General features: G+C 69.4%; 419 protein-coding genes, 2 tRNA genes and 3 pseudogenes (2 of these 424 only partly in view). 185 read left to right on the top strand and 239 right to left on the bottom strand.

What is annotated here, in order from left to right; translation table 11 throughout:
• A protein-coding gene (locus LCHO_RS19455) for an indolepyruvate ferredoxin oxidoreductase family protein (protein WP_012348905.1) crosses the window boundary here: on the top strand, positions 1–2,298 show its 3' portion. The gene continues 1,260 nt to the left of window position 1, outside the view; 2,298 of the gene's 3,558 nt are visible here — the last part of the coding sequence; its start codon lies beyond the left edge, outside the window; the stop codon is at positions 2,296–2,298.
• 18 nt (positions 2,299–2,316) lie between these two features.
• Here LCHO_RS19455 and infA (LCHO_RS19460) read toward each other — a convergent pair whose 3' ends face one another.
• The 5 genes from infA (LCHO_RS19460) to LCHO_RS19480 all read right to left on the bottom strand — a co-directional run bounded on the left by infA (LCHO_RS19460) (position 2,317) and on the right by LCHO_RS19480 (position 5,822).
• Positions 2,317–2,586 (bottom strand): translation initiation factor IF-1, encoded by a 270-nt coding sequence (gene infA / locus LCHO_RS19460; RefSeq protein WP_012348906.1) that lies wholly within the window; start codon positions 2,584–2,586, stop codon positions 2,317–2,319.
• Between the two features lie 226 nt (positions 2,587–2,812).
• The gene (locus LCHO_RS19465) at positions 2,813–3,073 is read right to left on the bottom strand and encodes a hypothetical protein (protein ID WP_012348907.1); all 261 of its coding nucleotides are present in this window, start codon (positions 3,071–3,073) and stop codon (positions 2,813–2,815) included.
• Between the two features lie 239 nt (positions 3,074–3,312).
• On the bottom strand, positions 3,313–3,645 hold the full coding sequence (locus LCHO_RS19470; RefSeq protein ID WP_012348908.1) for a hypothetical protein: 333 nt from the start codon (positions 3,643–3,645) through the stop codon (positions 3,313–3,315).
• On the bottom strand, positions 3,645–4,592 hold the full coding sequence (gshB, locus tag LCHO_RS19475; RefSeq protein WP_012348909.1) for a glutathione synthase: 948 nt from the start codon (positions 4,590–4,592) through the stop codon (positions 3,645–3,647). Before gshB ends, LCHO_RS19470 begins: the two co-directional genes overlap by 1 nt.
• Before the next feature lie 48 nt (positions 4,593–4,640).
• A complete protein-coding gene (locus tag LCHO_RS19480; protein WP_012348910.1) occupies positions 4,641–5,822 on the bottom strand; it encodes an aminoglycoside phosphotransferase family protein in 1,182 nt (393 codons plus the stop codon).
• A 180-nt stretch (positions 5,823–6,002) separates the two neighbouring features.
• On the opposite strand from LCHO_RS19480, the gene LCHO_RS19485 reads away from it, so the two are divergent.
• From LCHO_RS19485 to rsmA, 3 genes are read left to right on the top strand one after another with little or no spacing between them, the layout of a single operon-like run.
• Positions 6,003–8,465: an LPS-assembly protein LptD gene (locus tag LCHO_RS19485; RefSeq protein WP_050757413.1), complete on the top strand. Its 2,463-nt coding sequence runs from the start codon at positions 6,003–6,005 to the stop codon at positions 8,463–8,465.
• Positions 8,462–9,856 carry a peptidylprolyl isomerase gene (locus LCHO_RS19490; RefSeq protein WP_012348912.1) on the top strand — a complete coding sequence of 465 codons (1,395 nt, stop codon included), beginning with the start codon at positions 8,462–8,464 and terminating at the stop codon, positions 9,854–9,856. Before LCHO_RS19485 ends, LCHO_RS19490 begins: the two co-directional genes overlap by 4 nt.
• A 7-nt stretch (positions 9,857–9,863) precedes the next feature.
• Positions 9,864–10,673 carry a 16S rRNA (adenine(1518)-N(6)/adenine(1519)-N(6))-dimethyltransferase RsmA gene (gene rsmA, locus LCHO_RS19495; protein ID WP_012348913.1) on the top strand — a complete coding sequence of 270 codons (810 nt, stop codon included), beginning with the start codon at positions 9,864–9,866 and terminating at the stop codon, positions 10,671–10,673.
• 260 nt (positions 10,674–10,933) lie between these two features.
• Here rsmA and LCHO_RS19500 read toward each other — a convergent pair whose 3' ends face one another.
• The 3 genes from LCHO_RS19500 to LCHO_RS19505 all read right to left on the bottom strand — a co-directional run bounded on the left by LCHO_RS19500 (position 10,934) and on the right by LCHO_RS19505 (position 14,409).
• Complete coding sequence (locus LCHO_RS19500) at positions 10,934–11,329, bottom strand: barstar family protein (RefSeq protein WP_012348914.1); 396 nt, start codon at positions 11,327–11,329, stop codon at positions 10,934–10,936.
• A 34-nt stretch (positions 11,330–11,363) separates the two neighbouring features.
• The gene (locus LCHO_RS22995) at positions 11,364–11,777 is read right to left on the bottom strand and encodes a guanyl-specific ribonuclease (protein ID WP_012348915.1); all 414 of its coding nucleotides are present in this window, start codon (positions 11,775–11,777) and stop codon (positions 11,364–11,366) included.
• 313 nt (positions 11,778–12,090) lie between these two features.
• The gene (locus tag LCHO_RS19505) at positions 12,091–14,409 is read right to left on the bottom strand and encodes an NADP-dependent malic enzyme (RefSeq protein WP_012348916.1); all 2,319 of its coding nucleotides are present in this window, start codon (positions 14,407–14,409) and stop codon (positions 12,091–12,093) included.
• 220 nt (positions 14,410–14,629) lie between these two features.
• Between LCHO_RS19505 and LCHO_RS19510 the strand changes: the two genes are divergently transcribed.
• The 5 genes from LCHO_RS19510 to LCHO_RS19530 all read left to right on the top strand — a co-directional run bounded on the left by LCHO_RS19510 (position 14,630) and on the right by LCHO_RS19530 (position 19,586).
• Positions 14,630–16,762 carry a two-component system sensor histidine kinase NtrB gene (locus tag LCHO_RS19510; protein ID WP_012348917.1) on the top strand — a complete coding sequence of 711 codons (2,133 nt, stop codon included), beginning with the start codon at positions 14,630–14,632 and terminating at the stop codon, positions 16,760–16,762.
• A 4-nt stretch (positions 16,763–16,766) separates the two neighbouring features.
• The gene (locus LCHO_RS19515) at positions 16,767–17,414 is read left to right on the top strand and encodes a response regulator transcription factor (protein ID WP_012348918.1); all 648 of its coding nucleotides are present in this window, start codon (positions 16,767–16,769) and stop codon (positions 17,412–17,414) included.
• Positions 17,415–17,513: 99 nt separating this feature from the next.
• On the top strand, positions 17,514–18,509 hold the full coding sequence (gene thiL / locus LCHO_RS19520; RefSeq protein ID WP_012348919.1) for a thiamine-phosphate kinase: 996 nt from the start codon (positions 17,514–17,516) through the stop codon (positions 18,507–18,509).
• Positions 18,506–19,063: a phosphatidylglycerophosphatase A family protein gene (locus tag LCHO_RS19525; protein WP_012348920.1), complete on the top strand. Its 558-nt coding sequence runs from the start codon at positions 18,506–18,508 to the stop codon at positions 19,061–19,063. Before thiL ends, LCHO_RS19525 begins: the two co-directional genes overlap by 4 nt.
• Before the next feature lie 13 nt (positions 19,064–19,076).
• On the top strand, positions 19,077–19,586 hold the full coding sequence (locus LCHO_RS19530; protein WP_012348921.1) for a CinA family protein: 510 nt from the start codon (positions 19,077–19,079) through the stop codon (positions 19,584–19,586).
• 105 nt (positions 19,587–19,691) lie between these two features.
• On the opposite strand, the gene rplQ is transcribed toward LCHO_RS19530, so the two are convergent.
• From rplQ to LCHO_RS19630, 21 genes are all read right to left on the bottom strand, one after another.
• On the bottom strand, positions 19,692–20,090 hold the full coding sequence (rplQ, locus tag LCHO_RS19535; protein ID WP_012348922.1) for a 50S ribosomal protein L17: 399 nt from the start codon (positions 20,088–20,090) through the stop codon (positions 19,692–19,694).
• Between the two features lie 103 nt (positions 20,091–20,193).
• Positions 20,194–21,180: a DNA-directed RNA polymerase subunit alpha gene (locus LCHO_RS19540; protein WP_012348923.1), complete on the bottom strand. Its 987-nt coding sequence runs from the start codon at positions 21,178–21,180 to the stop codon at positions 20,194–20,196.
• Positions 21,181–21,316: 136 nt separating this feature from the next.
• The gene (gene rpsD, locus LCHO_RS19545; protein ID WP_012348924.1) at positions 21,317–21,940 is read right to left on the bottom strand and encodes a 30S ribosomal protein S4; all 624 of its coding nucleotides are present in this window, start codon (positions 21,938–21,940) and stop codon (positions 21,317–21,319) included.
• A 218-nt stretch (positions 21,941–22,158) separates the two neighbouring features.
• Positions 22,159–22,563: a 30S ribosomal protein S11 gene (rpsK, locus tag LCHO_RS19550; protein ID WP_012348925.1), complete on the bottom strand. Its 405-nt coding sequence runs from the start codon at positions 22,561–22,563 to the stop codon at positions 22,159–22,161.
• Between the two features lie 30 nt (positions 22,564–22,593).
• On the bottom strand, positions 22,594–22,959 hold the full coding sequence (gene rpsM, locus LCHO_RS19555; protein ID WP_012348926.1) for a 30S ribosomal protein S13: 366 nt from the start codon (positions 22,957–22,959) through the stop codon (positions 22,594–22,596).
• Positions 22,960–22,994: 35 nt separating this feature from the next.
• Positions 22,995–23,108 carry a 50S ribosomal protein L36 gene (gene rpmJ / locus LCHO_RS23000; RefSeq protein WP_012348927.1) on the bottom strand — a complete coding sequence of 38 codons (114 nt, stop codon included), beginning with the start codon at positions 23,106–23,108 and terminating at the stop codon, positions 22,995–22,997.
• A gap of 56 nt (positions 23,109–23,164) precedes the next feature.
• A complete protein-coding gene (gene infA, locus LCHO_RS19560) occupies positions 23,165–23,383 on the bottom strand; it encodes a translation initiation factor IF-1 (protein ID WP_010804116.1) in 219 nt (72 codons plus the stop codon).
• Between the two features lie 24 nt (positions 23,384–23,407).
• Positions 23,408–24,718 carry a preprotein translocase subunit SecY gene (secY, locus tag LCHO_RS19565; RefSeq protein WP_012348928.1) on the bottom strand — a complete coding sequence of 437 codons (1,311 nt, stop codon included), beginning with the start codon at positions 24,716–24,718 and terminating at the stop codon, positions 23,408–23,410.
• A gap of 26 nt (positions 24,719–24,744) precedes the next feature.
• Positions 24,745–25,179, bottom strand: coding sequence for a 50S ribosomal protein L15 (gene rplO / locus LCHO_RS19570; RefSeq protein ID WP_012348929.1), 435 nt, complete (start codon positions 25,177–25,179; stop codon positions 24,745–24,747).
• A gap of 25 nt (positions 25,180–25,204) precedes the next feature.
• Complete coding sequence (gene rpmD, locus LCHO_RS19575; RefSeq protein ID WP_012348930.1) at positions 25,205–25,387, bottom strand: 50S ribosomal protein L30; 183 nt, start codon at positions 25,385–25,387, stop codon at positions 25,205–25,207.
• A 16-nt stretch (positions 25,388–25,403) separates the two neighbouring features.
• Positions 25,404–25,922, bottom strand: a complete 519-nt coding sequence (gene rpsE, locus LCHO_RS19580; RefSeq protein ID WP_012348931.1) for a 30S ribosomal protein S5 — start codon at positions 25,920–25,922, stop codon at positions 25,404–25,406.
• Positions 25,923–25,951: 29 nt separating this feature from the next.
• Complete coding sequence (gene rplR, locus LCHO_RS19585; protein WP_012348932.1) at positions 25,952–26,317, bottom strand: 50S ribosomal protein L18; 366 nt, start codon at positions 26,315–26,317, stop codon at positions 25,952–25,954.
• Between the two features lie 11 nt (positions 26,318–26,328).
• Positions 26,329–26,862, bottom strand: a complete 534-nt coding sequence (gene rplF, locus LCHO_RS19590) for a 50S ribosomal protein L6 (RefSeq protein WP_012348933.1) — start codon at positions 26,860–26,862, stop codon at positions 26,329–26,331.
• Positions 26,863–26,878: 16 nt separating this feature from the next.
• The gene (gene rpsH / locus LCHO_RS19595) at positions 26,879–27,274 is read right to left on the bottom strand and encodes a 30S ribosomal protein S8 (RefSeq protein ID WP_012348934.1); all 396 of its coding nucleotides are present in this window, start codon (positions 27,272–27,274) and stop codon (positions 26,879–26,881) included.
• A 36-nt stretch (positions 27,275–27,310) separates the two neighbouring features.
• On the bottom strand, positions 27,311–27,616 hold the full coding sequence (gene rpsN, locus LCHO_RS19600; protein WP_012348935.1) for a 30S ribosomal protein S14: 306 nt from the start codon (positions 27,614–27,616) through the stop codon (positions 27,311–27,313).
• Positions 27,617–27,624: 8 nt separating this feature from the next.
• Positions 27,625–28,176: a 50S ribosomal protein L5 gene (gene rplE, locus LCHO_RS19605; RefSeq protein ID WP_012348936.1), complete on the bottom strand. Its 552-nt coding sequence runs from the start codon at positions 28,174–28,176 to the stop codon at positions 27,625–27,627.
• Positions 28,177–28,189: 13 nt separating this feature from the next.
• Positions 28,190–28,507: a 50S ribosomal protein L24 gene (rplX, locus tag LCHO_RS19610; protein ID WP_012348937.1), complete on the bottom strand. Its 318-nt coding sequence runs from the start codon at positions 28,505–28,507 to the stop codon at positions 28,190–28,192.
• Positions 28,508–28,528: 21 nt separating this feature from the next.
• Positions 28,529–28,897 carry a 50S ribosomal protein L14 gene (gene rplN / locus LCHO_RS19615; protein ID WP_012348938.1) on the bottom strand — a complete coding sequence of 123 codons (369 nt, stop codon included), beginning with the start codon at positions 28,895–28,897 and terminating at the stop codon, positions 28,529–28,531.
• Between the two features lie 231 nt (positions 28,898–29,128).
• A complete protein-coding gene (gene gshA, locus LCHO_RS19620) occupies positions 29,129–30,424 on the bottom strand; it encodes a glutamate--cysteine ligase (RefSeq protein WP_012348939.1) in 1,296 nt (431 codons plus the stop codon).
• Between the two features lie 129 nt (positions 30,425–30,553).
• A complete protein-coding gene (locus tag LCHO_RS19625; RefSeq protein ID WP_012348940.1) occupies positions 30,554–32,068 on the bottom strand; it encodes an ammonium transporter in 1,515 nt (504 codons plus the stop codon).
• Positions 32,069–32,090: 22 nt separating this feature from the next.
• Positions 32,091–32,429, bottom strand: a complete 339-nt coding sequence (locus tag LCHO_RS19630) for a P-II family nitrogen regulator (protein ID WP_012348941.1) — start codon at positions 32,427–32,429, stop codon at positions 32,091–32,093.
• A gap of 281 nt (positions 32,430–32,710) precedes the next feature.
• Here LCHO_RS19630 and LCHO_RS19635 point away from each other — a divergent pair, with 281 nt between their 5' ends.
• The 3 genes from LCHO_RS19635 to LCHO_RS19645 all read left to right on the top strand — a co-directional run bounded on the left by LCHO_RS19635 (position 32,711) and on the right by LCHO_RS19645 (position 37,147).
• Positions 32,711–34,225, top strand: a complete 1,515-nt coding sequence (locus tag LCHO_RS19635; protein WP_012348942.1) for a YifB family Mg chelatase-like AAA ATPase — start codon at positions 32,711–32,713, stop codon at positions 34,223–34,225.
• A gap of 65 nt (positions 34,226–34,290) precedes the next feature.
• Entirely contained in the window at positions 34,291–35,034 is a 744-nt protein-coding gene (locus LCHO_RS19640; RefSeq protein WP_012348943.1) for a 16S rRNA (uracil(1498)-N(3))-methyltransferase, read from the top strand.
• A 238-nt stretch (positions 35,035–35,272) separates the two neighbouring features.
• Positions 35,273–37,147, top strand: coding sequence for a phosphoenolpyruvate carboxykinase (GTP) (locus tag LCHO_RS19645; RefSeq protein WP_012348944.1), 1,875 nt, complete (start codon positions 35,273–35,275; stop codon positions 37,145–37,147).
• An 82-nt stretch (positions 37,148–37,229) separates the two neighbouring features.
• Here LCHO_RS19645 and LCHO_RS19650 read toward each other — a convergent pair whose 3' ends face one another.
• The gene (locus LCHO_RS19650) at positions 37,230–37,472 is read right to left on the bottom strand and encodes a hypothetical protein (protein WP_012348945.1); all 243 of its coding nucleotides are present in this window, start codon (positions 37,470–37,472) and stop codon (positions 37,230–37,232) included.
• Between the two features lie 137 nt (positions 37,473–37,609).
• Between LCHO_RS19650 and LCHO_RS19655 the strand changes: the two genes are divergently transcribed.
• On the top strand, positions 37,610–38,575 hold the full coding sequence (locus LCHO_RS19655; protein ID WP_012348946.1) for a LysR family transcriptional regulator: 966 nt from the start codon (positions 37,610–37,612) through the stop codon (positions 38,573–38,575).
• Here the strand turns inward: LCHO_RS19655 and LCHO_RS19660 are convergent.
• Genes LCHO_RS19660 through LCHO_RS19670 form a run of 3 tightly spaced genes read right to left on the bottom strand, consistent with a single transcriptional unit; the run spans position 38,554 to position 42,186 of the window.
• Entirely contained in the window at positions 38,554–40,662 is a 2,109-nt protein-coding gene (locus LCHO_RS19660) for a prolyl oligopeptidase family serine peptidase (protein WP_012348947.1), read from the bottom strand. The genes LCHO_RS19655 and LCHO_RS19660 overlap by 22 nt on opposite strands.
• Positions 40,659–41,141: an rRNA maturation RNase YbeY gene (gene ybeY / locus LCHO_RS19665; RefSeq protein ID WP_012348948.1), complete on the bottom strand. Its 483-nt coding sequence runs from the start codon at positions 41,139–41,141 to the stop codon at positions 40,659–40,661. The genes LCHO_RS19660 and ybeY overlap by 4 nt, the downstream gene beginning before the upstream one ends.
• Positions 41,142–41,154: 13 nt before the next feature.
• Entirely contained in the window at positions 41,155–42,186 is a 1,032-nt protein-coding gene (locus tag LCHO_RS19670) for a PhoH family protein (RefSeq protein WP_043704518.1), read from the bottom strand.
• Positions 42,187–42,347: 161 nt separating this feature from the next.
• Between LCHO_RS19670 and LCHO_RS19675 the strand changes: the two genes are divergently transcribed.
• From LCHO_RS19675 to ruvB, 4 genes are all read left to right on the top strand, one after another.
• A complete protein-coding gene (locus tag LCHO_RS19675; RefSeq protein WP_150105525.1) occupies positions 42,348–44,300 on the top strand; it encodes a sensor histidine kinase in 1,953 nt (650 codons plus the stop codon).
• A 127-nt stretch (positions 44,301–44,427) separates the two neighbouring features.
• Complete coding sequence (locus LCHO_RS19680; protein WP_012348951.1) at positions 44,428–45,096, top strand: response regulator; 669 nt, start codon at positions 44,428–44,430, stop codon at positions 45,094–45,096.
• A 115-nt stretch (positions 45,097–45,211) separates the two neighbouring features.
• On the top strand, positions 45,212–45,787 hold the full coding sequence (ruvA, locus tag LCHO_RS19685) for a Holliday junction branch migration protein RuvA (RefSeq protein WP_012348952.1): 576 nt from the start codon (positions 45,212–45,214) through the stop codon (positions 45,785–45,787).
• Between the two features lie 84 nt (positions 45,788–45,871).
• Complete coding sequence (ruvB, locus tag LCHO_RS19690) at positions 45,872–46,963, top strand: Holliday junction branch migration DNA helicase RuvB (protein WP_012348953.1); 1,092 nt, start codon at positions 45,872–45,874, stop codon at positions 46,961–46,963.
• Positions 46,964–46,988: 25 nt separating this feature from the next.
• On the opposite strand, the gene LCHO_RS19695 is transcribed toward ruvB, so the two are convergent.
• The 8 genes from LCHO_RS19695 to LCHO_RS19730 form a co-directional block, all read right to left on the bottom strand.
• Positions 46,989–47,711 carry a histidine phosphatase family protein gene (locus LCHO_RS19695; protein ID WP_012348954.1) on the bottom strand — a complete coding sequence of 241 codons (723 nt, stop codon included), beginning with the start codon at positions 47,709–47,711 and terminating at the stop codon, positions 46,989–46,991.
• Positions 47,712–47,724: 13 nt separating this feature from the next.
• Positions 47,725–48,060: a DUF1840 domain-containing protein gene (locus LCHO_RS19700; protein WP_012348955.1), complete on the bottom strand. Its 336-nt coding sequence runs from the start codon at positions 48,058–48,060 to the stop codon at positions 47,725–47,727.
• 122 nt (positions 48,061–48,182) lie between these two features.
• Positions 48,183–48,917 (bottom strand): lysophospholipid acyltransferase family protein, encoded by a 735-nt coding sequence (locus LCHO_RS19705; RefSeq protein ID WP_043704520.1) that lies wholly within the window; start codon positions 48,915–48,917, stop codon positions 48,183–48,185.
• Entirely contained in the window at positions 48,905–50,230 is a 1,326-nt protein-coding gene (locus LCHO_RS19710; protein ID WP_012348957.1) for a dihydroorotase, read from the bottom strand. Before LCHO_RS19710 ends, LCHO_RS19705 begins: the two co-directional genes overlap by 13 nt.
• A 79-nt stretch (positions 50,231–50,309) precedes the next feature.
• Positions 50,310–51,272 carry an aspartate carbamoyltransferase catalytic subunit gene (locus tag LCHO_RS19715; protein WP_012348958.1) on the bottom strand — a complete coding sequence of 321 codons (963 nt, stop codon included), beginning with the start codon at positions 51,270–51,272 and terminating at the stop codon, positions 50,310–50,312.
• A complete protein-coding gene (gene pyrR / locus LCHO_RS19720; RefSeq protein ID WP_012348959.1) occupies positions 51,272–51,781 on the bottom strand; it encodes a bifunctional pyr operon transcriptional regulator/uracil phosphoribosyltransferase PyrR in 510 nt (169 codons plus the stop codon). The genes LCHO_RS19715 and pyrR overlap by 1 nt, the downstream gene beginning before the upstream one ends.
• Positions 51,778–52,227 (bottom strand): Holliday junction resolvase RuvX, encoded by a 450-nt coding sequence (gene ruvX / locus LCHO_RS19725; protein WP_012348960.1) that lies wholly within the window; start codon positions 52,225–52,227, stop codon positions 51,778–51,780. The genes pyrR and ruvX overlap by 4 nt, the downstream gene beginning before the upstream one ends.
• The gene (locus tag LCHO_RS19730) at positions 52,224–52,805 is read right to left on the bottom strand and encodes a YqgE/AlgH family protein (protein ID WP_012348961.1); all 582 of its coding nucleotides are present in this window, start codon (positions 52,803–52,805) and stop codon (positions 52,224–52,226) included. Before LCHO_RS19730 ends, ruvX begins: the two co-directional genes overlap by 4 nt.
• A 112-nt stretch (positions 52,806–52,917) precedes the next feature.
• Here LCHO_RS19730 and LCHO_RS19735 point away from each other — a divergent pair, with 112 nt between their 5' ends.
• Complete coding sequence (locus LCHO_RS19735) at positions 52,918–54,378, top strand: cryptochrome/photolyase family protein (RefSeq protein WP_043705952.1); 1,461 nt, start codon at positions 52,918–52,920, stop codon at positions 54,376–54,378.
• Here the strand turns inward: LCHO_RS19735 and LCHO_RS19740 are convergent.
• The 9 genes from LCHO_RS19740 to LCHO_RS19780 form a co-directional block, all read right to left on the bottom strand.
• Positions 54,356–57,463, bottom strand: coding sequence for an efflux RND transporter permease subunit (locus LCHO_RS19740; protein ID WP_012348963.1), 3,108 nt, complete (start codon positions 57,461–57,463; stop codon positions 54,356–54,358). The two genes, LCHO_RS19735 and LCHO_RS19740, sit on opposite strands and share 23 nt — an antisense overlap.
• Complete coding sequence (locus LCHO_RS19745) at positions 57,460–58,548, bottom strand: efflux RND transporter periplasmic adaptor subunit (protein WP_012348964.1); 1,089 nt, start codon at positions 58,546–58,548, stop codon at positions 57,460–57,462. The genes LCHO_RS19740 and LCHO_RS19745 overlap by 4 nt, the downstream gene beginning before the upstream one ends.
• 229 nt (positions 58,549–58,777) lie before the next feature.
• Complete coding sequence (locus LCHO_RS19750; RefSeq protein WP_012348965.1) at positions 58,778–59,815, bottom strand: GGDEF domain-containing protein; 1,038 nt, start codon at positions 59,813–59,815, stop codon at positions 58,778–58,780.
• Between the two features lie 36 nt (positions 59,816–59,851).
• Positions 59,852–67,090, bottom strand: coding sequence for an Hpt domain-containing protein (locus LCHO_RS19755; RefSeq protein ID WP_150105526.1), 7,239 nt, complete (start codon positions 67,088–67,090; stop codon positions 59,852–59,854).
• A gap of 35 nt (positions 67,091–67,125) precedes the next feature.
• Positions 67,126–69,459 carry a methyl-accepting chemotaxis protein gene (locus LCHO_RS19760; protein WP_012348967.1) on the bottom strand — a complete coding sequence of 778 codons (2,334 nt, stop codon included), beginning with the start codon at positions 69,457–69,459 and terminating at the stop codon, positions 67,126–67,128.
• A 54-nt stretch (positions 69,460–69,513) separates the two neighbouring features.
• Entirely contained in the window at positions 69,514–70,044 is a 531-nt protein-coding gene (locus LCHO_RS19765) for a chemotaxis protein CheW (protein ID WP_012348968.1), read from the bottom strand.
• Positions 70,045–70,059: 15 nt separating this feature from the next.
• Positions 70,060–70,425 carry a response regulator transcription factor gene (locus tag LCHO_RS19770; RefSeq protein WP_012348969.1) on the bottom strand — a complete coding sequence of 122 codons (366 nt, stop codon included), beginning with the start codon at positions 70,423–70,425 and terminating at the stop codon, positions 70,060–70,062.
• 79 nt (positions 70,426–70,504) lie between these two features.
• Entirely contained in the window at positions 70,505–70,942 is a 438-nt protein-coding gene (locus LCHO_RS19775) for a response regulator (protein ID WP_012348970.1), read from the bottom strand.
• Positions 70,943–70,963: 21 nt separating this feature from the next.
• A complete protein-coding gene (locus tag LCHO_RS19780) occupies positions 70,964–71,116 on the bottom strand; it encodes a rubredoxin (RefSeq protein WP_012348971.1) in 153 nt (50 codons plus the stop codon).
• 213 nt (positions 71,117–71,329) lie between these two features.
• On the opposite strand from LCHO_RS19780, the gene thiD reads away from it, so the two are divergent.
• The 3 genes from thiD to LCHO_RS19795 are packed head-to-tail and all read left to right on the top strand — an operon-like array spanning position 71,330 to position 74,540.
• On the top strand, positions 71,330–72,262 hold the full coding sequence (gene thiD, locus LCHO_RS19785; protein WP_012348972.1) for a bifunctional hydroxymethylpyrimidine kinase/phosphomethylpyrimidine kinase: 933 nt from the start codon (positions 71,330–71,332) through the stop codon (positions 72,260–72,262).
• The gene (gene hemL, locus LCHO_RS19790; RefSeq protein WP_420805689.1) at positions 72,183–73,616 is read left to right on the top strand and encodes a glutamate-1-semialdehyde 2,1-aminomutase; all 1,434 of its coding nucleotides are present in this window, start codon (positions 72,183–72,185) and stop codon (positions 73,614–73,616) included. Before thiD ends, hemL begins: the two co-directional genes overlap by 80 nt.
• Positions 73,617–73,664: 48 nt before the next feature.
• Complete coding sequence (locus LCHO_RS19795; protein ID WP_012348974.1) at positions 73,665–74,540, top strand: D-hexose-6-phosphate mutarotase; 876 nt, start codon at positions 73,665–73,667, stop codon at positions 74,538–74,540.
• A 1-nt stretch (position 74,541) separates the two neighbouring features.
• On the opposite strand, the gene LCHO_RS19800 is transcribed toward LCHO_RS19795, so the two are convergent.
• Positions 74,542–75,630 (bottom strand): 6-phosphofructokinase, encoded by a 1,089-nt coding sequence (locus tag LCHO_RS19800; RefSeq protein ID WP_012348975.1) that lies wholly within the window; start codon positions 75,628–75,630, stop codon positions 74,542–74,544.
• A 55-nt stretch (positions 75,631–75,685) separates the two neighbouring features.
• Here LCHO_RS19800 and mpl point away from each other — a divergent pair, with 55 nt between their 5' ends.
• From mpl to LCHO_RS19860, 12 genes are all read left to right on the top strand, one after another.
• A complete protein-coding gene (gene mpl / locus LCHO_RS19805) occupies positions 75,686–77,128 on the top strand; it encodes a UDP-N-acetylmuramate:L-alanyl-gamma-D-glutamyl-meso-diaminopimelate ligase (protein ID WP_012348976.1) in 1,443 nt (480 codons plus the stop codon).
• Positions 77,129–77,130: 2 nt separating this feature from the next.
• Positions 77,131–77,754: a YqiA/YcfP family alpha/beta fold hydrolase gene (locus LCHO_RS19810; RefSeq protein WP_012348977.1), complete on the top strand. Its 624-nt coding sequence runs from the start codon at positions 77,131–77,133 to the stop codon at positions 77,752–77,754.
• Positions 77,755–77,806: 52 nt separating this feature from the next.
• A complete protein-coding gene (fabG, locus tag LCHO_RS19815) occupies positions 77,807–78,547 on the top strand; it encodes a 3-oxoacyl-ACP reductase FabG (RefSeq protein ID WP_012348978.1) in 741 nt (246 codons plus the stop codon).
• 39 nt (positions 78,548–78,586) lie between these two features.
• On the top strand, positions 78,587–80,704 hold the full coding sequence (locus LCHO_RS19820) for a ribonuclease catalytic domain-containing protein (protein ID WP_012348979.1): 2,118 nt from the start codon (positions 78,587–78,589) through the stop codon (positions 80,702–80,704).
• Positions 80,705–80,718: 14 nt separating this feature from the next.
• The gene (locus LCHO_RS19825) at positions 80,719–81,609 is read left to right on the top strand and encodes an energy transducer TonB (RefSeq protein ID WP_012348980.1); all 891 of its coding nucleotides are present in this window, start codon (positions 80,719–80,721) and stop codon (positions 81,607–81,609) included.
• Between the two features lie 25 nt (positions 81,610–81,634).
• Entirely contained in the window at positions 81,635–82,438 is an 804-nt protein-coding gene (locus LCHO_RS19830) for a transglycosylase domain-containing protein (protein ID WP_012348981.1), read from the top strand.
• Positions 82,439–82,482: 44 nt separating this feature from the next.
• The gene (locus tag LCHO_RS19835; protein ID WP_012348982.1) at positions 82,483–83,109 is read left to right on the top strand and encodes a hypothetical protein; all 627 of its coding nucleotides are present in this window, start codon (positions 82,483–82,485) and stop codon (positions 83,107–83,109) included.
• A complete protein-coding gene (locus tag LCHO_RS19840; RefSeq protein ID WP_012348983.1) occupies positions 83,106–83,693 on the top strand; it encodes a TlpA family protein disulfide reductase in 588 nt (195 codons plus the stop codon). Before LCHO_RS19835 ends, LCHO_RS19840 begins: the two co-directional genes overlap by 4 nt.
• 365 nt (positions 83,694–84,058) lie before the next feature.
• Positions 84,059–84,514, top strand: coding sequence for an acetyl-CoA carboxylase biotin carboxyl carrier protein (gene accB, locus LCHO_RS19845; protein ID WP_012348984.1), 456 nt, complete (start codon positions 84,059–84,061; stop codon positions 84,512–84,514).
• Positions 84,515–84,524: 10 nt separating this feature from the next.
• Entirely contained in the window at positions 84,525–85,880 is a 1,356-nt protein-coding gene (gene accC, locus LCHO_RS19850; protein ID WP_012348985.1) for an acetyl-CoA carboxylase biotin carboxylase subunit, read from the top strand.
• Positions 85,881–85,903: 23 nt separating this feature from the next.
• Positions 85,904–86,809: a 50S ribosomal protein L11 methyltransferase gene (gene prmA, locus LCHO_RS19855; protein ID WP_012348986.1), complete on the top strand. Its 906-nt coding sequence runs from the start codon at positions 85,904–85,906 to the stop codon at positions 86,807–86,809.
• A gap of 21 nt (positions 86,810–86,830) precedes the next feature.
• Entirely contained in the window at positions 86,831–88,156 is a 1,326-nt protein-coding gene (locus LCHO_RS19860) for a zinc-ribbon and DUF3426 domain-containing protein (protein ID WP_012348987.1), read from the top strand.
• 77 nt (positions 88,157–88,233) lie between these two features.
• Here the strand turns inward: LCHO_RS19860 and LCHO_RS19865 are convergent, their stop codons facing one another.
• The 22 genes from LCHO_RS19865 to galE form a co-directional block, all read right to left on the bottom strand.
• Positions 88,234–88,740 carry a peroxiredoxin gene (locus LCHO_RS19865; RefSeq protein WP_012348988.1) on the bottom strand — a complete coding sequence of 169 codons (507 nt, stop codon included), beginning with the start codon at positions 88,738–88,740 and terminating at the stop codon, positions 88,234–88,236.
• A gap of 140 nt (positions 88,741–88,880) precedes the next feature.
• Complete coding sequence (gene rpsQ, locus LCHO_RS19870; RefSeq protein WP_012348989.1) at positions 88,881–89,177, bottom strand: 30S ribosomal protein S17; 297 nt, start codon at positions 89,175–89,177, stop codon at positions 88,881–88,883.
• Positions 89,177–89,374 carry a 50S ribosomal protein L29 gene (rpmC, locus tag LCHO_RS19875; protein WP_012348990.1) on the bottom strand — a complete coding sequence of 66 codons (198 nt, stop codon included), beginning with the start codon at positions 89,372–89,374 and terminating at the stop codon, positions 89,177–89,179. The genes rpsQ and rpmC overlap by 1 nt, the downstream gene beginning before the upstream one ends.
• Positions 89,375–89,388: 14 nt before the next feature.
• Positions 89,389–89,805, bottom strand: coding sequence for a 50S ribosomal protein L16 (gene rplP, locus LCHO_RS19880; protein WP_012348991.1), 417 nt, complete (start codon positions 89,803–89,805; stop codon positions 89,389–89,391).
• Between the two features lie 3 nt (positions 89,806–89,808).
• Complete coding sequence (rpsC, locus tag LCHO_RS19885; protein WP_012348992.1) at positions 89,809–90,666, bottom strand: 30S ribosomal protein S3; 858 nt, start codon at positions 90,664–90,666, stop codon at positions 89,809–89,811.
• Between the two features lie 18 nt (positions 90,667–90,684).
• Positions 90,685–91,014 carry a 50S ribosomal protein L22 gene (gene rplV / locus LCHO_RS19890; RefSeq protein WP_012348993.1) on the bottom strand — a complete coding sequence of 110 codons (330 nt, stop codon included), beginning with the start codon at positions 91,012–91,014 and terminating at the stop codon, positions 90,685–90,687.
• A 12-nt stretch (positions 91,015–91,026) separates the two neighbouring features.
• Positions 91,027–91,302 carry a 30S ribosomal protein S19 gene (gene rpsS, locus LCHO_RS19895; RefSeq protein ID WP_012348994.1) on the bottom strand — a complete coding sequence of 92 codons (276 nt, stop codon included), beginning with the start codon at positions 91,300–91,302 and terminating at the stop codon, positions 91,027–91,029.
• Positions 91,303–91,320: 18 nt separating this feature from the next.
• The gene (gene rplB / locus LCHO_RS19900) at positions 91,321–92,145 is read right to left on the bottom strand and encodes a 50S ribosomal protein L2 (RefSeq protein WP_012348995.1); all 825 of its coding nucleotides are present in this window, start codon (positions 92,143–92,145) and stop codon (positions 91,321–91,323) included.
• The gene (gene rplW, locus LCHO_RS19905) at positions 92,145–92,471 is read right to left on the bottom strand and encodes a 50S ribosomal protein L23 (protein WP_012348996.1); all 327 of its coding nucleotides are present in this window, start codon (positions 92,469–92,471) and stop codon (positions 92,145–92,147) included. Before rplW ends, rplB begins: the two co-directional genes overlap by 1 nt.
• Positions 92,468–93,088 carry a 50S ribosomal protein L4 gene (rplD, locus tag LCHO_RS19910; protein WP_012348997.1) on the bottom strand — a complete coding sequence of 207 codons (621 nt, stop codon included), beginning with the start codon at positions 93,086–93,088 and terminating at the stop codon, positions 92,468–92,470. The genes rplW and rplD overlap by 4 nt, the downstream gene beginning before the upstream one ends.
• Positions 93,088–93,768, bottom strand: a complete 681-nt coding sequence (gene rplC, locus LCHO_RS19915) for a 50S ribosomal protein L3 (protein ID WP_012348998.1) — start codon at positions 93,766–93,768, stop codon at positions 93,088–93,090. The genes rplD and rplC overlap by 1 nt, the downstream gene beginning before the upstream one ends.
• A gap of 349 nt (positions 93,769–94,117) precedes the next feature.
• Positions 94,118–94,193, bottom strand: a tRNA-Gly gene (locus tag LCHO_RS19920).
• A gap of 24 nt (positions 94,194–94,217) precedes the next feature.
• Positions 94,218–94,293, bottom strand: a tRNA-Phe gene (locus tag LCHO_RS19925).
• Between the two features lie 50 nt (positions 94,294–94,343).
• On the bottom strand, positions 94,344–95,066 hold the full coding sequence (locus LCHO_RS19930; RefSeq protein WP_012348999.1) for a response regulator: 723 nt from the start codon (positions 95,064–95,066) through the stop codon (positions 94,344–94,346).
• 7 nt (positions 95,067–95,073) lie between these two features.
• Positions 95,074–97,398 (bottom strand): sensor histidine kinase, encoded by a 2,325-nt coding sequence (locus tag LCHO_RS19935; RefSeq protein ID WP_012349000.1) that lies wholly within the window; start codon positions 97,396–97,398, stop codon positions 95,074–95,076.
• A gap of 27 nt (positions 97,399–97,425) precedes the next feature.
• Positions 97,426–97,995: a DUF4390 domain-containing protein gene (locus LCHO_RS19940; RefSeq protein ID WP_012349001.1), complete on the bottom strand. Its 570-nt coding sequence runs from the start codon at positions 97,993–97,995 to the stop codon at positions 97,426–97,428.
• 165 nt (positions 97,996–98,160) lie between these two features.
• Entirely contained in the window at positions 98,161–99,522 is a 1,362-nt protein-coding gene (gene rsmB / locus LCHO_RS19945) for a 16S rRNA (cytosine(967)-C(5))-methyltransferase RsmB (protein ID WP_012349002.1), read from the bottom strand.
• A 27-nt stretch (positions 99,523–99,549) separates the two neighbouring features.
• Positions 99,550–100,440, bottom strand: coding sequence for a hypothetical protein (locus tag LCHO_RS19950; protein ID WP_043704528.1), 891 nt, complete (start codon positions 100,438–100,440; stop codon positions 99,550–99,552).
• A 179-nt stretch (positions 100,441–100,619) separates the two neighbouring features.
• Positions 100,620–101,180, bottom strand: a complete 561-nt coding sequence (locus tag LCHO_RS19955) for a LemA family protein (protein ID WP_012349004.1) — start codon at positions 101,178–101,180, stop codon at positions 100,620–100,622.
• A gap of 30 nt (positions 101,181–101,210) precedes the next feature.
• A complete protein-coding gene (gene queC, locus LCHO_RS19960; RefSeq protein ID WP_012349005.1) occupies positions 101,211–101,918 on the bottom strand; it encodes a 7-cyano-7-deazaguanine synthase QueC in 708 nt (235 codons plus the stop codon).
• A 16-nt stretch (positions 101,919–101,934) separates the two neighbouring features.
• Entirely contained in the window at positions 101,935–103,215 is a 1,281-nt protein-coding gene (locus tag LCHO_RS19965) for a glutamate-5-semialdehyde dehydrogenase (RefSeq protein WP_043705963.1), read from the bottom strand.
• Positions 103,216–103,260: 45 nt separating this feature from the next.
• A complete protein-coding gene (galE, locus tag LCHO_RS19970; RefSeq protein ID WP_012349007.1) occupies positions 103,261–104,301 on the bottom strand; it encodes a UDP-glucose 4-epimerase GalE in 1,041 nt (346 codons plus the stop codon).
• 136 nt (positions 104,302–104,437) lie between these two features.
• On the opposite strand from galE, the gene LCHO_RS19975 reads away from it, so the two are divergent.
• The 9 genes from LCHO_RS19975 (at position 104,438) to clsB (ending at position 113,409) form a co-directional block, all read left to right on the top strand.
• Positions 104,438–104,956 carry a hypothetical protein gene (locus tag LCHO_RS19975; protein WP_012349008.1) on the top strand — a complete coding sequence of 173 codons (519 nt, stop codon included), beginning with the start codon at positions 104,438–104,440 and terminating at the stop codon, positions 104,954–104,956.
• A gap of 54 nt (positions 104,957–105,010) precedes the next feature.
• Positions 105,011–106,579, top strand: coding sequence for a ubiquinone biosynthesis regulatory protein kinase UbiB (ubiB, locus tag LCHO_RS19980; protein WP_012349009.1), 1,569 nt, complete (start codon positions 105,011–105,013; stop codon positions 106,577–106,579).
• A 118-nt stretch (positions 106,580–106,697) separates the two neighbouring features.
• Positions 106,698–107,024 (top strand): FmdB family zinc ribbon protein, encoded by a 327-nt coding sequence (locus tag LCHO_RS23005; RefSeq protein ID WP_012349010.1) that lies wholly within the window; start codon positions 106,698–106,700, stop codon positions 107,022–107,024.
• Between the two features lie 43 nt (positions 107,025–107,067).
• The gene (locus tag LCHO_RS19990) at positions 107,068–107,727 is read left to right on the top strand and encodes a DUF502 domain-containing protein (protein WP_012349011.1); all 660 of its coding nucleotides are present in this window, start codon (positions 107,068–107,070) and stop codon (positions 107,725–107,727) included.
• 93 nt (positions 107,728–107,820) lie between these two features.
• Positions 107,821–109,617 carry an aspartate--tRNA ligase gene (gene aspS / locus LCHO_RS19995; RefSeq protein ID WP_012349012.1) on the top strand — a complete coding sequence of 599 codons (1,797 nt, stop codon included), beginning with the start codon at positions 107,821–107,823 and terminating at the stop codon, positions 109,615–109,617.
• Between the two features lie 163 nt (positions 109,618–109,780).
• Positions 109,781–110,701 carry a prenyltransferase gene (locus tag LCHO_RS20000; RefSeq protein ID WP_012349013.1) on the top strand — a complete coding sequence of 307 codons (921 nt, stop codon included), beginning with the start codon at positions 109,781–109,783 and terminating at the stop codon, positions 110,699–110,701.
• 46 nt (positions 110,702–110,747) lie between these two features.
• Positions 110,748–111,227 carry a dihydroneopterin triphosphate diphosphatase gene (gene nudB / locus LCHO_RS20005; RefSeq protein WP_043705968.1) on the top strand — a complete coding sequence of 160 codons (480 nt, stop codon included), beginning with the start codon at positions 110,748–110,750 and terminating at the stop codon, positions 111,225–111,227.
• Positions 111,224–112,054 (top strand): endonuclease/exonuclease/phosphatase family protein, encoded by an 831-nt coding sequence (locus LCHO_RS20010; RefSeq protein ID WP_012349015.1) that lies wholly within the window; start codon positions 111,224–111,226, stop codon positions 112,052–112,054. Before nudB ends, LCHO_RS20010 begins: the two co-directional genes overlap by 4 nt.
• Complete coding sequence (gene clsB, locus LCHO_RS20015) at positions 112,054–113,409, top strand: cardiolipin synthase ClsB (RefSeq protein WP_012349016.1); 1,356 nt, start codon at positions 112,054–112,056, stop codon at positions 113,407–113,409. The genes LCHO_RS20010 and clsB overlap by 1 nt, the downstream gene beginning before the upstream one ends.
• A gap of 89 nt (positions 113,410–113,498) precedes the next feature.
• On the opposite strand, the gene htpX is transcribed toward clsB, so the two are convergent.
• The 9 genes from htpX to LCHO_RS20060 all read right to left on the bottom strand — a co-directional run bounded on the left by htpX (position 113,499) and on the right by LCHO_RS20060 (position 122,582).
• Entirely contained in the window at positions 113,499–114,374 is an 876-nt protein-coding gene (gene htpX / locus LCHO_RS20020) for a protease HtpX (RefSeq protein ID WP_012349017.1), read from the bottom strand.
• A 194-nt stretch (positions 114,375–114,568) separates the two neighbouring features.
• On the bottom strand, positions 114,569–115,228 hold the full coding sequence (locus LCHO_RS20025; protein WP_012349018.1) for a hypothetical protein: 660 nt from the start codon (positions 115,226–115,228) through the stop codon (positions 114,569–114,571).
• Positions 115,229–115,361: 133 nt separating this feature from the next.
• Positions 115,362–116,396, bottom strand: a complete 1,035-nt coding sequence (pyrC, locus tag LCHO_RS20030; protein ID WP_012349019.1) for a dihydroorotase — start codon at positions 116,394–116,396, stop codon at positions 115,362–115,364.
• Positions 116,397–116,438: 42 nt separating this feature from the next.
• On the bottom strand, positions 116,439–117,173 hold the full coding sequence (locus LCHO_RS20035) for an amino acid ABC transporter ATP-binding protein (protein ID WP_012349020.1): 735 nt from the start codon (positions 117,171–117,173) through the stop codon (positions 116,439–116,441).
• 12 nt (positions 117,174–117,185) lie between these two features.
• The gene (locus LCHO_RS20040) at positions 117,186–117,851 is read right to left on the bottom strand and encodes an amino acid ABC transporter permease (RefSeq protein ID WP_012347707.1); all 666 of its coding nucleotides are present in this window, start codon (positions 117,849–117,851) and stop codon (positions 117,186–117,188) included.
• Positions 117,848–118,591 (bottom strand): amino acid ABC transporter permease, encoded by a 744-nt coding sequence (locus LCHO_RS20045; protein WP_012347708.1) that lies wholly within the window; start codon positions 118,589–118,591, stop codon positions 117,848–117,850. The genes LCHO_RS20040 and LCHO_RS20045 overlap by 4 nt, the downstream gene beginning before the upstream one ends.
• A gap of 65 nt (positions 118,592–118,656) precedes the next feature.
• Entirely contained in the window at positions 118,657–119,553 is an 897-nt protein-coding gene (locus tag LCHO_RS20050; RefSeq protein ID WP_012349021.1) for an amino acid ABC transporter substrate-binding protein, read from the bottom strand.
• Positions 119,554–119,750: 197 nt separating this feature from the next.
• A complete protein-coding gene (locus LCHO_RS20055; RefSeq protein WP_012349022.1) occupies positions 119,751–120,701 on the bottom strand; it encodes a LysR substrate-binding domain-containing protein in 951 nt (316 codons plus the stop codon).
• Between the two features lie 21 nt (positions 120,702–120,722).
• Entirely contained in the window at positions 120,723–122,582 is a 1,860-nt protein-coding gene (locus LCHO_RS20060; RefSeq protein WP_012349023.1) for an ABCB family ABC transporter ATP-binding protein/permease, read from the bottom strand.
• A gap of 134 nt (positions 122,583–122,716) precedes the next feature.
• Here LCHO_RS20060 and LCHO_RS20065 point away from each other — a divergent pair, with 134 nt between their 5' ends.
• Entirely contained in the window at positions 122,717–123,085 is a 369-nt protein-coding gene (locus LCHO_RS20065) for an acyl-CoA thioesterase (protein ID WP_223210573.1), read from the top strand.
• Here LCHO_RS20065 and LCHO_RS20070 read toward each other — a convergent pair.
• The 6 genes from LCHO_RS20070 to LCHO_RS20095 form a co-directional block, all read right to left on the bottom strand.
• Positions 123,074–123,988, bottom strand: a complete 915-nt coding sequence (locus LCHO_RS20070; protein ID WP_083772776.1) for an SGNH/GDSL hydrolase family protein — start codon at positions 123,986–123,988, stop codon at positions 123,074–123,076. The two genes, LCHO_RS20065 and LCHO_RS20070, sit on opposite strands and share 12 nt — an antisense overlap.
• Before the next feature lie 42 nt (positions 123,989–124,030).
• On the bottom strand, positions 124,031–124,795 hold the full coding sequence (locus LCHO_RS20075) for an enoyl-CoA hydratase (RefSeq protein WP_012349026.1): 765 nt from the start codon (positions 124,793–124,795) through the stop codon (positions 124,031–124,033).
• Between the two features lie 99 nt (positions 124,796–124,894).
• Complete coding sequence (locus LCHO_RS20080; protein ID WP_012349027.1) at positions 124,895–126,094, bottom strand: acetyl-CoA C-acyltransferase; 1,200 nt, start codon at positions 126,092–126,094, stop codon at positions 124,895–124,897.
• Positions 126,095–126,108: 14 nt separating this feature from the next.
• Positions 126,109–128,514 carry a 3-hydroxyacyl-CoA dehydrogenase/enoyl-CoA hydratase family protein gene (locus tag LCHO_RS20085; protein WP_012349028.1) on the bottom strand — a complete coding sequence of 802 codons (2,406 nt, stop codon included), beginning with the start codon at positions 128,512–128,514 and terminating at the stop codon, positions 126,109–126,111.
• 41 nt (positions 128,515–128,555) lie between these two features.
• Positions 128,556–130,346 (bottom strand): acyl-CoA dehydrogenase C-terminal domain-containing protein, encoded by a 1,791-nt coding sequence (locus tag LCHO_RS20090; RefSeq protein WP_012349029.1) that lies wholly within the window; start codon positions 130,344–130,346, stop codon positions 128,556–128,558.
• An 80-nt stretch (positions 130,347–130,426) separates the two neighbouring features.
• Entirely contained in the window at positions 130,427–131,086 is a 660-nt protein-coding gene (locus tag LCHO_RS20095) for a TetR/AcrR family transcriptional regulator (RefSeq protein ID WP_012349030.1), read from the bottom strand.
• Positions 131,087–131,271: 185 nt separating this feature from the next.
• Here LCHO_RS20095 and LCHO_RS20100 point away from each other — a divergent pair, with 185 nt between their 5' ends.
• Positions 131,272–131,829 carry an HNH endonuclease gene (locus LCHO_RS20100; protein WP_012349031.1) on the top strand — a complete coding sequence of 186 codons (558 nt, stop codon included), beginning with the start codon at positions 131,272–131,274 and terminating at the stop codon, positions 131,827–131,829.
• A 126-nt stretch (positions 131,830–131,955) separates the two neighbouring features.
• Positions 131,956–132,435 carry a glycine zipper 2TM domain-containing protein gene (locus tag LCHO_RS20105; RefSeq protein WP_012349032.1) on the top strand — a complete coding sequence of 160 codons (480 nt, stop codon included), beginning with the start codon at positions 131,956–131,958 and terminating at the stop codon, positions 132,433–132,435.
• Positions 132,436–132,483: 48 nt separating this feature from the next.
• Here LCHO_RS20105 and LCHO_RS20110 read toward each other — a convergent pair whose 3' ends face one another.
• From LCHO_RS20110 to LCHO_RS20120, 3 genes are all read right to left on the bottom strand, one after another.
• Complete coding sequence (locus tag LCHO_RS20110; RefSeq protein ID WP_012349033.1) at positions 132,484–132,723, bottom strand: hypothetical protein; 240 nt, start codon at positions 132,721–132,723, stop codon at positions 132,484–132,486.
• 170 nt (positions 132,724–132,893) lie between these two features.
• Positions 132,894–133,397, bottom strand: a complete 504-nt coding sequence (locus tag LCHO_RS20115; protein WP_012349034.1) for a cyanophycin metabolism-associated DUF1854 family protein — start codon at positions 133,395–133,397, stop codon at positions 132,894–132,896.
• 9 nt (positions 133,398–133,406) lie between these two features.
• Positions 133,407–135,713 carry a cyanophycin metabolism-associated ABC transporter gene (locus LCHO_RS20120; protein WP_043705987.1) on the bottom strand — a complete coding sequence of 769 codons (2,307 nt, stop codon included), beginning with the start codon at positions 135,711–135,713 and terminating at the stop codon, positions 133,407–133,409.
• Positions 135,714–135,909: 196 nt separating this feature from the next.
• Here LCHO_RS20120 and LCHO_RS20125 point away from each other — a divergent pair, with 196 nt between their 5' ends.
• Genes LCHO_RS20125 through ypfJ form a run of 3 tightly spaced genes read left to right on the top strand, consistent with a single transcriptional unit; the run spans position 135,910 to position 141,681 of the window.
• On the top strand, positions 135,910–138,093 hold the full coding sequence (locus tag LCHO_RS20125; protein ID WP_012349036.1) for a cyanophycin synthetase: 2,184 nt from the start codon (positions 135,910–135,912) through the stop codon (positions 138,091–138,093).
• 48 nt (positions 138,094–138,141) lie between these two features.
• A complete protein-coding gene (gene cphA, locus LCHO_RS20130) occupies positions 138,142–140,739 on the top strand; it encodes a cyanophycin synthetase (protein ID WP_012349037.1) in 2,598 nt (865 codons plus the stop codon).
• A gap of 33 nt (positions 140,740–140,772) precedes the next feature.
• Positions 140,773–141,681, top strand: a complete 909-nt coding sequence (ypfJ, locus tag LCHO_RS20135) for a KPN_02809 family neutral zinc metallopeptidase (protein ID WP_012349038.1) — start codon at positions 140,773–140,775, stop codon at positions 141,679–141,681.
• 21 nt (positions 141,682–141,702) lie between these two features.
• Here ypfJ and LCHO_RS20140 read toward each other — a convergent pair whose 3' ends face one another.
• Entirely contained in the window at positions 141,703–141,966 is a 264-nt protein-coding gene (locus LCHO_RS20140) for a hypothetical protein (RefSeq protein WP_043704532.1), read from the bottom strand.
• A 38-nt stretch (positions 141,967–142,004) separates the two neighbouring features.
• On the opposite strand from LCHO_RS20140, the pseudogene LCHO_RS20145 reads away from it, so the two are divergent.
• Positions 142,005–142,331, top strand: a pseudogene (locus LCHO_RS20145) (neutral zinc metallopeptidase); the annotation flags it as partial.
• A gap of 21 nt (positions 142,332–142,352) precedes the next feature.
• Here LCHO_RS20145 and LCHO_RS24225 read toward each other — a convergent pair.
• A complete protein-coding gene (locus LCHO_RS24225; RefSeq protein WP_012349039.1) occupies positions 142,353–144,287 on the bottom strand; it encodes a methyl-accepting chemotaxis protein in 1,935 nt (644 codons plus the stop codon).
• A gap of 188 nt (positions 144,288–144,475) precedes the next feature.
• On the opposite strand from LCHO_RS24225, the gene LCHO_RS20155 reads away from it, so the two are divergent.
• Entirely contained in the window at positions 144,476–145,195 is a 720-nt protein-coding gene (locus tag LCHO_RS20155) for a DUF4197 domain-containing protein (RefSeq protein WP_012349040.1), read from the top strand.
• A 12-nt stretch (positions 145,196–145,207) separates the two neighbouring features.
• Here LCHO_RS20155 and LCHO_RS20160 read toward each other — a convergent pair whose 3' ends face one another.
• Positions 145,208–145,708 carry a TlpA disulfide reductase family protein gene (locus tag LCHO_RS20160; protein WP_012349041.1) on the bottom strand — a complete coding sequence of 167 codons (501 nt, stop codon included), beginning with the start codon at positions 145,706–145,708 and terminating at the stop codon, positions 145,208–145,210.
• 211 nt (positions 145,709–145,919) lie between these two features.
• Here LCHO_RS20160 and gatB point away from each other — a divergent pair, with 211 nt between their 5' ends.
• A complete protein-coding gene (gene gatB, locus LCHO_RS20165) occupies positions 145,920–147,392 on the top strand; it encodes an Asp-tRNA(Asn)/Glu-tRNA(Gln) amidotransferase subunit GatB (protein ID WP_012349042.1) in 1,473 nt (490 codons plus the stop codon).
• 21 nt (positions 147,393–147,413) lie between these two features.
• Here the strand turns inward: gatB and LCHO_RS20170 are convergent, their stop codons facing one another.
• Both LCHO_RS20170 and pyrE read right to left on the bottom strand, forming a co-directional pair.
• On the bottom strand, positions 147,414–148,085 hold the full coding sequence (locus LCHO_RS20170) for a hypothetical protein (protein WP_012349043.1): 672 nt from the start codon (positions 148,083–148,085) through the stop codon (positions 147,414–147,416).
• Positions 148,082–148,777, bottom strand: coding sequence for an orotate phosphoribosyltransferase (gene pyrE, locus LCHO_RS20175; RefSeq protein WP_012349044.1), 696 nt, complete (start codon positions 148,775–148,777; stop codon positions 148,082–148,084). Before pyrE ends, LCHO_RS20170 begins: the two co-directional genes overlap by 4 nt.
• A gap of 15 nt (positions 148,778–148,792) precedes the next feature.
• Between pyrE and LCHO_RS20180 the strand changes: the two genes are divergently transcribed.
• The 11 genes from LCHO_RS20180 (at position 148,793) to LCHO_RS22410 (ending at position 162,869) form a co-directional block, all read left to right on the top strand.
• Positions 148,793–149,581, top strand: a complete 789-nt coding sequence (locus LCHO_RS20180; RefSeq protein ID WP_012349045.1) for an exodeoxyribonuclease III — start codon at positions 148,793–148,795, stop codon at positions 149,579–149,581.
• Between the two features lie 62 nt (positions 149,582–149,643).
• Positions 149,644–150,780 (top strand): gluconeogenesis factor YvcK family protein, encoded by a 1,137-nt coding sequence (locus LCHO_RS20185; RefSeq protein ID WP_012349046.1) that lies wholly within the window; start codon positions 149,644–149,646, stop codon positions 150,778–150,780.
• A 193-nt stretch (positions 150,781–150,973) separates the two neighbouring features.
• Complete coding sequence (locus LCHO_RS20190) at positions 150,974–151,639, top strand: hypothetical protein (protein ID WP_012349047.1); 666 nt, start codon at positions 150,974–150,976, stop codon at positions 151,637–151,639.
• A 40-nt stretch (positions 151,640–151,679) separates the two neighbouring features.
• Positions 151,680–152,318: an MBL fold metallo-hydrolase gene (locus LCHO_RS20195; protein WP_012349048.1), complete on the top strand. Its 639-nt coding sequence runs from the start codon at positions 151,680–151,682 to the stop codon at positions 152,316–152,318.
• 88 nt (positions 152,319–152,406) lie between these two features.
• Entirely contained in the window at positions 152,407–152,985 is a 579-nt protein-coding gene (gene tssJ / locus LCHO_RS20200; protein WP_190274821.1) for a type VI secretion system lipoprotein TssJ, read from the top strand.
• A gap of 10 nt (positions 152,986–152,995) precedes the next feature.
• A complete protein-coding gene (gene tssK, locus LCHO_RS20205) occupies positions 152,996–154,333 on the top strand; it encodes a type VI secretion system baseplate subunit TssK (RefSeq protein ID WP_012349050.1) in 1,338 nt (445 codons plus the stop codon).
• Between the two features lie 30 nt (positions 154,334–154,363).
• Complete coding sequence (locus tag LCHO_RS20210; RefSeq protein ID WP_012349051.1) at positions 154,364–155,746, top strand: DotU family type VI secretion system protein; 1,383 nt, start codon at positions 154,364–154,366, stop codon at positions 155,744–155,746.
• Positions 155,743–159,405, top strand: a complete 3,663-nt coding sequence (gene tssM / locus LCHO_RS20215; RefSeq protein ID WP_012349052.1) for a type VI secretion system membrane subunit TssM — start codon at positions 155,743–155,745, stop codon at positions 159,403–159,405. Before LCHO_RS20210 ends, tssM begins: the two co-directional genes overlap by 4 nt.
• A 24-nt stretch (positions 159,406–159,429) precedes the next feature.
• A complete protein-coding gene (gene tagF / locus LCHO_RS22405) occupies positions 159,430–160,125 on the top strand; it encodes a type VI secretion system-associated protein TagF (protein ID WP_012349053.1) in 696 nt (231 codons plus the stop codon).
• An 11-nt stretch (positions 160,126–160,136) separates the two neighbouring features.
• Positions 160,137–162,110, top strand: a complete 1,974-nt coding sequence (locus tag LCHO_RS20225; protein ID WP_012349054.1) for a serine/threonine protein kinase — start codon at positions 160,137–160,139, stop codon at positions 162,108–162,110.
• A gap of 48 nt (positions 162,111–162,158) precedes the next feature.
• Entirely contained in the window at positions 162,159–162,869 is a 711-nt protein-coding gene (locus tag LCHO_RS22410; RefSeq protein WP_012349055.1) for a D-Ala-D-Ala carboxypeptidase family metallohydrolase, read from the top strand.
• A gap of 6 nt (positions 162,870–162,875) precedes the next feature.
• Here LCHO_RS22410 and LCHO_RS20235 read toward each other — a convergent pair whose 3' ends face one another.
• The 4 genes from LCHO_RS20235 to tagH are packed head-to-tail and all read right to left on the bottom strand — an operon-like array spanning position 162,876 to position 166,408.
• Positions 162,876–163,256, bottom strand: a complete 381-nt coding sequence (locus LCHO_RS20235) for a VOC family protein (RefSeq protein WP_012349056.1) — start codon at positions 163,254–163,256, stop codon at positions 162,876–162,878.
• A 37-nt stretch (positions 163,257–163,293) separates the two neighbouring features.
• Positions 163,294–163,896 (bottom strand): OmpA family protein, encoded by a 603-nt coding sequence (locus tag LCHO_RS20240; protein WP_012349057.1) that lies wholly within the window; start codon positions 163,894–163,896, stop codon positions 163,294–163,296.
• Entirely contained in the window at positions 163,893–164,660 is a 768-nt protein-coding gene (locus LCHO_RS20245; RefSeq protein WP_012349058.1) for a PP2C family protein-serine/threonine phosphatase, read from the bottom strand. The genes LCHO_RS20240 and LCHO_RS20245 overlap by 4 nt, the downstream gene beginning before the upstream one ends.
• 5 nt (positions 164,661–164,665) lie before the next feature.
• A complete protein-coding gene (gene tagH / locus LCHO_RS22415) occupies positions 164,666–166,408 on the bottom strand; it encodes a type VI secretion system-associated FHA domain protein TagH (protein ID WP_012349059.1) in 1,743 nt (580 codons plus the stop codon).
• Positions 166,409–166,688: 280 nt separating this feature from the next.
• Here tagH and LCHO_RS22420 point away from each other — a divergent pair, with 280 nt between their 5' ends.
• Positions 166,689–167,324, top strand: coding sequence for a hypothetical protein (locus tag LCHO_RS22420; protein ID WP_012349060.1), 636 nt, complete (start codon positions 166,689–166,691; stop codon positions 167,322–167,324).
• 12 nt (positions 167,325–167,336) lie between these two features.
• On the opposite strand, the gene LCHO_RS22425 is transcribed toward LCHO_RS22420, so the two are convergent.
• The 4 genes from LCHO_RS22425 to LCHO_RS20275 all read right to left on the bottom strand — a co-directional run bounded on the left by LCHO_RS22425 (position 167,337) and on the right by LCHO_RS20275 (position 174,186).
• A complete protein-coding gene (locus LCHO_RS22425; protein WP_012349061.1) occupies positions 167,337–168,968 on the bottom strand; it encodes a serine/threonine-protein kinase in 1,632 nt (543 codons plus the stop codon).
• Between the two features lie 17 nt (positions 168,969–168,985).
• Positions 168,986–169,858, bottom strand: coding sequence for a c-type heme family protein (locus LCHO_RS20265; RefSeq protein ID WP_012349062.1), 873 nt, complete (start codon positions 169,856–169,858; stop codon positions 168,986–168,988).
• A 115-nt stretch (positions 169,859–169,973) separates the two neighbouring features.
• Positions 169,974–170,171 (bottom strand): hypothetical protein, encoded by a 198-nt coding sequence (locus LCHO_RS20270; protein ID WP_012349063.1) that lies wholly within the window; start codon positions 170,169–170,171, stop codon positions 169,974–169,976.
• A 13-nt stretch (positions 170,172–170,184) separates the two neighbouring features.
• A complete protein-coding gene (locus LCHO_RS20275) occupies positions 170,185–174,186 on the bottom strand; it encodes a PAS domain S-box protein (protein WP_012349064.1) in 4,002 nt (1,333 codons plus the stop codon).
• 232 nt (positions 174,187–174,418) lie between these two features.
• On the opposite strand from LCHO_RS20275, the gene trkA reads away from it, so the two are divergent.
• Complete coding sequence (gene trkA, locus LCHO_RS20280) at positions 174,419–175,834, top strand: Trk system potassium transporter TrkA (RefSeq protein ID WP_012349065.1); 1,416 nt, start codon at positions 174,419–174,421, stop codon at positions 175,832–175,834.
• A 20-nt stretch (positions 175,835–175,854) separates the two neighbouring features.
• Positions 175,855–177,312: a TrkH family potassium uptake protein gene (locus LCHO_RS20285; RefSeq protein ID WP_012349066.1), complete on the top strand. Its 1,458-nt coding sequence runs from the start codon at positions 175,855–175,857 to the stop codon at positions 177,310–177,312.
• A gap of 15 nt (positions 177,313–177,327) precedes the next feature.
• Here the strand turns inward: LCHO_RS20285 and LCHO_RS20290 are convergent, their stop codons facing one another.
• From LCHO_RS20290 to LCHO_RS20415, 26 genes are all read right to left on the bottom strand, one after another.
• On the bottom strand, positions 177,328–178,686 hold the full coding sequence (locus LCHO_RS20290; protein ID WP_083772780.1) for a HEAT repeat domain-containing protein: 1,359 nt from the start codon (positions 178,684–178,686) through the stop codon (positions 177,328–177,330).
• Entirely contained in the window at positions 178,683–179,804 is a 1,122-nt protein-coding gene (locus tag LCHO_RS20295; RefSeq protein WP_012349068.1) for a DUF2169 family type VI secretion system accessory protein, read from the bottom strand. The genes LCHO_RS20290 and LCHO_RS20295 overlap by 4 nt, the downstream gene beginning before the upstream one ends.
• Positions 179,805–179,807: 3 nt before the next feature.
• Positions 179,808–180,617: an immunity 49 family protein gene (locus LCHO_RS22430; RefSeq protein WP_012349069.1), complete on the bottom strand. Its 810-nt coding sequence runs from the start codon at positions 180,615–180,617 to the stop codon at positions 179,808–179,810.
• Entirely contained in the window at positions 180,617–181,216 is a 600-nt protein-coding gene (locus tag LCHO_RS20305; RefSeq protein WP_012349070.1) for an imm11 family protein, read from the bottom strand. The genes LCHO_RS22430 and LCHO_RS20305 overlap by 1 nt, the downstream gene beginning before the upstream one ends.
• Before the next feature lie 10 nt (positions 181,217–181,226).
• Positions 181,227–181,973: a hypothetical protein gene (locus tag LCHO_RS20310; protein ID WP_012349071.1), complete on the bottom strand. Its 747-nt coding sequence runs from the start codon at positions 181,971–181,973 to the stop codon at positions 181,227–181,229.
• The gene (locus LCHO_RS20315) at positions 181,960–183,147 is read right to left on the bottom strand and encodes a hypothetical protein (RefSeq protein WP_012349072.1); all 1,188 of its coding nucleotides are present in this window, start codon (positions 183,145–183,147) and stop codon (positions 181,960–181,962) included. Before LCHO_RS20315 ends, LCHO_RS20310 begins: the two co-directional genes overlap by 14 nt.
• Positions 183,148–183,157: 10 nt before the next feature.
• Positions 183,158–183,619, bottom strand: coding sequence for a DUF4150 domain-containing protein (locus LCHO_RS20320; RefSeq protein WP_012349073.1), 462 nt, complete (start codon positions 183,617–183,619; stop codon positions 183,158–183,160).
• 12 nt (positions 183,620–183,631) lie between these two features.
• On the bottom strand, positions 183,632–184,123 hold the full coding sequence (locus LCHO_RS20325) for a DUF6484 domain-containing protein (RefSeq protein ID WP_012349074.1): 492 nt from the start codon (positions 184,121–184,123) through the stop codon (positions 183,632–183,634).
• Between the two features lie 4 nt (positions 184,124–184,127).
• The gene (locus tag LCHO_RS20330; protein ID WP_012349075.1) at positions 184,128–186,443 is read right to left on the bottom strand and encodes a type VI secretion system Vgr family protein; all 2,316 of its coding nucleotides are present in this window, start codon (positions 186,441–186,443) and stop codon (positions 184,128–184,130) included.
• 96 nt (positions 186,444–186,539) lie between these two features.
• Positions 186,540–187,910: a tetratricopeptide repeat protein gene (locus LCHO_RS20335; protein WP_012349076.1), complete on the bottom strand. Its 1,371-nt coding sequence runs from the start codon at positions 187,908–187,910 to the stop codon at positions 186,540–186,542.
• Between the two features lie 56 nt (positions 187,911–187,966).
• Positions 187,967–188,848, bottom strand: a complete 882-nt coding sequence (locus tag LCHO_RS20340) for a hypothetical protein (protein WP_012349077.1) — start codon at positions 188,846–188,848, stop codon at positions 187,967–187,969.
• Positions 188,849–188,927: 79 nt separating this feature from the next.
• Positions 188,928–190,073, bottom strand: a complete 1,146-nt coding sequence (locus tag LCHO_RS20345) for a LirA/MavJ family T4SS effector (protein WP_012349078.1) — start codon at positions 190,071–190,073, stop codon at positions 188,928–188,930.
• A 21-nt stretch (positions 190,074–190,094) separates the two neighbouring features.
• A complete protein-coding gene (gene tssH, locus LCHO_RS20350) occupies positions 190,095–192,845 on the bottom strand; it encodes a type VI secretion system ATPase TssH (protein ID WP_012349079.1) in 2,751 nt (916 codons plus the stop codon).
• A gap of 4 nt (positions 192,846–192,849) precedes the next feature.
• A complete protein-coding gene (tssG, locus tag LCHO_RS20355) occupies positions 192,850–193,983 on the bottom strand; it encodes a type VI secretion system baseplate subunit TssG (protein WP_012349080.1) in 1,134 nt (377 codons plus the stop codon).
• A 25-nt stretch (positions 193,984–194,008) separates the two neighbouring features.
• Complete coding sequence (tssF, locus tag LCHO_RS20360) at positions 194,009–195,925, bottom strand: type VI secretion system baseplate subunit TssF (RefSeq protein ID WP_012349081.1); 1,917 nt, start codon at positions 195,923–195,925, stop codon at positions 194,009–194,011.
• Complete coding sequence (tssE, locus tag LCHO_RS20365; protein ID WP_012349082.1) at positions 195,922–196,476, bottom strand: type VI secretion system baseplate subunit TssE; 555 nt, start codon at positions 196,474–196,476, stop codon at positions 195,922–195,924. Before tssE ends, tssF begins: the two co-directional genes overlap by 4 nt.
• A gap of 22 nt (positions 196,477–196,498) precedes the next feature.
• Complete coding sequence (locus LCHO_RS20370) at positions 196,499–197,023, bottom strand: Hcp family type VI secretion system effector (RefSeq protein WP_012349083.1); 525 nt, start codon at positions 197,021–197,023, stop codon at positions 196,499–196,501.
• A gap of 44 nt (positions 197,024–197,067) precedes the next feature.
• On the bottom strand, positions 197,068–197,553 hold the full coding sequence (locus tag LCHO_RS20375) for an Hcp family type VI secretion system effector (RefSeq protein WP_012349084.1): 486 nt from the start codon (positions 197,551–197,553) through the stop codon (positions 197,068–197,070).
• A 143-nt stretch (positions 197,554–197,696) separates the two neighbouring features.
• Positions 197,697–199,193 carry a type VI secretion system contractile sheath large subunit gene (gene tssC, locus LCHO_RS20380; RefSeq protein ID WP_012349085.1) on the bottom strand — a complete coding sequence of 499 codons (1,497 nt, stop codon included), beginning with the start codon at positions 199,191–199,193 and terminating at the stop codon, positions 197,697–197,699.
• Positions 199,194–199,214: 21 nt separating this feature from the next.
• Positions 199,215–199,721: a type VI secretion system contractile sheath small subunit gene (gene tssB / locus LCHO_RS20385; RefSeq protein ID WP_012349086.1), complete on the bottom strand. Its 507-nt coding sequence runs from the start codon at positions 199,719–199,721 to the stop codon at positions 199,215–199,217.
• A 49-nt stretch (positions 199,722–199,770) separates the two neighbouring features.
• Positions 199,771–200,808 carry a type VI secretion system protein TssA gene (tssA, locus tag LCHO_RS20390; protein WP_012349087.1) on the bottom strand — a complete coding sequence of 346 codons (1,038 nt, stop codon included), beginning with the start codon at positions 200,806–200,808 and terminating at the stop codon, positions 199,771–199,773.
• Between the two features lie 125 nt (positions 200,809–200,933).
• Positions 200,934–203,774: a two-partner secretion domain-containing protein gene (locus tag LCHO_RS20395; protein ID WP_012349088.1), complete on the bottom strand. Its 2,841-nt coding sequence runs from the start codon at positions 203,772–203,774 to the stop codon at positions 200,934–200,936.
• Between the two features lie 10 nt (positions 203,775–203,784).
• On the bottom strand, positions 203,785–205,422 hold the full coding sequence (locus tag LCHO_RS22435; protein WP_012349089.1) for a ShlB/FhaC/HecB family hemolysin secretion/activation protein: 1,638 nt from the start codon (positions 205,420–205,422) through the stop codon (positions 203,785–203,787).
• On the bottom strand, positions 205,419–207,608 hold the full coding sequence (locus tag LCHO_RS20405) for a CHAT domain-containing protein (protein ID WP_012349090.1): 2,190 nt from the start codon (positions 207,606–207,608) through the stop codon (positions 205,419–205,421). The genes LCHO_RS22435 and LCHO_RS20405 overlap by 4 nt, the downstream gene beginning before the upstream one ends.
• A 112-nt stretch (positions 207,609–207,720) precedes the next feature.
• Positions 207,721–209,526: an ATP-binding response regulator gene (locus tag LCHO_RS22440; protein WP_150105528.1), complete on the bottom strand. Its 1,806-nt coding sequence runs from the start codon at positions 209,524–209,526 to the stop codon at positions 207,721–207,723.
• 13 nt (positions 209,527–209,539) lie between these two features.
• Positions 209,540–210,259, bottom strand: a complete 720-nt coding sequence (locus tag LCHO_RS20415; RefSeq protein WP_012349092.1) for a response regulator transcription factor — start codon at positions 210,257–210,259, stop codon at positions 209,540–209,542.
• Positions 210,260–210,587: 328 nt separating this feature from the next.
• Here LCHO_RS20415 and LCHO_RS20420 point away from each other — a divergent pair, with 328 nt between their 5' ends.
• The 6 genes from LCHO_RS20420 (at position 210,588) to LCHO_RS20445 (ending at position 221,611) form a co-directional block, all read left to right on the top strand.
• The gene (locus LCHO_RS20420; protein WP_012349093.1) at positions 210,588–211,235 is read left to right on the top strand and encodes a helix-turn-helix transcriptional regulator; all 648 of its coding nucleotides are present in this window, start codon (positions 210,588–210,590) and stop codon (positions 211,233–211,235) included.
• 90 nt (positions 211,236–211,325) lie between these two features.
• Positions 211,326–211,994, top strand: coding sequence for a Crp/Fnr family transcriptional regulator (locus LCHO_RS20425; RefSeq protein WP_150105529.1), 669 nt, complete (start codon positions 211,326–211,328; stop codon positions 211,992–211,994).
• Between the two features lie 50 nt (positions 211,995–212,044).
• Complete coding sequence (locus tag LCHO_RS20430; RefSeq protein WP_012349095.1) at positions 212,045–216,178, top strand: AAA family ATPase; 4,134 nt, start codon at positions 212,045–212,047, stop codon at positions 216,176–216,178.
• Positions 216,130–218,076: a cytochrome P450 family protein gene (locus tag LCHO_RS20435; protein WP_012349096.1), complete on the top strand. Its 1,947-nt coding sequence runs from the start codon at positions 216,130–216,132 to the stop codon at positions 218,074–218,076. Before LCHO_RS20430 ends, LCHO_RS20435 begins: the two co-directional genes overlap by 49 nt.
• Positions 218,073–219,557 carry a Dyp-type peroxidase gene (locus LCHO_RS23195; protein WP_012349097.1) on the top strand — a complete coding sequence of 495 codons (1,485 nt, stop codon included), beginning with the start codon at positions 218,073–218,075 and terminating at the stop codon, positions 219,555–219,557. Before LCHO_RS20435 ends, LCHO_RS23195 begins: the two co-directional genes overlap by 4 nt.
• The gene (locus tag LCHO_RS20445) at positions 219,554–221,611 is read left to right on the top strand and encodes a patatin-like phospholipase family protein (protein ID WP_012349098.1); all 2,058 of its coding nucleotides are present in this window, start codon (positions 219,554–219,556) and stop codon (positions 221,609–221,611) included. The genes LCHO_RS23195 and LCHO_RS20445 overlap by 4 nt, the downstream gene beginning before the upstream one ends.
• 73 nt (positions 221,612–221,684) lie before the next feature.
• Here LCHO_RS20445 and LCHO_RS20450 read toward each other — a convergent pair whose 3' ends face one another.
• Together LCHO_RS20450 and LCHO_RS20455 are read right to left on the bottom strand one after the other, a co-directional pair.
• Positions 221,685–222,635 (bottom strand): M48 family metallopeptidase, encoded by a 951-nt coding sequence (locus LCHO_RS20450; protein ID WP_012349099.1) that lies wholly within the window; start codon positions 222,633–222,635, stop codon positions 221,685–221,687.
• Between the two features lie 55 nt (positions 222,636–222,690).
• Positions 222,691–224,334: an AmpG family muropeptide MFS transporter gene (locus LCHO_RS20455; RefSeq protein WP_012349100.1), complete on the bottom strand. Its 1,644-nt coding sequence runs from the start codon at positions 224,332–224,334 to the stop codon at positions 222,691–222,693.
• A gap of 66 nt (positions 224,335–224,400) precedes the next feature.
• Between LCHO_RS20455 and LCHO_RS20460 the strand changes: the two genes are divergently transcribed.
• Together LCHO_RS20460 and trxC are read left to right on the top strand one after the other, a co-directional pair.
• On the top strand, positions 224,401–224,913 hold the full coding sequence (locus LCHO_RS20460; protein WP_012349101.1) for a flavin reductase family protein: 513 nt from the start codon (positions 224,401–224,403) through the stop codon (positions 224,911–224,913).
• A gap of 98 nt (positions 224,914–225,011) precedes the next feature.
• Positions 225,012–225,437 carry a thioredoxin TrxC gene (gene trxC / locus LCHO_RS20465; RefSeq protein WP_012349102.1) on the top strand — a complete coding sequence of 142 codons (426 nt, stop codon included), beginning with the start codon at positions 225,012–225,014 and terminating at the stop codon, positions 225,435–225,437.
• On the opposite strand, the gene pyrF is transcribed toward trxC, so the two are convergent.
• The 11 genes from pyrF to LCHO_RS22450 form a co-directional block, all read right to left on the bottom strand.
• Positions 225,406–226,260: an orotidine-5'-phosphate decarboxylase gene (gene pyrF, locus LCHO_RS20470; protein WP_012349103.1), complete on the bottom strand. Its 855-nt coding sequence runs from the start codon at positions 226,258–226,260 to the stop codon at positions 225,406–225,408. The genes trxC and pyrF overlap by 32 nt on opposite strands.
• 22 nt (positions 226,261–226,282) lie before the next feature.
• A complete protein-coding gene (gene mads4, locus LCHO_RS23535; RefSeq protein WP_420805691.1) occupies positions 226,283–226,975 on the bottom strand; it encodes a methylation-associated defense system protein MAD4 in 693 nt (230 codons plus the stop codon).
• Positions 226,921–228,204, bottom strand: coding sequence for a methylation-associated defense system AAA family ATPase MAD3 (gene mads3, locus LCHO_RS23015; protein WP_012349105.1), 1,284 nt, complete (start codon positions 228,202–228,204; stop codon positions 226,921–226,923). The genes mads4 and mads3 overlap by 55 nt, the downstream gene beginning before the upstream one ends.
• Positions 228,205–228,228: 24 nt before the next feature.
• The gene (purB, locus tag LCHO_RS20485) at positions 228,229–229,602 is read right to left on the bottom strand and encodes an adenylosuccinate lyase (RefSeq protein ID WP_012349106.1); all 1,374 of its coding nucleotides are present in this window, start codon (positions 229,600–229,602) and stop codon (positions 228,229–228,231) included.
• An 81-nt stretch (positions 229,603–229,683) separates the two neighbouring features.
• Positions 229,684–230,082: a hypothetical protein gene (locus LCHO_RS20490; RefSeq protein ID WP_012349107.1), complete on the bottom strand. Its 399-nt coding sequence runs from the start codon at positions 230,080–230,082 to the stop codon at positions 229,684–229,686.
• Between the two features lie 150 nt (positions 230,083–230,232).
• Complete coding sequence (locus tag LCHO_RS20495; RefSeq protein WP_012349108.1) at positions 230,233–232,638, bottom strand: response regulator; 2,406 nt, start codon at positions 232,636–232,638, stop codon at positions 230,233–230,235.
• Between the two features lie 23 nt (positions 232,639–232,661).
• A complete protein-coding gene (locus LCHO_RS20500; RefSeq protein ID WP_012349109.1) occupies positions 232,662–233,795 on the bottom strand; it encodes a ligand-binding sensor domain-containing protein in 1,134 nt (377 codons plus the stop codon).
• 32 nt (positions 233,796–233,827) lie between these two features.
• Positions 233,828–234,859 (bottom strand): ligand-binding sensor domain-containing protein, encoded by a 1,032-nt coding sequence (locus LCHO_RS20505; RefSeq protein ID WP_150105655.1) that lies wholly within the window; start codon positions 234,857–234,859, stop codon positions 233,828–233,830.
• A gap of 38 nt (positions 234,860–234,897) precedes the next feature.
• Positions 234,898–235,272 carry a c-type cytochrome gene (locus tag LCHO_RS20510; RefSeq protein WP_012349111.1) on the bottom strand — a complete coding sequence of 125 codons (375 nt, stop codon included), beginning with the start codon at positions 235,270–235,272 and terminating at the stop codon, positions 234,898–234,900.
• 60 nt (positions 235,273–235,332) lie between these two features.
• Positions 235,333–236,730: a sigma-54-dependent transcriptional regulator gene (locus tag LCHO_RS20515; RefSeq protein WP_012349112.1), complete on the bottom strand. Its 1,398-nt coding sequence runs from the start codon at positions 236,728–236,730 to the stop codon at positions 235,333–235,335.
• 15 nt (positions 236,731–236,745) lie between these two features.
• Entirely contained in the window at positions 236,746–238,239 is a 1,494-nt protein-coding gene (locus LCHO_RS22450) for a HAMP domain-containing protein (RefSeq protein ID WP_012349113.1), read from the bottom strand.
• A gap of 78 nt (positions 238,240–238,317) precedes the next feature.
• On the opposite strand from LCHO_RS22450, the gene LCHO_RS23020 reads away from it, so the two are divergent.
• Positions 238,318–238,845 (top strand): tetratricopeptide repeat protein, encoded by a 528-nt coding sequence (locus tag LCHO_RS23020; RefSeq protein WP_012349114.1) that lies wholly within the window; start codon positions 238,318–238,320, stop codon positions 238,843–238,845.
• 81 nt (positions 238,846–238,926) lie between these two features.
• Here LCHO_RS23020 and LCHO_RS22465 read toward each other — a convergent pair whose 3' ends face one another.
• The 16 genes from LCHO_RS22465 to LCHO_RS20610 form a co-directional block, all read right to left on the bottom strand.
• Entirely contained in the window at positions 238,927–239,526 is a 600-nt protein-coding gene (locus LCHO_RS22465) for a tetratricopeptide repeat protein (RefSeq protein WP_012349115.1), read from the bottom strand.
• On the bottom strand, positions 239,523–240,347 hold the full coding sequence (ccsA, locus tag LCHO_RS20535) for a cytochrome c biogenesis protein CcsA (protein ID WP_012349116.1): 825 nt from the start codon (positions 240,345–240,347) through the stop codon (positions 239,523–239,525). The genes LCHO_RS22465 and ccsA overlap by 4 nt, the downstream gene beginning before the upstream one ends.
• Complete coding sequence (locus LCHO_RS20540) at positions 240,340–241,374, bottom strand: cytochrome c biogenesis ResB family protein (RefSeq protein WP_012349117.1); 1,035 nt, start codon at positions 241,372–241,374, stop codon at positions 240,340–240,342. The genes ccsA and LCHO_RS20540 overlap by 8 nt, the downstream gene beginning before the upstream one ends.
• Positions 241,371–243,962, bottom strand: a complete 2,592-nt coding sequence (locus LCHO_RS20545; RefSeq protein WP_150105532.1) for a cytochrome c3 family protein — start codon at positions 243,960–243,962, stop codon at positions 241,371–241,373. The genes LCHO_RS20540 and LCHO_RS20545 overlap by 4 nt, the downstream gene beginning before the upstream one ends.
• Positions 243,963–243,973: 11 nt before the next feature.
• Positions 243,974–245,083 (bottom strand): 6-bladed beta-propeller, encoded by a 1,110-nt coding sequence (locus LCHO_RS20550; protein WP_223210476.1) that lies wholly within the window; start codon positions 245,081–245,083, stop codon positions 243,974–243,976.
• Positions 245,080–246,105, bottom strand: coding sequence for an NHL repeat-containing protein (locus LCHO_RS20555; protein ID WP_150105533.1), 1,026 nt, complete (start codon positions 246,103–246,105; stop codon positions 245,080–245,082). The genes LCHO_RS20550 and LCHO_RS20555 overlap by 4 nt, the downstream gene beginning before the upstream one ends.
• Before the next feature lie 14 nt (positions 246,106–246,119).
• Complete coding sequence (locus tag LCHO_RS20560) at positions 246,120–246,512, bottom strand: c(7)-type cytochrome triheme domain-containing protein (protein WP_012349121.1); 393 nt, start codon at positions 246,510–246,512, stop codon at positions 246,120–246,122.
• The gene (locus tag LCHO_RS20565; protein ID WP_012349122.1) at positions 246,509–247,108 is read right to left on the bottom strand and encodes a c(7)-type cytochrome triheme domain-containing protein; all 600 of its coding nucleotides are present in this window, start codon (positions 247,106–247,108) and stop codon (positions 246,509–246,511) included. Before LCHO_RS20565 ends, LCHO_RS20560 begins: the two co-directional genes overlap by 4 nt.
• A 9-nt stretch (positions 247,109–247,117) precedes the next feature.
• Positions 247,118–248,017 carry a hypothetical protein gene (locus LCHO_RS20570; RefSeq protein WP_012349123.1) on the bottom strand — a complete coding sequence of 300 codons (900 nt, stop codon included), beginning with the start codon at positions 248,015–248,017 and terminating at the stop codon, positions 247,118–247,120.
• Positions 248,014–248,910: a hypothetical protein gene (locus LCHO_RS20575; protein WP_012349124.1), complete on the bottom strand. Its 897-nt coding sequence runs from the start codon at positions 248,908–248,910 to the stop codon at positions 248,014–248,016. Before LCHO_RS20575 ends, LCHO_RS20570 begins: the two co-directional genes overlap by 4 nt.
• The gene (locus LCHO_RS24160; RefSeq protein WP_012349125.1) at positions 248,907–249,959 is read right to left on the bottom strand and encodes a c(7)-type cytochrome triheme domain-containing protein; all 1,053 of its coding nucleotides are present in this window, start codon (positions 249,957–249,959) and stop codon (positions 248,907–248,909) included. Before LCHO_RS24160 ends, LCHO_RS20575 begins: the two co-directional genes overlap by 4 nt.
• Before the next feature lie 10 nt (positions 249,960–249,969).
• Positions 249,970–250,452: a c(7)-type cytochrome triheme domain-containing protein gene (locus LCHO_RS20590; RefSeq protein ID WP_012349126.1), complete on the bottom strand. Its 483-nt coding sequence runs from the start codon at positions 250,450–250,452 to the stop codon at positions 249,970–249,972.
• Positions 250,453–250,512: 60 nt separating this feature from the next.
• Positions 250,513–252,468: a hypothetical protein gene (locus LCHO_RS20595; protein WP_012349127.1), complete on the bottom strand. Its 1,956-nt coding sequence runs from the start codon at positions 252,466–252,468 to the stop codon at positions 250,513–250,515.
• Positions 252,469–252,508: 40 nt separating this feature from the next.
• Positions 252,509–253,588: a peptidylprolyl isomerase gene (locus LCHO_RS20600; protein WP_012349128.1), complete on the bottom strand. Its 1,080-nt coding sequence runs from the start codon at positions 253,586–253,588 to the stop codon at positions 252,509–252,511.
• 8 nt (positions 253,589–253,596) lie between these two features.
• Entirely contained in the window at positions 253,597–254,430 is an 834-nt protein-coding gene (locus LCHO_RS20605) for a hypothetical protein (protein WP_043704552.1), read from the bottom strand.
• 278 nt (positions 254,431–254,708) lie between these two features.
• Complete coding sequence (locus tag LCHO_RS20610) at positions 254,709–255,815, bottom strand: 6-bladed beta-propeller (protein WP_012349130.1); 1,107 nt, start codon at positions 255,813–255,815, stop codon at positions 254,709–254,711.
• 90 nt (positions 255,816–255,905) lie between these two features.
• On the opposite strand from LCHO_RS20610, the gene LCHO_RS20615 reads away from it, so the two are divergent.
• From LCHO_RS20615 to LCHO_RS20625, 3 genes are all read left to right on the top strand, one after another.
• On the top strand, positions 255,906–256,697 hold the full coding sequence (locus LCHO_RS20615) for a c-type cytochrome (protein ID WP_050757425.1): 792 nt from the start codon (positions 255,906–255,908) through the stop codon (positions 256,695–256,697).
• Positions 256,698–256,702: 5 nt separating this feature from the next.
• Entirely contained in the window at positions 256,703–257,701 is a 999-nt protein-coding gene (locus LCHO_RS20620; RefSeq protein ID WP_150105535.1) for a c-type cytochrome, read from the top strand.
• Between the two features lie 213 nt (positions 257,702–257,914).
• Complete coding sequence (locus LCHO_RS20625) at positions 257,915–258,388, top strand: hypothetical protein (protein ID WP_012349133.1); 474 nt, start codon at positions 257,915–257,917, stop codon at positions 258,386–258,388.
• A gap of 95 nt (positions 258,389–258,483) precedes the next feature.
• On the opposite strand, the gene LCHO_RS20630 is transcribed toward LCHO_RS20625, so the two are convergent.
• The 5 genes from LCHO_RS20630 to LCHO_RS20650 all read right to left on the bottom strand — a co-directional run bounded on the left by LCHO_RS20630 (position 258,484) and on the right by LCHO_RS20650 (position 263,388).
• The gene (locus LCHO_RS20630; RefSeq protein WP_012349134.1) at positions 258,484–259,413 is read right to left on the bottom strand and encodes an AfsR/SARP family transcriptional regulator; all 930 of its coding nucleotides are present in this window, start codon (positions 259,411–259,413) and stop codon (positions 258,484–258,486) included.
• 132 nt (positions 259,414–259,545) lie between these two features.
• Positions 259,546–260,277, bottom strand: a complete 732-nt coding sequence (locus tag LCHO_RS20635) for a Crp/Fnr family transcriptional regulator (protein ID WP_012349135.1) — start codon at positions 260,275–260,277, stop codon at positions 259,546–259,548.
• Positions 260,278–260,303: 26 nt separating this feature from the next.
• Positions 260,304–261,431 (bottom strand): aminotransferase class V-fold PLP-dependent enzyme, encoded by a 1,128-nt coding sequence (locus LCHO_RS20640; RefSeq protein ID WP_012349136.1) that lies wholly within the window; start codon positions 261,429–261,431, stop codon positions 260,304–260,306.
• 132 nt (positions 261,432–261,563) lie between these two features.
• Entirely contained in the window at positions 261,564–262,118 is a 555-nt protein-coding gene (locus LCHO_RS20645) for a phage integrase N-terminal SAM-like domain-containing protein (protein ID WP_050757426.1), read from the bottom strand.
• Between the two features lie 86 nt (positions 262,119–262,204).
• Positions 262,205–263,388, bottom strand: a protein-coding gene (locus LCHO_RS20650; protein WP_223210436.1) for an IS3 family transposase whose coding sequence is annotated in 2 segments (ribosomal slippage) — positions 262,205–263,118 and positions 263,118–263,388 — 1,185 coding nt in all. Because the reading frame shifts where the segments join, the coding sequence is not laid out codon by codon here.
• Positions 263,389–264,086: 698 nt separating this feature from the next.
• Here LCHO_RS20650 and LCHO_RS23540 point away from each other — a divergent pair.
• The 8 genes and pseudogenes from LCHO_RS23540 (at position 264,087) to LCHO_RS23035 (ending at position 271,016) form a co-directional block, all read left to right on the top strand.
• Positions 264,087–265,040, top strand: a complete 954-nt coding sequence (locus tag LCHO_RS23540) for a hypothetical protein (RefSeq protein WP_150105536.1) — start codon at positions 264,087–264,089, stop codon at positions 265,038–265,040.
• A 205-nt stretch (positions 265,041–265,245) separates the two neighbouring features.
• Positions 265,246–265,458, top strand: a complete 213-nt coding sequence (locus tag LCHO_RS20660; protein ID WP_223210477.1) for a hypothetical protein — start codon at positions 265,246–265,248, stop codon at positions 265,456–265,458.
• 90 nt (positions 265,459–265,548) lie between these two features.
• Positions 265,549–266,022: a hypothetical protein gene (locus LCHO_RS23545; RefSeq protein WP_190274822.1), complete on the top strand. Its 474-nt coding sequence runs from the start codon at positions 265,549–265,551 to the stop codon at positions 266,020–266,022.
• A gap of 412 nt (positions 266,023–266,434) precedes the next feature.
• Positions 266,435–266,935: a hypothetical protein gene (locus tag LCHO_RS23550; protein ID WP_012349140.1), complete on the top strand. Its 501-nt coding sequence runs from the start codon at positions 266,435–266,437 to the stop codon at positions 266,933–266,935.
• 607 nt (positions 266,936–267,542) lie between these two features.
• Positions 267,543–267,689, top strand: a pseudogene (locus LCHO_RS24350) (transposase); the annotation flags it as partial.
• A gap of 75 nt (positions 267,690–267,764) precedes the next feature.
• A protein-coding gene (locus LCHO_RS20670) for an IS3 family transposase (RefSeq protein WP_420805692.1) occupies positions 267,765–269,296 on the top strand; the annotation gives its coding sequence in 2 pieces (ribosomal slippage) (positions 267,765–268,221 and positions 268,221–269,296; 1,533 coding nt in all).
• 39 nt (positions 269,297–269,335) lie between these two features.
• Positions 269,336–270,756 (top strand): annotated as a pseudogene (locus tag LCHO_RS20680) (IS3 family transposase); the annotation flags it as partial.
• A gap of 17 nt (positions 270,757–270,773) precedes the next feature.
• Positions 270,774–271,016: a GNAT family N-acetyltransferase gene (locus LCHO_RS23035; protein ID WP_190274823.1), complete on the top strand. Its 243-nt coding sequence runs from the start codon at positions 270,774–270,776 to the stop codon at positions 271,014–271,016.
• 503 nt (positions 271,017–271,519) lie between these two features.
• Here the strand turns inward: LCHO_RS23035 and LCHO_RS20685 are convergent.
• Genes LCHO_RS20685 through LCHO_RS20695 form a run of 3 tightly spaced genes read right to left on the bottom strand, consistent with a single transcriptional unit; the run spans position 271,520 to position 273,535 of the window.
• A complete protein-coding gene (locus LCHO_RS20685) occupies positions 271,520–272,050 on the bottom strand; it encodes a universal stress protein (protein WP_012349147.1) in 531 nt (176 codons plus the stop codon).
• Positions 272,047–273,018, bottom strand: a complete 972-nt coding sequence (locus tag LCHO_RS20690) for a TerC family protein (protein WP_012349148.1) — start codon at positions 273,016–273,018, stop codon at positions 272,047–272,049. The genes LCHO_RS20685 and LCHO_RS20690 overlap by 4 nt, the downstream gene beginning before the upstream one ends.
• Before the next feature lie 10 nt (positions 273,019–273,028).
• Positions 273,029–273,535 (bottom strand): universal stress protein, encoded by a 507-nt coding sequence (locus LCHO_RS20695; RefSeq protein ID WP_012349149.1) that lies wholly within the window; start codon positions 273,533–273,535, stop codon positions 273,029–273,031.
• 149 nt (positions 273,536–273,684) lie between these two features.
• Between LCHO_RS20695 and nhaR the strand changes: the two genes are divergently transcribed.
• From nhaR to LCHO_RS20720, 4 genes are all read left to right on the top strand, one after another.
• Entirely contained in the window at positions 273,685–274,614 is a 930-nt protein-coding gene (nhaR, locus tag LCHO_RS20700; RefSeq protein ID WP_012349150.1) for a transcriptional activator NhaR, read from the top strand.
• Positions 274,615–274,712: 98 nt separating this feature from the next.
• Positions 274,713–275,600, top strand: coding sequence for an SRPBCC family protein (locus LCHO_RS24075; RefSeq protein WP_012349151.1), 888 nt, complete (start codon positions 274,713–274,715; stop codon positions 275,598–275,600).
• A 15-nt stretch (positions 275,601–275,615) separates the two neighbouring features.
• Positions 275,616–276,071 (top strand): SMU1112c/YaeR family gloxylase I-like metalloprotein, encoded by a 456-nt coding sequence (gene gloA2 / locus LCHO_RS20715; protein ID WP_012349152.1) that lies wholly within the window; start codon positions 275,616–275,618, stop codon positions 276,069–276,071.
• Entirely contained in the window at positions 276,068–276,460 is a 393-nt protein-coding gene (locus tag LCHO_RS20720) for a DUF1801 domain-containing protein (RefSeq protein WP_012349153.1), read from the top strand. The genes gloA2 and LCHO_RS20720 overlap by 4 nt, the downstream gene beginning before the upstream one ends.
• Before the next feature lie 10 nt (positions 276,461–276,470).
• Here the strand turns inward: LCHO_RS20720 and LCHO_RS20725 are convergent, their stop codons facing one another.
• Positions 276,471–276,662 carry a hypothetical protein gene (locus LCHO_RS20725; protein ID WP_012349154.1) on the bottom strand — a complete coding sequence of 64 codons (192 nt, stop codon included), beginning with the start codon at positions 276,660–276,662 and terminating at the stop codon, positions 276,471–276,473.
• Between the two features lie 119 nt (positions 276,663–276,781).
• On the opposite strand from LCHO_RS20725, the gene LCHO_RS20730 reads away from it, so the two are divergent.
• Complete coding sequence (locus LCHO_RS20730) at positions 276,782–277,192, top strand: hypothetical protein (RefSeq protein WP_012349155.1); 411 nt, start codon at positions 276,782–276,784, stop codon at positions 277,190–277,192.
• A gap of 30 nt (positions 277,193–277,222) precedes the next feature.
• On the opposite strand, the gene LCHO_RS20735 is transcribed toward LCHO_RS20730, so the two are convergent.
• Positions 277,223–278,155, bottom strand: coding sequence for a LysR family transcriptional regulator (locus LCHO_RS20735; RefSeq protein WP_012349156.1), 933 nt, complete (start codon positions 278,153–278,155; stop codon positions 277,223–277,225).
• Between the two features lie 97 nt (positions 278,156–278,252).
• Here LCHO_RS20735 and LCHO_RS20740 point away from each other — a divergent pair, with 97 nt between their 5' ends.
• Both LCHO_RS20740 and LCHO_RS20745 read left to right on the top strand, forming a co-directional pair.
• The gene (locus LCHO_RS20740) at positions 278,253–278,972 is read left to right on the top strand and encodes a haloacid dehalogenase type II (RefSeq protein ID WP_012349157.1); all 720 of its coding nucleotides are present in this window, start codon (positions 278,253–278,255) and stop codon (positions 278,970–278,972) included.
• Between the two features lie 66 nt (positions 278,973–279,038).
• Positions 279,039–281,243 carry a malate synthase G gene (locus tag LCHO_RS20745; protein WP_012349158.1) on the top strand — a complete coding sequence of 735 codons (2,205 nt, stop codon included), beginning with the start codon at positions 279,039–279,041 and terminating at the stop codon, positions 281,241–281,243.
• Between the two features lie 46 nt (positions 281,244–281,289).
• Here the strand turns inward: LCHO_RS20745 and LCHO_RS20750 are convergent, their stop codons facing one another.
• The 6 genes from LCHO_RS20750 to LCHO_RS20775 all read right to left on the bottom strand — a co-directional run bounded on the left by LCHO_RS20750 (position 281,290) and on the right by LCHO_RS20775 (position 291,842).
• Positions 281,290–284,028: a DEAD/DEAH box helicase gene (locus LCHO_RS20750; protein WP_012349159.1), complete on the bottom strand. Its 2,739-nt coding sequence runs from the start codon at positions 284,026–284,028 to the stop codon at positions 281,290–281,292.
• Entirely contained in the window at positions 284,025–285,125 is a 1,101-nt protein-coding gene (locus LCHO_RS20755; RefSeq protein WP_012349160.1) for a virulence RhuM family protein, read from the bottom strand. The genes LCHO_RS20750 and LCHO_RS20755 overlap by 4 nt, the downstream gene beginning before the upstream one ends.
• Positions 285,122–286,783: a site-specific DNA-methyltransferase gene (locus tag LCHO_RS20760; protein WP_012349161.1), complete on the bottom strand. Its 1,662-nt coding sequence runs from the start codon at positions 286,781–286,783 to the stop codon at positions 285,122–285,124. Before LCHO_RS20760 ends, LCHO_RS20755 begins: the two co-directional genes overlap by 4 nt.
• Before the next feature lie 10 nt (positions 286,784–286,793).
• Positions 286,794–288,473, bottom strand: coding sequence for an AIPR family protein (locus tag LCHO_RS20765; protein WP_190274824.1), 1,680 nt, complete (start codon positions 288,471–288,473; stop codon positions 286,794–286,796).
• Positions 288,474–288,508: 35 nt separating this feature from the next.
• Complete coding sequence (locus tag LCHO_RS20770) at positions 288,509–291,352, bottom strand: SNF2-related protein (RefSeq protein ID WP_012349163.1); 2,844 nt, start codon at positions 291,350–291,352, stop codon at positions 288,509–288,511.
• A gap of 112 nt (positions 291,353–291,464) precedes the next feature.
• Positions 291,465–291,842, bottom strand: a complete 378-nt coding sequence (locus LCHO_RS20775) for a hypothetical protein (RefSeq protein WP_012349164.1) — start codon at positions 291,840–291,842, stop codon at positions 291,465–291,467.
• Positions 291,843–291,949: 107 nt separating this feature from the next.
• Between LCHO_RS20775 and LCHO_RS20780 the strand changes: the two genes are divergently transcribed.
• Positions 291,950–293,152 (top strand): multidrug effflux MFS transporter, encoded by a 1,203-nt coding sequence (locus LCHO_RS20780; RefSeq protein ID WP_012349165.1) that lies wholly within the window; start codon positions 291,950–291,952, stop codon positions 293,150–293,152.
• A gap of 30 nt (positions 293,153–293,182) precedes the next feature.
• Entirely contained in the window at positions 293,183–293,494 is a 312-nt protein-coding gene (locus LCHO_RS20785) for a hypothetical protein (RefSeq protein WP_012349166.1), read from the top strand.
• On the opposite strand, the gene LCHO_RS20790 is transcribed toward LCHO_RS20785, so the two are convergent.
• From LCHO_RS20790 to LCHO_RS20810, 5 genes are all read right to left on the bottom strand, one after another.
• Positions 293,495–296,746 (bottom strand): EAL domain-containing protein, encoded by a 3,252-nt coding sequence (locus LCHO_RS20790; RefSeq protein WP_012349167.1) that lies wholly within the window; start codon positions 296,744–296,746, stop codon positions 293,495–293,497.
• 20 nt (positions 296,747–296,766) lie between these two features.
• Positions 296,767–297,153: a response regulator gene (locus tag LCHO_RS20795; RefSeq protein WP_012349168.1), complete on the bottom strand. Its 387-nt coding sequence runs from the start codon at positions 297,151–297,153 to the stop codon at positions 296,767–296,769.
• 2 nt (positions 297,154–297,155) lie between these two features.
• Positions 297,156–298,628, bottom strand: a complete 1,473-nt coding sequence (locus tag LCHO_RS20800) for a PAS domain-containing sensor histidine kinase (RefSeq protein WP_012349169.1) — start codon at positions 298,626–298,628, stop codon at positions 297,156–297,158.
• A 147-nt stretch (positions 298,629–298,775) separates the two neighbouring features.
• The gene (locus LCHO_RS20805; protein ID WP_012349170.1) at positions 298,776–299,465 is read right to left on the bottom strand and encodes a YiaD family glycine zipper/OmpA-like lipoprotein; all 690 of its coding nucleotides are present in this window, start codon (positions 299,463–299,465) and stop codon (positions 298,776–298,778) included.
• Positions 299,466–299,634: 169 nt separating this feature from the next.
• Positions 299,635–300,609: a 2-hydroxyacid dehydrogenase gene (locus LCHO_RS20810; RefSeq protein ID WP_012349171.1), complete on the bottom strand. Its 975-nt coding sequence runs from the start codon at positions 300,607–300,609 to the stop codon at positions 299,635–299,637.
• Positions 300,610–300,651: 42 nt separating this feature from the next.
• On the opposite strand from LCHO_RS20810, the gene LCHO_RS20815 reads away from it, so the two are divergent.
• On the top strand, positions 300,652–301,974 hold the full coding sequence (locus LCHO_RS20815; protein ID WP_012349172.1) for a THUMP domain-containing class I SAM-dependent RNA methyltransferase: 1,323 nt from the start codon (positions 300,652–300,654) through the stop codon (positions 301,972–301,974).
• 90 nt (positions 301,975–302,064) lie between these two features.
• Entirely contained in the window at positions 302,065–302,397 is a 333-nt protein-coding gene (locus LCHO_RS20820; RefSeq protein ID WP_012349173.1) for a YegP family protein, read from the top strand.
• Positions 302,398–302,401: 4 nt separating this feature from the next.
• On the opposite strand, the gene LCHO_RS20825 is transcribed toward LCHO_RS20820, so the two are convergent.
• Positions 302,402–302,836, bottom strand: a complete 435-nt coding sequence (locus LCHO_RS20825; RefSeq protein WP_012349174.1) for a VOC family protein — start codon at positions 302,834–302,836, stop codon at positions 302,402–302,404.
• Between the two features lie 37 nt (positions 302,837–302,873).
• Complete coding sequence (locus LCHO_RS20830) at positions 302,874–304,352, bottom strand: aminotransferase-like domain-containing protein (protein WP_012349175.1); 1,479 nt, start codon at positions 304,350–304,352, stop codon at positions 302,874–302,876.
• A 151-nt stretch (positions 304,353–304,503) separates the two neighbouring features.
• Here LCHO_RS20830 and LCHO_RS20835 point away from each other — a divergent pair, with 151 nt between their 5' ends.
• Complete coding sequence (locus LCHO_RS20835) at positions 304,504–304,842, top strand: DUF2917 domain-containing protein (protein ID WP_012349176.1); 339 nt, start codon at positions 304,504–304,506, stop codon at positions 304,840–304,842.
• A 50-nt stretch (positions 304,843–304,892) separates the two neighbouring features.
• The gene (locus tag LCHO_RS20840) at positions 304,893–305,618 is read left to right on the top strand and encodes a pseudouridine synthase (protein ID WP_012349177.1); all 726 of its coding nucleotides are present in this window, start codon (positions 304,893–304,895) and stop codon (positions 305,616–305,618) included.
• Here LCHO_RS20840 and LCHO_RS20845 read toward each other — a convergent pair.
• Both LCHO_RS20845 and LCHO_RS20850 read right to left on the bottom strand, forming a co-directional pair.
• A complete protein-coding gene (locus LCHO_RS20845) occupies positions 305,563–305,931 on the bottom strand; it encodes a hypothetical protein (RefSeq protein ID WP_012349178.1) in 369 nt (122 codons plus the stop codon). The genes LCHO_RS20840 and LCHO_RS20845 overlap by 56 nt on opposite strands.
• A gap of 90 nt (positions 305,932–306,021) precedes the next feature.
• Complete coding sequence (locus tag LCHO_RS20850) at positions 306,022–306,579, bottom strand: DUF3617 domain-containing protein (protein WP_012349179.1); 558 nt, start codon at positions 306,577–306,579, stop codon at positions 306,022–306,024.
• Positions 306,580–306,836: 257 nt separating this feature from the next.
• Here LCHO_RS20850 and LCHO_RS20855 point away from each other — a divergent pair, with 257 nt between their 5' ends.
• Positions 306,837–307,211, top strand: a complete 375-nt coding sequence (locus LCHO_RS20855) for a carboxymuconolactone decarboxylase family protein (protein ID WP_043706078.1) — start codon at positions 306,837–306,839, stop codon at positions 307,209–307,211.
• A gap of 77 nt (positions 307,212–307,288) precedes the next feature.
• Positions 307,289–307,711 (top strand): DUF3597 domain-containing protein, encoded by a 423-nt coding sequence (locus LCHO_RS20860; protein ID WP_012349181.1) that lies wholly within the window; start codon positions 307,289–307,291, stop codon positions 307,709–307,711.
• Between the two features lie 106 nt (positions 307,712–307,817).
• Here the strand turns inward: LCHO_RS20860 and LCHO_RS20865 are convergent, their stop codons facing one another.
• The 4 genes from LCHO_RS20865 to LCHO_RS20880 all read right to left on the bottom strand — a co-directional run bounded on the left by LCHO_RS20865 (position 307,818) and on the right by LCHO_RS20880 (position 314,775).
• Entirely contained in the window at positions 307,818–308,150 is a 333-nt protein-coding gene (locus LCHO_RS20865; RefSeq protein ID WP_012349182.1) for a DUF5615 family PIN-like protein, read from the bottom strand.
• On the bottom strand, positions 308,147–308,377 hold the full coding sequence (locus tag LCHO_RS20870) for a DUF433 domain-containing protein (RefSeq protein WP_012349183.1): 231 nt from the start codon (positions 308,375–308,377) through the stop codon (positions 308,147–308,149). Before LCHO_RS20870 ends, LCHO_RS20865 begins: the two co-directional genes overlap by 4 nt.
• A 32-nt stretch (positions 308,378–308,409) precedes the next feature.
• Positions 308,410–314,217, bottom strand: a complete 5,808-nt coding sequence (gene uvrA, locus LCHO_RS20875) for an excinuclease ABC subunit UvrA (RefSeq protein WP_012349184.1) — start codon at positions 314,215–314,217, stop codon at positions 308,410–308,412.
• A 303-nt stretch (positions 314,218–314,520) separates the two neighbouring features.
• Positions 314,521–314,775 (bottom strand): YkgJ family cysteine cluster protein, encoded by a 255-nt coding sequence (locus LCHO_RS20880; protein ID WP_083772824.1) that lies wholly within the window; start codon positions 314,773–314,775, stop codon positions 314,521–314,523.
• An 80-nt stretch (positions 314,776–314,855) separates the two neighbouring features.
• Between LCHO_RS20880 and LCHO_RS20885 the strand changes: the two genes are divergently transcribed.
• From LCHO_RS20885 to LCHO_RS20910, 6 genes are all read left to right on the top strand, one after another.
• Positions 314,856–315,521: a YecA/YgfB family protein gene (locus LCHO_RS20885; protein ID WP_012349186.1), complete on the top strand. Its 666-nt coding sequence runs from the start codon at positions 314,856–314,858 to the stop codon at positions 315,519–315,521.
• On the top strand, positions 315,518–316,045 hold the full coding sequence (locus LCHO_RS20890) for a M48 family metallopeptidase (RefSeq protein ID WP_012349187.1): 528 nt from the start codon (positions 315,518–315,520) through the stop codon (positions 316,043–316,045). Before LCHO_RS20885 ends, LCHO_RS20890 begins: the two co-directional genes overlap by 4 nt.
• Positions 316,046–316,290: 245 nt before the next feature.
• Positions 316,291–318,348, top strand: a complete 2,058-nt coding sequence (gene mnmG, locus LCHO_RS20895; protein ID WP_012349188.1) for a tRNA uridine-5-carboxymethylaminomethyl(34) synthesis enzyme MnmG — start codon at positions 316,291–316,293, stop codon at positions 318,346–318,348.
• The gene (gene rsmG, locus LCHO_RS20900; RefSeq protein ID WP_012349189.1) at positions 318,338–318,994 is read left to right on the top strand and encodes a 16S rRNA (guanine(527)-N(7))-methyltransferase RsmG; all 657 of its coding nucleotides are present in this window, start codon (positions 318,338–318,340) and stop codon (positions 318,992–318,994) included. The genes mnmG and rsmG overlap by 11 nt, the downstream gene beginning before the upstream one ends.
• 108 nt (positions 318,995–319,102) lie before the next feature.
• The gene (locus LCHO_RS20905; RefSeq protein ID WP_012349190.1) at positions 319,103–319,714 is read left to right on the top strand and encodes a LysE family transporter; all 612 of its coding nucleotides are present in this window, start codon (positions 319,103–319,105) and stop codon (positions 319,712–319,714) included.
• 98 nt (positions 319,715–319,812) lie between these two features.
• A complete protein-coding gene (locus LCHO_RS20910) occupies positions 319,813–320,583 on the top strand; it encodes a ParA family protein (RefSeq protein ID WP_012349191.1) in 771 nt (256 codons plus the stop codon).
• On the opposite strand, the gene LCHO_RS20915 is transcribed toward LCHO_RS20910, so the two are convergent.
• Positions 320,584–321,675, bottom strand: coding sequence for an MBL fold metallo-hydrolase (locus LCHO_RS20915; RefSeq protein ID WP_012349192.1), 1,092 nt, complete (start codon positions 321,673–321,675; stop codon positions 320,584–320,586).
• 85 nt (positions 321,676–321,760) lie between these two features.
• On the opposite strand from LCHO_RS20915, the gene LCHO_RS20920 reads away from it, so the two are divergent.
• From LCHO_RS20920 to LCHO_RS20950, 7 genes are all read left to right on the top strand, one after another.
• Entirely contained in the window at positions 321,761–322,210 is a 450-nt protein-coding gene (locus LCHO_RS20920; RefSeq protein WP_012349193.1) for a MerR family transcriptional regulator, read from the top strand.
• Between the two features lie 105 nt (positions 322,211–322,315).
• Complete coding sequence (locus tag LCHO_RS20925) at positions 322,316–322,780, top strand: PaaI family thioesterase (protein WP_012349194.1); 465 nt, start codon at positions 322,316–322,318, stop codon at positions 322,778–322,780.
• A gap of 95 nt (positions 322,781–322,875) precedes the next feature.
• Positions 322,876–323,538 (top strand): carbonate dehydratase, encoded by a 663-nt coding sequence (gene can / locus LCHO_RS20930; protein ID WP_012349195.1) that lies wholly within the window; start codon positions 322,876–322,878, stop codon positions 323,536–323,538.
• Between the two features lie 9 nt (positions 323,539–323,547).
• Positions 323,548–325,359, top strand: a complete 1,812-nt coding sequence (aceK, locus tag LCHO_RS20935) for a bifunctional isocitrate dehydrogenase kinase/phosphatase (RefSeq protein ID WP_012349196.1) — start codon at positions 323,548–323,550, stop codon at positions 325,357–325,359.
• Positions 325,360–325,379: 20 nt separating this feature from the next.
• Entirely contained in the window at positions 325,380–326,567 is a 1,188-nt protein-coding gene (locus tag LCHO_RS20940) for an acetyl-CoA C-acyltransferase (RefSeq protein ID WP_012349197.1), read from the top strand.
• A gap of 23 nt (positions 326,568–326,590) precedes the next feature.
• On the top strand, positions 326,591–327,304 hold the full coding sequence (locus tag LCHO_RS20945; RefSeq protein ID WP_012349198.1) for a LysE family translocator: 714 nt from the start codon (positions 326,591–326,593) through the stop codon (positions 327,302–327,304).
• A gap of 26 nt (positions 327,305–327,330) precedes the next feature.
• Entirely contained in the window at positions 327,331–328,461 is a 1,131-nt protein-coding gene (locus LCHO_RS20950) for an acyl-CoA dehydrogenase family protein (protein WP_012349199.1), read from the top strand.
• Between the two features lie 24 nt (positions 328,462–328,485).
• On the opposite strand, the gene LCHO_RS22470 is transcribed toward LCHO_RS20950, so the two are convergent.
• The 7 genes from LCHO_RS22470 to LCHO_RS20985 all read right to left on the bottom strand — a co-directional run bounded on the left by LCHO_RS22470 (position 328,486) and on the right by LCHO_RS20985 (position 338,521).
• The gene (locus tag LCHO_RS22470) at positions 328,486–328,890 is read right to left on the bottom strand and encodes a hypothetical protein (protein ID WP_150105538.1); all 405 of its coding nucleotides are present in this window, start codon (positions 328,888–328,890) and stop codon (positions 328,486–328,488) included.
• A 129-nt stretch (positions 328,891–329,019) separates the two neighbouring features.
• On the bottom strand, positions 329,020–329,955 hold the full coding sequence (locus LCHO_RS20960; RefSeq protein WP_012349201.1) for a restriction endonuclease: 936 nt from the start codon (positions 329,953–329,955) through the stop codon (positions 329,020–329,022).
• Between the two features lie 116 nt (positions 329,956–330,071).
• The gene (locus tag LCHO_RS22475) at positions 330,072–333,404 is read right to left on the bottom strand and encodes an ATP-binding protein (protein WP_012349202.1); all 3,333 of its coding nucleotides are present in this window, start codon (positions 333,402–333,404) and stop codon (positions 330,072–330,074) included.
• A gap of 53 nt (positions 333,405–333,457) precedes the next feature.
• On the bottom strand, positions 333,458–333,970 hold the full coding sequence (locus LCHO_RS20970) for a hypothetical protein (RefSeq protein WP_012349203.1): 513 nt from the start codon (positions 333,968–333,970) through the stop codon (positions 333,458–333,460).
• 9 nt (positions 333,971–333,979) lie between these two features.
• The gene (locus LCHO_RS20975) at positions 333,980–336,253 is read right to left on the bottom strand and encodes a PAS domain-containing sensor histidine kinase (protein ID WP_012349204.1); all 2,274 of its coding nucleotides are present in this window, start codon (positions 336,251–336,253) and stop codon (positions 333,980–333,982) included.
• A 7-nt stretch (positions 336,254–336,260) separates the two neighbouring features.
• Entirely contained in the window at positions 336,261–337,115 is an 855-nt protein-coding gene (locus LCHO_RS20980; protein WP_012349205.1) for a phosphate/phosphite/phosphonate ABC transporter substrate-binding protein, read from the bottom strand.
• Between the two features lie 146 nt (positions 337,116–337,261).
• Complete coding sequence (locus tag LCHO_RS20985; protein ID WP_012349206.1) at positions 337,262–338,521, bottom strand: polyhydroxyalkanoate depolymerase; 1,260 nt, start codon at positions 338,519–338,521, stop codon at positions 337,262–337,264.
• 136 nt (positions 338,522–338,657) lie between these two features.
• On the opposite strand from LCHO_RS20985, the gene LCHO_RS20990 reads away from it, so the two are divergent.
• Positions 338,658–339,320 (top strand): glutathione S-transferase family protein, encoded by a 663-nt coding sequence (locus LCHO_RS20990; RefSeq protein ID WP_012349207.1) that lies wholly within the window; start codon positions 338,658–338,660, stop codon positions 339,318–339,320.
• Positions 339,321–339,335: 15 nt separating this feature from the next.
• Here LCHO_RS20990 and LCHO_RS20995 read toward each other — a convergent pair whose 3' ends face one another.
• A complete protein-coding gene (locus LCHO_RS20995) occupies positions 339,336–339,752 on the bottom strand; it encodes a cupin domain-containing protein (protein WP_012349208.1) in 417 nt (138 codons plus the stop codon).
• 128 nt (positions 339,753–339,880) lie between these two features.
• Here LCHO_RS20995 and LCHO_RS21000 point away from each other — a divergent pair, with 128 nt between their 5' ends.
• From LCHO_RS21000 to LCHO_RS21020, 5 genes are all read left to right on the top strand, one after another.
• Entirely contained in the window at positions 339,881–340,798 is a 918-nt protein-coding gene (locus LCHO_RS21000) for a glucosamine kinase nucleotide-binding domain-containing protein (RefSeq protein WP_012349209.1), read from the top strand.
• Positions 340,799–340,830: 32 nt separating this feature from the next.
• The gene (nagA, locus tag LCHO_RS21005) at positions 340,831–341,949 is read left to right on the top strand and encodes an N-acetylglucosamine-6-phosphate deacetylase (protein WP_012349210.1); all 1,119 of its coding nucleotides are present in this window, start codon (positions 340,831–340,833) and stop codon (positions 341,947–341,949) included.
• Between the two features lie 177 nt (positions 341,950–342,126).
• Positions 342,127–343,239 carry a TRAP transporter substrate-binding protein gene (locus tag LCHO_RS21010; RefSeq protein ID WP_012349211.1) on the top strand — a complete coding sequence of 371 codons (1,113 nt, stop codon included), beginning with the start codon at positions 342,127–342,129 and terminating at the stop codon, positions 343,237–343,239.
• A gap of 92 nt (positions 343,240–343,331) precedes the next feature.
• A complete protein-coding gene (locus tag LCHO_RS21015) occupies positions 343,332–343,955 on the top strand; it encodes a TRAP transporter small permease subunit (protein ID WP_012349212.1) in 624 nt (207 codons plus the stop codon).
• Positions 343,952–345,973, top strand: coding sequence for a TRAP transporter large permease (locus LCHO_RS21020; RefSeq protein ID WP_012349213.1), 2,022 nt, complete (start codon positions 343,952–343,954; stop codon positions 345,971–345,973). The genes LCHO_RS21015 and LCHO_RS21020 overlap by 4 nt, the downstream gene beginning before the upstream one ends.
• Positions 345,974–345,992: 19 nt before the next feature.
• Here LCHO_RS21020 and LCHO_RS21025 read toward each other — a convergent pair whose 3' ends face one another.
• Positions 345,993–346,616, bottom strand: coding sequence for a membrane protein (locus tag LCHO_RS21025; RefSeq protein ID WP_012349214.1), 624 nt, complete (start codon positions 346,614–346,616; stop codon positions 345,993–345,995).
• 145 nt (positions 346,617–346,761) lie between these two features.
• Between LCHO_RS21025 and LCHO_RS21030 the strand changes: the two genes are divergently transcribed.
• Positions 346,762–347,367 (top strand): 2-hydroxychromene-2-carboxylate isomerase, encoded by a 606-nt coding sequence (locus tag LCHO_RS21030; RefSeq protein WP_012349215.1) that lies wholly within the window; start codon positions 346,762–346,764, stop codon positions 347,365–347,367.
• Between the two features lie 21 nt (positions 347,368–347,388).
• Here the strand turns inward: LCHO_RS21030 and LCHO_RS21035 are convergent, their stop codons facing one another.
• From LCHO_RS21035 to argS, 7 genes are all read right to left on the bottom strand, one after another.
• On the bottom strand, positions 347,389–347,667 hold the full coding sequence (locus LCHO_RS21035; RefSeq protein WP_150105540.1) for a hypothetical protein: 279 nt from the start codon (positions 347,665–347,667) through the stop codon (positions 347,389–347,391).
• Positions 347,668–347,947: 280 nt separating this feature from the next.
• Complete coding sequence (locus tag LCHO_RS21040; protein WP_012349217.1) at positions 347,948–349,558, bottom strand: RNA polymerase factor sigma-54; 1,611 nt, start codon at positions 349,556–349,558, stop codon at positions 347,948–347,950.
• Positions 349,559–349,577: 19 nt separating this feature from the next.
• Complete coding sequence (lptB, locus tag LCHO_RS21045) at positions 349,578–350,354, bottom strand: LPS export ABC transporter ATP-binding protein (protein WP_043706094.1); 777 nt, start codon at positions 350,352–350,354, stop codon at positions 349,578–349,580.
• Between the two features lie 26 nt (positions 350,355–350,380).
• Positions 350,381–351,016: a lipopolysaccharide transport periplasmic protein LptA gene (gene lptA, locus LCHO_RS21050; RefSeq protein WP_012349219.1), complete on the bottom strand. Its 636-nt coding sequence runs from the start codon at positions 351,014–351,016 to the stop codon at positions 350,381–350,383.
• A 142-nt stretch (positions 351,017–351,158) separates the two neighbouring features.
• On the bottom strand, positions 351,159–351,806 hold the full coding sequence (locus LCHO_RS21055; RefSeq protein WP_338033640.1) for a thiol:disulfide interchange protein DsbA/DsbL: 648 nt from the start codon (positions 351,804–351,806) through the stop codon (positions 351,159–351,161).
• A gap of 55 nt (positions 351,807–351,861) precedes the next feature.
• Positions 351,862–352,512, bottom strand: a complete 651-nt coding sequence (locus LCHO_RS21060) for an SPOR domain-containing protein (protein ID WP_223210479.1) — start codon at positions 352,510–352,512, stop codon at positions 351,862–351,864.
• A gap of 19 nt (positions 352,513–352,531) precedes the next feature.
• Entirely contained in the window at positions 352,532–354,217 is a 1,686-nt protein-coding gene (gene argS / locus LCHO_RS21065; protein ID WP_012349222.1) for an arginine--tRNA ligase, read from the bottom strand.
• A 138-nt stretch (positions 354,218–354,355) separates the two neighbouring features.
• On the opposite strand from argS, the gene LCHO_RS21070 reads away from it, so the two are divergent.
• The 9 genes from LCHO_RS21070 to LCHO_RS21110 all read left to right on the top strand — a co-directional run bounded on the left by LCHO_RS21070 (position 354,356) and on the right by LCHO_RS21110 (position 361,488).
• Positions 354,356–355,690, top strand: coding sequence for a serine/threonine-protein kinase (locus LCHO_RS21070; protein ID WP_012349223.1), 1,335 nt, complete (start codon positions 354,356–354,358; stop codon positions 355,688–355,690).
• 138 nt (positions 355,691–355,828) lie between these two features.
• Complete coding sequence (locus LCHO_RS21075; RefSeq protein ID WP_012349224.1) at positions 355,829–356,107, top strand: hypothetical protein; 279 nt, start codon at positions 355,829–355,831, stop codon at positions 356,105–356,107.
• Between the two features lie 91 nt (positions 356,108–356,198).
• Positions 356,199–356,639 carry a CopD family protein gene (locus LCHO_RS21080; RefSeq protein WP_012349225.1) on the top strand — a complete coding sequence of 147 codons (441 nt, stop codon included), beginning with the start codon at positions 356,199–356,201 and terminating at the stop codon, positions 356,637–356,639.
• A gap of 67 nt (positions 356,640–356,706) precedes the next feature.
• A complete protein-coding gene (locus LCHO_RS21085; protein ID WP_043704560.1) occupies positions 356,707–357,843 on the top strand; it encodes a VanZ family protein in 1,137 nt (378 codons plus the stop codon).
• Positions 357,844–357,905: 62 nt separating this feature from the next.
• A complete protein-coding gene (locus LCHO_RS21090) occupies positions 357,906–358,235 on the top strand; it encodes a (2Fe-2S) ferredoxin domain-containing protein (protein WP_043704561.1) in 330 nt (109 codons plus the stop codon).
• 9 nt (positions 358,236–358,244) lie between these two features.
• Complete coding sequence (locus tag LCHO_RS21095; RefSeq protein ID WP_012349228.1) at positions 358,245–358,862, top strand: alpha/beta hydrolase; 618 nt, start codon at positions 358,245–358,247, stop codon at positions 358,860–358,862.
• A 152-nt stretch (positions 358,863–359,014) separates the two neighbouring features.
• On the top strand, positions 359,015–360,184 hold the full coding sequence (locus LCHO_RS21100) for a D-alanyl-D-alanine carboxypeptidase family protein (protein ID WP_012349229.1): 1,170 nt from the start codon (positions 359,015–359,017) through the stop codon (positions 360,182–360,184).
• A gap of 90 nt (positions 360,185–360,274) precedes the next feature.
• Positions 360,275–361,186 carry a D-amino acid aminotransferase gene (locus LCHO_RS21105; RefSeq protein ID WP_012349230.1) on the top strand — a complete coding sequence of 304 codons (912 nt, stop codon included), beginning with the start codon at positions 360,275–360,277 and terminating at the stop codon, positions 361,184–361,186.
• A gap of 26 nt (positions 361,187–361,212) precedes the next feature.
• Complete coding sequence (locus LCHO_RS21110) at positions 361,213–361,488, top strand: DUF493 family protein (RefSeq protein ID WP_012349231.1); 276 nt, start codon at positions 361,213–361,215, stop codon at positions 361,486–361,488.
• Between the two features lie 21 nt (positions 361,489–361,509).
• Here the strand turns inward: LCHO_RS21110 and LCHO_RS21115 are convergent, their stop codons facing one another.
• Together LCHO_RS21115 and LCHO_RS21120 are read right to left on the bottom strand one after the other, a co-directional pair.
• Positions 361,510–361,719 carry a DUF2788 domain-containing protein gene (locus LCHO_RS21115; RefSeq protein ID WP_012349232.1) on the bottom strand — a complete coding sequence of 70 codons (210 nt, stop codon included), beginning with the start codon at positions 361,717–361,719 and terminating at the stop codon, positions 361,510–361,512.
• A gap of 148 nt (positions 361,720–361,867) precedes the next feature.
• Positions 361,868–362,626: a DUF2189 domain-containing protein gene (locus tag LCHO_RS21120; RefSeq protein ID WP_012349233.1), complete on the bottom strand. Its 759-nt coding sequence runs from the start codon at positions 362,624–362,626 to the stop codon at positions 361,868–361,870.
• 229 nt (positions 362,627–362,855) lie between these two features.
• Between LCHO_RS21120 and LCHO_RS21125 the strand changes: the two genes are divergently transcribed.
• A complete protein-coding gene (locus tag LCHO_RS21125) occupies positions 362,856–363,707 on the top strand; it encodes an HDOD domain-containing protein (protein WP_012349234.1) in 852 nt (283 codons plus the stop codon).
• Positions 363,708–363,717: 10 nt separating this feature from the next.
• Here LCHO_RS21125 and LCHO_RS21130 read toward each other — a convergent pair whose 3' ends face one another.
• The 3 genes from LCHO_RS21130 to LCHO_RS21140 all read right to left on the bottom strand — a co-directional run bounded on the left by LCHO_RS21130 (position 363,718) and on the right by LCHO_RS21140 (position 365,759).
• On the bottom strand, positions 363,718–364,248 hold the full coding sequence (locus tag LCHO_RS21130; RefSeq protein WP_012349235.1) for an SRPBCC family protein: 531 nt from the start codon (positions 364,246–364,248) through the stop codon (positions 363,718–363,720).
• Between the two features lie 69 nt (positions 364,249–364,317).
• Positions 364,318–365,301, bottom strand: a complete 984-nt coding sequence (locus tag LCHO_RS21135; protein WP_012349236.1) for an esterase/lipase family protein — start codon at positions 365,299–365,301, stop codon at positions 364,318–364,320.
• A 38-nt stretch (positions 365,302–365,339) separates the two neighbouring features.
• Positions 365,340–365,759, bottom strand: a complete 420-nt coding sequence (locus tag LCHO_RS21140) for an SET domain-containing protein (RefSeq protein WP_012349237.1) — start codon at positions 365,757–365,759, stop codon at positions 365,340–365,342.
• An 820-nt stretch (positions 365,760–366,579) separates the two neighbouring features.
• On the opposite strand from LCHO_RS21140, the gene LCHO_RS21145 reads away from it, so the two are divergent.
• The 3 genes from LCHO_RS21145 to LCHO_RS21155 all read left to right on the top strand — a co-directional run bounded on the left by LCHO_RS21145 (position 366,580) and on the right by LCHO_RS21155 (position 372,012).
• Positions 366,580–369,258: a bifunctional acetate--CoA ligase family protein/GNAT family N-acetyltransferase gene (locus tag LCHO_RS21145; RefSeq protein ID WP_043706103.1), complete on the top strand. Its 2,679-nt coding sequence runs from the start codon at positions 366,580–366,582 to the stop codon at positions 369,256–369,258.
• 125 nt (positions 369,259–369,383) lie between these two features.
• Positions 369,384–370,361, top strand: a complete 978-nt coding sequence (locus LCHO_RS21150; RefSeq protein WP_012349239.1) for a DUF2157 domain-containing protein — start codon at positions 369,384–369,386, stop codon at positions 370,359–370,361.
• Complete coding sequence (locus LCHO_RS21155) at positions 370,354–372,012, top strand: GDYXXLXY domain-containing protein (RefSeq protein WP_012349240.1); 1,659 nt, start codon at positions 370,354–370,356, stop codon at positions 372,010–372,012. The genes LCHO_RS21150 and LCHO_RS21155 overlap by 8 nt, the downstream gene beginning before the upstream one ends.
• On the opposite strand, the gene LCHO_RS21160 is transcribed toward LCHO_RS21155, so the two are convergent.
• The 3 genes from LCHO_RS21160 to asd form a co-directional block, all read right to left on the bottom strand.
• Positions 372,013–372,231, bottom strand: coding sequence for an oxidoreductase-like domain-containing protein (locus tag LCHO_RS21160; RefSeq protein WP_012349241.1), 219 nt, complete (start codon positions 372,229–372,231; stop codon positions 372,013–372,015). It abuts the gene before it with no gap.
• A gap of 78 nt (positions 372,232–372,309) precedes the next feature.
• Positions 372,310–373,341, bottom strand: coding sequence for an isocitrate/isopropylmalate dehydrogenase family protein (locus tag LCHO_RS21165; RefSeq protein WP_012349242.1), 1,032 nt, complete (start codon positions 373,339–373,341; stop codon positions 372,310–372,312).
• 127 nt (positions 373,342–373,468) lie between these two features.
• A complete protein-coding gene (asd, locus tag LCHO_RS21170; RefSeq protein ID WP_043704565.1) occupies positions 373,469–374,317 on the bottom strand; it encodes an archaetidylserine decarboxylase in 849 nt (282 codons plus the stop codon).
• A 149-nt stretch (positions 374,318–374,466) separates the two neighbouring features.
• On the opposite strand from asd, the gene LCHO_RS21175 reads away from it, so the two are divergent.
• The 3 genes from LCHO_RS21175 to LCHO_RS21185 are packed head-to-tail and all read left to right on the top strand — an operon-like array spanning position 374,467 to position 375,656.
• Positions 374,467–374,778, top strand: a complete 312-nt coding sequence (locus tag LCHO_RS21175; RefSeq protein WP_012349244.1) for an ElaB/YgaM/YqjD family protein — start codon at positions 374,467–374,469, stop codon at positions 374,776–374,778.
• Positions 374,779–374,838: 60 nt separating this feature from the next.
• Complete coding sequence (locus LCHO_RS21180) at positions 374,839–375,228, top strand: phage holin family protein (RefSeq protein ID WP_012349245.1); 390 nt, start codon at positions 374,839–374,841, stop codon at positions 375,226–375,228.
• Positions 375,225–375,656, top strand: a complete 432-nt coding sequence (locus LCHO_RS21185; protein WP_012349246.1) for a hypothetical protein — start codon at positions 375,225–375,227, stop codon at positions 375,654–375,656. Before LCHO_RS21180 ends, LCHO_RS21185 begins: the two co-directional genes overlap by 4 nt.
• Before the next feature lie 20 nt (positions 375,657–375,676).
• Here LCHO_RS21185 and LCHO_RS21190 read toward each other — a convergent pair whose 3' ends face one another.
• Together LCHO_RS21190 and LCHO_RS21195 are read right to left on the bottom strand one after the other, a co-directional pair.
• Positions 375,677–376,108 carry an iron-sulfur cluster assembly protein gene (locus tag LCHO_RS21190; protein WP_012349247.1) on the bottom strand — a complete coding sequence of 144 codons (432 nt, stop codon included), beginning with the start codon at positions 376,106–376,108 and terminating at the stop codon, positions 375,677–375,679.
• A 69-nt stretch (positions 376,109–376,177) separates the two neighbouring features.
• On the bottom strand, positions 376,178–376,573 hold the full coding sequence (locus LCHO_RS21195; protein ID WP_012349248.1) for an iron-sulfur cluster assembly protein: 396 nt from the start codon (positions 376,571–376,573) through the stop codon (positions 376,178–376,180).
• A 207-nt stretch (positions 376,574–376,780) separates the two neighbouring features.
• Here LCHO_RS21195 and LCHO_RS21200 point away from each other — a divergent pair, with 207 nt between their 5' ends.
• A complete protein-coding gene (locus tag LCHO_RS21200) occupies positions 376,781–379,804 on the top strand; it encodes an adenosylcobalamin-dependent ribonucleoside-diphosphate reductase (protein WP_012349249.1) in 3,024 nt (1,007 codons plus the stop codon).
• On the top strand, positions 379,804–380,202 hold the full coding sequence (locus LCHO_RS21205; RefSeq protein ID WP_012349250.1) for a PIN domain-containing protein: 399 nt from the start codon (positions 379,804–379,806) through the stop codon (positions 380,200–380,202). The genes LCHO_RS21200 and LCHO_RS21205 overlap by 1 nt, the downstream gene beginning before the upstream one ends.
• A gap of 15 nt (positions 380,203–380,217) precedes the next feature.
• On the opposite strand, the gene LCHO_RS21210 is transcribed toward LCHO_RS21205, so the two are convergent.
• Entirely contained in the window at positions 380,218–380,445 is a 228-nt protein-coding gene (locus tag LCHO_RS21210) for an AbrB/MazE/SpoVT family DNA-binding domain-containing protein (RefSeq protein ID WP_012349251.1), read from the bottom strand.
• 178 nt (positions 380,446–380,623) lie between these two features.
• Between LCHO_RS21210 and LCHO_RS21215 the strand changes: the two genes are divergently transcribed.
• Together LCHO_RS21215 and LCHO_RS21220 are read left to right on the top strand one after the other, a co-directional pair.
• Positions 380,624–381,607 carry an aldo/keto reductase gene (locus LCHO_RS21215; RefSeq protein ID WP_012349252.1) on the top strand — a complete coding sequence of 328 codons (984 nt, stop codon included), beginning with the start codon at positions 380,624–380,626 and terminating at the stop codon, positions 381,605–381,607.
• Between the two features lie 4 nt (positions 381,608–381,611).
• Positions 381,612–382,436: an endonuclease gene (locus tag LCHO_RS21220; protein WP_420805707.1), complete on the top strand. Its 825-nt coding sequence runs from the start codon at positions 381,612–381,614 to the stop codon at positions 382,434–382,436.
• 6 nt (positions 382,437–382,442) lie between these two features.
• On the opposite strand, the gene LCHO_RS21225 is transcribed toward LCHO_RS21220, so the two are convergent.
• The gene (locus LCHO_RS21225; RefSeq protein ID WP_012349254.1) at positions 382,443–383,273 is read right to left on the bottom strand and encodes a hypothetical protein; all 831 of its coding nucleotides are present in this window, start codon (positions 383,271–383,273) and stop codon (positions 382,443–382,445) included.
• A gap of 76 nt (positions 383,274–383,349) precedes the next feature.
• Here LCHO_RS21225 and LCHO_RS21230 point away from each other — a divergent pair, with 76 nt between their 5' ends.
• Positions 383,350–384,381 carry a DUF3616 domain-containing protein gene (locus LCHO_RS21230; protein ID WP_012349255.1) on the top strand — a complete coding sequence of 344 codons (1,032 nt, stop codon included), beginning with the start codon at positions 383,350–383,352 and terminating at the stop codon, positions 384,379–384,381.
• Here the strand turns inward: LCHO_RS21230 and ppk2 are convergent.
• Positions 384,375–385,307 (bottom strand): polyphosphate kinase 2, encoded by a 933-nt coding sequence (ppk2, locus tag LCHO_RS21235; protein ID WP_012349256.1) that lies wholly within the window; start codon positions 385,305–385,307, stop codon positions 384,375–384,377. The genes LCHO_RS21230 and ppk2 overlap by 7 nt on opposite strands.
• A 130-nt stretch (positions 385,308–385,437) precedes the next feature.
• Between ppk2 and LCHO_RS24165 the strand changes: the two genes are divergently transcribed.
• Positions 385,438–385,569 (top strand): hypothetical protein, encoded by a 132-nt coding sequence (locus tag LCHO_RS24165; protein WP_012349257.1) that lies wholly within the window; start codon positions 385,438–385,440, stop codon positions 385,567–385,569.
• Positions 385,570–385,604: 35 nt separating this feature from the next.
• Here LCHO_RS24165 and LCHO_RS21240 read toward each other — a convergent pair whose 3' ends face one another.
• The 4 genes from LCHO_RS21240 to LCHO_RS21255 all read right to left on the bottom strand — a co-directional run bounded on the left by LCHO_RS21240 (position 385,605) and on the right by LCHO_RS21255 (position 390,918).
• Complete coding sequence (locus tag LCHO_RS21240; RefSeq protein ID WP_012349258.1) at positions 385,605–386,828, bottom strand: efflux RND transporter periplasmic adaptor subunit; 1,224 nt, start codon at positions 386,826–386,828, stop codon at positions 385,605–385,607.
• An 8-nt stretch (positions 386,829–386,836) separates the two neighbouring features.
• Positions 386,837–389,218: an ABC transporter permease gene (locus tag LCHO_RS21245; protein WP_012349259.1), complete on the bottom strand. Its 2,382-nt coding sequence runs from the start codon at positions 389,216–389,218 to the stop codon at positions 386,837–386,839.
• A gap of 16 nt (positions 389,219–389,234) precedes the next feature.
• Complete coding sequence (locus LCHO_RS21250; protein ID WP_012349260.1) at positions 389,235–389,951, bottom strand: ABC transporter ATP-binding protein; 717 nt, start codon at positions 389,949–389,951, stop codon at positions 389,235–389,237.
• A gap of 73 nt (positions 389,952–390,024) precedes the next feature.
• Positions 390,025–390,918, bottom strand: a complete 894-nt coding sequence (locus LCHO_RS21255) for a LysR substrate-binding domain-containing protein (RefSeq protein WP_012349261.1) — start codon at positions 390,916–390,918, stop codon at positions 390,025–390,027.
• Between the two features lie 161 nt (positions 390,919–391,079).
• Here LCHO_RS21255 and LCHO_RS21260 point away from each other — a divergent pair, with 161 nt between their 5' ends.
• From LCHO_RS21260 to LCHO_RS21290, 7 genes are all read left to right on the top strand, one after another.
• A complete protein-coding gene (locus tag LCHO_RS21260) occupies positions 391,080–391,829 on the top strand; it encodes an SDR family NAD(P)-dependent oxidoreductase (protein WP_012349262.1) in 750 nt (249 codons plus the stop codon).
• Positions 391,830–391,873: 44 nt separating this feature from the next.
• Positions 391,874–392,866, top strand: coding sequence for a TRAP transporter substrate-binding protein (locus tag LCHO_RS21265; RefSeq protein ID WP_012349263.1), 993 nt, complete (start codon positions 391,874–391,876; stop codon positions 392,864–392,866).
• A gap of 62 nt (positions 392,867–392,928) precedes the next feature.
• Positions 392,929–393,456 carry a TRAP transporter small permease gene (locus tag LCHO_RS21270; protein WP_012349264.1) on the top strand — a complete coding sequence of 176 codons (528 nt, stop codon included), beginning with the start codon at positions 392,929–392,931 and terminating at the stop codon, positions 393,454–393,456.
• Positions 393,457–393,480: 24 nt separating this feature from the next.
• Complete coding sequence (locus LCHO_RS21275) at positions 393,481–394,740, top strand: TRAP transporter large permease (protein ID WP_012349265.1); 1,260 nt, start codon at positions 393,481–393,483, stop codon at positions 394,738–394,740.
• Between the two features lie 32 nt (positions 394,741–394,772).
• The gene (locus LCHO_RS21280; RefSeq protein ID WP_012349266.1) at positions 394,773–395,636 is read left to right on the top strand and encodes a transketolase; all 864 of its coding nucleotides are present in this window, start codon (positions 394,773–394,775) and stop codon (positions 395,634–395,636) included.
• A complete protein-coding gene (locus LCHO_RS21285; RefSeq protein ID WP_012349267.1) occupies positions 395,633–396,649 on the top strand; it encodes a transketolase family protein in 1,017 nt (338 codons plus the stop codon). The genes LCHO_RS21280 and LCHO_RS21285 overlap by 4 nt, the downstream gene beginning before the upstream one ends.
• Positions 396,650–396,765: 116 nt before the next feature.
• The gene (locus LCHO_RS21290) at positions 396,766–398,037 is read left to right on the top strand and encodes an O-acetylhomoserine aminocarboxypropyltransferase/cysteine synthase family protein (protein WP_012349268.1); all 1,272 of its coding nucleotides are present in this window, start codon (positions 396,766–396,768) and stop codon (positions 398,035–398,037) included.
• Positions 398,038–398,047: 10 nt separating this feature from the next.
• On the opposite strand, the gene LCHO_RS21295 is transcribed toward LCHO_RS21290, so the two are convergent.
• Positions 398,048–398,293: a cysteine-rich CWC family protein gene (locus tag LCHO_RS21295; RefSeq protein WP_012349269.1), complete on the bottom strand. Its 246-nt coding sequence runs from the start codon at positions 398,291–398,293 to the stop codon at positions 398,048–398,050.
• 207 nt (positions 398,294–398,500) lie between these two features.
• Here LCHO_RS21295 and LCHO_RS21300 point away from each other — a divergent pair, with 207 nt between their 5' ends.
• The 9 genes from LCHO_RS21300 (at position 398,501) to LCHO_RS23040 (ending at position 409,338) form a co-directional block, all read left to right on the top strand.
• Positions 398,501–398,713 carry a hypothetical protein gene (locus tag LCHO_RS21300; RefSeq protein ID WP_190274825.1) on the top strand — a complete coding sequence of 71 codons (213 nt, stop codon included), beginning with the start codon at positions 398,501–398,503 and terminating at the stop codon, positions 398,711–398,713.
• 234 nt (positions 398,714–398,947) lie between these two features.
• On the top strand, positions 398,948–399,475 hold the full coding sequence (locus LCHO_RS21305) for a SixA phosphatase family protein (RefSeq protein WP_012349270.1): 528 nt from the start codon (positions 398,948–398,950) through the stop codon (positions 399,473–399,475).
• Between the two features lie 138 nt (positions 399,476–399,613).
• Complete coding sequence (locus LCHO_RS21310; protein ID WP_043706120.1) at positions 399,614–400,813, top strand: substrate-binding domain-containing protein; 1,200 nt, start codon at positions 399,614–399,616, stop codon at positions 400,811–400,813.
• A 91-nt stretch (positions 400,814–400,904) separates the two neighbouring features.
• On the top strand, positions 400,905–403,094 hold the full coding sequence (locus tag LCHO_RS21315) for a D-(-)-3-hydroxybutyrate oligomer hydrolase (protein WP_012349272.1): 2,190 nt from the start codon (positions 400,905–400,907) through the stop codon (positions 403,092–403,094).
• Positions 403,095–403,138: 44 nt separating this feature from the next.
• Complete coding sequence (locus tag LCHO_RS21320; protein WP_012349273.1) at positions 403,139–404,683, top strand: sensor histidine kinase; 1,545 nt, start codon at positions 403,139–403,141, stop codon at positions 404,681–404,683.
• Positions 404,680–405,333 carry a response regulator transcription factor gene (locus LCHO_RS21325; protein ID WP_012349274.1) on the top strand — a complete coding sequence of 218 codons (654 nt, stop codon included), beginning with the start codon at positions 404,680–404,682 and terminating at the stop codon, positions 405,331–405,333. The genes LCHO_RS21320 and LCHO_RS21325 overlap by 4 nt, the downstream gene beginning before the upstream one ends.
• 100 nt (positions 405,334–405,433) lie before the next feature.
• On the top strand, positions 405,434–405,775 hold the full coding sequence (locus LCHO_RS21330; protein WP_012349275.1) for a zinc ribbon domain-containing protein YjdM: 342 nt from the start codon (positions 405,434–405,436) through the stop codon (positions 405,773–405,775).
• 57 nt (positions 405,776–405,832) lie between these two features.
• The gene (locus LCHO_RS21335; protein WP_012349276.1) at positions 405,833–406,558 is read left to right on the top strand and encodes a tRNA-uridine aminocarboxypropyltransferase; all 726 of its coding nucleotides are present in this window, start codon (positions 405,833–405,835) and stop codon (positions 406,556–406,558) included.
• 1,436 nt (positions 406,559–407,994) lie between these two features.
• Positions 407,995–409,338, top strand: coding sequence for a site-specific DNA-methyltransferase (locus LCHO_RS23040; RefSeq protein WP_012349278.1), 1,344 nt, complete (start codon positions 407,995–407,997; stop codon positions 409,336–409,338).
• Here LCHO_RS23040 and LCHO_RS23045 read toward each other — a convergent pair.
• Positions 409,335–410,207: a hypothetical protein gene (locus LCHO_RS23045; protein ID WP_150105542.1), complete on the bottom strand. Its 873-nt coding sequence runs from the start codon at positions 410,205–410,207 to the stop codon at positions 409,335–409,337. The genes LCHO_RS23040 and LCHO_RS23045 overlap by 4 nt on opposite strands.
• A gap of 84 nt (positions 410,208–410,291) precedes the next feature.
• Positions 410,292–413,468: a DEAD/DEAH box helicase gene (locus LCHO_RS21340; RefSeq protein ID WP_012349280.1), complete on the bottom strand. Its 3,177-nt coding sequence runs from the start codon at positions 413,466–413,468 to the stop codon at positions 410,292–410,294.
• A 222-nt stretch (positions 413,469–413,690) separates the two neighbouring features.
• On the opposite strand from LCHO_RS21340, the gene LCHO_RS23050 reads away from it, so the two are divergent.
• The 3 genes from LCHO_RS23050 to LCHO_RS21350 all read left to right on the top strand — a co-directional run bounded on the left by LCHO_RS23050 (position 413,691) and on the right by LCHO_RS21350 (position 415,370).
• On the top strand, positions 413,691–414,038 hold the full coding sequence (locus LCHO_RS23050) for a YdcA family protein (protein WP_012349281.1): 348 nt from the start codon (positions 413,691–413,693) through the stop codon (positions 414,036–414,038).
• 175 nt (positions 414,039–414,213) lie between these two features.
• Complete coding sequence (locus LCHO_RS21345; protein WP_012349282.1) at positions 414,214–414,858, top strand: hypothetical protein; 645 nt, start codon at positions 414,214–414,216, stop codon at positions 414,856–414,858.
• Between the two features lie 101 nt (positions 414,859–414,959).
• Entirely contained in the window at positions 414,960–415,370 is a 411-nt protein-coding gene (locus LCHO_RS21350; protein ID WP_012349283.1) for a DUF4870 family protein, read from the top strand.
• Here LCHO_RS21350 and LCHO_RS21355 read toward each other — a convergent pair.
• From LCHO_RS21355 to LCHO_RS21370, 4 genes are all read right to left on the bottom strand, one after another.
• The gene (locus LCHO_RS21355) at positions 415,339–415,602 is read right to left on the bottom strand and encodes a DUF4113 domain-containing protein (protein ID WP_150105543.1); all 264 of its coding nucleotides are present in this window, start codon (positions 415,600–415,602) and stop codon (positions 415,339–415,341) included. The two genes, LCHO_RS21350 and LCHO_RS21355, sit on opposite strands and share 32 nt — an antisense overlap.
• 198 nt (positions 415,603–415,800) lie before the next feature.
• Positions 415,801–416,379, bottom strand: coding sequence for a hypothetical protein (locus LCHO_RS21360; protein ID WP_012349284.1), 579 nt, complete (start codon positions 416,377–416,379; stop codon positions 415,801–415,803).
• Positions 416,379–416,975 (bottom strand): hypothetical protein, encoded by a 597-nt coding sequence (locus LCHO_RS21365; protein ID WP_012349285.1) that lies wholly within the window; start codon positions 416,973–416,975, stop codon positions 416,379–416,381. Before LCHO_RS21365 ends, LCHO_RS21360 begins: the two co-directional genes overlap by 1 nt.
• Positions 416,972–418,225 (bottom strand): helix-turn-helix domain-containing protein, encoded by a 1,254-nt coding sequence (locus LCHO_RS21370; protein ID WP_223210480.1) that lies wholly within the window; start codon positions 418,223–418,225, stop codon positions 416,972–416,974. The genes LCHO_RS21365 and LCHO_RS21370 overlap by 4 nt, the downstream gene beginning before the upstream one ends.
• On the opposite strand from LCHO_RS21370, the gene LCHO_RS21375 reads away from it, so the two are divergent.
• A complete protein-coding gene (locus tag LCHO_RS21375) occupies positions 418,212–418,523 on the top strand; it encodes a hypothetical protein (protein ID WP_012349287.1) in 312 nt (103 codons plus the stop codon). The genes LCHO_RS21370 and LCHO_RS21375 overlap by 14 nt on opposite strands.
• A gap of 39 nt (positions 418,524–418,562) precedes the next feature.
• Here the strand turns inward: LCHO_RS21375 and LCHO_RS21380 are convergent, their stop codons facing one another.
• Complete coding sequence (locus tag LCHO_RS21380; RefSeq protein WP_150105544.1) at positions 418,563–419,516, bottom strand: LysR family transcriptional regulator; 954 nt, start codon at positions 419,514–419,516, stop codon at positions 418,563–418,565.
• A gap of 69 nt (positions 419,517–419,585) precedes the next feature.
• On the opposite strand from LCHO_RS21380, the gene LCHO_RS21385 reads away from it, so the two are divergent.
• Positions 419,586–420,551 (top strand): Bug family tripartite tricarboxylate transporter substrate binding protein, encoded by a 966-nt coding sequence (locus LCHO_RS21385; protein WP_012349289.1) that lies wholly within the window; start codon positions 419,586–419,588, stop codon positions 420,549–420,551.
• Positions 420,552–420,567: 16 nt separating this feature from the next.
• Here the strand turns inward: LCHO_RS21385 and LCHO_RS21390 are convergent, their stop codons facing one another.
• Entirely contained in the window at positions 420,568–421,407 is an 840-nt protein-coding gene (locus LCHO_RS21390) for an IclR family transcriptional regulator (protein ID WP_012349290.1), read from the bottom strand.
• A 214-nt stretch (positions 421,408–421,621) separates the two neighbouring features.
• Between LCHO_RS21390 and LCHO_RS21395 the strand changes: the two genes are divergently transcribed.
• From LCHO_RS21395 to fahA, 5 genes are read left to right on the top strand one after another with little or no spacing between them, the layout of a single operon-like run.
• Entirely contained in the window at positions 421,622–422,587 is a 966-nt protein-coding gene (locus LCHO_RS21395; protein WP_012349291.1) for an MBL fold metallo-hydrolase, read from the top strand.
• A gap of 5 nt (positions 422,588–422,592) precedes the next feature.
• On the top strand, positions 422,593–424,329 hold the full coding sequence (locus LCHO_RS21400) for an FAD-dependent oxidoreductase (RefSeq protein WP_012349292.1): 1,737 nt from the start codon (positions 422,593–422,595) through the stop codon (positions 424,327–424,329).
• A gap of 19 nt (positions 424,330–424,348) precedes the next feature.
• On the top strand, positions 424,349–424,567 hold the full coding sequence (locus LCHO_RS21405; RefSeq protein ID WP_012349293.1) for a DUF2783 domain-containing protein: 219 nt from the start codon (positions 424,349–424,351) through the stop codon (positions 424,565–424,567).
• Between the two features lie 13 nt (positions 424,568–424,580).
• The gene (gene hmgA / locus LCHO_RS21410) at positions 424,581–425,912 is read left to right on the top strand and encodes a homogentisate 1,2-dioxygenase (RefSeq protein ID WP_012349294.1); all 1,332 of its coding nucleotides are present in this window, start codon (positions 424,581–424,583) and stop codon (positions 425,910–425,912) included.
• Positions 425,909–427,246: a fumarylacetoacetase gene (gene fahA, locus LCHO_RS21415; RefSeq protein WP_012349295.1), complete on the top strand. Its 1,338-nt coding sequence runs from the start codon at positions 425,909–425,911 to the stop codon at positions 427,244–427,246. The genes hmgA and fahA overlap by 4 nt, the downstream gene beginning before the upstream one ends.
• On the opposite strand, the gene LCHO_RS21420 is transcribed toward fahA, so the two are convergent.
• From LCHO_RS21420 to LCHO_RS21430, 3 genes are read right to left on the bottom strand one after another with little or no spacing between them, the layout of a single operon-like run.
• Positions 427,234–428,211 (bottom strand): XdhC family protein, encoded by a 978-nt coding sequence (locus tag LCHO_RS21420; RefSeq protein ID WP_012349296.1) that lies wholly within the window; start codon positions 428,209–428,211, stop codon positions 427,234–427,236. The genes fahA and LCHO_RS21420 overlap by 13 nt on opposite strands.
• A 5-nt stretch (positions 428,212–428,216) precedes the next feature.
• On the bottom strand, positions 428,217–430,454 hold the full coding sequence (locus LCHO_RS21425; protein ID WP_012349297.1) for a xanthine dehydrogenase family protein molybdopterin-binding subunit: 2,238 nt from the start codon (positions 430,452–430,454) through the stop codon (positions 428,217–428,219).
• Positions 430,455–430,465: 11 nt separating this feature from the next.
• On the bottom strand, positions 430,466–430,939 hold the full coding sequence (locus tag LCHO_RS21430) for a (2Fe-2S)-binding protein (protein ID WP_012349298.1): 474 nt from the start codon (positions 430,937–430,939) through the stop codon (positions 430,466–430,468).
• Between the two features lie 220 nt (positions 430,940–431,159).
• Here LCHO_RS21430 and LCHO_RS21435 point away from each other — a divergent pair, with 220 nt between their 5' ends.
• Entirely contained in the window at positions 431,160–432,068 is a 909-nt protein-coding gene (locus LCHO_RS21435; protein WP_012349299.1) for an AraC family transcriptional regulator, read from the top strand.
• A gap of 120 nt (positions 432,069–432,188) precedes the next feature.
• Here the strand turns inward: LCHO_RS21435 and phaP are convergent, their stop codons facing one another.
• Positions 432,189–432,752, bottom strand: coding sequence for a TIGR01841 family phasin (gene phaP, locus LCHO_RS21440; protein ID WP_012349300.1), 564 nt, complete (start codon positions 432,750–432,752; stop codon positions 432,189–432,191).
• Between the two features lie 332 nt (positions 432,753–433,084).
• Between phaP and LCHO_RS21445 the strand changes: the two genes are divergently transcribed.
• Entirely contained in the window at positions 433,085–434,017 is a 933-nt protein-coding gene (locus LCHO_RS21445; RefSeq protein WP_012349301.1) for a pseudouridine synthase, read from the top strand.
• Positions 434,018–434,026: 9 nt separating this feature from the next.
• On the opposite strand, the gene LCHO_RS21450 is transcribed toward LCHO_RS21445, so the two are convergent.
• Positions 434,027–435,037, bottom strand: coding sequence for a Gfo/Idh/MocA family protein (locus LCHO_RS21450; RefSeq protein WP_012349302.1), 1,011 nt, complete (start codon positions 435,035–435,037; stop codon positions 434,027–434,029).
• 125 nt (positions 435,038–435,162) lie between these two features.
• On the opposite strand from LCHO_RS21450, the gene LCHO_RS21455 reads away from it, so the two are divergent.
• Positions 435,163–436,389, top strand: coding sequence for an HD-GYP domain-containing protein (locus LCHO_RS21455; protein ID WP_012349303.1), 1,227 nt, complete (start codon positions 435,163–435,165; stop codon positions 436,387–436,389).
• Here LCHO_RS21455 and LCHO_RS21460 read toward each other — a convergent pair whose 3' ends face one another.
• On the bottom strand, positions 436,390–436,905 hold the full coding sequence (locus LCHO_RS21460) for a DUF1269 domain-containing protein (RefSeq protein ID WP_012349304.1): 516 nt from the start codon (positions 436,903–436,905) through the stop codon (positions 436,390–436,392). It lies immediately after the preceding gene.
• Positions 436,906–437,126: 221 nt separating this feature from the next.
• On the opposite strand from LCHO_RS21460, the gene LCHO_RS21465 reads away from it, so the two are divergent.
• Entirely contained in the window at positions 437,127–438,149 is a 1,023-nt protein-coding gene (locus tag LCHO_RS21465) for a M12 family metallopeptidase (protein ID WP_012349305.1), read from the top strand.
• 22 nt (positions 438,150–438,171) lie between these two features.
• Here the strand turns inward: LCHO_RS21465 and LCHO_RS21470 are convergent, their stop codons facing one another.
• Both LCHO_RS21470 and LCHO_RS21475 read right to left on the bottom strand, forming a co-directional pair.
• Complete coding sequence (locus LCHO_RS21470) at positions 438,172–439,089, bottom strand: GAF domain-containing protein (protein WP_012349306.1); 918 nt, start codon at positions 439,087–439,089, stop codon at positions 438,172–438,174.
• Positions 439,090–439,118: 29 nt separating this feature from the next.
• Entirely contained in the window at positions 439,119–440,339 is a 1,221-nt protein-coding gene (locus LCHO_RS21475; protein WP_012349307.1) for a PQQ-dependent sugar dehydrogenase, read from the bottom strand.
• Positions 440,340–440,550: 211 nt separating this feature from the next.
• Here LCHO_RS21475 and LCHO_RS21480 point away from each other — a divergent pair, with 211 nt between their 5' ends.
• The 13 genes from LCHO_RS21480 to LCHO_RS21540 all read left to right on the top strand — a co-directional run.
• A complete protein-coding gene (locus tag LCHO_RS21480) occupies positions 440,551–441,315 on the top strand; it encodes an inositol monophosphatase family protein (protein ID WP_012349308.1) in 765 nt (254 codons plus the stop codon).
• Between the two features lie 36 nt (positions 441,316–441,351).
• Positions 441,352–442,383: an ABC transporter substrate-binding protein gene (locus tag LCHO_RS21485; RefSeq protein ID WP_012349309.1), complete on the top strand. Its 1,032-nt coding sequence runs from the start codon at positions 441,352–441,354 to the stop codon at positions 442,381–442,383.
• Entirely contained in the window at positions 442,380–444,227 is a 1,848-nt protein-coding gene (locus tag LCHO_RS21490) for an ABC transporter permease (protein ID WP_012349310.1), read from the top strand. Before LCHO_RS21485 ends, LCHO_RS21490 begins: the two co-directional genes overlap by 4 nt.
• A 34-nt stretch (positions 444,228–444,261) precedes the next feature.
• Positions 444,262–445,323: an ABC transporter ATP-binding protein gene (locus tag LCHO_RS21495; RefSeq protein WP_043704573.1), complete on the top strand. Its 1,062-nt coding sequence runs from the start codon at positions 444,262–444,264 to the stop codon at positions 445,321–445,323.
• Between the two features lie 111 nt (positions 445,324–445,434).
• A complete protein-coding gene (locus LCHO_RS21500; RefSeq protein WP_012349312.1) occupies positions 445,435–446,817 on the top strand; it encodes a GH1 family beta-glucosidase in 1,383 nt (460 codons plus the stop codon).
• 89 nt (positions 446,818–446,906) lie between these two features.
• Entirely contained in the window at positions 446,907–448,136 is a 1,230-nt protein-coding gene (locus LCHO_RS21505; protein ID WP_012349313.1) for an ABC transporter substrate-binding protein, read from the top strand.
• A gap of 61 nt (positions 448,137–448,197) precedes the next feature.
• Entirely contained in the window at positions 448,198–449,112 is a 915-nt protein-coding gene (locus LCHO_RS21510; protein ID WP_012349314.1) for a carbohydrate ABC transporter permease, read from the top strand.
• 47 nt (positions 449,113–449,159) lie between these two features.
• Positions 449,160–450,047: a carbohydrate ABC transporter permease gene (locus LCHO_RS21515; protein ID WP_223210577.1), complete on the top strand. Its 888-nt coding sequence runs from the start codon at positions 449,160–449,162 to the stop codon at positions 450,045–450,047.
• 31 nt (positions 450,048–450,078) lie between these two features.
• The gene (locus tag LCHO_RS21520; protein WP_012349316.1) at positions 450,079–451,164 is read left to right on the top strand and encodes an ABC transporter ATP-binding protein; all 1,086 of its coding nucleotides are present in this window, start codon (positions 450,079–450,081) and stop codon (positions 451,162–451,164) included.
• 45 nt (positions 451,165–451,209) lie between these two features.
• Positions 451,210–452,265, top strand: a complete 1,056-nt coding sequence (locus LCHO_RS21525; RefSeq protein ID WP_012349317.1) for a LacI family DNA-binding transcriptional regulator — start codon at positions 451,210–451,212, stop codon at positions 452,263–452,265.
• A gap of 78 nt (positions 452,266–452,343) precedes the next feature.
• A complete protein-coding gene (locus LCHO_RS21530) occupies positions 452,344–453,417 on the top strand; it encodes a Gfo/Idh/MocA family protein (RefSeq protein ID WP_012349318.1) in 1,074 nt (357 codons plus the stop codon).
• Between the two features lie 15 nt (positions 453,418–453,432).
• Positions 453,433–454,182: a sugar phosphate isomerase/epimerase family protein gene (locus LCHO_RS21535; RefSeq protein ID WP_012349319.1), complete on the top strand. Its 750-nt coding sequence runs from the start codon at positions 453,433–453,435 to the stop codon at positions 454,180–454,182.
• An 18-nt stretch (positions 454,183–454,200) separates the two neighbouring features.
• Positions 454,201–454,670 carry the start of a sugar phosphate isomerase/epimerase family protein gene (locus LCHO_RS21540; protein WP_012349320.1) on the top strand. 589 nt of this gene lie beyond the right edge of the window, so 470 of the gene's 1,059 nt are visible here — the first part of the coding sequence; its start codon is at positions 454,201–454,203; the stop codon falls past the right edge of the window.

Consider the following 454,670-nt stretch of genomic DNA (forward strand, 5'->3'; position numbering starts at 1 on the left):
CTGATCAAGCGCGGCGTGCCCGACGACGTGGTGGCGCGCATGAACCAGCGCCTGGCCGTGATCGACGCCAAGGAGCGCTCGCTGGCGGCGCTGACCGTCAACACCGGCGAGCGCACGCCCTGGTTCTGCAGCGGCTGCCCGCACAACACCAGCACCCGCGTGCCCGAAGGCTCGCGCGCGATGGCCGGCATCGGCTGCCACTTCATGGCGCTGTGGATGGGACGTGACACGGAGACCTTCACGCAGATGGGCGGCGAAGGCGTGCCGTGGGTCGGTCAGGCGCCGTTCACCACCGACACCCACCTGTTCGCCAACCTCGGCGACGGCACCTACTACCACTCGGGCCTGCTGGCGGTGCGCCAGAGCATCGCCGCGGGCGTCAACATCACCTACAAGATCCTCTACAACGACGCGGTGGCGATGACCGGCGGCCAGCCGGTCGACGGCATCCTGAAGGTGCCCGAGATGACCCGCGAGCTCGACGCCGAGGGCGCGAAGGTGATCGTGATCGTGACCGACGAGCCGGAGAAATACGCCGAGGTCAAAGCGCGCCTCGCACCCGGCGTGACGGTGCGGCACCGCGACGAACTCGACGCCGTGCAGCGCGAACTGCGCGCCACGCCCGGCTGCACGATCCTGATCTACGACCAGACCTGCGCCACCGAAAAGCGCCGCCGCCGCAAGCGCGGCACGCTGGTCGACCCGGCCAGGCGCGTCGTCATCAACGAGCTGGTGTGCGAGGGCTGCGGCGATTGTTCGACGCAGAGCAACTGCCTGTCGGTCGAACCGGTCGAGACCGAGTTCGGCCGCAAGCGCCGCATCAACCAGAACACCTGCAACAAGGATTTCTCGTGCGTGAAGGGCTTCTGCCCGAGCTTCGTGACGGTCGAAGGCGGCCAGTTGCGCAAGCCCAAGAAGGACGCCAAGCTCGACCCGGCCAGCCTGCCGCCACTGCCCGAGCCGGTGCTGCCGAGCGCGCGCGAGGCCTTCGGCATCGTCGTGGCCGGAGTCGGCGGCACCGGCGTGATCACGATCGGCCAGCTGCTGGGCATGGCCGCGCATCTGGAGGGCAAGGGCGTGGTCACGCAGGACAGCGCCGGCCTGGCACAGAAGGGGGGCGCCACCTGGAGCCACATCCAGATCGCCGACAGCGCGCTGGCGATCCACACCACCAAGGTCGACACCGCCAAGGCCGATCTGGTGATCGCCTGCGACGGCATCGTCGCGGCCAAGAAGGAGACACTGTCGGCGATGGCCGAAGGCCGCACCTTCGTGGCGCTGAACCTGCACGCCGCACCGACCGCAGCGCTGGTGCACGACCCGGACTGGGCCTTCCCGGTGGCCGGCTGCGAGGCCGCCCTGCGCCAGACGGTGGGCGATGCGCGGCTGGGTGCGTTCGACGCCGAGGAGGTGGCGGTCAAGCTGCTGGGTGACTCGATCTACACCAACCCGCTGATGCTCGGCTACGCCTGGCAGAAGGGCCACGTGCCGGTGGGCCGCGCCGCGCTGCTGCGGGCGATGGAGCTGAACGGCGTGCAGGCGGCCAACAACCAGCAGGCCTTCGAGTGGGGCCGGCGTTGCGCGCACGACCTGGCCAGCGTCAGGAGCCAGTACCAGAGCGCCCAGGTGATCCAGCTCGTGCGGCGGCCGTCAGTCGACGAGCTGATCGCGCGGCGGGTCGAGTTCCTGACCGCGTATCAGAATGCCGGCTACGCCGAGCAGTACCGCCGCTTCGTCGAGCGCGTGCGCAGCGCCGAGGCGCCGCTGGCGAGCACGCGCCTGACCGAGGCGGTGGCGCGTTACCTCTTCAAGCTGATGGCCTACAAGGACGAGTACGAGGTGGCGCGACTGCACGGCGACGCCGCGTTTGCCGCGCGCATCGCGAGTCAGTTCGAGGGTGACTACAAGCTGGTGCACCACCTCGCGCCGCCGATCCTGGGCAAGACCGACGCGCAGGGGCAGCCGCTCAAGCAGGCCTTCGGGCCGTGGATGCACCGGGTGATGCCGATGCTGGCGCGTCTGAAGTTCCTGCGCGGCAGCACGTTCGACCCCTTCGGCCGGACCGAAGAACGCCGCACGGAGCGGGCGCTGATCGGTGAATACCGGGCATGCGTCGAGGAACTGCTGACCGGGTTGAGCGCCGAACGGTTGACGCAGGCAGTCGAGATTGCCCGGCTGCCGGAGGACATCCGCGGCTACGGCCCGGTCAAGGAGCGCCACCTCGCCGCCGTGCGCCCACGCTGGGCGCAGCTGATGACGGCCTGGCGCTCAGGCGCCGGTCACCGCCAGGCGGCGTGACCCCGCGCCCGAAAGGGCTCAGTGCGTGCGGCGGTTCTGGCCGCCACCACCGCCGCCACCACCTTGCCGCTCGATGTGGCGGAAGGTGATGCGGCCCTTGCTCAGGTCGTAGGGCGAGAGTTCGAGCGACACCGCGTCCCCCGCGAGGATGCGGATGTGGTGCTTGCGCATCTTGCCGGAGGTGTAGGCGACCAGCTGATGGCCGTTTTCCAGCGTGACGCGAAAACGCGAGTCCGGCAGCACCTCGGTGACGGTGCCGTGCATTTCGATGAGTTCTTCCTTAGCCAATGTGCTTCCTTGACGAGTGATGGGGTGGGGGCACGACTCGCGCCCAAGGTGCGAGCCGCCAGTCAGCGCCCAGTCGCCCACACGCGCGGCAAAACGGCCAACTGGTGCCTGACAGAAAAAGCCAGGCCCGAATGAATAACCCGCCAGTGTACGCCGACCCAATCTGCCGCAACAGATGCAAGGTCAACTTGCACGGCCACGGCCGACCGGGACATGCGCGGCAATGTCAGCCTGCGTCGCTCGGGTCGTCACGCTGCAGGACCACGGCGCCGCTCCATCGCGTGGGGCGCTCGCCATCGCCGCCGTTGAGCCATTCGACGAGCACCTGGCCCGCTTCGTCGGGTTCGAGGAATGCAGTGGCGGTCCGCAGACCCACCACCCTTCCACGAGCCAGCCCCATCGGCTCTTCTGTCTGGCGCTGCAGATCGGCGTCCAGCCGCGTCAATTGAATCTGGTAACGCGGAACCACATGCACGGAGGGATTCAAGGCACTGGCCTCCTAAGACGTGGGCGAGTGCGTCGGACCGATTCGATCCGGTGGCCACTGCGCCGCGCGCAATCCGCATACTGCGGCGAATCGCCCCATCGCGTCAATCACTCCACCACGCGGATCCCTCACATGCGGAAGCGCCGCGGGCAGGCACGCAACGATGTTGCAACGCAGCAACTGCGTGATCCGGGTCACCGACCGGCATGCCCCCCTGGGCGGGCCGTCGCAAGGGCGACTCAGCGCGGCCCTTCATGACACTGGTTGCGTTTCTCGAACCAGTACACCACGTTGCCGACGATCACCACCGAGCCCGTGACCACCGCCGAAACCGTGGCGACGGCGCCCAGCGCCACCAGCGCGGCGGCACAGCCTTCGTTGCGGCAATGGCCGAGCGTGCCGACCTGCTCGACGCTCATGACCATCTGGCGGTAGCTGATCTGGCAGTCCTCGTCGTAGACCTGCACGGTGCGTGGCACGAACACGCAGCCCGCCAGCAGCACGGCGCACGAGGCAGCCAGACCGCGCGCATGGCGCCCGAATCGAGAGCCGACCCGGCGGCAGTCGCGCATCAGGCCAGCGCGGCTTCGAGGGCGTCGATGAACCGCGCCGCGACGTCGAAGCCGGTCTGGTCGGTGATCTCCTGGAAGCAGGTCGGGCTGGTGACGTTGATCTCGGTGACGCAGTCGCCGATCACGTCCAGCCCCACCAGCAGCAGGCCGCGCGCAGCCAGCACCGGCCCGATCGCCTCGGCGATCTCGCGGTCGCGCGCGCTCAGCGGCTGCGCCACGCCCTTGCCACCGGCGGCCAGGTTGCCGCGGATCTCGCTGCCCTGCGGAATGCGCGCCAGGCAGAACGGCACCGGCACGCCGCCGATCAGCAGGATGCGCTTGTCGCCCTTGACGATCTCCGGCAGGTAGCGCTGCACCATCACGGTGGTGGCGCCGTGCTGGTTGAGCGTCTCGATGATCGAGCCCAGGTTCAGCCCGTCGGGCCCGACCCGGAAGATGCCCATGCCGCCCATGCCGTCGAGCGGCTTGAGGATGATGTCGCGCTGCTCGGCATGAAAGGCCCGGATCGCCGCCGCATCACGCGTGACCAGCGTCGGGCCGATGAACTGCGCGAACGCCAGGATCGCGAGCTTTTCGGGGTGGTCGCGCAGCGCCTGCGGGCTGTTGAAGACCCGTGCGCCTTCGCGCTCGGCCTGCTGCAGCAGGTGGGTGGCGTAGATGAATTCGGCGTCGAACGGCGGATCCTTGCGCATCAGCACCGCGCTGGCGTCGGCCAGCGCCAGCTCCTGCGTGGCCACCACCTCGTACCAGCGCTCGGCGTCGCCGGTCAGCACCAGCGTGCGGGCGGCGCGGGCCACCACGCGGGCGCCCTGCTTCCAGACCAGGTCGCGCGGCTCGCACACATGCAGCCGATGGCCGCGGCGCGCCGCCTCGCGCATCATCGCGAAGGTCGAGTCCTTGTGGATCTTGAACGACTCGATCGGGTCGGCGACAAAAAGCAGGTCCATGGGGCGGCTCAGGTAGGGGTGGGAGGCAGGTGGCTCGGGCGCGCGCGATCAGAAGGTATAGCCTTCGACGATCTTCACGTCGCCGACTTTCTCGAGCAGGCGCGACAGCGGCCGCAGCACCGAATACCGCTCCGCCACGCGATGCGCGTAGCGCCAAACCAGCGGCAGATCGTCGAGATAGGCATGTTTGCCGTCGCGGTGCGACAGCCGCGCGAAGATGCCCAGCACCTTGAGGTGGCGCTGCAGGCCGGCCCATTCGAGGTCGCGCCAGAAGCTGCCGAAGTCCTCGCTCACCGGCACGCCCGCCTTGCGGGCACGCTCCCAGTAGCGCACCGCCCAGTCGATCTGCTGCGCCTCGTCCCACTCGATGTAGGCGTCGCGCAGCAGCGAGGCGATGTCGTAGCCGAGCGGGCCGAGCACCGCGCCCTGGAAATCGAGCACGCCGGGGTTCGGCGCCGGGCCGGCACCCGGCGCCTCGACCGGCGCGCAGACCATCAGGTTGCGGCTGTGGAAATCGCGGTGCACCAGCACCTGCGGCTGCGCGGCGAAGACCTGGCCGATCAGCTCGAAGCTGCGCGCCAGCGTCTCGCGCTCGGTGGCGTCGAGCGCGATGCCGCGGTGGCGCGCGATGTACCACTCGGGGAACAGCTCAAGTTCGCGCTGCACCATCGCCGCGTCGTAGACCGGCAGGCCGGCCGGCGGCGCGATGCCCTGCAGCGTGACGAGTGCGCCCAGCGCATCGCGGTACAGCCCGTCGGCGCGTTTCAGGCCCGCCGGGGTGCTCGGATCTTGCGATTGCAGCTCGGCCAGATAGGTGCGCTGGCCGAGGTCGGACAGCAGCAGAAAGCCCTCGGCCTCGTTCCAGTCGAGCACCGCGGGGGCGTTCAGGCCGGCGCCGGCCAGCAGACGGGCGAGGTCGACGAAGCTGCGGTTGTCCTCCTGGTCGGGCGGCGCGTCCATGACGATGAACGTGCCGGCCGCGCCGTCGATGCGCAGGTAGCGCCGGAAGCTGGCGTCGGCGCTGGCCGGTCGCAGGCTGGCAGGGCGCAGGCCGTGCGCAGGCGCCAGCGCGCTCAGCCACGCCTCGAAGGCCGCTTGACGCTGCGCATCGGGCCAGTGGATCGCCTCGGGGGCCGAGGGCAGGACGGAGTCGGATGCAGTCACGGGGATGGGGGCGTGCGGGCAGTGAGGGGCGGGCGGCCGGTCGAGCCCGGCCGGCTGGGCACGCATGAAATAATGATTTCATTCTAGCGAGCCGACCTCGCGGCCCGCAGCCTCGGCATGACGGCCGGCCGGGGCGGCCGCGGCCCGTGTCCTGCCCGATCTGTGCGCCCAACTCCCTCCGTCTTTCGCCTCAACCCGCTGGTCCTCGCCGCGCTTGCGCCGGTTGCCGTCCTGTTTGCCGGCAGCGTGGCCGCACCCGCCCTGGCGGCCGATGCGAACGCCGCCGCCCCCCGCACGGCGGACACGGCGGCGGCCGAGCCAACCGGCGGTGGCACGCCGGGCCTGCTGACACCGGCGCAATCCTGCCGCATCGTCGACTGGAACCGCGCCGCCCGCAGCAGCCAGCGCCCAGCCGATGACGCCGGCGGCGACCCGCGGCTCTTTCTCGAAGCCGACAGCCTGAGCGGCGAGACCGGCGTCGCGCTGCGCGCCGAAGGCCAGGTGCAGTTGCGCCGCGGGCGGCTGTCGCTGCAGGCCGAACAGCTCGAATACCGCTTCAGCGACGACCGCGTGCGCGCCAGCGGCGGGGTGCAGCTCTGGCGCGACCAGGACTACTACAGCGGCCGCGAGATCGAGCTCGACACCGAGCGCGCCGAAGGCTATTTCATCGCGCCGCGCTACCACTTCGCGCGCACCCAGGCCAGCGGCGGCGCCGACCGCATCGACTTCCTCGGCAAGAACCGGCTCTCGGTGCTGGGTGCCACCTACAGCAGCTGCGAGGTGCCCGAGGGCGAAACGCTGCCGTGGCAGCTGAGCGCGCGCCGCCTGCGCATCGACATGGATGCCAACGAAGGCCTGGCCGAAGGCGGCGTGCTGCGCTTCTTCGGCGTGCCGATCCTGGCCTGGCCGGTGCTGAGCTTTCCGGTCACCGGCGAGCGCAAGTCCGGCTTCCTGCCGCCGCACATCGGCATCGCCAGCACCAGCGGCGTCGAACTGGGTCTGCCCTATTACTGGAACATCGCACCCGATCAGGACGCCACGCTCACGCCGGTGGTCTCGCTCAAGCGCGGTGTCGCGATCGAAGGCGAATACCGCTACCTGCAGGACGGCTGGGGCGGCACCGTGCACGGCTCCCTGCTGCCGCACGACCGCATCCGCGACGAGCGTCGCTGGGCACTCGGCTGGACGCACAGCGGCGGGCTGATGCGCGACTGGGACTACGACTGGCGGCTGCTGCGCGTCTCCGACGACGCCTACTGGACCGACAGCCTGCGTGGCGCCGACTCGCTGACGCCGCGCCTGCTCGAATCGCAAGGCCAGCTGCGCCAGCGCCGCACCTTGCAGCTGGGCTCGATCGGCGAGGTCGACCAGTGGCTCTACGCCCGTGCCCAGCATTGGCAGGTGCTGCAGAGCACGCTCGCCAGCGACGCCATCGTCGCGCCCTATCAGCGCGCCCCGCAGCTCGGCGCGCTGTGGCGCAGCCAGCACGGCAGCCTGATCGGCTCGCTGCAGGGCGAGCTGAACCAGTTCACCCGCGTGCAGGACGGCCTGATCACCGGCACCCGCGCCCACCTGCTGGGCGACATCGGCTGGCAGCACCGCGACGGCGGCTGGCAACTCACCCCGCGCCTGGCGCTCAACGCCGCGGCCTACGACACGGTGCAGCCGATGAGCGACGGCCGCACCCGGGCGTCGCGCGTGATCCCGACCTTCAGCCTCGACAGCGGCTGGAACTTCGACCGCGCCACCGCCCTGTTCGGCCGCGACCTGACGCAGACGCTGGAGCCACGCCTGCTCTACGTGCGCACGCCCTGGCGCGACCTCGCCGCACTGCCCAACTTCGACAGCGCCCGGCTCGACTTCAACACCAACAGCCTGTTCTCGCCGAACGCGTTTTCGGGCGTCGACTGGGTCTCCGAAGCCGAGCAGCTGACACTCGGCGTCTCGAGCCGCTTCCTCGATGCCGGCAGCGGCGCGCAGCTGGCCACGCTCGGCATCGCCCAGCGCTACGTGATGCGCGAGCAGCAGGACGCCCCCGACGGCCGGCAGCCCTCGACCGGCTTCTCCGACCTGTTCGCGGTCGGCAGCATCAACGCGATCCCGCACTGGAGCCTGGACACCTCGGTGCAGTACAACGCCGACAGCCAACGCGTCGAGCGCAGCATCGGCAGCGTGAGCTACACGCCCGGCCCGTTCCGCACCGTCTCGCTCAGCCACCGCCTGCAGCGCAATGCCAGCGAGCAGCTGGCGCTGGGCTGGCAATGGCCGCTGCGCGGGCCGACGCCGCAGCTGGCGCCCAGCCCGGCGCACAACGCGGCCCAGGCCGCCGCCGACGGCATGGCGGCGCAGCGCCGCAGCAACGGCGCCGGCAACGGTTCGCAGTGCGAGGGCACGCTCTACGGCGTCGGCCGGCTCGACTACAGCCTGCGCGACAAGCGCGTCAGCGGCGCCATCGCCGGGCTCGAATACGACGCCGGCTGCTGGATCGGCCGCGTCGTCGCCGCACGCCAGTCCACCGGCAGCTCGGCGGCGACCACCAAGCTGATGATTCAGCTCGAGCTGGTCGGCCTGTCCCGGCTGGGATCCAACCCGCTCGGCGTCTTGAAGGACAATATCCCCGGTTACACCCTCCTGCGCGACCCCAAGGCCGATCTCGGCCTGGCGCCGGGCTCTCCCTCCGGCTCGTCCGGTGTCAGCACGCTCCCATGACCGCACGCCTGCCCTGGCTCAGCCGATTGAAACCCGCCGAACGCATCCGCTTCGTCACCGCCTGCGGTGCCGCCCTGAGCCGGCAGCTGATCCGGCACTCGCCGCTGGTCGTGAGCCTGCTGATGCTGGGCCTGGCGCCGGCGTCCGGCAGCGCCCAGGAGGGCTCGCGCCAGAACGCCGACTACATCGTCGCGGTGGTGAACCGGGAACTGGTCACCAACAGCGAAGTGCAGCAGCGTGTCGAGCGCCTCGAACAGGAAGCCGCACGCGCCAATGCGCAGGTGCCCTCGCGTGACGCGCTGCAACGCGACGTGCTCGACCAGCTGATCGACGAGCGTGCGCAGCTCGGCGTGGCACGCGAGAGCGGCCTGCGCATCGACGACGCCGAACTCGACCGCACGGTCGCCAGCGTGGCGGCGCAGAACCAGCTGACGGTGGCCGAGATGCGCGAGCGGCTGCGCGCCGACGGCCTCGACTACCCGCGCTTTCGCGACAACCTGCGCGACCGCCTGCTGCTCGAGCGCCTGCGCGAACGCGAGGTGCAGGCGCGCCTGCGCATCGTCGACGCCGACATCGAGAACTGGCTCGTCCAGCAGCGCGAGAAATCGGGCGCGTCCAACGAGTTCAACATCGCCCAGATCCTGATCGCGGTGCCCGAGAACGCCAATGTCGCCGACACCGCGGCGCGGCGCGCGGTGGCGGTGAACGTGCTGCAGCGCCTGCGTGCCGGCGAAGACTTCGGCAAGCTCGTGCTGGAACTGTCCGACGCCTCGAAGGCCAACGGCGGCGAACTCGGCCTGCGCCGTGGCGACGCCCTGCCCGACCTGTTCGTCGAGGCGGTGCAGCCGCTGCTGGCGGGCGAGGTCGCGCCGCAGGTGGTGCGCTCGGGGGCCGGCTTCCACGTGCTCAAGCTGATCGAACGCAAGGACGCCACGCTGTCGATCCCGCAGACCCGCGCCCGCCACATCCTGCTGCGTCCGGGCCCCGGCCTGAGCCAGGAAACCGTGATCGCCCGGCTGGCCGAATTCCGCCAGCGGATCCTGGGCGGCCGGGCCCGGTTCGAAGAGCTGGCGCGGCAGTTTTCCGAGGACGGCAGCGCCGCCGGCGGCGGCGATCTGGGCTGGGCGGCGCCCGGCCAGTTCGTGCCCGAGTTCGAGCAGGCGATGCAGGACCTGCAGCCCGGCGGCCTGTCGGCGCCGGTGGTGTCGCGCTTCGGCGTGCACCTGATCCAGCTGATCGAGCGCCGCCAGGTCAGCCTGGACGTGCGCCAGCAGCGCGAAGTGGCACGCAACGCCCTGCGCGAGCAGAAGTACGAAGAAACCTACCTCGAATGGTCACGTGACGTGCGCGCCCGCGCCTACGTCGAACTGCGTGAACCACCCGGGCTCTGAGCAGCGCTTGAAACACATCCCACGCAAACGTTTCGGCCAGCATTTCCTGGCCGACCAGTCGGTGCTCGATCGCATCGTGCAGCTGATCGATCCGCAACCGGGCGAGGCGCTGGTCGAGATCGGCCCCGGCCTGGGCGCCATGACCGACCCGGTGGTCGAGCGCTGCAAGCGGCTCACCGTGGTCGAACTCGACCGCGATCTGGCGGCGCGGCTGCGCAAGCGGCCCGAGCTGACGGTGATCGAATCCGACGTGCTCAAGGTCGACTTCACAGCGCTGGCACAGGCCGCCGGGCGGCCTGTGCGCGTGATCGGAAACCTGCCGTACAACATTTCCAGCCCGATCCTGTTCCACCTGCTCGAACAGGTGGCATCGGTCCAGGATCAGCACTTCATGCTGCAGAAGGAAGTCGTCGACCGCATGGCCAGCGCGCCGGGCTCGAAGGACTACGGCCGCCTGTCGGTGATGCTGCAGTGGCGCTATCAGATCGAATCGCTGCTGGACGTGCCGCCGGAATCGTTCGATCCGCCGCCGCGGGTGGACTCGGCCATCGTGCGCATGCTGCCGCTGGCGCAACCGCCGGCAGTGGATCCGAAACTGCTGGGCGAACTGGTGACGGTGGCCTTTTCCCAGCGCCGCAAGATGCTGCGCAACACGCTGGGCCGCTGGCTGGAAGCGCGCGAACATGGCGGCGCATTCGACCTGACACGCCGCGCCGAAGAGGTGCCGGTGGCCGAGTTCGTGGCGCTGACGATGGCGATCCAGCAGACCCCGAGCAACAGCCCGCTCACGGCCGGTGCCACGCCCGATGCGGCCTGAGCGCAGCTGAATCGAAGCCAGTCGAGACGAAAAAAGGCCCGCGCGTGGCGGGCCTTCCGTGCTGTCGACCGCGGCATCCGCGGCACACCGTGTTCAGGCTGCGACCAACCACCCGGAGGTGTCGAAAGCGCTGCTCATCATCGGCGTGTGCGGCGCGAATGCAGGCGCTGCATTCTTGCTCGGCTTGGGCGGCGGCTTGACCGGTTGTTCGGTCTGGGCCGCTTCAGCCCGCTCCCATTGCCCTTGTTCCTGGGAGCGGGCTACTGAAAAGAATAGAAGCATCTGAAGGGTATCTTTCTTTCCCCCCAGAAGTCAGCGGCATCTCTGAACACATCGAGCAGCTGCTCACGCGCCTCGCGGTCGAACCGCGGGCTGTCGGGCAACTGCTCGAGAACGACGACAAAACCCGACTGGCTGCCCGACTTGTTGACCAGATCGGTCATGCAGTCGTGCAGCGCATCCAGGTTCTTGCCGAAGTGCGGCGGGAACAGAAAAGCCTGGGCGATGCCCTCGAGCACCTCCTGCTTGGTCTGTGCCGACGACAGGTTGGCATAGAGAAAGTGGTGGCCCAGATCCTGGGCCGCCGACAAGAGATCGTCCACTCGGAAGGCGCGTATGGCCTGCACGATGTTTGGACGCACGGTCTGCAAAAGCATGATGGTCCCTTAGGGCTCTCAATCCTCGTCGGAATCAGTTCGCGATGCGGCGGAAGCTCGCGTAGTGATCCTGGGTGTAATAACAGACATCCGGAGATTTCGGTTGGTTCCCGCCGCAAACAATGCGCCGAGCACCCCGGTGATTCAATTGAGGGGTAGGAACGGTGTATTCGCGGTAATAGCCACGAGTTTCACGCGGCAACAGCCGCTCCCGGTTGCCAAAGATCACGCCGTCCTTGGCAGGAAAGGGAAAAGGTCCGCCGCGGTGTATGCGCTGATACGTCAACCGGCCCTCCACGGGCAATTCGGCGAGTACGACGGAAGCCAGATCGCTTGACGCAGCGCGGGTATCGCGCGCCTGGGCACTGACGACCAGCCCGAGCGAACCGCCCAGCAGCACGACCGTGAGGGCAAAGCCCTGCAGCAACTGCCCCAGCGACCGACACATGCAAGCAACACCTTGAATGAATCGGCTACGTCGCACCACGGGTTTTCCTGAACGAAGAAGGCCGCATGGTACAGAAGAGGGGCCGAAATCTCAAGGCTCTGCCTCAATTTTCAGCACCTCATACGGTCATTCAGGGGAAGGTAAGCGTGCGCGAACTTTCGATGTCAGGCCCGTCGATTTGCACTTTTTGCATCCCGCACCCACGGCGGCGATCGACAGCACCCGGCTCGGGGCATCTGGGCCCGCGCATGCGGCACTGAAACGGCTGATCCGGTGCGGCGCCGTCCCCGACGCCGCACCGTGCCGTCCAGGATCAGCGCGTCGCGCTGGCGTCGGCGACGGTCAAGGCGGTCATGTTGACGATCCGGCGCACGGTGGCCGACGGCGTCAGCACATGCACCGGCTTGGCGGCACCCAACAGGACCGGCCCGATCGCGATGCCGCCGCCGGCGGCGGTCTTCAGCAGGTTGTAGCTGATGTTGGCGGCGTCGATGTTGGGCAGCACCAGCAGGTTGGCGTCGCCCTTGAGCGTGCTGTTGGGCATCAGGGTCTGGCGCATCGCACCGTCGAGCGCGACGTCGCCGTGCATCTCGCCGTCGACCTCCAGCCAGGGCGCCTGCTCACGCAGCAGCGCCAGCGTGCGGCGCATCTTGACGGCACTCGGATGGTCGCTGCTGCCGAAGTTCGAATGGCTCAGCAGCGCCGCCTTGGGCTGCACGCCGAACCGCATCATCTCCTCGGCCGCCATCACCGTGATCTCGCACAGCTCTTCGGCGCTCGGGTCGTGGTTGACGTGGGTGTCGACCAGGAAGACCTGGCGGTTCGGCAGCATCAGGCCGTTCATGCAAGCGTAGATCTGCACGTCCTGCGGTGTGCTCGGGCTGCCGCCGTGGCGCTTGCCGATGACCTGGTCGATGTAGTGCAGGTGCGTGGCGGTGGTGCCCCAGGTGCCGCACAGCATGCCGTCGACCTCGCCCTTGTGCAGCAGCATCGCGCCGATCAGCGTCAGGCGGCGGCGCATCTCGATCTTGGCGACCTGGACCGTGATGCCCTTGCGTTCGGTCATCTGGTGGTAGGTCTGCCAGAAGTCGCGGTAGCGGTGATCCTGCTCGACGTTGACGACGTCGTAGTCGACACCTTCCTTGAGCCGCAGGCCGAACTTCTCGATGCGCTGGGCGATCACGCTCGGCCGGCCGATCAGCGTCGGGCGCGCCAGGCTCTCGTCGACCACCACCTGCACCGCGCGCAGCACGCGCTCTTCTTCACCCTCGGCATAGGCGACGCGCTTGTGCGTGGCGCGCTTGGCGAGCGTGAAGATCGGTTTCATCGTCGTGCCCGAGGCGTAGACGAAGGTCTGCAGCTTCTCGACGTAGGCGTCGAAATCCTTGATCGGGCGCAGCGCCACGCCGGACTCGGCCGCGGCCTTGGCCACCGCCGGCGCGATCTTCATCATCAGGCGCGGGTCGAAGGGCTTGGGGATCAGGTACTCGGGGCCGAAGCTCAGGTTGGAGCCGGCATAGGCCGCCGCCACCACCTCGCTCTGCTCGGCCTGCGCCAGTTCGGCGATGGCGTAGACGGCGGCCACTTCCATCGCATCGGTGATGGTGGTGGCGCCGCAGTCGAGCGCGCCGCGGAAGATGTAGGGGAAACACAGGACGTTGTTGACCTGGTTCGGGTAGTCGGTGCGGCCGGTGGCCATGATGGCGTCGTCGCGCACCGCCTTGACCTCCTCGGGCGAGATCTCCGGCGTCGGGTTGGCCAGCGCGAAGATCAGCGGCCGCTCGGCCATGCTGCGCACCATCGGCTGCTTGAGCACGCCGCCGGCCGACAGGCCCAGGAAGATGTCGGCGCCGACGATCGCCTCGGCCAGCGTGCGATGCGGCGTGTCCTGCGCGAACTCGGCCTTGTCCGGGTCCATCAGCTCGACCCGGCCCTTGTAGACCACGCCAGCCAGGTCGGTGACGGTGATGTTCTCGCGCGGCAGGCCCAGCTTGACCAGCAGGTTCAGGCAGGCCAGCGCCGCCGCACCCGCGCCCGACGACACCAGCTTGACCTGCTTGATGTCCTTGCCCAGCACCTTCAGGCCGTTGAGCAGCGCGGCGCCCACCACGATCGCGGTGCCGTGCTGGTCGTCATGGAAAACGGGGATCTTCATGCGCTCGCGCAGCTTGCGCTCGACGTAGAAACAATCGGGCGCCTTGATGTCTTCGAGGTTGATACCACCGAAAGTGGGTTCGAGCGAGGCGATGGTGTCGATCAGCTTGTCGAGGTCGCGCTGCTGGATCTCGAGGTCGAACACGTCGATGCCGGCGAACTTCTTGAATAGGACGCCCTTGCCCTCCATCACCGGCTTGGCCGCCAGCGGGCCGATGTCGCCCAGTCCCAGCACGGCGGTGCCGTTGGTGACCACCGCGACCAGGTTGCCGCGCGAGGTGTAGCGGAAGGCGTTGGCCGGGTCCTCGACGATCTCTTCACAGGCCGCGGCCACGCCGGGCGAATACGCCAGCGCCAGGTCGCGCTGGTTGACGAGTTGCTTGGTGGCCGCGATCGCGATCTTGCCCGGGGTCGGGAACTCGTGATATTCGAGGGCGCTGCGGCGCAACTCGGCGCGCTTTTCTTCTTGAGTCGACATGGCTGCTGGCTTTCCGATGGTTGCGAGCGCACGGCGTCCAGCTGAAACGCTGGACCAAGGCCGCCGCCGGGGAGCGGGATTCTAGGGAGAGGCACGTGTGCGTGCGAGCCGGCACAGACCGGATCGCGCATCCGACGATGCGTTTGGTGCATGTCAGGCGCGGGTCAGCCGCACAGGGCTTCCGAACAGGTGCAGTTTGCGCGCACGCCTGCATGCCGCCATGCGAGGAAGTGCTTACGCCCCGGCCGACCTGCAGCGCCATACTGAAAAGATGGCAGCAACTGAATTGACGCAGCCGTCGGCCACATTCGGGCTCGAGCGGGGTTGGCTGCGCTGGCGGCGGGCGGCGCTGTGGGCGCTGCTCGGTGCGCTGCTGCTGGCCGTCGAGGCGAGCCTGCTGTGGCTGACCTGGCAGCACGAACGCAACCGGCTGCAGGATGCCACCGAGCAGGCTGCCGTGGCGGCGGCCGCCGACATCCGGCTGCGCCTGGCCGACAACACCCAGGCGCTGCAGCAGGTGCTGTGGGGCGTGCTCGACGAGGCCGGCTTTCGCGGCCGTGCCGACGCGGTGTTGCGCGCGCACCCCGAGATCGCCCGCATCGAATGGCGCGGCGCGGACTTTTCGCTGGTTGCGCGGGCCCTGTCGCCGCTGCATCCGAACCTGTTCGGCGTCATCGGCCGCGCGGCGATGGTGCTCGATGCGGAGGCCGCCTGCGTGTCGGCCAGCCGCTTCGAGGCGCCGGTGCTGTCGCGCAGCTATTTCGCGCCGACCCAGGGCGGGCTCGGCGCCGAGGTGGTGGACCTGTGCGTGCCGCACCTCGAAGAGGGCCGCCGGCTCGGCTCGCTGGTCGCCACGCTGGTGCTGTCCGAGGTGCTGGAGCAGGCCGTCGCGCCCGAGATGCAGCGCCAGCACGAAGTCCTGCTGGTCGAAGCCGACGGCACCCGGCTGGCGCGGGCCGGCAGCAGCCGCGGCCGTGGCGCCTACCGGGCCGAGCGGCTGGTCGATTTCGAGGGTTTCACCGCGCTGGTGCGGCTCGACAGCGCCGCGCAGCGCCCGCCGCTGATCCCCAACATCAGCTCGGCGCTGGTGCTGGGGCTGTCCGTCGCGCTGTGTGCGGCGGTGCTGGTGCTGGCCTACGACGTGCGGCGGCGCTCGGCCGCCGAACGTGGCCTGGCCGAATCGCTGGCGTTCCGCAAGGCGATGGAGGATTCGCTCGTCACCGGCCTGCGCGCGCGCGGCCTCGACGGCACCATCACCTACGTCAACCCGGCGTTCTGCCACATGGTGGGCTGGAGCGCGCAAGAGCTGCGCGCGTGCGCCGACCCGCTGCGATCGCCGCCCTACTGGCCGCCGGAGATGGTCGAGCAATACCGCCAGCGCCAGGCCGTGCGCATGGCCGGCAATGCGCCGCCGCGCGAAGGCTACGAGACGCTGTTCATGCGCCGCAACGGCGAGCGCTTTCCGGTGCTGATCTTCGAGGCGCCGCTGGTCGACGGACGCGGCCGGCAGACCGGCTGGATGAGCGCCGTGCTCGACGTCAGCGCGCAGCGCAAGATCGAGGAGCTGTCGCGCCAGCAGCAGGAAAAGCTGCAGGCCACCGCCCGGCTGGCGACGATGGGCGAGATGGCCTCGCTGCTCAGCCACGAGCTGAACCAGCCGCTGGCGGCAATCGCCAGCTACGCCAGCGGCTCGCTCAACCTGCTGCCGCAAAGCGCGAACGACGCCCCGGCCGACCTCGACACGCAGCTGATGATCCGCCACGCCATGACGCGTGCCGCCGAACAGGCCGACCGCGCCGGGCGCGTCATCCGCAGCGTGCACCAGTTCGTGCGCCGGCGCGAGCGGCTGCGCGAGAACGTGCGTGCCCACGAGCTGCTCGACGCCGTGATGCCGCTGGTGCGCATGGCGGCGCGGCGCGGCAACGTGCGCATCGAGGTCGACGTGGCCACGCCGTCGCCGCGGGTGTCGTGCGACCGCACGATGGTCGAGCAGGTGCTGCTCAACCTGTCGCGCAACGCCATCCAGTCGATGGAAGAGGACACGCCGCAGGAGGACCGCGTGCTGACCTTGCGGGCGCGCACGCTGGACGCGCACTGGATCGAATTTGCGGTGATCGATCGCGGCCCCGGCATCCCGCCCGAGGTCGCGCGGCAGCTCTTCACGCCCTTCTTCACGACCAAGGCCGAGGGCATGGGCATCGGCCTGTCGATGTGCCGCACGGTGATCGAGCAGCACGGCGGCGCGCTCGACTTCCATTCGCCCGAAGGTGCGCGCGGCACCTTGTTCAGGTTTACGCTCCCGGCTGCCAGCGTGATGGCGCCGCCCGCCGTGCTCCCCACCTCCAGTCCCTGAACCCATGAACCAACGCCTGCAGCCCGAACACGGCACGGTCTACGTCGTCGACGACGAAGAAGTGGTGCGCGACGCGCTTTCCTGGTTGCTGCGCTCGCGCCGCCTGTTGCCGCAGGCCTTCCCGAGCGCCGACGCGTTCTGGGCCGCGATCGAAAGCGGCGAGGTGCGCGCCGACGACTGCGCCTGCGTGCTGCTCGACATGCGCATGCCGGGCATGAACGGCATGGCCCTGTTCCAGCGCCTGGTCGAACGCGGCTGGAGCACGCTGATGCCGGTGATCTTCCTGACCGGCAACGCCGATGTCTCCACCGCCGTCGCCGCAGTCAAGAACGGCGCCTTCGATTTCGTCGAGAAGCCGTTCTCCGACAACGCGCTGGTCGACCGCGTGATCGAGGCGCTGCAGCGCAGTGCCAAATCGCTCGAGGCGCTGGCCTTGCGCAACACGGTGCAGGCGCACCTGGGCGAACTGACCGACCGCGAGGTCGAGGTGATGCAGCTGATCGTGGCCGGGCGCGCCAACAAGCAGATCGCCGACAACCTGGACATCAGCGTGCGCACGGTCGAGGTGCACCGCTCGCGGGTGTTCGACAAGATGGCGGTGCGCTCGGCGGTCGAACTCGCCAACCTGCTGCGCGACGCCGGCCTGGCGTGAGCGCCTGATCGCGCGCCGGCCGACCGCGCCACCGCCGGATAATCCGCCCCCTCGTTCCCTCGCCTGCTGCCGCCGTGAAACCCGGCCGCCAAGCTCATCATGTCCCTGGGTGAATTCGACCTGATCGCCAAGTACTTCGACCGCCCGGCGCGGCGCAACCCGCTCGGCGTCGGCGACGACTGCGCGCTGCTGGCGCCGGCGCCGGGCATGCAGCTCGCGGTGTCGACCGACATGCTGGTCGAAGGCCGGCACTTTCTCCCGACCGTCTCGGCCGAGGCGCTGGGCCACAAGGCGCTGGCGGTCAACCTGTCCGATCTGGCGGCCTGCGGCGCCGAGCCCTTGGCGTTCATGCTGGCGCTGTCGATGCCGAAGGTCGACGAGGCCTGGCTGGCCGGCCTGGCGCGCGGCCTGTTCGCGCTGGCCGACGCGCATGAGATCGAACTGGTCGGCGGTGACACCACCGCCGGCCCGCTCAACCTGTGCATCACCGTGATGGGCCAGGTGCCGGCCGGCACGGCCTTGCTGCGCAGCGGCGCACGGCCCGGCGATCAGCTCTGGGTCAGCGGGCAGCTGGGCCTGGCGCGCCTGTGGCTCGAGGCGCTGCACGGCCCGGTCGCGCTCGACGGCACCGATTTCACCGCCGCACGGCTGGCGATGGAGCTGCCGAACCCGCGGCTCGCGCTGGGGCGGGCGCTGCGCGGCATCGCCAGCAGCGCGCTCGACCTGTCGGACGGGCTGCTGGGCGACCTCGGCCATGTGCTGCGGCGCTCGGGCGCGGCCTGCCATCGCGACCGGACACCGCTCGGCGCCGAGATCGAGATCGATCGCCTGCCACGCCACGAAGCGCTGGCGCGTCAGCCCGAGCCGATCCAGCAGCTGTGCATGCTCTGCGGCGGAGACGACTACGAGCTGCTGTTCACCGCCCCGCCCGGCGCCCACGGCGCCGTGCTCGAAGCGGCCGCCGCGGCGCAGACCGCCGTGACCTGCGTCGGCCGCATCACGCCGGAACCCGGCACGCGCGTGATCGACCGCAACGGCGCGCCGATCGCCACGCCCTGGGCCAGCTTCGACCATTTCGCAGGCCCGACGCCATGAGCGCGCACGAACCCGGCTCGCCGTCCGGCACGAACCCGGCGCCGCGTCGCGTGTCGGTGCGTTTCCTGTTCGAGCACCCGGCCCACTTCATCGCGCTCGGCGCCGGCAGCGGACTGAGTCCGAAAGCGCCCGGCACGGTCGGCACGCTCTGGGCCTGGGTGGCCTACCTCGTGCTCGACATGGGGCTCGGTCCTGTCGGCTGGGGCGGGCTGATCGGCGCCTCGCTGCTGATCGGCTGGTGGGCCTGCACCGTCACGGCCGAACACGCCGGCATCGCCGACCCCGGCTTCATCGTCTGGGACGAAGTGGTCGCGTTCTGGCTGATCCTGTGGGTGATCGCGCCGGCCGACGGGCTGATGCAGTTGCTCGCGTTCGCGCTGTTCCGGTATTTCGACGCCGCCAAACCCGGACCGGTCGGCTGGGCCGATCGACATTTCAAGGGCGGCGGCTGGCGCGGCGGATTCGGCATCCTGGTCGACGACCTCGTCGCCGCCGCCTGCACGCTGCTGACGCTGGCCGTGCTGGAGTCGGCCCAGCGCTGGTGGGCCGCCTGAAGAGGAGCCGCGCATGAATCACGTCGAACAGCTCGAACACCACGAGATACCGGCGCGGGTGCGGGCGATCAGCCTGCAACTGGTCGCCCGCCGGTGGCTGATGTGCACGGCCGAGAGCTGCACCGGCGGCCTGATCGCCGCGGCCTGCACCGATCTGGCGGGTTCGAGCGACTGGTTCGAGCGCGGCATCGTCAGCTACAGCAACGCGGCGAAGTGCGAGTTGCTGGGCGTGCCGGCCGACACGATCGCCGCTCACGGCGCCGTCAGTTCGGCGGTTGCCGAGGCGATGGCACGCGGCGCGCTGTCGCATTCGCACGCGCAGGTCGCGCTGGCGGTGACCGGCGTGGCCGGCCCGAGCGGCGGCAGCGTGGACAAGCCGGTCGGCACGGTCTGGTTCGGCTGGGCCTTGCCCGGCGCGGCCTGGACCGCGAGGCAACGCTTCGACGGCGACCGCCACGCGGTGCGGGTGCAGTCCGTCGCCCACGCCTTGCACGAACTCGACCGGGCGCTGCGGCGGGCCTGAGTCCGATCGCCTGCAGAAACGGAAAAGGCCGGCAGAGCCGGCCTTTCATCAGGTGCATCGATCGACCGCAGCCTGCGCCGCGGCGAACTGACCTGGGTCTGCGTGTCAGGCCTTGTCTTCAGTCACTTCGACTGCAGCGCTCGGATCCGGACGGTCGACCAGTTCGACAAACGCCATCGGCGCGTTGTCGCCGACGCGGAAACCCATCTTCAGGATGCGGGTGTAGCCGCCCGGACGAGCCGCGTAACGCGGGCCCAGCACGCCGAACAGCTTGACGACGTTGTCGCGGTCGCGCAGGCGGTCGAAAGCCAGACGCTTGTTCGCCAGCGTGGGGGTCTTGCCCAGCGTCAGCAGACGCTCGACGACGCGACGCAGTTCCTTGGCCTTGGGGACCGTGGTCTTGATCGCCTCGTGCTGGATCAGCGAGTTGCACATGTTGCGCAGCATCGCCAGGCGATGCGACGAGGTGCGATTGAGTTTGCGAAGTCCGTTACCGTGACGCATGGTGCTTTCCTTTCCTTATATGAACCGGCGGCCGGATCAGGTACCGCAGGCTGCACCGGGCGAGCCGACCGACACCGGTCGTCCACCCATTCCATTCATTGAATCAGCGCTTGTCGAGGCCTTGCGGCGGCCAGTTCTCGAGGCGGGCGCCCAGAGTCAGACCACGCGAAGCCAGCACTTCCTTGATTTCGTTGAGCGACTTGCGACCCAGATTCGGGGTCTTGAGCAGCTCGGTCTCGGTGCGCTGGATCAGGTCGCCGATGTAATAGATGTTCTCGGCCTTCAGGCAGTTGGCCGAACGCACCGTCAGTTCGAGCTCGTCGACCGGACGCAGCAGGATCGGATCGAAGTGCTGGGCACGCGGTGCCGGTGCTTCGAAGATCGCCAGGTCGCTGCCTTCGAGCTGCGCGAACACCGCCAGCTGCTCGACCAGGATCTTGGCCGAGGCGCGGATCGCTTCCTCGGGCGAGATCGCGCCGTTGGTCTCGATCTCCATCACCAGCTTGTCGAGGTCGGTGCGCTGCTCGACGCGAGCGCTCTCGACCGTGTAGCTGACGCGCTTGAGCGGCGAGAACGACGCGTCCAGCACGATGCGGCCGATCGACTTGGTCGGCTCGTCGGCGTAGCGGCGCATGCTGCCCGGCACGTAACCACGGCCCTTCTCGACCTTGATCTGCATGTCGAGCTTGCCGCCCTGGGCCAGGTGAGCGATCACGTGGTCAGGATTGATGATCTCGACGTCATGCGGCGTCTGGATGTCGGAAGCCTTCACCGGGCCTTCGCCTTCCTTGCGCAGCACCAGCGTCACTTCATCGCGGTTGTGCAGACGGAACACCACGCCCTTGAGGTTGAGCATGATGTGAACCACGTCTTCCTGCACACCGTCGACGGTGGAGTACTCGTGCAGCACGCCGGCGATCGTCACTTCGGTGGGCGCGTAGCCGACCATCGACGACAGCAGCACGCGGCGAAGCGCGTTGCCCAGCGTGTGCCCGAAGCCACGCTCGAACGGCTCGAGGGTCACCTTGGCGCGGTGCCCACCCAGCGGATCGACGTTGATGGCTTTGGGTTTCAGCAGATTGGTTTGCATTGAAAGTTCCTGTCAATACCCTCGGCTCGTTACACCGATAAGGCTGATGAACCCACCGGACTGCGCAGACAAGCCACGCGCCCGGTACAGGCCGTAGACACCGGCGCGCGGCACTCGCCGCACACCGGCCAATCGATCAACGCGAATACAGTTCGACGATGAGCGATTCGTTGATTTCGGCGCCGAACTCATCACGGTCAGGAGCCTTCTTGAAGATGCCTTCCATCTTCGTCAGGTCGACCGAAACCCAGGCCGGCAGGCCGATCGAATCGGCCAGCTTCAGGGCATCGATGATGCGCAGCTGCTTCTTCGACTTTTCGCGCACGCTGATCACGTCGCCGGCCTTGACCAGGTACGACGGGATGTTGACCGACTGGCCATTGACGGTGACAGCCTTGTGCGAGACCAGCTGACGCGCTTCTGCACGGGTCGAACCGAAGCCCATGCGATAGACCACGTTGTCCAGCCGCGACTCGAGCAGCAGCAGCAGGTTGGCACCGGTGTTGCCCTTGCGGCGGTCGGCTTCGGCGAAGTAGCGGCGGAACTGCTTCTCGAGCACGCCGTACATGCGCTTGACCTTCTGCTTCTCGCGCAGTTGCAGGCCGAAGTCGGAAGTGCGCGAACCCGAGGTGCGGCCATGCTGGCCAGGCTTGGATTCGAACTTCGACTTGTCGCTGATCGAACGACGTGCGCTCTTCAGGTAGAGATCGGTGCCTTCACGGCGGGCCAGCTTGGCCTTGGGTCCGAGGTAACGTGCCACTGTGGTGTCCTTCTTGATCTGACGCGTGCCTATGAAAGCTCGCGCGAGTCTGGGCCCGATGGGTCGACCAGACGGTGGTCTTGAGTCGAGTTGCGTGAATCACGGCCCGCTGCGTGCGCAAAACTCAAATGGAAAACCGGCGACGCACGCAGGCGCTCGCCGGACAGCCGGGCATTATAAGACGTCAACGCTGCCGCGCTCAGGGCGCGGCAGAACGTTCAGATGCGACGACGCTTCTGCGGACGGCAACCGTTGTGCGGAACCGGCGTCACGTCGGAGATCGACGCAATCCGGATGCCCAACGAAGCCAGTGCGCGAACCGACGACTCACGACCCGGGCCGGGGCCCTTGATCTTGACGTCGAGGTTCTTGATGCCCTGCTCCTGAGCCGCACGACCCGCCACTTCGGCTGCGACCTGGGCTGCAAAGGGAGTCGATTTGCGCGAGCCCTTGAAACCCTGGCCACCACTCGAGGCCCAGGACAACGCATTGCCCTGACGGTCGGTGATCGTGATGATCGTGTTGTTGAAAGACGCATGCACGTGCGCAACACCGTCCGCAATGTTCTTGCGGACCTTCTTGCTGACGCGCCGTGCGGCGTTATTGACGGGTGCTTTTGCCATGACTGGGTTTTCTCCGGGCTGACGCCTAGATTACTTCTTCAGCGCCGCCGCGCCCTTTTTGGGGCCCTTGCGGGTGCGGGAGTTGGTGCGAGTGCGTTGACCACGCACCGGCAGACCGCGGCGATGACGGAAACCGCGATAGCAACCCAGATCCATCAATCGCTTGATGTTGATCGAGATTTCGCGGCGCAGATCGCCCTCGATGGTCAGGCGGCCGACTTCTTCCCGGATCTTCTCCAGGTCGCTGTCATCCAGGTCCTTGACCTTCTTGTTGTAGGCGATGCCACAGGCCTCACAAATTTTCTGAGCCGTCGTACGGCCAACGCCATAGATCGACGTCAGGCCGATTTCGGCGTGTTTGTGGGGCGGAATGTTGATACCAGCAATACGTGCCATGTGCGTCCTCTATACGGTTGCAGCGCGGGGGCTCATCAGCCTTGGCGTTGCTTGTGGCGCGGGTCGGTGCAAATGACACGGACCACACCCTTGCGACGAATGATCTTGCAATTGCGGCAGATCTTCTTGACGGATGCGGAGACTTTCATGGTCTTCTCCTTGATCGGCTTAGCGCTTGTCTTCCGGGACTATGAACAGCTCTCGCTCACTTCGCCCGGAAAACGATGCGAGCACGGGACAGATCGTAGGGCGTTAGCTCTACGGTAACTTTGTCACCCGGCAAGATGCGTATGTAGTGCATGCGCATCTTCCCGGAAATATGGCCGAGCACTACGTGCCCATTCTCCAACTTGACGCGAAATGTCGCGTTGGGCAGGTTTTCAAGGACCTCGCCCTGCATCTGAATGACGTCGTCTTTGGACATCGAACGTGCCTCGCCAGGTCGTTGTCAGCCTGCCTTGAAACTGGCCTTCTTGAGCAACGACTCGTACTGCTGCGACATCACGTAGGACTGGACCTGGGCCCAGAAGTCCATCGTGACCACAACGATGATCAGCAAGGACGTGCCACCAAAATAGAACGGCACGTTGTACTTCAGGACCAGGAATTCGGGCAGCAGACACACCGCAGTGATGTAGACCGCGCCACCGAGCGTCAGACGCGCCAGAATCTTGTCGATGTGGCGTGCAGTCTGGTCGCCTGGTCGAATTCCAGGAATGAATGCGCCACTCTTCTTCAGATTGTCAGCGGTCTCTCTGCTGTTGAACACCAACGCGGTGTAGAAGAAGCAGAAGAAGACGATCATCGCGGCATACAGCAGGACATAGATCGGCTGACCCGGCGACAAGGCCGCAGAAATGTCCTTCAACCAGACCAGGCTCTCACCTGTGGCAAACCAACCAACAACCGTCGCAGGCAGCAGGATGATCGACGAGGCAAAGATCGGCGGAATCACACCCGACATGTTGATCTTCAGCGGCAAGTGCGACGACTGCCCGCCATAGACCTTGTTGCCGACCTGACGCTTGGCGTAGTTGACCAGGATCTTGCGTTGACCGCGCTCGACGAACACGACCACGAAAGTCACGCCGATCACGATGGCAACGATGAACAGTGCCGCGATGATGCTCATCGAACCGGTATTGACCAGGTTCAGCAACCCACCGATCGCACTGGGCAAGCCAGCAGCAATGCCGCCAAAGATCAGGATCGAGATACCGTTGCCGAGTCCACGCTCGGTGATCTGCTCACCCAGCCACATCAGGAACATGGTTCCCGCAGTCAAGCTGACCATCGCGCCGATGCGGAACATCGGGCCCGGATCGATCACCAGACCAGGAGAACCTTCGATCGCCAGTGCGATTCCCAAAGACTGGAAGATCGCCAGACCAAGCGTGCCGTAACGCGTGTACTGCGTGATCTTGCGCCGCCCTGCTTCGCCTTCCTTCTTCAAGGACTCGAGAGCCGGCAGCACATGGGTCATCAACTGCATGATGATCGATGCCGAGATGTACGGCATGATCCCCAACGCAAACACCGTGAAGCGAGACAGCGCACCACCCGAGAACATGTTGAACAGGTTCAGGATGCCGCCCTGCTGACCCTTGAACAGCTCCGCGAGCTGGTCAGGGTTGATCCCCGGGACAGGGATATGAGCCCCGACCCGATAGACCACCAGAGCCAGCAGCAAGAATGTCAGCCTGCGCCGCAGGTCGCCAAACTTGCCGCTCTTGGCCAGTTGAGTTGCGTTGGTTGCCACGAAGATCCGCAGTCAGTGAGAAACGCTCAGGCTGCCAGCGAGCCGCCGGCCGCTTCAATCGCAGCCTTGGCGCCTGCAGTCGCGCCGATGCCCTTGAGGACAACAGCACGCGTCAGTTCGCCGGACTTCACCACCTTCACGACCTTGGCCAGTTCACCAACCAGACCGATCTGCTTCAGGAGAAGCAGGTCGACCTCATCGACAGCCAGAACCTGCAGTTGGCCGAGCGTGATCTCTGCATTGAACTTCAGCAGATGCGATTTGAAGCCACGCTTGGGCAGGCGACGCTGCAGCGGCATCTGACCGCCTTCGAAGCCCACCTTGTGATAGCCACCCGCACGAGACTTCTGACCCTTGTGGCCACGACCTGCGGTCTTGCCCAGGCCGGAGCCGATGCCACGACCCACGCGACGCTTGGCGTGCTTGGATCCCGAGCCTGGCTTGATCGAATTGAGTTCCATATCGTCTTTCCTCGGCAACAGGTGCTCAGAGCACCTTCACCAGGTACGAGATCTTGTTGATCATGCCGCGCACCGCGGGCGTATCTTCCAGCACGGATTCGCTGTTGACCTTGCGCAGGCCCAAGCCGCGAACGGTCGCACGATGCGATTCACGGGTACCGATCGGGCTGCGAACCAGCGCGACCCGGACAGTCTTCTTTTCAGACATGGTGTACTCCCGGCGCTCAGTTGAAGATCTGTTCGATCGTCAGACCACGCTTGGCCGCCACTTGCGAAGCGGTGGTCATGCGCGACAAGGCGTCGAACGTGGCGCGAACCATGTTGTACGGGTTCGACGAGCCGAGGCTCTTGGCCACGATGTCGGTGATACCCAGCACTTCAAAGACAGCGCGCATCGGGCCACCGGCAATGATGCCGGTACCGGCCGGCGCGGGCGCCAGCAGGACCTTTGCCGCGCCATGTTCGCCGGTCGCGTTGTGCGGGACCGTGCCGTTGCGCAGCGGGATCTTGACCAGACCGCGACGAGCAGACTCCATCGCCTTCTGGACCGAGACCGGCACTTCACGTGCCTTGCCCTTGCCCATGCCGACGCGACCATCGCCATCACCGACCACGGTCAGCGTTGCAAAAGCCATGATCCGACCGCCCTTGACCACCTTGGTCACGCGGTTCACCTGGATCATCTTCTCGCGCATCCCATCGTCACGACCTTCGTCAGCGACCTTGGGTTGAAACTTAGCCATTTGGTGTTCCTTCGTTTGCGTCGAGAGGCTTAGAACTGCAGACCGGCTTCGCGGGCAGCTTCAGCCAGGGCTTTCACTCGACCGTGATAGGCGAATCCGGACCGGTCGAAAGCAACCTTCTCGACTCCAGCGGCTTTTGCCCGCTCGGCGATACGCTTGCCAATCAACTGGGCCGCGTCCACGCAAGCACCCTTGCCGGCCACGCCCAACTGGGCACGCACTTCTTTTTCGGCCGTCGAAGCCGAAGCCAGCACCTTGCCGCCGTCGGCAGAGATGACGCTGGCGTAGATATGCAGATTGGTGCGGAAGACGGTCAGGCGCTCGACGCCCTGAAGGGCAATCCGAGCACGCGTCTGACGGGAGCGACGCAGGCGCTGTTCTTTCTTGTTCAACATGGTGCGGCTCCTTACTTCTTCTTGGTCTCTTTGATCGCGACCTTCTCATCCGAATAACGGATGCCCTTGCCCTTGTAGGGCTCGGGTGGGCGGAAGGCACGGACCTCAGCGGCCAATTGACCCACAACCTGGCGATCGGCACCCTTGATCAGGATCTCGGTCTGAGTGGGGCACTCGACCTTGATGCCTTCGGGCATTTCCTTGACCACCGGATGCGAGAAACCAATCTGCAGATTCAGCTTCTGGCCTTGGGCCTGGGCACGATAACCCACGCCGACCAGGCTCAGCTTCTTCTGGAAGCCCTTGCTCACGCCGTTGACCATGTTGGCCACCAGTGCGCGCATGGTTCCCGACATCGCATTCGCTTCAGCCGACTCGTCGAGCGGCGTGAAACTCAGCTTGCCAGCTTCATTCTGGACCTTGACCAGGCGATGAGCCGGGCGCAACAGCGTGCCCAGCGAACCCTTCACGCTGATCAGGTCTTCATTGATCGACACGTCCACACCTTGCGGGACGGCGACCAGCATCTTTCCTACGCGGGACATTTGCGGCCTCCTGCCCTTAAGCGACGTAGCACAGCACCTCGCCACCGATTCCGGCAGCGCGCGCTTTGCGATCGGTCATCACGCCCTGGGGGGTGGTGACGATGGCCACACCCAGACCGTTCATCACGGTCGGGATATCGTGGCGGCCCTTGTAGATCCGAAGACCTGGACGGCTCACCCGCTCGATACGCTCGATCACCGGACGCCCGGCGTAGTACTTCAGCGAAATCTCGAGTTGCGACTTGCCGTCGGTCGTCTTGACCGCAAAGCCGTCGATGTAACCCTCGTCCTTCAGCACCTGCGCGATCGCAGATTTCAGCTTGGAGGACGGCATCGCAACGCTGGTCTTTTCGACCATCTGGGCGTTGCGAATGCGGGTCAGCATGTCGGCGATAGGATCACTCATGCTCATGGAATAACTCCTGTTCGTGCCCTGGGTACTGCTGAATTACCAGCTCGCCTTGACGACACCTGGGATGTCGCCACGGAAGGCCAGTTCACGAATCTTCGTACGGCCCAAGCCGAACTTGCGGAAGGTCCCACGCGGGCGACCCGTGATACCACAGCGCGCACGCAGGCGCGTCGGGTATGCATTTCGCGGCAACTGTTGCAGCGCAAGACGAGCCGCATAGCGCTCTTCTTCCGACTTGCTCTGGTCGTCAATGGTCGCCTTCAGCTCCGCGTACTTCTTGGCGTACTTGGCGACCAGCTTCTCGCGCTTTTCCTCGCGCTGTATGAGAGAGAGTTTTGCCACGTTACACCTCAGTTCTTGAACGGGAAGCGGAAGGCGGTCAACAGCGCCTTGCACTCGTCGTCGGTCTTCGCCGTCGTCGTGATGCTGATGTTCAGACCACGCAGCGCATCGACCTTGTCGTACTCGATTTCCGGAAAGATGATCTGTTCCTTGACACCGATGTTGTAGTTGCCACGACCATCGAAGGAACGACCCGAGATACCACGGAAGTCACGCACTCGCGGCAATGCGATGGTGACGAAGCGATCCAGGAATTCGAACATCCGGACACCACGCAGCGTGACCATGCAGCCGATCGGCACGTCTTCGCGGATCTTGAAACCGGCGATAGCCTTGCGCGACTTGGTGACCACGGGGCGCTGGCCGGCAATCTTGGTCAGATCGCTCACGGCGTGATCCATGACCTTCTTGTCGGAGACAGCTTCCGAGACGCCCATGTTCAGCGTGATCTTCTCGAAGCGCGGCACTTGCATGACCGACTTGTAGCCAAACTTCTCCACGAGCGACGGCACGACCGTCTCAAGATAGAAAGCTTGCAGGCGAGCTTGTTGTTGAGCCATTTCGAATCCCGCCTCAGGCCTTGATCTCTTCGCCACTGGACTTGAAGACGCGCACTTTCTTGCCGTCAGCCAGCAGCTTGATCCCCACACGGTCGGCCTTGCCGGACGCGGGGTTGTAGATCGCCACATTCGATTGATGAATCGGCATGGTCTTGTCGACGATGCCACCGGTCGTGCCCTTGAGCGGGTTCGGACGCACATGCTTCTTGACGACGTTCACGCCATCAACCAGCACATGATCTTCATCCACGCGCACGGCGATCTTGCCGCGCTTACCCTTGTCGCGACCCGTCAACACGATGACTTCGTCGCCTTTGAGAATCTTGTTCATGGCCTGTCCTTTTCGGTCGGCTTAGAGCACTTCCGGCGCCAAAGACACGATCTTCATGAACCGCTCAGTACGCAGTTCGCGGGTGACCGGGCCAAAGATGCGGGTGCCGATGGGCTCGAGCTTGGCATTGAGCAACACTGCCGCATTGCCGTCGAACTTCACGAGCGAGCCGTCCTGACGACGCACGCCCTTGGCGGTACGAACCACAACAGCGTTGTAGACCTCGCCCTTTTTGACGCGACCACGCGGCGCAGCATCCTTGATGCTGACCTTGATCACGTCGCCAATACCGGCATAACGACGCTTGGAACCGCCAAGCACCTTGATGCACATGACGGACTTCGCACCGGTGTTATCCGCGACATCAAGCCGCGATTGCATTTGGATCATGTCTATCCCCAACTTATCCCGCACCCCCAGCAGCACCAGGCTACCGTCGCGGTCAGTCTTGGGCCCGTCGTGAGACCCGAACTTGACGATCAGGTCGCAACTGGGGGCGAAACCGGGCTGCACTGCGCACTGCAAAGTACGCTTACAACCCAGATGAGTCGAAGATTATGGCACGCCACTCGCCGACGTGTCAACGCCTATCCAGGACAAAACTCAAGGCGCCGGCGGGACTCAGTCGTAGACCTCCGCATTCGGATCGGTCGCCTCAAGTTCGTAGCTTGCGGCCAGCATCGCCAGGCGCGCGATCACGCCGTACATGTAGAAGCGGTTGGGCGCACTGGCACCCGGCTTGACACCCGGACGCGCCAGGTGATGACTTTCGGCAAATGCCAGGGGCACGAACTGGGCGCCCGGAGCGTTCAGGTTCTCGTCGATGCCACGGTCGGCATGTACCCGATAGAAACCGCCCACGACATACCGATCCATCATGTAGACGACCGGCTCGGCCACCGCATCGTTCATCCGCTCGTAGGTCGGCACGCCCTCCTGGATGATGACCTCGGTGATCTCCTGGCCATCCTTGACCACGCTCATCTTGTTGCGCGTGCGGCGATTGAGCTCGTCGAGTTCCTTGGCATCGCGCACGGTCATGATGCCCATGCCGTAGGTGCCGTTGTCGGCCTTGACGATCACGAACGGCTTCTCGTTGATGCCGTATTCCTTGTACTTGCGACGGATCTTGCCCAGCAGCGCATCGGCGTTGCTCTTGACGCACTCGATGCCGGCACCCTCGCCAAAGTTCACTTCGCCGCACTGGGTATAGAGCGGATTGATCAGCCACGGATCCATGCCCAGGAGCTTGGCGAACTTCTTCGCCACCTCTTCGTACGACTGGAAATGATGGGTCTTGCGGCGCACCGCCCAGCCGGCGTGCAGGGGCGGCAGCAGGTACTGCTCGTGCAGATCCTCCAGCATCCCGGGAATCCCGGCGGACAGGTCGTTGTTGAGCAGGATCGTGCAGGGATCGAAGCCCTTCAGGCCGAGCCGGCGTGGCGTGCGCTCGAGCGGCTCGAGCACCAGTTCCTCGCCGTCGGGCAGCGTCAGCGTCGTCGGCGTCTCGATGGCCGGATCGAGCGTACCCAGGCGCACGTTCAGGCCCGCTGACGTGAAGATCGCCTTCAGCCGCGCGATGTTCATCAGGTAGAACGTGTTGCGCGTGTGCTTCTCGGGGATCAGCAGCAGGTTCTTGGCTTCCGGACAGATCTTTTCGATCGCGGCCATGGCGGCCTGCACGGCCAGCGGCAGCATCGCGGGGGTCAGGTTGTTCCAGCCCCCCGGGAAAAGATTGGTGTCGACCGGCGCGAGCTTGAAACCGGCGTTGCGGATGTCCACCGACGTGTAGAACGGCGGCGTGTGCTCCATCCACTCGAGGCGGAACCAGCGCTCGATCGCCGGCATCGACTCCAGCATGCGCGCCTCCAGTTCGTTGATCGGGCCGTTCAGAGCGGTGACGAGGTGGGGAACCATGCGAGTGTCCTGCCGGAGGCCTGTGATTGATCGATTCTAGGAAGCTCCACAGGTATGGGCGACGCCGCAAAGCAAAAGGGGCCGCATCAGCGGCCCCTCCGGATCGGACAGCGTCCGCGGGACTACGGATTACTTGTGGTAAGCCGTCTCGCCGTGCGAGCTGATGTCCAGACCTTCGCGCTCTTCTTCTTCGGTCACGCGCAGGCCGATGACCAGGTCGACGATCTTGAAGGCGATCACCGACACCACGGCCGACCAGACCACCGTCAGCATGACGGCCTTGGCCTGGATCCAGACCTGCGACGCGATCGAGTAGGCATCCGGAGCGATCATGCCCACGGTCACCCAGTCGGCGACGGCGCTCGGGCCACCCAAGTTCGGCGAATTGAACACGCCCGTCAGCAGCGCACCCAGGATGCCGCCCACGCCGTGCACGCCGAAGACGTCCAGCGAGTCGTCAGCACCGAGCAGCTTCTTCAGGCCGTTGACACCCCACAGGCAGGCGAAACCAGCCAGGAAGCCGATCATGATGCCGCCCAGGATGCCGACGTTGCCCGCGGCCGGCGTGATCGCCACCAGACCGGCCACCGCACCCGACGCTGCACCCAGCATCGAAGCCTTGCCCTTCATCAGCGCTTCACCCACGCACCAGGCCAGGACAGCGGCAGCCGTCGCGAACAGGGTGTTGATGAAACCGAGCGCGGCGAAACCGTTGGCCTCGAGCGCCGAGCCGGCGTTGAAACCGAACCAGCCCACCCACAGCAGCGAGGCACCGACCATCGTCAGCGTCAGCGAATGCGGGGTGAAGGCTTCCTTGCCGTAGCCCACGCGCTTGCCGATCATGAAGGCGCCCACGATGCCCGCGACGGCCGCGTTGATGTGCACCACCGTGCCGCCGGCGAAGTCGAGCGCGCCCCACTGCCAGAGCAGGCCGGCCTTGCTGGTCATCGCTTCGGCGACATCGGCGCTGGCGTAGGCGTCAGGGCCCATCCAGAACCAGACCATGTGCGCGATCGGCGCATAGCTGAACGTGAACCAGATCACCATGAACATCAGCACGGCCGAGAACTTGATGCGCTCGGCGAAGGCGCCGACGATCAGGCAGCAGGTGATGCCGGCGAAGGTCGCCTGGAAAGCGGCGAACACGATCTCGGGGATGTAGACGCCCTTGCTGAAGGTCGCCGCATTGGCAAAGGTGCCGGCCGCGTTGTCCCAGACCCCGTTCAGGAACAGTCGATCGAAGCCACCGATGAACGCATTGCCTTCGGTGAACGCCAGGCTGTAGCCGTAGACGGCCCAGAGCACGACGATCATCGAGAACGTGACCATCACCTGCATCAGCACCGACAGCATGTTCTTGGCGCGCACCAGGCCGCCGTAGAACAGCGCCAGGCCGGGCACCGTCATCAGGATCACCAGCAGCGTGGAGACCATCATCCAGGCGGTATCGCCCTTGTTCGGCACCGGGGCCGGTGCAGCGACTTCAGCGGCAGACGCCGCATCCGCGGCGGCCTCGACCGCAGCAGAGGCGGCCTCCATCACGGCCGCAGCCGCAACCGGCTCGGACGCAGCCTGAGCAAGGACAGCACCGGTAAAACCCAGCACCGCCAAGCCCAACGCGAGTTTGGCTAGAAATTTCTTCATGTTTGTCTCTGGGTGTGGAGGATCAAAGGGCGTCCTTGCCGGTCTCGCCGGTGCGGATGCGCAGCACCTGCTCGAGCGAGGTGACAAAGATCTTGCCGTCGCCGATCTTGCCGGTGCGAGCCGCACCTTCGATCGCCTCGATCACGCGGTCGACGATAGCGTCGTCCACGGCGGCTTCGATCTTCACCTTGGGCAGAAAGTCGACCACGTACTCGGCACCCCGATACAGCTCGGTGTGACCTTTCTGGCGGCCGAAGCCCTTGACTTCAGTGACGGTGATGCCCTGCACGCCGATGTTGCTGAGCGCTTCGCGCACCTCATCGAGCTTGAAGGGTTTGATGATGGCGGTGACCATTTTCATGGCGGTCTCCGGTTGGTTGAGATCAGATGGGCAGCGTTAGCTGGGTCTAGGACAGCTGCAGGCCTTTGAGCAGCTTCCATGCCAACGGTCACACCTGCTGACATTCCAGCCTCACGCCCCGCATTGGCGCCACGCATGCTCGACAAACAGGCGACACGCACCGCACTGAACGCATTGGCACCAATTCAGTGCAACCCCCAAAAGGGTGTGTCGATCGGCGTGACAAGGTGCGCAGAATCGACCCGGTCGCCACCCGATCCGGCATCCCACCGGCCCCGCTCATGTCGCTTGCCGTCGTCCACAGCCGTGCCCTGATCGGGCTCCAGGCACCCGATGTCACCGTCGAGGTGCATCTCGCCAATGGCCTGCCCAGCTTCACGCTGGTCGGACTGGCCGACACCGAAGTCAAGGAGGCCCGCGAACGGGTTCGCGCCGCGCTGCAGAACAGCGGCCTGGAGTTCCCGCACAACAAGCGCATCACCGTCAACCTGGCGCCGGCCGATCTGCCCAAGGAGGGCGGACGCTTCGACCTGCCGATCGCGATCGGCATCCTCGCCGCCAGCGGGCAGGTCAGCAGCGCCGGCCTCGACGGCCTGGAGTTCGCCGGCGAGCTCTCGCTCGCAGGCGACCTGCGGCCGGTGCGCGGCGCGTTGGCGATGGCCCTGGCGTTGCAGCGCTCGCCGACCGCGCGCTGCCTGGTGCTGCCGCAGTACAGTGCCCGCGAGGCCGCCCGCGTGCAAGGATTGCGGCTGCGTTGCGCCAGCCATCTGCTCGATGTCGTCGCGGCATTGCAGGACGGCGAACTCGCGCAACCCTTGTCCGAACCCAAGCCGTTCGAGACCGGCGCGGCACCGGCACTGCCGGATCTGCGTGACGTCAAAGGCCAGGCCGGCGCCAAGCGGGCGCTGGAGCTGGCCGCGGCCGGATCGCACAGCCTGCTGTTCGTGGGGCCGCCGGGCACCGGCAAGTCGATGCTGGCGCAGCGCCTGGCCGGCCTGCTGCCACCGCTCGACGAGTCCGAGGCACTGGAGTCGGCCGCCATCCTGAGCCTGGCCGGCCAGTTCGACGCCCGCCTCTGGGCCACGCGCGTGATGCGTTCGCCGCATCACACGGCGTCGTCGGTGGCGCTGGTCGGCGGCGGCTCGCCACCGCGGCCGGGCGAGATTTCGCTGGCGCACCACGGCGTGCTGTTCCTCGACGAGCTGCCCGAGTTCCCGCGAACCGCCCTCGAGGCGCTGCGAGAGCCACTCGAAAACGGCCGCATCACGATCTCGCGCGCGGCCCGCCAGGCCGAGTTTCCGGCCCGATGCCAGCTGGTGGCAGCGATGAATCCGTGCGCCTGCGGACAACTCGGCGCCAGCACCCGGGCCTGCCGCTGCTCGCCTGAACAGGTCCGGCGCTACCAGGCCCGGCTGTCGGGGCCGCTGCTCGACCGCATCGACCTGCGTGTCGAGGTGCTGGCGATCCCGCCGCAGGCGCTGTCGGCGATTGCCGATGGCGAACCCAGCGCCGTGATCGCCGAGCGGGTCGCACACGCGCGTGAACGCCAGATGCGGCGCCAGGGCTGCGCCAACAGCGCCTTGCACGCCGCCCAGCTCGACGAGCAGATCCGCGCCCTGCCCGCCGCACGCGAGTTCCTGGATGCCGCAGCGTCGCGCCTCGGCTGGTCGGGCCGCAGCCTGCACCGGGTCTTGCGCGTGGCCCGCACGGCCGCCGACCTGGCAGGCGCCGCCGACGTCCAGGTGGTGCACGTGGCCGAGGCGATCCAGCTGCGGCGCGCCCTGCCCGGCGTCTGAGTCCGGCGGCCACCCGACGCGCGCTGGGGCACACTGCGCTCCCGCGCCAGACCGCCAGACCCACCATGAGTGCACGCCTTTTCGTCGACACGCCCCTGCAGGCCGGGCTCGACCTGTCGCTGCCCGCCGGCGCAGCGCGCCACGTCCAGGTCCTGCGGATGCAGCCCGGCGAAGAACTGATCGTCTTCAACGGTCAGGGCGGCGAGTGGCGGGTGCGCATCGCGCGCATGGGCCGCAGCGAGGTGCAGGTGCTGGTGGAGCAGTTCGTCGACGTCGATCGCGAACTGGCGCTGCACGTCACGCTGGTGGCCGGCATGCCGGCCAACGAACGCTTCGACTGGCTGATCGAAAAGGCCACCGAACTCGGCGCCGCCGAGATCGTGCCGACGATGTGCGAACGCTCGGTCCTGCGCCTGAGCGGCGAGCGGGCGCAGAAGAAACGCGAGCACTGGCAAGGCATTGCCATCTCGGCAGCCCAACAGTGCGGCCGCACCCGCGTGCCCCACATCGCCGCGGTGCGCAGCCTGTCCGAGGAGCGGGCCGGCGAATCCGCCGACACCCCGGTGACCCAGCTGCTGCTGAGCCTGGCCGACGCGCAGCCGCTCGGCCGCCGCCTGGCCGCGCGCGCCGACACCGGTGCGCCGCTGCGGATCTACAGCGGCCCCGAAGGCGGATTCACCGAAGCGGAAGAGCGGCTGCTGCGCCAAGGCGGCGCGCAGCCGACCAGCCTGGGGCCGCGCGTGCTGCGCTCCGAAACCGCACCGCTGGCCGTTCTCAGCCACCTCGCGCTCGACACGACGAAACGCTGAGGTCGACCGGGGATTGACGCCCCCGAACTCCCGCCCTCCGTGAAAACCCGCCCCACCAGCCAGGGGTTTGGGCGGACGAATTGCACACCCTCCGCGCGACCAGCATTCGGTCATGCACAAAACGCATGTAATCGGTTTGTAATCGAACTCGCCGAGCCTCAAACTTGTTCAATGGGCATCCCGAAAGCACTGAGTCGCAGTGTTTCCGAGATGCTTTTTTAACCTCGGAGTCGATTCAATGAACCATCCCGCCATGGCCGGCGTGCACGTGAACGCACCGTCATTCGTCAAGAACGCCAAGCTGATCGCCTGGGTTGCCGAGATCGCCGCGCTCACGCAGCCTGCAGCGATCCACTGGTGCGATGGCAGCCAGGCCGAATATGACCAGCTGTGCCAGCAACTGGTCGCCGCCGGCACCTTCCGCAAGCTCGACGAGGCCAAGCGCCCGAACAGCTACCTCGCCTGGTCGGACCCGAGCGACGTGGCGCGCGTCGAAGACCGCACCTACATCTGCAGCGACCGCAAGGAAGACGCCGGCCCGACCAACAACTGGATGGAACCGGCGCAGATGCGCAGCCTGCTGGAAAGCGGCGACGCCGCGCTGTTCCGCGGCGCGATGCGTGGCCGCACGATGTACGTGGTGCCGTTCAGCATGGGCCCGCTGGGCTCGCCGATCGCCCACATCGGCGTCGAACTCTCCGACAGCCCGTACGTGGCGGTCAACATGCGCATCATGACCCGCATGGGCCGCGCGGTTTACGACGTGCTGGGTGTCGACGGCGACTTCGTGCCCTGCGTGCACACCGTGGGCGCACCGCTCGAAGCCGGCCAGAAGGACGTCACCTGGCCGTGCAACAAGACCAAGTACATCGTCCACTACCCGAGCACCCGCGAGATCTGGTCCTACGGTTCGGGCTACGGCGGCAACGCGCTGTTGGGCAAGAAGTGTTTCGCACTGCGCATCGCCTCGAACATGGGCCGCGACCAGGGCTGGCTGGCCGAGCACATGCTGATCCTGGGCGTGACCTCGCCCGAGGGCAAGAAGTCGCACGTCGCCGCCGCCTTCCCGAGCGCCTGCGGCAAGACCAACTTCGCGATGCTGATCCCGCCGGCTGCCCTGGGCGACTGGAAGGTCACCACCATCGGCGACGACATCGCCTGGATCAAGCCCAGCGCCGACGGCAAGCTGCGCGCCATCAACCCGGAAGCGGGCTACTTCGGCGTGGCCCCGGGCACCAACTTCAAGACCAACCCGAACTGCATGGCGTCGCTGAACCGCGACGTCATCTTCACCAACGTCGCGCTGACCGACGACGGTGACGTCTGGTGGGAAGGCATGACCGACGAGCTGCCCAGCCACCTGATCGACTGGCAAGGCAAGGACTGGACGCCCGAAACCGCCCGCGGCGCCGACGGCAAGCTGCGCCCGGCTGCGCACCCGAACGCCCGCTTCACGGTGGCCGCCACCAACAACCCGGCGCTCGACCCCGAGTGGGACAACCCGGCCGGCGTGGCGATCGACGCCTTCATCTTCGGCGGCCGTCGCTCGACCACCGTGCCGCTGGTGACCGAAGCGCGCAACTGGGTCGAAGGCGTCTACATGGCCGCAACCATGGGCTCGGAAACCACCGCCGCCGCTGCCGGCCAGATGGGCGTGGTGCGCCGCGACCCGTTCGCCATGCTGCCGTTCACCGGCTACAACATGAGCGACTACTTCCAGCACTGGCTGGATCTGGGCGCGCGCCTCGAAGCCGCCGAAGCCAAGCTGCCGGCGATCTATTGCGTCAACTGGTTCCGCAAGGGCGCCGACGGCAAGTTCGTGTGGCCGGGTTACGGCGACAACATGCGCGTGCTGCAGTGGATGCTGGGCCGCATCGAGGGCGAGGCCGAGGGCGAAGAACACGTCTTCGGTGTCAGCCCGCGCTACGACGACCTGTCGTGGGACGGCATGGAATTCAGCCAGGCCCAGTTCGAGAGCGTCATCGGCATCGACCACGCGGCCTGGCAGCAGGAGCTGGCGCTGCACGAACAGCTGTTCGAGCAACTCGCCCACAACCTGCCGGACGCGCTGCGCGCCACCAAGGCCCAGATCGAAGTGCGCCTGGCTCGCTGAGACCCGACACTTCCGGCCCCGAAGCCCGCCCGATGGCGGGCTTTTTTGCGTCCGTCGCGCCCGTCAGTGCGGGCGACGGATCTCAGTGCACGTGGTTCTGATGGTTCAGCGCAGCAGCACGCAGGTCGGCGGCGTAGGACGGCTGGGTGGCTTCATACTGGGCCGCCCATTCGAGCAGTTCTTCTGCCGTCTTGGGTTCGGTACGCACGTCGGCCGGGAACAGGTTCGCCACCGAACGCAATGCGCGGACCGTCACGGTACCGACGCGAGCCGCGAAGGCATCGAACGCGGATTCGTGATGGAAGGTCATGGTGGTTGCAGACATTTCTTACTCCTAAGGGGGTCAGGGTTAACCCCAGTGCCTGCAGTCTAGGGTAAACCCTCGATATAGACCAAGCAGCTTTTGTGAATCATCGGCATTCACGAAGGTGATATCTTGAGCGACCACCACCGGGCCGTCCGATGAACTTCCGCACCCTCGATCTGAACCTGCTGCGGGTCTTCGACACCGTGATGGCCGAGCGCAACCTGACGCGCGCCGCCGAGCAGCTGGCCATGACGCAGCCCGCCGTCAGCAACGCGCTGCGCCGCCTGCGAGAGAGCGTGGGCGAGGCGCTCTTCACCCGCAGCGCCTTCGGCGTCAGGCCGACCGCCCGTGCCGAAGCACTCTGGCCGACCGTGCAGTCGGCGCTGACCCAGTTGCGCGACAGCCTCGACCCCAGCATCTACGAGCCCCGCAGCCAGCCGCACACCTTCGCGCTGGCGATGGCCGACGCCACCGCGGCGCTGATCCTGCCGCGCCTGCTGGGACAGCTGCAGGCGGAACACGCGCTGGCCAGCCTGCGGGTGCAGCCGCTGGCCACGCGCGACCCCAGCCCGCTGCTCGAACAGGGCGAGGCCGATCTGGCGATCGGGCACTTTCCGGAAGTCGCGGCCCGGATGTCCGGCCTGGGCGCACAGGCGCCGCTGCTGCACCAGTCGCTCTACCAGACCGAATACGTCTGCGTGATGCGGCGCGGCCATCCGCTCGCCGAGGGCGAACTGAGCCTCGACGCCTACTGCGCCGCCGACCACCTGCTGGTGAGCTTCTCAGGCCGCGGACAGGGGCTGATCGACGAGGCGCTGGCCAGCGTGCAGCGGCGCCGCAGGCTGGTGCTCACGGTCAACCAGTTCTTCACCGCCGGTCGGGTGGTGGCGCAGACCGATCTGCTGACGGTGCTGCCCGATGCCTTCCTGTCGGTCACCGGCGCGCAGCAGGAGCTGGTCAGCCGCGCACTGCCGCTGCCGCTGGCCGCGCTGAATGTGCACATGCTCTGGCACCGGCGCCACGACCGCCATCCGGCCCAGCGCTGGCTGCGCGAGCAGATCACGCAAGCCGTCGGCGCCCCGCCTCGCAGCGCAAAACCTCAGTCCGCTGCCGAGCCCTGACCGAGCTGGGCCCAGAGATAGCTGTATTCCAGCGCCTGCAGGTGGGCGCGCTGTTCGTTGTCGGCCGCGCCACCGTGACCGCCGGCGACGTTTTCGTAATACAGCACCGCATGCCCGAGCGCCTGCAGCCGCGCCACCATCTTGCGGGCGTGGCCGGGGTGGACCCGGTCGTCGCGGGTCGAGGTGGTCAGCAGGACGCGCGGGTAGACCCGGTTGGCGCTCAGCTGGTGATAGGGGCTGTAGCGCCGGATCACGGCCCAGTCTTCAGGCTGGTCGGGGTCGCCGTATTCGGCCATCCACGAGGCGCCGGCGAGCAGGCGGTGGTAGCGCCGCATGTCGAGCAGCGGCACCTGGCAGACCACCGCGCCGAACAGTTCGGGCCGTTGCGTGAAGGTCGCGCCCACCAGCAGGCCGCCGTTGCTGCCACCCATGATGCCCAGCCGCGCCGGCCGGGTCACGCCACTGCGTTTGAGGTCTTCGGCCACGGCGATGAAGTCGTCGTAGCTGCGCTGCTTGTGGGCCTTGACCGCCGCCTGGTGCCAGGCCGGGCCGAACTCGCCGCCACCGCGGATGTTGGCCACCACCAGCACGCCACCGCGCGCGAACCAGGCCTGGCCGAACACACCCGAATACCAGGGCTGCAGCGAGACCTCGAAACCGCCGTAGCCGTACAGCAGCGTCGGGTTGTCGCCGTCGGCCATCGCACCGGCCGGCCAGACGATGAAGTACGGCACCTGCGTGCCGTCGGCGCTGCGGGCCAGGCGCTGCTCGACGCACATGCCGCTGGCGTCGAACTGCGCCGGGCGCTGCTTGAGCGTCTGCAGCGGCGCACCGTCGAGGCTGGCGAGCATCAGCCGGTCGGGCGTCAGGAAGTCGGTGTAGTGGACGAGGAACTGCTCGGCCAGCGGGTCGGCGTCGGTCCACGGATCGTTCAGGGCGACCACGCTGAGCGCGCCGGGCCCGGGCAGATCGACCGCCCGGCAAGCCCACGGAGCCTGATCACCGACGGCGTCCTCGCCCGGCAAGGCGCAGGCCTCGACCCGGTTGCTGACCTGGTCGAGCACGTTGAGCAGCAGCTGCGAACGGGTCCAGGCCCAGTGATCGAGCGAGCGCCGCTCGCCGGGCGTGAAGACGCGCTGCCAGTCCGCCCGGCCTGCGAGCAACGCATCCAGCTTCGCCACCAGCAGCGCGCCGCTGGGGTGCAGATCGGCACCGACGCGCCACGCGCTGCGCAGCTTCAGCGCCACCCAGTCGTCGTGCAGGTCGAGTTCGGCATCCTGCGGCTTGGGCAATTCGGTCAGCGTGCCGGGGCCGGCCTCGCCGCCGTCGAGCCAGAGCCAGGCGCGGGTGTTGTAGAAATCGACCGAGCGGCCGAGCAGCACGCGCCGGCGCTTCGGGTGCACTTCGACGCTGGACCAGGCCGACACGTCGCCGGGCTCGCCGGCAAACAGCGTCTGCGCCGAGGCCAGCGGCGTGCCGCGGCGCCAGCGCTTGATCAGGCGCGGATAGCCGGAATCGGTCAGTGTGCCCGGGCCGAAGTCGGTGCCGACCAGCAGCGTGTCGGCGTCGAGCCAGCTGACGTCGCTCTTGGCCTCGGGCAGCGCAAAACCGTCGGCGACGAACTGCAGCGCGTCGAGGTCGAACTCGCGCACGACCGTGGCGTCGGCGCCGCCGCGCGACAGTTGCACCAGCGCACGGCGCCAGCCCGGCGCCAGACAGGTAGCGCCTTTCCAGACCCAGTCTTCGCCTTCGGCGGCGGCCAGCGCATCGAGGTCGAGCAGGGTCTGCCAGGCCGGCTCGGGCTGGCGGTATTGCGCCAGCGTGGTGCGCCGCCACAGGCCGCGCTGGTGGCCGGCGTCCTGCCAGAAGTTGTAGAAGAACTCGCCGCGCCGCGTGACCTGCGGGATGCAGTCGCGGGCGTTGAGCACCGCCAGCAGGCGCGGGCGCAGTTCGGCGTAGCTGGGCAAGGCCGTGAGCTCGCTCTGCGACTCCCGGTTGCGCGCGCCGACCCAGGCCAGCGCGCGTTCACCGAGCACGTCCTCGAGCCAGAGAAAGGGATCTTCGGCGGACGGATCGGCAGACATCATGCCGCCGGCTCGGCGTACGGATCGTCGAAACCCAGCGCGGCCAGCACCTCGCGCTCACGCGCTTCCATGCACTCGGCGGCTTCTTCGTCGTCTTCGTGGTCGTAGCCCTGGGCGTGCAGCGCGCCGTGCACCAGCAGGTGGGCGTAGTGCGCGACCAGCGTCTTGCCGGCCGCCGCGGCCTCGGCCTCGACCACCGGCGCGCACAACACCAGATCGGCCGCCACCACCGGCTCGGCGCTGTAGTCGAAGGTGAGCACGTTGGTGGCGTAGTCCTTGCCGCGGTAGTCGCGGTTGAGGCCTTGCGCCTCTTCGGCGTCGACGATGCGCACGGTGAACTCGCCGGGCAGCTCGAGCGCGGCGCGGATCCAGCGCGCCACGTGGTGGCGCGGCAGCTGCGCCCGATGGCGCGGATCGGCGAACTGCAGGGACAGGCTCAGCGACGGGCGGGCCTTGGAGGCCTTGGAAACGCGTTGGGTCATGGGCATCCGGAATTCAGAAGACATCGGCGTCGACATCACGCCGGCCGCGGCTCGGGTCGGCCTCGTAGGCCTCGACGATGCGCGCCACCAGCGGGTGGCGCACCACGTCGATCGAGGTGAAGCGGGTGGTGGCGATGCCGCGCACCTGGGCGAGCACCTGGCAGGCGTCGACCAGCCCGCTCTTCTGGCCCTTGGGCAGGTCGATCTGGCTGGTGTCGCCGGTCACCACCGCACGGCTGCCGAAGCCGATGCGGGTGAGGAACATCTTCATCTGCTCGGGCGTGGTGTTCTGCGCCTCGTCGAGGATCACGAACGCATGGTTGAGCGTGCGCCCGCGCATGAATGCCAGCGGCGCGATCTCGATCTGGCCCTTCTCGAACGCCCTGCCGACCCGGTCCGGGCCCATCAGGTCGTAGAGCGCGTCGTAGAGCGGGCGCAGGTAGGGGTCGACCTTCTGCGACAGGTCCCCGGGCAGGAAACCGAGGCGCTCGCCGGCCTCGACCGCCGGGCGGGTCAGGATGATGCGCTGCACGGTGTTGCGTTCGAGCGCATCGACCGCACAGGCCACCGCCAGGAAGGTCTTGCCGGTGCCGGCCGGGCCGATGCCGAAGGTGATGTCGTGGCCGAGCATGTGGCGCAGGTATTCGACCTGGTTGACGGTGCGCCCGCTCAGGTCGCTGCGTCGCGTGCGCAGCACGATCTCGTCGGCCGGCGGAACGGCGTCGAGCGCCACGACGGCATCGCCAAGACCGTTGCGACGGCCGTTGTGAGCGGCCTGGGGCGAGTCGTCCTGCATCGCCTGCACCAGGTCGAGCTGCAGGCGGGCCGGCTCGATCGGCTGGGTGGCGCGGTCGTAGAGCTGCTGCAGCAGCGCCACCGCACGCTCGGCGCCGCGTTTGGCGCCCTCGATCCGGAACGACTCGTTGCGCCGCCGGATCGCCACGTCGAACGCGGCCTCGATGGTGCGGAGGTTTTCGTCCAGGGCGCCACAGACGTGGGCGAGCCGGCGGTTGTCGGGGGGGATGAAGGCGTGGCGCAGGATCAAGGCAAGCGTGTGATCTTTCGGGCTGGGCCCGGAAACGTCATTGTCGCGCCGCGCCGGCAGATGAGGCCGTCCACGAGAATCAAAAACCCGCATCGCCATGTCCGGCTGATGGACACTGCGCAGTCTCGTTTCTCGTCCCCGCCACGCTTCCCGCGACTTCCGTGAATTCTCTCCAAGCGCAAGCCCGCCTCGCCCTGCCTGCCAGCGCCACCCAAGTCGTTCTGCACAAGGCCAAGATGCGCGTGCGCGCGCTCGCACAAGCCTTGCATCCGGCGCGCTGGGGCCTGCTGCTGGTGGCCCTGGGCATCGTCGTGCTGTGGGGTTTCGAGGTGGCCGGCTCCGGCACCACACGCGGCAGCGTGCTGCTGCGCGAGGCCCAGGTGGCACGCGGGGTGGCGGGCAACGGCACCGAGTTGCCTGCCAACACCAGCCGCATCGTGCTGCCCGACGTCTGGGAACGCAGCCAGCGCCCGGACACCCACGCCTGGTACCGCATCGAGTTCGACCGCCCCGCCAGCGCCCCGGACACCCTGATGGCGGCCTACCTCGAGCAGGTCTGCGCCAGCTACGAGGTGCGCCTGAACGGCCAGCTGATCGACATGCGCGGCAGCCTGGTCGCACCCCGGCCGAGCGACTGCTACGAGCCCGCGCTGATGGTGCTGCCGCCCACGCTGCTCAAGCCGAGCGGCAATCGGCTGGATGTGCGCGTCGCCGGGCTGGCCTTGCCGCAGGTCGCGGCGCGCGAGCGGGCAGCGCAGCTGTCGGCGGTGCGCATCGGCGCGTTCACCGATCTCGAGCCGCTCCATCGGCACACGCGCAACTACAACCTCGGCGCCGCGCATGCGCTGGCCACGGTAGCCGGCGTGATCGGCCTGGCGGCGCTGGCGCTCAAGGCGCTGAGCCAGCTGCCCTACTTCGGCTACTTCGGCGCCGCCAGCCTGGGCTGGGCGGTGCTGTGCGGCCTGCTCACCGGCGCCGCGCTGCCGGTGCCGGCGCTCTGGACCGAGCTGCTGATCTGCACCCTCGCGCCACCCGTCGGCGTGGCTGGCATCCTGTTCCTGATGCGCTATTGCGGCCTGCGCGTGGTCTGGCTCGAAGTGGCGTTGGCGCTGCAGTGCCTGATGGTGCCGGCCAGTCTGGCGCTGGCGGCGCCCGAGCGCGTGCACAGCGTCGCGCTGCCGTGGGTGATCATCCTGACGCTCGAACTGGCGGCCACGCTGGCGGTGTTCCTGCGCCGCGCCTGGCGGTTCTCGCGGCCCGACTTCTGGATCGGCGCGGCCGCGACGCTGGCCTTCGTGCTGACGCTCGCCGGCGAGTGGCTGCTGCGCCCCGGCGTGCTGCTGCTGCCGGGCAAGCACGCCATCAGCGTGGCGGTGATCGTGATGTTCGCCGGCATGGTGTGGCGCATGCACCAGCTCTTCCAGGGCGCCATCGCGGCGGCCGAGCAGGGCCGCATCCAGGCCGAGCGGCGGGTCATCGACATCACCGCCGACATGGAACAGAACTACGGCCAGATGGCCGAGCTGCGGGTCGAGCAGGTCACCACCCGCGAGCGCAAGCGCATCGCCGCCGACCTGCACGACGACCTCGGCGCCAAGCTGCTGACGATCGTGCACACCAGCGAGAACGACCGCATCGCCACCCTGGCGCGCGAGGCGCTCGAGGAAATGCGGCTGTCGGTGCGCGGCCTGACCGGCCGGGCGATGCAGGTCGGCGACGCCATCGGCGACTGGCGCAGCGAAGTCATGAGCCGGCTCTCGCAGGGCGGCGTCGAGCTGACCTGGAACACCCCCGACGAGCTGCTGATGAGCGAACGCGCGATGAGCGCACGCGCCTACGTGCAGACCACCCGCATCCTGCGCGAGGCGGTCAGCAACGTGCTCAAGCACAGCGGCGCGAGCCGCTGCGAGGTCTCGATCCGGCAGGACCACAGCGACTTCGAACTCACCATCTCCGACAACGGCAAGGGCATCCCGATCGCGCTGGACGGCAAGCTCGATCGCGGCCACGGCATGTCGACGATGAAGGGCCGCGCCAAGCAGCTGCAGGGCCAGTGCCTGGTGGAGTCAGGCCCCGGTTACGGCACGACGATCCGGCTGACCTTGCCGCTGTGATGATTCCGGCCACAATTGCCGACGCAATCCCCCAGGCAGTGCATTCAACGGCCGGGCAATCCGTCGATACTGATCAGATCCAATAACTCGATCACTCGGCGGTGCCCGCCCGCCCTGTGGAGCGCCCATGAAACAGATTCTGCTGCTTGAAGACCTGCCCGAAATCCGCGCCTACCTGCGAGCGCTGGTGGTGCAGGTGTTCCCCGGTTCGACCGTCGTCGAATCGGCCCGCATCCACGACGCGCTGCAACAGGTCTCGGCCCAACGCTTCGATCTGGCGATGGTCGACCTCGGCCTGCCCGACGGTTCGGGCGTCAAGGTGGTGCAGGCGCTGCGCGACCAGCAGCCCGATGCGCAGAGCGTGGTCGTCACCATCCACGACGACGACGATCACCTGTTTCCCGCCCTGCAGGCCGGCGCCTACGGCTACCTGCTCAAGGAGCAGCCGCGCGAGCAGCTGATGGAGCACCTGCAGCGCATCAGCCAGGGCGAGCCGCCACTGTCACCGTCGATCGCGCGGCGCATGATTTCGTACTTCTCGGCGCAGGCCAACCGGCCGCAGGCCTATCAGCCGACCACCGACCAGCTGATGCCCAACGTGCAGCTGACCGAACGCGAACGCGAGGTGCTGCTGCGCGTGGCCAAGGGCTTCACGCTGCCCGAGATCGGCGTGCAGCTGGGCTTGAGCCGCCACACCATCGCCGACTACGTCAAGCAGATCTACCGCAAGCTCAACGTGAGCTCGCGCGCCGAAGCCGCGCTCGAAGCGCAGCGCCTGGGCCTGTTCCGGCGCTGATCAGGATCAAGCGCGCGGGCCGAGCGCCGGGCCGCCCCAAGCCGGCCCGCATCCCCTCGGGGGATCGCCCGGCGTAGCCGTCGGGCGCGGGGCCGTCACTTCATAATCGCGCCCCATGATCGGACGTCTCACCGGCACCCTGGCCGAAAAATCCCCGCCCCAGCTGCTCGTCGACGTGGGCGGCGTCGGCTATGAAGTCGACGTGCCGATGAGCACCTTCTACAACCTGCCGGTGCTGGGCGAACGCGTCACGCTGCTGACTCACTTCGTGGTGCGCGAGGACGCCCAGCTGCTCTACGGCTTCCTGACCGCCACCGAACGCGCCACCTTCCGCCAGCTGCTCAAGATCAGCGGCGTGGGCGCACGCACCGCCTTGTCGATCCTGTCGGGCCTGAGCGTGGCCGACCTGGCGCAGGCGGTCAGCGCCCAGGAGGCCGGCCGGCTGGTCAAGGTGCCCGGCATCGGCAAGAAGACCGCCGAGCGCCTGCTGCTCGAACTCAAGGGCAAGCTCGGCCCCGACCTGGCGCTGCCCGGCGCGGTGATCCGCAACGAGGCGCAATCCGACATCGTGCAGGCGCTGATCGCGCTGGGATACAACGAGCGCGAAGCCGCCGCCGCCATCAAGCCGCTGCCGGCGGACGTGGGCGTGAGCGACGGCATCAAGCTCGCCTTGCGCGCCCTCGGCAAGTGACCCCGGCGCGGCGACACGGTCGCGCACGACAAATTCAGCACTGTTGAAATAACCAGCCCGGTGCCAGCCTGCCGATAATCGGCCATGGCCATCCAGACCGATTCGTTTGCCGCCGCGCCGGCGCCCTCATCCGGCAGCACCCGCCGCCTCATCAGCGCCGCACCCACCTCGCCGAATGAAGAAGCGATGGAGCGCGCCCTGCGCCCCAAGCTGCTGCAGGAGTACGTCGGCCAGGCCAAGGCGCGCGAGCAGCTCGAGATCTTCATCGGCGCGGCCCGCAAGCGCAGCGAGGCACTCGACCACGTGCTGCTGTTCGGCCCGCCCGGCCTGGGCAAGACCACGCTGAGCCACATCATCGCCGCCGAACTGGGCGTGAACCTGCGCCAGACCAGCGGCCCGGTGCTCGAAAAACCCAAGGACCTGGCCGCGATCCTGACCAATCTCGAAGCCAACGACGTCCTGTTCATCGACGAGATCCACCGCCTCTCGCCGGTGGTCGAGGAGATCCTCTACCCGGCGCTGGAGGACTACCAGATCGACATCATGATCGGCGAAGGCCCGGCGGCGCGCAGCATCAAGCTCGACCTGCAACCCTTCACGCTGGTGGGCGCCACCACCCGCGCGGGCATGCTGACCAATCCGCTGCGCGACCGCTTCGGCATCGTCGCGCGGCTGGAGTTCTACACGCCCGAGGAGCTGGTGCGCATCGTCACCCGCTCGGCCGGGCTGCTCAACGTGCCGATCGACGCCGAAGGCGCGCTCGAACTGGCCTGCCGTTCACGCGGCACGCCGCGCATCGCCAACCGGCTGCTGCGGCGGGTGCGCGACTACGCCGAGGTCAAGAGCGACGGCCGCATCGTCAAGCGCATCGCCGAGCTGGCGCTGACCATGCTCGACGTCGACCCGCGCGGTTTCGACGTGATGGACCGCAAGCTGCTCGAGGCGGTGATCCACCGCTTCGACGGCGGCCCGGTCGGGCTCGACAACGTGGCCGCGGCGATCGGCGAGGACGCCGGCACGATCGAGGACGTGATCGAGCCGTACCTGATCCAGCAGGGTTTCCTGCAGCGCACGCCGCGCGGGCGCATCGCCACGCTGGCGGCGTATCGGCACCTGGGCGTGACGCCACCGCGCGGTGGCGCCGGCCCGGTCGGCAGCGACCTGTTCGAGGGCTGAACCCGGGCCGGCAGGATCGAGGCGATCAGGCCGCGCCGCCGTCGCTGCCTTCGTCGAGCGGGGGCGCCGCGGCGATCGCCGTGTGGCCTGCATGCGCGGAGCGGCTGTCCAGCGGCGCGTGGTCGCTGCCGTCGAGGTGCTGGGTGTCGCCCCAGCCGACCAGCGTGCAGCCGTCGTCGGTGAACAGCAGGCGGTTGATGCTGGCGTTGGCCACCGTCCAGGTGCGCGGCGCGTTCAGGCTCAGGCGGGTGGCGGCGCGATAGAGGCAATCGAGCACGCCGCCGTGGCAGACCACGGCAATCGTCTGGCCGCGGTGCGACGCGGCGATGCGTTCGATCGCGCTGACGCTGCGCGCAAAGAAGGCCTTCAGCACCTCGCCGCCGGGCGGGCCGAAATCCGGGTCGCGGCGGCGCCAGCGTTGTGCCAGCTCGGGCAGGTCGGCGTCGATCTCGTGGTAGGTGCGGCCTTCGAAATCGCCGAAATGGCGCTCGCGCAGACCCACGTCGGCCTGCACGACCAGGCCCTGCGCGGCCGCCACCGCCTCGGCGGTCTGGTGCGCACGCAGCAGGTCGGAGCTGTAGACCGCCGCCAGCGCGTCCTCGGCCAGCGCCTGCGCCAGGCTGCGGGCCTGGGCCAGGCCGGCGTCGTTGAGCGGGATGTCGATCTGGCCCTGGATGCGCGCGTCGCGGTTCCAGGCGGTCTCGCCGTGCCGGATCGCCAGCACGCGGGTCACGTCGCTGTAGGGCATCGGCGGCGTGTCCTCAGACGCCCCAGACGATCGGCGCGTCCTCGGCGTGGCAGCGTTTCATCATCTCGATCAGCGGCCAGGCGCGCTGGCGCAGGCTGACGTTGTCGCGGCCGGGCGGGGGCGGGCTTCTGGGCTCCGGGTCGGCGGCGGCTTCTGCTTCGGCGGCGCGGCGCAGGGCTTCATCGGCGACGATCGCGGCCTCGAGCGCGGCGATCGCGCCGGGCATCGCCTCGACCTCGAAGATGCCCTGGGCCGCAGGCTCGCGGTCGAGCAGGCGCAGGATGCGATCCCCGATCGGCGCGGTCATGATGACGTCGCCGGCAGCCTTGGACTTGAACTTGTAGAGCATGGCGCGGGGCCGGCCAGCGCCGGCACTCTGGAGAGAGAACTCAGCGGCGAGCCGCGTAGACCTCGCCGCGTTCGAACGGACGCCCAGATTGTGCGCCCCGCAGGCGGCGGATCAAGCCGGGCCTACCGGTTCAGCGTGGCCGCGATGCGCTCGCTCAGCACCCGCGCCAGGCTGCGCCGGTCCAGGCCGGCGGTTTCCTGCCGGGGCAGGACCTCGATGTGCACCCGCAGATCGCGCGCGCTGACCACCGACCACAGGCTCTGCACCAGCGTGGTGTCGCCGACAAACGCCACCGCCGGGCTGACCGGGTGGCCGGGCTGCGAAAAGCGCAGCACCAGCGGCTGCACCGGCGCGGCCTGGGCGATGGCGGCCTGCAGCAGGTTGGCGTGGAACGGCAGCAGCGCGTGGCCGGTGCCGGTGGTGCCCTCCGGGAACACCGCCACCGTGTCGCCCTGCTGCAGCGCCGCCGCCATCTGGTGCACCACGCGCAGCGCGTCGCGCTTGCTCTCGCGTTCGATGAACAGCGTGCCGGCCGCGCCGATCAGCCAGCCGAGCAGCGGCCAGGCCCGCACGTCGGCCTTGGACACGAAACGCGCCTGCGGGCAGACCGCGTGCACCGCCAGGATGTCGAGCCACGAGACGTGGTTGCTCACCAGCAGCTGCGCGCCGGGCTGGAACCGGCCGTTGACCGTGAGCTCGACGCCCAGCAGCCGCAGCAGCTTGGCCGACCACCACTGGATGTGAGCGCAGCGCACCGCCTCGGTGGCCGCACCGAATTCGCGCGCCGCCACCCACATGCCGTGCAGCACGTGCAGCGTGGTGCGCAGCAGGCGCCAGGCGCCCGTCACCGCACGCATGCGTCGGCGCGCAGCTCGTGGGCCACCGTGCCGGCCACCAGCGTGGCGCGCACGCGCCCGGGCAGCGCCATGCCGGTGTCGGCAAACGCGAACGGCGTGTGCTTGCCCTGGCTGCACAGCACGTCGGGCGTGACGGCCCAGGTCGCGGCCGGATCGAACACGCAGACGTCGGCCACGCCGCCTTCGACCAGCCGGCCGGCGCTCGACGACAGCGAGCCCAGCGCATCGCCGAGCACCCGCACCGGTTCGGACGTGACCCGCGCCAGCGTCGCCGGCAGGCCCAGGCCGGCGTCGGTGCCCCACTTGAGCGCCAGGCTCAGCAGCAGCTCCAGGCCGGTGGCGCCGGGTTCGGCTTCGGCGAACGGCAGCGTCTTGGCGTCGCCCTCGACCGGCGTGTGGTCGGACACCAGCGCGTCGATCGTGCCGTCGGCCAGCGCGGCGCGCAGCGCGTCGCGGTCGCGGCCCTGGCGCAGCGGCGGCATCAGGCGCATCGACGAGTTGAAGTAGCCGATGTCGATGTCGGTGAGGTGCAGCGAGTTGATGCTGACGTCGGCCGTCACGCGCAGGCCCTCGGCCTTGGCCGCGCGCAGCAGCGCCACGCCGGCCGCGCTCGACAGCCGGCACAGGTGCAGGCGCGCGCCGGTCACGCGCACCAGCTCGAACAGCGTGTGCAGCGCGATCGTCTCGGCCATCACCGGCACGCCCGACAGGCCCAGCCGCGTCGCCACGCCGCCGCTGGCGGCCACGCCCTTGCCGAGCCAGTAGTCCTGCGGACGCAGCCAGACGGTGAAGTCGTGGGTGGCGGCGTAGAGCATCGCGCGCTGCAGCGCGAGGGTGTCCTGCACCGGCACCTCGGCCTGCGAGAAGCCGACGCAGCCGGCCTCGGTCAGCTCGACCATCTCGGTCAGCACCTGGCCCTGGAGCCCGCGTGTCAGCGCGCCGAGCGGGAACAGCCGGCACAGGCTGAGCTTGCGGGCGCGGAACTTCAGCATCTCGACCAGGCCGGGCTCGTCGAGCACCGGATCGGTGTCGGGCGGGCAGACCAGGCTGGTCACGCCGCCGGCCGCCGCCGCGTTGAGCTCGCTCTCGAGCATGCCCTTCTGCTCTTCGCCCGGTTCGCGCAGGCGCGCCGCCAGGTCGACCAGACCGGGCGCGACCACGCAGCCGGCGGCGTCGATCACGCGATTGGCCTGGAACTCGGGCGAGATGCGCCCGATCGTGACGATGCGGCCGGCGGCGATGGCGATGTCGGCCAGCTCGTCGCGGCCCGAGGCCGGGTCGATCACCCGGCCGTTCTTGATGAGGATCTTCATGCCGGACTCCGCCGAGCCGCCTCAAGGAGGCCGGACGCCCCCTCGGGGGGCAGTGAACGAACGTGAGCGTGGGGGTGGTTCATGCGTCGTTACCCGCGATGATGGACATGACCGCCATGCGCACGGCGATGCCGAAGGTGACCTGCGGCAGGATCACGCTGTGCGCGCCATCGGCCACGGTCGACTCGATCTCGACGCCGCGGTTGATCGGCCCCGGGTGCATCACGATGCAGTCCGGCGCGGCCAGCGCCAGCTTGTCGGCGGTCAGGCCGTAGCTCTTGAAGTACTCGCCCGCGCTGGGCAGCATCGCGCCGCTCATGCGCTCGTTCTGCAGGCGCAGCATGATGATGACGTCGGCATCCTTGATGCCCTCGGCCATGTCGTGGCACACCCGCACGCCCATGTCGCGCAGGTCGCCCGGCACCAGGGTCTTGGGGCCGACGGCGCGGATGTCGGGCACGCCCAGCGTGGTCAGCGCGTGGATGTCCGAGCGCGCCACGCGGCTGTGCACGATGTCGCCCACGATCGCCACCCGCAGCCCGGTGAAGTCCTTCTTGTAGTGGCGGATCGTGTACATGTCGAGCAGCCCCTGCGTCGGGTGCGCGTGGCGGCCGTCGCCGGCGTTGACCACGTGCACGTGCGGCGCGCAGTGCTCGGCGATGAGATACGGCGCACCGCTCTCGCTGTGGCGCACCACGAACATGTCGGCGTGCATCGCGCTCAAGTTGGCGATGGTGTCGAGCAGGCTCTCGCCCTTGGCCGCGCTGCTCTTGGCGATGTCGAGGTTGATGACGTCGGCCGACAGCCGCTTGGCGGCGATCTCGAAGGTGGTGCGGGTGCGCGTGCTGTTCTCGAAGAACAGGTTGAACACGCTCTTGCCCCGCAGCAGCGGCACCTTCTTGACGTCACGGTCGTTGACCGACAGAAAGGTGCTGGCGGTGTCGAGGATCTGCGTCAGCACGGCGCGTGGCAGGCCTTCGGTCGACAGCAGGTGGATCAGCTCGCCGTGGTTGTTGAGCTGGGGGTTGCGACGCGAGAGCATCAACTTTCCTTGACTGAAAACTGGAACCGCCCGCCCTCGCCACGCGCGAGCGCGAGCTTCTGGAGCGGCGGCAGGACGATGCGGGCGGCGGCATAGGCCGCCTCGATCGGCAGCTGGCGCCCGCCGCGGTCGACCAGCACCGCCAGCGTGACGCTGGACGGGCGGCCGAAATCGAACAGCTCGTTGATCACGGCGCGGATCGTGCGGCCGGTGTGCAGCACGTCGTCGATCAGCAGGATCGGCCGGCCGTCGACCGAAAACGGCAGGTGCGTCGGGTCGGTGCCCGAGGCCAGGCCGCGCGCGCCGAAATCGTCGCGGTGCAGCAGGCTGGAGATCACGCCGTGCGGCGTCGCCAGGCCGAGGTCGCGTTGCAGCCGCTCGGCCAGCCAGGCGCCGCCCGACCACACGCCCACCAGCACGGCGTCGGCCATGCCCTCGGCGGCCAGCAGTTGGCGCACGCCGTTTCGCAGCTGCAGGTACAGCGCTTCAGCGTCCAGGCTCAGACTCATGTTTGCTCCTTGGCGGCGAGTGCCGCACGGTCGGATTCGTTGAAATATTGCTCCAGCAGCAAGGCCGCCGCCGCCGCATCGGCATCGCGTGCGCCGGCGGCCAGCACCTCGGTGGTGCTGTAGCGCTCGTCGACCTCGAACACCGGCAGGCGGAAACGCCCGTGCAGCTGGCGCGCAAACCGTTGTGCGAGGCGGGTGTTCTCGTGCGGCGCGCCGTCGGGGTGGCGCGGCACGCCGACCACCAGCGCGTCGGGCTGCCACTCGGCGATCAGGCGGGCGATGCGCTCGAAACGGGCATCGCCCTCGGCGGTGACGGTGGTCAGGGGCGTGGCCTGGCCGAACACCCGGTTGCCGCTGGCCACGCCGGTGCGCTTGCGACCGTAGTCGAAGGACAGGAAGGTCTGGGGCGCTCTGACCACGGCGGCTTGCGCGCGCGATGGCGTCATGCGTGGCCAGCGTCCTGCGACAGCATCATCGGATCGACCCCCAGCAGCAGCAGCGCACGGCTGTAGCGCTGCTCGACCGGGGTGTCGAAGATGATGTCGGGATCGGCGTCGACGTTGAGCCAGCCGTTGCGGCCGAGCTCTTCTTCGAGCTGGCCGGCGTCCCAGCCGGCGTAGCCGAGCGTGATCAGCACCTTCTTGGGGCCGGCGCCGTGCGACAGCGCTTCGAGCACGTCGCGGCTGGTGGTCATCTCGAGGCCGCCGGGGATCGACAGCGTCGAGTTGTAGCTGCCGGGCTCGTCGAGATTGCGCGGGTGCAGCACGAAACCGCGTTCGGTCTGCACCGGGCCGCCGAAGTAGACCGGCTCGTCGGCCAGATCGGCGCGGTCGAGGCTGAGGTCGACGCGCTCGAACAGGTTCTTCAGCTTGATGTCGATCGGCCGGTTGATCACCAGGCCCAGCGCACCGCGTTCGGTGTGCTCGCAGAGGTAGACCACCGCACCGGCAAAATGGTCATCCATCATGCCGGGCATGGCAATCAGGAACTGGTTCGTCAGGTTGATGGCACCGGCCTCAGGCATGTCCGAGATTGTAGCGATCGCGCACACTGCGCCCCCTATGCCAGCCTCCTTTTCTCCCCTCGCACCGTCCGCTCCCGCCGCTGCGGCTCACCCGCATCGCCAACCGGCCGTGATCGACACGCCGGTCGACGCCGCGCTGGTCTGGCTGCGCCGCGACCTGCGGCTCGACGACCACGCCGCGCTGCATCACGCGCTGCGCAGCGCGAAGAAGGTCTGGTGCGCCTTCATCTTCGACACCACGATCCTCGATGCGCTGCCACGCGCGGATCGGCGGGTCGAGTTCATCCACCACGGCATCGTCGAGCTCGACGGCCTGCTGCGCGCCCACGGCAGCGGCCTGATCGTGCGTCACGGCGACCCGCTGCAGGAGATCCCGGCGATCGCCGGCGCCCTGGGCGTGCAGGCGGTGCACATCAACCGCGACTACGAACCCGCCGCCGTGGCGCGCGACGCCCAGGTGCGCGGCGCGCTGGCGCACGCGGGCATCGCGCTGCACAGCCACAAGGACCAGGTGATCTTCGAGACCGACGAGATCCTGACGATGGCCGGCTCGCCCTTCAGCGTCTTCACGCCCTACAAGAACGCCTGGCTGAAGAAGCTCGACGGCTACTACCTGCGCGCCTACCCGGTGCAGCGCCACATCGGCGCGCTGGCGCCGGTGCCGGCGGCGCTGGACCGCGGCGTGCCGACGCTCAACGACCTCGATTTCCTGCCGACCGACATGGCCGCCCGGCTGCATCCGGGCGCCTCGGGCGGCGCGACGCTGCTGCTCGACTTCCTGGAGCGCATCGACCGCTATGCCGACACGCGCGACTTCCCGGCGATCAAGGGGCCGAGCTACCTGAGCGTGCACCTGCGTTTCGGCACCGTCTCGATCCGCCAGCTGGCGCGGCTGGCACACGAGCGCATGGTGGGCGGCTCGCGTGGCGCCGAGGTCTGGCTGTCGGAGCTGATCTGGCGCGACTTCTATCACCAGATCCTGCACCACCACCCGCGCGTGGTGACGCACTGCTACAAGCCCGAATACGAAGCGCTGCGCTGGGAACACGGCAAGCACGCCGAGCAGCTGTTCGCCGCCTGGTGCGAGGGCCGCACCGGCTATCCGATCATCGACGCGGCGATGCTGCAGCTCAACCGGACCGGCTACATGCACAACCGCCTGCGCATGGTGGTGGCGAGCTTCCTGACCAAGGATCTGGGCATCGACTGGCGCCGCGGTGAAGCGTATTTCGCGCTGCAGCTCAACGACTACGACCTCGCCGCCAACAACGGCGGCTGGCAGTGGGCGGCATCGACCGGCTGCGACGCGCAGCCGTATTTCCGCATCTTCAACCCGATCAGCCAGAGCCTGCGCTTCGACGCCGAGGGGCGTTTCATCCGCCGCTACCTGCCGCAGCTCGCCGACCTCAGCCGCGCGGCGATCCACGCGCCGTGGCAGGCCAAGCCGCTCGAACTGCAGGCGGCGGGCGTCAAGCTCGGCCGCGACTACCCGATGCCGGTGGTCGAACACGCCGAGGCGCGCGAGCTGACGCTGGCGCGCTTCGCAGCGGTCAAGGGGGCGGCGGCTCGATGACCGCCTGCCCCGGCGCCACGCCACGCACGCGGCGCAGCAGGCGCAGGCCGAACTGCACCGCGTCGTCGACATAGGTGTAGACCACCGGAATCACCAGCAGGCTCAGCACCGTGGAGGTGATCAGCCCGCCGATCACCGCGATCGCCATCGGCGCACGAAAGCTCGGATCGGTGCCCCAGCCGAGCGCGATCGGCAACATGCCCGCGCCCATCGCGATGGTCGTCATGACGATCGGTCGAGCGCGCTTGTGGCAGGCGTCGAGCAGGGCCTCGCGGCGCGGCATGCCGGCGCGGCGCGCCAGGATGGCGTAGTCGACCAGCAGGATCGAGTTCTTGGTGGCGATGCCCATCAGCATGATCAGGCCGATCAGCGACGGCATCGAAAACGCGCTGTTGGTCGCCAGCAGCGCGACGAACGCGCCACCCAGGCTCAGCGGCAGCGCGGCCAGGATCGTCACCGGCTGCATCACGCCCTTGAACAGCAGCACCAGCACCAGGTAGATGCACAGCACGCCGGTCAGCATCGCCAGGCCGAAGCTGGCGAACAGCTCGGCCATCACCTCGGCGTCACCGAGCGTGGCCTGGCTGACACCGGCCGGCAGCTGCTGCAGGCTCGGCAGGGCAGCCACCTCGGCCGCCACGTCGCCGAGCGGACGGCCGTTGAGCTCGACCTCGAAGTTGATGTTGCGCTGGCGGTCGTAGCGGTCGATCTGGGCCGGCGCGCTTTCCATGCCGAAGCTCGCGACCTGTGACAGCGCGATCGGCTGGCCGCCCTTGCCCGGCACGGTGAGCTGCTGCAGCAGCGCCAGGTCCTGCCGCGCCGACTCGGGCAGGCGCACCACGATCGGCACCTGGCGCTGGCTCAGGTTGAGCTTGGGCAGGCTGGCGTCGAAGTCGCCGCTGGTGGCGATGCGCAGCGTGTCGGCTATTCGCCCGGTGGTGACGCCGGCCTCGGCGGCGCGCGCCACGTCCGGCCGCAGCACCAGCTCCGGGCGCACCAGGCTGGCGGTCGAGCTGATGTTGCCCAGGCCGGGAACGCGGCGCAGGTCCTGTTCGACCGCGCGCGCGGCCTGCAGCAGGGTGGCGCCGTCGTCGCCCGACAGCACCAGCACGTACTTCTCGCCCGAGCCGCCCAGGCCGACCGTCACGCGTGCGCCGGGCAGCTGTTTCATGGCCTCGCGCAGCTCCATCTCGATGGCCTGCTTGCGCACGCCGGGACGGTCTTCGCGGGCGGTCAGGTTGAGCGTCAGGCTGGCCTTGCGCACTTCGGCCGCGCCGCCACCGGCAAACGGATCGCTGCCGGTCGCACCGCCGCCGATGGCGGTGTAGATGCGCGTGACGTGCGGGTGCGCGCCGACGATCGCACGCGCCTGCTCGGCCGCGGCATAGGTGTCGTGCAGCGTGCTGCCGGGTGGCAGCTCGACCGTGACCTGGCTCTGGCCGAAGTCGTCGGGCGGGATGAAGCCGGTCGGCAGCAGCGGGATCAGCATCAGCGAGCCGACAAAAAACGCCGCCGCGCCCAGCACGGTGACGATGCGGTGCCGCACCGACCAGGCTGCCATGCGCAGATAGGTGCTCATCACGCGGCCGTCGCGCTCTTCGCCGCTGACGACGATCGGCTTGAGCAGGTAGGCCGCCATCATCGGCGTCAGCGCCCGCGCCACCACCAGCGAGGCGAACACCGCCAGCGACGCGGTCCAGCCGAACTGCTTGAAGAACTTGCCCGGGATGCCGGCCATGAAGGCGGTCGGCAAAAACACCGCGATCAGCGTGAAGGTGGTGGCGATCACCGCCAGGCCGATCTCGTCGGCCGCCTCCATCGCCGCCTGGTACGGGCTCTTGCCCATCTTCAGGTGGCGCACGATGTTCTCGATCTCGACGATCGCGTCGTCGACCAGGATGCCCACCACCAGCGACAGACTCAGCAGCGTCACCACGTTGACGCTGAACCCGAGCGCCCACATGCCGATGAAGGCCGGGATCACCGACAGCGGCAGCGCGGTCGCAGCCACCAGCGTGGCGCGCCAGTCGCGCAGGAAGAACCAGACCACGATCACGGCCAGGATCGCGCCCTCGTACAGCAGCGCCAGCGAGCCGTCGTAGTTCTCGATCACCGGGTCGACCAGGTTGAAGGCCTGCTCGAACTGCAGGTCCGGGTGCGCCAGCCGCAGCTGATCGAGCACGCGCTGCACGCCCTGCGCCACCTCGACCTCGCTGGCGCCGCGGCTGCGGCTGATCTCGAAACCGACCACCGGTTTGCCGTTGAGCAGCGCCGCGCTGCGCGGCTCGGTGACGGTGTCGAGCACCGTGGCGATCTGGTCCAGGCGCACGTGGCGGCCGTCGGCCAGCGCGATCTCCAGCCGCGCCAGCTCGTCGGCCGACGCCACGCTGGCGAGCGTGCGCAGCGCCTGCTCGGCGCCGCCCAGGTCGGCGCGGCCGGACGCGGCGTCCTGCTGCACCGCGCGCAACTGGCGCGACACGTCGGCGGCGGTGGCGCCCAGCGCCAGCAGCCGTGCCGGATCGAGCTCGACCCGCACCTCGCGCGTGACCCCGCCCACCCGCGCCACCGCGCCCACGCCGTTGACGCTCAGCAGCGCCTTGGTGATGGTGTTGTCGACGAACCAGGACAGGCCCTCTTCATCGAGCCGCGACGTCGCCACCGTGTAGGTCAGCACCGGCGCGCCGGCCAGGTTGAGCTTGCTGACGGTGGGTTCGCGCAGCTCGCCGGGCAGGTCGGAGCGCACCCGGTTGACGGCATCGCGCACCTCGTCGACCGCCTCCTGCGTCGGCTTCTCGAGCCGGAACTCGGCCGTGATGGTGGCCGTGCCGTCCTGCAGCTTGGTGTAGATGTGCTTCAAGCCCTGCAGCGTGGCCAGCGCGTTCTCGATCTTGCGCGCCACCTCGGTCTCGAGCTGCGACGGCGACGCGCCGGGCAGGCTGGCGACGATGCTGACGGTGGGCAGTTCCAGATCCGGGAACTGCTGGATCTTCATGGCGTGGAAGCTCGCCATGCCGCCGAGCGTCAGCAGCACGAACAGCAGCACCGCCGGCAGCGGGTTGCGGATCGACCAGGCGGAAACGTTCATTTCGCGCCCCGCGGCACGGCCGCCGGCACGATCGTGGGCACCGCGCCGACCACCTTGACGCTGTCGCCATCGGCCAGGAAGGCCGCGCCGGTCGCCACCACCTGGGCCTCGGCCGGCAGGCCGGCGACGGCGATGCGTTCACCCAGGCGCTGGCCGACCGTGACCTTGGTCTGGCTGACGCGGTGGTCGGCGCCCAGCCGCATCACGACATGGAAACCGTCGCGCAGCAGCACCGCCGCAGCCGGCAGCGTGAGCGCCTGCTGGCGCCCGAGCGCGAACTCGCCGCGCGCGTACATGCCCGCGCGCGCATCGCTGCCGGGCGAGAGGTCGACGTAGACCAGCGCGTTGCGGCTGCTCAGGTCGACGGTCGGGGCGATGCGGCGCAGCTTGCCGGCCACCCGCTGGCCGGCCGGCGTGCTCAGCTGCACCGCCATGCCCGGCTGCAACCGCGCCAGATCGGCCGAACCGACCTCGGCGCGCCACTCGAGGCGGCCCTGGCGGATCAGCCGGAACAGCTCCTGGCCGCTCTGCACGACGCTGCCGACGCTGGCCACGCGGGCCGAGATCACCCCGTCGTCGGGTGCGGTCAGTTCGGTCTTGCGCAGGCGCAGCTCGTCGACCTGTAACCGGGCACGGGCCGATTGCAGCCGGGCGGCGGCGGTCTGTTCGGCGGTCAGCACCTGGGCGGTCTGCTGCGCGCTGATGACGCCGCTGGGCGCGAGCGAGCGGGCCCGGTCGGCATTGCCACGCGCCTCGGCCAGCGTGGCCTCGGCTTCGGCCACGGCAGCGCGCGACTGCGCCAGCTCCGCCTTCACGCTGTCGCCGTCGAGCCGCGCCAGCACCTGGCCACGCCGCACGCGGTCGCCCACCTCCACCGCCACCTCGGTCAGCACCAGGCCGCCGATCTCGGCCCCCAGCACCGCCTCCTGCCAGGCCGCGACGTTGCCGTTGGCGACCAGCGTCTGCGGCCATTCGGCCGGCTGCGGCGTGACGGTGGTGACGGTCAGCGCCGGCCGCGTCGCCGCCTTGTCGGCCTGCGCGAGCAGCGCCTGCGGCAGCAGCAGGCCGGCCAGCAAGGCGGGCATGGCGGCCTGGCGGACGACCAGGCGAACAAGCCGGCCGGCAGCACGGGTCGGACAGGCCATCGACGGGGCGGAGCGGACGCTTTTCATCGGCACGCAGTCTAGGCGCCGACGAGCCCGGATGCCGCGCGGACATGCCGGCGGCGCGGTCAACGTTGCATCGACGCCGCAGACCCGGAACAGGCTCTCGAGGAAACGCCGGGCCGTCGCCAGGCGGCGGCCGCGGGGGTGCTCAGAACAGCTCGACGTCGCTGCTGTCGCTGCTCTCGCTCAGCAGGCCCGCGGCCACCAGCTCGCGGTATGAGCAGACCTGGTTGCGGCCGTTTTCCTTGCCGTGGTAGACCGCCTTGTCGGCCCGGTCGAACGCGGCTTGCGGCGTGTCGCCGGGGCGCACGTCGCTGTAGCCGGTGCTGATGGTCACCCGCCCGGCGCGCGGGAAGACGAAGTTCTCGAGGTTCAGGCGCAGGCGCTCGAAGGCGGCGCCGGCAGCCTCGTCGTCGGGCGCCGTCAGCAGCACGACGAACTCCTCGCCGCCGAAGCGGTAGAGCCGGTCGTCGTAGCGGAAGGTGCTGCGCATGATGCGCGCCACCAGCACCAGCACCTCGTCGCCGATCAGGTGGCCGTAGTCATCGTTGACGCGCTTGAAGTGGTCGATGTCGATGACACCGAGAAAGTGATGGCGCAGGCCGGCGTGGCGGCGCGGATCGGCGTCGCTGGTGAACAGCCGCTCGGCCTCGAGCACGGTGGCCTTGAGGAAGGTCTCGTCGAAGCTCTTGCGGTTGAGCAGGCCGGTCAGCGTGTCGCGCTCGCTGTATTCGAGCAGGCTGAGGAAGTTGCGGTGGATCTTGAGCACGCTGCGCGCCAGGCGTTCGCCCTGCGCATCGAGCGGGGCATCGAGCCACAGCTCGACCACGCCCTCGACCTCGCGTTCGCTCGCCATCGGCACCAGCACCTGAACCCCGTCGGGCAGCGGCTCGGTGAGCATCTGCACCGAAGCGAAACAGCGCGCATGGGCCGGCATCGTCGCGAACGCGGGCGGCTCACCCTGGTCGCCCAGCTGCAATTCGGTGGCCGGCACCAGATCGCCCCGATCCTGCCGGCCGCAATGCAGCCACTGCTGCGGCTGGCCGGGCTCGCCCAGCACGCGCCAGAGCAGGACCCGCCGCGTGCTCGGCAGCAGGTCGAGCAAGGCGGTGAGCAGCGAGGCGTCGACCAGTTCGCGATCACGCGAGCGGGTCAGCTCGACCATGTGCTCCAGTGCCGTGGACACGCCCGGAACTCCTCGATCGCCCGGCGATGCGGCCGCTCAGGCAACCGCGCGGCGCTGCGCGCCGGCGTGCTGGCGCAGCAGGCCCAGCAGTTCTTCCTCGCTGTAGGGCTTGCCGAGGTAGTGGTTGGCGCCCAGTTCGGTGGCGATGTCGCGGTGCTTCTTGGCGATGCGCGAGGTGATCATGATCACCGGCAGCGAGGCCAGTTCGGCGTCGCCGCGGATGTTGCGCAGCAGGTCGAAGCCGTCCATGCGCGGCATCTCGATGTCCGACAGCACGGCCACCGGCCGCTCGCCCGACAGCGCATCGAGCGCCTCCAGCCCGTCCTTGGCCAGCGCGACGCGGTAGCCCTCGCGTTCGAGCAGGCGCTTGGTGACGCGCCGCACCGTCAGCGAATCGTCGACCACCAGCACCAGCGGCGCCGGGCGGATGGTCTCCTGGCCGGGTTGCGTCGGCGCATTCGCCGGCATCGCCGACGCCAGCTGCATCAGCCGCAGGGCCGATTCGCCGTAGACGCTGGCCAGCGCCACCGGGTTGTAGATCAGCGCCACCGCCCCCGACGCCAGCAGCGTCATGCCCGCCAGGCCCGGCAGGCGCGAGAGCTGCGGCCCGAGGTTCTTGACCACCACTTCGTGGCTGCCCTGGATCTCGTCGACATGCAGCGCCACCCGCTGCTGGGCCGAGCGCACGATCACCACCGGCAGCGTGCGGCCGGTCTCGACCCCGCGCCCGCTCGACTCGAGCAGCGCGCCGAGCCAGAAGAACGGCAGCTGCAGGCCGCCGTAGCTGTAGCGGCCCTGCTGGTAGGCCTGGTCGATCGCACCCGGCGCGGCACGCTGCACCAGCTCGACCAGGTTCGACGGCACCGCGATCGAGCGCGCGCCGGCGCGCAGGATCACCACCTGCGTGACCACCGTGGTCAGCGGCAGCACCAGCTTGAAGCGGGTGCCGCGGCCGGTCTGGCTGCGGGTCTCGATGCGTCCGCCCATCGCGTGCACGTCGGATCGCACCACGTCCATGCCGACACCGCGCCCGGCCAGCTCGGTGACGACCACCATGGTCGACAGCCCCGGCGCCAGGATCAGGTTGGCGAGCTCGTTTTCGGACAGCTCGGCACCGGACGTGATCAGGCCCATCGCGACAGCGCGTTCGCGGATGCGCGGCAGGTCGAGGCCGGCGCCGTCGTCGCGGATCTCGACGCTGACCTCGTTGCCCTCCTGCTCGAGCGACACCACGATGCTGCCGGTCGGGTCCTTGCCGGCGGCGACCCGCTGCTCGGGCGCCTCGATGCCGTGCGTCACGCAGTTGCGCAGCAGGTGCTCGAAGGCCGCGGTCATGCGGTCGAGCACGCCGCGGTCGACTTCGATCGAACCGCCGACGATGTCGAAGCGCACCTGCTTGCCGGTCTCCTTGGAGGCCTGGCGCACCACGCGGTAGAGCCGCTCGGACAGGCTCTCGAACTCGACCATGCGGGTGCGCAGCAGGTCGCCCTGCAGCTCGCGGGTCAGGCGCGCCTGCACCGCCAGCTCGTCCTCGGCCGCCTGCACGGTGCGCTGCATGGTGCTGCGCACGGTGGCGACGTCGTTGACCGACTCGGCCATCATGCGGGTCAGTTCCTGCAGCCGGGTGTAGCGGTCGAGTTCGAGCGGATCGAACTCCTGCGAGGCCGCACGCGCCGCCTTCAGGCGCGACTCGAGCTGGGTCTCGGCCTGCAGCGTGACGTCGCGCAGCTGCTGGTTCAGGCGTTCCAGGTTTTCGGTCAGGTCGGTCATCGAGGCGCGGATCGAGCCGACCTCGGCTTCGAGCCGCGAGCGCGTGATGCTGACCTCGCCGGCCAGGTTGACCAGCCGGTCGAGCAGCGCCGCACGCACCCGCACCGGCTGCACGCTGGTCGGCGCGCGGTCGGGCGTGTGCAGGGGCAGCTGCTCGGCATCGCCGAGAAAGCGCGACCAGTCGATCGGATCGGAGCCGTCGGCATCGGCCGACAGGGCCGAGAACGCCGACGCCAGGACCGCCGGCCGGGTGCTCGGCGGGCCGCCATCGGCCATCTGGTCGATGTTGAAGCCGGTGTCGCTGCCACGCCCGGTGTCCAGCGGCGACAGGCCCGACAGCGACGCGAATTCGCTGCGGTGCTCCGACAGCGGCACCGGCCGGGTGCCCCAGGCGCCCGACACCGACGGCGGCGTGAGCAGGCCCAGCATGCTGGCCGGCGCGGCGCCATGGGCGGCGCGCACGGCATCGAACGCGGCGCTGAGCCCGTCGGCGCGGCGCTGCAGGTCGTCGAGATCGGCCGCCGCGACCGGGCCGTGCCCGATCAGGCGCTCGATCGCCGACTCGAAGCGGTGCGCCAGCTCGCCCAGCCGCATCGCGCCGGCCAGCCGGGCGCTGCCCTTGAACGTGTGCAGGGTGCGCATGCAGGCGGTCGCCGCACTCGGGTCGGCCGGGGCCCGCTGCCATTCGGCCACCTGGGCCGCCAGCTGCGGCAGCAGCTCCTGCGCCTCCTCGTCGAAGATCGGGAACAGCTCGGCGTCGACCTGATCCTGCTGATCGATGTCGGCGTCGATCTCCTCGTGCAGCCCGTCCAGCGGCAGCGGCTTCGAGGGCACCGACCACGGCAGGTCGAGCGGCAGGTCGACCGCGGCCGGCATCGCGCCGTAGACGCGCTCGTCCGACGGCTGCGACAGCGCCTGCAGGTCGATGTCGGCCGACTCGGCCGCCAGCGGCCAGACCGTCATGTCGGCGTCGAGCAAGGTCGGTTGCAGCACAGGCTCGTCGGCTGGCAGCGCCGGCGCCAGGGCGTCGGCAGCCGCAGGCGCCTCGTCGATGCCGTCCGTGGCGATGGCGTCCGACGCGGCGACTTGCGCAACCGGCTCGTCCAGCGTCAGATCGAGCACGTCGCCGGACTCGAACACCGGTTCGGGCGCGGCATCGAAGCCGGCCTCGCGCTCGCCGAGCTCCACCACCAGATCGGCGGGCGAGTCGGTGGGCAGCTCGAAGTCGAGGCTCATCACGTCGATCGCCTCGCCGGCGGCGATCAGTTCCTGCGTCGGCAGCGCATCGAAATCGCTGACGGCCCCGGAGGCGTCGAGGGTGGAGTCGCCACTCGACGTCTCGGGCGGACGCACCGGCAGGCGCTGCGCGGCAGCCTCCTGCCAGGCCTGCAGGCGCTCGTGCAGGCCGGGCGCCGGTGTCTGCAGGAAACCGGCCGCGAACTGGTGCAGCAGACGGCGGATCTCGTCGGCCACGCCGATGAACAGCTCGGCATCGGTCTCGTCACCGGCCCCGAGGTACTGGGCACGGCCGAGCGCGTGCTCGAGCTCGCGCGCCAGCTGCGACAGATCGGCAAAACCGACCGTGGCCGAGCACCCGGCCAGCGAGTGGGCCAGCGCGCCGGCGGTCTCGCCGACCGGGCGATCGAGTTCGAGCGACCACAGCGCCAGCTCGTTGTTGAGCCGGCGCGACAGCTCGTCGGCCTCGTTGAGGAAGATGTTGAACAGCGGGATCTGCAGCCGCAGCGGACCGACCACCTTGATCTGCTCGTCGGCACGGCGCTCGTCGGGCGCGATCGGCAGCGGCGCGCTGGGGCGGAAATCCTCCAGCCGGAACACCGCGGCGCCGGTGCGGACCGGCGCGGGCGGCTCATCAGGCTCGTCGGATGCGACCGCATCGACCTGATCGACGATTTCCAGCGGCGCGTCGACAGGCTCCGGCGCAACGGGCGGCTCGACCCAAACGTCGTCCGGCGCGACCGGCACGTCCGGCGCATCAGGCGGCAACTCGGCCAGCACGTCGGCGGGCCTCTCGTCGAACGGTTCGACCGACAGCACCGCCGGCTCGTCGGCCGGCTGGCCGGTCTCCGACAGGTCGATGTCGGCGTGCGGCTCGCTCGGCGGCGCCTGCACGAACTCGGGCGCAGCGAAATAGGCGGCGGCCTGTTCGTCGCTGAGCACCGGGAGTTCGGGTTCGACCGCCACCTCGGGGATCTCGAGGGCATCGACCTCGGCCGGCACCGCGCCGAAATCGGCGACGGTGGCCACCTCGTCGAGCACCGGCAGATCGTGCGGCAGCAGCGCGGCGGCGTCGACCGCGTCGAACAGGGGCTGCGGCTCGATCACCTCGGTGAGCAGCGGCGCCTCGGTTTCGGTCGGCCAGACCGGCGCATCGGGCACGTCGGCCAGCGCATCGAGCGGCGCCACGACGGTGAATTCGGCGTCGAGCAGGGACGGCGGCTCGGCCGACCAGCGGGTGTCGGCATCGGCCTGACCGTCGAGCTCGGCTTCGAGGGCGGCGGCGTCGGGCGCCTCGGTATCGGGCAGGTCGAAGTCGGGCGGGCCCGCATCGGGCCGCTCGGCGTCCGCCACCTCGGCCGGCGGCAGGCCGATCTCGATCGGCTCGATCAGCGGCGGCTCGGCGACGGGCTCGAACGACTCCGGCGCGGGGGCGGTGGACGCCCAGACCACCTCGTCGGCGGTTTCGTGGGCGGGCAGCTGCGGCGGCTCGGGCAAGGGCGCGTCGACGTCGAAATCGAGCACCAGGTCGACATCGACCGGCGCGGCGATCTCGGGCGCCAGCCGGAACATCGGTTCGCCCACCTCCGGCGACCCGATCGGCGGCAGACGCACGGGCTGGGTGGCCTGCAGGGTCTCGACCACCGGCGCACCGGTGTCGCCGAACGGCACCTCGAGGTCGATCAGGTCGGACAGCGGCCCGTAGTCGCTCTGCGGCGGCGACGACGGCGCCTCCTCGCCCGGCAGGTGCACGCGCATCAGCTCGCCGGCCAGGCGCAGGGTGTCGGCCGCGGCCATCACCGGGTCGGGGGTGAAACGGGCCTCGGTGCCATGACCGATGGCCGAGATCCAGGCCGCGAAATACGCCAGCGCGTCGCCGGTGAAGGTGCGCAGGTCGGCGCTGGCGGGCGACTGCTCGGCCAGCGCGTGGTTGTAGAGCTGCTCGCAGGCCCAGGCCGCTTCGCCGAAGGCGGCGAAGCCCACCATGCGCGAGCTGCCCTTGAGGGTGTGGAAGGCGCGCCGCGTGGTGATCATGGCCGACAGGTCGGACGGCGACACGTTCAGCTCGGCCAGCGCGGCCTGGGCGTCGGCCAGCACCTCGGCCGACTCTTCCAGGAAGACTCCCCGCATCTCGTGGTCGTCTTCGAGGCCGGTGGGCGCGAACGCCGGGGTGTCTTCCGGGCCGAGCTCCATCGGCCGCGAGATCATCGGCAGGCCGATCGGGTCGAGCCCCATCGGGCTGGTGGCGGTGGCGACGAAATCGTCCATCGCCTGGGCGACGTATTCGCGCGCGGCGCCTTCGGTGTCGCGGCCTGCCCCCGCTTCGGCGGCCTGCGACAGCGCGGCCTGCGCCGAGCTGAGGCTGGCGGCCAGCGCCGGCTGGTCGTTGACCGTGGCTTCCTGCGACAGCGACGCCAGTTCGGCCGACACCTGCGCCAGCGGCACCTCGTTGCGGCGCACCGCGTCGGCGATCGCCTGGGCGCGGTCGACCAGATCGGGCGCCATCGCGCTGCGCCCCATCACCGGCGCGAGCACGCCGTTGAGCATGTCGAAGCGGAACAGCTGCTTGGTCATCTGCGGCTGCACGCTCAGCATGTCGATCAGGAATCCGAGCGCGCCCAGGTTGCCGGCCAGGCGCTGGAAGCTCGCCAGGGTGGCCTGGCTGCGCGGGTCGGCATCGACGTGGAGCAGCTGCTCGACATCGCTGCGCATGCGCGCGACCGCCTGCATCGCCGGCGCGATGGCAAGCACCGAGAACACGCCGCGCATCGACGCCAGCTGATCGGGCACCGCCGCCAGCAGGCCGCTTTCGGACGGGCTGCGGAAGAACTGGTCGATCTGGCGCTCGACCTCGGACAGCGAGGCGCGCAGTTCCTGCACCACGCTGCCCATGGTCTGGCGGTCGGAGACACGGCGGTAGAGTTCTTCCATCCAGGGTTCGAGCGGTTCGGCCGCGGCGCCCGCCGTGACCCGCTCGATGCGCTGGGCCAGGCGTTCGGCCCGCTCGGCCTGATCGGGGTGATCGAATTCACCTTCGTCGAGCGCGGCTTCCAGGTACAGCAGGCTGGTGGCGACTTCCATCGCCAGCTGCGGCGCCGGTGGACGGGCCTGGCGCGCGGTGACATCGGCCGCCGCCGCCAGCGCGTCGGCCAGCCGGCCGCCACCGGCGTAGAGCTTGCGCATCGAGTCGCCGACCAGGCCGAAGGTCTCGCCCAGGTTGGCCAGCCGCTGCGGCTCGGTGCCGGCCACGCCGTTCCAGGATTCCTTGGCGGACACGACGCGCTTGCGGGCCTGCTGGATCAGCGACGGATCGTGGCGGCCGAAGCGCGGCTCGGTGTAGTCGGGCGCCGGCTCGTCGGCGAGCTGGTAGGCCGTGCGCACGGCCGCCAGATGCGGCGCCGGCGCGTCGGGCGCGGGCACCGCACGCTCGCAGAAGAACAGCAGGTCCTGCGCCAGGCGCTCGGAGACGTCGGCATCGCCGCGCACCCGCGCGCGCATCGCCGCCATCGCCCGCGAGGCGGTGCGCTTGAGGAACAGGTCGGGCACCAGCAGGCCGCGGCCCCAGGCCTCGAAGAAGCCGGCGGCGATCGACCACAGCGTCGCCTCCTGCAGGCTGACCGGCGCGGCCGCCAGGGCCACCGCACCGAACGCCCGCGTCAACGCGGCCGCAGCCTCGGGCGAGTTCTGCTTGACCAGCGCCAGCATGCGGCGCTCGACATCGGCCAGCAGCGCGGCATCGGCCGCGTGCGGCACGCTCGCCAGCGCCGGCACGGCGCGCCAGCGCCAGTCGTGCGGCCAGAGGTCGGCCGGATGGATGCGCTCGGCGGCATTGAGCTCGAGCAGCACGCGCAACTGCGGGAACAGGCCCACCGCCGGCGCCGGCTTGCCCGACAGGCGCCGGCCGAGGTAGTCGAGCAAGGCAAAAGAGGCCCGCTCGACCGCCTCGACACCCTTCATGTCCATGCGCTGCGGCTTGGCGACGTAACGCTGCACCGCCGCCTCGCTGGCGCGCAGCAGCAGCGCGCCCTCGGGCACGTTGACGAGCTGCAGCGCACCGACACCTTCATGCAGATGTTGCCGGGCGTTGCGCAAGATCGTCGGCTCGACGTCGTCGAGATCCGAATGGGCGCTCGCCTCGACCTCGCGCAGATAGCGCCGCAGGCCCTTGTGGGCCTGTTCGAGCGTCTTTCGCAACTCCTCGTGCACCCACGCCAGGGCGCTGAGGTCATCGGCGACAGGAGTGGCGGCGGTGGTGTGTTGCGGATCCATCTGCATAGGCTACCTGAGGACGGCGCGGCCCGGCATCAGCTGATCTTGAAGCGCGCCACCGACTGGCGCAGCTCCTCGGCGATGCGCGAGAGCTGCCGCACCAGCTGGGCGGTCGAGCGGGTGCCCTCGCCGGTCTGTTCGGTGACGGCGAAGATGTGCTGGATGTTCTGCGCCACCACGGTGGCGCCGTCGGCTTCGCGACGCGCCTGCGAGGCGATCTCCTCGATCAGCTCGGCCAGCTGGCGCGAGATGCGGTCGATCTCGGCCAGCGCGGTGCCGGCGTTGTCGGACAGCTTGGCGCCCTCGACCACGCCTTGCGTGGAGCGCTCCATCGCCGCCACCGCGTCGGCGGTGTCGGTCTGGATGGTCTTGACCAGCACGGCGATCGCGCGGGTGGCGTCGCCGGAGCGTTCGGCCAGGCGCTGCACCTCTTCGGCCACGACCGAGAAGCCGCGGCCGGCCTCCCCCGCGGACGCGGCCTGGATGGCGGCGTTGAGCGCCAGCACGTTGGTCTGCTCGGTGATGTCGGAGATCAGCTCGGTGATCTCGCCGATCTCCTGCGACGACTCGCCCAGGCGCTTGATGCGCTTGGAGGTGTCCTGGATCTGGTCGCGCAGCGTGTTCATGCCGGTGATGGTGTCGAGCACCGCGGTCAGGCCCGAGGTAGCCGCCATCAGCGATTCGCGCGCCACGTCGGCCGACTGCTGCGCCTGGCCCGAGACGCGCTGGATGCGCCCGGCCATCTGCAGCACCGCCTCGCCGGTCTCGCGGATCTCGCGCAGCTGCTCGTCGGACGCCGCCAGCAGCTCGGTGGACGTGGCCTCGACCTGCTGGGTGGTGTCGGTCACGCGCGCGGCCGTGCCCTGCACCTGCGAGACCAGGTTGCGCAGCTCCTCGACGGTGTAGTTCACCGAGTCGGCGATCGCGCCGGTGATGTCCTCGGTGACGGTGGCCTGCTGGGTCAGGTCGCCTTCGGCGACCGACTGCAGCTCGTTCATCAGCCGAAGAATGGCGGCCTGGTTGGCGTCGTTGACGCGCTTGGCCTCGCGCTCCTGGCGCTCGGCTTCGTGGCGCTGGGTGTCGGCCATCATCGCGCGCTGACGCTGGTCGTGCGTGAAGACCACCAGCAGGCCGAGGCCGCCGATCACGCCCAGCAGCAGCGACGCGCCGATCAGCAGCACGTTGAACCAGCCCATGCCGCCTGCGGCGGACAGCGCACCCTGCACTTCCTCGAGCCCGGCGCGCAGCGTCTCGCTGTCGGCAATGATCGCGGTCTGCGCTTCACGCGCCGACACCAGCCCCTGCAGGTTGCCGACGATCACGCCGGCCTGGGTGCGCAGCTGCTCGTGGGCGCGCAGCAGCGCCTGCAGGCGATCGCGGGTGGGGGCGTCGCGGCTGGAGGTCAGGCGCAGTTCGGGGCTGCCGTCGAGCAGGCCGCGGGTCAGGTCGTGGAAGGTGTTGAGGTCCTTGCCGAGCAGGAACACCGCCTCGGGCGAGACACCCTGCACGGTCAGCGACTCGCTGGCCGACTTGCCGATGCGCTGGGTCAGCATCACCAGCTGGCCGGCGGCGGAGATGTCGGTCGGCAGGGCGTCCTGCTGGACCTTGAACGCGGCCACCGCCTCGGCGGTCTCGAGCAGCTCGGTCGACTGCTTGCCGATGGCGCGCAGCGCGGTGCCGACCTGGGTCAGCACCTGCTCCTGGGCGAGCACGATCTTGGCGTTCTTCTCGGCCTTGTCGACCAGCGGCAGCAGCGGCTCGAGCAGGGGCTGGGCGCCGAGCGGCGCGGCCTCGAGGCCGGGCACGCTGCCGCCGTCACGCAGGCCGCGCACGTTGCGCGCCAGCACGTCGGCGGCGTTGCGGACCTCGGGAAACGCCGGCGGGTGGCCGACCATCGCCTGCAGCACCGATTTCGCCAGCCGCTGCGACTGCATCAGCGCCTGACCGGTCGCACCGACCTGCGCTGCGCTGCCACCGGCCGAGCGCACCGCCAGCACCGACGCCAGCACCAGCCCCAGCACGCCGACCGCCAACACCGAGCCGAGCAGCCGCTGCTGCTGATCCGACGACAGATGGCCGATCAGCGGCAGGCGCACCCCGCCGCCGGGCGCGGGCGCGTGGCCGGGCGAATCGCCGGCCGGCATGCGGGTATTGAGATAGCGCGAGGCGCCGCCCGAGGGCGACGCCTCGCTGATGATCGCCGCGTCGGGCACGGCGTGGGTGGTGTGCAGGCCGATGTCCTGGACGGTATCGCGCATCTCGGTGCTGTCGTCGGCGATCGAATAAGCGTCGACATACGACACCTCGTCGGCCAGATCCGCATCGTTGTTGCGTTTGCCAAAGCCCTTGAGCTTGTCGAGAAAACTCATTCCCGCCTCTTGATCAGGTTCCGCACACGGGTCGCGCCGGGTGCCAGAAGAACATCACGCACCCTTGACGATGCGAAGAAAGCGCTCGTCGCGGGCCAGCACGGCCAGCCGCAACTCTTGCCAGACCCGACCGCCGGCGTCGTGGTAGCGACCGCCGACAAAGCCGGGCTGAGCATGCACATCGACCGCCTCGGGCGTGAGCTGAGTCTGGTTGCGCAAGCCCGCCAGCCGATCGACCTGCAAGGCGCCGTTGATCTCGAGTGTCGGGTTGAAGGCGACGACCCGTGCCTGATCGCGCTCGCCTTCGGGCAGCCGGGAGCGCAATCCGAGAAATCCTGCCAGATCGACCACCCCTGCAAGCACGCCGCGCAGGTTGGCAACACCCAGAAACCACGGTAGCGCGTGCGGCACCGACAGCAGCGCGCCGGGCTGGAAGATCTCGCCGGCCTCGGCCAGCGGCAACAGGAAGCCGTGGCCTCCGGACTCGACCGCCAGCCAGGAGAGCGTGCGCTCCTGGGTCTTGACCTCGTGCAGGCGCTCGGCCAGCCGGCCTTGCAATTCGCGCAGCGCTTCCTTGTTGGCCATCAGCTTGCGGCCTCCTCAGCCGAAGGCTCGGATCTTCTGCATCAGCTCGTCGGGATTGACGGGCTTGACGACGTAGTCACGCGCCCCCTGGCGCATGCCCCAGACCTTGTCGGTCTCCTGGTTCTTGCTGGTGCACATGATCACCGGCACGTCGGCATATTGCGGATCGCGCGTGATCGTGCGGGTGAGCTGGAAGCCGTTCAGGCCCGGCATCACCACGTCCATCAGGATCAGGTCGGGTTTTTCCTCGGCGATGCGGCGCAGCGCCTCGTCGCCGTTTTCGGCGGTGCGCACCTTGAAACCCTGGCGGCTCAGCAGATCCGACAGAAAGTACAGCTCGGTCTTGGAGTCATCCACCAGCAGGATGTTGTGGATCGCCATTGCGCAGTGTCCTCGCAGCAGTGTCAGGGAAGCGCCGGCATCTTGCGCAGGGCGAACGATGCGGACAGACCGCCGGATCTCAGGCCGGCACCCGGCGATGCAGATAGACCGCCTGCAGCAGCTGATCCTTGGTGAAGGGCTTGGTGAGGTAGTCCTGCGAGCCGACCATGCGCCCGCGCGCCTTGTCGAACAGGCCGTCCTTGGACGACAGCATGATCACCGGCACCGCGGCGAACTCGGGGTTGCGCTTGATGATCGCGCAGGTCTGGTAACCGTCGAGGCGCGGCATCAGGATGTCGCAGAAGATCACGTCGGGCCGGTGATCGCTGACCTTGGCCAGCGCATCGAAGCCGTCTTCGGCCAGCACCACCTCGCAGCCGCCCTGCTTGAGAAAGATCTCGGCGCTGCGCCGGATGGTGTTGCTGTCGTCGATGACCAGCACGCGAATGACCTGGGGATCACGCACGGCCCCGGAGGGTTGGGACGGTAGTTGCACGACAGCTGCTTCCTCGCTCATGCCGATCGACGCGTGATCACATCACACCTGCACCATCTCGAAGTCTTCCTTGCGGGCACCGCATTCCGGGCAGACCCAGTTCATCGGCACATCGGCCCAACGGGTGCCGGGCGCGAGATCGTGATCCGGGTCGCCAGCTGCCTCGTCATAAATCCAGCCACAGATCAGACACATCCAAGTTTGCGAAGTGCTCACGCCACGTAATCAGCTTGTCTACAATGATCGAAGATTGTAGCGACAGGCCTTGGACGAAAAGCCAGTCTGCGTGGGCACCTACACAAGATTTCTCAGAAACTCCTGGAGCTTTTCTGCCCACCCCAGCGCAGTCGAGGCCCACCTCGATCGAAGGGCAGACACGGCCGGGAGAGACCAGCGAACCCAGCCCTGATGAACCCAACCGCCACCGACACCCCCACCGAGTCACCCGAAGACCTCGCGCCCGGCCCCGTCTGCGTGATGTGCTTCAACGCCAGTGACACCACCGGTGCCGGCGGCGTGCCTGGCGACGTGGCCACGGTCGCCGCCATGGGCGGCCACGCCGTGCCGGTGATCACCACGATCGTGATGCGCGACACCGCCGAGGTGTTCGACCAGAGCCCGATCGACCCCGACACGGTGGTCGAGCAGGCCCGCAGCGTGCTCGAAGACCTCACCATCTCGGCCTGGAAGGTCGGCTTCCTCGGCACCGCCGAAACCGTCGGCGCGGTCGCCGAGGTGCTGACCGACTACCCCGACGTGCCGCTGGTCACCTATGTGCCCAACCTGTCGTGGATCGACGACGAGGACGCCGCACAGTCCTACCACGATGCCCTGCGCGAGCTGGTCCTGCCGCAGACCGAAGTGCTGGTCGGCACGCAGAAGACGCTGACCGATTTCCTGCTGCCCGAGTGGGACGCCGAGCGCCCGCCGTCGGCGCGCGAACTGGCGGTGGCGGCGGCCGAACACGGCACCAGCTACGTGCTCGTCACCGGCGTGCAGCTGCCCAACAACTTCATCGACAACGTGCTGGCCTCGCCGCAAGGCGCCATCACCGGCGAAAAGTACGAGCGCTTCGACGCCGCCTTCGTGGGCGCGGGCGACACCCTGTCGGCCGCGCTGGCCACGCTGCTGGCGTCCGGCCAGGAGCTGCACATCGCCGTCTCCGAAGGCCTGGCCTTCCTCGACCAGGCGCTCGACGCGGGCTTCCGGCCCGGCATGGGCAACGTCATCCCCGACCGTTTCTTCTGGGCCGTGCCGCCCGATGAAGAAGACGAAGAAGCGCTCGATGGCGAAGACACCCCCGACGCCAACAGCCCGCCGACCTCCCGCAACATCCACTGACAACACTGGCGCGCCAGGTGCCCGCACCGGCGCCAGAACCTTGGCGACACCCGTGAGCAGCAACGCAGAACTCTTCGAACGCGCCCAGCGCTCGATCCCCGGCGGCGTCAATTCGCCGGTCCGTGCCTTCCGAGCCGTGGGCGGCACGCCGCGTTTCATCGCGCGCGCCCAGGGCGCCTACATGTGGGACGCCGAAGGCAAGCAGTACATCGACTACATCGGCTCGTGGGGCCCGATGATCCTCGGCCACGGCCACCCGGCCGTGCTCGCGGCGGTGCAGAAGGCCGCCACCGAAGGCTTCAGCTTCGGCGCGCCGACCGAGCGTGAGGTCGAGCTCGCCGAGACCATCCTCGCCCTGGTGCCGAGCTGCGAGCAGATCCGCCTGGTCAGCTCGGGCACCGAGGCGGCGATGAGTGCGATCCGCCTGGCGCGTGGCGCCACCGGCCGCAGCAAGCTGATCAAGTTCGAGGGCTGCTATCACGGCCACGCCGACGCGCTGCTGGTCAAGGCCGGCTCGGGCCTGGCCACCTTCGGCAACCCGACCTCGGCCGGCGTGCCGCCCGAGGTGGTGCAGCACACGCTGGTGCTGACCTACAACGACATCGAGCAGCTCGAAGAGGCGTTCAAGATCCACGGCCCCGAACTCGCCTGCGTGATGATCGAGCCGATCGCCGGCAACATGAACTTCGTGCGTGCCACCGTGCCGTTCATGAAGCGCATCCGCGAGCTGTGCACGCAGCACGGCGCGCTGCTGGTGTTCGACGAGGTGATGTGCGGCTTCCGCGTCGCGCTCGGCAGCGCGCAGAGCCTGTATGCGCAGGCGATCCCCGGCTTCGCGCCCGACGTCAGCGTGTTCGGCAAGGTGATCGGCGGCGGCATGCCGCTGGCCGCGTTCGGCGCCTCGCGCAAGATCATGAGCCTGCTGGCGCCACTCGGCCCGGTCTATCAGGCCGGCACCTTGAGCGGCAACCCGGTCGCGACCGCCTGCGGCCTGGCGACGCTGCGCGAGATCAGCCAGCCCGGCTTCTTCGAGGCGCTCGGCGCCAGGACCCGCCGCCTGGTCGACGGCCTGAGTGCTGCGGCGGCTGACGCCGGCGTGCCCTTCGTCGGCGACTGCCAGGGCGGCATGTTCGGCTTCTTCTTCCCGCGCAACCGCGGCGAAGGCCTGCCGCAGAACTACGCCACCGTGATGGCGACCGACCAGGCGCGCTTCAACAGCTTCTTCCACGGCCTGCTCGACCGCGGCGTCTACCTCGCGCCGGCGCTCTACGAAGCCGGCTTCGTCAGCGCCGCCCACAGCGACGCCGACATCGACGCGACCGTCGCTGCCGCGCGCGCCGCCCTGCAGCCCTGAGCCCACCGCGCAGCGGGTGCCGCGGCGCCTGCTGCGACGCACCCGACCATGACCGAAACCTCTCCCCAACCGCGCGCCCACCAGCGCACCGGTCCGTGCCAGTTCGAAGGCCAGAGCGCCGTGCACCTGCGCTCGCCCGCCGGCGCCCAGGCCACCGTGCTGCTGCATGGCGCCACCCTGGTGTCGTGGCAGCCGGCTGGCGACGAAGAACAGCTCTACCTGTCGCCGGCGGCCGTGCTCGACGGCAGCGCGCCCGTGCGCGGTGGCGTGCCGGTGATCTTTCCGCAGTTCAACCAGCAGGGGCCGCTGCCCAAGCACGGCTTTGCACGCGACCACGCCTGGACGCTGCAGGAGGCGACGGTGCGCGGCGAACACGCCTTCGCGGTGCTCACGCTCAGCGACAACGAGGCCACCCGCGCGCTCTGGCCGCACGCCTTCACGCTTGAGCTGACGATCAGCATCGACAGCCACCGCATCGACATGGAGCTGGCGGTGATCAACAACGGCGAGATGCCGTTCGAGTTCCAGGCCGCGCTGCACACCTACCTGTCCACCACCGACGTGCGACGCGCCCAGCTCGAAGGCCTGATCGGCCAGAACTACCAGGACACCGTGCTCGACCAGCCGCGCCAGCAGTGGATCGACGTCGTCACGATCGCCCAGGAAATCGACCGCATCTACTGGCAGGCGCCGGCCGAGCTGACGCTGCGCGACACGGGCCGCCGGCTGGCGATCGTCAGCCGCGGCTTCGAGGACTGCGTGGTCTGGAACCCCGGCCCCGAGCGCTCGGCCAGCCTTCCCGACCTGCCGGACGACGGCTGGCTGACGATGCTGTGCGTCGAGGCCGCGCAGATCGGCAACCCGGTGCGGCTCGCCGCCGGCGAGGAATGGTCGGCAATCCAGAGCCTGGTCGTCGCCAAATAAGTCAACCCTGACCCAGGCAGACGCCGATCTGCCGCGCGCACACCAGCAGCGGGTGGTCGGTCGGCACGGTGCGGTTGCGGCCAGCCACGCTGGCGAGATCGACGCTCGTCATCGCGCCGTGCTGCAGCGTCACCATGCGGTTGTATTCGCCGCGCAGCACCAGCTGGGCGGCGGCGTTGCCGTATTGCGTGGCCAGCACGCGGTCGAACGGCGTCGGGCTGCCGCCGCGCTGCACGTGGCCGAGCACCGTGGCGCGCACCTCGGCCTCGATCAGCGGCTGCAGCTGCGCGCGCAGCACATGGCCGACGCCGCCCAGGCGCAGCGGATCGGGGCTGTCGGCCACGGTGCGCTCGATGGTCATGCCGCCACCGGCCACCGCGGCGCCTTCGGCGATGCAGATCACGGTGCAGCGCCGAGCGCGCGAGCGCTCACGGCAGACCGCCGCGATCGCCTCGACGCTGTAGGGCAGCTCGGGAATCAGGATCACGTCGGCCGCCCCGGCCATGCCGGCCTCCAGCGCGATCCAGCCGGCGTAGCGGCCCATGGTCTCGACGATCATGACCCGACCGTGGCTCTGGCCGGTGGTCTGCACGCGTTCGAGCGCCTCGGTCACGGTGGCCACCGCGGTGTCGAAACCGAAGCTGCGCTCGTTGTGGGCGATGTCGTTGTCGATCGTCTTGGGCACGCCGACCACCGGCAGGCCGCGCTGCGCCAGGCCGTGCGCCATCGTCATGGTGCCGTCGCCGCCGATGGCCACCAGCGCCTGCAGGCCGAGCTCGCGAGCGTAGGCGAGCACGGCCTGCGACACGTCCTGGCCGTGCCAGGCGAACGGGCTGGCGGTGTTGCTGGTGCCGAGCACCGTGCCGCCGGTGGCCAGGATGTCGCTGACCGAGCGCCAGTCGAGCGGGCGCACGCGGTGTTCGATCAGGCCCAGGAAGCCGTCCTCGACGCCGATCACCTCGGCGCCGCACTGGTAGATCAGCGATTTGGTGACCGCGCGTATCACCGCGTTCAGTCCCGGACAGTCGCCGCCGCCGGTCAGCACGCCGATGCGCGGGGCGGGGTTCTGGGAATCTGTTGTCTGGCTCATCAAGCGCTCCTCTGGCTGGATCGGAAGTCTAGCGAGCCACTCCTAGAATCGCCCGATGCACATCCACATTCTCGGCATTTGCGGCACCTTCATGGGCGGCCTGGCGGCGCTGGCGCGCGAGGCCGGCCACCGCGTCACCGGCTGCGATGCCAACGTCTACCCGCCGATGAGCGACCAGCTGCGCGCACTCGGCATCGAGCTGATCGAGGGCTGGGGCGTCGACCAGCTCGCGCTCGCGCCCGACCTCTACGTGGTCGGCAACGTGGTGAGCCGCGGCAACCCGCTGATGGAGGCCATCCTCGACGCCGGCGCGCCCTACACCAGCGGGCCGCAGTGGCTGGCCGAACACGTGCTGCAAGGCCGTCACGTGCTGGCGGTGGCCGGCACCCACGGCAAGACCACCACCACCTCGATGCTGGCCTGGATCCTCGAAGCCGCCGGGCTGCAGCCGGGTTTCCTGGTCGGCGGCGTGCCGCAGAACTTCGGCGTCTCGGCGCGGCTGGGTCGGATCGGGCGCCCGAGCGCCGCCGGGCCGTCCCAAGGCGCGAGCGCCCCCGCGGGGGGCAGCGAAGCGCACGCAGTGGCGAGCGTGGGGGCTCCTTTCGTCATTGAAGCGGACGAATACGACACCGCCTTCTTCGACAAGCGCAGCAAGTTCGTGCACTACCGGCCGCGCACCGCGATCCTGAACAACCTCGAATACGACCACGCCGACATCTTTGCGGACCTGGCGGCGATCGAGACCCAGTTCCACCACCTCGTGCGCACCGTGCCGGCCAAGGGCCGGCTGGTGGTGAACCAGCGCGAGGACAGCCTGCGGCGCGTGCTCGAACGCGGCTGCTGGAGCGAGGTGCACTACTTCGGCGCCCGCAAGGAAACCCCCGGCGCCTTGCGCTCGCGCGGCGAGCCGCATGCGTTCGACGTGCTGCGCGGCAGCCTCAAGGTGGCCCGCGTCGAGTGGGGCCTGCTCGGCGAGCACAACCAGCTCAACGCGCTGGCCGCGATCGCCGCGGCCGAGCACGTGGGCGTCAGCCCGGCCGACGCCGGCGCGGCTCTGGGCCGCTTCGAGAACGTGCGCCGCCGGCTCGAGCTGCGTGGCGAGGCGAGTGGCGTCAAGGTCTACGACGACTTCGCGCACCACCCGACCGCGATCCACACCACCGTCAACGGCCTGCGCCGCAAGGTCGGCGTGGCGCGCATCCTGGCGGTGTTCGAGCCGCGCTCCAACACCATGAAGCTCGGCACGATGGCCTCGCAGCTGCCGTGGGCGCTGGAAGAAGCCGACCTGTCGTTCTGCCACAGCGGCGGGCTGGGCTGGGACGCCGCCGCGGCGCTGGTGCCACTGGGCGAGCAGGCGCAGGTGCACGACAGCATCGAGCGCCTGGTCGCCGCCGTGGTGCGCGCGGCCCGGCCGGGCGATCACATCCTGTGCATGAGCAACGGCGGTTTCGGCGGCGTGCACGCCAAGCTGCTGGAAGCGCTCGCCGCACGCGCGTGACGATGGCATCCGGAGGGGCCGACGCCTGCGCGGTCGGCGTGACGCACCTGCTGTATCTGCACGGCTTCCGCTCGTCGCCGCAGTCGTTCAAGGCCCGGCGCATGGCCGACTGGATGCGCACGCACCGGCCCGACGTGCAGTGGTGGTGCCCGCAGCTGCCGCCCTCGCCGCAGGCGGCGGCCGAGCGGCTGCTCGACGGTGTCAAAGACTGGCCGGCCGACCGCAGCGCCGTGATCGGCAGCTCGCTCGGCGGCTTCTACGCCACCGTGCTGGCCGAGCGGCTGGGCTGGCCGGCGGTGCTGATCAACCCGGCCGTCGAGCCGGCGCGCGACCTGGCGCGCCACATCGGCGAGCAGACCAGCTGGCACGACCCGCAGGATCATTTCTTCTTCCGCGCCGAATTCATCGACGAGTTGCGCGCCCTGCGCCCCGCCGCGCTGAGCCGCCCGCAGCGCTACCTGGCCGTGATCGCAAAAGGCGACGAGGTGCTCGACTGGCGCGAGATGCAAGCGCGTTACGCCGACACGCAGATCCGCCTGATCGACGGCAGCGACCACGCGCTGAGCGATTTCGACATCCACCTGCCGCAGATCCTGCAGTTCCTCGGGCTCGATCGCGCCGCCTGAAGGGCGAGCCGAGCCCACCGTTCCCGTCCCACCACCCTTGCGTTCCCACACCATGCGATTGAAAAACAAGGTTTCCATCATCACCGGCGCGGCCCAGGGCATCGGCCTGGCCACGGCGCTCAAGTTCGCCCGCGAAGGTGCGATCGTGATCGTCTGCGACCTGCGCCAGGCCGCGGTCGATGCGGCAGTGGCCCAGTGCCGCGAGCTGGGCGCGTTGGCCGACGGCTTTGCGCTCGACGTCACCGACCGCACGGCGGTCGACGCGATGGTGGCCGCCGTCAAGGCCCGCCACGGCCGCATCGACACGCTGGTCAACAACGCCGGCATCACGAAGGACGCGCGGCTGCAGAAGATGACGATCGAGCAGTTCGACGCCGTGATCGACGTCAACCTGCGCGCGGTCTTCCACTGCGCGCAGGCGGTGGCAGATACGATGGTCGAGCAGGGCGCGGGCGTGATCCTGAACGCCAGCAGCGTGGTCGGCATCTACGGCAACTTCGGCCAGACCAACTACGCGGCCACCAAATTCGGCGTGATCGGCTTCACCAAAACCTGGAGCCGCGAGCTCGGCCCCAAGGGCGTGCGGGTCAATGCGGTGGCGCCGGGTTTCATCGAGACGCCGATCCTCGCGACCATCCCCGACAAGGTGATGGAGCAGATGCGCCACGACGTGCCGCTGCGCCGCCTGGGCAAGCCCGAGGAGATCGCCAACGTCTACGCCTTCCTGGCCAGCGACGAGGCCAGCTACATCAACGGCACCGTGATCGAGGTGGCAGGCGGGCTGACCGTCTGAGCCGGCCGGCGGTGCGCGCCCTGCGACAATCCCGCCCCTATGGCCCAGAACCCTCCACAGCACTCAGCCCAGCATTTCGCCCTGTTTGACGAAGCCGGCAAATTCCTCGCCGGCCGTGTCCTGTCCGAAGCCGAAAGCTCGCTGCAGATCGAGCTCGACTCGGGCAAGCGGGCCAAGGTCAAGGCCGTCAACGTGATGCTGCGCTTCGACAAGCCCGCGCCGGCCGAGCTGATCGCCGAAGGCCAGCGCCTGGCCGAGCAGATCGACCTCGACCTGGCCTGGGAATTCGCGCCCGAAGAGGATTTCGGCTTCGCCGATTTCGCGCGCGACTATTTCAACGCCAGCGCCGGCGTGACGCAGCAGGCCGCGGCGCTGTTTCGCCTGCACGGCGCGCCGCACTACTTCCGCCGCGCCGGCAAGGGCCAGTTCCGCAAGGCGCCCGAAGAGATCGTCAAAGCCGCGCTGCTGGGCATCGAGCGCAAGGCCCAGCAGGCCGCGCAGATCGAGGGCTGGGTCGGCGAGCTGGTGGCCAGGACCTGCCCGCAGCCGGTGCGCGAGCAGCTCTACAAGATCCTCTTCAAGCCCGACAAGAACGCGCCCGAATACAAGGCGGTGGTCGACGCCGCCCGCCGCGCCCAGCGCGCGCCGCTCGACCTGCTGCTCGACGCCGGCGCGATCGACAGCCCCTACCAGTTCCACTGGCGGCGCTTCCTGTTCGACCAGTTCCCCAAGGGCACGAACTTCCCCGCCGGCCTGGCTGCGCCGGCCATCAAGGACGAGCTGCCGCTGGCGCCGGTGCGGGCGTTTTCGGTCGACGACTCGTCGACCACCGAGATCGACGACGCGCTGTCGGTGCAGGGCCTGGGCAGCGGCACGGTGATCTTCGGCGTGCACATCGCCGCGCCCGCGCTGGCGGTTCAGCCCGACTCGGCCGTCGACAAGGTGGCGCGCGACCGTTTCTCGACCGTCTACATGCCGGGCTGGAAGCTGACCATGCTGCCCGACGAGGTGGTGCAGTCGTACACGCTGATGGAAGGCCGCGATTGCCCGGCCGTGTCGCTGTACGTCACCTTCGACGAGGCCACGCTGGAGGTGCGCGGCAGCGAGACCAAGATCGAGCGCGTGCCGATCGCCGCCAACCTGCGCCACGACCAGCTCGACGCCGTCGTCACCGAAGCCGCGCTGACCGGTGCGGCGCCGGCCGAGTTCGCCTTCGCGCCCGAGCTGAGCTTCGCCTTCCGGCTGGCCCGTCACCTGAAGGCCGGGCGCGAGGTGGTGCGCGGCAAGCCGGAGAACTTCAACCGGCCGGACTACAACTTCAAGCTGGTCGACGCCGAGGGGCTGTCGATCGCCGAGCTGCCGGCCGGCCATGAAAAGATCGTGATCAGCGAACGCCGCCGCGGCGCGCCGCTCGACACCATCGTCGCCGAGGCCATGATCCTGGCCAACAACACCTGGGGCGGCTGGCTGGCCGAGCTGGGCGTGCCGGGCATCTACCGCAGCCAGGCCAGCATGGCGCCGGGCATCAAGGTGCGCATGCAGACCCGGCCCGCGCCACACGCCGGCATGGGCGTGGCGCACTACACCTGGGCCACCTCGCCGCTGCGCCGCTACGTCGACCTGGTCAACCAATGGCAGATCATCGCCTGCGCCCGCCACGGCCGCACCGCCGCGCTGGTGGCGCCGTTCAAGCCCAAGGACACCGCGCTGCTGGCGATCATCAGCGGCTTCGACGCCGCCTACTCGGCCTACAACGGCTTCCAGAACGGCATCGAGCGCTACTGGACGCTGCGCTGGCTGGAGCAGAACGACGTCACCGAGATCGACTGCTCGGTGATGAAGGACGGCCTGGTGCGCGCCGACAGCCTGCCGCTGGTGCTGCGCGCCATCGGCGCCGAGCAGATGCCGCGCGGCGCGCATGTGCGCGTGCGGCTGGGCCGCCCCGACCTGCTGACGCTCGACATCGGGGGCAGCGTCTCGACCCGCCTGGATGATGCGGCCTGCGCCGAAGCCGTGCCCGAGGACGAAGGCGACGACGCCGCCGAGGCCGCGCCGCTGGCGCTGGCGATCGACCTGGGGGACGCGGATGCAGGCGCCGATCCGGGAGCCGACGCCGGCACCACGGCCGGCGCCGACAGCGTGCCCGCCCAAGGCTGAGCACGGGGCGTGACGTGAACGCGAAATCCGTCCTGCAACGCCTGCGGCAACTGTCGACCCTGCAGGTGGCGCTGCTGGTCAGCCTGGCCGTGCACGCGGCCTTGCTGACGGTGCGCTTCGTCGACCCCGAAGGTTTGCGGCGCATCCTCGAAGACACGCCGCTGGAGGTGGTGCTGGTCAATTCCAGCAGCGCCACCGCGCCGCCCAACGCGCAGGTCATCGCCCAGCGCAACCTGGCCGGCGGCGGCGATGCGGCACAGGGCCGGGCGACCTCGCCGCTGCCGCCGATGCCGACCACCCAGGCCGGCGATTCGTTCGAGGACACCCGCCAGCAGATCGCGCAGCTGCAGGCGCAGCAGATGCTGCTGCTGGCGCAGGTCAAGCGCGAGCTGGCCAGCCTGTCCACGCCCGAGCAGCGCCAGAGCGGCAACCCGACGCTGCGTCCGGCCGAGGAGCAGCGCCGCCGCCAGCTGCTGGCCCTGCTGGCGCAGATCGAGAAACGCATCCAGCAGGAAAACGCCCGGCCGCGCCGGCGCTTCGTCAGCCCGGCCGCGCGCGAGGGCGTGCACGCGCTCTATTACGACAGCCTGCGCCAGCGCGTCGAGGACGTCGGCACCCGCAACTTCCCGGAGGTCAACGGCCGCAAGCTCTACGGCGAACTGACGATGCTGGTGGCAGTGGGCGGCAGCGGCGAGGTGGTCGAGGCCGACATCGTGCAGTCGTCAGGCAACAAGGTGCTCGACAAGCGCGCCCTGACGATCGTGCGCGGCGCCGCGCCCTACGGCAACTTCACGCCGGCGATGCTGGCGCAGTTCGACCAGCTGGTGTTCGTCTCGCGCTTCCGCTTCACGCGCGACGAGGGCCTGAAGGCGGCCGTCGAGGACGCCACCGGCGCGCGACCCTGAACCTTCTGAAAAGTCCTCCGACGCGATGAAAGTGCTGAAGTCGCACGCGGTGCGCCTGCTCGTGCTGCTGGTGCTCAGCGGCCTGGCGCTGCAGCTGTTCTTCCTGGCGCGCATCACGGCGATGCGCTGGATCGACCCCGAGTCGACCGCCTTCCAGCGCAGCGAGATCTGGCGCCTGGTGAGCGAGCAGCATCAGCTGAGCTGGAGCCAGCGCTGGGTGCCGTACGAGCAGATCGCCGACTCGCTCAAGCGCGCCGTGATCGCCAGCGAGGACGCCGGTTTCGTCGATCACAGCGGCGTCGAATGGGACGCGATCGAGAAGGCCTGGACACGCAACCAGCAGGCCGAGGCGCGCGCCGAGAAGCTCAACGAGGCGCGCCTGCGCCGCGAGGAACAGGCGGCGGCGCGCCGCAAGTCCGAGGCGGCCGCCAGCGCGCGCTCGCCCCGGCTCGTGCAGCCCAAGGTGGTCGGCGGCTCGACCATCAGCCAGCAACTGGCCAAGAACCTGTTCCTGTCGGGCGAGCGCACCACGCTGCGCAAGGGCCAGGAGCTGCTGATCACGCTGATGCTGGAGACGGCGCTGCCGAAGGCGCGCATCCTCGAGATCTACCTGAACAACGTCGAATGGGGCGAGGGGCTGTTCGGCGCGCAGGCGGCGGCGCGGCACTACTTCCACATCGACGCCGCCCGGCTCGGCGCCTACCAGGCCGCGCGCCTGGCGGTGATGCTGCCGGCGCCCAAGCGCTTCGAGAAGCGACCCGATTCGGCCTACGTGCTGGGTCGATCGTCGACCGTCGCGGCGCGCATGGGGGCGGTCGAGCTGCCCTGACCGGCCGTCTGCGCGCCGGCGACGGGCTGCCTAGAATCCTGCTCATGACATCCGAGCTGACCCTGGAAATCGCTGCCGTGGCCGCCGGCCTGGTGGTCGACGAGGGTCTCGAATACGGCCCGGCCAAGCGCCGCGCCGCGCAGCAGGTCGGGCGGCGCACCACCCGCGCCGCCGATCTGCCCGACAACGAGACGCTCGAGGACGCCGTGCGCGAGCACATCGCGCTGTTCTGCGCCGACACCCAGCCCGCCGAACTCGCCGCGCTGCGCCAGGTGGCGGCGCTGTGGATGGCGCGCCTGGCGGCGTTTCGTCCGCACCTGTGCGGCGCGGTCTGGCGCGGCACCGCCACCCGGCTGTCGGTGGTGCACCTCGAACTGTTCTGCAACGACAGCAAGGAGGCCGAGATCGCCTTGCTCGATCGGCAGGTCGATTTCGACATCGGCAGCGTGACGGGGCCGCGTGGCCGCCCGATCGACGTGCTGGTGATCGACCACCCGTGCCGCGAGCTGGGCGAGTCGGTCAACGTGCAGCTGACGGTGCTCGACCACGACGACCTGCGCGGCGCCCTCAAACCCGATGCCCGCGGCCGCAGCCAGCGTGGCGATCTGGCCGCGCTGCAGCGGCTGATGCAACACTCCGCCCAGACGCGGACACCCGAAAGCGCTCCATGAACCGTCGCAAGCTCACCCTCGGCGTCGTCGCCGGCACCGCCCTGGCCGCGGGGATCGGCTGGTCGCTGCGCCGCGGTGCCGGCACGCCGCCGGCCACCCCCGACACCGCCAACCCGAGCGCAGCCCGGGCCCCGGCCGGCGCCGATGCGGCATCGGCCGGCGCCGCACCCGATCTGTGGAGCCTGCGCTTCGATCGCCCCGAGGGCGGCGAGGTGGTGATGGCGAGCCTGCGCGGCAAGCCCCTGCTGATCAACTTCTGGGCCACCTGGTGCCCGCCCTGCGTGCGCGAGATGCCGCTGCTCGACAGCCATGCACGCGAGTTCGGCCCACGCGGCCTTCAGGTGCTGGGCCTGGCGGTGGACGGGCCGTCGCCGGTGCGCGAGTTCCTGCTCAAGACGCCGGTCAGCTTTCCGATCGGCTTGACCGGTTTTGCCGGCACCGAGCTGGCGCGCTCGCTCGGCAACACGACCGGCGGTCTGCCGTTCACGGTGCTGTTCGACAGCGCCGGCACCGCCGTGCAACAGAAGCTGGGCGAGACCCATCTGGCCGAGCTGCAGGGCTGGGCCAAGTCGGTCGGGCTCTGATCGGCGGCCCCCGCTTCGCGCGGTGGGCTGCAAACCACGAGCCTGTCAAGGGTCTTCGTGAGCTCAAAACGGCGTAAAGTCGGGGGTTTGTCTTTCAAACCCTCAGCTTTCATGCACATCATCGCTTTCCTTGACCGCGGTCGCGAAGCGCGGCACCGCCCGGCACGGCCCGGTCAGTCAGCTGCGCCGACGACCTGCACCGAGGTCGGGGCTGGGGTGTCCACGCTGCGCCCAGCGGTGTCGGCCATGACCGACACCGCCCGGCGGTGCATTGACGGGTCGGCCTGCTCATGAGCAAGGCACCCAAGGTATCGGCCGAAACGGTCGCTGACTCCCCCACCACAAAGAACCATGGAGCTCCCCGCATGGACCTTCGCAAGCTCAAGACCCTGATCGACCTGGTTTCGGAATCGAACATTTCCGAGCTGGAGATCACTGAAGCCGACGGCAAGGTCCGGATCGTCAAGACCGCACCGGTGGCCGCCGTGGCAGCGCCGGTCTATGCCGCAGCGCCCGTGGCCGCTCCGGTGGCGGCCGTGGCCGCGGCCCCGGTGGTCGCAGCCGTGGCCGAAGCGCCAGCCTTCACCGGCCATGTCGTGAAGTCGCCGATGGTGGGCACCTTCTACCGCGCCTCCAACCCCGGCGCCAAGCCGCTGGTGGATGTCGGCCAGCAGGTCAAGGAAGGCCAGGCGGTCTGCATCATCGAAGCCATGAAGATCATGAACGAGATCGACAGCGACAAGGCCGGCACGATCAGCAAGGTGCTGGTCGAGAACGGCCAGGCGGTCGAGTACGGCCAGCCGCTGTTCATCATCGAATGAGGTCTTCTTGATGTTCAAGAAAATACTCATCGCCAACCGAGGCGAGATCGCCCTTCGCATCCAGCGCGCCTGCCGCGAGATGGGCATCCGCGCGGTGGTGGTCTATTCGGAGGCCGACCGCGACGCCAAGTACGTCAAGCTGGCCGACGAATCGGTCTGCATCGGGCCGGCCGCGTCGACGCTCAGCTACCTCAACATGCCGGGCATCATCGCCGCCGCCGAGGTGACCGACGCCGAGGCGATCCACCCGGGTTACGGCTTCCTGTCGGAGAACGCCAACTTCGCCGAGCGGGTCGAGAAAAGCGGCTTCGCCTTCATCGGCCCGACGCCCGAGTCGATCCGCCTGATGGGCGACAAGGTGTCGGCCAAGGACGCGATGGTCAAGGCCGGCGTGCCCACCGTGCCGGGCGTGCCCGGCGCCCTGCCCGAAGACAGCAAGGAAGTGATCCGCATCGCCCGCGAAGTGGGCTACCCGGTGATCATCAAGGCGTCGGGCGGCGGCGGCGGGCGCGGCATGCGCGTGGTGCACACCGAAGCCGCGCTGCTGACGGCGGTGCAGACCACCCGCGCCGAAGCCGGTGCGGCGTTCGGCAATCCGGCGGTCTACCTCGAGAAGTTCCTCGAGAACCCGCGCCACATCGAGATCCAGGTGCTGGCCGACACGCACGGCAACGCGGTCTGGCTGGGCGAGCGCGACTGCTCGATGCAGCGCCGTCACCAGAAGATCATCGAGGAAGCGCCGGCTCCGGGCATCCCGCGCAAGGTGATCGAGAAGGTCGGCGAACGCTGTGCGGCGGCCTGCAAGAAGATCGGCTATCGCGGCGCGGGCACCTTCGAGTTCCTGTTCGAGAACGGCGAGTTCTACTTCATCGAGATGAACACGCGCGTGCAGGTCGAGCACCCGGTGACCGAGCTGGTGACCGGCATCGACATCGTGCAGCAGCAGATCCGCATCGCTGCGGGCGAGAAGCTGTCGTTCACGCAGAAGCAGGTGCCGGTGCGTGGCCACTCGATCGAGTGCCGCATCAACGCCGAGGATCCGTACACCTTCATGCCCTCACCGGGCCGCATCTCGATGTGGCACCCGCCGGGTGGCCCGGGCGTGCGCGTCGACTCGCATGCGTACACCAACTACTTCGTGCCGCCGAACTACGACTCGATGATCGGCAAGGTGATCGTGCACGCCGACACGCGCGACCAGGCGCTGGCGCGCATGCGCAGCGCGCTGAGCGAAACGCTGGTCGAAGGCATCTCGACCAACATCCCGCTGCACCGTGAACTGATGGCCGACGCCGCTTTCATCGAAGGCGGCACCAGCATCCACTACCTGGAAGGCTGGATGGAACGGCGCAACAAGGCGCGCTGATCCGCAGTCAAGGAACGGACCCGATGGTTGAACTGATGCTGCTGGCCCCGGCCGGCGAAGTGGAGCGCATTTCCGATGCGCTGATGGAACTCGACGCGCTGGCGGTGACGGTGGAAGACGCCGATGCCGACACGCCCGACGAGGCGCCGATCTTCGGCGAGCCCGGCATGCCCGCCACCTTCGGCGAGCAGATCCGCGGCTGGCGGCATTCGGTGCTGAAGGCCCTGTTCGAGAACGAGACCCTGGCCACCGAGGCGGCCACCGTGCTGCTGGCCGAAGAAGGCTGGAGCGACCTGCACGTGCAGGGGCTCGCGCCGGTGGCCGAGCAGGACTGGGTGCGGCTGACGCAGTCGCAGTTCGATCCGGTGCGCATCACCGACACCTTCTGGATCGTGCCCTCGTGGCACGAACCGCCGGCGCAGGCCCGGCGCGTGATGCGGCTCGATCCCGGCCTGGCCTTCGGCACCGGTACCCATCCGACCACCCGCATGTGCCTGCGCTGGATCGCCGGCCATGCCGATGTGGCGACGCCGTGGCCGCGCGTGCTCGACTACGGCTGCGGCTCGGGCATCCTCGCCATCGGCGCGGCGCTGCATGGCGCGACGGGCATCGATGCGGTCGACATCGACACCGCCGCGGTCGAGTCGACCCTGGCCAACGCCCAGGCCAACGGCGTGACGCTGCACGCCGGCCTGCCCGATCAGGCCAACGGCAGCTATCCGGTCGTGCTGGCCAACATCCTGTCGGCGCCGTTGAAGCTGCTGGCGCCGCTGTTGTGCGGCCATGTCGAGGCGGGCGGATCGCTGGTGCTGGCCGGCATCCTGGAGCGCCAGATCGACGAGCTGACCGAGGCCTACGCGCCGTGGATCGCCCTCGAGGTCGGCGACCGCGAAGACGGCTGGGTTCTGCTGACGGGCCGCCGCGCCTGATCGCCGGCCGACCGTGTCCGCATGAGCCTGGCGACCTCCTGCCCATCGTGCGGCACGATCTTCAAGGTCGTCGAAGACCAGCTCAAGGTCTCCGAAGGCTGGGTGCGCTGCGGCCACTGCCACGAGGTCTTCAACGCGCTCGAGGGCCTGTTCGACCTGGCCGGCCGCCAGCGGCCGCAGTTTTCGCCACGCCCGGCAGCCGGCGCCGACACGATGCCACGCCGCAGCGGCACGGTCCCGGCACCGGGCCCGGCAACCCCACCGCCCAGAGCCGATCAGCGGCACCCCGACAACCCGGCCGACTGGATCGAAACGCGGCCGGCGATGTTCTCAGACGTCGAAGCCCTGCGCGCGCAGCAACTGGAACGCGATGCGCGGCGACTCAGTCGGCTGGCCGCACAGGACGCGGCGACCACGGCCACCGGGGCGACCGCACCACCGGATGACGCGCCACCCGAGGTCTCGACGCCGTCACAGCCCGGGCCGCTGGCGGTGCCGGAGACGGATCAGGCCGAGTTATCGTCCCGATCGGAGACGGCCCGTGCCGGCCCGGCGATCGAGTTCGCCGCCGCCGACGAACCCGACCGGATCGAGGCCGAGGCTCGGCAGACCGAATGGCCGGCCGGTTCAGAAACCGAGTTCATCGATCTCAGCGCGGCAGACACCGTCTTTCAGCCGCACGAACAGAACAGCCTTTTCGGCGACAACCTGACCGCCTACGACGCCCTGCCGCCCGTCGCCGACGAGGCCGAGGCCGGTAATCGGTCCGCGGCCGCACCTGCGGTCGACGCGGCGGCTGCGGCCCTGGCAGCCGATGCGGCATCCGGCACGGCGGCGTTGCCAGCCTTCGTGCGTCAGGCCGATCGCGCCGCCTGGTGGCGCAAGCCGACGGTTCGCCTGCTGCTGGCGGCGGGCTGTGCCTGTGCATCGGCCACCTTGCTGCTGCAACTCGCGCTGCACCATCGCGACAGCCTGGCCGGGCGCTGGCCTGCGCTGCACCCGCCGCTGACCGCGATCTGCGCGCAGATCGGCTGCACCGTGCAGGCGCCTCGGCAGCTCGACGCCCTGGTGGTCGAGAACACGGCGCTGACCCGACCGGCGGGTGTCGACGGCTACCGCCTGCAGGTGCTGCTGCGCAACCGGGTCGATTTCGAGATCCGTGCGCCGCACCTCGAACTCAGCCTGACCGACGCCGCCGGTGCCGTGATCGTGCGTCGCGTGCTGAGCCCCGCCGACTTCAGGCAGGCCGAGACCTTGGGCGCCAGCGCCGAAGGCAACTGGCAGCTCGAACTCAGCAGCAGAGACAAGCGCATCGCCGGCTACACCGTCGCCGCGTTCTATCCCTGACCTGAGAAACACCTCTCGGGTGCCGGCCAGCCGGTCGACAGACCGGACCGGCGGCCTCTTGCGGTCGATTCAGGAGGTCAGGCGGCAGCCTGACGCAGCATCGTCTGTGCGTCGCTGACCTCGAACTTGCCGGGGGCTTCGACGTTGAGCGTCTTGACCACGCCGTCGACCACCAGCATCGAGTAGCGCTGCGAGCGCAGGCCCATGCCACGCGCCACCAGGTCGAGCGTCAGGCCGGTCGCCTGCGTGAACGTGCCCGAACCGTCGGCCATCATGCGCACCTTGCCCGCCGTGCCTTGATCGCGGCCCCAGGCGCCCATCACGAAAGCGTCGTTGACCGACAAGCACCAGATCTCGTCGACACCGGCCGCCTTCAAGGCATCGGCCGCCTGGACATAACCCGGCACATGCTGGGCCGAACAGGTGGGGGTGAAGGCACCGGGCAAAGCGAAGATCGCGACGGTCTTGCCGGCGGTTTCTTTCGTCACGTCAAAGCTGTTGGGACCGAGCGAGCAGCCATTGCCCTCGACCTCGATGTACTCATTGAGCGTGCCCGCGGGCAGCTTGTCTCCGACCTTCAACATGTGGAATCTCCAGGGTGGGTGAAAAAAAGAAAACCAGACGAGAAACAAAAAAACCGGCAGCCAGTATTCCAGCGTGCCGGTTCAAGTGCAGCCGGAGTCGAGATGACCCCGGAAGCAGGATGTTATGGGTATCTTGACGGTCAGACCGCGCGGGCCTTTTCGACCAGACGCGTGACGACCCAGTTCTTGGTCTTCGAAAGCGGACGGCTCTCGGAGATCTCGACCACGTCGCCCATCTTGTAGTCGCCGTTTTCGTCGTGCGCGTGGTACTTGCGCGAGCGGGCAACGATCTTGCCGTACAGCTCGTGCTTGGCGCGACGCTCGACCAGCACCGTGACGGTCTTGGCGCGCTTGTCGCTCACCACCTTGCCGACGAGGGTACGGGTGTTCTTGACAGCAGGCGCGGCAGCCGCAACTGCGGTTTGGGCTTCGCTCATCACGCAGCTCCCTTCTTCTTCTCGGTCAGGATCGTGCGGGCACGCGCGATGTCGCGACGGGTCTGCTTGATCACCGAGTGGTTGGTCAGTTGTTGCGTGGCCTTTTGCATGCGCAGACCGAAATGGGCCTTCAGCAGATCGCTGATTTCCTTTTCGAGAGCTGCGACGTCCTTGGCGCGGAGTTCAGAGGCTTTCATCAGATTCTCCTGGCTCAGGTGCCGAACATGCGCGTGACGAAGGTCGTGCGCAGCGGCAGCTTGGCAGCTGCCAGCGTGAACGCTTCGCGAGCGAGGTCTTCAGGCACGCCGTTCAGTTCGTAGAGCACCTTGCCGGGCTGGATCTCGGCGACGTAGTACTCCGGATTGCCCTTGCCGTTACCCATCCGGACTTCAGCAGGCTTCTGCGAAATCGGCTTGTCCGGAAAGATGCGGATGAAGATACGGCCACCGCGCTTGATATGGCGCGAGATGGCACGACGGGCTGCTTCGATCTGGCGAGCAGTCAGACGACCACGCTCGGTGGCCTTCAGGCCGAACTCGCCGAAAGAGACATTGGCACCGCGGGTGGCGACACCCGTGTTGCGGCCCTTTTGTTCCTTACGGAACTTGCGACGCGACGGTTGCAACATTCCTTATTCTCCTTTTGCCGCCGGGGGTGCAGCGCGCACGACGCGCTTCACGCCAGGCTTGGCATCACCAGACGGTGCAGCCGATGCGCCATCAGCCGGGCCGCGACCGGCACCCGGGCCGCCACGACCAGCACCCGGACCACGACGGTCACCCGGACGGTCGCCACGCGGGTTGCGGCGGCGACGATCGTCTTCCGGACGATCTTCACCACGCATCACCGGCGCATCGCCGTTGGCCAGGCGATCGCCACGATAGACCCACACCTTGACGCCGATGACGCCGTAGGTGGTCTTCGCTTCGGCGGTGCCGTAGTCGATGTCCGCACGCAGGGTATGCAGAGGCACGCGGCCTTCGCGATACCACTCGGTGCGAGCGATTTCGATGCCGTTCAGACGACCGGCCGACATGATCTTGATGCCCTGCGCGCCCAGGCGCATCGCGTTCTGCATCGCGCGCTTCATGGCGCGGCGGAACATGATGCGCTTTTCGAGCTGCTGGGTGATCGATTCGGCGATCAGCTGCGCATCGACCTCGGGCTTGCGCACTTCCTCGATGTTGACGGCGACGGGCACCTTCAGCATCTTGGCCAGTTCGAGCTTCAGGTTCTCGATGTCCTCGCCCTTCTTGCCGATCACCACGCCCGGACGTGCCGAGTAGATCGTGATGCGGGCGTTCTTGGCGGGACGCTCGATGGTGACGCGCGAGACAGCGGCGTTCTTGAGCTTCTTCTTCAGGAACTCACGGACTTCGATGTCTTCGGCCAGCATGCCGGCGAAGTTGCGGTTGTTCGCATACCAGCGTGACGACCAGTTGCGCGTGACCGGCAGGCGGAACCCGGTAGGGTGGATTTTCTGTCCCATGGATTTCTACCTGCCTTGTCAGTTGCCAACGGTCACGTAGATGTGCGCGGTGGGCTTGCTGATGCGATTGCCACGGCCCTTGGCCCGGGCAGAGAAACGCTTCAGCGTGGCACCTTGCTCCACGTAGATCGAGGTGACGCGCAGTTCATCGATGTCTGCGCCGTCGTTGTGTTCGGCGTTCGCGATGGCGCTTTCGAGCGCCTTCTTGATGATGCCGGCAGCCTTCTTTTGCGTGAAGGTGAGGATGTCGAGCGCGAGACCGACCTTCTTGCCACGGATCAGATCCGCGACCAGACGGCCCTTGTCACATGACAGACGAACACCACGGACGATTGCTTGGGTTTCCATTGCATCGGCTCCTTAGCGCTTGGCTTTCTTGTCCGCGGGGTGACCCTTGAACGTACGGGTCAGCGCGAACTCGCCCAGCTTGTGGCCGACCATCTGGTCGGTCACGTACACAGGCACGTGCTGCTTGCCGTTGTGCACGGCAATCGTCACGCCGATGAACTCGGGCAGGATGGTCGAGCGACGCGACCAGGTCTTGACCGGCTTCTTGTCCTTGATGGCAACCGCCTTCTCGACTTTGGCGAGCAGGTGATGGTCGACGAAAGGACCCTTCTTGAGTGAACGAGACATTGCAGCGTTCCTCTCTTATTACTTCTTGCGACGCGAGACGATGAACGTCTGCGTGCGCTTGTTGTTGCGGGTGCGGTAGCCCTTGGTGAGGGTGTTCCACGGAGACACCGGCGCCTGACCTTCGCCGGTGCGGCCTTCGCCGCCGCCGTGCGGGTGGTCCACCGGGTTCATCGCCACGCCGCGAACGGTCGGGCGGATACCCAGCCAACGCTTCGCACCGGCCTTGCCGTACTGGCGCAGGTTGTGCTCTTCGTTGGAGACTTCACCGATGGTGGCACGGCAGTCGATGTGGATCTTGCGAACCTCACCCGAGCGCAGGCGAACCTGGGCGTAGATGCCTTCACGGGCCATCAGCGTCACCGAGGTGCCAGCCGAACGCGCGATCTGCGCACCCTTGCCGGGCATCATCTCGACGCAATGGATGGTCGAGCCCACGGGGATGTTGCGGATCGGCAGCGTGTTGCCGGCCTTGATCGGCGCTTCGGCGCCGTTCAGGACCGTCTGACCCGCTTCCAGGCCACGCGGCGCAATGATGTACGAACGCTCGCCATCCGCGTAGCAGATCAGCGCGATGTGCGCCGTGCGGTTGGGGTCGTATTCGATGCGCTCGACCTTCGCGGGGATGCCGTCCTTGTTGCGACGGAAGTCCACCACGCGGTAGTGATGCTTGTGACCGCCGCCCTTGTGGCGAACGGTGATGTGACCGTTGTTGTTACGGCCAGCGTTCTGCATCTGGGGCTCGAGCAGCGACGCTTCGGGCTTGCCCTTGTGCAGGTGCTTGTGCACGATCTTCACCACGCCACGACGGCCTGGCGAAGTCGGTTTGACCTTGACGACAGCCATTACGCGGCCTCCCCGGAGAAGTTGAGTTCCTGACCCGCCTTCAGAGAGACATAGGCCTTGCGCAGGTGGTCACGACGGCCGGTACGGCCGCCGAAGCGCTTGGTCTTGCCCTTCTGGTTGAGCACCTGGACCGACTCGACCTCGACCTTGAACATCAGTTCAACGGCGGCCTTGATCTCGATCTTGGTGGCGTCCTGCAGCACCTTGAACAGCACTTGATTGTGCTTTTCGCCGATGCTGGTGGCCTTCTCGGAAATGATCGGTGCGACCAGAACCTGGGCCAGGCGGCCTTCTGTAAACGTGCGACTGATGGGTGCGCGGCTCATGCGAACATCTCCTGCAGCTTGTCGATCGCAGCCTTGGTCACCAGGATCTTCTTGTAGAAGACCAGCGACAGCGGATCGGCATAACGCGGCTCAACCACCAGCACGTTGGCCAGATTGCGCGAGGCGAGAAACAGGTTCTCGTCGACCTCGTCGGCAATCACCAGCACGTGATCGAGGTTCATGGCCTTCAGCTTGGCGGCCAGCAGCTTGGTCTTGGGTGCGTCGAGCGTGATCGAGTCGATCACGGCCAGACGGCCTTCGCGAGCCAGCTGCGAGAAGATCGACGCCATGCCGGCGCGATACATCTTCTTGTTGACCTTCTGGGTGAAGTTCTCGTCCGGGCTGTTCGGGAAGATCCGACCACCGCCACGCCACAGAGGCGAAGACGTCATACCGGCACGAGCGCGGCCGGTACCCTTCTGGCGGAACGGCTTCTTGGTCGAGTGGTGAACCTGCTCACGATCCTTCTGAGCGCGGGTGCCTTGACGGGCGTTGGCCTGGTAGGCCACCACGATCTGATGGATCAGCGATTCGTTGTAGTCACGTGCGAACACGGTGTCAGGAGCATCCACCTTGGCGGTGGCCTGGCCCTGCTCGTTCAGGAGCTCGAGCTGCATCAGTTGGCCCCTTTCTTGAGCTTGACCTTCACGGCCGGACGCACGGTGACAAAGCCACCCTTGGCACCCGGGACCGCGCCCTTGACCAGCAGCAGCTGGCGGGCTTCGTCGACGCGCACGACATCGAGGTTCTGGGTGGTGACGGTGTCGTCACCCAGGTGACCGGACATCTTCTTGCCCGGGAACACGCGACCCGGGTCCTGCGCCATCGAGATCGAGCCCGGCACGTTGTGCGAGCGCGAGTTGCCGTGGGAGGCACGCTGCGAGCCGAAGTGGTGACGCTTGATGGTGCCGGCGAAGCCCTTGCCGATCGTCGTGCCTTGCACGTCGACCTGCTGGCCGGCCTGGAACATCGCGATCGGCAGTTGCGAGCCCGGCTTGCATTCAGCAGCCACTTCGGCGCTGACGCGGAACTCTTGCAGCAACTCGCCGGATTCGACACCGGCCTTGGCCAGGTGACCGGCCTCGGGCTTGGTCACGCGCGATGCCTTGCGAGCACCAAAGGCCACCTGAACGGCGCTGTAGCCGTCGGTTTCCACCGTCTTGATCTGGGCGACCCGGTTGTTGGACACGTCGAGCACGGTCACGGGCACGGCATCGCCGTCGTCCGTGAAGATGCGCATCATGCCCACCTTGCGGCCCAGCAAACCGAGGCGTTGGCCCGGATTGGGGGTAGTCATGGTTTTTCTCCAATGCCCGACATCGATTGGCCGGGCTGACTGATGAGTCCCGCTCTGATGCAACTCGACCGATCACCGACCGGCTGCACCATCACGAGACGCCTGAACTGGACGCAGGTTATCCCACGTCCGGGAAAGCTCGCGATGCTAGCACAAGCCGCAGCCTTACCACAAGATTCAGCCCAGAGCCCAACCTGCGACCGCCCACCGGAATGCCCGACAGAACCCACGAGCCCCACTCGATGACCCGAACACGAGGCACACCAGCCAAGCACCCGAGCATCGGGCGCCCCAATACAAAAAGCCCCGAGCACCAAAGTGCGCGGGGCTTTTCGTCATGAAAAACGTGTGGAGCGGGATAAGAGACTCGAACTCTCGACCTATACCTTGGCAAGGTATCGCTCTACCAACTGAGCTAATCCCGCACGCTGATCACAGCATTCAATCTTTGGTGGCCTGGGGCGGAATCGAACCACCGACACGCGGATTTTCAATCCGCTGCTCTACCAACTGAGCTACCAGGCCGTCGAGCCAGCTACTATAACACCAACTTCTGCTTGTTCAACAAAAATGCGTCAATTGCCGCCACGCTTGTTGCGGCTGAGGTCCACGCCCAACTGCTTGAGCTTGCGATACAGGTGCGTGCGCTCAAGGCCGGTACGCTCGGCCACCCGCGTCATGCTGCCGTTTTCGCGGGCGAGGTGGAACTCGAAATACGCCTTCTCGAAGGCATCTCTGGCCTCGCGCAGCGGCCGGTCGAGAGAAAAGTTCTGGTCCGACTGGGGGCCGCTGGACAGCACCGATATCACCGGCTGAGGCACCGAGTTCAGCATCGGCTGCAGATCGATCGAGCGGTAGTCGCGATCGTTGCGCATGGGCACAGGCGCCGGCATCGTTGCCGCGAGCGGGGCCATCGATCGCTGCGGCGGCGGGACCGGTTTGGCCAGGCCCTGCTCGACCGCACGCAGCAGTTTCTGCAAGGTGATCGGCTTCTCGAGGAACGCCATCGCCCCGTATTTGGTCGCCTCGACCGCGGTATCGATCGTGCCGTGACCCGACATCATGATCACCGGCATGCCCAGTTGCGCCGTGGTGCCCCACTCCTTGAGCAGCGTGATGCCGTCGACGTCGGGCATCCAGATGTCGAGCAGGACCAGATCGGGTCGCAGGCGCTCGCGCGCGGCACGCGCCTGGACGGCGTTCTCGGCCAGTTCGACGAAGTGACCTTCGTCGGTGAGGATTTCTTGCAGCAGGGCGCGAATGCCCATTTCGTCGTCGACGACTAGGATGTTGGCCATTGATGGATCAGGACACGCTCACGATGGGGGGCGGGATTCGGCCACGGGCGGCCCGGGGTTCGGATGGCTGCGGCGCACTCGCCGCCCAGCGCGAAAATGATATCGAAACTTGTGCACCGCTCTTTGCGCCGGCACCTGTTGACGCTGTCGCGGCATCGGCCAGATTGCTCAGTCGGATGCGGGCTCCGTGCTCGTCGATGATCTTCTTGACCACCGCCAGCCCCAAGCCGGTACCGCGAGACTTGGTCGTGACATAGGGCTCGAAGGCTCGCTTCAGCAATGCCTCGCTGAAACCGGGGCCATTGTCGAGCACCTTGAGCTGCACGCTGCGCAGACTGCCGTCGTCATCGCGGAAAGTCGCCTCGGTGCTGACGGTCACGTGGCCCTCGCTGCGATCGGCCACCGCGTCGAGGCCGTTCTGGACCAGGTTGTGGATGACCTGCCGCAACTGGCTTGCGTCACCCAGCAAGGCAGGCAACGCGGCGCCCAGCCGAGCCTCGAGCCGGCCGGACTCCTGCTGCACCGCGTAGAGCCCCAGCACCTCGGCCACCAGCTCGTTGAGGTCGAGCGGCGCCAGCTGGGCGGACGGCAGGCGGGCGTAGTCGCGGAACTCGTTGACGATGGTCTTGAGCGCTTGCACCTGCGCGACGATGGTAGCCACCGAACGCGCCAGCATCTGCTGGTCGGCCGGTTCGGCGAGCTTGGCCTCGAGCTTGTGCTGCAGGCGCTCGGCCGACAGCTGGATCGGCGTGAGCGGGTTCTTGATCTCGTGCGCCACCCGCCGCGCCACCTCCGCCCAGGCGACGCTGCGCTGGGCCGACACCACCTCGGTGATGTCGTCGAACACGATCAGCCGGGTGCCGTCGGGCAGCAGCGCGCCGCGCACCAGCAGCGTGAGATCGGCCGTCAGCACCGGACCGAGCTCGAAGGTGTCCTGCCACTGGCCGTGTTCGGGGCCATCGGACTCCTGCATGGCCTGCAGGAAATGCTGATCGATCGCGCGCGAGAACGCCTCGAGCCCCGGCACCTGGGCCAGCGCATGACCCTGCCATGCCTGCATCGGCACGCGCAGGATGCGCGCCGCCCCCGGATTGACGGTGTCGATCCCACCGCGCCCGGTGAACAGGATCACGCCGGTGGTGAGGTTGTCGAGAATCGTCTGCAAGTGCCGCTTGGCGTTCTCGGCCTCGGCCAGCGTGGTCTGGACGAGCGCACGCGCGTCGGCCAGCTGCTGGGTCATGTCGGCAAACGAGCGGGTCAGGCCGCCGAGCTCGTCGCGCGAGCTGAACACCTCGGTGGGCGTGAGATCGCCGCGCGCGACCTGCCGCACACCCTCGGCCAGCACCACCAGCGGCCGGGCCAGCTGATGGCCGAGCACCGCCGCCATCAGCAGGGCGCTGAACACGCCGAGGATGAGCGCCAGCGTGAGCGTGCCGATGTACATCTTGCGCAGGCCGACCCGGCCGAGCGAGCGCTGCTGGTACTCGCTGAACGCCGACTGCACCCGCAGCGCGTTGGCCGCCAGTTCGGCCGGGATCAGCTGCGTCACCTGCAGGAACCGATCCTCGTTGCCGAGGCTGTAGTCGCTCGACGGCACCCAGGCGATCGCCCTGACGCGGGCACTGGATGCGATGGCCGGATTGGCCCGGCCGGCCGGTTCCTCATCCAGCCCCTCGAGTAGCGAGATCACCCGGGCGCTGCGGGCCTGGCGCAGCATCGAAGTGGTGGGTCGGTCCGGCAACGGCGCCCCCGCGATCGAGCCGCCGGCCGAATACAGCACCTTGCCGCTGGGCGACAGCACCGCCACGCTCTGTGCGGCGAGCTGTTCGCGCAGGCGCTCGAGCGCCAGGACCTGCATGCGGTCGGGCGCGTCGGCGGCCCGCTCGGCGGCCACGCGGGTCTTGCCGGCCAGGTCGTTGACGAGGATCTGCAGCGTGCTGCGCCCGAGGTTCAGCCCCGCTTCGAGCGCGCCGTCGACCTCGACGTCGAACCAGCTCTCGATGCTGCGCGAGACGAACTGGTACGAGACGCCGTAGATCACCGCCCCGGGAAACACGCCGACAAACGCGAAGATCGCCGCCAGCTTGAACAGCAGCTTGCTGCCGAACTTGCCGTGCCGCATGCGCCGGGCCAGGTGCAGCACGGCCAGCACGATGACCACGCCCAGCGCCGTGGCGACGCCGATGTTGACCCACAGCAGCCAGCCGAAATGGCGCTCGTAGAGGGCCCGGTTGTTGGTCGCCACCGCCAGCAGGAAGGCCAGCACCAGCACGGCGGCACCGGTGGCGATCAGGGCGACCAGCAGTGTCCAGCGCAGGGAACGGCGGCTCATGGTGGAAGGCGGATGCGCTGGCAGCGCTCAACGCGTCTGCGGCAGCAGTCGAATCGTACGCTCGATGCGCAGCGCCCATTCGGGCTGGCTGCCGATCGTGATCTGCAGCGGCCGGGGCAACTGATCGACATCGAGCCGGTAGCGGAAGTCGACGTACTCGGCGTCCTCGCCATCACCGAGATCGGCGATGCGCCAGCGATTGAGGCGCTGCAACGAACGCAGCGCATCGCTGAGCGTGGAATAGGTCTGCGACAGCCCGCCCAGGCTGACGCGGTAGCTGAAGGTCAGCGGCTGGTAGCTCAGGCGCCAGGTGCGGCTGGTGCGGGCGATGCGCTTGTCGGGCCAGTACCAGCGCTCGCGCATCACGTCCGCCTCGGCGACGAAATGCAGCGCCACGCCCTTCTGCAGCGCGCCCTCGACCCCCTGCGGCAGCTCGAAGCGGGCCTCGAAATCCAGCAGCACGCCCTGCTCGGTACGCACCGCCTCGAGGCGCGTCAGCTCGATCACGTCGGACGCGGCATGCGCCCCGGCGCCCCATCCCGCCCCCAGCGCCAGCAGCAACGCCGCAGCACCGATGCGCCGCCGGCTCACGGACATCGACGGGCACGACGACACCTCATCGGCATGGCGGCAGGCAGGGCGTTCTTCGGTGACGACAGGGGGCACGGCAGCGGCGGGCGGTGGCGACGTCGCCCGGCCTGGCTGCGCACCAGGCCGCATCCGGTCCGGACGGCCACGCAACCCGCTCTGCGACGCATCGGTTCACATCGATTTGTCCAGCCGGGCATAAAAAAAGCCGTCGCCAGCGACGCTGGCAACCTCCCCGGCCTGGGCCGGATTGTCGACGACACCCAGCAGATGACCGGGCGACGGCCTGGCGATCGCACCGGGTGTTCGTTGTAAAAACGCAGCAACCTGGCCCGAACCCTCGGCCCGGAACACCGAACACGTTGCGTAGACGAGACGCCCGCCCGGCTTGAGCAACCCCCAGAGGGCATCGAGCAGGCGCGACTGGGTGGCCGCCAGCGCCTTGATGTCGCTGGCGCGACGCAACCAGCGCACGTCGGGGTGACGGCGCACGATGCCCGAGGCGCTGCAGGGCGCGTCGAGCAGGATCGCGTCGAACGGCTGCCCGTCCCACCAGCGCGACGGCTCGCCGGCATCGGCCACCGCCAGCGCGGCACGCAGGCCGACACGCTGCAGGGTCTGCTCGACGCGGGCCAGGCGGGTGGCATCGACATCGAGCGCCAGCAGGTCGAGTTCGGCCAGTTCGAGCAGATGGGCGGTCTTGCCACCCGGCGCGGCGCAGGCATCGAGCACGCGCGCACCCGGCGCCAACCGATCCGGCCCGCTGCCGATCAGCAGCGGCGCGGCCACCTGGGCCGACAGATCCTGCACCGACACCCGCCCGCGCTCGAACCCGGGCAAGGCCTGCACCGGCGCCGGCTTGTGCAGCACCAGCGCATGGCTCGACACGACCTGCGCCTCGATGCCGATGGCCGCCAGTTCGGCCCGGTAGCCCGCCGCGTCCGTCTGGCGCGCGTTGACGCGCAAGGCCATCGGCGCGTGCTGGTTGGCGGCGCCGAGCAGCGCCTGCCATTGTTTGGGCCAGTCGCGCTGCAATTGATCGATCCACCAGCGCGGGTGCTGATGGCGCACCACCGGATCGGCGGCCTCCCAGCGCGGCACGAGCGCGTCGCGCTCGCGCAGGAAACGTCGCAGCACCGCATTCACGAACGACGCGCTGGCCGGCGCCCGGACGTGTGCGCAGGCCACCGCCTGGTCGACCAGGGTGTGCGGTGCATAGGGCTGCGGCTCACGCGGCCAGAGCAGCGCGAGCGCGCTTAACAACAGCGAATGGACCGGCGGCGGCGGCATGCGCGCGGCCAGGTGCGCACGCGCCGCCTGCGCGCCGCCCAGGCAGCGCAGCACGTGGAAACTCAGGGCCTGGCAGCCCGGCCGGGCCGGCGCCGGACAGGCGGCGAGCGCCTCGTTCAGCGAATGGCCGGCCAGCACCAGCGCGACGGCGTCGGCGGTGTGGCCGAGCAGGCGATGCAGAGGCAGGGACTGAGGTGACGGGGCGGCGCCGATCGGCGGCTGGGGGGCGGGTGGGGCAGGTTTCACGGCCGGCAGTCTACGGCCGCGGCACCGCTACCCGTGATCGGGCAACTGATTGAAGTGGCGCGCCAGCTCGGGCGGCATCGGCGTGTCGAGCAGGCCACAGGCCAGCCGCAGCGCTTCGGCGCCGTCCAGGCTCAGATCGACGCCGGGCTGGGCCGCCTCGACCCAGGCACGCGCCAGCATCGGACGGCGCATCCAGTCGAGCGTCTGCAGGGTGCGCAGCCCCTTCACCAGCGCGTCCGGAGCCGGCACCTGGCAAGCCGGCGGGTGCGGCGCTGGGCCCCAGACCGACAGCACCACCGCACGGTGCCAGGCCGCACCGGCGGCACCGACCACGGCATGCGGGTCGGCCGCCGGCACCAGCCGCGCCAGATAGGCGCTGAGTCCGGCGATGGCCTGGCGCATGGCCAGCGGCAGGCCGGCGAGTTCGCCGGCGTCGCGGGCCCCGCCCCGATGCAGCGGCGCCGGGCCGTTGAAGCGATGCCGCACCAGCAGCAGCGCCAGCCGATCGAGCGGTCGCACGCGACCGTCGGCGCACATCACGCGGCGCACCGCCATCAGCAGGGCCTGACGCTCGGCCAGCGGCGACTCGGCGCACTGCGCGAGCACCGCCTCGAGGGCCGACAGGCGCGCGGCAGCCGGCAAGGTCTGCACCAGGCGGCGCCCCCCCTCGGCCGTCATGACGCCGTGGCATTCCTCGACAAAGGCCTGACGCTCGCGCGCGCTGCCGGGCGTGAGCAGCAAGGCCAGCAGCAGCGCGCGCTGCTCGCCCGGCCCGCGCATGCGCCGCAAGCGCGCCCACGCCTTCAATTCGACCTCGTCGAGCAGGCGGGGCGCCAGGTTTGCCGCGCGGCCGGCGGGCAGGCCCTGCCACTCGGCACGGGCCGGCCGCCCCGCGGCCGCGCCTTCGGCGAGCGGCACGGTGTCGGGGTCTGCTGGAGGAATCTCGGGTCGATGCATCACGCTGCCAAGGGGTACGGCGGAATCAGGGGTGCCGGGCGGCATCAGGTCGGGCAATTCGTGTGGGGCCGATCGTCCGCGCGCGGCCCGAGCTTGTCCAGCCGCAAGTTGTATCGTGCATCGGGCCGGCGCCGGCCGCCTCAGATCGGCGGGAACTCGGGCGCGGCATGGAAGCCGAACAGGCCGGCCACCAGCGTGGTCGGAAACAGGGCCACCGCGCGGTTGTATTCGTCGGCCGACTGGTTGTAGACCAGCCGCGAAAAGGCGATCTGCTCCTGCAGCGCATCACGCTGGCGCAGCAGGTCGCTGACGACCGGGTCGGGGCCGATGCCGGACGTGAGGTCCTGCAGGGCGTGGCCGAGCTCGTCGAGCGCGGCCACCAGCACCTCCTCGGCAATCGCCAGCTGCTGCAGCACGTCGCCGCGCAGGGGGCGCTGCTGGACGTTGTCGCTGGCGCGACCGGCCTGGCTGGCGGACGTCAGCGTGGCTTCGATCAGCGCTTCATCCTGCGGCTCGGTGATGCGGGTGCGCGAGACCTCGGCCAGCGTCAACGCCACGGCATGGCGCTGCCGCAGCTGGCTGGCCAGCGGCGCAAACGCCGTGCGCATGCTGTTGCGCAGGCGCACCAGGCGGTTGTAGGCGCCGAGTGTCCACAGACCCAGGATCGTCGCCAGGACGATCAGCACGAGACGCGATGGCAAACCCGCTGCTCCGATCCGACGCGGCGCAGCTCAGCGCCCGCCCAGCCACGCGGCATGGCCGGCGTGCCTGAGTTCGCAGGCCGGGCAGTGGCCGCAACCGTGACCCCAGGCGTGGCGCTGGCCGCGCTCGCCGAGGTAGCAGGTGTGGGTGTGTTCGGTGATCAGCTCGACCAGCGGGGCACCGCCGAGGTCTTCGGCCAGCGTCCAGGTCTGCGCCTTGGTCAGGAACATCAGCGGCGTCTCGATCGTCATCGGCGCGGCCAGGCCGAGCGAGAGCGCCACCTGCAGCGCCTTGAGCGTGTTGTCGCGGCAGTCGGGATAGCCGGAGTAGTCGGTCTCGCACATGCCACCCACCAGCACGCTGGCGCTGCGCCGATAGGCCAGCGTGGCCGCCATGCCGAGGAACAGCAGGTTGCGGCCGGGCACGAAGGTGTTGGGCAGACCGTTGGCCTGCAGCTCGATCTCGCGCTCGGTGGTGAGCGCGGTGTCGGAGATCTGCGCCAGCAGTGACAGGTCGAGCAGGTGATCGGCGCCGAGCCGCTCGGCCCAGTCCGGGAACTGCTCGCGCAGCTGCGCCAGCACGGTCAGCCGGCAGTCGAGTTCGATGCGGTGGCGCTGGCCGTAGTCGAACGCCAGCGTCTCGACATGGGCGAAACGTGTCAGCGCCCAGGCCAGGCAGGTGGTCGAGTCCTGCCCACCCGAAAACAGCACGAGCGCAGTGCGCGAATCGCGGTTCATGGCGACTCCCCGGCGCTCAGCCGCGCACCTCGCCCTGGCCGAGCACGATGTATTTCAGCGAGGTCAGCCCCTCCAGCCCGACCGGGCCGCGGGCGTGGAACTTGTCGGTGCTGATGCCGATCTCGGCGCCCAGGCCGTATTCGAAGCCGTCGGCGAAGCGGGTGCTGGCGTTGACCATCACGCTGGCCGAATCGACCTCGCGCAGGAAGCGCATCGCGTTCGGGTGGCTGGTGGTCAGGATCGCCTCGGTGTGGTGCGAGCTGTAGCGGTTGATGTGGGCGATCGCGTCATCGAGCGAATCGACCAGCTTGATGCTGATGATCGGGGCCAGGTATTCCTCGGACCAGTCGGCCTCGGTGGCGTCGACCAGCTTGGCACCCGGCACGGCGGACAGGATGGCCTTGGCGCGCGGGCCGCAGCGCATCTCGACACCCTTGGCCGCAAAGATCGCGCCGATGCGTGGCAGAAAGGCCTGTGCCTGCTCGACGTGCACCAGCAGCGACTCGGTGGCGTTGCAGGGGCTGTACTTCTGCGTCTTGGCGTTGTCGGTGACGACCAGCGCCTGCTCGATGTCGACCTGGGCGTCGATGTAGGTGTGGCAGTTGCCGTCGAGGTGCTTGATCACGGGCACCTTGGCTTCGGCGCTGATGCGCTCGATCAGGCCCTTGCCGCCGCGCGGGATGATCACGTCGACGTACTCGGGCATCGCGATCAGGCGGCCGACGGCGGCGCGGTCGGTGGTCTCGACCAGCTGCACCGCTTCGGCCGGCAGGCCGGCGTCGGTCAGCGCGGCCTGCACCAGCTTCCAGAGCGCCAGGTTGGAGTGCAGCGCCTCGGAGCCACCACGCAGGATGGCCGCATTGCCGCTCTTGATGGCGAGCGAGGCGGCCTCGATGGTGACGTTGGGCCGGCTCTCGTAGATCATGCCGAAGACACCCAGCGGCACGCGCATCTGGCCCACGCTGATGCCGCTCGGGCGCTGGCGCAGGTGCAGGATCTCGCCGATCGGGTCGGGCATCGCGGCGAGCTGCTCGCAGCCTTCGGCGACGGTGGCGATGGCCTTGGCGTCGAGCTTGAGGCGGTCGAGCATCGGGCCGGCCAGGCCGGCGGCCTCGGCGGCGGCGAGGTCACGCGCGTTGGCTTCGGCCAGCGCCGGGCCGGCTTCGCGCAGGCGGCGCGCCAGCGCCAGCAGGGCGCGGTTCTTGGCGGCGGTGGTGGCCGCGGCCATGCGGGCCGAGGCGCTGCGCGCGGCAGCGCCGACGTGGGCCATGTAGGCGGAAATGTCGAGCACGTTCATGCCCGAATTGTCGCAGAGCAACCCCGCGCTGCGGGGCATGCGGGATCAGGCCGACAGCGACTGCCCGACCACCGGCGCGTAGCCCTGCGGGTTGCGCGATTGCCAGCGCCAGCTGTCGGCGCACATCGCGTCGAGACCGAGTTCGGCCTGCCAGCCCAGCAGCTCACGCGCCAGGGCCGGGTCGGCATAGCAGGAGGCCACGTCACCCGGGCGCCGGGCGACCGTCTTGAACGGCACGGCACGGCCGCTGGCGCGCTCGAAGGCGCGGATCACGTCGAGCACGCTGTAGCCCTGGCCGGTGCCGAGGTTGACGGTGAGCGACTGCTTGCGCTCCAGCAGATGGCGCACGGCGGCAACATGGCCGGCCGCGAGGTCGACCACGTGGATGTAATCGCGCACGCCGGTGCCGTCGGGGGTGTCGTAGTCGTTGCCGTAGACCTGCAGGAACGGCCGCTTGCCCACCGCCACCTGCGCCACGTAAGGCATCAGGTTGTTCGGGATGCCGCGCGGGTCTTCGCCGATCAGGCCACTCGAATGTGCGCCCACCGGATTGAAATAGCGCAGGTAGGCGATCTTCCAGCGCGAGTCGCAGCGCTCGAGTTCACGCAGCAGCTGTTCGCCCATCAGCTTGGTCAGGCCGTAGGGATTGGTCGCCGACAGGGCCGAGTCCTCGCGGATCGGCAGGGTTTCGGGCTGGCCGTAGACCGTCGCCGACGAACTGAAGACGAGCGAGAACACGTCCTGCGCGGCCATCGCCTGGCCCACGCTGACCAGCCCGCCGAGGTTGTTGCGGAAATACTCGAGCGGCTGTTCGGCCGACTCGCCCACCGCCTTGTGCGCGGCGAAATGCACCACCGCCTGCACGCCGTGCGCGGCGATGATGCGCTCCATGGCCGCGGTGTCGTTGACGTCGGCCTCCTCGAACGCCGGGGCCTCGCCCAGCAGACCGGCCAGGCGATCCAGGACCTGCGGGGAGCTGTTGGCGAAGTTGTCCACCCCCAGGACACGGTAGCCCGCCTTGTGCAGGGCGAGCCAGGTGTGCGAGCCGATGTAGCCGGTGGCGCCAGTGAGGAGGACAGTGGTCATGGTGTGCGCTTCCGCTGAAGCAAGGCCGACCACGAATGCGGACCGGTCACCCTGCTCTGAACATTCTGGCAAAGCAGGTCGGCGTCGAGCCCGGTGCGACATCGAGCATTCGTGAACTGCCTCCTACAATCGCCAGATGTTTCAAGCGCTGCTCGAACCGCTGGGGCGCGAAGCCCTCGCGCGGCTCACCCTCCTGCTCAATCACGTGATCTCGGCCGAGCCCGAAGCCATGCGCCGTCTGGTCGGCCAGGCCGGCGGCAGCATCGGCATCGAATGGCAACGCTGGCCGGCCCTGCTGCCACCGCCGCCGCCCGCGGCCTGGCGCATCACGCCCGCCGGCCTGCTCGAGCTGGACGACGGCAGCGTCGCGCCCGCCAGCGGTGCCGCGCTGCTGGTCGGCCTGGATCACCAGGCGCTGTTCGGCTGGCTGCTCGGCGGTGCGCGTGGCCGCCCGCCGATGGATGTTCATGGCGACGTGGCCCTGGCCGCCGAGGTGAGCTGGCTGGCCGAGAACCTGCGCTGGGACATCGAGGACGACCTCGCCCGCGTGATCGGCGATGCGCCGGCACACCAGCTGGCGCAGGTCGGCCGCGCCATCGCGCAGGGCGTGCAGGCCCTGGTGCAGCGCGTGCGCCCGGCGGCACCCGACGCGTGAGCACCCGCTCAGCGCGCCCGGCGGCATCGCCGGCCCGACCCCGAGCCTGACGCCATGAAAAACTGGCCTCGACTGGCGTTCATCGCCTGGGTGCTGCTGCGCCAGGGCATGGATCAGCTCGTGCTGAGCCACATGCCGCACGCCAGCCTGCGACTGCTCGCGCGGCTGATGTCGATCGGCCGCACCCACCACGAACCACGCGGTGTGCGACTGCGCATGGCGCTCGAGCGCCTCGGGCCGATCTTCGTCAAGTTCGGCCAGGTGCTCTCGACCCGCCGCGACCTGATCCCGCACGACATCGCCAACGAACTGGCCAAGCTGCAGGACCGCGTGCCGCCGTTCCCGAGCGACGTCTCGCGCGCGGCCGTCGTGCAATCGCTGGGCCGGCCGATCGAGGAGGTGTTCGCCAGCTTCGACGCCGACCCGGTGGCCAGCGCGTCGATCGCGCAGGTTCACTTCGGCGTGCTGCACGACGGCCGCGAAGTCGCCGTCAAGGTGCTGCGCCCGAACGTGCTGAACATCATCGAGGCCGACCTGGCGCTGCTGCGCGTGGCCGCGGCCTGGCTCGAGCGGCTGTCGCCCGACGGCCGCCGGCTGCGTCCGCGCGAGGTGGTGGCCGAGTTCGACAACTACCTGCACGACGAGCTCGACCTCGGCCGCGAGGCCGCCAACGCCGCCCAGCTGCGCCGCAACATGGGCGGGCTCGACCTGATCATGCTGCCCGAGATGATCTGGGACCTCTCGAGCGCCGAGGTGCTGGTGATGGAGCGCATGCACGGCGTGCCGATCAGCCAGATCGAGACCCTGCGTGCCGCCGGCATCGACATCCCCAAGCTGGCCCGCGACGGCGTGACGATCTTCTTCACGCAGGTCTTCCGCGACGGTTTCTTCCATGCCGACATGCACCCCGGCAACATCATGGTGTCGACCGCGCCGGCCACCTTCGGGCGCTACATCGCGCTCGATTTCGGCATCGTCGGCACGCTCGATTCGCGCGACAAGGAATACCTGGCGCAGAACTTCCTGGCCTTCTTCCGGCGCGACTACCGGCGCGTCGCCGAGCTGCACATCGAGTCCGGCTGGGTGCCGGCCAGCACCCGGGTCGACGAACTCGAGGGCGCGGTGCGCGCGGTCTGCGAGCCGCATTTCGACCGCCCGTTGAAGGACATCTCGCTCGGCCAGGTGCTGCTGCGGCTGTTCCAGACCTCGCGGCGCTTCAACGTCGAGATCCAGCCGCAGCTGGTGCTGCTGCAGAAGACGCTGCTCAACGTCGAGGGGCTGGGCCGCCAGCTCGACCCCGAGCTCGACCTCTGGCAGACCGCCAAGCCCTTCCTCGAACGCTGGATGAACGAGCAGGTCGGCTGGCGCGCGCTGCTAGGCTCGATCAAGGACGAGGCGCCGCGCTACGCCAAGCTGCTGCCCGAACTGCCGCGCCTGCTGCACGATGCACTGCAGGCCCACGCCCGGCCGCAGCGCCCGTCCGACGAACTGCTGCTGGCGCTGCTGCATGAACAACGGCGCACCAACCGGCTGCTGCTGACGGTGTTCTATCTGATCGGCGGCTTCGTCGCGGGCGGCCTGTTTGCCCACTGGATCCTGCCCGGGCTGCTGCACCTGTTGTAAGCGACCGCTCGCACACTTGTGCACTGCCGCATGCGGCCACCCGATCTGCGCGGGCCGCAGCACCAAGGCAGCGCTGGCACCTATAATTTCGCGTTTTGAATCAACGGTTTAGCCTTCCATGCCGATTTACGCTTACCGCTGCAGCGCGTGTGGACATGCCAAAGACGTGCTGCAGAAGATCTCCGACCCGGTGCTGAGCACCTGCCCGGCCTGCGGCGCAGAGTCTTTTTCGAAACAGCTGAGCGCGCCGGGCTTCCAGCTCAAGGGCTCGGGCTGGTACGCCACCGACTTCCGCAACGGCGGTGCCGCCACCACGGGTGCGGCGGCGGCGGCCACCGCGTCCGACAGCAGCGCAGCCGCGCCGGCCGGCGACGCCGCCAGCCCGGCCTCCGGCTCCGCCACCTCGCCGCCAGCGGCTTGCGGCGGCTCGTGCGCCTGCCACTGATGCACCGGCACCGCCCCTCCCCTCCAACACGCGTCAGAGTCCAGTGAAGAAATACATCATCGCGGGCCTGCTCGTCTGGCTGCCCCTGGCGATCACGATCTGGGTGCTCGCCTGGGTGGTCGGCCTGCTCGACGGCGTCTTCCAGGCGCTGCTGGCACTGGCCGGTGCGGTGCTGCCGGCCGGCGCCGGCGAGGCGCTCGACCGCCTCGCCCACGTGCCCGGCCTGGGCGTGCTGCTGCTGGTGCTGACAATGCTGCTGACGGGCATGTTCGTCGCCAACTTCGTCGGCCAGTGGTGGCTGCGCCAGTGGGACCGCATCCTCGGCCAGATCCCGATCGTCAAGTCGATCTACAACTCGGTCAAGCAGGTTTCCGACACGCTGTTCTCGAGCAGCGGGCAGGCCTTCCGCGAAGCCGTGCTGGTGCAGTACCCGCGCCAGGGCATCTGGACGATCGCCTTCGTGACCGGCAAGCCCGGCGGCGAAGTGGCCGCTCACCTGAGCGACGACTTCGTCAGCCTCTACGTGCCGACGACGCCCAATCCGACCTCGGGCTTCTTCCTGATGGCCCCGCGCGCCGACGTGCGCGTGCTGGCCATGAGCGTCGACGAGGCGCTGAAGTACATCATCTCGATGGGCGTGGTCGGCCCCGACGGCAACGGCAGCCCGTCGATCCAGCCGATCCCGGCGCCGGTGCAGAACTGACCGGCCGTCCGACCCCCCTCACAACCCCAGACGGGGCCGCCTCGCGGGCCACATCGCGCCAGGCAGGCCACCCCGCTTTCCCGGAGATTTCCCATGCGCAGCAGCTATGCCGGCCAGGTCAGCGAAAAGCTGATGGGCCAGACCGTCACCCTGATGGGTTGGGCCCACCGTCGCCGTGACCACGGCGGTGTCATCTTCATCGACCTGCGCGACCGCGAAGGCCTGGTGCAGATCGTCTGCGACCCCGACCGGGCCGAGATGTTCAAGACCGCCGAAGGCGTGCGCAACGAGTTCTGCCTGAAGATCGTCGGCCTGGTGCGCGCGCGCCCGTCCGGTACCGAAAACGCCAACCTGGTGAGCGGCAAGGTCGAGGTGCTGTGCCATGAACTCGAGGTGCTGAACCCGAGCGTGACGCCGCCGTTCCAGATCGACGACGAGAACCTCAGCGAAACCACCCGCCTGACGCACCGCGTGCTCGATCTGCGCCGCCCGCAGATGCAGAAGAACCTGATGCTGCGCTACCGCGTGTCGATGGAGGTGCGCAAGTTCCTCGACGCCAACGGCTTCATCGACATCGAGACGCCGATGCTGACCAAGAGCACGCCCGAAGGTGCGCGTGACTACCTGGTGCCCAGCCGCGTCAACGACGGCCATTTCTTCGCGCTGCCGCAGTCGCCCCAGCTGTTCAAGCAGCTGCTGATGGTGGCGGGTTTCGACCGCTACTACCAGATCACCAAGTGCTTCCGCGACGAAGACCTGCGCGCCGATCGCCAGCCTGAATTCACGCAGATCGATATCGAGACCTCGTTCCTGAGCGAGGAAGAGATCCGCGGCATGTTCGAGGGCATGATCCGCACCGTCTTCCGCAACACCATCGGCGTCGACCTGCCCGGCTACCCGGTCATGACCTACGCCGACGCGATGCACAAGTACGGCTCCGACAAGCCCGACCTGCGCGTCAAGCTGCAGTTCACCGAGCTGACCGACGTCATGCGCGACGTCGACTTCAAGGTCTTCTCCGCGCCCGCGCAGAGCAAGAACGGCCGCGTCGTCGCCCTGCGCGTGCCGGGCGGCGCCGACATGAGCCGCGGCGAGATCGACGGCTACACCGAGTTCGTCAAGATCTACGGCGCCAAGGGCCTGGCCTGGATCAAGGTCAACGACGTCGCCAAGGGCCGCGAGGGCATGCAGTCGCCGATCGTCAAGAACCTGCACGACGCGGCCATCGCCGAGATCATCGCCCGCACCGGCGTGTGCAACGGCGACCTGATCTTCTTCGGCGCCGACAAGGCCAAGGTGGTCAATGACGCCATCGGCGCGCTGCGCGTGAAGGTCGGCCACAGCGACTTCGGCAAGAAGAACGGCCTGTTCGAGGACAAGTGGGCGCCGCTGTGGGTGGTCGACTTCCCGATGTTCGAACACGACGACGAAGGCGACCGCTGGAACGCCGTGCACCACCCGTTCACGGCACCGAAGGACGGCCATGAAGACTACATGGACACAGACCCGGGCAAGTGCATCGCCAAGGCCTACGACATGGTGCTCAACGGCTGGGAACTCGGCGGCGGTTCGGTCCGTATCCACAAGGCCGAGGTGCAGAGCAAGGTGTTCTCGGCGCTGAAGATCGGCAAGGAAGACGCGCAGGTCAAGTTCGGCTTCCTGCTCGACGCGCTGCAGTACGGCGCGCCGCCGCACGGTGGCCTGGCCTTCGGCCTGGACCGGATCGTCACGATGATGACCCGCGCCGAGTCGATCCGCGACGTGATCGCCTTCCCGAAGACCCAGCGCGCCCAGTGCCTGCTGACCGGCGCGCCCAGCCTGGTCGACGAGAAGCAGCTGCGCGAGCTGCACATCCGGCTGCGCAACGCCGGGGCGGCCGGCAACGCCTGAGTTCGACGCACCCACCGCGGCCTGTGCGCCGCGCGCTCGTTGCACAAGGCCGGTCGATTGACCGGCCTTGTTCGTTTATGGCCCGTCACAGATACCCCCGGCCGCATGCCCGGATCTTGATCGAGAGCAAGTTCGCCGCGCCACGATCTGCGACCCTCGGCGCATGGACTTCACACTTGCAAGACGTTGGGTGGCAGCGACCCGGCCCGGTTTTCTGGTCGTCACGCTGCTGGGCGTGCTGCTCGGCAGCGCGGTGGGGATGGCCTGCGGCGGCCCGGGCGACTGGATCGGCGGCGCGGCCGCGCTGCTGCTGGCGCTGCTGACGCACGCCGCGATCAACCTGCACAACGACTGGGGCGACGCCCAGATCGGCTCGGACGCCATCAACACCGGCCGCATCGGGCCGTTCTCGGGCGGCTCGCGGGTGGTGCAGGACGGCATCTTCAGCGTCGAACAGCTGCGCGACGCGGTCCAGATGCTGGGCGTGATCGTGATCGGCGGCGGCATCCTGCTGACCGCGCGGGTCGGCCCGGGCCTGCTGCCGATCGGCCTGGCCGGGCTGGTGATCGGTTACGCCTACTCCCACCCGCGGCTGGCGCTGATGTCGCGCGGCGTGGGTGACGTGGCGGTGGCGCTGAGCTGGTGGCTGGTGGTGCTGGGCGCCGACTACGTGCAGCGCCGCCAGTTCGACGTCATGCCGGCGATCGCCGGCGTCAGCCTGGCCTTGATGGTGGCCGGCATCCTGTGGGTGGCCGAGTTCCCCGATGCCGCCGCCGACGCGCAGGCCGGCAAGCGCACGCTGGTGGTCCGCCTCGGGCCGCTGCCCTCGGCCTGGGTCTATCTGCTGCTCGTGGTGGTGGCGCATGCCTGGGTGGCGTGGTGGTGGGCGATCGAGTGGCTGCCGACGTCGGCCTGGTGGGCGCTCGGCTCGGCGCCGCTGAGTGCCGCCGCCGCGGCGAGCCTGCTGCGCCACGCCCGCCAGCCGCAGCGCCTGCGGCCGACCCTGGTGCTGACGCTCGCCGCCACCGTGCTGCACGGCATGCTGCTGATCGCCGCCTACGTCGCCGTCGTGCGGCTGCGCTGACGCCGGCACGCCCCCGCCGGCACGGCCTGCCGCTATGCTGGCAGGCATGACCGACAGCCCCCGCCCGCCCAAGATTCCCGAGTCCGTGCTGGTCGTGATCCACAGCCCGGCGCTCGACGTGCTGCTGATCGAGCGGGCCGACAAGCCCGGTTTCTGGCAGAGCGTGACCGGCTCGAAGGACCACCTCGACGAGCCTGCCGCGATGACCGCCCGGCGCGAGGTCGCCGAGGAAACCGGCATCGTGATCGGCAGCGCCGCCGTGCCCGACGACGCGCTGGTCGACTGGGCCCTGCGCAACGTCTACGAGATCTACCCGGTCTGGCGCCACCGTTACGCGCCGGGCGTGACGCACAACACCGAACACGTCTTCGGCCTGACGGTGCCGCGTGACACCCCGGTGGTGCTGGCCCCGCGCGAGCATCTGCAGCATGTCTGGCTGCCGTGGCGCGAGGCGGCCGACCGCTGTTTTTCGCCGAGCAACGCCGAAGCCATCCTGCAACTGCCGCGTCTGAGGAAAGCGCCATGAACATCCGATCGGCCTCGCGGCGAGCCGCGGGCGCGCTGCACGCACCGCCGCCCGCCCGCGCCGACAAGGACGGCTCGCGCCTGCGCGTGGCCACCTACAACATCCACAAGGGCGTGCGCGGCATGGGGCCGCAGAAGCGGCTCGAGATCCACAACCTCGGCATGGGCGTGCAGGCGCTCGACGCCGACCTGGTCTGCCTGCAGGAAGTGCGGCTGTTCCATCACGGCGACGCCAACCGCTTCGACCACACCCATTTCGGCTGGCCGAAGCAGGGCCAGGCCGAGTTCCTGGCGCCCGAAGGCTACGAGAGTGCCTACCGCACCAACGCCGTCACGCGCGGCGGCGAACACGGCAACGCGCTGCTGTCGCGCTGGCCGCTGGGTGATGTCGGCCACCACGACGTCTCCGACCACCGCTTCGAGCAGCGCGGCCTGCTGCACACGATGGTGCAGTGGCACGGCGTGACGGTGCACACCATCGTGGCCCATTTCGGGCTGATCCACGCCAGCCGGGTGCGCCAGGCCGAGCGGCTGGGCGACTACATCGACGCGAAGATCCCGCGTGGCGCGCTGGTGGTGGTGGCGGGCGACTTCAACGACTGGGGCGAGCGGCTGGACCCGATCATCGGCGCCGCCGGCCTGCAGCGCGCGGCGCCACCGGACGCGCGGCGCGGGCCGCTGACCTTCCCGTCGCGCATGCCGCTGTTCGCGCTCGACCGGGTCTACACCCGCGGCCTGCGCTGCGCCGACACCTTCGTGCCACGCGGGGCCGCCTGGGCCCGCATGTCCGACCATCTGCCGCTGGTGGTGGAGCTGGAGCGGGTGTGATGACACCGGGCTCGCCCCAGGGTGACGCCCCGCCGGCGGGCCACGACGACGCGACAGCCGCACGCGCCGCATCCCGCCGGGCGGCAGACAAGCAGCGCCAGGGGCTCGCCTGGTACCTGGTGCAGCGGCCGGTCTTCCTCGGTGGCAACGAGGCGACGCTGATGCGCGGCGGCACCGAGCTGTTTCCGGCCATGCTGCGGGCGATCCGCGGTGCGCGGCGCGAGATCTGGCTCGCCTCCTACATCTTCAACAACGACGCGCTCGCCTTCGAGGTTGCCGATGCGCTGGCCCAGGCCGCGCAGCGCGGCATCAAGGTGCGGGTGGTGGTGGACGGCTTCGGCTCCAAGCACTGCCGCCGTGAACTCGAGCAGCGCCTGAAGGCCGGCGGGCTGGCGCTGGCGGTGTTTCGCCCGATCGAGCGCTGGACCCACTGGCTGCAGCCCGGCCAGCTGCGCCGCCTGCACATGAAGCTGTGCACGGTCGACGGCGAGATCGCTTTCATCGGCGGCATCAACCTGATCGACGACCACGTCGACCTGCGCCACGGACGCACCGACGCGCCGCGGCTCGATTACGCCGTGCAGCTGCGCGGCCCGCTGGTGACGGCGGTGGAGCAGGTAGCGCGGGCAATGTGGTCACGCGCCTGGTACGGCCGTGACTGGCGCCAGGAGCTGCGCGTGCTGCTGTCGGCGCGCCAGCCGCTGCACGAGCTGCGCCGGCTGCTGCGCCAGCTGCGCATGCCGCGCCGCGCCGCGCCCGACGAACCCGCGCTGACGCCGGTGGCCGCCGCGCTGGTGGTGCGCGACAACCTGCGCCAGCGCCGCACCATCGAACGCGCCCACATCGAGGCGATGCGCCGGGCGCGCGAGCGCATCTGGCTGGTCACGCCCTATTTCTATCCGGGCGCCGACTTCCGTCGTGCACTGCGCGACGCGGCCGAGCGGGGTGTCCAGGTGCGGCTGCTGCTGCAGGGCAAGGTCGACTACCGGCTGGCCGCGCTGGCCGCCCGCGTGCTGTACCAGGAGCTGATGCAGCACGGCGTGCAGATCCACGAGTACACGCCGGCCTTCCTGCACGCCAAGGTGATGCTGGTCGACCGGCAGTGGTGCACCGTCGGCAGCTCCAACATCGACCCGCTGTCGCTGCTGCTGAACCTGGAGGCCAACCTGGTGGTGCAGGACGAGGGCTTCAACCGCGAACTGGCGGCCGACCTCGAACAGGCCTTCGCGTCCAGCCGCGAGGTGCAGCACGCCGAGCTGCGCGAACTCGGCTGGGTGCGCCTGAGCCGGCGCGCGATCGTGGCCTGGTGCGCCTACATCTACCTGCGCGTGGCCGGAGTCACCGGCAGGTACTGATAGGCCCCCAGGATGGCGGATACCCCATCCGCCCCCGAGGGGGTCAAGGAAACCTGGGGCGGCCCGGCGTTTCCTTGAGCGCGCGTCGATCAGGCAGATTGCTGCAGCGCGCGGATGCGGTCCTCGATCGGCGGGTGGCTGGAGAACAGCGCCATGATGCCGCTGGGCCGGCCGTTGATGCCCATCGTCGCCACGCTCTGCGGCAGCTCGCCGGGGTCGATGCCGCCCAGGCGCGCCAGCGCGCGCTGCATCGGCACGCGGCTGCCCATCAGCTGGGCCGCACCGGCGTCGGCGCGGAACTCGCGCTGGCGCGAGAACCAGGCCACGATCATCGCGGCGACCAGGCCGAGCAGCAGGTCGAGCACCACGGTGGTCACCATGTAGCCGATGCCGGGGCCTTCACGGTCGTTCTTGAGCACCACCCGGTCGATGAAGTAGCCGATCGCACGCGACAGGAACACCACGAAGGTGTTCATCACGCCCTGGATCAGCGTCATCGTCACCATGTCGCCGTTGGCGACGTGCGCCACCTCGTGGCCGATCACCGCCTCGACCTCGTCGCGGCTCATGCTCTGCAGCAGACCGGTCGACACCGCGACCAGCGCCGAGTTCTTGAACGCGCCGGTGGCAAAGGCGTTGGGCTCGCCCTCGTAGAGCGCGACCTCGGGCATCTCGATCCCGGCACGCTTGGAGAAGCGCGCCACCGTGTCGACCAGCCAGCGGTGCATCGGCTCGGGCGAGTCGTTGATGACGACCGCACCGGTGCTCCACTTGGCCATCGGCTTGCTCATCAGCAGCGAGATGAAGGCGCCGCCGAAGCCCATCACCATCGCGAAACCGAGCAAGGCGCCCAGATCAAGCCCGGTGGCGGCGTAGTAGCGGTTGAAGCCCAGCAGGCTGGCGGTGATGCCCAGCACGGCCATCACGGCCAGGTTGGTGATCAGGAACAGCGCGATGCGTTTCATGGGTCCTCGGGGAGGCGGTTGTTGTCAGGGTGCGGCGCGCCTCGGCTCGGGCCTCGGACATCCACCGCTCGTCTGATGTGAGGCCCGCACCGCGGCTATTCAAGGGCAGCGCGCCAGGCAGCCGCCCGCGTGGCCTTGGTGCCGAGCCGGGCCGACAAGTTCCCGCCGGCCCCGTCCCCCTCGGCCGCGCACCCTCAGTCGGCCGCGAAGCAGTACAGCAGGCCGGCGCCGCCGGTGGCCTTCAGCGCTTCATGACTGCAGCCACGTGTCGGGTGCGACGAGTTCCACGACAGCATCGGCGGCGAGGTGTTCAGGCCGATGCGGTCATGGTGGCCCACGATGGCCGCGCCCTCGCCACCGGAAGTCCAGTTGCTGCACGTCTGCGGGGCGGCCCGGCCGTCGGGGGTCGAGCCGGTCAGCACGTCGTGTTCGTTGGGCGTGTCGCCACGGCCCTTGACCACCTCGCCCTTCTCGGTGATCGCGGTCTGCTTGGTCAGGTTGTTGTTGCCATGCAGTTCGTCGACGTTCTGTGCCACCACCACGCCTCGGGCATTGGTCCACGGCCCCTTGCCGATGCGGTCACGGGCGTGCACCGGCGCCGCGCCACCCATGTCGTTGGTGCTGAGATAGGCGCGCCAGGTGCGCTGGCCGGCGCCCACGGCAGCGGCCAGCGTCTGGCAATGGCGATCGGCACCGGCCAGGCCACCGAAGTTGGCACCGTTGCCGTTGCCGACGCTGGTGACGAAGAACGTGGTCGGGTTGCTGGGCTGCACGGCCGATTGCATCTGCGAGCAGGACGCGAGCGACAGGGCGCCGAAGGCCGCCAGCAGACTGACTTTGACAGGTGATCGCATGAACATCTCCTTTTTGGTATTCGTGCACAAAGTCACGATTGACTCAGGCGAGCGCAGCCTACACCGGCGGCCACCGATCTGCCAGGGAGATGTTCTGGATCGACCGGCGCCGCTAGGCGGCACCGGCCACGGCTCAGGCCAGCAGCCGCCAGTCGAGCGTCTCGCCGCCGCACAGCGGCTTGAGCTGGGCATCACCGAACGCCAGCGTCTCGGGCAGCTGCCACGGCTCGCGGCGCAGCGTCAGCGTGCCGCTGTTGCGCGGCAGGCCGTAGAAGTCGGGGCCGTGCAGGCTGGCGAAACCCTCCAGCTTGTCGAGCGCGCCGGCGTCGTCGAAGGCCTGCGCGTACAGCTCGATCGCGCTCAGCGCGGTGTAGCAGCCCGCGCAGGCAGCGGCGTGTTCCTTCAGGTGCGCCGGGTGCGGCGCGCTGTCGGTGCCCAGAAAGAACTTGCTGCTGCCCGAGGTCGCCGCCTTGACCAGCGCCAGGCGGTGCACCTCGCGCTTGAGCACCGGCAGGCAGTAGTAGTGCGGGCGCAGGCCGCCGGTGAAGATGGCGTTGCGGTTGTAGAGCAGGTGGTGCGCGGTGATGGTGGCGGCGGTGTGGGCGTCGGCCTCGGCCACGTAGTCGGCCGCTTCCTGGGTCGTGATGTGCTCGAACACCACCTTCAGCTCGGGGAAATCGCGCCGCAACGGCCGCATGACCTGGTCGATGAAAACCGCCTCGCGGTCGAACACGTCGACCGCCGGATCGGTGACCTCGCCGTGCACCAGCAGCGGCATGCCGGCGCGCTGCATGGCCTCGAGCGCGGCGTAGGTCTTGCGCACGTCGGTCACGCCGGCGTCGCTGTTGGTGGTGGCGCCGGCCGGATACAGCTTGAGCGCCACCACGCCGGCCGCCTGGGCGCGCACGATCTCGTCGGCCGGCGTGTTGTCGGTCAGGTAGAGCGTCATCAGCGGCGTGAAGTCGACGCCGGCCGGCACCGCCGCGGCGATGCGCTCGCGGTAGGCCACGGCCTGCGCCGCGGTGGTCACCGGCGGGCGCAGGTTGGGCATGATGATCGCGCGGGCGAACTGGCGCGCGGTGTGCGGCACGACCGCCGCCAGGGCGGCGCCGTCGCGCACGTGCAGGTGCCAGTCGTCGGGGCGGATGAGGGTGAGTGTGGTCGTCATGGCGCGAGATTGTCGCGCGCCATCGCCCTCAGGGCCTGCCCGTCAATGACTCAGGATCTTCGACAAGAAGTCCTTCGCCCGCGGCGACCTCGCCTCCGGATTGCCGAAGAACTCGTCCTTCCTGCAGTCCTCGACGATCTTGCCCGCGTCCATGAAGATCACCCGGTGGCTGACCTTCTTGGCAAAGCCCATCTCGTGCGTGACCACCATCATCGTCATGCCTTCCTGCGCCAGCTTGACCATCACGTCGAGCACTTCGCCCACCATCTCGGGGTCGAGCGCCGAGGTCGGCTCGTCGAACAGCATCACGATCGGGTCCATGCTCAGCGCGCGCGCGATCGCCACGCGCTGCTGCTGGCCGCCCGAGAGCTGGCCGGGGAACTTATCCTTGTGTGCGCTCAGCCCGACGCGGTCGAGCATCTTCAGGCCGCGCGCGATGGCGTCGTCCTGGCTGCGCCCGAGCACCTTGACCTGCGCGATCGTCAGGTTCTCGGTCACCGACAGGTGCGGGAACAGCTCGAAGTGCTGGAACACCATGCCGACGTGGCTGCGCAGCTTGGGCAGGTCGGTCTTGGGGTCGGTGATGCTGGTGCCGTTGACGACGATGTCGCCTTTCTGGATCGGTTCGAGCGCGTTGACGGTCTTGATCAGCGTGCTCTTGCCCGAGCCCGACGGGCCGCAGACCACCACGACCTCGCCCTTCTGGATCGAGGTGGTGCAGTCGGTCAGCACCTGGAAGCTGCCGTACCACTTGGAGATGTTCTGGATCTGGATCACGGCGGAGTCCTCTCAGCGGATGATGGCGATCTTCTTCTGCAGCCGACGCACGAGCATCGACAGGCCAAAGCAGATCACGAAGTAGACGACGGCGGCGACCAGGTAGGTCTCGACCGGCCGGTTGAAGTTCTTGCCCGCGACCTCGAAGCCCTTGAGCAGGTCGTAGGCGCCGATGGCGTAGACCAGGCTGGTGTCCTGGAACAGGATGATGGTCTGCGTCAGCAGCACCGGCAGCATGTTGCGGAAGGCCTGCGGCAGCACCACCAGTTGCATGGTCTGGCGATAGGTCATGCCCACCGCGTAGCCCGCGTGCACCTGGCCACGCGGCACGCTCTGGATGCCCGCGCGCATGATCTCGGAGTAGTAGGCCGCCTCGAACAGCGTGAAGGTGACGATGGCCGACAGTTCGGCGCCCATGGGCCGGCCGATCAGCAGCGGGATCAGCAGGAAGAACCACAGGATCACCATCACCAGCGGCACGCTGCGCATGGTGTTGACGTAGGCCGCCGACGGCAGCACCAGCCACGGCTTGCCCGACAGCCGCATCAGCGCCAGCAGGGTGCCCAGCAGGATGCCGCCGATCATCGCCACCAGCGTGAGCTGGATCGAGAAGATGAAGCCCTTGGCGATGAAGCTGGCGACGATGTCCCAGTTCAGGAAACTGAAATCCAGATTCATTTGCCGCCTCCCAGCATGCCGGGCACCTGCACGCGGTGCTCGATGAACAGCGCGACCCGGTTGATGAAGAAGGCCGAGATGAAGTACAGCGCCGTCACCGCCAGGTAGATCTCGACGCCGCGCGAGGTTTCTTCCTGCGCCTGCATGGCGAACATCGTCAGTTCGGTGACCGACACCGCGAACGCCACCGAGGAGTTCTTGATGATGTTCATGCTCTCGCTGGTCAGCGGCGGGATGACGATGCGAAATGCCATCGGCAGCAGCACGTAGCGGTAGGTCTGGGGCAAGGTCAGGCCCATCGCCAGGCCGGCGTAGCGCTGGCCCTTGGGCAGGGTCTGGATGCCGGCCTTGACCTGCTCGGAGACCCGCGCCGAGGTGAAGAATCCCAGCCCGACGACCACCAGGATGAAGCTCGGTATGGCCTGCAGCGACGGGAAGATCTGCGGCAGCACGTGGTACCAGAGGAAGATCTGCACCAGCAGCGGGATGTTGCGGAACAGCTCGGTCCAGCTGTTGCCCAGTGCCACCAGTGCGCGGCTGGGCGTGGTGCGGAAGATGCCCATCAGCGAGCCGACCGCCAGCGCGACGATCAGCGCCAGCACCGCCACCGACAGCGTCCAGCCCCAGGCCGACAGCAGCCAGTCGAGGTAGGTGATGTCGCCGCCGCTGCCCAAGCAGCCCGCGACCACCTCGCCCTCGATGGTGCTCTTGCAGAAAACCTGCCAATCCCAGGTAGCCAATGGAGTTCTCCTCGTGAAACGCGGCCCGCACGGGCCGCGCTCTCAAACGCTGCGGTCAGCCGGAATCACTTCTTGGCGTAGTCCTCGGCGGGCTTGTCGTTGGGGTTGGTCCAGGCCGCCTTGGTGGCGTCCGACACCGGCAGGCCCACGCGCGTATTCGACGGCGGGATCGGCTGCATGAACCACTTGTCGTAGATCTTGGCGATCTCGCCGGACTTCATCATCGCGGTCAGGCTGGCGTCGATGGCTTTCTTGAAAGCCGGGTCATCCTTGCGCATCATGATCGCGATCGGCTCGACCGACAGCACCTCGCCGACGATCTTGAAATCGGCCGGCGCCTTGCTCTTGGCGATGTTGCCGGCCAGGATCTGGCCGTCCATCACGAAGGCATCGGCACGGCCCGATTCGAGCAGCAGGAAGCTGTCGGCGTGGTCCTTGCCGAACACCTCGTTGAAGTTGACACCATTGGCGCGCTCGTGCTTGCGCAGCAGCTGCACCGAGGTCGTGCCGGTGGTGGTGGCCACGCTCTTGCCGCCCAGCTGGGCGATCGAGGTGATGCCCGAGCTGCCCTTGACCGCGATGCGCACTTCCTCGACGTAGGTGGTGACGGCGAAGGACACGTCCTTCTGGCGCGCGGCATTGTTGGTGGTCGAGCCGCACTCGATGTCGACGGTGCCGTTCTGCACCAGCGGGATGCGGTTCTGCGAGGTCACCGCCTGGTACTTGATGTCGAGCTTGGGCAGGCCCAGCAGCTTCTGCACGTCGGCCAGGGCACGCTGGCACAGCTCGACGTGGTAGCCGACGTACTTGCCGTCACCCAGCGTGAGCGACAGCGCACCCGACGATTCGCGCACGCCCATCGTGACGCTGGCGCTGTCCTTGATCTTCTTGAGGGTGTCCGATTGCGCCTGGGCCGCACCCATGGCCATCAGGGCGGCGAAAACCAGCAGTGTCTTCTTCATGAAAGCTCCAACGAGAAATAGTGACGGTGAGAGTTCACCCGGTGAAACGATTCTAGGCACCGGCGTCGGCCTGCCTCGCCCCTGGCAAGGCCTGACTGCCCCCGGGAAACCCTGAGACGTGCCCGTACCAGGAGCACGACGCGTGCCCACCGGCAGCCGGCCATTCGGCTCGACCGGCCGAATCGGCCTGGTGGCGCTCAGGCCGGCGCGGCCACCAGGGCCTTGCCCTGGCAGAGAAACGCCCACAGCGCCTGCGCCGCCGGCTTGGCCTGGCGGGCGTATTCGGGCCGCTCGCGGTAGAGCCGCACCTCGATGGTCACCTCGAAAGCCGGTGCACCGCTTTGACGCGGCGCCGCCGGCACCAGGCGGCGGGCGCGCAATTCCTTCTTGACCGAGCTGACGGGCAGGAACGCCAGGCCGTGGCCCTCGAGCGCCATCGCCTTCAGGCCTTCGGCCATGTCGGTCTCGTAGATCGGGTCGAGGTAGAGCGCCTGGTTGGCCTGCTTGAGCAGCAGGTCGACCATGCGGCCCAGATAGGCGCCCGACGCGTAGGCCAGATACGGCACCCGCTCGTGCGTGTGGCCGGGCAGGCGGAACAGCGGCTCGCCGTCGGCATCGGCGCGCGCGTAGGGCGCCAGCGTCTCGCTGCCGAGCGTGAGCATCTCGTAGCGCTCGGGGTTGAGCTGCAGCGGCTGAGAGGCGTGGTGATAGGCCAGCAGCAGGTCGCAGCTGCCTTCGGTCAGCTGCATCACGGCGTCGTGCACGTTCATGCCGATCAGCCGGCTCTTGAAGGCGCCGAAGCGCTGACGCAGCTCCATCACCCAGTGCGGGAAGAAGCTGAACGCGAGCGAATGCGGCACCGCGAACTCGATCATGTCCTGCGCCGAGTTCTGGTGGCTGCGCATCAGGTTGCGCGCCGCCTGCAGCGAACCGAGCACCTCGACCGCCTGCGGCAGCAGCGTCTGGCCGGCCGGCGTCAGGCGGGTCGGGTAGGACGAGCGATCGACCAGATCGATGCCGGCCCAGGCCTCGAGCGCCTGGATGCGGCGCGAGAACGCCGGTTGGGTGACATGTCGCAGCTGGGCCGAGCGCGAGAAGCTGCGCGTCTCGGCCAGGCTGACGAAGTCTTCAAGCCATTTGGTTTCCACCCGAACCAGTTTAGCGGCGGCTCAGAGCGCCGCTGCTACGGGCTCTCCCTCGGCCCCGTCCTGCGACGCCGCCCTGGACTGGCTGCTCTGCTGCAGCCGCCACATGCGCGCGTAGGCACCCTGCAGCGCCAGCAGTTGCAGGTGGGTGCCACGCTCGATCACCCGGCCGTGATCGAGCACGACGATCTGGTGCGCATCGACCACCGTGCTGAGCCGGTGCGCGATCACCAGCGCGGTCTTGCCACGCGCCGCGCTCGACAGCTCGGCCTGGATGGCGCGTTCGTTGGCCGAATCGAGCGCCGAGGTGGCCTCGTCGAAGATCAGGATCGGCGGGTTCTTCAGCAGCGTGCGGGCGATCGCCACGCGCTGTTTCTCGCCACCCGAGAGCTTCAGACCGCGCTCGCCGACCACCGTGTCGTAACCCTGCGGCTGCGCCACGATGAAGTCGTGGATGTGCGCCGCGCGCGCCGCCGCCTCGATCTCGGCCTGGCTGGCGCCGGCGCGGCCGTAGCCGATGTTGTAGCCGATGCTGTCGTTGAACAGCACGGTGTCCTGCGGCACGATGCCGATGGCGCGGCGCAGGCTGTCCTGCGTCAGCGTCCGCAGGTCCTGGCCGTCGACCGAGATGCCCCCGCCGCCCACGTCGTAGAAACGGTACAGCAGCCGCGCCAGCGTGCTCTTGCCCGAACCCGACGCGCCCACCACCGCCACCGTCCTGCCGGCCGGGATCTCGAAGCTGACGTCATGCAGGATCTGCCGGCGCGGGTCGTAGCTGAAGTCGACGTGCTCGAAGCGCACCGTGGCGTCGGCCACCTGCAGCACATGGGCATCGGGCGCGTCGGCGACCTCGCGTTCGCGCTCGAGCAGGTTGAACATCTTGTCGAGGTCGGTCAGGCTCTGCTTGACCTCGCGGTACAGCACGCCCAGGAAGTTCAGCGGGATGTAGAGCTGGATCAGCAGCGCGTTGACCATCACGAAGTCGCCCAGCGTCAGGCGCTGCTCGACCACGCCGTCGGTGGCGCGCCAGAGCATCGCCACCAGGCTGGCGGCGATGATGAACTGCTGGCCGGTGTTGAGCAGCGACAGCGTGCCCTGCGACTTGAGCTGCGCGCGCCGGAAGGCGTCGAGCCCCTCGTCGTAGCGCCGGGCCTCGAAGTCCTCGTTGTTGAAGTACTTGACCGTCTCGTAGTTCAGCAGCGCGTCGATCGCCCGGCTGTGCGCCTTCGAATCGAGCTCGTTCATGTGCCGGCGGTACTGCGTGCGCCACTCGGTGACGGTGATCGTGAAGACCGCGTAGGCCACCAGCGCGGCCAGCGTGATCCAGACGAAACCCATGTCGAACTGGCTGCCCAGCAACACCAGCACCAGCACCAGCTCGACCAGCGTGGGCACGATCGTGAACAGCGAATAGCTCACCAGCGACTGCAGCGCGCGCGTGCCACGCTCGATGTCGCGTGTCATGCCGCCGGTCTGGCGCTCGAGGTGGAAACGCAGGCTCAGGGCGTGCAGGTGGCGGAAGGTCTCCAGCGCGATCTGCCGTGCCGCGCCGTGCGTGGCCTTGGCGAACACCAGCTCGCGCAGTTCGGTGAACACCGTCGTCATCAGCCGCAGGCCGGCGTAGGCCACCAGCAGGCCGACCGGCACGACCAGCAGCGCGCGCGGATCGCCGGCGGGAATCGCCAGCCCGTCGACCAGCTGCTTGAGCAGCACCGGCACGCCGACGTTGGCCAGCTTGGCGGCGACCAGGAAAGTCAGCGCAAAACCGACCCGCCAGCGGTAGCGCCACAGGTAGGGCGCCAGGCGCCGGATGGTGAACCAGTCGCTGCGCGGGGTGCCGGGCGGCGACTGGGGGGCGGGTTCGACGGAGTGGGCGCGGCGCATCGTGAAAGAATGGAAAAACTGGAGGTTGATGACCCATGACTGCACCCGACCGGGCCGAGGGCCCCGCGAACGACTTTCCGCCCACGCTGGGCGGCGCCCCGGGATCCCATCAGCGCGAGCTGGTGCTGCGGGTCATGCCGATGCCGGCCGATGCCAACCCCAACGGCGACATCTTCGGCGGCTGGATCATGGCCCAGGTCGATCTCGCCGGTGCGGTGCTGCCGGTGCGCATCGCGCGCGGCAGGGTCGCGACCGTGGCGGTCAACCAGTTCATTTTCAAGCAACCGGTCTCGGTCGGCGACCTGCTGAGCTTCTACGCCACCGCCACCCGCATCGGCAACACCTCGGTGACGGTGCACGTGGAAGTCTATGCCGAGCGCAAGCCGGCCGACCCGCAGTTCGTCAAGGTGACCGAAGCCAACCTGACCTACGTGGCGATCGACCTCGAAGGCCGGCCGCGCACCATCGTCAGACCGGCCGCGCCCGACACCTCAGCGCAATGAGCCGAACTGGCTGAAGCCGCTGGGCTCGTTGTCGAGCCGCGCGAAGACGCTGGGTGCGAAGCCGCCCGGCAGCACCGCGCCACGTGACGGGTTCTGCATCAGGTCGAACTCGATGTGCGCGGCCAGCGCCTCGGCCCAGCGCAGGTAGAGCGCGGCATTCGGATGGAAGCGATCGGCCGCCAGCCACTGCGCCGGGTCTTCGTGCGCCGGGTCGAACGGCAGCACGAAACGGCTGCGCCGATGGGCGTGGCGCACGTGGTTGCCCAAGGCCGAATCGAGCCGCGCGGCACTGGCACCGAGCACCCAGCGCAGCGGCTGCGGCAGCATCGGCATCAGGTCCATACGCGGCGGCGCGCAATGCACCGTGTAGCGCACCTTGGCGCGGTGCTTGGCGTGGCTGCGCACGGCGTCGAGGTTGTGCAGCCACTGGGCCGGATGGACCTGCTCGAGCACGTCGTGGGTGCCCAGCACCGTCACCAGCACGTCGGCCGGCTCGAGCCGGGTGGCCGCCAGCATCGCCAGCGCGCTGCGCGACGACACCCCCGTGCGCGCCACCACCTGCCAGCTCACGCTGGTCAGGCCCATCGGCCCGGACGACAGCTGGCGCGCCAGCGCATGGGCCAGCAAGGGCGCCAGCGCCTGCGCCTGCTCGTCGACCCCGACACCGGCGGCCGCCGAATCCCCCACCACCAGGATGCGCAGACGCGAGAACCCGACGCCGGCCTTGCCCTGGCGCGGGCCGGGCGGCTCGGGCAGGCGCGGCGTCGCCCGGCGCAACTGCCGGCCCTGCCACCACAGCAGCGGCGCCAGCAACAGCCGGGCGCCGGCCAAGGCGGCCGCCGACGTCGGCTCGGGCGTCGACGGCGGTGCACGCGGGGGTCCGGGAGGCGGGAGCGTCGACACGGCAGCTTGGGCGTTGAAGGGCTCGGTGCGGTGTTCAGGCGCTCAGGAAAAGCGCGAGAAATCCGGCTTGCGTTTCTGGAAGAAGGCCTGGAAGGCCTCCTGCGCCTCGGGGCTGCGCAGCCGGTCGCCGAAGATCGCGGCTTCGGAGGCGATCGTGGCCCGCACCGCATCGGCGCTGCCGGCGCGCATCAGCCGCTTGCTGTCGCGCACCGCGCCGGGCGGCAGGCCGTTGAAACGCAGCGCCACGCGGCGCGCGTGGTTGACCACCTCGCTGGTCGGCAGCACCGCATTGGCGATGCCGAACTCGACCGCCTCGGCGCCCGTGAACGGATCGCCAAGCAGCAGCTTCTCGGCCGCCTTGACGTGGCCCAGCAACTGAGGCACCAGCAGGCTCGACGCGAACTCCGGCACCAGGCCGAGGCCGACGAAAGGCATCGCCAGGCGGGCCTCGTCACAGACGTAGACGAAGTCGCAGTGCAGCAGCAGCGTCGTCCCGATGCCGATCGCCGCACCCGTGACGGCGGCGATCACCGGCTTGTCGCAATCGACCAGCGCGTGCATGAACCGGAACACCGGCGAGTTCATGTCGCGCGGCGGCGCCTGCATGAAGTCGTCGAGGTCGTTGCCCGAGGTGAAGATGCCGGGCTGGCCGGTGAGCAGCACCGCGCGCACCGCGGCGTCGTCGCGGGCGGCCGCGAAGGCCTGCGCCAGCTCGCCGTACATCGCCATCGTCAGCGCGTTCTTCTTCTCGGGCCGGGCGATCTCGATCGTGAAGACGCCATCGAGCAGGGCGGTCTTGATGCTCATGAATTCTCCATTTCGGGACGGGAGTTTGTCACGCTTTGCTGACGACCAAAAAGAAGCCGCCGCACCCGCAAGGGTTACGGCGGCCGGTCGAACCGAGCGTCAGACGCGTTCGAAGATGCCCGCCGCGCCCTGCCCCGTGCCCACGCACATCGTCAACATGCCGTATTTCAGGTTGTGGCGGCGCAGCGCGTGCACCACGGTGGCGGCGCGGATCGCGCCGGTGGCGCCGAGCGGGTGGCCGAGCGCGATCGCGCCGCCCATCGGGTTGACCTTGGCCGGGTCGAGCCCGACGCCCTGGATCACCGCCAGCGACTGCGCCGCAAACGCCTCGTTGAGCTCGATCCAGTCGATCGCCGACAGGCTGAGCCCTGCGCTGCGCAGCGCCGCCGGGATGGCCTCGATCGGACCGATGCCCATGATCTCGGGCGGCACGCCGCGGCTGGCAAAGCTGACGAAACGCGCCAGCGGCTGCAGGTTGTACTGCCGCACCGCGCGCTCGCTGGCCAGGATCAGCGCACCGGCGCCGTCGCTGGTCTGCGAGCTGTTGCCGGCGGTGACGCTGCCCTTGGCCGCGAACACCGTGCGCAGCTTGGCCAGGCCGTCGATCGAGGTGTCGGCGCGCGGCCCCTCGTCGAGGCTGACCGTGCGGCTGCGCGTGCGCACCTCGCCGGTGGCGAGGTCGGGCGTGCGCTCGATCACGTCGACCGGCGTGATCTCGGCGCCGAAATCACCCGCCGCCTGCGCCTTCAGCGCCTTCTGGTGCGAGGCCAGCGCAAAGGCGTCCTGCGCCTCGCGGCCGACCTTCCACTGGTTGGCCACCTTCTCGGCGGTCAGGCCCATGCCGTAGGCGATGCCGACGTTCTCGTCGCGCTCGAAGATCGCCGGGTTGAACGACGGCATGTTGCCGCTCATCGGCACCATGCTCATGCTCTCGCAGCCGCCGGCGATCATGACCTCGGCCTCGCCGACGCGGATGCGGTCGGCCGCCATCTGGATCGCGCTCAGGCCCGAGGCGCAGAAGCGGTTGACCGTGATGCCGCCGACGCTGTTGGGCAGCCCGGCCAGCAACGCCGCCACCCGCGCCACGTTCAGGCCCTGCGGGCCTTCGGGCATCGCGCAGCCGATGATGGCGTCCTCGATCGCCTTCGGATCGAGCGTCGGCACCTGCGCCAGAGCGCCGCGCAAGGCGGCTACGAGCAGGTCGTCCGGCCGGGTGCTGCGGAAGAAACCGCGGTGCGAACGGCCGATCGGCGTGCGGCTGGCGGCGACGATGTAGGCGTCTTGAATCTGTTTGCTCATCTCGTGTGCTCCGCTCAGTTGCGAACCGGCTTGCCGGTCGACAGCATGCCCATGATCCGCTCTTGCGTTTTCGGGTGCGCCAGCAGGGCGCAGAAGTGCTTGCGCTCGAGCGCCATCAGGTAGTCCTCGGTGACCAGCGAGCCGCCGTCGACATCGCCGCCACAGACCACCTCGGCGATCAGGCTGGCGATGTGGAAGTCGTGCGCGCTGACGAAGCCGCCGTCGCGCATGCCGACCAGGCTGGCCTTGATCGTCGCCAGGCCCGAACGGCCCGCCACCGGGAACAGCGCCTTGGGCGGCGCTCGGTAGCCCGCATCGGTCAGCGCCTTGACCTGGCCGATGGCGACGTGCAGCAGCTCGTCCTTGTGCGCAACGATCACGTCGCTGTCCAACAGGTAACCGAGCTTGCGCGACTCCAGCGCGCTGGTGCCGACAGTCGCCATCGCGGCGGCCTGGAAGCCGTCCTTAAGGAAGGCGAGCAGATCGCTGCCCGGTGCGCCGGCCGCCTTCTCGGCCGCGCGGCGCGCGATGTAGGTCAGCCCGCCGCCGCCCGGCAGCAGGCCGACGCCGACCTCGACCAGGCCGACGTAGGTCTCCATCGCCGCCACCCGCAGCGCCGAGTGCACCGCCAGCTCGCAGCCGCCGCCCAGCGCGATGCCGCGCATGGCCGAGACCACCGGCACCGCCGCGTAGCGGATGCGCAGCATCAGGTCCTGCAGCTTCTTCTCCTCGGGCGCGATGCCTTTGGCGCCGAGCTTCATGAACACCGGCATCAGCGATTCGAGATTCGCGCCGGCCGAGAACACGTCGTCCGGCGACCAGATCACCAGGCCCTGGTAACGCGCCTCGGCCAGTTCCACCGCTTTCAGCAGCCCTTCGGTCACGGTCGGGCTGATCAGGTGCAGCTTGGCGGTGATGCTGGCGATCAGCACCTCGCCGTCGAGCGTCCAGACCCGCAGCTCGTCGTTGCGGTACACCTCGGTGCCGCTTTGCAGCGGGTCGGGGGCACCGGCGCCCAGGACGTTTTCGGGGAAATGCTGGCGGGCGTAGACCGGCAAGGTCGAACGCGGCTCGAAACAACCGGCCGCCGCGGACCAGGACCCGTCGGGCGTGTGCACGCCGCCGTGCATGGCCACCGCGCTGTCGAACACCCAGGCCGGCAGCGGCGCGCGGCACAGCGCCCGGCCGGCGTCGATGTCGTCCTTGATCCACTGCGCCACCTGCAGCCAGCCGGCCTCCTGCCAGAGCTCGAACGGGCCCTGCTTCATGCCGAAGCCCCAGCGCATCGCGAAGTCGACCTCGCGCGCGTTGTCGGCGATCTCGGCCAGGTGCACCGCGGCGTAATGGAAACCGTCGCGCAGGATCGCCCACAGGAATTGCGCCTGCGGGTTGCTCGATTCACGCAGCAGCTTGAGCCGCTCGGCGGCCGGCTTCTTGAGGATGCGCTCGATGATCGGGTCGGCCTTGCCGCCGCCCGCCACGTATTCGCCCTTGGCCGGGTCGAGACGCAGGATTTCCTTGCCGACCTTCTTGTAGAAGCCCGCGCCGGTCTTCTGGCCCAGAGCGCCCTGGGCGATCAGCGCGGCCAGCACCGGCGGCGTGGCGTAGCTGGCGTAGAACGGGTCGTCGGTCTTGTCGTGGCCCAGGTTGTCCTGCAGCGTCTTGATGACATGTGCCATCGTGTCCAGCCCCACCACGTCGGCGGTGCGGAAGGTGCCGCTGCTGGCGCGGCCGAGCTTCTTGCCGGTCAGGTCGTCGACCACGTCGTAGCTCAGGCCAAACTTGTCAGCCTCGTGCATCACGGCCAGCATGCCGGCCACGCCGACCCGGTTGGCGACGAAGTTGGGCGTGTCCTTGGCCCGCACCACGCCCTTGCCGAGCGTGCGGGTGACGAAGGTCTCGAGCTGGTTGAGCACCGCCGCCTGCGTGTCGGGCGTCGGAATCAGCTCGACCAATGCCATGTAGCGCGGCGGGTTGAAGAAGTGGATGCCGCAGAAACGCGGCCGGATCGCCGCCGGCAGCGCGTCGCTCAGCTTGGTGATCGACAGGCCCGAGGTGTTGGACGCCACGATCGCGTGCGGCGCCAGGTGGGCGGCGATGCGCTCGTAGAGCGCGAGCTTCCAGTCCATGCGTTCGGCGATCGCCTCGATCACCAGGTCGCACTCCTTCAGCAGGTCGAGGTGCTCCTCGTAGTTGGCCGGCTGGATGCGCGCGGCGTCCTCGGCCACGCCCAGCGGCGCGGGCTTGAGCTTGGCCAGGTTGGCGATCGCCTTCAGCGCGATGCCCGACTTCGGGCCCTCCTTGGCCGGCAGGTCGAACAGCACCACCGGCACCTTGACGTTGACCAAGTGGGCGGCAATCTGCGCGCCCATCACGCCGGCGCCCAGCACGGCGACCTTGCGGACGATGAATCGATTCATACGGTCTCCTGGAATGTGGGTCGGGTTGACGAGCGACGGCTTCAGAACATCGACTCGTCCATCGCCATCAGCGGCGCGACGCCGGCGCGGGCGGTGCGGATCAGGCTGGCGGTCTCGGGCAGCAGCTTGGCGAAGTAGAAACGCGCGGTGTGCAGCTTGGCGGTGTAGAACGGATCGCCGCTGCCCTGTTGATCGAGCGCAATCCGGGCCATGCGGGCCCAGAAATAGGCGAACACCAGGTGGCCGACCACGCGCAGGTAATCGACCGCCGCGCCGCCCACCTCGTCGGCGTTGCCCATCGCCTTGAAACCGAGTTCGGTGGTCAGCTTGTTGACCTTGTCGCCGAGATCAGCGAGCGGGTTGATGAACTCCTGCATGTCCTCGCGCACGCCTTCCTCGTCGATCAGATCGGCCACGCGCCGGCCGAAAGCCTTGAGCTTGCGACCGTTGTCGGCCAGCACCTTGCGGCCCAGCAGGTCGAGCGACTGGATGGTGTTGGTGCCCTCGTAGATCATGTTGATGCGGGCGTCGCGCACGTACTGCTCCATGCCCCATTCGCGGATGTAGCCGTGGCCGCCGAACACCTGCAGGCAGTGCGAGGTGGCGATCCAGCCGTTGTCGGTCAGGAAGGCCTTGACGATCGGCGTCAACAGCGCCACCTCGTCGGCGCTGGCGCGGCGCACGGCCTCGTCGGGGTGGCTCAGCTCCTGGTCGAGCATCAGCGCGGTGTGCACGCACAGGGCGCGGCCGCCTTCGGCGTAGGCGCGCGCGGTCAGCAGCATCTTGCGCACGTCGGGGTGCACGATGATCGGATCGGCCGGCTTGTCGAGCGCCTTCGGCCCGGTCAGCGCGCGCATCTGGATGCGGTCCTTCGCGTAGGCGACGGCGTTCTGGTAGGCCACCTCGGTGAGGCCCAGGCTCTGCATGCCCACGCCCAGGCGGGCCGCGTTCATCATCACGAACATCGCCGCCAGGCCCTTGTGAGGCTCGCCGACCAGGGTGCCCACGGCGCCGTCGAGCACCAGTTGCGCGGTGGCGTTGCCGTGGATGCCCATCTTGTGTTCGAGGCCGCCGCACCAGATGCCGTTGCGCGCGCCCAGGCTGCCGTCGGCGTTGACGTTGAACTTGGGCACCACGAACAGCGAGATGCCCTTGCTGCCTTCGGGCGCGCCGGGCAGGCGGGCCAGCACCAGGTGCACGATGTTGGCGGCCAGGTCGTGTTCGCCGGCCGAGATGAAGATCTTGTTGCCGGTGATCGCGTAGCTGCCGTCAGCCAGCGGCTCCGCCTTGGTGCGCAGCAGGCCGAGGTCGGTGCCGCAGTGCGGCTCGGTCAGGCACATGCTGCCGGTCCATTCGCCGCTGGTCAGGCGCGGCAGGTAGGTGGCCTGCTGCTCGGGGGTGCCGTGGGCGTGCAGCGCCTCGTAGGCGCCGTGCGACAGGCCGGGATACATCGTCCAGGCCTGGTTGGCGCTGTTGAGCATCTCGTAGAAACACTGGTTCACGACCTGCGGCAGGCCCTGGCCGCCGTAGGCCGGATCGCAGCTCAGCGAGGCCCAGCCGCCTTCGACATATTGCGCATAGGCCTGCTTGTAGCCCGCCGGCGCACGCACGGCGTGGGTCGCCGGGTCGCGCGTGCAGCCTTCGGCATCGCCGCTCTGGTTGAGCGGGAACACCACGCCGGCGGCGAACTTGCCGCCCTCCTCCAGCACCGCGTTGACGGTGTCGACGTCGACCTCGGCGTGCGCCGGCATGGCCTTGAAGGCGGTGGTGACGTCGATCAGCTCGTGCAGCACGAACTGCATGTCGCGCAACGGCGGGGTGTACTGGGGCATGTCGTCTCCTGAACGTGGGGCGGCGCGTCGGCGCGCCTGCGTAACGGTGAAAGGATCGGAAAAGTGGCGCTGCGCCGCGCTCAGCGCGAGCCGTCCGCGGGGGCGACGGCATAGCGCGCGAGCATGTGCTCGAAGCCGCGGCGCGCCCGTTCGACCGCACCGGGCTCGCGCAGGAAGCGGGCATCGTGGTGCAGGGCGAGGATCAGGCCGTGCATCTCGAACGCCATCTGCCGGGCATCGGTATCGGGGCGCAGATCGCCGACCTCGCGGGCGATCTCGATCGCCCGGTGCAGCGCGGCGTGCCAGGTGCGGACCATGTCGGCCAGCGCGTCGCGCACCGGTCCGGGCCGGTCGTCGAACTCGACCGCGCCGCTGATGTAGATGCAGCCCGAGTCGATCTCGACCGTGACGCGCCGGATCCAGCGGTCGAACATCGCCACCAGCCGGCCCAGGCCACGCGGCTCGCGGATGGCGGGGTAGAAGATCTCTTCTTCGAAGCGGTTGTGATACTCGCGGATCACCGAGATCTGCAGCTCCTCGCGCGAGCCGAAATGGGCGAACACGCCCGACTTGCTCATGCCCGTGACCTCGGCCAGCGCGCCGATCGACAGGCCTTCGAGCCCTTTCTGCGACGACAGGGCCAAGGCGGCATCCAGGATCGAGGCGCGGGTCTGCTGGCCCTTCTGGGCGGAACGGGCGCCGGCGCGGGATTTGCGCTGCTCAAGGCTGGTGGAGGTCACGAAGTTCCGATTGATCGAACGATCGTGCTATTTTGTCCGACTTGTCGCAAGTCACAAGTCCTGGCGATCGTCTTTTTCTAGAGTCCGACCCCTAGTCAGATATGAGCCTTGTACCCACAAGGGTCACGAAAATGACACCTTGAGGGCTCAGGCTCGCATGATCTATGCTAGGCATGGGAACTGCCATGGACGTGCTTCAACTCGATGTTTCGGGTCGACCCCAGGCGTGGATCACGCCGAAGGAAGCGGCCACTCTGTATGCCAGCGACGCCGTCGCGTGGACGCTGGGAGAGCCGTGCATGGTTCTGCGCGGCGGTATCCAGCGCGTCAGCGGCCTGCAGTCGCGCATCGAACTGCACCCGATCATCGCGGTGCGTGGCGCCGTGCCCTCACGCGCCTGGCGACAGGCGCCGGCGCTGTCGAACATCAAGCTGTTCGTGCGCGACCGCCACGTCTGCGCCTACTGCGGCGGCGTGTTCCCGCCCGACGACCTGACACGCGAGCACATCGTGCCGACCTCGCGCGGCGGCGTCGACAGCTGGATGAACTGCATCACGGCCTGTCGCAGCTGCAACGGCCGCAAGGGCAACCGCCTGCTGGAAGAAACCCGCATGGAGCTGCTCTACCTGCCCTACGTGCCGAACCTGCACGAGGACATGATCCTGCGCGGGCGCCGGATCGTGGTCGACCAGATGGAGTTCCTGCTCGCCTGCGTGCCGCGCCACAGTCGCCTGCACGGCTGAATCGCAGGTGTACGGCGCCGCAGCCGTGCATGGCCGCGATGCGCAGCGGCGATCAGGGTCAACGGACACCCGGTGCTGCGACGTTAGGATGAGACACGCCCGCATCACCCCGGAGGGGGTTCGACCATGAAATCCCGCCTGATTGCCCTTGCCACCGCGCTCGCGCTCGCCGCCTGCAGCACCACCAGCCCCGACGTCGTGCAGCCGCGCGATGCGCAGCGGCTGTCGACCGTGCAGGACGCGGTGGTCCTGAGTGTCAGGCCGGTGGTGGTGGAGGGCCAGCAGAGCGGCGCCGGCGCGGTCGCTGGCGGGGTCGTCGGCGGCATTGCCGGCGGATCGGTGGGCGGCCGGCGCGAAGGCGCGGCGGTGGCGGTGATCGGCGCGGTGGCCGGCGCGGTGATCGGCAACACGATGGAGCGCTTCGGCACGCGCGAAGAGGCGGTCGAGATCCTGCTGCAACTGCCGAACGGCGAGCGCCGGTCGATGGTGCAGGCGAAGGGCACCGAATCCCTGGCCGCGGGCGACGCCGTGATCCTGGTGACCAGTGGTGGCAGAACCCGTGTCACGCGGGCGCCGCAGGTCGCACCGACGCCCCGCACGCCCTGAACCCGCAGGGCGCGGGCCGGGTCAGGCGGGGCGGCGAGCGGGAGCGGATCAGCCCGCGCTGCGCAGCTGCTCTTCGAGTTCGGTGCAGGTCGGTGCGCAGACCAGCTGCGACTTGCCGAGCAGCTTGCGGGTCTTCAGTTGCGAGCGGGCGCGGTGCTTGCCGCACAGGAAACACGACATCGTCGCGGCCGAGTGCGTGCCGGCGGAGCCGAAGGGTGAACCGGGCGTCTTGCTGAGGTAGCGCAGGCCATCGGTGTCGATGGAGGTCTTGACAGAATCTTTGCTCATGGATGGACTTCGGACGCGGGTTGAATGATCGCGGCGTGCAGGAAAGGTTCGATGACGAACCGATCGACACAATAAATGAAGTTGACGCTCACTGCTGATGCAAGGTTGAACCGGTTTGCACAGTCGTGAGCGCGCAACGTGTGGAAAAAATCCGGCGGCAGCCCTCCCCGTTACAGGAAACGCTCCAGCAATCGACGCGAACCGCGATCGAGAGCCGGCATGTCCCGGACCAGAAACTGGACGCCGTGCGCACTGCCGATCAGCAGCGCGCCACCCGGCAGGCGCCGGATGTCTTCTTCCACCTTGAGGACCAAGGTGGTGACGCCGCGGTCGGTTTCAACCTCCCAGGTGCTCGGAGTGGAAAAAGTCGAAACCGAGACCACCCGGCGGATGACCGGCATGAACTCGCGTGCCGCCAGTTCGGCCTCGATCAGCTGGCGCTGCGCCGGGCCGAGCTCGTCGATGCGCTCGAACCAGGCCAGCTCGTGACCATCGGCACTGACCAGCGACAGGCCCTCGCCCGGCGCGACGAGCGGGAAAGCCCGCACCGGCACGACGCCGGTGTGCACGGTGCCGGCAGCGTCGGTGTAGACCAGTCGCCCCTGCGCGTTGCGGCTGAGCAGGAAGTCAGGGGCGCCCGTCGCGGGCTCCCGGGATGTCGGCGGATTCGTCATCGCGGGCCCTCAGTCCTGGCCGGCCGGGTGGGCCGCATGGGTGGGTGCGGGCACGGTCTCGCGGTCGTCACCATCGTCGTCGACCCGCCGCGCCTGTGCTTCGTAGAGCCGCCAGTACGCACCCTGGCGGGCCATCAGTTCGTCGTGCGGCCCGACCTCGACCACCCGGCCGCGCTCCATCACGACCAGCCGGTCGGCCTTGCGCAGGGTCGACAGCCGGTGCGCGATGGCGATGGTGGTGCGGCCCTGCACCAGGTTGTCGAGCGCCTTCTGGATCTCTTTTTCGGTCTCGGTGTCGACCGACGAGGTGGCCTCGTCGAGGATCAGCACGCGCGGGTCGATCAGCAGCGCGCGCGCGATCGAGATGCGCTGGCGCTCGCCCCCCGACAGGCCCTGGCCGCGTTCGCCGACCAGCGAGTCGTAGCCCAGCGGCAGCCGCAGGATGAACTCGTGCGCGTGCGCGGCGCGCGCCGCGGCGACGATCTCGGCCCGGCTCGCGTCAGGGCGGCCGTAGGCGATGTTCTCGGCGATGGTGCCGAAGAACAGGAACGGCTCCTGCAGCACCAGGCCGATGTGACGGCGGTAGTCGGCCACCGCGAAGCGGCGGATGTCGACGCCATCGACGCGGATGGCGCCGTCGCTGACGTCGTAGAAGCGGCAGATCAGGTTCACCAGCGTGCTCTTGCCCGAGCCGCTGTGGCCGACCAGGCCGATCATCTCGCCGGGCCGGATCTCGAGGTCGAGGCCACGGATCACCGCCCGGTTGCCGTAGCGGAAGCCGACCGATTCCATCGTCACGCGGCCCTGCAGCGCGCCGATCGGCACCGGCTGGGTGGGCTCGGGCACGTTCGAGACGTGGTCGAGGATGTCGAAGATGCGCTTGGCGCCCGAGGCCGCCTTCTGCGTCACCGAGACGATGCGGCTCATCGAGTCGAGCCGGCCGTAGAAGCGGCCGATGTAGGCGATGAAGGCGGTCAGCACGCCGACCGTGATCTCGCCGCGGCTGACCTGCCAGATGCCGAAGGCCCAGACCACCAGCAGGCCGATGTCGGTCAGCAGCGACACGGTCGGGCTGAACAGGCTCCAGGTCTTGTTCAGCTTGTCGTTGACGGCCAGGTTCTGCTGGTTGGCGTCGCGAAAGCGCCGGGCCTCGCGGCCTTCCTGGGCAAACGCCTTGACGACGCGGATGCCGGGGATGGTGTCGGCCAGCACGTTGGTGACGTCGCCCCAGACCCGGTCGATCTTCTCGAAGCCGTGGCGCAGGCGGTCGCGCACGACGTGGATCATCCAGCCGATGAAGGGCAGCGGCAGCAGCGTGACCAGCGCCAGCCAGGGGTTGACCGAGAACAGGATGGTCGCGGTCATCGCCAGCATCAGCACGTCGGTGATGAAGTCGAGCGCGTGCAGCGACAGGAAGACCGAGATGCGGTCGGTCTCGGAGCCGATGCGCGCCATCAGGTCGCCGGTGCGCTTGGCGCCGAAGTAGTCGAGCGACAGCGTCAGCAGGTGCTCGAAGGCGCTGGTGCGCAGGTCGGCGGCGATGCGCTCGGACACCAGCGCCAGCAGCCAGGTGCGCGCCCAGCCCAGGCTCCAGGCCAGCAGCGCCGAGCCCAGCAGGCCCGACAGCAGCAGCATCACGTAGCCGGGGTCGATGCGCTGGCCGTTCTGGAACGGGATCAGCACGTTGTCCATCAGCGGGATGGTCAGGTAGGGCGGCACCAGCGTGGCGGCGGTCGACGCCAGCGTCAGCATGAAACCGATGATCAGCTGCCAGCGGTAGGGCTTGGCGAAGCGGCCCAGGCGCAGCAGCACCCAGGTCGACGGCGGCGTCTGCAGCTCGCGGGCGCAGACCGGGCACTCCTCGCTGTCCTCGGGCATCGGCGACGAGCAGATCGGGCAGGTCGCCGTGTCTTCGGCCGGCGCCGGCGTGTGCCGGTGATCGAGCGACGCGATCTGCCGCTCGAACTGCTCGACCAGCCGCACCGCCTGCACCTGCAGGCCGAGCGTGTAGCGCCAGACCGCCAGCAACGCCGCGTCGTCGTGCAGCTCGAGCTGGCCGACGCCGGCGTGATCGCTCAGCCGCAGCGCCAGTCCCGGACGCAGCGTGAAGCTGCGCCAGCCGGCATCGCCCGCCTCGCGGGCGTGCAGCGAGCGGCTGCCCAGCACCAGCTGCCCGGTACCGAAGTGCATCCGGGCATCCAGGTCAACCTGGAACGAGGCCAGCACGTTCTCGTCTGCGGACAGCGGCGCTCGCGCATCGATTCCGCCGGAATCCGCAAGTGGCTGTGTGACGTCGACTGGATGAAGAGGGTGCATGAGGTGTGCTTGCGGCGGGCCGGTCGGGAACAATCCGGATCCTGGGCCGAATCGGCGATTTTCGCCCAAGCGCCTACAACGCTCGAAACGACCGTCTCGCCGACGTCAGGCCGGCACCACATTGACAGGCGCACAATCGTGCGCCGCTCCAGGCAACGCTTTCGTCACGCCCGCCCAGGGCCGAGATTCCGACCTCATGAGCCTCAAAGAAGACATCAAACTGCTGCGCATCAACTACCTGCGCGGCCCCAACGTCTGGACCTACCGACCGGTGCTGGAAGTCTGGCTCGATCTCGGTGAGCTCGAAGACCATCCCTCCCACCTGCTGCCCGGTTTCAACGACCGGCTGACGGCGATGCTGCCGGCGCTGGTCGAGCACCACTGCGGTGTCGGCGAGCGCGGCGGTTTCCTGCAGCGGCTGCAGGAAGGCACCTGGATGGGCCATGTGCTCGAGCACGTGGTGATCGAGCTGCTCAACCTGTCGGGCATGCCGACCGGCTTCGGCCAGACCCGCAGCACCTCGCGGCGCGGCGTCTACCGGATGGTGTTCCGGGCCCGCGACGAGCAGGTCGCCCGCACCGCGCTGGCCAACGCGCATGCGCTGCTGATGGCGGCGATCAACGACCAGCCGTTCGACGTCGACGCCGCCGTCACGCAGGTGCGCGAGCGCATCGACGAGTGCTTCCTCGGCCCCAGCACCGCCTGCATCGTCGCCGCGGCGACCGATCGGCGCATCCCGCACATCCGCCTCAACGACGGCAACCTGGTGCAGCTCGGCTACGGCTCGGCGCAGCGCCGCATCTGGACCGCCGAGACCGACCTCACCAGCGCCATCGCCGAGGGCATCGCCGGCGACAAGGACCTGACCAAGGCGCTGCTGCGCGCGGTCGGCGTGCCGGTGCCCGAAGGCCAGGTCGCCGCCGACCCGGCCGCCGCCTGGGAGATCGCGCAGGACATCGGCCTGCCGGTGGTGGTCAAGCCGACCGACGCCAACCACGGCCGCGGCGTCAGCCTCGACCTCGGCAACCGGCAGGACGTCGAATCCGCCTGGGGCGTGGCGCGCGCCGAAGGCAGCGAGGTGATCGTCGAACGCTACGTGCGCGGCGACGAGCACCGCGTGCTGGTCGTCGACGGACAGGTGGTGGCCGCCGCCCGCGGCGAAAGCCTGTGGATCACCGGCGACGGCCACGGCAGCGTCGTGCAGCTGATCGACAGCCAGCTCAACATCGATCCGCGCCGCGGCGACGCCGAGGAGTTCCCGCTCGAGACCATCCGCCTCGACCGCGAGCCGGTGATCCGCCTGCTGCTGGAGCGCCAGGGCCTCGACGGCACGTCGGTGCCGGAGGCCGGCCGGCGGATCCTGATCCAGCGCAACGGCAACGTCTCGATCGACTGCACCGACCAGGTGCACCCCGAGGTCGAACACGCCGTCTCGCTGGCCGCGCGGGTGATCGGCCTGGACATCGCCGGCGTCGATCTGGTCTGCGAGGACATCTCGCGCCCGCTGCAGGAGCAGGGCGGCGCGATCGTCGAGGTCAACGCCGGCCCCGGCCTGCTGATGCACCTGAAGCCGGCCGAAGGTACGCCGCGGCCGGTCGGCCAGGCGATCGTCAACCACCTGTTCGCCGAAGACGCTTCGGGCCGCATCCCGATCGTCGGCATCGCCGGCTCGGTCGACACCCACCGCATCGCCCGCCTGGTGGCGTGGCTGGTGCACCTGAGCGGGCGCCACGTCGGCCTGGCCTGCGGCGACGGCCTGTTCCTCGGCAACCGCCAGGTCGAGCGGCGCGACGGCGCCAACTGGTCGGCCGGCCACCGGCTGCTGATCAACCGCGAGGTGCAGGCGGTGGTGCTCGAGAACGGTGCCGCCAGCATCCTGCAGGACGGCCTGGCCTACGACCGCTGCCAGGTCGGCGTGATCACCGACCTCGGTGGCGCCGAGGCCCTGGCCGCGCACGACATCCAGACCTCCGACCAGCTGGTGCGGGTGCTGCGAACGCAGATGGACGTGGTGCTGTCGGACGGCGTGGGCGTGCTCAACGCCGCCGACGAACGCATCGCCGAACTCGCCAGCCTGTGCGACGGCGAGGTGCTCCTCTACGCCGACGACGGACAGAACGCCGCGCTGCGCGAACACCGCGGCGCGGGCGGGCGGGCGGTGTTCCTGCGTGACCGGCGCCTGGTGCTGGCCACGGGCACCAGCGAGACGCTCGGCCCGCCGCTGCACAGCGGGCGCCGGCGCGGCGCGGCGCTCAGCGCCGGCGTGCTGCTGGCCGCCGTCGCCACCGCCTGGGGCCTGGGCATCGCCCCCGAACTGATCGCCGCCGGCATCGAGACCTTCGATCCCGACCTGGCCATGACCGCCCCCGGCCAGCACTGAGCCCACCGACTCCCCTGCCTTTCATCGGATCGACTCCGACACACGCTGATGGACCTCACCCGCATCCGGGCCCTGCGCGGCCCCAACCTCTGGAGCCGACACACCGCGATCGAAGCGATCGTGCGCTGTGAAGGCGACGAGGTCGACATCTCACGGCTGGCCGGTTTCGAGCCGCGCCTGCGCGCGCTGTTCCCGGGCATCGGCGCGCTGCCTGCCAGCGGCCAGCGCGGCGTGCTGTCGCTCGCCCACGTGCTCGAAAGCGCAGCCCTGGCGCTGCAGAACCAGGCCGGCTGCCTGGTGACATTCAGCCGCACTTCGGCCACGCTGGAGACCGGCGTCTACCAGATGGTCGTCGAGTACAGCGAGGAGCCGGTCGGCCGCCTGGCGCTCGAACTGGCCGAACAGCTGGTGCGCGCCGCGCTCGAACTGGCCGGCCAAGGCAGTTTCGACGTGACGGCCGCACTGGCCCGCCTGCGCGAGATCGACGAGGACGTGCGCCTGGGCCCGTCCACCGGCTCGATCGTCGACGCCGCCGCCGCCCGCGGCATCCCGTGGCGGCGCCTGACGCAGGGCAGCCTGGTGCAGTTCGGCTGGGGCGCGCGCGCGCGCCGCATCTGGGCCGCCGAGGTCGACTCGACCAGCGCGGTCAGCGAGTCGATCGCGCAGGACAAGGACCTGAGCAAACGCCTGCTCGCCGCCGCCGGCGTGCCGGTGCCGATCGGCCGGCCGGTCACCAGCGTCGACGACGCCTGGGCCGTGGCGCAGGAGATCGGCCTGCCGGTGGTGCTCAAGCCGCAGGACGGCAACCAGGGCAAGGGCGTGACGGTCAACATCGTCGACCGCGCCCACCTTGAAATCGCCTACGCCGCCGCCGCCGAGATCGGCGAGGTGATGGTCGAGAAATTCCTGCCCGGCGCCGACTACCGCCTGCTGGTGGTCGGCAACCAGCTGATCGCCGCGGCCCGGCGCGACCCGCCGCACGTCAGCGGCGACGGCGTGCACAGCGTGCGCGAGCTGGTCGAGATCGTCAACGCCGACCCCAGGCGCGGCGACGGCCACGCCACCTCGCTGACCAAGATCCGCTTCGACGAGATCGCCGTGGCGCGCCTGGCGATCCAGGGCCTGACGCCCGAGTCGGTGCCTCCCAAGGGCCAGCGCGTGATCCTGCGCAACAACGCCAACCTGAGCACCGGCGGCACCGCCACCGACGTGACCGACGACGTGCACCCCGAGGTCGCCGCGCGTGCGGTGGCGGCGGCGCAGATGGTCGGCCTGGAGATCTGCGGCGTCGACGTGGTCTGCGAAAGCGTGCTGCGCCCGCTCGAGGACCAGAGCGGCGGCATCGTCGAGGTCAATGCCGCGCCCGGCCTGCGCATGCACCTGTCGCCGTCCTACGGCAAGGGCCGCAACGTCGGCGAGGCGATGATCAACCACCTGTTCGGTGTGCCCGGCCACGGCCACGACGGCCGCATCCCGCTGGTCGCCGTCACCGGCACCAACGGCAAGACCACCGCCACCCGCCTGATCGCGCACATCCTGGCCACCAGCGGCCTGCGGGTGGGCATGACCAACACCGACGGCGTCTACGTCAACGGCCGCCAGATCGACAGCGGCGACTGCTCGGGCCCCAAGAGCGCGCGCAACGTGCTGATGCACCCCGACGTCGACGCCGCGGTGTTCGAGACCGCGCGCGGCGGCGTGCTGCGCGAGGGCCTCGGTTTCGACCGCTGCCAGGTCGCGGTGGTCACCAACATCGGCGCGGGCGATCACCTCGGCCTGAACTACATCACCACGGTCGAGGACCTGGCGGTGCTCAAGCGCGTGATCGTGCAGAACGTCGCCGCCAGCGGCTACGCGGTGCTCAACGCCGCCGACCCGATCTGCGCGGCGATGGCCACCACCTGCCCCGGCCAGGTGATCTTCTTCGCCGCCGACCGCCAGCACCCGGTGATGGCGACGCACCGCGCGCAAGGCAAGCGCTGCGTGTTCGTCGACGGCGACCAGCTGGTCGCGGCCGAAGGCGCCTGGCGCGAGAGCGTGTCGCTGCGCGACATCCCGATCACGCGCGGCGGCCTGATCGGCTTCCAGGTCGAGAACGCGATGGCCGCGGTGGCCGCGGCCTGGGGCGTCGGGCTCGACTGGGACGCGGTGCGCCGCGGCCTGGCCAGCTTCGTCAACGACGCCGACAACGCGCCCGGCCGCTTCAACGTGCTCGACTACCGCGGCGCCACCGTGATCGCCGACTACGGCCACAACCCCGACGCGATGCGCGCGCTGGTGTCGGCGGTCGACGCGCTGCCGGGCAAGCGCCGTTCGGTGGTGATCAGCGGCGCCGGCGACCGCCGCGACGAGGACATCCGCGAGCAGACCCAGATCCTCGGCCAGGCCTTCGACGACGTGATCCTGTTCCAGGACGCCTGCCAGCGCGGCCGCGAGGACGGCGAGGTGCTGCGCCTGCTGCGCGAAGGCCTGAGCGACGCCACCCGCACCCGCCGGGTCGACGAGATCTACGGCGAGTTCATCGCCATCGACGCGGCGCTGGAGCGGCTGGAGCCGGGCGATCTCTGCCTGGTGCTGGTCGATCAGGTCGAGGAGGCGCTCGCCCACCTGACGCAGCGCATCAACGGCACGCCGGTCGCCGGCTGATCCGCGCACCGGTCACGACGAGGCGGACGCGGCATGAAATGGGACGGCCAGCGCGAAAGCGACCAGATCGAGGACCGCCGCGCTGACACCGGCGGTGGCCCTGCCGGCCGGGGCGGCATCCGCCTGCCGGTCGGGCGTGGCGGGCGCGGCATCGGCCTGGGCACCGTGGCGGTGGCGCTGCTGGCGGGCTGGATCTTCGGCATCAACCCGCTGACCGTGCTCGGCCTGCTGGGCGGCGGCGGGCCGATCGAGGCGCCGGTCTCGCAGAGCGCACCGCACACGCCACGCGCCGCGCCGCAGGACGAGAGCGCCCGCTTCGTCGCCACCGTGCTGGCCTCGACCGAAGACGTCTGGGGCGAGCAGTTCCAGGCCAAGGGCACGACCTACCGCAAGCCGGTGCTGGTGCTGTTCCGTGGCACCACCCACACCGAATGCGGCCGCGGCGAAGCGGCGATGGGGCCGTTCTACTGCCCGGCCGACCAGAAGGTCTACCTCGACCTCGACTTCTTCGACGTGATGCGCCAGCGCCTGGGCGCGCCCGGCGATTTCGCCCAGGCCTACGTGGTGGCGCACGAGGTCGGCCACCACGTGCAGCGCCTGAGCGGCGTTACCGAGAAGGTCGAGCAGGCCCGACGCCGGCTCGGCGAGGCGCAGGCGAATGCGCTGTCGGTGCGGGTCGAGCTGCAGGCCGACTGCTACGCCGGGCTGTGGGCGCACCACGCCGAGCAGGCCAGGCGCTGGCTCGACGCCGGCGACATCGACGAGGCGCTGCACGCGGCCGCGCAGATCGGCGACGACACGCTGCAGCGCAACGCCGGCGGCGCGGTCGCGCCCGAGAGCTTCACGCACGGCAGCAGCGAGCAGCGGGTGCGCTGGTTCAGGCGCGGCTTCGACAGCGGCAAGGTGGCCGACTGCAACACGCTCGACGCCCGCAGGATCTGAGCCTCGGCCGACCCGCCAGCCTCAGTGCACGTCGGCGAGCCGGAACTGCGCCATCACCTCGGTGAGGCGGGTGGCCTGCTGGCGCAGGCTCTCGGCGGCGGCGGCGGTTTCTTCGACCAGCGCGGCGTTCTGCTGGGTCGACTGATCGAGCTGGCCGAGCGCGGCGTTGATCTGGCTGGTGCCGTCCTGCTGCTGCTGCGTGGCGGCGGTGATCTCGGCCATCAGGTCGTTGACGCGGCGCACCTGGTCGACCACGTCGCCGATGGTCTGGCCGGCGTCGGACACCAGCAGGTTGCCGGCATCGACCTTCTCGACGCTGTCGCCGGGTCGAGCAGGCCCGACGCCGGCTCGGCGAGGCGCAGGCGAATGCGCTGTCGGTGCGGGTCGAGCTGCAGGCCGACTGCTACGCCGGGCTGTGGGCGCACCACGCCGAGCAGGCCAGGCGCTGGCTCGACGCCGGCGACATCGACGAGGCGCTGCACGCGGCCGCGCAGATCGGCGACGACACGCTGCAGCGCAACGCCGGCGGCGCGGTCGCGCCCGAGAGCTTCACGCACGGCAGCAGCGAGCAGCGGGTGCGCTGGTTCAGGCGCGGCTTCGACAGCGGCAAGGTGGCCGACTGCAACACGCTCGACGCCCGCAGGATCTGAGCCTCGGCCGACCCGCCAGCCTCAGTGCACGTCGGCGAGCCGGAACTGCGCCATCACCTCGGTGAGGCGGGTGGCCTGCTGGCGCAGGCTCTCGGCGGCGGCGGCGGTTTCTTCGACCAGCGCGGCGTTCTGCTGGGTCGACTGATCGAGCTGGCCGAGCGCGGCGTTGATCTGGCTGGTGCCGTCCTGCTGCTGCTGCGTGGCGGCGGTGATCTCGGCCATCAGGTCGTTGACGCGGCGCACCTGGTCGACCACGTCGCCGATGGTCTGGCCGGCGTCGGACACCAGCAGGTTGCCGGCATCGACCTTCTCGACGCTGTCGCCGATCAGGGTCTTGATCTCCTTGGCGGCGTTGGCCGAACGCTGCGCCAGCGTGCGCACCTCGGCGGCCACCACCGCGAAGCCGCGGCCCTGCTCGCCGGCACGCGCGGCCTCGACCGCGGCGTTGAGCGCCAGGATGTTGGTCTGGAACGAAATGCCGTCGATCACGCCGATGATGTCGGCGATCTTGCGGCTCGAGACCTGGATGCCGTTCATCGTCGCCACCACCTGGTTGACGGCCTTGCCACCGGCGGCCGCCACCTCGGAGGCGTGGCTGGCGATGCGGTTGGCCTCGTTGGCGTTGTCGGCGTTGGCGCGCACGGTGTCGTTGACCTGGTCCATCGACGCCGCCGTCTGCTGCAGGTGCGAGGCCTGCAGCTCGGTGCGGCTGGACAGGTCGGCGTTGCCCTGGGCGATCTGCGACGACGCGGTGGCGATCGCGTCGGTGCCGGCCCGCACCTCGCCGACCATGCGCGAAAGATTCGTGCTCATGCGGTCGAGCGCGCCGAGCAGGGCGCCGACCTCGTCGCGCGCATCGGTGCGCACCCGCATGCTCAGGTCGCCGGCAGCGACCGCCTCGGCCACCGCCACCGCCTGCGCCATCGAACGCTGCATGCTGCGCGCCAGGGCCAGGCTGATCGCGGCGCCCGCCAGCGTGATGCCCAGCAGCAGGGCAGCCAGCGAGGCGACGCTGAAACGCGCCTCGGCGACACGCGCCTCGAGCGCGCCCTGCAGCATCGGGAAGGCGGTGTCGATGAGCGCGAACTGCAGGTCGATGGCCTTCGTGGTCTCGCCGAAATAGGCCTCGGGCGGGATCGCCGGCATCTCCTGGGCGTCGGTCATCGCGGTGATGCGCTGGTCGATCTGCGCCAGGCTGGCGGCGGCGGCGCTGCGGGCGGCGTTGAGCGCCGTCATGTCCATGTCGGGGCGACTGGCACGGGTCTTCTCGAAATTCTTCTCGGCCGACCGCACGCGCGCATGGGCCAGCGCCAGGGTGCCCTGCATCTCGGCGCGCTGCTGTGGCGTGAGGGTGCCACGCGCCAACGCCGCGGTGCCCCTGGCGCGCAGCTGGCCGAGCGCCTCGGTGACCGGCGGCAGGTCGTTGAGCACCGCCATCGTCAGGTGGTAGGTGTGGGCCTCGGGGTCCAGGCTCAGGCCCGAGGCATCGAGCACGTCGACCAGCAGATCGAGCTGGATCGCGATCAGCTCGGTGTGGCGCTTGAAACTCTCGAGGCCGTCGATGGCGCGCTTGACCACGTCCCCGGGCAAGGACTGCCAGGCCGACGTCACGGCGTCGCGGTCCTGCAGCAGCCCAGGCAGTTCATAAGCCCGGGTGGCGGCGGTGACCTGCTCGAGCGCAGCCTGAACGGTCGGCTCGATGGCTGCGCGGCGGGCCTTCATCGCCTCGTTGCCGCCCAGTTCGCCGGCTGACGCACCGCGGTGCTGCTGTGTCGCCTTCAGCAGACCGAGCAGGCTGCTGATCGGCTGCAGCCCCGCCACCTCGGCGCTGGCAGTGTTCATCGTGGCCAGCTTGCTGCGGATCAGCCCGACCGACGGCGGCAGCGCCATCGCGACGGCCAGCACCCCCAGCAGCAAGAACTTCTTCGAGATCGACAGGTGATCGAGTTTGAACATGAAAGCTCCCATGACATCGACACACCCGACAACGATGGGGATGCGCCCGTTGTTCAACATGATCGACCAGGGCCGCGCCCCGCGATGCCCGGAAATGAGCGTGCCGGCGGGTTCAGTTCGGGCGCTGTCCGGGGCGCCCCCGGGCGCGTTAGAGTCCACGCCAACCCGACACTTCGATGAAGGCAGACATGCACACGCAACCCGATCCGCACCTCGCCGGCCAGCGCCGGCAACTGATCCGGTGGCTGGCCGCGATGGCCTGCACCGGCGGCCTGGGCGCCGCGCGCGCGGCCACGCCGAGCGCCGCCGACGCCACCGCCGGCCTGCGGGCGGCGCTCGAATTCGGCGCCAAAGCCGCGGTCGCACAGCTGGGCAGGACCGACGGCTTCCTGGCCAATCCGCTGGTCCACATCCCCCTGCCCGACACCCTGCAGCGCGCCGCCAAGCTGCTGCGCGCCACCGGCCAGGGCAAGCGCCTCGACGAGCTCGAGACCGCGATGAACCGCGCCGCCGAACTCGCCGTGCCCGAGGCCCAGACGCTGCTGATCGACGCCGTCAAGAGCATGACGGTGGACGACGCGGCGCAGATCCTGCGCGGCTCCGACACCGCGGTGACCGAGTTCTTCGCCGGCCGCACCCGCGAGCCGCTGGCCGAGAAGTTCCTGCCGATCGTCAGCGCCGCCACCGAACAGGTCTCGCTGGCCCGCAAGTACAACGCCGTGGCCTCGCGGGCCAGCCGCTTCGGCCTGCTGTCGGCCGAAAACGCCAACCTGCAGCAGTTCGTCACCGGCAAGGCGCTCGACGGGCTCTACAAGATGATCGGCGAGGAAGAAAAGAAGATCCGCCAGGACCCGGTCGCCACCGGCCAGGCGATCCTGCAGTCGGTCTTCGGTGCGCTCAAGAAGTGAGCGGCCGGCGGCTCAGCTCTCGGTCAGCAGCCGCTCGAGCAGGCGGTTGAGCTCGGCAAAATCCGGCGCGCCGACGTAGCGCCTGACGATCCGGCCGCGCCGGTTGATCACGACGGTGGTCGGCGTCAGCTGCACGTCGCCGAAGCGGCGCGCGATCTCGCCGGTGTTGTCGATCGCGACCGGGAACGGCAGCTCGCGCGAGCGCGCGTAGTTCACCACGTAGGCCGGCGGGTCGTAGCTCATCGACACCGCCAGGGTCTCGAAGCCGCGGTCGCGGAACCGCCGGTAGGTGGCCATCAGCTCGGGCATCTCCTTGACGCAGACGGTGCAGCTGGTGGCCCAGAAGTTGACCAGCACGACCTGGCCGCGCAGCGCGTCGCTGCGGTGCCGGCTGCCGTCGAGCAGGGTGTAGTCGACCACCGGCGCCGCATCGCGGCGGGCCAGCACCACGGCCGTCGCGCCGGCACAGCCGAGCACCAGGGCGGCGATGGCGACAACGCGGATGGGCTTCATGGCGGGGCGTCACGGGAACGAGGTGGCCGAAGTGTAAGCGGCGCCCCGGCGCCGGGCGGGTGCCGCGGGGGCACGGATGGCTTAGCATTCCGGTTTCGCGCGACGCGGCCCCGGGCCGGGCGCGCAGACGGCATCCCTACCCCTTCAATCACGCAGACGCCGACCGGCTCAAGCACGACCGGCCCGCGAGCGTTCCCCCTGGCGCAGCCCCATGACCGCATCCCTCCTCGTGCGTGGTTATGAAGTCGTGATCGGCTTCGAGACCCACGCCCAGCTTTCCACCCAGTCGAAGATCTTCTCGGGGGCATCGACCGCCTTCGGCGCCGAGCCCAACACGCAGGCCTGCGCGGTCGATCTGGCGCTGCCGGGCAGCCTGCCGGTGATGAACCGCGGCGCGGTCGAGCGCGCCATCCGCTTCGGCCTGGCGGTGGGCGCGACGATCGCGCCGATGTCGATCTTCGCGCGCAAGAACTACTTCTACCCGGACCTGCCCAAGGGCTACCAGATCAGCCAGTACGAGACGCCGGTGGTGCAGGGCGGCGCGGTCGGCTTCTTCGTCGACGGCGAGCCGATGAAGGTCAACCTGACGCGCGCCCACCTCGAGGAGGACGCCGGCAAGTCGATCCACGAGGGCCTGGGCTCGAACGACCGGCTCGGCCACGCCGTCAGCGGCATCGACCTCAACCGCGCCGGCACGCCGCTGCTGGAGATCGTCACCGAGCCCGACCTGCGCTCCAGCCGGCAGGCGGTCGAATACGCCCGTGCGCTGCACACGCTGGTGGTCTGGCTGGGCATCTGCGACGGCAACATGCAGGAAGGCAGCTTCCGCTGCGACGCCAACGTGTCGGTGCGCCGCCCCGGCCAGCCCTACGGCACGCGGCGCGAGATCAAGAACCTCAACAGCTTTCGCCACCTGACGCAGGCGATCGACTACGAGGTGCAGTGGCAGATCGAGCAGATCGAGGACGGCCACGAGATCCGCCAGGCCACCGTGCTGTTCGACCCCGACAGCGGCGAGACCCGCATGATGCGCACCAAGGAAGACGCGCACGACTACCGCTACTTCCCCGACCCGGACCTGCCGCCGCTGCTGATCGGGCCCGAGTGGATCGAGCGCGTCAAGGCCGACATGCCCGAGCTGCCCGGCGCGCTGGCGGCGCGTTTCCAGAGCGAGCACGGCCTGCCCGCCTACGACGCGGCCATGATGACGACCAGCCGCGCCATCGCCGCGTTCTACCAGGCGGCGGTCGAGGCCTGCGGCCAGCCCAAGCTGGTGGCCAACTGGCTGATGGGCGAGCTGTCGCGTCGCCTCAACGCCGAAGACCGCGGCATCGAGACCAGCCCGGTCAGCCCGACCCAGCTGGCCGCGCTGATCGGCCGCATCGTCGACGGCACGATCTCCAACAACGCCGCGCGGCAGGTCTTCGAGGTGCTCTGGAGCGGCGCGGCGCAGGAGGTCGACGCCGTCATCGAGGCGCAGGGCCTCAAGCAGATGAACGACACCGGCGCGCTCGACGCGATCATCGACACGGTGCTGGCGGCCAACCAGAAATCGGTCGACGAGTTCCGCGCCGGCAAGGAGAAGGCCTTCAACGCGCTGGTCGGCCAGGTCATGAAGGCGAGCAAGGGCAAGGCCAATCCGGCCCAGGTCAACGACCGGCTCAAGAGCCGGCTGGGCGGCTGAGCGGAGGCCGCCGCGGGGCGCTCAGTGCGCCACCGTGGCGGTGCCGGGCACCGGGCCGATGCTGCCGGGCATCGCGCCGGCCCACAGGCGCTTCAGGCGCGCCAGTTCCTCGTCGTAACGGGCGTTGATGCGCTCGGACTCGGTCTGGTGGTTGGCCACCGCACCCTGCTGGGCGGCAATGCTGGTCTGGTTGTCGTCAAAACGGACCTTCAGCTTGCGCGGCAGTTCGCGGCCGCTGTAGAACTCGGTCTCGGCTTCGAGCACCTTGCGTTCGCGCTGCAGTTCGGCCAGCCGCTTGTCGGCGATCCGGAGCGCCTGGCGCAGCGGATCGAGCGCGGCCTCGCGGGCACGCTGGTGCGCGGCCTCGTCGGGGTAGCGGTTGAGCAGGTTGCGGTCATGCCGCACGGCGTCCTTGCGCGCGGCGTCGATCACCATCTGGCGCCGCTGGCGCTCCTCGGCGATGGCGCGCTCCTCGGCGGTCAGGCTGGGCGGCACGCGGGTGCGCACCGAGCCGTCGCTGTTGCGCAGGTCCTGCTGGCGGTCGAGGCACTCGGGGATCGGCCGATCCGAGGTGATCTTGCGGCCCTTGCCGTCGATGCAGGTGTAGATGCCACCGACCTGGGCGCCGGCCAGCGTGGCACTGCCCGCCAGCAAGCCGGCCAGCCAGAACCGGCGGACCGACAGGGGTGTCACTGCGCCACTCCGTAGCGGCCGCGATAGGCCTGCACCGCGGGCAGGTGGCTGGCCAGCACGGCATTGCTCTGCACCGACAGGAACTGCAGCAGGTCGTCGAGCGTGGCGATCGCCACCACCGCCAGGCCGAGCTCGCGCTGCACGAACTGCACCGCCGAATGCGGCGCGTCGACACCCTCGGCGCTGGCCTTCTCCTGGCGGTCGAGCGCGATCGTCACGCCGCAGGGCTCGGCGCCGGCGGCGCGGATCATCGCGATCGACTCGCGCACCGAAGTGCCCGCGGAGATCACGTCGTCGATGATCAGCACCCGCCCGCGCACCGGCGCGCCGACCAGCGTGCCACCCTCGCCGTGGTCCTTGGCTTCCTTGCGGTTGTAGGCGTAAGGCACGTTGTGGCCGAGCCGCGCCAGCTCGATGGCCACCGCCGCGGCCAGCGTGATGCCCTTGTAGGCGGGGCCGAACAGCATGTCGAACTGCAGCCCCGAAGCCACCAGCCGGCGTGCATAGAATTGCGCCAGACGGCCCAGCTTGGCGCCGTCGTCGAACAGGCCGGCATTGAAGAAATAGGGCGACAGCCGCCCGGCCTTGGTCTTGAACTCCCCGAACCTCAGCACCCCCGCATCGACGGCAAAGGACACGAAATCCTGCGCCAGGTTGTCGGTCGTGGACTGGGCCAAAGGGTCGTCATTCATCTGGAAAGGTCTCGCGTGCGTCTGGTCAGCCTCAACCTCAACGGCATCCGTTCTGCAGTGAACAAGGGTCTGATCCCGTGGGTGGAGGCAGCTGAGATCGATTGTATGGGGGTGCAGGAGCTCAAGGCCCAGCACGCCGACCTGACGGCGGACATGACCGTGCTGCACGGCATGCAGGGCCATTTCCACTGCGCCGAGAAGAAAGGCTACTCCGGCGTGGGCCTCTACAGCCGCCACGAGCCGAGCGACGTCGTGATCGGCCTGGGCCATGCCGACTTCGATGCCGAGGGCCGCTACGTCGAGGCCCGCTACGACACGCCGCAGCGGAAACTTTCCATCATCAGCTGTTACTTCCCGAGCGGATCTTCAGGCGACGAACGCCAGCAGGCCAAGTTCCGTTTCCTCGACCTGATCGAGCCGCACCTGCGCGCGCTGAAGGCCGGGCGCGAGTTCGTCCTGATGGGCGACGTCAACATCGCCCACCAGGAAATCGACCTGAAGAACTGGAAGGGCAACCTGAAGAACAGCGGCTTCCTGCCCGAAGAGCGCGCCTGGATGACCCGCCTGCTCGGCGACACCGGGCTGGTCGACGTCTACCGCCGGCTGCGCCCCGACGCCACCGACGAGGCCTACACGTGGTGGAGCAACCGCGGTCAGGCACGGGCCAAGAACGTGGGGTGGCGGATCGACTATCACCTGGCGACGCCGGGTCTGGCCGCGACGGCACGGGAGACCTCGATCTACAAGGCGCAGTGGTTCAGCGACCACGCGCCGTTGACGATCGATTACGACTTCGATCTGTAAGAACCCGCAAGATGCGCGGGGGGGCGGCTCGGTGCGGCCCGCGAGGACGAAGGCCCGATCCGATGAAACGCATCGTCATGTTCGGCGGCGGCAGCGGCAGCCGCGACATCACCATGGCCCTGTGCCGACAGCGCTACGAGGTCACCCGCGTGGTGCCCGCCTGGGACAGCGGCGGCAGCTCCAGGGCCTTGCGGGCCGCGCTCGGCATCCTGGCGATGGGCGACATCCGCCAGGCCCTGATGACGATGGCCCACGGCGAAGGCCGGGTCAGCAGCGTGGTGCGCTTCTTCAACGCCCGCCTGTCCGAGACCTCGAGCCAGCCCGATCTGCTGGCCGAATTCGACTTCTACGTCAGCGGCGCCCACCCCCTGCTGGCCACGATGGAGCCCGGCATCCGCGGCGCGATCCTCAACTACCTGCGCGTGTTCCAGTCGAACATCGCCGGCGACTTCGATTTCTGCCGCGGCAGCATCGGCAACTTCGTGCTGACGGGGGCCTACTTCGCCCACGGTCGCGACATCAACACCGCGATCTTCGTGTTCCGCAAGCTGTGCGCCATCGACGGCCACGTGTGGCCATCGACCGCCGACGACACGGTCGAGCTGCGTGCCGTGCTGCGCGACGGCCAGGTGGTGCGCGGCCAGGAGCGCATCACCGACCTGAACGCCGAACAGGCGCAGGCGGGCATCGAGCGGGTCGAGCTGCTGCACGCGGGCGACGGCAGGCCCGCGGCTTCGCGCCCGGCGGCCAATCCGGCGGTCCTGGAGGCGATCGGCACGGCCGACCTGATGCTGTTCGGCCCGGGCAGCTTCTACACCAGCACGCTGCCGCACCTGTCGGTGGCGGGCATCGCCGAGGCGATCCGCGCCGCGCCGCCGCAGGTTCCCAAGGTCTTCGTCGGCAACATCCTCGAATGCCCCGAGACGATCGGCGGCACTGTGGCCGAGCAGGTGCGCGCGCTGCTGCAGGCCGGCGGACCCGGCTCGCTGACCCATGTCCTGCTCAACCGCGGCTGGGTGCCGTTCGAGCGCGTGGCCAAGGGCTTTCGCTACCTTCACGAGGGGGTGCTGCCCGAAGGCGGGCCCGGGCTCCTTGCCGATGATTTCGAGGACCCGTGGCACCGCGGCCGGCACGACGCACCCAAGGTGGTCGAGCTGCTCGGCGAGCTCATCACCCGGTCCGGTCCGGCGCCGAACTGAAGACCGCCGGCGCCTGCGAGCCCTCGCCATCCGTGACGGCTCTCACACCCTCGCGCGATTGAACAGGCCCTGACGCCAGCACGCGCAGCTTGGCGCTGAATCGGCACGTGCAACGGCCGATAGGGTGGGCTTGAATCGCGCCCGCGCGGCCCCAACCGGGCCGCGCGCCCATCCCCGATCGACTGGAGTCCTGATGAAATCGCTGCATCGCCCGAACTTTCTCGCCACCGCCTTCGTCCTGAGCCTGGGCGCCCTGGCCTCCACCGCCAGCCAGGCCGGCGAGGTCTACGGCCAGGTCGGCCTGCCCGGCGTCGGGCTCGGTTACGCCCATCCGATCAGCCCCTCGTTCACCGTGCGCGGCGATTTCGTCACGCTCGGCAGCCACGAGAAGACCACCACCGAATCGGGCATCCACTACGCCGGCAAGCTCAAGGCCAGCCGGGTCGGCCTGTTCGGCGACTGGTTTCCGTTCGGCGGCGTGTTCCGCCTGACCGGCGGCGTGACGTCGAACAACTTCAAGCTCGAACTCGATGCCTCGGGTGCCGGCGGCACGCTCGAAGTGGGCGGCACCACCTACATCACCAACGCCAACGACGGCCTGAACGTGCAGGTCGAGTTCCCGAAGACCACGCCCTACGTCGGCATCGGCTGGGGCCACCAGGCGTCGACCGGCCTGCGTTTTGCCGCCGACCTGGGCGCCAGCCTCGGCCGCGCCACCGTCACCGCCGTGGGCCGAGGCCAGCTCGCCAACCCGGGCGCGCAGGCCGACATCGATCGCGAACTGGCCGAACTGCGCGACGGCGTCGGCAAGATCCGCGCGCTGCCGCAGATCAGCGTGAGCATCGGCTACAGCTTCTGACACACGGGGGGACGGCAGCGCACGCCGCTAGCATCGCGGCATGCTGCGCTACCTCACCGTCCCCGTCACCGCCTTCCAGCAGAACTGTTCGATCGTCTGGTGCGATGAAACCCTGGCCGCCGCGGTCATCGACCCCGGCGGCGACCTGCCGCGCATCCAGGCCGAAGTGGCCCGGCTGGGCGTCAAGCTCGAACAGATCTGGCTCACCCACGCCCACATCGACCACGCCGGCGGCACCGGCACGCTCGCGCGCGAACTCGGCCTGCCGATCGTCGGCCCGCACGAGGGCGACCAGTTCTGGATCGACGGCCTCGACCAGCAGAGCCGCATGTTCGGTTTCCCGCCGGTCGAGCCGTTCAAGCCGACCCGCTGGCTGCATGACGGCGACAGTGTCAGCATCGGCCACAGCACGCTGGCCGTGCGCCACTGCCCCGGCCACACGCCCGGCCACGTGGTGTTCCACAGCGCCGAGATCCGGCGCTGCTTCGTCGGCGACGTGCTGTTCGCCGGCAGCATCGGCCGCACCGACTTCCCCGGCGGCGACCACGCCACGCTGATCGCCAGCATCACGCAGCGGCTCTGGCCGATGGGCGACGACACCGTCTTCATACCCGGCCACGGCCCGGAAAGCAGCTTCGGCCGCGAGCGCCGCAGCAACCCGCACGTGCGCGGCACCTGAGCGCCACCCGAGCGCGGCGCGCGTTACCTTAGTCACCGCCGGGCGGCGCACAGCCTGACTAAGCTCGGTCTCCATGACGGAGGCCCGCGTGAAGTCCGCACTGAAGTCGTCCCCGAGCTCGATTCCTGCCGCTGCAGACAGCGCCCGAGACGCGGCCAGTCGTGCGCGCCGCAGCGTGCTGGCCGGCGCGGGCGCGCTGCTGCTGGCCGGCTGCTCGACCTCGGCCAAGGTGATCAAGGCGCTGACCGCGCCCGAGCCCGAAGCCAAGCCGGAGCCCGAACCGACCCGCATCGTCGGCGCGCTGGTCGCCAGCGCCGACATCAACCCGGACCTGCGCAAGCGCGCCTCGCCGCTGCTGGTGCGGGTCTACGAGCTGAAGTCGGACGCGGCCTTCAACAACGCCGACTTCATGGCGCTGTTCCAGCGCGACCAGGCCGAGCTGGCGGCCGACATCGTGCTGCGCGAGGAGTTCATCGTCCAGCCCGGCGAGCGCCGCGTGCTCGACCGCGTGGCCGGCGAGCAGACCCGCTTCCTGGCGGTCTTCGCGGCCTATCGCGACATCGAGCGGGCCCGCTGGCGCGCCCTGGCGCCGGTGCGCAGCGCCGCCACCCAGACGCTGCAGGTGCAGGTCGACGCGTCCGCGGTCTCGATCACCCCCGCCCGCTGAGCGAGCCGCCATGACCCTGCATGACAAGGTCGCGTGGTCGCAGGGCATGTTCCTGCAGCCGCACCATTTCCAGCAGGAAACGCGTGCGCTCGAACACCTGATCGACACCCGCCTGCGTGCCGCCGACGCGCACGCCTGGGGCCACGCCGAGCTGGTGCTCGACGAATCGCTGCTCGCACTCGGCCGCGTCGGCCTGGTGCGCGCGCGTGGCGTGCTGCCCGACGGCACGCCCTACGCGCTGCCCGATCACGACCCGCTGCCCGCCCCGCTCGAGGTGCCGGCCGACCTCAAGGGCGAGCGGGTCTGCCTGGCCGCGCCCCTGGCGCGTGCGGGCGCCACCGATTTCGACCTCGGCCTCGACGGCAGCGCCGCCGACGCCGCGCGCTACGGCGTCACCGAGCTGCAGCTGCGCGACCAGACCAACGCCACCGACGAGCCGCAGACGATCCAGGTCGGCCGCCTGCGGCTGCGGCTGCTGCGCGAGCGCGAACTCGGCAACGGCTGGACGGCGCTGGGCGTGGCGCGCGTGATCGAGCGCCGCGCCGACGCCCAGGTGGTGCTCGACCGCGCCTACATCCCGCCGCAGACCCGGCTCGACGCCACCGAGCACCTGCACGCCTCGGCCGCGCTGCTGCACGGGCGGCTGCAGCAGTTCGCCCGCCTGCTGGCCGAGCGCATGGGCAGCGCGGCGCACGGCGTCTCCGAGATCGCCGACTTCCTGCTGCTGATGACGCTCAACCGCAACGAGCCGCTGTTCCGCCAGTTCGCCGGCGGCCCGCAGGTGCACCCGGCGCTGTTCCACCGCGCCTGCCTGCAGCTGGCCGGCGAGCTCAGCAGCTTCGGCACCGACAGCCGCACGCCGCGCGAGTTCGCGCTCTATCGGCACGACGACCTGCAGGCCACCTTCGCGACGCTGATCGAGCAGCTGCGCGTGCAGCTGTCGGGCGTGCCGGTGCCACGCGCCACGCCGATCGAGCTGACCGACCGCCAGCACGGCTTCCGCACCGCCGTGATCCGCGACACCGAGCTGCTGCGCGGCGCCGCCTTCGTGCTGGCGGTGCACGCGCAGCTGCCGGCCGAGCAGCTCAGCCAGCGCTTCCTGGCGCACGCCAAGGTCGGCCCGGTCGAGCGCATCAAGGAGCTGGTCAGCCTGGCGCTGCCCGGCATCGCGCTGCGCAGCCTGCCGGTGGCGCCGCGCCAGCTGCCGTTCCACGCCGGCCATCACTACTTCGAGGTGCAGCGCGACGGCGAGCTGTGGAAGCAGCTCGAACACAGCGGCAACCTGGCGCTGCACGTGGCCGGCGACTTCCCCGGGCTCGAGCTGCAGCTGTGGGCGATCCGGCCCTGAGCGGGCGAGCGACAACCCGACCCCACCCGCATGTCCGCCCAGCCCCCCCGCCCCGGTGCCGGTCCGAACGATCCGCACGATCCGTTCGCGGCGCTCGACAGCGGCGCCACCGTCATCCGCCCCAACCCCGGCGCCCGCGCCGCGCCGGCGCGCATGCCGGCCGCCCAGGAGCCGCCGGCCGCCGACACGCCGCTGCCGGCGCAGGGCCTGAATCCGCTGGTCAGCCTGGCCAACCGCCTGCTGCTGGCGGTGCCGCAGCTGCGCGCGACCCGCCACGTCGCCGACCCCGCCGCGCTCAAGCACAGCCTGGCGCAGGCGGTGCGCGACTTCAGCACCGCCGCCGCCGCCGCCGGCATCACGCCGCAGCAGGTGATGGCCGCGCGCTACGTGCTGTGCACCGTGCTCGACGAGGCCGCCAGCGACACGCCCTGGGGCGGCGCCGGCGTGTGGGCCCAGCACAGCCTGCTGGTGACCTTCCACAACGAGGCCTGGGGCGGCGAGAAGGTCTTCCAGCTGATGGCCCGGCTGGCCGGCCAGCCGGCCGAACACCGCGACCTGCTGGAGCTGATCTACGCCGCGCTGGCGCTCGGTTTCGAGGGGCGTTTCCGCGCCATCGAGAACGGCCGCGCCCAGCTCGACGCGGTGCGCGACAAGCTCGCGCGCATCGTGCTGCAGGCGCGTGGCGACCACGCCCCGGCGCTGGCGCAGCACTGGCAGGTCGAGGCGGTGGCGCAGCGCGCGCTGCCGGGCTGGCTGCCGCTGCTGGTGACGGCGCTGGTGCTGGGCCTGCTGCTGGTGGCCGCCTACATCGGCCTGAGCTTCTGGCTCGGCGCGCGCTCCGACCCGGTGTTCGGCCAGATCCAGGGCCTGCGCCTGAACCCGCCGGTGGCCGCGGTGGCGCAGCCGGCGCCGCAGCCGCGGCTGGCGACCTTCCTGCGGCCCGAGATCGCCGAGGGCGCGGTGGTGGTGCGCGACGAGGTCGACCGCAGCGTCGTCACGCTGCGCGGCGACGGCCTGTTCGAGCCCGGCAGCGCCACGCTCGCCGCGCCCAAGGAGGCGCTGCTGCGGCGCGTGGCCGACGCGCTGGCGCAGTTCGGCGGCGCGGTGCTCGTCACCGGCCACACCGACAGCCAGCCGATCCGCTCGGCGCGTTTCCCGTCCAACTGGCACCTCTCGCAGGAGCGCGCCGGCGCGGTGCGCGAGCTGCTGGTGAGCCAGCAGGTGGCCACCGAGCGGGTGCGCGCCGAGGGCCGCGCCGACGGCGAGCCGGTGGTCGCCAATGACAGCGCCGGCAACCGGGCGCTGAACCGGCGCGTCGAGATCACGCTGTTCGTCGCCGCGCCGCCGGGCGTGGCCACGGCCGCCAGACCCGCAACCCCCACGGCCACGCCCGCATCCGGAGCCCGGCCATGAAGACGCTGCTGGGCTGGATCTTCAACCGCTGGACGCTCGCCGTCGTCGCGCTGCTGGCGCTGTCGCTGCTGATCTGGATCGTCGGCCCGCTGATCGCGGTGGCCGAGGTGCGCCCGCTCGACAGCACGCGCTCGCGGCTGATGCTGATCGGCTGCCTCGTGCTGGCGCTGCTGCTGATGGCGGCGTGGAGCGCCTGGCAGGCCCGCCGCGCCAACCGGTCGGTGGTCGAGCAGCTGATGAAGCCCGCCGCCGGCGGTGCGCCGGCCGGCAGCGAGTCACCCGACGTGGCCGCGATGCGCCAGCGCTTCGAGCGCGCGCTGCAGGTGCTGCGCGAGGCGCGGTTCCCGTCGGCGTCGACCGCGGCCGGCGGCGCCCCGGTCGGTGCGATCGACGCGCGTGGCAAACCCGCCGCGCCCAAGCCCGGCCTGCTGGCGCGCCTGGGGCTGCAGAACCTGGGCGGGCGCTACCTCTACCAGCTGCCCTGGTACCTGATCATCGGCGCGCCCGGCTCGGGCAAGACCACCGCGCTGCGCAACGCCGGTCTGCAGTTCCCGCTGGCCGAGCTGACCGGCGAACACCGCGTGCGCGGCGTCGGCGGCACGCGCGACTGCGACTGGTGGTTCACCGACCGCGCGGTGCTGATCGACACCGCCGGCCGCTTCACCACGCAGGACAGCGACGCCGGGCGCGACCAGGGCGCGTGGAGCGGCTTCCTCGGCCTGCTGCGCCAGTCGCGGCCGCGCCAGCCGATCAACGGCGTGCTCGTCACCGTGTCGGTGCCCGACCTGCTCGGCCGCAGCGCCGCCGAGCGCGACGACTACGCCGCTCGCGTGCGCCTGCGCCTGCAGGAGCTGCACAAGCAGCTGGGCGTGCGTTTCCCGGTCTACCTGCTGGTCACCAAGGTCGACCTGCTCAACGGCTTCGGCGACTATTTCGCCACCCTCGACAAGGACAGCCGCGCCACGCCCTGGGGCACCACCTTCACGCTGGCGCAGTCACGCAGCGGCGACCACACGGCCCTGGCCCCCGAGCTGAAGGCGCTGACCCAGCGCCTGCAGGACGGCCTGGTCGAGCGCCTGCAGGCCGAGACCGACCCGCAGCGGCGCGCCCGCATCTACGGCTTTCCGCTGCAGTTCGGCAGCCTGCACGAGCCGCTCGACGCCTTCGTGCGCGACGCCTTCGCGCCCTCGCCGTTCGAGCCGCCGAGCCTGCTGCGCGGCGTGTACTTTGTCAGCGGCACGCAGGAAGGCACGCCGATCGACCGCCTGATGGGCTCGATCGCGCGCAGCTGGCAGCTCGAACGCGCGATCCTGCCGCCGCAGGGCGCCAGCGCGCGCAGCTACTTCCTGGAGCGCCTGCTCGGCGAGGTGGTGTTCGCCGAGGCCGGCCTGGCCGGCACCGATCCGCGCGGCGAACGGCGCCGTCGCCTGATGCTGGTGGGCGCCTACGCCGCGCTCGGCCTGCTGACGGCGGGCGCGCTGGCGGCCTGGGCGACCAGCGCGGTCAACAACCGCAACTACGTCGACGCCGTGCTGGCGCGGGTCGACGAGGTGCGCCGGCTGGTGCAGGCCACGCCCAACCGTGCCAGCCCCGACCTGCAGCCGCTGCTGCCGGCGCTGGCCGCCACCCGCCAGCTGGCGCAGGCCGGCTGGGGCGACGCGGCGGTGCCGTGGTCGCTCGGCTTCGGGCTGTTCCAGGGCGACAAGCTCGACGCCGCCTCGCGCAGCGCCTATCAGCGCATGCTGGTCGACGCCGTGCTGCCGCGCCTGGCGCTGCGCATCGAGGAGCAGCTGCGCCAGCGCGCCGACGCGCCCGAGCTGCAGTACGAATCGCTCAAGGCCTACCTGATGCTGCACGACCCGCAGCGCTTCGACGCCGACGCGCTGGCCGCGCTGGTGCGCGCCGACTGGGCGCAGAACCTGCCGCGCGAGGTCGGCACGGCCGAGCGCGAGCAGCTCGACCAGCACCTCGACGCCCTGCTCGCGCTCGGCCCCGCCGTCTCGCCGCTGCCGCAGGACCAGGCGCTGGTGACGCAGACCCGCGCCCTGCTCGCCGCCGTGCCGCTGCCCCAGCGCATCTACAACCGCCTGCGTCACCAGGGCCTGGGCGAGCAGGTGGCCGAGTTCACCGCCGCCCGCGCCGGCGGGCCGGCCGCGGCGCTGGTGTTCGCGCGCGCCAGCGGCGCCCCGCTGACGCGCGGCGTGCCCGGGCTCTATACGCGTGACGGCTACCAGCAGGGCTTCCAGCGCAAGGTCGACGCCGTCACCCGCGAACTGGCGGATGAAGAAACCTGGGTTCTTGGGAACGCCGCCAATGGCGGCGGCGGCGCTGCGGGCCAGGCCACCCGCCCGAGCGCCGCCACGCTGGCCGACGACGTGCGCCGCCTGTACCTGACCGACTACGCCAACACCTGGGAGGCCTTCATCGCCGACGTGCGCCTGCGCCCGACCCAGAGCCTGGCCGAGCTGGTGCAGGTCACGCGCGTGCTGTCCGGCCCCGACAACCCGCTGGCCACGCTGCTGAAGGCGGTGGTGCGCGAGACCACGCTGCTCGGCGGCGAGGAGCCCGGCGCCGTCAAGGCCGCCGCCGACCGCGCGCGTGGTGCGGTGGCCGCGGTGCGCGAGGGCATCCGCGCGCTCGGCGGCGATGCGGCCGCCGCCGCGCTGCCCGCGCGCGGTGTGCCGCTCGAATCGATCGTCGACGACCGCTTCGCGATGCTGCGCCGCTACGTGCAGGCCGCGCCGGGTGCGCGCGCACCGATCGACGACACCCTCGTGCTGCTCAACGAGGTGCAGCTGCACCTGGCCAGCGTCGAGCTGGCGGTGCGCAGCGCCAACCCGCCGCCGCCGTCGGACCTGCCGGTGCGCCTGGGCGCCGAGGGCGCACGCTCGGCCGAGCCGGTGCGCAGCCTGCTCGGCACGCTGGGCCGCAGCAGCGCCGGCTTCACCGGGCTGATGCAGCGCGAGGTGCTGTCGCGCGAGGTGCGCTCGATGGTGGGCGACTTCTGCACGCAGGCCGTGGCCGGGCGCTACCCGCTCAGGAGCGGCTCGGCCACCGACGTCACGCTGGCGGATTTCGGCCAGCTGTTCGGACCGGGCGGGCGCTTCGACCGGCTGTTCCAGGAGAAGCTGGCCGCCCACGTCGACACCTCGGCGCGGCCGACCTGGCGCTTCCGCGCCAACGGGCTGGGCGAGGACGCCGGCACGCTGGCGCAGTTCCAGCGCGCGCAGGTCATCCGCGACACCTTCTTCCCGGCCGGCGGCAACACGCCGCAGCTGCGGCTGGAGTTCAAGCCGGTCGAGATGGACGCCAGCATCAGCCAGTTCGTGCTCGACATCGACGGCCAGGTGGTGCGCTACGCCCACGGCCCGCAGATCCCGACCAGCGTGCAATGGCCCGGCCCGCGCGGCACCAACCAGGTGCGGCTGCAGCTCAGCCCCGCCGGCGCCAGCGGCAACGGCCTGCTCAACGAAGGCCCGTGGGCGCTGCTGCACCTGTTCGACCGCGTGCAGCTCGAACCCGGCCGCAGCGCCGAGCGCTTTCGCGCCACCTTCGAGCTCGACGGCCGCAAGGCGGTGTTCGAGATCACCGCCAGCAGCGTGCGCAACCCGCTGCGCCTGCGCGAGCTGGCCGAGTTCAGCTGCCCGAACGGCCTGTGAGCCACGGCGACGGGGCCCACCACCATGCACGAAGCCCCCGGCTGGTACGGAAAACTCGGCGCGCTGGGTGACTTCGCCTCGCGCCGCCTGCCGCACGCGCAGGTGCAGGCGCTCGACCACTGGCTGGCCAGCGTGATGTCGATCAGCCAGTCCGAACTCGGCGGCGCCTGGCTCGACCACTACCTGCGCGCGCCGCTGTGGCGCTACGCCTGGGCGCCCGGCGTGGTCGACAACCAGTGGTGGTTCGGCGTGCTGATGCCCAGCTGCGACAGCGTCGGCCGCTACTTCCCGCTGCTGCTGGCGCAGCCGCGCGCGCAGGCGCCGCAGGACCGGCTGGCGCTCAACCACCTCGAACTCTGGTGGCGCCACCTGGCCGAGGCCGCGCTCGCCACGCTGGCCGAACGCGCCACGCTCGACGAGTTCGAGCAGGCGCTGGCCGAAGCACCGCCCTGGCCCACGCCGGCCAGCGCCAACCCGCCGCTGGCCCGCAGCAGCCGCAACCGCATCACCGGCCGCCCCTGCGAGGAGCAACCGCTCGGCCCGCGCACCGACCTGGCCGACTGGCTCGGCCACCGCGCCGCGCAGGCGCTGCTGCAGCAGCTCGGCGGCCACAGCCTGTGGTGGCCGTTCGAGCTGGGCCGCAGCACCCCGCCGATCCGCCTGCTGCAGGGCCTGCCGGACGGCGCCGAATTCGGCGCCCTGCTCGGCCACGCCGATTGAGGCCGCTCGCGATGGCCCAGCCCCCGCAAGACCCGCAAGACCCGCCCGAAGTCAGCGTGGACAGCGACGACGATCGCACCCGCATCGGCGCCGCACCCGTGCCTGCAGCCGCGCCGGCCACCGACGCAGACGCAGACGCAGACGCCAGCATCGCTGCCACCGAATCGAGCGGCTTCGCGGCCACCCGCGCCGCCACCACCCTCGCGCCACGCACCACGACCTCCGCGCCTGGCAGCGCCGGCAGCCAGCCGCACGACGACCAGGCCGGCGCCCTGCCGCCGGGTTATCAGCTGCACGAGTTCGTGATCGAGGCCACACTCGGCATGGGCGGCTTCGGCATCGTCTACCGGGCGCGCGACCAGCAGCTGCAGCGCACGGTGGCGATCAAGGAGTACATGCCGTCGAGCCTGGCCGTGCGGCGCAGCGACGGCAGCATCGGGCTGCGCTCGGACCGCCAGCGCGACACCTTCGAGCTCGGCCTGCGCAGCTTCGTCAACGAGGCGCAGCTGCTGGCTGCCTTCGAGCACCCGGCGCTGCTGAAGGTCTACCGCTTCTGGGAGCAGCACGGCAGCGCCTACATGGTGATGCCCTGCTACGAGGGCCTGACGCTCAAGGCCTGGCTGCAGCAGCAGGCCGCGCCGCCGACCGAGGCCTGGTGGCGCCCGCGCCTGCTGGCGCTGGCCGATGCGCTGGCGATGATGCACCGCGCCCGCTGCTACCACCGCGACATCGCGCCCGACAACATCCTGCTGGTCGGCCCGACGCAGCAGCCGGTGCTGCTCGACTTCGGCGCCGCGCGCCGGGTGCTCGGCGACGCCACCCAGTCGCTCACCGTGATCCTCAAGCCGGGTTACGCGCCGATCGAGCAGTACGCCGAATCGGCCTCGCTCAAGCAGGGCGCGTGGACCGACGTGTACGCGCTCAGCGCGGTGCTCTACGCCTCGATCGCCGGCGCGTCGCCGCAGCCTTCGGTGGCACGCATGATCAACGACGAGCTGATCAGCGCCCGCGTGCGCGGCGCCGGCCGCTACAGCGAGACCTTCCTGGCCGGCATCGACGCCGGCCTGTCGGTCAAGCCCGAGCAACGGCCGCAGGACATGGCCGCGCTGATCGCACTGCTGGGCCTGCACGGCATCGCCGGCACGGTGGTCGGGCGTGCGCCGGACGCGGCAGCGATTGCGGCCGCTTCGAACTTCGGGTCGACCGGCGCGACGGCGCCGTCGGATCAGCCGGCATCACCGGCCACGCGGCGCCTGATGGTCGGGGTGCTCGCCGCGCTGGCGTTGGGCGGCGGCCTGGCCTGGTGGCTGACCCGCGCGCCGGCGCCGGCCCGAGAGACGGCGCCGCCGCTCGCATCACCCGCAGCGCCGACGGCCGCCAACACAGCAGCGGCGCCGCCCTCGCCCGCTCTCCCGACCGTGGCGGCCCCCGAACGCGGCGCCTACACGCCGGTCAAGGTGCTCGAAGAGATCGTCCGGCTGGCCGACCCGCAGATCGCGGTGCAGGCCTCCGCCGACCGCGCGCAGGTGGTGATCGGCCGCGACCGGCTGCAGTTCCGGCTGCGCGCCAACGTGGCCGGGCATGTCTACGTCTACCTCGTCGGCACCGAGGGGCGACAGATCGAGCTGCTGTTTCCGAACGCGATCGACGCCGACAACCGCGTCGCCGTGAATCAGGAGCTGGTGCTGCCACGCCCGGCCTGGCGCATCACCGCGGCCGGCCCGCCGGGCATCGACCACCTGGTGGCGCTGGTCTCGCCCACGCCGCTGCGCATGCGCGACACCGGCGCCAGCGCACCGGCCGGCGAGGCGCTGCTGGCCTTCGACGACGCGCTCGCCCGCTCGCTCTGGCAGGCCGGCGACGGCCAGCGCAGCGGCTTCGTCGGCGAGCCCGATTGCCCCGCTGCCGGCGCGCCCTGCGCGCGCAACTACGGCGCCAGCCTGCTGCGCATCGAGGAAGTCACCGCCGCACCCGCCGGCCGCTGAGATCGGCGGCCCTGACGATCCGCACGACGAGCACCCCAGGAGACGCCCATGAACCTGTCACGCTTTTTCACGCTGGCCGAACTGACCCACTCCAACACCGCCAAGGCCGAGGGCATCGACAACCAGCCGACCACCACCGAGATCGAGGCGCTGCGCGCCTTGTGCACCGCCGTGCTCGATCCGCTGCGCGAGGCGATCGGCAAGCCGATCAAGGTGACCTCCGGCTACCGCGGCCCGGTGCTGAACCGGCGCGTCAAGGGCGCGGCCAAGAGCCAGCACCTGCGCGGCGAAGCGGCCGACCTGCAGTCGCCCGGCACGGCGGTGCTGGCGCTGTTCAAGCGGGTGATCCGGCTCGGGCTGCCGTTCGACCAGCTCATCTACGAGGTGAACGGCGCGTCGAAATGGGTGCACGTGTCGCACAGCCGCGGCGGCAACGCGGGCGAGATCCTGCTCGGCAAGTTCGACGCTGCCGGCAAGGTGACGTATCCGCGGCTGACCGCCGAGCAGGCCCTGGCACTCACCGAGCCCCGCTCGCGCGCCCGTGCGGTCGAGCCCGAATTCGTGGAAATGGCCGACGAACCGCCGAGGGCGGTGCGCAAGGCGCGCAGCGCAAAGACCGTGGCCCCGGCGCCGGAAACCGCTCCGGCACCCGCCGCGAAGAAGGCGCCCACGAAAAAGGTGGCCGCGCAACAAGCCCCCGCAAAGAAGGCTCCGGCCAAGAAGGTCGCCGCGCGCAAGGCCGCGGCGCCGAAGCCCTGAAGCGCGCTACGCCAGATCCTCGTGGATGCAGAGATAGTTCCCCTCCGTATCCTTGAACCACGCCGCCTTCTCCGCCCCCAGCACGCAGACGTGATCCACGGTCTTGAAGTCCGGAAAGTCGTAGTCCTCGAACACCACGCCCGCCTTCTTCAGTTCGGCCACGCTGGCGGCGATGTCCGGGACCTGAAAGCTGATTGCCGTGTGCTCGGCTTTCGTGCCCTCCGGCTTCGGGAACAGCGCCAGCGTGCTGCCGCCGACCTGGTAGAGAAACTTGCCGTCGGGCCGCAAGCCGCCGGGCGTGAGTCCGAGGCCTTGTTCGTAGAACGCTCTCGCCCGGGCCATGTCGATCACGGGGAGCATCGTCGTCACGGTGGCATGGGTCAGCATGTGCAGTCCTTTCGCGCTGTCCGGTGGATCGGCCCGTTCACTGCGGCCGCGTCACGATCGTCACCCGGCGGTTTTCCGGTGCGGCCACGTCCCGGGTATTGAGCGGCTCGGTGTCGCCCTTGCCGATCGGCGCCAGGCGGTCGACCGGGATGCCGTGCGTGGCCACCAGGTAGTCGCGCACGCTCTCGGCGCGCATCTGCGACAGCTGGCGGTTGGTGCTGGCCTGGCCGCGCGGGTCGGCGTGGCCTTCGAGGTTGAAGCCGTAGGCCTGCAGCTGATTGCTCTTGAGCGCCGCCGCCACGGTGTCGAGCTGCTGGCGCGAGCTGGGCGTGAGGCGCGCCGAGTTGGTCTCGAAGGTGATCAGCAGCGACGCGCTCGGGCGCCGCACCGCCGCCGGCAGGCTGGCCTCGCGGTCGACCTTGAGCCCGCGCGTGAGCACCGGCTCCGGATCGGGCGTGAGCAGCTCGACCAGCTTGTCGGGGTTGACGTCCTGGCCGCGCAGCACGGTGGTGTCGGCCGCGGACTGGGCCTGCGCCGCGAGCACGCCGGCACCGAGCAGCGCCAGCGCGCACGACACGCGCGCCAGGGCACGGCGCACCGGGGATGACGGAGGCGGATTCGGATGGGTCTTCATGGTCATGATGAGGCTCCTCCCCCGGCCGGGCCCAGCCACACCGCGATGGCGCTGTGGTTGTCCTGTCGAGCCGGGGCATGGGTGACGATATGGCGATACAGCCGGTCGAGCCAGTGTTGCGGGCTTGTGCTGCCGGCCAGCGCGCGCACCAGCAGGGCGTCGTCGAGCGGATCCCACCAACCGTCGGTGCACAGCAGGAAGGCGTCGCCGTCGTGCAGTTCGGCCGCGCTGGTGTGCGGCTCGACGTGTTCGGCCATGCCGAGCGCGGCCAGCAGCTGGTTCTTGTGCGGGTGCTCGCGGGCCTGCGCCGGGCTCAGCCAGCCGGCCTGGACCATGCTCTGCACGACGCTGTCGTCGGCGGTGGCGTGCACCACGCGCGCACCACGCAGGTGGTAGAGCCGGGTGTCGCCGACGTGGCCCCAGACCGCCCGCCGCGCCGCGCAATCGAGCCACAGCGCCGCCACGGTGGCGTGCATGCGCGCCTGCGCGTCGAGGCCGCGCTGCTGCTGTTGCAGGTCGGCGTGGGCGGCGCCGATGGCCTGCGCCAGCCGGCCGGCGTCGGGCGGCTGGCCGTGCTGGGAATCGTCGGCCAGCGTGGCGTCGATGTGGTCGACCACGCGGCGCGCGGCCTCGGCGCCGCCCTGGTGGCCGCCCGCGCCGTCGGCCAGCACCATGTGGCCCATCACGCCGATCTGCGCCACCCGCAGCGCGTCTTCGTTGCGGCTGCGCGAGCCGATCTCGCTGCGGTGGGCGATCGCCAGGTTCAGCATGGCGGTCACGGCGGCGACGACGGGGGGGATGACGACGGCGACGACGCTGACGGCGCCGCCGGGCGCTGGCGGTCGTGCTCGGCGTGCTGGGCGTGCAGGCGGTCGAGCTGCTGCTCGTAGGCGGCCAGGAAGGCGCGGCCGAACAGGGTGTGGAAATCTTCCTGCGCCTCCTGGCGGATGCCCTCGAAATGCTGCAGGTACAGCTCCCACAGGCGCGAGCGGCGGTTCATCGGCAGCAGGGTGTCGAGCACCGAGCTGGTGGTGAGCTTGCCTTCGAGCACCGTCGGCGCAAAGCGGTTGAGCACGCCTTCGAGCGCGGCGCGCATGCCGGCCATGGTGCCGATGGTGTGGCCGACCAGGTCGTGCATGGCGTCGGTCATGGCCGCCGGGCCGGGCAGGAAGCCGCGCATCGGCGGCTGCAGCAGCTGTTCGAGCGCGGCCTGGGCGTCGGGCGAGAACTTGAGCGGGTTGTTCTGGCGCGCCTGGATCATGGTGACGTCGGCGCGCAGCTCGTGCTTGGTGGCGGCGCGGATCGCCATCATCTGCTGCGTGCCGTCGACCGCGCTGCGCAGCAGCTGGCCGATCACCCGCATCAGCTCGGGCGACAGGCCTTGCGGCAACTGCAGGTGCAGGTCAGCGCCCTCGCAGAAGGCGCGCCAGAGGGCGGCGCTGGGGTCGTCGGCATCGGCCCACGCGGGCGACGGGCCGCGCGGCGAGGGTGTGGTCCCGGCGGCCACGGCAGGCGCAGGCGGGCGTGGCGTGGCGGGCGCAAGGGTCGGCGCAAAGGTTGGAGGTGGGGCCGGTGAACGAGCCGATGCCGGGGTCGGCGCCAGCAGCGGGGTCGGCGCGGTCACGGGTTCGGGCGGGGGTTCGGGCCAGACCGGTGCCTTGAACGCGGCCTGCAGGGCCGGCACGTGGTCGGGCTGGCTGGCCCCCGCAGACGGCCGGGCCGGCGCCGCGGCGGCGGGTGCGGCAGCCGCGTCGGGCGCGCCCACCGGCTGGCGCAGGAAGGCATCGAGATCCGCGCCGGTGCCCGCGCCTGCGCCCAAGCCCGGGCCGAGCAGGTCGTCGATCGAGCCGCCGGGTTCGCCCAGCCCGGAAAAACCCGCCAGCGGGCCCGCCGATGCCGCCCCGGGCCGCCCGTGGCTGGCGACGGGCGCAGGAGCGGGCGCACCGAAGCCGGTGAAGCCGGCGAACGGATCGGCCGCCGGCGCCACCGCCGGGCCGGGCGCGCCCTGGCGCGGCGCGGCGGGCCGCACCACCGCCGGGCCGAAGAAGTCGGCAAACGGATCGGCCTCCGGGCTCGGCGCGGCGATCGGCGGCGGCCCGCCACCCGCCACGCCACCCGGGCGGACGCCGCCGGACTTGTCGGCCGTGGCGGCGGTGGCAGCGCGCCCGCCGGTGATGGTGCGGGCCAGCAGGTCGTCGGCGCTGTCGTCGCGCGCCTCGAGCAGGAAGCCGCCGATGCGCACCTGGTCGCGGTGGCGGATCGGCGCCGATTCGCCCTGGCCCAGCGTGCGCCCGGCCACCGTCACGGCGTTGGCGCTGCTCAGGTTGGTGATGCGGTAGCCCTTGGCCTCGGCGGTGATGCGGGCGTGCTGGCGCGAGATGTGGCGCTCGGGGTCGGGCAGCGCCAGCGTGTTCTGGTCGCCGCGCCCGATGGTGCCGCCCTGGTCGTCGAAATGCGCCACCACCGGCTGGCTCAGGGGCTGGTCGTTGAGGGACAGGGCGCTGAGGGTGAGGGTCATGGCCGGTCGCATCCAGCAAGGTGCCGTTGAAAGCCCATGCTCGACGCGCCGGGGATGGCGGGCAAGGTCCGAAAGTCATTCGACGAGGTGTCGATAGACGGCGCCTCGTCGAGCAGCAGGTCACCGCCGCGGCTACCCGATCGGGACCCGGATTGCAATCGGCTTGAGCCGGCTCAATGTGCATTTATACCGGTGTAGGTATATTTGAAGCATCGGATCAGGCAGGAGATGCAGGTCTGCATCAGGCACCGCCCGATCTTCCACGACGAGAAGGACTCCCATGAAAACGACCACACTGCGCGTCATCGCGCTGGCGGCGGCCACGGTGCTTGCACTGGGCGGCCCGGCCTGTGCCGCGGGTGCTGGCAGCGGATCCGGTGGCGCGGGCAGCGGCGGCTCCACGAGTGCAGGCACGAGCGGCGGCGGAGCGGGCACGGGTGGCAATGGCGGCGCCGCCGCAGGCTCGTCGACCCAGGGCACGACCGCCACGCAGCAGCAGTCGGCCGCACAGACGCGGGAGCTGGTCAGGACGCAGGAACAGAGCCTGACCCTGACCCGCACGCAGCTGAAGACCCAGGAACAGGAACTGGCGCAGACCCGCGATCAGCTCAGGCTCCAGGATCAGGCACTCACCGGGACGCGCGAGCAACTGAAGACGCAAGAGCAGCTGCTGGCCCGCACACGCGAGCAGATCAAGGCTCACGAGCAGGCCGTGCCGAGTGTGCGCGAGCAACTCCAGGCGCAGGAGCAGGCGCAGGTCCGGACACTCGAGCAGCTGAAGTCGCAAGAGCAGCTCCAGCTGCAGATCCGCGACCAGCTGAAGACGCTGGATCAGATCCAGGCCCGGACGCACGAGCAGCTGAAGGCCCAGGAGCTGGCGCAGACCCGGACGCGGGATCAGCTCAAGCTGCTTTGAACCACCGCGTCGTCAACGCAAGCCCGCCAGCGCCTGACCGACCCGCTGGCGCTCGCCCTCGTCCTGCAGATGCGCCAGCACGCGCTGGACGAACAGCTCGCCGCTGTCGCAATCCTGCGCGGCACGCCGGGTCAGCACGCGGGCGATCGGGCCGAGGCGCTCGCTCAGCAGCCGGGTGGCCTGGGCGATCAGCGCATCGGACGGCGGCTGTGGCGGGACCGGCAGCTCGCTGGCGCCGAAGCCGCTGGCCGGGCCGGCCGCCGGTGCACCGCGGCCACCCTCACCGCTGCTGCCCCCGCCGGTGATCGATGCAAAGCTCGGCTCCAGGCCGCTGGCCGCGAAGCCCGAGCCCGGGCCGCCGGGGCCGAAGGCCGATGCGCGGGCGCGTGTCGACGGGTCGCCGTCGGGGTGGATGAAGCGTTCGCGCACGGCCCCGTCGGCCAGGTGCACGGCCAGGCGGCTGCGCAGGCTCTCGACGTCCGAACACTGGCGCGCCGCGCGCGTGACCAGCACCCGGGCGACCGGGCCGACATGGCGCGCCAGTTCGGCCTCGATGCGGGTGAGCATGGCGGGATCCCAGCCCGGTGGCGCGAGGGTCGTGCCCGACGCGGGCGGTGGCTGCGCAAAGCCGAGTGGCTCGGCGTATGAGCCACTCAACGCACGCGGCTGCGGCGTGCCGTGCGGCTGGGCCTCGGCACCGAAGGCGCTGCTCGGGCTGCCGGTGGCGGTGCCGTAACCCTCGGGCATCGGCAGGCCGACGCGCCGCACGCTGGACGCCGCCCGCACGACGGTCTGCTCCGAGATCGTCGGCGGCGCCGGTGCGGTGGCCGCGCCGAGCAGGTCCTGCATGAACAGCGCGGCGCTGGCGTAGCGGGCGTCGCGCTGCTTGGCCAGCGCGCGGCGCACGATGGCGTCGTACCAGGGCGGTCGCGCCGGCGCCAGCGCCGAGGGCGCAAGCGGCGTCTGGTGCATGACCTGGTACATCACCGCATCGGGTGCGCCGATGAACGGCAGGCGCCCGGTCAGCAGCTGGTAGAGCAGCACGCCGGCGGCCCAGAGGTCGACGCGGCGATCGATCGGGCCGTCGAGGTACTGCTCGGGCGCCATGTAGTGCGGCGTGCCGATCAGCACGTTCATCTGCGTGAGGTCGCTGTTCTCGATGCGGGCGATGCCGAAGTCGTTGACCTTGACCCGCCCGCGCGGCGTCACGATCAGGTTCGAGGGCTTGATGTCGCGGTGCCAGACGCCCATCTCGTGCGCGTGTTCGAGCGCCTCGAGCAGCTGCACCATCACGCTCAGGATGTCGGCGTCGGTCAGCGCGATCTTCTGCTGCAGGAAGTGCGCGAGGGTCTGGCCCTCGACGTACTCCATCGCGATGAAGGCCACCTCGTCCTGCTCGCCGTATTCGTAGACCGCCACGATGCCCGGGTGCAGCAGCCGCCCGGCCGCCTGCGCCTCGTTGCGAAAGCGCGCCGCCGCCTTGGCCTGCGGGTCGGCGTAGGTGGCGCTGTGCTGCTGGATGGTCTTGATCGCCACCGGGCGGCGGATCACCGGGTCCTCGGCCTTGTAGACCACGCCCATCGCGCCGCGCCCGAGCACGCCGGTGATGCGGTACTTGCCCAGCTGCGCGGGGTAGGCGTCCATGCGGGCCGGCCTCGTCGTCAGGCGTCGAGCAGCTTGAGCGCCTCGACCATGCTGCGCCGCATGCGGGCGAACGACGCGGCCAGTTCGGCCACCTCGTCGCGGCCCTTCTGCGCGAACTCGGGCGCGTTCATGTCGCCCAGGCTGACCTGGTTGGCCAGCGCCGCCAGCCGCGTGATCGGCCGCACCACCAGCAGCCACAGCATGCCGTTGAGCACCAGGCCGACCACCACGAAGACGCCGGCCACCGCGGCCAGGTAGACCTTGAACGCCTCGTCGGCGCGCTGCAGCGGCAGCGCCATCGGCACCGACACGATCTGCGCGCCGACCACCTCGTTGAAGTTCCAGCCGAAGCCGTTGGCCGGGCCGTAGCGCTCGATCATCGGCCGCGGCGCGGCGTCGACCGTGCTGTGGCAGCGCAGGCAGGCGGCGTCGGTGATGCGGATCGGCCGGGCGATGTAGAGCGCGCGGCCGGTGTCGGGCTGGCGCTGGCCGATGTATTCCTTCAGCTCGGCGCGGTTGCGGAACTGGTTGACCACGTCGACCTCCCAGTCGACCGCCCGGTCCCGCGGGTTGGTGGGGTTGAGCGTGGCTTCCTTGTAGCTGTAGTCGGGATAGGTCTTGTGCAGCGCGGCGATCACCTCGGTGGCGGCAAAGGCCGGCACCGACTCGGGCAGGAAGCTGTATTTCATCTGCGTGTCGAGCAGCGGGCGGATGTGGGTGGAGGTGTAGCTGCGCACCGCGATGGCCTTTTCCATCAGCAGGCGGGCGCGGTCGATGACCTCGTCCTGGGCCTGCTGCTGCAGCAGGTTGCGCAGCACGTAGGCACTCACGCCCAGGCCGGCGGCGAACACCAGCACGAAGATCAGGTTGAACTTCCAGAGCAGCTTCATGACGGGGCCTCCGCTGGCGGGCGCATCGGCGCACGAGACCCAGCGTCCCACCGGCGACGGGCTTACAGCCAGTCACCAAGGTCACATCACGATGCGGGCGACGCGGCCGGCGTGATCAAGGCCCGTGCAGGCGACCCCACACGATCACCGCCACGAAGATCCCCACGATCAGCAGCCAGGTGCGCGCCGCGTCGGTCCAGCGGCCGTGCCGCCAGCGCGCGTGCAGGGCCAGCACGAGCAGCAGCACGGCCACCAGCGCCAGCAGCGTGTAGGCCGGGTTGCCGGGCAGCAGGGTCGACAGCGGCAGGTTCACGGCAGCCCCCGGTTCAGTCCAGCGCCGCCTGCAGCGCCTGCACCAGCGCCAGCAGCTCCTCGTGGAGCTGGCGGGCGCGCGGCGCCAGTGCGGCGACGTCGCCGGTGGAATGCAGCTCCTGCTCGAACTGCACCAGGTGCTGCACCAGCCGGCGGGCACCGAGCGTGCCGCTGGCGCCGCGCAGCGAGTGGCAGGCCGCCGCCCAGCGGGCCGCGGCGCCGGGCTCGGAGGCATCGAGCAAGGCCGGCTCGCCCTCGCCGTAGCGCTTGACGAACAGCCCGAGCACGCGCACCAGGGTCGAGAACTGGCGGCCGACGTTGTTCAGGCCCAGCGCCAGATCGAAGCCCTCGACCGTGTCCAGGCGCTGCTGCAGCGGCAGGCGCGGCGGCGGCGGTGACGCCACGGCTTCGGCGGGTGTCCTGACCAGCGGCAGCCAGCGCAGCAGCGTGGCGTAGAGCGTGCCGGGATCGACCGGCTTGGCGACGTGGTCGTTCATGCCGGCGTCGAGGCAGGCCTGGCGGTCTTCGCTGAAGGCGTTGGCGGTCATCGCGACGATCGGGATGGCGCGGCCGAGCCGGGCGCGGATCGCGCGGGTGGCGGCGATGCCGTCCATCTCCGGCATCTGCATGTCCATCAGGATCAGGTCGTAGGCACGCGAGCACGCCAGCTCGACCGCACTGGCGCCGTCGACCGCCGTCTCCACCACCAGCCCGACACCCTGCAGCAGCTCGTTGGCGACCTCCTGGTTGATCGGGTTGTCCTCGGCCAGCAGCACGCGCTGGCCGGCGTGGCGGCGCAGCAGCTGGGCCTCGCCCTGGCCGGGCGGCGCGGGCTCGGCGCTGCGTGTGGCGCTGCGGCTGCGCAGCACGCGCATCAGCGTGTCGTGCAGCGCCGAGGCCGTGATCGGCTTGACCAGCACCGCGTCGGCCTGCACGCCGCGCGCCTGCTGCCACATGGCGGTGTTGTTGAAGGCGGTGACGAGGATGGCCGGCGGCATGCCCGCGCCCAGCAGCTCGCGCAGCTGGCGCATGGTCTCGATGCCGTCGAGCGGCTCCATGCGCCAGTCGATCAGGAACACGTCGTAGGGCCGGCCGGCGCTGATCTCGCTGCGCACGCGCTGCAGCGCCGCCGTGCCGCTGTCGAGCGGATCGATCCGCAGGCCGAAATGCTGCAGGCGGTCGCCGATGGCGCTCAGCGCCTCGGGCAGGTCGTCGACCAGCAGCGCCCGCAGGCCCTGCAGCGGGACCGCCGAAGCCCGCTCGCCGGCCTCGGCGGCGCGGCCCAGCCAGGCGGTGAACCAGAAGGTGCTGCCGACGCCCGGCTCGCTGCGCACGCCCATCTCGCCGCCCATCAGCGTGACCAGGTGCTGCGTCAGCGCCAGGCCCAGGCCGGTGCCGCCGTGGCGGCGGGTGGTCGAGGCGTCGGCCTGCTCGAAGGCGTTGAACAGCGACCCGAAGCGCTCGGGCTCGATGCCCTCGCCGGTGTCCTGCACCTCGAAGCGCACCTGCACGCGCTGGCGGTCCTCGGCCAGCAGCTCGCCACGCAGGCGCACCCAGCCGGCGTGGGTGAACTTGACGGCATTGGCGAGCAGGTTGATCAGCGCCTGCGACAGCCGCGTCGGGTCGCCGCGCAGGTGGCTGGGCAGGCGGTCGGTGTCGAGCACCAGCTCGAGGCCTTTTTCGTTGGCCGATTCGCCCACCAGCTCGAAGGCCCGCGACAGCACCTCGTCGAGGTTGAACTCGGTGTCCTCGAGCACCAGCTTGCCGGCGTCGATCTTGGACAGGTCGAGCACGTCGTTGATGATCTGCAGCAGGTGCTTGGCGGCGCTGTCGATCTTGCCGAGCCGCTCGCGCTGCAGCGAGTCGCGGGTGTCGCGCGCCATCAGGTGGGTGAGGCCGATGATCGCGTTCATCGGCGTGCGGATCTCGTGGCTCATGTTGGCCAGGAAGGCGCTCTTGGCGCGCGTGGCGCCCTCGGCCTCGATCGCGCGCGCCGCCAGCTGGGCGTTGAGCGCGGCCATCTGCTGCTCGGCCACCTTGATCTCGGTGATGTCGGACACCACCACGATGAAGCCGCGCACCTGGCCGTCCTGCCGGTCGGGCACGTAGGCGATCAGCGTCTCGCGCAGGCTGCCGTCGGTGTGCGGCAGGGCGCGCTGGAGGCGCGGCGACTCGCCCCGCAGCGCCGCCCGCATGGACGGCTCGTTGCGCCGGAACATCTCGTCGCCGATCAGCTCGCGCGCATGCAGTCCGACCACCTCGTCGGGCCGCAGGCCCCACCACTCGAGGTAGGCCGCGTTGGCGAAGCGGCAGTACAGCTGCGGGTCGAAATAGCCCACCAGCGCCGGCACCGCGTCGGCGACGTTGCGCACGAACTGCTGCTGCTCGCTCAGCGAGCGATTGACCTCCTCGAGCTGGCGGGTGCGCTCGGCCACCAGCACCTCGAGGTGGCAGCGGTAGCGCTCGAGCTCGGCGGCGTCGTGCAGGCGATCGGTGATGTCCTGCTGCACCGCCACGAAGTGGGTGACGCGGCCGCGCTCGTCCTGCAACGCCGAGACCACCGCCGCGGTGGTGTATTCGCTGCCTTCCTTGCGCCGGTTGATCAGCTGGCCGCGCCAGCGCCGGTCGCGTGCCAGGGCCTCGCCGATGCCCTGCAGCAGCTCGGGCGTCGTCTGCGGCGACAACAGCGAACGGGCACTGGTGCCGAGCAGCTCGGCGCGGCTGTAGCCGCTGTCGTGCAGCAGGGCGTCGTTGACGTACTCGATCTTCGATTCCAGATCGGTGACGACCACGTTCGCCGGGCTCTGCTCGATCGCCAGCGCGAGCATGCGCAGCAGCTTGTCCTTCTCGCGCAGCGGCCGCAGGTCGAGGTAGCTGGCGACCCAGGCGACCACCTCGCCGCGGGCGTCGCGCACCGGCCCGATGTTGGCCGCCAGCGGGATCACCGTGCCGTCGCAGGCCAGGCGGTCGAGCGGGCCCGAAAACCGGCCGAGCGTCTTGAGTTCGACGATGCCTTCGGCCTGTGCCTGCAGGGCGGCGGGATCGGGCGGCGTCAGGCAGCTCACGTGGCGGCCCGCGAGGTCGCTCGGCGCGTAGCCGAGCAGCTGCGAAAACGCCGGGTTGACGTAGCTGATGTGGAACTGCGCATCGGCCATCAGCAGCGGCTGCGAGGCCTGCCGCAGCGCCTCGCTGAACAGCCGGCGCTCTTCTTCGGCGGCCTTGCGCGCCTGGATGTTCTCGACCACCGAGATGAAATGGTCGGGCTCACCGTCGATGCGCCGCACCAGCGACACCGTGAGCTGGATCCAGAGCAGGCTGCCATCCTTGCGGACATAGCGCTTCTCGAGCGTGTAGGTCGAGATCTCGCCGCGCAGCAGCCGCCCCACCTGGTCGAGATCGGTTCGCAGGTCGTCCGGATGCGTGATGTCCTGGAAGGTGCGCGCCAGCAGTTCGTCGGCGCCGTAGCCGACGATCTCGCACAGCTTGCGGTTGACCCGCAGCCAGCGGCCGTCCGGCCCGACCAGCGCGATGCCGACTGCCGCCTGCTCGAAGGCGGCCTGGAAACGCCGCTCCGATTCGGTCAGGCTCTGCCGGGTGGCGGCGAGCTGGCGCAGCTGCTCGGCCTCGCGCCGGCGGGTGCGCTGCAGGGCGTGGCTCAGTGCGCTGGTCAGCAGGCCGCTGGCCACCAGCATGCCCCACTGCAGCACGTCCGACGCGGCACCGCTGGCCAGGCTTTGGGCCGGCGGGATGAAGAAGAAGTAGGTGCAGGCCGCGGCCGACGCCGTCGCCACCAGCCCCGGCAGGAACCCGCCCAGCAGCGCGCTGAGGAGGATCGGGAACATGAACAGGATCAGCAGCGGCCGATCGCCGAAGGTCACGGCCAGACCCTGGCGCAGCCACAGCGCAGCCAGGCACAGCAGCACCGCCAGGGCGCAATGAAGCAGCGTCCGCGCCGACGGGCCAGCCGAAGCCGCGCGCAGCGTCGCCGGGTTCTCAGATCCTTGCGGGAGATCCATCGAGGCGCATTCCTGGTTACACAGACAAGAGACGGCGCCTCCACGACACCGTGCCATCGGTCGGAGGGTATTTGAATTCACGTCGGGCCGCCGTGCGCCGGGCCGCAGGACGGAATTGATCCACGTCAACGGCATCGCAGGGCGACACCGGCCGACCCGCCGGCGCGACGGCATCACCCGAAGATCACGTCGGCGCAGCGATCGACCGGCCCGGCCTGCCTATCATGACTGCATGAACATCATCATCCTGGGGGCCGGCCGCGTCGGGGAGAGCGTGGCCGAGAGCCTGGTCTCCGAGCGCAACGACATCACCGTGATCGACACCGATCCGGCCCGCCTGCGGCTGCTGCAGGACCGGCTCGACCTGCGCGGCGTGACCGGCAACGGCATCCAGCCCTCGGTGCTCGAAACCGCCGGCGCGCGCGACGCCGACATGCTGATCGCCTGCGCCCCGGCCGACGAGACCAACCTGGTGGCCTGCAAGGTGGCGCACGAGCGCTTCGGCATCCAGACCCGCATCGCCCGCATCCGCTCGCCCGAGTTCATGGCCGGCACCGACCTGCTCGGCACCGGCGGTTTCGCGGTCAACGAGGTGATCTGCCCGGAAGAATCGGTCACCCGCTACATCCGCAAGCTGATCGAATACCCCGAGGCGCTGCAGGTGCTCGAGTTTGCCGACGGCGCGGCCAGCCTGATCGCGGTGCGTGCGGTCAGCGGCGGGCCGATGGTGCGCCACATCATCTCGGAGCTGCCGCAGCTGGTGCCGGGCGTGGCGATGCGCTTCGTGGCGATCTACCGGCAGACCGAAGACCACGCCGACGAGCGCGTGGTGTGCGACGGCCGCACCCGCATCGAGCCGGGCGACGAGGTCTTCGTGCTCGCCGCCACCCGCGACATCCGCCGCGTGCTCGACGCGCTGCGCCGGCGCGACGAGCCGGTGCGCCGCGTCATGATCGCCGGCGGCGGCCGGGTCGGGCTGCGGCTGGCACGCGAGATCGCCGACGACTGCCGCATCAAGCTGGTCGAGAGCGCCGCCGCGCGCTGCGAGTACCTCACCACCCAGGTCGCCGACACCGTGCTGGTGCTGCACGGCGACTCGACCGACGAGGACCTGCTCGAACGCGAGCAGATCGACGAGACCGACCTGTTCGTCTCGCTCACCAGCGACGACGAGGACAACATCATGGGCTGCCTGCTGGCCAAGCGCATGGGCGCCAAGCGGGTGCTGGCGCTGATCAACCGGCGTGCCTATGCCGATCTGGTGCAGGGCACGCAGATCGACATCGCGCTGTCGCCGGCGCAGACCGTGATCGGCGAACTGCTTGCGCACGTGCGCCGCGGCGACATCGAGGCGGTCTACAGCCTGCGCCGCGGCGCGGCCGAGGCGCTGGAGGCGGTGGCCCGCGGCGACCGCAAGACCTCGAAGGTGGTGGGCCGGCGCATCGACGAGATCCGGCTGCCCAAGGGCGCCGAGATCGGCGCGCTGGTGCGCGGCGAGCCCGGCGCGGACAACGAGCGCGAGGTGATCATTCCGCACCACGACACCGTGATCGAGCAGAACGACCACGTCATCGTCTTCCTGCCGCGCAAGCGCATGGTGCGCGAGATCGAGAAGCTCTTCCAGGTCAGTGCGACCTTCATGTTCTGACCCCCTCCCGGAGAGTTTCGATGCGCAAGCTGCTTGGCGTGCTGCCGGTGCTCGGCGTGGTGCTGGTGGTGTTCTGCCTGACGATGCTGGTGCCGCTGGCGTTTTCCTGGGTGCAGGACGACGGTGCCCAGTTCGACCACCTGCGCGCGATCGCCAGCACGCTGGCCTGCGGCATCGTGCTGCGACTGCTCGGCCACCGTTATCAGCGCGAACTGCAACCGCGCGACGGCTTCGTGCTGGTCGCGCTGGTCTGGACGGTGCTGCCGGCCTTCGGCGCCTTGCCGCTGTGGCTGGCGATCGACGGCCTGAGCCCCACCGACGCCTATTTCGAGGCGGTGTCGGGCCTCACCACCACCGGCGCCACCGTGCTGACAGGCCTGGAGCGGCTGCCCGTATCGATCAACGTGTGGCGCTGCCTGATGGTGCTGATCGGTGGCATGGGCATCGTGGTGCTGGCGGTGGCCGTGCTTCCGTTGCTGGGCGTGGGTGGCGCCCAGCTCTTCAAGGCCGAGTCCGCCGGTCCGATGAAGGACGAGAAGCTGACCCCGCGCATCGCCGAAACCGCACGCGGGCTGTGGAGCGTCTACTTCGTGTTCGCGGTGGCCTGCTGCCTCGCCTACCGCTGGGCCGGCATGGGCTGGACCGACGCCTTCATGCACATGTGCAGCACGATGGGCCTGGGCGGTTTTGCGGCCTACGACGCCAGCTTCGGCGCCTTCGACTCGCCCCGCATCGAGGCGGTCGCGATCGTCTTCATGCTGCTGGCGGGTATCAACTTCGCGCTCTATTTCATGGCCTTCAAGCGCCGCAGCCTGCGCGGCCTCTGGCGCAACATCGAGGTGCGTGGTTACGTGATCCTGATGTTCGGTGCGGTGATGTTGATCGCGGCCTTCCTGGCCACGCACCAGGTCTACCCCACGTTCGGCGAATCATTGCGGCATGCCGCCTTCAGCGTGGTCTCGGTGGCCACCACCACCGGTTTCGCCACCGTGGACTACGCGCTGTGGCCGGCCTTCGCCCCGGTGCTGATGCTGCTTCTGTGCGGCTTTGCCACCTGCGCGGGCTCGACCGGCGGCGGCATCAAGCTGATCCGTGCGCTGCTGCTGATGAAACAGGCCCAGCGCGAGCTGATCCGCATCGTGCATCCGCGCGCGGTGGTGCCGGTCACGCTGGGTGGCCAGGTCGTGCCGCAGCAGGTGCTGATCTCGGTGATCGCCTACATGCTGGCCTATGGCGCGGTCACTCTCATCGCTTCACTCATGCTGCTGTTCACCGGGCTGGACATGGTCAGCGCCGTCACCGCGGTGATCGCCTGCATCAACAACACCGGGCCCGGCCTGGGGCAGGTCGGCCCCTCGGGGAACTACCAGGGCCTGAGCGACGTGCAGACATGGATCTGCAGCGCCACCATGCTGCTCGGCCGGCTCGAACTGCTGAGCCTGCTGGTGCTGTTCACGCCGACGTTCTGGCGGGCCTGAGGCGCAGCCTGCGCGTCACTGCGGCCGACCGGCGAAGACCCACTGCCCCGGCTCGAATCCCGCGCCCGGCCCCGCCACCCACCGGCCGATGGCTTCGATGGCCTGGCACTGCCGTGCCACCCGCATGTCGGCTTCGAAGGGCCGGTCGCAGCCATAGCGCACGGCCAACTCGCGTGCGGCTGCGCAGCGCAGGCGAGCGTCGGCCTGCGGATCGGCCAGATTGGCCAGCAGCACGGCGGGCGAACAAGGCCGGCCACTGCGGTAGCGCAAGGCCGGATCGAAGCGGGCAGCGTGTTCGCTGAACCATTGCTTCCATTGCGCCTGCTCGGTGCTGAGTTTGTCGACGGTCTCACCATACGGCCGGCCATCGGGCCGTTTGGGCGCTTCGCGGTACCTGTGCCAGGCCTGCAGCTCGTTGCCGATCAGCGCGTCTTCGTTCACCTCTTCGGCCACGAAGACCGCTTGCACCAGCGGCGCGCCGCTGACCCAGTGCAGCGCCAGCGCAGCAGATTCGGCCAACTCGGGCCGGGCCAGGCTGTCGTGCAGCGCGCGCAGCGAGCCGGGGTCGCCCAGCAGCCCGAGGGCCAGCAGATCGGAGGCCGTGGCGCGGCCTGCTTGGGCCGCAGCGGCGAGGGCCCGGGCGGTGTGGCGGTCACCGGCCAGGGCGGTGCGCAGGGCCTGCGGGAAGGTATCGCCCCCGGGCTCGCCCAGAGGCGGCGGCGCGACACCCAGGCGCAGCAGGGCGTCGAGGGCCGCGTCGCGCACGGCGGGGTGTTCGCTGCGCGTGCAGGCTTGAAGCAGGCCCTGCACGCCGGGCTCGCCCAGCAGGCCGAGGGCATCGACGATGCGCTCGAGACCGGCGGCGTGGCCGTGGTTGCGCAGGGCCTGCACGAGCTGCGGCCCGAAGGGCAGCCGGCGTCGACCCGTCACGCTGGCCAGCAGCGGGGTGAGGCGCGCGTCGCGCCGCTCGATGGCCTGGCCGATGAACGGAGCCCAGTCGTCGGGCATCTCGTGGATCAGCGCATCGGCCACGGCCGCAGCCTTCTGCGGGTCGGCCATGTCGAGATCGCGCAGGACGACCGCGAGCAGGCCGCTCTGCTTCTGGCGGCAGCAGATGCAGACGGCGGCATGCAGCTCACCGACATCGCCCTCGGCGGCGCGGCGGCGGCAGACATCGAGCGCCAGCGTGTCTCCGACGACGAGTGCGTCGAGGTGCTCCTCCATGCGCGCTTCGAGGGCGGCGAGGTCCTGCCAGGGTTGGCCGGGCTTGCGCAGCAGCGCGCCGCGCTGTTCGTGGAGAAACGAGAGGTCTTCGAGGTGCTCTTCGTACAACCCGACGTGAAAGGCGCGCAGCGTGGTGGCCATGCGGGTCATGCCTCGTCGTTCGCGGTGGGAGCGGCGTCTTCTTCGGCCGCATCCCGTGTCAGCAGCGCGAGTGCGGCGGCTTTCTCGGCGGCGTGCCAGGCGGCGGCCTGCGCATCGGGGTGCAGTTCGATGGCCAGCACGTCGTGCGGGCCGTTGCGCACGGCGAGGTGGGCGCGCCACATCAGCGTGACGCGGCGGGCGTCGAGGTCGATGGTGACGGTGTCGAGCACGGTCTGCAGCGCCTGCCACCGGCGCCCGCGCAGCCCGATGCGGCAGGCGGGCGCAGGCCCGCCGGGCAGGCGGAAGTCGACCCGGCCTTCGGGGGCCATGCCGATCACGACCGCCACTTCGTCACCCCTCAGGTAGCCGGGGGCGACCAGCCCCGGCGAGGCGGCGTTGAAGAAGCGACGGTCGAAGTCGCGCGGCAGCAGCGGCCGGCGCGTCTTGACCCACAGGGCGTCGTAGGTGCCGGCAAGACCCAGGCGCGGCTGCCAGTCGGGGCCGATGAAACCGAAACCGGCCGGCGGAGGGGTGTCGTCGACCGAAGCCATCAGGTGCTGCGGATCCTCGAAGTTGGGCAGCCAGGCTTCTTCTTCGGGCTTCAGGTGGGCCCGCAGGCCCACGCCGACGGGATTGCGCGCCTCCCGGCGGTGTTGGCCCGGGTCGGCATCGCTGCGATCCCAGCCACCGAAGGCCCGCTCGTACACCAGCGGCAGGCGCTCGAAGGGCGCGGGCCTGCCGATCATCGCCAGGCCCAGCCGCCGCACGACACGTCGGTCACCGAAGACCTTGACGGTCTTTTGCAGCGGACCGACACGCAGGCCCACGAGGCCCTCGGTGCGGTCGGCCGACGTGGGCAGGGCATGACCGATCAGCACCACGTCGGTGGCCGGCTTGATGAAGGCGATCTGCGGCTCGCTGACCAGGCTGGTGGTGGCCGGGTCACCCCGCCACTTGCCACCGAGTAACACCGGCGGTTGTGGCTCGATCAGCTGCAAGGCGCCGCCCGGGCCGAGCGTGTAGACGGCCTGCACGCAGGTGACGAACTGCGGCACCCCTTCTTCGTCGGTCAGCAGCTGGGCTTCGAAGGCGAAGCCGGTGTGGTTGACGAGTTCGGGATGGGGCATGGCTCAGGCCTCGTCCGCGTCAGGGTCGAATCCGGCAGGCGGCCCCTCGGGCACCGGCGTGCGCATCGGCAGTCGCGCGCCGGCCGGGCAGTAGAGGTAGTCGCGCTCGGTCTTCAGGCCTTGTGCGATCGCCAGGCGCAGCAAGGCCAGGCCTTCGATGTAGACCCGCCGCTCGGCCACCACCTGGGGTGTCTCCAGCTGACAGCGGGCCAGGTCGGCGGCGAGGCTGTCGTGCCGCTCCTGCAGCAGCGCCTCGAAGGCGGCGTCGAAGCGGGCCTGCTCGCGTGACACCAAGGCGCGCAACACCTCGAGGCGCGCGCTCGGCTGGCCTTCGAGCGCGGCCTCGTAGCGCTCGAAGAAAGGCTGGTACACGCTGGCCGCCTGCACGCCATGCACCAGGCGATGCAGCACCTGCGCGCAACAGAAGTCGTCTTCGTACTCGCGCCGGGGCTGGAAGCTGCGCGGCGAAGCCCAGGCGATGCGGTGGGCCAGTGCGTGATCGCCCGAGGCGATGGCGTCGATCAGCCCGTGCATGCGGCCCGAGGCGAGGGGGTGGTCGTCGGTGCGGCCGGCCTGCTTCATGCGCCGCAGGTAGGCCTCTCGCACCCGGCCGCTGCGCACGAGGTTGTGCAGGAACTTGTCGCTCTCACCCGTGGTGAGCAAGGCCATGATCGCGAGCGCGCGCAGCTTGGCGCACAGCTCGACGCTGGCGCGGCCCTGCTGCCCGACCTCGTGGCCCTCGTCGGCTTCGAAGCCCAGCAGCCAGAAGGCGGTGTCGTAGGCGAGTGCCTCGGCGTGGTCGGCGAGTTCCATCAGGCCTCGGGATAGTCGGACAGTTCGATCCAGCGCATGCCGGTCAGGCCGGCGGCGTCGATCCTGTCGGCCAGGCTGCGGTGCACGAGGATCACCTTCGTGAAGCCCGCAGGCCGCAACAGCAGGCGCCCGGCGGGGATGCGGCTTTCATCGATCACCAGGCGCCTGACCGCCTTGATGGCGGTTTTCTGGATGCGCCCGTAGGTCGGCTTGCACGCCGCGACATCGAGGCAATCCACCGGGTGGATCGGATGCACGACGCAGTACGCCGCCTTCACCAAGCGCTTCTTGTGGTTGAGGATGGACACCGGCAGGTACTCGACCGCATCGGGCTGCTGCGCCTCGATGAGGTCGCGCAAGGCCTGTGACGCGACGATCAGCCGATCGATGTTGCGCAGGCTGTCGGTCAGGCCGATGTCGTCCGGGGTGTCGGGGTTCATCGCGAAGCGGGCCTGGCCGGGGAAGTCGTCGGCGACCGACTCGCCGTACAGCAGCTTCCAGTCGTCGTCGAACCCGGTCATGCCCGACAACGCACACGCGCCCTCGACGAGGTCGTGGGCCCAGACGACATGCGAGGAGGGAGCAGGTCTGGTGGCCATCGAACCGTCCTTACTTGAGCTGCTTGGCCAACCACTTCAGCTTGTTCATGGTTTCCTGCGTGAAGTTGAGCTTGGGGTAGCCCTTGGCGGTCACGCTCGCGGCCATCGAGAACGGCGCGTACCACTGCGAGTTCGGGGCGGCCCGGCCGGCCTGCCAGCCGGCGTGGGTGCCGCCGCTGCGTTTGCCCCGGGCTTTCAGCGCGCTCTTGAACTTGGACGACAGCGCGTCGAGTTCGCCGGCCAGATCGAAGGTGCTGGTGTCGTGGCCGGCCTTCTTGAGGTCCTTGACCACGTCACGCAGGTCGGCATCCACCTCTTCCTGGTAGCCGCCGTTGCCGGTGTGGTCCCAGTCGTGCTGCGGCAGGTTCTTGAAGGGCGGTGCCTTGCGGTTGGCCGCCCCCAGGGTCACGGCGGGGATGTTGCAGTACCACTTCACCGTGTGGCCCCACAGTGGCATCGCGATCATGTTCTTGCGGGTGTTGATGCACCACTCGGTGTCGCCCACCAGCTTGCCCACCCCTTTGCCGCCGGCGTCGACAATCATCACGCCGACCGACGCGGCACACAGGATGTGGTGCGCTTCGAAGGACTTGGGCGGCGGATTCGGGTTGCCCTTGATCTTGCGAACGAAGGCATGGTCGGGCCAGTTGGGTCGGCACACGGCCACATAGTCGGCGTTGATCGAGCAGCCACACGAGGGCTGAGCGGCGACGGCGCAGAAGTCGTCCTTGAACTTCGCCCGGTTATGGCCGCCCATGGGTGGCTCCTGCGGCGGCGCCCGGCGTCACGCGGCCCAGCACCATCGCGGCGCGCAGCGTCGATTCGGACGACGAGACGATCACGCCGCGGTCCACCGGGGCATAGCGTCGCTCGAACGCGGTGACCGCCACGCAGGCAGCGACGAGGGCACTGGCGGCCCCCGTGTCGCCGAAGCTCGCCGCCGGCAGCCAGGTTTGCGCGCCATCGATGGCCGCATGCTCGGCCCGCAGCCGCACCAGCGTGTGGCCCCACTCGTTGGCGCGGTAGACCTCGCCGTTGTGGTCGTGGATGAACCAGGGCGCGTGGGTGGGGCCCCAGGCGGCGGCCCGGGCGACGTTCATCAGCGTCTGCGAGAGGCCCTCGCCCACCGAGGTGGCCCCCGACAGCAGGCTGCGCGCTTCGTGGCCCAACTCGACCTGGCCGATGGCGCAACAGCTCTCGGCGGCGGCCGCGTGCCGGGGGCGCGTCAGTGCGAGCACGGCGCAGGCCTCGCCCGGGCGCAAGCCCACCGGCATGTCGGCCAGCTTGAGGCGGCTGGTGCTCGCCAGCCATTCGAGGGTGGACTCGCCGAGCAAGGAATCGGCGCCGGCCACCAGGGCGCAGTCGACGTGACCGTCGGCCAGGTCAGCCAAGGCCGCCGCCACACATTGCGCACCGCCGGCATGACCGGCGAGCGACACGGCACGCAGTGCGGGCGTGCGCGCAAAGCCCGCTGCCGCCGCGGCGTTGGCCAGCAGGCGCCGTGCAAACGTGGCATCGCCACCGGCCGGATCGGGTTCGCCACCGAAGTCGTCGATCCGCGCGGCTTGCAGGGCGTGCAGGTCGTCCTGGTCGAACAGCGCCAGGCCCGTCAGGTGGCGCAGCGGTGAGGGCAGCGAGAGATAGACCCCCAGCCCGTCACCCGATGCGATCGGCTCCGGCAGGCGTTCGCGCAGATCGGCCAAGGCGTGCGACAGCAGCCGTTCCAGCCGAGGCAGGCCTTCAAAGCCCTGCGTGATGATGGGCACGGCATGCACGATCACCGGCGCTGGCGCACCATCGGTCGAGGCGATGAAACGCAGGCCTTCGACCGCCTGCGTGCGCAACAAGCCCGCGCGTGCCGACGCGCACGACGTGGCGGCGTCGGCCCCGAGCGAGGTGAGCATGGCGTGGGCGGCGATCAGCGCGGGCATGGTGGCGAAGTCACATCGGCTCTTCACAGACGTAGCACACCGGCTTGTCGCCGCCCATGGCGATGGCCGGGCCCTGCAGCACGGGGAAGGGCGGCGTGTTCTTGTCGTTGTGCAGCATCAGGTCGAAGGCGCGGGCGACGTTCTTGCCCTCGAACTTCACGTCGAACGAGAAGTTCACGAACTCGGCCTTGCCCTTGATCTTGCTCGACACCATGCCGCCGCCGGCGGTGCCCGCTTCGTCGCCGCTGCTCATCTTGAAGTTCGAGTCCTTCACGCAGGTCGGATGGCCGTCGCACTTGACGGTGGACGAACCCGCGGCGGTGTCGGACGACTGCGCGATGTTGGGATACGGGATCGGCACGAAAGGCGCGGGTGGTGCCGGTGTCTTGCACACGTCGGGGAAGGCCGTGCTGATGCCGCTGCTGCCGGCATGCACGACCGAAAGAGCGTTGACGCTGACGCTGACGGCCATCGCGGCACCCGTTCAGTTGATGAGCACCGTGGCGCCGCGAATCTTGTTCGACTCCGATGCGCGGCTCATCAGGCGGGTGCCCTTGACGATCACCTGCCCGTCGGCACGCAGCGTGATCGAGGCCTGGCCGCAGCGCAGTTCGACCTGTTCGCGGCCCTCGAACGACAGGCGCCGGCCGTTGACCTCGAAGCCTTCGTCGGCCGGCGTGCCCGCGCCGGGCAGGGTGTCGCTGACGAGGCCGACGATGATGGGCAAGGCCGGATCCCCGTCTTCGAGCAGCAGCAGCACGGGCTGGCCATCGAGCATGGCGGCCGGCGTGTCGCGCAAGCCTGGCATCACCACGCGGGCGGCCACACGGTGCAGTGCGCCGAAGGCCACGAAGGGCCGGCCCTCGTGCACCTCGACGATGCGGCCCACGCGCACATCGCCCGCCGAGGCCAGGGCCTGTTCGGCAAGCGTGGGCGCAAGACGGGGGTGCAGGGGGCGAACGGGGTCGGTGGCCATGGGTTCAGTTCTCCGCGATCTTGCTGCCCTTGAGGATGACGTCGCTGTCGCCCTTGACGGTGATCTTGTTGCCCTTGATGGTGATGTCGCCGTTCTTCTTCATCGTGATCTCGGCGCTGCCGGTCTTCAAGCTGATCTCGTCGTCGGCCACGAGCTGGATCTTCTTGGCCTTGACCGACGCGTTCTTGGTGACCTCGACCACCTGATCGCCCTTGACCGCTTGCGTAAGGTTCTTGTGGACGGTCACGGTCCGGTTGCCCGAGATCGACTCGGTGACATCCTTGGCGACCGTCACCGACAGGCTGCCGCCGATGGTTTCTGACTTGCCCGAGCCCACCGACGCCGACTTGGATCCCCCCACCGTCTCGGCGAGGGCCCCACCCACGGTGATGGCCATCACCGCGCCCACGGTGATTTCCATGGCGCCACCCACGGTCTCGGCGTAGTTCACGCCCACCGACTCGGTCAGCGTGCCCGCCACCGAGACGCTCATCGAGCCGCCCACGCTCTCGGAGTGGCTGCCGCCGATGTGGATGCCCTTGTCGCGCGCGACCGTCTCGGTCTTGTCGCGCTCGATCAGCATCTTGCGGTCACGGCCGATGCCGATCGACTCGTCGTTGTCGACACGTTCCCTGCGGTCGTGGTGAACGGTGATCTGTTCGTCGTGGTCGACCACCTCGGTGCGGTCATGCTTGACGTGCACCTGCTCGTCGTGGTCGACGGTCTTGCTGCGGTCATGCCCGACCCAATGCGTCTCGTCGTTCTCGACCTCGATGTCCTGGTTCTTCTCGGCGTGCAGCCAGAGCTGCTCGGCCCCCTTCTTGTCCTCGAAGCGCAGTGCATTGGCATTGCCGTAGGCACCGCCTTGCGACGAGCGGCTCAGCACGCCGCTCTGCGTGGCGTTGGCCGGCAGATCCCACGGCGGCATCTGCTCGGCGTTGTAGATGCGGCCGGTGATCAGCGGCTGATCCGGGTCGCCCTCCAGAAAGTCGACCACCACCTCCTGGCCGATGCGCGGGATCTGCATGAAGCCGAAGTTCTTGCCGGCCCAGGGCTGGCTGACGCGCACCCAGCAACTGCTCTTCTCGTCGCGCTGGCCGTAACGGTCCCAATGGAACTGCACCTTCACGCGGCCGTACTTGTCGGTGAAGATCTCCTCGCCGGCCGGCCCCACCACCACCGCGGTCTGCGGCCCCTGCACGCTGGGCTTGCGGGCGCGCCGCATGGGGCGGAACTGCTGCTCGGCCGGGATCGCGTCGAACTCGCAATCGAAGCGGCTCACCGCCTGCGCCGCGCCGTGTTCGGCCACCTGCGCGTGCACGTCGAGGTCGGTGATCAGGTATTCGGCGTTGATCGAGTCGCGCGGGTGCTTGCTGATCTTCAGCCGCCGGCCCACCTCCACACCCAGCGCGTTGGCGCTGGCGTGGTGGCGCACGAAGCGGGTCTGGAAGGCGTCGGCGGCGTTGTCGGCGTAGTGGCTGCCGTCGGCGGCCTGGATGTAGTCGCCCTGGAAATCGAAGACCTCGTAGTCGGCGTGCGGGTAGTCGCGCTCGCGCACCGCGTCGACCGCCAGCGGCGTGGACGGGCGCTCGAAGTCGTAGCTGGTGAGCGCCACCTTGCCGCTCTTGACGCCCTCGGCAAAACGCCAGCGGGTGACGAACTCCTGGTCCGGCGGCGCCTGCGCCAGATCCTCGGTGTAGCGCAGCGAGGGGCAGCCCGGCGCGGCATCGTGCGCGCCCATGGCGTCGACCAGCACCAGCTTGTGCGCGCCGTCGCCGTGTTCCACGTACCAGTAGATGCCTTCGTGTTCGAGCAGGCGGGCGACGAAGTGGAAATCGCTCTCGCGGTACTGCACGCAGTAGCCGAGCTTGCGATAGCTGCGGAACAGCTTGAACTCGAAGCTCGCGATGTCGTGGTCGGCGAACACCTGCTTGACGATGTCGGGCACCGTCTGCTCCTGGAAGATCCGGCAGTCGGCGGTGCGGGTCAGGAACCACAGCCACGGCACCACCCGCGCGCGGTAGGCGTAGTAGCGGCCCTGGCCGGCCGCGGCACCCGTCGGCGCCGCGCCGGCGGGCCGGTCGCGGCCCATGCCGAAGCGGCTGACCAGGCCGCTGAAGTGGCGCTGGCTGCCGTCATGCAACGTGACGTTGACACTCAGCGGCTGGCCCAGCAGCGCCAGCGGATCGAGCCCGGGCTTGGGGCTCAGCAGATCCAGCTCCAGCTCACCGAGCGTGCTCAGGCCGCCGCGGTAGCGCATGGACTCGAAGAACAAGTCCTGCGCCGGCAAGGGGCTGCTGACGGTGATGGGGTTGGCCATGTCGGGTTGCGTGCTTCAGCGCAGCGTAGGAAGTGGCCTGCAGCGGGTAAAGCGACCAAAGTCACCGCCCGCCGCCGCAGCGTTGCGGCTCGGCCTTCAACCCCGCCGCGCCGCCACCAGCCAGCCGTGCACCGGCTGGCCTCCTTCCTCGCGCAGCACCACGGCATCGAGATCGAGCAGCCCGAGGCCCGCCTGCTCGACCACCGCACGCAGATGGCCGCTGGCATGCGCATAGCGGCCATGCGGTTCGAGCCGGAACGGCCGGTCGAGCGCATCGGGTAGCGCCTCGACCGTGAAGACCAGCGTGCCACCCGGCCGCAGCGACCGGCCCGCCGCACCGATCACCTCGTGCAGATCGCCGAAATAGCACAGCGTGTCGGCCGACAGGATCACGTCCCATTGATCGGGCGACAGGCGCAGGAACTCGGTCAGCTCGGCCTTGTAGAGGTCCTGGTAGACGCCCTTGGTCTGCGCCTGATCGAGCATGCCGCGCGACAGGTCGACACCGGCCAGCGTGCGCGCCCAGGGCGCCACCAGCGGCCCGCACAGGCCGGTGCCGCAACCGGCGTCGAGCACCACCAGCTCGGCCGCGGGTGGCGGCAGGCGGCGCTGCAGCAGCGCGGCGCACAGCTGCGGCGCCTGGTAGTTGAGCCGCTCGTTGAGCTGCTGCTCGAAGCTCGCGGCGAAGCGGTCGAAGGTGTATTCGACGTAGTTGTCGGCCGCCCGCTCGGGCGTGTGGATGCCCGAGCAGGACGCGTACATGTGGCGCGCCACCGGATGATCCGGCTCGTCGGCCAGCCACTGGCGGAACACCTCGGCCGCCTCGGCGATCTTGCCGACCGTGTAGTAGGTGATGCCCAGCAGCTTGCGGCCCTCCGAGTTGCCCGGCATCAGCTCGATCGCCTGGCAATAGCAGCGGATCGCCGACGCCAGATCGCCCCGCGCAGCATGCAGCAGGCCAAGGTTGTTGTGCGCGTTGACGTGGCGCGGGTCGATCGCCAGCGCCTGTTCGTAGTGCGACTGCGCGGCGGCCCAGCGCCGCTGCACCTTGTGCAGCGCGCCGAGGTTGTTGTGCAGGTCGGCAGCCTCGGCGCTGTCGGCGGGCGTCAGCGCCAGCGCGCGCTGATAGGCCAGCAGCGCATTGCCGATCTCGCCGCGCGAGGCGTGGATGTTGCCGAGGTTGTTGTACGCGCCGACATACGCCGGCTCGGCCGCCAGCGCCCGCTCGATGTGCGCGATGCCCTCGTCGCTGCGGCCACGCTGATGCAGCAGCATGCCGAGGAAATGCAGCGCATCGGGCTGCTCGGGCACCACCGCGAGCACGCGCCGGTAGAGCGTCTCGGCACCGTCGAAGAGCCGCTCGCGCTGCATCTCGATGGCCATGCGCAGGGCGTCGGTGAGGCTGAGCTCGGTGGGGGTGTCCGGCGGCTGCGTGGCCGTCGGAACTGCGGTTGAAGCTGCGGTCATCGTTGGTCCTCTGCCCGGTTCACGTCGTCTGATGCATCACGCCGTGCATCAAGCCGCTATTGCCCGGTGAACGCGTTCTTGGTGCCGGCCACCGGGGGCTGCGGGTTCGGCACCGACAGCTGCACGTGGAAGTCGTTGCCGACGATCTGGACCCGGTCGACCTGGAAGATCGTGCCGCGGTTGTAGAGGATCTCCGCCTGGCCGGCGGGCCGGGACTTGACCTTCAGCCGCATCTGCCAGGCGAGGTAATGCTCGCCCTGCCGCTGACCCGAATCGAGCGTGGCCTCGTTGGCATTGGAGTACGACGGCGCCGGCCCCCAGCCGCCGCCCGCCGTGTAATGCGCCGCGATGTTGATGCCGCCGCGGCCGATGATGGCGAACTTGACGAAGCGGTCACCCACCGCCACGTTCGGCACGCGTGCAATGAACTGGCGGTTCTCGGAGGTCGACCAGAAGGCATCGTCACGGATCAGGTCGCCGGGGATGATGTGCGGCGGCACGACCCCGCCGACACCGCCCACGGGCGCCGGCGCGTTGATCATGTACGGGATGTTCTGGCCCGCCGTGTAGCGCTGCAGGCGGTAGGAGATGCGCTCGGTCTGGTCGTGGCCGCCGGCCACGTAGACGTTGAACATCGCGTCCACCGTCGCGGCGGCCGCCGCCGCGGTGGCAGGCAGGCCGGTGCGCAGGTAGCCGTTGATCGTTGCGCTGGACGACACGTAGTTGACGACCCCCGTGCGCACGATGGCCTGGTCGGCCGCCCCCATGTTGTTGTAGATGACGATGAAGTCGGCCTCGGTCACCGCGGTGGCCGCGCGGGCCTTCTTCTTGGACTGGTCCTTGCCGATCTTGATCAGCAGCTTGTTCAGGAGCGGGCCCGGCACCGCGTTGCCGGCGTTGACTGCGGCGAGGATCTGCTGTTCGGTGTCTCTGGACATGTCGTGCTCCGTGTGAACGAACGCGGCATCGGCGCGTTCGGGTTCATCGACCTCATCCGCCGCAGCGGCGCCGCGGCCGTCAGTTCGTCAGATACCAGGCCAGCAGGCCGGTCGAATCGCCGGCGCGTTCCTTGTCCTGCTTCGGCGTGTAGTAGGCCTCGGTGATCTTGTACCGGGACTGGACGCGCAACTTCTCCAGCTTGCTGATCGCCAGGTCGGCATCGCGGCGGCGCTTCTGGTAGCGCACGTTCATCAGCACCCGCAGCGTGGCCAGGGCATCGGCCTTGATCGTGCACAGCTCGCGATTCAGGTAGTTCGGCGAGTTGAAGGTGCCCTTGCACCAGGCGATCGACTTCTGTTCCTGCGCCGTCTTGGCGTCGACGAAACAGTCGAAGATCGTCTCCCACAGATAGATGAAATGGATGTCCGGCTTCGCCGGAACGACGTTGCCACGCGTGAAGACCGAGCCCAGGCTCTTGAAGATCTGCAGCGGCGTGTTCGCCAGCGCGAGCGTGTGGGTCACATTGCAGGCGGTCATGATCGCGTACCACTGCAGGCGGTGGCTGTATTCGCCATGATCGTTGCCGGCACCGACGTCCTTGAACTGATAGCCGTGGCGCAGCAGGACGCGGTTGAAATCCTGCGAGCCCACGTTGCCCATCGAGGTCGGCACCCCCCCGGGCAGCGGCAGCGGATCCTTGGAGGAGCGCCCGCGCTCCTGCGGATCCCATTGCTTGTTGACGAAACCGCCCTCGCCCTTCGCCAGCACGTAGGCGTTCGAGTGCAGGTGCGACTGGATCCCCGGGTTGTTGAAGCCGTGGGCGAATTCGACCTCGGCCAAGGCGCCGCTGAGCAGCTTGTGGGTCTTGAAGACGCAGTCGATCTGGTGGCCCTTGCGGGTCATGTCCGATGGCGTGTACGAGCTGACACCGGAGGCGGTCTTCTGATCCTTCTTCATGCGCAGCACGAGCTCGGCCTCCAGCACCTCCAGCGTCTTCAGCACCAGAGCGGGCCGGGCCAGGAAGGCCGCGATCGCGCAATAGTCATCGACCAGCTGGGCCGCGTTCTTCACCGGGGGCAGGTCGCCGGACTGCAGGATCGCCTCGCGCAGCGGCATCATCCTGGTGTCCTTGGCGAACGAGACGCGGGCAGCGCCCCAGTACTTCTGGATGAAATCGCGATCGAAGTCGCCGGGCGTCAAGGTATCCGTGATCGGGAACGTCATGGCATCGGCTCCTTTCACATCTCAGGGTTCATCGCGTGCGGGCGCGGCCGTGTCGGGCCCGAAGCCGTAGGCGAAATTGCCTTCGCTGACCTGCACCTCCACCCGCTCGATCGGCGTGCCATCGAGCATGCGATTCAGGAACTCGCGGCTGATGTCCGGCAGCATCGTGTTGGTCAGGATCGCGTCGATCATCCGCCCGCCCGACTCGCTCTCGGTGCAGCGGCTGACCACCAGCTCGACCACGTCGTCGCCATACTCGAACGGGATCTTGTAGCGCGTCTCCACCCGCTTGCGGATGCGCTCCAGCTGCAGCTTGACGATGCGCCCGAGCATCTCGTCGCTGAGCGGGTAATACGGGATCGCCACCAGCCGGCCGAGCAGCGCGGGCGGAAAGATCTCCAGCAGCGGCTGGCGCAGCGCCTTCGCCATGCCCTCCGGGTCGGGCATGCGCGCGGGGTCGCGGCACAGCGCCGAGATCAGCTCGGTGCCGGCGTTGGTGGTCAGCAGGATCAGGGTGTTCTTGAAGTCGATCACGCGGCCTTCGCCGTCTTCCATGAAGCCCTTGTCGAAGACCTGGAAGAACAGCTCGTGCACATCCGGGTGGGCCTTCTCGACCTCGTCGAGCAGCACCACGCTGTAGGGCTTGCGGCGCACCGCCTCGGTCAGCACGCCCCCTTCGCCATAGCCGACGTAGCCGGGTGGCGCGCCTTTGAGCGAGCTCACGGTGTGAGCCTCCTGGTACTCGCTCATGTTGATGACGATGAGGTTCTGCTCGCCGCCGTAGAGCGCCTCGGCCAGCGCCAGCGCGGTTTCGGTCTTGCCGACGCCCGAAGTGCCGGCGAGCATGAAGACGCCGATCGGCTTGCCCGGGTTGTCGAGGCCGGCGCGCGAGGTCTGGATGCGCTTGGCGATCATCTCCATCGCGTGGTCCTGGCCGATCACGCGCTGGGCCAGCAGCGTGGGCAGCTTGAGCACGGTGTCGATCTCGTTGCGCGCCATGCGGCCGACCGGGATGCCGGTCCAGTCGCCGACCACGCTGGCCACCGCCTGGTAGTCGACCGTGGGCAGGATCAGCGGGCTCTCGCCTTGCAGCGTGGCGAGCTGCGCCTGCACCTCGCGCAGGCGGGCCAGCGCGTCGGCGCGCTCGCCCTCGCTCAGACCCGGCTCGGCGACCCCCTCGGCCACCGGCGCCACCGCCGCTTCGAGTTCGCTGCCGGTGCCTTCGACCGGCCGCACGCCGCCACGCAGCTTCGCGCGCAGGGCGAGCAGCTCGTCGACCAGCGTCTTCTCTTCGGCCCAGCGCTGGTCGAGCAGGGCCAGGCGCTCGCGTTCATCGGCCAGCAGGCGCGATGCATCGGCCTCGCGTTCCAGCACGTCGATGCCGATGGCGCGCTCGCGGCCGATGATGCCGAGCTCGGTCTCGAGCGCCTCGATGCGCTTGCGCGTGTCGTCGACCTCGGCCGGCGTCGCGTGCAGGCTCACCGCCACGCGGGCGCAGGCGGTGTCGAGCAGGCTGACGCTCTTGTCGGGCAGCTGGCGCGCCGGGATGTAGCGGTGGCTCAACTTGACGGCGGCCTCCAGCGCCTCGTCGAGGATCTGCACCTGGTGGTGCTTTTCCATCGTGCTGGCGACGCCGCGCATCATCAGGATGGCGCGTTTTTCATCCGGCTCGTCGACCTGCACGCTCTGGAAACGCCGCGTCAGCGCCGGGTCCTTCTCGATGTATTTCTTGTACTCGGCAAAGGTGGTGGCGCCCACCGTGCGCAGCGTGCCGCGGGCCAGCGCGGGCTTGAGCAGGTTGGCCGCGTCCCCCGTGCCGGCCGCGCCACCGGCGCCGACCAGCGTGTGGGTCTCGTCGACGAACAGGATGATCGGCTTCGGGCTCGCCTGCACCTCCTCGATCACCGAACGCAGGCGCTGCTCGAACTCGCCCTTCATGCTCGCCCCCGCCTGCAGCAGGCCGACGTCGAGCGCGAGCAGCTGCACCTCCTTCAGCGCCGGCGGCACGTCGCCGCGGGCGATGCGCTGGGCGAAACCTTCCACCACCGCGGTCTTGCCGACACCGGCCTCGCCGACCAGGATCGGGTTGTTCTGGCGCCTGCGCATCAGGATGTCGACCACCTGGCGGATCTCGTCGTCGCGGCCGACGATCGGGTCCATCTTGCCGGCGCGCGCCTGCTCGGTGAGGTCGGTGGTGAAGCGCTTGAGCGCCTCCTGCTTGCCCATCGCCGCGGGCGGGATCGCGTCGCTGGCCTCGCCGGGTGCGGCACCGCTGTCGCTGGCGCCTTGCGACTGCTCGGGCGACGCCGCCAGCAGGCTGGCGAATCGGTCGGCCAGGTCATCGAGCTTGACGCGCTCGAACTGCTTCGAGATCGACAGCAGCACGTTGCGCAGCGACGGCGTCTTGAGCAGCCCGATCAGCAGGTGGCCGGTGCGGATCTGGCGTTCGCCGAACATCAGCGAGCCGTAGATCCAGGCCCGCTCGACCGCATCGAGCACGAAGGTCGAGAAGTCCGAGATCGACGAGGCGCCGCGCGGCAGGCGGTCGAGCGAGCGCGTCAGGTCGGCGGCGAGCGCGGCGCTGTCGAGCTCGTAGTGGCGAATGATGCGGTGCAGGTCGGAATCGGGCGTGTTGAGGATCTGCGCCAGCCAGTGCTGCAGCTCGACGTAGGGATTGCCGCGCATCTTGCAGAACACCGTGGCGCCTTCGATCGCCTTGTAGGCCAGCGGGTCGAGCTTGCCGAACAGGGCCGTGCGGGAGATCTCGGTCATGGCTTCACCTCGATGCATCGGTGCAGGAACGGACAGGCTCGACCAGGAAGGCGAGGTCGGCGCGGTCGCGCGGCGGCGGTCGATCGGCGGGCACGCGCCGCACGCCGAGCCAGCTGCTGCGGCCCAGCCGCGCGGCAGCGCCGCCGCCGCGGTGCCCGCCCAGCCGCGCCTCGGGCACCTCGCGGCCCGCCAGCACCAGCTTGAGCTCGCACGCCAGGCCCAGGCCGGTGTAGAGCCGCAGCCAGTCGCGCAGCGCCAGCAGGGCCGGCTGGCCGGGCAGGAAACGCTCGTACTGCGCCAGGCCGAGCGGCCCCAGGTGCAGCCGGAAACGGCTCTGCCGATCCCACACCCGCGAGCCCGCCGCCGCGCTCAGGCCCAGTCGCCCGGTCGCAGCCCGCCCGCCGCGCGACAGCACCAGGCGCTCGCTGCGCTCGAGATCGAGCCAGTGGCCGACGTGCGGCTCGATGCGCACCGGCACCTTGAAGTACTGGCCGACGATGCGCACCAGCCCCTCGGCATTGCGCGGGCCGCGCGCCAGCGTGCCCACGTGCAGGCGCTTGGCGTGGTCGTGCACGTGGTCGCGCTCGCGCATCGACGGATCGCCCAGCCCGGCCAGCGACGCCAGCCAGCGGCCGAAGGCATCGTCGCCCGGCCGGTCGAGGTGGCTCACCGGCTGAGCCTGTGCCCAGGCCCGGTAGAACAGCAGGCTGGCGCGGTGCTGGAAGATGTCGGCAAAGGCCAGCGGCGTGGCGTCGCCCAGGCTGCGGGCACGCTCGCGCACGTATTCGCTCAGGTGCAGCGGCAACGGGCCCATCGGGCCGAACAGGCCGAAGAAGCGCTGGCCGATGCGCGGCGGCGCGCCCGTCTGTTCGCGATAGCTGTGCAGCGCCGCGGGCGCGAACGACAGCTCCGGATCCTGGCCGATGCGCAGCGGCTCGTCACGCGGGCGCGCCGCCCGACCCAGCCGCGGCGCCTGCGGATGCAGGGCCTCGACCCAGCGCAGCAGCTGGAAGAAATCGTGTCGCCACGGCTGCACCGCCAGCGCGCCGAGCAACTGCTGGTGGGCCCGCGCACGCTCGGCCGGCGTCTGCGCGGCAGCGCCGGCCAGGTCGGTGGGATCGGGTGATTGCGGGGCCATGACCGATGCGCTCGTGAGGGTCGGTTCAGATCACCGCGGCGCTGCCCACGCGCGGCGGCCAGGTCATCAGCGTGCCGCGCCCGGGCGCGATCAGCCGCAATTGCGTGAAGCTGTTGATCGACGCCTGGCGGGCCAGGAAACGCTCCAGCACGCAGCCCATCAGGAAGGCGCTGCCGCCCTGGAAGGCGAGCTCGTCGACCGTCACGTCGATCGCCACGCCCAGCCCGTAGGCCAGCGGCCCGGGCATCGGCAGGCGCCGCGTCACCGGCTGCGCCGAGACCGCGCGCAGGCCCTCGACCTGCTTGCGCCAGCCGGCGTCGTCGGCCGAGCCGTGGTGGATCAGCAGGCTGCGCAGCGATGCGGCGGCGCGTTGCGGATCCTCGCCCGCGATGCTCAGGTGATTGAGCGTGAGCTGGCTGATGAGCTGCCAGCCGATGTCGCCGCGTGGCAGGCGGGCGTGCGGTGCGGTCGGCCCGCGCAGGCAGGTGGCGCCGCGCACGGGGCCGGGCAGGTCGAGCGTCCAGCCGCTGCCCGACAGCAGCATCGGCAGGTCGCGGTTGCTGACCAGACCGGTGAGCGAGAGCTGGCGCACATCTTCGGCATACGGCAGGTTGTGCGGGTCGACCAGCGACACGAACACCTCGCTGCCGAGGTAGGACGAGCGCGCACCCTGCTCCTGCTGGCGCGTCGACGGCAGGCGCACCTCGCGGCGCAGGCTGTAGTAGGCGAGCTGCTCCGGGCCCTCGTCGTGGCAGGCGGTGTAGAGCGGCGCGAAGGCCTGCTCGGCGACCCGGCCGGTGCCGTGGCCGACGACGCTCGCCAGGCTGTGCAGCTCGTAGTCGAGCGGGCGTGTGCGGTCGGGCACGACGTGGTATTCCCAGTTCGACACGCTGGTCTGGATGCGGTCGAGGCGCTTGCCGAACAGGTTGATCGCCGGCGTGCAGTTGAGCGCCAGGCTGCTGGCGTCGACCAGCGCCTCCAGGCCCGGTTCGCCGCGGCTGAAGGGCAGGAACAGGTCGACCTCGGTGACCGCCAGCCGGGCCAGCCGCGCGCGCAGCTCGGCCACCTCGACGAACAGGAACCGCTGCGGCAGCGCGGCCAGCTCCTGCACCAGCCGGTGGCCGGAGAAGCCGCGCGCGGTGACGGGCAGCAGCGCCTCGTCATCCGAATGACCGAGGGGCTGCAGCGAATCGGCGCCGCGCCACCCGGCGCCGGCCGGGCCGGGGTCGACCGGGCGCGCGGCGCTGCCAGGGACCGGGGCGTTGGCGGCCGGCGCAGCCAGCCAGCTGCCCAGCCCGGCACCGAAAATCAGCGCGTGCAGCCGGTACGCGACCTCGTCGGGCGCGGCCAGGTAGAACACCAGCGAGTCGATCGGCAGCTGGTCGAAGCGCAGCCCGCCGTGCGCCCGCAGGCGGATGCGCAGGCCGCCGGCCGCCTGCCGCAGCTCGGGCAGGCGCGCCACCGGCAGCTCGCCGGCGTGGCTGAAGTACTGCACCGATGCGATCTCGATCGGCCACAGCCGCAGCGCATGCGCGGTGCGGAACTCGCAGCGCGTGTTCTGGCTGCGCAGCTGATCGGCATGCAGCGCGCTGCCCCGTGGCACCGGCGCGCCGCGAGCCAGCGCCGGGTCGGCCAGATCGGGCTGCAGCCGCATCACCGCCATCGACGGCACCGGCGCCAGCGCGTTCGGATAGACGCTTTCGAGCAGGTGGCCGATGAAGCGCGGGTACTCGGCGTCGAGCTTCAACTGCACCCGCGCGCTCATGAAGGCGAAACCTTCGAGCAGGCGTTCGACGTAGGGGTCGGCCACCTCGAGCCCGTCCATGCCGAGCCGGGCGGCGATCTTCGGGAACTGGCGCGAGAACTCCAGCCCCATCTCGCGCAGGTAGGCGAGCTCCTCGTTGTAGTGGCGCAGCAGGCCGGGATCGAGGCCGCGGCTCATTGGGCAGCCTCCCGCGGCGCAGCGCCTGCAGCGGCCGACACGCTGACGGCACTGCGCTCGTGCACCGCCACCTGGCCGGCCTCGAGGTCGAAGCGCGTGCGCAGCAGCAGCTCCAGCGGCACCGGCTGCGCCCACAGCCAGCCGCTGATCTCGAACTCGATGATGTTGTGGCTGTCGAGCAGGCTGTCGGATTCGATCGCCTGCACGCGCAGGTCGTGTTCGAGGATGCGCGGCTCGTAGCGCAGGATGGCCCGGCGCAGCTCGCGCTCGATCTGGCTCACGTCGATCTTCGACGCCAGCTGCCCCGACACCGGCGGCAGGCCGAAATTGAGCACCGACGCACCGGCCTGCGGCCAGGTCTCGGCCGCGCCGCCGCCGAGCGGCTGCACCGCGTTGAACAGCCAGCCGAGGTCGCGCAGCACCGCGGCACGCAGCTGCGCCTTCGACATGAAACGGCGCTCGTCGGCCTCGACCGCGCTGGCGGGATCGTCGTCGCTCAGGCGGTCGAGCAGGGCCGGCTGGAGGCGCTCGCGCAGGGGTTGCAGGGCCATGATGCGCGGCGCGGTCCGGGGCTCAGGCCTGCTGCACTTCGGTCTCGAAGGTCGAGACGCCGCGCCCGCCGCCGGTCGGATCCTGCGGGCGGTATTCGACCTGCACCTTCCAGAACGCGAAGCGCACTTCCTCGTGCAGCTCGGGGCCGCTCGCGGCCCCGGCGCCCAGCGGTGCGTGTGCGCCCGGGGCGCCGGCGCTGCCGACGCGGTGCGACACCAGCCGGGCCTTCTCGATCGTGATGTGGAAGTACTCCACCGCCGCGCCGCCGCCGGCCTTGCGCACCGACAGCACCGCCTTCTTGATGACCTCGTTGTTGCGCAGCGCGGACATCAGCGCGGTGCTCGCGCTGTCGACGCGCTTGTGGATCACCAGTTCCTGCAGGCTGGTGCGCGCGCTGGCCTGGCCGAAGGCCGTGCTGCTGCCGTCCATGCCCCACGACCAGCCGGTGACCTCGATCTCGTTGAGGTGATCGGGCTGCACCACCTCGCCCTTGATGAGGCCCTGCTTGCCGCCTTCGACGCGCAGGAACATGTCGGCCAGCGCCATGGGGATGTCCTTTCAGGCCGCGCAGGAAGCGGGCATGAGGCCGCTCAGCCCACCGGCTTGTTGGCCGGGATGTCCCAGGCCGCTGTGCTGGTGGTGCCCTTGCCGCCGGTGTCGGCCTGGATGGTGTATTCGACCTTGAACTTGGCGAAGTTCAGCGTGACGTTCTCGGTCAGGCGGTCCTCGCCACCGCTGCCGCCGGTCGACAGCGACGACACCATCACCTCGTCGAGCGTGATCTTGATGTATTCGAGCGGCGTGTCGCCGGCCTTGCGCACGGTCAGCGTGGCCTGCTTGATGTGGGTGCCCTTGCAGGCCGCCACGATCAGCGCGGTGGACGACGAATCGACGTACTTGGTCAGCGAGATGTCCTGCACGCTGACCTTGCCCGCACCCGCGCCACCGCCCATGTGCGCCGAGCCGCTCTGGCTCAGGCCCCAGCTCCAGGCCAGCACGTCGATTTCGGTCTTGTGCGCGTCGTCTTTCGACTCGCCCTTGATGTCGCCGATCTTGATGAACATGTCTACAGCCATGATGCATTTCTCCTTGTTCGACCACCCATCACAGCCGGCAGGTGCGGACCGCGGGCGGGGTCAAGCCCCGCGGTCAGCCGGCGCACGCGCGCAATCGATCGATTGCAGGAACCCGCTCCCGCCGAGGTGCGGCGGGCCGCGCCTCAGGCCGATTTCTGCGACGGCAGCTTGGACACCAGCCGCAGCGACACCGTCAGCCCTTCGAGCTGGTAGTGCGGGCGCAGGAAGATCTTCGAGGTGTAGTAGCCGGGGTTGCTCTCGTCCTCGGCCACCACCACCTCGGCGGCCGCCAACGGGCGGCGCGACTTGGTCTCTTCGGACGAATGGGCCGGGTCGCCGTCGACGTAGTTCATGATCCAGTCCTGCAGCCAGCGCTGGATCTCGTCGCGTTCCTTGAACGAGCCGATCTTGTCGCGCACGATGCATTTCAGGTAGTGCGCAAAGCGGCTGCAGGCAAACAGATACGGCAGGCGCGCGGCCAGGTTGGCATTGGCGGTGGCGTCGGGGTCGTCGTATTCGGCCGGCTTCTGCAGCGACTGCGCGCCGATGAAGGCGGCCAGGTCCGAGTTCTTCTTGTGCACCAGCGGCATGAAGCCGTTCTTGGCCAGCTCGGCCTCGCGGCGGTCGCTGATGGCGATCTCGGTCGGGCACTTCATGTCGACGCCGCCGTCGTCGGTCGGGAAGGTGTGCGTGGGCAGGCCCTCGACCGCGCCACCCGACTCGATGCCGCGGATGCGCGAGCACCAGCCGTATTCCTTGAACGCGCGGTTGATGTTGACCGCCATCGCGTAGGCCGAATTGGCCCAGGTGTACTTGCTGTGGTCGGCGTTGGCGGTGTCTTCCTCGAAGTCGAACTCCTCGACCGGATTGGTCTTGGCGCCATACGGCGCGCGGGCCAGGAAACGCGGCATCGCCAGGCCGATGTAGCGTGCGTCGTCGGACTCGCGCAACGAGCGCCAGGCGGCGTATTCGGGTGTGGTGAAGATCTTGGTCAGGTCGCGCGGATTGGCCAGTTCCTGCCACGAGCCCATCTGCATCAGCGCGGGGTTGGCGGCGGCGATGAACGGGGCGTGGGCCGAGGCCGAGATCTTGCTGATCTCGCCCAGCAGCTCGACATCGGGCGCGCTCTGGTCGAAGTAGTAGTCGCCCACCAGGCAGCCATACGGCGCGCCGCCGAACTGGCCGTATTCCTCTTCGTAGATCTTCTTGAAGATGGGGCTCTGGTCCCAGGCCGTGCCCTTGTAGCGCTTGAGGGTCTTGCCCAGCTCGTTCTTCGAGATGTTCATCACCCGGATCATCAGCATCTCGTCGGTCTCGGTGTTGTTGACGAGGTGGTGCAGGCCGCGCCAGGCGCTCTCGAGCTTCTGGAAGTCGTCGTGGTGCAGGATCGCGTTGACCTGCGCGCTGAGCTTGGCGTCGAGTGCGGCGATCAGCGCCTCGATCGAGCCGATCACGTCGCTGCCGATCAGCGTGGTCTGCGCCAGCGCCTGCTGCGCCAGCGTCATCACCGCCTGTTCGACGGCGCTCTTGGCCTCGTCGGTCTTGGGCTTGAATTCGCGGTCGAGCAGCGCGGCGAAGTCGCCGCCTTCGAAGGCGACACCTTGCAGCGCGGCACCGCCGGGGGAGGTTTCAGTGGCCATGTCCAGCTCCGTGTCTCGGGATCATTCGGGGGTGCCGGCCGGCTTGGCCGCCTGGGTCAGCGACTGCAGCAGCGCCTGGTCCTTGATGACCTTGGCCAGCAGCTCCTCGGCGCCGGTCTTGCCGTCCATGTAGGTGATCAGGTTCGACAGCTGCTGGCGCGCCTCGAGCAGCTGGCGCAGCCCCTCGACCTTGCGCGCCACCGCCGCGGGCGAGAAGTCGTCGAGCGTCTCGAAGCTGATGTCGACCGCCAGGTTGCCCTCGCCGGTCAGCTCGTTGGCGACCTGGAAGGCCACCCGCGGCTTCATCGACTTCATGCGCGAGTTGAAGTTGTCGACGTCGATCTCGAGGAACTTGCGATCCGCCACCGGCGCCAGCGGCTCGGCCGGCTTGCCGCTCAGGTCGGCCAGCACGCCCATCACGAACGGCACCTGCACCTTCTTCTCGGCGCCGTAGGTCTCGACGTCGTATTCGATCTGCACCCGCGGGGCGCGATTGCGGGCGATGAATTTCTGGCTGCTGGTGGCCATGGGCTGTCACTCCTGCGGGTTGGTTGGGCGGGATTGGGGCGAGAGCCGCTCACGGGTCGGCCGGCCCGGCCAGGTGCTCGACCGCGCCGACACCGTCGGGCACGAGGTCGCGGATGATGTCGATGAAGCTCTTGCGCATCAGCCGCTGGGCGCGGCGCAGCAGCAGCGGCACCGGGTTGGACGGCTCGTTGAGCTCGATCCACTCGCACACCCGCTGCAGCTGGCGGATGGCGTCCTCGCGGTTGCGGATGGCGCCGCCGGGCGCCGCCGCGGCTGCCGCGCCGGCAGCGGCCGGTGCGGCGTCGGGATCGGCGTCCACGGCAGCGTCCACCGCAACGTCGCCGGCCGCAGCGGGCTGCGACGCCAGCGCCTTCCCCGCCCAGCGAGACAGCATCTGCGTGTACTGCTGCAACGGCTTGAGATCGGGGCCTTCGGTGCCGACCTGCGCGACCAGCAGCGCATCGATCGCATCGGTGGTGGCGGCCACATGGCGCAGCGCCTCGACGCAGCCGGGCTGGCGGGCTTCCAGCTCGCGCAGGGCCTGCACGAAGGCATCGGCGCCGAGCACGTTCTCGCCCTCGCGCGGCAGCGCCTTGCCGGCCACCAGCTCGAAGCTGCGCCCGCTGATGCCGCTGCGCGGGCCGCCCAGCGTGGCCGTGCGCAGATCGGCCAGCACGGCGCCGGGATCGACCAGCGGCGCCAGCGCGTTCAGGCGCATCGTCGGGTCGTTGCCGTCGTCGGCATCGAGCATCGGGTGCAGGTGCGGCCAGTGGCGATCGAGCAGGCCGTGGATCAGCGCCAGGCCGCTGCCGCAGGCCTGAAGTCCTTCGAGGTGCAGGCGCGCGCGCAGCAGGTTGACGGCCACCCGCAGGTCGCGGCTGCGGGCGCCGAGCGCGAGCGCGAGCGACATCACGCGGCGCCAGTCGCTGCCTTCGGCGGCGATCACGGTGTCGCCGTACTGCTGCTCGGGCTTGCCGCGCAGCGCCTCTTCCATCGCGCGGAAGGACTCGTCGTATTCGAGGTCGGCGCCGCAGGGCGCGGCGGCGTCCAGCGGTGTCAGCAGTGCCTCGATGTCGACGTCGGACATGAACCCTCGGCGGTCGTGCAAACGCGAAGAAGGGAGAAACGCGAAATCAATGTAGCGATCGGGGCCTGCCGGCACAGTTGCCGAAAGTCACCTGCCGGCGCCCGTTCCCCTCGCCCCGGCGCCGGCTAGAAACCGGCACAGGCGCCGCCACCACGATCGAGCTCAAGGCAGCTCGAGAACTGCGGCTGCTGGCGCACGCGGCCCCATTCCAGGCCGAGCAGATCGGCCGTGGCGTCGTCGATCGCCGCCGTGCGGGCCGGGCCGCTGGCCAGGCACATGCGTGGCGTGGCGAGGTTGCGGCCGTGGGTCTCGGAGGCCGACGCCGCCAGCAGCTGCGCCATGCCGTCGGGATAGGCGCTGCGCAGCGGGTCGGGCGGCGTGATGCGCACCGGCAGCACCGTGCCCGACGCCAGGCTGAGCCGGTAGCCGGTGGGCGACTGCAGCGTGCCCGCCGTCGCCGGATAGAGCCCCGGCGGGCTGAGCAGGCCGGCGCTGCTGGCCAGCTGGCCGGTGACGGCCTGCGGCTGCACGTCGCCGTTGACCAGGCCGGTCGCGCTGTAGGGGATCGGCGGCAGGAAGGTGCCCTGGGCCGCGCTGACCGGGTCGGGCACGATCACGAGGTCCGGCTGCGCGCTGTAGAGAAAGCCGCTGCCGGCCTCGGGCAAGGCGATCTGCGACACCGAACACAGGCTGGCGTCGCCGTAGCTGCAACCGTAGAGCGTGGGCAGGCTGGCGCGACCGGGCAGCTCGCCGCGCTGGCTGTCGACCCAGCTGTCGGACCAGACCCGCCAGCGCCCGCCCGCGCCGACCTCCAGCGTGGCGTTGGCCGGGTTCTGGAACCGCACGCCGGCCACCAGGTCGATCTGGCCACCGGCCGCGCTGGCGCGAATGCCCTGCTGCAGCGTCAGGTCGCCGTCGTCGGCACGCAGCAGCACGCGATCGCTGGCCAGGCTGGTGGTGAAGGCCTGCGGGGTGAAGCTGCCGCTCGCGCTGTCGTAGGCCGCCACGCTGCCACCCGCCACCGACAGCGGCCCGGCGCTCGCCACCTGCACGCTGCGCAGGCCGGTGAAGCCGATCTGGTCGATCGTGTTGCCGGGGTCGAGCAGCTGCACCGTGGCATCCGCCCCCGTGCCGGCGAGCAGCAGCTGCTGCACCGCGACCGGGCCGGTCTGCGTCACCGCACCGGCGCTGACCAGCGTGAGCTGGCGCACCGCGCCGGTCGTCGTCAGGCCGCCGTCGAGCTGGATGCCCTGCGCGCCGGCGCCGCCGTTGTGCAGCGTCAGCTCGGGCGTGATGCCGGCCTGCAGGGCGTCGGCCGCCACCGCGATCGCGCCGACATGGCCGCTCGAGCCGACCACGATGCCGGCGCTCTCGATGTTGCCACCCGGGTTGATGCGCGGATCGAGCAGCCAGGCCGACGGCAGGTTGAAGCCGAGCGGCACGCTCGAGACGGCACCGCCGAGCGTGATCGGCACCGCCGGGCGTTCCTGCACGATGCCGTCGGCGTCGACACCGGCGGGGCGCAGGTTGACGCGCCCGGTGGTGAACACGTCGGGCGCGCCGAACAGGTCGTAGGCGCGACCCTGCGCGCCGGCATACCCGGCCAGCACCACGTTCGCGGCCGACGGGTCGACCTCGCTGTTGCTGGCGATGATGAAGAAGCCGTCGTTGACCGCGCCGATGCCCGCGCCGGTCGATGAGTTGACCGCCTCGCCGACGATCGTGACCGAGCGCCCGGCGTTGGCGTTGCTGGTGACGAACAGATCCGACAGGCCCACGCCGAACGCCGGGGACGTGTCGGGCGACAAGGTCGACGCCACCTCGCCGCGCCCGGCGATCAGCAGGCTGCCGTCGCCGATGTCGATCGACACCCCGTTCAGGCGCACGCCGATCGGCAGCAGGTCGGCATTGCCATCGGTCAGCAGCGAGGTGCCACGCAGTTCGATGCGGTCGCCGCTGAGCGTGACGTTGTTCAGGTCGATGCCGAAGCCGCCGTCGGCGCTGCCGCTGATCGAGAGGCTGCCCGGGCCGGCGCTGCCGAGCGCGGTGACGCTGGCGCCACTCAAGGACACCGAGGTGGCGGCCAGGCCCGCGCGGCGGCCGATCTGCACCGTCGGCGCCTCGATGCGCAGGTTGCCGCTGGGCGTGCTGACGGCGCCGGCCACGTCGACGCTGCCGTGCATCGCCAGCGTGCCGGCCGCGGCCGGGGTCAGCTGCAGCGTGATGAAGCCGCTGGCGCCGACCGGGATGCCGGCGGCCGGCACGCTGGTGCCGTCGCTCACCGCCAGCAGCACCTGGCCGCCCGAGGCGACGACGCGGCCGTCCATCGTCAGGCCGCCCGCCCCGGCTGCGCCACCGGCGCCGATCAGCACGATCTCGCCCCCGGGCAGGTTGGGGTTGCCCGCCGCCGCAGCGATGCGGGCGCCCGGCGCGACGCTCAGCGCGCCGCCGCCGAGCGAGGCATCGAGCACCAGCGGCGCGCCGGACAGGAAGTCGGCGCCGCCGGTCGAGGTGTCCAGCGCCGCCGCCAGCAGGCTGCCGACCTGCACCTGCGCGCCGGCGCCGAACACGATGCCGGCCGGGTTGAGGATGAAGACCTGGCCGGTGGCGCCGAGCGTGCCGTCGATGCGGCTGATCGGCGGCGCGCCGCCCACGCCCACCACGCGGTTGAGCAGCACCGAGCTGCCGTTGAGCTGCTGCACCGTCACGCCGGCCTGCGCGCCGATCGAGAAATCGCGCCACTCGATGTAGGCGCGTGGCGCGCTCTCGTTCTGCACGATCACCATCTGACCGACGGCGGGCGTGCTGATGGTGGCGTTCTGCGGCGCGGTGGTCGCCGGCACCGGCAGGTTGGTCTGGGCGCGGACGGCGGGTGCGCCGAGCAGCGCCAGCACGGCCAGCGCGAGCGCGGCGACGCGTGCCGGTGGGGGGCCGGTGCGGGAATTCGGGATGACAGGCCAGCACATCGTCAGGCTCCTAGAAACCGCGTTGCAGCTGCAGGTTCAGGCGCGGCCCGGTGTCGTCGGGTTCGGCCAGGCGCGGCGCCGAGCCCGGCCAGGCCAGCGTGCCGCGCAGCGTGAACCAGGCCGGATCGCTGAAGAACACGCCCAGCCCGGCGGCGCGCAGCCGCCGCTGGTTGTCGACGCCCGCCAGCGGCCGGGCCTGCAGCCGCGCCCGGCCCCAGTCGCCGAGCGCGAACACGCTCCACTGCGCGCCGATGGCGTGGCGCAGCTCGACGGTGGCGATCGCCGCGCGGTCGGCGGCGGCCTCGCCGGGCGGGTAGGCCCGCACCGCACCGGCGCCGCCGAGCGCGAATTTCTCGGACGGATCGAGGTTCCTGCTCGCCCACAGCGCGCTCAACCCGCCGTAGACCGACCAGGCCGTCGAGCCCGGCAGCGGCAGCGCCTGCAGCCGGTTGAGCTGCAGCCCGAGCTTGCCGAAGCCGCCCTGCGCCGAACGCGTGCCGAGCGCGGCGTCATCGGCGCGCGCGCCGGGGCTGCGGATGTCGAGCGAGCCGGCCTGCAGCGTCAGCGCGCCGCCGCTGTAGCCGCCACCGCCCCAGCCGTCGCGCGCCTCGAACGACAGCCCGAGATTGACGTCGCGGGTGGCCTTGTCGGTGCGCAGGCCGAAGGCGTCGAAGCGGTCCTCCAGCCGCTTGTGGCTGGCCCCCAGGCGCAGCACGACGTTGCTCTGGCGGCTGCGCTGCAGCGGCCGGCTCAGGCCGAGGTCGATCACCCGGGCGCGGCCGCGAGCCTGCAGCGGCGCGAACACGTCGCCCAGCTCGTAGCTCAGCGCCGACAGCGCCAGGCTGGTGCGCCAGGCGCTCGGGGCGACAGGCAGCAGCTGGTCGAGCGGCAGCTCGTAGGCGAGCCGGGCGCTCGCCAGGCCACGCTGCTCGGCCAGCTGCAGGCGCAGGTCGAGGTTGTCGCCGAGGTCGAGCGGCTCGTTCCAGCGCAGCAGGCCGCCGATGCGCCAGCGGCCGTTGAAGCGGCTGCCGTGGTTGTCGAGGTCGACGCTGCCTTCGGCCTGGCGGCGCCAGCCACGCTCGATGACGAGGTCGTAGCGCGCCTCGTCGCCGCTGGGCGCCAGGCTGGCCTGGGCGCGCACGCCGGGCAGGTCGTTGAGCGCGAACATCGCGGCGTCGAGCCGGCGCAGGTCGAGCAAGGCGCCGTCGTGCACGCCTTCGCGCGCCAGCACCTGCAGCACCTGGGGGTCGGCCAGCGGCGCATCGGCCGACGCGCTCAGCTCGATGCGGCGCAGCCGCGGCTCGACCACCTGCAGCGCGACGATGCCGCGCGGCGCGTCGAGCACCCGCAGCGCCGCGCCGCCCAGCGACAGCCCGCGCGCGGCCATCTCGGCCAGCAGCGCATCGCGCAGCTGCTGCGCCTGCGCCACGCCGAAGGGCTTGCGCAGGTAGGGCAGCGTGAGGCGCTGCAGGGTCGCGTCGTCGATGCCTTCGAGCGGCTGCAGATGCCATTCGCGCAGCACCATCGGCTCGCTCGCCGCCGCAGCGGGCCGGTCTTGCGCCCAGGCGGGCGAGGCGGCGGCGCCGAGCGCGATCAGCCCGGCGGCGACCCGGCGCAGCCGGCGCGCGAGGCACTCGCCCGCCGTCATGGCGCCGCCCCCAGGCGCAGCGCACCGTCGCCGATGACGTTGAACGGCGCCCAGAAGAACGGATGCGCCAGGCCGCGGCTGCGCATCACCTCGAGCTGGGCGTTGCGCAGCGCCTGCATCGCGTCCGACCCTTGTGTGGCATCGCGGTAGAAGCGGGTCATCAGCTGGCGGGTGGCGTCGTCGGCCACCGGCCACAACGAGGCGATCACGGTGCTGGCGCCGGCCGACAGGAAGGAGCGCGTGAAGCCCAGGATCTCGTCGCCGCGGGCGATGCGGCCGAGCGCGCTTTCGCAGGCCGACAGCGTGACCAGCGGCGTGCGGCTGAGGTCCAGGCGGTAGATCTCGCGCGCCTCGAGCAGGCCGTCGTCGAGCGGGCTGGAGGCCAGCAGGATGCGCGAGTACATCGGATCGACCTCGTCGACCTCGGCGTGTGCGGCCACGTGCAGCACGCTGGCCGAGACACCGGGCGTGGCGGCCGCGGCCGTGGTGGCGGTGGCACCCGCTGCGCCCGGCCCGCCGAGCAGCGCCAGCAGCTGGGCGCGGCTGGCCTGCTGCTGCAGGAAGGTGCGGCCCTGGGCGAACAGCGGTCGGATCTCCTGCACCTCGCGCTCGGCGCCGGGCAGCGGCACGTTGCGGTCGGTGCTCGGGTTGCCGAAGGCCTGCAGCGCCAGGCCACCGGCGACGCCGGCACGCCGTGCGCCCAGCTGCGCACCGAGCGCGGCCGACGGCCAGCTGGCCAGCGCGAGGCGCTCGACCAGGTAGCCGCGGCCATCGTGCAGCACCTGGAACGGCAGGTAATGCAGGGCGCCGTGCGGCACGACCTGCAGCCGCGTGACGCCGCTCAGGTCGAGCGGGCCGAGCAGCTGGCGGTGCAGCGCCTGCGCCAGCGCCAGGGTGTCGGGGCGGCGCGCGATGATGCTGGCGCGCAGCTTCTCGACGCCGTCCTGCAGCGCCGCCTGCGGCAGCGGCAGGGCCAGGCCGACCAGGCCGTCACGGCGGATCAGCCAGACCAGCGTCTGCTGCGGCAGCACGTGGAATTCGAGCACCGCCTCGTCAGGCGCCAGCCGGCCCTGCAGGTCGTCGAGCGACACCGGCCGGGCCAGGCGATCGTCGGCATGCTGGCGCACGGCGTCGAGCAGCGCACGAGCGCGCGAGGCCTCGGAGATGCGCCACGCGCCGGCCCAGTCGCCCTGCTGCACGGCCAGGTTCAGGGCCGCGTCGAAGACCCCCTGCAGATCGCTGAACAGGCCGGACTTGAACTCCTCGCTGCGAAAGCGCGCCCGCAGCGGATCGGCCAGCCGCAGCGCCTGCTGGTAGGCCGCCAGCGCCTCGGCCGGGCGGCCGCGGGTCAGCTCGGCGCGGGCGCTGCCTTCCCAGGCCCACAGGCGGTGGTAGTCGAGATCAGCGAGATCCGCTCGATCGGCGCGATCGCCGCTGCGGCCGGCACCGCCGGCATCGATCACCTGGCGCCATTGCTGCAGCGCCGCGTCGACCTGGCCGGTGGCGAGCAGGGCCTGCGCCAGGCTGCGCTCGTAGTACGGGCCGAGCGGCGCGCGAGCGGCCGGTGGCAGCGCCTGCAGCGTCTGCAAGGCGGCGTCGGCCTGGCCGCCGGCGGTCTGGGCGTTGGCCATCGACAGCTGCACGAACGGCCGGTAGCGCGGACTCGCCAGATCGAGCGCGTGCCGGTAGGCGGCCTGGGCCTCGTCGGGCCGGCCGCGCCGCGCCGCCACGTCGCCCAGCACCTTGTGGGCCGGCGCGTGGACCTGCGACGCGTCGCGCACCGGCAGGGCCAGCGCCTCGCGGGCGTGGCGCTCGGCCAGATCCAGCACGCCGGCGTAGCCGTAGGCGATCGCCAGGTCGCGCTGGGCGTGGGCCTGCAGGTCGTCGTCGCTGCCCTCCTGGCCGAGGTAGAGCGCCTTGCTGGCCGCGCGGATGCTCTGGCGCAGCTCGCCGCGGTCGGCCAGCGCCAGGGCCTGGCCGCAGTAGCCGTAGCCGTCGAGCCGGATGGTGTCGCGCGCGTAGAGCGCGCGGCCTTCGGCGCTGAGCTGCAGCAGCGACTCGGCATCCTGGCGGCGCGCCTGGGCCTGGGCGGCGAGGTTGTCGTCGTCGGCCGCCCGCAGCCAGCCCGGCGCGGCGCACAGACAGGCGGCAACGAGCAGCAGGCGGAGGTACGGGGCAGACGGCATGGCGAACGGCATGAGCCGGCGCCAGCCTATGAGCGCGCCCCTGCCGCGGCCAGTGACGAAAGTAAGCCGCGCCGGTCCGGGCCTGGCCCGACGCCGGTCCGGCCGCAACCGGTCAGTCGACCAGCGCGCGCAGCACGTTGAACAGCTTGCTCGGCTGCACCGGCTTGAACAGCACCCGGTGGCCGCTGGCCGAGGCGCGGCGGATCTCGGCCGGGCTGGTGTCGCCGGTGACCAGGATCGCCGCCACCTGGCGGCCGCAGACCTGGCGCACGCGCTCGATCACGTCGAGGCCGTCTTCGCCGTGCTGCAGGTGCAGGTCGGAGATCACCAGGTCGAGCCGGTCGCCGAGCGCGTGCGCGGCCGCTTCGGCGCCGGCCAGGTCGGCCACCGCCACCGGCTCGAAACCCCATTCGGTCAGCAGCATCCACAGGCCTTCGCGGATCGGCGCCTCGTCGTCGACCAGCAGCACGCAGCGCGCCTCGACAAACGGCGCCGGCAGCGTGTCCGCCGCCGCGGTGGCGTCCTCGACCTCGGCCATCGGCCCGCTGGCGATGCCGATGCGGAACATCGTGCCGCGGCCCGGCTGCGAGCTGACCTCGAGCGTGTGGCCGAGCAGCGCGACCAGCCGCTTGACGATCGCCAGCCCCATGCCGAGGCCCTGGATGTGGCTGCGGGCGCTGTCGGGCACGCGGTAGAACTCGTCGAACACCCGCGGCAGGTCGGCCTCCGAGATGCCGCGGCCGGTGTCCCAGACCTCGAGCCTGATCTGGTGCGCGGCGCTGCGCGCGACCACCACCACGCCACCTTCGCGGGTGTAGCGCAGCGCGTTCTGGATCAGGTTGGAGAGGATGCGCTCGAGCAGCTGCGGGTCGCTGTTGACCGCCTTGCCGCCGGCCGAGAAGCGCAGGCCCAGGCCGAGCTCCTCGGCCTGGCCGGCGAAATGCATGTGCAGGCGGCGGAACACGTCGCGCAGCGGGAAGCGCTGCACGTTGGGCTGCACCGCGCCGGCCTCCAGCCGCGACAGGTCGAGCAGCGCGCCGAACGAGCGATCCAGCGCCTCGATCGATCGCATCATGTTGCGCACCAGCGCCTCGTCGGCGGTGCCCTTGAGGTGGCGTTCGAGGGTGGCCACGAACAGGCCCAGCGCGTGCATCGGCTGGCGCAGGTCGTGGCTGGCGGCGGCGACGAAGCGGCGCTTGTCGGCATCGGCCCGCTGCGCCGCGTCGCGTTCGCTGCTGACCCGGCGCAGGCGCTCGCCGGTCTCGATCAGCTCGGCGGTGCGGCGCATCCAGCGCCGGCCGGCCGAGCCGCTGGCGAGCCAGCCGAACAGGCTGACCGCGCCCGCCAGCGCCACGCCGGCCGCGGCGACCCGGCGGTCGGGGCCCGCCAGCGCGATCGCCGTGGCGCCCGACAGCAGCCCGAGGCTGGCCAGCCGGCCGAGCCACGGCAGCATCGGCAAGGCGGCGATGCAGCCGGCCACCAGCATCAGCTGCACCGCCGCCCACGCGGCCAGGTCGAAGGCCTGCCCGAACGACGGCCACAGCCACGGCAGCAGCCCCGGCAGCAGCAGGTTCAGCCCGGCCACGCCCTGCCAGGCCCGCCACCACGGCCGCTTGTCGGCAGAGCGCCGCGGCAGCCGCCAGCGCAGGCCCAGCCAGGCCAGCGTCAGCGCCAGCCAGACCAGCAGCAGCACGACGGCGACGCCGGCCAGCCCGGCCAGCGCCCGCCCGCCCTGCGGCTGCAGCCGCCCCGTCACGAGCGCCAGCCACAGCGCCAGCCAGGCGATCAGCCAGCCGCCGTGGCGCACGGCGGCGTCGATGCGGGCCTCGGCGCTGCGCCGCCCGGGGCCGCGCCGCTCGGTGGCCGCCGCGCCGTCGTCCGGCTCGGCCAGGCTGGGCACCACGCGCAGGCGCTTCACGGCGCCCACGCGCTCAGCGGAACAGGCTGATCAGGTGCGAGCGCGAACGCACGTCGAGCGCCAGCAGCAGCGACGAGACGTAGTTCTTGACCGTGCCCAGCGACAGGCCAGTGCTGTTGCTGATCTCCTGGTTGGTGCAGCCCGACAGCACCAGCTCGAGGATCTCGAGGTGGCGCGCCCCCAGCTCGGCGACCCGGTCGAACATCGCCGACGACGGGAAGCGCGGGAACAGCGCCGCACTCGGCGCGGCGCTGCGGCTCTCGCGTTCGGGCGGCTTGCGCAGCAGGCTCAGCAAGGTGGCGCGCATCTCGGCGGCGTGCGCCGACTTGCCGATGTAGGCCACCGCACCGAGCGCGCGCGCCTGGCGCATCACGAACTCGTCCTGGGTGGCGCTGAAGATCGCCACGCGGGCCAGCGGCTGCTGCTGCAGGAACACCCGCAGGCCCTGCAGGCCCTTGCAGTCGGCCATGTTGAGGTCGAGCAGCACGGCGTCGATCGGGCCGTGGCGGCGGTGCATCTCGATCGCCTCCTCGAGCGTCGAGGCCTCCAGCCATTCGATCTGCAGCTGGTCGATCGTGCCGTAGAGCGCCTTCACGCCGAAACGCACCAGCTCGTGGTCATCGGCCAGCAGCACCCGCACCGGCTGGGGCCGGATGTCCGGGCCCAGGCTGGCGGCACCGGCGGCCCTGCCGGCCTGGCCCTGGGGCGGACTCGAAACGACTTCGGTTTCCATCGACTGTCTCCGATTCACCGCCGACTGCGCGGTGCAAGGACCGGGATCGACCACCGATGATGACCGGCGGAGGAACGCCGCACATCGTCAACCCGGACGAAAGCGGCCGCACACCGGGAGCAGCGCCTCATCCCGCAGAGCGTGATGTTGTGCCTGATTCAGCGTCACCGATGCGCGACATGTGAGCACCCGTAACAAATCCGGCGTGAATGCATCACAGATTCGCCGGTAATTGCGCACCACCGGGCGCGGCGGCGCAACCCTAAATTGGTGGACATGGCGCCGCCCCGCCTGCCCTCCGGCAGGCCGCCAACCCAGGGACCGCAGCATGTACACCTCATCCGCACACCCGGCGATCAGCCCCGCGATCGGCACGCCGCTGACCCACATGCTGGCGCACGCGCTGGGCGCCTTCGACGAGATCGACTACGGCATCGTCATCGTCGACCGGCTGGCGCGCGTGCTCAACGCCAACCACATGGCGCGCTGCCTGTGTGCCGAACGCGACGGCGCCTGCCTGCTGCAGGCCGACCGGCTGACCGCGCGCCAGTGCGGCGACGACCACCTGCTGCAGCAGGCCGTGCAGAGCGCCGCCGGCCAGGGCCGGCGCAGCCTGCTCACGCTCGGCGCCGGCGAGCGCAGCCAGACCGTGGCGGTGGTGCCGCTCGGCCAGGGCACGGCGCCGGCGGTGCTGCTGGTGTTCGGCAAGCGCCAGGTATGCGAGGCGCTCAGCGTCGACCACTACGCCCGCGTCAACGGCCTGACGCACGCCGAAAGCATGGTGCTGGCCGCGCTGTGCGACGGCGACAAGCCGCAGGAGATCGCCGAGCGCTTCGGCGTGGCGGTGTCGACCGTGCGCACCCAGATCGCCAGCATCCGCCAGAAGACCCGCACCGACAGCATCCGCGACCTGGTGCGCCGCATCGCCGTGCTGCCGCCGATCGTCTCGGCGCTGGGCCGCGCCCAGGCTCATTGACGGCGACGCCGCCCGACCCGCCCGCCTCACCGGGGAGACCAGGCCATGGACACTTGCGCCGAACTGGACCTTCGCCTAAGTTCAGTGCCCATGAGTTCACGCACGGGCCGCCCCGGGGCCGCCACCCCGTCACTCGACGAACTGCCTTTTTCACCGGCGCTGCGCGCGCTGGCCGAACGCGCCGAGCCGCGCCGCTACCGCAAGGGCGTGCTGCTGATCCAGGAGGGCGACCAGGGCGACACGCTCTACATCGTGCTGAGCGGGCGGGTGCGGGCGTTTTCGCAGGGCGACAACGAACGCGAGATCACCTACGGCGTCTACGGGCCGGGTGAATACGTCGGCGAGATCAGCCTCGACGGCGGGCCGCGCTCGGCCAGCGTGATCACGGTCGAGCCGACCGCCTGCGTGGTGATCCCGCGCCAGACGCTGCTGCTGCACATCGCGCAGTACCCCGAGTTCGCCTTCGAGCTGCTCGCCAAGGTGATCCGGCGCGCCCGCGCGGCCACGCTGTCGGCCAAGCAGCTGGCGCTCAACGACGTCTACGGGCGGCTGCGCGCGCTGCTCGAGTCGCTGGCCGAGGCGCAGCCCGACGGCACGCGCCAGGTCGGCGAGCGCCTGACGCACCAGGACATGGCCAACCGGCTGGGCTGCTCGCGCGAGATGGTGAGCCGGCTGATGAAGGATCTCGAGGAAGGCGGTTACGTGGCCGTCAACGGACATACCCTGGTGCTGCCCCGCGCCCTGCCGGCGCGCTGGTAGGACACCGGCGGCGTGCCGGCACCGCGGCCGCGCGTTTCGAGGAGCTCAAGATGGAACAAGCCTGGGGCAAACCACCCGCACCGGTCATCCTGATGATCGTGCGCGAGGCGGCATGGCTGTCGTGCGCCCTGTCCGACGGGCACGGCGTGGGCATCCACGCGCAGATCCGCATCGCCGATCCGGCGGCGCTGCAGGCCGGGCTGGCCGAGCGCGACGCCGCCCCCGCCGACACGGCGGCGCGCCAGGCGCTCGGCGGCCGGGTCTGGCTGGAGCTGCTGCCGGCGCCGATCCGGCGCTTCCTGCACGCCAGCCCGGCGCGTGTGCTGACGCTGCAGCTCGGCGCCGACCTGGCCGGCCTGCCGTGGGAACTGGCCTTCGACGGCACACGGCACCTCGATGAGAAGTTCGCGCTGGCGCGCCAGATCCTGCGCGACGAAGACGCGCCGACCCCGCCGGTGCGCGCCGCCGCGCCCGAGCAGCTGCGCGTGCTGGTGCTGGCCCGGCTCGACCCGGCGCCCGCGGCCGATGCCGCCGCCCGCGCGCTGATCCAGGGCCTGCGCCGGCTGCCCGGCCTGCACCTGACGGCGCTCGATGCCCGCGAGCTGGCCGGCCTCGCCCAGCCGGCACTGGCCGCGCTGGGGCTGCACGACATCGTGCACTGCTGCGGCATCGAGCCGCGCCTGCTGGCCGGGCCGCAGCTGCTGGTCTGGGAGCCGCCACCGGCCCGGCCGGCTGCCGACGCCCGCGCCGGCCCGGCCGGCGTCGATCCCTGCGCCACGCGCCTGACGATGGCCACGCTGGCCTGGGCGCAGGCGCAGGGCACGCAGCTGCTGGTGCACCCGATCGCGCCGGCCGGCTTCATGCCGGTCTTCTACGGCCAGCTGGCGAGCGGCCAGCCGCTCGGCGAGGCCGCCCGCCGGGCCCGCATCGCCGCCCGCGAACAGGGCGACGCCTGCTGGCTGGCCCATCTGCAGGGCGATGCCCAGCTGACCCTGCTGCGCAGCGCCGGCCGCGCGCCGCAGCCCGACCACCTGCGCCAGGTCACGATGCTGTCGTGCGACATGGTCGACTCGACCCGGCTGATGCGCCACCTCGGCAGCGAGGCCTACAGCGAGATCCTGCTGCGCTACCACGGCGCCTGCGCGGCGGTGGTCGGCCAGCACGGCGGCGTGGCCGACGACCCGCAGGGCGACGACGGCGTGATGTGCTACTTCGGCTTCCCGCAGGCGGCCGAAAACGCCGCCGTGCTGGCGCTGCGCGCCGGCCTCGAACTGCTGCGCTGCATGGCCGACGCCGGCATCGCCGTGCGGCTGGGCGTGGCGACCGGCCAGATCGTCGTGCGGGCCGGCCAGCCGGTCGGCGCGGCGGTGCACTACGCCGCCCGCCTGCAGGCCATCGCCGCGCCCGCCACGCTGCTGGCGAGCGAGGAGACCCGCCGCGTCGCCGGTGAGCGCTTCGAGTTCAGGCGCCTCGAGCAGGTGCCCGACATGAAGGGCTTCGACCGGCCCGAGCCGGTCTACCGCGTGCTGGGCGAATCGGCGCTGCACGGCACCGAACGCTTCGACGCCCGCTCGCGGCTGTCGCCCTTCGTCGGCCGCGACAAGGAGCTGGCGCGGCTGCGCGCGCACTGGCGCCACGCCAGCGCCGGCCAGTGCCTGGCGATCTACGTCTCGGGCGACGCCGGCATCGGCAAGTCGCGGCTGGTGCGCGAGTTCCGCCGCGCCGAGACCGGCCGCGGCCAGCTGACGATCGAATGGCGCTGCGCCCGCGAGCAGAGCAGCAGCGCGCTCTACCCGGTGACCGACTTCCTGCGCCGCCACCTGCGCCTGCAGGCGGGCGACGCCGCGCCGGTGCAGCTCGCCCGGTTGGCCGCCAGCAGCCTGACCGATCTGGCGATCGAGCCGGCCACGGCGCTGGCCCTGGCCGCCAACCTGCTGTCGATCGAGACCGGCGAACGCCACGCCGTGCTCGACGGCGCGCCCGAGCGGCTGCGCCAGCAGACCCTGGAGCTGCTGCAGAAGTGGCTCTGGCGCATCGCCGACAGCGCGCCGCTGTGCCTGATCATCGAGGACGTGCACTGGATCGACCCGACCACCAGCGAGCTGCTCGGCCGGGTCACCGCCGAGCGCCAGGACGGCGGCCTGATGCTGCTGATGACCGGTCGCCCCGAGCCCGAGCACCAGTGGGCCGCCGCGCTGGCCGCCGAGGAGATCGCGCTGGCCGGCCTGAGCGACGAGATGTCGCGCGCGATGGTGGCGGCGGTCTGCGAGGGCAGCCGGGTCGACGCCGCCTTCGTGCAGTGGCTGGTCGAACGCGCCGACGGCGTACCGCTGTTCATCGAGGAATCGGCCCGCATGGCGCTCGACATCGGCGCCGAGGAAGGCACGCCACAGCTGCGCCGCGCCAGCCTGCAGGACGCCGTGCCGACCACCATCCACGACCTGCTGATGGCGCGCCTGGACCGCATGCCGCTGGCCAAGCACGTGGCGCAGGTGGCCAGCGCGATCGGCCGCGAGGTCGCGCGCCACCTGATCGAGGCGGTCTGCGCGCACGAGCGCTGCCCGATCGCGGTGGCCGACCTCGACGAGGGGCTGGCGCTGCTGGTGCGCGCCGGCCTGCTGATCCCCAAGGGCAGCGGGCCGGGCAGCAGCTTCCTGTTCAAGCACGCGCTGGTGCGCGACGCCGCCTACGGCTCGATGTGGGGGCGCGACCGCAAGCGCCTGCACGCGGCGATCGCCCACGTCATCCAGGACACCCTGCCGCAGCTCGCCGAGCTGCAGCCCGAGCTGCTGGCGCGCCACTGTGCCGAGGCCGGCATGGCCGCCGAGGCGCTGGTGCAGTGGGAACGCGCGGCGCGCCGCTCGGCCGCCCGCTCGGCGCAGCGCGAGGCGATCACCCACCTCGGCCACGCGCTGGCCGCGCTCGAGGCGCTGCCCGCCGGCCTCGAGCGCGACCGCATCGAGCTGCGCCTGCAGCTGATGCGCGCCGGCCGCCTGATCGCCACCGAAGGCTACGGCGCCGACCAGGTCGAGGCGGTCTACGGCCGCGCGCTCGCGCTGTGCCGCCAGCTCGACGACCCGGTGGCGATGGCCAAGGCGCTGTTCGGCCTGGAGGGCTACCACTTCATGCGCGCCGACTTCGGCCGCGCCCGCGCCATCAGCGAGCAGGCCGCCGAACTGGCGCGGCACTCGTCCGACCCGATGGCGGCGCTGCAGTCGCAGTGGGTCGCCGCCAACCTGCTGTTTCATCAAGGTGAACTACGCCCGGCGGTCGAGCGCATGGACAGCTGCCTGGCGGCGTACCAGACTCTCGAACACCGCCCGAACGCGGTACAGGATCCGGGCGTGATGTGCCTGTGCTACTCGTCGTGGGCACTCTGGCAGCTCGGCCAGCCCGATCAGGCGCTGCAGCGCGCCACCCGGGTGGTCGAGCTGGCGCGCCGTCTCAACCACCCCTTCAGCATGGCCGAAGCATTCGGATTCATCACCGTGGTGCAGCACTTCCGCGGCGACCACGAGGCCGCGCTGCACAGCGTCGAGCAGGCCCTGCGGATCAGCGAGGACGGCGGCTTTTCGGTCTGGCTGGCGCATGCCCAGGTGATGCACGGCCGGCTGCTGGCGCAGGGCGGCGAGCACGAGCGCGGTGTCGCGCTGATGCGCAGCGGCTACGAGCGCTGGTCGGCCAGCGGCGCGGTCGTGACGCGGCCGTTCTACCTGGCGATGCAGGCCGAAGGGCTGGCGCTGGCGGGCCGTCCGGACGAAGGCCTGGGCCTGCTCGACAGCGCACGCGCGCTGATCGAGCAGCACCACGAGCGCTACTTCGAGCCCGAGGTGCTGCGCCTGACCGGCGAGCTGACGCGCCAGCTGGCGAGCCGGCACGGCGGGCTGCAGGACGACGTCGCCGAGGCCTGGTTCGAACGCGCGCTGGCCTCGGCCGACGAGATGCAGCAGCACGGCCTGGCGCTGCGCTGCGCCTGCAGCCTGGCGGCCTTGTGGCAATCGGCGGACGCGCACGCCCGCGCCGGCCAGCTGATCGAGCGCCATCTGCGGCTGTGCACCGAAGGCAGCACCACCGCCGACCTGCGACGCGCCCGCGCGCTGCTGGCAGCGGCACAGGAACACACCAGGGGGACACCATGGTCATCGACGACACGACGCGCTTTCGCGCCGACGATCACGCACTGACGGACCGGCTGCTGGCCCGGCTCGAGGCCGGCCCGGGCGAGCCCGGCGACTGGCGCGAGCTGGCCGACGGCGGCGTGCTGATGTTCAAGAGCCGCACCGAAGAAGGCGCGCAGGTCGCGCTGGTCTGCGACCCGGCGCTGGTGCGCCAGGTGCTGGCCGACCCGCAGCGCTTCAGCAACGAGCCCTATGCCGCCATCGGCGGCGGCGGCTTCATGCTGGCGATGGACGGCACGCCGCACGCCGAGCAGCGCGGCTGGGTGCAGCAGCAGCTGTTCGGCGGCCGCGCGGGTGCGCCGCTGTGGATCGGGCAGCTGGCCGAGATCGCCTGCGCCGAAGCCCTGACCCTGCCGCTCAAGCGTGCGCGTTTCGATCTGGTCGACCTGGCGCGGCAGGCGGCGCTGCGTTTTGCCGGCAAGCTGTTCGGCCTGCCGCGCAGCGACCACGTGCTGCTGATGCGGTCGATGCAATACCTCTACGACGGCCTGGTGCACCAGATCATCGGCCGCCACGTCAACACCGACCCGCAGCAGGCCTGGCGGCGCAGCAGCAGCACGGCGCTGCGCGACCGCATCAAGGCGCTGATCGCCGACCACCAGAGCCTGGCCGGCACCGGCACCGGCACCGGCACCGGCACCGGCGCCGACGCCGACGCGGCCGTGCCGGTGGACGTCAGGACCGCACGCCGCCGCCAGACGCTGCACAAGGAGCTCGACACGCTGCGCGCCGACATCGCCCGCCTGACCGGTGGCGCCGGGCCGGTGGCCTTCACGCCGCTGTGCGCGCGTTTCGGCACCCGGCCACAAGGCCAGGCCGGCGAGCCGCAGTCGCCGGACGAACGCGCCGCGCTGGTGATCGGCCTGATCGGCGGCGTGATCGGCAATGTGCAGACCAGCGTGGCGATCGTGATCGACCGGCTGCTGGCCGGCACCGGCACCGAGCTGCGCCAGGCGGTGCGGCTGGCGCAGGCGGTGTGTGCGCCGGCCGGCGACACACCCGGCGCCAAGGCGGCGCGCGACGAGCTGCGCGGCTGCATCCGCACGATCCTGGCCGCGCAGCCGCCGGTGGCATTCGTGCCGCGGCGGGTGGCGGGCATCGGCGCGCCGGTCGAGCTGGGCGGGCAGCGGCTCGTGCGTGGCACCGACCTGATCCTCGCGATGGGCGCGCCGGCTCGCAGCGCGGCGGCGGCATCCGGCAGCGCCGCCACCGAACTGGGCGGCGCCGAGGCCGCGATCTTCGGCACCGGGCGGCCGCACGACTGCATCGGCCAGTACCTGATCGAGCCGCTGCTGGTGCGCATCACCGCCGAGGTGCTGCGCCTGCCGGGGCTCGACTTCGTCTGGAACGACACCGACCGGCGCCTGCAGCGGCTGCAGCGGCGCTGGGCCTTCAAGGCGCTGCCGCTGCCGCTGCAGTACGCCCGCGACAGCCGGCTGGTGCAGCAGCCACTGTGCGTGCTGATGGACGTCAAGGAGCCGGTGGCCGAACACGCCGCCGCGCTGCAGGCGGTGATCGGCTACGGCGCGCCGGTCATCGAGCGCAGCCTGCGCGAAGCCCGCCACGTGCACTTCGCGTGGTTCCTGCTGCTCGACGACAACCGCAAGCTGGCGCTGTTCACCACCTACGACGGCGACTTCGACGCCTACATCGAATACTTCGCCAACGCGGTCGGCGACCTGTTCGACACCCTGTTCGAGCACCTCGCCGACCCGCCGCCGATGCCGGTGCACCAGCACCCGAAGGAGTTCGTCGCCAAGATCCGCGCCTACAACGGCCGCAACGCGCCGGTCGGCGGCTACCTCTTCAGCGCCCACCCGACGCTGCGGGTGGCCGACCTCGACAACGCCGCCGCGCCCTGGCGCGCGCGCGCCCGGCCGCTGCCCGACGGAGCCACGTCGTGAACCGCCCGATCCACACCCCGTCGCGCGTGCAGCGCCTGCCGGTGGCCGGCTACAAGCGGGCCACGCACGCCCGCCACCTGCTGCTGGCGATCCGCTCGGCCGAGGCGGCGCGGGCGCTGCTGCAGCAGTTGCACCACGACGACCGGCAAGGCCTGCGCTTCGGCCCCGCCGATGGCTGGCACGCCCCCGAAGCCAGCGGGCTCGACATCGGCTTCAGCCACGACGGCCTGCTGCGCCTGGGCCTGCCGGCGCCGCACACCGGCACGCTGGCGACCCGCGCACGCGCCTTCAAGCTCGGTGCCTATCAGCGCGCCGCCCGGCTCGGCGACAGCGGCGACAGCGCACCGCTGCGCTGGGAGCGCGGTTTCGCGCCACGCGAGACCGACCTGATGCTGTCGATGCACGCCGCCGACGCCGCGACGATCGACACGCGCTGGCGCCACCTGACCGGCTTGCGCGGCTGGGCCGACGCCTTCGAGCTGCGCAGCGAGCAGCCGGCAGCCCATCTGCCGCAGAGCGCCCGCAACCCGGGCCGCCGCAGCGAACACTTCGGTTTTGCCGACGGCCTCGCCAACCCCGACCTGGGCCTGGCGCGACCGCGCGCACTCGCGCCCGACACGCCGGCCGACGCCGCCACGCCGACGGCGCTGGGCGAGCTGCTGCTGGGTCATCCGAACCAGGTCGGCGCCAATCCCTGGTTCTTCGATGACGACGCCGGACTGCCGCAGCCACCGCAGCGGGGCCGGGCCCCCGACGAGTTCGAGCAGAAGCAGGCCGAGCTGAGCGACTTCTTCCGCGACGGCTGCTTCGGCGTGCTGCGCAAGATGGCGCAGCACGTCGAGGTGTTCGAGGCCTGGGTCGACCAGGCGGCGCGACGGCTGATGCACGCGGCCGGGCCGCTCGACCTCGATGCGGCGCGGCTCTACATCAAGGCCAAGCTCTGCGGGCGCTGGCCCAACGGCCAGGTGCTGAGCGAGCGCGACGGCTATCGGCAGCCCGACGCCGACGCCGAGGGCCTGAACCGCTTCGACTTCAGCGACGACCCCCAGGGCCGCGCCTGCCCGTTCGGCTCGCACATCCGGCGCATGAACCCGCGCAGCGACGCGGTGGTGCCGGCCCGCACGCGTGCCCTGGTGCGCCGCGGCATGCCCTACGAACAGGCCGGCGACGCCGACCGCCAGCGCGAGCGCGAACGCGGCCTGATGGGGCTGTTCTTCTGCGCCAGCATCGAGGACCAGTTCGAGCACCTGCTCGGCGAATGGACCAACAAGAACCCGATGGGCCCGGACAACGCCGGCACCGCCAAGGACCCGCTGATCGGCCAGCACGAAGACCCCGAGGCCTTCCTCGAGATCTGGCTGCCGGACGGCCGGCCCTTGCGGCTCGACGGCCTGCCCCCGTTCGTGCAGACCCGCGGCACGCTGTACCTGTTCTACCCGAGCGAGCGCGCCTACCTCGAGATCTGCGGGGCGCGGCCATGAGCGCCGACGACCGCGAGCCGCCGGAAGACCGCTTCTGCGACCTGGTGCTGACCGGCGGGGTGACCAGCGGCGTGATCTACCCGGCGGCGATCCACGCGCTGTCGCGCAAGTACCGTTTCCACGCCATCGGCGGCACCTCGGCCGGCGCGATGGCCGCGGCGCTGACCGCGGCGGCCGAATACGCGCGCCGCTTCGGCTCGTCAGCCGGCTTCGAGGTGCTCAAGGAGATCCCCGAGCGGCTGGCCCGCCCGGTCGGCCAGGGCCGCGACGCGAAGACCAAGCTGCTCGCGCTGTTCCAGCCCTCGCCGCGGTGCGCGCGGCTGTTCGAGGTGCTGCTGGACGTGATCGGCACCGACCTGCAGCGGACCTTCGACGGCCTGTTCAAGCGCAGCGTGAAGGCCATCGCCCGGGTCTACGGGAATGGGCCGGCGGCCATCGTCACGGGCGTCTTCCTTTCGAGCCTGGTGGCGATCGCGTCGGGCCTGGACACGACCGTCGAGCGCGCCAGCGTGGCGGTGCTCGCGTTCGTCATCGGCATCGGCGTGGTCATCGCGGTCATAACGGCCCGACTCCTGCGCGACGTGCGCGACGGCCTGATCGCCAACGACTACGGCCTGTGCACCGGCCTGTCGGCATCGGACACGCCGGACGAGGACTCGGAGGCGGTGATCGACTGGCTGCACAAGGGCATCCAGTGGGCCTGCGGTCGCAGCACCGACGACACGCCGCTGACGTTCAAGGACCTGTGGGAAGCCCCGGCCACCGGCCTGCCGCCGCCCAAGCCGCGCCAGGCCGGACGCCGCGCGATCGACCTGCGCATGGTCACGACCAGCCTCACGCACGGCCGCCCCTACGAGCTGCCGCTGGCCGACACGGCCGAGAACGAATGCCTGTTCTTCTGCCTCGACGACTGGCGGCGCTACTTTCCGCCGCGCGTGATCGAGCAGCTGCGCGCCACCTGCACGCCTTACGGCGCGCTGGCCGGGCGCTTCGACCACGCGCCCGAACCCGAGGGCAAGGTGCTGCTGCAGATGCCGCGCGCCCGCATGCCGCTGGTGGTGGCGGCACGGCTGAGCCTGAGCTTTCCGGTGCTGTTCTGCGCGGTGCCGGCGTGGGGGTTCGATCCGGCGCTCAGGCAGTTCCGGCCTTGCTGGTTCTCGGACGGCGGCATCTGCGCCAACTTCCCGATCCACCTGTTCGACGCGTCGATCCCGAGCTGGCCGACCTTCGGCGTCTTCCTGACCGAGAACCGCAACGGCGATGACGAAAGCAATGTCGAGGTCACGCACACCCACGACGCGGGCGCCCACGATGTCTGGAGCGATTTCGGCGATCCGAACGAGCCGCCGTCGCTGGCCCGGCTGGGCCGCTTCGCCTGGAGCATCGTCAACACCGCGCGCCGCTGGCACGACCACACGCTGGCGCGCATGCCAGGCGTGCGCGACCGCGTGGTGCGGGTGGCGCTGGGTCGCGACCAGGGCGAGCTGAACCTGAAGATGAAGCCGGACGACATCCTCCGGATGGTCGACGAATGCGGCCTGAAAGCTGCGCAGGAACTGATCGCCAAGTTCGCCCCGGACGACACGCAGGGCTCGGTCGCCACGGCCTGGTCGGAGCACCGCTGGGTGCGCTTCAACGCCATCGTCGACGGACTGCGCGAGCGGCTCGACGGCCTGGCCGATGCGGCCGAGGCGGCGCCCTACTCGCTCAAGATCTCGCAGCAGATCGAGCGTGCCGGCCAGCACAGCCCGCTGCGCCGCGGCCACGCCGATCGCCTGCCGCGCGGCCCCTGGCAGAGCGCGCCGCCACCGATGTTCGAGGCCGAAGACGAGACCGGCAGCGGATCGGGCGACGCCGCCGCCCGCAGGGCCGCGCCGCTGGGCCAGCACCGCCGCGACACCGGCGAGGACCGGCTCGACGACGACCAGCGCCAGGCGCTGGCGGCGCTGCTGGATGCGCTGGTCGAGTTCGAGCAGAAGCTGCAGCAGAGCTGGCACGAGCAGCCCTACGTGCCGAACCCGCGGCCGCGGCTGGCGGTGCGACCGCCGATGTGAGGCGCCGGACGCGCGGGCCGATGCGGGCGTGCGCCGCGCAGTCGGCCACCCGGTCGGCGGCTCGGTCAGCCCATCAACCCGCGGCTGGCGGCCCGAAACGCCGCGCCGGCTTGGCCGCGCGCTGGTAGAGGCCGGCCACCTTCGGCAGGCTGGCCTGCATCTCCTTGATGCGGGTGTCGCTCGACGGGTGGGTCGACAGGAACTGCGGCGGCGCGCCCTTGTTGGCTTCCATCATCTTCTGCCACAGCGTCACGCCCGAGGCCGGGTCGTAGCCGGCGCGGGCGGCCAGTTCCATGCCGACCAGATCGGCCTCGGTCTCGTTGTCGCGGCTGAACTTGAGCGTCAGCAGCTGGCCGCCGGCATCGGCCACCGTGCGGCCCAGGTCGCCCAGGCCCAGCAGCGCCGCGCCCAGGCCGATCACGCCCTGCGTGGCCGCCGTCTTGCCCATGCGCTCGCGGGCGTGTTCGCGCAGCGCATGGGCCATCTCGTGGCCCATGATCATCGCCACCTCGTCGTCGCTCAACTGCAGCTGCTGCAGGATGCCGGTGTAGAAGGCGATCTTGCCGCCGGGCATGCAGAAGGCGTTGATCTGCTTGCTGCCGATCAGCGAGACCTCCCACTTCCAGCCCTTGGCGCGCGGGTTCCACTCGTAGGTGTAGGGGATCAGCCGCTCGGCGATCGCGCGCAGGCGGACCATCTGCGGGTGACTGTCGGGCGCCAGCGCGCCCTTGCTGGTGGCCTCCTGGCGCAGCTGGCTGTAGTTCTGCACGGCGGCCTCTTCGACCTGCTCGGCCGACACCAGCTTGGTGAACTTGGAGTTGCCGCCCACGTCGACCCCCTCGCGCGCCCAGGCCGGCAGCGCCGCCGCGGCACCCGCGCCCAGCAGCAGGCCGGTGAAGAGCCGGCGGCCGCGCACGGGCGCATGTCCGCCCGCATGCGGGCCGTGCAACGGGCAACCGCAGGCGCCGCGATGCAGCTCGATCGGCGTGAGGATCTCGGCGTCGGTGACAAAAGAATCGGTCATGGTGCTTCGGTCAGGGAACCAGGTTGAATGAGCTCGGCACGGGGCGGCAACACGCTCAGTCGTCGACCGGCCCGGACGGCGCGATGACGTCGAGCGAGCGCACGGTCTCGCGCATGGCCCACAGCATCCACAACGCCGGCATGGCGGCGAGCGTGGACAGGATGAAGAAGATCGGCCAGCCGATCGACTCGGCCAGCACGCCCGCCAGCGGCCCGACCCAGACCCGGCCGATCGCCGCAAAGGCGCTCAGCATCGCGTACTGGGTGGCCGTGAAGCGCTGGTTGCACAGGCTCATCAGAAAGGCCACGAAGGCCGCCGTGCCCATGCCGCTGGAGATGTTCTCGCTGGCGATCACCAGCAGCAGGCCGCCGTCGATCTCGGTCGGCTGCGCCAGCTTGAGAAAACCCCAGTCGAACGCCGGCATCAGCAGCCCCGGCAGCGCGCCCTTGCCGCTGACCGCCAGCCACCAGAAACCGACGTTGCTCGCCATCTGCAGCAGGCCGAACACGAACAGCGCCCGCCACAGCCCGAGCTTGAGCATCAGCGCGCCGCCCAGCAGCGCGCCGCCGATCGTCAGCCACAGGCCGATGACCTTGTTGACCACGCCGACCTCGGCCGAGCTGTAGAGCATGCTCTTGAGCAGAAAGGGCGTCATCAGCGAGCCGGCAAAGGCGTCGCCGAGCTTGTAGAGCACGATGAAGGCCAGGAAACCCCAGGCGCCCGGCTGGCTGAAGTAGTTGGCCAGGCCGCCGAGCAGGGTCTCGAACCGGGCCGCGCGCGCCGCCCAGGCTGCCAGCGGCAGCGTGAAACCGATGCCCAGCAGCAGCGCGGCCAGGTCGATCCAGCGCTGCTGCAGCGCCGGCGCGAGCGACGTGCCCGACATCGCCGAGCCCAGCAGCCAGCCGGCCAGCGGGTTGAGCAGCTGGTGGGTGACGACATAACCGAGCGCCACCGCCGCGAACACCGCCGCAAAACCGAGCAGGTCGTGGCGCGCCACGCTGGTCGGCGCCGGCAGCGTGTGCAGCCGCGGCAGCGCCAGCGCCGACAGCGCCGCCGCGCCGACCATCAGCGCGGCCATCAGGCGGTAGACCGCCGGCCAGTCCCAGGATGTGCCACCTGCAGCGGCGGCGGCGTTGCCCGGGTCGGTCCAGATCATCGCCACGCCGCCCGACAGGATCATCGCCAGCCGATAACCCAGCACCGACAGCGACGAGCCCAGGCCACGCTCGTGCGCGGGCAGCAGGTCGGTGCGGTAGGCGTCGATCACGACGTCCTGCGAGGCCGACAAAAACGCCACCGTCACCGCCAGCAGCGCGAACACCTGCACCGCACCGGCCGGCGGCGTGGCCGACATCGCCAGCAGCGCGCCGGCCAGCAGCAGCTGCGTGATCACCAGCCAGCCGCGCCGCCGGCCGAGCCCGGGCGGGTCGAAACGGTCCATCAGCGGCGCCCACAGGAACTTGAAGGTGTAGGGCAGGCCGACCAGGCTCAGGAAACCGATGGTCGCCACGTCGATGCCGTCCAGGCTCAGCCAGGCCTGCATCGCCTGGCCGGTCAGCGCCAGCGGCAGGCCGGAGGCGAAACCCAGCACGGTGACCGCTGCCAGGCGCCACCACCGCTGCGCGCGTTGCCGCGCACCCAGCGGCACGGCGGCGGGCTGGGCATCGGCGGCAAGGGTCGGGGCGGAAGGATCTGGCATCGGCAGATTTTAGGAGCGCCCCCTCGGGCGGCGCCGGCACGGGCGATCGCCGACAATCCGGCTGCCATGCAGACACCCGCACCGTCCGACCTCGCCCCCACGTTCTCGCGCCAGCACTTCCGCTCGGCGCTGGGCCTGTTTGCCACCGGCGTCACGATCGTCACCGCCCGGGCCGCCGACGGCACGCCGGTCGGGCTGACGGCCAATTCGTTCAACTCGGTGTCGCTGTCGCCACCGCTGATCCTGTGGAGCCTGGCGCTGAAGGCCAGTTCGCTGCCGGCGTTCACGGAGGGCACGCACTACGCGGTGCACATCCTGGCGGCCGAACAGCGCGCGCTGGCCGAACGTTTCGCCACGCCCGGCGTCGACCGCTTCGCCGGACTGCAATGGCGCGAAGGCACCGGCGGCGCGCCGCTGCTCGACGGCGCCGCGGCGGTGCTCGAATGCCACAACCGCAGCCGCTACGAAGAAGGCGACCACGTCATCTTCGTCGGCGAGGTCGAGCAGTGCCGCTTCCGCAGCGACGCCACGCCGCTGATCTTCCACGGCGGTCGGTTCTACACCGAGCTGCCGCTCTAAATTAATTAAACCAAGCCGCCGCCTGCGCAAAGGCGCCTCGTCTTGAAGCGGCGAGCATCGCCCCTACATCAGCAATGACTGATGAATCAGGAGCCGCCATGCACATCGCCTGCGCCCACTGCGGCGCGACCAACCGAGTCCCCGACGAACGCCTGCGCGAGTCGCCCACCTGCGGCAAATGCGGCCGCGAGCTGCTGCCGGCCACGCCGCTCGACGCGAGCGACGCCACCCTCCCCAAGCTGATCGCGCAGACCGAGCTGCCGGTGCTGGTCGATTTCTGGGCGCCGTGGTGTGGGCCGTGCCGGCAGATGGCGCCGATGTACGCCCAGGCCGCCGCGCAGTGGCAGGGCCGGGTGCTGTTCGCCAAGGTCGACAGCGACGACAACCCGCAGGCCTCGTCACGCCACGCGATCCGCTCGATCCCGACGCTGCTGCTGTTTCAAGGTGGGCGCGAGATCGGCCGCCAGAGCGGCGCGATGCCCGCCGCCCAGCTCAGCGCCTGGCTGCAGCAGACGCTGCGTTGAGCGCGTCGCGCGTGGCCAGCGCCACGCGGCGGGCGGCTTGCGCGAAGTCGTCGCCCGCGCTGGCGTAGAGCACCGCGCGCGAGCTGTTGACGATGATCGGGCCGGTGCTCGCGCCGCTGGCGTCGCACACCAGGCCGGCCTGCACGGTGGCCTGCGCGTCACCGCCCTGCGCGCCCACGCCGGGGATCAGCAGCGGCAGCGTCGGCGCCAGTTCACGCACGCGGGCGATCTCGGCCGGGTAGGTCGCGCCCACCACCAGCGCGAGCTGGCCGTTGCGGTTCCATTCGGTCTGCGCCCGATGCGCCAGGTGCTCGAACAGCCGCGGCTGGCCCGGCACGTCGGCCAGACGTTGCATCTGCCAGTCGTTGCCACCCGGATTCGAGGTGCGGCACAGCAGGATCACGCCCTTGTCGGCGTAACGCAGATAGGGCTCGATCGAGTCGAAGCCCATGAACGGCGACAGCGTCACCGCATCGGCCTGGTAGCGCTCGAAGGCCTCGCGGGCGTACTGCTCGGCGGTCGAGCCGATGTCGCCGCGCTTGGCGTCGAGGATCACCGGCACATCCGGCGCCGTGCGCTTGATGTAGGCCATCAGGCGCTCAAGCTGGTCTTCGGCGCGATGCGCCGCGAAGTAGGCGATCTGCGGCTTGAACGCGATCACCAGGTCCTTGGTGGCATCGACGATGGCGGCGCAGAAGTCAAAGATCTTGCCGGCGTCGCCTTTCCAGGCGCCGGGGAACTTGCCCGGCTCCGGGTCGAGGCCGACACACAGCAGCGAGTCGTGCAGCCGCTCGGCGCGGGCGAGTTGGTCGATGAAGTTCATGCTTGTTGTACGGTGGATTGATTCACGACGGCACGACAGGAAACCATCGGCGCATCGCATCTCGCAATTTCAGGAAGGCGCTGTCTGTGCATCGGGATGTCTTGATGCGAGTTGCCAGATCTCGGTAAATCGCTGAGGACCTTGGAATCTTGTTGATCCGCAACACTTCTTCGACGGCTTCTTTGGGACGGTGAGGTTTCGCTTCTCCCGATCGCCAATAGCCCTTGCGTTCAAGTTGACCACGCAGTTCAGCGTAGCTGCCTTCAAAGCCGAGTTGTTCGCAGACGTGTGGCGAGTCTTGCCAGATCCAATTCTCGAGCTCAGGTGCGATGACCACTGCGCAGCAGGATTCCTGCTGCCAGCCAGCCTGGATCAGATGGCCGGTCAATCGCCGTTCAATCTCATCAACTCCAGGTGTTCCATCCCACTCTTCATCGATCACGACCGTTGCATGCCGATGAGACTGTGCATAGGGCTGAAGGAATTCATTGGCACGGGTATAGAGACCGGGATCATTCTGGCCGTGTGCAACATGGAGATCTCTTCGAGGGTCGAAATTGAATGGACCACAGCCGAGAGAAGCATGAACGCCCGGACGTGACAGGAACCCCTTCAGTACGCCCTCCATGTTCTTGTCCGCCACGAGGAACAGGCAATCCCTCACCCCAGTACCCCCGTGGCGAACAGATCGCCCAGATTGAGCGCGGACCGCCATTTCTGGAGACCAGGATGTTCATCGCCACGAACGATGTCGACGGCCCCTTCATCGGTCTTGCCAAAACACAGGATCTGTTGCGGACGCAACTGACTCAACACCACGGGTGAGTGAGTGGCACAAAGGATCTGTGATCCATACACCGACTCCAGAGACTGCATCACCGTTTCCATCGCCTTGGGATGGATGCCATTTTCTGGTTCTTCAATCAGCGTGATGGCTGGAGAGGTGGGTGCATAAGCCAGCAATGTCAGGGCCAGAAGCCTCAGCGTGCCATCCGACAAGACCCAAGAAGGAGCTTCCAGGCCGCTGCGGTAATGCAGTTCAATGTACCGGGAACGATCTTCCTGTTTTTCTTGCGTCTTGATGTCGACGAGATCTTCGAGCGATGTGGCGATATGTGCGATCCACCGACGTTTGAGGGCCGGGCTTTTCTCCAACTCGTGAACAACCCAGGGCAAATTCGATCCGTCAGGCAGAAAGTCGGAGGACGAACCCGCCGGAGAAGGCATGCGCATTTTCTCTGCGTTCAGAGCCAAACGATGCACACCTTCCATCAAGACGCGCTTGACCCAAGTAGCGGCTGGGAATTTCAGCTCATCTTCAGGCAGATTGGCCAACGCACTCTTGGCTGGACCGAGACGGAACAGGTTGTTCCAGTCTGAGGTTTCCGATCGGAAATAGTCATTGCCGCTCTCGACCACCTTGCTCACCACTTTGCGCCAACCATTCGGAGATCGATGTTTGGATGGTGTGATGACGTGAGCAGGCCCGACTTTAGGCTCCGGGAAGTCAAGTCGTTGTTGCGATTCTTGCGGCAAGGACTGCGGATTGCGCAGGTCAGGACACAACCACAGCGTCTCGTGATCGAACCCCAGTCGTCCGTCTGTGTGAACGGCAAGTTCATAGCGCGCAAACCGATATTTGCCACCGAGTTTGCTGATCAGCTCGTCCGGCAACGCCAAGGTCACTGCGATCTCTATGCCGCCCCCTTGTCGGAGCCAAGTGAGATCTTGAGGCGACACCGCTCGCGGGGCGATGTTCAAGCGGGCATTGCCAAAGACTGCGGCGTCCAGACTGCTGCTCAGAACATCGCGCACAAACAGCAGCGCATCAAACAGCGTGCTTTTCCCACAAGCATTCGGCCCCACCATGACCATGAATGGATCGAGTCCCAGGGACACGTAACGCAGAGCGCGCAGGCCCTTGACCTCGATCCATCGAATCATGCTGGTGCGCCCGCAGAAAAGAGGTCAGCCCACGCGCCGCGCCAGCTCGGCCGCCAGCCCCGTGTAGCTGCCCGGCGTCATCGCCAGCAGGCGGTCCTTCTCGGACTGCGGCAGGTCGAGGTCGGCGATGAAGCCCTGCATCAGCGCGCGGGTCATCGGCTGGCCGCGGGTGAACTTCTTGAGCTGCTCGTAGGGCTCGGGCAGGCCGAAGCGGCGCATCACGGTCTGGATCGGCTCGGCCAGCACTTCCCAGGCGTCGTCGAGGTCGGCGGCGAGCGCGGCTTCGTTGAGCTGCAGCTTGTCGAGGCCGCGCAGCAGGCTGTCGTAGCCGAGCTGGGCGTAGCCGACGGCCACGCCCATGTTGCGCAGCACGGTGCTGTCGGTCAGGTCACGCTGCCAGCGGCTGATCGGCAGCTTCTGGCTCAGGTGCGTGAGCAGCGCGCTCGACAGCCCGAAGTTGCCCTCGGCGTTCTCGAAGTCGATCGGGTTGACCTTGTGCGGCATGGTCGACGAGCCGACTTCGCCTTCTTTCGTGCGCTGCTTGAAGTAGCCCAGGCTGATGTAGCCCCAGACGTCGCGCGAAAAGTCGATCAGGATCGTGTTGACGCGGGTCAGCGCGTCGAACAGCTCGGCCATGTAGTCGTGCGGCTCGATCTGGATCGTGTACGGGTTGAACGTCAGGCCCAGCGCGCCTTCGACCACGTTGCGGCTGAAGCCTTCCCAGTCGTGCGACGGGTAGGCCGACAGGTGGGCGTTGTAGTTGCCGACCGCGCCGTTCATCTTGGCCAGCAGCTTGACGGCGGCCACGCGTTCGCGGGCGTGCACCAGGCGCGCCACCACGTTGGCGAGTTCCTTGCCGACGGTGGTCGGGCTGGCGGTCTGGCCGTGGGTGCGGCTCAACATCGGCACGGCGGCGAAATCGCGCGCCAGGGTGCCGAGCTTGGCGGTGATGCGGTCGATCGTGGGCAGCAGCACCTCTTCGCGCGCGGCTTTGAGCATCAGCGCGTGGCTGGTGTTGTTGATGTCCTCGCTGGTGCAGGCGAAGTGCACGAACTCGCCGGCCGCCTTCAGCTCGGCCTGCTCGGCAAAACGCGACTTCAGCCAGTACTCGACCGCCTTGACGTCGTGGTTGGTGGTGCGCTCGATGTCCTTGATGGCCTGCGCATCGGCTTCGCTGAAGCGCAGCACCAGCGAGCGCAGCAGGCCGCGGCCGGCTTCGGACAGCGGCTTGAACTCGTCGAAACCGGCGTCCGACAAGGCGATGAACCACTCCACCTCGACCTGCACGCGGCGGTGCATCAGGCCGTACTCGCTCAGCAGCGGGCGCAGCGCCGCGAGCTTGGCGGCGTAGCGGCCGTCGAGGGGAGAAAGGGCGGTGAGGGTGGTGGGCAACGACATGCGCGGGATTGTAGGGAACCCGCATTCGCCCACCGCGCCGCGCGCCGATCCGGTGCACCGGATCGGCTGCCGTTCAGCGATTCAACGCCGGCTGGCGATGCGCCCCGCCGTCACGGCCGAACGCGTCGACGGCGAATAGGCCAGCCAGCGCTCGCCGGCCACCACCGCCCGGCAGCCGGCGCTGCGGTGGCACAGGCTGGCCTGCGCGAGCTGCTCGACGAAATCCATCTCGGTCGGCGGGCTCCACAGGTCGATGCTGTACGAGCGCTTCGGGTCGAGCGGGAAGGCCGTGCCGTTGACCACGGCCTGCGCCGGCGTGGCTGCATCAACGACCTCGACGGCATCGAGCGGATCGGTCTCGGCCACGCAGACCAGCCGCACGGCGTCCTCTGACAGCACGCACAACCACAAGGTCTGCGCGCTCGCTGCGCAGGGGGCGAACAGGAACAGGCTCATCAACAAGGCGGCGATTCGGACCATGGCGTTGTCTCCAGACGCCTGGGCTATCGGCGGCGAGAGCCGCGCCCTGATGGCGCAGGACCCCGTGACGGACACGAATCGCGGCCCGGCGTGACGCCCGCACGGTCGGGCCCGCGCGCGTCACGACCCGCAGCCGTCAGCAGCCGGAGATCAGTACCGCGTGCGCACCGCCAGCAAGGCGGCGTGGGCCTGCGCGTGTTCGTGGCTCAGCGCCTCGACCAGCCGCTCCAGGCCGTCGAGTTCGCCGCGCCGCGCCAGCCGCTCGATCTCGACGCACAGCGCCGACAGCCGGCGCGCGCCGATGTTGTCGGTGACCGAGAGGAAGCGGTGCGCCAGGCTCGCCAGCCGGCGCGCGTCGGTGCCCTGCAGCGCCTGCGCCAGCGCGTCGACATGGCCGGGCGCGTCGGCCACGAACAGGTCGATCAGCTCGCGCACCAGGCTCGGCTGGCCGTCGTCCTGCAGCGTGCGCAGGTGTTCGAGGCGCAGCGCGTCGAGCACGGTGTCGTCGGCCGGCGTTCGGCTCGCGGCCGCACCGCCCGGCGCCACAGTCCCGCCGGCCGGCGAGCCCGCCCGGCGCAGCGCGGCGGCCAGTTCGTCGGGCTCGATCGGCTTGGCGACGTAGCCGTCCATGCCGGCGGCCAGATAGGCCTCGCGGTCGCCCGGCATCGCGTTGGCGGTCATCGCGATGATGCGCGGCAGGCCTTGCGGGCCGCGCCGCTGGCGGATCCAGCGCGCCGCCTGCAGGCCGTCCATCTCGGGCATCTGGATGTCCATCAGCACCACCGAATAGGCCTGGCGCTCGACCGCCTCGATCACCTCCAGCCCGTTGGCGGCCACGTCGGCCTGATAACCCAGGCGCTGCAGCAGGCGCAGCGCGACACGCTGGTTGACGGCGTTGTCCTCGGCCACCAGCACCCGCAGCGGCAGGCTGGCGGCGAGCGGCTGCGGACCGGGCGCAGGCCCGGCCGGCGCGGCGCGCTGGCGGCCCTGCACCACCGCCACCAGCGTGGCAAACAGCGCGCTGGCCTTGATCGGCTTGGACAGGAAGGCCGCCAGCCCGGCGCGCTGCTCGTCGGCCAGCGCGTGGCGCTGGCCGAGCGAGGTCAGCATCACGATCGGCAGCTCCTCGGCGCTGCGCCGGCGCCGGATCTCGACCGCCAGCTCCAGGCCGTCGATGCCGGGCAGGCTCATGTCGAGCACCGCGGCGTCGTAACGCTCGCCGTGGCGGATGCGGTCGAGCGCCTCCAGCGCCGACGGCAGGGTCGACGGCAGCATGCCCCACAGCATCGCCATGCGCGTCAGGATGCGGCGGTTGGTGAGGTTGTCGTCGACGATCAGCAGCCGCTTGCCGACCAGCGCCGGCACGTTGCGCTGCAGGAAATCCGCCGGCTCGGGAGCCTCCGCCGCACGCGCCAGCACCGACACCCGGAACACCGAGCCCTGCCCCGGCTCGCTCTGCACCGACACCGTCCCGCCCATCAGCTCGGCCAGCCGCTTGCTGATCGCCAGGCCCAGGCCGGTGCCGCCGTATTTGCGGGTGGTCGAGGCATCGACCTGCGTGAACGACTGGAACAGCCGCGGCAGGTGTTCGGCGGCGATGCCGATGCCCGAGTCCTGCACCGCGAAGTGGATGCGGTGCAGCGGCCCGTCGCCGGCGTCGACCGGCTCGCTGTCGATGATCACGAGCACCTCGCCCTGGTGCGTGAACTTGACCGCGTTGGACAGCAGGTTGGCCAGGATCTGGCGGATCCGGGTGACGTCGCCGACCAGGTTCTCGGGTGTGCCGTCCTCGATCAGGTAGGCCAGGTTGAGGCGTTTCTCGAGCGCACGCGGCGCCACCAGGTCGAGCGCATCCTCGACGCAGCGGCGCAGGTCGAAGCGCTGCTGCTCGATCTCGAGCTTGCCGACGTCGGCCTTCGAGAAGTCGAGGATGTCGTTGATCACGCCCAGCAGCGTCTCGCCGCTGGCGCGGATGGTGCGGGCGAAATCGAGCTGCTCGTCGGACATCGGCGTATCCATCAGCAGCGTCGTCATGCCGATCACGGCGTTGAGCGGCGTGCGGATCTCGTGGCTCATGTTGGCCAGGAACAGGCTCTTGGCGCGCTCGGCGGCCTCGGCCTCGGCCTTGGCGCGTTCGAGCGCACGGCGGGCCTGGCGGCTTTCGCTGACGTCGCGCAGGATGGCGGCGAAATAGGTCTGGCCGTCGAGCTCGACGTGCGAGATCGACGCCTCGGCATCGAACAGGACGCCGTCGGCGCGCCGGCCGTGGATGTCGCGCCGCTCGGCCATGCGACGCGCCGGCAGCGCCGACTGCGCAAACGCGCGCAGGTGGCCGGCGTGCGCGGCGCGCGCCGGTTCGGGCAGCAGCATCGCCAGCGGCTGGCCCAGCACCTCGGCCAGCCGGTAGCCGAACACCCGCTCGGCGCCTTCGTTGAACAGCACGATGCGCTGCGCCGCATCCGCCACGATCACCGCGTCGTCGGCGATCGCCAGCAGGCGCGCCAGCAGGGGCGCGTGGTTGCGCGGGTCGAGTTCCTGCAGCAGCGAGCGGTTCATGGCCGGGGCCTCGTGTCTGGGCGCTAGAACGGCTTGAGTCGGGCGACACCGCCGAAGCTGCCGACCCACAACGTGCCGTCGAGCGCCGTGGTCATCGAAAAGATGGTGTTGCTGAACAGGCCGTCGACGGTGGTCAGCACCTCGAAGCGGCCACCGTTCATCTTCGCCAGGCCGTTGTCGGTGCCGACCCACAGCACGCCCAACGGGTCGATGTGCAGCATGAACACGTGGTTGCCGGGCAGGCCTTCGGCGACGGTGTACGAGGTCCATGTGGTGCCGTCGAAGCGCGACAGCCCGCCGCCCCAGGTGCCGGCCCAGACGACACCCTGCGCGTCGACCGCCAGCGACACCATGTAGTTCGGGTTGTAGGCGACCTGGATGTCCTGCAGCCCCATCTCCTGCTTCTGGCGCGCGTGGTGCTCGGAGACCTTGGCCGGGTCGGTCTTGAAGCGCACCTGGTCCTTGACGCGTTCGTAGTCGGCGCCCAGGCCGCGGGCGTGGTTCCAGTTCTGCCAGGTGCCGTCCTTGAATTGCGCCAGGCCGCCTTCGGTGCCGAGCCAGATCTCGCCGTCGCGCCCTTCGGCCAGGCCGTAGACCCAGTCGTTGGGCAGGCCGCCGCGGGTGCTTTCCACCGTGTGCAGCTCCCACTGCGAGCGGTCATCGAGCCGGCCGCCGCGCACCCGGTTCACGCCCGACCAGGTGGCGATCCAGACGTCGCCGTTCTTGGCCTTCAGCACGTCGTAGACGAAGGCGTCGCCCAGGCCTTCGGGGATGTTGTAGGTCTGCCATTTTTCGGTGACGGGGTCGAGCAGCGACAGCCCGCCGCCGTAGGTGCCGACGACGATGCGGCCGTCGAGCTTGCCGACGTGGAACACGCCGTTGGACAGCAGGCCGCTCTTGACGTCGAACAGCTTGTAGTCGTCGCTGCGGGTGTCGTAGCGCACCACGCCGCCGGAGGTGCCGACCCAGACGACATCGCCGTCGACGAACAGGCGCTTGACGTTCTTGTTGCCGACCCGGAAGTGGGTGAACTTCTGCGCCGCGGCGGAGGCCGCCGCAGCGGCAGCAGGAGCCGGCCGGGCCGCCTGCGCCCACGCGCCGAACGCCACGCCCAAGCCGATGAGGGTGGCCGCAAAGAGCCTGAAACGCCGAACCATGCCGTGCCTTGTCGAATGACGTTGAACGCCCGTCATGGCGCGATGCGGGCCACGCCCTTGCGCGTGCCGGCCCAGATGTCGCCGTCGGGTGCGACCGCGATGGCGTAGACGTTGCTGTCGAGCAGGCCGTCGCTGACGCCGAGGGTCTGCCAGCGCTGGCCGTCGTAGCGCGACACGCCGCGGTCGGTGCCGAACCAGAAAACGCCGGCGCGGTCCTGCGCCAGGCTGTAGACGATGTTGCCGGCCAGGCCGTCGGCGCGGGTCAGGTTGTGCCAGGTCTTGCCGTCGAAACGCGCCACGCCGCCGCCCCAGGTGCCGGCCCAGATCGAGCCGTCGCGCGCCGCAAGAATCGCGAACACGTAGTTCGGGTTGTAGGTCGACTGGCCCTCGGCCGCCACCGACAGGTCGTGGCGGGTGCGCGTGCCCAGGCCGGTGTTGGCGCTGAACGGCAGGTTGTCGGTGTTGGGCGCGCCCAGGCCGTCCTTGTGTGTCCACGCCACCCAGCGCTTGCCGTCGTACATCGACACCCCGCCCTCGGTGCCGAACCAGACCCGGTCGCGTGCGTCGACGCTGATGCCGTAGACCCACTCGTTGACCAGCTCTTTCACGTAGGTGGTGAAGCGGCCGGTCTTGGGCGCGACCTTGTTGACGCCGGCCCAGGTGCCGATCCAGAAGTCGCCGTTGCGCTGCTGGGCGAAGGAATAGACCCAGTAGTCGGCCAGGCCGTGCATCGGGAAGAAGGTCTTCCAGGCGCCGTCCTTGTAGCGCGACACACCGCCGGCATTGGTGCCGAACCACTTGTGGCCGTCGCGGTCGAGGCCGACCGCGAACACGTATTCGTTGGCCAGCCCGTCCTTGCGGGTGAAGGTGTTGCGCAGCCGGCCGTCGGCCAGGTCGACCTCGTGCACGCCGGCCGAGGTGCCGACCCAGATCGCGCCGCGCGCCGGCTCGACCGCGAGCGCACGCACGTAGACCGTCGGGCCGACTTCGTAGACGTCCTTGACGCGGGCGGCCGGCTGGCCCCAGGCGAGCGCGCTGGCGGCCAGCGCCGCAGCCGCGAACATGGCGTGCAAGAGCAGACCGCGAAAAAGCAGTTCAGGTTTCATCGAAAGGTGCGCAGGTAGGCGACGACGTCGAGGATGTCTCGGTCGCGCAGCAGGCCCTGGTAGGCCGGCATGGCGCCGCGGCCGTTGCGGATCGCGGCCAGCAGCGTGAGGTCGGGTTTGAGCAGCGTGGTCGGGCGCGAGAAGTCGGGTGCCATCGGCATCACCGGCCGGCCGTCGCCGCCGTGGCAGCCGGCGCAATGCAGGCGGTAGAGCTCGGCGCCCTTGACGGTGTCGGCGGCCTGCGCCGCCGGCCAGGCCATCAACGCCGCGATCAGCAGCCAGGGCGCCGCCGTCGAGCCCCGCCGGCGCGGCGCCTTCTCATCTTTGGCAATCCCCTGCCGCATCGTCCGCTCGTTCGCGCCCTTGGCCACCGTGGCACCTCCGAGGCCCCGTGCCCCGACGCCTGAACCAGCGATTTCCATGCCAAACGCTCAGCCTGCGGCCGGATCGGCGCCGAACTCGTCAAGCTTGCGGTACAGGCTCGACAGCCCGATGCCCAGCCGCTGCGCGGCCAGGCGGCGGTCGCCGCCGGCCTCCTCGATGGCGCGCCGGATCAGCGAGACCTCGAAGCGCCGCACCCGCTCGCGCAGGCTGCACTCGCTGGCCTCGGCGCTCGGCGCGCTGGCCGGGCCGAGCGCCGGTACCCGCGACACCTCGGGCGGCAGGTCGGCGGCGTGGATGCAGCCGCCGTCGGCCAGGATGGCGGCGCGGTGCAGCACGTTCTCGAGCTGGCGCACGTTGCCGGGCCAGCTGAAGGCGATCAGCATGTCCTCGGCCTCAGGGTCGATGGTCAGCGCCTGGCCTGCACTGGCGCCGGAGCCCGACGGCAGCTCGCGCTGCGCCATCAGATGCCGCATCAGGCCGGGGATGTCGGCGCGCCGCTCGCGCAGCGCCGGCATGCCGATCTGGAACACCGACAGGCGGAAGAACAGGTCCTCGCGGAAGCGCCCCTGCGCCACGAACGCCGGCAGGTCGCGGTTGGTGGCGGCGATGATGCGCACGTCGACCTTGCGGCTCTGTTCGGCGCCCAGCGGCCGCACCTCCTTGGCCTCGATCACGTGCAGCAGCTTGGTCTGCATCGACAGCGGCAGCTCGCCGATCTCGTCGAGGAAGATGGTGCCGCGGTCGGCCTGCATGAACAGGCCGCGGCGCGCCCGATCGGCACTGGTGAAGGCGCCCTTGGTGTGGCCGAACAGCTCGCTCTCGATCAGGTTCTCGGGGATGGCGCCGCAGTTGACAGCCACGAACGGCCCGTCGCGGCGCGGTGACAGCTCGTGGATGCGGCGCGCCGTCACGCCCTTGCCGGTGCCGCTCTCGCCGCTGATCAGCACCGTGCTGTCGGTCGGCGCGACCCGGCTGATCAAGCGCTCGGTGGCCTGCATGGCCGGCGAGTTGAACTGGAACGCCGGCTGGCCGCCGCCCAGCACCAGGCTGCGCAGGGCGCGGTTTTCCTCGCGCAGGCCGCGCAGCGCGTCGATCTGCTCCAGCCGGTGCACGATCTCCTCGTTGCGGACCGGCTTGGTGATGTAGTCCCAGGCGCCGGCCTTGATGGCGTCGATCGCCGAGTCGACCGAGCTGAAGGCCGTCACCATGATGAAGGTGGCGTTGTGGCCGCGCGTGCGCGCCTGGCGCAGCAACTCGATGCCGTCGGTGATCGGCATGAAGACATCGCTCAGGACTACGTCGAAGGGCGTCTTGTCGAGCTTGGCCAGGGCTTCGGCGGCACTGCCGGCCATCTCGACCGGGTAACCGGCCTTGCCGATGGCGGCGGACAGGACTTGCCTGACGGCTGGCTCGTCGTCGACGACCAGCACATTCAGATCGGACATCGCGGGCTTCCTCGTTCACGGGCCGCCGGAATCGGCCGCCAATGTCAGAGTAATGCACAGACCAGACGCCTCATCTTGACCGATCGCAAGATGGCCGCGCATGGGTTCGAGGATGGCGCGGCTCGACAACAGCAGGCGCTGGTGCTGCGGGCGGGCCAGGTCGAGCGGCACCGGGAACATGAAGCGCACCTCGACCGCCGCCGCCACGCCGCGCGTGCGCACCCGCACCGGCTCCGGCTGATTCGAGCCCGGCCCGCCCGGCGTGGCCGGGCCGCCGATCAGCGCGTCGCAGCCCATCGCCAGCGTCTGCATCAGCACCTGCTGCACGGCCTCGGCGGGGGCCAGCACGGCGGGCACGTCGCCGGCCAGGTCGGCGTCGAAGCGGATCGCGCGGTAGCGCTTGTCGTAGGCCATCAGCTGCAGCACCCGGCGCACCATCGCGTTGAGGTCGAGCCAGTCGAACTCGGTCGGCTGCGGCGCGGCCAGTTCGGCCAGGTTGCGGGCGGCGCGGGCGGCGCGCTGGGTCTGCGCCAGGATCAGCCGGGCGGCCTCGCCGATGCGCGCCGGCGGGGCGTCGGCATCGAGCGCATCGAGCTCCTGCGCCACCCCGGCGATCACCGCCAGCGGGTTGTTGACCTCGTGCGCCACGCCCGCGGCCAGCGCGCCCAGCGCCATCATCTTGTCCTGGTGCGAGCGCCGCAGGCCTTCGAGCTCGATCTGCTTTTCGCGCGCATCGAGGTCGGCCGACAGGCGGTTGACCGCGTGCATCAGGTGGCCGAGCTCGTCCTGCCGCGCCACCGGCAGGTCGACGCCGCGCGCGCCGTGCACGATCTGGCGCGCATGCAGTTCGAGCCGGCGGATGTCGCGCGCCAGGCGGGCGAAGAACCAGGCGGCGACGCTGCCGAACAGCGCGATGCCGAGCAGCGACAGCAGCAGCGAATCGCGCGTGACGGCGTCGTAGCGCTGCCGATAGGCCAGCGTCAGCGCGTCGCGCTGCTCGGCCAGGCGCAGGCGCCGCAGGTCGAAGTCGCCGGCGGTGCGGGTCAGCACCTCGCGCAGGTCGAGCCAGTGGGCCCGCACCGGCGCGGCCTGCAGCCGGCCGTAGCTGCGGTTGATGGCCCGCTCGAGCCCGGCGTAACGCGGGTCGAACTCGTCGAGCGTGGCGAACAGCCGGGCGCAGTTCTCCATGTAGAGCGCGAAGTCCGACGGCAGCGCCGGCTCGCCGGCCTCGCCTTCGCTGGCGTGCTGCAGGTCGAGCACCGCCGCGCTGACCGCCGCCTCGGTCAGCGCCAGCGCCTTCTCGTGGCGGGCGAGCTGCTGCAGGGTCTCGATGTTGTCGAACAGCCGGGCGCGCTCGACCGCCACGAACGCCAGCGCGCCGAGCAGGTAGCCCAGCAGCGCCAGCGTGGCGATCCAGCCCTTGGCGCGCAGGGACTTGCGCAGCGGCAGCGCGGCGCCGTCGGTGCGCGCATCGACCGCCATGCCGGCGGGCTCGGGCCGCTGGCTCACGCGCCGGCCCTCATCCGACCGGCAAGGGCTTTGGGTACAGCGCTTGCATGACCGCAACGGTTCGTTCGGAGATTGCCCATGTCATTTGCCCCACATCTTGCTGCGCTCGTGATCTCGGCATGCATTTTTCCTTCATGGGCGGGGCCGCTCGAAGACGGTGTCGATGCCGTCAATCGCAAGGACTATCCGACCGCGATCCGGCTGCTCGAGCCGCTGGCGCGCTCGGGCGATGCGCTGGCGCAGCTGCGGATCGGGCTTCTGCACTATCACGGCCATGGGGTGCGGGAGAACGATGCGATGGCCTTGCAGTGGTTCGAACGCGCGGCCCGGCAAGGATTGGCTGAAGCGCAATTTCATCTAGGCAATATGTATGCCTATGGATTGGCCGATCCGGGCCACGATGTCGACCCGAGTCGGCTCGCCGCGCAGTGGTATTTCGAGGCCGCGCGGCAGGGTCACGCGCAGGCGCAGTACAGCCTGGGCATCCTGTTCCTGACCGGCACCGGCGTGGTCCAGAGCCCGGAAGAAGCCGCGCGCTGGATCGAGCGCGCCGCCGCCCAGGGCCATGCCGACGCCGCCGCCTACCTCAAGGGCAAGGCGCCCTGATCCGACCCCATGAACGGGAAGTGACGGCGGGATCGCTTCCCGGAAACGGGAAATCTGATAGCGCCTTGAGCCCGGTGCGGCTCAGCGCCCGGGTGCCGACGCAGCCCGGCGCGCGGCGATCTGGCTCTCCCACTCCCACACCGCGGCGCGGGCGCGGCGCAGATGGGCCTCGTTTTCGGCGTGACCGAGGTGAAGGTAGGTGCGCATCGCGCCGAGTGCGAGCTCGAGGTCGCCGAGCGACTCGTGCGCCAGCGCCAGGCCGTAATAGGCGTTGGCCTGATCGGCCTTGAGCACCAGGGCGTTGTCGAAGGCGTTGCGCGCCAGTGCCGGGCGCTGCAGGCCGAGCATCGCGAAACCCAGGTTGACGTGCGCCTCGGGCAGGCGCGGCGCCCGCTCGATCACGCGGTGCAAGGCGCTGGCGGCCTGGGCGTGCTGCTGCGAATTCAGCAGCACGACGGCGGCCTCGAACTGCCGGCGCAGCTCGGCGTCCGGCGCCGTGGCACCGGCGTCGACACCGGCGTCGACACCGGGGGTGGCGTCGACATCCGCGCCGGAGGCGGCGTCGGCAACGGCCGCCTCGGACACCCGGGCCGGCGGCAGGCGGGCGATCCAGAAGCCGCCGAGCAGCACCGCGGCCACGGTCAGCGCCAGGCCCAGCCCACGCTGGTCGCGCCGTTTCATATCGCGCCCTTGTGCGGCACGGTCGAGATGAAGGGCACGCCGAAGAAGGTCACGAAGGCCAGCACGAACACGCCCAGCAGCCACAGGCCGAACAGCGCCGGCGCCGGCCGCAGCGTGGCGCGCGCGTGCAAGGCGGCCGCCAGCGCCAGCCAGCTGACGAAAGCCCAACTCTCCAGCGGATCCCAGGCCCAGTAGCGGCCCCAGGCGTCCTGCGCCCAGGCGGCGCCGACGATCAGCATCAGCGTGTCGAACACGAAGGCGTAGGCGGCGAAACGGTGCGCCAGCGTGTCGAAGCGGCGGTCGTCCGGCAGATCGACGCAACGCCGCGCGCCCCAGCCGCTGCAGCGCAGCCACGGCACCGCCACCAGCGCCAGCGCCACCAGCAGCAGGCCGAGGTAGAGCTTGCCGACCAGCGTGTGCAGGTACAGCAGCAGCGTGTCGTAGGTGGGTGGCAGGTGGCCGGGCCGGGCGTCGGCCATCAGCAGCCAGACGCCCATCACCAGCAGCACCGGCGCGAGCATCAGCACGACCGCCCGCAGCTCGCGCACCCGCGCGGTCGACAGTGCGAACACCAGCGCCAGGCTCCACAGGTTGCTGCTGAGGATCTCGTGCATGGTCGTGAACGGGCCGTGGCCGAGCGCGCGCCAGCGCGTGGCCAGCGCCAGCGTGTGCAGCGCCAGCGCGGCGATCAGCGCCAGCGTGGCCAGCTGCTGCGCCTGCCGTGCCCGCGGCAACGCGACCGCGCCGAGCGCCGGCCAGGCCAGCGCGGCCACCAGGCCGTAACCGCCGAGCGCGGCCCACAGCAGCAGCGACTCAGGCATCGCCGGCTCCACGGGCCGAGGCCGGCGTCGGAAGGGAACCGGCGCGCGACACGACAAGCGGCGCGGCAAAGAAGAACCGCTGCGTGTAGTGCCAGGCCAGCGCCAGCGCCGCCAGCAGCGCGGCGGCCAGCAGCCACGGCAGCGTCCAGTCGTACGACACGCGGTAGCCCATCCAGCTGCGCAGGCCCTCGTAGACCAGCGTGCCGCCATCGAGCTCGACCGATGCGCCCGGCGCCAGTTCGGCGCGCAGCGCGCCCACGCGCAACACCAGCCGGTGCGGGTCGGGCAGCCGGAAGCTGGCGTTCTTGGTGGGGTCGATCAGGGTCTGGTCGAACTGCAGCTGCACCCAGACGCCGCGGCCGTCGGGCAGCTGCCAGTCGCTCGACTGGCGCAGCGCATGGGCCGGGTAGCTCGGCAGGTGCACGGCGCCGGTGACGGCCTGGCCGCGCTGCGGCCGCCAGGTCAGCAGCGGCGCGAAACCCTTGTTGGGGCTGGTGTAGAAGCGGTAGCCGTCGAGCACCAGCGGGCGGTGGTCGCCGATCACGGCGCTGCGCGGCGTGCCGTCGGCATCGGTCCAGGCCACGCGGTTGCGGGTGGCGCCGCGTTTGAGGCCGGGCGCGTAGTCGATCTCGAAGCCGTCGTGGCGGAAGGCCAGCCGCGCCAGGTCGTCGCGGTGCCAGGGGCCGGCGCGGGCGTCGAGCAGGCGGCCGTCGAAATCGACACCTTGCGTCAGCTCGAACCGGCCGTCCAGCGCCATCAGCCGGCCCAGCGCCACCAGCACCACCAGCGCCAGCAGGGCGAGGTGTGCCACCAGCAGCGGCAGCTGGCGCCGGAACGCCGGGTGCACCACCAGCGCGGCCAGCAGATTCAGCGCCAGCAGGCCGATCGCCAGCACCAGCAGCACGCCACCCGGCAGCCCCTCGATCTGGCCGGCCAGCACGGCTGCGGCGAGCAGCGCCATGCCCGCCAGCGTCGAGCGCAGCGAGCCGAAATGCGCCAGCACGGCGTGCGGGGTGCGTGGTTTCATGGCGGGTTTTCGCAGACGTCCCTCATCCAGTCGCGGCCGTTGCCGGTGTTGTTGCCGTTGGTGCCGAAGGTGGTGGCCGAGTTGTTGGAGCCGCAGTTGGTGTCGGTCCAGTTGCCGCTGGTGGCGAAGGTGCGCACCTTGAGCTTGGCGTTGAGGTAGTAGGGCTCCTGGTTGTAGGCCTGGCCGGGTGCGTTCTCGCGCCACTCTTCATTGCCGGCGCGGCCGGCCTCGGGGCCGACGTCGTTGAGGTTGACCAGCAGGGCCTTGTTCTTCCAGCCGTGCGGCACCGCCACGTGGCACCAGCTGCAGCGGATGTCGCCGATCTTGTCGGTGTGGAAGGCGTGCAGGTTGTTCTCGCCACCGCCGCGGAATCCGGTGGTGCCGCCGCCCCCCGCACTGGCATAGGTGGCCGGGTTGTGGCACTTGAAGCACAGGCCGTTGGCCGCCGCGCCACCGCCGCCGCCGACCGTGCTGTTCCACACCCCCTTGAGCAGGAAGTTGTTGTTGGAGCCGTGCGGCCCCCACGGTGTGCCGTCCTCGCCGCCGGGCGGCACGACGCTGGTGTCGGGCGTGTTGGCGCCGTGGCAGTCGCTGCAGTACATGGTCTGGCTGCCGATCGCGTTGCCCCACGGCGCGCGGAAGGCCGCGGCGTTGGGCGCGTTGCGGCCGGTGGCGTCCATCACCGGGTGCCAGGAGCGGTGGTTGTTGGTGGCGTAGATGCTGCCGGCGCCCGAGTTCGGCCCGGTGCCGTCGCCGCGGTGGCTCAGCGGCGCCTGGAACTCCTTGGCCTGATTCGTGTAGACCGTCAGGTTGTTGCTGCCCACCGGCGTGCCGCCGCTGTGGCCGAGCGCCGGCCGGTTGCCGAGCGGGTAGGCGTTGTTGTCGGGGTAGCCGTAGTCGGAGTGGCACTTCAGGCAGATCTGGTACTCACGCGTCACGTAGGCCGCGCCGACCGAGGTGTCGATGCTCGCGCCCGGGTCGCCGCGCTTGACGGTGTAGCCGCTGGGCAGCGCCTGGAACGAGGTCGAGGCGTAGTTGGGCTCGACGCCCCAGCCGCCGCGCAGCACGCCCGAGGCGATGTTGCTGTGGGTGTAGCCGGTGACCTCGTCGTGGCGGTGCGTGCCGGCGGCGTCGGGCGCGCCGGTGATGCCGGCCACGCCGCCGGCGAAGCTGCGGAACTTCACCACCCGGTGCGGGTTGTGGCAGTCGGTGCACTCGGCGTGGCGGCGCGCCAGCAGCGAACGCGACTCGACAAAATCGGCGCCGCAGCGGTTGGCCGGGCTGCTGCAGTCGAGCGAGAAGTCGGCGAAGCTGCCGCCGATGTCGTGCACCTCGTCGGTCACGCCGCCCTGGTCCGACGTGGTGATCGGCATGCGCACCGCGAGGCTGAACTCGCTCTCGATGTTGGGCACCTGCAGCACCGAGTTCAGCACCGACTTGGCCGCCGTGGTGTGGCACTGGTAGCAGGTGTTCTCGAGCGCCGGATTGCCGCCCTGCTTGGCCGCCAGCGGGTTGCCGACCGGCAGCGGCGCGTCGGTGCCCTCGCGCGTCAGGCGGCGCGCGCCCTGCACGGTGTGGGTGTCGTGGCAGCTCAGGCACGAGGCCTTCCAGACCGGCAGGCCGGTGGGGAACTCGCGCAACGTGGCGGCCGCGTCGCGAAAGGTTTCATCGGCGACGTCGGGCCGTGCGTGGGCCGAATACGCCCAGCCGCCGATCGCCTGGTTCTTGTCGTGGCAGGACAGGCAGATGATGTCGGCCGCCACGTTGTGCGCGGCGCTCGGCGCGCTCTCCTGGAAACGCTGGGTGCGCAGGAACTTCTGGTTGCCCTTGCTCGCGTCGAGCTCGCGGATGTGCGGGTCGTGGCAGGTGGCGCACTGCACCTGGCCGGTGCCATTCGTGCCGGTCGGCTCCAGCGGCAGCAGCGGCTTGTTGCCGGGCGAGCGCAGCCCCAGCACCGTGCCGCTGCCGGCCGGCCAGCGCTGCGTGGCGTCGACCGGGCGCAGCTCGCCGTCGCGGGTGGCCAGCGCGCTGTTGAAGGTCAGCGAGATCGGGTGGTCGTTGCGCAGGTCGTTGCCGAGCAGGCGCGTGAAGCCGCTCTGCGCGCCCTCGCCCGCCGGCATCGTGCCGCCGGCTGCCGTGCCGGTCATCGGGATGGTGACGTTCTGCGTGCCGTTGAGCACGTTGACGTTGCCGATCGCCAGCGTGCCGTCGTGGCAGGACAGGCACAGCTTGGAGCTGCCGCCCGGCTGCGCGTTCAGGCCGTCGAGGATGACCTGCGCGTCGAGCGACGACGAGGTGTAGGGCGTGTAGGTGGTGCCCGCGGGCACGCGCCGGTTCCACAGCGGCGCACGCAGCGCTGCGCCGCCCAGGTCCGCCTGCGAGGCGCCGTGCGGCGTGTGGCAGAAGACGCAGACCTCGGTAACGCCACCCGTTGTGCCACCGGCCGCCGCACGGGTCGTGCCGGGGCCGTCGACCGACAGGTTGTGGCGCGTGCCACGCACGTCGGACACCCGCTGCGCCAGCGTCGGCGCCGCCAGCCACGACAGCGCGCAGACCAGCAGCAGCGCGGCCAGGACACGAGCGCGCATCAGTCCACGCATCAGCCACCCCCCAGAAACTGCAGCCGCAGCACGCGGCCATTGAACATGTCGGCGACGAAGACCTGATCGCTCGTGTCGACCCACACCCCCGCCGGCAGGTAGAAGCGGCCGATGGCGGTGCCGCCGCCGCTGATCGGTAGCAGGAATTCGCCACTGGGCGAGTACACCAGCAGGCTGTCGTAATACGACTCGACCACGTAGACGCGGCCTTCGCTGTCGACCGCCACGCCCTTCGGGCGCACCAGATTGCCGAGCACCAGGCCGCGGCTGCCGAACTGGCCGGGCAGCGGCTCGCCGGCGGCGCTGAAGACCTGCACGCGGTTGTTGAGCGTGTCGGTGACGTAGAGCTTGCCGTCGGCCAAGGCCAGGTGGGTCGGGAAGTTGAACTCGCCCGCGCCCTCGCCACGCTGGCCGATCACATGCTGCAGCGCGCCGGCGGCGTCGAACACCTTGACCTGGTGCGCGTAGGTGTCGGCCACGTAGAGCCAGCCGCTGGCGGTGTCACGCGCCAGCCCGGTCGGGCGCTGCAGCTGGCCGCGGCCGATCACGCCCAGCGGCTCGCCCTTGGCATCGAGGCGGGCGACAAAACCGAGTTCGGCATCGGCCACCCACAGCTCGCCGTTGGGGCCCAGCGCCAGGCCGGACGGCGCGACGAAGTTGAGCAGCCCGGCGGCGCGCTCCCACAGCTGCAGCTCGCCGCCCTTTTCATCGAACACGAACACCGCCTGCCGGCTGGTGTCGCTGACGTAGAGGCGCCCGCGTGTCTCGTCGCCGATCAGCGCCGACGGCCGCTGCAGCACCAGCGGCTTGACCGCGTCGTCGTCCAGCCCGACCAGCCAGCGGCCGAAGGCGCGCCAGCGGTTGCTGCCGGCGTCGGGGCGGCGGAAGTTCGGCTCGCCGGTCAGCGTGCCGGCGTAGACGAACCGCGGCTGCTCCGGCGCCGCCGGCCAGACCGGGCGCTGTGCCGGTGGCAGGGCGTCAAGGCCGTAATGCATCTGGCCGCGTACCGGCTCGACCCCGGCACAGCCGGCCAACGCCGCGAGCACCGACAGCACGGCGCACAGCAGCGCGGCGTGCATCGATCGGTGCAGCAGCGCGCGGGCTGTCACGGCGCCGGCCCTTCGCGCAGGCTGTGGATCACCACCTGGCCGGTCAGGCGGTCGGTGACGACCAGGAACTGCTCGTCGATGGCGATGCCGCCGATCATCTGCACCCGCAGTTGCGCGGCGTCAAACACCTGCGCCGGCCGGCCCGGGCGCAGCAGCTTGATGGCGCGGTCCTGCGCATCGACCACGAAGACACGCCCGCGCCGATCGGCCGCGATCGCCACCGGCTGCTTGAGCTCGCCGGCGCCGAGCTTGCCCGTGACCTGGCCGTCACGCCGCACCACGTGCACCACGGCGGCGTTGCGGTCGAGCACGTAGACGCTGTCACCGGCGCTGGCCAGGGCGTCGACCCCGCGCACGTCGAGCGGCTCGGTGCCCCCGGGCCGCACCGGCGTGGCACGCGCGCCGGCCGGGCGCAGTTCGAGCCACTGGCGCTGGCTGTCGTCGGCCAGCAGCAGCGTGCCGCCGCCGTCGGCGAGCGTGAAGGCGGCCGTCGAGGTGGCGGCGTTGTCGGTGCGGTAGCTCTGCAGCAGGCGGGCGTCACGGCTGAAACGCTGCACCTGGCGCGACAGACCGTCGAGCACCCAGGCCGACAGGTCCGGCCCCAGCGCCACCGCGCTGCCGAGCGTGGCGGTCACGCCGGCGATCGGGCTGAAGGTGTTGAGCGCGATGTCGACCCGCCAGACCCGCCCGCTGCCGCTGTCGGCCACCAGCAGATCGTTGCCACGCAGCGCCACCGCAGCAGGCGCCAGCAGCTTGACGTAGGCGCCGCTGCCCGGGCGAGTCGGCATGCCGAACACGGCGCCCGGCGCGGCCAGGAAACCACCCGCCACGGTGCGAAAGGGGCCCAGCGCCACCGCACCAGCCGGCACGTCGCGGGCTGTCGCCGTCGCCTCGGCCTGCGTCATCGGCATGCCGCCGCAGCCGGCCAGCAGCACGCCGGCGCCCAGGGCCGCCGCCAGCGAAAACGCCCGCAGCGCTGCGCGCGCCAACGCCTGTCGAATCGAGAGGAACCGCATCGTCATGACCTCATCCGCTTTCACCAACGCCCCGGCCCGGAGGTCTGGGCACCGCCGACGATGCCGCTCGGCAGCCCGGGCAGGCCCGAGTGGCACAGCTCGCAGCGGTCCGGCCCCCAGGCGATCTGGTGGTTGTGGCACATGCCGCAGAACTTGCCGTCGATGATGTCGGTCATCAGCACGTCGTTGGCGCCGGCTCGCATCTTGAACCCCAGCTCCTGGTGGCAGACCTTGCAGCGGTAGCGGATGCGGTGGAACCAGTGCGGGAACACCACCGGCCGCACGCCTTCCTGGTCCGAACGCTTGTTGATGATCACGTCACCGTACTCCGCCCGCAGTGTGCCCGTGGGCGCCAGACCGGCCAGCGCCAGCAGCCCGGCGATCGCGCATCGACGCCATCGCGCCCGCCTCATGGCGTGGCGCTGCGCCGCAGCGACGCGTTGGGCACGCTGTGGCAGCGGTTGCACTCGGTCAGCGGGAACGACACCGCGCCGTGGCACAGGCCGCACTGCTCGCCGTTGAGGATGGCGGTCATGCTGAACCTGTTGGCGCCGATCTTGTCGACGAACAGGCTGTTGTGGCAGTTCTCGCAGTCGAGCCAGAGGGTGTGCTGGCGGTGCGGAAACTTGACCGCCGGCATCGAGCCGAACTTGGCGATGATGATGTCCTGGTCGAGCAGGCGCACCTTCGTGCCGGGCAGCAGGTTGGCACGCGGCTCGATCAGGCCGTCGTCGAGCGCCTTGACCCACAGCACCAGGTTGCCGGCGGTGTCGCGCGGCAGGGCGGCCAGCGCCTCGGCGGGCTGCTGCAGCTGCGAGATGCCGGGGCCGCGCGGGTCGTGCAGGCCGTCCTTCTCGAGCGGCAACCAGGGCGACGGCGGCGCCGCCACGGCCAGCGTGACGAGCAGCGCGAGGCCCGGCGCCATCAGGCGCCCGAGCGCCGCACGCAGCAGCGCCCCTGCCGCCGCTCGCCCGCCCTGCCGATGAAGAGGACCCTCACGCTGCGTCATGCCCAACCCTCATCCGGGGATGTAGAGGCCGCCGGCGCGGATCGCGCGCACCAGCTCGCGGGTCGAGTCCTCGAGCCGCTGCACCGCGCCGGCGTGGTCGCCGCTGCGGGCCTGCGCCTCGGCCTCCTGGCGCAGCACGGCCGCCTTGTCGGTGTAGGCCTGCATGCCCGCGGGCATGGCGCCACCGGCGTCCTTGCGGTCGGCCAGCAGCACGCCGATCAGCAGGCGGTGGGTGTCGTTGCGGTCGAGCTCGTAGTCGTATTCCTCGCGCTTGCTGGCAAACGTCAGCGAGCGCACCAGCGTGTCGCCACGCCGCATCGCCTCGATCGACACGCGCGCCGTCAGGTACGCGCGGTCGAGCACCGGCCGCGCCTCCTCGTAGCGGCCCTGCCCCGCCAGCGCCTGCGATTCGGCGATCTGGCGCTCGATGCTGCGGGTGGCGTCCTGCGCCTCGCGGCCGGCGGACTTTTCCTTCGTGATGCGCTGCTGCGCGGTCAGCAGCGCGCGGGCGCTGTCGAGCCGGGCCTCGAAATCGCGCCGGTTCTTCTCGCCGGCCACCTGCTCGGGCTTGGCCAGGCGCACGCCGGCCATCATCTCGCGCGTGGCCTCGTCGAGCAGCCGGGCGCTGCCGGCCAGGTCGCCGCCTTGCAGGGCGGCCGACGCCTCGCGGTGGATCAGGCGGGCGTTGTCGCGCCGCTCGCGCGCTGCGCCGACGCCGCTGGTGTCGATCTGGCGGGCCGCCGACGAGGCGTTGATCAGCGTGCCGATCGACTGCACCCGGCGTTCGAGCTGTTCGCGGTCCTGCGCCGCGGCAATGCTGGTCAGCAGGCCGAGCACGAGCGCGGCGAACAGCTGCCGCCAGCCGGCAGCGCCCGGACGCAGGCGCGGGATGGAGTGAAACATCGTCATGGCGTGATTCCGGTGGGGGGCGGTGCGGCCAGGCCGGCCGCCGACAGGGCGCGCTGCAGGTACAGCGTGGCGTTGCGCAGGCTTTCGAGCGCCTGGGTGGTCTCGCCGGCCTTGAACTGCGCCAGGGCCTGGGCCTCGAGCGCACGGCTGGCCTCGCCGTAGCGGTCGATCAGCACCCGCGCCTCGGCGCTGGGCCGCAGGTCGCGCACGGCCAGCGGCAGCAGGTCGACGAAGCCGCGGTGCCGCGCCAGCTCGTTCTGGAACTCCTCGGCCGGGCTGGTCGAGCGCAGCGTGTAGTCGAGCGTGGTGGCGTGCAGGGTGCGGTTCATGCCGGCCAGCACGTGGCGCTCGGCCTGCGCCAGCGAGCGGTTGGCGTCGTCGAGCCGGCCCTCCTGGGCCTGCTGGCGCGCCATGCCGACGAAGCCCTGCGCGGCGGCGAGGTCCTGGCCGTCGTCGTCGGCGTGGATGTCGGCGCGCGCGCGCCAGGCGTCCATCAGCCGCTCCAGGCTGGCCAGCAGCTGCTCGTAGCGCTGGCGTGCGGCGGCCTGGCGCGCCGGCCCGTCGGGCACCAGGCGGCGCGCCTTGCTCAGGTGCTGCAGCGCCTCGTCGACCGCGCTGCGCGCGCCGGACAGGTCGCCACGCGCCAGCAGGTCGGTGGCCAGCGCGTGGTGCACGCGGCCTTCGTCGAGGTGCGCCATCGCCTCCAGGTTGCCGCTGCTGCGGATGCGCTGCGCGGCCGGCGAATCGGCGATCAGCGTCGACACCAGCCGGATTTTCTGCTCGAGCTGGATGCGCAGGCCGGGCGTGTCGTCGGCGCGGGCCGGCGCGGCGGCGAGCAGCAGCAGCGCCGCCGTGGCCAGCGCCGTCGCCACACGGGCCCGCGGCCGGTTCACGGCTTGCGCTCCTGGGCGACGGTGGTGTCGGCCTTCTTCTTCGAGTGGCAGAGCCGGCATTCGGACACCGGGAACGCCACCTTGCCGTGGCAGACGCCGCACTTCTGGCCGAGCAGGATGCTGGCCATGCTGATCTGGTTGGCGCCCTTCTGCGGCACGAAGATCGCCGGGTGGCAGTTGCTGCAGTCGAGCCACTCGGTGTGCTGCTTGTGCGGGTAGACCACGTCGGGCATCGAGCCCTTGACCTCGCGCACGATGTTGAGGTCCATCACCACCGCGGCGGCGGCCGAGTCGAGCCGGTCCCAGCGCGGCTCGATCGCCTTGCCATCGAGCGACTTGACCCAGTCGACGTGGTTGCCCGCCGGGCTCTTGGGCAGCGCCGCGAACGCCACCGCCGGCGGCTGCAGCTGCAGCGTCATGTCGTTGGTGGGGTCGTGGATGCCCGATTCGACCGCCGGCCGGTTGAAGCGGCCGACCGGCTTGAGCAGGCGGTTGAAGGCGTTCACCGCGGCATTGGGTGCCGGGTTGGGCGCGGCGGCGCGGGCAGCCGCCAGCGTGGCAGCAGGCGGGGCGGGATCGGCGAGTGCGGCCGCGGTAGCGGCAGGGGCTGCGGCAACCGGCGCAGCGTCAGCCGCGGGCGCTGCGGCAGCCTTGGGATCGACCTTCGCGGCGGCTTTCGGGTCGGCTTTCGCGGGCACCGGCTTGGCGGCTGCCACCTCGGGCGCCTTGGCTGTGCCGCCGCTCATCATGTATTCGATCACCGCACGCAGCTGGGCCGGGCTCAGGTCGGCGCGGCCGCCCTTGGGCGGCATGCCCTTGTCGGTGCCGGCGATGGCGCTCTTGACCAGCGCGTCGATGCCGGCCTTGGCGCGCGGCGCCCACTGCGCCTTGTCGCCGAACTTGGGCGCACCGAGCACGCCGGTGCCGTGGCAGCCGATGCAGCCCGATTCGTAGATCGCCTTGACGGCGGCCGGGTTCTGGGCCCGGCCCGGCCCGGCGGCGAACACCAGCGCGAGCGCGGCCAGGGTGGTGAGGAGTGTGCGGTTCATGGTCATGCGCCTACTTCTTCGCCGGTGCGGGTGCCGCCGGTGCCGGTGCGGCGGCCTTGGGCGCCGATGCCGCCAGCATCGCCGGCGCCGCGGCGGTCAGCTTCTGCAGCGTGCTCTCGTGCACCTGCGTGGCCGTGCCCGGTTTGCCGGAATGGCAGAGGTTGCAGTTCTCGGCCGACCAGGCCAGCTCGCCGTTGTGGCAGGCGCCGCAGAACTGGCCGTCGATGATCTTGAGCATGTTGATCTGGTTGCCGCCGGCCTTGAACTGGAAACCCAGGTCGGCGTGGCAGACCTTGCAGCGGAACCGCACCCGGTGGAACCAGTGCGGAAACACCACCGGCCGCATGCCCGCGGCGTCGGAGTAGTTGTTGATGACGACGTCGCCGTATTCGGCGTGGGCCGCACGTGGCGCCAGGCCCCACAGCAGCAGGCCGGTCAGCGCGGCCAGCAGGGCGCTGCGCCAGGGCAGTCGCAGGAAATGGGAGGGGCTCACTGGGGTCTCCGGGTTCTGAGGGGCATGGATGGCTCGGGTCGTGTCGGTGTCGTGTCGGTGTCAGTAACGCCGCTGGGCGCGCGCATAGATCAGCCCGACGCCGCGGCCCTCGACCCGCGCCACCCGCGCGCTCAGGCGCAGTTCGAGGCGGCCGATGGCGTAGTCGAGGCGGTTCTCGAGCGACTCGGTGACGCGCTCGCGCAGCGCGTCGATGTCGCCGGCGGCGCGGGTCTCGAGCTGCTGGCTGTTGACGCTCAACAGCACCGTGTAGCGCAGCCGCGGCACGGCCCACAGGCGCTGGTTCTCGTAGCTCAGCGTGCCGCTGTAGAAGCGCTGCCAGCCCGGGCCGGACTCGCGCAGCAGGCCGCTGAAGGGGTCGAGCTGGGTGTTGTCGCTGCGGCTGGCCTGCGCGGTCAGGTTGCCCGACCAGCTGGTGTGGCGGGTCAGCTCGGTGCGCCGGCTGACCTGCAGGTTGACGAGCTGGAACTCGCCGCGCTCCTGCGACAGGCTGCGCGAGTCGCTCACCGACAGCCCGGCGTAGCTCTGGCTGCCGGTGTCGTTGCTGCCCTGCCAGAACAGCCCGGCCGAATGCGCCAGCGCGCGCGACCAGCGCTGCGACTGCGAGTCGTGCAGCGCGCCCAGGCTCTGCGTCAGGTTGAGCGACAGGCTGTCGGTCTGCCCGGCCAGCCAGGTGCGCGAGACACCCTGCGCCAGCTGGCCGCCCCAGGTGCGGCGCTCGCCGACCTCGCTGCTGCGGCTGACGCCGACGTTGCCGCCCAGCGAGGGCGTGTAGCTCCAGGCGCCCAGCGTCAGGCCCTCGGGCGTGTAGGTGACGGCGGCGTTGGCGGTGTTGACGCTCGAACGGCGCCCGCCCTCGGGCGCGATCTGGGTCGCCGACAGCCCGCCGGCCAGCCGCCACTCGCGCGTCAGCTCCTGGCTGGCGCCCAGCGAGGCGTTGACCGCGCGCAGGCGCTGCGACTGCAGCAGCGCGCCGCTGCCGGCCTCGGTGTTGGCGTCGAGCAGGCGCACGCTGCCGGTCAGGTAGAACGGCGAGGCGGCCGAAAAGAGCGGCTCGCCGTCACGCGGGCGCCAGGTGCCGAAGCTCGAGATCTGGCGGATGTCGGTGTCGCTGCCGAAGCGCTGCGCGGTGCCGCCCGCGCCGCTGCGCAGCTGGATCTGGTTCCAGGTGGCCAGCGTGTCGACGTGCAGCGAGCCGGCCGGCTGGAAGCCGTGGCGCGCGCTCAGCGTGGCCAGGCGGCTGCGGTCGTCGGTGTCGCTGCGCTCGTTGACGCTCAGGTGCGCGCCGAGCTCGAAGGTGTGGTCGCTGAACTGCCGCAGCGCGCTGCCGCGCAGGCTGTCGACCGTGTCCTCGGCGCCGTCGCTGGTGCGCAGCCGGCTGTGCTCGAAGTTGACGTTGTAGCTGTCGTTGCCGAACTCCGGGCGCCAGGCCTGGTTGAGCGTGACGCGGTGCAGCCGGTAGTCGGTGCCGAGCGTGTCGCCGCTGACCCGGCTGTCGCTGACCTCGGCCTGCAGCTCGAACGGGAAGCGGCTGATCGGGAACACCGACATCGCGAAGCGCCCGGTCAGCGCGGTGCTGTTGCTGGTGGCGGCGAAACGGCTGCCGGCATCGCGCGAGACGTCGTGCGCCGCCAGCGCGCCCAGCCCGCCGCGCAGCTGGATGAACCAGGGCTCCCAGACGTGGCTGGCGAACTCGATGTCGTTGTAGACCAGCGTCTGGTTGGTGCGCCGGCCGTCCTCGAGCTTGAGGGCCCGCACGTCGAGCGAGACGCTGCCGGCAAGGTGCACCGGCGCGAGCGTCCAGCGGATGCCGTTGCCGCCGCCGCCGTTGCCGTTCGTGGCGCCGTGGCCCGCGCCCGCGCCGTCGGCCGCCCGCGCCGGGTCGGCGCCGCCGGCGTCGGGCAGGCCCGGGGCGTAGGCGGCCGCGTCGGCCGCGGTGGCGCGCACCAGCAGGGCGACGGCAACCGCCAGGTCACGGCGCAGGCCAGGTCTGCGCACGCGCCCTCTCCTCTTGTGCCTGGGCGCGTGCCACCGGGGGTCAGCCGGCGTGCGCCTTGTCGGTCGTCGCGGACTGCGGCGCATACAGGCTCTCGTCGATGCGGATGGCCGTGCCCCGGCGCAGGGTGTCGATCAGCTCGGTCCAGCGCGCCTGCGCCTGCTCGCGCTGCCAGAGCTCGGCGGCACGCGCCCGCACCTGTTCGAAGGCACGCAGGCGCGCCGGCCGGCGGTCGTCGAGGCGCAGGATCGCCACGCCTTCGAGCAGCTGCACCGGCGCGGACAGGCCGCCCGGCGGCAGCGCGTCGACCACGCCGTGCACCGCCTCGGGCAGCATGCCGCGGTGGGCGTAGTCCATCTGGCCGCCGGCCGCGGCCGAGCGGTCGCCCGAATGCAGCCGCGCCAGATCGCCGAAATCGGCGCCCGCCAGCAAGCGCCGGTGCAGCTGCCGGCCTTCGGCATGGGCGGCGTCCCACATCGCCTGCGGCGAACTGGGGTCGACCTTCAGCAGGATCACGCTCAGGCGCACCTGCTCGGGCTCGGTGAACAGCGCCGGGTGCTGCGCGTGATAGGCCCGCAGCACCGGCTCGGCCGGCTCGGGCACACGCTTGACGAGTTGGCCCAGGCGTTCGAGCAGGCTCTCGCTTTCGAGCTGCGGCAGCACGGCGGCAAGCATCTGGTCGCGGTTGGCCTGCCAGTTGGCGCTGCTGGCGTACTGGGCGTCGTAGCCGGCCACGGTGGCGGCGATCTGCTCGCGGTCGGGCACGATGCCGCGCCGGCGCGCCTCGGCCAGCAGCAGCACGCGGTTGACCACCTCGTCGCCGACCTCGCGCCGGAAGCGCGCGAACTCGGCCTCGGGCGGCTTGGCGTGGTAGTACTTCTTGCGCATCGCTACCGCCAGCGCGCGCTGGTAGTCGGCACGGCTGATGACGGTGTCACCGACGGTGGCGAAGGCGCCGGCGACCGGCGAGGCGACCGACGCAGCCACCGGCGCGGCGGCCGGCGGCGGCTGCGCCGGGCCGGCGGCCAGGGCCGCCGGCGTGAGCATCATCGAGGCTGAAGCCGACACCGCCAGCACCAGTGCCAGCCGCAGGGTCAGCGCGACACGGGAGGGCGATGTCATGGCCGGGCCTACTTGACGTGGCAGGCCGTGCAGACCGCGCTCGACGCGTTCGAGATGCGCAGGAAGGTCTCGCCCGAGCTCTGGCCGGTGCCGATCGGGCCGGCCTGGCCGCTGGAGACGTGCGGGTCGTGGCAGCTGGCGCATTCGACCAGCGGGCCCAGGCCGCCGCTGGCGCGCTGGTACAGCGGCAGGTCGGTGCGCTGCTTGCCGGCGCCGCCGGTCTCGACCCAGAACACCTGGTTGCTGTTGATGGTCTGGGTCTGCAGCGCCGTGAAGTCGCCGTCGCGACAGGTGCCCGACACCGCGGTGCCGGTGCCCGACAGGCCGCCGCCGCAGTACTGGATGCCGATCGGGTGGTCGTTCGACAGGTCGGTGCCCAGCAGACCCGCGCCGCTGCTCAGCCGCCCGGCCGCGTTGACGCTGCTGCCGGCCCAGGTGTAGGCCCGGCCGTCGACGCCGCCGCCGTCGGCCAGCACACCGCCCGAACCCGGCGCGTTGATGACGTTGTCCATCGCCTGGGTGCCGTCATGGCAGGACAGGCAGGCCATCGAGATCGAGCCCACCGCCGCCACCGTGCCGTCGAGCGACGGCGTCTGCAGCGTGTCGTAGGTGATGTAGGTGCCGCCGCCTGCGGGCACGCCGGCAGCGCCCAGGCGCTTGTTCCACAGCGGCGCCGGTGCGTTGATGTCGGCGCCGTGCGGGGTGTGGCAGAAGACGCAGACCTCGGCCGTGTCCGACACGTTGTTGCGACCGGCCGGCCCGGGGCCCGAACCGAGGTTGTGGCGGGTGTCGGCGATGCCTGCCGACACGCTGCTGCCGATCAGCAGGAACAGGGCGGCCAAGGCGCCCGCGGACGCCGCCCCCCATGTCCTTCGGCTGTACTGCCCTGGCATTTTCAAGATGAGCCCCTCGAAGGTTGGTTGATCCGTCGTCAGGCTGGCACTCGATCAGGGCCCGGCGTGACGGGCAGGTTTCAGCAGTTTCTGTGCCATTTGCCACACACTCAGGATTCCTTAAGGACAACGACACATTGCCGGCGCGTGGAGCGGCACGCCGCTCCCGCATTCAGGAAGCCGTTTTCCCGGGATCGGGAAGCGTCTCGATCCGGTGTGACGGGATGTCAACGGGCCGCGGGCGGCGTGCGGGCCAGGAAACCGCTGCCCGCGGGCAGCGCGGCGGGGCGGAAGACGTCGATCTTGCGGAACCACTGGTCGACCACGTAGACCCGGCCGTCCTCGTCGACCGCGATGCCCGAGGGCAGCATGTAGCGCGCCGGGCTGTCGCGCTCGGAGCGCTCGCCGACGAACATCAGCAGCTCGCCGTCGGGGCTGAAGATCTGGAAGTTGCCGAACGCGGTGTCGACCACGTAGACGTTGCCGTCGCGGTCGATCGCCACCTCTTTCGGCCGCGCGAACTGGCCGTACTGCTTGCCGACGCTGCCGAAGCTGCGCAGGTAGCGGCCCTCGGCATCGAACACCACCACCCGGAAGTTGCCGCCGTCGACCACGTAGAGCCGGCCGTCACGGCCGATCGCCATGTCGCGTGGCAGGTTGAACTGGCCGGGCCCGGTGCCGCGCTGGCCGATGTCCGACAGGTGCGCGCCGCTGCGGGCGTCGAACACCCGCACGCGGTGCTGGTCGGAGCTGACGCCGCCCAGATCGACCGCATACACGCGCGCGCCGGCCGGGTCGACCGTGACGCTGGCCAGCCGCACGAAGCTCTGCGCGCCGCCGCCGATGCGGCGCTGGTAGCGCCCGTCCGGCCCGTAGACCAGGATCGCGCGGGCGCCGATGTCGGCCACGTACAGGTTGCCGGCGGCGTCGACGTCGAGCCCGATCGGCTTGATCAGCTGGCCCTCGCCCTCCTCGTCGCCGATCCTGGCATGGCTGCCCTGCGGCACGTCGAACACGCGCACGAAACGCGACACCGTGTCGGACACGAAGATGCGGCCGCGCCAGACCGCCACCGCGTAGGGCTTGGCGAGCGCCTCGCCGCCGAGCTGCTCGCCGGTGACCATGCGGCGCAGGCGGCTGGCTTCCTCGTCGGGCACGACGTCGCCGCTGGAGCGGATGGTGCGCTCGTAGATGAAACGCGGCTCGTCGGGCGGCGGCGGGAACACCAGCGGCCGCGCCGCGGCGGCGGTGTTGGGCGCGGGCATCTGCATGCAGGCGGCCTGCAGCAGCGCCAGCGTTGCGGCCACGGCGAGGGTGAGCCAGGATCGGTGCATGGCCGGCGGGCTGCAAACGGCATGCCAGTGGCAGAGAAATTGCAATCGCCGAACATCTCCGCCACGCCCGACCTGACCCGGAAACCGCCGATGAAACCGTTCTTGCTGATGTGGCTGACGTGGCTGATCTGGACGCCGCCGGCGTTTGCCGCCGCACAGGCGGCGGTGCTGTATCACAACTACTGCTCGGTCTGCCACGGCGACCGGGGCGACGGCCGCAGCCGCGCGGCCGGCTCGCTGTCGACGCTGCCGCGCGATTTCACGTCGGCGGCGTCGCGGCAGGAGCTGACGCGCGAGCGCATCGTGCTGGCCATCACCCACGGCCGGCCGGGCACCGCGATGGTCGGCTGGCAGACCCAGCTGTCCGAGGGCGACATCGCCGCGCTGGCCGATCACGTGCTGACGCAGTTCGTGCAAGGCGGCGCGCGGGCACAACCGCCCCACGGCCAGCGGGCCGCGCTGCCACACGCGCCGATCTCCGGCACCCGCGCCCACGGCGGGCGCGAGGCCGATGCGCCACGCGCCGCCGCACCCGTCGACATGACGCTGCCCTTCCCCGACCGCCTGAGCGGCCAGGCCCGCAACGGCATGGCCTTCTACCTGGCCAACTGCGCCACCTGCCACGGCGCCGGCGGCGACGGCGCCGGGCCGCGCGCCTACTTCATCAACCCGAAGCCGCGCAACTTCGTCGACGCCGCCTCGCGGGCACGGCTGAACCGCGTGGCGCTGTACGGCGCGGTGTCCGAGGGCCGCGTCGGCACCGAGATGCCGGCCTGGAACAAGGTGATCACGCCGCAGCAGATCGCCGACGTGTCCGAGTACGTGTTCCAGACCTTCATCCAGCCGCAGCCCGGCAACGGCACGCCGCCGGCCAAGCGTTGAAGCCGATGAACCGGCGATGGCGCGCCCTGCTGGCGGCCGGGATGATGCTGCTGCTGTGCGCAGGCGGCGCGGCGGCAGACACGTCGGCAAAAGCCGAGGCCGAGGCCCGCCACGAGCTCGGCCGCAAGGTCTACAACTTCCGCTGCTACTTCTGCCACGGCTATTCGGGCAACGCCCGGACGCTGGCGGCCACCTACCTGAGCCCGCCGCCACGCGACTTCACCACGGCCAAGCAGCTGACCGAGCCGGCCGTGCTCGACGCCCTGCGCCACGGCCGCAGCGGCACGGCGATGCAGTCGTTCAGCGCCATCCTCGACGAGGCCGAGATGGCCGCGGTGGCGGCCTTCGTGCTGCGCGAGTTCGTGCGCGACCAGGCCCGCAACACGGCGTATCACACGCGCGAAAACGGCTGGCCCGAGCACCAGCGCTTTGCCGCCGCGTTCCCGTTCGCGACCGGCGCGATCGCGCTCGATGCGGATGTCGAGTCGCTCAGTGCCGGGCAGCGGCGCGGCCGCGCGCTGTTCCTGTCGAGCTGCATCTCGTGCCACGACCGCGCCCGCGTGATCGACGAAGGCCCGGCCTGGAGCGCGCGGCCGCTGTCGTATCCGCGCATGGGTTTCGTGCCGGGCCAGGCACCGCCGAGCGAGGTCGACGCGGTGTCGGGCGCCAGCGTCTACGCCCAGCACGAGGTGGCGCCGCGCATCGCCGGCCTGACGCGCCAGCAGCGCCGCGGCGAACGGCTGTTCCAGGCCAACTGCGCCTTCTGCCACGGCGCCGACGGCAGCGGCAAGAACTGGATCGGCCAGTTCATGCAGCCCAAGGCGCGCGACCTGACGCAGTACACGGCGCAGACGCTGCCGGCCGCGCGGCTGCGGCAGGTGATCCGCGACGGTTTGCCGGGCACCTCGATGCCAGCCTGGGGCGCGGTGCTCAAGCCGGCGGAGATCGAGGCGATCGGCGCGTATGTGCGGCGGGCGATGTTCCGGCGCGAGGGGCCGCCGTGAGACGGCCGTGAGGAGGCCGTGAGAGGGCCGCTTACGGCGCCCCGCCAGCGCGCATAAGCGCAGGCACAAGCGTCGAGACAAGCGCCGAGACAAGCGCGCCGATGGCGATCGCGTATGCGGCGGTTCCTAGAGTTCAGTCATCGGCAGCGCAGTCGCACAGACAGCCCGCCGATGAGTCCCGACCCTTCAACCTCAACCGCAACGGAGGCCATCATGGCTGCAGTCGTCCCCCTCACCATCCTGTCCGAAACCAACACCAGCGCCGGCCTGCACCTGGCGCCCATCAGCCCGCCGATCGGCCACGAAACCGGTGCCATGCCGCCCGGCGACGGGCCCAACATGATCGACGTCAACGACGGCATGCACGTGCACGTGGCCTGGAACAAGGCCGGCACCTCGGCGCTGGCCCTGGCGCTGCACAACGCCGCCTGCAAGTGGGACGGCAAGGCCGTGCTGTCGAGCGTGGAAGGCGGCGCCTCGAGCGTGGCCACGGTCAACGACCAGACCTTCCTGGCCAACCCGGGCGTCGAGACGATGCTGTTCAACTTCCCGCCCAACTCGGTGCAGCCGGGGCTCTACAAGCTCTACGCCCGCATCAACCTGAACCAGGGCGGCAACCCGGCGCAGAACCGCGGCGCCAACCTGAGCATCGAAGGGCCGCTGATCCAGTTCTTCGATGCGCCGTGAGCGCATGACGGCAGAGGCGCCGCCCGACGGCGGCGCCCGAACACAGGCCCCGGCGTGGTGACGCGCCGGGGCCTTTTCCTTCTGGGGCCCGCGGCTCAATCGCCCGTGCGGGCGGCGATGCGGCGGTAGAGCGCGGTGGTGTCGTCGCTCGGGCTCAGGCCCAGCTGCAGCCGCAGCACCGTGACGCAGGCGCGGTACTGGCGCTCGGCCAGCTGCGGCTGGCCGAGCCGTGCATAGCAGCGCATTAGGCGGCGGTGCGCGGCCTCGTTGCATTCGTCCAGGCCCAGATGGCGCAGCGCGGCGCGCAGGCAGCCGTGCCAGTCGGCGGCCTGCTCGCGCAGCACGGCCAGGCGTTCGAGCGTCTGGTTGAGCCGGTCGCGCAGCGCCTGCGCCTGGGCGGCGAGCGCGCGGTCCGAATCGCCCTCGTCGAGCAGGTCGCTGCGGTAGATCGCCAGCGCCGCCTCGTACTGGTGGATGGCGCCGGCGCTGCGGCCCTGGGCGTCCTCGAGCTGGCCCATCTCGGCGTGCAGCAGGAACTGCTCGGTGTCGAGCCAGACATCGCCCGCGGCCACCAGCTGATAACCGGCGTCGCCGTGGCGCACCAGGCTGGCGTGGCCGAGCGCGCGGCGCAGGCGGTGCAGCGTGACGTTGAGGCTGTTGCGTGCGCTGGCCGCGTCGGCATCGGGCCAGAACAGCGCGCACAGCCGCGCCCGCGACAAGGGCCGGCGGCGTTGCAGCAGCAGCAGCTTGAGCAGCGACCGCGGCTTGCCCTGCGGCAGCCCGGTGACCGGATCGGCGCCGATCCAGACCTGGAAACCATCGAGCATCTGCACCGTCAGCGTCGGGCCGGCCTCGGTGCCGGCGAGCGCGGTCTGGTCGCGATAGCCCACCACCCGCGGCACGAAACCGCCGGGTGGCGGCCGCAGCTCGGGCTGGTGATGCGGCTGGCCGGCAGCGCCGGCGGCGAACGGCAGATCCTGCAAGGCACTGGAAAACGTGGCCGGTGCGGTGACGACGGTGTGCATGAGCGAGCTCCCTGGACGGGTTGACGGACAGACGCCGCCCGCGTCGAGGGCGACGGCGGCTGAAGTCAGTCTAGGAACGCAGCCCCGCAAGCCGCGGTGCGCTGGCGCACCGCGAAAGTGATGCAAATTGTTTCAGGCAGCGCGCACGGCCTCGACCTGCTCGGCCAGCCGGTTCAGGTCGACGATGACGAGCTGCCGGTCGTCGCGGCTGACGATGCCCAGCCGCGCCAGCTCGGCCAGCTCGCGCGTGACCTGCTCGCGGTAGCTGCTGATGCGCGCGGCCAGTTCGCTGTGGCTGGGCGCGGGGCTCAGCACCACGCGGTCGGGGCTGGCGGCATCGGCGGCCAGGCCCAGGCGCAGCAGCTCGGCGCACAGGCGCTGCTGCACGTTGAGCGTGCTGAGTTCGTAGACCCGCTCGGTCAGCCCGCGCGCCGCGCCGGCCAGGTGGCGCAGCATGCGCTCGCAGATCGGCCAATGGCGGCGCAGCAGGTCGGTCAGCGCCTCGGGGCTCAGGCGTGCGAGCAGCGAGTCCTGCAACGCGATCACGGTGGCACAGCGCGGCCGGCCGTCGAGCGCGGCCATCTCGCCGATCGCCTCGCCCGCCGCCGCGTCGCGAAAGCTCACCTCGCGCCCGCCCGGCGACAGCGCCACCACGCGCAGCTTGCCGGTGATGACGAGGTAGCAGTCGCGGTCGACATCGGCACGCGCGATCACCGTCTGGCGCGCCCGGTAGAGCCGGAAGCGGCAGGCCTGCGCCACCTCCGCCAGCCCCTCGTCGGGCAGGCCCTGCAGCAGCACGATGCCACGCAGGCCGGCCAGCGCGGCGGGTGCGTCGACGGCCGGCGAGCCCGGTGCCGGGGCCATGGCGTCAGCCGCCGCCGCCCGTCGCCTCAGACCAGGTGGCTCAGCGCCCGATCCAGGTTCTCGACCGTGCGCTCGACGTGGTGCAGCTTGTCGAGCCCGAACAGGCCGATGCGGAAGGTGCGGAAATCCGCCGGCTCGTCGCACTGCAGCGGCACGCCGGCGGCGATCTGGATGCCCTGGCCGCGGAACTTCTGGGTGTTGTGGATCAGCGGATCGTCGGTGTAGCTGACGATCACGCCGGGCGCCTCGAAACCGGGCGCCGCCACGCTGCGGAAGCCCTTGCGCGCCAGCAGCGCCCGCACCTGGCGGCCCAGCTCGATCTGCTCGGCCTTGACCTTGGCGAAGCCGTAGGCGCGGGTCTCGAGCATCACGTCGCGCAGCTGCGCCAGCGCGTCGGTCGGCATGGTGGCGTGGTAGGCCACGGCGCCGCTTTCATAGGTCTCCATGATCTGCAGCCACTTCTTCAGGTCGCAGGCGAAGCTGGTGCTGGTGGTGGCGTCGATGGCCGCGCGGGCGCGCTCGCCGAGCATCACCAGGGCGCAGCACGGCGGGCCGCTCCAGCCCTTCTGCGGCGCGCTGACGATCACGTCGACGCCGGTGGCCGCCATGTCGACCCAGACCGTGCCCGAGGCGATGCAGTCGAGCACGAACAGCCCGCCCACCGCGTGCACCGCCTCGGCCACGGCCTGGAGGTAGGCGTCGGGCAGCAGCATGCCGGAGGCGGTTTCGACGTGCGGCGCAAACACCACCTCGGGGCGCTGCGCGGCGATGGCGGCCAGCACCTCGTCGAGCGGCGCCGGGGCGAACGGCGATTGCGGCTCGTCGGCGATGCGGCGCGCCTTCAGCACGGTCGACTCGGCCGGGATGCGACCCATGTCGAAGATCTGCGTCCAGCGGTAGCTGAACCAGCCGTTGCGGATCACCATCACGCGGCGGTCGGTGGCGAACTGGCGCGCCACGGCCTCCATGCCGAAGGTGCCGCTGCCCGGCACCACGATCGCCGAGCGGGCGGCGTAGACCTCCTTGAGCACGCCGGAGATGTCCTTGAGCACCCCCTGGAAACGGGCGGACATGTGGTTGAGCGCGCGGTCGGTGTAGACCACCGAGTATTCGAGCAGGCCGTCGGGATCGACGCTGGGCAACAAGGCGGGCATCTTCGGCTCCGTATCAGATCGGGTGGGACGAACGAACAGTCGAACGGGACCGTTTCAGCTTATCACCGCGTCAGATCGAATCGAGCGGGCTGCGCACGCCCCGGCCCCCGCGGTTGAGGACGTGGGTGTAGATCATGGTGGTCGACACGTCGGCAAGGCCGAGCAGCGCACGAACTCGATGTCCTTGACGCGCAGGCGCAACCCTTCGAGCAGGCGCATGCCGGTGCCGTCAAGCAGCGCCACCACCAGCCACATCGTGCCGTTGAGTTCGTGCAGCAGTTGCTCGACCTCACGTGGGGTCAATACCACGGGCAGACGGCGGGTCGATTTGGCAGAGATCAGTTCACCCGTCCACGGCAAATCGATACCGAGTACCTGGCGATACAGAAACAGCAGCGCCGCCTTGGCCTGCGACTGGGTGGACGAACTGACGCCCCGCTCGGCCGCCAGATAGGTCAGAAAGGCCATGACCTCGGCGCTGCCCATCTCCATCGGATGGCGCAGGCCGTGGAACCGGATATAGCGCTTGGCCCAATCGGCGTAGGCCTGCTCGGTGCGCAATGAATAGTGGCGCACCCGCAAGGCCTCGCGCAGCCGCACCATCAACCGCGGCGCCGCCGGCTCGGCCGCAACGCCCTGCGCGTCCGCAGGAACCAGCTGTGGCAGCGTCGAGTGGTCTGGGTCCATCCCGAAAAATTTAGGCTGTCTAAATCGACTTGACCATCCCCCAAAAGGATGAGGCAAAAAGACGCTCACAGAGGGAGGTGTGCTGGTCAAGTTTTTTCGGACACCACGATAGGTTGTTTGATTGCCGATTGCTGCTCGAAGGCATTGGGTGGCAGGTTGCCCAGTTTGGAGTGCAGCCGCACGCTGTTGTAGAAGCCCACGATGTAGTCGGCGATGTCGGTCATGGCCTCGGCATGGTTGGCGTAGTCGCGCTGCCAGACCCGCTCGGTCTTGAGGCTCAGGAAGAAGCGTTCCATCACCGCGTTGTCCCAGCAGTTGCCCTTGCGGCTCATGCTGCCGACCAGGCCGTGGCGCGCCAGCAGCGCCTGATGCAACGCGCTGGCGTACTGGCTGCCTCGGTCGGAATGAACAATCAGCCCTGGCGCGGGTTGGCGCTGCGCAATGGCCAGTTGCAGCGCTGCGCACACCAACTCGGCATGCATCGTCGGCGCCATCGCCCAGCCCACGACCTTGCGGGCGTACAGGTCCAGCACCACGGCCAGGTACAGCCAGCCGCTGCGCGTGCGGATGTAGGTGATGTCGCTCACCCAGGCCTGGTTGGGGCGGCTCGGATTGAAGCGCCGTGCCAGCAGGTTGTCAGAGACGGGCAGCGCATGACCGCTGTCGGTGGTGTGCATGAACTTGCGTCGCCACAGGGCCCGCAACCTGTTCTCGCGCATCAAACGTCGCACCCGGTGGCGCCCGATGCCCAGCCCCCGAGCGCGCAGCACTGCGCACAGGCGACGGCTGCCATAGACGCGGCCGCTGGCGGCGAACTCGGCCTTCAATTGCGTGCTGACCAAGCAGGCCTTGGGCGCGAGCTTGGCGCGCTGACGGGCACCGTAGTAGCCCGAACGGCTGACGCCCAGCACGCGGCATAGACGCTCGACGGTGACGGCCTTCTTGTGCAGTTGCTCGACGAACTGGTAGCTCATCGAAGCTCGCGGGCAAAGAAGGCCGATGCTTTTTTTAAGATGTCGACGTCGCCGCGCAGTTGCTTGTTCTCGGCCTCAAGCTGGCGGATGCGTTGCTGCTCGGCGGTGAGCGGTTTGCCAATGCCGGGGCGGCCTGCAGCCTCTTCATCGGCTTGCGCCAGCCATCGCCGCACGGCCGTCTCGCCGAGCTTCATGTCGCGGCAGACGTCGCCCACGCTCAAGCCCTGCTCGCGAATCATCTGCACCACTTGCAGCTTGAATTCCGCGTTGAATGTCCTTCGTTCTCTCTTGCTCATGTTCCTCGTCCAGGTGGATTCCACCTATCGAGGTGTCCGGGAAAATTAGACCATGACAAGGGACTGGTCTAGGATTGCCCGACATGAGACCACGCGACACCGATTTAGAACACAACGAGGTCGGCGGGCGTGGCTGTACAAAAAAACGTTGAGCATCGTCTAAAAAATGAGTGTCACTCCACCGGCTCCATCAAAGCCATCACAAAGCTCAGTCGCAGCAAACGTCGGCTCAGGGCTTCTTATTGGCTCACTGATTTTTCTGCTATGGATGGTATTTGGTGGAGCTTATGAGGAACAGACGAGAACCGCATCAATCAAAATTTTTGGGGCTTATGTGATAGCCACTGCAGCTCTCTACCTCTTTAGGCTAAGGACCATTGCGAAATTTGCGGCATGGTCTCCTGCGATTCTGCTGCTTGCAGCATACATCTTGTCAAACTTTATTTTTCCATTATTTCGCCAATAACAACCTGAGCATGCGATCAACGATCGGCATTTGCTCATTGAGCCATATAAATAAATGCCAAAAGACACCGCTTCAGGCTCCATATAGGGCCGAAAGGAGGCCAATGCCCAACCTTACATTCCAGCGGACCGCCTTCGGCGTCCGCTGAACTCCAACGTTAGGCGTCAAAATCAACTACCGTCTGTCGCACACGCGTGACCGCCCTTTGAAGAGCTCTGCGCAGTTCACATTCTTGGCTGTTGTAGGTGTGCTGGGCACACTCATCGGCTGCGATAGTGGCGTCCGCCCTGCAATCGCGCCATCGAGCGAGATCGAACTGAAGGTACTGGGCGCCAAGCCCTACCCTGATGCGAAATTCGGACTCGGCTACGCGTTCGCGCACGGTTTCAGCAGAGTTGACTTGAACGGCAGCACCTACCGTCAACTGTCTCCTGGCCTGATTCTCCGGAGCCCGCAGACTTCTCCATTGCCACCGTATGTGGTTGTCATGGACCAGAGAGTTGCCCCGTGGCTGCCCGAATCGCTTTCTTTTCTAGCGCCAAAGCACTCTCTTCAAGTACTCGACCGCGCCAGTGGCAGACAGATCGCGACCTTTACCTTGCCGCGTGATGGCTGGCCAGGAGATCAGGCCGGTAAGTGGCTCGCGGGGCTATTGAAGCCAGAACCTCATGCAGATCGCAGTCGCCAATTCGATGTAAGTGCCTCAGCCACAGTTCACAGGGTCTCGCCCACAAGCCTCTTGCAGCCCGGTGAAGTCGGCGCCAAAGGGCTTCCCGTCAAGGCGTGCGAAGAAGGTGTCTCTGCGCACTACGACGCCAACTCTGACCACGGGCGGGGCGAGTTGAGAACGTCAAGCTGGACACTCCTGATGCCATATGGCCTGAGAGAGGTGCATTGCGCGCAGCGGGCAATCTTGCTCTTTGGGGGGCATCGACAAGAGGATCTCGAAGTTGTCGCCATCAACAGCGTCGGTACTGTGATTGGCCGTGGCTTCGTCCGGAACGACAAGATCGATTTGGGCCATCGCTATCACTTCACCAAGATCGTGGCGCTCGAGGAAGCAAGTGACCAGTTGATCGTTCGCCAAGCTCACTTTGTAGCTGAGGCACCAGTTCGCAAAGCGGCGGCAGCTGTCTACGAGACACGATTCAGTATTCCATGGTCAGCACTAGCGATCCCGCGTTGACGCCTAACCCCTCGCTCAACCGGACGCACCGCGGCATGGCGCGCTGGCCGCAAGGCGGCCGATCTCATCATCCACCTTGCGGCCAGCGCGCCATGCCGCAGCGCGCCGGTTAGCTCAAACGTTAGAGCGCAAACCAAACATGACTCAGTGCTTGGATAAATTTGGTCGCCCAGTTTCAGTTGGTTCGCGTGTCAGGCTTCTCCAGTTGTCCCAACAATTTCTGCAATCACTTCCCCCCGATGAATTCGAGGAGGTCAAGTCGATGATTGGTGAGGTGTTCGAGGTTTACGAAATCGACCCATACGGCTGCGCTTGGATTGAGAAAGGTTGGAACTACCCCGAAGAGGGGAAATTCATGGGGCACTCTCTTGGCCTCGCCTCCCACGAAATGGAGCTTGTCGATGCCAATGCGCTCTAACATTCCGGTCAAGGCGCGGCCTTCGGCCGCTGGGACGTCCCGCAACCGGGCCGCCCCTTACCTAAAACGTTGGGCATCATGTCAAATCGAGTGCCACTGAAGTTTGCCGCGCAATTCGTTATTGCGGCAGCAGCCGTTCTATTGCTGCCTGCACTCTGGTCTATGTTCAGCGCTGTCTGGTCGGCTGTCACAACCGGCAATGTGTTAGTTGTCAGCGTTGGCCGCTATGAGACATCGCGCGCGCTTGTGCCTTGGCCAAATGGGTGGGCACGGTTCATCGGGCCGTTGTTGCTGTTCTCGTCTTTCCTGGTTTGGGTGGCGTCCAAGTCCGGTGAACGAGTTGCAGTTTGGTGGCTCTCAGCCGCGCTTGCGTCAGTTGGCTTCCTGTTGCTTCTCTTCTCGCAATGGTTTACCAGTTGGCGAGGGTGCCTTTGGTTCGGCAGCATTGCGGCACTTTTGGTGCTCGCACTCTATCTGGGCAATAGGTTCGGCCGCTTTGCCGGCGTTCTCGTTGTCGTCGGCGTGTTTGCGTTTATCTTGTGGCAAGTGGTGCGTAGCTCGTAGCATGACGCCCAACCACTCATTCCAGCGGACCGCCTTCGGCGTCCGCTGAATTCAAACGTTAGCGCGCATGAGTGTCTTCAACCGCTTCCCGGAACAAGCGAGTGACCGCAGAGGTCTTGCTATTGTCGGCCTCATATGTTTAGCCATTGGTGGCGGCTTTTTGCTTATCGATGAATTGGCATTCTCAATAACATTTCTAATTGGTGGGTCAGCTTTCATTGGCTGCGCTCTCTTTTTGTCACATTCCGCGTTTGAGTGGCTCAAAAGAAATATTCTCTTATTTTGCGTTTAGGAGCCAGCACCATGGAAAACAAAATTTATCGTCGCATTGGTAGTCGCAAAATGCGCTCTAACCCTCAGCTCAAGCGGACGTGCCTGCGGCACGCCGCTTAGCAGCCACGTTAGCCCTCACATGACCGAGTTCGCAGAGTCTCTCGCTCGAAAGATCGGCCGCATTGATGCGCTGCTGTTTTTCGTCCTTTGGTCTTGCGTCGGTCTTGCTTCCGCCTCTCACGCTTGGGGAGCGGTTCCCGCAATTGTGTTTCTTCTGCTTCCCGCGTCGGCTTTGGTTGGCTGGCGCGGTGCCGCTTCCGTCCGCCTTATCTTGGCTGGTGCCGCATCTCTCCGTCGCGCGGCATTTGAGGGTTTCGGCTGGGGCATTGCCTTCGTGTCTTCTATCTGGCTGTGGGGCGCCACCAATTCCGCGTTTGCTGCGGGCGGAGCACTCGATGGCCTCTCTCCGCTTCAAAGCGAGTTCTGGTACGCCTTGTCCGTCACTCTGTTGCCCGCCCTTGGTATTGGCGGGCTACTTGGCGCCGTGCATGGCATTGCGTTTTTCTATCTAAACGGGTGGCTCGTGAGGGCTAACCCATCCTTCCACCGGACCTGCGCGAAAAGCCTCGCAGGCCGGTGAAGTCAAACGTTACCCGTCAATCCAATGAGCCTACGCACGGCGGTCCTCCTTTTGACTTGCACCATATGTACGGGGTGCGACGATGGGTACCTCAGAGGGGCTGTCTCTAAGTCACCCGATGGAAAGACCTACCTCGCCGTCGTCGATGACAACGGTGGCCAGTGCGGACCAATCAAGGTCGATGGTGCCGTTTGGTCCTATCCAATTGGTCAAGCAGTCCCAATCTCGCCGGGCGTGCACACTATTGAATGCGGTGCAGGTTTGTCCTTCGAAATTCCAAAGGGCGTTATCTTCAAGTTCGACTACTGGGGACCGTAGCAGTGTTGTCGCAAGCTATATTTCTTCATTCGTGCTCACTGTCCCCGATGACGGCTAACACGCGATTCAGGCCGGATTGCCTCCAGCAACCGGCTTAATCGCTACAAGGGCATCCCCATCCGTCAAGCAAAACCAACCCCTGACGAATTGCGCAGCAATTCGCCTGGGAGGTCTTGATTCAAATCCGCCAAGGCGACGCCAGCTATTTCAGGGAGAACAAGCCCCCCGCGTCAGAATAGTTGTCGCCTCCATAGAACCAAGAACCTGGGGGCGGCGATGAAGGACGAGAGTGGCAAGGTACGGACAGGCATTCAAGGACAAGGCGGTAGCGAGGCTGCTGCCGCCGCACAGCGCGCCAGTGGAAGTGGTGTCGCGCGAGGTGGGCATCGGCGTGGGCACGCTGGAGCGGTGGCGCGAGGAGGCGCTGAGCCAGCCCCCCCCTCTGTCAGGATAGATGTCGCGTCGAGTGAGGCGACGATCGATAACCGCAGGGGGCAAGCAGAGGACGGGAATGCCAAGGTATTCGAAAGAGAAGAAGGAACACGCGCTGTCGCTGATGAGTGCGCCACACAACCTGGTGGTGGCGGAGGTGGCCAGGCGCACGGGGGTGACGGAGCCCACGCTTTACGCGTGGCGAAACCAGGCCCGTGGAGCGGGTCGAGCCGTACCTGGAGACGGCAGCAACCCCGAAGACTGGAAGCCTGAGGACAAGTTCGCCGTCGTGGTCGAGACCCTGGGGCTGGCGCAGGCCGAGCTGGGCGAGTACTGCCGCAAGAAGGGGCTGCACGTCGAGCAGATCGCCCGCTGGCGGGGCGCGTGCCTGCAGGCCAATGCGGCCGGGGCCGAGCGGGTCAGCCCGGCGGCGCTGGCCGAGGAGCGCAAACGCAGCCGGGAGCTGGAGAAGGAGTTGCGCCGCAAGGAGCGCGCGCTGGCCGAAGCCGCTGCGCTGCTGATCCTGTCGCGAAAACTCGAGGCGTTCCAGAACAGAGACGAGGACGCATGACTGCGTTGCTGGAACGCCAGGGGCTCGTGGAGATGGTCAAGACCGCACAGGCCAGCGGCGCGCGCCTGCACAGCGCGTGCGCGGAGGTGGGCGTGTCGGTGCGCACGTACCAGCGCTGGATCGACGGTGGTGAGGTGCAGGCCGACGGCCGGCCGGGGGCGGTGTGGGCGCAGCCGAGCAACAAGCTCAGCGGCGACGAACAGCGCGCGGTGCTCGATGCGTGCATGCAGCCGCGCTTTGCCGACCTGCCGCCCACGCAAATCGTGCCGGCCCTGGCCGACGAGGGGACCTATCTGGCCAGCGAGTCGACCTTCTACCGGCTGCTGCATGCGCACGGCGCGCAGCAGCACCGGGGACGTGCTCGACAGCGCAGCCACAAGCCCGCGCCGATGCACGTGGCGCACGCGCCCAACGAAGTCTGGTGCTGGGACGTGACCTACCTGCCCAGCCAGGTGCGGGGGCTGTTCTTCTACCTGTACGCCGTCATCGACCTGTACAGCCGCAAGCTGGTGGCCTGGGAGGTGCATGCCAGCGAGAACGCTGACCTGGCCGCCGAGCTCGTCGAGCGGGCGCGCTGGCGTGAGAAGCTCGCGGGCAAGCCGCTGGTGCTGCACGCCGACAACGGCGCGGTGCAGCGCTCGCACACGCTGCGCGCCAAGCTGCAGGATCTGGGCATCGCGCCCAGCTACAGCCGACCCGGCGTGAGCGACGACAACGCCCTCATCGAGTCGTGGTTCCGCACGCTCAAGTACATGCCGACCTTCCCGAGCACCGGGTTCGGCGAGCTTGATCAGGCGCGAAACTGGTGTCGCACGTTCATCGATTGGTACAACGGCGAGCATCGCCATCGAGAGATCGGCTTCGTGACGCCGAACCAGCGCCACAGCGGGCAGAGCAAGGCGGTGCTAAGGCAGCGGCGCGCGGTCTACCAGGCCGCCCGGGAAGCCAACCCCAGCCGCTGGAGCCGAGAGATCCGCAGATGGAGCGAGCCTGATCACGTCTGTCTCAACCCGCGTGACAAGGAGCGTCAAGCCGCATAGAAACTTCATGCGCCAAGCGTCATCTATGTTGACAGACACCGGCCCGCCCGTGCCAGGACGTGGTCAGCAGGTGCCCGGCTGGAGGCGGTGATCACCACGGCGGCCCTGAACGAGGCGAGCAAGAGCGCCTGGTGCCGCGAGCATGGCGTGTATCCGGCCGAGTTGGACAAGTGGCGAGCCAGTTGCACGACAGCCTTGGCCGACCCCCAGGATGCGCCCGCCAGCGCACAGGCCACACGCGCCGACCGCAAACGCATCAAGGAGCTCGAGCGCGACCTGCTGCGCAAGGACCAGGCGCTGGCCGAGACGGCCGCGTTGTTGGTGCTGTCAAAAAAGCTCGAGGCGATCTTCCACAAGGACGAGGACGCATGATCGGCCTGGAAGATCGCCAAGCCCTGTCGCGCGACATCGACGCCGCGCATGCGGCCGGCGCTCGATTGGCGCCAGCCTGTGAGGTGGCGGGCATCGACGCGCGCACGCTGCAGCGCTGGAAGACCAGCCAGGGCCTCACGCAAGGCGATGGCCGGCCACAGGCCGTGCGCCCGATGCCCAGTCATGCCCTGAGTGAGGCCGAGCGTGCCGCGCTGCTGGCGGTGGCCAACGAGCCGCGCTTCGCCTCGACGCCGCCGGCGCGCATCGTGCCGATGCTGGCCGACGAGGGCGTGTACCTGGGCAGCGAGTCGAGCCTGGCGCGCGTGCTCAAGGCCGCCGGGCAGAACACGCGCCGTGGCCGCGCCAAGGCGCCCAAAGCCTCGCGGCCACCCACCACGCACATCGCCACCGCTCCCGGGCAGGTGTGGTGCTGGGACATGACCTACCTGCCGGCCAAGGTGATGGGCCGCTGGTTCCATCTGTACCTGATCCTGGACTTGTACAGCCGCAAGATCGTGGGCGCCGAGGTGCACGACAGCGACGACTCCGACCACGCGGTGCACCTGGTGCGCCGCACCGCGCTGGCCGAGGGGATTGCAGCGATGGACACCAAGCCGGTGCTGCACGGCGACAACGGCGCCACGCTCAAGGCCACCACGGTCCTGGCGATGCTCAATTGGCTGGGCGTCAAGCCGTCGTACTCGCGACCCCGCGTCAGCGACGACAACGCGTTCGCGCAGGCGCTGTTCCGCACGGCCAAGTACCGGCCGGAGTTCCCCTCGCAGGGCTTCGACACGCTCGATGCAGCCCGCACCTGGGCGGCTGAATTCGTGCATTGGTACAACGTCGAGCACCGTCACAGCGGCATCGGCTACGTCAGCCCAGCACAGCGCCATGCCGGCCACGACCGGGCCATCCTGGCGGCACGGCACGCGCTGTACATCGAGGCCCAACAGCGCCACCCGGGGCGCTGGTCGGGCGCCACGCGAGACTGGTCGCCCATCGGCGCGGTAACCCTCAATCCCGAGCGCGACGAGGTGGTCAAGATGGCTGCCGGCGATCAACATACTCAGCAAGAAGCTGCGTGAATCAGGCGACAACTACCTTGACGCGCGCCGTCGGCTTCGAGGTTCTTGGCCTCACCGAGATCGTGTCCTTCACCACGCTCAAGAACCTACCCTCGCGCAGAGTCATGGAACGCATCGGCATGACCAACACCCACACTGACTTTGAGCATCCGGCAGTCCCAGAAGGCAATGCGCTTCGTCCTCACTGCCTGTACAAGATCTCGCGCGTACAGTGGACGCAAAGTGATGCCTCTCTCAAGAAACACCACCCAAGTGATTGATCCGTCATGGTGTTTTCAAGCGCCTTCCGCCGCGACGAGCTTCATGCCGCGTCTGTCGGCGCGCTGGCTGAGGTTGTGCAGCACGCGCTGGCGATGCCGTTGCTCGCAGTCATCCCGGCCCGGACACAAGCCCAGCCGGGAGTGAAGGCAATACAGTGCTCGAGGGTGGCGGCGATCGTGTCGTCCAAAGCCCGGAAACGGGTCGTGACATGTGTCGAGGCGCCGCCCATGCATGGGCACAACGCCTGCAATGCATATGCACATGGCCATCACCTTGCATAGACACCGAGCACGGTGCACATGCACATCGGCCCTTTGTTCAGGGCAATCGCCCCGTTTGTACATCGTCATTGCCCGCAATGTGCATGCGCATCGCGCGTCATGTGCATGAAACCCGAGCACGGTGTGCATGCACAAAAAGGCCATGTCCATGCACACCGCGTGCAGGTTGCTCATGCAGACCACGGACCTTGCATGCGCAATTTGCGTGGTTGCAGGGTCATTCAAGCGCCATCAGCCAGACCTGTGGGGGGCACCAGCAGCACCGGCACCCTGCCCAGGTGCACGACCTTGTAGGCGACCGAGCCGAGCAGCAGCGACTCGGTGGCCGTCAGACCCCGAGAGCCGATGACGATGCCGCGGCTGCCGAGCTCGCGGGCCAGCGCCACGATCTGCTCGGCGGCGTCGCCCATGCGCACGTGCAGCCGCCAGGCGATGCCGGCGTCGTCCATCAGCGCACGCGCGTCGGCGCTGACGTGCCAGCCGCGCCGCGGCAGTTCCACCTCGGCGGCCTCCTTGACCAGCCAGGCGACGACATGCACCAGGTCGACCCCGGCCTGCGGATCGGCCGCAGTCAGCTGCGCCGCCATCGATGCGGCCTGCAAGGACCCTGGCGAGCCGTCGACGGCGACCAGCCAGCGGCCGGCGTGTTCCGCCGCCGGAGCGGTGCCCCAGCTGGCGGCCACCAGGCGACCGAGTTCGTCGCAGGCGGTGCAGCCGGGGGTGGGGATCGCGGGGGTATCGGTGCGGGTCATGTGGTGCGCCGGTCGAGCTTGCGGGCGGAGAACTTGAGGCTCAGCAGGACGGAAGCCAGGATCACCGCGCCAACGATGGCCAGCGACCACTGCACCGGCATGTGGAACCAGGGCGCCACCAGCATCTTGCCGCCGATGAAGACCAGCACCAGCGCCAGGCCGTACTTGAGCAGATGAAAGCGCTCGGCCATGTCGGCGAGCAGGAAGTACAGCGCCCGCAGCCCCATGATGGCGAAGATGTTGGAGGTGAAGACGATGAACGGGTCGGTGGTGACCGCGAAGATGGCCGGGATGCTGTCGACCGCGAACACCAGGTCGCTGGCCTCGATCATCATCAGCACCAGGAACATCGGGGTGGCCCAGCGCACGCCGTCGATGCGCACGAAGAACTTCTCGCCGTGCAGGGCCGGCGTGATCCGCATGTGCCCCCGCAGCCAGCGCAGCAGCGGGTTGCGCTCGAGGTCGGGTTTCTGCTCGGCAAAGACCAGCATCTTGATGCCGGTGACGATCAGGAAGGCACCGAAGACGTACAGGATCCAGGCGAACTCGCGCACCAGCCAGACGCCGGCCAGGATCATGCCCGCGCGCATGACGATCGCGCCCAGCACGCCGTACAGCAGCACGCGCCGCTGCAGTTCGGGCGGCACGGCGAAGTAGCTGAAGATCATCACGAACACGAACATGTTGTCGACCGACAGCGACTGCTCGATCAGGTAGCCGGTGATGAACTCGAGCGCCTTGCGGTCGGCCATCTCGCGGCCGACGTTGGCGTCGAGATGCCACCACAGCAAGCCGGCGAACGCGAAGGCCATCGCGACCCAGGCGGCGACCCAGCTGCCGGCCTCCTTGACCGAGACGCGGTGGGCCTTGTTGCCGCCGAGCACGAACAGGTCCAGCGCCAGCATCGCGAGCACGAAGACGATGAAGCCCGCCCACATCGGGCCGGTCGCAAAGGAGTCGATGTTCATGGATGCCCGCTCACGACGCGCTCAACAGCAGCAAGGCCGCGCCGGCCCCCACGCCGGCGGGGATGCCGACCCGCTCCAGCGCACCGGCCGGGGCGCCGCCGATCACCTCGACCGGCACCGGGCAGAGCTCGAGCAACTGGCTGGTGAGCGAGTTCTCGACCGCGCGCACCAGCGCGCTCTTGCGCGCCGTGGCGACGACGATGCGGTTGCAGCGCAGCCGCAGCGCGGCGTCGGCGATGCACTGGGCCTTGTCGCCGACCTCGCTGTGCGCGCGGCAGGGGACGCCGGCGGCATCGAGCAGCCGTCGGGCCTCGGCCAGCGCTTCTTCGGCCTGTTCGCGGTGGTAGTCGGCGCGCAGCTCCCGATCGACGTGGCGGGCCACGTAGGACGAGAACGGCGCCTGCACGTTGAGCAGGTGAACCATGCGCACGTCGCCGCGGCGGAACGCATCGCACGCGTGTCGCACGGCCAGCAGGGCGTTGGGTGTTCCGTCGCAGGGCAGGAGGAGCGTGTCCATGTCGATGTCTCCCGGCAAGGGTGGGCGGTGGCGATGCGCAGAATCTAGGGCGGCAGGCAGGCCGCGAAAAGCAGATTGTTTGATGGCCATCGTCCGAAAAAACGGAACATTCGCGCCGCCCGCGGGTCGACCTCCGACGAGAGGCTCCCATGAACTACAAGCACCTCCACTACTTCCTGCAGGTGGCCAAGCTGGGCGGCGTGCTGCGCGCCAGCGAGCAGCTGCACCTGTCGCCGCAGACGATCAGCGGGCAGATCCAGCTGCTCGAAGAGGCGCTCGGCACGCCGCTGTTCGCCCGCAGCGGGCGCGGCCTGGCGCTGACCGAGGCCGGGCGCATGGTGCTCGGTTACGCCGAGGACATCTTCTCGATCGGCACCGAGCTCGCGGAGGCGGTGCGCGACTTTCCCCGCCAGGGCAAGCTGCTGGCCTTGCGCATCGGCGTGGCCGACGCCGTGCCGAAGGCGATCGCCTGCCGGCTGATCGAGCCGGCCACGCAGCTGCCCGAGCCGGTGCGCATCGTCTGCCGCGAATGGAAGCTCGACACGCTGCTTGCCGAGCTGGCCCTGCACCGGCTGGACCTGGTGATCGCTGATGCGCCGATCCCGCGTGACGTCAGCGTGCGCGCCTTCAACCACCGGCTGGGCAGCAGCGGCGTCAGCTTCTTCGCGGCGCCGTCGCTGCTGGCGTCGTGCACGGGGCCTTTTCCGGCCTGCCTGGACGGCGCGCCGCTGCTGCTGCCGGCCGAGGAGTCGGCGGTCGGCCAGCGCCTGCGGGCCTGGCTGCATGCGCGGTCGCTGCGCCCCCGGGTGGTCGGCGAGTGCGACGACAGCGCCCTGGCCAAGGAGTTCGGGCGCCGCGGCATGGGCATCTTCGTCGGCTCCACCGTGCTCGAGCGCGACATCGAGAAGCAGTACGGCGTGCGCGTGCTCGGCGCGGCGCCCGAGGTCATGGAGGAGTTCTTCGCGATCACGGTCGAGCGCCGCATCACGCATCCGTGCGTGACGGCGATCACCGAGGCGGCCCGCAACGAGCTGTTCGCACCGCCCGCACGGCGGCGTGCCCGGCCCGCCGCCGCCTGAGCGGGTCGTCACGTCACCCGGGCCTCCTCGTGCTTGAATCCTGACGGGTGATACTTTCCTCCACGCCGGTCGGCACATCCGGACACCAAGAGGCACCCATGACCGACAACAAGCGAATCCAGTTCGTCATCGACATCGCCGCACCGGTGCCTGTCGTGTTCGGCACGATGCTCGATCCGCAGGCGTACCGAGACTGGACGACCGCGTTTGCCGAAGGTTCGTACTACACCGGATCGTGGCAGCAAGGCCAGCCGATCAGGTTCATGGCGCCGACAGGCGACGGCATGGTGTCCGAGATCGCGGAGCATCGCATCGACGAGTTCACGTCGATCCGCCACCTCGGGACCATCGTCGACGGTGTCGAAGACACGACCAGCGAGTCGGTCCGTGCCTGGGCTCCGGCCTACGAGAACTACACGTTCACGGCCACGGCCCACGGCACCCGGCTGGTGGTCGATCAGGACGTGACCGAGGCCTTCGAGCCGTACGTCGCCCAGGCTTGGCCGAAGGCGCTGCAACGACTCAAGGTGTTGTGCGAGACGGCGCCTGCCGCCCGCAGCTTCATCCATTCACGGCTGATCGACGCGACGCCGGCGCAGGTCTTCGACGCCTTCTCGCACCCCGAGCGCCTGGCCCGCTGGTGGGGCCCGGACGGGTTCTCGAGCACCTTCGAGCGCTTCGATCTGCGAGCCGGAGGGGCGTGGCAGTTCGTGATGCACGGGCCCGATGGTGCCCGCTATCTCAACACCAACGTCTTCACCCGCGTCGAGCCGCCCGACCGGGTCGAGATCGAGCACCTGTCCGAAGACCACCACTTCATTCTCGAGATCACGTTCTCCGGCCAGGGGAACCAGACGCTTGTCGGCTGGCGACAGACCTTCGATTCGGTGGCGCACAGGCAGCTGATCGCGCCCTGGGTCGAGCCCGCCAACGAGCAGAACCTCGATCGCCTGCAACGCGAAGTCGCGCGCTTCAAGCCGACCTGAAAGGCAGCAGACCCGATGCTTCTCCGCATTCATCACGCAGCGATCATCTGCGCCGACTACCCGCTGTCGAAGCGGTTCTACACGCAGACGCTCGGCCTGAAGATCGTGGCCGAACACCATCGGCGCGAGCGCGATTCGCACAAGCTGGACCTGGCGCTGCCCGACGGATCGCAGATCGAGCTGTTCTCGTTTCCGGATCCGCCCTTGCGGCCCTCATACCCCGAGGCCCGTGGCCTGCGCCACCTGGCCTTTGCCGTTCAGGACATCGATCAGGCCAAGGCCGAGCTGGAATCGAAAGGCGTGGCCGTCGAGCCGATCCGCATCGACGAGTTCACCGGCCAGCGCTTCACCTTCTTCGCCGACCCGGACGGGTTGCCGCTCGAGCTGTACGAGGCTCAGGCGCGCATCCGCGATGATGCGGCCTGCAACGCCGACGGCACGGCACGACGGCACGACCCGGACACCCCATGAACTCCATCGAAGTCGATGACTTTCTGACCGACCTTCAAATGCGCGACGAGGAGCGTTATGCCCTCGTCGAACGGTTGCGCAAGCTGATCCATTCGGTTGCGCCGCGCGTGCACGAAGAGGTCAAGTACGGCGGCTTGCTGTTCTCGGGGAAATCGCCGTTCTGCGGGCTGTTTTCATATGAGCGGCATGTCTCGCTCGAATTCAGCCGCGGCGCGGCCCTGCCGGACCGCCACCAGGTGCTGGAAGGCAACGGCAAGCTGCGGCGCCACATCAAGATCGAGAAGGTCGGCGATCTGTTCAAGAAGAATGTGCGCGAGTACGTCGAACTGGCCTTCTCGGCGGTTTCAAGCGCGAAAGACGCCAAGCCCGACGCATCCGCGCGCACCTGAGCCTGAGCACTCAGAACGAAAGGGTCACGCCCAGCGACAGCAGGCGGGCGTTGCCGGAGTCGGTATCGAATGCCCACTTCGAGAAGTCGGCTGCGGCATCGAGCGAGAGATTGGGCATGAGCTGATAGCCCACGCCCAGGCCGCAATAGGCCTTGGTGTGGTTCTCGCTGTCGGACACGCTGAAGCCACCGAAGATCTTCATGCCGGCAAGAGCCGACGGATGGGCGGGTTCGTGCGACAACCACGCAACAGTGGCCGGCAAACACGCTTGAGCCAGAATCGAAACCTCTGTTGTGCTGGTTGGATTGAAAGGTCTGGGACATGGCGATTGCTTGGCTCACCGTATTGAAAGCCGTCCCCTGGGTCGACGTGATCAGCAATGCCCCGAAAGTGGCCGATGGGGCCAAGAAGCTGTGGGGCAGCGTGGCCCGCAAGGCACCACCGGCAACCGCCGACGCCGGCCACACGGCAGGCCTGCCGGCGGGGCACAAGGTGGCGTCGCTGGCCGAACTCGAGATGCGGCTGGCGTCGGCCGAATCCGCCGCGGCGGACCTGCATCAGCAGATGCTGGTGTCGTCGGAGCTGATCCAGCAACTGGCCGAGCAGAACGCCCAGCTGATCGCGCGCATCGACGCCAACCGGGTGCGCGTGCGGTGGCTGACGGGCGTCACGGTGGCGCTCGGCGTGGTGGCCGTGACGGCGCTGGTGATGGTACTCGGACTGGCCGGCTGAGCGCCCGCACGGCCCGCACCGGCACACGCGTCAGGGGCCGTCCTGGCGCTCGGCCGCCGCCGCCCAGTACGACGGCGCGCCGTAGCTGTGCTTGAGGAAGTCGATCCACAGGCGCACGCGCAGCGGCAGGTGCTTGGCGTGCGCAAACACGGCGTAGATGCCGTTGGGCGGCGCGGCAAAGGTGTCGAGCACGCTGACCAGTCGGCCCGAGCGCAGGTCGCCCTCGACCTCCCAGCTGCTGCGCCAGGCCAGGCCCAGGCCGGCCACGCACCAGGCGTGCAGCACCTGGCCGTCGGTGCAGTCGAGCCGGCCGGGCGGGCGCAGGTGCGCCACCTCGCCGTCGACCGTGAAGGCCCAGCCGCGCGACTGGCTGGCCTCGGAGCTGAGCGTCAGGCACTCGTGGCGCATCAGTTCGTTCGGGTGCGTGGGCATGCCGGCGCGCGCGAGGTAGGCGGGCGCGGCGACGCAGCGGCGGCGGTTGTCGGCCAGCCGCACCGAGATCAGGCTGGAGTCGGGCAGATCGCCCACGCGCACGGCGCAGTCGTAGCTCTCGTTGACCATGTCGATCACGCGGTCGGACAGGTTCAGCGAGATGCGCACCTCCGGGTGCAGCGCCATGAAACGCGGCACCAGCGGCGCCACGTGGCGGCGCCCGAACCCGCCCGGCGCGGTGATGCGGATCAGGCCGCTGGCCTTGACGCCGCCGGCGCTGACGCTGGCTTCGGCGTTGGCCAGGTCGGCGAGCATGCGGTTGCAGTCTTCCAGGAAGGCGCTGCCCTCGTGCGTGAGGCTGATGCGCCGGGTGGTGCGCAGCATCAGCTTGACGCCCAGGCGGGCTTCGAGCGCGTCGATGCGCCGGCCGATCATCGCGGGCGCCACGCCCTCGCCGGCCGCGGCGGCGGTCAGGCTGCCCTTCTGGGCGACGGCCACGAAGGCTTCGATCTGGGTCAGGCGGTCGGCCATGGGGTGCGTGGGCGTGGGTTGATTCGTGCATCCAGTGCACGAATCCATGCACTTTTGCTTTGGTAATGCAGAGCGAAGTATCGAATAAAGTTTCGACATGGACAAACCCACGCCCCGCCCGAACGCCGTTGCCCAGCCGGCCGCCGTGCTGTTCGACGCTTACGGCACGCTGTTCGACGTCTACAGCGTCGGCCTGCTGGCCGAGCAGCTGTTCCCGCAGCGTGGCGAGGCGCTGTCGCTGCTGTGGCGCGACAAGCAGATCGAATACACCCGGCTCGTGACCATGAGCGCGGCCGACGGCAGCCGCTACCGGCCGTTCTGGGAGATCACCCGCGCCGCGCTGCGCTTTGCCTGCCAGCGGCTCGGCCTGACCTTGACCGACGCAGCCGAAGAGCGGCTGATGAACCAGTACCGCAGCCTGAGCGCCTTCCCGGACGTGCGCGAGGTGCTGCAGGCGCTCAAGGCGCGTGGCGTGCCGACCGGCATCCTGAGCAACGGCGACCCGGCGATGCTGGGCATCGCGGTGCGCAGCGCGGGGCTGGAGAGCCTGCTGGATCACGTCATCAGCGTCGAGCCGGTGCGCGCCTTCAAGACCGATGCACGCGCCTACGCGCTGGGCCCGCAGACGCTCGGCCTGGCTGCCCGCCAGATCCTGTTCGTCTCCAGCAACGGCTGGGACGCCATCGGCGCCACCTGGTACGGCTACACCACGCTGTGGGTCAACCGCGCCGGCCTGCCGCTGGAACAGCTCGACACCGAGCCCGGCCGCATCGGCAGCAGCCTGCACGACGTGCTGGGTTTCTTCCCGGCGCGCTGAATCCGGCCGCTGATCCCGTCTTCGTCTTACCCTTTCGCCATTTCCTTGCCCTCAGAGGTTCGCACCATGAACTCACGCACCCCCATCCACGGCCTGCAAGTGGCCACCGAGCTGTTCCGTTTCATCGAAGGCGAAGTGCTGCCCGGCACCGGCGTGTCGAGTTCGGAGTTCTGGGCCGGCTTCGACCACATCGTCGCCGACCTGGCGCCCAAGAACGCCGCGCTGCTGGCCGAGCGTGACCGCATCCAGAGCGCGATGGACGCCTGGCACAGCGCCAACCCCGGCCCGATCACCGACATGCCGGCGTATCGCGCGCATCTGGAGCAGATCGGCTACCTGGTGCCGGTGCCCGCCAACGTGCAGGTCACCACCGCCAACGTCGACGCCGAACTGGCGCTGCAGGCCGGCCCGCAGCTGGTGGTGCCGATCATGAACGCGCGCTACGCGCTCAACGCCGCCAACGCGCGCTGGGGCAGCCTGTACGACGCGCTGTACGGCACCGACGCGATCTCCGAGGCCGACGGCGCCGAGCGCGCCGGCGGCTACAACCCGGTGCGCGGCGCCAAGGTCATCGCCTACGCGCGTCAGGTGCTCGACAACGCCGCGCCGCTGGTCAACGCCAGCCACGTCAATGCCACCGGCTACGCCATCGAGGCCGGCCAGCTGGTCGTCAGCATGGCCGGTGGCGTGCTCACCGGCCTGGCCGATCCGGCCCAGCTGGTCGGCTACACCGGCGACGCCGCCGCGCCGAAGTCGGTGCTGCTGGTGCACAACGGCCTGCACCTGGACATCCAGATCGACCGCAGCACGACCATCGGCAAGAGCGACGCCGCCGGCATCAGCGATGTCGTCGTCGAATCGGCGCTGTCGACCATCCTCGACCTCGAAGACTCGATCGCCGCGGTCGATGCCGAGGACAAGGTGCTGGCCTACCGCAACTGGCTCGGCATCCAGCTCGGCACGCTGACCGAAGAGGTCGCCAAGGGTGGCAAGACCTTCACGCGCCGCCTCAACGCCGACCGCATCTACACCGCGCCCGACGGCTCGGGCGAGGTCAAGCTGCACGGCCGCTCGCTGATGTTCCTGCGCAATGTCGGCCATCTGATGACGAACCCGGCGGTGCTGTGGGGCCCCGAGGGCCGCGAGATTCCGGAAGGCATCCTCGACGCCGTGGTCACCACCACGATCGCGCTGCACGACCTGAAGCGCCACGGCATCAACGGCCTGAGCAACAGCCGCACCGGCAGCATCTACATCGTCAAGCCCAAGATGCACGGCCCAGCCGAAGTGGCCTTTGCCGCCGAGCTGTTCAGCCGCGTCGAGCTGCTGCTGGGCCTGCCCGACAGCACCGTCAAGCTCGGCATCATGGACGAGGAGCGCCGCACCAGCGTCAACCTGAAGGCCTGCATCGCCGCCGCTTCGAGCCGCGTCGCCTTCATCAACACCGGCTTCCTCGACCGCACCGGCGACGAGATGCACACCGCCATGCTGGCCGGCCCGATGATGCGCAAGGGCGACATCAAGGGCAGCGCCTGGATCGCCGCCTACGAGCGCCGCAACGTGCTGATCGGCCTCTCCTGCGGCCTGCGTGGCCGCGCGCAGATCGGCAAGGGCATGTGGGCCATGCCCGACCTGATGGCCGCGATGCTGGAGCAGAAGATCGGCCACCCCAAGGCCGGTGCCAACACCGCCTGGGTGCCGAGCCCGACCGCCGCGACGCTGCACGCGCTGCACTACCACCAGGTCAGCGTGGCCGCGGTGCAGCAGCAGATCGAGCAGTCCGGCGAAGCGGCCGACCCGGCCATCAGCGAGACGCTGCTGACCAACCTGCTGACGATTCCGGTCGTCGCCGAAGCCAAGTGGAGCGCCACCGAGCGCCAGCAGGAGATCGACAACAACGCCCAGGGCATCCTGGGTTACGTGGTGCGCTGGGTCGACCAGGGCGTGGGCTGCTCCAAGGTGCCCGACATCAACGGCGTCGGCCTGATGGAAGACCGCGCCACCCTGCGCATCAGCAGCCAGCACATCGCCAACTGGCTGCACCACGGCGTGGTGACCGAAGCGCAGGTGCGCGAGACCTTTGCCCGCATGGCCGCGGTGGTGGACGGCCAGAACGCCGGCGACCCGCTCTACAAGGCCATGGCCGGCAACCCGGACTGCGCGGCCTATCAGGCGGCGCTGGACCTGGTGTTCAAGGGCAAGGAGCAGCCGAGTGGGTACACCGAGCCGCTGCTGCATGCGTGGCGGTTGAAGGTGAAGGCGGCGGCTTGATCGAGGTGATCACCGCATGACGACGGCGCCCTGCGGGGCGCCGTTTTTACTTCGTGCGCTGCGCAAAGCCCAGAAAATCCGTCAGGCGCTTGTCTTCTGTGACTTGGTCGTGCGGAATCAGCAGGTACTTCCACGGCTTGGCGCCCACGCTGTGTGCGTGCGTCGAAGCGTGGTGACACCACAGCGCACCGGCTTGCGCCTTGGCAAGGACATCAGCCGCCTGAAGTTCATTGCGCGCCTTGGTCTCGACCATCAATACATACTGCGGTGTTTCAGCCACGAAGTCAGGCACGTATTCCGGCTGCTCAGTACCCAGCTTGTAGAAGATCTGAAACTGACCCTTGGCCGGTTTGAACCACTTTTCGGCGTCGCGCTCCAGGATCACGGTAAAGCGCCGCTCGGTATCGGAATCGAACTTCTGCAGCGGATACAAGCACTTGTTGAATGACCCGAACACCATCTGCTTGATGCGGCCGGGCTCGTCCACGGTCTCGCGGTAGTTGCGCACAGGCTGGCCCACAGCCACGGTGTAGGTGGGCTCTTTCAAGGCCGTGAATCCGCGCCGCACTTCAACCGCATATTCGGTAGCCGACTCGTAGAAATGCTCCGCCATCTGGGCGTGGATGTTCTTTGCAATCACAAGCCGATCCAGGTCGAGCACATTGCGCACGTCGTTCTCGTCGCTCAGATAGCTGCGCAAGTGCGCCACCATCTGGCCCGCCAGGTCATACAAGAGGCTGGCGTGCACGGTGTAGTCGATGTCGTCGAAATCGATCAGCGCGTGGACGATATAGTCCTCCAGCCGGCGCTCGGCGCGCCCGCTTTGGGCTGACAGCGTGAACTGCGCGTGTGTGCGCAGCGTCTGCCCGACCAGTGAGCGGTCTTTCGGCTGCAGGTGCAGTCCGGCCACGTCCAGCGTGAAGGGCTTGAACCCGCTCGTGACCACGCCTTTAGGCACCACGGCAATGCGTGGGATGTCGATGGTCTGGCGCACCACCACGTCCACCGTGCGGCGGATCACGTCGGCCAGATCTAGTTCGAGGGGCGCATCGGCGCCGCTCAACAGGCTGGCTTGCACGGGCGGCAAGCGCTCCTTCACCTCGTCGGCGATCTGCGCCTGCAACTGCGGCGTCAGGAACGCACGGCGAGTGGGCGCGTCTTGCGTGCGGGTCTCGTAACGCCCCATCGCCTCCATCACCAGCGCGCAAGCCTCGAACTCCTGCGGCGCGCTGAAAACAGAAGCAGCGGTGACCGGGCTTGCGTTGGCGTAGGCTGGTGAATCGGTGCCCGTGTTCAACGCCTCATCAGCCGGCCCCAGGAGGCTCACCAGATTGGGCTTGACCGTCATGCTGATGCTGCGTTCATCGACCGCACCCGGCGCTTCCAGGATCAGCGTTTTCAATCGGATCGACGAATCAGCCCGATTGGCGTCGTCGATGATTTCCTGAAACCGGTCGTGCGCAATGATGTTGAGCCGGTCGACCGCATCCACGCCGGTGCGCTTGCCATACGGCAGCCGCAGGCCCCGACCGATCGACTGCTCCACCAGCGTGCGTGCATTGGCCGCACGCAAGGGCACGATGGTGTACAGATTGGTGACGTCCCAGCCTTCTTTGAGCATGTTGACGTGGATGACGATCTCGGTCGGCTCGTTCACGCTCTCAACCGCCAGCAGCCGACGGATCATTTCCTCTTCTTCGGCGCCGGATTTGCTGCTGTCCACCTGGATGACCTTGTGGCGGTAGCGGCCGCCAAAAAAATCATCTCTCTGCAGCGAGGCCAGCAAAGCGCCGGCGTGTGTGGTGTCGCGCGCAATCACCAGCATGAAAGGCTTGACCACTTTCACACCCTGCATGCGCGCATAGGTATTCAATTCGACCTTGGTGGCCTCGTGCATGCGCACGCCGTCTTGCAGCTTGACGCGCTCCACCTCTTCGGGCGGCATGTTGCGCGCGTCGAAGTTGCGCTGCGTCACCACCGCCGGCTCTTTCACGAAGCCATCTTCCATCGCCCGGGCCAGTGGGTAATCCATCACCACGTTCTTGAAGGCAACCGGGCCTTTGGTGGTTTCGGTGAACGGTGTGGCCGTCAATTCGAGGCCGATCAGCGGCTTCAATTCATTGATGGCGCGCAGCCCCGCCGTGGCGCGGTAGCGATGCGATTCATCCATCAACAGCACCAGATCGGGCAGGCCGGCCAGGTAATCGAAATAGCTCTGGCCGATGTACTCGCTCAGGCGCTTGATGCGTGGCGCCCTGCCGCCGCGCACCTCGGTCGCGATCTTGGCGATGTTGAAGATGTTGATCGTCACCGGCGAGAGCAAATCGCCCAGCGCCTGGGCGCGCTCCTCGTAGTTGTCACCGGTGATGATCTCGGGCGGATGAGAGGTGAACTCGGCCACGCCCTTGAACACGTACTTGGGCGTGTTGGGCGTGAAGTCACCGGTCAGCTTGTCATAGATCGTCAGGTTGGGCGCCAGCACGAAGAAGTGCTTGATGCCGTGCGCCTGGAACAGGTAGCTGATGAACGCCCCCATCAAGCGCGTCTTGCCCACGCCGGTGGCGAGCGCAAAACACAGCGACGGAAACTCGCGCTCAAAGTCCTGCAGCGTCGGAAACTGGCCCTTCAAGGTGTCGAGCACCGCTGCCACGTCGGCGGCATCGCGGTCATGTTGGAGCATGCCGGGGCTGGCGTCGATCGCTCGGGCCAATCTGGCCAGGGATTCGGATTGCGGTTGGCGCAGGCTCAAGCGGCCCGCGATGGCATTGACTTCGCGCTGACTCATACGCCTCCCTTTTTGGTTTTGTTCACGGGCCTGGGCTTGCTCGGCTTGTCCAGCACCTGCTTTGCCAAGGCCTTGACTGGCTGGAGCAAAGTGGCTTCAAAGTCCTGCTCGGCACGGCTTGGCAAAGCCCGCTGCTGCTGACGGTACAACTCAAACGCGGCTTCAGCCTTGCCCTGGGCCGCTTCGGCGGTGATACGCCCCGCATGCGTCAAGATCTCTCGCCCCGAGAGGCGCAGAAAGTCATCGAGCTTGGTGATCCATTGCGCCATGGTCATGGGCTTGCGATCCAGCGCCTGCAGCTCCGCAAACTCCAGATAGGCATTGACGATGCGGTTGAGCACCTGCAATTCGTCTTCGGTCAGGTAGTTCTTGGCCACGCTCGCGTCGGCCTTGCGCGGGGCGCCACCTTGCGGAGCTGCAGCCCAGGTCAGCAGCCCCATCTGGGGCTTGCTGGCATCGGCACGCAAGGCAATCAACTCGGCGGCTGTATGGCCATGCGTGGCCCAGTGCATCTTGTTCTGCACCGTGGCAAAGAAGCGTTGCGAGGCTTCGGCCCTGGCGTCGTAGTCAACGCTGGTGGCGTAGATGTCGAGCACCTTGCGCCAGAACACCTTTTCCGACGAACGGATGTCGCGGATGCGCGCCAGCAGCTCATCGAAGTATTCGGCATCGGCGCCGCGCTTGAAGCGCTCGTCGTCGAGCACGAAACCCTTGACCAGGTAGCTCTTGAGCGTCTCGGTGGCCCACTGGCGAAACTGCGCGCCGCGCGGCGAACGCACCCGGTAGCCCACCTGCAGCACCGCATCCAGGTTGTAGTGGTCGACCAGCCTTTCCACGTCCCGCGCACCTTCGCGGGCAACTATCCGGAATTTCCGGATGGTTGAATCCGGGTTCAGCTCACCATCAGTGTAGACATTCTTCAGGTGTTCGCTGACGGTGCGCACGTCCTTCTGATACAGCTCGGCCATCTGGCGTTGCGTCAGCCACAGCACACCGTCGATCAGCCGCACCTGCACGCGGGTCTGGGCGTCCTGGGTCTGGAACAGCACGAATTCGCCACCCGTCGGAGCGACTGACGGCTCGGGTGGCCGGCTCATGCCGAGTCTCCGGCTGCCGCTCCAAACAAGTCATCCTGCGTTGGCGCCGCGGCCTTCTTCTGCGCCATCGGCAGATTGGCCACGTTCAGGCTGTAGTCGTCGTGGCCCCACTCGCAGCGGTCTTTCACCATCTTGGGGATCTTCTTGATGGTGAGCTGGGGCCAGCGCTCGGCGGCCTGGGCGGCGCTCACGCCCCGATAGGCGGCGCAGCACACCAGCAGCGAGCGCTCGGTGCCCACCTCGCTGCTCAACGCGTCGAGCTGCTCGGCACTCAGCGTCTGGGTGGTCACGTAGATGAAATCACGCTCGCTGCTGCGGCCGTGCTGCCACCACAGCACCTCGGACGGCGCGTAGCTGAAGCCCTCCAGCTTGCACATCGCCGCCGACAGCATGGCGGCGTCGTATTCGGGGTTGATCACCAGGTTGCCCCAGCGGTCGGTGGCCAGCAGCGTGGGCGCCAGCTCGTAGTAGCGGAAACCACCGCCGCCTTGCCAGCCGGTGGCCTGCGTCACGCCGCCGGGGTCCTGGCCATCGATGACTTTCTGCAGGCGCGGCACGATGTGCGTGTGGCAGTGCTCGCCCAGCTCCACCATGATCCAGCGCCGGCCCATCTTGTGGGCGACGGCGCCGGTGGTGCCGGAGCCGGCGAAGGAATCGAGGACGAGGTCGCCGGGGTTGGTGGCAATTGAAAAAATGCGATGAAGCAATCGCTCAGGCTTCGGCGTCGGAAAGGGCTCCACATCACGCAGGAGCTTGTTTAAATGATCTCGTTTTGCCTCTTGGTTGTGTCCGGCTTCATCCGCAGGCCACCATGTGCGAGGGACAACACCAGCTTGAACAGCAGACAGGTACCGCTTGATGATCGGCATACCGTCGCCCTTGGCTCCGAAGTAGACACGGCCCTCTGCCCGTGCGGTTTCCAAAGTCTCTCTAGAAAAGCTCCAACCGCGACTCGGTGGGGGCACCACTGATCGACCAGACGGCAGGACAACAGGAAAGCGTGACCCCTCGCTCGAACTCTTCGCAGTGCCGTTGTCGCCTTGAAGCCATGGCCCACGCGGATCGTTATCTGGATTTCGATACCGACTTTCTTGGTCTTCCGTTCTTTCTAGCAAATTCCGCGTCTTTCCAAACAGATCTGGATTACGCGCATAGATCAGAACATAGTCATGGGATGCGGAGAATGTTGTATCACTGCGCCTTCCCTTATCTTTTTCCCAAACAACGCTGGTCAAATAATTCCGACGCCCAAATACCTCATCACACAACACCTTGAGGTAGTGCGCCTCGTTGTCATCAATCGTGATCCACAGCGACCCATCGTCTGACAGCAAGCGCCGGATGATCTCCAGCCGGTCGCGCATCAGCCCCAGCCAGATCGAATGTTCCAGCCCGTCGTCGTAATGCGTGAACGCGCTGCCGGTGTTGTACGGTGGGTCGATGAAGACACATTTCACCCTGCCCGCAAACTCCGCCTCCAGCGCCTTGAGTGCCAGCAGGTTGTCGCCCTTGATGAGCCGGTTGTCGAACAGGTCCTTGTCCGTCACCCGCTGCCGGGCGTGGTAACTGCGCGCCGGGTCTTCCAGCAGGATGCGGGGTTCGAGGCGCGGGCGCTGGTCTTTGCCGATCCAGGTGAGTTCTAGTTTTTGTTGGGTCATGACTGTATTTTCAAGCGTGCAATGCCTGCATCACTAAGGCTTTCAAGGCACAAAGAGTGCTGAGGTCCGCAAAAGCTTCGGCGAACGGCCGCTGTGTCGTCTCAATCTCGGAATAGGCTTGTACAAGCGCGTTTCGTGCAGTATCCAGAGTGCTAGAAACTGTGAGTTGCTCATTTGTCGTCAGCGCCAAGGTCTCACCGTCCGTGAGCGACTTGCAGCGAATCAAGATGACATGGGCCATCAAGCGCGCCGATTGCCGCGCGAAGTCGGACTCCAGGGGACTGGTCATCGCCATTGCGTCTTGCTCGATAGTCTGTTGAACGATCCGGGCAATCTGCACCGTGCGCCAAAGCTTGCGAGCCGTGAGCGAATCAGGAAAAACGGTCTTGTAGGCAGAAGGTTTGTCAGCGGTAGCCTTGTCACCCTTAACGTCATGGCCACGATCCCACAAGCGCACGGGATGCTCCAGAAGCAATTCCAGCCCAGCACTGCCTAAAAGCGCCCGGGCTTCAGCCGCTTCTTGCAGCGTGAACGAGTTGATATCCGCCGGACCATCGCTGGTGCTGCGCTTGACGATGTAGGTAACGCCCTCTGACTGCAGCGTTTTTCGCCAAGACTCCTGGTTGTCATCCAGAGCAGCAAAATCTTGTGGGCTGACCGCGTTCTGGCTGTTGCGGAAGCGGGTCACGTCATCGGCAAAACCTTGATCGTCCGCCGGCAACTCGATGCAGGTCACCAGAACTTCAGCAGGATGAGCCTCGTAGTGCGCTGGGGGCTCCTGCGCCACGGTGCCTGCAGTCTGAGCCCCATTGATGATCGACACGCCATCTAGATGGAATTTGCCTGCCGCTCGCGTTCGATCCAATTGGCCGGGCCTAATGCTTCGGCAAATTAACGTGATGCCGTTATTGAAGTAAAAGAACTTTGAAGCATCGTTCTTCAAAGTCAACGCCATGCTTTCGTTGACCTCGGACGAACCGCGGTGTCGGCGAATGTTGGCGCGCACCAAGGCGTGCCCATGCTGGACATACAGGGCGGCCAGATCTTTGACACTCATGCTGCCGTAATAAGCACGAGCAACACCATTCATCACACCGTAGTCACGCAATTCGATCTGCACACCGTTGATGTCTGGCTCGGCAAACTGCTGAGTGAGTGCCTCATGGAAGTCGGACAAGCCGAACCGCACAAACCGCGCCCTGCGCGGTGCGATGGCATTCACTCGATCGACCACCTCGCCGAACATTTTTCGCCGACTGTCGTCCATCGCAGTACCGGTGTAAACCAGTGCAAAAACCACTTGGTGCGATTCATCCATAACCCGAATCAGCTGAGCAATCTGAGTGGCAGACAAGGTCTTGCATTGGTCAAACTGTCCATCCACGATAGCGTTTACACCATCGCGGAACAGGCCAGCATCTCCCAGAGAAGGTTCACCAGAGCCTTCATGGATGTATTTCGATTGCACCAGCCATATCACGTTGGTGGGGCTGATGTAGAGCGAATCAATTCCATTGTCGCCGCCCCCGTCTACACAGGCCGCTATTGCATCGGCCTTACTGACGCCTGCATGGACCATCAAAAAGCTAGCCGCGACGGCCTTGGATAAAAAGTTCCGCTCCTTGTCCAGGGCCTTGTTGCCAGTCCCGATGATGCCCCCATCAAATTCACGCTTGAGGTATGCTTCCAACTGCTGAATTTCCAGTGGCCTCGCTACAGTTGCCATCAGTCCAACTCCCATTGGATTATGAATATGTCTTTCAAAGACGCGTTCCGTGACAACCGGGCCTCAAGCTCAATGATGAGCTGACTACGTTGGCCGTCAATTTCATCCTGCCGGTCAAAGATCCGGCGACGCAACCGATTGCGACTTTCTTCCAGTTCCCGCTGGCGTTTTTGCCAATGAAGCTTTTCGTCCAGCGTCGCGGCCACTGAGGCAGACCGCCGAACATCCTTGATTTCACGATCGATTTCCTTGACCTCGTTTTCGAGGCCGTTTTTCAGATCGTCGGCCCAAGCGTCCAGCTTCTGCACCTCGGTATCGAAGTACCCCAGGTTGCGACTATTGACTGCAGTCGTGTGCAGCGCTTCGAGCCGCAGGGTTTCTCTGTCCAAGCTGTCCGGCGGCCGGGTCGGCGAGTCGCTTTTCTGCACCTGAGCCGGCAGGCGCAGCAGCTTTTCGGCATCCTCGTCGTGCAAGGGGCTGCCATCGGCCGTCACGCCAGCCAGCAGCAGATAGTCCTCGGCCGTGTCCATGGCTTCGATGGTCATCACGCTCAAGGCCAGCCAGCCGCTTTGGCCTCGCAGGGTTTGGAGCGTGGAAACCTTGAGGCGGTATCCGTCATAGTTGAATCGCAGTTTGGCGGCAGGCAGTTTGCGCCCTCGCGCCTGCTCGATCAGCGCCTGTGCGAGCGGATGACCCGTGCGATAGAGGTGCGCCTCGCCACTGCGGCGCGGCAATTCGTAGCGCCCGGGTGGTGCGTCTTGGGGCGAGAGGCCGTGGGGTGTTTGCGTGAGGGTGAAACCGGCGTCGTCAAACTCGGCGTGGCCCTGCAGCTCCGCCCGGGTCAGGTCCATCAGCAAGCGCTCGTAGCGGTTGCGGGCGCTGGTGCTTTCGTTCTGCCGCAACTTGAGCTTGTCTTGCACGGCTTCGTCAAAGTTCTCCAGCAGCAGCTGCCGGGTCTTGAGCATGGCGGCATTGATCTCGCCCGACAGGTCGAGCTGCAGCTGCTGGAACGAACCTTCGATCTCCTGCGGGTTGCGGCAGGTCTGGTAGATCTCGGCGATGCGGCGCTCGAAATCCACGCCACTGCCGATCGTGCCGAGCACCTCGTCGCTGGCGCCAAACACGCCTTCGAACAGCTGGAATTTCTGCGCCAGCAACTCGTACACCCGCTGGTCGGCGGGGTTGCTGAGGTCGATGAAGTTGACCACCACCACGTCGTGCTGCTGGCCGTAGCGGTGGCAGCGGCCGATGCGCTGTTCGATGCGCTGGGGGTTCCACGGCAGGTCGTAGTTGATGACCAGCGAGCAGAACTGCAGGTTGATGCCTTCGGCTCCAGCTTCGGTGGCGATCATGATCTGCGCGGAGTCGCGAAAGTGCTCCACCAGCGCGGCGCGGGTGTCTGCGGTGCGCGAGCCGGTGATGCGGTCGGTGCCGGCGTGGCGCTTGAGCCAGTCGGCATGGATGCGCTGGGCTTGTGCACCGGTGTTGGTGCCGTTGAACAGCACGATCTGGCCGGCGTAAGGGCTCTGCTCCAGCAGGCTCAGCAAGTAGTCCTGCGTGCGGCGGGACTCGGTGAAGATCAGCGCCTTCTTGTTGGCCTGCAGCCTTTGCAGCTCGGCAAAGGCTTTGCCCAGCGCCTTGAGCAGCGCCTGGCCTTTGGCGTTGTCGCGGATGGTGGTGGCCAGGCGCTGGTATTCGCGCAGCTCGACGCTTTCTTCGGCCGTGCTGGCCAGCTGCTCGGCGGACGGATCGGTATCAGCTTCGGACCATTCCTCTTCGGTCTCGGCGAGGGCTTCGTAGTCCTGGTCCAGCGTGTCGACGAGTTCGGCCTCGGGCTGGGCGGCGAGTTGGCGTTCGAGCCGCTTGGCCATGGTGCCCAGGGCACCGCCAATTGCATAGCTGCTGGAAGCGAGCAGCTTCCACAGCACCAGCGAGATCAGCTGCCGCTGGCCGGACTGCAGGGCATTGAGGACCGGGCGGCGCAGGTAGTCGGCCACCAGCCCGCGCAGCACCTGTTCATCCGGTGAGGGCGTGAACTGTTCCACCATCGGGATGCGGCGCGTGTACGAGATGTAAGGCTGCACCTGGCGCCGCAAGGTGCGCTTGCACACCGACTGCAGCCGGGCCCGCAGCTTGGCAAAAGTGTCCGCGTTGCCCAGGCCGCCGAACTGGTCCCGAAAGCTGGGCAGATCGCCAAACACCCGCTCGTCAACCAGGCTGACCAGGCCATACAACTCCAGCAGCGAGTTCTGCAGCGGCGTGGCGGTCAGCAACACCTTGGGCGCATGGGCCAGCGCTTCCTTGAGTGCCTTGCCAATGACGTTGCTGGTCTTGTAGACGTTGCGCAGGCGATGCGCTTCGTCCATGACGACAAGATCCCACGGCACACGCTTGAGGTCGTCAGCGCGCGACTTGGCGAACTGGTACGAGCAGATGACGATGCGGCTGGCCGGCTCGAACGGGCTGCGCAGGCCGTCCTTCTTGAGTTGCTTGTAGCTGCCCGCTTCCAGAATGAGCGCCTGCAGGCTGAACTTTTCCTGCAGCTCCTGATGCCACTGCTTGCGCAGGTTGGCGGGCACGATGACGAGGATGCGCCGCTTGCGCTCGGCCCAGCGCTGGGCGATGACCAGGCCGGCCTCGATGGTTTTGCCGAGGCCGACCTCATCGGCCAGGATGACGCCTTTGGACAACGGGCTTTGAAACGCGAACAGCGCCGCGTCGACCTGGTGCGGGTTCAGGTCGATCTGCGCATCGACCAGCGTGGCGGCCAACAGGTCGGCGTCATCCGGCCCGATGCGGCGCGACAGCTGCCAGGCGCTGTATTGGGTTTGATAGGGGGTCAAGATGGACGAACCAGCAGACTTCTATGGATGTTGATCATTATCTTGTCCAAGGTGCGGCCGAGTGCCTGCGTCTCACGCCGGCCCGGGGCATTGCGCGCCTTGTACAGGCCTGTCAGCCTGCTACCCCCACCCCGAAACGCTCGCGAAACGCCTCCCCGAACACCGCCGTGCCGCTGATCGACAGCGTCACCGTGTGCCGCACCGCCTCGGCGCTGCCCAACGTGCTGGCGAGGCGGCGGGTCTGCGGGTCGTAGTGAAGGCGCTCCTGCACGCTGCGCTCCTGCGTGCCTTGCAGGTCGCAGTCCCACGGCGCGCCGTCGTCGGCCGGGCCGGGGCCGTCGGGGAAGTGGCTGTGGGCCCAGTCGAGCACGAGGCTCAGCTCGCGGTGCAGCGCGGCCAGGTCCTGCGGCCGTACTGAGGCCATCGCGTCGATGGTGACGATGCCCTCGGTGTTCTCGCTGAACTCGAAATCCAGATATCGAAGCGTCATCGCGCCAGTATCCCCGGCGGCGATGCGCCGGGCGGCAGGGCTTGTCCCTGCACGGACGCCGGCGGCTCGGCCCGATAGGATCAGCGGTTCCGCCTTCTGCTCTCACCATGACCCGTTCTCTCCTGCGCCACGCGCTCATCCTCGGCCTGCTCTCGGCCATCGGGCCGTTCGCGATCGACATGTACCTGCCCGCGCTGCCGACCATCGGCCAGGCGCTGCAGGCCGACACCCGGCAGGTCCAGATGAGCCTGATGGTGTTCTTCGTCGCGCTGGGCGTCTGCCAGCTGGTCTACGGGCCGCTGAGCGACCAGTTCGGCCGCAAGCCGCCGCTGTATTTCGGCCTGCTGCTGTTCGCCGCGGGCAGCATCGGCTGCGCGCTGGCGACCGACATCGAGACGCTGATCGCCTTCCGCTTCATCGCCGGCGTGGGCGCCTGCGCCGGCATGGTGGTGCCGCGCGCGATCGTGCGCGACCTGCACACCGGCGTCGAAGCGACCCGGCTGACCTCGCTGCTGATGCTGGTGTTCAGCGTCTCGCCGATCCTGGCGCCGCTGGCGGGCAGCGCGATGATCGCCGTGGCCGACTGGCGCGGCATCTTCTGGGCCACGATGGTGGCCGCCGTGCTGGCGGTGGCGATGATGGCGGCCTGGCTGACCGAGAGCCGCCCGCGCGCCGCGCGCCAGGACAGCAACCTGCGCAGCGCGCTGGCGGCCTACGGCCAGCTGCTGCGCGACCGCCACTTCATGGGCCTGACCTTGATCGGCGCGTTCGCGATGTCGGGTTTCTTCGCCTACCTGGCCAACTCGTCGTTCGTGCTGATCGAGCATCACGGCCTGACGCCGGCGCAATACAGCCTGTGCTTCTCGGCCAACGCCGCCGCCTTCATCGGCACGGCGCAGTTCACCGGCCGGCTGGTGCAGCGCCTGGGCCTGCCGGGCGTGGTGCGGCGCGGCGTGATGGGCTTCAGCGCCTTCGCCTTCGTGCTGTGGCTGTGTTACGCCGCCGGCGCCGACTCGCTGGCGCTGCTGCTCGTGCTGGTGTTCCTGAGCTTCGGTTTCCTCGGCCTGGTGGTGCCCACCACCGCGGTGCTGGCGCTCGAGGAACACGGCGAGATCGCCGGCACCGCCTCGGCCCTGCTCGGCACGCTGCAGATGGTGACCGGCGCGCTGGTGATGGGCGCGATCTCGCTGTTCGTCGACGGCAGCGCGCGACCGATGGTGCACGGCATCGCCGCCTGCGCGCTGATCACGGCGGTGCTGACGCATTTCACGCTCGCGGGCGTGCAGCGCGCCCCGGCGGCGGCCACCTGAATCCGCTCATCCGCCCACCCGCCCTGCACCATGGCCGACGACTACCAGATCGAGATCCCGCCCTCCTTCACCGCGCTCTACACCGACGCGCGGCACCGCCTGACCGTGCCGCTGGCGTGGCTGCGCGAGCGCTACGAGGTCTGCGAAGACCTGGCCCAGCAACTCATCGAGAGCGCCCAGCACATCCACCACGACCTGGGCGTGCCGCAGCACGAGGTGCTGCAGCGCATGCAGGCCGGCCTCCTGACGCCCGAGGCCGGCTTCGACGCCGCGCAGGGCCGCTGGGTGCTGCTGCGCCTGACCGAGCTGCTCGGCTGGGGCTGGGACTGGGAACGAGGTTGATCAGGCCGCCGCCTGCAGCATCGCCGTGATCTGCTCGCGCGGCACCGGCCGCGACACCAGATAACCCTGCATCTGGTCGCAGCGCAGCAGCTGCAGGATCTTGGCCTGCTCCTCGGTCTCGACCCCCTCGGCGATCACCTTCATGCGCAGCGAATGCGCCAGCGAGATCATGGTCGAGACCAGGATCATGTTGTTCGGGTCGGACAGCATGGTGTCGACGAAGGCGCGGTCGATCTTGAGCAGCTGCACCGGCAGGCGCGACAGGTAGGCGAGCGACGAGTAGCCGGTGCCGAAGTCGTCGATCGCCACGTCCACGCCCATCGCGCGCAGCGCGTGCAGCTTGGCCACCGACGCCTCGACGTCCTGCATCACGATGGTCTCGGTGATCTCGATGTCGATGCCGGCGGGCTGGCCGCCCTCCTCCTGCAGCGCCAGGGCGAGCGCGGCCACGAAGTCGTCGCGGTGCAGCTGGATCGCCGACACGTTGACGGCGATGCGCGGCGCCGGCAGGCCGAGTTCACGCCAGTGCTTGTGATCGCGCGCGGCGCAGCGCAGGGCCCAGTCGCCGACCGCCAGGATCTGGCCGGTTTCCTCCAGCAGCGGGATGAACTTGAGCGGCGGCACCAGGCCCAGCTCCGGGCTCTGCCAGCGCAGCAGGGCCTCGACCGAGACGATGCGGCGGCTGTCGAGATCGACCTTGGGCTGGTAGTGCAGGACGAACTGGCCCTGCTCCAGCGCCTGGCGCAGGCGGTTCTCGATCGCCAGCGTCTCGGCCACCGTGGCGCTCATGCGCGGGTTGTAGAACAGCACCGTGTCGGCGGCCGACTTGGCGTTCTTGACCGCCGCCTCGGCGTTGCGGAACAGCGTCTCGGCGTTGCCGCCGTCGTCGGGATAGAGCGCGATGCCGACCTTGGCCGAGACCAGCAGATCCTGGCTGTCGATCGTGAACGGCAGGCCGAAACACTCGGTGTACTGGGTCGCGAACACCCGGGCCAGGTCGGCTTCGGCGCGCACGTCGGCAAACACCACCGCGAAGCGGTCGGCGCTGACACGGGCGATCTGGGCATGATCGCCGACACAGTCGAGCAGCCGCTCGGCCACCCGCTTGAGCAGCGCATCGCCGGCGTGGCGGCCGAGCGTGTCGTTGATCATCTTGAAGCGCACCAGGTCGACCAGCGCGACCGCCACCTTCTGGCGCACCGCGCAGGCGGCCTCGACGTGGCGCTCGAGCCGCTCGTGGAACAGCGTGCTGTTGGCCAGGCCGGTGAGCAGGTCGTAGTAGGCCAGGTGCACCAGCCGCTCCTGCTGGGCGATGTGCTCGAGCGCGAACGACATGTCGCCGGCCAGCTCGCGCAGCAGCTTCATCTCATCGGCGTCGAAGAAGCCGGGCGCGTCGGCATGCAGCGACATCACCGCCACGCACTGGCCCGACACCACCAGCGGCAGCCAGACCAGCGCGCCCGAACCGCAGCCGCGTGCCGCAGCCGCGAAACGCAGGCCCGCCGCCTTCGAGAGGTCGTTGAGCACCAGCGGCTCGTGGCTGTGCAGCGCCCGGGCATAGAGCGAATCGGGCGCCAGCGGCTCGGCGGCCAGCTCGGCACGCAGCTGCGCCATGTAGCCGTCGTCGGGGCCGGCGCTGACGCTCACGCGCAGGCCGTCGGGCTCGACCATGCCGACCCAGGCGCGGCGGAACCGGCCTTCCTCGACGGCGATGCGGCAGGCCTCGTGCATCAGCTCGTCGCGGTCGCGCACGCGCACGATCAGCGAGTTGATGTCGCTCAGCACGGTGGCCACGCGGGCCAGCCGGCGGATGTGATCTTCGGCCTGCACGCGTGCGGTGATGTCGCGCAGGATGACGACGTAGAGCGGATCGCCGTCGGTGGCGATCATCGAGATCGAGGCATCGATCGGGAACGCCTCGCCGCTGCGGCGCAGCCCGGTCACGGTGCGCGCCACGCCCCCCATCGAGCGCGGCCGGCCCCCCCCGGAACCGAAGGCGCGCACGGCGCTGTCGTGCGTGCCGCGATGGTCCTCGGGCAGCAGGCGGTCGAGCGGCTGGCCGAGCATCTCGGCCGTGCGGTAGCCGAACATCTGCGCCGCCGCCGGGTTGAACAGCACGATGCGCAGCGCGTTGTCGACCGCCACGATGCCGTCCATCGCCGACTCGACCAGCCCGGCCAGCCGCGCCTCGCTCTGGCGCAGCTGCGCCTCGCCGCGCTGGCGTTCGGCGATCTCGACCCGCAGGTCGGCCAGGTGCCGCTGCACGCGGGCGTAGAGGCTGCCGTTCTCGAAGATGCGCCCGGCCTGCGCGGCGTGCGTGACGAGCAGCGCCTCGTCGTCGGCGCTGAAGCCGGGCTCGCCGAGCTTGTCGATCAGCAGCAGCCAGCCGTAGACATGCTCCAGCGACGCCACCGGCACGATCAGCCCGCTGGCCAGCGGCGGCAGGCCGGCGCCGAGCTCGACCGGGGCATCAGCCGGGCCCGCCGGCCCGAAGCGCTGCGGGCGGCGCTCGATCAGCGTCGACTGCGCCACCGGCACCATGAACGGCAAGGCCCGCGCGGCCTCGGCCTGCTCCGCATCGAGGCCCCAGACGCTGCGGTGCAGGTCGGCGCCGTTGCGCGGATCCTTGACGCACAGCACCGCCGCGCGCGCGCCCAGCAGCTCGCGGGCGCCGCGGCAGAGCCGGTCGAGCAGGGTGTGCGGGTCGCGTTCGGAAGCCAGCAGCAGGCTCATCTGGTTGAGCGCCGACAGCCGCTGGTTGGCGACCTCCAGCTCGGCCACCTTGGCCAGCAGCTTGTCGCTCACCACCCGCAGGTGCTCGGCGCTGAAGTCGTCGGCCCGCGGCTGCGGCAGCGTCACCACCCGGCCGGCGGCGGCCGGGGCCACCTGCGCCAGCGCCTGCGCCACGGTCTCCAGGATCAGCTCGGGCTCGGTCGGCTTGGTCAGCACCCGCGTCACGCCGCAGGCCAGCGCCAGCTTGCGGGCCTCGCGCTCCAGGAAGGTGGCGGTCCAGAAGATCACCTCGGTGTGCGCGATGCCGGTCTCGTTGCGCAGCCGGCGCACGAACTCGTAGCCGTCCATGGTCGGCATCAGCAGGTCGCACACCACCAGGTCGGGCCGCTGGGCCTGCGCGATCAGCAGCCCCTGGGCGCCGTCGCCGGCCTCGCAGGCCTCGTGGCCGGCATAGCGCAGCAGCGTCACGACCAGGGCGCGGTTGTCGGATTCGTCGTCGATGACCAGTACACGAGCCATGAATGTCGGCGCGGTCGCGCTCAGGGAACGGCCGGCGGCACGGCGCGCAGAAAGGATTCGATCTGGCCGATGAACAGCTCGGGCTCGATCGGCTTGGTCAGGTAGCCGTCGAAGCCGGCCAGGCTGACGCGCTCGCGGTCGTCGGCCATCGAGAACGCGGTGACCGCGACCACCGGGATGTCACGGGTGCCGGGGTCGGCGCGCAGCGCCTGCAGCACGCCGTAGCCGTCGAGCCGCGGCATCTGCAGGTCGCAGACCACCAGGTCGGGCAGCGCCATGCGCGCGGCCTGCACGCCGTCGACGCCGTCGCGCGCCAGCAGCACCCGATGGCCGGCGCTGGCGAGCAGGTACTGCACCAGCGCCAGGTTGGCCTCGTTGTCCTCGATCACCAGGATGCACGCGGCCATCGTCAGCCCCCCGGCACGCGCAGGCTGAAGCAGCTGCCGCGGCCCGCCTCGCTGCGCACGTCGATCGTGCCACCGAGCAGGGCCGCGAGCTTCTGGCTCAGGTGCAGGCCCAGCCCGGTGCCTTCGGCGACCCGGCCCTGGCTGCTGACGACGCGGCTGAAGGCGCCGAACAGCTTGGCCTGGTCGTCGGTGCCGATGCCGATGCCGGTGTCGGTGACCTCGATCTCGAAGCCGCCGGCACGCGCGCGCAGGCCGACGTGGATCGAGCCGGCATCGGTGAACTTGATCGCGTTGCCGATCAGGTTGATGACGATCTGGTTGAGCATGCGGCGGTCGCTCTCGCACTGCAGCGCCGGCTCGGGCACGCTCAGCGTGAGCGCCAGGCCCTTGGCCACGGCCTGCGGGTGCAGCGTGCTGACCACCTCGTGCAGCAGCGCGCCGACGTCGAGCATCTCGAGGTGGATCTGGGCCTTGCCGGCCTCGATCTTGGCGACGTCGAGCAGGTCGTTGATCAGCGCCAGCAGGTGGCGCCCGCTGGCCTGCACGGTGCGCAGCTGGCGTTCCTGGTCGGGCGTGAGCGGGCCGGGCAGGCGCATCAGCAGCGTGCCGGTGAAGCCGATGATGGCGTTCAGCGGCGTGCGCAGCTCGTGGCTCATGTTGGCCAGGAAACGGGTCTTGGCCTCGTTGGCCGCGGCCAGCTCGACGTTCTTCTCCTGCAGCGCGCGCTCGAAGCGCTTGCGCTCGCTGATGTCGCGGATCGCGCTCATCACGAAGGCGCCGTCCTCGGTGCGCAGCGGGCCGAGGCTGATCTCGATCGGGAACTCGGTGCCGTCGCGCCGCAGGCCGGCCAGGTCGAGCCCCGAACCCATCGCCCGCTTGCGCGGCTGCAGGAAATACTGCGAGCGGTGCGCCACGTGCGCGTGGCGGTAGCGCTCGGGCAGCAGCTGGTCGACCGAGCGGCCGCGCAAGCCACCGGGCGGGTAGCCGAACAGGCGCTCGGCCTGGCTGTTGGCGATGACGATGTGGCCGGTCGGGTTGACCATCACGATGCCGTCGGGCGTGGACTCGAGCAGCTCGCGAAAACGCGCCTCCATCAGCTTGGCGTCGCGCTGCACCTTAATGAGGGTGACGTCCTTCTCGACCACCAGGATGCGCGCGGGCTGGCCCGGCGGCGCGGGCAGCATGCGGCTGGTGACGTCGACGCAGAGCAGCGAGCCGTCGCGGCGCCGGCGCACCGCCTCGCAGGTGCTCGGCCCGCCGGCCAGGGTGGTCGCCAGCCACGCGCGCTGCGGGCCGGCCTGGTCGTCGGGCACGACCAGCTCGATCAGGTCGTGCCCCAGCGCCTGGGCCGCCGAATGGCCGAACACCTCCTCGGCCCCGGCGTTCCACTGGAGCACGATCCCGGTCGACGAAAGCACGAAGCAGGCGTCAGGCAGATCGTCGATCGAGGCATCCAAAGTCGCAGATTCCCGCATGGCAGGACTCCTCCTTCGGGCCCCAGATGATGGTTCAAACTTGATATACGTTAACACTGGGCCGGAAACAGGCATCCATCTGGCTCCGGTCGGCGTCGTTCGTCAAGCGAACCGGCCGACACCCCTGCCGGGTGTCGGCCCGCGATGTCAGGACGGCTGCGGCTCGCGCAGGAAGATCTCGACGCGGCGGTTCTGCGCCCGGCCGTCGGGGGTGGCGTTGTCGGCCACCGGCTCGCGCTCGCCGCGGCCTTCGACCTGGATGCGCGCGGCCGGCACGCCGTGGCGCGACAGGTAGTCGCGCACCGCCTCGGCCCGGTCGAGCGACAGCGGGTTGTTGACCGCATCGCTGCCGCTGCTGTCGGTGTGGCCGATCACCTGCACCTGCACCGTGGCGTCGAGGCCCTGGGCGAGCTTGTCGAGCACCGGCACCATCACCGGCTTGACGGCGGAGCGGCCGACGTCGAACGAGAAATCGGCCGGGATGTTGACCTTGAGCTGGTTGTCGGTGGTGCGCACCACGTCGATGCCGGTGCCTTGCGTGGCGGCCTCCATCGCCTTGCGCTTGTCTTCCATGCGCTTGGACCAGAGGTTGCCGGCCACCGCGCCGACCGCCCCGCCCACCACCGCACCGGTGCCGGCCTTGCCGCCGGTCGCCTTGCTGAGGATGGCGCCGCCCACCGCGCCGATCGCCGCGCCGCCGGCGGTGCCCTTCTGGCGCTCGCTCATGTCGGCGCAGGCGGCAAGCGCGATGGCAGCGGCCAGCGCGATCACGGTGGCGCCGCGTGCGGGCAGGCGGGTGTTCAGCGAGACAGCGGCAGATGAGGCGAGAGATTTCATGGGTTTGCTCCGGGTTCGAAGCCGCGGGTACGACACCCGCAGCCTGTTGCGGGAGCGATTCTCGCGGCCAGGGGAAACCCTTGTATCAACGTCGGCCGGAACGTCGCCGGGCCGCGCGGCCATCGTTACAGCCCGGTTGCATTTGCGTCGGGCGCGCCAGGTCGCGGGCTCAATACCCGCGCCGCCGATCGACCCGGTGCAGCAGCGCCTCGCCCGAGCGCCAGGCGCGCACGTTGCGCGCCACCACCGCCGCGGCGCTGCGGGCGTCGGTCAGGGCCGCAGCGTGCGGCAGCAGCGTCACCGCCGAGTGCCGCCAATAGCGGTGATCGGCCGGCAGCGGCTCGGTCCGGAAGACATCCAGCACCGCGTGGCCGAGCTGGCCGCTGTCGAGCGCGGCCAGCAGGTCGGCATCGATCACATGCGCGCCCCGCGCCAGGTTGACGAGCGCCGCACCCCGCGGCAGCGCGGCAAAGAACGCCGCGTCGAGCAGGCCGCGCGTGGCGTCGGTCAGCGGCAGCAGGTTGATGACGATCTCGCTGCGCGCCAGCAGCGCGGGCAGCGCCGCCGGCCCGGCCACCGCGGGCACCGGCGCGTCGATCGCTTCGTGCAGGCTCCAGCCGGTGACGGCATAACCGAGCGCGCGCAGCCGGCTCGCGGTGGCGCGGCCCATCTGGCCGAGGCCGAGCACCGCCACGGCGACTTCATCGGCGCGGCGTTGCGCGTGCGGCGCCCAGCGGCCCTCGCGCTGGGCCTGCGCGTAGCGGTGGAAACCGCGGTGCAGCGTCAGCGTGGCCCACAGCGCGGTCTGCGCCATGGCCGCGTTCATCGCCGGATCGACCATGCGCGCCAGCGGCACCTCGGCGGGCAGCGTGGGATCGGCCAGCAGCCGGTCGACACCGGCCCACAGCGACTGGATCAGCCCCAGCCGCGGCAGCCCCGCCAGCACGCCCGGCGCCGGGTTGGCGACCACCGCCACCTCGATCCGCCCGGCCTGCGGCCCGCCGGCATCGAGCCACCAGACCGCCTCGGGCAGCGCGGCGGCAAGTGCGGCGAGCCAGGCATCGCGCTCGTCGCCGTCCCAGCGGCCGGCGAGCAGGATGTGCAGGGGTTCGACGGTGGGGCGAGGCGGGTCTGACGTGTCCATCCGGCCAGCATAGCCGCGCCGATAATCACGCCCTGACCCCTGATGGACTGCCGCGCCGTGAATCCGACCCCGCTCTACCTGCCCTGCGCCGCCGGCGTCGAACCCCTGCTGGCCGACGAGGTGCGCGCCATCCTGCGCGCCGCCGGTGCCGAGAAGGCCGCCGAATCGGTGCAACCGGGCCGCGCCGGTGTCAGCCTGATCGGCAGCCCGGCCAGCGCGATGCGCCTGCACCTCGAATGCCGGCTGGCCCAGCGCGTGCTGTGGCAGGTCGCCGAAGGCCCGTACCACGACGAACACGACCTCTACGACCTGGCACGCAGCGTGGCCTGGGGCGACTGGATCACGCCGCGCCAGAGCCTGCGCGTGGACACCACCGCCGTGCGCTCGCCGCTGCACAGCCTGCACTTCGCCTCGCTGCGCATCAAGGACGCCGTCTGCGACGCCATGCGCGACAGCCACGGCGAGCGCCCCGACGTCGACCCGCGCCACCCCGACCTGCCGCTGGTGCTGCACCTGAGCGACACGCACGCCACGCTCAGCATCGACCTGAGCGGCGAGGCGCTGTTCAAGCGCGGCTGGCGCGAGGTGCAGGGCGAGGCACCGCTGAAGGAAACCCTGGCCGCCGCGATGCTGGCCGCCGCCGGCTGGCAGGGCCGCGAGGCGGACGGCCCGCTGCTCGACCCCTGCTGCGGCGCCGGCACCATCGCGATCGAGGCCGCGCAGATCGCCTGCGGCATCGCGCCCGGCCTGCAGCGCACCTTCGCCTTCGAGCGGCTGGCGCCGTTCCGCGCCGAGGCACAGGCCTGGCAGCAGATGAAGGCCGAGGCCCGCGCCCGGGTGCACGCGCCCGCAGTGCGGATCTATGCTGGCGACGTCTCGTTCCGCATGACCGACTTCGCCACCCGCAACGCCGAACGCGCCGGCGTGCTGCACGCGATCGACTTCAGGACCGGCGACGCGCTGCAGCGCCCGGCGCCGACCGAATCCGGCGTGCTGATGCTCAACCCGCCCTACGGCGAGCGCATCGACGCCAAGGGCAGCGGCGCCGCGCGGGCCCGCGACGAAGCGGGCGACCGGCTCGGCCCGCGTGCCGATGCCGGCGCGCGCGAGGGCTTCGAGGGCGGCGGCACCTCGGGCGCCTTCTTCTCGGCGCTGGCCGCGCACTGGAAGCGCAACTACAGCGGCTGGACCGCCTGGGTACTGAGCCCCGACGCCAAGCTGCCGCAAGCCATGCGCCTGAAGGAAAGCCGCCGCGTGCCGATGTGGAACGGCCCGATCGAATGCCGGCTGTTCCGCTTCGACCTGGTCGCCGGCTCGATGCGCGGCCCGCGCAACGACGCGGCCGGTGCCGACCTGTCCCGGTGATCAACCTCAACGCGACCGCGGGATAGCGCTGCCGCGACGCGAGGTGGCGGATACGATCGGTGCTCCACTTCAACGTTCTCGGGAGGCGCCATGCCCGGTCTGTACGAACTGAAGAAAAACGACAGCGACCAGTTCTCGTTTGCCCTGAAGGCGGAAAACGGCGAGGTCATCCTGCGCAGCGAGCTCTACGAGACCAAACCCTCGGCGCAGAACGGCATCGCCTCGGTGCAGAAGAACAGCCCGAGCGACGAGCGCTACGAGCGCAAGACGGCGTCCGACGGCCGCTTCTACTTCACGCTCAAGGCCGCCAACCACCAGGTCATCGGCACCAGCCCGATGTACAAGAGCGCCGACGCGCGCGACACCGGCATCGCATCGGTCAAGGCCCACGGCCCGAGCGGCACGGTGCAGGACGGCGCCTGAGCGTTCACCGGCCGGCCGCCGCGTCAGGCTCGAACTGCGGATTCCAGACCACCTCCCACAGGTGCTCGTCCGGGTCCTGGAAGTAGCCGGCGTAGCCGCCCCAGAAAGTGGCCTGCGCCGGCTTGACGATGCGGGCACCGGCGCGTTCGGCCTGCGCCATCACGGCATCGGCCTCCTGCGGACTGCCGACGTTGTGGCCGATCGACAGCTCGGTGGCGCTGCGGCCGACCAGCGGCAGGCCGGTGTCGTGCGCCAGGCTGGCGCGTGGCCACAGCGCCAGCTTGAGGCCGGGCTGCAGGTCGATGAAGACCACGGCGCCGTGCTCGAACTGCTGGCCGATGATGCCCTCGGTGGCAAAGCCCAGGCCATCGCGGTAGAAAGTGAGCGCCCGCTCAAGATCGTCGACGGCGAGGGTGATGACGGTGATGCGCGGCTTCATGGCCGGATTCTGCGACGCCGCACCGCCATCCGGCCCATCACCCCAACATGCGCCGGGCGATGGCGCCCACCTCGCGCAGCGCCGCCCGCTGCGCCTCGTCCCAGCGCCCGCCCACACCCAGGCGGATGCAGTGGCGGAAGCGGTCGGTGGCGCTGAACATCGTGCCCGGCGCGATGCAGATCTTGCGCGCCAGGCAGGCGTGGAACAGCGCCACCGAGTCGATGCCGGCCGGCAGCTCGACCCACAGGATGAAGCCGCCGGCCGGGTCGGTGACGCGGGTGCCTTTCGGGAAGCTCTCGGCGATCAGGCCGCGCGCCTCATCCACACGCGCCGCCACCGTGGCGCGCAGCTGGCGGTAGGCCGACTCGTGGCCGGGCTGCGTCAGCAGGTCGGCCATCGCCACCTCCAGCAGCTCGGTGTGGCCGCCCGAATGCACCGCCTTGAGCCGACGCAATTGCGCCGACCAGCGCCCGCCCTCGACCCAGCCGAGCCGGATGCCCGGCGCCACGGTCTTGGAGAACGAGCCGCAGATCATCACGTCGCCGGTGCTGTCGAAGGCCTTGACCGCGCGGCGCTTGTCGTCCTGCTCCGCCAGGTCGTTGTAGAGCACGTCCTCGATCAGCGGGATGCCGCGCTGGCTCAGCATCTGCGCCAGCCGCTTGCGGTCGGCCAGCGGCATGCACGAGCCCATCGGGTTGCTGAGCGTGGGCACCGCGAGCACGGCCTTGACGGGCTGGGTGTCGAAGGCGAGCTGCAGCGCGTCGAGCGACAGGCCGGTGCGCGGGTGCGTCGGGATCTCGAGCGCGCGCAGGTGCATGCTTTCGAGGATCTCCAGAAAGCCGAAGTAGGTCGGCGACTCCAGCGCCACCACGTCGCCCGGCCGCGTGACGGCGCGCAGGCACAGGCTGATCGATTCGAGGCAGCCGTTGGTGACGAGGATGTCGCGCGGGTCGAGCTGGCAGCCCATGCCCAGCGCGTGGCGGGCGATGGCGCGACGCAGGCCGTCGTTGCCGGGGCCCAGCGGATAGCGGCACAACGAGGCGCGGTGGCGTTGCGCGGCGCGGCTGACGGCGCGCCGCACGCGCTCCTGCGCGAACAGCTCGCCACTCGGGCAGGCCGCGCCGAACGAGATGTAGGCCGGGTCCATCGCCAGCCGCATGACCTGCTCGCCCAGCGAGCTGACATCCACCGGCAGCGACGCGGCCGGGGGCGCCGACGGCTCGGGTTCGGGCAGGCGCGCCGGGCGTGCGGCGACGAAATAGCCCGAACGCGGCCGGGCCTCGATCAGGCGGGCGTCTTCGAGCGCGCGGTAGGCCTGCACCGCAGTCGACGGCGACACGCCCTGCTGGCGCGCCAGATCACGCACCGACGGAATGCGCTCGCCGCGGCTGAGCGTGCCGGCACGGATCGACTGCGCCAGGCGCTCGGCGATCTGCAGGTACAGCGTGTCCTGCGGTTTGCTGTCCACGGCATGGACGGGCGGGCTGCCGAGTGAGGTGGCGAATGGCGTGCTCATGGGCTCATTCTGTATGGCTCGCTCACCCTGACGCCAGTACAGAGAAGCGTCAATCCGACCGGCACAGCGCCACGCCACGCCGCTGTGTGTGGCCTGCACTGGCCCGGCTGTGTGGCTGGCGCGGCGCACAGACGGCACTGACCATGCAGCCATGGACACACACCTCACCCCCGCACTGGTTTCCGCCCCCTCGTTCGATCGCACCGGCCGCCCGGCGATCACGAAGGCCCGCGCCACGGCGCGCTTGCAGACGTCGGCAGCGACCGGGGCCGGTGACGTGTTCGAGCTGGCGCGTGGCGAGGTCATTGCCCTGGCGGGCCGGCGCGGGCAGAGCGTCGAGGTGCTGAGCGGCCGGCTCTGGCTGACGCAGACCGGCGACACCGGCGATCACTTCGTCGCGGCCGGTGAGCAGCACACGCTGGGCGCCGGCGGCCGGCTCGTCATCGAAGGCGACAGCCCCGCCCCGGCGCAGTGGCGCTGGCGGCGCTGAGCCACCAAAAGCAGGTGGCAGAGCGCGTCGCGGCTGGGAGAATCCCGGCCATGAAACTCTCCCAAGTGCTTTTTTCCCAAGGCTTCGGTGCCCGCCGCGAGTGCGAGGGCCTGATCTGCGCTGGCCTGGTCAGCGTCGGCGGCGTGGTGATCGAGGAGCCGTCACACGAGGTCGCGCCCGAGGGGCTGCTGTTCACGGTCGAGGGCCAGACCTGGGCCTATCACGCCAAGGCGCTGATCGTGATGAACAAGCCGGCCGGCTTCGAGTGCTCGAAGAAACCGCGGCACCACCCGAGCATCTACAACCTGCTGCCCGCGCAGTTCAAGCGCCGGGACATGCAGACCGTCGGCCGGCTCGATGAAGACACCACCGGCCTGCTGCTGTTCACCGACGACGGCAACCTGATCCACCGCTGGACCTCGCCCAAGCACCACGTGCCCAAGATCTACGAGGCCGGCTGCAAGCACCCGGTCGATGAAGCGCAGGTGGCGCGCCTGCTGGCCGGCGTGGTTCTGCACGACGATCCGCTGCCGGTGCAGGCGCTGGCGGCCGAGATCACCGGGGCGTTCGAGCACCCGACGCACGGCACGCTGCACGGCCTGCGGCTGACGCTGGCCGAAGGCAAGTACCACCAGGTCAAGCGCATGCTGGCGGCGGTCAGCAACCGGGTCGAGACGCTGCACCGCAGCGGCTTCGGCGCCTATCGCCTGCCGGACGACCTCAAGCTCGGCGAGTGGCGCTGGCTGCCGGGCCCGCAAGCGGTGGTGCCGCGCTGAACTGCAGCACCGACCGGCCGGACGGTTTCAGATCGCAACCCGAACGCGCCATTGTTGCAACCGGGTTGCGTTTGTCGCGGCTGGCCAGCATCTCGTCGACCATCTCGCGGACCTCGGGCGACAGCTCGTGCCAGACCGCCCGGGCGTCGGCCGCCAGCTGATCGAGCGACGGATCGCCCGCCGGCAGCGCCACCGGGCTGGTGCAGCGGCCGGCCTGGATCGGTGGGTCGGCGGCAGGGGCAGCGGTGGCCGTGGTGATCGTGGCCGTGGCCAGGGCCAGCAGCAGGGCGCAGGGGGCGAGGGACTTCTTCACGCGATCTCCGGGTCAGGACAACAGCCTTCAGTGTCCCGCCAGGTCGCCCCGCGGTCGTTGCAGGGTGTGTCAGCGCTTACATGCGCACCATCAGGGCGCCCGGCCCGGTCGCGCCGGCGGCGCGGCCTTGCAGTCGGCGCCCATCCAGCGGCCGCTGAGCAGGATGTTGACCTGCGCCGGCTGGCCCTGCACCACGGTGTCCACACGCGTCCGGCCGCTGTAGCGGGTGGGGCTGATGAGCGTGAACTCGCCCTCGCCCTTGGCCGGCGGGCTGGTCTCGCAGGTGAACTTGACCTTGATGGTGTTGCCGTCGCGCTGGGCCTCCAGCTGCTGGCACTGCTCGCTCTGCTGCGGCAGCTCGTCGCGCGCGGCCTGCTCGGGCGTGATGCAGGCCTGCAGCGTGTTCGGCCTGGCGCCCATGCGCACGCCGCGCGCGGCCATCATCTGCTCGACCATCTGGCGCTGCTCCGGCGGCAGGCCGGCCAGACGCGCCTGCATGTCGGCGGCCATCTGGTCGAGCACCGGGTCGCCGGTCTGGATCGTGACCTGGTTCTCCCACAGGCCGGGCTGCACCTTGTGGGTCTGCGCCTGGGCGACAGGCCACAGGGCCGAAGCGGCCAGCACGGCCCAACCGACAGTGAACTTCATCGAGACAACCTTCATGTGAAACAGGACGGCGCCGAGTATGGCGCCCGGCCCGCCACCCCCTGTGTGACGATGTGACAGGCCCGCGCGCAGACGAGACCGGGCGCGAGAATCCCGGCACCGCAGGCCGGATCCGGCCCGCCTCCCGCAACACCTCTCGTCACGCGAACACGATCATGACCCACCCGCACGACCCCGTTCCGGCTGCCGCCGCCGCCAGCCCCGACGACGCTCACCCGCCGCGCAGCCCCGGCGAGACGATGCGCCGCCGCGTCATGGGCGACCCCTTCGTCGACCGGGCCCTGGCGCAGGCCGACCCGTTCTCGCGCCCGCTGCAGGCGTTCATCAGCGAACACGCCTGGGGCGCCACCTGGCAGCGCGGCGGGCTCGAACTCAAGCAGCGCAGCCTGTGCACCGTGGCGATGCTGGCCGCGCTGGGCCGCAGCCACGAGCTGAAGGGCCACCTGCGCGGCGCGCTCAACAACGGCGCCACGCTGGCCGAACTGCGCGAGGTGCTGCTGCACGTCGGCCCGTATGCCGGCGCACCGGCGGCGGTGGAGGCGTTCCGGGCGGCCCGTGAGTGGATGGCCGAAAGCGGGTTGCGGTTCGAGGACGACGATCTGCAGGCCGATTGACACGCGCACAAGCGGGCGCCGCGCCCGGTCACCGAAGACGCGTATAAGTCGGGGCTTCCAACCAAGGAGGTCTCGACATGGGCATTTTCAGCAACATCCTTTCCAAGCTCGGTTTCGGCGACGACGCCCAGAAAGCGGCGGAGACGGCGGCAACGACCGTCACCACAACCGCCGCCGCCACGCCGGCAGCGGCCGCACCCGAGGCGGCACCAGCGCCGGCCGCGCCGGTGGCGATCAGCCCCGTCGACGTGGTCGCCAAGCTCGAAGCCCTGGCGGGCGCCCACGCCGAGAAGCTCAACTGGAAGGTCTCGATCGTCGACCTGCTCAAGCTGCTCGGCCTCGACACCAGCCTGGCCGAGCGCAAGGCCCTGGCCACCGAGCTGGGCTGCCCGGCCGAGAAGATGGGCGACTCGGCGCAGATGAACATGTGGCTGCACAAGGCCGTGCTGCAGAAGCTGGCCGACAACGGCGGCAACGTGCCGGCGGAGTTGCTGGACTGAGCCGGCCAGACAGCGGCTCTCGGGCTTGTTCAGGCCCGAGAGCACGCGGATCAGCTTCTCGACGTCGGCCATGTACAGACCCACCCCGTCTGTTCGCCATGGCGTCTCACCCTAGTTCGATCACCCCGATATTGCCGCGATCGACAGCGTCCTGAATCGCTTGCCGATGGGCATGCAAGACGGCAAGCACTTGCACATTGCTGCAGTTGCCCAGCACCAGCCGGATCACGACTGGCGGCGCACCGTGGTACGCCGCCAAGTCCAGAAAATCGTCGTCCTTGGTGACGATCACAAAACCGGACTCCAAGGCGTAGCGCCAGACGGCCCGGTCGTCTGCCGCGCCCAGACCCGCGAGCGTCACTTGCGTGGATCCGGGATACGCCGCCTGCAAAGCGGGCACCAAGCGATGCGACAGATTTTCGTCCAGCAGCAGCTTCACGCGGCGCGCACCCAGGCGGTGTGGCGTTCGCGATCTGCCGCGTAAGCCAATGCGGCCTGAATGTCTTCCGACGTGAGTTGCGGAAAGTCCTCGATGATTTCTTCGGTCGACATGCCGCTGGCCAGCCAGTCCAGCACGTCGTACACCGTGATGCGCAGGCCCCGAATGCACGGCTTGCCGCCGCGTTTGCCAGGTTCCAGCGTGATCCGATCGCGGTAGGACGACATGGTCAAGCTCCGGGTCAAAATTTGACTCAACTTTAGCGCGCCAGCACAGCCTTCAACGCCACCCCCGTGTGGCTGCGGCTCTTCACCACCGCCTCCGGCGTCCCGCACACCACCACCTGACCGCCGCCCGAACCACCCTCGGGCCCGAGGTCGATCACCCAATCCGCCTCGGCGATCACGTCCAGATCGTGTTCGATCACGATCACGCTGTGCCCGCCGTCGACCAGCCGGTGCAGCACCTTGATCAGCTTCTCGACGTCGGCCATGTGCAGGCCGACCGTCGGTTCATCGAGCACATAGAGCGTGTGCGGCGCCTTCTGGCCGCGCCGCGTCACGTCGTCGCGCACCTTGCTCAGTTCGGTGACGAGCTTGATGCGCTGGGCCTCGCCGCCGCTGAGCGTCGGTGACGGCTGGCCGAGTGTCAGGTAGCCCAGGCCGACGTCCTTCAGCAACTGCAGCGGGTGCGCGATGCTGGGCATGCTGGCAAAGAAGTCGACCGCTTCGTCGACCTCCATCTGCAGCACCTCGCCGATGCTCTTGCCGCGCCAGGTCACGGCCAGCGTCTCGGGGTTGAACCGTGCGCCGTGGCAGAGGTCGCACGGCACCTTGACGTCGGGCAGGAAGGCCATCTCGATCGTGCGCATGCCCTGGCCTTCGCAGCCGGGGCAGCGCCCGCCGCCGCCCGCGCTCTTGCCGCCGATGTTGAAGCTGAAGCGGCCGGCCGCGTAGCCGCGCGCCTTGGCCTCGAGCGTCTCGGTGAAGAGCTTGCGGATGGTGTCCCAGAAGCCGATGTAGGTGGCCGGGCAGCTGCGCGGGGTCTTGCCGATCGGGGTCTGGTCGACCTCGAGCACGCGGTCGACGTTGCTCCAGCCTTCCAGCCCCGTGCAGCCGGTCCAGGCCGGGCGCGCGCCGGCGTTCTTGCCGGCCAGCTTGTGGTTGACGATGGCCTGCACGTTGGCCAGCAGCACGTCGCGCGCCAGCGTGCTCTTGCCCGAGCCGGAGACGCCGGTGACCGCCACCAGCCGCGCCAATGGCACCTCGACATCGACGTCGCGCAGGTTGTGCAGCTTGGCGCCGCGCAGCGTCAGCCCGGGCGTCTGCGCATCCACCGGGCGGCGCGCTTTCAGCGGGTGTTTCAGCGGCGCGTTCAGGAAGCGCCCGGTGATCGAATCCGGGTGCAACATCAGCTCGGCCGCCGTGCCCTCGGCCATGATCCGGCCGCCACGCCGGCCCGCACCGGGGCCGATGTCGATGATGTGGTCGGCGCGTCGGATGGTGTCCTCGTCGTGCTCCACCACCACCAGCGTGTTGCCGCTGGCGCCGAGCTTGTGCAGCGCGTTGAGCAGCACCTGGTTGTCGCGCGGGTGCAGGCCGATGGTCGGCTCGTCGAGCACGTAGCAGACGCCCTGCAGATTGCTGCCGAGCTGCGCGGCCAGGCGGATGCGCTGGGCCTCGCCGCCGCTCAGCGTCGGCGCGGCGCGATCGAGCGTCAGGTAGCCGAGGCCGACTTCGTCGAGAAAGCTCAGCCGGCTCCTGATCTCGCTGACCACGTCGCGCGCGATCGCGCCTTCGCGGCCATCGAGTTTCTGCCTGGCGACCCAGCGCGCCGCGTCGTTGACCGACAGCGCCGCCAGCGCCGCGATCGACTCGCCGCGAAAGCGCACCGCCTGCGACACCGGGTTGAGCCGCGCGCCGTGGCAGGTGCCGCACGGCGCGTCGACCAGGTCCTCGACCTCGGGCTCGGCGAAGGTCTTCTCGCGGCCCTTGTTGTCGTCGTCCTGCTGGGTGTCGTCGAGCGCCTTGCGCTGCTCGCGGGTCAGGGTCAGCCCGGTGCCGACGCAGTCCACGCACCAGCCGTGTTTGCTGTTGTAGCTGAACATGCGCGGGTCCAGCTCGGGGTAGCTCGTGCCGCATTGCGGGCAGGCGCGCTTGATCGAGAACACCTGGGTGCGGCCGATGCGCCCGCTCTCGCCCGCCGCCATCGCGGTCTTGAGTCCCTTCAAGGGAGTGAGCAGGTGCAGCACGCCCTTGCCGTGTTCGAGCGCCTCGGCCAGCTTGGCCTTGAGCAGCGGCTCGTTGTCGACCTCGACGATCAGGTCGGCCACCGGCAGCTCGATGGTGTGCTCCTTGTAGCGGTCGATCTTGGGCCACTTGTCGGTCGGCAGGAACTCGCCATCGACCCGCAGGTGGGTGTAACCCTTGCCCTTGGCCCACTTGGCGAGGTCGGTGTAGACGCCCTTGCGGTTCACCACCAGCGGCGCGAGCAGGCCGATGTGCTGGCCGCGGTAGCCGCCGGCCTCCGGCGCACGCAGCATCTGCGCGGCGATCTGTTCGGGCGTCTGCGGGCGCACCGCCACCCAGCCGTCCGGGTCCTGGCCGGGCGCGACATCGCCGTGCGGGGCGTGGAAATCGCTGCACTTCGGACAGTACAAGGTGCCCAGCTTGACGTAGAGCAGCCGCAGGAAATGCCACACCTCGGTGGTCGTCGCCACCGTGCTCTTGCGCCCGCCACGGCTCAGGCGCTGCTCGATCGCCACCGTCGGCGGGATGCCGTAGACCGCATCGACCTCCGGCCGCCCGGCCGGCTGCACGATGCTGCGCGCGTAGGCGTTGAGCGATTCGAGGTAACGCCGCTGGCCTTCGTTGAACAGGATGTCGAAGGCCAGCGTGCTCTTGCCCGAACCGCTGACGCCGGTGACGACGCTGAACTTGCCACGCGGGATGTTGACGCTCAGGCCCTTGAGGTTGTGCTCGCGGGCGTTGACGATCTGGATCATCTCGTCGGCGATGTTGCCAACTGCGCGCTTGGCCTCGTCGCGTCGCGCCTTCACCACCCATTGCAGCGGCCGGCCCTCCTCGACCGCGATGCCGCCGGTGCCCAGGCTCAAGTCATACTCGCGCAGGGACTGGCCGGTGTGGCTGGTCGGGTGCGCGCGCAGGTCGGCGGGTGTGCCTTCGGCGACCAGCTCGCCGCCGGCTTCGCCACCTTCGGGGCCGAGGTCGACGATCCAGTCGGACGCGCGCACCACGTCGAGGTTGTGCTCGATCACCAGCAGGCTGTGCCCCGCTTCGAGCAGCTTGCGGAAGGCCCGCATCAGCTTGGCGATGTCGTCGAAATGCAGGCCGGTGGTCGGCTCGTCAAACAGGAACAGCGTGCCCTTGCGCGCCAGTTTCTGCTTGCTGGCGCTGCCGGACTTGGCCGCTTCGGCCAGGAAGCCAGCCAGCTTCAGGCGCTGGGCCTCGCCACCCGAGAGAGTGGGCACTGGCTGACCCAGTTTCACGTAGTCCAGCCCGACGTCCGCCAGCGGCTGCAGTGCGCGCACCACCTCGCGGTCGTCGGCGAACAGGCGCACCGCGTCGGCGACGGTCAGTTCGAGCACGTCGGAAATGCTGAGCGACTTGCCGAGCCGCTCGACCTTGACCTCGCGCAGTTCGGGCCGGTAACGCGTGCCGTCGCAATCCGGGCAGCGCAGGTAGACGTCGGACAGGAACTGCATCTCGACGTGTTCGAAGCCCGAGCCGCCGCAGGTCGGGCAGCGGCCGTCGCCGGCGTTGAAGCTGAACATGCCGGCGGTGTAGTTGCGCTGCTGCGCCGCCGGCAGTGCGGCGAAGATGTCGCGCACGGTGTCGAAGGCGCCGACATAGCTGGCCGGGTTGGACCGCGCGGTCTTGCCGATCGGGCTCTGGTCGACGAACACGGCGTCGCTGATCCAGTCGGCGCCGAGCAGGCGGTCGTGTTCGCCGGGTGACTCGGACGCCTGGCCGAAGTGGCGCGCCAGCGCGGGGTAGAGCACGTCCTGCATCAACGTCGACTTGCCCGAGCCGCTGACCCCCGTGACGCAGACCAGCCGCTGCAGCGGGAACTCGACGCTGATGTTCTTCAGGTTGTGTTCGCGCACGCCTTCGATGATCAGCCGCGGCGTGCTGTCGAGCACCGGCCGCATCAGACCCAGGCCGATGCTGCGGCGCGCGCCGAGGTAGGCGCCGGTCAACGTCTCGGCGGCTTTCAGGTCTTCGGGCGTGCCGTCGAAGACGATGCGCCCGCCCTGCGTGCCGGGGCCGGGGCCGAGGTCGATCACGCGGTCGGCCGCCAGCATCACCGCCGGGTCGTGTTCGACCACCACCAGCGTGTTGCCGGCATCGCGCAGGCGCAGCATGGCCTCGTTGATGCGGTGCATGTCGCGCGGGTGCAGGCCGATGCTGGGCTCATCGAGCACGAACAGCGTGTTGACCAGCGAGGTGCCGAGCGCAGTCGTCAGGTTGATGCGCTGCACCTCGCCGCCCGACAGCGTGCGGCTCTGGCGATCCAGCGACAGGTAACCCAGGCCGACGTCGCACAGGTACTTGAGCCGGGTGCGGATCTCGTCGAGCAGCAGTTGCAGCGCGTCGTCGAGCATCTGGCTCGGCAGGTCGAGCTTGTCGAAGAACACGCGCATGCGGTCGATCGGCAGCAGCATCAGGTCGTGCAGGCTGAGTCCCGGCAAGGCTTCGAGCTGCGCGCGCGACCACTTCACGCCCACCGGCATGAAACGTTTGGCCGGTGGCAGACCGAGGTCGGCCTGCTGCTTTTCACCCAAGCGCCACAGCAACGACTCGGTCTTCAGCCGCGCGCCGCCACAGTCGCCACACGGCGTGTAGCTGCGGTATTTGGACAAGAGCACGCGGATGTGCATCTTGTAGGCCTTGCTCTCCAGGTACTCGAAGAAGCGCTTGATGCCGTACCACTGCTGGTTCCACTTGCCAGTCCAGTTGGGCGAGCCGTCGATCACCCAGCTTTTTTGCGATTCGCTCAACTGCGCCCAGGCGCTGTCGCGCGGGATGCCGGCATCACCGGCGTACTTGATCAGGTCGTCCTGGCATTCCTTCCAGGCCGGCGTGGTGAGAGGCTTGATCGCGCCGCCGCGCAGTGTCTTGCGCGGGTCGGGGATCACCAGGCCGAAGTCGACGCCGATCACGCGGCCGAAACCGCGGCAGGTCTCGCAGGCGCCGAAGGCCGAGTTGAACGAGAACATCGCCGGCTGCGGATGGCTGTAGCGGCGGTCGGACTCGGGGCAGTGCAGGCCCTGGCTGTAGCGCCAGACCTGCTCGTCGCCACCGTCGGTCGGCACCACGTAGACGTTGCAGCGCCCGCCGCGCTTGAGCGCGGTTTCCAGCGCCTCGTTGACGCGGATCTTCTCGGCGCCGCTGAAACGGAAACGATCGGCCACCACGTCGAGCACCTTGCGCGGGCCGGTCGGCGTGGCGACCTCGCGTTCGGCGTGCACCCGCGTGTAACCGCTGGCCGAGAGCCACTGCTCGATCTCGGCCGGCGTGGTGCCGGCCGGCAGCTCGACCGGGAAGGTGATCACCAGCCGCGGGTCACCCGCCGCCTCGCTGCGCGCCTTCAGGTCGGCCCAGATCGTGTCGGGGTCGTCCTCGCGCACCGGCTGCGCCGTGTCCTGATCGAACAGCTGCGCGGCGCGTGCGAACAGCAGCTTCAGGTGGTCGTTCAGCTCGGTCATCGTGCCGACCGTCGAGCGCGACGTGCGCACCGGATTGGTCTGGTCGATCGCGATCGCCGGCGGCACGCCTTCGACCGAATCGACCGCCGGGCGGTCCATGCGATCCAGGAACTGGCGGGCGTAGGCGCTGAAGGTCTCGACGTAGCGCCGCTGGCCCTCGGCGTAGAGCGTGTCGAACACCAGGCTCGACTTGCCCGAGCCGCTGGGGCCCGTCACCACCGTCAGCTCGCCGGTGCGGATGTCGAGGTCGAGGTTCTTCAGGTTGTGCTGGCGCGCGCCGCGGATGCGGATCAGGCCGGTGCGCTTGACGCTGGTGGGGGGCGCGTTCTGACCGGGCATGGTGGCGTGTTTTTCGAGGGGGAACCGGCCATTCTAGGAAGCTGTCGCCGGCTGACGCGCTGCCAGGGATTGAATCTCGAGACCCGGTCGAACACCGGCTCGAGGCCTGTGGATAACGCTGTGGATGGGCTGGGCATGAGCCGGTACAACCCCGCCATTCACCGCGCACAAGTTGTGCACAAGCCTGTGGATGAACTGTGCGATCTGGCGCTGCACCGGCTCGGTCCCGCCTTCGGCGTGAGTTACGGCCTGACCGGCAGCGGGCAGATGGCCGGCGCGATGCGGCGGCAGGCGCCGCAGGCATCAAGGCCGGGTGCGCTCTTCCAGCCAGCCGAGCCAGTGCATCGCCTGCTCGCGGCTGTCGCCGCACATCTCGGCGCTCGGCGTCAGGCCGCCGCACACCGCCGGGCGCTCTGGCTGGCCGAAGAGGCGGCAGCGATCCTGCTCGTCGAGCTGGATGCAGCGCACGCCCGCGGGCTTGCCGTCGGGCATGCCGGGGATGGGACTCGAGATCGACGGCGCGATGCAGCAGGCGGCGCAGCGGGGACGGCATTGCATGCGCCGCATGATAGGCAGCCGGATCGACGGCCCGCCGTGCCAAACTGTCCGACCCCCGAAACCCGCCCGGACACCGACCCGTGAAGCACCCGCAATACAACCCGCAACTGGCGACCGCACCCTTGTCCGACGCCGAGATCGACCAGCTCGACGAGCTGCTCGCCGCGCTGCCGGGCGACGACGTGATGGACGTCGAGATGCTCGACGGCTACCTGACCGCCCTGCTCGTCAGCCCCACCCTGCCGCCGGCCGACGCCTGGATCCCGCGCGTCTGGGGCGGCGCCGAGGACAGCCCGGCGCCGTTTGCCAGCGGCAAGCAGACCAAGCGTTTCGTGCAGCTGGTGCTGCGCCAGATCGCCGCCATCGACCGCCAGCTGCAGGGCGACTTCGACCGCTTCGAGCCCTGGTTCGACATGGCCGTGATCGAGGACGTCGAGGTGGTCGACGCGCAGGCCTGGTGCGCCGGTTTCCTGCACGCGCTCGACCTGACGCAGGACCAGTGGCAGGACCACTGGGACCAGCCCGACGTGGCACTGGCGCTGCGCCCGATCAGCCTGCTGGGCGGTGACGGCCTGGAGCCCGCCGACGCCGAGGAGGTCGACACCACCATGAAGCGCGACCGCATGAGCCGCCTGGTGCCCGATGCGGTCGAGGCGCTGTATCGCCACTGGCGTCCGCTGGCCGATGACGAAGACGAGGACGACCTCGGCGACGACGCCGGCAGCGACACCCCCCCGGCCGCGTGAACCCGGCGGCCCGCCCCGCCCTGCCTTATCTGGCCGGCTACCCCGAGGCGCTGCGCCAGCAGGTGCAGGGCCTGATCGACCGCAACGAGCTGGCCGCGCACCTGCACAAGCGTTACCCGCAGCGCCACCAGGTGCGCACCGACGCCGCGCTGTACGACTACACGCAGGCGCTCAAGAGCGAGTTCCTGCGCCAGTCGCCGCCGCTGGCCAAGGTGATCTATGCGGCGCGCCTGCACGTCATCCACAACGCGCTCGGCACGCACACCACGGTGGCGCGGGTGCAGGGCGGGCAGTTGAAGGCCAAGCGCGAGATCCGCATCTCGGCGATGTTCCGCGACACGCCACCCGAGTTCCTGAAGATGATCGTCGTGCACGAGCTGGCGCACATCAAGGAGCGCGAGCACAACAAGGCGTTCTACGCGCTGTGCCAGCACATGGAGCCGGACTATCACCAGTTCGAGTTCGACCTGCGGCTGCACCTGACGCTGCAGGAACTGAAGTCGACGGAACCCGCCGCGGACTGACGCCCGGCGAGCCGCCCCACGGCGCGGGCAACAGCGTCGCTGTTTCACGTGGAACAGCCGCGGCGAATGGCGAGCGACCACCCGATCGCACGCAATCGAGTTGGCCCCGCCAGCGACTTATCCACAGCCCCGACCTAAAATCGCGGGCTCCCCAGAGACAGCTTCCTGCCAGCGCCGCCGCACCCCATCCGGCCGCGCGCGCAGGTTTCGTGCTGCCGGGGCTTTGACAAGTCGCAGGTGCCTTGATGCTTTACCCCCAGGAATTTGACGTGATCGTGGTCGGCGGTGGCCATGCCGGCACCGAGGCCGCACTGGCCGCCGCCCGCATGGGCTGCGACACGCTGCTGCTGACGCACAACATCGAGACGCTCGGCCAGATGAGCTGCAACCCGTCGATCGGCGGCATCGGCAAGGGCCACCTCGTGAAGGAGGTCGACGCGCTCGGCGGCGCGATGGCCGCGGCCACCGACGAGTCGGGCATCCAGTTCCGCATCCTCAATTCGAGCAAGGGCCCGGCCGTGCGCGCCACCCGCGCGCAGGCCGACCGCATCCTCTACAAGGCCGCGATCCGGCAGCGGCTGGAGAACCAGCCGCACTTGTGGCTGTTCCAGCAGGCGGTCGACGACCTGATGGTCGAGGGTGATCGTGTCGTCGGCGCGGTCACGCAGGTCGGCATCCGCTTTCGCGCCCGCACCGTCGTGCTGACGGCCGGCACCTTTCTCGACGGCAAGATCCACGTCGGCCTGAACAACTACCCCGCAGGCCGCGCCGGTGACCCGCCGGCCGTGAGCCTGTCGGCGCGGCTGAAGGAGCTGAAGCTGCCGCAAGGCCGGCTCAAGACCGGCACACCGCCGCGCATCGACGGCCGCTCGATCGACTTCTCCAAGCTGATCGAACAACCCGGCGACGGCGTGGCAGCAGCCGACGGCACACCCGCCAGCTCGCCGATGCCGGTGTTCAGCTTCCTCGGTTCGGCAGCACAGCACCCGCGCCAGATGCCGTGCTGGATCACCAACACCAACCAGCGCACGCACGACATCCTGCGCACCGGCTTCGACCGCAGCCCCATGTTCACCGGCGTGATCGAGGGCGTGGGCCCGCGCTACTGCCCGAGCATCGAGGACAAGATCAACCGCTTCGCCGACAAGAACTCGCACCAGATCTTCCTGGAGCCCGAGGGCCTGACGACCAACGAGTACTACCCGAACGGCATCTCGACCTCGCTGCCCTTCGACATCCAGCTCGCCGCCGTGCGCACGATGCTCGGCATGGAGAACGCCTACATCCTGCGGCCCGGCTACGCGATCGAATACGACTACTTCGACCCGCGCGAGCTGAAGACGAGCTTCGAGTCGAAGGCGATCGGCGGGCTGTTTTTTGCCGGCCAGATCAACGGCACCACCGGCTACGAAGAAGCTGCGGCGCAAGGCCTGTACGCCGGCGCCAATGCCGCGCTGCAGGCGCAGGGCAATCCACCGTTGAGCTTCGGCCGCGACCAGGCTTATCTGGGCGTGCTGGTCGACGACCTCATCACCAAGGGCGTGACCGAGCCGTACCGCATGTTCACCAGCCGGGCCGAGTTCCGCCTGCAGCTGCGCGAGGACAACGCCGACATGCGCCTGACCGAGATCGGCCGCTCGGTCGGGTTGGTCGACGACGTCCGCTGGGATGCGTTCAACCGCAAGCGCGATGCTGTTTCACGTGAAACCGAACGACTCAAGAGCACCTGGGTGCACCCCGCGATCCTGCCCGCCGCCGACTCCGAGCGGCTATTCGGCAAGGCGCTGGAGCACGAATACAACCTGGCCGACCTGATGCGCCGCCCCGGCATCAGCTACGACACCGTCGCCGAGGCGCTCACCATCGCCCGGCCGGGCAACTACGTTTCACGTGAAACGTTGAATTCGCAGCTCGGTGCCGACCTTGCCGCCGCGGTGATCGAGCAGCTCGAGATCGCCATCAAGTACGCCGGCTACATCGACAAGCAGAACGAGGACGTGCAGCGCGCCGCCCACTACGAGCACCTGCGCCTGCCTGACGAACTCGATTACGCCCAGGTCACCGCCCTCTCCTTCGAGGTGCGCCAGAAGCTGACGAAGCACCGGCCCGAAACGCTGGGCCAGGCCTCGCGCATCTCGGGCGTGACGCCGGCCGCGCTGTCGCTGCTGCTGATCCACCTGAAGCGCGGGCGCTTCAAGGGATTCACTGGCAACGACAAGGTCGCCGCCGGCCCGATCAGCGCAGACGCCGTCAACACCGACATCAACGACAACCCAGCACACGCCGCCACCGATGCAGCCTGACCGCGACACCCTGCTGGCCGGCGCGCAAGCGCTCGGCTGCCCGCTCAGCGACACGCAGGCCGACGCCCTGCTCGCCTACCTCGGCCTGCTGCAGCGCTGGAACCAGGTCTACAACCTGACCGCCATCCGCGACCCCAAGCAGATGCTGGTGCAGCACCTGCTCGACAGCTTGGCCGTCATCGCGCCGCTGAACCGGGTCGCTGGCAGCGCGCCGCTGCGGCTGCTCGACGTCGGCAGCGGTGGCGGCTTGCCGGGCGTGGTGATCGCGGTGCTGCGGCCCGATTGCCAGATCACCTGCGTCGACACCGTCGCCAAGAAGGCCACGTTCATCCGCCAGGTCACCGCCGAGCTGCGGCTGCCGCAGCTGGTGGCGCGCCATGCCCGCGTCGAGCAGCTGACCGACGGGCCGTACAGCGTGATCACCGCGCGTGCCTTCGCGTCACTGGCCGATCTGGTCAAGCTGACCCGGCCGCTGCTTGCGCCGGGCGGCTGCTGGATGGCAATGAAGGGTCAGCATCCGCAGGCCGAGATCGACGCGCTGGACGCAGACATCAACGTGTTTCACGTGGAACAGTTGAGCGTGCCCGGCCTCGACGCCGAGCGCCGGCTGGTCTGGATGCGTCCGCGCAGCGTCGCTTCAAGCTGACATTTCGCTCGCTTGCCACAGGGCGGGCGGGTGGCCTCGGTTACGCTTGAACGCTGACCCGACCGTTTTCGGACGAGCAATCCGCACCGAACATCCAGGAGCCTCACCGTGTTTGGCATCGCAGACTTCGGCGCCTTCTGCGCCGCCATCGTCGTCTTCCTCGCCCTGCCCGGGCCTGGCACCTTTGCGCTGCTGGGCGCCACCGGCCAGGGTGGCTTTCGCGGCGGCGCGGCCGCCACCGCCGGGCTGATCGTCGGCGACCAGATCCTGCTGTGGCTGGCCGTGGCCGGTGTCGCGGCGCTGATGGCGGCCACGCCGTGGCTGTTCGATCTGGTGCGCTGGGCCGGCGCCGCCTACCTGGCGTGGATCGGCTTCAAGCTGCTGCTGGCGCGCCCGGGTGAGGACGCCAGCCCGGTGCGCATCACGCCCAGCCACTTCGCCCGCCAGGCGCTGCTGATCACGCTGCTCAATCCGAAGGCGATCATCTTCTACATGGCGTTCTTCCCGCTGTTCATCGACCCGGCCACGCACCGCGGCCTGCCGACGTTCGCCGCGATGGCGATCACGATCGCGCTGATCACCGCCGTCTGGTGCCTGACGCTGTGCGCCTTTGCCGAGCGCATCGCCAGCCGCGTGCGCGCCCATCGGCGCCTCGGGCTGGCGCTGCAACGCGCCGCCGGGCTGTGCCTGATCGGCTTCGGCCTGCGCATGGTGCGCTGATGAAACCCATGCCGGACCCGATGCCCGAACCCATCCCCGACCTGTCGCTGCCTTCCCACCCTCCTCTACCCGCCGGCTCACCCGCTGCGCGCGCATCCATGGCCCGTATCTTCTGCATCGCCAACCAGAAAGGTGGCGTCGGCAAGACGACCACCACCGTCAACCTGGCCGCCGGCCTGGCCGCCATCGGCCAGCGTGTGCTGGTGGTCGACCTCGACCCGCAAGGCAACGCCACGATGGGCTCGGGCGTCGACAAACGTGCGCTCAAGCTGTCGGTTTATGACGTGCTGCTCGGCAACAGCACGGTGCGCGAGGCCCGCCAGACCAGCGAGAAGGTCGGCTACGACGTGCTGGGCGCCAACCGCGAACTGGCCGGCGCCGAGATCGAACTGGTGACGATGGAGCACCGCGACCGCCGTCTCAAGCACGCGCTGGCCGAGGTGGCCGGCGACCACGACTTCATCCTGATCGACTGCCCGCCGTCGCTGAGCCTGCTCACGCTCAACGGCCTGAACTGCGCCAACGGCGTGATCGTGCCGATGCAGTGCGAGTACTTCGCGCTCGAAGGGTTGTCGGACCTGGTCAACACCGTCAAGCAGGTGCACGCCAACCTCAATCGCGACCTGCAGCTGATCGGCCTGCTGCGGGTGATGTTCGACCCGCGCATCACGCTGCAGCAGCAGGTCAGCGAGCAGCTCAAGTCGCACTTCGGCGACAAGGTGTTCAACAGCGCGATCCCGCGCAACGTGCGGCTCGCCGAGGCGCCGAGCTACGGCCTGCCCGGCGTGGTGTTCGACCCCAGCTCGAAGGGCGCGATCGCGTTTGTCGAGTTCGCGCGCGAGTTGGTGGCGCGCATCGATCCGCTCTGATCAGGCGGCCGGCGCGAAGCGCCACACGCCGTCGGCACCGCGGCTGCGTCCGAGCCGCCCGGCCAGCCACAGCGCATGCAGGTGCGCCACCGCCTCGCCCATCGCGAAGGTCATCTGGTGCAGGTCGAGCGGGCGCTTGAACATCACCGGCAGGATGTCGGCCGCGCTCGACGGCCGCGCCACGCAGGCGGCCATCACCTCGGCCAGACGTTCGTCGTGGTGCGCGTGCAATTGCGCGACGCGCTCGTGCAGGCCGCGGAACGGCTTGCCGTGCGACGGCAGCACCAGCGTGTGTGCCGGCAGCGCGCGCATGCGGTCGAGCGAGGCCAGGTAGAGCGGCAGCGGGTCGGCCTCGGGCTCGATGTCGATCACGCTGATGTTGGTGGAGATGCGCGGCAGCACCATGTCGCCCGAGATCAGCACGCCCAGCGACGGCGCATGCAGGCTGATGTGCTCGGGCGCGTGGCCGTAGCCGGCGTGGCAGAACCAGTCGTGGACAGCACCCCCCTCGTCCACCGTCTGCAGCTTCATGCCGTCGAGCAGGCGGCGGAACTGCTGCGGCACCGCCGGCACCATGCTGCCGTAGTAGTTGCCACGCGCGCGCACCTTGGCCTGGGCCTCGGGATCGACCAGGCCGTGGCTGGCAAAAAACGCCGCCGCCGCCTCGCCGCCGAAGCCGGTGGTGCGGGTGCTGGCGATGCGCGCGGCGTTCCAGTCGGTGGCGCTGATCCAGAGGCGGCATTCATGCTCGGGTGTCGTCCAGCGCTCGCACAGCCAGTTCGACAGCCCGATGTGGTCGGGATGCATGTGCGTGACGATCACCCGCAGCACCGGCAGGCCGCCGAGTTCGTCGGCGAAGACCTGCTCCCAGGCGTCGCGGGTGGCGTCGTTGGTGATGCCGCAGTCGACCACGGTCCAGCCCTCGCGGCCGTCGATGCGGTCACGCAGCAGCCAGAGGTTGATGTGGTCGAGCGCAAACGGCAGCCCCATCCGCACCCAGCGCACGCCGGGCGCCACCTCGAGCGTGCGGCCGGGTTCGGGCAGCTGATCGGCGAGCGGATAAACCAGTTGGTGTTCGAGCAGGTTGGCCATGGTGGTGGTTAGACTTACGTTTACGTCAACGGCAGTTTAACCAGCCGCCTCCCAAGCCGAAGTCGATCGACCGGAAGCCCTCGCCATGTCCCAGACTGCGCCCCAGACCGCGCCCGAGGCCGCCGCTGCCCGCGAAGCCCGCCTCTTCACGATCACCGAACTGGCCGCCGAGTTCGACCTCACGCCGCGCGCGATCCGCTTCTATGAAGACGTCGGCCTGCTCACCCCCGCACGCGACGGCCGCAACCGCGTCTACACGCAGCGCGATCGCACCCGCATCAAGCTGACGCTGCGCGGCAAGCGGCTCGGCCTGAGCCTGCAGGAGATCAAGCAGCTGGTCGACATGTACGAGTCGCCCGACGACACGAAACAGCAGCTCGAGGCCTTCCTGGTCGTGCTGCGCCAGCACCGCCAGCAGATGCAGCAGCAGCTCGAAGACCTGCAGGTGACGCTGGCCGAGATCGCCCAGCACGAGGAACGCTGCCTGCGCACGCTGGCCGGCTGCGCCCCCGAGCCGGACGCCGACACCGACTGAATCCCGGCGGCCCGCACAGCGGCCGATGCGGGCAAGCCCTGCCCTCGCCGGCTCGATCACTGCGCTACGATTGACGTTAACGTAAACGTCAATCAGATCCACGCCATGTCGACCCACACGCCCGCCGATCCCGATTACGCGCAACGGGTGCGCGAATCCTTCGCCCGCCAGGCCGCGATGCAGCTGATCGGCGCCGAGCTGATCTCGGTGGCGCCGGGCGAGGTGGTGATCGATCTGCCGCACGGGCCGACAGTGACGCAGCAGCACGGCTTCGTGCACGCCGGCATCGTCACGACCGCGCTCGATTCGGCCTGCGGTTATGCCGCATCGAGCCTGATGCCGGCCGACGCCGGCGTGCTGTCGATCGAGTTCAAGGTCAACATGCTGGCCCCCGCGCGCGGGCCGGTGCTGCGCATGACGGGCCACGTGGTCAAGGCCGGCCGCACGATCAGCGTGGTCGAGGGGCGGGCCGTGCAGCCGCATCCGGGCAAGCCCGGCGAGGAACAACTCGTGGCGACCATGAGCGCCACGATGATGACCATCACCGGCCGCGCCGACGTGCGCGGCTGAGCACGCCGGCGGCGTGGCGGGGTCGCATCAGCGCGGCACTGTTGTCGACCCGGCTGTCAGTCGCCAACCGCCCCGCGTGCGCAACAATCATCGGCATGAGCACCGAACTGCAAGAACTCTTTCAGAAGAACCGCGACTGGGCTGCCGACGTCGAGCAGAACGAGCCCGGTTTCTTCTCGCGCCTGCTCGTGCAGCAGACCCCGCAATACCTCTGGATCGGCTGTGCCGACAGCCGCGTGCCGGCCAACGAGCTGGTCGGGCTGCTGCCCGGCGAGCTGTTCGTGCACCGCAACGTCGCCAACGTGGTGGCGCACTCGGACCTGAACGCGCTGTCGGTGATCCAGTTCGCGGTCGACGGGCTGAAGGTGCAGCACATCATCGTGGTCGGCCATTCCAACTGCGGCGGCGTGCGCGCGGCGCTGCAGGACCTGCGGCTGGGCCTGGTCGACAACTGGATCCGCCACGTCAAGGACGTGCGCAACCTGCACGCCGCGCTGCTTGAAGAAGTGCCGCCGGAGCGCCGCATCGACGCACTGGTCGAGCTCAACGTGCTGGAGCAGGCGCACAACGTCTGCGACACCACCGTCGTGCAGGACGCCTGGAGCCGCGGCCAGGACGTGGTCGTGCACGGCTGGGTCTACGGCCTGCACAACGGCCTGCTGGAAGACCTCAACATCACCGCCCGCACCCCGGCCGACGTGCCCGCCGCCTACCAGCGCGCGCTGGCCGGCATCCGCGCGCGCTACGTGGCGGCCTGACCGACGGCGATGTTCCCGCGCCAGCTCACCGACACGCGGGCCTTCGGGATTGCCAATGCGCTGATCGAAGGCTTCAACCGCCACTACCGGCTGTTCCGCGAAACCAGTGCGCTGGCCAAGAGCCGCTTCGAGCAGGCCGACTGGCACGGCCAGCAGCGCGCCCAGCGCGAGCGCATCGAGTTCTACGACAAGCGGGTCGAAGAAGCCGCCGAACGCCTGCAGACCGAGTTCGGCGCCGCCACGCTCGGCATGGACACCTGGCAGCAGGTCAAGCTGCATTTCATCGGGCTGCTGACCAACCACCATCAGCCCGAGCTGGCCGAGACCTTCTTCAATTCGGTCACGACCAAGATCCTGCACCACAGCTACTTCCACAACGATTTCATCTTCGTGCGCCCGGCCGTCAGCACCGAATACATCGAGAACGACGAGCCCGCCGCCACGCCGACCTACCGCGCCTACTACCCCACGCGCGAGAACCTGCGCCAGACCCTGCGCGAGGTGGTCGAGCACTTCGCGCTGCAGCGCGAGTTCGAGGACCTGGATCGCGACATCGCCCAGGTGCTGGCCGAGCTGCGCCGGCAAAACCGCGAGGCCACCCGGCTGCGCGCCAACTTCCAGATCCAGGTGCTGTCGTCGCTGTTCTATCGCAACAAGGGCGCGTACCTGGTCGGCAAGATCGTCAACGGCTTTCGGGAGACGCCGTTCGCGTTGCCGATCCTTCATGGCGACGATGGCCGGCTGGTGATCGACACCGCGCTGTTCGGCGAGGACGAACTGCTGATCCTGTTCAGCTTCGCGCGTGCCTATTTCATGGTCGACATGGCGGTGCCGAGCGCCTGCGTGCAGTTCCTGCGATCGATGATGCCGCACAAGCCGCGCTGGGAGCTCTACAGCGCCATCGGCCTGCAGAAGCAGGGCAAGAACGCGTTCTACCGCGAGTTCCTCTACCACCTGCGCCACAGCAGCGACCGCTTGCGCATCGCGCCCGGCATCAAGGGCATGGTGATGCTGGTGTTCGACCTGCCGAGCTTCCCGTTCGTCTTCAAGGTCATCAAGGATTTCTACCCGCTGCAGAAGGACACCAGCCGCGAACTCATCCAGCGCAAGTACCTGCTGGTGAAGACCCACGACCGCGTCGGCCGCATGGCCGACACGCTCGAGTACAGCAACGTGGCCTTCCCCCGCGGGCGTTTCGACGACGAGCTGATCGCCGAGCTGCGGCACTTCTGTCCGAGCCTGATCGAGGACGACGGCGACACGCTGGTGATCCGCCACCTCTACATCGAGCGCCGCATGATCCCGCTCAACATCTACCTGCAGGAGGCCGACGCGGCACAGCTCGAACATGCGGTGATCGAATACGGCAACGCCATCAAGGACCTGGTGGCGGCCAACATCTTCCCCGGCGACATGCTGTGGAAGAACTTCGGCCTCACCCGCCACGGCAAGGTGGTGTTCTACGACTACGACGAGATCGAGTACCTGACCGACTGCAACTTCCGCCGCGTGCCCGAGCCGCGCACCGAAGAAGAAGAGATGTCCGGCGAGGTCTGGTACAGCGTCGGCCCGAAAGACGTCTTCCCCGAGACCTTCGGCCCCTTCCTGCTCGGCAATCCGGCGGTGCGCCGCGTGTTCATGCAGCACCACGCCGACCTGCTCGACGCCGCCTTCTGGCAGGGCCACAAGGACCGCATCCGCGCCGGCCACGTGCACGACGTGTTTCCCTACGAACCGCACAAGCGCTTCATCCACCAGCGCCAGGGCGGCGAGCAGGCGCGTGTGCGCACGCTCGCCCCGCTGGACATCGACGCCGACTGAATCTGCCACCGGAGCCCGCCATGCCGCACACCACCAACCCCATCGTCATCGCCTCCGCCGCCCGCACGCCCATCGGCGGCCTGCTGGGCGATTTCGCCTCGCTCGCCGCCTGGGAGCTCGGCGGCGTGGCCATCGCCGCCGCCGTGCAACGCGCCGGCATGGCGGCCGAACTCGTCAACGAGGTGCTGATGGGCAACTGCCTGATGGCCGGCCAGGGCCAGGCGCCGGCCCGCCAGGCCACGCTCGCCGCCGGCCTGCCGCAAAGCGCCGGCGCGGTGACGCTCAGCAAGATGTGCGGCTCGGGCATGCGCGCGATGATGTTCGGCCACGACATGCTCGTCGCCCGCAGCGCCGACGTGATCGTCGCCGGCGGCATGGAGAGCATGACCAACGCGCCGCACCTGATGTTCGCGCGCAAGGGCGTCAAGTACGGCGCCGCGCAGCTGTTCGACCACATGGCGATGGACGGCCTGGAAGACGCCTACGAGCGCGGCAAGGCGATGGGCGTGTTCGCCGAATCGTGCGTCGAGAAATACGGCTTCACCCGCGAGGCGCAGGACGCCTACGCGATCGAATCGACCCGTCGCGCCAAGGCCGCCAACGAAAGCGGCGCCTTCGACTGGGAGATCGCGCCCGTCACGCTCAAGGGCCGCGGCGGCGATACCGTCATCAAGTACGACGAGCAGCCCTTCAAGGCCAAGCTCGACAAGATCGCCGGCCTCAAGCCCGCGTTCAAGAAGGACGGCACCATCACCGCCGCCAACGCCAGCAGCATCAGCGACGGCGCCGCCGCGCTGGTGCTGATGCGCGAGTCGACCGCGCACGCATACGGCGTGACGCCACTGGCTCGCATCGTGAGCCACTCGGTGCACGCGCAGGAACCCGCGTGGTTCGCCACCGCGCCCGCCGGCGCGATCAACAAGGCGCTCGCCAAGGCCGGCTGGCAGGCGAGCGACGTCGACCTGTGGGAAGTCAACGAAGCCTTCGCCGCAGTGACGATGGCGGCGATGGCCGATTTCAAGCTGCCGCACGAGATCGTCAACGTGCACGGCGGCGCCTGCGCGCTCGGCCACCCGATCGGCGCCTCGGGCGCGCGCATCGTCGTCACCCTGCTCGGCGCGCTGCGCCAGCGCGGCTTGAAGCGCGGCATGGCCAGCCTGTGCATCGGCGGTGGTGAAGCCACCGCGCTTGCGATCGAAATGCTTTGAACTGTCTTGAATTGAACCTCCTGATGAACCTCGGACTGCAAGACCTCGCCCTCTTCACCCTCACCGTGCTGGTGCTCAACGCCACGCCGGGGGTAGACCTGATCTTCACCCTCACCCGCACGCTGCAGCACGGCGTGCGTGGCGGCCTGGCCGCAGCCGCGGGCATCAGCGCGGGCTGCGTGATCCACGCCGTCGGCGCGGCCTTCGGGCTGGCCGCGCTGATGGCCACTTCGGCCGACGCCTTCGACGCCCTCAAGCTGCTCGGCGCCATGTACCTGGCGTGGCTGGCCTTCGGCATGCTGCGCAACGCCTTGCGCACGGCACCAGCGGCGGCCACGGGCGAGGCGACGCTGCCGGACAACGCGGACACCGCCGGCCTGTCGCACAGCACCGCCGGCGGCGCGTCGGCCCAGGCCGCGGTCGGCGCACCGATCGGTGCCAGCGTGTTCTTCTCGCAGGGCTTGCTGACCAACGTCACCAACCCCAAGGTGGCGATCTTCTTCCTCGCCTTGCTGCCGCAGTTCATCGCGGTCGATGCGCCGGACAAGACGACCGCTTTCCTGGTGCTCGGCGCCTGGTTCGTGCTGCAGAGCGCGCTGTTCCTGGCCGCCCTGGTGATGCTGGTGGCGCCGCTGCGGAGCTGGCAGCCGAGCGCGAAGGTGCAGCGCGCGCTGCACGGCCTGTCGGCGCTGCTGTTCATCGCCCTGGCGCTGCGGCTGGCGCTGGCCGAAGCCTGACCCGACCCACTGACGGAGACACCCCCATGCTCTTGAGCGAAGACCACCGCGCCGTGCAGGACGCCGTGCGCGCCTACGTGCAGGACCAGATCGCCCCGCACGCTGCACGCTGGGACAAGGAGCACCACTTCCCCGCCGAGCAACTCAAGGGCCTGGCCGCGCTCGGCTGCTACGGCGTGGCCGTGCCCGCCGAGTACGACGGCGCCGGGCTCGACTACCTGGCGCTGGCCATCATCCTGGAAGAAATCGGCGCGGGCGACGGCGGCACCTCCACCGTGGTCAGCGTCAACAACTGCCCGGTCTGCTCGATCCTGATGGCGTTCGCGAACGAGGCGCAGAAGCAGCAGTTCCTGAAGCCGCTGGCGCGCGGCGAGATGCTCGGCGCCTTCTGCCTGACCGAGCCACACGTCGGCTCCGAGGCCGGCGGGCTCAAGACCACCGCCGTGCGCGATGGCGATCACTACGTGCTCGACGGCGTCAAGCAGTTCATCACCAGCGGCCAGCACGGCGACGTCGCGATCGTGATGGCCGTGACCGACAAGGCCGCCGGCAAGCGTGGCATCAGCGCCTTCCTCGTGCCCACCTCGACGCCCGGCTACACCGTGGCGCGGCTCGAGGACAAGATGGGCCAGCACAGCAGCGACACGGCGCAGATCAACTTCGACCAGTGTCGCATCCCCGCCAGCTACCGGCTGGGCGAAGAAGGCCAGGGCCTGAAGATCGCGCTGTCGGGCCTGGAGGGCGGGCGCATCGGCATCGCCAGCCAGAGCGTCGGCATGGCGCGTGCAGCCTTCGAGGCGGCGCTGGCGTACAGCAAGGATCGGATCGCCTTCGGCACCGCCATCTTCAACCACCAGGCGGTGCAGTTCCGGCTGGCCGACATGGCGATGCAGATCGAAGCCGCGCGGCAGCTGATCTGGCACGCCGCGTCACTCAAGGACGCCGGTCTGCCCTGCCTGAAAGAGGCCGCGATGGCCAAGCTGTTCGCCAGCGAGATGGCCGAGAAGGTCTGCTCGGCGGCGATCCAGACCTTCGGCGGCTACGGCTACGTCAGCGACTTCCCGGTCGAGCGCATCTACCGCGATGTGCGGGTGTGCCAGATCTACGAGGGCACCAGCGACGTGCAGCGGATCCTGATCGGGCGCGCGCTGGCGTGATGCGCCAACGTCATGCCGGGGCGGTCAGCAACGCAGCTTGAACTGCCGATCGCGCGCCTCGCGCTTGCGGGCGGCAATCCAGTCCTGCATCTGCCCCGGCTGAGGCTGACGCGCCATCGCTTCGTACTGGCGAATCGATGCATCCAGCGATTTGCACTCACCCGCCTTGCCCTCGACGCCGTTGTAGAAATGGCGCTCGGTGGTCGTGATCGTCGCCGCAGGTGGCGCCGTGAGCCGCGCGGCCTCGGCGCGAGACTGCTCGGCCAGTTGCACCTGCTGCTCCCACGGCATGCCATCGGGCACAGTCACCATGCGATCGATCAGCGCCTTCTGCTGGCTGCAGACCGTGTTGGACCAGAACGTGCCGCCGCTGTAGGCCTTGCAGAGGTAGACGGTCGCCGCGTTGGCGCCAATGCCGATGCCGGCCAAGGACATCGCCAGGACAACACGCACCCGGCGGCGCGGGCGCGTCAGTGGATCAGGCACCGCATCTGCAGCGTGTTTCATCTCGTTCTCCCTGGTTCTCGAATTGATTGAGCCCACCCACCGACGGGTCGGTCAACCATCCTCTTCGTCAAAGTAGTCGCTGTCGATCTTGGGCACTTTGAAAGTCCGGGAAGTAACGCCCAATTCGCAGTCGATCATCAGATCGGCGAGGCGCTCGCCATCGATCAGCACCATGCCCTCCACCGACCGCGCAAAGTCAAGTGCCTGGACCGTGTACGCCGACGTGGTGATGAACACACCCTTCTTCGCCTTCTGCCCCGCCAAGGCGCCATAGAAGGCCTGCAATTCCGGCCGGCCGACGTTGTTCTGCCAGCGCTTGGCCTGAACGTACACCTTTTCGAGACCGAGCCGATCGAGCGCAATCACGCCGTCGATGCCGCCATCGCCACTGCCGCCGACACGCTGCAGGTCGGCCCTGCTGGCGCCGTAGCCCAGCCGATGCAACAGGTCGAGCACGATGGTCTCGAAGTACGCTGGCGAAACCTTGCTCAGAAGTTCGAGCAAATCACGGGCAGCGGCCTGGCGCATTTCATCGAGCGCCTGACCCAGACGGTCATCCGGACTCGCCAGGGCCGCAATCGACGTACCTGATGCCGGCGCATCACCGCTGGGCACATTCGTTGTTCGGCCATCGACCGCTCGCAACCGTACGCCCATGAAGTCTGTCGCGAGGCGCTCGACCAAGGCGCTATCGAACGGCGCGGGATGCGTGTTCACGAACACCGTGCCGGCGGGAGTGAGCTGCCAGAAGCCGCGCCGAGGGCTGCTGGAAAGGCCGGCGCGCTTGAGGCGGTCGTGCGCCCAGCCCGCACGGTTCTTGTAGATGGGTTGGAGCCCGCTGGGCAGGCGCTGCAAGCGGTCCTCGTCGCTGAGTCCCAAGGCACTTGCCGCGTAGTCGTGCGCTTCGCGGGCGGATATCCCGTCCGGGTTGAGAGCCAGAAAGCGCAGCAGTGGCTCGATGAAACGGTCATACGTCGGGATCGGCATCCGGACAGAATAGGCGGCCCGTGGACGAAGCCGACGAATCGAAGCCGGACGGAGCCCATCCTGCTAACTTCTTCACACGCTGCAACGATCCAGACCTTCGACGTACGGCGCGCCGCTCAGATCCGGCCGGCCGCGCGCACTGCCCGCAGCGCCGCCAGCGCGGCGTCGAAGTCGAAGATGCGCAGGCTCGATTCGACGTCGCCCAGCGGGGTGCTGAACTGCTGGCGCATCGGCAGGCGCAGCTCGCGGAACAGCGCCACCGCCTCGTAGTCGCCGGCGGCGAGCAGGGCTTCGAGGCGGTCGAGATCGCGGCTCGACATCGCCGTGCCGGCCAGCGGCGCGGGCAGCGTCTCGTCGCCCAGCGTGCTGGTGCGGATGCCGGCCACCAGGAAGGCCAGCTCCTCGTGCATCGCCTCGGCGGCGACGGCCAGGGCATCGGCGGACGCGTTCGACGCCACCGCGGCTTCGAGCGCCTCGGCCAGCTGCGCCAGACGGCCGGCCCCGATCGACTCGGCCGCGCTCTTGAGCGCGTGGGCGGTGCGGCCGAGCGCCTTGAAGTCGCCGTGCACCAGCTGCTGCGCCAGCTCGGTCCAGTCGTCGCCGTAGTGGTAGGCGAACTGCCGCAGCACGCGCCGGTAGACCTCGACGCGGCCCTGCACGTAGTTCATCGCCTGCCGTGCATCGAGGCCGGGGATGCGAGGCAGGCCGTCGAGATCGTCGAGATCGTCGACATCGACGGCGGCGTGGCGCGGCGGCTCGACCGCGGCGGGCTGCGTCGCGGTCGGTGCAACAGCAGGTGCAGCAGCGGCTGCGACGCCTGGTGCGACAGCCTGTGGCGGGCCGCCCGCCGCGCCGGACAGCCAGCGCAGCAGCACCGCGTAGAGGTGCGCGGGATCGACCGGCTTGGCGATGTGGTCGTTCATGCCGGCGGCCAGGCAGGCGGCCCGGTCGTCGCCGAAGGCGTTGGCGGTCATGGCCAGGATCGGCACGGTGGCGCATCCGGGCAGCGCGCGGATCAGGCGCGTCGCCTCCAGGCCGTCCATCTCGGGCATCTGCATGTCCATCAGGATCAGGTCGTGGCTGCGGCCGTGCACCTGCGCCAGCGCCTCGACGCCGTTGCTGGCGACGTCGACCGCGAAGCCGGCGGCGCGCAGCAGTTCGAGGGCGACGTCCTGGTTCACGGGGTTGTCCTCCACCAGCAGCAGCCGCGCCCCCGCACAACACGAACGCAGGCGCTCCAGGGCCTCGCGGGGGTCCGCGAACGAGTCGCCGAAGGGGTGGGTGAGGGCTTCGACGGCAGCGCCCGCCGGGCGGGCCGCGGCGCCCTCGCGCAGCTGCGCGGTGAACCAGAACTCGCTGCCGCGGCCGGGCTCGCTGCGCACGCCGACCTCGCCGCCCATCGTCGCGGCCAGGCGCTGCGTGATGGCCAGACCGAGGCCGGTGCCGCCGAATCGGCGGGTGGTCGAGGCGTCGGCCTGCATGAAGGGCGCGAACAGCTGGTCGAGCTTGTCGGGCGCGATGCCGATGCCGGTGTCGCGCACCCGGAACCGCACCGTCAGGTGATCGTCGGTGCCGCGCGCCACGCACTCGGCGCGCAACACGATCGAGCCCTGCTCGGTGAACTTGACGGCGTTGCCTAGCAGGTTGAGCAGGGCCTGCGACAGGCGGGTCGGGTCGCCGGACAGGGCGTCGGGCACGCCGTCGACCTCGATCGCCACGGCCAGCCCCTTGGCGCGTGCGCGATCGGCCACCAGGGCGCAGTTGCGCGCCAGCAGGGCCTGGAGCGAGAACGGCAGCTGCTCGAGCTGGAGCTTGCCGGCCTCGATCTTCGACAGGTCGAGGATGTCGTTGATGACCTGCAGCAGGTGGCCCGCCGCGTCGATCATCTGGCCCAGCCGCTGCGCCGCCACCGGCTCGTGCGCATCGCGGCGCAGCAGGTGGGCGAGCCCGACGATGGCGTTCATCGGCGTGCGGATCTCGTGGCTCATGTTGGCCAGGAAGGCGCTCTTGGCGCGGTTGGCCGCTTCGGCCGCCTCGCGCGCCTGCAGCAGTTCGCCGGTGCGGTCGGCGACCCGGCGTTCGAGGTCGGCATTGAGGGCGCGCACGTGCTGCTCGGCGCGCCGGATCTCGGTGATGTCGAAGAACGTGGCCATGAAGCCGTCGTCCTGGTCGATGCCGGCGATCAGCAGGGTGCGCACGCTGCCGTCGCGGCAGGTGACGTGGTATTCCTGCGGCGCGATGTCGCCGCGGGTCTGCGCCACGGCGACCCGCGCGGCGTTCCAGCGCGCGATCACGGCGGCGCGGTAGGTCGCATCCGGATAGGCCAGCTGCCACCAGTGCGCGAGGGTCGGGATCTCGGCCAGGGTGTAGCCGAACAGCTGCACGAAGCGGCGGTTGATGTCGGTCACGCGAGCGTCGCGGCTGACCAGCGCCAGCGGCAGCGGCGCCTCCTGGAACAGCCGGCGAAAGCGCCGCTCGCTGTCACGCAGGCTGTCCTGGGCGGCCTGGCTGCGGCGCGCGGTCTCGTCGATCAGCTGCCGGGCCGCGGCGATCTCTCGGATCGACGACGGCGGCGTGCCCGGCTGCGGCGGCTGCGCCAGCGAATCGACCGCCCGGCCCAGGCGGCGGCTGGCCAGCATGCCGCCGAGCACCCCGGCCAGGCTGGCGCCCAGGATCGCGATCGCCAGCGTCAGGGCCGCGGCCTGCAGCGGCGCGCGGTAGACGTCGCGCGGGATCTCGAGCACCACCGACCACGGCGCCACCGCCGAGCGCACGGCAAAACGGCCTTCGGCATCGACCACCCGCTGCGCCGGCGGCTCGGCCGGCGCGCGGCGGGCGATGACGTCGCCCTTGCCGTCGAGCAGCGACAGCGACCAGTGCGCCGGCAGCCGGACCTGATCGAGCTGGGCCTGGTACTGGCTGGCCTCGAAGGTGGTCAGCAGCAGCGCGGTGACCTGGCCGCCGCGCAGCGCCGGCACCGCGATGGCGACCAGCGGCGCCTTGGCGATCGGCCCGATGAAGGTGTCGCCGACCGCCGGCAGCCCGGTCTCGAGCGCCTTGGGTGCGGCCGCCTGGCCCTTCGGGCGCGGCAGCATCGGCAGCTCGGCGCCGAACGGCGAGCGGGTCGTGAAGCGCATCCGCAGCGAGCGGTCGGCCAGCACCACGTGGCTGCCGAAGCTCTGCCGGAAACCCTGCGCCTCCTGGTAGAGCTCGCGCCAGCGCGACGGGTCGTCGGCCAGCGGCGACTGCGCCAGCATCTGCAGCGCGCCGATGCGGGCCTGCAGGCCCTGGTCGATCGAGGCGGCGAGCTCCTGCGACAGGTTCTCGGCCACCAGGTCCCGCTCGGCCTGGACACCGCGCACGCGGTCGATCGCCAGGTAGGCCGCCAGCAGCAGCAGCGGCGCCATGCACAGCCAGATCAGGCGGGTGACCCAGGTGTGCAAGGACATGCCGGCCGGTCGAGCGGGGCTGCGCGGGTGCGGAACAGCCGGCGTGGCCATGATCAGCCGGGCTTGCGGTAATCGGCCGCGATCCACGCCTCGGCGCTGGCTGTGTTCAGCTTGAAGCCGGCCGCGACCCGCACCTGTGCCAGCGGCTCGCCGGCCGCATCGGTGGCGGCCAGCACGGCGTAGGGCTCGTACTCGTCGGCGACGATGTCGAGCGTGACGTCGATGCGGCCGTCCGGCCCGTTCACCGTCAGGCTCTTGTGGTGCAGCGCATGCAAGGCCTGCTCATGGCGGCGCACCACTTCCTTGGCGGTCTTGACGAGGGTGTTGAACGCCGCGGCGTCGAGCGGCTTGGGGTTCTTCTTGTCGCGCCCCATCGTCCAGGGGCCGACCAGCGCCGGCTCGGGTTCGCCGTCCATCAGCATCGCCACCGCCCAGCCGTCGTCGTCCTCGTTCTTGATGACGCGGGCGGTCCAGCCGTTGTCGCGCCACAGGCGCGGCTCTTTCACGGCGGCGTCGGCGTCAAGGGGGTCGAGGTCTGCGGCCGGGTCGATTGCGTCGGATGTCATCCGGAAATCTTACTGCCCGGGCTTGCAGGGCAGCCACAGGGTCACGGTCGTGCCTTGAGCAGGCTCGCTGGCCAGCGCGATGCGCCCGCCCAGCAGCTCGATGATCTCCTTGACGATGCTCATGCCCAGACCCGTGCCGGCGATGCTGCCCGAGGTGTCGGCGCGATAGAACCGCTCGCTGACCCGCGCCAGCTGCGCCGCGGTCATGCCGATGCCGTGGTCGCGCACCTCGATGCCGATCATCGGCACGGCCGGGTCGGTGCCGGCGACGATGCGCACCACCACGTCGCCGCCGTGGGGCGAATACTTGTACGCGTTCGACAGCACGTTGCCGATCGCCTGGCGCATCTTGTTGCGGTCGACCAGCACCGGCACCGGCTCCAGACGGCGCTCGAACAGCGGCAGCGCGCGATCCTGCGGCGGCTTGAAGTCGTGCAGCACCTCGCGCAGCAGCAGCGCCAGGTCGAGCGTCTCGAGCACGAAGTCCTTGCCGCCACGCGCCTCGATGCGCGCCAGGTCGAGCAGCTCGTTGATGATCGAGATCATCAGCTGGCTCTGGCGGTGGATGGTGGTCAGCACGTCCAGCTGCTTCTCGGCCGACAGCTTGCGGCGCAGCATCAGCTCGGCGAAGCCGAAGATGCTGGCCATCGGCGTGCGCAGCTCGTGCGCGGCGGTCGACAGGAACTCGCTCTTCATCTGGTCGACCTCGCGCTCGTGCGTCACGTCGCGCAGCGACAGCACCTGCGAGATCGCCTCGGTGTGGCCCTCGCGCAGCCCCACCTCGAGCACGCGCCGGGCCGGCCGCGCGGTCTCGATCAGTTCGCGGCCGGGCACGCTGGCGTCGTCGCGCGGGCGCAGGTCGTGGCGCATCGCGTCGAAGCCGCGCCACGGGATCGGGCTGTCGCACTGCGCGCGCAGCTGCGCCTCGATGTCGCGCTCGTCGGCACCGAGCGCCTGGCTTTCGGGCATGCCGGTCAGGCGGGTGAAGGCCGGACTGACGTAGTTGACGCGGCGCTGCGAGTCGAACGACACGAAACCGTCCGGGCTCAGCGCGAAGATCGCGTCGAGCTGCTCGCCGCGGATCTGCAGCCGGGTGACGAGCTCGGAGATCATCAGCGAGATCGCCGCCAGGTCGTCGGAGCCGACCGTCCGGGCCGATGCCTGCGCGCCCGGCGTCAGGCCTTCGAGCACCTGGCGCAGCGCCACCAGCGCCGACTCGCGGGCGCGCAGCTCGGCGCGCAGGCGCTGGTCGAGCGCGGACTGCTCGCTGATGTCGCGGCAGGCCAGCACGTGACCCGCCACGGCCCCGTCGGGCGACAGGATCGGCGACAGCGTGGTGTCGACCACCACGTCGGGCTGGGTGTCGCAGCGCAGCGTGACACGCCGGCCGGTCCAGCGGCCGAGGTGGCTCGCGTCGGCGTAGACCTGCGGCAGCACCTCGGCGGCCGGGCGGCCGAACATCTGCTCGAGCGTGCGGCCCGCCATCGCGCAGGCGGCCGGATTGGCCAGCACCACGCGGCCTTCGCCATCGAGCGTGAAGACGCCATCGGCGATCGCGCCCAGCGTGACCGCCGCCTGCGCGCGCTGCGACTGCAGGCTGGCCGCGGCACGGCCGAGCACCTCGAAGGTCTCGCGGAACTCGAGCGGCGCCTCCTCGGCCGACAGCATCGCCGGCGCGGCCCGGCCGCTGCGCATGGCCTCGTCGAAGGCCTGCACGCGACTGAGCTTGCCGAGCCAGCGCACCAGCGGAAAGCGGATCAGGGCCAGGCCGCCGATGACGCAGACCAGGCCCAGCGCCAGCGCGATGCGGGTCTGCTCCCACAGGCGCCCGGCGATGCGGTCGGGCGCAAAGCTCAGGCGCAGCACGCCGTAGTCGTGCCCGCCCACCGAGATCGGCAGGTTGGTGTCGTAGAGCAGCGCGGCCACCGAATCACGCAGCCAGCGCGGCGGCGCCACGTCGGGCGCATCGTCGCGCGGCGCGCGCACCACGCCGCCGCGCAGGTCGATGAAGCTGGCCGACGAGAACGACGAGTGGTGCACCGCGTGCTCGAGGGTGCGGCGGATGGTGTCGTAGTCGCCGATCACGGCGCTGTCGGAGATCGTCGGCAGCATCACCGCGCTGAGCGCCTCGGCGCGCAGCTGCGCCTCCTCGAGTTCGACCGCGAACTGGTAGCGGTAGAACAGCCCGAGCCCGGCGATCACGAAGGCCAGCAGCGTGACGGTGTAGAGCGCGAACACGCGCCCGACCAGCGAGCGCGGCCACAGGCGCCAGGCCGAGGTCACGATGCCCTCAGCGCAGCGAGGCCGGCGCCGTGCGATAGAAATCGCGGTAGGCCGAGTACTCGCTGCCGTCGGAAGCCATGAAATGCGCGGCGGCAGTCAGGCCGACATGCACCGACGCCTGCTGCAGGATGTCGCGCCCCTTGGGATCCTGATGCATGCCCACGAAGGCCTGGATCACCGCCTGGCGAACCTTCTCGGGCACCTTGGCCGACGCCATCAGCGCCAGGTCGTGCACCGGCGGCGACGACCACAGCACGCGGTACTTCTTGTCCTCGCGCCGCGCATACCCCTCGACCAGCTGCGAGTTGACGCCCGCCGCCGCCGCCTTGCCGCTGTAGAGCTGGGCCAGCGCGCCATCGGTGTTGCCGCCGAAGACCGTCTTGAACTCGACTTGGCGCGCCATCAGGTGCGCGGCCGTGAACTTGTAGGACACCAGCGCCTCGGGCCCGGGAAAGACGACCTCCTTGCCCGCCAGCGCGGCCAGGTCGGTGATCGGCGAATCGGCCGGCACGACGATCTGGGCATGGACCGCCGGGGTCTGGCGGCGGCCGAAGACCCGCCAGCCGAGCTGTTCACGCTCGGGGCTGAAGAGGTGGTTGCTGAAGACGAACTCGACCTCCTGCGCCAGCACGAAGGCTGTGGTGTCGGCCGAGGTGCGGCCGATCTTGAGCTGCAGCTTGACGCCGCTTTTTTCGGACACGTAGCCGATGATCGGATTCCAGTAGGCCGCCGTCAGGTTGATGCCGTACTGGTTGACCGGCGAGAAGCGGTAGACCCCCGCCTCTTGTGCGAGCACCGGCGTGCAGAGAAAAGCGGCCGCCAGCCAGAGGCCGATGCGCCGAAGAAGGTCGTGCAGATTCATGGTCGATCCCGGGCCAGCCGAGTCCAAAGCGATGCAGAAGGAGCGACGCCACGGCCAGCGTCACCCCCGGATGATCGCTGGTCGCGCCGTCTCGCCTTCTATCGGCGGCTGCGGATCGGAATTGAGGGCCGACGGGCGCCGCTCGCTCAGCTGAGCGAGTGGATCATCTCGCGCACCCGCGGATAGATCTGCTGGCGCCAGCGCCGGCCGCTGAAGACGCCGTAGTGGCCCACGCCCAGCTGCACGTGGTGCTGCTTGAGCCACGGCTTGATGCCGGTGCACAGGTCGTGCGCGGCCACCGTCTGGCCGATCGCGCAGATGTCGTCGCGCTCGCCCTCGACCGTGAACAGCGCGGTGCGGCGGATCGCGCCGAGGTCGACACGCTCGCCGTTGACCGTCATCTCGCCACGCGGCAGCGTGTGCTCCTGGAACACCTGCGCCACGGTCTCGAGGTAGAACTCGGCCGGCAGGTCGTTGACGGCGAAGTACTCGTCGTAGAAACGCACCGTGGCGTCGGCCGGTGCATGGTCGCCGGCCACCCGCAGTTTGTAGAGATCCTTGAACGCCTTCTTGTGACGCTCGGGGTTCATGCCGACAAACGCGGTGAGCTGCAGGAAGCCCGGATAGACGCGCCGGTTCGCGCCCGGATAACGCCACGGCACGGCATGCACCAGGTTGCGCTCGAACCACTCGATCGGCTTGCTGTTGGCCAGTTCGTTGACGGCGGTCGGGTTGATGCGGGTGTCGATCGGGCCGGCCATCAGCGTCATGCTGCGCGGCTGCGCCTCGTGCTGGCGCTGCGCCATCAGCGCCACCGCCGCCAGCACCGGCACGCAGGGCTGGCAGACCGCCAGCAGGTGGGTGCCGGGGCCCAGCGTCTCGATGAAGCCGATCACGTGCTCGACGTACTCGGCCAGCCCGAAGCGGCCTTCGCTCAACGGCACCAGGCGGGCGTTGTGCCAGTCGGTGATGTAGACGTCGTGGTCGGCCAGCATGGTCTGCGCGGTGTCGGCCAGCAGGGTCGCGAAATGGCCCGACAGCGGTGCCACGATCAGCACCCGCGGCAGCGGATGGCCGCCGTCGCCGGCCTCGGCGACATCCTCGCGCTCGAAGCGCAGCAGCGTGCCGAAGGCGCTGCGCTGGATCACGCGCTCGGTGATCGGCACCTCGCGCGCATCAGCGCCCTCGCCCACCGTGACCGAACGGATGCCGAAGCCGGGGTGATCGTGCGTCAGCTTCAGGCGCGAGAACACCTCGCAGGCAGCGGCGGTCTCGCGTGCGCCCGGTGGCGCCGGCCAGTGCGGCATCTGCGCCATCAAGCCGGGCAGGCTGGTCGAGACGAAGCTGGCGGCCTGTTGCCAGGGATGGAGGAAGTCCGTCAGGGCTTGGTAGGCGGTGTAGAGCATCGGACCGGCGGCGCTTTCGTCCAAGTGATTCACCCGGATGACGCAAGTTGCAGGCCACCGCGCCGGTGATCGCACGATCGGCGTGCAGGCTGGCATATGGCTTGCACCAAGCTGGCGACCACAGGAGACAACGCGCATGGCCGTCCGCACCACCCTCAGCCTCAGCAGCAAGAACTATTCGTCGTGGTCGTTGCGCGGCTGGCTGCTGGCCCGCTTCGCCGGGCTCGATTTCGACGAGGTCATGCTGGCCGCCGACGACCCGACCGCCAAGGCCGAGATGCTGCTGCTGGCGCCGTCGATGCTGGTGCCCTGCCTGCGCCACAACGGTGCCACCGTGTGGGACACGCTGGCGATCGCCGAGTACCTCAACGAGATCAAGCCCAAGGCCGGCCTGCTGCCCGCCGACCGCGCCGCGCGCGCCCATTGCCGCGCCATCTGCGGCGAGATGCATTCGGGCTTCGCCTCGCTGCGCTCGGCGCTGCCGATGAACCTGAAGGGCCACTTCCCGCACTACAAGGTCTGGAACCGGGCCCAGATCGACATCGCCCGCGTGCTGCAGATCTGGAGCGAGTGCCTGCAGACCTACGGCGGCCCCTACCTGTTCGGCGAACACCCGACGGTGGCCGACGCGATGTACGCGCCGGTGGTGACGCGCCTGCGCACCTACGACGTCAAGGTGGCGCACAAGGCCTGCGCGGCCTATTGCGACGCCATCATGGCGCTGCCGGAAATGATCGAGTGGATCGCCGCGGCCAAGCTCGAACCCGAAGCGATCGACGAGCTCGAGGTCGAGTTCTGACCGCTTTCGACGGGTTCAGATCGCCCAGCCCCTGGGCGCCGGGATCGGGCAGACCGGCTCGACATCGATGGTCTTGAAGTCGGCCGGGCCGACGATCTCGAGGTATTCCATGTCGGGCGAGTAGTCGAACAGGAAGTGCCGCACGCCCGGGCGCTGGTGCACGCAGTCGCCGGCGCTGACGAGCGTCTCCTGGTCCTCGTACATGAACCGGGCCCAGCCGCGCAGCATGATGACGATGTGGAACTCCGCTTCATGGCGGTGCCAGCCGGTGCCCTTCTCGGGTGCGTTGTGCGCCACCACGAGTTGTGCGATCACCTTGCCGCCGGTGGCCTCGCTGATGCCGAGGTCGCGGTAGAGAAAGAAATCGCGCAGGCCGTCGCCGCGGAACACCGTGTCCATCGGCTTGACGTGGGAAAACAGCGTGTCGAGCATGGAAGCCTCCTGGCATCAGGGTTGGGATGTCCGTGCCGGTTGCATGAAACATTCCCGAGGGCCGCGCCGGTTCGCCGTGCGGCAGCCGATTCAAAATCAGGCCGGATCGACTCTGCAGACGCACACCCATGACCCGCTTGTCCTACCTGATCGGCATCGACGGCGGCGGCACCGGCACACGCGCCCGGCTGACCGCACCCGACGGGCAGCTGCTGGGCCTCGGCAGCGCCGGACCCTCGGCGCTGGGCCAGGGCGTTCCGCAGGCCTGGCGGCACATCACCGACGCGGTGGCCGAGGCCTTCCGAACCGCCGGGCTGGCGCACGACGCACAGCAGGCCCGAAGCAGCGACCCGGCGCTGACGGCGCGATGCGGCCTCGGCCTGGGCCTGTCGGGCGCCGAGAACCCCGGCTGGGTGCGCGACTTCCGGGCCGCCGAAGCCGCCGGCGCATGGGGCCATCTGGCGCTCGACACCGACGGCTACGCGGCCGTGCTCGGCGCCCACGCCGGCCGGCCCGGCGCGCTGGTGGCGATCGGCACCGGCAGCGTCGGCGAGGCCCTGCACGCCGATGGCCGGCGCCTGACGGTAGGCGGCTGGGGCTGGTTGCTCGGCGACGAAGCGGGCGGCGCCTGGTTCGGCCAGCACGCCATGCGCATCGCCCAGCAGGCGATCGACGCACGCGCACCGGCCGGTGCGCTGGCGCGCGCGATCTGGGCCGACTGCGGCGCCGACCGGCCGACGCTGCTCGACTGGTGCGCCGGCGCCGACCAGCGGCGCTACGCCGAGCTGGCGCCGCGGGTGTTCGAACACGAGGCCCACGACCCGGCCGCCGCCGCGCTGATCGCCACCGCGCTCGATGCAGTGCGATCGATCGCCGACGCACTCGACCCGCGCGGCGAGCTGCCGCTGGCCCTCTCCGGCAGCATCGGCCGGCAGCTGCGGCCGCGACTGGCTCACGCGATGAGCCAGCGCATCGTCGACCCGGCCGGCGACGCCACCGACGGCGCGCTGCGGCTGTTGCAGCGCTCGCTGCAGTCGTGCCGCTGAACCGCGGCCACGCCGATCCACCGGAGCCCGCCATGCATCCACCGAGCCGCATCGACGGCGACATCCTCACCCCGAACGGCTTCGTGCGCGGCGCACTGCATCTGCAGCACGGGCGCATCGACCGCATCGACGGCACCCCGCTCGACACCGCCGATGCGGGCCAGGGCGGCCACGCCATCGTGCTGCCCGGCTTCGTCGACCTGCACGTGCACGGCGCCGGTGGCCGCGACATCATGGACGCCGGCGAGGCCGTTGCCACCGTGGCGCGCACCCACGCGCGGCACGGCACCACGGCGCTGCTGGCGACCACGATGACGGCGCCGCTCGACGAGATCCGCACGGCGCTGGCGGCCATCGCGCCGGCCGTCGCGCAGCGCCCGAACGGCGGCGCGCGCGTGCTCGGCGTGCACCTCGAAGGGCCGTACATCAACACCGCCCGGCTCGGTGCGCAGCCCGACTTCGCGCGGGAGCTGACGCTCGATGAAGTGGCCGCGCTGCATGCGATCGCGCCGATCCGGCTCATCACGCTGGCACCCGAGGTGGACGGCCATCTGGCGCTGATCGCACCGCTGCGTGCGGCCGGCCACATCGTGCAGATCGGCCACAGCAACGGCAGCTACGAGGACGGCGTGGCGGCGCTGCGCTGCGGCGCGGCCGGTTTCACGCACCTGTTCAACGCCATGAGCGCGCTGCACCACCGCGCGCCCGGCATGGTCGGCGCAGCACTCGCGCATGCGCAGCACGCCGAGATCATCCCGGACCTGCTGCACGTGCACCCCGGCGCGATCCACGCCGCGCTGCGCGCGATTCCCGGCCTGTATTGCGTCAGCGACGCCACCGCTGCCACCGGCATGCCCGACGGCGACTACCGGCTCGGCCGCCACACCGTTCACAAGTGCCTGGGCGGCGTGCGCCTGGCCGACGGCACGCTGGCCGGCAGCGCGCTCACGCTCGACCAGGCGCTGCGCAACCTGATGGCGATCGGCCTGCCGCTGGACGAGGCCTCGCGGCGGGTTTCCACCCATGCGGCCGATTACATCGGCCGCTCCGACCTCGGCCGGCTGCAGGCGGGCGCACTCGCCGACGTGGTGGTGCTCGACGCCGACCTGTCGGTGCGGCGGGTGCTGATCGGCGCGGAAGAAGAAAGCTGAATCGGCGCTGGCCCGGCGCACGACGGCCGCCGCCGGTCGGACAGGGTGTCGCGACCGCCACGATCGAATCGAGGGTTTGCGCCAGAACGAACGATCGTGCGGCGAACCTAGGATGCGGTTCTTCCCATGCAGGCCGCAACGCTCGGCCGCGCATCCCTCGTTTGCCAGGAGACACGCATGACCAGCCCGACCCAACCCCGTCGCCGCTTCCTACGCAATGCCTCGGCCACCGCCCTCGGCGCCGGCGCACTGGCCGCGCCGATGATCGCGCAGGCGCAGACCACCAGCCTGCGCTTCCAGAGCACCTGGCCGTCGAAGGACATCTTCCACGAGTACGCCACCGACTTCGCCAAGAAGGTCAACGACATGACCGGCGGCGAACTCAAGATCGAGGTGCTGCCGGCGGGCTCGGTGGTGCCGGCCTTCGGCCTGCTCGACGCGGTCTCCAAGGGCACGCTCGACGGCGGCCACGGCGTGCTGGGCTACAACTACGGCAAGCAGAACGCGCTGGCGCTGTGGAACTCGGGCCCCGCGTTCGGCATGGACGCCAACATGCTGCTGGCCTGGCACAAGTACGGCGGCGGCCAGGAGCTGCTGGCCAAGCTCTACGCCTCGATCGGCGGCAACGTGGTGTCCTTCCTGTACGGCCCGATGGCCACGCAGCCGCTGGGCTGGTTCAAGAAGCCGGTCACCAAGGTCGACGACTTCAAGGGCCTGAAGTTCCGCACCAACGGCCTGGCGATCGACCTGTTCACCGCCATGGGCGCGGCGGTCAACGCGCTGCCCGGCGGCGAGATCGTGCCGGCGATGGACCGCGGCCTGCTCGACGGCGCCGAGTTCAACAACGCCACCTCCGACCGCGTGCTCGGCTTCCCCGACGTCTCCAAGGTCTGCATGCTGCAGAGCTACCACCAGAGCGCCGAGACCTTCGAGATCACGTTCAACAAGACCAAGTACGACGGCCTGCCGGCGAAGATGAAATCGATCATCGCCTACGCGGTCGAGGCGGCCTCGGCCGACATGTCCTGGAAGGCGATCGATCGCTATTCGAAGGACTACGCCGAGCTGCAGAGCAAGGACAAGGTCAAGTTCTACAAGACGCCCGACGCGATCCTGCAGGCCCAGCTCAAGCTGTGGGACGACATCATCGCCAAGAAGTCGGCCGAGAACCCGCTGTTCAAGGAGATCGCCGCGTCGCAGAAGGCCTTCGCCGAGCGCGCGGTGAAGTGGGACCAGGACACCTACGTCAGCCGTCGCATGGCGGTGGCGCACTTCTTCGGCAACAAGTAAGCCAGGGCCGATCGGGCTCGCGGGACTCGCGTTCCTACGTCAGCCATCCGGGCCCCGTCCGGATGGCTGATTCCTTTTGAGCAGGCCACGAAATGCAAAAGCTGCTGCTGACGATCGACAAGATCAGCACCTTCATCGGCCAGGCGTTTTCCTGGCTGATCGTCGCGCTCACGCTGATGATCTCGTGGGAGGTCTTCTCGCGTTATGCGCTCGACAACCCGCACGCGTGGGCCTTCGACGCCATGATCATCCTGTACGGCACGCTGTTCATGATGGCCGGCGCCTACACGCTGGCCAAGGCCGGCCACGTGCGCGGCGACGTGCTGTACGGCTTCTTCGAGCCGCGCACGCAGGCGACGATCGACCTGATCCTCTACATCCTCTTCTTCATGCCCGGCGTGTTTGCGCTGACCTATGCCGGCTACCACTTCGCGGCCGAGTCGTGGGCCATCCTCGAGCGTTCGAACATCACCGCCGAGGGCCCGCCGATCTATCCGTTCAAGACCATCCTGCCGATGGCCGGCGCGGTGCTGCTGCTGCAGGGCATCGTCGAGGTCATCCGCTGCATCGTCTGCATCCGGCAGGGCGAGTGGCCCTCGCGTGAACACGACGTCGAAGAAGTCGACGTCGACAAGCTCAAGGAGATGGTGCACGTGAAGGATGAAGACATCGCCCGCCTCGACCAGTACGTCGTGCAGCAGGGGAGCACGAAATGAAGATACGCAAGGAACTCTGGTTCGGCTTCTCGCTGATGGCGATCATCCTGATCACGGTCGCCATCTTCACCCCCTGGGCAGGCTTCTTCGACGGCCACCTGAGCCGCGAGGACTTGGGTGCGCTGGGCCTGCTGATGCTGGGGCTGATCGTGGTGGCCATCATGCTGGGCTTCCCGACCGCGTTCACGCTGATGGGCATGGGCGTGTTCTTCGGCTGGCTCGCCTACCGCAGCGTCAACCCCGATCTGGCCGGCCAGCAGATCCTCGACCTGATGGTGCAGCGCGCCTACTCGGTGATGTCCAACGACGTGCTGATCGCGATCCCGCTGTTCGTGTTCATGGGCTATCTGGTCGAACGCGCCAACCTGATCGAGAAGCTCTTCAAGAGCCTGCACCTGGCGCTGGCGCGCCTGCCCGGTGCGCTGGCGGTGGCCACCATCGTGACCTGCGCGATCTTCGCCACCGCCACCGGCATCGTCGGCGCGGTGGTCACGCTGATGGGCCTGCTGGCGCTGCCGGCGATGCTGCGCGCGGGCTACGGCGTGCAGCTCGCCGCGGGTGCCATCACGGCCGGCGGCTGCCTGGGCATCCTGATCCCGCCGTCGGTGCTGCTGATCGTCTACGGCGCCACCGCCGGCGTGTCGGTGGTCAAGCTGTACGCCGGGGCGTTTTTTCCCGGCCTCATGCTGGCGGGCCTGTATGTCATCTACGTGGTCGTGATCGCCAAGCTGAAGCCGCACCTGGCGCCGCCGCTGTCGATGAGCGAACGCGAAGTCGCCCTGCCGCCGATCTCGCAGACGCTTTCCTCGCGTGGAAGCAACGCCATCAGCGGCCTGTTCGGCGCGCTCAAGGGCGCCGCGCTGCCCAAGGGCGCGGTGGCCGGGCAGCTGTTCGTCGCCCTGCTGCCGGCGATCTCGATCGTCGTCCTGCTGGCCTTCATGTACGGCAGCGCCACGGCCCCGGTGGCCAGCGTCGACACCACCGGCCTGGTGCAGGCGGGCAGCTCGTTCGACTCGGCCGGCGACACGCCCACCGAGCTCGGCGGACTCCAGGAGCCGCCCGCCGAATCCGGCGGCTTGCAGGAACCGCCCAGCGAATCAACCGGCCTGCAGGAGCCGCCGAGCGACGACCTGAAGGAACCGGCCGGCGCAGCCCCGGCCACGGCACCCGTCGCTGCCGCAGCCGAAGCGCCGCCGGCGCCCGAGCGTGTGCCGGCGGGCACCTGGTACTGGATCGTCTTCGGTGTCGGCATGGCCGCCCTGTTGCTGACCAACGTGCTGATGAGCTGGCAGCGGCTCGAGATCTTCAAGATGCTGCTGCAGTCGTTCTTCCCGCTGGCGGTGATGATCGTCGCGGTGCTGGGCTCGATCGTCTTCGGCCTGGCCACGCCGACCGAGGCGGCCGCGGTCGGCGCGCTCGGCGGCCTGCTGCTGGCCGGCGCCTACCGCTATGTCGCGGCGCGACAGGCCAGGGCACCGTCGGCGATGGGGCAGACGATCCGCGACCTGGGCGGCATCATCAAGGAGTCGTCGTTCCTGACCGCCAAGACCAGCGCGATGGTGTGCTGGCTGTTCGTCGGCTCGTCGATCTTCTCGGCCGCGTTCGCGCTGCTGGGCGGGCAGGAGCTGATCGAGCAATGGGTGCTGTCGCTGGGTCTGACGACGCTGCAGTTCATGCTGCTGTCGCAGTTCATCATCTTCATCCTGGGCTGGCCGCTGGAATGGACCGAGATCATCGTGATCTTCATGCCCATCTTCATCCCGCTGCTGCCCAAGTTCGGTGTCGATCCGCTGTTCTTCGGGCTGCTGGTGGCGCTGAACCTGCAGACCGCCTTCCTGAGCCCGCCGGTGGCGATGGCGGCGTTCTACCTGAAGGGCGTCAGCCCGCCGCACGTGACGCTGAACCAGATCTTCGCCGGCATGCTGCCGTTCATGGGGATCCAGGTCTTCGCGCTGTTCCTGCTGTACCAGTTCCCGGCCATCGGCCTGTGGCTGCCGCAGGTGGTGTACGGGCGCTGAGCGGGCGCCGAGCGGGCCGTCAACGACGCGGCAAGTAGAGCCGGTCCGAGTAGGTGGCCAGCCACTCGGGCCTGAAGGCCACGAAGATGGCCACCAGCATGCCGGTCAGCACGGCATCGCCCCAGGCCGACAGCCAGCGGCCGACCATCAGCTCGGCGCCGTCGAGGTGCGCGGGCACGCCGCCCAGCCACAGCGCCAGCGCACCGGCGAGCGTGCAGGCCAGCTGGGTGGCGAAGAAACCGCGGGCAAAGATGTAGACGAACAGGTGGTGCGGCAGCAGGCGCCGCACCGCCGCACCCAGCCCGAGCACCAGCGTGGCCGGCACCAGGCCCAGCCAGACCAGCCGGTGCAGGGTCTCCCAGGCGTCGAGCTGGCCCAGCCAGCCGGTCAGCAGCGCGGTCGGCACCAGCGCCAGCACCGCCAGCGGCCAGCCCGCCATCAGCACCAGCAGCGGCGCACCCGACAGCGGCTGCAGCACGGCGCTGTCGGCAAGCCGGTCGGCCCCCCAGAACAGCGGCATCAGCATCCACCAGGTCAGCCAGGCCCCGGGCGGGCCGGACGGACCGAATCCGCGCCACGGACGCATGGCCAGCGCCGGGATCAGGCAGGCAAGGGCTATCGACAGATCGAGCATGCCGCACATGCTAGGCGCAGGCCCGCCGTCCAGCATGATCGCGGTCAAGCTGGCCGGGCGACTGCGCGCGTGGCCACCACCCGCTGTGGCGCAGCCGCCGAAACCGGGGCTGTGCCGGATGGACGCGAGGCGAGCGCGCACTTAAGGTGACAGGATGAACCGCCCCGCCGCCATCGACTTCTATTTCGACTTTTCGTCGCCCTACTCCTACATCGCCTCCGAGTGGATCAACGCCCTGGCCGCACGCCACGGCCGCCCGGTGCGCTGGCACGCCATCCTGCTGGGGGTGACGTTCCAGGCCGCCGAGCTGCGCAGCCCCGTGTCCTATCCACTCAAGCGTGAGTACTCACTGCGAGACTTCGCCCGATCGGCGCGGATGGAAGGGGTGCCGTACGTGATGCCTTCGCCCTTCCCGATCCCGACCCAGAACGCGGCTCGGCTGTTCTGGTGGCTCGACGCCACCGATCCGGCGCGCGCCACCGACTGGGCCCGTGCCGGTCTGCGGGCGTTTTTCACCCGCGGCGTCGATCTGAGCAACATGAGCGCGCTGACCGGCCTGGCGGCCGAGTTCGGCATCCCGGCCGAACAGGCCGCGCAGGTGTGCGCCGACCCGATCTGGAAGGACAAGCTGCGGCGTGAAAACGATGCGGCGATCGCCGCGGGGGTGTTCGGCGCGCCGTTCTTCATCGTCGACGGCGAACCCTTCTGGGGCAACGACCGCAAGTCGCAGATCGACCGCTGGCTGAGCGGCGACCGCTGAACGGCCGGCCCGCAATCGCGCTCAGGGGCGCGGCTGCGCGAACGCGGCGCGGTCGCCGGCGTCGGTGTAACGGGTGATCTGCTGGCTGCGCTGGCGCTGCGTGTCCTCGTCGCTGGCACGCCGGAACTGCTCGCCCAGCCGGGCCAGTTCGTCGCTGCCGCAGGAGCGGCACAGGCTCAGCACCGCGCGGGCGTATTCGGCCGGGCCCAGCATCAGCGCGATGTCGACGTCTTCGCCGAGTTCGTGCAGCACGAGATCGTGGATGCGGATCGCGATCCGCAGTCGGGTTGTGTCGTTCATGGCCATGTTTGCTCCCATGCCATGGTCCATGCAGATGACGTGCCGCCCGATCCGTGAAAACACGCAAAATTGAACCCAAACGTGTCCGTTTTGGGGGTTCGGGATCGAATCCGAGGGTATGTCCGGAGCGGCCTGGCCACTGCACGAACCGCGGCACGCTCGAGCCGGCAGATGGTCTCCGACGGTACCGCGCGCGGACATCGCCGACGCGCACCGCGACGTGACAGGATGGCTCAGGGCGGCACACCGACTGCACCGCGCAGGTGCAGTGATCGTCGGCTCAGATGTCCTTGCGCAGGTTCGCCGGTGCGATCTTGAGCGCCTCGCGGTACTTGGCCACCGTGCGGCGCGCCACCTGGATGCCCTGCTCTTCGAGCATGGTGCTCAGCTGGCTGTCCGACAGCGGTTTCTTGGGGTCCTCGGCCGCCACGAACTGCTTGATCAGCGCCCGCACCGCGGTGCTCGACGCGTTGCCGCCGGCATCGGTGTTGAGCGAGCTGCCGAAGAAGTACTTGAGCTCGAAGGTGCCGAACGGCGTGTTCATGTACTTGGCCGTCGTCACGCGCGAGATGGTCGACTCGTGCAGCCCCAGCTCGTCGGCGATCTCGCGCAGCACCAGCGGCTTCATGGCGATCTCGCCGTGCGTGAAGAAGCCCTTCTGGCGCTCGACGATGGCCTGCGAGACACGCTGGATGGTGTCGAAGCGCTGCAGGATGTTCTTGACGAACCAGCGCGCCTCCTGCAGCCGCGACGACAGCATCGCGCCACCGTCACCGCCGCCATTCGTGGCACCGCCGCGCTGGCTGCGGTGCTGGCGCAGCACCTGGGCGTACATGTCGTTGATGCGCAGCTTGGGCATGACGTCGGGGTTGAGCACCACCCGCCAGCCACGCCCGGCCTTCTGCACGATCACGTCGGGCACGACGATGTTGGCCTCGGCGCGGGCAAAGCGCCGCCCCGGCTTGGGCTCGAGCGCGACGATCAGCGTCTGCGCCTCGCGGATCAGCGCCTCGTCGGCGGCCACGGCGGTGACGAGCTTCTTGATGTCGCGCCGCGCCAGCAGGTCGAGGTGGTGCTGGCAGATGCGGATGGCGGCGGCCTGCGCCGGGCTCGGGTCGAGCTCGCGCAGCTGCAGCACCAGGCACTCGGGCAGGTCGCGCGCGCCGACGCCGGTCGGCTCCAGGCTCTGCAGCCAGCCGAGCGCACAGCGCAGGCGGTCGATCAGCTCCTCGCGCATCGTCGCGGCCTCGACCGGGTCGATCGCGTCGCCGGTCACGACCGCACCGGCCTCGATGCCGAAGGCCAGCCGTTCGGCGATCTCCTCGAGCGTGTCGGCCAGGTAGCCGTCCTCGTTGAGCGAGTCGATCAGCGACTCGACCAGCAGCATGTCCTCGCCGGCCAGGCGCATGCCCAGCAGCTGGCCGCGCAGGTGATCGGGCAGGCTGGGCGTGAAGGTGGAGCGCTCGCTCCAGTCGCTGTCGTCGTCCTCGTTGGCGCCGTTGCGCGCCGCGGGGGTGTCCGACAGGCTGTTGAAGTCCTCGCGGTCGTGGCCGCTGTCCCAGTCTTCGCGCGACTCGCCGGCACCGAAGTCGAGCTGCTCGACGCTCACCGGCTCGGGGTCGCCGACGCCGGCTTCGTGGGCCGCATCGGCGGCACCGGTGTCGGCGTCGTAGCGGGACTCTTCCTGGGTCGGGGCGCTGCGCTCCTGGATGACCTGGCTCTCGGGCGTGGGGCTGTCTTCTTCGGCCTCGAGGAAGGGGTTCTGTTCGAGCATCTGCTCGACTTCCTGATGCAGCTCGAGGGTCGACAGTTGCAGCAACCGGATCGACTGCTGCAACTGGGGCGTCAGCGCCAGATGCTGCGAAAGACGGACCTGCAGGGATGGTTTCACGGGTTGCCGGCCTTCTTGATTACATGCGGAAATGTTCGCCGAGGTAGACCTTGCGGACGTCCGGGTTCTCGACGATCGCCGCGGGCGTGCCTTCGGCCAGCACCCGGCCTTCGCTGATGATGTAGGCGCGGTCGCAGATGCCCAGCGTCTCGCGCACGTTGTGGTCGGTGATCAGCACGCCGATGCCACGCGCCTTGAGGAAACCGATGATGCGCTGGATCTCGAGCACCGCGATCGGGTCGACGCCGGCAAACGGCTCGTCGAGCAGGATGAAGCGCGGCTGCGTGGCCAGCGCACGGGCGATCTCGACGCGTCGGCGCTCACCGCCCGACAGCGCCGGCGCGGGCGATTCGCGCAGCTTCTCGATCGACAGGTCGGCCAGCAGGCCGTCGAGCATCTGCTCGATGCGCTGCGCGCTGTAGCGGCGGCCTTCGGCGTCCTGCTGCAGTTCGAGCACGGCGCGGATGTTCTCCTCGACCGTCAGGCGCCGGAAGATCGACGCCTCCTGCGGCAGGTACGACAGCCCCATGCGGGCGCGCTGGTGGATCGGCAGGCGCTGCACCGGCGCGCCGTCGATGCGGATCTGTCCGGCATCGGCGCGCACCAGGCCGACCAGCATGTAGAAGCTGGTGGTCTTGCCCGCGCCGTTGGGGCCCAGCAGGCCGACCACCTCGCCGCTGTTGACGGCCAGGTGGATGTCCTTGACCACCTTGCGCGCGCCGTAGCTCTTTTCGAGGCCGTCGGCTTCGAGCCGGCTCGACGCGCCGTTGCGGCCCGCCCGGGCCGGCTGCGCCAGCTTCTCGTTCGCCGGGCCGGGCGAGTTCAACGCTTGACTCCCGCCGCGTCGGCCGGGCGCGGCGTGACGATGCCGCGCACCCGCCCGCCGCTGCTGCCGTCGGCCGCACCACCCTGGATCTCGATCGCGTCGCGGCCGTGGTCGTAGACGATGGTCTGGCCGCTGATCTGGTCGGCCAGCACGCCGGCGCGCAGCAGACGCACCTGCGCCTGCTGGCTGAATCGCACGGTCTGGCTGACGGTGTCGTATTCGATGCGCCGGGCCTGGCCCTCGATGACTTCATCGAGGCCGTCGCGCTTCTGCCTGAACGTGGCGGGCTGCGCCTCGCTGCCCGATGCCACCGCCAGCTGGCCGGCGGGCGTCTCGCGCAACTCGATCTGGTCGGCCTTCAGGATCAGCGTGCCGCGGGTGATCTCGACGCCGCCGGTCAGCAGCTGCAGCTTGCGCTTGCCGTCGATCTTGAGCTGGCCGGCATTGAACTCCAGCGGCAGATCCCGGTCGGCCCGTTCGGCCTGGGCCGTCACGGCCAGCGCCGACAACAGCAGGGCGACCGCCCAGCCTGCCGCACCGCGCCGGCCAGCCCGATCGACGCCCGGCTCTCGCGCGGCGACGCACGACGCATCAGACGCGGCAGGGGACAGGACTGAAAACTGTGTGTTCATGGCGGCATGGATATTGCAGGAATTCTACCTGCATCCTGCAGCCAGAGCCTAGTGCCCGGGCCCGCAGTGACAACGGCCCGGAACCTGTCCAGGCCGGTCTGGCGCCCGATCAGCCCCGGGACATGGCCCGGGGCGAGCGACATCAGGCGCCCTTGCGCACCCGTGCCACCAGCTGATCGGTCAGGGCCAGCGCGCGCAGGCCGCCTTCGAGCTCGGGCGTGTTGTCGCCACCGGCCAGCGCCGGCGAGGTGTAGTAGCGGCCGTGGATGCCGAGCGCCGGCACGCCGTCGATCTTGTAGGCCTCGGCCAGCTGCTTGCCCTGGCGCACCTTGGCCTGCATGCCGAACGAGTTGTACATCTCGACGAACTTGGCGCGGTCGGCGCCGTTCTTCTCGACGAAAGCGAAGATGTCCTCCGGCCGGTCGAGCCGCTGGCGCAGCTGGTGGATGGCATGGAAGACCTTGCGGTGCAGGCTGTCGACCAGGCCGAGCGCCTCGAGCGTGGCGTACAGGCGCTGCTGCGGCTCGAAGTTGGGCCGAAAGCCCACGTGTACGCGGCGGAACGCCACGTCGGCCGGCAGCTTGCGGGCCCAGGCGTCGAGCGTCGGCTCGAACGCATGGCAGTGCGGGCAGCCGTACCAGAAGAACTCGACCACCTCGATCTTGCCTTCGGGCGCCGTCACGGACAGCTGCTGCGACAGGCGCACGTAGTGCTTGCCCTCCTGGAAGGACTGCGCAGCGGCGTGACCCGCCACGCCGGTCAGGCCCAGCACGGCGGCGGTTTGAGCCAAGAAATCTCGACGATCCATTTCAGGTTTTCCTTTTGCTTGTTCGGTGACCGGCGCTTCAGCGCGCCACCCTGACCAGCGCGGCGTCGCTGAATCCGACGCCCGCGGCCCGTTCCTTGGCACGGTCGGCGTCTTCGCGCACATCGAACGGGCCGAGCCGGACACGGTACATCGTGTGGCCGGCCTGCTCGCTCTCGGTGATGCGGCCGACCAGGCCGTTGATCGCCAGCCGGGCACGCTGCTGCTCGGCGTCGTCGGTGCGCGTGTAGGCGCCAACCTGCACGTAATACTGGAACGTCTGAGCCGCCGGCTTGGCCGACCGCTCGACGGCGGCCGGTGACGGCGCCGCCTGTGGGCGCGAAGCGGCACCGAAGGCGGCGATCGGCGGCGCGATCGGTGCGGCCACCGCGGCCGATGCCCCCGCATCGGGAGCCGGCGCCGGTTGCGGCACGGCCGGCGGCACCACCGGCCGGGCGACGTTCTTGCCTGCCAGGCCCGCGTTCGGATCCCAATTGCGGTTCTTCTCGAGCTCGGCGGCGTCCTGTTCGGCGGTGCGTTGCGGCACCTTGTTGACGAACGGCACCGGCACCTTGGTGACATACAGCGCCACCGCCAGCGCCAGCGCCAGGCCGATCAGCAGCCCGACGATCATGCCCAGCACAAAACCGCCGCGTTGGCCGTTGCGTTGCGTCTTCACCATCTGCGACATCTCCGTCTCGATCGCCTGATCACATCTTGCGCGGCGCGCTCACGCCCAGCACCGCCAGCGCGTTGCGCAGCACCTGCGCGGTGGCTTCGAGCAGCGCCATGCGCGCGCGCATCGGCTCGACGGCACCGTCGAGGAACCTCACCGCGCCGTAGTAGCTGTGATAGTGCGCGGCCAGGTCGCGCAGATAGAAGGCGACGTTGTGCGGCGCCAGGTCGGCCGCAGCCGCGCCCAGCATCTCGGGGTACTCGGCCAGCTTGTTCATCAGCGCGAACTCGGTCGGCTCGGCGAGCAGGCTCAGGTCGGCATCGGCCAGCGTCGCCAGATCGCCCTGGTGCTCCTCGACGTAGCGCGCAAGCACCGAGCAGACCCGCGCATGGGCGTACTGCACGTAGTAGACCGGGTTCTCGTCGTTGGCCTTCAGCGCCAGGTCGACGTCGAAGACGAACTCGGTGTCGGCCTTGCGGCTGATCAGGAAGAAGCGCACCGCGTCGCGGCTGGTCCAGTCGATCAGGTCGCGCAGCGTCACGTAGCTGCCGGCGCGCTTGGAGATCTTGACCTCCTCGCCGCCCTTCATCACCGTGACCATCTTGTGCAGCACGTAGTCGGGCCAGCCCTGCGGCACGCCGACGCCGGCCGCCTGCAGGCCGGCGCGCACCCGCGCGATGGTGCCGTGGTGGTCGCTGCCCTGGATGTTGATGACCTTGTCGAAACCCCGTTCCCACTTGTGGATGTGGTAGGCCACGTCGGGCACGAAGTAGGTGTAGGTGCCGTCGGACTTCTTCATGACGCGATCCTTGTCGTCGCCATAGTCCGTGCTGCGCAGCCACAGCGCGCCACCTTCCTCGAAGGTCTTGCCGGCCGCCGTGAGCTTGGCCACCGCCTCCTCGACCCGGCCGCTGCTGTAGAGGCCGGACTCGAGGTAGTAATGGTCGAAGCGCACGCCGAAGGCCTGCAGATCCAGGTCCTGCTCGTGGCGCAGATAGGCCACCGCGAACTGGCGGATCGAGTCGATGTCTTCGACCTCGCCCGAGGCGGTGAAGGCACGGTCGTCGGCCTTGACGGTCGCGCCGGCGAGGAACTCGCGCGCGATGTCGGCGATGTAGTCGCCGTTGTAGGCCGACGCCGGCCACTCGGCGTCACCGGGCTTGAGGCCGCGCAGGCGGCACTGGGTCGAGCTGGCGAGGGTGCCGATCTGCACCCCGGCGTCGTTGTAGTAGAACTCGCGGTGCACCGCCCAGCCCTGGGTGGCGAAGACGTTGCAGATCGCGTCGCCCAGCGCAGCCTGGCGGCCGTGGCCGACGTGCAGCGGCCCGGTCGGGTTGGCCGACACGAACTCCACCATCACGCGCTGCCCGTTGGGTGCACGCACGCCGAAGCCCTCGCGCTGCGACAGCACCGCCGACACCACCTGCTGGCGCGCCGCCGGCTTGAGCCGCAGGTTGATGAAACCGGGGCCGGCGAGCTCCATCGCGTCGACCCACTTCTGCGCGGCCGGCTGGCGGCCCAGCGCCTCGACCAGCGCCTGCGCGAGTTCGCGCGGGTTCTTGCGCAACGGCCGGGCGAGCTGCATCGCGGCGGTGATGGCGAGGTCGCCGTGGGCGGCCTGCTTGGGGTTTTCGAAGGCCGGCGCCAGGTCGCTGCCGGGCACCAGCTCGGCCAGCGCAAGCCCCAGCGCGGCGAGCAATTCCTCTTTGGCTTGAATCATGAGTTCATTCTACGGGCGGGGTGTGCAGGGCCGGAGCCGCCCCGGATCGTGGCAGATGACCCCATGTTTGCCGTTTCGTGCACTTGCCCCCCGGGCGCCGGAGTGAAAAACTCGACGCCACTTGACTCCGACTCCATCATGATCGACCTCAGCGAAGCGGTGCAGCCCGAGCGCATCGGCAAATACCGCGTCATACGCCGACTCGGCGAAGGCACCACCAGCGAGGTCTTCCTCTGCCACGACGAATTCCATGACCGCCAGGTGGCGGTCAAGCGGGTGCGCGCCAGCGCGCTGCGCGATGCCGTCGACGGCCACGTGTTCTCGCGCTTCTTCGCCTCCGAGGCGGCGCTGGCCGGGCTGCTGCACCACCCCAACGTGGTCGACATCTTCGACGCCGTGCCCGACCCGGTCTCGCCCTACGTGGTGATGGAGTACGTGCCCGGCACGACGCTGCGTGCCTACTGCCAGAGCGGCCACCTGCTGCCGCTCGAGCAGGTGGTCGAGATCGGCTTCAAGTGCGCGATGGCGCTCGGCTACTGCTACCGCCAGGGCCTGATCCACCGCGACGTCAAGCCGGCCAACATCCTGGCGCTCGAAACCAACGGCGTCGTCACCGACGTCAAGATCACCGACTTCGGCAGCGCGCTGAACCTGGCGTCCGACGCGACCCAGGTGCACCGCGTCGGCTCGCTGGCCTACATGTCACCCGAGCAGCTCGACGGCAGCCAGCTCGATGCGCGCTCCGACATCTACTCGCTCGGCGCCGTGCTCTACCACCTGATCGCTGGCCACGCCCCGTTCGAGGCCAGCAGCCAGGCCAGCCTGATGCACCAGATCTGCCACGTGCAGCCGGTGTCGCTGGTGGGCCTGCGTGCCGGTGTCAGCACCGCGCTGGATCAGGTCGTGCAGCGCTGCCTGTCCAAGCGCGCCGACCTGCGGTTCTCGTCGTGGGACGCGCTCGGCGAGGCGCTCTCGCAGCTCATCACGATGCACCACGTGCCGCGTGGCGCGCTGCAGGGCGTGCTCGACTCGGAGCGTTTCACGCTGCTGCGCACGCTCGACTTCTTCAACAACTTCGGCGACGTCGCGCTGTGGGAGGTCGTGCACCGCGCCAAGTGGCAGCGCTTCGCGGTCGGCCACGCGCTCTACAGCAAGGGCGAGGAAGGCCGGCACTTCCACATCATCGCCAGCGGCGCGGTCGAGGTCTACCGCGACGGCCGACGGGTCGCCGAACTCGGCACCGGCACCTCGGTGGGCGAGATGGCCTACCTCGCGCCCAACCCCGAGCTGCGCCGCCACAGCACCGACATCGTCGTCACCGACGCGGCCACCACGATCTCGTTCGCGCCCGATTCGCTGGCACGCCTGAGCCCGGCCTGCCGGCACCTGTTCGACGAGGCCTTCATCCGCGTGCTGGTGCGCCGACTGCACGCCGCGCACGAAGCGCTCGCCCACCCGCGCCGCATCCTCTGACCCGACCGGTCTGACGCGCCGGCGCCACAGCCGTCGGTGCCCGGCAACACGTCGACGGGCCGGCGCTTGTCCGGGCGCGGCGCGCGCGCTTCAATGCACGCGGCGCGCCGCGCCGCTCCTCCACAGCACGAGACCCCCATGAAATCCTTCCTCACGATCGCCGCCCTCGCCCTTGCCACCCTCGCCACCGGCGCCCACGCCGCCGATGCGGCCTGCGAGGCCAAGGCGCTGGACAAGAACGGCAAGGCCCTGGCCGGCGCGGCCAAGAACAGCTTCATGAAGAAGTGCGAGGCGGAATCGCAAGCCTCGGGCGCCGGCGCCGCCTGCGAGGCCAAGGCACTGGACAAGAACGGCAAGGCCCTGGCCGGTGCGGCCAAGACCAGCTTCGTCAAGAAGTGCATGGCCGAAGCGAAGTAAGCCGCGCCGCCCGCCAGCGGCGGGTTCACGGGCCCGGCGCGCGTCGCGTGCGCCGGCCACGGCCCGGAACATTCGCTGGCATCATGAATGAATGAGTTCGTCCTATCTCTGGGTCAAGGCCCTGCACATCGTCTTCATCGCCAGCTGGTTCGCCGGGCTTTTCTACCTGCCGCGGCTGTTCGTAAACCTGGCGATGGTCGCCAACGACAGCCACGCCGAGCGCGAACGGCTGATCCTGATGGCCCACAAGCTGCACCGTTTCGCCACCGGCCTGATGCTGATCGCGCTGGTCAGCGGGCTGTGGCTGTGGCTGGGGGTGGGCATCGGCCGCGGCCCGGGCAACGGCTGGATGCATGCCAAGCTGGCACTGGTGACGGCGGTGGTGGGCTATCACTTCGTCAACCGGCGGCTGCTGACCGGGTTCGAGCAGATGGCCAACCGCCGCAGCCACCGCTGGTTCCGGGTCTACAACGAGGTCTCGGTGCTGCTGTTCGCCGCCATCGTGGTGCTGGTGGTCGTCAAGCCGTTCTGAGCCCACCCCGCATCCTGACCTGATGCCCCGCAGCAGAACCGGCTGACGCCGCCTCCCCACGCCCCGCATGGCCCGGCCTTTCGATCGCCACCGTTCTTCGGCCTGGCCACTGGCTGCGGCCTGGATGGCGCTGATCGTCTACGCCAGCCTGCATCCGTTTTCGGGCTGGCACTGGCCCACCGTGACCGACACCGAGGGCTGGCTCGACCTGCTGTGGCTGCCCACGCCACGCTCGTCGCGCTTCGACCGCTGGGCCAATTTCCTGGCCTATCAGCCGCTCGGCCTGCTGCTGGCGATCGCCTGGATCCGCTCGGGCCACGGCACCTGGCGGGCCTGCGTGCAGGCGACGCTGGCAGGCCTGCTGCTGTCGCTGCTGATGGAGTGGACGCAGAACCTGCTGCCGATCCGCGTGCCGTCGCGCCTCGATCTGGCGCTCAACGGCGCCGGCACGCTGCTCGGCGCGCTGCTGGCCGCGGCACTGCAGGGCTTGGGGCTGGTGCGCTACTGGCAGCGCCTGCGCGACCGCTGGTTCGTGCCGCACGGCAACGCCGGCCTGGCGCTGCTGCTGACCTGGCCGGTGGCGCTGCTGTTTCCGCCGCCCTTGCCGATGGGGCTCGGCGAGGGCCTGTCGCGCGCCGCGCTGGCCCTCGGCGATGCGCTCGCCGACACGGCGCTCGAAGGCTGGCTGCCGACACCCGCCGCGCAGGGCCAGCTCGCACCCGGCACCGAGCTGATCGCGATCGTGCTCGGCCTGATGGCGCCGTGCTGGGTGGCCTTCGTGATGTCGCGCCAGGTCGTCAACCGGCTGGTGCTGCTGGTCGGGGCGATGCTGCTCGGGCTGCTCGCCACCACCTTGTCGACCGCGCTGAACTTCGGCCCCGAGCATGCACTGACCTGGGTCACGCCGGTGCTGCGGCCGGCACTGGCCGGCGCGGTGCTGCTGAGCGTGGCGCTGGCGTTCCTGCCGCGCCGGGTGGTGGCGGCACTCGGGCTGGTCGGCATCACCAGCCTGATCGCGCTGATCTCGCAGGCCGGCACCGACCCGTATTTCGCCTCCAGCCTGCAGGCCTGGGAGCAGGGCCGCTTCATCCGCTTTCACGGGGTGGCGCAATGGGTCGGCTGGCTGTGGCCGTTCGCGGCGCTGCTGTTCCTGATGCTGCAGGTCGCCGAACGGCCCACCCACGCCGAGGTGGCTCGCCGGTGACGCCGGGCCGCCTGAAATGGATCGACACAGGGGCTTTGCACCCCCCTCCTACAATCGAGATCATGAGCAGTTATTACCAGCGTCACATCTTCTTCTGCCTGAATCAGCGCGACAACGGCCAGTCCAGCTGCGCCGACTTTCCAGCCCAGGCCGCGTTCGATCACTGCAAGAAGCAGGTCAAGGCCGCCGGTCTTGCCGGCCCCGGCCAGGTGCGTGTCAACAAGGCCGGCTGCCTCGACCGCTGTGCCGGCGGGCCGGTCGCGGTGGTCTACCCCGAGGCGGTCTGGTACAGCTTCGTCGACAACAGCGACATCGACGAGATCGTCGAGTCGCACCTGAAGAACGGCCAGGTGGTCGAGCGCCTGGTGCTGCCGGCCGACGTCGGTCGCTGAGCCCGCACGATGAATTCCAAGACCCAGAAACGCCAGATCGACGGCCCGGTCGGCACGATCGAATGCGCGATCGATCTGCCCGCCGACCGCACCGAACCGCGCGGCGTGGCGGTGGTGGCGCACCCGCATCCGCTGTTCGGCGGCACGCTCGACAACAAGGTGGTGCAGACGCTCGCGCGCGCGCTGGTGCTGCTGGGCTACGAGACGGTGCGCTTCAACTTCCGCGGCGTCGGCGCCACCGCCGGCACGCATGACGAAGGCCGCGGCGAGAGCGACGACATGCTGGCCGTGATCGAGGCCTTCCGCCGCCCCGGCCTGCCGCTGGTGCTGGGCGGCTTCTCGTTCGGCGGCTACGTCACCACGCTGGCCGCGGCGCGCCTCGCCGGCGAGGCCGCCGCCGAACGCATCGTGCTGATCGGCCCGTCGACCCAGCGCGCCACGCCCGCGCCGGTGCCGGCCGACACGCTGGTGATCCACGGCGAGACCGACGACGTGGTGCCGCTCGCCTCCACCCTCGACTGGGCCCGGCCGCAGCAGCTGCCGGTGATCGTGATGCCCGGCGTCGGGCACTTCTTCCATGGCCAGCTGCCGCAACTGCGCCAGCTCATCGTGCGCAGCTGGCACTGACTTCGGCCGGGCATGCAACTTCGCGTCGCTGCCCGGCATCCAACAGACCCCGGACGCTCGGCGAACCGACCCCTTCCCGCAGCGCGGCCACCGCCGCCGCAGCCCGGTCGGGTGCAGACAACGCCGCGCGTCCCCTTGCAGGAACCCCTTTCATGACCCGATCCCATCCCTTGCCCCGCCTGCTGGCCACGCTGGCGCTTGGCCTGAGCCTGAGCCTGAGCTTCGGCGCCCTGGCGCAGACCGCGCCGCCCGAAGTGGCGGCACGCGCCTACCTGCTGCTCGACGTCAGCGCCAACCAGGTGCTGGCCGAGCGTGACGCCGACGCCACCGTCGAGCCCGCGTCGCTGACCAAGCTGATGACCGCCTACCTGGTGTTCCAGGCGCTGCGCGACAAGAAGCTCGCGCTCGAACAGGAGCTGACGGTGTCCGAGCGCGCCTGGCGCACCGGCATGACCGACACCTCGCGCATGTACATCCAGGTCGGCACCAAGGTGAAGGTCGAGGACCTCATCAAGGGCATGATCGTGCAGAGCGGCAACGACGCCACCGTGCAGCTGGCCGAGGCGGTGGGCGGCACGCTCGAGAACTTCGTCGTGCTGATGAACCGGCAGGCACAGGCCTTCGGCCTGAAGGTGACGCAGTTCAGGAACCCCGAGGGCCTGCCCGCGCCCGGCCATGTCAGCACCGCGCGCGAGCTGTCGATCATCGCCAGCCGGCTGCTGGTGGACTTCCCGGCCGAGGCGCGGTACTACACGCTCAAGGAATTCACCTTCAACAAGATCAAGCAGCCCAACCGCAACCTGCTGCTGTGGCGCGACCCGACGGTCGACGGCCTCAAGACCGGCTACACCGACAACGCCGGCTACTGCCTGATCGCCACCGCCAAGCGCGACCTGCCGGCCGGCCAGCGCCGGCTGGTCAGCGTGATCCTGGGTGCGTCCTCGAAGGAAAGCCGCGCGACCGAAGCGCAGAAGCTGCTCAACTGGGGCTACAGCGCCTGGGACGCGATCAAGCTCTACGACGCGCGGCAGACCATCACCACCGCGCCGGTCTGGAAGGGCGCCAGCGCCACCGCCAAGCTCGGCACGCTCGTGCCGCTGGTCGTCACGGTGCCACGTGGCGAAGGCAGCCAGCTCAAGACCGAGATCACGCGCACCGACCCGCTGCTGGCGCCGCTGACCGCCGGCCAGCCGGTCGGCACGCTGAAGGTGGTGTCGGGCAGCCGCGTGCTGACGCAGATGCCGGTCACCGTGACCGAGGACGTGCCGGTCGCCGGCCTGTTCGGCCGCATGTGGGACAGCGTGCGCCTGATGGTGCGATGACGTGCCGCAGCCGCGCTGGATCATGGCGCGCGCCGCGCTGACGCGCTAATCTGCAGTGCTGCCACAGCCTCACCGGTCTGGAGCCACACCATGCACGCAAACCCGTCAGCCCTCCCCGGTCTGCCCTGCTACCTGAACGGCCAGTGGTTGCCGCTCGAGCAGGCCCAGGTGCCGGTGCTCGACCGCGGCTTCATGTTCGGCGACGGCGTCTACGAGGTGGTGCCGGTCTACGGCGGGCGGCTGTTCCGCTTCGACGAACACATGGAGCGGCTCGAGCGCTCGCTGCACGCGGTGCGCATCGCCAACCCGTGCTCGCGCGAGGACTGGCTGGCACTGATGCGCCAGCTGGTCGAGCGGGTCGGCGCGGCCAGCGGCAGCACCGAGCAGCTGCTCTACCTGCAGATCACGCGTGGCGTGGCGCCACGCGCCCATCCGATGCCGGCCGGCCTCGCGCCGACCGTCCTCATGATGAGCCAGCCGCACGCCGCGCCGAGCGCCGAGCTGCGCCACCGCGGCCTGGCCTGCATCAGCCACCATGATTTCCGCTGGGAGCGCGGCGACATCAAGTCGATCTCGCTGCTCGGCAACGTGATGGCGCGCCAGCTCGCGGTCGATCACGACGCCGACGAGACCATCCTGCTGCGCGACACGCCGCACGGCCCGGTGGTCAGCGAAGGCTCGTCGAGCAACGTCTGGATCGTGCTCGAGGGCGCGCTGATCGGCGTGCCGCCTTCGGCCCACACGCTGGCGGGCGTGCGCATCGAGCTGCTGCGCGAGCTGTGCGAGGACGAAGGCATCGCCTGCCACATGCGCCCGATCGCCGAGGCCGAGCTCTACGCCGCCGACGAGATCCTGCTGAGCTCGGCCGGCCGCGAGGTGCTGCCGGTGACGCGGCTCGACGGCGAATCGGTCGGCCACGGTGCCGGCCGCGGCAAACCCGGCCCGGTCTACGCCCGCCTGCACGAGGCCTATCAGCGCGCCAAGCAGGAACAGTCGCTCTGAATCCCCTTCCAGCCAGACCCGAACCGATGCAAGACATTCCGCGCGAACAATCGCTGATCGAATACCCGAGCGCCTTCCCGATCAAGGTGATGGGTGCCCATGTGCCGGGTTTCCTCGAAGCCATCGTCGAGATCGCCCTGCGCTTCGACCCGGCCTTCGCGCCCGACAGCGTCGAGCAGCGGCCCAGCAAGGCGGGCAACTACCTGGGCCTGACGATCACCGTCACCGCCACCAGCCGCGACCAGCTCGACGCGCTCTACCGCGAGCTCAGCGGCCACCCGATGGTCAAGATCGTGCTGTGAATCCGCGGCCGGCGGCCCGGCTCACATGTCGAGCAGCCAGGCGATGACGTTCTTGGCGACGAAGCCGAGCATGCCGAACGACAGCACCAGGAACAGCACGAAAGTGCCGAAGCGCCCGGCCTTCGACTCGCGCGCCAGCTGCGCGATGATGAACAGCATGTAGAGGATGAACGCCGACACGCCGACCGTGAGGCCGAGCTGGGCAATCTGCTCTTCGGAGTAGCCGAACATGGGTGGCGCGATTCAGGGCGTGCGTGGCGATCGGGTCGGAGTGGCTCGCCGACATCGGCCAGGCCGACGGGCGCGCGATCATAAGCGGCGCCGGCCGGCCGTCCTTGACATGCCTCAAGGTCGCCGGACAACCGGCCCGCCGGCCGTGTCAGCGACGCTCGACCGGCATCAGGTCGCGATAGGCATACCAGCTCGCGTGACCGAGCATCGGCACCACCGCCACCAGCCCGAGCAGCGCGGAACCCAGCCCGAGCAGCGTGAAGCCCATCAGCAGCGCAGCCCAGACCGCCATCGGCAGCGGGTTGTCGAGCACGCTGCGCCAGCTCGCGAGCACCGCATCGAGCAGGCTGACCCGCTGGTCGAGCAGCATCGGGATCGCCAGCACGCTGGAGGCGAACACCGGCGCGGCCAGCAGGGCGCCCAGCCCGAGCCAGGCCTCGAACAGCCACGACGAGCGGTTGGCCACCACCAGCCGCAGGAAATCCACCGGCGTGTTGACGGGGCCGGGCGCGAACAGCGTGATCAGCGCGGCCGACGTCATCACCCAGCCGGTGCCGGCCAGACCGAGCAGCAGGCCGAACAGCACCAGCCGCCGATCGAGCGAGCGCCAGACCGCCCACACCGTGCCCCAGCCGGCGGCCTCGCCACGCTCGAGCGCGCGGCTGGTGGCGTAGAGGCCGGTGACCAGCACCGGCGCGACGATCAGGAAACCCGACAGCGCGCCGGCCAGCACCCAGAAGCGCTGGTGCGCCAGCGCCAGCAGCAGCCAGCCGAACGCGGCCAGCGCTGCACCGTGGGCGAAACTGACCCCGGGCGTCAGGCGGATGTCGTGCCAGGCGTGTTCCAGCCAGGACAGGGGCTGCAGCGGGCGCAGGGGACGCAAGGGCATCGAAGCGGTGGCATTCATGTCGGCACAATCGGGCGCAGGCGGTGGTGTGGCAATCGGGACAGCTCCAGCAGCGCGTGGGCCATTCGAGGACGCATCGTAGTGCAGCGTCGGTGTCCGGCCCATGCGGGTAGATCAGGAGCGGCTCGCCGTTCAAGCGCGCAGCACCGGCCGTCGATAAGCGTTCTGACCGGACCATTTTCTGCGACCGGGTCCGTCCCGACCGCCCAACCTGTTGCTGCGAGCGATCATGCTGACCCAGCCCTTGACCGACCTGTCCGCCTGGACCGCACATTTCCGCCAGGCACCGATTCCGGTGCTGGAGGCCACGCTCGAGGAACTCGCCCTGCTGGCGCAGGCCGAGGAGGAGCACGGCAACGTCGATGCGCACCGCGTCAGCGAAGCCGTCGGCGACGACCCGCTGATGACGCTGCGCCTGCTGGTGCAGGCCGCGCAGCAGCGCCACGCCCGTCAGATCACCGATGCCGAGACCGTCACCGCCGCGGTGATGATGATGGGCATCGCGCCGTTCTTTCGCAGCTGCACCGAGCTCGCGGCGGTCGAGCCCTTGCTGGCGGCCCATCCGCAGGCCTGGGCCGGACTGCAGCATGTGCTGCGCCGTTCGCACCGGGCGGCGCAGTTCGCGATCGGCTTTGCGGTTCACCGCATGGAAGACGATGCCGCGGTGATGCGCCAGGCCGCGCTGCTGCACGACTTTGCCGAAATGCTGCTGTGGTGCCACGCGCCGGCGCTTGCCGCCGAGATCGCCGCCCGCCAGCGCGCCGACCCCGCGCTGCGCTCGGAGGCGGTGCAACGCGAGGTGCTGAACGTCTCGCTGCTCGAACTCGAGCAGTCGCTGATGCGGGCTTGGCACCTGCCCGAACTGCTGATCCGCCTCACCGACGACCGCGCCGAAGGCGTCGCGCTGATCTATCCGCAGATGCGCCTGGTCAAGCTGGCGGTGCAGCTGGCACGCCACACCGAACAGGGCTGGAACAACGCCGCCCTGCCCGACGACCTGAGCGAGATCGCCGACCTGCTCAACCTCTCGCAGGCGGCGACGAAACGGCTGCTGCACGACATCGACGACATCGACGCCTGAACCCGCCGCGTCAGCGCGCCAGCGCGGCCGACTCGAGCCTGCGCAGGCCGGCGTCGAAATCCGGCCCGACCAGGCGGTCGAGCGCCAGGCCGAACCAGCGCATCACCGGGTTGTGGCCCAGCTGCGAATCGAGCATCCAGACCACCCGCGTGCCGGCGCCCGCGGGCTCGAGGCGGAACTCGCCGGTGGCTTGCGTGCCCATGTCCTCGAACACCAGCGTGTAGCCGAGCCGGCGCGGCGCCTCGGCGCTGTCGAACCGCATCTGGCCGCGGCCCTGGCTGGCGCTGTCCCAGCGCCACTGGGCACCCGCACCGCTGGCGGCACCGTCGTAGGTGAGGGTCATGGCCGGATCCTTGGCATACCAGGGCGACCAGGCAGTCCAGCGCCGCGGCTCGGCGATCAGCGGCCAGATGCGCTCGGGCGGCGCGGCGATTTCGCGGCTGCGTTCGACCAGCCGGCGTTCAGGCAACAGAAAAGCCGCCGCGGCCAGGACGACCAGCAGCAGCAGCAGTGCCTTGATGACGTTGAAGATCCAGCGCATCAGTCCACCCCCCCGCAGAAAGCAGGTGCCGAAAAGTGCTCCCCGCCGGACTGTGGTGGATCAAGCCCGTCACGGCAATGTGGACTTCCCTGTGCGCGGCGGCTCGAGCAGGTCGAGCGCGAGCTGGCAGCCGCGCCGATCATGGGCCAGCTCGAGATGCGCCAGCCCGGCCAGGTGCACCGATCGCGCCCCCGGCAGCAGCGCCAGCGCGGGCGGGAAGACGACGTTGTCGCAATGGCTGTGCACGCAGGTGAAGCGGCTGCGCCAGCCGGGCGCCTCGCTGGCCAGCAGCTGCTGCAGCCAGGTGGAGCCCGCCGCCATCTGCCGCACATTGAGCGGCCCGCCCCCGCGCGCCAGCCAGGTGCCCTGATGCGGCGTGCCGAGCGTGACGACGTGGGGCATGTCGATGCGCACCAGGCCCGCGGTGCCGGCGTCGCCCGAATCGCCCGCCCGCGCCAGGCGCTGCAGACGCCAGCGCCACCAGGCCCGGATCACCAGCCCGCCCATGCTGTGGCCGACCAGCAGCGGCGTGCGGCCGGTGCCTTGCACCAGGCGCGCGACCGCCTGCTCGACCTGCGGCGCGTAGCTGTCGATGTCGGCCCAGGCCGGCGCCAGGTTCACGCTCACGTGCGGCACCCCGCGCTCGAGCAGCCAGCCGTGCCAGTTCTGCCAGATCGCCCGGTTGCACAGATAACCGTGCACCAGCACGACACCCTGCAGACCCGGCGCATCGGGTTGATCGGGCCAGGCGCGGCTGCGCCAGGGCTGGCGCCAGGCGAACACCTGCGCCGCCAGCCACGATTCGCGCAAGGCGGCGGCCACCAGCGCCCGCGCCGACGGGCGCGGCGCCGGGTCGTTGCCGTGCACCCGCGCGACCAGGGCCACCTCGACCAGGAAAACCGCCGGCTGCAGCAGCAGCGCCCACGCCGGCAGCAAGGCCAGCCAGCCATCGGGCTCGACCGACGGCGACAGCCAGCCGGCAAACCAGGCCAGCCACGCCAGGCTGGCCAGCAGCGAGCCGACGCTGATCGCCCGCTGCCAGGTCACCGGCATTGCCGCAGCCCGCCCGATCCCGTCGGCATCGACGGCGGCTAGATCGCGCCGCGGCAGTTCGGCGCGCCGCAGCCGCAGGGTCGCTGGCCGGCGTGGTGGGTCTCGCCGTAATCGCAGGTGATCTCTTCGCCGACCTCGATGGCGCGCATCGCGTAGATCTCGATGCGGCCCTGGCGGATGCGCAGCACCGCGTTCGGGCTGCAGCTGTGGTTGGTGAAGCGCAGCGGGTCGGCCGAGCGCGAGGCATCGACCGCGCGGCGCTCGTTGACCTCCACGATCATGATCCGCTCGAGTTTCTTGGCCCGTTCCCAGGCCTCGTGGACGCTGATGGTCTCGCCACGGATCTCGCCGATCTTGCGTTTGGCGGGGATCGCCTCGGCGGCGAAAGCGCCGGTGCCGTCGATGCGACTGGGCGCGACCGAAACGGCGAACTTCTGCGGGTTGGCGGGTGTGCCCATCGGCGTCCTGTGTCTGAAGGAGCGCGATCAAAACGCGCCATCCAATGCCTGTCAAGTGACAACCCTGTGGGCAATTCGCGTACAGCTGGGGTCTTGTCCACAGGCTGTATGACTTTTGCGGAGTTGTTGTACAGGGGTGCTGTTTCATACAGTCCCGCTGCCCACAGGGTTTGCCAGCCGGCAAACCCTTGATCGGGAAGACCTTTTGCAAGTTGTCCACAGAAAGATGCGGCCCCTACTACTACGACCATTCTGAGAACTTCAAAACCGTTGGTCATACAGCTGTAGATCCCGGGCGGCAAATTTCGCAAACAGGCTGTTGCGGCGACGTTTTCGGGGTCGGTGGATCGCTTCGGCCGCTCGAACAGCTGTCGCCTGCCGCAGTCGATCAGGGCCGTCAAGTGACAAGGCTGTGGGCAAGTCCGGCACAGGGACCCGGTTGTCCACCGCAAAACACGCTTCGACGGGGTTGTTGATGTTTCGTACAGCTGTTGCCAGGCCCTCCGCGCACACCCTTGGCGATGGCACAAGTCGTTGATCGACAAGACATTTCACGACTTGTCCACAGATGGGGCCCGGCCCTACTACTACGACCAATTCAATTCAACAAAAACCCTGATTCATAGAGGAACAAGTCGAAGCAGCCAAAAAAACGAAAAATCGGCCCTCGCACCCGAGTCGTACAGCTGTATGCCGTGGAGAAGTCGACACACGGCCATTGCGGTGCAGCAAAGTCGACGCGAATCCGTATCGGCACGGCCCATCTGTCTGTCAGGGCTGGCCTATGCTGGACGGCATCGACATCAACCGTGGACCATCCGTGGATCGCCATTTCCTGACTCCCCTGTTCTCGCCCTCGGCCATCGTCGTGTTTGCAGGCGGACGCAGCGCCGACGAGGTGGAACACCCGCAGGCGCGGGTGCTGTTGCAGGCCATCCAGCAACAGGCCTTCGCCGGCAGCATCGATTACCTCGACACCGAGCAGACCGGCACGCTGGCCGAGCTGGCCCATGCCCGTGCCGACCTGGCCATCATTGCGCTGCCGCACGAACGCATCACCGCGGCGCTGGAAATCGCCGGGCGCATCCGCTGCCGCGCCGCGCTGGTGTTGTCCAGTGGTGTGCCGGTGCAGCCCTGCGCCGAGTTGCACGCCATCGCGCGCCGGCATGGCGTGCACCTGCTGGGGCCCAACAGCCTGGGCTTCCAGCGCCCGCACCTCAAGCTCAACGCCAGCACCGCCGGCCGGCTGGCCAACGCCGGGCCGCTGGCGCTGGTGTCGCAATCGGGCGCGCTGACCGCGTCGATGCTCGACTGGGCGGCCTGCAACGGCGTCGGTTTCTCGAGCGTGATCTCGCTGGGCGCCAACACCGCCGTCGATCTGCCCCAGGTGCTCGACTTCCTGGCCAATGACGCCGCCACGCAGAGCATCCTGGTCTACCTGGAAGGCATCCACAACGCGCGCCGGTTCATGAGCGCGCTGCGGGCCGCCGCTTCGGCCAAGCCCGTGGTGGTGATGAAAGCCGGTCGCCAGCCCGCCGGCAGCCGCGCGGCGCTGACCCATTCGGCGGCGATCGTCGGTTCGGACGATGTGTTCGAGGCGGTGCTGCGGCGCGCCGGCGTGGTGCGGGTGCGCTCGTTCACGCAGATGTTCTCGGCCGCCAAGTGCCTGGCGTCGCGCTACCGGCCGGCCGGGCGCTCGCTCGCCATCATCACCAACGGCGGCGGGCCGGCGGTGCTGGCGGCCGACCGGGCCAATGAACAGGGCCTCGAGGTCGCGCGCATCGACGCCGCCAACCGGGCCGAACTGGCCGCCAAGCTGTCACCGCTGGCCACGCTCGACACCGTCATCGACCTGAGCGAAGACGCCACGCCCGAGCACTACCGCGCCGCCCTGCTGGCCTGTTCGCGCGAGCGCGGCGTGCACGGCGTGCTGGTGATCTATTCGCCCAAGCCGGGCGGCGATTGCGACGCCATCGCCCAGGTGGTGGGCGAAAACCTCACGCTGGTCGCCAAGCCGGTGCTGACCTGCTGGATGGGCGAAGAAAGCGTGCGCGATGCTCGCGTGCTGCTCAACGCCAGGTCGGTGCCCACGTTCCGCACGCCCGAGGCGGCGGTGGACGCCTTCCACAACATCGCCAGCTTCTATCAGAACCAGCAGCTGCTGCAGCAGACGCCGCCGCCGCTGTCGAACCTGGCGCAGCCCGACACCGAAGGTGCGCGCCTGCTGATCGAAGGCGTGCTGACCGAACGCCGGCGCGTGCTCACGGAGATGGAATCGAAGGCGCTGCTGGCGGCCTTCCACATCCCGGTCACGCGCACGATGCTGGCGCGCAGCGCCAACGAGGCGATGCTGATAGCCAGCCAGCTCGGTTATCCGGTCGCGCTCAAGATCGATTCGCCCGACATCAGCCACAAGAGCGACGTGCAGGGCGTGGCACTCAACGTGGTGTCGGCCACCGCGGTGCGCGACACCTACCACGATATGCTGGCCGCCGTCAGCCGGGCCCAGCCGGGCGCACGCATCAACGGCGTGACGATCCAGCCGATGGCGGCCAAGCGGCGCGGCCGCGAGATCTACATCGGCATGACCACCGACGACCCGTTCGGCCCGGTCATCACCTTCGGCGCCGGCGGCACGATGATCGAGCTGATCGCCGACCGGGCGATGGAGCTGCCGCCGCTCAACCAGTTCCTGGCGCACCGCCTGATCGAGCGCGCCCGCGTGGCGGCCACGCTGGACGCCTGGCGCGGCCAGCCGGCGGTCAAGCTCGAAGCCATCGAGCAGGTGCTGCTGCGGGTGTCGGAGATGGTCTGCGCGCTGCCGCAGCTGCGCGAGATGGACATCAACCCCATCATCGTCGACGAGGACGGCGCGGTGGCGGTGGATGCGCGCATCGTCATCGACCACGCCGGTGCCTCGGCCAAGGACTACAACCACCTGGCCATCCTGCCCTACCCGGCCAGCCAGGAACGCGAGTGGCCGATGAAGGGCGGCGACCTCTACACGCTGCGCCCGATCCGCCCCGATGACGCCGACATGCTGCAGGCCTTCACCCGCAGCCTGTCGGACGAGAGCCGCTACTACCGCTTCGCCAGCGCCATGCACGAGCTGCCGGCGCGGATGCTGGCGCGCTACACGCTGATCGACTACGACCGCGAGATGGCGCTGGTGGCGGTGCACCGCGAACGCAAGCCCGACGGCGACGGCGGCTTCACCGAGACCGAGCAGATCATCGGCGTCTCGCGCTACATCACCAACCCGGACCAGACCACCTGCGAGTTCTCGCTGGTGGTGTCGGACGCCTACAAGGGCCAGGGGCTGGGCTCGCGGCTGATGCTCAGCATCATGGAGATCGCGCGCAGCCGCGGCCTGACCGAGATCATCGGGCTGGTGCTGGCCAACAACCCGAACATGCTCAAGCTGATGCACGGGCTGGGGTTCACGTCGGCATCGTTCCCGGAAGACCCGGACTTCAGGATCGTCACCCAGGCGCTCTGAGCCGCGGCCAGGGCGCGCGCGGCGATACGCCGCGGTGCGCCTGGCCGTACCGTTGCGTTTTGTCCGGGTCGAACGGGTACGCCTGCCTACGATGGGGTCTTGATCCCCGTCGATGGAGCGCACCCATGGATCTTCCTCTGGCCCTTCATGAACTGGCCGCCCGGCACCGGCTCGATGCCCCCGCGCTGCGGCGGCTCGGGCAGCTCGCCGGCCTCGAGCAAGCACACGAGGCGCTGAGCCGCTGGCTGCCACGCGGGGTGGCAGCACTGGCCGCCGTGCTGCTGGGCAGCGGCCTGGTCTTCTGGGTCGCCGCCAACTGGGATCTGCTCGGCCGTGTCGGCCAGTTCGCGCTGCTGCAGGCGGCCGTGGTGCTGGCGATCGGCGCCACCCTGTGGCGCGGCCTGCAGCGGCTGCCGGCCGCGCTGCTCGCGCTGCTGGGCATCGGCGGGCTGTTCGCCTACTTCGGCCAGACCTACCAGACCGGCGCCGACGCCTGGCAGCTGTTCGCGCTCTGGGCGGCGCTGGCGGTGCCGCTGGGCCTGGCGCTGCGCAGCGATCTGCTGTGGTCGGCCTGGGTGCTGGTGGCGATGACGGCGATCGCGCTGTGGCTGCAGGCCCACATCAGCCCGGGGTTCGAGACGCAGGCACGCGATCTGCCGATCTGGCTGACCGGCTGGTCCGGTGCCGTGCTGCTGGCGGTGCTGATGTCGCCACCGATCGGTGGGCGGCTCGGTGCCGGCAAGCGGGCCCGGCGCGTGGCGGTGGCCTTCGCGACCGTGCTGGTGGCCGGCGGCGCCCTGTTCGGGCTGTTCCAGAGCCCGGTGGCCTGGCCGTACCCGATCGGCCTGCTGCTGTTGGCCGCGGCGGCGGCCCAGCTGTATCGGGCGCGCAGCTTCGACCTCGCCCTTCTCGGCTTCGTCGCGCTGGCGCTGGACGTGCTGCTGCTGGCCGGCCTGTCGCGCGGGCTCTATCAGATGGACGAGCGCAACGTGATCAGTCAGATGCTGCTGATCACGGTCGCGTCGGCGCTGCTGCTCTCGCTGACCGTCAAGCTGGTGCTGCAACGGGCCCGCGCCGTGCAGCAGGAGTCGCACCATGTCTGATGCCCGGCTCGACGCGATCACGCGCGCCGCAGTGGCCGAAGGCCTGCTGCCCGATACCGCCCTGCAGCCCGGCGAGCCGGCGCGGCCCTGGCCGGTGGTGCTGATGTCGGCGCTGGGCGCCTGGCTGGTCGGCCTGCCGATGTTCGGGCTGATCACGCAGCTGTTCCTCGGCGTGTTCGACAGCAACCTCGGCGCCTACCTGATCGGTGCGCTGGTGCTGGCGGCGGCCGTGGCGGCCTTGCGCAAGCCGGGCCACACGCTGTTCGTCGAACAGCTGGCGGTGGCCGGTCTGGTGGCCGGTGCCGGTTATCTGGCGATCGGCCTGACGCGCCAGCTGCCGACCTCGGCCGCCGCGGCCCTGCTCGCCACGCTGGCGCTGTGGCTGGCCGTGCTGCTGCGCCAGAACTGGCTGCGCATGCTGCTGGGCGCCGCCGCCTGCGCCGGTGTGCTGATCGCCGGGCTCGACCTGATCCTGCCGCGCGGCGGGCCGGCGTCCCTGCCGCGGGTGGCGCTGCTGCTGCACCTGCTGCTCGCCGTCTGGCTGCTGGCGCCGCGGGTGGTGGACGCCCTCGTGGCGCAGCGCAGCGCGCCGCCCGGTGCGCTGCCACGTTCGCTGGCCTGGCTGGAGGCGGTCGGCACCGGCTGGCTGGCGGTCACGCTGCCGGCGCTGGCCGTGCTGGCCGGGTTCGACGGGTGGGCGCGCAGCGGCCCGGACCGCGCGGTGCAGGGCTTCGGCTGGGCCGACCTGATGCCGCTGCTGTCGGTGCTTGCGGCGCTGGCGGCCGCCGTCGTCGGATGGCGCCGCTGGCCGCCGCTGCGCGCGCCGTGGTGGCTCGGCGTGGCCGCCACCCTGGCACTGCTGGCGTGGTTCATGCCGACGCTGGGCGCGGTGCTGCTGGCGCTGGCGGTCTGTGCCGTCACCCGGCGCTCGTGGCTGGCCGCCCTGGCGCTGCTGACGGGGCTGTGGATCGGCTCGGCGTTCTATGACCAGCTGACCTGGACGCTGGCCCAGAAAGCCGCCCTGCTGGCCGTCAGCGGCCTCTGGCTGGGCTTGCTGGCCGCCTGGGGCCAGCGCAGCAGCGTGCCGGCCGACCCCGCCGCCGCACCGTCTGCGGCGGCCGATCCGTCACCGAGCCGCTGGGCCCGCGCCGGCTCGATCGCCTGCGTGCTGGCGACGCTGGCGGTGGCCAACACCGGCATCTGGCGCAACGAGGCGCTGATCCGCGATGGCCAGCCGGTGTTCGTCGAGCTGGCGCCGGTCGATCCGCGTTCACTGATGCAGGGCGACTACATGGCGCTCGACTACCGGATGGATGCCGCCCTGCTGCACCAGCTGGCGCAGCAGTCACGCCTGGATCGGCAGCGGGTGGTGGCGCGCATCGATGCACGCGGCGTTGCCGAACCGCTGCGGCTGGCCGATGAAAAACCGCTCGCAGCCGACGAGCGCCTGATCGAGCTGGCGCCCAGGAACGGCCGCTGGGTGCTGGTCAGCGACGCCTGGTTCTTCCGCGAGGGCCAGGGCGCCGTCTGGCAGGCGGCGCGCTACGGCGAGTTCAGGCTGGCGGGGGACGGTCGCGCGCTGCTGGTCGGCCTGGCCGATGACGGCCTGCAGCCGATCCGGCCACCCGTCGAGACGGCCACCGCGCGCTGATCACGGGCCGGCGGGTTCGGGCGCGCCGGTCGGGTCCGCCGGCACGGCCTGGCGGGCCTGCCAGGCGCGCAGCTCGGCCCGGTACTGCTCGACCTCGGCGTAGTAGAAATCGAACACGCAGGGGTCGCAGCCGTTGCCGCAGCAGGCGTCGTCGGGCAGCGGCTCGGGCGGCAGCGGCCGGGGGTCGCTGACGGGGGCGGAACGGGGCACGGTGTTCATGTGCCCGGATTTTCGTGCCGATCGCAGCAGGGCGCTGCGGTCGGCACGCCAGGCCCTGCGGCCAGCCGCCGTTTTCGGTCAGCCGTTCCGGATGCGGTTGACCAGTGCCTGCGTGAACACGGTCGTGCTGGCGCTGCCACCGAGGTCGCCGGTGCGCACCAGATCGATGTTCAAGGTGGCGTCGATCGCCTGGCGCAGCCGGGTGGCCATGTCGGTCAGCTTGACATGGTCGAGCATCATCGCCGCGGCCAGCAGCAGCGCGGTCGGGTTGGCCTTGTTCTGGCCGGCGATGTCGGGCGCCGAGCCGTGCACGGCCTCGAAGATCGCCGCGTCGGCGCCGATGTTGGCGCCCGGCGCCATGCCGAGTCCGCCCACCAGCCCGGCCACCAGGTCGGACAGGATGTCGCCGAACAGGTTGGTCGTCACCAGCACGTCGAACTGCCACGGGTTGAGCACCAGCTTCATCGCGCAGGCGTCGACGATGATGGTGTCCATCGCGATCCTGTCCTTGTATTTCGCCTCGTACATCTGCTCGGCCGTTTCCTTGAAGATGCCCGTCAGCGCCTTCATGATGTTGGCCTTGTGCACGATCGTGACCTTCTTGCGGCCGGTCGCGATGGCGTGTTCGAAGGCGTATTCGAGGATGTGCCGGCAGCCCGCGCGGGTGTTGATGCCGGTGGCCATCGCCACGGCGTGCGGGTCGTCGTCGATCTGCACGAAATGCTCGTGGCCGATGTAGAGGCCCTCGAGGTTCTCGCGCACCACCACCAGGTCGATCTTGTCGTAGCGACCGCCGGGCACGATGGTCAGCGCCGGGCGCAGGTTGGCGTAGAGCTTGAACTCCTCGCGCAGGCGCACGTTCGAGCTGCGGTAGCCGCCGCCCGACGGGGTCTCCAGCGGGCCCTTGAGCGCCAGCCGGGTGCGGCGGATGCTGTCGAGCGTGGCCTGCGGCAGCGGGTCGCCGGCGGTGGTCACGCCTTCGAGGCCGGCGATCTGGCGGTCCCATTCGAACGGTGCGCCGAGCGCGTCGAGCGCAGCCAGCGTGGCTTCGACGATCTCGGGCCCGATGCCGTCGCCGGGAATGAGGGTGGCGGGGATGGTCTGGCTCATGGGCTGTGGCTCGCAGTAGGGTGGGATTTCAAGCATACGGTCGCCGTCTGACGGCAGGCCATCGGCGCATGCATGAACTCTGCCAGGCGTCGCGTGGTGGCCGCGCCGCCACCGGCCGCCGCGGCGCTCAGCGCAGGCCGTCGGCCATCGCCTCGCCGAGCCGCACCGGCCGGGCCGCGGTCCATTGCGGATTGAACGTCAGCGGCCCGGCCGGGAACAGCATCACCACCGTCGAGCCGAGCAGGAAGCGGCCCATCTCGTCGCCCTGGGCCAGGCGGATGTCTTCGCGCTCGTAGTTCCATTCGCGCAGCTGGCCCGGCCGCGGCGGGTTGACCACGCCGTGCCAGGCGGTGGCCATGCTGCCGACGATGGTGGCACCCACCAGCACCAGCGCGAACGGCCCGGTCGGGCCGTCGAAGATGCAGACCACCCGCTCGTTGCGAGCGAACAGCCCGGGCACGCCGCGCGCGGTGGTCGGGTTGACCGAGAACAGCGCGCCCGGCACGTGGATCATGCGCAGCAGCCGGCCGTCGCACGGCATGTGGATGCGGTGGTAGTCGCGCGGGCTGAGGTAGATCGTCGCGAAGTGGCCATTCGTGTACTGCGCCGCCAGCACGGCGTCGCCGCCCAGCAGCGCCGTGCTGCTGTAGCGGTGGCCCTTGGCCTGGAAGATCTGGTCGCCCTCGATCGCGCCGAGCTGGCTGATCGCGCCGTCGACCGGGCAGATCAGGTCGGCGTTCGCCAGCGGCCGCACACCCGGGCGCAGCGCGCGGGTGAAGAAGGCGTTGAAGCTGGTGTAGCGGGCGATGTCGGGCTCGGCCGCCTCGCTCATGTCGACGCCGTAGCGGCGCACGAAGCGGCGGATGATGCCGGTGGTGACGGCGCCGGCTTGCGCCGAGGCGACCCGGCCCGCCAATGCGGTCAGGGCCTGTTTGGGCAGCAGGTATTGCGGCAGGACGGCAAGGCGGTCGGACAAGGCAGGCACCGGCAGTGGCTCAATCGGGGCGTCAGTGTATCGACCGCAACGCCGCACCCGGCAAGCGTTTCGGCTTGTGCAAACGCATGACCTTTGAGCGGGATCGGCGTATGGTTGCCGGACAAATCAACTGACACAGGAGTACTGCGATGAGTGATTTCACCGCCGCCCAGAAGGACAAGCTGATGGCTGAATTGCGCATGGTCGTGAGCGACGCCGAGCAGTTGCTCGAATCCACCGCCGGCCAGGTCGGTGAAGGCGCGGCCGAGGCGCGCGGGCGCATCCAGGCCCGTCTGCAGCAGACCAAGGAGACCCTCCAGCGCCTGCAGGAGACCGCCGTCACACGCGCCAAGGAAGCCGGCCAGGCCACCGACGTCTACGTGCACGACAACCCCTGGAAATCGATCGGCGTGGCCGCCGGCGTCGGCCTGCTGGTCGGCATCCTGATCGGCCGGCGCTGAAACGATGGCTCATGAGATGAGCCCGTTGCGTGATCCCGGCCGCGTGCGGGGTCGCTGAGGATGGCGCTCGACTTCGCGTCGCGCCTGGCCGCCCGCCTGCAGCGGGTGGCCGACCTGGGTCTGTCGCTGTTGCAGACCCGACTCGAACTGCTCGGCATCGAGTTGCAGCAAGAGGTACTGCGCCTGTTCGACGCCGTGGCGCGGGCCGCGCTGGCGATGCTGCTGCTGGCCTTCGGTCTGTTCTTTGCCGTCGCGCTGCTGGTCGTGCTGCTGTGGGACGGCCATCGGCTGTGGGCCCTCGGCGGCGCGGCGGTGCTGTTCCTGGCCAGCGGCGCCTGGCTGATGCGCGATGCGCGCATGCGCCTGCAGCCCAGCCCGGGCGGCAGCTTTGCCGCCAGCGTCGACGAGCTGGCCAAGGACCGCGCCCAGGTCGGCGCGCCGCCCGAATGAACACGCCCCGACGCATCACGCGCACCGTCGACCTCTGGGCCGTGCCGCTGCTCCAGCGCAAGCGCGAGCTTGTGCTGCGCAGCGATGCCTTGCGGCTGGGCCTGGCGGCCGAGTGCCGCGAGGGCTGGCAGGCGCTGCGCGAGCCGCTCGATCACGCCTGGACCTGGCGCACGCGGCTGCTGCGGGTCTGGCAGGCGGGCCAGTCGATCACCGCCCGTCGGCCGTGGCTGCTGCTGGCCGTGCCGCTGGCGTGGCGGCTGCTGCGGCGGGTCTTGCGGCGGCGCCGGTCCGCGGCCTCCACCACCTCGAGCGCCGTGCGCTGGGCTGGGCGGCTGTCGACCTGGTGGAGCGCCTGGCGGGTGCTCAAGCCGGTGGTACAGGCCTGGCTCGACGAATCGGGCCCGACGCGGCCGGGCCGCACGCGGTGATCCCGTTCAGATCCTCGGCGTCAGGCCGTTCGGGGCGCCTCAGTTGCCTGGCGGCTCGCACAGCCGGTCGGTCGGTCATGGCGCAGATAGAGGTCGGTATCGGGCAGCGATTGCCGCAAGGCCTCGAAGGCCTCCTCGGCCAGCCGTCTGGCGTCGGTGCACAGGCCCTGGCCCATGCGCAAGGTCAGTGTGGCCTCGCCGTCGCCGATGTCCAGGCCCTGCACCCGGCCACTCTCGACGATGCTGTGGCCGCCCTGGGCCTCGCGCACCTGCCTTAGCGCCTCGAAGACCCGCTCGATGAGCTGCGGATCGCCGCTGAGCCGCGGCGCGGTGACGTCAGCGGCGGCCGGTTCGTCGCCGACACAACCGCCGCAGCCGGTGTCGATCGGGGATTCGGGTGCGGCCGGATGGCGGGCGGGCTGGATCCAGATGGCGGTCGGGCGGTCGTGCATGGGCGGATCATCCCCCGGGCCGGGGGGCTCGCGCTTGATCGGGCTCAAATTTGACGGAAGTCAATGGGGTCAGCCGACCGTCCAGCCCATGCGCCGCCGCAGGGCGGTGCTGGCGCGCTTGGGTTCCCATTCGACCCACGGGTCGTGGCTGACGTAGATGTCGGTGTCGGGCAGGGCGCGCTGCATGGCCCGCAGCGCCCGGTCGGCGGCAAAGTCGCACAGCGGGCATTCCGGCCCGGTGCTCACCAGTTGCAGCCGCGCCTCGCCGGGGCTCAGCCGCAGGGATTCGACCAGCCCGAGCTCGACGATATCCGCGCCGACGTCAGGGTCTTGTACCTCGCGCAGCGCGCTCAGCGTGCGCATCAGCGCCTCGGGCGGGCCGGCCAGCACCAGCTCGGGCACAGCCAGGGGGCAGAAGGGCGAGGCGACCATGATCGTCGTGGCGGTCGGTTCGAAGTGATGCATGGCGGGCCTCCGGCAGCGCCGCACGTGGCGCGATGCGTGGCACTATCCTCGGCAGACCGCTCTCCGGTTTGCGGCGGGTCAAGCCCCGCCCGATCGCCAGCGGCGAGTCGCGTCAAGTCTGATCTAGCGCGAATTGCATCACCGTGCCGGAGCCCCGTCGCCCGTCGCGCGCCTATGCTCCGCACCCGCACGCTCGAGGAATGCCCCATGAATGACCTGCAACGCCAGGATATGTCCCTGTTTTCAGACCTTGCCGAAGCCCGTGTCAACGGTGCCTCCCGCGGCGCGGCGCGCGCCTTGCCGGAACAACCTATCAGCGCCGAAGTGCTGATCGAGAAATATGCCAAGGGCGACGAATCGAGCATCGAGCAGGTGCGCCGCCGTGTCGCCGCCGCGCTCGCCTCGGTCGAGGCACCCGAGGCGCGCGAGCTCTGGACCGAGCGTTTCCTGGCCGCCCAGGAGCGCGGTTTCGTGCCCGCCGGGCGCATCGCCTCGGCCGCCGGCACCACGCTCAGCGCCACGCTGATCAACTGCTTCGTGCAGCCGGTGGGCGACTCGATCGCCGAGCCCGAAGAAGGCTTCCCGGGCATCTACACCGCGCTGACCGAAGCGGCCGAAACGATGCGCCGCGGTGGCGGCGTCGGCTACGACTTCAGCCGCATCCGCCCCTACGGCGCCTGGGTCGGCAGCACGCAGAGCCACGCCAGCGGCCCGGTCAGCTACATGCGCGTGTTCGACCGCAGCTGCGAGACGGTCGAATCCGCCGGCAGCCGCCGCGGCGCCCAGATGGGCGTGCTGCGCTGCGATCACCCGGACGTCGAGGCCTTCATCCACGCCAAGGACAAGGGCGACCTGAAGAACTTCAACATCTCGGTCGGCGTGACCGACGTCTTCATGAAGGCGGTCGAGGCCGACACCGACGTCGACCTGGTGCACAAGGCCGAGCCCGGCGAGAAGCAGAAAGCCGCCGGCGCCCGCCAGCGCGCCGATGGCCTGTGGGTCTACCGCAGCGTGCGCGCGCGCGACCTGTGGGACCAGATCATGCGGTCGACCTACGACCACGCCGAACCGGGCGTGCTGTTCCTGGACCGCATCAACCAGGACAACAACCTCAGTTACTGCGAGACCATCGCGGCGACCAACCCGTGTGCCGAACAACCACTGCCGCCCTACGGCTGCTGCTGCCTCGGCTCGGTCGACCTGACGCACTTCGTGCAGCGCCCGTTCGAGTCCGACGCCTCGTTCGACGACGCCGCCTTCGCCGAGGTCTGCGCGACCGCCACCCGCATGCTCGACAACGTGCTCGACGCCACCGTCTGGCCGTTGCCCGCGCAGCAGCAGGAGGCCGCCAACAAGCGCCGCGTCGGCCTCGGTTTCACCGGCCTGGGCGACGCGCTGATCATGCTCGGCCTGCGCTACGACACGCCGGCCGCGCGCGCGATGGCCACGCACATCAGCGAGGTCATGCGCGACGCCGCCTACATCGCGTCGAGCGACCTGGCGCAGGAGCGCGGTGCGTTCCCGCTCTTCAACGCCGATCTCTACCTGAGTGGCAACAGCTTCGCCTCGCGCCTGCCCGCGGCCGTCAAGGAGCACATCCGCGTCAACGGCCTGCGCAACTCGCACCTGCTGTCGATCGCGCCCACCGGCACCATCAGCCTGGCCTTTGCCGACAACGCCTCCAACGGCATCGAGCCGCCGTTCAGCTGGACCTACACCCGCAAGAAGCGCGAGGCCGACGGCACGTTCAAGGAGTTCGCGGTCGAGGACCACGCCTGGCGCCTGTACCGCCACCTCAAGGGCGCCGACGCGCCGCTGACCGACGCCTTCGTCACCGCGCTCGAGATGAGCGCCGAGGCGCACGAATCGATGGTGGCGGCGGTCGCGCCGTGCATCGACACCTCGATCAGCAAGACCGTCAACGTGCCGGCCGACTACCCGTACGAGGACTTCCAGGGCCTCTACATGGCGGCCTGGAAATCCGGCCTCAAGGGCCTGGCGACGTATCGTCCGAACAGCGTGCTGGGCTCGGTGCTGAGCGTCACACCCACCGTGCCCGTCGTCGCCGAAACCGCCGCCACGCCGCAGCCGTTGACCGTGCCCGTCAGCCTGGGCACGCCGCTCGACGCCGGCAGCGCCAACCAGCGCCTGCGTGTCGACCGCCTGCCGCAGCCGGTGCTCGCCTCGCTGCGCTGGCCCAGCCGGCCGGACCTGAGCAACGGCAACCCGGCCTGGAGCTACATGATCCAGCACCCGCACGGCGACTTCGCGCTGTTCGTCGGCGAGCTGCCGGCCGAGGCCGGCCCCGACGCCGGCCTGTTCGACAAGACCCTGCCGTTCGAGGTCTGGGTCAACGGCGCCGAACAGCCGCGCGGCCTGGGCGCGCTGGCCAAGACGCTGTCGATGGACATGCGTGCCAACGACCCGAGCTGGCTCAAGCTCAAGCTCGACGCGCTCGCCACCGTCGCCGAAGAGCGCGCCTTCGACATGCCCTTCCCGCCCACCGGCGAGAAGCGCCTGTTCCCCGGCGTGGTGGCGGCCACCGCGGCGGTGATCCGCTGGCGCTGCGAGCAGCTCGGCGCGCTGCAGGAAGGCGGCCCGACCCCCGTGCTCGACGCCATGTTCAGCCGCGACGAGCCGCGCACCGGCACCGACGGCACGCTGGCCTGGGCGGTCGACATCCACAACCCGGCCACCGGCGAGGAGTTCACCCTCACGCTCAAGGAAGTGACGCTGCCCACGCCCGAAGGTGGCCACGTCACGCGGCCCTGCGCGATCGGCTTCGCCGGCAACTACCCGCGTGCGCTCGACGGCCTGGCGCGCCTGCTGTCGCTCGACATGCGCGTGATCGACCCGGCCTGGATCGGCATGAAGCTGCGCAAGCTGCTCAACGTCGGCGAACCGCTCGGCCACTTCATGGCGCCGATCCCGGGCCAGAAACGCCAGCAGATCTGGCCCAGCACCGTCGCCTACGTGGCGCGGCTGGTGATCCACCGCTACGCGATGCTGGGCGTGCTGACCGAAGAAGGCGAGCCCGTCAGCGCGATGGGCGTGCTGGCCGCACCGCAACGCGCGGTTGCCGCCGGGGCGTCCTCGGGCGCTGCCGTCAGCGGCGCCGCCAGCGCCCCGATGGCCGGCTCGCCCTGCCCGGAGTGCGGCAACGCCACGATGATCCACAAGGACGGGTGCGATTTCTGCACCAGCTGTGGCTTCGTGGGTGCGTGTGGTTGATGGCCAGTCTCGACACCAACGTGCTGGTGCGCTGGCTGGTCGATGACGATCCGGCGCAATCGGAAACAGTTCGGCGGTTGATGGAACAGGCAGTGGCTCGTGAGGAGCCCTTGTTCATGTCCTCGACCGTCCTGCTCGAACTTGAATGGGTGCTGCGCACCAGCTACGGGTGCAGCAAGCCGGACGTGTTGCAGATGTTCAATGCACTGCTCGAATCACGCGAACTGGTGTTCGAGAACGAGGCCGCCGTGGAACGTGCGCTGAACCTGTATCGCGTCGGCAATGCAGATTTCGGCGAGTGTCTGCATGTCGGCATCGCAGGTGCTGCGTTGCAGGGGCCGATGTGGACGTTTGATCGCAAGGCGGCCCGACTGTCCGGAGCCCAATTGCTGACTTGACGCGGTCGGCAGGGATCAGTCCCTGCCGATGCGCATCTTTTCCACCGGGACGCTTGGCGCGTCGCCCTCGCGCCGCAGCATTCCCCGCAGTTCCAGAACGGACCGGGTCTTGGCCCGCATCACGATGGTGCCGTCGTCAAGACGGGTGAAGACGATGCGGTCTTGTGCCGTCACACCCATCGCCTTGCGGATATCAGCCGGAATGGTGATCTGGCCTTTGCTGGTGAGAGTGGCTTCCGACATGGGGTTTCCTTACAGTTTGGCGCATGGTAAGGCGAAGCTGATTTCGGGGGCAAGTTGCTCCGGTCTGACGACCCGGCCCGCCCGTCCACTCATGCCTTGCTGAATGCAGTCATCACGATGAAGATGAACCGATCCTGCTGAGTCACCTGCAGGCAACCACGACAACGCAGACCTCGCCATGAAAAAACGCCAGCTCGGCAGCAGCCACCTCGAAGTCTCCGCACTCGGGCTCGGGTGCATGGGTTATGGCGAGGCGGCCGACAGGCAGGAAATGATCCGGCTGATCCGCGCGGCCGTCGAACGTGGCATCACGTTCTTCGACACGGCCGAGTCCTACGGCCCGTTCACGAATGAAGAAGTGGTCGGCGAGGCGTTGGCGCCGTTGCGTGGCGAGGTGGTGATCGCCACCAAGTTCGGGTGGGACATCGACCCCGAGACCGGCGTCTTCCACGGGGGCGTCAACAGCCGTCCGCAGCAGATCAGGCGTGCGGTCGACGGCATGCTCAGGCGGCTGCAGGTCGACTGCATCGACCTGCTCTACCAGCACCGGGTCGATCCCGACGTGCCGATGGAAGACGTGGCGGGCGCGGTGCAGGCCTTGATTCAGGACGGCAAGGTCAAGCACTTCGGTCTGTCCGAAGCGGGTGCGGAATCGATCCGCCGCGCCCACGCCGTGCAGCCCGTCACCGCCCTTCAGAGCGAATACTCGCTGTGGACCCGGGAACCCGAGGCGGACGTGATGCCCGTGCTCGAAGAACTCGGCATCGGCTTCGTGCCCTTCAGCCCGCTGGGCAAGGGCTTCCTGACCGGCCAGATCGACCAGGCGACCCGCTTCGACGCGTCCGACTTCCGCAACCGCGTGCCCCGCTTCGCGCTGCAGGCGCGCCAGGCCAATCAGGCGCTGGTCGACGGGCTCGGCGCCATCGCCGGGCGCAGGGGCGTGACGCGCGCGCAGATCGCGCTGGCCTGGCTGCTGGCGCAAAAGCCGTGGATCGTTCCCATCCCGGGCACCCGCAAGATCGAGCGGCTGGATGAAAACATCGGTGCCGCCTCGGTCGAACTGAGTGCCGACGACCTGCAGGAGATCGCGGCGCTCGCGTCGGCCATCCCGGTGCAGGGCGAACGCTATCCCGAGGACTTCATGAAACTTTCCGGCCGCTGAGTTGGTGATCCCGACAGAAGACCTGCGCGCCCTGCCGTCGGCCCCGGGCGTCTACCTGTTCCACGGCGAGTCCGCCCTGCCGCTCTACATCGGCAAGAGCGTCAACATCCGCTCGCGCGTGCTCTCGCATCTGCGCGAGCCGGGCGAGGCCCGCATGCTGTTGCAGACCCGCCGCGTGACGTGGATCCGCACCGCCGGCGAGATCGGCGCGCTGCTGCTCGAGTCGCGGCTCATCAAGGCGCAGCAGCCGCTCTACAACAAGCAGCTGCGCCGCTCGCGCGAGCTGTGTTCGTGGCGGTTCTGCGGTTCGCAGCCGGCCGTCGCGCCGGCGCTGGTGTATTCGCGAGACGTCGATTTCGCCGTCACCGACGGCCTGTTCGGCCTGTTTCGCTCGGCCCATGCGGCCAAGGATTTCCTGATCGACACCGCGCAGGCGCATCGCCTGTGCCTGGTGGCGCTGGGCCTCGAGCCGGCCACACGGCGTGGCTGCTTCGGGCTGCAGCTCGGGCGCTGCGACGGCGTGTGCGTGGGCCGCGAATCGGCCGCCTCCCATGCGCTGCGGGTGGCGCAGGCGCTGGCGCAGTGCGCCGTGCAGCGCTGGCCGTTTCCCGGTGCGGTCGGGCTGGTGGAGCGCGACGGCGACTGGGTCCAGACCCACGTGGTGCGCAACTGGCGCCATGAGCGCACGCTCGACGTCGGCGGCGCGCAAGACGCCCGCCCTCCGCTCGCCGACCCCGGTGCAGGCGCCGGCTTCGACCTCGACGCCTATCGCATCCTCGTCAAGCCGCTGCTCGACGGCGGCTGCGAGCGCATCCACCTCGAAGACTGAGCCCCGTCAGCGCCGATCGGCCTTGACGACGTGTTCGGCCAGCACCGGCGTGTGGACCAGCGCGATGCTCAGCCACACCGCGGCGCTGAAGTACAGCGACATCCACAGCACCTCGGTGTGCCAGTCGGCCCAGCGGTGCGAGACCACGCAGCGCTGCGTGGCGTCGACCAGGCCTTGCGCGAGGCTCAGGTACTGGCGCCCCGCGGCCTCGTCGGCGAGCCAGCGCGACCAGTACATCGGCACGTCGACCAGCGCCATGAACGCGACATACGCCAGGCCGGCGGCGCACCAGACGCCGAGCACGTTGCGCAGCCTGGCATCGCAGCGCGGCCAGATCGCGATCAGCGCCGTGACCGCCAGCGCCGCACTCAGGCTCCAGATCGACGCCTCGGCGACGTGGCCGATGTTGGCGGTGGTCAGCACCGCGAACCAGGCGCAGGTCTCCGCCAGCGCGATCAGCGGCACCAGCGCGCGCGCCGTCACCTTGCCGATCCGGCTACCGGCTGCGTCCGCGAGTTCATCCATCAGCAGCGCCCACTGCGCGGCAAAACACAGCTCGGCCACGGTGGCCACGCTGCGCCCGACGATGACGGTCGACAGCCAGGTGTCGACCAGGCACACCCGTGGCACGTCGAAGAGCGGAAACACCGATCGGAACGCGCAGCCGCCCACGTAGGCCGCCGACAGCAGCAGCTGCAGCCGCCGCGCCGCATGTGCGTGCGGGCCCAGCGCGGTGCTGCGCCGTTCGAGCGACGAAGCCGACGCCGCCCATGCCAGCAGGTTGAACAGGCTGACCGTGCCGAGAAAGCCCCACCAAACGAGGATGTCGAGTGTCATGTCGTGTTGTTGTCGTGTATCGATCGATGGCGTGCGATGCTGTGGCGGCATCCCGTCCCCAGCGAGCGCAGCTTCCATGACTTCTGGTTTCCGACCCTTCTCTGCCGGCCTGGCCTTCTGGCTGATGGCCCTGTCCGCGGCCGCCGCGCCGTCGGCGAAGTTCTCGTACCACGGCATCTGCGACGCCTCGGCCGCCGTCGCGCTGGGCCCCCGGCACTTCGTCGTCGCCGATGACGAACGCGACGTGCTGATGATCTACCGGCGCGGCGAGGCCCGGCCGGTGGGCAGCGCCGACCTGACGGATCACCTGGGCTCGCGCCGCCCCGGCCGCAAGCCCAGGGAGGCCGACATCGAAGGCGCCGCGATGCTGGGTGCGCGCATCTACTGGATCGCCTCGCACGGGCGCGATTCGGGTGGCGACATCGAGCCCACGCGCTACCGCTTCTTCGCCACCGAGGCGGTCGATGTGGCCGGCACGCCCGGCGTGCGCCCGCTCGCCACGCCGGCCTACGACGGCCTGCTGCGGGCGCTCGTGGCCGAGCCCCGGCTGGCGCAGTTCGGTCTGGCCGCCGCATCGCAACGCGCGCCTGAAGACGCCGACGGGCTCAACATCGAGGGGCTGGCCGCGACACCGTCGGGCGGCCTGCTGATCGGTTTTCGCAACCCGCGCCCGGGCGGCCAGGCGCTGCTGGTGCCGCTCGACAACCCGCGCGAGGTGCTCGATGCGGCGGCCCGGCCGGTGTTGGGCGACGGCGTGCGGCTCGACCTCGGCGGGCGTGGCATCCGCAGCATCGAGCGCATCGGCACGCGCTACGTCATCGTCGCCGGGCCGCACGACGACGGCAGCGGCAGCGCGGGAGATTTCGCGCTCTACACGTGGTCGGGCCGGGTCGGCGATGCGGCCCGGCCGGTGCCCGATGCGCCGCTCGGCAAGCGGCGCCCCGAAGCGCTTTTTGCCTGGGCCGAGACCGGCCTGGTGCAACTGCTGAGCGACGATGGCAGCACCCGCGTCGACGGCCGCGACTGCAAGGACAAGGCGGTGCCCGACAGGAAGAAGTCGTTTCGCAGCGTCGAGTTCATGCTGCCCGGCGTGACGGCCGGTCAATAGAACTCGGGCACGATCATGTCGCCGGGCACCGGCTGGCGGATGTAGTCGGGGTTGCGCACCCGCTCGGGCAACACCACGGTCGGGCGCTCGACCTCGTGGTAGTCGAACTGGCCGAGCAGGTGCTGGATGCAGTTGAGCCGGGCGGCCTTCTTGTCGACCGCCTGCACCACCCACCACGGCGCCTCGGCGATGTGGGTGCGCTCGATCATGGTCTCCTTGGCCTTGGTGTACTCCTCCCAGCGGCGCCGTGATTCGAGGTCCATCGGGCTCAACTTCCACTGCTTGAGCGGGTCGTGGATGCGGCCCAGAAACCGCAGGTGCTGCTCGTCGTCGGTGATCGAGAACCAGTACTTGAGCACCACGATGCCCGAGCGCACCAGCATGCGTTCGAACTCGGGCACCGAGCGGAAGAACTCCTCGTACTCGTCGTCGCTGCAGAAGCCCATCACCCGCTCGACACCGGCGCGGTTGTACCAGCTGCGGTCGAACAGCACCATCTCACCGGCGGCGGGCAGGTGCGCGGCGTAACGCTGGAAGTACCACTGCGTGCGCTCGCGGTCATTGGGCGCGGGGAGAGCCACCACGCGGCACACACGTGGGTTCAGGCGCTGCGTGATGCGCTTGATCACGCCGCCCTTGCCGGCGGCGTCGCGGCCCTCGAACAGGATCACCACCTTGCGGCGCGTGTGCGCCACCCAGTCCTGCAGCTTGACGAGTTCGCCCTGCAGGCGGAACAGCTCGCGGAAGTAGGCCATGCGCCGGGCCTTGCGCAGGTCGGCGGGCTCGCTGGCCGCTTCGGCGCCATCGCTGAGATAGCCCGACGCGTCGCGGTCCTCGATCTCGAGTTCGAGCTCTTCGTCGTAGCTGTCGATCAGGTCGCGCTGGATGCGCTCGACCAGTTCATCGTGATTCGGCAGTTCGGACATGGACGCGGTCTCCGGTGGCTGAACCACGCATGATTCAGCGCCGCCGTGACGAACGCATGACAGCGTCGCCAGCGCGCACAATGCTGGCGCTCGACACATCCACCCCACCGATCGATTCAAGGAGATCACCATGCCCAAGGGCCAGCGCAGCACCAAGGAAGCCAAGAAGCCGAAGAAGGACCAGCCGTCCAAGCCGGTGTCGTCCGAACCGGTGATGCCCACCAAGGTCACGGTCGTGCCCGACCGCAGCAAGAAGAAGTGATCGCTCGGTGATCGATCGCCTGCGGGCGGGCCCGGCTAGACGCCGCGCCGCTTGACCCGCACGCCGTCCGCCACGCTCGCGGGCGGGTAGACGATCACCTCGGCGCCGGCCGCCAGGCCTTGTTCGATCCACGCCAGGCTGCCGTTGCGCTCGGCCACCTTGACCGGCTGCAGCCGTGCGTGGCCGGCATCGACCACGAACACCGCGTGGCCCGGGCTCGCCGCAGCCTCACCCGCCGGCAGCGGGAACACCGCGCTCACCGGCACGCGCAGCACCGCGCTCTCGCTGCGCGTGACGATGCGCACGCCCACGCGGTAGCCGTCGCCCAGCGCGGCCCACTCGGCGCCCGGGCTGGTGATGTCGATCAGCACGTTGACCCGCTGCTCCTCCACGCCCAGCGCCGACACCTTGGTGAACGCCGCCGGCTCGATGCGTCGCACCCGGCCCTGCAGCACGGCGGGGCCGCCCCAGCGCTCGATGCGCACGGCGCTGCCGGGGCGCGCCAGCAGCGCGTCGGTGGTCAGCAGCTCGGCCACGATCTCCATCTGCGTGGTGTCGCCCAGCTCGATCAGCGGCGCGCCCAGCGCCACGGTCGCCTCGCTGGTGTGGTGCACCTTCAGCACCCGCGCCGACAGCGGTGCGCGCAGCGCGAACGGCGCGCCGTCGGCCCGGCCGGTGCCCGCGCTGCGCACGGCGCCGAGCGCGGCGCGGGCCTGATCGAGCGCGTGGCTGGCGACGTGTCCCGCCTCGGTCGCCGCGTCGAGCCCTTGCTGCGCCGCCTGCACCGCCAGCCGGTCGGTGTCGACCTGGGTCGGCGCCACGAAACCCTGTTGCGCCAGCTGCTCGGTGCGGCGCAGTTGCAGGGCGGCGCGTTCCAGCGCCACCTGCGCCGCGCCGACGCCGCTGCGGGCCTGCGCCACGCCGGCCTCGGCCGCACCGACCCGCGCCTGCTGCTCGCGCAGCGTGCGCTCGTCGAGCATCGGGCTCAACACCGGCCGCAGCGTGGCGAGCACCGCGCCGGCCTCGACCGCATCGCCCTCGCGCAGCGTCACGCGCTGCAGCCGCCCGGCCAGCGGCGCCGAGACGACGTAGCGCTCGCGCAGCCGGGTGCGGGCGTCCTCGTCGAGGGTGGTCTCGAACGGGCCGATGCCGGCGGTGGCGATCTCCACCTCGACCGGCCGCGGCGCGAAGGCCCAGCCCAGCATGGCGGCCAGTGCCACCGCACCGGCCGCGGCGATCAGGAGCGTCTTGCGGTTCATGTTCGGGTTCACTCTCTCGTCTTGAGCGCGGCCACCATGTCGAGCCGATCGATGCGCCGGCGCACCACCAGCGCGCTGGCCACGCCCGCGGCCATCACGCACAAGGCGGCCCACGCGTAGGTGCGCGGCAGGATCACCACCGGAAAGAAGAACTGGTCGCTCTGCAGCAGCCCGGCGATCAGGTGCACCAGCCCGTAACCGAGCGCCATGCCCAGCGGCAGCGCGATGCCGATCGAGATCGCCATCTCGCCCAGCAGCAGCCCCGACACCTCGGCGCGCGTGAAGCCCAGCACGCGCAGGCTGGCCAGCTCCCAGGTGCGCTCGGCCAGCGCGATGCGGGCGTTGTTGTAGACCACGCCGACCGCGATCACCGCGGCAAAGAAGGTCAGCACGCTGCTCATGATGCGGATGTTGCGGGCGCTGATCTCCTGCATGTTGCGCAGCATCGTGGCCTTGCTGAAGGCACCGGCCACGCGCGGCATGGCACGGGTGGCGTCGAGCAGCTCGCCCTCGCGGCCGCGCTCGATGGCGAGCACGAAACCCGACGACAGATCGCCCTCGCCGAGCGCGCGGTTGAGCGCGCTGCGGCCCATGTAGGCGTTCAGGCCCATCATCTCCTGCACCGTGGCGTCGACCTTCAGGTGCAGCGTGCGCGGCCGGCCTTCGAGCGGCTCGACCTGCAGCGTCTGGCCCACCTTCACGCCGAGCTTGGCGGCCAGCCGGTCGGTCAACACGAGGCCGTTGCCGTCGAGCCGGGTCTGGCGGTTGCGCACGTCGATCACGCGGTAAAGCTCCTGCGTGTCGCCGTAGCCGCGGATCTCGACACGCTCGCGCCGATGACCGTTGACCAGCGTGACGGGCACGAAGCGCAGCGACTCGGTCATCGTCACGCCCGGTGCGCGCGCCAGCTCGTGGCGGGCCGCATCGGGCGTGGCTTCGAGCAGCCAGACCGCCACGTCGCTGCGCATGCCGAGGTTGAACTGCGAGTCGACGATGAACTCGATCGCATCGCGGAAGAAGTTGCCCATGATCACGATCGCCACCGCCGCGGCCACGCCGCCGATCGACAGCCCCGTGCGCAGCGGCCGGCGCTCCATGTTGCGCACGATCATGCGCAGCGGCGTCGGGATGCCTTTCACGCCGAGGGTTTCGAGCAGCGTGCGCCGGTAGCGGCCGGGTGCGGGCGGGCGCATCGCCTCGGCCGGCGCCAGCCGCACGGTGGCGGCGATGGCGTTGAGCGTGCCCAGCACCGCGGTGGCCAGCGTCAGCGCCAGCGCCACCAGCAGCAGCCCCGGCGCGATGCGGTGCTCGAAACTCGGGAAGCGGAAGAACTCGGCGTACAGCCGCGTCAGCATCGTGCCCATCGTGTCGCCCAGCCCGATGCCGAGCACGAAACCCACCGCCACGATCGCCAGCACCATCTTCAGGTAATGCGCGGCGATGGCGCTGTTGGCGTAGCCCAGCGCCTTCAGCGCGGCGATCTGCTCGCGCTGCGTCGCCACCAGCCGCGACACCACCACGTTGAGCAGGAACGCGGCCACGCCGAGAAAGATCGACGGCAGCACGCTGCCGAGCACGCGCTGCTCCTTGATCTCGTTGTCGAGCATGGCGTGCGAGGTCTGGTCGGCGCGGCCGCTCGCCTGGCGCCCGCCGTAGGGCGCGAGCCGGCGTTGCAGCGCGTCGATCACCGCGCGTTCATCGGCGCCGGGCGCGAGCTTGACGGCCACGCGGTTGAACGCGCCGGCCATGTCGTAGGCCGCGGCCAGCGCCTCCTGGTCGACCCAGAAGACGCCGAAGCCGCGTGTGTCCGGCATGCCCCACAGGCCGGCGAAGATGTACTCGGGCGACAGCGCCACGCCGGCCACCACCAGCGCGCGCTGCTTGCCGTTGATCAACGCCGACAGCCGCGCACCGGGCTTCAAGCCATGCGCCACCGCGAACGACTCCGACACCCAGGCCGGCAGCGCGCCGTCGGGCAGCGCCCGGCCGGGTGACATCGAGGCGTCGTCGGCGTGGCCGCTGCGCAGCGTGATGCGGTTCATGCGCAGCGGCTGGCCGCGGTCGATGCCGATCAGCTGGCCGACGATCGGGTCGGTCGAGCCGGCGATCTCGACCCGCACCGTCTTCTCGGTGGTGGTCTGCACATCGGCCACGCCGGGCACATCGCGCAAGGTATCGACCAGCGCGAGCGGCGCGCGTTTCACGCCGGCAAACACGTCGGCAAAACGGCCCTCGGCATAGAAGCGATCGCGTGCCAGCGCCAGCGAATCGACCGCCGACAACGTGGTCAGGAAACCGCCGATGCCGCTGGCCACCACCAGCGCGATCGTCAGCGCCTGGCTCCACATGCGCAGCAGGTCGCGCAGCAGCTTGCGGTCGAGCGCTTTCATGGCGCGGTGTCCCGCATCACCAGCTCAACTCGGCCGGCGACACCTTGTGCGCGTTGCGTTCGACCCGCAGGATGTGGCCGTCGCCGAGGTAGATCACGCGGTCGGCCATGCCGGCGATGGCCGCGTTGTGCGTGATCACCACCGCGGTGGTGCCCAGCTCGCGGTTGATGCGCGCGATGACGTCGAGCACGCGCTTGCCGGTGCTGTAGTCGAGCGCGCCGGTGGGCTCGTCGCACAGCAGCACGTCGGGCTTCTTGACGATGGCACGCGCGATCGCCACGCGCTGCTGCTCGCCGCCCGACAGCTGCGCCGGAAAGTGGTCGCGCCGCGCGCTCAGGTCGACCAATGCGATGGCCTCGTCGATGTCCATCGGGTGCGCGGCGATGTCGGTCACGAGCGCGACGTTCTCGCGCACCGTCAGGCTCGGGATCAGGTTGTAGAACTGGAACACGAAGCCGACGTGCTCGCGCCGGTAGCGTGTCAGCTCGGCCTCGCTGGCGCCGCTCAAGAGGTGATCGCCGAAGCTGACCTCGCCGCGCGTGGGCACGTCGAGCCCGCCGAGGATGTTGAGCAGCGTGCTCTTGCCGCTGCCCGAGGCGCCCAGCAGCACCACGAACTCGCCGCGCGCGATCTCCAGCGAGACGTCGTGCAGCGCGATCACCTCGACCTCGCCGCTTCCGTAGACCTTGGCGAGGTCGCGGGCGCGAAAGACGATCGGTGCGTCGGGCGGCATGCGGTGGGGCTCCTTCAGCCGATTCTCGGCAGCGGTGCGAAGCAGGGCTTGAGAGCGATCAAGTCATGCGGGATCAGGTCGCCTGGCCTTTTGCCGCCTCGCCGTGCAGCCAGGCCAGGAACGCCTCCACCGCCGGCCGCTTGGCGTGGCGCGGCGGGTAGACGGCGAAGTGCGCCTTGACCTTGATCGCCTTGTCGAGCCCGAACACCGGCCGCAGCCGGCGCTCGGCGATGTGCCGGCCGGCGATGGTGGTGCTTTCGAGCGCGACGCCGAGGCCCTGGGTGGCGGCGTCCAGCGACATCTGGGCCCGGTCGAAGCGCACGCTGAAGCGCTCCGGCGCGTGCTGGTCGGTGAACGCCGAAAACCAGTCGGCCCACTGCACCACGCTGACGTTGCTCTGGATGAGCTTGACGCCCAGCAGGTGCTCGGGGCGCTTGAGCCGATGCTCGCGGATGAACTCCGGGCTCGCCAGCGGCACGATGCTTTCTTCGAACAGCGGCTCGACCACCAGGTCGGGCCAGTTCGGCACGCCGTAGCGGATGTCGATGTCCGACTGGCCGAGTTCGAAGTCGCTGGGTGTGTGCGCTGACGACAGGTTGAGCGAGATGTCTGGGTAGGCCTGCGCGAAGCCCTGCAGGCGCGCCATCAGCCACAGGCTCGCGATGCTCGGTGCCGAGTGCACGTAGAGGCTGTTGCGGACGCCCTGCCGCAAGTCCTCGGTCGCGGCCGCGATGGCCGAGAGCGCGCGGCCGATGCGCGACAGGTACGACTCGCCCGCCGGGCTGATGCGCACGCCGTGCGCGCTGCGCTCGAACAGGCGCACGCCCAGGTGCGCTTCGAGCCGCGTCACCTGGTGGCTGATGGCCGACGCCGTGAGGTGCAGTTCCGCGGCCGCGAGCGCAAAGCTGCGGCGCCGGGCCACCGCCTCGAAGGCCTGCAGGTTGGTGATGGGCGGGATGTAGGACATGGGGTCAACCCTGCTGTTGAGTGACGGTTCGTCATCTTAGGTTGATGACACATCGCTTGTCGTCATGAACGCAAATGCCGACCATTCGTCCCAAGCGCTGCGCAGACCCGCCCCCCGAATCCCGATTCCGAACCCTTCACTTCCGCCTGGAGATCCAAGACATGCTGCTCAAAGACAAGGTTGCCGTCATCACCGGTGGTGCCGGCCTCAACGGCCTCGGCTTTGCCACCGCGCGCCTGATGGCGGCGCAGGGCGCCCGCGTCGTGGTGCTCGACCTGGCCGGCGCCGAGCCGGCCGCAGCGGCGGCGCAACTCGGCGCCGGCCACCTCGGCTGGGTGGCCGACGTGACCGACAAGGCCTCGTGCGACGCCGCCGCGGCCGCCGTGCTGCAGGCCTACGGCCGCATCGACGTGCTGGTCAACAACGCCGGCATCACGCAACCGGCCAAGACGCTCGACATCACCGGCGCCGACTACGACCGCATCCTCGACGTCAGCCTGCGCGGCACGCTGTACATGTCGCAGGCCGTGCTGCCGGCCATGCAGCAGCAGAAGAGCGGCTCGATCGTCTGCATCTCGTCGGTCTCGGCGCAGCGCGGCGGCGGCATCCTCGGCGGACCGCACTACTCGGCCGCCAAGGCCGGCGTGCTGGGCCTGGCGCGCGCCATGGCGCGCGAGTTCGGCCCCGACGGCATCCGCATCAACTGCATCACGCCCGGCCTGATCGGCACCGACATCATCAAGGGCAAGCTCACCGAAGAGAAGAAGGCCGAGATCGCCGAGACGATCCCTCTCGCCCGCCTGGGCCGTGCCGACGACATCGGCGGCGCCTGCGTCTTTCTGGCCAGCGACCTCTCGCTCTATTGCACCGGCATCACGCTCGACGTGAACGGCGGCATGCTGATCCATTGAGCCCTGCCCCCCCACCAGTTCAAACACGACGGAGACAAGACACCATGCAACGCAATCAATTCACCCGCACCCTTCTGGCCCTGGCGGCCGGCGCCCTCTTATCCCCGATGGCAGTGCAGGCGCAGACCGTCAAGCTGACGCTGGGCCACGGCGCGGCACCGGGCAATCCGCGCCACGAAGCCGCGGTGAAGTTCGCCGAGGTGCTCAAGGCCAAGACCGGCGGGCGCATCGAGGTGCAGGTCGCACCGTCGGCCCAGTTGGGCGACGATGCCGCGATGGTGACGGCGCTGCGCACCGGCGCACTCGACATGTCGGCCAACTCGCAGGGTGCGGTCGCCAATGCGGTGCCCGAGTACGCCGCTTACGGCATGCCGTTCCTGTTCTCGAACGCGGCGCAGGCCTTCAAGCTGCTCGACGGCCCGCTCGGCAAGGAGCTGAGCGACAAGACCGCAGCGAAGGGGCTGGTCGTGCTCGGCTACTGGGACAACGGCATCCGCCACATGACCAACAGCAAGCGGGCGATCACCCAGGTCGAGGACATGAAGGGCCTGAAGATGCGCACGCCGCCCGACGCGGTGCTGGTCGACATCATGCAATCGCTCGGTGCCGAGGCGCAGCAGATCAAGTTCGCCGAGCTCTACGTGGCGCTGCAGCAGGGCGTGGTCGACGGGCAGGAGAACCCGCTCGTCAACATCCACGCCAGCAAGCTCTACGAGGTGCAGAAGCACCTGGCGCTGACCAGCCACATGTTCCAGATGACGCCCTTCCTGATGAGCAAGCGCACCTGGGACCGGCTGTCCGAGGCCGATCGCAAGGCCGTCACCGAGGCCTCTGCCGAGGCCACCGCGCTGCAGCGCAAGCAGTCCCAGGAGGTCGACGACAAGCTGCTCGGCGAGCTCAAGGCCAAGGGCGTGCAGGTCACCACGGTCGACAAGGCCGCCTTCGAGAAGGCCACCGCCGCGGTGGATGACAAGTGGCTGGCGATGCCGATCGGCCCGTACGTCAAGAAGGTCATCGCGGCCGCTCGCGCCAAGTGAGCTGATCGGAGTGACGGCCCGGGCGCCCGTGGCGCCCGAGCCGCCTCATTGAGGAGACTGACATGAATGCTGTCGAACGAAACCCGGTCGAACGAGGCGTGGTGGGCCTGTGCCGTGGGGTGCTGTGGTTGAGCACGGCCACCATCTTCGTGATCCTGGTGGCCAACACGGTGCTGCGCTACGCCCGAGGGTCCAGCCTGCAATGGGCCAACGAGGTGCCTGAGCTGCTGTTCCCCTGGCTGGTGATGGCCGGCGTGGTGATGGCGGCGGTGCACAGCGCGCACATCGCCACCACCTTCCTGATGGAGGCCGTGCCGGCTGCCGTGCGGCGCGGGGTCGGGGTGGTGAGCTGGCTGGTGGTGGCGGGCCTGTACGGCACGCTGGCCATCGCGACGTTTCGCATGCTCGACATCGTGCACGACGAGACCTCGCCGATCCTGCAGGTGCCCGGCTCGCTGACCTACGCCTGCGTGATGGCCGGCATGGCCCTGCTCGCCTTGCTGGCACTGCAGTCGGCCTGGCAGGTCTGGCGCAGCTCGACCGAGCCCGTGCCGAACGCCGAACCCAGCGTGCCGACGGCGCATTGGTGAACCCCTGATCCAACGGAGAACACCATGAGTGCCCTCATCCTCCTCGTCTTTCTCGGCGCGGCCGTGGCCGCCATGCCGATCGCCCACGCGCTGCTGCTGGCGGCGATGACCGCCGCCGCCACCTCCGACCGCGTGCCGCTGGACCTGCTGGTGCAGCAGATGGTCGCGCAGGTGCAGAGCTTTCCGCTGATCGCGATTCCGTTCTTCATGCTGACCGGCACGCTGATGATGGGCGGCAAGCTCGGCGAAGCGCTGGTCGGCGTGCTGTCGACGCTGATCGGCCGCTTCCACGGTGGCCCGGCGCAGGTGGGCGTGCTGTCGTCGACGCTGTTCGGCGGTGTTTCCGGCTCGGCGGTGGCCGACGCCTCGGCGATCGGCTCGCTGCTGATTCCGTGGCACAAGCGGCTCGGCTATCCGGCGGCGTTCTCGGCGGCGACGCTGGCGGCCGCGGCCACCATCGACATCATGATCCCGCCGTCGATCCCGATGATCCTGTTCGCGCTGACCGCGAACGCGTCGATCGCCTCGCTGTTCGTCGCCGGCGTGCTGCCCGGCCTGCTGATGTGCGGGGGTTTCATGGCGGTCTGCTGGTGGGTCGGCAAGCGCCGCAACTTCCCGCGTGACACCACGCCGTTCGACGGTGTCGCCTTCCGCAGGCACCTGCTGTACGCCCTGCCGGCCGTCGTGCTGCCGGTGCTGATCATCATCTTCCTGCGCTTCGGCATCGCCACGCCCACCGAGGTGGCCGTGCTGTCGACGCTCTACGCCGGTCTGGTCTCGGCGGTGATCTACCGCGACCTGAGCTGGCGCCGGCTGGACGACGCGGTGGTGCATGCCGGCCTGGCCACGGGCGTGGTGCTGCTGGTGATCATGGCTTCGGCCGCGATCGGCTGGCTGCTGACCTTCGACCAGATGCCGCAGGGCATCGCTCATTGGGTGCAGCAGAACGTGGAGATGAAGTGGCTCGTGATCCTGCTGATGAACCTGCTGATGCTGTTCATGGGCATGTTCATCGACCTGCCGGCCGCCGTGCTGCTGCTGACACCGGTGTTCGTGCCACTGGCCCAGAGCATCGGCATGGACATGACGCAGCTCGGAATCATGATGGTCGTGAACCTGGCCATCGGCCTGTACACGCCGCCGGTGGGCACCACGCTGTTCATCACCAGCGCACTGGCCAAGGTCAAGGTCGGCCAGACGGTGCGCGAACTGGGGCCCTTCTACCTGGTCGCCTTCGGCGTGCTGGCCCTGGTGTCCTACGTGCCGGCCAGCATCCTGAAATGACCCGCGCCCAACCTTCCTTCACGGAGATTTCCATGACGACGACAACCGCTGAACGGGCCGAACTGGCCGAGCTTCGACAAGTGGCCTACCGCATCCGCCGCAATGCCTTGCGCATGGGCGAGGTGCAGGGCCAGGGCTACATCGGCCAGGCGCTGGGCTGGGCCGACGTGCTGGCGGTGGCCTACGGCCACGCACTCAACCTGCGCCCCGACGAACCCGAATGGGAGGGCCGCGACCGCTTCCTGCTCTCGCACGGCCACTACGCGATCGCGTCCTACGCCGCGCTGATTGAGGCCGGCATCATCCCCGAGAGCGAACTCGAAACCTACGGCAGCGACGACAGCCGCCTGCCGATGTCGGGCATGGCGACCTACACGCCCGGCATGGAGATCTCGGGCGGCTCGCTGGGCCAGGGCCTGGCGATCGGCGTGGGCATGGCGCTGGGCCTGAAGCACAAGAAGAACCCGGCCTTCATCTACAACTCGATGTCCGACGGCGAGCTCGACGAGGGCGCGGTCTGGGAGGCCGCGATGGGTGCCGCGCACCACCGCCTGGACAACCTGATCTGCCTGATCGACATCAACAACCAGCAGGCCGACGGCCCGTCGTCGAAGGTGATGGGCTTCGAGCCGCTGGCCGACAAGTGGGCCGCCTTCGGCTGGCACGTGCAGCGTGTCGACGGCAACGATCTGGCGGCGGTGCTGGAGGCCTTCGACGCCGCACGCAACCTGACCGAAGCCAAGCCGCGCGTGATCCTGTTCGACACGCTGATGGGCAAGGGCGTGCCCTTCCTGGAGACGCGCGACAAGAACCATTTCATCCGCGTCGACCCGCCGGAGTGGCAGCAGGCCCTGCAGATCCTGGATCAATCGCAAGCTGAAGGAGCGCAAGCATGAGCGCCGTGAACACCACCGCCACCGAGAAGAAGCCGCGCCTGACCACCTCGGCCATGATCGCCTCGATCGCCTCCGAAGGGCAGCGCGTCAAGGCCGCGCCGTTCGGCAAGGCGCTGGTCGAACTGGCCGCGACCCGGCCCGAGATCGTCGGCATGACGGCCGACCTGGCCAAGTACACCGACCTGCACCTGTTCGCGCAGGTCTACCCCGAGCGCTTCCACCAGATGGGCATGGCCGAGCAGCTGCTGATGGCGGCGGCCGGCGGCATGGCCAAGGAAGGCCTGATCCCGTTCGCCACCACCTACGCGGTGTTCGGCACCCGGCGTGCCTACGACTTCATCCACCAGGTGATCGCCGAGGAGAACCTCAACGTCAAGATGTGCTGCGCGCTGCCCGGCCTGACCACCGGCTACGGCCCCAGCCATCAGGCGACCGACGACATCGCGATGATGCGGGCCATCCCGGGCCTGACCATCGTCGACCCCTGCGATGCGCTCGACCTCGAACAGGCCGTGCCGCAGATCGCTGCGCACAAGGGCCCGGTCTACATGCGGCTTGCGCGTGGCAACGTGCCGCTGGTGCTCGACGAATACGACTACAGCTTCGAACTCGGCAAGGCCAAGATGCTGCGCGAGGGCAACGAGGTGCTGGTGATCTCCAGCGGCTTCATGACCATGCGCGCGCTCGAAGTGGCGCAGACGCTGGCGGCCGACAACATCGGCGTGGCGGTGCTGCACTGCCCGACGATCAAGCCGCTCGACGAGGCCACCATCATCGAGGCCGTGAAGTACAAGCATCGGCTGGTCGTGATCGCCGAGAACCACTCGGTGATCGGCGGACTGGGCGAGGCGGTGGCGAGCGCGCTGCTGCGCCATCGCGTGCAGCCGGCGGGCTTCCAGATGGCGGGGCTGCCCGATGCCTACCTCGACGCCGGCGCGCTGCCGACGCTGCACGACCGCTACGGCATCAGCCGCGAAGCGCTGGCCGGCCGCATCAAGGGCTGGCTGGGCTGATCCGGGGCTTGAAGGTGAAGGCGCGGCGCGGCGGTCGCCTCGGGGATAGCCCCCGCTGCCCGCGCCGGTTGCCGGGTGCACCATCCGGGGCTTTCCACGCCCAAGGAGTTCACCCGATGAAATTCGAAACCCTCGCCGTGCACGGCGGCTACAGCCCCGATCCGACCACCAAGGCGGTCGCGGTGCCGATCTACCAGACGGTGGCCTACGCCTTCGACGACACCCAGCACGGCGCCGACCTGTTCGACCTGAAGGTGGCGGGCAACATCTACAGCCGCATCATGAATCCGACCAACGCGGTGCTGGAGCAGCGCCTGGCGGATCTGGAAGGCGGCATCGCCTCGCTGGCGATGGCCTCGGGCATGGCGGCGATCACCGCGGCGATCCAGACCATCGCCGAGTCGGGCGACAACATCGTCTCGTCGAGCACGCTCTACGGCGGCACCTACAACCTGTTCGCGCACACGCTGCCGCAGCAGGGCATCGAGACCCGTTTTGCCGACCCGCGCGACCCGGCCGCGTTCGCCGCGCTGATCGACGCGCGCACCAAGGCGGTGTTCTGCGAGTCGATCGGCAACCCGCTGGGCAACATCACCGACCTGCGCGCGCTGGCCGACGTGGCGCATGCCGCCGGCGTGCCGCTGATCGTCGACAACACCGTGCCCACGCCCTACCTGTGCCGGCCGTTCGAACACGGCGCCGACATCGTGGTGCATTCGCTGACCAAGTACCTCGGCGGCCACGGCAACTCGGTGGGCGGGGCGATCGTCGACTCGGGCAAGTTCCCGTGGGCGGAGCACAAGGCGCGGTTCCGGCGTCTCAACGAACCCGACGTCAGCTACCACGGCGTGGTCTACACCGAGGCGCTCGGTGCGGCCGCCTACATCGCCCGCGCCCGCGTGGTGCCGCTGCGCAACATGGGCGCCGCTTTAAGCCCGTTCAACGCCTTCCTGATCCTGCAGGGCATCGAGACCGTGGCGCTGCGCATGGACCGCATCTGCGCCAACGCGAAGGCCGTGGCGCAGCACCTGCGCGGCCACGCCAAGGTCAAGTGGGTCAACTACGCCGGCCTCGAGGATCACGCCGATCACGCGCTGGCCCAGCGCTACCTCGGCGGCCGTCCGTCGGGCATCCTGACCTTCGGTGTCGAGGGCGGGCGTGATGGCGGCGCGCGGTTCCAGGACGCGCTCAAGCTCGTCACCCGGCTGGTCAACATCGGCGACGCCAAGTCGCTGGCCTGCCATCCGGCGTCGACCACGCACCGCCAGCTCGGCCCCGAAGAGCTCGCCAAGGCGGGCGTGACGGTCGAGACCGTGCGCCTGTCGATCGGCATCGAGCACATCGACGACCTGATCGCCGACATCGACCAGGCGCTCGCCGCGGTCTGACGCGCCGGGCTCAGGCCGGCTCGCCGCCTGCTGCGGCGGCGGCGAGTTCGCGCAGGCAGCCCAGGCACAGGCAGCCGACGTAGCGCGTGCGCAACTCGGCCTGCAGCGCCGCGCTGAGCGTCAGCGTGCTGCAGGCGCAGGGCGCGGCGTCGCGGGCGCCGCAGTGGAAACCGCCGCCGCAGCGCGCGCAGCGGTCGTCCAGGGCTGCGGCGGTGGCGGGCGGGCGGGTGTCGGGGGCGTTGTCGTGGCGGTCCATGCGGCGAGCTTACGGCGTCTGCCAATTGTCAATTCGAGCCCATTTCTGTGTCGGGATGTAGAACCGGTGTCAGTGGTCGCACACGCCGGTTTCGCCCGGGTTTCCCCGCGGTGCAGCAATTTCACGGCCCGAGCCCCGCATTGCAAACCGAAACGACTGGCGGAACTGGTTACGCCCTGCCGCCGCATGCCGGGCACCATGCGTTCCATGCCGAGCCACCTCACCGCCATCGCCACCCGCCGGGTTGATCCCGACGCCGGTCGTGTTGCGCAGGATCAACGCATTGCCCGGGCGGCCTGGCCACTGGGCAGCGCCCTGGCGCTGCTGGCGGTGCTGGTGTTGGTCGGCAGTGACACAGCGGCGCAACAGTTGCGTGCGCATGATGTCGCTCAGAGTCTGAACCGATTGCTTCGTATCTGATCGCGTTCGAGGCGGCGGCCATCCGGCCGACGCCTGGGGGACGGGCCTGCCGACGCTGCGGATTCCAGCGCCAATCGACCGAGGTGCAGTGAGCGCCAGAGACAGTTGATTGGCGGTGGGACGCAGCCCTGCAGCGCCTGTCACCGCTTTCTTCCCCCCCTGTGCCGTCGGCCGCCTACAGTTCGGCGTGTTGTCCACACCGCGTGGCCGGTTCGCTGACCGGGCCCTGCTGCCATGTCCGAGCCCCTGCCCAGCCCCCGCATCGTCCTGCTGCGCCACGCCACCGCCCAGGAGCCGCGCCCCGACCTGCCCGACGCCCGTCGCGAGCTGGTCGCCAAGGGCGAACGCCAGGCGCGCGACGTGGCGGCCTGGTGCCGGCGCCAGGGCCTGTGCCCGGGCCGGCTGCTGACCAGCCCGCTGCCGCGTGCCGCGCAGACCGCTGCGCTGCTGGCCGGCCACCTGGGCGACTGCCCGGCGCCCGAGCCGGCCGACTGGCTGCAGATCGGCACGCCCCCCGCCGTCAGCCTGGCGCGCGTGCAGGACCTGATGCACGCCCTGATGCGCCTGCCCGGCCCGCCCGAGCCCTGGCTGGTCGGCCACGAGCCCGACCTCAGCGGCCTGATCGCCGCCCTGCTGCACAGCCCGCGGCCGGTGCTGTGGCCGAAGAAGGCCTCGCTCACGGCCCTGGACTGGCCCGACGGCATCGGCGCGCCGGCGCGGCTGCTGTGGCACCTGCCGTGTGCCTTGATGGGCGCCGCCTGAGCCCCCTCGGCCCAGGCCGGGCGGCGCGTCAGCGCAACGCAGGCCCGGGTGACCGACACTGCGCGGCCTGAACCCATCGGAGACGTCTGCATGCCCACCCAACGCCCCGTGATGGCCGACGCCGCCCCAGCCTGGCCGATGCGGCGTCGACTCGCGCTCGCCGCCGTCGGCCTGAGCGCGCTGGTGGCGTCGCTGGCCGGTGCGCCCGCGCGGGCGCAGGCCGAGATCCGCATCGCCCACATCCACAGCCTGACCGGCCCGCTCGAGGCCTACGGCAAGCAGACCTCGACCGGCTTCATGATGGGCCTCGACTACGCCACCGGCGGCACCATGACGGTGGCCGGCAAGAAGCTGGTGGTGATCGAGAAGGACGACCAGGGCCAGCCCGAGGTCGGCCGGCGCCAGCTGGTGGCCGCCTACGAAGACGACAAGGCCGACCTCGCGGTCGGCCCGACCAGCTCGGGCGTGGCGCTGGCGCTGCTGCCGGTGGCCGAGCAGTTCAGGAAGATCCTGGTGGTCGAGCCGGCGGTGGCCGACTCGATCACCGGCGAGAAGTGGAACCGCTACGTCTTCCGCACCGGCCGCAACTCCAGCCAGGACGCGGTCTCGAACGCGATGGCGCTCGACCGCGAGGGCGTCAGCATCGCCACGCTGGCGCAGGACTACGCCTTCGGCCGCGACGGCGTGAAGGCCTTCCGCGACGCCATCAAGAAGGCGCGCATCGTGCACGAGGAGTTCCTGCCCGCCCGCACCACCGACTTCAACGCCGGCGCCCAGCGCCTGATCGATGCGCTGAAAGACAAGCCCGGCCGCAAGATCATCTGGGTGCTGTGGGCCGGCGGTGGCAACCCGTTCACGATCGCCGACCTCGACTTGAAGCGCCACGGCATCGAGATCGCCACCGGCGGCAACATCCTGCCGGCGATGATCGGCTTCAAGCGCTTTCCGGGCATGGAGGGCGCCACCTACTACTACTTCGGCATCCCGAAGAATCCGGTCAACGAATGGCTGGTGGCGAACCACTACAAGCTCTATCGCACGCCGCCGGACTTCTTCACCGCGGGTGGCATGAGTGCGGCGCTCGCGGTGGTCGAGGCGCTGCGCAAGACCGGCGGCGAGACCGACACCGCGCGGCTGATCCGCGCGATGGAAGGCATGAGCTTCGACACGCCGAAGGGGCGCATGCAGTTTCGGGTCGAGGATCACCAGGCGATGCAGACGATGTATCACTTTCGCATCAAGGCGGATCCGGCGATGCCTTGGGGGGTGCCCGAATTGGTGCGCGAGATTCGTGCGGGGGAGATGGCGGTGCCGATTCGGAATCAGCGGCAGCAGTGATTGGGGTTCTCCCGAACGCCCGTCACGCCTGCTCACGCTACCGTGCGGTCCCTCACGGTCATCTCAACAATCGTCAGTTGGAGGAAATCGCATGCAACAACAGACCTTCCGTATCACGGCAGTCGCAGCCAGCGTGCTCATGCTGGCCGCCTGCGGCGGTGGCGACAGCGCCGCCGTGACCCCGGCCGAGGCGATCAACGCCCTGCCCACGGCCGTGCGCGGCGCCGTGACGGTGAGCACCTACGACGGCGCCACCGATGACCTGCTCACCGCCGGCCTGGGCCGTGCCGGACTGATGGGCGGGGCGCCGACCTACGTCGACGCCGCCGCACCCACCGCCGCCGAGCTGCGCCGCAACGCGATCTACAACAACTACCGCGCGCTGGTCGACCCCACCGCCCTCGGCGGCATGGGCACGCTCTACGGCCCCAACGTCGACACCGCCGGCTCGGCGACCAACAACGCCGGCCTGATCGCCGGGCGCGAATACATCGCCTGGGCCGACGACGGCACCGGCCGCCAGAACGTCACGCTGATGGTGCAGGTGCCCAACCACTTCGACCCGGCGCGGCCGTGCATCGTCACCGCCACCTCGTCGGGCTCGCGCGGCATCTACGGCGCCATCGGCACCGCCGGCGAATGGGGCCTCAAGCGCGGCTGCGCGGTCGCCTACACCGACAAGGGCACCGGCAACGGCCTGCACGACCCCACCAGCGGCCTGGTGATGAGCCGCAACGGCAGCACCACCACCGCCACGGTGGCCGGGCTCGAATCGATCTTCAGCCTGCCCGACAGCCTCGCCAGCCTGAGCACCTTCGTCGGCAGTTTCGCCAACCGGGTCGGCTTCAAGCACGCCCACTCGCAGCAGAACCCCGAGAAGGACTGGGGCCGCAACACGCTCGACGCCGTGCGGCTGGCCTTCTACGTGCTCAACGAACGCTACGGCGCCGTCAGCACCACCGACCCGACCAAGCGGCAGCAGACCTTCAAGGCGTCCAACACGCTGGTGATCGCGTCCTCCGTGTCCAACGGCGGCGGCGCCGCACTGGCCGCGGCCGAGCAGGACACCGAAGGCTTGATCGACGGCATCGCCGTCTCCGAGCCCAACGCCCAGCCCGGCAGCAACACCACGCTGGCGATCCAGCAAGGCACGGCCACGCCGGTGGCCACGCACAGCAAGCCGCTGATCGACTACTTCACCTACGCCAACCTCTACCAGCCCTGCGCCGCCCTGTCGACGTCGGCCAGCAGCGGCACCGGGGTGGGCGCAGCCTTCTGGCCGGCGGCGTTCACCACCTCGGCGCAGAACCGCTGCGCGATGCTCAAGGCCAAGGGCCTGATCGCGGGTGACACGCTGGCAGCACAGGCCGACGACGCGCTCGCAAAGCTCAACCAGTACGGCTGGCAGAGCGAGCAGAACTTCTTCCACCAGTCGCACTTCCGGCTCGCCACCAACGCGATCGTCGTCACCTACATCAACAGCTACGGCCGCTTCAGCGTGACCGACAACGTCTGCGGCTACAGCATGGCCAACACCGACGCGGCCGGCGACGTGATCGCGCAAGCTCCGGGAACCCAGGCCGGTCTGTTCGCCAGCGGTAACGGTGTGCCGCCGACCGGCGGCGTCAACATCGTCTACAACAACTCGTTCCTCACCAGCACCACCAGCGTCGCCAAGCTCGACTTCCTGGCGGTCTCGCCGTCGACCACGGTGGCCGACTTCGCGCTCGACGGCGCGCTGTGCATGCGCTCGCTGGTGACCGGCCTCGATCCGGTCAACGGCGCGGCCCTGACCGGCACGCTCAAGGCCCAGTCGGACCGCGTCATCGCCGGCATCAACGAGGTGCAGCTCAGTGCCCGGTTGCGTGGCAAGCCGACCGTCATCGTGGCCGGCCGCACCGACACGCTGCTGCCGGTCAACCACACGGCGCGGGCCTACTTCGGCAAGAACCAGCTGGTCGACGGCAGCGCCGCCGCCAACGTGCGTTATTACGAGGTCACCAACGCGCAGCACTTCGACAGCTTCATCGGCTTCGGCGCACTGCTCGGCTACGACACCCGCGTGGTGCCGCTGCATCCCTACCTGTTCAACGCGCTCGACCTGATGTACGAGCACCTGCAGCGTGGCCAGGCCCTGCCGCCGAGCCAGGTGGTGCACACCACGCCGCGAGCCAGCGGCGCCGATGCACTGACGCGCACCCACGTGCCGGCGATCGCCACCAGCCCGCTGGCGGCGAACCTGATCACGATGTCGGGTTCGACGCTCAAGGTGCCCGACTGAGCGCTGGCGCCTGAGTGACGACACGGCGCCGCACGCCCTGGCCGGTGCTTCTGCTGGCCGTGCTGCTGGCATCGGCCGGCTGCGCCGCCCTGCTGCAGCGTGACCAGGCCCGCCAGCGTGACGCCTTCGAAACCCAGGCCCGCATCGCCCACCGCCTGCTCAGCCAGCAGGCGGTGCAGCACGAGGCGATGCTCGCCACGCTGGCGCTGCTGCAAGGCCCGGGCGGCGCATCCGACGACGCCGAACAGCGCCTGCCCGCGATCTTCCCGTCGGTGCTGCGGGTATCACGCCGCGAGCCCGGCCAGGCCTGGCCGACGCCACCCGGCAATGCCGACCCACAAGCCCTGAGCGACGCCGAACAGCGCTCGCAACGCAGCGGCCGCGCCGAACTGGTCACGCCCGACGCGGCCCAATTCAGCGCCGGCCGCTTCGTCATCGTGCAAGCCAGCCAGAGCGCCGCCGTGGCGGTGCAGATCGACCTGGCGCGCATGGTGCCGCGCAGCGAATGGATCGACCACCTGGGCGCGCCGCCACAGCCGCTGCGCATGGCCCTGCAGGTCGACGGCGGCCCGGCCTGGGCGCTGCCGATGAACGACGGCCAGCGTGTCGGCGATCAGCAGGCCACGGCGCAGGGCGGCTGGTCCTTCGACTTCCGCAAGCACCTGGCCGCCGCCAGCCAGCCCTTCGAGCTGGTGGTGATGTGGCAATCCGGCTGGGCCGCCTGGCCATGGGCGGCGCTGCTGATCTGGACGCTCGCCAGCATCGGCGCGGTGCTGGGCGGCTGGCGATTGCGCCGCAACTGGCTGGCGCAGGCCGAGCAGCGCCGCCGCGCCGAGGAGCAATTGCGCTTCGGCCAGGTGGCGCGCCTGAATGCGCTGGGCGAACTGGCCGCCGGCATGGCGCACGAGCTCAACCAGCCGCTCACCGCCGTGCTCGCCAGCACCCAGACCGCCACCCGCCTGCTCGCCGATGACCCGCCCGAGCTCGGCACCGCCCAGCTGGCGATGCAGCGCGCCGTCGCCCAGGCCCGCCGCGCCAGCGAGGTGCTGCAGCGCCTGCGCCGCGTCGTCCAGCCCAGCGGCCCGGGTGACGACGCCGGCCCGCTGCGGCTGGCCGATGCGGTGCGGCGCGCGCTCGACCTGCTGGCCGACGAACTGGCGCGCCAGCAGGTCACGCCGCAACTGGCGCTGCCCGCCACGCTGCAGGTCGCGGCCGACCCGGTGGCGCTGGAGCAGATCCTGCACAACCTGCTCAGCAACGCCCTGCACGCGCTGGCCCAGGTGCCGGCACCGCAACGCAGCCTGGCGCTGCAGGCCACGCACAGCGGCGCGAGCGTCGAGCTGCGCATCACCGACCATGGCCCCGGCGTGCCCGCCGACCTGCAGCCGCACCTGTTCGAGCCCTTCGTCACCACCCGCGACGGCGGCCTGGGCCTCGGGCTCAGCCTGTGCGAAACCCTCGCCGCCAGCATGGGCGCGCGCCTGCACTTCGAGCCCGCCCAGCCGCGTGGCGCGGTGTTCGTGCTGAGCCTGCCCGCTGCCTCCGACACGGACACCGCCACCGACCCCGTCCCGCCACAACCCCGATGAACACGCACAACCTGACCCCGCTGATCCACCTCATCGACGACGACGAGGCCGTGCGCGAGAGCCTGGCGCTGCTGATCGCCACCGTCGGCCTGCGGGTGCGCAGCTGGGCCGAGCCGCAGGCCTTTCTGGCGGCGATCGTCGACGGCGAAGAGCGCGACGCCATCGGCGCCATCGTGCTCGACATGCGCATGCCGGGCCTGAGCGGCCTGGCGGTGCTGGAGCGCCTGCGCGCCGAGGGCGTCGACCAGCCGGTGGTGATGCTGACCGGCCACGGCACGGTCGAGCTGTGCCGGCGCGCCTTCAAGAGCGGCGCGGCCGAGTTCCTCGAAAAGCCGGTCGACGACGAGCTGCTGATCGAGACTCTGCAAGCCGCCATCCGCAGCCACGTGCAATCGCGCCAGCGCCACCAGGCCGACCGCGCCGCGCGCGAGCGTTACGCCCAGCTCAGCGAGCGCGAACGCGAGGTGCTGGGCCTGATCGTCGCGGGCCTCACCAACAAGGAGGCCGGCCGCGCGCTGGGCCTGTCGCCACGCACGGTGGAAACGCACCGCGCCAACCTGTTCGCCAAGCTGGAGGCGCCATCGCTGGCGCAGCTGATCCGCCAGTACGCCAGCCTGGTCGACGGCGAGGGCGCCGACGGCGCCGCGTGAGCCCGCAACCCGCTCCCTATACTTCTCACTACTTCTCGAGCGCTGTTCCGGACCCGTCCGGCAGCCCTCACCCCAAGATCCTTGTTGAAACGGAAATCCCATGAGCGGCGTGCCGTCGTGCCCCCAATGCCAATCCGAATTCGCCTATGCGGACGGCAATCAGTTCATCTGCCCGGAATGCGGCCATGAATGGAGCGCTGCATCCGCCGCCAGCGCAGAAGAACAAGTCCGGGTCTGGAAAGACGCCTACGGCAATGCACTCCATGACGGCGACTCGGTCACCGTCATCAAGGACCTGAAGATCAAGGGATCTTCTGCAGTCGTCAAGGTCGGCACCAAGGTCAAGAACATCCGCCTGATCGAAGGTGACCACGACATCGACTGCAAGATCGAAGGCTTCGGCTCGATGCAATTGAAGTCCGAGTTCATCAAGAAGGCCTGACGAGTGGATTCTTCTCCACTCGACCGAGTGAGAACAACAACCCACGCGGTATCGCGCTTGCGCACCGCCTGCCTGACCCACAGCGCCACCCGCCCCCATCTCGACCGCGGCAGCCCCCGCAAGGAGCGCTGCGCCGGCTGCCGCCTGAGCCCCGGCCATTGCATGTGCGCCTTGCGGCCGGTGCTGCCCACGACTCACGCTGGCGTGTGCCTGATCATGGCCGAGTTCGAGCCACTCAAGCCCAGCAACACCGGCTGGCTGATTGCCGACGTGGTGCCCGACACCGCCGCCTTCGGCTGGTCACGCATGGCCGTCGACCCCGCCCTGCTGGCGCTGCTGGCCGATCCGCAGTGGCAGCCTTATGTGGTGTTCCCCGGCGAGTTCGTCGCGCCCGAGCGGGTGGTCACCGAACTGCGGTTGCCCGCCGCGCCCGATGCGGCCGTGCGCCCGCTCTTCGTGCTGCTCGACGGCACCTGGTCCGAGGCGCGCAAGATCTTTCGCAAGAGCCCCTGGCTGGAGCGCTTCCCGGTGCTGAGCCTGCGGCCCGAACAGCTCTCACGCTACCGCCTGCGCCGCTCCACCCACGCGCACCACTTCTGCACCTCCGAAGTGGCCGCCCTGTGCCTGGCCCTGGCCGGCGACCTGCATGCGGCACAGACGCTCGAAGCCTATCTGGACGTCTACAGCAGCCGTTACCTGCGCGCCAAGCAGAGCGTGCCGCCGGACAGCGAGGACGCGGCGCATCAGCGCTTGCGTGAACTGGGGCTGCAAGCGCCGGTCTGAGCGGTAAAGCGTGCGCTGCATCACGCCGCGCGGGGCCGGCAGGGGGGCGGGTTCGATAAACGACGCGGCAATGTGCATGCAACAAGGGCTCGGGTTCGGGAAACAGGAGCGGAGTGCGAGGGCACATGGACCACGGAGTTGTCCAACACGGCATCGGTGTGCGGGCACAGAACGGAGCGATGTGCATGAACATCGATGCAGTGTTTGTGAAACATGAGCACGGTGTTGGGAAACATCACCTCGATGTGCATGCACCGGGGCGTCAATGCGAGTCACACGGAGGGTTGGGTTGCACAAACAGGGGCGCGGTGTGCCCTTGCATGCAGGTCTTGTTTGTCGAACGGCGGGGGGTGTTTGGCAAACGTCTGGCTGGGTTTGACCAGCATGACGACCGGGTTGGACTGACAGCGGAGGCGGTATTCCTCGCAGTCATGCTGTGTTTCAGAAACCTGAGGTCGATGTGCAGGCACATCGTCGTGGAGTTGGCCAAGTAGCTGGGTCCGTTTAAGCGATGGCTGTGGACGTTTCGGACGCGGGGTGCAAGGGCGGGGTGGCGGATTGTTCTGGGCGAGTTGAGTGTTGTCGGGTGATGAGGAGGAAGCTGTGGACTCGTTGCTGCTTCTGGTTCCCCGACAGCTGGGTAAGCGTCCGCTGAAGGCCCTCTGTACGCAGGCTGGGGGAGAGCCGAACATGCGTCCACATGGAAGCTTGTGGACACACCCCTGAATGGAGCGAGCAGCGCGTGTTGCGTACGAACGCGCGTGGTCGGCACGTTTACTGTGAGCGGTTCATGGCCTGGATCGTTGAGCAGGCATTCAAACCTGGAACGTCGGTGGCAGCGCTGGCGATGCACAACCAGCCCAGCGGCTGAGTCCGCTTGCAACGCGGCGACCTTGCCGCCAAACCCGACTCACCCTCCGTACCACTTCGGCTCTTGTCAATACCGGGGGCTGAATACGTACCTGGCGGACCAGGTGGAAGGTGGTGGTCGAGGTCATGTAAGGCGTCCTCACGGTGCATCGGGTGCCCCGGAAATGCGAAACGCCCATGACCGGTGGGCCTTGGGCGTTCAGGATGGGTGGTGCCGGCGCTCAGGCCTGGCTGGCGTCGATGTCAGCGGCGGAAGCGCACATGGATGCTGAGGTCCAACTGGGTCGGAAGGCTGAACGTGTTCACGCGGAAGAGGCTGGGCAGGGTCGAGGTTCTGGGCATGAATTTTCCGTAGTCAAGGTAGGTGGCACCGGGAGCGGTGTCCCTGGAGATGAGATGCGCTTGTGCGAATCGTCGGCTACGGCTGACGCGAATCGACGCCGGTTGACCGGCTTCTGATCGATCGGGAGCTACTCCGAGACATTGCCAGCTGTTCCTGGCCTTGTGCCTTCCATTGCGGCAAAACCTTGTTAAACTTGGTTTCCTGGTTACCAAACTTTTTAATCATGGCTGTCGGACACAACAAGAGCGAACTCGAAGGCGATTCCGCAACTCTCGCGTCTAGGGTGGGTGATCTCTCGCCCCTGCTACCACTCGCGGGCACAGTAGCGACCATCGAATATCCCGGCAAACTGTCACGTGAACGCATTCTGCAAAAGGTCAGCGTTCCATTCGTTTCTGTTGACCCTGCCGGAACTGTCCGCGATGACTCGGTGAGAGCGAACTCCTTAGTCTGGTCAGACAATTGGTTTGCACTTCACAACTTACTCGCATCGGGGAAGAAGGCGACACTAATTTATCTGGACCCCCCATACGCGACAGGGCTCGATTTTCAATCGAGGGACCAAGAACACGCGTACAACGATGCACTTTCAGATGCGGGATACATTGAATTCATTCGACGACGCTTGATACTGATGTTGGAATTGCTTTCAGACCAGGGGTCGATCTACGTTCACATCGGGCATCAAATGTTGGGCGAAATGAAACTCATTTTGGATGAGGTGTTCGGCGCCAAGAATTTTCGCAACATAATCACCCGGCGCAAATGCAGCAGCAAGAACTTTACAAAACATCAATACGCAAATCTTAACGACTACATTCTCTTCTACAGCAAGAGCGACAGCTACACGTGGAATCAGCCCATGGAGAATCCCGACCCAGATTGGATTGCAAAAGAATATCCAAAGGTCGACTCTAAGGGGCAATACAAACTCGTGCCCGTCCATGCCCCCGGCACCAGGCGCGGAGAGACTGGTGGCCTTTGGCGAGGAGAAATGCCGCCCGCAGGCAAGCATTGGCAATACACACCCACACGACTAGATGAATTCGACGCCAAGGGTGAAATTCATTGGTCAAAAAATGGGAATCCCAGGCGCAAGGTTTATCTGCCAGCAGACAAAGGCCTAGCGCTGACAGATTACTGGGACAAGTATCGGGATGCGCATCATCAGAGCATTCTCATCACGGGGTACCCTACCGAGAAAAACTTCGAGATGATGAAAATGATTGTTGCAGCTAGCAGCAACCCGGGAGACCTTGTGATTGACCCGTTCTCTGGATCGGGCTCTACTGTCCATGCTGCTGATGTGCTCGGTCGAGAATGGATCGGGATCGATCAGTCACTGCTTGCGGTCAAGACTGCGATCAAACGCCTTACGCTCGGCCGAAATCCGATGGGGGATTTCGTGAAGGGGGAAACACCGCCAGATCTGTTTTCCGAATTTAAAGCTTCGACTGTTCAACATGAAACTGTAAGTGCCGAATTCAGTCTACTAGTCGATCACGAGATCTCGAAGTTGCACCCCGCGGAAGTTTCTGGCCTTGCTGGCCTACTCCCCAAACCTTAACCGAGCCAGTTGGAGGTCAGCTGTGCCACGGCCGTTTTCAGAGTGATGACCCGAATATTTCCATCCCAAGCGTCATCAAGCTTTACGGCCTCTTTCCACGTGTCCACATGGCCTAAACCCGGCCCGTCCGCCAGGAATACCAGCCTAAAGCTCTTTCCTGATCGCTTGCAGTATTCCTGCGCTTTGGAAACCTTGTCTGAGTTTCCGCCTGTTCGATCGTCGGATTGCGCTCCGCCACGCGTTGAGTCGTAACGAGCGAAACCCACAGCTTTGACTTCCCGGCGTGCATTCCGAATGACAAAATCGCAGGGATAGTCGCCTCGAAAATCCGGGAATACGGTGGACAGCTCGATATCACGGCCAGCGCCCCGAGGGCCTTCGATCGTGTAAACCTGAGCAAAATGCTGCTCAAACCAATCGAAAAACTGCCCGGTCAAAAGGTACCCGAGTTGTCCCCGCGTGTCATATTCACCAATCAACGCCGCGAGTGCTGCCTCTTGATCGGCCGTGATGGTTTCGAATTGGGCTTTTAGCTTTGCAATGGGTTTGAAGGTGTGACCGAGAGATGACACCAAACTTTCCGTAGTGACTTTGGTAATCTTCTTCGCCATCTCGGTGTCAATTACCGGGGAAACGCAGCGGCGGTACATCTTCAACAGCGACATACGTTGCTCACCGGAGAACGTGTTCGTTCGAATTGAAGCGAGGAGAGACGCGCTCGAGTTAGCGCCCCGAACTAGCGTCTTAAAAAGTTCGATGTCCTTGGCATATTTTTCTTTACAGGCGTCGAGGATCTCGGGAAATCGGATCGAGGCGTCGATGGCGGTGATGATTTCGATGGGGGTGGCGACTTGGCGAAGAAAAGTCATGTGTCTACTGTGAGTACGATCTCGCATCACGTTAGCATGGACCCGTATTCAAGACGCCGCTGCGGCAATTCACGGCCGCCGGCCTTACACCCCACGCAGCACACTGAACTCCCTGAACAGCCTCGCAGGCAACGGCACGTCAAGCCGCCAGACAATACTCATCGGCCGATCACCCTCGGCCGACTCCAGCGTCACCCGCCCGCAGGCCCGATAGGCGTCGCCTTTACGCGGCCGCACGAAAAGCTGGAATTGCCAGCCATTGCTCTCACTCTCCAGATAACGCCGGCCGCCGGGCGTGTCCGGGCCGGCGCTGTTCTGTGTTTGCCAATGGAAGCGCTCCGCGCTGATCGCATAGTCGTGATACGAGATGCGGTCGTGGTAGCCCTCGCTCTTGTCGAGTGTCACGAACAGCAGTTCGGTCTTTCGGTGGGTCAGTGGCAATACACCAGCCTGGAATGGCGTACGGCGTGTTGCCGTCAGCCAACCGACCGCCGTGAGCACCTCACGCGCGCCATAGGCGGCGTGCAAGCACAACGGCGTGTCTTCGAGACCGGGCAATGCGTTGGCGCCCAGGCTGCTTCGGGCCTGCAGCAGGTCTGACAACTCGACCAGCTCCGCGGCGATGGCAGGGTGGCGTGCCAGTCGTTCGGCAAAAGCCTCGTGGCCGGCGGCCTGCGCATGCCGGCCATCGATCTGATAGGCCAGCATCTGCACACCCAATGCACTCTTGGTGTCGAGCACTTCCGAGTCGCCTTGCCTCGCGCCAACCGCGGCCATCATGTCGAGCCGACGCGGGTCATCCACGTGCAGCAGGTCTGCAAAACGTCGGCTGAAGTAGTCCTCTTCCGGACCGGGCTCCGCGACGATCAGGCCGGCGTCGCGCTTGAGCGCCGTCCAGCCGCTGCGGCCCTGGCCGGTGCCCGCGCGGTAGATGTCTTCGAGCTCCAGCGCCTGGTCATGCAGAAAGTCCGCCAAGCGCACGGACGCACGGCCCTTCAGCGCCACATACGTCTGCAACTCGGTCTTCAGGCGGCGCCAGTTCTGCGTCGTCAGCGCACGTAAGCCTTGCAGCACCTGCTCTCGCGTCTGCCGCTGAAGGTGGATGTGGCAGCCCGGCGGCAGGCTGCCGAATCCGTTCTCGACGCCATCCACCAGTTCGCGGCGCGACAACCCGGTCAGGCTCGACAACAGGCGATCAAATCGAAACTCGGTGCGATGCTGGCCGACGAAGTCGAGCACCAGGCAGCTCTCCTTGCCCGGCGCCAAGCGCAGGCCGCGGCCGATCTGCTGCTGGAACAGCACCGGGCTCTGTGTGGGCCGCAGCAGCAACAGGGTGTCGACCATCGGCAGGTCGATGCCCTCGTTGTAGAGGTCAACCGTCACCAGCGCGCAAAGCTCGCCGCTGAGTAGGCGTTGCGGCGCGCGGCGCCGCTCTTCAATCGCCGTCGTGCCGACCACGCAGGCCGCCGGCAGGCCGGCGCGGTTGAACCGGTCGGTCATGAACTCGGCGTGTGCAACCGAAACGCAGAACACGATGGCACGTGATGTCGATGCGTCAGAAGCCAGCCGGCGCCATTCATTGACGACGAGCCGGGCACGCACGTCATTGCCGGTCACGAGCTTGTCCACCGCCTCTCGTTCGCCCGGCTTGTCCCATGGCACCGCTGAGAAATCGGTGCCGTCATCGCAGGCGTAGTACTCGAAGGGCGCCAGCAGTTGCAGGTCGAGCGCATGCCACAGCCGCAGCTCGATGGCAGGGCTGCCATCCGGGCGCGCATCGAAGTACTGCGCGATGGGTTGCCCGTCGCTGCGTTCGGGTGTCGCGGTCAGGCCGAGCAAAACGCTGGGGCGAACCGACTTGACGAAGGCATCGAAGCGATCGGCTGCCAGCCGGTGGCACTCGTCCACCACGACGGTGTGCCAATGATCGGCGCCAACGGTGGTCACCAGGTCGCGGCTGGTCACGCTGTCGATGGTGGCAAACAAATGGTCCCATCGTTCGGGCTGGTTGCCGCCAGTGAGCAGGTCGCCGAACTCGGGGTCACGCAGCACTTCGCGATAGGTGCGCAGGGCCTGGCGCAGGATCTCCTCGCGGTGGGCCACAAACAGCAGGCGAGGGCGGCCGCCTTCAACACGGCAGGTGTTGCGATAGTCGAACGCCGCCACCACGGTCTTGCCGGTGCCGGTGGCCGCCACCAATAGGTTTCGGTTGCGGCCGTGGCTGCGCTCGGTGATCAACTGCTCCAGCATCTCTTGCTGATAGGTCTTGGGCTGGAGGTCGAAGAAACTGATCGTGGCAGTGGGCTCGCCGCCGCCGAAGGACTCGCGGCCGAGCGCAGCGGCCAGTGCCTGCCGATGCGCGACGTTGTCCGGGTCGTAACGCTGAAACTCGCTGTCGGCCCACAGCGTTTCGAAGTGGGCAACCGCCCGAGCAAACAGCGCCTCTTGCGCGCGCTGGGTCAGCTTGACGGTCCACTCCAGCCCACCGGTCAGCGCCGCACCCGACAGGTTGGCACTGCCGACATAGGCTGAGCCGAAGCCGGTCTTGCGCTGGAACAGCCAGGCCTTCGCGTGCAAGCGCGTGCGCCGGCCATCGAGCGACACACGCACCTCGCACCCCGGCAGGCGCGCGAGCTCATCCAGCGCCCGTGCCTCGGTCGCGCCGGTGTAGGTGGTGGTGAGGATGCGCAGGCGTGTGCCCGCTTGGCCCTGTCCGTTTCCGCCCTTGGCCGTGATCTGCTGCAGCACGTCCTGCAGCTTGCGAACGCCCGACACGGTGATGAAGCTGACGAGGATATCCACCTGGTCGCTGGAGGCCAGTTCGCGGCGGATCTCCTGCAGCAATGAAGGCGAGCCTTTGCCGGCCGTGAAAAGCCACGGCACGGCCAGACCGATCTCCGGTGACGTCGGGAACTGCTGGTTGCGCTGCACGGCCCTGAGGACGCGCAGCGGCGATGCCACCAGGTCGACGACTTCGGCAGACCCAGCGGCACCGGTCGAACCGTCGCCGACGTTGAGCCGCTGGCGCAGCATCACCAAGAGCTCATTGACCAGTTCGAGTTGCCGCGTGGCTTTGTCGGCGCCGTCACCGGCGACATCGTCAAGCAGCGTCGCCAACTGCCGCGTGATGACGTCGGCCAAGAACTCTGCGGCGCCACCTTTGAGCGCCGACACATCCGCGCTGCTGGGGTCGATGGTTGCGAGCGATCGGGACAGGCCCTCGGTCAGCAACAGGTCATAGAGACCATCGGGTAATGCCATTGTTGGGTTGTCCTGGGTGTCAGACTATCGGCTTGTGAGCTTGTACCAGGCGCCAGGACGAAGTTGCTCGTGGCTTCAGCATGTGGTCAAACGTGGCACCAACGACTTGCCCGTTTCGTGAATCACGCGGCAGGAAGCTCGACGAGTGGCACAGTGCCCACCTGCGACCCATGATGTGGAACCGAAGATGGCCCGCTGCGATCAAAAAGTGATGGAGCAATCGTGCTCGACCGCGCCGCGCCACTGATCCGGATCTCTGCCACGGCGCTCCGGTGGCTTCTGGCCATTGCCCTTGCATCGACAGCCTTGGGTGCCTCTGCAACCAACCAACCATGCTCCGGCAAGAAGGGCGGCGTCTCTCACTGCGCCGGATCGACCTTCGTCTGCAACGACGGCTCGATCAGCGGCTCGAAGAAGGCCTGTTCCATGTCGGCGGGCGGGCGATCCGAGATGACGATCTCACCCGCCACCGATGACTGCCTGTGTCGCAATCGGCAGATGTGTGTCGGGCCTCGCGGCGGGGTGTACTGCTACAGCGATTCGGGGGCGAAGAGCTACCGACGTAATTGAAGAGCCGTCAACGTTGGGCATCGCTCGCGCGGCTTCCGCTGCACCCCCCCCCCCCCTCTGAACCGTCTGATTCGTGACGGAAATCGCGATTCATCATGCCGGTTCCCTCTTTTGGGGGTGTCCGTTATCAAGGCCGCATCTCGAACAATGAAATCTCCAACCACTGGGAGATGTCATGCAACCGAAACTGATCCTCAACTTCGAGCGTCTCAGCGAGGCCGATTTCCAGACCAAGGCCGGGCTGATCATTGCGGTACTGACCGGCAATCCGCGCTTCCCCGAGCCATGGCCGACGCCCGCGCCTGCGCAGGCGACATTGACCGCGGCCAATGACAGTTATCGCAATGCGTATCACGCCAGCAGAACCCAGGACATCGTCCAGATCGGACTGCGCAACGAGAGACGCCTGGCGCTCACCGCGATGCTGCGGCAACTGGCGCCCTACCTCGAGTTCGTGGCCCACGGCGACGCGGCGGCATTGGCTTCCACCGGCTATGACCTGCGCCGCGATCCCGTCCGCACCAGCAGCGTCGAGCCGTTGCTGGCCCCCGAGGGATTCAAGGTCCAGCACGGCCCACATCGCGGCAGCCTGACCGTGCGCGTCAACCGCGTGGCCGGCGCAGGCAGCTACGAGGTGCAGATTACCCTGGGCGACCCGACGCAGGATGCCGGCTGGCAACACGCACTGACCGCACTGAGCAGCACGCGCATCATCTTGAGCGATCTGCCGCTGATGCAGTCGTTGTGGGTACGCGTGCGCGGCATCGGCATCGCCGGCGCCGGGCTCTGGACCGCGCCGGTGAACATCGTCGTGGTTTGATCGATGGATTGGCCAGGCGGGCCGAAGGGCCCGCCTGGCTGGGCGGGGTGTTCTCGAGCAGAAGCCACAATCGCCCTTTATGTCACAGGAGGGCCCTGCGCATGAACCAGGTGACCGACGTCGGTGTCCGCACCGCTCTTGTCCGGAGCATGCACATCGTTTACGCGCTGCATGCGCTGGGCCTGGGGATCGGGGCGTTCGGTGCTGCCAGCATCGTCGGATCCTTCCTTTTCGGTTGGCCATCGATCATCGCGGTGATCATCAGTTACGTGAAACGCGGTGAGGCGCAAGGCACCTGGCTGGAGTCGCATTTCACCTGGGCCATCCGCACGTTCTGGTTCGCACTGGCGTGGTCGGTGCTGGTGGCACTGGTGTCGATCCCGTTGACCCTCGTGCTGATCGGCATCGCCACCTGGGCGGTGGGATTGTTCGTGCTCGGCGTGTGGGCCGTCTATCGCATCGCCAGCGGCTGGCTGCGGCTCAAGGACGGCCAGTCGATGCCGGTGGGATGACGGCCCATTCGGTCGTGTAGCCGGGCGTCTTGCGGTCCTGCTTCATGCCCCACGCTCGCGGCATGTCACCGATCCGGCCGCCGGCGCGCTTGATCGAGCCCTGGCCCCATCGGCTGTTGATGCTGTCCATCGCCATCATCAGGCCCTTGAATTCGTGGCCCACGCAGACGTGATGGCACTGGCTTCCACCAGCGATGACCTGCGCCGGGCTCTGGACCAAGCCGGTGAACACCGGATGGTCCGCCGGCGACGCTCGCTAGCGGACATGGATACCGTTGACTCGATCCATGAAGTGCGCCGAATCGTGCGTGCGCACGGCGCAACCCGGTCCATCGCCGCCCCGATCACGATGAAGCAGCGGCCCACGTCGACCAGGTCGTCTCGGCCCGGTCGCGCTCGATGGTGCCGGCTTCTGTCTTGTCGCCCATGGTCAGCCTCGTGAGCCTGGCGCCATGAACAAGACATGGCGATCGAGCAGGTTCATGAAATCCAGGCTCAATGCGTCGGCTTCCTCGACCTGCGCAGCCAGTTCTTCGATCGTCATCACGATGCTCGGGTCGGGCCGATCAGGCCGCATATCCCAACCCAGTGGGACAAACGCCAGCAGCGGCTCGGCGTCGATCAGCCGTCCCGGCGGTTTGAACTTCAGCGGTCCCGGCGCTGCCCAGCGCCCGTGCACGTAGTCGTTGCGGATCGCCCGGGCGAAATCCACCCGATCGAACCAGGCTTTGAAGTCCGATTGAACAGGTGCGGGCGCATCCTTCAGCGCATGTCGAAGGACCTGCCGCAGCTTCTTCAGGCGGCAACTGATCTTCGATTTCACAGGGTCCAGCGCATCGGCCACCTCGACCCCGTAGAACGGCCCGAGGCCATGCAACTGCAGGCCGATGTGGAAATCGAGTCGCGCGGTCGTGTGCACAAGGCGGCCGAGCAGGCGATGGAATTCGTCTTCGAAATCTGACCAGCGGCCTCGCTCGGGTGCCTTCTTTGGCATGGGCGGCTTGTGCATCACGCTGTCGGCCCCTTGCCGAAAATCCTGGCGAACTCGGTGTGCCGGACGGCCTTCCAGGTGTCCGTCAGATCACCGTTGCGCTCCAGCGCGGCGTAGATCTCGCGGATGAGGTCGTTGTCAACGACCTTGGCCGTGCGCATCTTCGCGAGCAGTTCCCAGCCGTGCCAGACCGCGATCTCGAAGTCGTGGGCCAACAGGTGCATGCCAAGGTCGTCGGTCACGACGATGGCCGGGCGGATCTGCCCGAAGGCCAGCACACGGCAATCGGTCGACGACGGCGGCGAACGCCCGCCTCCGATGTAGCGGTCCATGTCGGACAGCACGTAGCCGTGCAGCACGCTCTGGGCATCGGCCAGTTGCTGCTTTTCCGCAGCACTCAGGCGCACCTGCTTGGACAGGCGTTCCGTGCGCAGATCGCCCTGCTCGAACCAGGGAAACTTCGAGCGCAATCGGCTGCTGCGATGCACTTCGTCCTCGACATCGCGCAGGATGGTCAGCACGTAGTCTTTCCGGCCGAAACGAACTCCCAGCATCGGCCGCACCCGCTTGGCCAGCCTGAGATAGGCGTTCGTGTCGAGCAGGACCAGCGTCAACGGATCAACTCGGTGTGCAGGGCCTGCGCATCGGCGATCGACGCATCGAGCAGTTGTTGAACGTAGCCGACCCCGGTGCCGCGTTCGTGCAGCATGCGTCGCAGGGCCGGGAAAAACGCCGACTGAAAGACGTTGTGAGCCGCGGCGATGTAGGTCGACGGATCGGGCGGCATCGGCTCGAACAATGCCTGGCTGACCAGCGCACCGCGTCCGCTGTTGCGCACCGCGTGGATGCTCTTGTCTGCCACTCGCAGGGGCCGCAATCCTGCAGCCGTCGCATGCCGGCTCACCTGTGTGTAGACGGTGAACAGCGAGATCATGTGCTGATGCGCAAACTGTTGCAGCGCCTGCATTTCGGCCGCAGCGGTCGGGGCACGGCTGGCCTCCGCATACGCATGCCGGGCCAGTTCACGCGGGAACAGCAGGCTGCCCGCGAACGCATCCGCGAAGTCTTCTCCCGCGTCCTTGCCGGCGAGGTCGGGCGTGTAGACGTGCGCCAGCTCATGCGCCATCCAGAACTTGAAGTCTTCGAGATGGGTGTCGAGGTTCAAGTAGATGAACGTTACTTGATCGCCAGGCAGCAGGATGTGCAAGGCGTTTTCGTGACGGTCTTTCTTTCCCCACATCACCGGGATGAGCACCGCATCGTTGGCGTCGAACTCGGCGATGAGACGCTCGTAGGTCAGCACCGACTCAGCGCCGATGCCCAACTTCGCGCGCACCGATGCTGCTGCGTTCTGCAGAAGTTCGTACTCGGTCGAGGCCGATGGGATCTGGGTGCGCAGGGCCTTGCGCGGGGGCAAAAACGGCACCAGAGGCTTGAGCAGGGCGCCCATCGCCTTGGCCCGCAGCACATGTTCGTCGGTCGTCTTGGTGCCCGTCTTCTTGCGGAACGCGATGATCGGTTCGTCCCGTTGCGGCAGATGCACCAGCTCGTCAAAGCTGAGCGACAAGGCTGTCGCGAGCTTGAGAAGGGTGGCCGGCCGGGGGAAATCTTCCCCCTTCATCCAGTTGGTGACGGCCTGGGCACTGACACCGATCGTCTGCGCCAGCTGTTTCTGATCCCACCCCTTGGCAGCCAGGGCGGCGCGGATGGGTTCTGGTTGAAGCACTCGCTGCATAGCCGATCGATTATGGGGCTGGTGGAACGACGAATCAAGTTTGATCAAGTTGTCGAGGGCGCCCAGCCCAACGATCAGTACGATGCCGGTTCCCGCCAACCAGAGGAGCCGTCCCGTGGCCATCGACATCGACAAGCTGACCGAGCACGAACTGGTCGACCTGAACAACCGCATCGTCGCTCGCCTGAAGTTCCTTCAGCAGATGCGCGCGCATGCGGCCATGCTGGAATTCAGCCTTGGCGAGCGCGTGTCGTTCCAGCCGGACGGGCACCCGGTCCTGTTCGGCGTCATCACGAAGTACAACCGCAAGTCGGTCACGGTCATCACTGAAACCATGCAGCACTGGACCGTGGCCCCGACCTTCCTGAGAAAGCTCAAGCCTGTGCGAGAGGCTGATGCGGGGGGTGGGAGCATGGTCAGCTCGTGAGCGTGCGGTGGCGCCACATCGACGCCGCCGCCAGCTGGCTCAGCCCTTCTGCAGCAGCTTGCGGCCGATGTCCGACACCAGTCGGGCCAGCGCGGCAGCGGGTTTGGACAGCGGTGCGTCGGCGCGCATGTGCAGGCCCACCGTCAGCCCTGGCATGCGTTGCGCGATCGGTATCTCCTGGATCGCCTGCCCGACCTGCGGCATGTCCAGGAAAGGGTGTTGCACCACGGCCAGCATGTCCGATCCGGCGAGCAGCGTGTGCATGGCGCTGAACGACTCGCATTCCGTGATCCGCCGGGGCTCGGGCACACCGAGCGCACGCAGCGCCTCGGCCGTCACGTCGCGCCGCACGATGCACAGCCACTCGGCACTGGCGAGCGAGGCGGCCGAACGCGCCTGCGCCAACGGGTGGCCCCGGCGTGCGACGACGATCTGGTCGAGGTGCGCGATCGGCTTGAAGCGCATGGCCGGGTCGTCACGGACGCTCGGCGCGCGCGGCGCCAAGGTCATGTCCAGGGTCGCGTCGCGCACCAGCGGGCGCGTTGCATGCCCGAGGCCCTCCACCAGGCGCAACTGCACGTCCGGAAACTTCTCGCGGAAGATCATCACCGCCTGCGGCACGATCTGCGCTGCGAAAAAAGGGCCGAACCCGAGTGCCACCTGGGTCTGGCCGCCGCGCGCCAGTTCTTCCTGCGCCTTCGCGAACTCGGCGTAGCCGGCGCGCACCCTCACATGGAAGGCCTGCCCCAGTCGGGTCAGCGTGACGCCGCTGGGCGTGCGCTTGAGCAGCGACGCACCCAGTTCGGCCTCCAGTGCCCCCAGGCTCTTGGTCAGCCCGGGCTGCGAGACCCCGAGCATTCGGGCGGTGGCGGAAATGCTGCCGGATTCGACCACGGCCAGGAAGTCGCGAATCTGCGCAAGCCTCATCCATAGCTCCCGGTTATGGCCCATGTGCCGCGGCCATCTTACGGGGCGCACGCCGTTGTGACCCAATGGTGCCCAGGGTCAGGCAAAGCCTTGAGCCCGTCCTTCCGATCACCTGATTGCCAACCGGAGGTGCCCATGCGTTCGACCCGATTCATTCTTGCGGCGGCCCTTGCGCTGGCCACCTCCGTGGCCAGCACCACCTGGGCGCAAGGCTGGCCGGGCAAGCCGGTGAGCGTGATCTCGGCGTTCCCGCCGTCGTCGCTCGATGTCATCGTCCGGCTGGTGGACGGGCCGTTCCAGGCGGCGTTCAGGCAGCCGCTGATCATCGAGAACCGGCCGGGCGCCGGCGGCAATCTCGCCGCCGAGGCCGTGACACGGTCGGCGCCCGACGGCCACACGCTGCTGGTGACGGTGGACACCGTGGCCACCGTCAACCCGCGCCTGTATCGGAACCTGAAGTTCAAGGCCGACGTGGACCTGGTGCCCGTCATCTATCTGGCCAACTCGGCCCAGACCCTGGTGTGCCATCCCGCGGTGCCGGTCAGGACGGTGTCGGAACTGGTGGCCCACGCCAGGTCGCACGACCTGTCGTATGCATCGGGCGGGCAGGGCGTGCCAGGCCATCTGGCCGCGGAGATGTTCCTGGCGGCAACGGGCCTGCGCATGACGCACATTCCCTACAAAGGGCCCCATGCCGCCCTGCAGGACTTGATGGGTGGCGCCGTGCAGTGCGGCTTTCTGTCCACGCCGGTGGTCATGCCCCACGTCAAGAGCGGCAAGCTGACGGGCCTGGCCGTCACCACGGCCCGGCGCTCGCCCATTGCGACGGAGTTGCCGACGATGAGCGAGGCGGGCATTGCCGGCTACGAGGCCACGTTCGGTCAGCTGCTGCTGGCACCCAGGGGCACGCCCCCGGCCGTCGTGGCCGCCTTGAACGAGGCCTTCGGCGCGGTGCTGACCCAGGCCGAGGTGCGCGACAAGATGCTCGCGATGGACCTGGAGTTCGTCCCCAACACGCCCGAACAGGCCGCGGCACGCATGCACCGGGAAGCCGCCCGGTGGGCGCTGGTGGTGGAGCGACTGGGTCTGAGGGCCGACTGAGCCACCGTCTGGCGTGTCAAGGCTGAGGCCGCCAGCCCAACCGCTCGGACACCCTGTCCGCGCAGCTGCGCAGCGCCAGGGCCACCGGGCCGTCCCAGCGGCTGTCGAAGGCGGCGGAGGTGCCGACGCAGGTGACGGCCAGCACGATCTGGCCGCGGTGGTCGAACACCGGCGCCGACAGCGCGCTCACGCCCGCCACCACCGTGCCTTCGGAGCGGCTCATGCCCTGCGCGCGCACGGCCTCCAGCGTGGCGGCGAATTCCGTCCAGGTGGGCAGGCTGCCACGCTCGGCGGTGCGGCGCTGCTGCTCGTACATCGGCCGCACCAGCTCCTTGGGCAGGTAGGCGCCGTAGAGGCGGCCCGACGCCGTGTCGGCGATCGAGAACACCGTGCCGTGGTTCATGTTGACGTGCAGCACCTGCGGCGATTCCTCGACCACCACGATGGTCGGCCCGCGGTTGCCCCACACCACCAGCGCCACCGTCTCGCCCGTGAGCTGCGCCAGTTCGGGCAGCAGCGGCGCGGCGATGCGCACCGGGTCGGCCTGCTGCAGGCTCATCAGCCCGAGCTGCAGGGCCAGGGGCCCGAGGCCGTAGCGGCCGCTGACCTTGTCCTGCTCGACCAGCCCGATCTTGCCGAAGCTCACCAGGTAGGGGTGCGCCTTGGCCGGCACCATGCCGGCTTCGCGGGCCAGGTCCTTCAGCGGCATCGGCCGGCCGTAGTGGGCCAGGGCGCGCAGCAGCTGCCCGCCGACTTCCACGCTCTGGATGCCGCGTTGCTCGCGCGGGGTGGCGCCGTCCAGGGCCGCGGCGGCCGCATCCGGATCGGCAGGGAGCTTGGGTTCGCGGGCGGGCATGGCGTGGGTCGTCGTCGGCGTTGGGGCGGGGCTCGATTGTGCGGCCGCAGCGCTGGCCGTGATGACGGGGGCCGGGTTTGCGCTGGGTCAAATCAATTAGACATTGACAACTCGGTTTGCTAGCATCCGACAAGAGTTAGACATTGCGGAATCAGTTATTCGATTCTCCGAGCATCCGTTCAGGGCCGCCGCCCTTCAGCCAGCAGGAACCCCCATGAGCAACGCCCCCACCAAAGCCTTCGCCAGCCAGGCCGACCTCGAGGTCAAGAAGGTCAGCTTCACCAGGCTCAGCGACAACGCCTACGCCTACACCGCCGAAGGCGACCCGAACACCGGCGTGATCATCGGCGACGACGCGGTGATGGTGATCGACACCCAGGCCACGCCGGTGATGGCGCAGGACGTCATCCGCCACATCCGCACCGTCACCGACAAGCCGATCAGGTACGTGGTGCTGAGCCATTACCACGCGGTGCGCGTGCTCGGTGCCAGCGGCTACGCGCCCCAGCACATCGTCGCCAGCCGCGACACCTACGACCTGATCGTCGAGCGCGGCGAGCAGGACAAGGCCAGCGAGATCGGCCGCTTCCCGCGGCTGTTCCAGGCGGTCGAATCGGTGCCGCCGGGCATGACCTGGCCGACCATGACCTTCGAGGGCCGCATGAGCATCTGGCTGGGCCAGCTCGAGGTGCAGCTGATCCAGCTCGGCCGCGGCCACACCAAGGGCGACACGGTGGCGTGGATCCCGTCGCAGAAGATCCTGTTCTCGGGCGACCTGGTCGAGTTCGACGCCACGCCCTACGCCGGCGACGCCTACTTCCAGGACTGGCCGGCCACGCTCGACAACATCGCCGCGCTGCAGCCGGTGGCGCTGGTGCCCGGCCGTGGCGCCGCGCTGACCACGCCCGAGCAGGTGGCCGCCGGCCTGGCCGGCACGCGCGCCTTCATCTCCGACGTCTGGACCAGCGTCAAGCAGGGCGTGGACGCCGGCCTCGACCTGAACGCGGTCTACAAGGCCACCTACGCCGCGCTCAAGCCGAAGTACGGCCACTGGGTGATCTTCGACCACTGCATGCCGTTCGACGTGACGCGCTGCTACGACGAGGCCACCGCCCACCGCGACCCGCGCATCTGGACCGCCGAGCGCGACGTGCAGATGTGGCAGACGCTGGAAGGCTGAGCGCCATGTCCGCCCCCACCGCCGCCGCCGACCGCCCCGCCGTCGACTACCAGAAGGTGGTCTTCCCCTACCGGCGCGCCCGCGACCATGGCGCCTCGCCACCCGCGCGCCACCCGGTGGTGGTGGTGGGCGCGGGCCCGGTGGGCCTGGCGCTGGCCATCGACCTGGCCGAGCAGGGCGTGCCGGTGGTGCTGCTGGACAACGACGACCGCCTGTCCAGCGGCTCGCGCGCGATCTGCTTTGCCAAGCGCACGCTGGAGATCTTCGACCGCCTGGGCTGCGGCCAGCGCATGGTCGACAAGGGCGTGTCGTGGAACGTCGGCAAGGTGTTCTTCAAGGCCGAGCAGATCTACCGCTTCGACCTGCTGCCCGAGGCCGGCCACGAGCGTCCGGCCTTCATCAACCTGCAGCAGTATTACGTCGAGGGTTACCTGGCCGAGCGCGCCGCCGAGCTGCCGCTGATCGACCTGCGCTGGAAGAGCGCCGTGGCGGGCATCGAGCCGCATGCCGACCATGTCGTGCTGAGCATCGACACGCCCGACGGCCCCTACCGGCTAGCCGCCGACTACGTGGCCGCCTGCGACGGCTCGCGCTCGACCCTGCGCCGGCTGCTCGGCCAGGAGAGCCACGGCCGCGTCTTCCGCGACCGCTTCCTGATCGCCGACGTGAAGATGAAGGCCGCCGGCGTGGGGGCTGTCGATTTCCCGGCCGAGCGCTGGTTCTGGTTCGACCCGCCGTTCCACCCCGGCCAGAGCGTGCTGCTGCACAAGCAGCCCGACAACGTCTGGCGCATCGATTTCCAGCTCGGCTGGGACGCCGACCCCGAGGTCGAGAAGCGCCCGGAGAACATCGCCCGGCGCGTCAAGGCCATGCTGGCGCAGACCGCCATGAAGGACGCCGACCACGCGCTCGAATGGGCCAGCGTCTACACCTTCGCCTGCCTGCGCATGGACGCCTTCCGCCACGGCCGGGTGTTCTTTGCCGGCGACTCGGCGCACGGCGTCTCGCCCTTCGGCGCACGCGGCGCCAACTCGGGCGTGCAGGACGGCGAGAACCTGGCCTGGAAGCTGGCCCACGTGCTGCAAGGCCGGGCCGGCGATGCGCTGCTCGACAGCTACGGCCCCGAGCGCGAATACGCCGCCGACGAGAACATCCTGAACTCGACCCGCGCCACCGACTTCATCACGCCCAAGAGCGAGATCAGCCGCCTGTTCCGCGACGCCACGCTGGCCCTGGCCAAGGTGCATACCTTTGCGCGTGCGCTGGTCAACAGCGGCCGGCTCTCGGTGCCCGCCACGCTGCACGCGTCGCCGCTGAACACGCCCGACCGCGACCGCTTCGCCGGCCCGATGGTGCCGGGTGCGCCGAGCACCGATGCGCCGCTGCTGGATGCCGACGGCCGCGCCACCTGGCTGCTGCGCGAACTGCCGTCGGGCCGCTTCACCGCGCTGGTGTTCGACGGCGAGGGCGCCGCCCAGGCCGTCGCCGCGCTGCGGGCCGTCGCCGATGCGGACGGGTCGCTGCCGATGCAGGTGCTGCAGGTCCTGGGTGCCGACGGTGGCCAGGCCGCCCCGGGCGCCCGTGCGCTGCGCGACGTCCAGGGCCTGCTGGCGCAGCGCTTCGACGCCCGGCCCGGCACCACCTACCTGCTGCGCCCCGACCAGCACGTCTGCGCGCGCTGGCGCACCGTCACCGCCGCCGATGCACGCGCTGCGCTGAGCCGCGCGCTGGCGCTGTCCTGAACCGCCCCGGAGTCCCGCCATGAGCCTGATCACCACCCCCCATCTCGGCGCGCCCGACGACTTCTACGAGGCCCTGATCCTCAGCCACCACGGCCTGAGCGCCGAACAGAGCCACGCCCTCAACGCCCGCCTGGTGCTGCTGCTGGCCAACCACATCGGTGACCAGGCGACGCTGCTGCAGGCGCTGGCTGCGGCCCGTGCGGATGCCGATGCCGGCGCCACCGAGTCAACCACCTGAAGGGAGCGCGACGATGTCGACACCCGTGAGCACGTCCACCCTGACCGCACTCGGCGGTTTCGGCAACGAATTCGCCACCGAGGCCATCGCCGGCGCGCTGCCGCAGGGCCGCAACAGCCCGCAGCGCGCGCCGCTGGGCCTCTATCCCGAGCTGGTCTCGGGCACCGCCTTCACGGCGCCGCGCGCGGCCAACCGGCGGGTCTGGCTGTATCGCCGCCAGCCCTCGGTGGTGACCGGCGGCTACCAGCCCTATGCGTCACCCCATGGGCAGCCGCTGTGGACCAGCGGCGCCGCCGCTGGCGTGGTGACGCCGCCCGATCCGCTGCGCTGGCATCCGTTCCCGCTGCCCGACGCGCCGACCGATTTCGTCGACGGCCTGCGCACCGTGGTCGCCAACGGCGACGTCGACGCCCAGGTCGGCATGGGCGCGCTGATCTACGCCGCCAACACCTCGATGACGCAGCGCGCGCTGGTCAACGCCGACGGCGAGATGCTGCTGATCCCGCAGTTCGGCCGGCTCGTCATCACCACCGAACAGGGCGTGCTGAACGTGGCGCCGGGCCAGATCGCGCTGCTGCCGCGCGGCCTGGCCTTCAAGGTGGCGCTGCCCGACGGTGCCTCGCGCGGCTACGCCTGCGAGAACTACGGCGCCCATTTCCGGCTGCCCGAGCTGGGCCCGATCGGCTCCAACGGCCTGGCCAACGCACGCGATTTCCACAGCCCGCAGGCGGCGTTCGAGGCCGAGAACCTGCCGCACCAGATCGTCAAGAAGTTCGGCGGCCGGCTCTGGCAGGCGCTGCAGCCGGCCACGCCGTTCAACGTGGTGGCCTGGCACGGCAACCTGGCGCCGTGCGTGTACGACACCGCGCACTTCATGACGATCGGCTCGATCAGCCACGACCACCCCGATCCGAGCATCTTCACCGTGCTGACCAGCCCGAGCGACACGCCCGGCGTGGCCAACTGCGACTTCGTGATCTTCCCGCCGCGCTGGCTGGTGGCCGAGGACACCTTCCGCCCGCCCTGGTACCACCGCAACGTGATGAGCGAGTTCATGGGCCTGGTCACCGGCGAATACGACGCCAAGCCCGAAGGCTTCAAGCCCGGCGGCGCCAGCCTGCACAACGCGATGGTGCCGCACGGGCCCGACGCCGAGGCCTTCGAGCGCGCCACGCAGGCCGAGCTGCAGCCGCAGAAACTCGACAACACCCTGGCCTTCATGCTCGAGAGCCGCCTGCGCTTCGTGCCCACCGCCTGGGCGATGCAGGGCAGCGGCACGCTCGAGGCCCGTTACGCCGACTGCTGGCAAGGCCTGGCCGACCCGCTGCAAGGGCAACCCGCATGAGCCCGGCCTCGCTTTTCATGATCGACGCCAGCCACGACCCGGCCCTGCGCAGCTGGGTGGCCGGCGCCCACACGCCGGACACCGACTTCCCGATCCAGAACCTGCCGCTGGGCATGTTCCGCCCCGCCGGCAGCAGCGCGCTGCTGCGCCCCGGCGTGGCGATCGGCGATCGGGTGATCGACCTGCTGGCCGCGGTGCAGGCCGGCGTGCTGACCGGCGCTGCCGCCGATGCGCTGCAGGGCACCGAAGCCGGCACGCTGAACCCGCTGATGGACCGCGGTGCGGCCGGCCGGCGTGCGCTGCGCACGGCGCTGTCGGCCGCGCTGGCCGAGGGCAGCGCCGCACAGGCCGCGCTGCAGCCGTGCCTGCACGCGCTCGACGCGGTCGAGCTGGGCCTGCCCTGCCGCATCGGCGACTACACCGACTTCTACACCGGCATCCACCACGCCACCACGGTGGGCCAGCTGTTCCGCCCCGACAACCCGCTGCTGCCCAACTACAAGTGGGTGCCGATCGGCTACCACGGCCGGGCCTCGTCGATCCGCGCCAGCGGCCATGCCGTCGTGCGCCCGCACGGGCAGATCAAGGGCCCGAACGACGAGGTGCCGGTCTACGCGCCGACCCGGCGCCTCGACCACGAGCTCGAAGTGGGCGTGCTGATCGGCGGCGGCAATGCGCTGGGCGAGCCGATCGCGATCGAGCAGGCCGAGGACCATTTCTTCGGCCTGGTGCTGCTCAACGACTGGTCGGCGCGCGACGTGCAGGCCTGGGAGTACCAGCCGCTCGGCCCCTTCCTGTCCAAGAGCTTCGCCAGCACGATCTCGCCGTGGATCGTCACGCCCGAGGCGCTGGCGCCGTTCCGCGCGCCGTTCGGCCGCCCGGCCGGCGACCCGCAGCCGCTGCCCTACCTCGACAGCGCCGCCAACCGCGCGGCCGGCCACATCGACCTGACGCTGGAGGTGTGGCTGCAGACCGCGCAGATGCGCGCCGACGGCCTGCCGCACGAGCGCCTGATGGCGTCGAACTTCACCGACGCCTACTGGACGCTGGCGCAGCTGATCACCCACCACACCAGCAACGGCTGCGACCTCGGCAGCGGCGACCTGCTGGGCTCGGGCACGCTCTCGGGGCCCGACCCGAAACAAGGGGGCTCGCTGCTGGAGCTTTCGCTCGGCGGCAAGCAGCCGCTGACGCTGGCCAACGGCGAGCAGCGCACCTTCCTGCAGGACGGCGACAGCGTGCTGCTGCGCGGTCATTGCGCCCGACCCGGCGCCGTGCGCATCGGTTTCGGCGCCTGCGAGGGCCGGGTGCTGCCGGCGCATCAGCGGGGCTGAGCGTCCGTCCGCACGCCGTTCTTGACGGCCACCACCTGCGCCATGATCGACAGCGCGATCTCGGCGGGCGTCTTGCTGCCGATGTGGAGACCGGCCGGCCCGTGCAGCTTTTGCAGTGCGGCCTCGGGCAGATCGAAGTGCTCGTGCAGCCGCGCCCGGCGCTGCGCGGTGTTGCGGCGCGAGCCGATGGCGCCGACGTAGAAGGCGTCGGACTGCAGTGCGTCGATCAGGGCCAGGTCATCGAGCTTGGGGTCGTGCGTCAGGGCCACGACGGCGGTGCGCGCGTCCGGCTTCAGGCGCACGATCAGGTCGTCGGGCATCTCGTGGCTGACCACCACGCCGTCGAGACGCCAGCTGGCGCGCTGTTCCTCGCGCGGGTCGCAGACGATCACCTCGAAGCCCAGGCCGAGCGCGATCTGGCACAGGAAGCGCGACAGGTCGCCGGCGCCGATCACGATGATCCGCGCCTGCGGCCCGAGGTGGGTGATCAGGTGGGTGTCGGTGAGTTCCGGCACGCCGTCGCGCCGGCCTTCACGCAGCTCGACCTGGCCGGTGCGCAGGTCCAGCACCCGCTCGGTGCTGCGGCGCTGCTGGCAGGCGTCGAACAAGGCTTGCACGCGGCTGTGTGCCGACACCGGCTCCAGCACCAGTTCGACCGTTCCCCCGCACGGCAGGCCGAAGCGATGCGCCTGGTCGGCCGAGATGCCGTAACGCAGCACGGCCGGCTTGTCGCTGGCGCAGGCCGCCTGCACGCCACCCTCGCGGATGCGCGCGATCAGATCGTCCTCGATGCAGCCGCCCGAGACCGAGCCGACCGTCTCGCCACGGCCGTTGATGGCCATCAGCGAGCCCGGCGGCCGCGGCGACGAGCCCCAGGTGCGCGCGACGGTGACGAGCACCACCGGCAGGCCGGCGGCCTGCCAGCCGAGCGTGGTGCGCAGGACGCGGGTGTCGAGGTCTTCCATCGCGCTCAGGCCAGCTTGAACGGGAGTTCGCGCAGCGGCTTGCCGGTCAGCTGCGCGACGGCGTTGGCGAAGGCCGGCGCCAGCGGCGGCAGGCCGGGTTCGCCCATGCCGGTGGGCGCGTCGGCGCTCGGCACGACGTGGACCTCGAAGGCCGGCATGTCGGTGATGCGCGCCACGGCGTAGTCGCCGAAATTGCTCTGCTGCACGACACCGTCCTTCAAGGTGATGGCCGCACCGGGCAGGCACATGCCCAGGCCCATCAGCGCCGCGCCCTGCACCTGTGCCTCGATGCTGCGCGGGTTGACCGCCAGGTTGCAGTGCACGCCGGCCGTCACGCGCTGCAGCACCGGCTTGCCGTCCCGCAGCGAGGCCTCGACGACGTAGGCGACCACGGTCGAGAACGACTCGTGCACCGCCACGCCCCAGGCGCGGCCGGCCGGCAGCCGCTTCTTGCCGTAGCCGCTCTGGTCGACCGCCAGCTGCAGCGCGGTGCGGTGGCGCGGGTGCTTGTCGCCGAACAGGCGCATCCGGTAGGCCACCGGGTCCTGCTTGGTGGCGCGGGCGATCTCGTCGAGCAGCGTCTCCATCACGAAGGCGGTGTGGGTCGAGCCCACGCTGCGCCACCACAGCACCGGCACGTTGAGCTTGGGGTGGTGCACGGTCAGGCGCATCGGCACGCCGTAGGGGTCGCGCATGCCCTCGGTGGCGGTGGCGTCGATGCCGTTCTTGACCATGAAGCCTTCGAAGGGCGAGCCGGTGGTGATCGACTGGCCGACGATCACGTGATCCCAGGCCAGCACGCGGCCCTGCGCGTCGAAGCCGACACGGGCGCGGTGCAGGTGCATCGGGCGGTAGTAGCCGCCCTTGATGTCGTCCTCGCGGCTCCACAGCAGGCGCACCGGCGCGTTCAGGCCGGCGCTGCGCGCCGCCTTGGCGACCTGGCAGGCCTCGATCACATAGTCGCTGCTCGGGATCGCGCGCCGGCCGAAGCCGCCGCCGGCCATCTGCACGTTGACCTTGATCTGCTCGGGCTTGAGGCCCAGCGTGCGTGCGGCGGCTGCGCCGTCCAGGCCGGGCATCTGCGAGCCGACCCACAGCGTCGCGCGGTCGTCGCCGAGCTCGACGGTGCAGTTCAGCGGCTCCATCGGCGCATGCGCCAGATAGGGAAAGACGAACTCGGCTTCGAGCTGCTGCGGGGCCGTGGCCAGCGGCGCCATGTCGGCGTCGAAGGCGCGTGCACCGGGCTGGCCGGCCAGCGCGCGGTACTGCGCCAGCTGCCGTTCGCTGTCGACCTTCTCGACCGCCGACGTGTCCCACTGCAGCTTCAGCGCGTCGCGGCCCTGCTTGGCCGGCCAGTAGCCGTCGGCCAGCACGGCAATGCCTTCGGCGCCACGGTCCAGCGGCACACGCAGCACGGCCTTGACGCCCTTGACGGCGCGCGCCGCGCTGTCGTCGACCGACGCGAGCTTCGCGCCGAACACCGGCGGGTGCGCGACCACGGCGGTGAGCTGGCCGGGCAGGCGCACGTCGATGCCGAAGTCCTGACGCCCGCTGCTCTTGGCCTTGGCATCCAGGCGCGTGGTGGCGCGGCCGATGATGCGGAAGTCCTTCGGATCCTTCAGCGTGACCTTCTCGGGCACCGGCAGCGCCATCGCGGCTTCGGCCAGTTCGCCGTAAGTCGCCTTGCGGCCCTGGGGCCCCAGCACCGTGCCGGCCTGCGTGCGCAGCGTGGCGACGTCGACGTTCCAGCGCGTCGCGGCGGCCGCCAGCAGCATGGCCCGGGCGCGGGCGCCGAGTTCGCGGTATTGCGTGTAGCTGTTCTTGACCGAGTTGGAGCCGCCGGTCAGGTGCATGCCGAACAGCGGGTCGACGTAGGCCGCGTCGCCCGAGCCGTGGCGGCTGCGCACCAGGCGCCAGTCGGCATCGAGCTCCTCGGCCAGGATCATCGGCAACGCGGTCTGCACGCCCTGGCCGAACTCCAGCCGGTTGATCGTCACCGTGACCTCGCCATCGGGCGCGATCTGCACGAAGGCCGACGGCTGCTGGGTCGGCTTCAGTGCGGTCGCTGCGGCGCTGGCCTGTGCCGTGGCCAGAAGAGGAAAGGCACCGAGCGCCAGGCCGCCGACGCCGGCCAGCTTCAGGAAGCTGCGGCGCGGCAGCGGGGTGGCCTGATCGGCCTGTTCACGGGCCAGCAGGTGCTGCACCGCGCCGGGCATTTCGATGGGATCGATGTGGTGCAACATGGTGGCGTCCTTCAGGCGAGGGCTTGGGCGGCATCGGCCACCGCGGCGCGGATGCGGGCGTAGGTGCCGCAGCGGCAGATGTTGCCGGCCATGGCCGTGTCGATCTCGGCGGCGCTGGGCTGCTTGCCACGTGGCAGTGATTTCAGGAACGCCGTCGCGCTCATGATCTGGCCGCTCTGGCAGTAGCCGCACTGCGCCACGTCGTGCTGGACCCAGGCCGCGTGCACCGCGGCGCCGACCCGGTCGCTGCCGTCGGTGGTGGCCTCGATGGTGCGGATCTGCTTGCCCTCGGCGGCCGAGATCGGCGTGATGCACGAGCGGATCGCCTGGCCGTCCAGGTGCACGGTGCAGGCGCCGCACAGCGCCGCGCCGCAGCCGAACTTGGTGCCGGTCAAGCCCAGCGTGTCGCGCAGGGCCCAGAGGATGGGGGTGGCCGGGTCGGTGTCGACCGTGTGCTCACGGCCGTTGACGTTGAGCTTGCTCATGGCGGAGGGGATCCGGAAGTGCGTCGATGCGGCGAAGTGTCTGCGGCGAGCCGGCGGCGAGCTTGCCGGTTCTGATTCATGTCTTGCCTTTTTCGAGGCTTCGTCGTCATGCATCCCATGGCTCGATACCGTCGGCGGTAAAGTGCCGCTGGCGGCACGCGCGCGAGATTCACGTGCCGGCCGAGTGAATGCGACAGGAATCCACCTCCACAGGCTGACCATGCCCATCGATACCCTGGCCCATGAGATCGGCCGAATTGCCCGAAACGACGGCCCTTGCCTGACCGAACTGCCCGACCTGACGCTCTTCCGCAGCAGCCTCAAGACCGAGCCGACGCCCTGCATCTATGCGCTCGGGCTGACCGTCGTCGCGCAGGGTGGCAAGCAGGTCACGGCCGGTGAGCAGGTGATCGATTACGGGCCGGGCCAGTCGCTGCTGACTGCCGTCGATCTGCCGGTGATCGGGCAGGTCACCCGGGCCGACCTGGCGCGGCCGTTCCTGGGGCTGGTGCTGACGCTGGATGCACGCGCGCTGGTGCAGGCCGCCGCCGAGATGGATCGGCCACCCCTGCCGCGCGACCCGGCGCCGCGCGCGATCTCGCGGTGTGAGACCGAAGCGCCCTTGCTCGACGCGCTGATCCGCCTGGTCCGGCTGCTGGGCGAGCCGCAGCTGATCGCGCATGTCGCGCCGCTGATCCGGCAGGAGATCATGCTGCGCCTGCTGTGCGGCCCGCACGGCCCCTACCTGCGCCACCTGCTGGCGGCGGGCTCGCCCAGCCATCAGATCGCGCGCGCGATGGCGTGGCTCAAGCAGAACTTCACCGGCGACGTGCGGATCGATGATCTGGCCGCCAGCGTGCACATGAGCCCGTCGACCTTCCGGCAGCACTTTCGCGGCCTGACCGGCATGAGCCCGCTGCAGTATCAGAAGCAGCTGCGCCTGCAGGAGGCGCGGCAGCTGATGCTCAGCCACGACCTCGACGCCGGCAGCACCGCCGCTCGGGTGGGCTACGAAAGCGCCTCGCAGTTCAGCCGCGACTACAGCCGGCTGTTCGGCGCGCCGCCGCAGCGCGACATCCGGCGCATGCGGCATCCGGGCGAGGGTGGCGTCGAGCCGGCGATGCCCTGAAACCGGGTGCCGGGCGGCTCGGCGTCGTCCGATGCGCAGACGAAAAAAAGCCCGGCAGTTGCCGGGCTTCAAGGGTTGCCGACGAAACTCGCTCGTCAGAACCCGAGGAGATTCATGCGCTCAGCGCTTGGTGCTCTTCTTCACGGCTTCGGCGGCGGCCTTGGCGGTGTTTTCAGCGGTGGCGCTGAGCTGCTTGAAGTTGGCTTCAGCGGCGCTGGCGGCTTGCTTGGCAGCCTTCTGCACGCTGTCGAAAGCGGCGGTGGTGTTGGCGATGGCGCTCTTGACGGCGGCCACGGCGGACTCGCTGCCGGCCGGGGCGTTCTTGACGGCGGTGTCGACCAGCGACTGGAACTGCTCCTGCACGGCCTTGACCTGCGCTTCGGCCAGCTTGCTGACTTCAGCTTGCGTGGCGGCAGCGATGTCGGCCACTTGGCGGCCGTAGGCCACGGCCTTGTCCTGTGCCGGCTGCAGGTTGGCTTGCAGGCTGGTCATGAATTCTTGCGGGTCCTTGGCGCCCAGGGCGGCCTTGGCCTTTTCGACGCTGTCGTCGATCGACGAACGGGCGGCTTGCATGTTCAGCTCGACCAGCTGCTCGATGCCCTTGAAGGCTTGCTGGGTCAGCGTGACGAGGTTGTCGAGGGCGGCCTTGTTGGCGGCGGCGATCTGTTCAGCGGGATTGGTCATGGTCAGACTCCAGGTGTTGCGATCGGGTTGATCTGTTTTGCTGCACTGCAGCATGGAATGAAGTATGAGGGCTCGACGAGGCGAGTGCAAGTGTTTTGTTGCAGTGCAGCAAAGTCTAGTCGGCAACCTCTAGACGCCCGATCGGGCTCACTCCGGCAGGTCGCGATACCCGCGGCGCGGATGGCGACAATCGCCACCATGTTCGAACCCGTCGCTCCCTCCGCAGCCGATGCCGGCCCCCGGCTGCACGGCCTCCACCGATTCATGTCGCGGGCCGACGTACGGGGCGCGTCGCAGCCGGCCGACGCCCCGAGGCTGCGGCAGGCCTCGCGGTGAGCCGCCCCAAGCCGGCCTGGCGACCGCCCACGCGCGACGGCGTCGGCCCGAGCTGCGTCGCCACGCTGCCCGGCGCGTGGCCCGGCGCGGCGGACTTCCTGGCCGAGCGCCTGCCGGTGCTGACCGCCGATCAATGGCGCGAGCGCATGGCCGCAGGCGACGTGCTGGCCGTCGACGGTCGGCCGCTGCCGCCCGACGCGCCGCATGTGGCGCACACCCGGCTCTGGTACTGGCGCGCGCTGCCGGCCGAACCGCGCATCCCGTTCGAGGCGGAGGTGCTGTTCCAGGACGCGCATCTGGTGGCGGTCGACAAGCCGCATTTCCTGCCGATGACGCCCAAGGGCCGCTACGTGCAGGAGACGCTGCTGGTGCGCCTGAAGCGCCAGCTCGGCATCGACACGCTGGTGCCGATGCACCGGCTCGACCGCGAGACCGCCGGCGTGGTGCTGTTCACCGTGCAGCCGGCGACCCGCCACGCCTATCAGTCGCTGCTGCGCGATCGTTCGGTCGAGAAGGTCTACGAGGCGGTCGCACCGTGGCGCGCCGATCTGGCGCTGCCGCTGACGCGCTGCAGCCGGCTGCAGGAGCGCGCCGACGCCTTCATGCAGATGGCCGAGGTGGCCGGCGAGCCGAATGCGCAGACGTCGATCGAGCTGATCCGGCGGGTGGCTGCGGCCGAGCCGCTGGCGCTGTACCGCCTGCGCCCGCGGACCGGGCAGAAACACCAGCTGCGCGCCCACATGGCGGCGCTGGGCTTGCCGATCCGCGGCGACCGGATCTACCCGGTGTTGCAGCCGGATCTGGCCGAGGGCGCCCAGCCCGACTACAGCCGGCCGCTGCAGCTGCTGGCGCGCTCGATCGCGTTCACCGATCCGGTCAGCGGCGCGCCTCGCCGTTTCGAGAGCCGGCGGGTGCTGACGGTCGATTGAGGGCCGGCTTCAGGCCAGCTGCACGGCGCTGCGCTGGCCGCTGCGTGCCGCCTCCATCACCGCCAGCGCGGTGGCGAGCGAGCGCAGGCCGTCGTCGCCGGTCGCGGCGGGCTGTCCGCGGCCCAACACGGCGTCGTTGAAGCAGGCCAGCGAGCGCTCGTAGAGGTTGTGCGGCACGACCTCGATCACCCGCTCGCCCTCGGCATTGCGCAGCCGCACCTCGCCGATCGGGCGCTGCGTCATGACGTCGCGGCCGACGATCGATCCGGCCGTGCCGTGCAGCTCGATGCCGGTGCCGGCGTGCGGCACGGTGAAGGCGTCGTGCAGCTGGGCCAGCACGCCGTTGTCGAACTGCAGCGCGGCCATCACGGCGTCTTCGATCGCGCCGTGCGCCATCGTCGACGGCGGCGTCAGCGCCACCGCCGAGACCGGTTCGGCGTCGAGCAGGAAACGCAGCGTGTCGGCGTCGTGCACGGTGATGTCGAGGATCACGCCCGCGCCGGCTTCGGGCTTGTCGATGCGCCAGCGTTGCAGGTGCGGCGGCAGGTGCACGGCGTGGAACACGCGCGCGAACAGCGGCCGGCCGATCGCGCCGGCGCGCACCAGGTCGCGCATCGCGATGTGGGTGGCGGCGTTGCGCAGGTGGTGGTTGGTGCCGAGCACCACGCCGGCCGCGTGGCAGGCGTCCACGATGGCGTGTGCGTCGGCCAGGTTGAGCGCCAGCGGCTTCTCGCACAGCACGTGCTTGCCGGCGCGGGCCGCGGCGATGGCCTGGCGCGCGTGCAGCTCGTTGGTGGTGCTGATGTAGACCGCGTCCACCGCCGGGTCGGCCAGCAGGGCGTCGATGTGGTCGCAGGCCGCCGGGATGCCGTGCGCGGCGGCGTAGCCGGCGGCGCGCTCGGCGATGCTGCTCATCACCGCCACCACCGCGTTGCCGGGTTGGGCGCGCATCGCGCCGATCATCCATTCGCGGGCGATGTTGCTGGCGCCGATCAGGCCCCAGCCGAGTGTGTGTGCCATGCCGTGTCTCCTTGATGTGGATCGATGGACGCCAGCGTAACGAACCTGTCGGCGAACGGTGGGAGACTCCTGCATGCAGGAAACGCTGCGCCGCGAGTGCCTGCGTCGACTGAACGGAGGACACCATGACTGCCGTACCTGAACGTGTGCCGCTGAACGACGTGCGCGATCTGATCGCCCTCGGCCAGCCGTTGCCGTTTCGAGTGCTCGACGCCCAGGCCCGCCTGCTGCTCGGCAAGGGCCAGCCGGTGGTGTCCGAGAACCAGCTCGCGATGCTGCTCGAGCGCGGCGCCTGGGTCGAGCGCGAGCAGGTGGTGGCGGTGCGCCGCCTGCGCGAGGCGGCGGGGGCGTCGATCGCCGGCAAGGTGCCAAGCGCACGCAAGCTGACGCTGTTCGACCGCTGGGAAAAGCAGGTCTGGGAGTTCGATGCGCTGCAGCGGCGCATCGGCAAGTTCCACGATCTGCGGGTCGAACTCGAAGCCGAGGCCGATGAAGTCATCGCGCTGGTCGACCGCGACCCCGACGTGGCGCTGTTCAACGCCGTGCGGCGTGACGACCGCCGCTTCGCGCTCTACGCGCTGACGCACTCGCTGCACGTGGCGGCGCTGGGCATCCTGACCGGTCGCATGCTCGGCTGGGACGCCGCGCGGGTGCAGACCCTCACGCGTGCGGCGTTGACGATGAACGTGTCGACCATCGAGCTGCAGGCCACGCTGGCCGAGCAGGACACGCCGCCCAGCACGCGCCAGCGCGAGCTGATCCGCAGCCACCCGCAGCGCTCGGCGCAGATGCTGCGCGATTCGGGCATCGCCGACGCCGAGTGGCTGGCCACCGTCGAGGACCATCACGAGCAGAGCGATGGCGGCGGCTACCCGCGCGGCGTCAAGGAGGCCTCGGACCTGGCACGCGTGCTGCGTGCGGCCGACATCTACATGGCCAACATCAGCCCGCGTGCGCAGCGCCCGGCGCTGGCGCCGCAGGTGGCGGTGCGCCAGCTGTTCCAGCAGGAGCAGGGCAGCCCGATCGCCACCGCGATGCTGCGCGCGATCGGCATCTTTCCGCCTGGCGACGTGGTGCAACTGCGCAGCGGCGAGATCGCCGTGGTGACGCGCCGCGCCGCCAAGGGCCCGGCGCCGCTGGCCGCCAGCGTCAGCAATGCCCGCGGCGTGCCGGTGCTCGAGACCCTCAAGCGCAACACCGCCGAGCCCGAATACGCCATCGTCGGCCCGGCCACGCCGAGCCAGCTGATGGCCTTGCCGCGCTTGCTGCCCGAACGCTTCTACGGCCTGATCCCCGGCTGGTCGGCCGACGCCGAGATACCCGGCGCCGATCCGGCCACGCCGTCCGGCTGATCAGGGGAAGGCCGGGATGTTGGGCTCGATGCCCTCGAGATGAGCCTCGGGGTGCAGGGCCTGCAGCTTGGCTTCGATCTCGTCGACCCGCGAGCGCGGCACGTCGACCATCAGCAGGTACTGGCCCTGCTCGACCGCCGTCATGAAGCGCTGCAGCCGGTTGCTCGGCGTGGAGATGCCGATCATGCTCGACGACCAGGCGCCGAAGCCCGCGCCCACCACCGCCAGCACGCCGACCATGCCCCACTGCGGCGTCTCGCCGATCACCGGCAGGAACACCGCCACCACCGCGCCGGCGATCGCGCCCACCGCCCCGCCCGCCACCAGGCCGGCTTGCGCGGCACGCACGATGTCGGAGGTCTGCAGCAGGTTGGCCGCGTGCAGCCCGTCCATGTCGGCGCCGTCGCGGGCCACGAAGTGGATGTGAGGTTCGGCGATGCGCGCCAGCAGCAGATCGTCCATCGTCCGGCGCGCGCTGGCCAGGTCGGGTATGAGCCAGTAGATCCGTCTGCGCATGTCAGCCTCCTGTACAGCCCGTGGGTGGTGAAAGCGAGGGTCTCGGGCTTTTATACACCCCGCCCTTGCCGCGTGCAACGCAAGGCGGGCCGGCCGCGTGGCCGTCAGGGTGGCCCGTCCCGATGTGTCTTTGGTCAACGCGTTACAAGCGCTCACGTCGTCGAGGCGGGTGTTCCGACACAGTGATCGCACCCCTGAAACCGATGAAAGAGGAGATCGCCATGGCTGCTCCGAAATGCTGCTTCGACCGCATCCTGCCGCGTGACCTGCTGCGCCCGCAGGCCACCCTCGCCGGCCCCGGCGGGCGCACGCGTGCGATATCGCCCAAGGGCAAGACGTGGATCAACGGCTCGACCCTGCGGGTGCGCTTCATGGGCGGCACGGCCGCCGAACAGGCCCGCACCCGCGAGCAGGCCGGCTGGTGGTCGGCGGTGTGCAACCTGAAGTTCGACTTCGGCAACGCGCCCGAGGCCGAGATCCGCATCAGCTACGACGGCAACGACGGTGCCTGGTCGATGCTCGGCACCGACGCGCGCAGCATCCCGTTCAACCAGGCGACCATGAACCTCGGTTTCATGGACGGCGGCACCGCGGCGCACGAGTTCGGCCACGCCATCGGACTGGCGCACGAACATTCGAGTCCGGCCGGTGGCATCCAGTGGAACGAGCAGGCGGTGATCCGCTCGCTGGCAGGCCCGCCCAACTTCTGGGACGAGGCGACCACCCGCCACAACGTCTTCTTCAAGTACGGGATGGACCAGATCAACGGCACGCAGTTCGATCCGGACTCGATCATGCTGTACGCGTTTCCGGCCGAGTGGACGCTCAACGGCGTGGCCACGCACGCCAACGAGGTGCTGTCGGCGCTGGACCGCGAGTTCGTGGCCGGCGCGCGCATGTACCCCAAGACCCAGCCCGGCCTGCCCGCGGCCACGCCGCTGACGGTGGGCGCCTCGCGCATCAGCGCGAGCATCGGCAAGGCCGGCGAGGAGGACCTGTTCCGCTTCCATGCCGACACGAACGGCGTCTACGTCATCGAGACCATGGGCATCACCGACGTCTACATGAAGCTGTTCGGCCCGAACAGCGCGACCGCACTGCTGGCCGAGGACGACGACAGCGGCTTCGGCCTGAACCCGCGCATCTCGGCGCCGCTGCTGGCCGGCGACTACTTCGTGCAGGTGCGCCACTACGACCGCAGCGGCGGCACCGGGCGCTACTCGGTGGGCGTCAAGCGGCGCTGAGAGCGGCGGCCGCGACGGCGCCTCAGAAGTACAGGGCCAGCACCTCGGTGACGGCGTCGTCGGACAGCAGCGGGATCGCCAGCACGGCGGTCAGGCCCGGCGCGCCATCGGGCGCAGTCCCGATCGGGTCGAGCGCTACCGCGGTGCCGGTGGCGTAGGCCTGTCCGATCGGGCCTGTGCCGGCGGCCAGGCTGGCCCCGCCGGCGGCCAAGGTGCCCGCGCGCTCGCAGAAGCCGAAGGCGCGTGTCAGCGCCTGGCCCGATTCGTCGGGCAGCCAGCTCTCGACCCGGCGTGCGATCGGCGTGCTCGACGACGACAGCAGGCTCAGGATCCAGCTCTGGTGGTCGCGCGTCGAACACGGCATCGCCAGGGCGCGCACGATGCCGGCGGTGGCGGCGGTCTGGGCCCGCAGGAAGCGGCTCGACGTGTCGAGCTGGTCCATGAACACGGCGCTGTCGCGCTGCCAGGCCATGCCCGGCAGGCCCGAGCCGCGGGGCAGGTAGGTGTCGCGGCTGAGCGCTTCGAGCTCGGCGCCGCTGCTGCCGAAATAGCCTTCGGCCAGCGTCAGGTCGGAGGTCAGCCGCGGGTCGTTGTGCCACAGCTCGATCGCGCCGGCGTGCGCCTCGGGCGCGCCGCACAGCAGCACCACCACCGAGGTGAGCTGCGTGCCACGAAAGATCGGCAAGGCCACCGCGCAGTTCAGCCCGGCGTCCCGGGCGACCTTCGTGCGGCGGAAATATGAGCCCTCGAACTGGCGCAGCAGGATCGGCCGGCCCTCGTCCCAGGCATGGCCGGGCAGTCCCTCGCCGCGACCGAAACAAAGGGTGCGGCTGATGGCACCAAAGACGGGCGCCGCACCATAAATGCCCCCGGCCCATTCGAGCGGCGAACCGTCCGGCGAGGGGGTCCAGACTTCGGCGACGCGGATGAAGGTGTTCATGCCGCGATCGCTGCAAGTTGCGCGCCTTGCTAGCGCGTCAGCCGCAGCAGCCGGCCGCTGTCGGTCAGCAGATAGAGCCAGCCGTCGGGCCCCTGGCGCACGCAGCGGATGCGCTCGCCCAGATCCGCCAGCAGGCGCTCGCGCCCGACCTCGGCGTTGCCGTCGAGCACCACCCGCCACAGCGCCGTGCCGGCCAGCGCGCCGAGCAAGGCGTTGCCCTGCCACTCGGGGAACTTGTCGCCGCTGTAGAAGGCCAGGCCCGACGGCGCGATCGAGGTCGGCACCCAGTACGACACCGGCTCGTCGTAGTCGGGCGCGTGGGTGCCGCCGGCGACCTGGCAGCCCGCGCCGGGAAACGAGCCGTAGGGGCAGCCGTAGCTGCGCAGCGGCCAGCCGTGGTTGTGGCCGGGCAGCACGCGGTTGAGCTCGTCGCCGCCTTGCGGGCCGTGTTCGACCAGCCACAGCTCGCCTGTGGTCGGATGGATCGCCGCACCCTGCGGATTGCGGTGGCCGTAGCTCCAGATGCCCGGCAAGGCGCCCGCCGCGGCAAAGCGCGGGTTGTCGCCGGGGATGCTGCCGTCGCGCCGGATGCGCACCACCTTGCCGAGCGTCCTGGCGAGGTTCTGCGCGTGGTCGGCGGTCGGGTTCGAGGGGCTGTCGGCCTGGCGGTCGCCCAGCGTGATGAACAGCGTCTTGTCGGCCCGGAACACCAGCCGGCAGCCGAAGTGGCTGCTGCCCGACCGCTTGGGCGCCTGGCGGAAGATCACCGCCACGTCCTGCAGCGCGGCGCCGACCAGCCGGCCACGCGCCACGGCCGTGCCGCTGCCACCGGTGCCCGCTTCGGCGTACGCCCAGTAGACCCACGGGTCGGTCGCGAAATCGGGGTCGAGCACGACATCGAGCAGCCCGCCCTGGCCGGCCGACACCACCGCCGGCACACCGCTGACGTTGCCGACGATGCTGCTCCCGTCGGCGCTCAGGATCACCATCGAGCCGCCCTTTTGCGTGACCAGCATGCGGCCGTCGGGGAGGAAATCCATCCCCCACGGGCTGGACAGGGCGCTGGTGAGCGTGGTGACGACCGGCGTGAAGCCGCTGGGCGCGGCGGCCGGTGCCGCATTGCCGTTGCCATCGCTGTTGCAGCCGCTGCCGAGCACCGTCGCGCCGCCGACGCCGGCCCACAGCGCGGCGATGCGGACGATCGCCTCGCGGCGGTTCGGGCGAGCCAGGTCGGCAGTGGTGAGCGACATGATCGAACCTCCAGACAAGGGATTGCCGCCAGTAGAGCAGGCCTCGCGCGATGCGTGGCCTGGCCGAGCAACACCCCTGCTGGCAGCCACGGGTTAATCCGGGTGAAGTCACCCGCTCGCAGCCGCCGATGGCCCGCTAGCATGGACCGAAACAGGTCCAGGCCGGTCGCTGCCCCGCGCAGACGAACCCGCCGCCCCGAAGGTGCCCACCATGTCCCGACTCGCGTTCTGCCGACAGCTGGCCCAGGAAGCCGGGCGCATCGCCCACACCGGCTTCGGCACCTCGCCCACGTCGATGAAGGGCCGCCACGACGTGCTGACCGAGATGGACCGCGCGGTCGAGCGCCACGTGCGCGCCGCCATCGCCGCGCGTTACCCCGACGACGCCGTGATCGGCGAGGAAGACGGCGGCGAGCCCGGCGAGCGGGTCTGGATCATCGACCCGATCGACGGCACCGCCAACTACGCGCGTGGCATCGCGCACTACTGCGTCTCGATCGGCTACCTCGAACACGGCGTGCCGACGGTCGGCGCGCTGCACGACCCGTCGCACGATCGGCTCTACAGCGCCGAACGCGGCCAGGGCGCCTGGATGAACGACGTGCGGCTCGCCGTCAGCCCCTGCGCCGACATCGGCGCGGCCACGGTCGAATGCGGCTGGTCGGTGCGGCGCAGCACGGCCGACTACCTGGCGCTGGTCGGCCGCGTCATGCACGCCGGCTGCGCGATGCGCCGCTCGGGCTCGGGCGCGCTCGGCCTGGCCGACGTCGCGGCCGGGCGCATCGAGGCCTATTGCGAGATGCACATCAACAGCTGGGATTGCGCTGCCGGCATCCTGCTCGTGACCGAGGCCGGTGGCCGCGTGAATGATTTTTTTGCCGGTGATGCGATCACCGCCGGCAATGCCCTGATCGCCACCAACCACGCGCTGGGCGACGAACTGGCGCGCGTGATCGACATTGCCGAGTTGGCCTGAGCCGGCCCGACCCGATCGACCCCCCGAGGAGACACCATGAAAACCCATTCGATGCTCGCCGCCGCCACGCTGCTCGGCGCCCTGCTGGCGCCGCTTTCTGCTGCCGCACAGGGTGAGCTGGTGGTGTATTGCACCGTGCAGGAAGAGTGGTGCCGGCCGATGGTCGCCGCCTTCGAGAAGAGCACTGGCATCAAGGTCTCGATGACACGCAAGAGCTCGGGCGAGTTCTATGCCCAGCTCAAGGCCGAGGCCGCCAACCCGCGCGGCGACATCTGGTGGGGCGGCACCGGCGACCCGCACATGCAGGCCGCCGAAGAAGGCCTGACCGAGCCCTACAAGTCGCCCAAGCTGGCCGAACTGCAGGACTGGGCGGTGCGCCAGGCCGAGCAGTCGAAGTACCGCACGGTGGGCATCTACGCCGGCGCCCTCGGCTACAGCTACAACACCGACGAGCTGAAGAAACGGGGTCTGCCCGAACCCAAGTGCTGGGCCGACCTCACCACGCCCGCGTTCAAGGACGAGGTGCAGGTGGCGAACCCGAACTCGTCGGGCACCTCGTACACCATGCTCGCCACGCTGGTGCAGATCATGGGCGAGGCCAAGGCCTTCGACTACCTGAAGGCGCTGCACAAGAACGTCAACCAGTACACCAAGAGCGGCGCCGCACCGGCGCGCGCTGCGGCCACCGGCGAGAGCCTGGTCGGCATCACCTTCCAGCACGACGCGGTGATCCAGGCGCTGGGCGGCGCGCCGGTCAAGATCGTCTCGCCCTGCGAAGGCACCGGCTACGAGATCGGCAGCATGAGCATCGTCAAGGGCGCCAAGAACATGGCCAACGCCAAGCTCTGGTACGACTGGGCGCTGTCGGTCGAAGGCCAGGCGATCGGCGCGGCCAACAAGGTGAGCTACCAGGTGCCGTCCAACAAGGCCGCGCCGGTGCCCGCCGCCGCGCCCAAGCTGGCCGATATCAAGCTGATCAACTACGACTTCGCCAAGTACGGCTCGTCAGCCGAACGCAAGCGCCTGCTGGGCAAGTGGGACGCTGAAGTCTCGACGCTGCCCAAGTGAGCGGCGCAGCCGCGTCCTGGGTCTGGCTGGCGGCGATCCTGCTGCTGGCCTTCGGGCTGGCGCGCTGGTTGGCGCGGCGCGGGCGTTTCGGCGGCGACGTGACGGTGGCGACGATCGTGGTCGTCATCGCCACGCTGCTGCTGCTGTTCATCTTCTATCCCGTCGGGCGCTCGCTGTTTGCGGCCTTGCTCGACGATCAGGGCGGCTTCGCGCCGAGCCTGGCGGCGCAGCGCCTGTTCGCGCCTGACATCTGGAGCCTCGATTGCCTGGCCGGCGGTTCGCGCTGCGGGGTGGCGGTCAACTCGCTGCTGCTGGCGAGCATCGTCGGCCTGTTGTCGACCTTGCTCGGCCTGGCGCTGGCGCTGGCCGCGCAGCGTGGCCGTGCCGGTGGCACGCAGGGCCAGGGCCGGGTGTTCAAGCTGATGGCGGTGCTGCCGATCGTCACGCCGCCGTTCGTGATCGCGCTCGCCCTTGTCGTGCTGTTCGGCCGCACCGGCCTCGTCACCGGCTGGTTGAGCAGCGCCTTCGGCCTGCCACGTTCGCGCTGGATCTACGGCCTGCCGGGCGTCACGCTGGCGCAGCTGCTGTCGTTCACGCCGATCGCGTTCATGATCCTGAGCGGCGCGCTGGCTGCCGTCAGCCCGTCGCTCGAAGAGGCGGCGCAGACGCTGCGCGCCTCCAGGGCACGGGTCTTCCGCAGCGTCACCTGGCCGCTGCTGCGCCCGGCGTTGGCCAACGCCTTCCTGCTCGGTTTCGTCGAGAGCCTGGCCGACTTCGCCAACCCGATCGTGCTGGCCGGCAACTTCGAGGTGCTGTCGATCAAGATCTTCTTCGCCGTGGCCGGTGCACAGCACGACCCTGGCCGCGCCGCGGGGCTGGCCGCCGTGCTGCTGGCCTTCACGCTGGCGGCGTTCTGGCTGCAGCAGCGCTGGCTCGGGCGGGCCTCGTACGTCACCGTCAGCGGCAAGGGTGATGGCGGCTTGCCCGCTGCGTTGCCCACCGGCCTGCGCATCGGCTGCGTCTCGCTGTCGTGGTTGTGGATCGCCTTCACGCTGGCCTGCTACGCGGTGATCGCGGTGGGCGGCTTCGTCAAGGACGTCGGCCGCGGCGACATGACGCTGTCGCTGGCCCACATCGGCGCCGGCTTCGGCATCGAGTGGGGCGAGCGCGGGCTGGCGTTCACTGGCTCGGCCTGGGACAGCTTCTTCACCACCATCGAGGTGGCCGCGATCGCCGCGCCGATCACCGCGGTGATCGGGCTGCTGTCGGCCTACGTCATCACGCGGCATCGGTTCGCCGGCCGGGCGTCGTTCGAGTTCCTGACGCTGGTGAGCTTCGCGGTGCCGGGCACGGTGATCGGCGTGTCCTACATCGTCGCCTTCAACGTGCCGCCGCTGGAGCTGACCGGCGGCATCGCGATCCTGGTGCTGTGTTTCGTGTTCCGCAACATGCCGGTGGGCGTGCGCACCGGCATCGCGGCGCTGGCGCAGATCGACAGGAGCCTCGACGAGGCGTCATCGACGCTGCGCGCCGACACCCTGCAAACGCTGCGCCGCGTGGTGCTACCGCTGCTCAGGCCCGCCATCCTGACCACGCTGGTCTTCAGCTTCACGCACGCGATGACGGCGGTCAGCGCGGTGATCTTCCTGGCCACGGCCAAGTACAACCTCGCCACGGTCTACATCATCGGTCGCGTCGAGGCGGGTGAATACCCGCTGGCGATCGCCTATTCGATGGTGCTGATCGCCTTCATGCTGACGGTGCTGCTGCTCCTGCAGCGCGCCACCGGCGAGGCCCGCCTGGGCCGCCGCAAGACGGGTGGCGTGATCGTCACGGGACATTGAGATGCCACACGAGACACGACGGCCAGACCAAGCGGTGAAACAGCCGGCGACCGGCGGCGGCGTGGTGTTCGACCGCGTCAGCAAACGCTACGGCGACTTCACCGCGGTCAACGAGGTCTCGTTCACCATCGCACCCGGCGAACTCGTCACGCTGCTCGGCCCCTCGGGCTGCGGCAAGACCACCACCTTGCGCATGGTGGCGGGGCTGGAGGCGGTGTCGGGAGGAAGCATCCGCATCGGCGGCGTCGACGTGACGAACCGCGCCGCCAACGAGCGCGACGTCAGCATGGTGTTCCAGTCCTACGCGCTGTTCCCGCACATGAACGTGCTCGAGAACGTCTGCTACGGCCCGATCTCCGGTGGCGCACACAAGGCCCGAGCGCGCGAACTGGCGCGCGACAAGCTCAGGATGCTCGGCCTCGGCGAGCTCGAACAGCGCCTGCCATCGGAGTTGTCCGGCGGCCAGCAGCAGCGCGTGGCGGTGGCGCGCTCATTGGTGCTCGAACCCGCGGTGCTGCTGTTCGACGAGCCGCTGTCCAACCTCGACGCCAAGCTGCGCCGGCGCGTGCGGCAGGAGATCCGCGAGCTCCAGCAATCGCTCGCGCTGACGGTGCTCTACGTCACGCACGACCAGAGCGAGGCGCTGGCGGTGTCCGACCGAGTGATCGTGATGGACGGCGGGCGCATCGCCCAGCAGGGCACGCCGCACGAGCTGTACGAGGCACCGGCCAGCCGCTTCCTGGCCGACTTCATCGGCGATGCCAACCTGGTCGACGGCCGCGTCATCTCGGCCGGATCTGGCGCGCGGTTCGAGGCCGGCGCCGTCGCCGTGCCAGTGGGCGTCGGTGGCCTGCGAGCGGGCCCCGCCACGCTGGCCTTGCGGCCACATCGGCTGCGCATCGTGGCGGCCGGACAAGGCCTGTTCGACGGCCAGTGCCGGCGCGCCGATTACCTGGGCAGCCACATCGAATACCTGTTCACTTCGCCGTGGGGTGAACTGCTGGTGTTCGGTCCTGCCGACGGGCCGACCTGCCGGCGCGGCGAGTCGGTCGGCATCGACTTCGACGCCGATCACGCCATCGTTCTGCCGCGCTGAACGCCGCTCGACAGGCCTGTAACTCGATTGACGTCCGCTTTCGGGTAAGTCCGGATGCAACCGAATGCGGCTGCTGTTGGAATCGATTCCAGTGGAACCGATTCCAAACAAATGAACATGCCACCCAACGCCGCCGCCAACCCGATCGCGCCCCCTGCAGGCTCGGCCATGAACCGTCGGGATTTCGTCTGGGGCGTGGCCACCGCCAGCTACCAGATCGAGGGCGCCATCGATGCCGACGGCCGTCTGCCGAGCATCTGGGACACCTTCTGTGCCACGCCCGGCAAGGTGCTCAGGGGCGAGACCGGCGCGCTCGCCTGCGACCACTATCACCGCTGGGAATCGGATGTCGACCTGATCGCCGACCTGGGTGTCGACGCCTACCGCCTCTCGATCGCCTGGCCACGCGTGATGCACGCCGATGGCCGGCCGAATCAGGCCGGGCTCGACTTCTACAAGCGCCTGCTCGACCGCCTCGCCGAGCGTGGCGTCAAGTGCATGGCCACGCTGTATCACTGGGACTTGCCGCAGCACCTCGAAGACCGCGGCGGCTGGCTCAACCGCGACACGGCCTATCGTTTTGCCGACTACGCCGACCTCGTCAGCCGTGAGTTGTCGGGCCGTGTGAACGCCTACGCCACGCTCAACGAGCCGTGGTGCTCGGCTTTCCTCGGCTACGGCAACGGCCATCACGCACCGGGCCTGGCCAACGGCCGCTACGCCACGCAGGCGATGCATCACCTGCTGCTGGCGCACGGCCTGGCGCTGGCGCCGCTCGCGGCCAACGACCCGCAGGCGCAGCGCGGCATCGTCGCCAACGTCGGCCGCGGCAGCACGCTGGGCGACAGCGCCGCCGACCACGAGGCCGCACGCTTGTTCGAGTTGCAGCACAACGACTGGGTGCTGCAGCCGCTGCTCAAGGGCAGCTACCCGCAGGACCTGTTCAAGCTCTGGCCCGGCACCGAGCCGCTGGTGCTCGACGGCGACCTGGCCACCATCAGCGGGCCGCTCGATTTTCTCGGCATCAACTACTACTTCCGCAGCACCGTGCAAAGCGACGGCGCACACGGTTACACCGAGGTCACGCGGCCCGACGTCGAGCGCACGCAGATGGGCTGGGAGGTGTACCCGCAAGGCCTCGAAGACCTGCTGCGCGGCTTCCACACCAGCTACCCGAACCTGCCGCCGATCTACATCACCGAAAACGGCATGAGCAGCGATGACCGCGTGGTGAATGGCCCCAACGGCCCGCGTGTGGACGATGCGCAGCGCCAGAGCTTCCTGCAGCGCCATTTCGCTGCCATCAGTCGCGCCATCGACGCCGGCGTGGACGTGCGCGGCTACTACATCTGGTCGCTGATGGACAACTTCGAGTGGGCCTTCGGCTACGAGCGCCGATTCGGCCTGGTGCATGTCGATTACGCCACCCAGCAGCGCACCCTGAAAGACAGCGCGCTGCTGTTCCAGCACTACCTGGCGCAGCGCAAGGGCTGAGCCGGTACACCGCCTGCCGCGCCGGCAGGCCCGCGGGCCGGAAGCCCGACTTCGATCCGACGACCCCCACGACAACAGGAGACTGAACCATGACCACACGCACCATCCGACTGCTCACCGCGCTGCTCGCCGGCCTGGGCCTGGCCGGCGCCGCCCAGGCGCAAAAAGCCGAAGTGATCCACTGGTGGACGTCGGGTGGCGAATCGGCGGCCATCAAGGAGTTCGCGGCGGCCTACAACAAGGCCGGCGGCAACTGGGTCGACTCGGCGGTGGCCGGTGGCGAAGCCGCGCGGGCCTCTGCGCTGAGCCGCATCGCCGGTGGCAACCCGCCCGTGGCGGCGCAGTTCAACACCTCCAAGCAGTACTTCGACGTCATCGACGAAGGCCTGCTCAACAACATCGACGCCGTGGCCATCAAGGAGGGCTGGGACAAGCTGCTGCCCGCGCCGGTGCTCAAGATGGTGAAGGTCAAGGGCCACTACTACGCCGCGCCGGTCAACATCCACAACCCGACCTGGTTCTGGTATTCGAAGGCGGCCCTGGCCAAGGCCGGTGCGGCCGAGCCCAAGACCTTCGATGAATTCTTTGCCGCGATGGACAAGCTGAAGGCCGCCGGCCTGGTGCCGCTGGCGCTGGGCGGACAGGGCTGGCAGGAGCACATCACCTTCTACTCGGTGCTGCTGCACTCGGGTGGCAAGGACCTGTACCTGAAGTTCTACGAAGGCCAGGATGCCGCCACCATCGCGACCCCGGCGTTTCGCAAGGTGCTGGCCGACTTCAAGCGCCTGAAGGGCTACACCGACGCCGGCTCGCCCAACCGCAACTGGAACGACGCCACCGCGATGGTCATCACCGGCAAGGCCGGCTTCCAGATCATGGGCGACTGGGCCAAGGGCGAGTTCGTCGCCGCCAAGCAGACGGCGGGCAAGGAGTTCGGCTGCATGGCCGGCTTCGGCCCGACGTCGCCCTACGTGATTGCGGGCGACGTGTTCGTCTTCCCCAAGACCAGCGATGCCGCGGCCATCGCCGCGCAGCAGAAGCTGGCCACGGTGATGACCTCGCCGGCCGCGCAGGTGGCCTTCAACAACAAGAAGGGCTCGATCCCGATCCGCACCGACGTCGACATGGCGGCGATGGACGTCTGCGCCCAGGCCGGCGTGACCGCGATGAAGAACCCGGCCCGCCACATCGCCAACCCCGACGCGCTGATGAGCCCGGACAGGGTCGGCGCGGTGCAGGACGTGCTGTCGAAGTTCTGGAACACCAACCAGAGCGTGGATGACGCCGTCAAGGCGCTGCAGAACGCGGTCAAGGGCTGAGGCTGGACAGGCGGCAGGCCCGGCCACGCCGGGCCATTTCCAACCGAAGGGCGAGGTTCGCATGGCCCAGATCCATTCCAATCCCAAGCGCAGGCGCAGCCGCCGCAGCTGGGCCGCCTCGATCGCGCTGATCCCGATGGCTCTCACCGTCGTGCTGGCCTATGTCGGCACGGTGCTGTGGTCGGTGCGGGTGTCGTTCAGCAGCGCCAAGACCTTTGCGCGCGACGACTTCGTCGGCTTCGCGCAATACGAGCGCCTGTTCAACACCGACCGCTGGATCGTCTCGCTGCACAACGTGGCGCTGTTCGGCGTGCTGTTCGTGAGCTGCTGTCTCGTGATCGGCTTCCTGCTGGCGGTGTTCATCGACCAGCGGGTACGGCTCGAAGGCGTGTTCCGCACCATCTTCCTGTACCCGTACGCGATGTCCTTCGTGGCCACCGGGCTGATCTGGCAGTGGATGCTCAACCCGCAGCTGGGCATCCAGGCCAGCGTGCGGTTGATGGGTTTCGAGAGCTTCACCTTCGACTGGATCGTCACGCAGGACAAGGTCATGTACTGCATCGTGCTGGCCGCCGTCTGGCAGGCCAGCGGGCTGGTGATGGCGATCCTGCTGGCGGGCCTGCGCGGCGTCGACGAAGAGCTCTGGAAGGCCGCCCGCATCGAGGGTGTGCCGCGTTGGCGCTACTACGCCAACATCGTGCTGCCGCAGCTCGCGCCCTCGGTGGGCACGGCCTTCGTGCTGCTGTCGGTGGCGGTGGTGAAGGTCTATGACGCAGTGGTCGCGATGACGCAGGGCGGCCCTGGCGACGCCAGCGAAGTGCCGGCCAAGTTCATCATGGACCACCTCTTCAACCGCGCCAACATCGGCCTGGCCTCGGCCGCATCGACCGTGATGCTGCTGACCGTTCTGGCCCTGCTGGCGCCCTGGTGGTATGCCCGCTCGCACGCCGCGCGCAATGCCGGGAGAGCCGCATGAGCGCGCAGCTGAACACCCCGATGGACACGGCCTTGTCGCGCCAGACGATGGCGCGCGAACGCCAGCGCCGTGCGGCCTGGAAGCGCCACGTCACGCCCGCCCGGCTCGGCATCTATGGCTTCCTGATCATGGCGGCGGTCTTCTTCCTGCTGCCGCTCTACGTGATGATCGTCACCTCGCTCAAGCCCATGAGCGAGATCCGGCTCGGCGACATCTTCGCGCTGCCGCAGACGCCCAGCGTCGAGGCCTGGGCGATCGCCTGGTCGAGCGCCTGCACCGGCCTCAACTGCGAAGGCATCAGCGTCGGCTTCTGGAACTCGATGCGCATCGTCGTGCCGAGCACGGTGCTGTCGATCTTCGTCGGCGCGGTCAACGGCTACGCGCTGTCGTTCTGGCGCGTGAAGTGGGCCGGTGCGCTGTTCGGCGTGCTGATGCTGGGCACCTTCGTGCCGTATCAGGTGGTGATCTTTCCGCTGGTCAAGGCGCTCGCCGCGCTGGGCCTGTTCGGCAGCCTGGCGGGCATCGTGCTGATCCACACCATCTTCGGCATGCCGGTGATGACGCTGCTGTTTCGCAACTACTACGCCAGCGTGCCCGAGGAGCTGTTCAAGGCCGCGCGCATCGACGGCGGCGGCTTCTGGCGCATCTTCCTGCAGCTGATGCTGCCGATGTCGCTGCCCATCATCGTGGTGGCGGTGATCCTGCAGGTCACGGGCATCTGGAACGACTTCATCCTCGGCCTGGTGTTCGCCGGCCGCGAGAACCTGCCGATGACGGTGCAGCTCAACAACATCATCAACAGCACCCAGGGCGAGCGCGCCTACAACGTCAACATGGCCGCGACCATCCTGACGTCGATGGTGCCGCTGGTGATCTACCTGGTGTCGGGCCGCTGGTTCGTGCGCGGCATCGCCGCCGGCGCGGTCAAGGGCTGAACCGGCAAGACACGGCAAACAAGGACTCGTCATGGCCAACGTGCAGATCCAGGACCTCGACATCCGCCTGGGCGGTGTCGACATCATCAGCAAGCTCAACCTCGAGGTCGCCGACGGCGAGTTCCTGGTGCTGCTCGGGCCTTCGGGCTGCGGCAAGTCGACGCTGCTGCACAGCATCGCCGGCCTGATCGACGTGCACGACGGCAGCATGGCGATCGGCGGCAACGACGTCACCTGGGCCGACCCCAAGGACCGCGGCATCGGCATGGTGTTCCAGAGCTACGCGCTCTATCCGACCATGACGGTGGAGCGCAACATGTCGTTCGGCCTGCGCATCGCCGGGGTCGACAAGGCGCTGATCGAGGCGCGCGTCAAGAAGGCCGCCGAGATGCTGCACCTGACCGAGCTGCTGCAGCGCAAGCCCGCCCACCTGTCGGGCGGCCAGCGCCAGCGGGTGGCGATCGGCCGTGCGCTGGTGCGCGATGCGGGCGTGTTCCTGTTCGACGAGCCGCTCTCCAACCTCGACGCCAAGCTGCGCAGCGAGCTGCGCCGCGAGCTCAAGCAATTGCACAAGGACATCGGCGCGACGATGGTCTACGTCACGCACGACCAGGTCGAGGCGATGACGCTGGCCAGCCGCATCGCGGTGATGAAGGCCGGCAAGATCCAGCAGATCGACACCCCCGCGGTGATCTACGCGCGGCCGAGCAACATGTTCGTTGCCGGCTTCCTGGGCTCGCCGAGCATGAACTTCATCGAAGGCCAGCTCGCGGTGTCGCGTGGCGAGGTGCGTTTCGAAGCCGCCGCGCTGCCGATCGACGTCTCGCGTTATGCCTTCGCCAACACGCCGGTGAATGGCCAGCGTGTGGTGCTGGGCGTGCGGCCCGAGTCGATGCAGCTGGTGGCGCCGAACGACGAGCGCGCGGTGGCGCGGGCGCGGGTCTCGCTGGTCGAGCCGATGGGCGCCAATCAGGTGGTGTGGCTCGATGCGGCCGGCGTGTCGCTGTCGGTCAACCTCGAAGCCACGGCGCTGCCGGTCGAAGGCAGCGAGATCGGCCTGGCGGTCGATGCCAGCGGCCTGTCGCTGTTCGACGCGGACAGCCAGCAGCGGCTCTGAGCTGCCTAAGATCGCCACCCTTCATCACAGGGCAAGAGCAGCGTCATGGCGACCATCAAGGACGTAGCAAGACTCGCGGGCGTGGGCATCGGCACCGCCTCGCGCGCGATCTCGGGGCGCGGCGCGGTGGCGCCTGAAACGCTGGCGCGCGTGCAGCAGGCGGTGCGCGAGCTCGACTTCCGGCCGTCCCACACCGCACGCGCGCTGTCGCTGCGCACGCAGGGCATGCTGGGTGTCTACGTGCCGCATTTCGAGGGCAGCTTCTACGGCCCGATCCTCGGTGCCATCGACGCCGAACTGCGGGCGGTCGATCGCCACATGGTCGCGGCCAACGGCTGCGGCCACGGCGACCGGCGCCAGCAGGCGCTCGACGGTGTCGACTTCCTGATCCAGCGCGAGTGCGACGGCGTCCTGGTGCTGAGCAACGACCTCACCGACGACGACGTGATCGAGCTGCAGCGCCGCTGCGAGCGCCTGGTGCTGCTCAACCGCCGCGTGCCGGCCATCGCCGCTCACTGCTTCACCACCGATCACGGCCAGGCCGGCCGGCTGGCGGCGCGTGCGCTGCTGCAACGCGGCCACCGCGACATCGCCACCATCAGCGGCCCGCACAACGCGCCCGACAACGAGGCCCGCATGGCGGGCTTTCGCGACGAGCTGGCGCAACATGGCGTCAAGCTCAAGCGCGCCCATCAGGTCGATGGCGACTTCATGATCGCCAGTGGCGCGCTCGCCGCCCGCGAGCTGCTGATGAGCCCGCGGCGCGCCTACACCGCCGTGTTCTGCGCCAACGACCAGATGGCGATGGGCGCGATCTCGGCGTTCTTCCAGGCCGGCCTGTGCGTGCCCGACGACCTGTCGGTGATCGGCTTCGACGACAGCGCGATCGCCGCCTACAGCACGCCGCCGCTGACCACCGTGCGCATCCCGATCGAGAGCGTCGCCGTCAACGGCTGCCGCTTCCTGATCAACCTCTGTTATGGCCTTGCGCTGCCGGTGCAGCGTGAATTCCCGTCCGGCGTGGTGTGGCGGCAGTCGGTGGGCGATGGCCCGCACCTGCGCAAGGCACCGCGCGACCTGGACATTCCGATCGCCGCCTGAGCGCGCCGCGGGCCGGCCGGCCCTGGGCGCGTCTCGTCGGTGGTCCTTGTCGACCCTCGAACCACGGAGCGCCCGCGCATGACCCTCGCCCTCGGCATCATCGGTGCCGGCAACATCTTCCCCGCCTACCTGCGCACCCTCAAGCGCAGTCGCCAGCTGCGCATCGTCGGCCTGGCCGATGCCCAGCCCGCCGCCGCGCAGGCGCGTGCCGCCGAGTCCGGCCTGCAGGCAATGACCATCGACGCGCTGCTGGCCAGCGACGCCGATCTCATCCTCAACCTGACGCCGCCGCTCGCCCACCACGACGTCGGCATGAAGGCGCTCGCGGCGGGCAAGCACTTTTTCACCGAGAAGCCGCTCGCCGCCACCTTTGCGCAGGGCAAGGAGCTGGTGGCCTTGGCCAAGCGCAAGAAGCTGCGCATCGGCTGCGCGCCCGACACCTTTCTCGGTGCCGGCGCGCAGGCCACGCGCGCGCTGATCGACGCCGGCACGGTGGGCACCATCCGCCACGGCACGGCCCACTTCATGAGCCACGGCCCCGACCACTGGCACCCGAATCCGGCCTTCTTCTACCAGCCCGGCGCCGGCCCGATGTTCGACATGGGCCCCTATTACGTGACGCACCTGGTGCACCACCTCGGCCCGGTCGCCAGCGTCAGCGGCACAGCGCACACCACGCACAAGACCCGCGTGATCCCGTTCGGCGACAACGCCGGCAAGACCATCGAGGTCGACGTGCCGACCCACGTGATCAGCCACCTGACTTTCGCCAGTGGCGCGCAGATCGTGCTGACGGTCAGCTTCGACGTCTGGCAGCACGGCCACACGCCGATGGAGCTCTACGGCGACGACGGCAGCATCCTCTGCCACGACCCCAACCTGTTCGGCGGCAGCGTCAAGTTCGCGCGCCAGAAGGACGCCTGGTCGCGCCTGACCGACAAGCGCCCGTACACCACCAATTCGCGTGGCATCGGCCTGATCGACATGGCGCAGTCCATCGAAGCCGGTCGGCCGCACCGCTGCAGCGAGTCGATGGCGCTGCACGTTCTCGAAGTCATGGAGCGCTCCTTGGACGCCGCCCGCACCGGCCGTCCGCAGCGCATCACGACCACCTGCGAGCGCCCCGCGCCGCTCGAGGCCAAGCTGTTCTGAACCCGGGAGATGAGCATGAAGATTTCAGTCCAGATCTATTCGATCCGCGAAGCCGGCGACCTCGATGCCCAGCTCGCACTCGCGCGCCGATGCGGTTTCGAGTGGGTGGAAACCGTCGCCACGCACGGCCTTGCGCCGCAGGCCTTTGCACACAAGATCGCCTCGCACGGACTCAAGGTGTCGTCGATGCACGCCGGCATCGCACTGCTGGAGAGCGACATCGCGACCGTGCTCGAAGCCTGCCGCCTGACCGGCTGCCCGCTGGTCGTCATGCCCTGGCTGCCGATGGGCGAACGCCCCGCCACCGCCGAAGGCTGGCGCGCCATCAGCCGCCGCCTCGCCACATTGGGCGATGCCGTGCGTGCCGCCGGCCTGCAGCTGGCGTATCACAACCACGACTGGGAGTTCCTCGGCTACGAGGGCCGCACCGCGCTCGAATGGATCTTCTCCGAGACCACGCCCGAGCAGCTGCGATGGGAGGCCGATCTCGGCTGGGTGGCGCGTGCCGGCGCCGATCCGTGGGTGTGGCTGGATCGCCTGGCCGAGCGCCTGATCTGTGTGCACGCCAAGGACATCGCGCCACCCGGCACCGCCGTGAACGAAGACGGCTGGGCCACGCTCGGCCAGGGCATCGTGCCGTGGACGGCGCTGCTGGCGCACCTCAGGAGCCGCGTCGAGCTGGTGGTGTTCGAACACGATCACCCGAGCGACTTCGCCGCCACGCTGCGCGGCAGCCAGGCCTTCATGCAGCAGCACCTGGCCTGAAGCCGAAGGAGCCTCCACGTGAACAGCAGCATCCAGGGCCCGGGCATCTTCCTGGCGCAATTCGCGGGCGAGACCGCGCCGTTCAACAGCCTGCCGGCGATCGGCCGCTGGGCCGCGTCGCTCGGCTACAAGGGCGTGCAGATCCCGAGCTGGGACGCGCGCCTGTTCGACCTCGCCCGCGCGGCCGAGAGCCAGACCTATTGCGACGAGGTGCGCGGCCAGTTGGCAGAGCACGGCCTCGTCATCACCGAGCTGTCGACGCACCTGCAAGGCCAGCTCGTGGCCGTGCACCCGGCCTACGACCTGCCGATGGACGGCTTCGCGCCCGAGGCGCTGCGTGGCAAACCGGCCGAGCGCACGGCCTGGGCGATCGAGCAGTTGAAGCTCGCAGCCCGCGCCTCGATGCGGCTGGGCCTGAACGCCCACGCCACCTTCAGCGGCGCGCTCGCCTGGCCCTACCTCTACCCGTGGCCGCAGCGCCCGGCCGG

The sequence above is a fragment of the Leptothrix cholodnii SP-6 genome (assembly GCF_000019785.1).
In the GTDB taxonomy this organism is placed as follows: Bacteria; Pseudomonadota; Gammaproteobacteria; order Burkholderiales; family Burkholderiaceae_C; genus Sphaerotilus; species Sphaerotilus cholodnii.

Coding starts and splice junctions, on each gene's coding strand:
- LCHO_RS19470 (WP_012348908.1), bottom strand. CDS start 3,645: ATGCGCGACTGCCGCCGGGTCGGCTCTCGATTCGGGCGCCATGCGCGC.
- gshB (WP_012348909.1), bottom strand. CDS start 4,592: ATGGACCTGCTTTTTGTCGCCGACCCGATCGAGTCGTTCAAGATCCAC.
- LCHO_RS19480 (WP_012348910.1), bottom strand. CDS start 5,822: ATGCGTGCCCAGCCGGCCGGGCTCGACCGGCCGCCCGCCCCTCACTGC.
- LCHO_RS19490 (WP_012348912.1), top strand. CDS start 8,462: ATGACCGCACGCCTGCCCTGGCTCAGCCGATTGAAACCCGCCGAACGC.
- LCHO_RS19500 (WP_012348914.1), bottom strand. CDS start 11,329: ATGCTTTTGCAGACCGTGCGTCCAAACATCGTGCAGGCCATACGCGCC.
- LCHO_RS22995 (WP_012348915.1), bottom strand. CDS start 11,777: ATGTGTCGGTCGCTGGGGCAGTTGCTGCAGGGCTTTGCCCTCACGGTC.
- LCHO_RS19505 (WP_012348916.1), bottom strand. CDS start 14,409: ATGTCGACTCAAGAAGAAAAGCGCGCCGAGTTGCGCCGCAGCGCCCTC.
- LCHO_RS19510 (WP_012348917.1), top strand. CDS start 14,630: ATGCGAGGAAGTGCTTACGCCCCGGCCGACCTGCAGCGCCATACTGAA.
- LCHO_RS19515 (WP_012348918.1), top strand. CDS start 16,767: ATGAACCAACGCCTGCAGCCCGAACACGGCACGGTCTACGTCGTCGAC.
- thiL (WP_012348919.1), top strand. CDS start 17,514: ATGTCCCTGGGTGAATTCGACCTGATCGCCAAGTACTTCGACCGCCCG.
- LCHO_RS19525 (WP_012348920.1), top strand. CDS start 18,506: ATGAGCGCGCACGAACCCGGCTCGCCGTCCGGCACGAACCCGGCGCCG.
- LCHO_RS19530 (WP_012348921.1), top strand. CDS start 19,077: ATGAATCACGTCGAACAGCTCGAACACCACGAGATACCGGCGCGGGTG.
- rplQ (WP_012348922.1), bottom strand. CDS start 20,090: ATGCGTCACGGTAACGGACTTCGCAAACTCAATCGCACCTCGTCGCAT.
- LCHO_RS19540 (WP_012348923.1), bottom strand. CDS start 21,180: ATGCAAACCAATCTGCTGAAACCCAAAGCCATCAACGTCGATCCGCTG.
- rpsK (WP_012348925.1), bottom strand. CDS start 22,563: ATGGCAAAAGCACCCGTCAATAACGCCGCACGGCGCGTCAGCAAGAAG.
- rpsM (WP_012348926.1), bottom strand. CDS start 22,959: ATGGCACGTATTGCTGGTATCAACATTCCGCCCCACAAACACGCCGAA.
- rpmJ (WP_012348927.1), bottom strand. CDS start 23,108: ATGAAAGTCTCCGCATCCGTCAAGAAGATCTGCCGCAATTGCAAGATC.
- infA (WP_010804116.1), bottom strand. CDS start 23,383: ATGTCCAAAGACGACGTCATTCAGATGCAGGGCGAGGTCCTTGAAAAC.
- rplO (WP_012348929.1), bottom strand. CDS start 25,179: ATGGAACTCAATTCGATCAAGCCAGGCTCGGGATCCAAGCACGCCAAG.
- rpmD (WP_012348930.1), bottom strand. CDS start 25,387: ATGTCTGAAAAGAAGACTGTCCGGGTCGCGCTGGTTCGCAGCCCGATC.
- rpsE (WP_012348931.1), bottom strand. CDS start 25,922: ATGGCTAAGTTTCAACCCAAGGTCGCTGACGAAGGTCGTGACGATGGG.
- rplR (WP_012348932.1), bottom strand. CDS start 26,317: ATGTTGAACAAGAAAGAACAGCGCCTGCGTCGCTCCCGTCAGACGCGT.
- rplF (WP_012348933.1), bottom strand. CDS start 26,862: ATGTCCCGCGTAGGAAAGATGCTGGTCGCCGTCCCGCAAGGTGTGGAC.
- rpsH (WP_012348934.1), bottom strand. CDS start 27,274: ATGAGCATGAGTGATCCTATCGCCGACATGCTGACCCGCATTCGCAAC.
- rplE (WP_012348936.1), bottom strand. CDS start 28,176: ATGGCTCAACAACAAGCTCGCCTGCAAGCTTTCTATCTTGAGACGGTC.
- rplX (WP_012348937.1), bottom strand. CDS start 28,507: ATGAACAAGATTCTCAAAGGCGACGAAGTCATCGTGTTGACGGGTCGC.
- rplN (WP_012348938.1), bottom strand. CDS start 28,897: ATGATCCAAATGCAATCGCGGCTTGATGTCGCGGATAACACCGGTGCG.
- gshA (WP_012348939.1), bottom strand. CDS start 30,424: ATGGTTCCCCACCTCGTCACCGCTCTGAACGGCCCGATCAACGAACTG.
- LCHO_RS19625 (WP_012348940.1), bottom strand. CDS start 32,068: ATGAAGAAATTTCTAGCCAAACTCGCGTTGGGCTTGGCGGTGCTGGGT.
- LCHO_RS19630 (WP_012348941.1), bottom strand. CDS start 32,429: ATGAAAATGGTCACCGCCATCATCAAACCCTTCAAGCTCGATGAGGTG.
- LCHO_RS19635 (WP_012348942.1), top strand. CDS start 32,711: ATGTCGCTTGCCGTCGTCCACAGCCGTGCCCTGATCGGGCTCCAGGCA.
- LCHO_RS19640 (WP_012348943.1), top strand. CDS start 34,291: ATGAGTGCACGCCTTTTCGTCGACACGCCCCTGCAGGCCGGGCTCGAC.
- LCHO_RS19645 (WP_012348944.1), top strand. CDS start 35,273: ATGAACCATCCCGCCATGGCCGGCGTGCACGTGAACGCACCGTCATTC.
- LCHO_RS19650 (WP_012348945.1), bottom strand. CDS start 37,472: ATGTCTGCAACCACCATGACCTTCCATCACGAATCCGCGTTCGATGCC.
- LCHO_RS19655 (WP_012348946.1), top strand. CDS start 37,610: ATGAACTTCCGCACCCTCGATCTGAACCTGCTGCGGGTCTTCGACACC.
- LCHO_RS19660 (WP_012348947.1), bottom strand. CDS start 40,662: ATGATGTCTGCCGATCCGTCCGCCGAAGATCCCTTTCTCTGGCTCGAG.
- ybeY (WP_012348948.1), bottom strand. CDS start 41,141: ATGACCCAACGCGTTTCCAAGGCCTCCAAGGCCCGCCCGTCGCTGAGC.
- LCHO_RS19680 (WP_012348951.1), top strand. CDS start 44,428: ATGAAACAGATTCTGCTGCTTGAAGACCTGCCCGAAATCCGCGCCTAC.
- ruvA (WP_012348952.1), top strand. CDS start 45,212: ATGATCGGACGTCTCACCGGCACCCTGGCCGAAAAATCCCCGCCCCAG.
- ruvB (WP_012348953.1), top strand. CDS start 45,872: ATGGCCATCCAGACCGATTCGTTTGCCGCCGCGCCGGCGCCCTCATCC.
- LCHO_RS19695 (WP_012348954.1), bottom strand. CDS start 47,711: ATGCCCTACAGCGACGTGACCCGCGTGCTGGCGATCCGGCACGGCGAG.
- LCHO_RS19700 (WP_012348955.1), bottom strand. CDS start 48,060: ATGCTCTACAAGTTCAAGTCCAAGGCTGCCGGCGACGTCATCATGACC.
- LCHO_RS19705 (WP_043704520.1), bottom strand. CDS start 48,917: ATGCGTGCGGTGACGGGCGCCTGGCGCCTGCTGCGCACCACGCTGCAC.
- LCHO_RS19710 (WP_012348957.1), bottom strand. CDS start 50,230: ATGAAGATCCTCATCAAGAACGGCCGGGTGATCGACCCGGCCTCGGGC.
- LCHO_RS19715 (WP_012348958.1), bottom strand. CDS start 51,272: ATGCTCTCGCGTCGCAACCCCCAGCTCAACAACCACGGCGAGCTGATC.
- pyrR (WP_012348959.1), bottom strand. CDS start 51,781: ATGAGTCTGAGCCTGGACGCTGAAGCGCTGTACCTGCAGCTGCGAAAC.
- ruvX (WP_012348960.1), bottom strand. CDS start 52,227: ATGACGCCATCGCGCGCGCAAGCCGCCGTGGTCAGAGCGCCCCAGACC.
- LCHO_RS19730 (WP_012348961.1), bottom strand. CDS start 52,805: ATGCCTGAGGCCGGTGCCATCAACCTGACGAACCAGTTCCTGATTGCC.
- LCHO_RS19740 (WP_012348963.1), bottom strand. CDS start 57,463: ATGAACGTTTCCGCCTGGTCGATCCGCAACCCGCTGCCGGCGGTGCTG.
- LCHO_RS19745 (WP_012348964.1), bottom strand. CDS start 58,548: ATGCCCGCCTTGCTGGCCGGCCTGCTGCTGCCGCAGGCGCTGCTCGCG.
- LCHO_RS19755 (WP_150105526.1), bottom strand. CDS start 67,090: ATGGATCCGCAACACACCACCGCCGCCACTCCTGTCGCCGATGACCTC.
- LCHO_RS19760 (WP_012348967.1), bottom strand. CDS start 69,459: ATGAGTTTTCTCGACAAGCTCAAGGGCTTTGGCAAACGCAACAACGAT.
- LCHO_RS19765 (WP_012348968.1), bottom strand. CDS start 70,044: ATGGCCAACAAGGAAGCGCTGCGCGAATTGCAAGGCCGGCTGGCCGAG.
- LCHO_RS19770 (WP_012348969.1), bottom strand. CDS start 70,425: ATGGCGATCCACAACATCCTGCTGGTGGATGACTCCAAGACCGAGCTG.
- LCHO_RS19775 (WP_012348970.1), bottom strand. CDS start 70,942: ATGAGCGAGGAAGCAGCTGTCGTGCAACTACCGTCCCAACCCTCCGGG.
- LCHO_RS19780 (WP_012348971.1), bottom strand. CDS start 71,116: ATGTGTCTGATCTGTGGCTGGATTTATGACGAGGCAGCTGGCGACCCG.
- thiD (WP_012348972.1), top strand. CDS start 71,330: ATGAACCCAACCGCCACCGACACCCCCACCGAGTCACCCGAAGACCTC.
- hemL (WP_420805689.1), top strand. CDS start 72,183: ATGAAGAAGACGAAGAAGCGCTCGATGGCGAAGACACCCCCGACGCCA.
- LCHO_RS19795 (WP_012348974.1), top strand. CDS start 73,665: ATGACCGAAACCTCTCCCCAACCGCGCGCCCACCAGCGCACCGGTCCG.
- LCHO_RS19800 (WP_012348975.1), bottom strand. CDS start 75,630: ATGAGCCAGACAACAGATTCCCAGAACCCCGCCCCGCGCATCGGCGTG.
- mpl (WP_012348976.1), top strand. CDS start 75,686: ATGCACATCCACATTCTCGGCATTTGCGGCACCTTCATGGGCGGCCTG.
- LCHO_RS19810 (WP_012348977.1), top strand. CDS start 77,131: ATGGCATCCGGAGGGGCCGACGCCTGCGCGGTCGGCGTGACGCACCTG.
- fabG (WP_012348978.1), top strand. CDS start 77,807: ATGCGATTGAAAAACAAGGTTTCCATCATCACCGGCGCGGCCCAGGGC.
- LCHO_RS19820 (WP_012348979.1), top strand. CDS start 78,587: ATGGCCCAGAACCCTCCACAGCACTCAGCCCAGCATTTCGCCCTGTTT.
- LCHO_RS19830 (WP_012348981.1), top strand. CDS start 81,635: ATGAAAGTGCTGAAGTCGCACGCGGTGCGCCTGCTCGTGCTGCTGGTG.
- LCHO_RS19835 (WP_012348982.1), top strand. CDS start 82,483: ATGACATCCGAGCTGACCCTGGAAATCGCTGCCGTGGCCGCCGGCCTG.
- LCHO_RS19840 (WP_012348983.1), top strand. CDS start 83,106: ATGAACCGTCGCAAGCTCACCCTCGGCGTCGTCGCCGGCACCGCCCTG.
- accB (WP_012348984.1), top strand. CDS start 84,059: ATGGACCTTCGCAAGCTCAAGACCCTGATCGACCTGGTTTCGGAATCG.
- accC (WP_012348985.1), top strand. CDS start 84,525: ATGTTCAAGAAAATACTCATCGCCAACCGAGGCGAGATCGCCCTTCGC.
- prmA (WP_012348986.1), top strand. CDS start 85,904: ATGGTTGAACTGATGCTGCTGGCCCCGGCCGGCGAAGTGGAGCGCATT.
- LCHO_RS19860 (WP_012348987.1), top strand. CDS start 86,831: ATGAGCCTGGCGACCTCCTGCCCATCGTGCGGCACGATCTTCAAGGTC.
- LCHO_RS19865 (WP_012348988.1), bottom strand. CDS start 88,740: ATGTTGAAGGTCGGAGACAAGCTGCCCGCGGGCACGCTCAATGAGTAC.
- rpsQ (WP_012348989.1), bottom strand. CDS start 89,177: ATGAGCGAAGCCCAAACCGCAGTTGCGGCTGCCGCGCCTGCTGTCAAG.
- rpmC (WP_012348990.1), bottom strand. CDS start 89,374: ATGAAAGCCTCTGAACTCCGCGCCAAGGACGTCGCAGCTCTCGAAAAG.
- rplP (WP_012348991.1), bottom strand. CDS start 89,805: ATGTTGCAACCGTCGCGTCGCAAGTTCCGTAAGGAACAAAAGGGCCGC.
- rpsC (WP_012348992.1), bottom strand. CDS start 90,666: ATGGGACAGAAAATCCACCCTACCGGGTTCCGCCTGCCGGTCACGCGC.
- rplV (WP_012348993.1), bottom strand. CDS start 91,014: ATGGAAACCCAAGCAATCGTCCGTGGTGTTCGTCTGTCATGTGACAAG.
- rpsS (WP_012348994.1), bottom strand. CDS start 91,302: ATGTCTCGTTCACTCAAGAAGGGTCCTTTCGTCGACCATCACCTGCTC.
- rplB (WP_012348995.1), bottom strand. CDS start 92,145: ATGGCTGTCGTCAAGGTCAAACCGACTTCGCCAGGCCGTCGTGGCGTG.
- rplW (WP_012348996.1), bottom strand. CDS start 92,471: ATGAGCCGCGCACCCATCAGTCGCACGTTTACAGAAGGCCGCCTGGCC.
- rplD (WP_012348997.1), bottom strand. CDS start 93,088: ATGCAGCTCGAGCTCCTGAACGAGCAGGGCCAGGCCACCGCCAAGGTG.
- rplC (WP_012348998.1), bottom strand. CDS start 93,768: ATGACTACCCCCAATCCGGGCCAACGCCTCGGTTTGCTGGGCCGCAAG.
- LCHO_RS19930 (WP_012348999.1), bottom strand. CDS start 95,066: ATGGCCAACATCCTAGTCGTCGACGACGAAATGGGCATTCGCGCCCTG.
- LCHO_RS19935 (WP_012349000.1), bottom strand. CDS start 97,398: ATGAGCCGCCGTTCCCTGCGCTGGACACTGCTGGTCGCCCTGATCGCC.
- LCHO_RS19940 (WP_012349001.1), bottom strand. CDS start 97,995: ATGTCCGTGAGCCGGCGGCGCATCGGTGCTGCGGCGTTGCTGCTGGCG.
- queC (WP_012349005.1), bottom strand. CDS start 101,918: ATGAACCGCGATTCGCGCACTGCGCTCGTGCTGTTTTCGGGTGGGCAG.
- LCHO_RS19965 (WP_043705963.1), bottom strand. CDS start 103,215: ATGAACGTGCTCGACATTTCCGCCTACATGGCCCACGTCGGCGCTGCC.
- galE (WP_012349007.1), bottom strand. CDS start 104,301: ATGACCACTGTCCTCCTCACTGGCGCCACCGGCTACATCGGCTCGCAC.
- LCHO_RS19975 (WP_012349008.1), top strand. CDS start 104,438: ATGTTTCAAGCGCTGCTCGAACCGCTGGGGCGCGAAGCCCTCGCGCGG.
- ubiB (WP_012349009.1), top strand. CDS start 105,011: ATGAAAAACTGGCCTCGACTGGCGTTCATCGCCTGGGTGCTGCTGCGC.
- LCHO_RS23005 (WP_012349010.1), top strand. CDS start 106,698: ATGCCGATTTACGCTTACCGCTGCAGCGCGTGTGGACATGCCAAAGAC.
- aspS (WP_012349012.1), top strand. CDS start 107,821: ATGCGCAGCAGCTATGCCGGCCAGGTCAGCGAAAAGCTGATGGGCCAG.
- LCHO_RS20000 (WP_012349013.1), top strand. CDS start 109,781: ATGGACTTCACACTTGCAAGACGTTGGGTGGCAGCGACCCGGCCCGGT.
- nudB (WP_043705968.1), top strand. CDS start 110,748: ATGACCGACAGCCCCCGCCCGCCCAAGATTCCCGAGTCCGTGCTGGTC.
- LCHO_RS20010 (WP_012349015.1), top strand. CDS start 111,224: ATGAACATCCGATCGGCCTCGCGGCGAGCCGCGGGCGCGCTGCACGCA.
- clsB (WP_012349016.1), top strand. CDS start 112,054: ATGACACCGGGCTCGCCCCAGGGTGACGCCCCGCCGGCGGGCCACGAC.
- htpX (WP_012349017.1), bottom strand. CDS start 114,374: ATGAAACGCATCGCGCTGTTCCTGATCACCAACCTGGCCGTGATGGCC.
- LCHO_RS20025 (WP_012349018.1), bottom strand. CDS start 115,228: ATGCGATCACCTGTCAAAGTCAGTCTGCTGGCGGCCTTCGGCGCCCTG.
- pyrC (WP_012349019.1), bottom strand. CDS start 116,396: ATGACGACCACACTCACCCTCATCCGCCCCGACGACTGGCACCTGCAC.
- LCHO_RS20040 (WP_012347707.1), bottom strand. CDS start 117,851: ATGAATCTGGATTTCAGTTTCCTGAACTGGGACATCGTCGCCAGCTTC.
- LCHO_RS20050 (WP_012349021.1), bottom strand. CDS start 119,553: ATGAAGAAGACACTGCTGGTTTTCGCCGCCCTGATGGCCATGGGTGCG.
- LCHO_RS20060 (WP_012349023.1), bottom strand. CDS start 122,582: ATGCGCCGCGCCCACTCCGTCGAACCCGCCCCCCAGTCGCCGCCCGGC.
- LCHO_RS20065 (WP_223210573.1), top strand. CDS start 122,717: ATGCCGATGCCGGCCGATGCCAACCCCAACGGCGACATCTTCGGCGGC.
- LCHO_RS20075 (WP_012349026.1), bottom strand. CDS start 124,795: ATGAGCATCAAGACCGCCCTGCTCGATGGCGTCTTCACGATCGAGATC.
- LCHO_RS20080 (WP_012349027.1), bottom strand. CDS start 126,094: ATGAGCAAACAGATTCAAGACGCCTACATCGTCGCCGCCAGCCGCACG.
- LCHO_RS20085 (WP_012349028.1), bottom strand. CDS start 128,514: ATGAATCGATTCATCGTCCGCAAGGTCGCCGTGCTGGGCGCCGGCGTG.
- LCHO_RS20090 (WP_012349029.1), bottom strand. CDS start 130,346: ATGCCCCAGTACACCCCGCCGTTGCGCGACATGCAGTTCGTGCTGCAC.
- LCHO_RS20100 (WP_012349031.1), top strand. CDS start 131,272: ATGGACGTGCTTCAACTCGATGTTTCGGGTCGACCCCAGGCGTGGATC.
- LCHO_RS20105 (WP_012349032.1), top strand. CDS start 131,956: ATGAAATCCCGCCTGATTGCCCTTGCCACCGCGCTCGCGCTCGCCGCC.
- LCHO_RS20110 (WP_012349033.1), bottom strand. CDS start 132,723: ATGAGCAAAGATTCTGTCAAGACCTCCATCGACACCGATGGCCTGCGC.
- LCHO_RS20115 (WP_012349034.1), bottom strand. CDS start 133,397: ATGACGAATCCGCCGACATCCCGGGAGCCCGCGACGGGCGCCCCTGAC.
- LCHO_RS20120 (WP_043705987.1), bottom strand. CDS start 135,713: ATGCACCCTCTTCATCCAGTCGACGTCACACAGCCACTTGCGGATTCC.
- LCHO_RS20125 (WP_012349036.1), top strand. CDS start 135,910: ATGAGCCTCAAAGAAGACATCAAACTGCTGCGCATCAACTACCTGCGC.
- cphA (WP_012349037.1), top strand. CDS start 138,142: ATGGACCTCACCCGCATCCGGGCCCTGCGCGGCCCCAACCTCTGGAGC.
- ypfJ (WP_012349038.1), top strand. CDS start 140,773: ATGAAATGGGACGGCCAGCGCGAAAGCGACCAGATCGAGGACCGCCGC.
- LCHO_RS24225 (WP_012349039.1), bottom strand. CDS start 144,287: ATGTTCAAACTCGATCACCTGTCGATCTCGAAGAAGTTCTTGCTGCTG.
- LCHO_RS20155 (WP_012349040.1), top strand. CDS start 144,476: ATGCACACGCAACCCGATCCGCACCTCGCCGGCCAGCGCCGGCAACTG.
- LCHO_RS20160 (WP_012349041.1), bottom strand. CDS start 145,708: ATGAAGCCCATCCGCGTTGTCGCCATCGCCGCCCTGGTGCTCGGCTGT.
- gatB (WP_012349042.1), top strand. CDS start 145,920: ATGACCGCATCCCTCCTCGTGCGTGGTTATGAAGTCGTGATCGGCTTC.
- pyrE (WP_012349044.1), bottom strand. CDS start 148,777: ATGAATGACGACCCTTTGGCCCAGTCCACGACCGACAACCTGGCGCAG.
- LCHO_RS20185 (WP_012349046.1), top strand. CDS start 149,644: ATGAAACGCATCGTCATGTTCGGCGGCGGCAGCGGCAGCCGCGACATC.
- LCHO_RS20190 (WP_012349047.1), top strand. CDS start 150,974: ATGAAATCGCTGCATCGCCCGAACTTTCTCGCCACCGCCTTCGTCCTG.
- LCHO_RS20195 (WP_012349048.1), top strand. CDS start 151,680: ATGCTGCGCTACCTCACCGTCCCCGTCACCGCCTTCCAGCAGAACTGT.
- tssK (WP_012349050.1), top strand. CDS start 152,996: ATGACCCTGCATGACAAGGTCGCGTGGTCGCAGGGCATGTTCCTGCAG.
- LCHO_RS20210 (WP_012349051.1), top strand. CDS start 154,364: ATGTCCGCCCAGCCCCCCCGCCCCGGTGCCGGTCCGAACGATCCGCAC.
- tssM (WP_012349052.1), top strand. CDS start 155,743: ATGAAGACGCTGCTGGGCTGGATCTTCAACCGCTGGACGCTCGCCGTC.
- tagF (WP_012349053.1), top strand. CDS start 159,430: ATGCACGAAGCCCCCGGCTGGTACGGAAAACTCGGCGCGCTGGGTGAC.
- LCHO_RS20225 (WP_012349054.1), top strand. CDS start 160,137: ATGGCCCAGCCCCCGCAAGACCCGCAAGACCCGCCCGAAGTCAGCGTG.
- LCHO_RS22410 (WP_012349055.1), top strand. CDS start 162,159: ATGAACCTGTCACGCTTTTTCACGCTGGCCGAACTGACCCACTCCAAC.
- LCHO_RS20235 (WP_012349056.1), bottom strand. CDS start 163,256: ATGCTGACCCATGCCACCGTGACGACGATGCTCCCCGTGATCGACATG.
- LCHO_RS20240 (WP_012349057.1), bottom strand. CDS start 163,896: ATGACCATGAAGACCCATCCGAATCCGCCTCCGTCATCCCCGGTGCGC.
- LCHO_RS20245 (WP_012349058.1), bottom strand. CDS start 164,660: ATGCTGAACCTGGCGATCGCCCACCGCAGCGAGATCGGCTCGCGCAGC.
- tagH (WP_012349059.1), bottom strand. CDS start 166,408: ATGACCCTCACCCTCAGCGCCCTGTCCCTCAACGACCAGCCCCTGAGC.
- LCHO_RS22420 (WP_012349060.1), top strand. CDS start 166,689: ATGAAAACGACCACACTGCGCGTCATCGCGCTGGCGGCGGCCACGGTG.
- LCHO_RS22425 (WP_012349061.1), bottom strand. CDS start 168,968: ATGGACGCCTACCCCGCGCAGCTGGGCAAGTACCGCATCACCGGCGTG.
- LCHO_RS20265 (WP_012349062.1), bottom strand. CDS start 169,858: ATGAAGCTGCTCTGGAAGTTCAACCTGATCTTCGTGCTGGTGTTCGCC.
- LCHO_RS20275 (WP_012349064.1), bottom strand. CDS start 174,186: ATGGATCTCCCGCAAGGATCTGAGAACCCGGCGACGCTGCGCGCGGCT.
- trkA (WP_012349065.1), top strand. CDS start 174,419: ATGAACATCATCATCCTGGGGGCCGGCCGCGTCGGGGAGAGCGTGGCC.
- LCHO_RS20285 (WP_012349066.1), top strand. CDS start 175,855: ATGCGCAAGCTGCTTGGCGTGCTGCCGGTGCTCGGCGTGGTGCTGGTG.
- LCHO_RS20290 (WP_083772780.1), bottom strand. CDS start 178,686: ATGACCCGCATGGCCACCACGCTGCGCGCCTTTCACGTCGGGTTGTAC.
- LCHO_RS20295 (WP_012349068.1), bottom strand. CDS start 179,804: ATGCCCCATCCCGAACTCGTCAACCACACCGGCTTCGCCTTCGAAGCC.
- LCHO_RS22430 (WP_012349069.1), bottom strand. CDS start 180,617: ATGGAACTCGCCGACCACGCCGAGGCACTCGCCTACGACACCGCCTTC.
- LCHO_RS20305 (WP_012349070.1), bottom strand. CDS start 181,216: ATGGCCACCAGACCTGCTCCCTCCTCGCATGTCGTCTGGGCCCACGAC.
- LCHO_RS20310 (WP_012349071.1), bottom strand. CDS start 181,973: ATGGGCGGCCATAACCGGGCGAAGTTCAAGGACGACTTCTGCGCCGTC.
- LCHO_RS20315 (WP_012349072.1), bottom strand. CDS start 183,147: ATGCCCGCGCTGATCGCCGCCCACGCCATGCTCACCTCGCTCGGGGCC.
- LCHO_RS20320 (WP_012349073.1), bottom strand. CDS start 183,619: ATGGCCGTCAGCGTCAGCGTCAACGCTCTTTCGGTCGTGCATGCCGGC.
- LCHO_RS20325 (WP_012349074.1), bottom strand. CDS start 184,123: ATGGCCACCGACCCCGTTCGCCCCCTGCACCCCCGTCTTGCGCCCACG.
- LCHO_RS20330 (WP_012349075.1), bottom strand. CDS start 186,443: ATGGCCAACCCCATCACCGTCAGCAGCCCCTTGCCGGCGCAGGACTTG.
- LCHO_RS20335 (WP_012349076.1), bottom strand. CDS start 187,910: ATGACCGCAGCTTCAACCGCAGTTCCGACGGCCACGCAGCCGCCGGAC.
- LCHO_RS20340 (WP_012349077.1), bottom strand. CDS start 188,848: ATGTCCAGAGACACCGAACAGCAGATCCTCGCCGCAGTCAACGCCGGC.
- LCHO_RS20345 (WP_012349078.1), bottom strand. CDS start 190,073: ATGACGTTCCCGATCACGGATACCTTGACGCCCGGCGACTTCGATCGC.
- tssH (WP_012349079.1), bottom strand. CDS start 192,845: ATGACCGAGATCTCCCGCACGGCCCTGTTCGGCAAGCTCGACCCGCTG.
- tssG (WP_012349080.1), bottom strand. CDS start 193,983: ATGGCCCCGCAATCACCCGATCCCACCGACCTGGCCGGCGCTGCCGCG.
- tssF (WP_012349081.1), bottom strand. CDS start 195,925: ATGAGCCGCGGCCTCGATCCCGGCCTGCTGCGCCACTACAACGAGGAG.
- tssE (WP_012349082.1), bottom strand. CDS start 196,476: ATGGCCCTGCAACCCCTGCGCGAGCGCCTCCAGCCGGCCCTGCTCGAC.
- LCHO_RS20370 (WP_012349083.1), bottom strand. CDS start 197,023: ATGGCGCTGGCCGACATGTTCCTGCGCGTCGAAGGCGGCAAGCAGGGC.
- LCHO_RS20375 (WP_012349084.1), bottom strand. CDS start 197,553: ATGGCTGTAGACATGTTCATCAAGATCGGCGACATCAAGGGCGAGTCG.
- tssC (WP_012349085.1), bottom strand. CDS start 199,193: ATGGCCACTGAAACCTCCCCCGGCGGTGCCGCGCTGCAAGGTGTCGCC.
- tssB (WP_012349086.1), bottom strand. CDS start 199,721: ATGGCCACCAGCAGCCAGAAATTCATCGCCCGCAATCGCGCCCCGCGG.
- tssA (WP_012349087.1), bottom strand. CDS start 200,808: ATGTCCGACGTCGACATCGAGGCACTGCTGACACCGCTGGACGCCGCC.
- LCHO_RS20395 (WP_012349088.1), bottom strand. CDS start 203,774: ATGTGCTGGCCTGTCATCCCGAATTCCCGCACCGGCCCCCCACCGGCA.
- LCHO_RS22435 (WP_012349089.1), bottom strand. CDS start 205,422: ATGACGGCGGGCGAGTGCCTCGCGCGCCGGCTGCGCCGGGTCGCCGCC.
- LCHO_RS20405 (WP_012349090.1), bottom strand. CDS start 207,608: ATGCCGTCTGCCCCGTACCTCCGCCTGCTGCTCGTTGCCGCCTGTCTG.
- LCHO_RS20415 (WP_012349092.1), bottom strand. CDS start 210,259: ATGGAAACCGAAGTCGTTTCGAGTCCGCCCCAGGGCCAGGCCGGCAGG.
- LCHO_RS20420 (WP_012349093.1), top strand. CDS start 210,588: ATGTACACCTCATCCGCACACCCGGCGATCAGCCCCGCGATCGGCACG.
- LCHO_RS20425 (WP_150105529.1), top strand. CDS start 211,326: ATGAGTTCACGCACGGGCCGCCCCGGGGCCGCCACCCCGTCACTCGAC.
- LCHO_RS20430 (WP_012349095.1), top strand. CDS start 212,045: ATGGAACAAGCCTGGGGCAAACCACCCGCACCGGTCATCCTGATGATC.
- LCHO_RS20435 (WP_012349096.1), top strand. CDS start 216,130: ATGGTCATCGACGACACGACGCGCTTTCGCGCCGACGATCACGCACTG.
- LCHO_RS20445 (WP_012349098.1), top strand. CDS start 219,554: ATGAGCGCCGACGACCGCGAGCCGCCGGAAGACCGCTTCTGCGACCTG.
- LCHO_RS20450 (WP_012349099.1), bottom strand. CDS start 222,635: ATGACCGATTCTTTTGTCACCGACGCCGAGATCCTCACGCCGATCGAG.
- LCHO_RS20455 (WP_012349100.1), bottom strand. CDS start 224,334: ATGCCAGATCCTTCCGCCCCGACCCTTGCCGCCGATGCCCAGCCCGCC.
- LCHO_RS20460 (WP_012349101.1), top strand. CDS start 224,401: ATGCAGACACCCGCACCGTCCGACCTCGCCCCCACGTTCTCGCGCCAG.
- trxC (WP_012349102.1), top strand. CDS start 225,012: ATGCACATCGCCTGCGCCCACTGCGGCGCGACCAACCGAGTCCCCGAC.
- pyrF (WP_012349103.1), bottom strand. CDS start 226,260: ATGAACTTCATCGACCAACTCGCCCGCGCCGAGCGGCTGCACGACTCG.
- mads4 (WP_420805691.1), bottom strand. CDS start 226,975: ATGGCGGTCCGCGCTCAATCTGGGCGATCTGTTCGCCACGGGGGTACT.
- mads3 (WP_012349105.1), bottom strand. CDS start 228,204: ATGATTCGATGGATCGAGGTCAAGGGCCTGCGCGCTCTGCGTTACGTG.
- purB (WP_012349106.1), bottom strand. CDS start 229,602: ATGTCGTTGCCCACCACCCTCACCGCCCTTTCTCCCCTCGACGGCCGC.
- LCHO_RS20490 (WP_012349107.1), bottom strand. CDS start 230,082: ATGGTCCGAATCGCCGCCTTGTTGATGAGCCTGTTCCTGTTCGCCCCC.
- LCHO_RS20495 (WP_012349108.1), bottom strand. CDS start 232,638: ATGAACCGCTCGCTGCTGCAGGAACTCGACCCGCGCAACCACGCGCCC.
- LCHO_RS20500 (WP_012349109.1), bottom strand. CDS start 233,795: ATGGTTCGGCGTTTCAGGCTCTTTGCGGCCACCCTCATCGGCTTGGGC.
- LCHO_RS20505 (WP_150105655.1), bottom strand. CDS start 234,859: ATGTTCGCGGCTGCGGCGCTGGCCGCCAGCGCGCTCGCCTGGGGCCAG.
- LCHO_RS20515 (WP_012349112.1), bottom strand. CDS start 236,730: ATGTCCGATCTGAATGTGCTGGTCGTCGACGACGAGCCAGCCGTCAGG.
- LCHO_RS23020 (WP_012349114.1), top strand. CDS start 238,318: ATGTCATTTGCCCCACATCTTGCTGCGCTCGTGATCTCGGCATGCATT.
- LCHO_RS22465 (WP_012349115.1), bottom strand. CDS start 239,526: ATGAAACGGCGCGACCAGCGTGGGCTGGGCCTGGCGCTGACCGTGGCC.
- ccsA (WP_012349116.1), bottom strand. CDS start 240,347: ATGCCTGAGTCGCTGCTGCTGTGGGCCGCGCTCGGCGGTTACGGCCTG.
- LCHO_RS20540 (WP_012349117.1), bottom strand. CDS start 241,374: ATGAAACCACGCACCCCGCACGCCGTGCTGGCGCATTTCGGCTCGCTG.
- LCHO_RS20545 (WP_150105532.1), bottom strand. CDS start 243,962: ATGCGCGCTCGTGTCCTGGCCGCGCTGCTGCTGGTCTGCGCGCTGTCG.
- LCHO_RS20555 (WP_150105533.1), bottom strand. CDS start 246,105: ATGACGATGCGGTTCCTCTCGATTCGACAGGCGTTGGCGCGCGCAGCG.
- LCHO_RS20560 (WP_012349121.1), bottom strand. CDS start 246,512: ATGAGGCGGGCGCGATGGCGTCGATGCGCGATCGCCGGGCTGCTGGCG.
- LCHO_RS20565 (WP_012349122.1), bottom strand. CDS start 247,108: ATGACGCAGCGTGAGGGTCCTCTTCATCGGCAGGGCGGGCGAGCGGCG.
- LCHO_RS20570 (WP_012349123.1), bottom strand. CDS start 248,017: ATGACGATGTTTCACTCCATCCCGCGCCTGCGTCCGGGCGCTGCCGGC.
- LCHO_RS24160 (WP_012349125.1), bottom strand. CDS start 249,959: ATGAACCGCACACTCCTCACCACCCTGGCCGCGCTCGCGCTGGTGTTC.
- LCHO_RS20600 (WP_012349128.1), bottom strand. CDS start 253,588: ATGACATCGCCCTCCCGTGTCGCGCTGACCCTGCGGCTGGCACTGGTG.
- LCHO_RS20610 (WP_012349130.1), bottom strand. CDS start 255,815: ATGCACCGATCCTGGCTCACCCTCGCCGTGGCCGCAACGCTGGCGCTG.
- LCHO_RS20615 (WP_050757425.1), top strand. CDS start 255,906: ATGAAACCGTTCTTGCTGATGTGGCTGACGTGGCTGATCTGGACGCCG.
- LCHO_RS20620 (WP_150105535.1), top strand. CDS start 256,703: ATGAACCGGCGATGGCGCGCCCTGCTGGCGGCCGGGATGATGCTGCTG.
- LCHO_RS20625 (WP_012349133.1), top strand. CDS start 257,915: ATGGCTGCAGTCGTCCCCCTCACCATCCTGTCCGAAACCAACACCAGC.
- LCHO_RS20630 (WP_012349134.1), bottom strand. CDS start 259,413: ATGCACACCGTCGTCACCGCACCGGCCACGTTTTCCAGTGCCTTGCAG.
- LCHO_RS20635 (WP_012349135.1), bottom strand. CDS start 260,277: ATGGCCCCGGCACCGGGCTCGCCGGCCGTCGACGCACCCGCCGCGCTG.
- LCHO_RS20640 (WP_012349136.1), bottom strand. CDS start 261,431: ATGCCCGCCTTGTTGCCCAGCGTCGATCCCGACGGCCTGCTCGAATAC.
- LCHO_RS20645 (WP_050757426.1), bottom strand. CDS start 262,118: ATGGACCCAGACCACTCGACGCTGCCACAGCTGGTTCCTGCGGACGCG.
- LCHO_RS23550 (WP_012349140.1), top strand. CDS start 266,435: ATGACCGAGTTCGCAGAGTCTCTCGCTCGAAAGATCGGCCGCATTGAT.
- LCHO_RS20685 (WP_012349147.1), bottom strand. CDS start 272,050: ATGACCCGCACCGATACCCCCGCGATCCCCACCCCCGGCTGCACCGCC.
- LCHO_RS20690 (WP_012349148.1), bottom strand. CDS start 273,018: ATGAACATCGACTCCTTTGCGACCGGCCCGATGTGGGCGGGCTTCATC.
- LCHO_RS20695 (WP_012349149.1), bottom strand. CDS start 273,535: ATGGACACGCTCCTCCTGCCCTGCGACGGAACACCCAACGCCCTGCTG.
- nhaR (WP_012349150.1), top strand. CDS start 273,685: ATGAACTACAAGCACCTCCACTACTTCCTGCAGGTGGCCAAGCTGGGC.
- LCHO_RS24075 (WP_012349151.1), top strand. CDS start 274,713: ATGACCGACAACAAGCGAATCCAGTTCGTCATCGACATCGCCGCACCG.
- gloA2 (WP_012349152.1), top strand. CDS start 275,616: ATGCTTCTCCGCATTCATCACGCAGCGATCATCTGCGCCGACTACCCG.
- LCHO_RS20720 (WP_012349153.1), top strand. CDS start 276,068: ATGAACTCCATCGAAGTCGATGACTTTCTGACCGACCTTCAAATGCGC.
- LCHO_RS20725 (WP_012349154.1), bottom strand. CDS start 276,662: ATGAAGATCTTCGGTGGCTTCAGCGTGTCCGACAGCGAGAACCACACC.
- LCHO_RS20730 (WP_012349155.1), top strand. CDS start 276,782: ATGGCGATTGCTTGGCTCACCGTATTGAAAGCCGTCCCCTGGGTCGAC.
- LCHO_RS20735 (WP_012349156.1), bottom strand. CDS start 278,155: ATGGCCGACCGCCTGACCCAGATCGAAGCCTTCGTGGCCGTCGCCCAG.
- LCHO_RS20740 (WP_012349157.1), top strand. CDS start 278,253: ATGGACAAACCCACGCCCCGCCCGAACGCCGTTGCCCAGCCGGCCGCC.
- LCHO_RS20745 (WP_012349158.1), top strand. CDS start 279,039: ATGAACTCACGCACCCCCATCCACGGCCTGCAAGTGGCCACCGAGCTG.
- LCHO_RS20750 (WP_012349159.1), bottom strand. CDS start 284,028: ATGAGTCAGCGCGAAGTCAATGCCATCGCGGGCCGCTTGAGCCTGCGC.
- LCHO_RS20755 (WP_012349160.1), bottom strand. CDS start 285,125: ATGAGCCGGCCACCCGAGCCGTCAGTCGCTCCGACGGGTGGCGAATTC.
- LCHO_RS20760 (WP_012349161.1), bottom strand. CDS start 286,783: ATGACCCAACAAAAACTAGAACTCACCTGGATCGGCAAAGACCAGCGC.
- LCHO_RS20775 (WP_012349164.1), bottom strand. CDS start 291,842: ATGACGCTTCGATATCTGGATTTCGAGTTCAGCGAGAACACCGAGGGC.
- LCHO_RS20780 (WP_012349165.1), top strand. CDS start 291,950: ATGACCCGTTCTCTCCTGCGCCACGCGCTCATCCTCGGCCTGCTCTCG.
- LCHO_RS20785 (WP_012349166.1), top strand. CDS start 293,183: ATGGCCGACGACTACCAGATCGAGATCCCGCCCTCCTTCACCGCGCTC.
- LCHO_RS20790 (WP_012349167.1), bottom strand. CDS start 296,746: ATGGCTCGTGTACTGGTCATCGACGACGAATCCGACAACCGCGCCCTG.
- LCHO_RS20795 (WP_012349168.1), bottom strand. CDS start 297,153: ATGGCCGCGTGCATCCTGGTGATCGAGGACAACGAGGCCAACCTGGCG.
- LCHO_RS20800 (WP_012349169.1), bottom strand. CDS start 298,628: ATGCGGGAATCTGCGACTTTGGATGCCTCGATCGACGATCTGCCTGAC.
- LCHO_RS20805 (WP_012349170.1), bottom strand. CDS start 299,465: ATGAAATCTCTCGCCTCATCTGCCGCTGTCTCGCTGAACACCCGCCTG.
- LCHO_RS20810 (WP_012349171.1), bottom strand. CDS start 300,609: ATGGACACGTCAGACCCGCCTCGCCCCACCGTCGAACCCCTGCACATC.
- LCHO_RS20815 (WP_012349172.1), top strand. CDS start 300,652: ATGGACTGCCGCGCCGTGAATCCGACCCCGCTCTACCTGCCCTGCGCC.
- LCHO_RS20820 (WP_012349173.1), top strand. CDS start 302,065: ATGCCCGGTCTGTACGAACTGAAGAAAAACGACAGCGACCAGTTCTCG.
- LCHO_RS20825 (WP_012349174.1), bottom strand. CDS start 302,836: ATGAAGCCGCGCATCACCGTCATCACCCTCGCCGTCGACGATCTTGAG.
- LCHO_RS20830 (WP_012349175.1), bottom strand. CDS start 304,352: ATGAGCACGCCATTCGCCACCTCACTCGGCAGCCCGCCCGTCCATGCC.
- LCHO_RS20835 (WP_012349176.1), top strand. CDS start 304,504: ATGGACACACACCTCACCCCCGCACTGGTTTCCGCCCCCTCGTTCGAT.
- LCHO_RS20840 (WP_012349177.1), top strand. CDS start 304,893: ATGAAACTCTCCCAAGTGCTTTTTTCCCAAGGCTTCGGTGCCCGCCGC.
- LCHO_RS20850 (WP_012349179.1), bottom strand. CDS start 306,579: ATGAAGTTCACTGTCGGTTGGGCCGTGCTGGCCGCTTCGGCCCTGTGG.
- LCHO_RS20855 (WP_043706078.1), top strand. CDS start 306,837: ATGCGCCGCCGCGTCATGGGCGACCCCTTCGTCGACCGGGCCCTGGCG.
- LCHO_RS20860 (WP_012349181.1), top strand. CDS start 307,289: ATGGGCATTTTCAGCAACATCCTTTCCAAGCTCGGTTTCGGCGACGAC.
- LCHO_RS20870 (WP_012349183.1), bottom strand. CDS start 308,377: ATGTCGTCCTACCGCGATCGGATCACGCTGGAACCTGGCAAACGCGGC.
- uvrA (WP_012349184.1), bottom strand. CDS start 314,217: ATGCCCGGTCAGAACGCGCCCCCCACCAGCGTCAAGCGCACCGGCCTG.
- LCHO_RS20880 (WP_083772824.1), bottom strand. CDS start 314,775: ATGCAATGCCGTCCCCGCTGCGCCGCCTGCTGCATCGCGCCGTCGATC.
- mnmG (WP_012349188.1), top strand. CDS start 316,291: ATGCTTTACCCCCAGGAATTTGACGTGATCGTGGTCGGCGGTGGCCAT.
- rsmG (WP_012349189.1), top strand. CDS start 318,338: ATGCAGCCTGACCGCGACACCCTGCTGGCCGGCGCGCAAGCGCTCGGC.
- LCHO_RS20910 (WP_012349191.1), top strand. CDS start 319,813: ATGGCCCGTATCTTCTGCATCGCCAACCAGAAAGGTGGCGTCGGCAAG.
- LCHO_RS20915 (WP_012349192.1), bottom strand. CDS start 321,675: ATGGCCAACCTGCTCGAACACCAACTGGTTTATCCGCTCGCCGATCAG.
- LCHO_RS20920 (WP_012349193.1), top strand. CDS start 321,761: ATGTCCCAGACTGCGCCCCAGACCGCGCCCGAGGCCGCCGCTGCCCGC.
- LCHO_RS20925 (WP_012349194.1), top strand. CDS start 322,316: ATGTCGACCCACACGCCCGCCGATCCCGATTACGCGCAACGGGTGCGC.
- can (WP_012349195.1), top strand. CDS start 322,876: ATGAGCACCGAACTGCAAGAACTCTTTCAGAAGAACCGCGACTGGGCT.
- aceK (WP_012349196.1), top strand. CDS start 323,548: ATGTTCCCGCGCCAGCTCACCGACACGCGGGCCTTCGGGATTGCCAAT.
- LCHO_RS20940 (WP_012349197.1), top strand. CDS start 325,380: ATGCCGCACACCACCAACCCCATCGTCATCGCCTCCGCCGCCCGCACG.
- LCHO_RS20945 (WP_012349198.1), top strand. CDS start 326,591: ATGAACCTCGGACTGCAAGACCTCGCCCTCTTCACCCTCACCGTGCTG.
- LCHO_RS20950 (WP_012349199.1), top strand. CDS start 327,331: ATGCTCTTGAGCGAAGACCACCGCGCCGTGCAGGACGCCGTGCGCGCC.
- LCHO_RS20960 (WP_012349201.1), bottom strand. CDS start 329,955: ATGCCGATCCCGACGTATGACCGTTTCATCGAGCCACTGCTGCGCTTT.
- LCHO_RS22475 (WP_012349202.1), bottom strand. CDS start 333,404: ATGTCCTTGCACACCTGGGTCACCCGCCTGATCTGGCTGTGCATGGCG.
- LCHO_RS20970 (WP_012349203.1), bottom strand. CDS start 333,970: ATGACATCCGACGCAATCGACCCGGCCGCAGACCTCGACCCCCTTGAC.
- LCHO_RS20980 (WP_012349205.1), bottom strand. CDS start 337,115: ATGAATCTGCACGACCTTCTTCGGCGCATCGGCCTCTGGCTGGCGGCC.
- LCHO_RS20985 (WP_012349206.1), bottom strand. CDS start 338,521: ATGCTCTACACCGCCTACCAAGCCCTGACGGACTTCCTCCATCCCTGG.
- LCHO_RS20990 (WP_012349207.1), top strand. CDS start 338,658: ATGGCCGTCCGCACCACCCTCAGCCTCAGCAGCAAGAACTATTCGTCG.
- LCHO_RS20995 (WP_012349208.1), bottom strand. CDS start 339,752: ATGCTCGACACGCTGTTTTCCCACGTCAAGCCGATGGACACGGTGTTC.
- LCHO_RS21000 (WP_012349209.1), top strand. CDS start 339,881: ATGACCCGCTTGTCCTACCTGATCGGCATCGACGGCGGCGGCACCGGC.
- nagA (WP_012349210.1), top strand. CDS start 340,831: ATGCATCCACCGAGCCGCATCGACGGCGACATCCTCACCCCGAACGGC.
- LCHO_RS21010 (WP_012349211.1), top strand. CDS start 342,127: ATGACCAGCCCGACCCAACCCCGTCGCCGCTTCCTACGCAATGCCTCG.
- LCHO_RS21015 (WP_012349212.1), top strand. CDS start 343,332: ATGCAAAAGCTGCTGCTGACGATCGACAAGATCAGCACCTTCATCGGC.
- LCHO_RS21020 (WP_012349213.1), top strand. CDS start 343,952: ATGAAGATACGCAAGGAACTCTGGTTCGGCTTCTCGCTGATGGCGATC.
- LCHO_RS21025 (WP_012349214.1), bottom strand. CDS start 346,616: ATGTGCGGCATGCTCGATCTGTCGATAGCCCTTGCCTGCCTGATCCCG.
- LCHO_RS21030 (WP_012349215.1), top strand. CDS start 346,762: ATGAACCGCCCCGCCGCCATCGACTTCTATTTCGACTTTTCGTCGCCC.
- LCHO_RS21035 (WP_150105540.1), bottom strand. CDS start 347,667: ATGAACGACACAACCCGACTGCGGATCGCGATCCGCATCCACGATCTC.
- lptA (WP_012349219.1), bottom strand. CDS start 351,016: ATGAACACACAGTTTTCAGTCCTGTCCCCTGCCGCGTCTGATGCGTCG.
- LCHO_RS21060 (WP_223210479.1), bottom strand. CDS start 352,512: ATGTCGCAGATGGTGAAGACGCAACGCAACGGCCAACGCGGCGGTTTT.
- argS (WP_012349222.1), bottom strand. CDS start 354,217: ATGATTCAAGCCAAAGAGGAATTGCTCGCCGCGCTGGGGCTTGCGCTG.
- LCHO_RS21070 (WP_012349223.1), top strand. CDS start 354,356: ATGATCGACCTCAGCGAAGCGGTGCAGCCCGAGCGCATCGGCAAATAC.
- LCHO_RS21075 (WP_012349224.1), top strand. CDS start 355,829: ATGAAATCCTTCCTCACGATCGCCGCCCTCGCCCTTGCCACCCTCGCC.
- LCHO_RS21080 (WP_012349225.1), top strand. CDS start 356,199: ATGAGTTCGTCCTATCTCTGGGTCAAGGCCCTGCACATCGTCTTCATC.
- LCHO_RS21085 (WP_043704560.1), top strand. CDS start 356,707: ATGGCCCGGCCTTTCGATCGCCACCGTTCTTCGGCCTGGCCACTGGCT.
- LCHO_RS21090 (WP_043704561.1), top strand. CDS start 357,906: ATGAGCAGTTATTACCAGCGTCACATCTTCTTCTGCCTGAATCAGCGC.
- LCHO_RS21095 (WP_012349228.1), top strand. CDS start 358,245: ATGAATTCCAAGACCCAGAAACGCCAGATCGACGGCCCGGTCGGCACG.
- LCHO_RS21100 (WP_012349229.1), top strand. CDS start 359,015: ATGACCCGATCCCATCCCTTGCCCCGCCTGCTGGCCACGCTGGCGCTT.
- LCHO_RS21105 (WP_012349230.1), top strand. CDS start 360,275: ATGCACGCAAACCCGTCAGCCCTCCCCGGTCTGCCCTGCTACCTGAAC.
- LCHO_RS21110 (WP_012349231.1), top strand. CDS start 361,213: ATGCAAGACATTCCGCGCGAACAATCGCTGATCGAATACCCGAGCGCC.
- LCHO_RS21115 (WP_012349232.1), bottom strand. CDS start 361,719: ATGTTCGGCTACTCCGAAGAGCAGATTGCCCAGCTCGGCCTCACGGTC.
- LCHO_RS21120 (WP_012349233.1), bottom strand. CDS start 362,626: ATGAATGCCACCGCTTCGATGCCCTTGCGTCCCCTGCGCCCGCTGCAG.
- LCHO_RS21125 (WP_012349234.1), top strand. CDS start 362,856: ATGCTGACCCAGCCCTTGACCGACCTGTCCGCCTGGACCGCACATTTC.
- LCHO_RS21130 (WP_012349235.1), bottom strand. CDS start 364,248: ATGCGCTGGATCTTCAACGTCATCAAGGCACTGCTGCTGCTGCTGGTC.
- LCHO_RS21135 (WP_012349236.1), bottom strand. CDS start 365,301: ATGCCGGTGACCTGGCAGCGGGCGATCAGCGTCGGCTCGCTGCTGGCC.
- LCHO_RS21140 (WP_012349237.1), bottom strand. CDS start 365,759: ATGGGCACACCCGCCAACCCGCAGAAGTTCGCCGTTTCGGTCGCGCCC.
- LCHO_RS21150 (WP_012349239.1), top strand. CDS start 369,384: ATGGATCTTCCTCTGGCCCTTCATGAACTGGCCGCCCGGCACCGGCTC.
- LCHO_RS21155 (WP_012349240.1), top strand. CDS start 370,354: ATGTCTGATGCCCGGCTCGACGCGATCACGCGCGCCGCAGTGGCCGAA.
- LCHO_RS21160 (WP_012349241.1), bottom strand. CDS start 372,231: ATGAACACCGTGCCCCGTTCCGCCCCCGTCAGCGACCCCCGGCCGCTG.
- LCHO_RS21165 (WP_012349242.1), bottom strand. CDS start 373,341: ATGAGCCAGACCATCCCCGCCACCCTCATTCCCGGCGACGGCATCGGG.
- LCHO_RS21175 (WP_012349244.1), top strand. CDS start 374,467: ATGAGTGATTTCACCGCCGCCCAGAAGGACAAGCTGATGGCTGAATTG.
- LCHO_RS21180 (WP_012349245.1), top strand. CDS start 374,839: ATGGCGCTCGACTTCGCGTCGCGCCTGGCCGCCCGCCTGCAGCGGGTG.
- LCHO_RS21185 (WP_012349246.1), top strand. CDS start 375,225: ATGAACACGCCCCGACGCATCACGCGCACCGTCGACCTCTGGGCCGTG.
- LCHO_RS21190 (WP_012349247.1), bottom strand. CDS start 376,108: ATGCACGACCGCCCGACCGCCATCTGGATCCAGCCCGCCCGCCATCCG.
- LCHO_RS21195 (WP_012349248.1), bottom strand. CDS start 376,573: ATGCATCACTTCGAACCGACCGCCACGACGATCATGGTCGCCTCGCCC.
- LCHO_RS21200 (WP_012349249.1), top strand. CDS start 376,781: ATGAATGACCTGCAACGCCAGGATATGTCCCTGTTTTCAGACCTTGCC.
- LCHO_RS21205 (WP_012349250.1), top strand. CDS start 379,804: ATGGCCAGTCTCGACACCAACGTGCTGGTGCGCTGGCTGGTCGATGAC.
- LCHO_RS21210 (WP_012349251.1), bottom strand. CDS start 380,445: ATGTCGGAAGCCACTCTCACCAGCAAAGGCCAGATCACCATTCCGGCT.
- LCHO_RS21215 (WP_012349252.1), top strand. CDS start 380,624: ATGAAAAAACGCCAGCTCGGCAGCAGCCACCTCGAAGTCTCCGCACTC.
- LCHO_RS21225 (WP_012349254.1), bottom strand. CDS start 383,273: ATGACACTCGACATCCTCGTTTGGTGGGGCTTTCTCGGCACGGTCAGC.
- LCHO_RS21230 (WP_012349255.1), top strand. CDS start 383,350: ATGACTTCTGGTTTCCGACCCTTCTCTGCCGGCCTGGCCTTCTGGCTG.
- ppk2 (WP_012349256.1), bottom strand. CDS start 385,307: ATGTCCGAACTGCCGAATCACGATGAACTGGTCGAGCGCATCCAGCGC.
- LCHO_RS24165 (WP_012349257.1), top strand. CDS start 385,438: ATGCCCAAGGGCCAGCGCAGCACCAAGGAAGCCAAGAAGCCGAAGAAG.
- LCHO_RS21240 (WP_012349258.1), bottom strand. CDS start 386,828: ATGAACCGCAAGACGCTCCTGATCGCCGCGGCCGGTGCGGTGGCACTG.
- LCHO_RS21245 (WP_012349259.1), bottom strand. CDS start 389,218: ATGAAAGCGCTCGACCGCAAGCTGCTGCGCGACCTGCTGCGCATGTGG.
- LCHO_RS21250 (WP_012349260.1), bottom strand. CDS start 389,951: ATGCCGCCCGACGCACCGATCGTCTTTCGCGCCCGCGACCTCGCCAAG.
- LCHO_RS21255 (WP_012349261.1), bottom strand. CDS start 390,918: ATGTCCTACATCCCGCCCATCACCAACCTGCAGGCCTTCGAGGCGGTG.
- LCHO_RS21260 (WP_012349262.1), top strand. CDS start 391,080: ATGCTGCTCAAAGACAAGGTTGCCGTCATCACCGGTGGTGCCGGCCTC.
- LCHO_RS21265 (WP_012349263.1), top strand. CDS start 391,874: ATGCAACGCAATCAATTCACCCGCACCCTTCTGGCCCTGGCGGCCGGC.
- LCHO_RS21270 (WP_012349264.1), top strand. CDS start 392,929: ATGAATGCTGTCGAACGAAACCCGGTCGAACGAGGCGTGGTGGGCCTG.
- LCHO_RS21275 (WP_012349265.1), top strand. CDS start 393,481: ATGAGTGCCCTCATCCTCCTCGTCTTTCTCGGCGCGGCCGTGGCCGCC.
- LCHO_RS21280 (WP_012349266.1), top strand. CDS start 394,773: ATGACGACGACAACCGCTGAACGGGCCGAACTGGCCGAGCTTCGACAA.
- LCHO_RS21285 (WP_012349267.1), top strand. CDS start 395,633: ATGAGCGCCGTGAACACCACCGCCACCGAGAAGAAGCCGCGCCTGACC.
- LCHO_RS21290 (WP_012349268.1), top strand. CDS start 396,766: ATGAAATTCGAAACCCTCGCCGTGCACGGCGGCTACAGCCCCGATCCG.
- LCHO_RS21295 (WP_012349269.1), bottom strand. CDS start 398,293: ATGGACCGCCACGACAACGCCCCCGACACCCGCCCGCCCGCCACCGCC.
- LCHO_RS21300 (WP_190274825.1), top strand. CDS start 398,501: ATGCCGAGCCACCTCACCGCCATCGCCACCCGCCGGGTTGATCCCGAC.
- LCHO_RS21305 (WP_012349270.1), top strand. CDS start 398,948: ATGTCCGAGCCCCTGCCCAGCCCCCGCATCGTCCTGCTGCGCCACGCC.
- LCHO_RS21310 (WP_043706120.1), top strand. CDS start 399,614: ATGCGGCGTCGACTCGCGCTCGCCGCCGTCGGCCTGAGCGCGCTGGTG.
- LCHO_RS21315 (WP_012349272.1), top strand. CDS start 400,905: ATGCAACAACAGACCTTCCGTATCACGGCAGTCGCAGCCAGCGTGCTC.
- LCHO_RS21325 (WP_012349274.1), top strand. CDS start 404,680: ATGAACACGCACAACCTGACCCCGCTGATCCACCTCATCGACGACGAC.
- LCHO_RS21330 (WP_012349275.1), top strand. CDS start 405,434: ATGAGCGGCGTGCCGTCGTGCCCCCAATGCCAATCCGAATTCGCCTAT.
- LCHO_RS23040 (WP_012349278.1), top strand. CDS start 407,995: ATGGCTGTCGGACACAACAAGAGCGAACTCGAAGGCGATTCCGCAACT.
- LCHO_RS23045 (WP_150105542.1), bottom strand. CDS start 410,207: ATGACTTTTCTTCGCCAAGTCGCCACCCCCATCGAAATCATCACCGCC.
- LCHO_RS21340 (WP_012349280.1), bottom strand. CDS start 413,468: ATGGCATTACCCGATGGTCTCTATGACCTGTTGCTGACCGAGGGCCTG.
- LCHO_RS21345 (WP_012349282.1), top strand. CDS start 414,214: ATGCAACCGAAACTGATCCTCAACTTCGAGCGTCTCAGCGAGGCCGAT.
- LCHO_RS21350 (WP_012349283.1), top strand. CDS start 414,960: ATGAACCAGGTGACCGACGTCGGTGTCCGCACCGCTCTTGTCCGGAGC.
- LCHO_RS21360 (WP_012349284.1), bottom strand. CDS start 416,379: ATGCACAAGCCGCCCATGCCAAAGAAGGCACCCGAGCGAGGCCGCTGG.
- LCHO_RS21370 (WP_223210480.1), bottom strand. CDS start 418,225: ATGTCGATGGCCACGGGACGGCTCCTCTGGTTGGCGGGAACCGGCATC.
- LCHO_RS21385 (WP_012349289.1), top strand. CDS start 419,586: ATGCGTTCGACCCGATTCATTCTTGCGGCGGCCCTTGCGCTGGCCACC.
- LCHO_RS21390 (WP_012349290.1), bottom strand. CDS start 421,407: ATGCCCGCCCGCGAACCCAAGCTCCCTGCCGATCCGGATGCGGCCGCC.
- LCHO_RS21395 (WP_012349291.1), top strand. CDS start 421,622: ATGAGCAACGCCCCCACCAAAGCCTTCGCCAGCCAGGCCGACCTCGAG.
- LCHO_RS21400 (WP_012349292.1), top strand. CDS start 422,593: ATGTCCGCCCCCACCGCCGCCGCCGACCGCCCCGCCGTCGACTACCAG.
- LCHO_RS21405 (WP_012349293.1), top strand. CDS start 424,349: ATGAGCCTGATCACCACCCCCCATCTCGGCGCGCCCGACGACTTCTAC.
- hmgA (WP_012349294.1), top strand. CDS start 424,581: ATGTCGACACCCGTGAGCACGTCCACCCTGACCGCACTCGGCGGTTTC.
- fahA (WP_012349295.1), top strand. CDS start 425,909: ATGAGCCCGGCCTCGCTTTTCATGATCGACGCCAGCCACGACCCGGCC.
- LCHO_RS21420 (WP_012349296.1), bottom strand. CDS start 428,211: ATGGAAGACCTCGACACCCGCGTCCTGCGCACCACGCTCGGCTGGCAG.
- LCHO_RS21425 (WP_012349297.1), bottom strand. CDS start 430,454: ATGTTGCACCACATCGATCCCATCGAAATGCCCGGCGCGGTGCAGCAC.
- LCHO_RS21430 (WP_012349298.1), bottom strand. CDS start 430,939: ATGAGCAAGCTCAACGTCAACGGCCGTGAGCACACGGTCGACACCGAC.
- LCHO_RS21435 (WP_012349299.1), top strand. CDS start 431,160: ATGCCCATCGATACCCTGGCCCATGAGATCGGCCGAATTGCCCGAAAC.
- phaP (WP_012349300.1), bottom strand. CDS start 432,752: ATGACCAATCCCGCTGAACAGATCGCCGCCGCCAACAAGGCCGCCCTC.
- LCHO_RS21450 (WP_012349302.1), bottom strand. CDS start 435,037: ATGGCACACACACTCGGCTGGGGCCTGATCGGCGCCAGCAACATCGCC.
- LCHO_RS21455 (WP_012349303.1), top strand. CDS start 435,163: ATGACTGCCGTACCTGAACGTGTGCCGCTGAACGACGTGCGCGATCTG.
- LCHO_RS21460 (WP_012349304.1), bottom strand. CDS start 436,905: ATGCGCAGACGGATCTACTGGCTCATACCCGACCTGGCCAGCGCGCGC.
- LCHO_RS21465 (WP_012349305.1), top strand. CDS start 437,127: ATGGCTGCTCCGAAATGCTGCTTCGACCGCATCCTGCCGCGTGACCTG.
- LCHO_RS21470 (WP_012349306.1), bottom strand. CDS start 439,089: ATGAACACCTTCATCCGCGTCGCCGAAGTCTGGACCCCCTCGCCGGAC.
- LCHO_RS21475 (WP_012349307.1), bottom strand. CDS start 440,339: ATGTCGCTCACCACTGCCGACCTGGCTCGCCCGAACCGCCGCGAGGCG.
- LCHO_RS21480 (WP_012349308.1), top strand. CDS start 440,551: ATGTCCCGACTCGCGTTCTGCCGACAGCTGGCCCAGGAAGCCGGGCGC.
- LCHO_RS21485 (WP_012349309.1), top strand. CDS start 441,352: ATGAAAACCCATTCGATGCTCGCCGCCGCCACGCTGCTCGGCGCCCTG.
- LCHO_RS21500 (WP_012349312.1), top strand. CDS start 445,435: ATGAACATGCCACCCAACGCCGCCGCCAACCCGATCGCGCCCCCTGCA.
- LCHO_RS21505 (WP_012349313.1), top strand. CDS start 446,907: ATGACCACACGCACCATCCGACTGCTCACCGCGCTGCTCGCCGGCCTG.
- LCHO_RS21510 (WP_012349314.1), top strand. CDS start 448,198: ATGGCCCAGATCCATTCCAATCCCAAGCGCAGGCGCAGCCGCCGCAGC.
- LCHO_RS21515 (WP_223210577.1), top strand. CDS start 449,160: ATGGCGCGCGAACGCCAGCGCCGTGCGGCCTGGAAGCGCCACGTCACG.
- LCHO_RS21520 (WP_012349316.1), top strand. CDS start 450,079: ATGGCCAACGTGCAGATCCAGGACCTCGACATCCGCCTGGGCGGTGTC.
- LCHO_RS21525 (WP_012349317.1), top strand. CDS start 451,210: ATGGCGACCATCAAGGACGTAGCAAGACTCGCGGGCGTGGGCATCGGC.
- LCHO_RS21530 (WP_012349318.1), top strand. CDS start 452,344: ATGACCCTCGCCCTCGGCATCATCGGTGCCGGCAACATCTTCCCCGCC.
- LCHO_RS21535 (WP_012349319.1), top strand. CDS start 453,433: ATGAAGATTTCAGTCCAGATCTATTCGATCCGCGAAGCCGGCGACCTC.